Origin of the sequence: Pseudomonas lundensis (assembly GCF_015377145.2) — a bacterium.
Classification (GTDB): Bacteria; Pseudomonadota; Gammaproteobacteria; order Pseudomonadales; family Pseudomonadaceae; genus Aquipseudomonas; species Aquipseudomonas lundensis.
In genome coordinates this window covers 2,349,533-2,810,905 of the sequence record NZ_CP062158.2, presented here as the reverse complement: position 1 = coordinate 2,810,905, position 461,373 = coordinate 2,349,533, and the positions used below count along the sequence as shown (strand labels likewise).

The window sequence follows — 461,373 nt, the reverse complement described above, 5'->3', positions numbered from 1 at the left end:
AGTTATGAGAAGTTTACAGACTCCATGTTGGAGCAGTTTCCCGATCATGATAAGATAATTGCAATTAAAAACTATCACCATCAGACATTTGATATTGTGTACCTGAATTTGCAGTATAGCGTTTTGGAGTTGAGGGCGGACATTACTCGAAGTGACTCTCTGTTGCAGACTGTCAAGCAGCAAGATAAGTCTAGTACTGATTTGCGCAATATGACACAGGTGCTTTTGCTTGCGTGCTTAAAAGAAAAAGTTATGGGGTCGCCTAGGAATCTTTTTCCGTTAATTAAGAAGATATATTCCGATCCGTCGGGTGCAGTTAAAAAGCTCGGTTTTTCTACGGCATCAGGGTCCATAAAAACTGAAACAATGAAAGGTGGAGTGGATTTAAGGCAGGAACCTTTTCACTTGAATGGTGCCAAAGCTATAAACCATGAAATGACATTATATGAAGTGGCAATAATTTGGCATCGGATTGATATAGATAGCGTGAATTCGAAACCCGAGCTGTACGTTCCTGGAACTCATATGAACTCCGTTTCACTTGAGCCTCGCTGTGATTTTGCTATACTCAAAGGCATACGATCTAATTGCGACACAAACTTTGTACTGCAAAAAATGGCGTCTTTTGAAAAATGATAAGTATCGACCAGTTATATGAAAAAATTCGAGCCGAGACTTCACCTCTTGGGTTAGATGTTTTTTGTCATAAATTGGTTGATCTGGTTTTGAATTCCCCAATTGATCATCCTGCTTATACTTATGCTGCTCTAACTGAGGCTGTTGATGGTGGGGCGATTGAGGAGTTGCAGCAGGCATTAAACTACTTGAAATCTTCTCCTATCAATCTGTTTGTGCAGCAATATCAATATGTTGACGTTGATGGCGTACCTTACGACATAAGTAAAGAAGAATTGCAGGCTGCTTTTTTGGATGATGCTTTATGTCATCCGGAAAATGGCTTTCAGGATCGAGAGTTTAAAGATAGGGTTTATGTTCTATATGTTGCTGATAAGACGGTGATTCAGCTATGAAAGTTAGCGATATCATGCAGTTGTCAGATAATAGCCCTGTAAAAGTTTCCTTGCTTCAGGATATTGCCCCTAGTTACGATGCTTTTTGCGATCTTGTAGAACAGAAAGTTCTAGATGTGGCTTTGGAGCTGGAGCGTAATAAACCTCTCTATCACGCTATGGGAGAGGATCAGTTGACGGGTATTTTCGTTATTTCGCTGAAGACCTCGGGATTAGATGCTGATCACGACACTTATAGGAATGGTCATGTCGATTTGTTGGTTAAAAGCGGTCGTTATGAGTGGATGGGTGAGGCGAAGTTAGATAATGGTCCAGCTTACCTGATGGAAGGTTTTCGTCAATTAGCAGATCGTTACACGGATGGGAATCCTACGAGCAGTCGTGGTGGTCTATTAATTTACACTCAAAAGCAAAATAAAACCGTGCTGATGGATAATTGGCTTGAGCACGTGGCAGGTAATTATGAGGTTTTAGTTGAATGTGTAGAGCGTTGTTCCGAGACTTTATCGTCTCGTACAAAACATACGCATAATGCTACGGGTATAGACTATAAGATTCGGCATATAGCAGTTTCGCTCTATCACAAACCTACTGACAAAAGTGCTCGGGCGCGTAAGGGGAAGCAGTAGCTCTCTAGATTTTATAGGATGTTCAATCTCCCATACTCTCTCTCAGCGGCACGTTTTGCGGATTTTTTACTCGCATACAGCCACCGCAGGCGTTTGGGTGCTTTTTGGTCTCCAACGGAAATATTTTTATCCTGCCCGGAATTTTGGTCGCGGTAGTACGCAATAACTCCAGAGTAATCACCCTCATAGTTTTCAGCTAGATCTTCAATTCCGTCTTCCGGCAATTTGCTTTCCAGCTCCAGGCTCATGGTGTAGCCATTGTCAGCGCTGAGGCTGTGGAGCACGTTACCGCCATACCAAATGATTTCGTCGATTTCGTCTTTGACGCCGATCAGGGTGTACGTCAGTTCCGGGATTAAGTCAGGCCGCGCCCGAGCCAAGGTGTAGCTGAGGGTCGCGCTGCCACGTTGCAGGCGGTTGAATTCGGCACGGGCCGCGCGTAATGCGGACTGGCGGTCGCTGTAGGTATGGCGAAGGTCTTTGAGGTTTTCGCCGCCGCCGGCAATGGCCTGCTGCTTTTTGGCGCTGTTGATGTCGTAGAAGTAGGCCCGTACGCCGTCGTAGCTGTCGCGGTCTGCTTGTAGGTAGCGATGCTGGTCGCCGTCTTCGCGGGTAAGGGTGATGTGGGGCAGGGCGATGCCAGTGACTGACCTTCCGCCGCCCGCAGGCAGGCACAGCAGGCAACCGGCTTTGACGCTGGCCACCGCGTCGAATTCTTCACCGAGTCGGCTGATCAGGTTGGCGTCGGATTCGTTGGCCTGGTCGAGTTGCAACAGGTGCAGCCCCGCCAGTTTCTCTGCGATGGCAGATTTCAGTCCGTTGCCCAGCGCAATATCGCGGATCACGTCGCCCAGGGTTTTGTTGCTCCAGCTGCGCTCGCGTTTGATTTTGAAGCTTTTGCGCAAGTCTGCCGATCGGGCGCGCAGGCTGAGTATGTCGGGGGCGCCGCTGTGTTCAATTTCGTCGAAGGTGTAGCTGCCTTTATCCACCAGCCCGGTGTCGCTCCAGCCGATCCAAAGTCGCAACAACGCGCCTTTGGCAGGCATGGCCAGCAAGCCGTCGTGGTCGCTCAGAGTAATGCTCAGTTGATCGGCTTCCAGCCCACGGTTGTCGGTCAGTTCAAGGCTGATCAGGCGCGGGCTGATGATGTGGGCAATGTCTTTACCATCTACGGTGAGACGGAAAGCCGGGATCGGGTACACCGCGTCACGCAGGATGCGATCAGCACTGTTTTGCACGTAACCCACGACGTCTGATAGTGCCGAGTCGATCATAACAAGGCTCGCAAAACACTCACGCCAGCGCTGCTAGCAGCGCCGATCAGGTCGAGCTGATCGTCGTCTATACGTTTCAGGGTGAGGGTGAACTCAATGCGACGCGGTGTGCCGTCGCGGAAAAACACAGTTTTGGTTTCGCTCAGGCTTTCGATCACCCACAGGCCGTAAATGCGCCCGCTGCCCTCGATCATCGGCCATGCCTTGCCAGTGTTGGCCATCAGCCGTAACGCGTCGAGGCTCAGTGTTGTGCCAGCCAGTTCAGGGAAAATGATGCCGGGTAGGGTGATGCTGTCGTCACCTCGGCCAACAAATTGTCGTGCAGGCGCAGCGCCTACCCGGCTGTTGCTGGGGTGGCGCCATTCGGTTTGGCGTTGCAGCTCCTGATAAGCCAGCGTCGAGAGGCTGAACACGAACATGCCCAAGGCAAGCATCATAGCGATTACTCCAGGTCACCCAACTTGCTGCGCATGCGCACAGCTTTTTCGCTCTTGATGCGGCTCAGTTCGGCGCGCACGGCTCGGGCGATGGCTTGGGCATCCATGTTGGGCGTGGGGTGGATGTTGATTTCGTAGTGGTCGTTGCTGTCGTAGGTGGTCGGCGCGGGCGGAGTGATCGGTGGACGCATATCAACGGCCAGCGCAGGGGTGCTGAGTGTGCCGAGGGCGAGTACACCGGTTGCCGCTAGTTGTTTGCCGAGCTGGCTGATGGCGTTCAGTGGGCCTTTGCCACCCTCGACCAGACCTTGCGTCAGGCCCGCAATCGTGAAGCTGCCCAACTGCGCAAACACCCGCGAGGGGCTATGGATATCGAGCTTTTTCTTGAACCAGCCAATGGTCGAGTCGCCGATGTTGTTGATGGCGTCTTTGACCTTGCCCAAGCCTGCATAAAGCCCGTTGATCAGACCGTTGACGATCATGCTGCCTAACTCGGTAAAACGGTTGGGTAGATTGATTCCCAAATAGCTCAGTACACCGGCAAAGGCCTGGTAGATCAGCCCGATAGGGCTGAAGTTGGCCAGCACCGTCAGGATGCCGCCAATGCCGCCGTCAAATCCCGCTTTGATTTCTTTCCAGGAACTGTCGAAGTAACCTTTAACCGCATCCCAGTTTTTGTAGATCAGGTAGGCGCCTAGGGCCAAGGCGGCAACAACGGCGGCTATGATGAGGACAATTGGATTGGCTGCCAGTGCCCACAGCGCCATACCAACTGTGCGAAGTGCGGCGATCAGTGGGCCGATCATAGCGCGGCTCAGCATCAGAAGGCCGGAACCGAAGCTTCTCAGCAGACCTATCAAGCCAGGAATTCGAATGCCTACGGTTGCCAGCAGAAAGCGTAGAGCAACGAAGGGCCCAAGAATTCCTGCAATGCCGATGGTGAGCGTTCCGAGGGTGGCCATTAAAACCGAGAAGCTACCAATTGTGATGACAATGGCTTTGCTTACGGCAGGATTCTCTTTTAGAAACTCGCCGACACCGTGAAGTAACTGGCTTAGGTCAGATGCCATTTCACGTAACCAAGGGCTATTTTTGTCAAAAAGCTCCACTGATATATTTTCTAAGGCGGCATGGAGCATTGTCATATCGCCTTTGAGATTATCGAGCTGTGTTGCTGCAACACGAGCTGCCTCGCCGTCTGAACTGTTCAGGCTCTCGCGCATGGTTTGAAACTGTCCAGTTTCAACTGAACGCATCAGAGTACCGAAGCTGGTGACGGCGTACTGGCCTGCAATATCTTTAAAAATTGCACCGCGTTGGACGTTGCCCAAGCTTTTCGTTTTGAGGTTGATGTCTTTGAGGATATCGAGCATGTCCCGCATGTTGCCGGAATTATCCTGAGTTTTTATGCCCAGTTTAGCCACGGCCTTTGAGGTGCCTATCCGGGTGAGTACAGAGCGCATGGCAGTACCGGCCATACTTCCTTGAACCCCTGCGTTGCCAAGCAGGGCGGTGGCTGCGGTGACTGTTTCAAGGGTTTGCCCGTACTCACGGCCTACCCCGGCGCTATATTTCAGGGAGTCGCCAAGCATGCGGATATCGACGTTGTTTCGGGTAAATGCAGCGGTCAGAACATCAGCGACTTTACCCATTTTTTCGGCGGGAATACCCATCGCTGTTTGAATGTTCGAGGCAATATCGGCGGTATCGCCCAGCTCCATATCACCTGCGGCTGCCAGGTTAAGCATGCCAGGTATTGCCCCCAAAATTTGCTGCGGGTTGTAGCCTGTTCTACCCAAGAAATACTGACCTTGCGCAACTTCGCTGTCTGTGAACTTGCTGCTCAAGGGGAGTGTTCTGGCTTGATTGCGGAGCGCGAGCATAGCCTCACTGTTTTTGTCTGCAACACGTGTTACGGCTTGGGTGGAAGACATAATCGCGTCAAAGTTGTAGCCGACACGAAGCATGGATTGAAGCTTTTCCCCGGTATACATCCCGGTGGCACGTGCGGCCATACCCGTGCCGCCAATAGCTGCGGCTGTTTGCACGCCCTTGCTGTAATTATTTCTGGCGCGTTTCTGTCGTTCTTGCTGCGCGCCCAGTCGTCTGAGACGTTCCGTTTGCGCAGCCAGGGCGGCATTAGCAGCTACTGTCTGAGCACGTAAGTCGCGTTCGTGGCGGGACAGATTTTTAGTGCTGATCCCGGCCGTGTTAAGCCGAGTGCGCAATGTTTGCAGTTGCACACTCTGTTGTTGGTGCTGTCGTTTTAAGTTGCTGGCATTGCGTACTGCTCGTTTGAACTCATTGCTCAAGGCTTTGGTTGGCGTGCCTGTAGCTCGAATTTGCTGGCTTAGTGCTTTGACCTTTTCGCGTGCTGCATTGAGGACTTCCCCCGTTTGCTTAGCCGCAGCGCTTTGAGTGCGCCATGCCCCTACGTCTTTTTGCTGGTTGTTGAGTTCTTTTAAGCGATCACGAGTGACCTTTAACTTTTTTGCCGTCCCGGTGCTTCCGACCATAATGCGTTTGAGCGGGCCAGTGACTTTGTCGATGGCGGTGAGGAGTACCCTAAGTCTTAAATCATTCGCCATCAGTGGAACTCCGCAGCCTGGCGCGCTCGCGCCAGTCCATCAGTTCTTGCAGACCCAACTGATCCATATCAGTCGGTGCCCAGTGAAAAACCACAGCCAGATCAGCCATAGCGTCTTCTACGCAACGAGGTACACATCCGCCTTCGCCGACTTCTGCAACAAAAAACTGGCGATCTTGCTACCGATGGCCAGCAAGTCGGCCGGGTCCATGCCTGCCGCTTCGGGGGCGGTGATGCCGGGGCTGCTGATGCGCGGAATCACTTTGATCAGGCTCGACACGTCCATGTTCAGCAGGTCGATCAGCAACACGCCGCGCAGCTCACCTGACGAAGGTTTGCGCAGGGTGATATTGGCGATTTCGGTGTTGCCGCGCTTGATCGGCTGGTCGAGGGTGACGCAGTTGTCGTCGGCAGCGGGCAGGGTTTCAGCTGTGTCAGAGGTGTTCATGTGTGGCTCCAGGTGATGACGTTAACGAGGATGGGTGACGGAACTCGGATCAAATGCCCAAGGCGCTACGTTGTTTTTCCAGCATGTCCACGCCGTTGACCTTCTCGATAAAGTTGAGCAGGTCGATTTCGATGATTTCCTCGTTATCGACGGTCAGCTTGTAGTAGGTACAGGTAGTTTTCATGCTGTGCTCGGTGTCTTCGCCGGGTTTGGCATCGCCCATTTCGATGGACTCGTGTCGACCGCGCACAACGATTTCCACAGTGCTGGTTTCGCCTGTGTCGTCTTGCTGAAACGGGCCGGAGAAGCGCAGGGCAACGGCGGATGCGTTGACGGCGCCGAACTGTTTGAGGGAGATCAAATCAAGGCCGCCGGTTTTCCAGTCGAACTGGATGCCGTCGTCGGACATGCCCAGATCGGCCTTGACCGTGCCATTCATGCCGCCGCCACGATAGCCTTCCATCTTGCGGGCCAGAGGCGGCAAGGTGACGGACTTGGCCACGCCGAGGTAACTGTTGCCGTCGTTGAACAGGTTTATGTTTTTGAGTTTGCGAGGTAAGGCCATGGCGCGGTTCTCCGGTGAGCAGGCGCGGGGCTGACTCCCCTTACGGGGAGGGCCGGTTTAACGGTTGATCTTGCTGGCGAAGTCGATCAGGTAGCGGTCGGTGATACGTTGGCGCAGGGTCAGGTCTTCCAGCGGCGGTACCGGTGTGTAGTCGTAATCGAGGTAGAGCTTGCCGGCCTTGAGGGTGTCTTTTTCGTTGATGTCGTCCGGGAACCAGCAACTGCCGCCGATCAAGTAGCCCTGCGAGATCAGCTCGCGGAACTTGGCGTTGATCCCTTCAACAATGTCGCGCACCAGGGACGCGTGCATCGGTTTATCAACTGCCCACATGTGTGCTTCGGCGATGGTGTCGGCGAGGATTTGCGCGGTGCGGGTGTAGTTCTCAAAGGCAAATAGCGGGTCATCGGAACACGTTCGGCTGCCCCAAAAGCGGTATCCGCCTTCATTGATCAGCGTGGTGACTTCGTTGCTGTTGAGGTAATTGGCATCGGTGGCCGGGTTTTGCAGGTCCCAGAACACGTCGGCACTGATGCCGGTCACGCCGTTGACGGGGACGTTGGACAGGGTTTTATGCCAGCCAATTTCCTGATCGATCTTGGCGCGTAAACCCAAGGCTCGGGCCACAGCTGACGCGACGGTGGTTTTGCTGGTGGTGGTATCGAAGTTCATGAAGTCCGGCCAGATGACCATCATTTCGCGGGCGCCGAAGTTTTCGCGGTAGGCAACCACTTCCTCTTTGGTTTTGCAGTCCCACGCGCTGACGTAGGCGAATGCGCGTAGCTGCTGGGCAATGCTCGCCAGTGCGGTGGCCACCGGCAAGCTGTCCAGCCCCGGCACGCCGAGAATGCGCGGCACCATGCCCAAGCGAGCCTTGGCTGCGAGCAGGGCTTTCATGCCGGTGTATTTGCCGTCGGCGGTGGTGGTGCCGATAAGCGCGCTGGTGGTTTCGGCTTCGTCGGCGCCTTCCTTGACCCGCACCACGATGGTGTAGGGCTTGGTCTGGTCAGCGATGGCCTGCAAGCTGGCGGCGAGGGTGCCTTTGACCCCAGCTTTGCCAACAGCCGTTTGCACGTTGGTGATGAGTACCGGGGTGTCCAAAGGAAAGAACGCCGCGTCCGCGTCTTCGGCGGTACAGACCATACCGATAACGGCGGTGGGGATAGTGCGAATGGGGCGGGTGCCGTCGTTGAGTTCGATGACCCGCACGCCGTGAAGATAATCGGCCATGGGTGGTGCCTGCGCAGTGGGATGACACTGCACAGGCTGCCGCGCGCGCGGCGGTTGGGCGAGCAGGTGGGCTTGTACGAGGTGCGCCTACAGGGAGCCGCAGACGTAGCCGTTCCGAGGCTTAGTCGATGACTGTATCCAGCCATTCAGGCGTTACAGGTTGATACTTCTTGGCTGGAAAGTGCCGGGTTTGTGGCCAGTCTCTCAAGGCCATACGAAATACCTGGAGTTCTCTGTATTGCTCAGCTGTCAGGCTGGTGGCGCGGCCTGATTCAGTTTCGTCCCGATGACGAACCACCAAAGTGTCGGTGCTCAATAACAGACGGTCACGCCATTGGCGCTGCCTCTCGCTTTGCTGCTCGATAGTGGCTGTAGGCGGATCAATGAGGCAAGGCGTACCCTCTGCATTAAGGGCGATGACTTTGCCCATTTCTGTGGCCGCAGACAGTTCAAGGTACTGAGCCTCACTCAGGATGATCAGTTCGTCTTCTGGCGGTAACAGGCAGTTTGGGTTTTGCACCGTGATTTGTGGTGCAACGGCTTGCCAGTCAGGCGTCTCGATCAGTGGCGGTGAAGCGCTCAGATTGCCCGACTCTGGTTGCCAGTCCGGGTCTGGCATGAACAGCGTAGGTCTTACCCATTCTGGGTCTGCCACATCGATCTGACGCGGGCCAAAGGCCGAATCGCAGTAAAAATTCAATCGGCCTCGGTGCAAGTAGTAGATATCAGTCATGTCAGTTCCCCCATGCCTCCCAGTAACAAGGCCCTACGCCGTCATTACCGTTCACGATTGTGAAGCTTGATCGTGTGACGTCTTTAACGCTGTAGTTGCCAGTAGCGCTGGCTTTCATTTCTGCAATCTGTATGAAGTTGACGCCGAAAATGGCGTTCGGGAAGGTCATTGGCAACGCCACGGTAACCGCCACGTCTTGGCCTACCGTGCCCGTGACTCCCCACATACGCAGGCGGCCGGTATCTGCGCAGCGCCACCACCCTGTAGAGCCCATGCTGCCGGTATTTTTAGGCGCGTTGCCCGAGTGCCACAGCGTGTGGGCATTGGCCCCCATGGAGAGTCCGCCAACCTTGAACTGGTTGTCGGTGTCCAATCCAAGGTAGGCTCCAAAAGCGCCACGGCGATGAAATAAAATGACGGCCGATGCGGCGCTATTGGCTTCGTTATGCACCTCTAATGATCCGGTCTCGCGGGTCATCGAAGCGATGTAGGGCGAATTTCCTGACCCGCAGCGCAGATTGGTGCCGCTGGCCAGTGACTGGTTCAGTTTGATGAACTGGCCGGGAGGGTATTTGGCGACGTCCCACAGAGCCCCACGTCCGTTGAAAGCATCCCCGGTAACAAAGTCGACGGAGAACACCTCTTTGGATTCGCTGCCGTAGTAGCCGATGTAACGCAACCGCTGTTGGTAGACATTGAGCGAGCCCGTACCTTCGGCAGATTTGAAACTCAATGAAGGACTGCTTGTGGTACTACCGGTTAGCGTGAGTGCGCCCGTCATGGCATCACCATTTCGCTTTACGCGCTTGCTCAGTTCATCATTAACAGTGGCCGCAAAATTTGGATCGTTTCCCAACGCAGCAGCCAATTCGTTCAGCGTATCCAGTGCCTCCGGAGACGCATCGACCAACTCTGCAATAGCGTTTGCAATAGCCTCACCCGTTTGGGTTTTGGTATATGCATCACTGATGCGATAGCCAGCCAGTGTCGTAGCCCATTCAGCTTTAGTAGCCAAAGCGGCAACCATGGCCGTAGCGTCTGCTTTGGTCGCGGGATTGAAATTGGACGTGTTCCAATAATTTGAGGGCGGGTACGTCACTACATCCCAGAGCGTGCCCCGAGCGTTGGCAACGTGTCCCGAGTTGAAGTCTAGGGAGAATAATTGCTTGGACTCCGCACCGTAATAACCGATATAGCGCAGCACTTTGTTGTTTAGGCTGAAACCGCCAATCCCCGACGGTTCACGCCAACTTAGCGCGGGAGAAACGTTTGTGCCGTTTGAGAAGACCAGCCCGCCGGTCATCTCGTCCCCGGAGCGCGACACCTTTTTGGCGAGCGCATTGTTTGTTTCAGTGGTGCTGTGAGCGATGCTGTCATCCACATACTGCCGGGTCGCCAGCACCACACTCGGATCAATCTTCAGCGTCACATTGGCCGCACTGGTCACGATGAAGTTCATCCGCACCACTTGGGTCTTGCCGCTGCCTTGAGCCAGCAACGGCTTGAAGCTCGGCGCGCAGTTAGCGACAGCTACCAGATCACCGTCTGCGTCATACAGACCAATTTCACGAATCCACCAACCGCCGACATTTTCCGGGATCACCTGTTCGGCAATGATTACGTTGGTGTTTTTCGGATCGACCTTGACCTGATTCAGCGGGGCGCGGTTTCGCTCATTGACCAGCTTGGTCTGTAAGCGATTCGGAATCGGATCCGTGCCATTGGCATCGCCCACGCCCATTTTCGAGAACGTCCAGGGAATGCCGAGGGCATCGGCGTTGGCTTGTTTGGCTTCCCCTACGGCGGTGAGGATCGCCATAAACTGGCTGTTTTGATCAATCATAAGTAAACGTCCAGGGTTTCGATGTGGTGTTCGCGGCCAGATGAGCCGAAGTGACCGGTGACCTCAATGTCACGCTGAGCTGGTGGGTAAACGTCGATTTCGTCGCCCTCATACAGCGCGGCAAATACGTTGATATGTCCGGTGCTTTCCAAACTGATGGCGAGGCCGGTCAAGTGACGGCTGACGGGTTTGGCGTCATCGATGAGAAAGGTCAGCTCCTGATACATCTCTTCGGTGATGCCGGTGTCGAGCACACCGACCTTTAGTGCGAAAGTGCCCGGTACGCCTTCGGGGACGGTTTGCCACCACTCGACGACCTCGATCAGATAACCCAGAGGCTCGACCACACGGCGCAGCGCGCCGATGGTGCCTTTACGCGAATGGATGACGTACGATGCCCGGATCGCCGCGCGTTTAGTGCTTTCCAGCCATTTGCTGTCCCAGCGATCGACCGACAACGACCACGCCAGATACGGCAGCAACTCGGCGGGGCAAGTGTCGGGGTTCCACAACTGGCGCAATGGCACCGGCACCCGCTGGATCTGCGCGAACGCCTGCGCTGCCTGACGTTCCAGGTCGCTGGCATTGCGTGGCAGCAACGACGGGCTGGTCACGGCTCAACGCCTAACGTCAGCGCAACCGAGGTACAAAAGGGCGCTTGATAGGGCGTGGCACGAATGTCTTGCCAGTTATCCAGCGCGACCCTGCGCACACCTTCCACATGCAGTGCGGCGTGAACGGCTGACTCTGACACTTCCATGCCCAAACGACGGCGCTGATGCACGTAAGCCAGCAGGCGTTTTTCTGCGGCGACAAGGATCGGCTCAGATTCGGGACCACTGCTGGTCAGGTACAGCGTTGCCTTGACTTGGTAGCGGATGACTTGTGCGGTTTGTACTGTCAGGCGATCCGCCACCGGGCGTCGGTCATCATCGCTGAGATATGCCAGCACGGTTTTCAACAATGCGGCACTCGCCGTGCCGTCCCCGAGCAACGCTTGCACCGTCACCACCACGGCGGCGGGCGTGGGGCTTTCAGCGGTGGCATCACCCACCTGACCATCGGCGGCACGGGCGTGAATGATGTAGCTGTTACGCGGGCCTGCGGTGCTCAAACCTTCCCACGCCATCTGCGCTCGCTCGCGCAGGCTGTCGTCACTCTCCATCACGCGGGCGACAGGCGGGTTCGCGTTGGGCTTACCTTCCTGAATCACCAGCCGCTTGACGTTGAAATTGGCCGCGAGGTTGTCCAGGTCATAGTTGGTGGCCAGTGACAGCATGTTTGCCACCGCCGCTTCATTCACCCGTTGCCGCCAGAGGGTTTCGCGGTAGGCGTTCTCTTCCAGGAGCTTGGTCAGCGGCTCCGATTCCAGATTCAGCCGTGCTGCGATTTCGGCCTGCTGCTCAACCGGCCATAGACTGACGGCGTGAGCTTTGCGCTCGGCAAGGATTTGCTCGTAGTCGATTTGTTGCACGATTTGCGGCGTCGGCAACAGGCTGAGGTCGATGGCCGCGAAGGTATTCATACGCCGCCTCCCAGTTGCAAGGGCAGGCTCATGTTCAGCGCCTGATTGCGGTCGAGGATGCGACCTTCAATATCAATCACCACCTGGCCTTGCAACGTAGCACCGTGCAGTTGCACGCGGGTGACGCTGACCCGTGGTTCCCAGCGCATAATCGCCATCACACTGGCGGCATAAACCCGCAATCGCGTGACGTCGTTGAACGGTTGATCCACCAGCTCGGGCAGCAAACTGCCGTATTCACGGCGCATCACACGGGTGCCGAGGCGGGTGGTCAGAATGTCGCTGATGGATTGGCCGATATGCTCGACTGTGCTGATCGTGGCACCCGTTTCACGGTTCATTGCGGCGCCCCCGTTACAGAACCACCGGGCATCACGCCGCCGTGGGTGTGTTTGACCAAGCTGATGCCTGCGGCCAGCACATCGTCGGATACGGTAACTGTGCCGGTGACGATTTGATTGCCGGTTTGGGTGTAATCGCCCCGGTGCGTTATCGGGCCGACAATGGTGATGCCGCCTGTGCTGACCAGATTGGTCGTACCGCCTTCGGCCAATACCGCATTTAAATGGTGGGCCACGCTGTCGTACTCGATCATCGTGCCGTCGCGGTAGGTGCGGCGGTGCAAACCTTCGCGCTCCCCGTTGGCCTGGTTCTCGGTGCTGTAGATGCCGGTGAGGGCTATGCCATTGGCGAGCTGACCAGAGGGGCTGAACAGGATTACTTGTTCGTCGATGGTGGGCGGGTCCCACTCCTGATCAGATCCGGCGCGCATGGCGAGCCACGGCAGCCAACCGGTTAGCAGTTCGCCGGTTTTTACACGTACACGGGGTGGGTTCATCTGAGTTTCGGCAATGGTGCCGAAGCGGATGAGATTTTCGAGCATGCGGGCTAGGGCGGGGAGGTTGTTCATGACTCAGATGGTGGCTTGATGAGGTTCAGCGAGCAGCAGCGGCAGGTTGTACTGAGCTGACCTACATGTGTTTCGTATAAATTTAGCGCTGGTTTAGTCAATTGAATGATCGGTGAGTCTTTCATGCAAGAAGCTTTCTGAATAGAATGATGGCTAGGTGATGGCTAGGTGATGGCTTTTAGTAGTGCTACAAGAGTATGGCGTTTTCTACTATCATCAGTTGTTGGCGGTTGAGCTGATTTTATAAAAAATCAAATTAGAATTTTTAATGGTGTGACTCGGTGGTCGAAGATAATAAGCTAAATGAGCAAGCTAGTTTGAATGTAGCTGTTGATGAATTAAAGCGTGGTGCTGAAAATACTGAAGATGATTCCGAGCTGAGAGTAAAAAAACTTAGATTAAAGTTTTTTGCTGTGTTTATTTTTCTTATGGCTGTGTTGGTATTTTTGATTTTTACTCTTGCTTATAGTTTAATTAAAATGGAGGATGGTAAGTTTTTTCGAAAAGATTTAATCCAGGAGGATCTGAAGCTTATTGTGTCCAATGGTGGTGGGTTAGATATTATAAAACATGCATTTTTGGTTTTTCCTTTGGCAAATCAGTTTTCTGTTCTTATAACTAGTTCTGATGAGTATTACACTCCGAGAACACCTTTGTCTCTGATTTTGAATGACTTGCGTTTGGAAGCTTTCAGAACTGGCGATAAAGAAATTTTGCCAGTCTTAGAGTCTCTAATCTCGGAATATGAAGAGGTTAACCCTTTTGATAGTTTGCCAGCTGGTCAAAAAGACAGGTTTGAAAATGTAAGGGTTAAGTCAGGCGAGGAGTATCTGAAAATTAGCAATGATGTTAATGGCATTGCAGAAGAGTTAAGGCAAAAAAATCTCCTTGTGGGAGATTATCTTTCGGATTCTAAGATGTCTTATTGGATATCAATATTTGCCGTTTTATTATCTTTTGGTATCGGCGCTTATCAGATTTTCTCGGCGAGACCTGAAAGTACGAAGCGTTTGTTGCTAGATGTATTGTCTGAAAGGGATAGAGATAGGGATCGGAATAAGAAAACGACGTAGTGCGACTATTACTCTATTAGTGAATCAATTAAACCGGTTCTGATTAACTCCAAATCAGCCACAGTTATCCCAAGCACCCTTCGCTGTTTGTACCTGACCTCCGGGGCATCAGCCTCGGCACGGTCTTTCAGTCCGTACTGATGCACCCGTGCAATTCGCGCTACTCGCCCGGTGAAACCCACGGTGATCGACTGGCCGTCGCCCCTGGCCTTTAGATTGCTTGCTCTGGGCAGTTTCTGAAACATCTTCGCCTGACGCTTGATCCGTCCTTTCTTACCTTTCAGATCGCGTGGTTTCCGCGCCGCATAGGAACTGCCGTCCGGATTACGCTGTTGCTTAACGCGTTGCTGTTGGCTACGGCGTAGTTTCTGCGCCAATGACCGCGCCAATTTACTACGGGCAGCGGGTTCCAGTTTGCTGAGCAGCACACCGGCCCAGTCTTCCAGTGCGTCCAGGTCATTGGCCATTTTGAATCATCCATTCGCCGTCGAGGCCCGAACTGCCGGGGCGCCATGCGGGGTCGAGATAGTTAGCGACTCGCTGTGGTTCGCCGGGGTGTTTGACGGTGGTGTTACCGTCCGCATCCTGGCCCACGACCACGCGCTCAGTCAGCGGCAGGCGAATGCTCAGATCGACCTTGCTGTTATCCAGCACGTCCGCCTCAAACTTGATGCCTTGCGCCGACTTGTCGAGGTTTTCCAGCAGTTCGGATTGGTTGACGCTGAGCCAGCCCAGCAGCGGCAGTATCACGCTGTCGGGGTGGCCTGCGTAGTCGGTGAGGATGATTTGCAGGTCGAAGCTGTATTCAAACGACAGGCTCGCGGCAGCGGTGCAGCGTACTTTGCCATTGTCGATGAAGATCAACATCCGGTCGGGGTTGTGCTTGAGTTCGGCGATGGTGGCGAGCAGGTGAGCGCGCAGGCTGTCGGGCTTGTTCATGGCGTGGCCTGCTGTTGTTGAAAAATCATATCGACCTGCGCCGCGCACTCGGCCCACGCGGCTTCGGTGCGCTCCTGATCGGTGAGCAAGTCGCCGTTATGGTTTGGGCCGGTCGCTGGCAGTTGGCATGGCACCACCGCCGGACAGCCACTGACGATAAGCGTCGGCGCCGATGAGGGCGGGGCGCTTACGCAACCGGCGAGCAATGTCAGGCAAAGGCTGGGCAGCCCAATCGCGCAGTGCAGTGTTTTCACGTTTCAGTCCCTCTATCTGAAGCTCGCGCTGGGCCAAGCCTTGGCGCAGTTGGTCGTGCAGGCCACGCAGTTGGCTTTGTGCCTGACGCTCTAGGTTCAGCGTGCGGTTCAGGGTGGTGGCGGTGTTCAAATTGCGGGCGGCGTCTTCGCGTGCTGCTTTCGCATCGTGTTGCGCCAGTTCCGTCGCTTGCCGTGCAACGTTGATGCGTTGCTGCTGACCCCAGATAAACAGCGCCAAGGCGCCAAGCAGGGCAAGTCCGTACAGTACTTGGCGCAGGGCGCTCATGCTCGGTACCAACCCAGTTGGTTCATAGCGTCGATGTCCAGGTGTTCGACCGGACCACGAATGATGATGACCCGTGCATCGGGCTGCACATGACGCAGCGCCTCGATCAGGTCATGCATGCCTTCGGTTTCGGTGTTGTGTGGCACCACCAGCAGGTCGCCGTCCTGCACCCGCAGGGCGCGGACTTCGTCGAGATCGATCATGCCACCACCTCCTGACCACAACCGCAGTCCGCATGCCGCTCAAAGGCCCGTTGCAGTTTGATGTCGTACAAATTGCGCTGGTAATCCGGGCCGTTGTAGAGCTTGGCGAACTCGGCCCATTTACGCGCTTTGAGGGCTTTGTGCAGCGCTGGGTCGGTCTCGATAAAACGCACGAATGCGTCGAACTGCTGCGACTCGCTGGCACTCATGGCGGCGACAAACGCCTGGACGCTGGCATAGCCCAAGCGCTGCCAGTGGAAGCCCATGATCTGGAACGCACCCCAGGAGGCGGACTCAAGGGCCGCGTTGTCGTCGATCAGCCGCGCATGGCTCAACCGCTGATGCTCGGCGCTGCCTCCTGCATAACCACCCGGCTTTGGGTTGACGATGGCCGGATTCAAAGCGGTCAGTTCGTCTGCGTGCTGTTTGAGTTGGGCCGGGTTATCCCCCGCGTGACGAGGGGTGGCTAACTGGCGATACATGATGTGCCGCTCGAATAGAATCACCGGCTTGCCGTTGTCGAGAAAACTGTTGCCGTTGGATTCCACTTCATTGACCGCGTAAACACTGGCCAGTGGCACGTCGAGGCGTTGGGCGGCGTTGACCAGGTCATGGTTTTTCAGCAACTGCTGACAATCGCCCCCAGACAGGCTCGCGAGGGTTTTAGTGCCAGCAATACCATCGGCCACTAGTCCGGCTTTCAACTGATAAGCGCGCACGGCGGTTTCGGTCAGGTCGCCGTAATGGCCGTCGGCCTTGAGTTTGGCCCCGTGGCTGTTGAGGTTGGTTTGCAGGATGCGCACCGCTTGCGAGCGGTCGCCGTGGCGCAGGGTGGTCATGATTGTTCTACCTTACGGATAAAAAACTTTTTGGCCGCCGCGCGGGTGCCTTCCACGCCCAGCAAACCGATCACGCCCCCAAAGAACGGTGCGGTGGTGATGGGCACGCCGATCAGTGCCAGGCCGTGACTCGCAGTGAGGGCCAAGGCGCCGCATAACGGTGCCTCAATCAATACGCGGCGCAGCGTGCCACCGCCGTACATCACCCGCAGGCCGGCAATGACCAGGGCTAAAACCCCGGCATACAGGGTTGGCCAATTCTGTTCGAGCCAGGTGGCCAACCAAGCCCAAGTGTCGGGACGTTCAGGCATGTGATGTTTTCCAGTGTCCAAGGGGCGTAGGTTCCAGGTTTTGCTGCGGTTCAGTCCCATAGGTTCACCACGTGCCGCTGAGGCGCGGCGGGTTGGGCGTCGGGCAGGCTCACCGGGGTGCCATGGGGCAGAAACGGGCCGTGTTCGGCCAGACCGGGGTTGGCCTCTAATACGGCCTCGGTCACGCCCGCCGTACGGCCGTAATGGCGCCAACACAAGGCGTCAACCGTGTCGTTTTGTTGGGCGCGCACCGAGGTGGTCATCAGATCAACTCCACGGTGGTGCGATTGGTACCGAGAAAATCACGCACTGCCCAGCGCAGATCGCGACGGTAGTCGTCGATACTCGGGGTGAGTTCTTCGGCGTTTTTATTGCCGCTGTTGGTGCTGTCGTAGGAGCGATAGCGTTCACAGACTTCGGCGCCGGTACCGGCCTCAATGGCGCGACGATAGAGGTGGACCAGTGCAGAAACGTCCTGCACCTGCTCGGCAGGGACTTGGGCCAGTTCGCTGTAGCCCGCTGCTTGCTGGATAGCGCGCCAGTCCTTCAGCTCGCGGTTGAGGTTGATGGCAGCCGAGATGCACGCAGTTTCTAGGCGCGCCGGGGTGACACTGGCATCGACGCGCAAGGTACTGCGCAACGCATCCAGATCGATGGAGGGCCAGAAAGGGTCGGTGTTGATATGGCCGCTGGGCGTGCTGCCGCTGGCTATGAATCCGCTCATGCGTAAGCTCTAAATAGGTCGCCGGTGGTCGGGGTGTTACAGGTCAGTGCTAAAGACACTGCCTGTTCAGTCCCGAGCCGGCGGGGTGCGTGGGGACGCTCGGTTAACCGCTGCAGCTTATTCGGCTGTAGCGGTGTGTTTTTTCAGCAGGCGCTCGGCGCTATCCAGGTCTTTTTTGCCGCCACAACCGTCGTGCAGCTCAATGGCCCGTTTGAGCAGGTCAATGCCTGCTTCCAACTGACCGGCTTGCCCACGTGTCTCAGCATTAAGGCTGACCAGCGTGGCGCGTCCGGCAGCCAGATAGAGCTTGGCGCGAGCCTGATCGGGCATGTCTTGGTCTTCGGTCATTTCGAGGGTGCGATACAGCACGCTAATGTCGAAGCTGTCGTCCCCAGCCTTTTGCGCTTTAAGCGCGGCTGAGGCGATTTCTTCGGCCACTAGACAGCCGGTGGTGCGCTCAAAACGGTCCGGCATTACCAATTTGTGTTTGAGCACGTAGGCCGCCACATCCAGTGCGCCTTTGTAATCGCCGGCATCGATCCGCCAGACCATGACGGTGGTCATGACTTCGTCTTGCGCGCCGTTCCCGGCTTCAAGCACGCCTTCGACGTAAGGGATGTATTCAGGCAGCAGTTGGAGCTTGAGCGCGGCCTTGCCTTCGTTGGACTGGATCGACTTCAGGCGCAGCCGATCCTGAAGCAGTTGGTTGAGCTGATGCTCGTACGCCGTCGCGCCCGCCATTGACTGCATGGGTGCGGTTTTAGCGGACTCCATCGCCGCACGGGCGCGGCGTTGGTGGGCTTGAGCAAGGCTGAGCGCCATGAGTTAACCCTCGCTGACCGGATCAGGTTCAACCGCATCGACCGGGGTGATGTTCTCCAGCAGGCACCCAAGGCCGTAGTCCTCGACCACGTAGGCGTCGTTCGACGACTCGTAGTTACTGATGCGGTTCCACTCCGGTTCTTCTTTCAGGTAGCGACGGCGGGCCATGAGTTGCCAGTAAACCGACAGGTTGGCGAAGGTGGTGATCAGCACCGCGCCTTCGGGCATGTAAGGCACCTCGTACAGCGGCAGCCCGCCGACGCGACGTTGCGAGATGATCAGGTCGCTGGCCAGAGTGTTGGTGGCGTCCTGGTCTTTGTTGACCAGGGCCAGGAATTTGTCGTGAACCAGTTCACGGCCGGTCAGCACCACAAGACCCGGATTGCGGCGATACCACGGGTCGAGCAACTGGATAGCGTCATACACCAGGGCGTCGATGTTTTTGAAGTCACCGTTTTTACCGATGCGAATTTTGCCTTTCTCGGCGCCTTCTTTGAGTACGCGGTCGGGGGCGTGCAGGCGGTACTGCTCAAGCCAGCCGATGTTGACGTCTTCAAGCAGCGGGTTTTCGACGCGGTCAGTTTGCTCGGCAGCCTTGATGCCGTAGAAACCGATTTGAATCCGGTCCAGGGCTTGGCGTTGGGCAATGGCGCTCGACAGACGTGTCTGGAAGTCCGGGAACTTGGCCCAGGCATCGAGCTGGCGATAAGTGACAAAGGTGTCGAAGTCGGTTTTTTCGGCTTTGTACTTGTCGCTCGACAAGGTGCCGATGCTGCGTGGCTCGCGGGCTTTGACGTTGGTGTTAGTGCGGCCGGCAATGGTGCTGCCAACACCCAGACCTACCTTTTCGCCTTCCTGCTCATCGACCCCGATGATATTGATCTTGCCGAGGAACTCGCTGGATTCCTGAATCTTGGTTTCCAGTTTTTGCTGGATGCTCGGGTCTACATTAAACGTGGCGTTGGCAGACTCGACGCCATTGAGTTTGGCCACTTGGCTGAGGTAGCCGGTAAAGAGTTTTCGTGTGTCGTTACGCATGGGTGTCTCCGGTCGTGGGCGTGCAGGTGTGGGCCGTCAGGTCAGAATTCAGCCAGTGCCTGGCTGCCGCCACCGGTCACCGGGGGGCGAGAGAGTTGGGAATGATCCTGAGTGTTGCCAAGGGTGGTTTTCAACGTGTTCAAGTCCGTGCTCAGTTGCTGCACTTGGGTCCGCAGTTCGCTGTTGCTGGTCTGGGCGGCTGAGAACTGCTCTTCCAGACTTTTGCCGTGCTCGGCAATGGCCTCGACGGCTTGGCCAATCGCACCGAACTCACTGTCGTCCCGGGATTCTTTGCGTTTGAGCAGGTCTTGAACCTTGCTGAACAGTTGGGCGCCGATGCCGGGTTTCTCTTCGTATTCCTCAAACACCAACTCGGTTTCTTCGGCCACGGTGAATAGGTTATCTGGCGATTGTTTACGCGATTTGAGCGGGCTGGCATCTGGATGCTGTGCCGAGAAGGCCAGCATTTCCGTGCCAAGGCTGGCCGGGGTGTCGGTCACGCCAAGGCCCATTAGATAAGCCTTGCCGGTGTCGGCGAACTTCTCGCGGACTTCGATGCTGGTGAAAATCTTCTGCTTCAGCTTATTGACCATGCTGACCAAATCGTCTGTCGGCTCGATCTGGGCAAACAGCGCTCGCACCTTTTTGCCGTTGATTTCGACCTCTTCAGCCTTGACCGCAAGAATGTCGCCGTACGCGCGGAAAGGGGAGTCGGGCAGGGTGCCGCGAATGTGTTCCATCCACACGCGGGCGCCGTATTTGCTGCGGTCGTAACTGGTGGCCATCTGGTCGATCCAGTCGCCTTCGATGCGACGCCCGTCGGTGGTCGCGCCTTCAACGGCGACCCGGAACCATTTGCTGCGAAATTTTTTCATGCCGTAGATCCTCGATGCGTGGGGCGCGTTCCTCTCGGAAAAGACGCGTTGCAATGAAGGGCATGGTCGGGACGCGCGCGTGTTGCGGCAACGAGGCGCCCTTGTAGGGCCGGGGTGTACAAGGGGGGCTGCTATTGAGGAACGGGCGCGGGCGGCAGCATCGCGGCCATGACTACGACCGCTTTGTTACCGATGGATGCGCGCCGCCAATCCAAATTTCTGTATTGGATGGGGTGGCGCATCTGTGAGATCGCCGAGGCTACGGGCGAAAAAGAGAAAACGCTACACAGCTGGAAGACCCGCGACGAGTGGGATCGGGCGGACAACGTCGAGCGCATCGGCGGCGCACTGGAAGCGCGCCTGGTGCAGTTGATCCTCAAAGAGGGCAAGACCAGCGGCGACTTTAAGGAAATTGATCTGCTGCATCGCCAGCTTGAGCGCCAAGCACGGATCGTGCGCTATCAGGGCGGAGGCACTGAAACTGACCTCAATCCGAACCTTGCCAAGCGCAACAGCGAGCCGAAGAAAAAAGCAGTCAAAAACGAGATCAGCGAAGACCAGATCGAGCTGCTGCGCGAGGCGTTTATTGATGGCTGTTTCGATTACCAGAAAGACTGGTACCGGGCGGGTAATCAACGCACCAGGGTCATTCTAAAAAGTCGACAGATCGGCGCCACGTACTACTTTGCCCGCGAGGCGTTTATCGATGCGCTGGAGACCGGGCGTAATCAGATTTTCCTGTCAGCATCCAAGAACCAAGCCTACTTGTTCAGGGGCTACATCCTGGCGTTCGTACGCGAGGTGTGCGGGGTCGAGCTGACGGGTGATCCGATTGTGCTGCCTAACGGCGCCGAGCTGTTTTTTCTCGGAACCAACGCCCGAACGGCACAGGGTTATCACGGCAATTTCTACTTCGACGAGTTCTTCTGGACGTTCAAGTTTGAAGAGCTGAACAAGGTCGCTTCGGGCATGGCGATGCACAAGAAGTGGCGTAAAACCTACTTTTCCACGCCATCGAGCATGGCCCACGAGGCGTATACCTTCTGGACGGGGGAGCGTTTTAACAAGGGCAAGCCCGCCGCGCAACACACCAAAGTCGACACCTCCCACGGCAGTCTGCAGCAAGGGCGGTTCTGTGAGGATCGGGTATGGCGGCAGATTGTCACCATTTTGGACGCGGAGCGGGGCGGCTGTGACCTGTTCGACATCGAGGAGCTGCGCCGCGAGTACAGCCCGGAAGCGTTCGCCAACTTGTTGATGTGTGATTTTGTTGACGACGGAGCCAGCATCTTTCCGCTGGCCCTGTTGCAGTCCTGCATGGTCGATAGCTGGGTCGAGTGGGCCGAGGACTACAAGCCCTTTGCTGCGCGCCCGTTCGGCGACCGACAGGTGTGGATCGGTTACGACCCGGCTGAAACCGGCGACTGTTCCGGTTTGGTGGTGTGCGCGCCACCGCTGGTGCCCGGTGGCAAGTTCCGTGTACTGGAACGCCACCAGTTCCGAGGTATGGACTTCGCAGCACAGGCGGCGTTTATCAAAAGCGTCTGCGACCGCTACTGGGTGACTTACATCGGCATCGATGTCACCGGTTTGGGCAGCGGCGTGGCGCAACTGGTGCGCCAGTTCTTCCCTAATGTCACCACCTTTAGCTACTCGCCCGAAGTCAAAACCCGCTTGGTGCTCAAAGCCTATGACGTGATCCACAACGGCCGGCTGGAGTTCGATGCCGGCTGGACGGACATGGCCCAGTCGCTGATGGCCATCCGCAAAACCGTCACCGCAGGCGGTCGTCAATACACCTACACCGCAGGGCGCAACGACACCACCGGCCACGCCGATCTGGCCTGGGCGCTCTTTCACGCATTGCACAACGAACCGCTGGAGGGGCAAACCGCCTCGAATACCGGGCGGATGGAGATTTTTTAATGAATGATCAATCGGTCGCCACACCTCACGTGGCAGACGGCAAAGTGAATCAGTCGATTCAGGCCTTTAGTTTTGGCGATCCGACCCCGGTGCTGGGCGGTCGTGCGGTGTTTGATTATCTGGAATGCTGGTTTAACGGACGCTGGTACGAACCGCCGTTGTCGCTCGACGGGCTGTCGCGCGCGGTGGGTTCCAGCGTGCATTTGCATTCGGGCCTGACCTTCAAACGCAACCTGCTGAGCAAAACCTTTATCCCGCACCGGCTGCTGTCGCGGGCCGCGTTTGAACAGTTCGCGTTGGATTTTCTCAGTCTCGGCAATGGCTACATCGAAGCGCGCCGCTCGATGCTGGGTTCGACCTTTCAACTGAAACCGGCGTTGGCCAAGTACATGCGGGCAGGGCAGGACGGGCGTTATTTTCTGGTGCAGGGTTGGAAGGAAGAACACGAATTCGACGCGGGTAGCATCTTCCACCTGCGCGAAGCCGATCTGCACCAGGAGGTGTACGGACTGCCGGAATGGATCAGCGCTTTACAGTCCGCGTTGCTCAACGAATCCGCGACGTTGTTTCGCCGCAAGTACTACGAAAACGGCAGCCATGCCGGGTTCATCCTCTACATGACCGACCCGGCGCAGAACGAATCAGACGTCGATTCACTGCGCAAAGCCCTCAAGGACTCTAAAGGGCCGGGTAACTTTCGCAACCTGTTTGTCTACTCGCCCAACGGCAAGAAGGACGGCATTCAGCTGATCCCGGTCAGTGAAGTCGCGGCCAAAGACGAATTCAGCTCAATCAAAAACCAGACTCGTGATGACGTACTGGCAAGCCTGCGTATACCGCCGCAGCTGATGGGCATTGTTCCGCAAAACGCTGGCGGATTTGGTTCGATCAGAGAGGCGGCGCAGATCTACGTGGCGAACGAGCTGGAGCCGATTCAATCGCGCATGACGCAGTTGAATGACTGGCTGGGGGAGGAGGTCGTGAGGTTTAAACCGTATGAAATCGCCGGGGGCGAATAAAGCCCCCGCGCAGTAAACGAGGCGACGATCCGGTGTTGAAGCACCGGGCTCGACGCTGAAACACTCGATCTAGCCGAGTGCTCCAACCAAGGCCTCGCCCCACTGCGCAGGGGGTGCGAAGCCTAAGCGAATCCACTTATTGAAACAAGGATCACTTATGAGCACCCCAATAATTCCGTGGATGGGCGGCAAGCGCCGCTTGGCAGACCGCCTGATTCCACTGTTTCCGCCGCACGAATGTTATGTCGAAGTCTTTGCCGGCGGCGCCGCACTGTACTTTATGCGGCCCCAGGCTGCGCCGGTTGAAGTCCTCAACGATATCAACGGCGATCTGGTGACGTTGTACCGCGTGGTGCAGAACCACCTGGAAGAGTTTGTGCGCCAATTCAAATGGGCGCTCAGCTCGCGGCAGATATTTGAATGGCAGAAAATGACCCGGCCTGAAACCCTGACGGATATTCAGCGGGCAGCCCGGTTTTTCTATCTGCAGCACCATGCCTTTGCCGGCAAGGTTACTGGGCAGTCATTTGGCACGGCGACCACGGGGCCAGCTATCAACCTGCTGCGGATTGAGGAAAACCTTTCCGCAGCCTGGCAGCGGCTGTCTGGTACATATGTGGAGAACTTGCCCTGGCTTGAGTGTGCAGAGCGGTATGACCGGGTGCACACGTTTCACTACATGGACCCGCCTTACTGGCAGACGGCGGGGTATGGGATGGACTTTGCGTTTGATAATTACGAGCGGATGGCCGATTTCATGCGCCGCTGCAAAGGGAAGGTGATGGTCAGTATTAATGATCACCCGGATATCAGGCGGGTGTTTGAAGGGTTTCACTTTGAGACGGTGGATATTCGCTATAGCACCGCGAATCAACGGCAGGGGAAGGCTGAGGTCAGTGGGGAGTTGGTGATTATGAACTGGACGCCAGATGGGCTGGGGATGTTGTTTTAATGTGATTACACGACGGGTATAGCTCTATATCCGTTTCATAAAGCCGCCGCTAAGGCGGCTTTTTTCTGGCTGTAAGCATTCAACTAAAAACGCACCGCACAAGACGTTGAAAGCGCCCATGTGACCTGTTCAGGGTAATGGTTGATTGGTGGCAGCAATCGTTTGCTGTCTCTTGTGCGGGCTGTGAGACGTGCAGGAAGACGACTCCAAGACTATTGGTTGTGAAGTGCTCCAGGGGCTTTGATGTGCTTCACGCCCTGGCGCGCGCCGTCGTCCCCCCACCTCGCCTGCGGGCTTAATAGGCCTTTTTTTCCGCAGTTCTGCATCTAGCTGACAGCTGGCTGGGCTGTGGGTTGGACAGAGAATTTTGGGAAACGAAAACCCTGCGGATCCCTGCAAAGGTAGGGTTTTTGAGGCAATAGAGTGAATTCACATCAGCGTGGCACTTGTTTGTGCTCGAATTGACCGACGATGACGAATGCCCTTTCTAACTGTTCGGTATAGACCTACCGATTTCTCTAGGTAGCCACAGCAGCTATCGGCCATAAGTCGCCTCTCGAAGCTGTTTATGAAAGCTGGGGCGATTCACAGCTTGACATGGTGGGGGAGCAAATCGCCTCGGATCACAGCATGGATAGCGCGATTCGTGATGCTTTGGGAGTCGATCAGCCTCACACGAACGCGTTTTATGGGGTTCGCGAGAGTCACGGGTGATGCGATACTGCTACATAGCCATTTTCTATGAGTCGAGAGACCGTTTATGAGAAACTCTTTTCCTGGTCAATTTGCTAACGATCCTGAAAGGTTACAAGAGCTTTGGGGCGTAGCATTGATTGCTCTCGATGCAAATGTTTTATTAAATCTATACCGTTATTCAGATTCCACGCGAGCGGCGTTAATTAATGTGTTGGAACTGCTAAAGGACAGGGTGTGGATTACTAATCAAGTAGCCAAAGAGTATTTTTCAAACAGGCTAAAAGTTATTGGTGATCAGGCAAAACTTTATGATGGCTCCATTGCGGAGTTAGAGAAGCTCAGGTCGGGATTTGAAAATCAAAAACAGCATCCATTTATAGGTTCTGAAACTCTAGCGGGGTTTGTCGAGTCATTTGATAGGGTTGTTGATGAGCTGAAGGTTAACAAGGAAATCCATGATCGTCGAATCTATGAGGATGATATAAAGGATAAGTTGGGTGATTTGTTTGAAGGGCGAGTTGGTGCTGGCTATGAGGTTGCAAGGCTAGAAGAAATTATAATCGAAGGTGCGTCTCGCTATAAGCAGAAAACTCCACCTGGTTTCAAAGATTCCTCTAAAGGAGGGGATGGTGTCTCGCTGAGCGATCGGTGTGCTCCCTACGGCGATTACATTGGCTGGCTGCAGTTAATGGATAAATCTAAAGACCAGGGAATTGGAGTAATCTACGTAACGGGAGATGTTAAAGAGGACTGGTGGTTGAAGCAAAGCGGGAAAACCATAAGCCCTTTGCCTGAGCTAATTGAAGAATTCATGAGCGTGACTTCGAATTCGTTTTATATGTACCAGCCTGACCGATTTCTTGAGTACGCGAATAGCTTCCTCCACCAAGAGGCTTCGCCCGATGCGGTTCAGGAAATACGGGAAGTTCGGTTAGAAGAAGATGTATCTAATTCAGTAACTGAAAATCTTGTTGAGACTGTTATCAAAAAGAAATTTGCTAGAGCGATGGGCGGTATTTATAGGGGGGATGATATTGGGGTAGCCATCGATCCTTCGTCTGATGTTGAGGCTCTCGGACAGGATGAGTATAAGGCGTATGTTAGTAATCTGACTTTTAGGCGGGATCTTGCAAAGTCTAATTTAGATAGGCGCATGCGCGAGTTGGATATGATTAATTTAGGTATCAGCCCTGGTAGAAACGTGTCTCAGGAGGATATTTTTGAAGAGATGCTGGGAATTGAGCAGGATATTAAAAGTTTGAATCACAGGCTTAGTATAGCGCGCAATGCCTTGGCGAGCTTTGATGACGAGTAAACGACGGAGTGATCCCCGCGCAGTAGCCTGTGTCGGGGATTATTTATTTTGTAGAAAAATTACTCTATATGCGACTTGGCTCATTTGGCGATTGAATTGGGAGCCAAATGATCTGGGAAGGCTTTTTTAATAAAGCCTCATCCTGATCGAGTTCTCAGCTACGTTAGAACGATGATCGATTTTGCAAGGATGATCGGCTCTGAATCTTCAGAGACACCCTATATACAAATGGCCGATTTAGCATGTCGGTAAGGGCTTCAATCGGCCAATAGCGGTGACCTAACGTCTACGAAACCCTGGGCGATTCAATGTGTTGCATCGACCGTTGAATCCACAATCGATTTCCGTCAGTCATTACAGGCTGAAATCAACCCAAAGCTGACGGTCGGCTTGGCTCAGATTCAGATTCAGATTCAGATTCACATTGAGCAAGCCGGTCGCTCACCCAACCTCTCTACCAACCTTACGAGATAACCGTCGGGATCCTGGACGATGAATTCGCGCTGGCCGACTTCTACATTTTCAGCCCGATACCAGGTGTCTTTGCATTCTCGATAGAGTGGACATCCAGCCTGATCAAGTTTTTGGATGATGGGTGCGACAGTCTCAACATCAATCTGTAGGTTGATGCCTCTTCCAAACGGCTTGGTCAACGGCGCAGTCAGCCATTGACCCGCGTCCGAATCAACCTGCTCAAGCATTACTTGAGCACCATTCAAATCAAGGTATGCAAATCCATCTTCCGGGCGTTGATAAGCTACTTTGAACCCCAGACGAGAAACCCAAAAAGCCAAGCTGCTATCCAGGTTGGTGACCATTAACTCCGGAACCAGTTTGTTACGTTCGAACATGAGATGACTTCCATTTCAAAAGGCTCGTTTTTGCGGGCGGGCAGGTTCTGCACTGATGGCTTCGATGCCACGACGGGATCGTGGCGAGCGCGATGATGCACGCTCGGGTGGAAATTATCGAGTCGCGTTGAGTGGCAGCTTCTGGCCGATAGTAGCCGTTCACGAACAATTCCATCAGCTCGGATTTTCAGGAGCGCTGACGGAAAAAGGTAATTCAATAGCACAACAGGTCTAGAGGTTGCTAGAAGCCCTGTATTTGTTGGCTTTGGCGTATTACACGGATAAGTTATTTTGAGTGATGTGCAAGGTAATTTAATCGTAAGTGATTGATTTATAAGTGACTGATGCTTATAGATGATTACTTAATGAAAGAGTAATTATATTACTTACAGGTTACTCAGATATTACCTGCTCCGTTTAGGCTGTAGGCCTTTGAGTCCGGGCGTTCCAGACGTTTTACCCAAGAACTTACCGCTCTTACCTTTTTCCGATGGCTTTCCCCAAAATACGCACATGCCCTATCAGGCGGCAGATTCACAGGTTGGCGCACAAACTCATGGGAACGCTTTGGCGCACACCGCTCCTCTACAGTCTCTATAAACCGGTCGCCTTGTAGAAAAGTGGAGGCTGTCGGTTTCGAGTCTCCCGTTCAACCTCCCGATAGCATCAGGGTGCATGGTATGGGATAGATGTATTGGGTAGATGTATTGGATCGATATTGTTTGCTGCACTGAATGTGCTGTGAGCGACGAGAAGGCTCAAGACTGGGGATTAAAGGGGGAGGGCAGTGAAAGTTGGCTGGTACGAAAATGGTACAGAGAGAATTATGATCGGGTTGAAGCCCTTGTTTTACAGGGGCTGGCGATTCAGTCCGTATCATCCATCATAGGTGCAACAGAAAACCTCCTAGATACCGAATCTAGTGGGCGGGCTAGGTTTTCTGCGGGTTTGGTGTGCATTCGGGTAACTCTCGTTCACTACTGTTTACCGCTGTTTTTGCTTGTTTTTGAATGCTCGTTGCTACAATGTAGCAAATCCGAATATTCGTGTAGCAAAATCATGGGCACTATCACCGTTCGCAAGCGCAGAGATGGATCGACGGGTTACACCGCGCAGATCCGCATCATGCAAAAGGGTGTGACAGTTTATCAGGAAAGCCAGACGTTCGACCGCAAGGCGACCGCGCAGGCCTGGATCAAACGTGTCGAAACTGAAATGTCAGTTCCTGGAGCAATCGAGAAGGCCAATCGATCAGGTGTGACGGTCAAGGAGATGATCGACCGCTACCTTTTGGAGTACGAAAAGCTGAGGCCGCTAGGGAAGACCAAGCGCGCCACACTCAAGGCTATCGGTGAAACCTGGTTAGGCAAGCTTGAGGATAGAGAGATCACCAGCCAGAAGCTGGTGGAGTACGCTGATAGACGAATGACGGACGATGGCATACAGGCGCAGACCGTGGGCAATGACTTGGCTCACTTGGGTGCCGTGCTTTCTGTGGCGCGGCCAGCGTGGGGCTATGACATCGATCCAATGGCCATGCCCGATGCGCGCAAGGTATTGCGCAAGATGGGCGCGGTGACACGCAGCAAGGAAAGGAACCGTCGCCCAACACTTGAAGAACTGGAAAAGCTGTTTCAATACTTCGGTGAGATGCGAGACCGGCGCAAGCAGGAAATAGACATGGTGCGGGTGACGGCCTTTGCGCTGTTCTCTACGCGTCGACAGGAAGAAATCACGCGCATCAAATGGAATGCCTTAGATGAACAGCGCCAGATGGTTCTGATCACTGATATGAAGAATCCGGGTCAGAAGTACGGCAATGACGTTTGGTGCCATGTCCCTGATGAAGCGTGGCGGATCATGATGTCTATGCCAAAGGTTGCAGAGGATGTTTTCCCGTACAACTCTCGCTCTATCTCGGCATCCTTTACCCGTGCCTGCCACTTTCTTGAGATCGATGACCTGCACTTTCATGACCTTCGCCACGATGGTGTCAGCCGCCTATTTGAAATGGGCTGGGATATCCCGAAAGTTGCCTCTGTATCCGGCCACCGGGACTGGAATTCAATGCGCAGATATACGCACTTGAAAGGGAATGGCAATCCTTACGAAAACTGGTCTTGGCTGGAGACGATAGTAACGGGCCCCATCATTGAGGCCCGGAAGCGAATCAAGAAGCGCGGCGTAGACTAGAGTTGCGCATCAGCTTGTCATGCTCCGTACGAGCACGTGCATGCTGGGTATCCAGATAGGCAGCCAGGTCGGCAAGGTGAACCCCGCGTGCTGACTTTTGGCTGCGTTCGATGGCTACAAGTGGCAGGTCAATCTGGCCTGCTGCGACTTTCATCTTCATCTTTTCGGGGGTCAGATGGCTAAAGTAGTCAGCGCACACTCGCTCAAGAGGAATGATTGCCTGGCCGCCATACTGCGCAAGTAGCAGAAATTGAGTATTCATATTCTATCTCTGTTGCGCCGCTCGGGGTGGCGAAAGGATTATTTGGTTGCTTTGGCGATGGCGGGGCACGCGTCGAGCATTGCCTCATACATGGGATGAAAGATCGCGCAGTTTGGATCTTCGTTTCGTACTTGCATATGATGTGTACCTCATTAAAACCCGCCGCCAGGATCATTGGTGAGATGACGGAGGCGGGCTGACGCGGATGATTAATTACAAAGTGGCTTCATACAACGGCACTTCATTGATGGCGGCTTGGATTTTGTCGCGCACCGCGTTGTAGGCTTCTTCAAGTACCTTGTCCGGGCGCACCAGTTCGAACCACATCATCAAGCGGCCGTCCTGGATACGATAACGGAACCGCGCAGGCACGCAGAACGCATCACCGCCAAGGAAGGGTTTCACTGCAATGAAGAACTGCTCAGGAATACGCAACTGACCAGCTTCGCCAGCACGGCCGTCGATTTCTTCGTTGTACGTGAGTTGTACTTGGCCATTGTCGAGGCGTGTGCCTTGGCGGAAGGTGATGTTTTTCTTGGCCTCAAGGGTGCGGCTGATTTCCAGCATATCCGCTGCACCTGGTGCATTTTGTTCGTTGGCAGGCTGGGTAATGTCCCACACGTTTTCTTCGATGAATTCAGCGAAGCTCGCTTGGTCCATGCGCTTGCGGTCGTTTTCTTTCCAGCGGCCCCATTCAACAGTGGTGGGGCAGCGATAGGTTGCTACATGCTCTAGCCACGCCGGGCAGTCTGGCTGGTGGTAGTCGATCACTGCCGAGAAGGTGCGTCCTTCCGGGCCGTTGCAGAATACGGCTGTTGCCGAAGTGGCGAAGCGATTCACGTAGTCGATGAACGACTCAGCATCCAGCACGGTGAGCTTCTGTTTGGCACGGGTTGGTGCAGGCAGCAGGTGCTCAAGGCTTTTGAGCGAGACTTCTTGCGGGAGTAGGGCGATTGGCGCGGCCAACCCAGGGTGATCGACGGGCTTGCCGAGGGATTGAGCGTAGCTGAACAGCTGTTGCAGGGCTTGTTGCATTGGATGTGCTCCAGTGGGTAGTGCAAATGGTGAGAGGCGAGAGTTTTTTATTGACTGACTTGTCGCAGAACTTCGGGTTTTTCTTCACCCACAGTTCTAAGTGCCAGGTCTTGTTGGCGAGGGTCGCGGCGAGTGAGGTTGCCCTCAGGCGTCAGGAAGAACAGAGATGTACCGCGTGACAAGGCCGGCTCTTTAGCTTTGACGTCTGCCTTGATGGTCATCTGGCCGTTGCCATCGGGTTTGTAGGCGAGCTTGATAGTCAGCTCGCCACCTTTGCCGGTCAGGCGGATGGCGTCGATCAGGCTGTGCTGCGTTTCGCTGAGTTCATCCAATAGCCCGCCTGCTTCGATATCGCGCAGGGTGTCGATGAATGGACGTGATTTGCTCATGTGCTGTGCCTTTTTACGTTGGTTGCAGTGGCCCTGAATTTCAGGGGAATACTCAGGCGGCTTGGTTGGGCGCTTGCGCGTCGAGGTAAGCCGCCAACATGTGCAGGTACACCACCGGCTTGGCTCGACTTGAGCGGTGTAGGCGGGTGACCTTGAGTGCAATGCGCCCGGCTTTTATTTCGCTGAGCAGGTAACGATCAGTTCTGATGTGCGTGAAGTAACGTTCGCGGACTGCTGTGAGGCTTGGGCAGGGTGTGGCGAACTCCTTTCGTAACTGGTCGAGGGTGTCGCTCACGCCGCATCCTCCCCGCACCCCTTCTGTTGGGGCACCAGCTTGAGGCGGATCAACTCGGCTAGGCCTTCTTTGGTTTTACCCATTGCCGTCGCGCAAATCTGGCCCTTGCTGTCTGCGATCACTGCGCCATAGGGGTATTCAGGGCAGCGGGTCGGTGTGACGTAGGCGATTTGTCCATCACTAATGACGGCGTCTACGCACCGGAATACCTCAGCCAATTCCGCCGTAACCGCGGGAAGGGCTTCAAGCAAGGCGACGGCTTCAGCAGACGCGCCAATAAGCGTGGCGCGGCTGATAATCGCCGGGTTATTGACGAAGATAGGGACCAGCTTCAGGGCGCCGATCGCTTGGGTGATTGCGTTCTGTTTCATGCGGCGGCGTCCTTATAGGTAGGGGATGGGGTGATGCCCAGTTTCTTGCTCAGCCACGCCACACCGGGTTCTTTCACCATCACAACCGCGTAATGGCTGAAGGTGTTGATGTTCGTGTTCCAGCGACTACGGGTGTCTACGTACAGGTAACCCTGGTCGCGGTGCTTGCTGGCCAGCTCACCGCTCTGGGTCAAAATGCCGAGCTCACGCAATCGTGTGCGAAAGGCGCGTGGTTTCAAGCCGAGCAGGGCGGCCGTGGCGTCCAGGGTTCGGTTCATGTGGGCGCTCCTTAAGCCGCTGCGCGAGCGCACAGGGCTGTGAAGATTTCGTCCAGTTGACCGGTCATGTCCTCAATCGACGCGTCGTTATGCAGAACGAGGTCGTTGTCATGGATGGAGATGCCGGATTCGCTGATATGCGGGTTCACATGGGGTGCGTCTGCACGCAGCAGGTGAATGACCAGGCCGCCTTTTTCCCGAACGAAAGCGGCCTCATTTTCGAAGCGCAGATCGCTGATCACAAAGCCGCTGGTGGTGTCGTTGATCTGGCCGAGAAGCTCAAGGTTTTGCTCGGCCAGCCACACCCACACATCAGGGTGGATCTGATTGCGGCCCCATTCAGTGCCCAGCGATTGCATCAACTCGCGCGCCGAGTGGCCGACCCAGTCGACAGGCTGCTCTTTGTGTTCGTCGTCAAAATCACGCGCGGTCAGATTGAAGAGGGTCATCAGGCCTTCGCGCAGTGGGTCTGCAAAGGCGTAGGTTTGAAAGTTATGGGTGCTGGCCAAGTGCATCGCTGCGGTCGTTTTGCCCGAGCGGGCAAGCCCTGCCAGTCCAATCAGTACCTGTTTCATGCTGCGTCACCTCCGAGTGGAGCGAGGGTTTCAGCATGTTTAGTGGTTAAAGCGATTCGTTGCGGATTATTGATGATGACCAGTAGGCCTGTGCTGCGCTGGATATCTTCAACTGAAGCGCGACTGGTGCAGGCTGCCGGATGGACATAGATCCGGCAGCGGGTGCTGCTGTGCTGTGTAGTCTGCATGGCTCGTACTCTTGGTGAGAGGTTTCGAGACAAAGACTACAATCCAATTTGTAATTTGGTCAACACGTTAATTTGTATTATTTTTTATTTACAATAAAAAACCCGAATAAACGGGCTTTTTTTGATTGTCTGATTTGTTACCTCAGGACCGAATACCAGAATACTCGTCCTAGAACGCATATGTCTTCGTTGCGGATTTTTTCTGGGGAGTACTCTTCGTCGGGGTATTCATCGCGATTAAAGCTTCGCATCCTGATGCCACCTGATGGCAGGCGATAAAGAATTTTTACACGCAGATGATCGTTATGCCTCAAGGCATAGATATCGCCATCTTTGATGTCTTGCTTCCCTTGATCCACCCCTACTGTACTGCCGCTGGGTAGGACCGGCTCCATGCTGTGTCCTGATACAGTCACGCAAATGGCATTTGCGGGATCTATGCCTTGTCGTCTTAGGGTCATCTTTCCAAAGCGCAGCTTTGACTTTGAATAGTGCTCAACTGCAGAGCAGCCCGAGCCCGCAGACAGTTCTATTTCCTTTAACAAAGGAATCTCTACCTCATCGTCGTCTAGCGGGGTTTCGTCATCCCACACTTCGATAGGTCCAAGCATTACCGCATCGGCAGTGACAGATTTGGGCGCTGTCTTTGCAGTAGGACTGATGCCAGATACTTCATCCATGGATAGCCCAAGCACCTGAGCTATCTGTAATGCAAATCGGGTGTTCTGGGTGTTGCCTGCTTCAAAAGCAGCATAAGTCTGCTGGCTGAATGTTTCATCAGGGCCTAGTAGTTCGCGGACTCGATCAGCGAGGGCTACCTGGCTTAGTTTCAGGGCCTTCCTGCGGGCCTTGAACAGTGCTGCTACAGGTGAGGGTGAGCGCGTTGTTTTGGTCATGCGGGAAGGATACAAACCCTTTTGTATTGTTTCCAACACGCTAATTTGTTGCCTGAATACAAATTAGCGTGTATTTTCCGGTTGTACTTTTCGCTTTGAGGTCTTCATGAGCCCAAAAACAGAGATGCGCGAGGCACTAGTGGCCGCCGTGGATTCCGCTAAAGGCCAGGTCGCATTCGCATCAGCCATGTCGACTTCTGGGCGGCCTGTATCTCAGCAAATTGTTTCGTATTGGTTGAAGCGAGGCTTTTTGCCTGCAGAGCTGGTTGTGCGGGCCGAGTTTATTACAGGAGTTTCGCGGTTTCGCCTTCGACCTGACGTGTTCTGTATCCCTAAGGATCTTGAGCCAGACCAAGCAGCATAAGAAAGCATCGACCCAAAGCCTCTCACCAAAGAAACACCGGGTCGACAGAGCGATGCAGCAGTAAAACAACATCGCTAAAAGGGTGCTGAACCGGAGCCTCTCACCAAAGATCCTCCGGTCCAGCGACGACGATACACAGCACATGCACATCGGTCGTGGTCGTAGGATAGGGCGTGCCCTGCTTTATGGCTACACCGTAAAAGGGGTTTTTACGGTTATGAGTCGCATCGATCTATTACCGGACGCTGGTCCGGTGCTTTCATTGCGTCACGCGCTGTATCGCGCAGGGCGTTCCTATAAGGGTGGTGTCACCGCTTTAGCGTTTGCGATGGTGATCGACAATGACGCCCTGCAAAAGAAACTCAAACTTGATGAAGAGCGCCGCTGGCTGACGCCGGATGAGCTGGAGGAGGTGATTCGCCTCACGGCTGATCCGCGTTTGCTTGATGCCTTAGTGCGTCCAGCCGGGGCCGTTTGGTACAAGCCAACGCCAGTGCCTGCTACAAAAGAAGCGTTGAAAGCGGTAGGCAAATTGCTTCATGAATCGGGCGAGTTTGTATCTTGCATGCACGACGGTGTGGCCGATGCCGTTTGGGAAGCTCACGAAGTCGCCCTGCTCGAAAAACGCGGCATGGACGTTATCCGTGAGGTGCTGGGCATCATGACCGGCGCACGTCAGGCAATGGAGGATCGCGACAATGGCTGATGACGTCGATCTGGCTAACGACTATGCGGATGAGTTTTTGCAGCGTGCTCTAGCGCGACGCGCGCTTGAGAAACGTCTACGCGAAGCCAATGCCACGGCCAGCGCCGAATTTTGCGTGGATTGCGATGACGCCATTCCGCTGCTTAGGCAGCAGGCAGTCCAAGGATGTGAAACCTGCATCTCCTGCGAAGAGTTGCGGGAGCGCCGCAGATGACTGACCGCTCTCAAGCTGTGCCGATGGCGACATGGGCACAACGCTACATTGATACTTTCAACTTGGCACTGGTGGCCATCGAACCCGGTGAAAAAGCTCCAAAGGGGTTGGGCTGGAATAAACCCGGCGGCTACATCACTGATGCGAGCGCGGCTGAGGCGTTTTGGGCAGCAAACCCAACGCACAACCTTGGCGTGGTGCTTGGCCCTAGCCGCGTGTGCTCATTGGATGTGGACGATGTGCAGTGGACGCGTCACGTCTTGTACGAGCTTCTCGGCCTGGACCTGGACGCAATGGCATTGGTTTACCCGACCGTAGTGGGTAATCCGGCGCGCTTTCGTATCCTGTTTCAGTTGCCCGATGGTATAGACTTAACCCGTCACTCGCTGGCTTGGCCCAATGAAAACGACCCTGATGGGTCGATTTTTAAAGGTCTGATCGCAAAAGCCAAAGCAGCAAAAGACGCGGGCGATCTGGTGGGCGAAGCCGCCGCGCGCGACGAGGCTGAGCACTTCAAGCGCTTTACTGTTTTCGAGTTGCGTGCAGGTTTGGTGCAAGACGTGTTGCCGCCATCTATTCATCCCGGTACCGGCAAACCATATACCTGGCGCACGCCTCCTTCCGCCGAGGGGTTGCCAGTACTGACCAGTGACCTGCTGAACATTTGGCAGAACTGGGACATTTTCAAACGTGACGCCGAGTCAGCTTGCCCTTGGGTACCAAAGACTGAAAAGCCCAAAGCCAAGCCGACCAGGGCACCTGTGCAGGCGCCCGGCAACCGACCCTCGGTGATTGATGAATTCAACCGCTGTCATGATGTTGAAGAACTGTTGCGCACGCACGGCTACATCAAGCGCGGCAGCAAATGGCTCTACCCGCAGAGCAGCACCGGCTTGCCGGGCATCACCATTACCGATGACAAGCTGTACTCGCACCACGGCGCTGATCCGCTGGCCAATGGTCATCAGAACGATGCATTTGAGGTGTTTTGCCTGCTTGAGCACGGCGGAGACCAATCCAAGGCGGTCAAAGATGCCGCGCGGATGTTGGGCATGCAGCAATCGTCTCGACCATCGCCTGCGGATCTTCCCCCGACCCCTTCTGAGGATGCCAGCGGGCCGTGCGATTCTATGCCTGCAAGCGCAGCGGCTCCTGCACCTGAGGGGGGCGGGGGGAGTGAGTGGACGGCAGACCGTATCTTCCAGCGCTTCGCCCTGATCGAAGGTAAGACCGCCGTTTTCGACATGTTCAAGCGCGTGATTATCAAAAAGCCCGCGTTTGAGTTGCTGGTCACGAAAGCGCTGGCCAAGGACTGGTTTGAGTCCGCTCAAAAAAAAGTTATTGCTGACGACATGGCGGAGCGCCAAGCCAGCAAAGCCAAGGCTGAGGCCAAGTTTAAGCAGGTGTCGGGGGAGGGCATGAGCCCCACCGAACGTTACGTCTATATAGATGGCACCAAAGATTCATGGGACATCAAGTGTCGCCGTCGAGTCCCCGAGGGCGCCATGCGCATGGCCTTGGGTGATGCGTACGCCATGTGGCTGAACAGCCCGGATCGTCGCACCGTGGACATGGAACACATCGTGTTTGACCCCCGCATGACGAAAGACCCCGAGGTGTACATCAATACCTTTGAAGGGCTGCCATTGGTTCCGATCAATGAGCCGAACAAATGCCGCACCCTGCGCTCGCTGTTCGGCTTCCTGTGCAACCACGACGAAGCTGCCACGGACTGGCTGATCAAGTGGTTGGCTTACCCGCTGCAAAACATCGGCGCCAAGATGGACACCGCTGTGTTGCTGCACTCTACGATGGAAGGCAGCGGTAAAAGTTTGTTGCTCAGCGACATCATGGGCGCAGTTTATGGCGAATACGCAGCCACGGTTGGGCAGTCGCAGTTGGAGTCAAGCTGGACGGTGTGGCAGTCAAACAAGCTATACGGCGTGTTTGAGGAAGTGGTCAGCCGTGATCAGCGTTACAACCAGGTGGGCAAGATCAAGCACATGGTTACCGGCAAAACAGTGCGCATGGAGTCCAAGTTTGTGAACGGTTGGGAAGAAGCCAACCATATGAACGCGGTGTTTCTTTCCAATGAGATCATGCCGTGGCCGATTGGTGAGAATGACCGGCGCATGTTGGTGGTCTGGCCCAAAGAAACGCTAGGGCCGGATGAGCAGGAGCGGGTGAAGTATGAGTTAGCCAACGAGGGCATCCCGGCGCTTTATGACTACCTGCTCAGCTATGACCTGGGCGACTTCGATCAACGCACCCGGCCACCCAACACGGAAGCCCGTCAGCGTTTGGTGGATTTGAGCATGGCGAGCTGGCAAACCTTTCTGCGTGAATGGCGCAATGGACTGCTGGGTGCACCGTTCAGCGTGTGCGTCAGCAGTGATCTGTACGCGTTGTTTTTGGAGTGGTGCCACCGCAACAAGGAACACACCTTGAGTCATACCAAGTTCAGCGGGTTCATCTCCACGGAAGTGGACAAGATTCAGGGCAAGCCCTGGATGGATGGTTCACGGCGCTCCTTCGGCACGTTTTTCTTTCCTTGGTCGGGTATCGACGCTGCACCTTCCCCGCCCCCATCCCTGACAGCAGCCGGGCTGGGCGCTGCGGTGGTGACGTGGCGCGAAGCAGCCAAGGCAGGCGGCTGGAGTGTGGGCAGTTGGGAACACGTGAAGTTTGGTCAACGACAGGACAGCGCAGCATGACGGCCCATTGTGTGTGGGGTGTGTTGACGGTGTGGCGGGTTAGAAACCCCAACCTGACACAGCTACAGACCACGCTTTTAAAGGCTTTCGGGATCAGTGTGTCAGGTGTGGCGGGTTTCTCGCACATGCGGGCGTGTGTACATGCGCAATCAGTCAAAGGTTGATGTTCATTAATTATTTCTTGTACGTGAGAAGAACCCCAACACACCTGACACACCCAACACATAGAGCATTAAGGCAATGTTTTTAAAGGTTTTTTTGTGTGTTGGGTATGTGTCAGGTTGGTTCTTTTCTGTGCCAGGTTGGTTTTTCAGGAGTAGATGGGGATGATTCAGCAAATCGAAGAACTGATGCAGCATTGGGGCGAGCAGCACTGCCACGTTGGCGAGGCCGGTGGCTTGGGCAGTCCAATGGCGACGATCATGCAATACGGCGGCTGCGCCCCTCGGGGCACGGCAGGTTCACGGGATCTGTTGGTAGGAGCGGGCGCGGGTATGGATCACATCGCATGCGAAGTGGCAGCAGCCGTTGCCGAACTGGACCGTCAGTCAACCAAAGGCAAGCAATTGGCCAAGCTGGCCAGACTGCGTTATTTGCATCAACCCGCCATGCCGCGACGTGAACAGATGCGACTGCTCGACATTACCGAGGGGGCAGACCAAACGTATCGCAACTGGGTGAAGCGGTTGCATCAACAAGTGATGTTGATCCTCACCGTTCGAAGTGGCACCACACGGGGCTATACCCGGCGCAGCGGCAGCCAAGCAACCAACCTGACCCGCGCAACGGTGCTGGGCCAAGGCGGTTAAGCGTTGACCGCTCGTCGGGGTGACTTGCCTCAAACCTGCGTCAAAGTGGCGTCAAAGTGAGTAGAGCAAAATGACCGAAAAACACCTCTTTTCGGTTTTACCGAACAGGGGTAAAACGTCCCCACGATATGAATTCTGCGCCTGAGCGCTACCCGAGCACGTGCTGTGCACCTCGCCCTGGCACCCACCAGCGCACTGAAAACCCTGCCCATTCCGGCGGGGTTTTCTTTTTCCTCGTGCCACATGAGTGTGATCTGGCAGTTACGAATTTAACGCCGCATACGGCCAGATCCGGTCCCTATCTTTAAAGTGCATCAACCTCTTTGCTCAACTGCTTGACCACGACACCAAGCAGTTCAGGAAAGGTCTCATCGTAGAACCTTGCCTCTGTTTTGAACGGATGCATCGCGGGCTTGTTGATTCCAAACTTCTCACCAGCACTGGTGAGCTTCTTGAATGACTTCATAGCGCCACTGCCCGTGGTACTGGCGTATTCGAAGTTTTCCGCATGTCCTGCTTTAAGCAGCGCACTCATGATGGTACTTGCGTCAAATGAAACGCCGCGCTCGGCGATTAGTGCTTTCAGAGATTTTGCTTGCATAGCGTATTCCTTACGTAGCGATAAATTTTTGCCCGGCACCCTAGCCGTCTTCTTGGCTGCCCGCGCCTCAGAGACTGAGATACGGTTTCGAATCCCTTCGAATTTTCAAGATTAACCCTTTTCCTCCGGACAACTAAATGACGAATGAACAACAAGCGTTAGCTGAGATGCCGCTGTGGTTACTGATTGTGCTGTCCATGATCGGTGGCGTGTCCGGTGAGATGTGGCGGGCGGACAAGGACGGGGCGCGAGGCTGGTCACTGGTGCGGCGCTTGGTGTTGCGCTCCGGTGCCTGCGTGGTGTGCGGCTTGTCCACCATGATGCTGCTTCACGTCAACGGCGTTTCGCTCTGGGCGTCTTCGGCACTGGGCTGCCTCACAGCAATGGCCGGGGCGGATGTGGCCATCGGGCTTTATGAGCGTTGGGTTGCAAAGCGGTTGGGTGTTTGTGACCTAACTGCAAAGGATAGTGAGCGTGGACAGTAACGACAAAATGATGTGCTGACTGCTCCGTAGGTAGGTGTAGGCGCCGGCCTACGGAGCATGGTGGGTTGCTTGGTTCCGATACGCTTTTAGCTTGGAATATCTATTTCGCGAAGAGTTACCGTGGAAGTGCCGGCGTAATAGCCCTGTTCATTTATCCGTTTTACTACGTCGTCCTTATCAATGCCGGTTGGCAGCTTGTCGTGTTCACTATCGACTGAGCGCTGATGGCTTAAGCCTTTTAGGAAATTAACATCGGTGATCGAGATATCTTTGATGCTCTTGTTTTTTTCAACGATCAGAATTTTCTCAAGTCCCTGATCACGATAGATGTCTAACAACATTCTGAATGTCCTTTCCAGTTAAGAGTGTTGGGTAATTCCTTGGCCGACCTGGTTATCGAGGCCGATCATTTCTCTGTAGTGCCATTCCAGCGACTTGCCATCCTGGCAGGTCCTTATACCTGCAAAGGTGAGCTAATGAGCAAGTCCACGCTGACTGTATATCTTCCTGACCGCCCTTTACCCCTTTGCGTTGAGGCTGACACCTTCAAGTATTTTGGGTGTGAGCTGGCATTGGAAAAAGACGGAGAAATCGTAGCTCGTTCGTCTGATCGTGGTTTTGTTGTCCAGTCCGACCTGTTGCGTGAGCCGACATTGGGCTATGGCGTACAGCCAATTGATCGGGTTGAATCATGTGTTGCGCTGCCAGCCCCCGCCCGGCTCGCTGAGTTCAAGACTAATCCTGCACCTGCTTGGCCGTTCTCGGTTGGCATGGCTGTTGGTGTTCTATCAAGCGGCTGTGTAGCAGTCGCGTTGCTGATAGGTGCTTAAAACGACGGCGTTTGTGACGTTACCACCCCATCGGATCGCTCGTAATAATCCCCCCGTGTTCAAATCCTGCCGGGGACCCTGGGCATTTTCCACGGGTACGGGGCAGGAAACCCGCGGGAAAGCATAACTGGCTGGCCTTCAAACTTAGTTAACTGCGGTTAACAGTTAACTGCCTGTATTCATTGGGTTAACTGGTAGTTCAATTATGGAATTTCTAACCAAGTCGGCCTATGCCGCGAGTCGTAATTGGTCCAAGGCATGGGTGTCCAAGCTCGCTAAACAAGGGCGTTTGGTGTTGTCCCCTGAAGGGCTTGTGGATGTGGCAGCAACAAATGCCTTGATCGATAAAACGAGTGATCCCAGCAAAGTCAACGTTTCTGTCCGGCATGAGCAAGAGCGAGCCAGCAAAGGTCACCCCTCGGCTGATCCAGTAGGCCCGGCGGCGTTTTTACAGGCTGCGCCGGGTGACTTATCTGAAACGGGTGGTCTGCGCCCTGACTTCCACAAGGCTCGCGCTCGTCGCGAGCACTTCAACGCCATGACCGTCGAGGCGGACTTCTACAAAAATCAGGGCACGTTGGTGGAGATGGCTGCCGTCGATGAGGCGGCTTACACCACGGGACGGCTTCTGCGGGACTTGTTGTTGGCTGTACCCACGCAGATCGCGCCTGAGCTGGCGGCAATGACCGATGCCTGGGGTATTGAAAAACACCTTATGGCCTCGATCCGTCGAGCACTTGAGGACGCCGAGCGCATGTCAACGGCCGACCTTCGGCACTCACTGTCAATCAAGAAGGACAACCATGCTCAGTAATCAACGGGGAGGCGAAGAGGTCTACCGCGCGGGCTACTTTCGTGGCCTGCGCCCAGAGCCCGAGCTGTGGGTCGATGAGTGGGCTGATCGCTATATGCGAATCCCTCAAAGCTCTGGCGCTGCTGAGCCTGGCCCATATCGTACTGAACGCACCCCTTATGCGCGTGAGCCGATGCGTTGCCTTTCGCCGGCACACCCTTGCAAGCGAGTCGTCACAATGGTGGCCTCGCAGTTGATGAAAACTCAGATCGCGCTGAACTGGATCGGCGGCTGTATCCACATGGCACCGGCCAATATCCTGCTGTTGGAGCCCACGCAGAAGCTGGCCCAAAGCGTTGCAGGCCGCGTTGACCAAGCCGTCGAAGCCGTTCCTGAATTGCGTGAGCGAGTTGTCGTACCGCGTTCGCGCAAAGGCACCAACACGTGGGAGAACAAACAGTTTGAAGGTGGCCGCCTGTTCATTGCGACGGCGGGTTCATCCTCCAACCTTGCGGAAAAATCCGTGCGCTATGTGTATGGCGATGAGGTGGATCGCTGGGAGATGGACATTGATAACGAGGGCGATCCGGTAAAGCTGGCCGAGGCGCGAGCGTCCACGTTTGGCCGCAATGCCAAGTTTTACTTCTCCAGTTCCCCCACGATCAAGGGGGCGTCGCGCATTGCCGATCTGTTCAAGATGAGTGACCAGCGTCACTACTACGTGCCATGCCCGCATTGCGGCCACATGCAAGTGCTGGAGTGGACCAACCTCAAGTGGGATGAAAATTACCGCCTAGTGCAATACCTGTGCAGTGGCCCTGAATGCGGCGCAATGATTGATGAACACGCTAAGGCCACGATGCTCTCCAAAGGCGAGTGGCGTGCTCACGCGCAGGGTGATGGGGAAACTATCGGTTTTCATCTCAACGCCTTGTACGCGCCACTGGGCTGGACGAGTTGGGCGTCTCTGGCCAAGGACTTTGATGATGCCTTGGTCATGCAAAAGCAGGGTGACCAAGCAACGATGCAGGTGTTCTACAACACAAAACTTGCACTGCCTTGGGACAACGCAATGGAGCAGACCAAAGCGGAGGTCTTACAGGCAAGGGCGCGAGCCGAAAATTATGTGTTGGGCACAGTCCCTATAGGTGCGCTGATGCTCACCGCAGCGGTGGACGTTCAAGGTAACCGCCTTGAGTTCATCGTCATTGGCTGGGGGATGGGGATGGAGCGTTGGGTGATCGACCACCAGGTGATCATGGGCGACCCGTGCGATTCCCGAACCTGGGAAGTGCTCGATGACAAACTCAAAGTGCGCTACCGGCATGCAAGTGGTGTGGGTTTAGGCATTCTCGCAACAGCCGTCGACTCTGGCGGACACCACACCCACGAGGTATATCAGTTTTGCCGGATTCGCCGTTGGCGCAACGTATTTGCGGTGAAGGGCGACAGCCACTCCAGCAAAAACATCATCGCCCAGCGACCTTCGCGGGTGGATGTGAACTGGCGCGGCAACATCGAGAAGAACGGTGCTGAGCTGTGGATGATCGGTACCGACACCGCCAAGGACTGGATTTATAACCGATACCCGTTGGAGTCCGGCCCCGGTGCTTTGCACTTCGCAAAAGACCTGCCGGACGACTTCTTTGCTCAATGCGTCGCCGAGCGCAAAGTCGCCCGGTACGTCAAAGGCAAGCGTCGGGTCGAGTGGACCAAGAGCAAGGCCGAGCGCAACGAAGCGCTCGACTTGATGGTGTATGCACTGGCAATGGCCGAATACCTCGGTCTGCATCGTTATCACGAGAACGACTGGGAGAAGGTGCGGCAATCGTTGATGCAGCACCATTTGTTTGAAGACAAAACACTGCCTGCTGACGACACCGAACCTGAAACATCAGTCCAGCCTGTGGCCAGCTCACTTGTAACGCTTCAAACAGCACCTCCACAAGCGGTCGTCACCCATCCCGTATTCACACCAAAACCGGTTGTTGCTGCACCATCTCGCCGTGTCAGTAGAAGCGGCTACCTCAAGAGACGCTGATTATGTCCTTTACCCAAAAGCACCTCGACGCCGTTGAGTCGGCCATCGCGCGTGGCGAGAAAACCGTGCGCTACGCCGACCGCACCGTGGAATACCGCACGGTCGATGAGCTGCTCAAGGCCCGCGACGAGATCCGCAGCTCGCTGATTGCGGCCGCCGGGCCACGCTCACGGGTGATCCGGCTGTATCACGCAGGCAAGGGGCTTTAAATGGCGCGCCAGTATCCAACCCTGACCCGCAACGGGTTTCTGTTGCCCGAGCGGATCAAAGCCAGTTACGAAGGGGCCGGTGAAGGCAGGCGCTCGGCCAGTTGGGAGGCGCCGGACATCGGCATCAACAGCCTCAATACCCCGGCCTTGCGCAATCTGCGCGCCCGTTCGCGCTCGGCGGTGCGCAACGATCCGTATGCGTTCAACGTCATCGACAAGCGCGTCAGCAACCTGATCGGTACCGGTATCACCCCGCGTCCCAAAACCGAAGACGATGCCCTGCGCAAGTTGCAGCAAGACCTGTGGGATGACTGGGTCGACGAGTCGGACGCCGATGGCCTGACCGACTTCTACGGCCAGCAGGCGTTAATCGCCCGCACCGTGGAAACGGCCGGTGAATGCTTTGTGCGCCTGCGGCCTCGCGGTCTGGACGAGGATCTGGCCGTGCCGTTGCAGCTCCAGGTACTGGCCCCGGAATTTGTGCCACACGACAAATTCGAACCGTGCAAAAACGGCAATAGCATCCGCGCCGGGATCGAGTTCAACCCGGCCCACCAGCGCGTGGCCTATCACATGTACCGCGTCCACCCGCGTGATGCGTCGTCGCTCAACGCCGGTTACAACCAACTGGTGCGGGTTCCGGCGGAACAAGTGCTGCACATCTTTGAACCTGTAGAACCCGGCCAGTTGCGCGGTGTGCCGCGTTTGGCCCCGGTGCTTAAACGCCTGCGCAGCCTGGACAACTACGACGACGCGGTGTTGTTTCGCCAAGAGGTGGCCAACCTGTTTGCCGGGTTTATCTCCAAGCCGCCGCCGGAGAGCATGCAACTCGCGCTAGACCCGACGACCGGCAAGCCGTTTAACGAAGACCGCGACGGCTTCACCCCGATGGTCGCGCTGGAACCGGGCACCATGCAGGAACTGGGGCCGGGCGAAGAGGTGGAGTTCTCCAAACCGCCGGATGCGGGTAACAACTACCCGGACTTTATGCGCCAACAACTGATGGCCGCTGCGGCCGGGACCGGCACGCCGTACGAAATCCTCACCGGCGACATGCGCGAGGTTAACGACCGGGCGTTACGGGTGGTGCTCAACGAGTTCCGGCGCCGTCTGGAGCAACTGCAATTTGGCGTGTACGTGCACCAACTGTGCCGCCCGGTGCGCGCCGCGTGGCTGGACATGGCCGTGCTCGCCGGTCGCCTGACACTGGTCGACTATGCGCAACGGCGCCGTGAATACCTGCGCACCCGTTGGGTGCCGCAAGGCTGGGCCTACATCCAGCCGGTGCAAGACATTCAGGCGCGAATGATGGAAGTCAACGCGGGCTTCAACTCCCGCAGCGAAATGGTCCTGCGTCAGGGCTACGACGCCGAAACCGTCGACGAAGAAAACGCCGCTGACCAAAAACGCGCCCGCGAGCTGGGCCTCAATTACAAAACGCTCGTCGAGCTGCCCACCGAACCGGCCGACAAGGAGACGCCATGAACAGGCTACGCATTTTCAACAAGGCGGGTGACCTGCCGTTGCCGCAGGACAAACACTGGTACAGCCTCAAGGCCAGCGGCGAGGCCGAAGCCCGCAGCATTGAGGTCTACGTCTATGGCGAGATCGGCACCTGGGGCATCACCGCCAACCAGTTTGTGCGCGATCTGGCAGCGATGGACGACGGCGTGTCACCGATTGTGGTGGCGTTCAACAGCATCGGCGGCGACCTGTTCGACGGGTTGGCCATTCACAACGCCCTGTCGCGGTTAGGCGAGCGCTGCACCGGGCGGGTTGATGCGCTGGCAGCCAGCGCGGCCAGTGTCGCGGTGTGCGGGGCGCACAAGGTGGTGATCGCAAGCAACGCGATGCTGATGATCCACAACCCGTGGACCTACGCGGCAGGCGATGCCGAGGATCTGCGCAAGGTCGCCACGGCGCTGGATCAGGCGCTGGAAGTCATCATCGCCGCCTACAAGGCCAAGTCGCCCAACATCGATGAAGTGGAGCTGCGGCGTTTGGTCAATGCCGAAACCTGGCTCACCGCAAGTGAAGCGGTGGCCTTGGGGCTGGCCGACGAAGTGGGCGAGGGCGTCACCGTCAAAGCTTGTCTGGGCCAGGGCGGCGCATTGCAGCGTTATCAGCATGCGCCGCAAGCCTTGCTGGCTCAGTTGGAGGAACCGCCAGAACAGCCGCTAGAACCGGGGCCTGAACCAGAATCCGAAAAACCGCCCATCGTTGACTCGGCCGCATTGGCCTTGTTGATCACCCAGAGCTGCAACGCCGCCGGGATCAGCAACCTGATCGAACCCATCATCAACACCACCAAGTTGGTCGACGAAGCCACGGTCAACGCCGCCATCACCAACGCCAAAGCCGTGCGCGACCTGTGCGTGGCGGCGCGGCTGCCGGAGTTCACCCAGCAGTTCGTGGCGTCCGGGCTGACCGCCGAAGCGGTGCGCGGTCGCCTGTTCGACAAATTGGTGAGTGGCGGCGGGTTTGAGATCGACAACAGCCTGCCGATCAACGATGACCCGGCACCCAAAACCCAGGCCAAACAACCTGACACCAACGCGATCTACGCGGCCCGTCGCGCCGCTCAGACAGGGGTAAAAGCATGACCATCAAACATGAGCCGATGCACGCGGGCGAGTTCCTGCTCTCCGAAGGCGCGGGCAACATCTCCCGCGAAGCCATCAACGTGGCCGCTGGCCCGGCCCTGAACCCCGGCCAAGTGCTGGGTCTGGTCACTGCCTCGGGTGAGTTCGCGCCGTACGTGCCGACCGCTGAAGACGGCAGCCAGACCGCCGTTGCCATCCTCTACGGCCCGCTGGGCGAGTCGGACATCGTGCGCCGTGGCCGTGCGGTGGTGCGCTTGGCCGAAGTCAGCGAAGCGCACCTGACCGGCCTCGACCCTGAGGGCGAAAAGTCGCTGGCTGAACACTTTGTGATCGTGCGCTAAGCCGACCATCTCTTTACTGCACCCCGCCATCGAGCGGGGTTTTTACATTCTGGAGAGTCCCCCATGGCCGACATCGCTATCTTTGAAGACGATGCGTTTTCTGTTTCGTCGCTGACCGCTGCCATCAACGAACAACCGTACCAGCCCGGCCGCCTGAGCAGCCTTGGTCTGTTTCAGGAAGAGGGCATCACCACCCTGACCGTACAGATCGAAAAGGACGGCGACACGCTGGCCCTGGTGCCCGCCGGTGAGCGCGGCACCTCGGGCCTGATCGTCGGGGCCAGCAAACGCACGCTGATCCCGTTCAACACCGTGCACCTGCCGGAACGCTTCACCATCAAGGCCGATGAGATTCAGGGCATCCGCGCCTTCGGTACCCGCAGCGAATTGCAGGCCGTGCAGGACGTGGTCAATGCGCGACTGTTGAAAGCGCGTCGTCAGTTGGACGTGACTCACGAATTCCAGCGAGCCGGTGCCTTGAATGGCCAGATCCTCGACGCGGACGGCAAGACGGTGCTGCTCGACCTGTACAAAAGCTTCGGCGTTGAACGGCAAAAAATGTCAATGGGGCTGAACGTTGCCGACACTGACTTCCGCGTTAAATGCGGTGAAGCCCTGGACCTGCAAGAAGATGCGCTGGGCAGTGTCACCAGCACCGGTTCCCGCGCGTTCTGCGGCAAGCACTTCTGGAACAAAATGATGGGCCTCAAGGCAATCAAAGAGACCTACGTCAGCTCGGCACAGGCCGCAGCGTTGCGCGGTGATGCCCGTGAGAGCTTCGAGTTCGGCGGCATTGTCTGGGAGCGCTATCGCGGCAAGATCGCGAGCGTGGCGTTCGTCCACGACGACAAAGCCCTGCTCGTTCCCGAAGGCGTGCCCGATCTGTACATCTCGGCCTTCGCCCCGGCCGATTACATGGAAACGGTCAACACCCAGGGCATCCCGTACTACAGCAAGATCGAGCCGATGCCCTTCAACAAAGGCATGGCCGGCGAAGCGCAGTCCAACCCGCTGCACATCTGCACCCGACCGCGCGCGCAGATCCTGCTGGAGCTGTAAGCGTGGGCATCCGCGATCTTGTGGCCGACATCGACAGCGTGATCTTCGACGTGTTGGCCGACACCGGTCACATCGAAGGCCGCGCCGAGCCGGTGTTGGGCATGTTCTCGGCACCGTGGAAACAGCCGCAGATCGGGCGTCTGAACACGGCCATTCGTGAGCCGCACTTTGTGGTGCGGGTGGCGGACTCCGACGGGCTGAGCAAAGGGTTGAAAGTCACCATCGACCTGCCTGCGCTGGACGGTGGCGGCGATTACGACCTGTTGCAACTGGAGCCCAGCGGCGACGGGCTGGTGTCGCTGATCTTGAGGAAACGTGCATGAGCATCGGCAGTTTCAGCGAAGTCAAAAAGAACAGCGGCATGCTCCATATCCAGGCCTCGGCTGAGGATCTGAAAGCGTTTGCAGACTTGGCCATCCTGGTGCCCAAGGCGGCTGCCAAAGCTCAGCGACGTGCGATCAACAAAACGCTCGGTTGGTTGCGTGGAAAAATCGCCAGTAATGTAGGTAAGCAAGAAAAAATTGCAGTGAGAGCTGTGCGGCAGCGTTTGCTCACTTACCCGGTGAAAGGCGGTGCAATGCGCGGCAAATTGTGGTTCGGCATCAACCCGCTGGAAGCCAGCCGGGCAGGGCGTGCCCGTCAGACCAAGGCGGGCGTGTCGGTGGCGGGGCGGCGGTATCAGGGCGCCTTCTATAAGAAGGTGTATGGCAATCAGGCTGACGTGTGGATTCGTACCGCGAGCAAGCACTTCAACCCGGCCGATTATCCTGATAGCGAGGTCTCATCCCGTACCGGGGGCAGTTCAGGTTTTGTAGGTGAAAACAGTGACCGCTTCCCGTTGGCCAAAGCCAAAATCTCACTGGACGCCGTGCGCCCTCACTTCGACGCCTGGAGCCGCAAGGCCGACGAACGCTTGATGCACGTCCTCAAACAAGAAATGAACTTCGAACTGCAAAAATACTTAAAGGGGACGCGCCGTGCCTGAGCCGCCGTTTAGCCTCGACCTGCTGTATCAGACCATCGAGCAGCACCTCCAGCAACACTTGCCGGGTGTGCAACTGGTCAGCTTCTGGCCGGACATCCAGCAACACATCCCGCTCCCGGCGGTGTTTCTCGACATCGCCGAAATCGAGCCGGGCACCGATATCGGCACCGGTGAAACCACCCTGACCCTCACTTTTGAAGCACGGGTGATTGTCGACGTGATCCGCGCCGATCATTACCCGCAAGCCGTGCACCTGGCCACCCAACTGGCGGTGCTGTTACGCGCCCAGTCGTGGGGTTTGCCGGTTGAACCGGCCGAGTTTCAGCGGTCGAGCCAGGATTGGACGCGCCCGGAACTGGACGGCTACACCGTATGGCTGGTCGAGTGGACGCAGACCGTTTATCTCGGGGAACAAGAATGGCCATGGCCCGATGAACCGCCGGGAACGCTGCTGATCAGCGTCAACGACGAAGACCACGTCGCCCCCGAGGATCTGCCATGAGCTACGCCAGTGCTGAACACGACCGCATGATCGCGGCCCTGTTGATCCCCTGCTACGTGGTCGCGGTGGACTTGGCAGCGTCACCACCCGCCTGCCGCGTATCCACCGGCGACTGGACCAGCGCCTGGGTGCGCTGGCACAGCGTGGCCGCGGGCAAGGCACGGCACTGGCGCGCGCCGAGTTTAGGTGAGCAGGGCGTGCTGTTTAACCCCAGCGGACAGGCAGGCATGGGCACCTTTGTGCCGGGGCTTTATGGCGATGCAGGCGCGCCACCGGACAACCGCGACCACGTTGAAGTGTGGCGGTTTGATGATGGCGGTTCGCTGGTCTACGACTGGCAAGCCAAAAGCTACACCATCACCTTGCCCAGCGGCACCGTGACCATTGCGGTGGGTGGCAGTTCGGCGGTGGTCACTGAAAGCGCCGTTACGGTCACAGCCGGTGCCATCGACTTGATCGGGTCCGTCAAGATCGACGGCACGCTGGAGGTGACAGGCGACATCAACGGCCTTGGCAAAATTATCGATGCCGGAGGCAATACGCCGAACCATAAGCACTGACTGAAGTTGGAGGGGAATTCATATTTTGAATAGCTGCTTGCGTACAATTCCTTTACCTATCGAATCTGCTAGCTATTCGCAATCAATAAGTCAGAAGAAAATGGTAGATGTAAAGTAACTGTCGTGAGCACTAAAATGTCCAAACCAATCAAGACTATCAGCAACGGCTATCGTTATGATCCATTAGATCGTTTGATTAGTGATAACTCAACCCAGCTTTTTTATAATGCTGATCGCATTGCAACAGAACTGAATAGCAGCAAGGCAATAGTTTTTTTTTGCCATGAGCGCACGCCGCTAGCTGAAATTCCGATAGGTTCTGAAGCTACATTGCATGCACTGGATCTAAAGTCGTCAATATTGAAAAGTATTAGCGCTTTTGAAAGTCAGGCCTGGAGTTATACTCCCTATGGTTATCGGGTCGCTGGGAGTTGCGGAGGGATAACAGGTTTACTCGGGTTCAACGGTGAGCGAGCGGACCTTGTGACCGGTCATTATTTATTAGGTCAGGGATACAGAGCGTATAATCCTGTTTTGATGCGATTCAATAGCCCGGATAATTTAAGTCCCTTCGGTAAGGGTGGCATTAATTCGTATTCATTTTGCGAGGATGATCCTGTCAATAATGCGGATCCCGATGCACATTTCAGTCAGTTTTGGAGGGTGATTAGAGATGCCATAGCCAGCAAAAGAATTTTTAATACCGTTGCTAGAACACGAGCTGTCGCGTCTCCAGAGGTGGCCACGCTTCTCGGGCTCTTCAGTAAGGTAGAAGGTGCACCTCATGTCACTGAAACTATACTGTCTCACCTTGATGGCCGAGACTTGGCTAGTTTTTCAGCAACGTCGAAAGTGTTAAAAAAGACAGTGGATGAATTTGTAACTCCGGCACAGACGCTCTTTGCTGACAAGGGGCATGAAAGGCTGTTGACCGTTTTTGAGAATGCAGCGAAAGGGAATGTAACAGGTATTTTGCCGAGAGATGCTATTGTTGGAGTTAAACATTTAAAGGTAATGCAGGGAATTAGGGCGAGGCGAAAGATGAAAATATTCAAGAGTGTTCAGCATGTTATCCCTGGTCAGGATCATGCAGGGCAGTCGAGTCTTGCCAGGCGTAAGGCTTTCCGTATAAGAATGGACAATTAGCTTTGGCTTTAGGCCAAGAGTAACGATATTTTGAGTTGTTTTGTATTGTGGTTGTTTAACTGTATTTAAAGAGTGTTTTAAGTTATATCGATTGCAAATAACATACACATTAGAGGTCTCAAACAGCCCGCCCGTGCGGGCTTTTTAATACCTGGAGAAACGCATGGCCAAGACATCTGACGAAAAAACCGCTATCGATGCAGCACTGGATCTGCAAAAAACCACCCCTGACACAGACCCCGTCCGCACCTTCCGCGACAAGGTCTACACTTCCCGCACCCTGATCTTGCCCGGCGGCGCCACGCTTCCGGTCGCCAAAGGCCGTGCCACGGCGGTCGACGATCAGCAGTTTCAGTACCTCAACAGCCACCCGGATTTTGAACGCCTGACGGAGTAACCCGCGATGATCGGAATGGATCGCCACACCGGCGCGGCCCTTTCCGGCGTCGAGCATTTGCGCCAATCCATTGCCGACATCCTCACCACCCCGGTGGGCAGTCGGCGCATGCGCCCAGCCTATGGCTGCCAGTTGCGCCGGTTCGTCGACATGCCGATCAACGCGGGCTGGAAAAGCGCGGTACAGGCCGAGGTCGCCCACGCGTTGAACCTGTGGGAGCCGCGTTTCAAGTTGCAGTCGGTGCGGGTGTCGGCGGTGCTCGATGGCGTGATCACTTTTGAACTCAAGGGCCTGTACCGGGGCGAGGGCGTAGCAATGGAGGTGAGCGCATGAGTACCGTGGACCTGTCGGCATTGCCGACCCCGGAGGTGCTGGAGTCGCTGGACTTTGAGGACGCCTATCAGGAAGAGCTGGCGGTGTTTCGCAGCTATATGGGCGACAACTGGAACGCGGCGTTGGAGAGCGATCCGGTGGTCAAGCTGCTGGAGCTGGGCGCATATCGGCGGCTGCAGATCCGGGCGCGGATCAACGACGCGTCCAAGTCACTGCTGTTGGCCTACGCCCAGCGCACCGACCTCGATCACCTCGCCGCCAACGTGCGGCTTAAACGGTTGGTGATTCAGGAAGCAGATCTGCAAAGCGTGCCACCGGTGCCGCAGGTGATGGAACTGGACGACGCATTACGCGAGCGTATCCAACTGGTGTACGAGGGCCTGACCACGGCCGGGCCGCGCAACAGCTACATCCTGCACGCGCGCAACGCCTCGGCGCTGGTGGCTGACGCGCAGGCCGAAAGCCCGAGCCCGGCCCACGTGGTGGTCACCGTGTTGCATCTGGAGGGCAACGGCGTGGCCGACCAGCCGTTGCTGGACAAGGTGCTGGCTCACCTCAGTGATGAAGACATACGCCCGGTCGGGGATCGGGTCACGGTGCAAAGCGCCGAGGTGCAGGAATACCGTATTGACGCGGTGCTGCACATGGCCGGGACCGGCTCGGAAAACGAAGCGATTCTGGACGAAGCCACCCGGCGCCTCGCGGCCTGGATCAACCCGCGTCGGCGCCTTGGCGTGGAAATCGCCCGCTCGGCCATTGATGCGCAACTGCACATCACCGGCGTCAGCCGCGTGGACTTACCCGGCTGGGTCGACATCCCCCGGGCCACGCACCAAGCCGCCTTTTGCACCGGCTACAGCGTGACCCAAGGCGGTGCCGGATGAGTCTGCTTCCGCTCAACAGCACTCAGTTAGAGCGGGCCATCGAAGCGGCGATTGATCACGACCCGGCGATTCCGATTCGCACCCTGTACAACGCGAAAACCTGCCCGGCGCACTTGCTGCACCAGTTGGCGTGGGCGTGGTCGGTGGACCGCTGGGACAACCGCTGGAGCGAGCAAGTCAAGCGCGCCGCCATTGAGTCGGCGTTCTTCATCCATGCCCACAAGGGCACCATCGGTGCGCTGCGCCGGGTGGTGGAGCCGCTGGGCTATCTGCTGGAAGTGATCGAGTGGTGGCAGACCGTACCGCTTGGCGTGCCGGGCACGTTCGGGCTCAAGGTCGGGGTGCTGGACACCGGCATCACCGAGGAAATGTACCGCGAGCTGACAGCCCTGATCGATGACGCCAAACCGCTCAGCCGCACGCTGACCGAACTGGTGATCAGCCTTGAAAGCACCGGCCAGCTCAACGTCTTTTCCTGCCTGTACGAGGGCGAGGTGATCGACGTGTACCCACCGGCGCCGCACGACATCGAGGTCACGGGGCATTACGGCCCGGCTGGCCGGGAACATCAAACCGAATACCTGGACGTGTACTCATGATTGATCAAAGCAGCCAGTTCATGGCGATCCTCACGGCCGTGGGCGAGGCCAAGCAGGCCAACGCCGACGCGATGAACATCCCGTGGACGTTCTCTCAGATGGGCGTGGGCGATGCCAACGGTGCCGACCCGCAGCCCAACCGGGCGCAAACCAAGCTGATCAACGAGCGCCGCCGCGCGCCGCTGAATCAGGTCAAGATCGACCCGAAAAACACCAACGTGATCATTGCCGAGCAGGTGATCCCGGAAAACGTCGGCGGCTGGTGGATTCGTGAAATCGGCCTGTACGACGCGGACGGCGATCTGGTGGCGGTGGCCAACTGTGCGCCCAGCTTTAAACCGGAGCTGGCACAAGGCTCCGGCAAGACCCAAGTGGTGCGCATTAACTTCATCGTCAGCAGCGCCGCCAACGTCACGCTCAAGATCGACCCGAGCGTGGTACTGGCGACCCGGCAGTACGTGGACGACCGCATCATTGAAGTGTTGCCGCCGACGCGCAAGCCCGGCAGTTACACCAAGGTGCTGATCGACAAACGCGGCGTGGTGGTCGAGGGCAGCAATCCCGAGACACTGGCCGATAACGGAATCAAGGACGCTTACACCAAAACGCAAGTCAATGACTTGCTGCAGGTGAAAGCGCCGCTCGACAGCCCGGTGCTGACCGGCACCCCGAAAGCACCCACGGCGCCGCTGACCAGCAACAGTCAGCAGTTGGCCAACACGGCTTTCGTTCAGGCGCTGGTTGCCTCGCTGATCAGCGGCGCGCCGGGTGCGCTGGACACCTTGAAAGAACTGGCCGACGCCTTGGGCGGTGATCCAAACTTTGCCAACACCATCATCAATGCCTTGTCGCGCAAAGTGTCCCGCGAAGGCGATGAGATGTCCGGGGGCCTGACCCTCGGCAATGGCACCGATGTATCGCCCTCGCTCAGCTTTCGCGATGCCTCCGGTATTGGCGGGTTCAGCCTCAACAAAGGTGTGTTGCGCTACATCGGCTATTACGGGTCGCAATCCAAACAACTGTTCTCGCTGGACTTCAACAGCGGGAACGTGGCCAACGCGCGCGGCGCCTTGTGGGACGTGGTCACCTATCCGCCGTCGACGTTCTGGAACACCGGCAATTTCAACCCGGCGTCCAAAGCGGACGCGGCAGCGGTCACGGCCGCACTGGCGACCAAGGCCGACAACGCGACCACGCTGGCGGGCTACCGCATCGGGGACGCCTACACCAAAACCCAGACGGCCCAGCTGGTCGAGAACGCGATTACCGCGCTGGTGGGTTCCTCCCCGGAAGCGCTGAACACGCTCAACGAACTGGCGGCCGCGCTGGGCAATAACCCGAACTTCGCCACGGCCATCAACGAAGAACTGGCCAAGCGCGTGCGCAACACCGGCGACACCATGACCGGCCCGCTGACCCTTGCGGGCCTGACCACCAGCAGCCCTTCGATGAGCTTCAAATCTGAAGAGGGCGTCGGCTCGCTGAACGTCTACCGACAGCGTCTGCGCTACATCGGCTATTACGGCAGTGAGTCGAAAGAGATCTTTTCGGCCGACTTTGCCACCGGCGACGTGTTCAACGGGCGCGGCGCGTTGTGGGACGTGTCCAAGTACCCGCCTGCGCAGTACCTCAAGGTCAACCAGTCGTTGGCCAGCGGATCGAACCTGCATTGCGGTTCTGGGAATTCGCCGTATATCGCGTCCATGACCAGCGAAACCGGCTCGCTGGAAGTGCATAACGAGGCCAACAGCGCGGCCTCGGCGGTGATGCTGTTTCACCGCAAAGGGATTTTCGGGGCCTACTTTGGCTTGGACACGGACAACCAGTTCAAGGTCGGCGGGCTCTCGATGGGCGCCAATGCCTACACCGTGTGGCACTCGGGCAATGCCCCTAAGAGTACCGGCAGCATGGGCGCCACGGGCTGGTGGCGCTGCCCTGATACCGGGCTGATGCGTATGTGGGGGGTGACCAACAGTGTCGGGCAGGATTCGGCCGTGGCGGTGCCGCTGCCGATGACCTTCCCGAACGCGGTGTTCGGTGTCCACTTCATACAACAGGCCGAGATGAAGCCCAGCGCGGTGGGTAACTACGGCGTCAAAGACGTGACCCGCCAAGGGTTCACACTGGTTAACGGCAACGACGGCGTAGGGCCGTGTTATTGGGAGGCGTGGGGAAATTGAAGACTGACACCTATTACCTGCACCGCACGCAGTTGAATTTCTACTGTGATTCGGTGTTTGGTCCACGTCGCATCGACGTGGTTGATCCCGAGTGGACGCCGCCTGTGGTGTATGTGCCGGACCCGGACTGGTCACCAGATGCCGACAACCTCAGTGCGTCGGCGCCGAACATTGAAATGCTCGATCCGGACGCCATACCGCCCTTGATCAGCGTGCCCAACCCGGGCTGTAAACTGCCGCCTGAGCACGAGCTGCTGGAACTGAGCGAGGCGTTGTACCTGGAACTGTCCCACGCGTCGGCGGCAGGCAAGGTCGTGGCCCTGGACGAGAACGGTGTGCCGTGTCTGGTTGACCGGCCGCCACCCAGCCTTGCCCAGCAAGCCGCCGGACAGCGCCAATGGCGTGACCGGCTGCTGCTGAGCACCGACACGCTGATCGTTCGCCATCGGGATGAAACCGAAGCCGGTCGGCCGACCACCCTTGGCGCTGATCAATACCGGGCGTTGCAAGGCTTTCGCATGGACCTGCGCGACTGGCCCGAATCCGAGGCGTTTCCGGACGCCACCCGGCGCCCGGTCGAGCCGGACTGGTTGGCTGACTACCTTGCCTGACGCCCCGCACCCCGGGGCGTTTTTGTATCCACCGTTTGACCCACACAAGCCCCGCCCTGCGGGGCTTTGTTGTTTCTGGAGAGTACCTGTATGAGCACAGCCAGCCGTTTTCACGGCGTTACCGTAACGCTGGTCGACACCGGCGCGCGCACCATTGCGCTGCCGTCGACCTCGATCATCGGACTATGCGACACCTACACCGTCAGCCCGGCCGCATCGGCCAAACCCAATGACCTGGTACTGCTGACCAGCGAGCGCGAAGCCATCGCCGCGTTTGGTGAAGACTCGGCCATCACCCGTGCGGCCAAGGCGGTGTTCTTGAAAGCCAAGGCCGTGATCGTCGCGTGCGGCGTGGCCAAGCTGGAAGACGAAGCGCTGCAAACCTCAGCCATCATCGGCGGCGTGTTGGCCTCGGGCCAGCGTACCGGCCTGCAAGCCTTGCTCGACGGCAAAAGCCGCTTCAACGCCCAGCCGCGGCTGTTGATCGCGCCCAAGCATTCCGCCACGCAAGCGGTGGCTACGGCCATGGATGCACTGGCGGGCAAGTTGCGCGCCATCGCCATCGTCGACGGCCCCAACACCACCGACGAGGCGGTGCTGGCCTACGCGCAGGAGTTCGGCAGCAAGCGCATTTACATGGTCGACCCGGGCGTTCAGCAGTGGGACACGATCACCAGCAAAACCATCGACGCCCCGGCCTCGGCGTTTACCGCTGGCCTGTTCGCCTGGACTGACACCGAGTACGGCTTCTGGGCCTCGCCGTCGAACAAGGAATTTGTCGGCATCACCGGCACCACACGCCCGATTGAGTTTCTGGATGGCGACGAAACCTGCCGCGCCAACCTGCTCAACAACGCCAACATCACCACCATCATCCGCGACGGCGGCTACCGCCTGTGGGGCAACCGCACGCTGTCGGCCGATTCGAAATGGTCGTTTGTCACCCGCGTGCGCACCCTCGACATCGTGATGGACGCGATTCTGGCCGGGCACAAATGGGCGGTGGACCGCTCGATCACCAAGACCTACGTCAAGGACGTCACGGACGGCCTCGAAGCCTTTATGCGCGACCTGAAAAATCAGGGTGCAGTGATCAACTTTGAAGTGTTTGCAGACACCGAACTGAACACGGCCAGCCAGCTGGAGGAGGGCAAGGTGTACTGGAACATCCGTTTCACCGACGTGCCGCCTGCCGAGAACCCTATTTTCCGCGTGGAGGTCACCAACCAATGGTTGACCGAAGTGCTGGACACCGCCGCCTAAGGAGGCCGTTCAATGATTCCGCAAATGCTCAGCAACACCAACCTGTTCGTGGACGGGGTCAGCTTCGCCGGTGACGTGCCGTCGCTGACCCTGCCCAAGCTCACGGTTAAAACCGAAGCGCATCGCGGCGGCGGGATGGCCGGTGAGATCGAGATGGACATGGGGCTGGAAAAGCTGGAAGCCAGCTGGACCAGCACCGGGGTGCGCCGCGAGATGATGAAGTACTTCGGCCTGTCGGACCAGACCGGCTGCAACGCGGTGTTTCGCGGGGCCTTCAAGGGGCTCAAGGGCCAGATCACCCCGGTGATTGCCACCCTGCGCGGCATGCTCAAGGAAGTCGACCCGGGCGACTGGAAGGCGGGCGACAAAGCTGAAATGAAATACGCCATGGCGGTCACCTACTACAAGTTGGAGATCGACGGTCGCGCGATGTACGAAATCGACATGGTCAACGCGGTGCGCGTGATTGACGGCGTCGATCAACTGGCTGCCGAACGCAGCGCCCTGGGCCTTTAAGGAATTCCCGCATGACTATCAATACTGAAAAGAAACTCCCGTCCTGGCTCACCCTGACTGACGAGGGCGTCACCATCACCCTGCGTTACCCGACTGAACTCAACCATGTCAAAACCGACAAGGTGGTCATGCGCGCGCCGACCGTTCGCGATGTACGGGCAGCGGGCGCGGTCTCCGGCGGCGATGCTGAAAAGCGCGAATTGCAGCTGTTCTCCAGCCTGACCGAAATCCCGCCCGGCGATCTGGAAGGGCTCAAGGTGGTCGACTATAGCCGCGTGCAGGATGGCTATTTTCGTCTGGTCGAAGAAAGCGAACTGTAACCCCCACACCCTGAAACAACTGGCCAAGCGCTTGGCGGCAGAAACGAGTTTTTCTGCCGCCGAGATCATGGCCATGCCGTTTTCGGAAATGGTCTGGTGGCTCACGGATTGAGCCGCCTGACGTACAACCACAGGGCAGGGCGAACAGATGGCAAACAAACTCGCGCTCGGGCTGGTGATTGGCGGTGCGGTCAGCTCCTCCGTGGGCTCTGCGTTCAAGGACGTTGAGGGCCGGATCAAGAAGCTGGAAGCGACCGGGGCCAAGGCCCGGGTCATGCAACGCCAGATCGGTGACACCATCCGCCTGCGCAACGAATGGAAAAAGGCCCACGACAGCGGTGCGGCGGGTGCGTCCACGCTGCTGACCAAACTCAATGCCAATCTCGACAGTTTGCGCAAGCAGGGGATCGAGGTCGGGCGACTCGAGCGGGCCTATCAAATGCTCGGCCGAACGGCGCGGCAGGCGGATCTGAAAGCCAAGGGCCATGCACAAATCAACGAAGGTCGGGCCAGTGTCAAAAGCACGGTTGGCCGGGCAGCCGTGGGGGCGGCGGCACTGGCGGTGCCGACCAAAGTCAGCGCCGATTACAACGCCATCATCCGCGACATCGCGATCAAGGCAGGCATCGCCAATGCCCCCGAAGAAAAGCAGATGTCGCGCACCATCATCGACACCTCGCGTGACACCGGCATGGCCCGTAACGAGGTGGCCACCGTGGTCAACGAGCTGGTAGGTGCCGGTATGGACTTGGCCAAGGCGCTGGAATACGCGCCGGTGGCGGCCAAGTTCGTGATAGGGCAGGGCTCGGACGGCGGCGAAACCGCCAAGATGATCAACGCCCTCGGCCAGAACGCCAAGATCACCAGCGCCCAGGAAATGCAGCAGGCGCTGGAAGCCATCGCGTTTCAAGGGCAGGCGGGCAGTTTTGAGGCCAGCGACATGGCCAAGTGGTTTCCCGAACTGCTGGCCAACATGGGCAAGCTGGGCATCACCGGCATGGACGCCGTGACTCAGCTGGGGGCCATGCTGCAAGTGCAGATGAAAACGGCGGGCAGCTCCGACGAGGCGGCCAACAACCTGAAAAACTGGATGGACAAGATCAGTTCATCGCAGACCGTGGATGCCTACGGCAAGGCCGGGATCGATTACGAAGCCTCCATGCAAACCGGCATTCAACAGGGCATGTCGACGCTTGAGTCGAGCATGGCACTGGCCAAGAAGTACATCGAGCAAACCGACCCCAAACGCGCCGCCAAGATGGCCGAAGCCACGGCGCAGATCAGCAAGGAATCGAATCCGGAAAAAGCCAAGGCCATGCTCGCGTCACTGGAGCAGGCCCTGCGCACTGGCGACATCTTTTCCGACATGCAGGTCAAGGCCGCGCTCACGGCCTACATGCAAAACAAGGAGCTGTACGGCCAGCTCAAGCGCGAATCGCGCGAAGCCAGCGGCATCCTCGACAAGAACCTGGCGGAGCGCCGCGAAACCTCGTCGCAAAAATGGGCGGAAATGGCGCAGTCGATGGACGACGCCATGCGCTCGGTGGGCGATGCGATCCGGCCGATCACCGACGGCGTGGCCGAAGGGCTGACCAGTGTGGCCAAGGGTATTACCTCGCTCAGCGACCGCACGCCCGGGTTGGCCATGGGGCTGACGGTGTTGGCCGGTGGAGCGCTGACCCTGCAAGGGCTGCTGGGCTCGTTCAAGATCGGCAAGGGCCTGTTCAACCTCGCACGCGGCGCCATGGGCGGCCGCGATGCCAAGGGCGTGCAAAAGGTCTTTGTCACCAACGCTGGTGATGACGACAAGGAAGACGGCAAGGGCTCCAAAGTGCTGGCCCTCGCGGAGATCGGCCTGAAGGCCTTCGGTGGCAAAAAGGACGATGACGGGGACAGCGAGGAAGGCGGCGAGAGTAAAGGCTTTGACCCGATTGATACCGGCCTGAAACTGCTCGACGTGTTCCGCGAAGCGAAAAACGACGAAGACGGCGGCGAAGACACGGGGCCGCAAAAGGTGTTTGTGGTCAACGCCGCCGCCATGGGTGGCGGTGGTGGAGGCGGTGCCGGTGGTCGTGGCGGTCGACGTCGCGGCGGTGGCAATCGCAACGGCCGCCGCCGTGCGGGTGGTGGTGGTGGTGGTGGTGGTGGTGGGCCTCGGCCGCCGCGTCCGCCCGTGCCACCTGTTCCACCACCAGCACCGCCGGGGCGTCTTGGCCGGGTCATGGGGCTGGCCGGCAAGGTGGGTAAAGTCGGCAAATTGCTCCCCGGGGCGTCGTTGCTGGAAGGCGGCATGCGTGCCATCGACACCTACCAGAACGCCGAAACCAAGGACGAAAAGGCCGAAGGCTACGGCGCCGCTGCGGGCAACATGGCCGGTGCGCTGGCAGGGGCTGCGGCCGGTGCGGCCATCGGTTCCGTGGTGCCAATTTTGGGCACGGCGGTCGGTGGCTTGATCGGCGGCATCCTCGGCAGCATGGGCGGCGAATCCATCGGGGGCAGCCTCGGTAAATCATGGTTCGGGTCGGACGATGAAAAGCCCGCTGAACCGCCTAAGCCCGAAGCCAAAGCGGCAGGCGAGCCACTGGCTCCAGTGGTCAAGCCGGTGTCATATGACCCGACTGATCCGGACTCGAAAGACCCGTTTCTGTTGCCGCACTTTGCCAACAAGCCGCGCTTTCCCGGTGCGGACCTGGTGCGCCCGGATTCGTTGCCGCCGCCGACAGCATCACCGGCGCCGGTGGTCAAACCGGTGTCGTATGACCCCGACGATCCGGACTCGAAAAACCCGTTCCTGTTACCGCACTTTGCTAACAAACCGCGCTTCCCGGGCGCGGACCTGGTACGGCCCAAGTCGCTGCCGCCTGAGGGCTCACTCGGTGCCAGCGCATCACGCGAGCTGCCCGGGGCGGTGAACATGGGCGACGTGGTGCGCTCGTTCGCCGCCACGGCACCTGCCGGGCCGCTGGCCATGCCGCCCAAAGCAGAACCGGTGCTCAAGGTCGAACCGCCGAAGATCGATCAGAAGATCGACGTCAATGCGGCTCTGTCCATCACCGTGCAAGGCGACGTAAAAGACCCGGCCGCACTGGCTCGGGAGTTACAGCCACACCTGCAACGGCAGATCGAGCAAATCAACCAGCAGATGTCGAGCCGGAATCTGTACGACCAACCGCATCTTTAAACAGAAGGGGCAAGCCATGGCCTACATGGAACAACTGCAGTCGGGGTTGAAGTACCTGACTGCGGCTGGGGAAACCGGACGTCGTAGCCTGGACGGCATGCTTGGGCCGGTGAACGGCGCCATTGGAGAAATCAGCGGCGCCGCCTCCGAACTGAGCGACTTGCCGTTCATTGGTCCTGCGGTCGGGGCCAAGGTGCAACGGCTGATGCGTGGGGTCAACGCCGCGCAGGCCAAGGTCGGCGCGGTGGTGGCCACCTACAACAAAGCCACCCGTGCGGCTTCGCAAATTGAGGAACGCCTCGGCGTGTTGAAAGAGCAGGCGGGCAAAGCGGCAACGGCCATCAACAAGATCGCGGGCAAAGTCAGCCCGTCACTGGCCAACATCGTGCCCACCGGCGCGCTGGGCGCAGACGCGACCCCAGCTGCGGAAGCGGTGAAGCCATTCCCGCACCTGCTGATCATGCAACCGCTCAAGCCCGGATCGACACCGTTCTACTTCAACCTGGACACCGCCGCCTTCGACGAACTCAAGCGCTCCAGCGAATACCGCTGGGCTTCACAAGAGCGCCTGAGCCGCCGCCCGGCGCAGCAAGCCGTGGGCATGGGCGAAGAACGCATCACCCTGACGGGCGCGATTTTTGGCGGGTTCAAAGGCGGCATCAAACAACTCGACACCCTGCGCAGCATTGCCGCCCAGCTTCAACCACTGGGCCTGACCACCGGCTATGGCGACGTGCTGGGCAACTGGTGTTTGAAAAACATCGAAGAAGAACAAAGCGCCCTGCTGCAAGGCGGCATACCGCGTAAACAGGGCTTTACCTTGGAGTTTGTGCGCTATGGCGACGACCTGCAGAACGGCTAGCGGCGACGTGCTCGACACCATTTGCCAGAACTACTACGGCCACCTCAATGGCTCGGTTGAAGCTGTGCTCGATGCCAACCAAGGGCTGGCCGAACAGGTCCAGCCGTTCAGGGCCGGGCTGGTGATTCACCTGCCTGATTTGCCCGTGCCGAGTGATGAAGTGGTGATGTTGTGGGGTTAGCCTAAACGCACTTCATTCAGCAGCTCGGGATGGTGATCGAGTAGTTTCAGTAATTTCACCAGTGCCAGTGGTGGTTTGGTTTTGCCGTTCTCATAACGGGAAAACGCATTCACGCCACCGCCGAAAATCTCGGCCGCTTCACGCTGGTCCAGGTCTAGTTTTTTACGCACAGTAGTGATGAAGCCTGGATCAACAATCGAAGCATTCACTTGTTTGTTGAAGGCCAGCATTGCAGCACTGACGCGGGTGGATTCGCTGGCATCCAGCACGGTTTCACCACAGGCCGGGCAGAATTCGCCGGTGACCGAAGGGATCACAGTGGACTCGTTCTTGTAGGTGTAAGGCACGTCGCGGGTGTCATGCACCAGCTCTGCTGAGACGCAAGATGGACATTTCATGTTCATAGCTCCTTGAAGGACACGATGAGCACATCATCAATGACCGTGAGTTTGAGGTAGACCTCGCCGGCTTGGGTTTTACGCCGGTACACGTCCTGCCAGACCTTGTGGTCGGCGTGCGTGGTCATGCTTTTGTAAAAGTCAGCGGGCGCCAGTGCCATTACCACGCTGACGATGCCGTCAAAGTCGAAGCCTAAAGCCGCGCCACCGGTCAGTGCTGACAGGGTAGAGCGCACCTTGCCCGCTTCAATCAGGGCTTTAACGGTGTGTAGTTTGCAGTGCGGGGTCTTTTTCTCCATGCGGCGAAAATTAACCTACTTGGTTTAATTTGGCAAGTAGGTTAATGCGCTGAGCATAGTCCGTTTTATAACCGAGTGATGTTTCTTTACAGCCCCGTCCAGAGCGGGGCTTTTGCCGTTTGGAGAATGTATGACACCCACCTTCCGCATCGTCGCAGACGGTGCCGACATAACCGCGCTGATCAACGACCGCCTGCTTTTACTGCGCACCACTGACAAACCCGGCATGGAGTCAGACGACTTTGAGCTGCGCATCGACGACCGTGATAGCGCAGTGTCTTTACCCAGCCGAGGAGCCAGCATCGAAGTGTTCCTCGGCTACAGCGGCACCGCCTTAACCCGCCTCGGGCGCTACACCGTGGACGAGGTAGAGTTGTCCGGCCCACCCGATACGCTGGTGATCCGGGGTAAAGCCAGCGACATGCGCGGCAGTGGCAAGACCACGCGCAGCGGCAGTTGGGAAGGGGTGAGTTTGGCCAGCATCGTCAAGGAAGTGGCGGCCCGTAACGGCTGGTCGCCGGTGTGCCCGGTCGACACGGTAGTGCCGCGTGCTGACCAGCTCAGCGAATCCGACTTCAACTTCATCACGCGGCTCTCCAAGCAGTTCGACTGCACCGCTAAAGTGGCGGACGGCAAGCTGCTGGTGATGCAGCGCCAAGGTGGGCAAAGCGCGAGCGGCAAAGCCTTGGGCGCTATCACCCTGACTCGCAGTGACGTCAGCCGCTGGCAGTTCCGCCTTGGTGATCGTAGCGCCCATAAGGCGGTCAGCACCAAGCATCAGGACAAGAAAACCGGCAAGTTGGCCATCGTCACCTTGAACAACGACGAAGCTCCTGACGGCCTCCCGCCGGTGCACACCGACCGTCACATCTACCCCAACAAATCCGCCGCCGAGCAGGCCGCCAAAGCGCGGCTGGCCGCGTTCAACCGCTCGACCGCCGCAGTGCGTCTAGAAATGCCCGGGCGAACTGATTTGTTTGCTGAGCGGACCATCAATGCCCAAGGCTTCAAGGTCGGGCTCGATGGTGAGTACCTGGTGGACTCGGTGGAGCAGGTTTTCACCCAAAGCGGCTGGAGCACCACCGTCGAATGCAATGGCGGCAAGAAAGGCAAAGCCAAGGCCAAAGGCAAGAAGCCCAAGGCGCCGCTGAAAGTCGTGCAGCTACAAGCTGATTAATCCCACATTAAGCCGCCATGTGCGGGTTTTTCATTAGGGCAAGCCTATGTCGATTACCCAGCAACAACTTCAGCAGATCCTCCCCAACGCCGGCCAAACAGCCGGCGTTTTTGTTCCTGTCCTTAACACCGCAATGGTTCGCTTCCAGATCATCGGGACAAAGCGTGTCGCCGCTTTCATCGCCCAGATCGGTCACGAGTCCGGCCAGTTTCGCTACGTGCGCGAATTGGGCAGCGATCAGTACCTGAGCAAATACGACACCGGCTCACTCGCCAAGCGCTTGGGCAACACGCTTGAGGCGGACGGCGACGGCCAGAAATATCGCGGCCGGGGGCTGATCCAGATCACCGGCCGCGCCAACTACATCACATGTGGCGAAGCACTGGCCCTTGATCTGGTCAACCATCCCGAGCTACTGGAAAAGCCGCAACACGCCTGCATGTCAGCGGCATGGTTCTGGGCGAGCAGGGGACTCAACACCTTGGCCGATGAGGGTCAGTTCGACAAGATCACGCAACGCATCAACGGTGGCCAAAACGGCGCAGCAGATCGTCAGGCGCTGTACGCCCGTGCGCTGAGGGTGTTGGCGTGAAGCTCGATGCGGTGAAGTGGGGAGGGGTATTGATGGTGATGCTCGGCCTCATGGTTGGCAGTGCATGGGCGGCATGGGCGTGGCAGGCCAACGCTTACGGCCAGCAGTTAGCAGCCAAAGAAACCGCCTATCAAACTGAACGCACCAATCTGGCCAATGCCAACTCAGCGCTGATCCTCGCCGAACAGGGCAAACGCCTCGCCCTGGAGCAATGGCTGGCTGCCAGCGACCAAGCCCATTACCGAGCCCTTACCGATGAGAAAACTAAACAGGAACGCCTGCGTGATCGCCTTGCTGCTGCTGACCTGCGGCTGTCAGTCCTACTCGACACCACCGCCGCAACTGATAGTGACGGAATGCAAGCCACCACCGGCCCCGGCTGCGTGGTTCATGGAACCGCGAGAGCCCAACTTGACCGAACGCATGCTCAACGAATTATCGGAATCACCGGCGACGGCGACCAAGGACTGATCGCGTTGCAGGCCTGTCAGGCCTACGCCAAAGAAGTTTCACGCACGAAATAAAAGGAGCGGCCGAAGCTGGATGCGTCAACATCCAGCCCGGCCACCGAACGCGCATTCTTATCCAACTACGCGTTGTACGGCGACATGAGCGAACGGGTCATGAGCTTGAAGGTAAGGTTAGGGGGGTACAAGTGGCAACTGTCGCTGGATTTGGGGGGGGGCAAAGTCGAGGTTTGAAGATGTCGTAATGGTCGTCCATAACGAACGGCTATGCTCTTTAAGGCAGTATGCAGAGGGCAGGGATGGCAAAATAATGGCTTTAGTGATTGCCTCATCCAGTTAGCATGCACTACCCTGATGTAATAGGCAGATAGGTACTGTTGACGCAGGTAAATACTGCCTATGTCTTTGTATTGGAATCTGAGTTTGTGCAATGTACCAGTTGGTCGTATGCAAAAAAAAAGATTACGAAGGTTGACTTGAGCAGAATGTATAAGAGGGAGTTGTCGTTGCGATGGAATTTTTGAAGGGGTTGTTAGCTGATCCAGTTGTAAGTGCTGTAGGTTATATATTGACAGTTGTGTCGGGAGTCATTGCCATAGTTCAGGTTTCTGGAAAGGCGAAGGCGGAAAGAGAAATAGTTGAACTTCGCAGCGTGATATCTAATGTGACAAATGAAAAAAACAAATTAAAGCTTGATATTGAAAGTATGAATGTGACCCAGGGAGAAAAATCGCAATTTTTCCAGAGCAACTCTGGGGCCGTAAATATAGATAATCGAGGGTAAGATGGCAGGGGGTGTAGTATTTAAGGATAATAATGGTCCTGTTAGTATCGCGTCTGATAGACGTATTGCGCGCGCGAGTATCCTTGGCAAGCTTATTGAGATTATAGCTACTTCAGAACCTGCCCCTGTCGACTTAACAAGGGAACCTTCCGAGACAGAAAGGAAGATGGTGTTTAACAACCTTAATACCCATCTATGGATCATTAAGAAGTATATTGAAAATGCTTTGTTGGTCGATGGATCTATTACTCAACTCAATAGAATGATAAATGGGGGAAGTACAAAGCTAAAGCGTCAGATGAATATGTTTTACTGTAAAGCTTTAGCGGAATATAAGATTTTTAAATTCCCTGAAGACCTTGAAAGACTTAGGCTGCACTCTGATAATATAGTCGCAAAAGTTCTTATTTTTGTCGAAGATCTTGTTAGGTCTTCATCCGATCTTCAGGATGGCTTCTATGATGAGGATATCGAGTTTGGAGTAATGCTTGTTACAAGTTACTCAATTATTGAATGCATTGTGCTAGAAAATCCTAATGATCACAATTGACTCAGATCCAATTTTGAATCCGGTTTATATCGGAGCGTCAATTCTCAGTGTGCTAGCGTCTAGCGACTACACTGAGGCTGAAATAGAATGCCTGTATGAGGTGATTAAGTTTGAGTTTGATGTTTCATATGAAGTATTCACTTTTGCCTTGGATTGGCTTTATGTGGTTGGAGCTATTGATCTCAATTCGAATGGATGCATAGCATATGCAGCTGTATAGTTTAAGAGTTATAAAGAACGGGGATCCCCTAAGAGTCATCTTTTTTAAGGAGGGTCTGAATTTAATTATAAATGCTGACTCTAGAGTTGCTAAAAGTGGTAATAGTGTAGGGAAGACGACTCCTTCACGATTGCTTGATTATATTTTCATGTCTTCTGGTGAGGATATTTATACTGACTCAGAATTCAAAAAAGTCATCCCGGATGTCGCAGACTTTATTGATTCGAATCAAATAGTTGTGGAGCTTGAGTTTTACGGTTTCGATGGAAAACAATATTCTGTGGGGCGGTTGCTAAAAAGAAACTCAAAGGAATTTGTCTTTTTCATTGAAGGTAATCCTGTTGCAAAACAGAAGTATTTGGACCTTGTCTCCCAACAAATATTTGGCCAGCGCGAAGAAAAGCCTTCAATAAGAAGCCTGTCTCATAAGTTTATCAGAAACACAAATGAGAAAATGCAGAATACTGCGAAATTTTTACATGTGAGTACTAAGCCAGATGTATATGATCAAGTCTACCTCTACCTGTTTGGTTTTTCTGGATTAAATCTCTTAAAGGATAAGGCTGAATTCAATAATAAAATTTCTCTGAAAAAAAAATATTTAGCAGCGTATAGAAATCCGCATAAAGAAAGCGCTTTGCTCAAAATGATAAAGCCATTGAAGGCGGAAGAGCAGGCTTTAAAAGCCAAAATTTCTGAATTCGACTTCAAAGATACCCAAGAAGCAAGTATCAGAGAGCTTGTTAAAATACAGGGTGAGATTTCCGATCTGACAATTGCTTATTCAGAAGTTGAGGCAAAGATATATCATTTGTCGAAATCGATTGATAAGCTACGTAACGATGCATCAAATGTTAATGGTAGAGAATTATCTGAGATTTATGCCGAGGCTGGTGTAGCTGTCAGTAGTGGTTTGAAACGTAGTTATGAGGACCTGGTTGTATTTCACAACAAGGTGCTGTCGAATAAAATATCACTAATACAACGAGAGTTTGTCGAGGCGCAAGAGCATTCAGCAGGCATACGATCAGCGATGAATGAGCTCCAAAGTTTGGAGTCGAGTGTTTTCAAAAATATCAACGAGCCTGACACATTAAAGTCGATAGGGCAGATGTATAATGCTTTATCCTTGATAAGAGAAGAAATTGCAGGCACAAAAGCACTCCTTCTTAAAATTGAAGATACAAAGGAAATTATAGCAACTCTAGAAGCTGGTAAGAGTTTGGTTGTGCAGCAAATCCAAGCGAATATAGAGTCGCTTGAGAGTAATGTGGAGTTGTTTAATGCATATTTTGGTGAGCTCAGCAAGGTATTCTATGATGAGCGATATATTTTTGACCTCTCTTTTGATTCTGATAAAGAGAAGTGCGAGTTTGATATAATATGCGTGACCCCAAACTCCACGGGCGGAAAAAAGAAAGGTGAGTTAAGTGCGTTTGATCTGGCTTACATTATGTTTGTAAATGAGGTTAGAATAAAACGTCCTACTTTTGTTGTTCACGACAGTATTGAAGATGTTGATGTGAATCAAGTTTTCGATATTTTCCAGGCAGCCAACAAACTCAATGGGCAGTACATCGTCGCAGTTCTTAGTGATAAAATCTCGGATGAGAGATTTAGTGTGTTCAAAAGAGATTCGGTAATATTAGAGCTTTCCGAAAGCGACAAGTTTTTCAAAATATAATCAGCAGGATTGAATGACTGATAGTTCATTCAATCCGCACTGTTTCTTTAATGTTTGAAAGGAGCGTTATGGCCTAATAATCATAGGCTGATGTTTCCTTTGAGTAGTTGTATCTGATTTGTTAGTCACGCAGCAGGAAACCAATGAGGTATGTCACTACTTAAAGACCATATTCTGTATGTATATCCAGGAGGGACTTGAAGGTTGGAGGTTTTGCTTTGTCTACCTCGATCCAAAGCCCGCTATCTAACGATTCTGTGGAAAAAGCCATCCAGGATTTTCACGCTAGAAAAGTACGTGATTGAGGTTGAAATTTTTACTTTGAATCGAGGGTTTCGAGCTCATATTTCGCGTAGCAGCACGCAAAAATTACGTTTCCAGTAGTCAGTACTTGGGCAGTCTGGAACGACCGGTTTTTTTCAATAGAATCGACTCAAGGACGCCGTTCTAAAAATCTGATCTCGCCAAACTAAGTATCATCTCTTATTGTTTGATGAGGTACCTTGAAAAATGCTCAATACCTTATTTTGCAAGAGCGATGTCAGTAGCTTGGATGCGCATTAATGGTCGGCCAAGTAATTTTGCGAGAAATAGCTCAAGGCGCACCCAGCTCGAAGTTTTGGCTGCTGGTGACTCAACTAGCAAAACGGCATGTGACAATAATAGTGCGCGTATAACATGCAACTGCTCCCAGCGTGAGCCAGTGTCTTGAAGGCAGTGGATAAATGGAATGCAAACGTCTCGCAAGTGCTCATCCAGCATTCGAAGGGTGTCTGTTGTTACCACACCGTCGCGACGTGAGTAGCTGACGAAGAGCTTCATTTTATAATGCTCAAGTGGTACAAACCCCATATTGAAAAATCAATAATTATGAGCATTCCGTAGAGCCACATGGAATGATTTAATCCAGCTGAGAGAATACGCTTATATAGTGGGGCCTTTACCCTCGATGACTCAATAACTCTCGCTGAAAGCGAGATAATTAGTTTTGGTGAGTGTTCCGATGCAAGTCGTTCGCGAATTGCATCCATCATTCCACGCAATTTAACCTGGTAGAAATATCCAGTGGCGTCTAAAAACCAAAAACACAAAGGAATTATCAGGCCAGTAACAAATATCGATTGATCAAGCTTGTCTGATGTGAATTTGATAATAAATGCCAAAACAACAAACAGTGTTGTGACGCAGAATTTCTTTATCTCAAAACAAAAGCTGCTGATTTGCGATACTGCTCCATGTAATTGATCGAGAAGCTTCCAGTCTAGTTCGTCATTCAAACTCTTAATATAGGGGCTATTCGGTATTTTCATGTTTTCTCTGCTTGCCTGCTTTTTAGTTTCGTTGCGGCTAGATGACTGAAATTGGCCTAAGGTTTGGTTGTAGCTAATGCCATCAATAACCGCCTTTGGCCTAAAGCTTCCACCTATTAGACAATAGCCGGTTTCGCTAATTTAGATCAATCATTGATTTAGTACGGATTTCATGAAATATGGACTGAAGTTCTTGAGCTTTTTTTCCATAATGTGCTTCGCGGTGGTGTGCGGGGCATAAGCAGACGACGTTATCAATTACATCAGCGCCACCCTGGGACAACTGAACGATATGGTGGACTTCACAATACGGGCTGCCACTTAAATTTATAAAACTATCATTTGTACACGTCGTTATCTCGCATGTATTGGAAGCCCTTACCTTGGCAATAGCGACAACCAGAGGGTTTCTGTCATATAACGTAGTGCGGCCTACACGGATTTTTGGTTTGTTGTCGTTTACAGCCATAGGGTGTTTGAGCTGCTGGTTATATGCCGTCATCAATTTTTCGAGGCTATAACTGGTCAGCTTTTCTACTTCAGCACCAAATACCTGTGACTCTGCGACTTCATCCACAAGAGAATTAGTAAGTTTTTCCGGAATTGCTTCCCAAATCCTAGAGAACTCACTTTTTATTTTTTTTCCGTTAAGAGCTTGTGTTTTTATATCAAAAAAGCCCTGCCATACCGCACGATCGGTTTGTCCAGCTCCAGACATTCCCTGGCGCTCATCACGAGGGTCTAGGTTTCGAAAGTTCATAACTTTGTTGTATACGGATCCTGCAGAGCGGCCTGTTATATCTGATACTCGCCCCACAGGAGAATCAGGTAGTTGAGACACTTTTTCGCCGTAGGTTTCATTATAAGCCCAAAGGCCTGCAATGGATTCATCTCGACTCCAGTTTTGTCCTGCTCTCAACCACATTTTATTAAGTCGATCTTCCTCTGCGGAAGTTAGTTTGAAATTCGTTCCGGCCGGTTGCTTTAGAATATGCATGTTCTTTAGATGGGGGTCTTCAAGTAACCAGTCCCGCTTCAATACTTCTTTAGATTTTGCTACGCGAGCAATTTTCAACCACACACGGAGTTGCTCTGTGTTTCTTGTCTTATCTAGCCAATACTGCTCGGATTCTGGTTCCCCATGTATTAATGAGACATTGGATATCACTTCGGCTGACGCAATGACCCCTGCTTGACCAGCACTTTCACCTTTGCCTTGTGAACGCCAAAGAAAAACGGTATCACCAGAACGAATAATCTTCGTGTGCTGCTTAACTAGCCAGGTGATTGCACCAGGGCTGGAATCAAGGTAGCCCTCCATATCGAAGGTTGCGGGATTGCCCTGAAAAATCCAAGCCGTCATGAAAGAAACCCACGTTAAAGATCGGGACGACATGATGCCAAAGTGCATTAGTGTTGACGAATAAAATCCAGCGAATCAAAAAAACCAATAGCTTATATCTCTCAGGGTTTTGCAGTCCCCCCTTTTGACCGTCCACTATTCCAAACCTGCGCAAAACCCACCCTGCAGGCCACGGTTTACCGTTTGCCTACGCACGAATCGCAGTACATTTTGCCATCATGCAGAATTGTATTTTCCCTTTATTTACAATGGTCTATGAGATTTTACGAGGCAGCATTGGGTACTAGGGAGCTAACTTGCGACATTCATCAGAGCAGCCAAAAATGTACTGTCACTGATTGGACGGACTGGGAAGGTGCTTTTGCATTGGGCGAAATCGTTATGAACTGCTTGCTTGAAATTTGCTACAGCAAAGCCTTTTTAAAATATATCTACTTGATTTATAAGGATTTATTAATTTTATAGATCCCATCCATCATAGGGGCCACGCTAAAGCGTCTGGACACCGCAGAGCCTGTGTTTACGTGGGGTGTAGCTGAATTCTGTACCATTTTGCTCTACGTGTTTTAAGCGTGTTTTAGGGGGTTTTCAGGCGTTTTTCAAGGCTCGGTGGTACGATGTACCACTTTGAAACTGACGCGTACCACTTTCTCATGGCAACTATCAGGGCAAGATAACTGGCAAGTGGGGTTGTGACCTACACTGCCCAGATCCGCATCAAACGCGACGGTGTGCAAGTCTACCAAGAGAGCCAAACCTTTGCCCGTAAACAGGCCGCCCAAGCGCGTGAAGCAGAATTAAATCAACCAGGCGCCATCGAGCGCGCAAACCGCGTGGGCGCTACAGTCAAAGAAATGATTGAGCGCTACGTGCTCGAAATGGAAAAAGCCCGCGCACTGGGAAAAACCAAGCTGGCCACGCTCAAAGCGATCAGCGAATCCTACTTGGGCCAGATACTGGTCGAGTATGCGGTCTGGCGAATGGGACCTGAAGGCGGCGGTGTTCTGCCGCAGACAGCCGGTAATGATTTAGCACACTTGGGCGCCGTTCTATCCATCGCTCGCCCTGCATGGGGCTATCAGGTGGATGCTCACGCGATGGGTGATGCCCGCAAGCTGCTGACACACTTCCAAGGCATCCTTGCCTACCGCCCCAGCTCAATCAACATGCTCAAGATGACCGCCTTCGCGTTGTTCTCGACGCGCCGCCAAGAAGAGATCACCCGAATCAAGTGGGCTGATCTGGACGAAGAGGGCAACCGTGTCCTGGTCCGGGATATGAAAAATCCCGGGCAAAAACTTGGCAACGACGTGTGGTGCCATTTGCCGCCCGAAGCAATGGCCATCATTCAGACAATGCCCAAGGCAGTAGAGGAAATATTCCCGTACAACGCCGAGTCCATATCCGTATCCTGGACACGCGCCTGCAAGTTCTTGGGGATCGAGGATCTGCACTTTCATGACCTGAGGCACGAAGGCGTCAGCCGACTGTTTGAAATGGACTGGGACATTCCGAGGGTGGCCAGCGTATCGGGGCACCGGGACTGGAACTCCATGCGCCGTCGGCTGGGTATGGAGTGGACTTCCCGTTTGATAACTATGAACGGATGGCCGACTTCATGCGCCGCTGTAAAGGCAAGGTGATGGTCAGCATTAACGATCACCCGGATATACGGCGAGTATTTGAGGGCTTTCACTTTGAGACCGTGGATATTCGGTACAGCACCGCGAATCAACGGCAGGGGAAGGCTGAGGTTAGCAGTGAGTTGGTGATTATGAATTGGGAGCTAGAGGCGCTGGGGATGTTGTTTTAATGTGCGGGTGGCGTGGTTATGAGTCAGTACCCGCTACGTGAATCATCAGAGGCCGTATTTCAGCTCACGTTACAGGTGAGTTGAAATAGGTGTTTATCGTCGCTGAAACACTTACCTGCCAATGCCTCGATGCTAGACAGTTGGGTGCTGCTAAGGTTGTAGCCCTCATCACCTCGCTGTGGTGATGACCAGTTCATGATTTTGGCTAGTTGGGCTTCGCAGTCATTTGGCAGAACAACTTCAAAATCTAGAAATTCGTTCTCTTTATCGAATGCTTCGACGATAAATTTCATGGATCTACCTCTTTGTTTTTATCAGCATCTTTAGTTTGTCCTTACTGGCACTCACGTATCAGTACCCGCTTAAGTGCCGAAGCCACCCACATGTGGTTCATTCTGGAAAGCTTACCCGCCTTGCCGCAAAAGGCGTTCAGCAAAGAAGGGGATCAGTGGGTCAGAGGCTTACAATCGAGGATGCCGGGGCCGTGATCGCATCCAAACGCCAGGAGGGCATCTCCGCGGATAGACCGGGCGGTCCCGCGATCGATGGGCGTGCAGACTTCAGGGGCAGCCTTGGTATTTCGGCTTGAGCGTGGGATTGATCCGCAGGGGATCGTCCGCCGCCCATTCCCATTGGCTGTCCAACTCCTGAGCCACACAGTCAACACTCAGGCCGGGAAGCAGGGTGCAATACGTTTGTCTGGGCACGTAATGCAGGGTGGGATTGTCGAGGGGGCGATCAGCGCGGGTGACGAATGCCAAGGCGTCTTCAATGCCGGTAACGTTAACGACGTTGGCTTCACCGGCCTGTTCGAATTTCAAGAGAAATGTCACTACAGCGTTCCTTGTCTAGCGGAACCTCGCTACGAGGCGCCATGTTAATGACACCTCGTAGCGTAGTCTCTTAGCGGAAGGTCTGTAGTGTTCGGGTCGGCATTTCTGTGAGAACGGTTGACCCGGTGCTTTAGCTGCCTTTTGCCGTAACGATGCTGGCCACCAGCCGGGGCTGGCAATTGAGGTAAGCCGAGGACTGCAGCCAGCGTTTATCGGGGTACCAGGCGAACATGAACTGTCCGTCCTTGAGTTTGTCTACCACTTTACGCGCCACCTGTGGGCGAACCGCCGGGCAGCCCTGGCTCCGGCCGATGCGCCCTTGGCGCTCGCTCCAAAGTGGATTCACGTAGCTGGCGGCATGAATCACAATCGCCCGGTCGCGTGCCCGGTCGTTGATGCCGGGCTCAAGGCCATCCATGCGCAACGAGTAGCCATGGGTGCCTTTGTAGCTTTCCTGGGTGCGGAACAAGCCCAGGCTGGACTGGTAGCTGCCTTCGTCATTGGAAAATTGGGTGGCGAAGTTTTCCCCGGAGTTTTGCCCGTGGGCCACCAGGTCACGCAATACCAAGCGTCTGCTTTGCAGGTCGAAGATCCACAGCCGGCGCGCTGTAGAAGGCTGCGAGTAGTCAATCACGGCCAGATGGCGTGCCTGACTGGCGCCATTGTTCACGGCGCATTGCATGGCGCTGATGGCACTTTTTAGTGCTTGGGGATTGAGTTCTGGTGCTGCCTGGGCGAGGCTGTTGAACAGTACCGGTGTAGAGGGGCTGGCGGCGAACGCAGGGCTGCAAAGCGTGCCCACGGTCGCGGCGGCCAGACAAAGCCGTCGCAGGAAAGTCAGCATAGGTTGAGAATTCTCACTGATGTATTGGCTCCAGATGCCCCGTCCAGACAGCTATTTGCCTGTGTAAAGCCGACGGGTGTTACGGTTATCCATCAACCATGATGGCCATGGATTGGAGTAAAGCAGTTGATCAAAAAACACGCATGTTACTTGAGCATTGCTTTGCTCGCAGCGCCATTGGTCGTTCTGGCCGATGAGGTGCCTGTGGACCCCGCGACGATGATTCAGGTTGCGCTCACAGATTTGCCCCGCGAATGCCCCACGCTGGCCCCGCGGATCAAGCCCGCCGACCAGCAATGGCTGCAGGCGTTTTATCAAACTCAGCAGTATCAGCCGCTGTGGTCAGTGGACGGCCGTCTGGCCGCGTTGCAGACCGAACTGCCCACGCTGGCCGACGATGGGCTGGCCCCGGCGCATTACCCGTTGCCTAAAGAGCAGGGGGTGTGCGCTGACATCGACACCAGTTTTCAATACCTGCAAGCCTTGCAGGACCTGCATTTCGGTCGTCTGAACCCATCACGTTTCGAGCCTGTATGGCACTCCGGCGATGAAGCGCCGGACCGACAGGCCGAGATTCTGGCGATTGCCGGGCCGGGGTTGCAGGACATACGCAGCGCGTTCGACAAGGCGCGCCCTGCGCTGGAGCGTTACCAGAACCTGCGCAAAGTCTATGCCCGCGAACGCGTGCGGCCGCTGCCTCACTGGCCTGTAGTGGGGCAGGGGCAATTGCTCAAACCTGGCATGCAGGACCCGCGGGTGCCCGTGCTGGCTGAGCGCATGCTGAGCGAGGGTTATCTTGATCACCTGCCCAAGCCCACAAACACGACCTACGGCCCGGAACTGGCCGCCGCCGTGAAGAGCTTTCAGCTGGATCATTCACTGCAAGCCGATGGTGTCATCGGGCCGGGTACGCTGAAAGAGATGAACGTCAGTGCGCAGGCGCGCCGGGATCAATTGCGCATCAACCTGGAGCGATTTCGCTGGATGGCGCAGGACTTCGAACCCACCAGCCTGCTGGTCAACGTGCCGGCCGCGTTGCTGATGGTCTATCAAAATGGTGTGCCGGTCTGGCAAACCCGCACGCAAGTGGGCAGGCCGGACCGGCAAACACCACTGCTCAAATCCCGCGTCACCCGTTTGACCCTCAACCCCACCTGGACCATCCCGCCGACCATTTTCAAGCAAGACAAACTGCCGCAAATTCGCCGCGATCAGTCGTACCTCGCGCGTCATGACCTGCAAGTGCTCGACAGCAGCGGTCGGCAGCTTTCACCACAAGAGGTGAACTGGGAGCGTCCGGGCAACATCCTCTTGCGCCAGGGCGCAGGTCCGCGCAATCCGTTGGGCAAGATCGTGGTGCGTTTCCCCAACCCGTTTGCCGTGTATTTGCACGACACCCCAAGCCAGGCGCTGTTCAGCAAAGCACCGCGGGCCTTCAGTTCTGGGTGTGTAAGGGTGGAGTCGGCCTTCGAACTGCGAGACTGGCTGGTCAATCCTGCCGAAAAAGCTCGCACTGAAGAATTGCTCAGCACGGGGCGCACCCATGAGTTCCGGCTGGAACAGCCGATGCCGATCTTGATGACGTACTGGACGGCCCAGGCCGACAAAGACGGCAAGATCACGTATGCGCCGGATGTTTACGATCACGATCCTGGGTTGATCGCGGCACTGGCGAGCAAGTCAAAAGCCGACTGAAATCGCCTGCAGGGTTCAATAAGGGGTGGCATGCACCCCTTTATCGAGGACGGCTCACCCTTGTGACGCCCTGAACGCCCGCTTTACTATGGCCCCCCCCATTTTCCCCAAGAGAGAACCGCATGAACGGCTGGCCGGACACACGCTTCATCGACTTGGCAGGCATTGCCGCCCCCCTGATTCAAGCCCCGATGTTGGGGGCGGGTGCCGACGTGATGATCGGTGTGGCGAAGGCGGGCGGTTTGGGTTCACTGGCCTGTGCCACCCTGGATCTGGCGACGATTCGCAGCGAAGTCGCAGCCTTTCGTGACGCATGCGACAAGCCCTTGAACCTGAACTTTTTCTGCCATGTGACGCCTGTTGCCGATGCCCAACGGGCTCAGCAGTGGAAGACGCTGTTCAAGGGGTACTACGACGAACTCGGCGCCGACTTCGATGCGCCCACACCCGTGTCCAGCCGTGCGCCGTTTGACGACGCCACCTGCGCCCTCGTCGAGCAGTTGCGACCGGAAATCGTCAGCTTCCACTTCGGCTTGCCCGCACCGGCGCTGGTGGCACGGGTCAAGGCATGCGGCGCCAAAATACTGAGCTCCGCCACCACGGTCGAGGAAGCACAGTGGCTCGAACGCCATGGCTGCGACGCGATCATTGCCATGGGGTACGAAGCCGGTGGCCACCGGGCAATGTTTTTGAGCGATGAACTGACCACCCAGATCGGCACGTTCGCCCTGGTGCCGCAGATCGTCGATGCGGTTTCGGTCCCGGTAATCGCCGCCGGGGGCATTGCTGATGCGCGCGGGATAGCAGCAGCGTTTGCCTTGGGGGCGAGCGCGGTGCAGATCGGTACGGCCTACCTGTTTTGCCCGCAAGCCACAGTGACTCACCCCCATCGGCGGGCGTTGCGTGAAGCCACGTCGAGCCAGACCGCGTTGACCAATCTGTTCACTGGGCGGCCTGCGCGCGGCATCGTCAATCGGGTGATGCGCGAGATGGGCCCGATGCATCCTCAGGCCCCGGCCTTTCCACTGGCAGGCGGGGTTCTGTTGCCGCTCAAGGCCAAAACCGAACCCCAGGGCTCGGGGGATTTCATCAACCTGTGGGCCGGTCAGGCATTTACTTTGAGTCCGGGGCGCGCTGCCGACCTGTCGTCCTATGAACTCACGAAAAGACTGATCGACGATTACGCGGCCCGCCGTCCAGTTTGATCAGGCGCTGTGCGGCAGGGCACCGTAGCGGGTTTGCGCCACATGACCTGCGGCGCGAATCAGCAAACCGATCGAACCGAGCACTGGCACACTCACTAGCAACAAACTGTAACGCAGTGACTCAAGGCCAAACGCCGGCTGCAACGCATCACTGAGCAACCCGGCCAGCAGCGGGCCGGCGCCAATACCCAGCAAGGTCGACACAATGGTCTGCAAGGCCATGGCCGTGCCGCGTCGGCTGGCGGGCACCAGTTGCGTCACCAGGTTGTATGACGGCGCCACCCACCACACGGCAAAAAAACTGTAAAGCGCGCACCACAGCATGGCCCCGGGGACCGGCAGGCTCCCCAGTTGCACCAACACGGTGTCGGGCCACAACAAATACGCCACCAACGCCGCCAGCGCCGCGACGTGCCCGATGATCGGGATGCTCACTTGCCAGTGCGGGTTGCGTGGCGTCAGGCGGTCACTCAGCCAACCGCTGAACAGCGCGCCGATGCCCGCGACACCGCCACCAATCACACCGGCCAACAACCCCGCATGTTGCAGCGACAAACCATGGGAGCGCACCAGAAAACTGGTGTTCCACATGCCAATGGCGTACGCACTCAGGGTGCACAAACCGCCCGCCAGGATCAGGCAGCGGTAGGCGGGAATGGCCCATAATGCGCGTGCTTCCCCGCCTAAACTTTGCAACGGATGAGCGGCGTGCACACCGGCCAGGTCCCAGCGCCCGCGAGCCGGGTCTTTGACCACAAACGCCAGCACGGTTGAGAACAGCAGCGCTGGCAGGCCAATGGCGATAAACGCGGTGCGCCACCCATAGTGTTCAACCACCCACGCGCCCAAACTGAGCCCGATCACCGCCGAAAAGGTTGGCGCCGCGGTAAAACAGCTGATCGCAAAGGAGCGGCGGTGGGGCGGGTAGAGGTCGGCAATGATCGACATGGATGCGGACGTGGTGGGTGACTCGCTCACCGCTACCGCCATGCGCGCCAGTGCCAGCATCCAGAAGCTCACCGCCAGCCCGCAGGCCATGGTTGCGATCGCCCACAACAGACACGCCACGGCCAGCAGGCGGGTGCGCGACATGCGATCGGCCAGACGCCCGGCGGGCAGGCCGAGCAGGGCATACACACCGGCAAACGCCAGGCCCGATATCAGGCCCAGCGCGGTGTCACCCACGCCGAACTCGCGTTTGACCGGTTCAATCATGACCGCCAGAATCTGCCGCCCGACAAAGTTGTCAGCGAAGATGGCGGCCAGTAATAACAGCAGGCCATGGCTGCGCCAGCCGACATGGGCGTTGGGCATTGTCGATTCTCTGTCCGCTGAACACACCGTAAGCGCCGGCAACCCCTGAAGGGCTCAGGCGCGTTGACGGGCCAGGGTCATGGCCGTGTCTTCGATCATGTCCTCCTGACCGCCGACCATGCCGCGACGCCCCATTTCCACCAGAATCTTCCGGGCAGGCACGCCATATTTTTTCTCGGCGCGTTTGGCGAACAGCAAAAACGACCCATACACCCCGGCATAACCCATGGTCAGCGCGTCGCGGTCGCTGCGAATCGGGAAGTCCATGATCGGCACCACCAAGTCTTCGGCCACGTCCTGTATGCCAAACACGCTGACGCCGGTCTCGATGCCCATGCGGTCACACACCGCCACCAGAATTTCCATGGGCGTATTGCCTGCGCCTGCGCCAAGCCCGGCCGCCGCTGCGTCAATCCGCGTGGCGCCGGCGGCGATGGCAGCGATGGAATTGGACACCCCCATCGACAAATTGTGGTGGCCATGAAAGCCGATCTCGGTGTCCGGGTGCAGGGCGGCGCGCAAGGCACTCACGCGGGCACTGATGTCGTGGGGCAGCATGTAACCGGCAGAGTCAGTGAGGTACACGCAATTGGCGCCAAAGCTTTCCATCAGCTTGCCTTGCTTGACCAACCCTTCAGGGCTGTTCATGTGCGCCATCATCAGGAACCCGACGGTGTCCATGCCCAGTTTGCGGGCATAGGCAATGTGCTGTTCCGACACGTCGGCTTCGGTGCAATGAGTCGCGACCCGAATCGTGTTAACCCCCAGCTCATGGGCCATTTGCAAGTGGTCCACGGTGCCGATGCCGGGCAGCAACAGCGCCGAGACCCTGGCGTTTTTCATCATCGGGATCACGGCCGACAGGTACTGCTCATCGGTGTGGGCCGGGAAGCCATAGTTGACCGAACTGCCGCCCAGGCCGTCGCCGTGGGTCACTTCAATCAGCGGCACCCCCGCAGCGTCGAGGCCGCAGGCAATGTCTTTCATCTGTTGCAGGCTGATCTGATGACGCTTGGGGTGCATGCCGTCGCGCAGGCACATGTCATGCACGGTGATTTTTTTGCCGCGAAGGTCCATGGTCGGCTCCTTAAACGAGGGCGGGTTGCGGGGCGTGGGCGTGCAGTTGCAGGTCGCCCTTGAGGAGTTGCTCGGCAAACATCTCTGCGGTTCGCGCCGCCGCTGCCGTCATGATGTCGAGGTTGCCAGCGTACGTGGGCAAGAAGTCGCCCAAGCCTTCGACCTCCATAAAGATCGACACCCGGTTGCCGTCAAACACCGGCCCGTTGACCAGTTTGTAACCCGGTACGTACTGCTGCACCTGGGTAATCATCTGGGCAATGGCCTGGCTGATCGCGGCCTGGTCCGGTTCGGTCTCGGTCAGGCAATGCACCGTGTCGCGCATGATCAGCGGGGGCTCGGCCGGGTTGACGATGATGATGGCCTTGCCTTTTTTGGCGCCGCCCACCTGCTCGATGGCGCGGGCGGTGGTGCGGGTAAATTCGTCAATGTTTTTGCGCGTGCCGGGGCCTACGGACTTGGAGGCCGCCGTGGCGACAATTTCGGCATAGGCCACGGGCTGGACGCTGGACACCGCTGCCACCAGCGGGATCGTCGCTTGCCCGCCGCAGGTCACCATGTTGACGTTCATCGCGCCGCGTTCGAGGTTGGCCGCCAGGTTGACCGGCGGCACGCAGTAGGGGCCGATGGCGGCCGGGGTGAGGTCGATCATCAGCACGCCCAGCTCATTGAGCTTGCGGCTGTTTTCGGCATGCACGTAGGCCGAGGTCGCATCGAAAGCAATCTGGATGTTGTCGCTCAGCACATGGGGCAACAGGCCATCCACGCCGTCACTGGTGGTGTTGAGCCCCATGTCCCGGGCCCGCACCAACCCCTCGGACGTGGCGTCGATGCCCACCATCCACACCGGTTCCAACACCTCGCTGCGCAACAGTTTGTAAAGCAGGTCGGTGCCGATGTTGCCGGGCCCGATCAGGGCGCATTTGATCTTTTTGGTCATCATTGAGCTCTCGATCACAGGTTCAGGACACAAAACGCAGGCGGGCGCTGCCCAGCCCGCTGAGGGTCAGGCTGACGTCATCCCCCGGCAGCACGGGCACCAGCGGTGCCAGGGCGCCGGAAAGAATGATTTCGCCTTTGCGAAACGGGATGTCGAACTGACCCAGCGTATTGGCCAGCCACGCCACGGCTTCACAGGGATGGCCCTGAACCGCAGACCCCAGGCCCTGGCCTGCGGGCTGACCGTTTTTGCGCAAGTTCAATTGCACCTTGGCCAAGTCCAGCTCCCGGGGGTTAATGCGTTCATCCCCCAGCGCGAAGACCCCGCACGACGCGTTGTCGGCCACGGTGTCCTGAATGCGGATGTTCCAGTCGACAATGCGTGAATCGACGATTTCAAAGCACGGCGCGACCCAGTGCGTGGCGGCCATTACGTCATCAGCGGTGATGCCCGGCCCGTGCAGGTCTTGCCCGAGCATGAAGGCAATTTCGCCTTCGGCCCGGGGTTGCACTAACCGGTGGGTTTCAAAACTCACGTCACTGTCATTACCGACCTGCATGCGATCGGTCAAAAAGCCGAAATCGGGTTGATGCACGTCGAGCATCTCTTGCACCGCGCGGCTGGTTACCCCGATTTTCTTGCCGACAACCTGTTCGCCCAAGGCTTGGCGGCGCTGCAAGAAGCGCAGGGAGATGTGGTAAGCCGTTTCCAGCGTCAGGTCCGGGTAGCGTTGCGTCAACGGCGCCACGCTGCGGCGTTCGCGCAGGGCGTGAAACAACTCATCGCCCAGCGCTTCAATCAGTTTGCTGTCCATAAATGTTCTCTCTGGGCCCGTTGTCGCGGCCTGTACACCCGATGACCTGGGCAGGGGGGGCGGGCTCAGCCCGGCCACACGCTCGATTCGGCGCCGCCGTCCACTTCAAGGATTTTCCCGGTGACCCAGCGCGAGGCCGGGGAGGCGAGGTACAGCGCAGCGGCGGCAATGTCGTCAGGTTCGCCGAGGCTGTGCAGCGGGGTGGCCTTGATCATGCTTTCGCGCATGGGCACTGGCAGCACGCGGTTCAGGGCATCGGTGAGGATTGGCCCCGGTGCAATCGCGTTGACCCGCACCTGCGGCGCGAAATCCTGTGCCAGCAAGCGCGTCATATGGCTCAGGGCGGCTTTGGCGGTGCCATAGGCGCTGAACTGGGTTTGCGCGTAACGGGCAGCACCGGAGGTGATGTTGATGATGTTGCCGCCGCCCGCGTCGCGCATGTGCGGCACGCACAGCTGAGTCAAGTGGTACGCCGAGGACACGTTGAAACGCATGATCTCTTCGAAGCGCTCAACGGTCAGGGTCAACGGGTCATTGGGGCCGGCGCCTCCGGCGTTGTTGACCAGATGGGTGATGCGGCCCATGTGCTCGCGCGCCTGGGTGATCAGGGCGGCGCGTTGTTCGGCGTCATTCACGTCGCACTGCACGGCCAGGGCGCGTCGCCCCAGGTCGCGCACGGCGTCGGCCACGGCTTCGACATCGCTCAGGGTGCGAGCCGCCAGTACCACGTCGGCACCTGCCTGGGCATAGGCCAGCGCAATGGCGCGGCCGATACCACGCCCGCCGCCGGTGATGACGGCCACGCTGCCAGTGAGGGTAAAGCGTTGAATGATGTCCATGAATATCCCTTGTTTTTGTTATCCGAAGGCCTGTGCATTCTGCACACGACTCAGCGTGGCGCCCACAGGTCGGGCAGGCCGGGATCGCTGGCGGCAATCAGGCGCTTGAGCAGCACCTTCAGGGCTTGCGCGTCGCCGGGGCCGAGTTTGGCCGACAGGTTTTCTTCGACCGCCTTGGCCAGCGCCAATTGTTGCAACGAGGTCTCGCGGCCCGTGGCGGTCAGCACATAACGCGGCGCCTGGTGACTGCCCTCGACGGCCACCAGGTTTTGTTTCTCCAGAAAACGCATGCTGGCGGCCGTCACGACGTGGCCGGTGTAGCTGACGAAGGTGTTGATCTCCGACAGGCTCAGGTTGTCGCGGATGCACAGCACCGAGAGGATGAAAAACGCGTGCTCGTCCAGTTGCTGATTGCTCAGCAAGCGGTGCAGCGCATCCAGCAATTGGTAGTGCGCACGGCCGAGCAAGTACCCGAGCAAATCTTCGGTGTAGCTGCACTCGGGGGGCGGCGGGGTGGTGGCCAGGCGCAGTTCACTGCGCGGTTTGCGCGTCGCCAGCGCGTACTGCCCGCTCTGGAACGCCAGCGGTGCGCGGTCGCTGTGATCGAAGGCGAGCACTTCACCGACAAAAATCACGTGGTCGCCGCCTTCGTACTGGAACGCGGTGCGGCACTGAAAACGTGCGGTGCAGTCCTGTAACAGCGGTGCCTCGCTGATGCCGTTGTCGAGCTGGATTTCCGCGAACTTGTTCTCGCCCTGCATGGCAAAACGACCTGACAGCGGCTCCTGCTCGGTGGAGAGCACGTGCACATTCCAGTGTTTGCCGCTGGTAAAGACCGGCAGGCTGCGCGCGGTCTTGGCCAGGCTCCACAACACCAATGGCGGGTTGAGCGAGACTGAGTTGAAGCTGTTGGCGGTAATACCGATGGGCGAGCCGTCTTGGGCCTGGGTGGTGATGATCGTCACCCCGGTGGTGAACGTGCCCAGCGCCGTGCGGAATGCCTGCGGGTCGAAGCTGCTTTGCATTGCCATGACGAACCTCATGGATTGAATTTTCGTACGTGCAGTATTCGCCGCCAGGCCACGGGCTACATCGTCTCAACGGACTAACGAAGGCGGCCGATTATCGTCCGATCGGACGAGGCGTCGGGCGCCCCGATTGGCTAGTTTCCGAGGCATTGACCCACCCGCAGCCTCTTTCACAGGACTCGCCCATGACGTGCACTCAGATCACTCCCGAGCAACTGCCGCAGGTGCTACAGGCACAAAAATCCGCGTTTGTCGCCCATGGCCCGGTCAGCGCCCAACAGCGTCGCGAACGCCTGCAACGGGTGATCGAGTTGCTGGTGCGTTATCAGCAGCCGCTGGTGGACGCCATGGACGCGGACTTTGGCGGGCGCCCGCAAGGGTTCTCGCTGATGAACGACGTGATCGGTTCGCTGGCCTCCCTCAAATACGCCCGCGACCACCTTGAGCACTGGATGCAAGACGAGCCGCGCGAGGTGTTTTCACCCTATGACCAGTTGGGCGCCAAGGCGTGGGTCATGCACCAGCCCAAGGGCAGCGTCGGCATCATCGGCACTTGGAATGCGCCACTCTTTACCTTGCTCAGCCCGTTGGCGTGTGTGCTGGCGGCGGGTAATCGGGCCATTCTCAAACCGTCCGAGGTGGTGCCGCGCACCGCCGCCGTGGTGGCGCAAGCGTTTGCCGAGCTGTTCGATCCCCTTGAAGTGGCGGTGGTCAACGGGGATGCCGAGCTGGCGCAGGTCTTCACCTCGCAGCCGTTCGATCATCTGGTGTTCACCGGCAGTACGGCTGTGGCGCGCTCGGTGATGCGCAACGCAGCCTTGAATCTGGTGCCGCTGACGCTGGAGTTGGGCGGTAAATCGCCGGTGATCATCTCGCGTACCGCCGATCTGGCCAAAGCGGCGTTCAGCATTGCCGCCGCCAAGGCCAATAACGGCGGGCAGATTTGCATCAACCCCGATGTGGTGTACGTGCCGCAGGGGCTGCTGGACGATTTTCTGGGAGCGCTGCGCACCGCTTACGGTGAGCTGTTCTCGCGCATCGAAGACAATCCGGACGTGGTGGCGGTGATTAACGCCCGGCACTTGCAGCGGGTCGAAGGCTACGTGCAGGACGCCCGAGATCGCGGCGCCCGCATCGAAAGCTATCCGCAGCCGTTGGCAGTGGATGAGCAGCAGCGCCGACGGCCGTTGCAGGTGGTGGTCAATCCACCCCGCGACAGCCAGATCCTGCACGAAGAAATCTTTGGCCCGGCGCTGGTGGTGCTGCCGTACGCGCAGCTCGACGAGGCGCTGGCCGACATTCACAGCCGTGAGCGGCCATTGGCCTTGTATTACTTCGGCCAAAACGAAGAGGAACAGCGCTACGTGCTGCAACACACCCATTCCGGCGGGGTGACGATCAATGACGTGATGATGCACGCCGCCCTGCACGATGCGCCTTTCGGTGGCATTGGCGCGTCCGGCATGGGGCATTATCACGGCCGCGAGGGTTTTCTCGAATTCAGCCACATGCGCACGGTGTTCAAGGCGCCTGCCCATGATCCGCGTCGCGAGTGGGGCTTGTTGCCGCCCTATGGCGAGCACTTTTTGCCGACGATGCAATCGATGGTCACGGCCGATTGATGGTCGCGCGCTCGGCCCTGAAAACAACAATAAATTCGGAGAATGACTGTGCAAGAGACGCCTGTGCTCACTGACGAACTGCCAACCGCTGTCGGCTGGCCGCGCCGCCACGTACTCAAGGCCGGGGCCGTGGCAGTGGGGGCCGGGTTGCTGGGGCGCTTTGCCCAGGCGGCTGACAGCCCGGCGTTGTCCCAGGCCGATTATGTGCAGATGGACGCCTGGCGCATGGCGCAGGCCGTGCGTCAGGGCGAGGTCAGCCCGCAGGCATTGCTGGCAGCGGCCATGGCCCGTTGCGATGCCGTCAACCCCAGGGTCAAGGCGGTCAACCTGCGCCATGACGACTACGCGCAGGCGTTGCTCAAAGCGCGTGAGGCCAGCGCCACGTCAACCTCCGGCAGCCTGGCCGGGGTGCCGATTCTGATCAAGGACCTCAATACCTACCTGCAAGGCACGCCCACCACCCATGGCTGCCGTCTGTTCAAAGATGCCGCTGCCGCGCCGCATACCAGTACCCTGATTGCCCGTTATCAAGCCGCGGGGGCGGTGCCGTTCGGCAAGACCACCTGCCCGGAGTTCGGCTTGACCACGACCACCGAATCCCTGCTGTGGGGGCAAACCTGCAACCCGTGGAATCTGGCCATGAGTGCCGGGGGGTCCTCCGGCGGTGCGGCCGCAGCCGTGGCGGCCGGGATTGTGCCCGTCGCCCATGCCACGGACGGTGGCGGTTCAATTCGCATCCCGGCCTCTTATTGCGGGCTGGTGGGCCTCAAGCCGGGCCGTTACCGTACGCCCAGCGGCCCCGGCAAGTTCGAAGGCTGGTTCGGGGCCAGCGTCGGCAATGTGGTATCGCGAAATGTGCGGGACATGGCGCTGTTTCTGGATGCCGGGCAGGGCCATGAAGCCGGGAGCCCGTATTGGACCAAACCGCTGGCACGGCCCTACGTGGACGAGTTGCAGGCCGCGCCGGGACGTTTGCGCGTGGGGCTGGTGCGCGAATCGCTGACCGGTGCGCCGCTGGACCCTGAAGTGGCGCGGGTACTCGACGCGACCGCTCAGCGGTTGTCGGCGCTGGGGCACGACGTGGAGCCTGTGCGTTTGCAGGTCGATCCGCGGCAATTGTTTGGAGCCCATGGCGCGGTGATCGGTGACGCGCTGTTGACCTTGGTGCGTGACCGTGAGCAAGCGCTGGGCCGCAGTGCCACGCCTGAGGACCTGGAACGCATTACGCAAGTGGTGTTGGGCAACGCGCAAAAAGTCACGGGCGAAGCGTTGTATCGCGCTCGCCAGTCGTTTGAGTCGATTGGCGGCTACATGGAAGACCAGTTCCGCCAGCTCGACGTGATCCTGTCCCCGGTCACGGCCAACGTCACCCCGAAACTGGGGCTGCTGAGCCTCGACCAGCCTTGGGACAGTTACGCCCACAACGCCATGGGCAGCGCCGGGTTTACCGTGCTGGCCAATGTCAGCGGGCAGCCCGCCATCTCGCTGCCCGTGGGCATGAGTGACACCGGCATGCCGATTGGCATGATGCTCACCGCCCCGATGGGCGGGGAAGATGTGCTGCTGCGCCTGAGTGCGCAGCTGGAACAGGCGCACCCGTGGGCCAAATTGCCGACCCTTTGATCCACCCGCCCGCGTCTTGACATTGACCTGTTACAACGCACTGCGTAGCCTTGCGCGTTCGAGGTTCTTCGCCACGCGAAGCTAAGAAGGGAACGCGGTATGCCGCGGCTGCCCCCGCAACTGTAAACGGTCAATTGCCTTGCAAGGCCACTGCTCCAGGGAGCGGGAAGGCGCAAGGAAAGACGCAGCCCTCCGGCTGCTGTCAGCCGTAAGCCAGGAGACCTGCCTCGTGAGCGTTTTTTACTTCAACCGGGCGGGGTGATCCGGTGGCGAATACGGCCGTGCAGCGTGTGCGGCCTCGTCCCGTATGCCCGCCGCTTTGCCAAAGGGCATCCGATGAAAACACTGGCCAAAACCCCCGTCACCATCGTCACCGGCTTCCTCGGTTCGGGCAAAACCACCTTGCTGCGTCACATGCTGGACAACGCGCAGGGCCGTCGCATTGCCGTTATCGTTAATGAGTTCGGCGAGCTGGGCATTGATGGCGAAATCCTCAAGCAGTGCTCTATCGGGTGTACCGAAGAAGAAGCCAATGGCCGCGTGTATGAACTGGCCAACGGCTGCCTGTGCTGCACCGTTCAGGAAGAGTTCTTCCCGGTGATGCGCGAGTTGGTGGCGCGCCGTGGCGACATCGACCACATCCTGATCGAAACCTCCGGCCTGGCGCTGCCAAAGCCGCTGGTCCAAGCCTTTCAGTGGCCTGAAATCCGCAGCGCCTGCACCGTAGACGCCGTGATTACTGTGGTCGATAGCCCGGCCGTGGCCGCGGGCACCTTTGCCGCGTTCCCGGACCAGGTGGATGCCCAGCGCAAACTCGACCCGAACCTGGACCACGAATCGCCGCTGCATGAGCTGTTCGCCGACCAACTGGCCAGCGCCGACCTGGTCATTCTCAATAAAGCCGACCTGATCAGCCCTGAAGACCTCGCCAAGGTGCGTCTGGAAGTGGCAGAAGAACTGCCGCCTGCGGTCAAAGTCATCGAAGCCAGCAGCGGCCGTTTGCCGCTCGACGTGTTGCTGGGGCTGGGTAACGGCTCGGAAGCGCACATCGACAGCCGCCACAGCCATCACGATCATCACCATGAAGGCGATGACCATGACGACCACGATCACGACGCGTTCGACTCCATCTCCATTGAGCTGCCCCAGGCCGAAGAGCGCGTGCTGCTCGAAGCCCTGACGCAGTTGGTGATCCGCCACGGCATTCTGCGGGTCAAGGGTTTCGCCGCGATTCCGGGCAAACCGATGCGCCTGTTGATTCAGGGTGTGGGCACCCGTTTTGACAAACATTTCGACCGTGCCTGGGCGGCGGATGAAAACCGCGTCACCCGGTTGGTACTGATTGGTCAGGACCTGGACGCCGCGCTGCTGGAATCCACCCTGCGCACTGCGCTGAGCGCTTAAGCCATGCATTTGCTCAGGACCCAGCCCGGTGGCTTTGTATCGGACGACAACATTGCCGACCTGGGGCAAACCCCCGCCGAGCTGGTGATCCTGTGCAGCGGCGACTCCAGCCTGGCTTTGCTGGCCGAAGCGGCGCAGCAATTGCCCGACGATTACCCGAGCCTGCGTCTGGCTAATCCGATGCAGGTTCAGAATCATGCCTCGGTCGACCTGTATGTCGACCAGGTGCTGCAACACGCCAAGGTCATTCTGCTGTCGTTGCATGGCGGGATTGGCTATTGGCGCTATGGCATCGAACAACTGATGCAATTGGCCGAGCGCGGCGTGACCCTGATCCTGGTGCCCGGCGACGATCGTCCCGACCCTGAACTCAGCGCGCTGAGCACCGTGCCGGCCGAACAGGCCGAACGGTTGTGGCACTTTTTGCGTCAGGGCGGGCGGCACAACGCGCTGCAACTGTTCAACTGCCTCGCAGGCCAATGGCTGGGGCGCGCTTACCCCTGGGGCGAGCCGCAGGCCCTGCCGCGTACCGCGATTTATCACCCGGTACACGCCAGCCCGCAGCTCAGCGACTGGCAGGCCCAATGGCAGCCCGATTTTCCCGTGGCCGCGTTGCTGTTTTATCGCTCGCATTTGCAAGCGGCCAACACCGGCTTTGTGGATGTGTTTTGCCAGCGCCTGCAAGCGGCCGGGATCAATCCGTTACCGATTGCCGTGGCCAGCCTCAAGGAACCGGGGTGTCTGGCGGTGGTGCAAGACCTGCTCGATGAGGTGGACGCCGGGGTCATTCTCAACACCACCGGCTTCGCCCAGTCCAGCCCGGAGGCACCGCACGTGCGGCCGTTCCGGCGCAACATCCCGGTGATTCAGGCGATTTGCGCCCAGGACAACGAACCCGGCTGGCGTGACAGTGAACAAGGGCTGGGCCCCCGAGATCTGGCAATGCACATTGCGCTGCCGGAGCTGGACGGGCGCATCATCAGCCGCCCCATCAGCTTCAAGGATCTGGCCTGGCGCAGTGAGCGCAGCCAGTCGGATGTGGTGTGTTATCGCGCTCAGCCCGAGCGCATGGACTTTGTCGCACAACTGGCGCGCCGCTGGGTTGAGCTGGCCCGCGTGCCGAACCCGCACAAGCGCATCGCGTTGATCCTTGCCAATTACCCGACCCGTGACGGGCGCATCGGCAACGGGGTCGGGCTGGACACCCCGGCCGCGGCGTTGAATATCCTGCGGGCTTTGAAGCAACAGGGTTATCCGCTGGACGCCGAACTGCCAGCGTCCGGCACGGCGTTGATTCAAGCGCTGCTGGGCGGCGTGAGCAATGACCTGGAAAGCCTTGACCTGCGCCCTTGCCACCAAAGCCTGGGGCTGGACGAGTACGCCGAGCAGTTCCGTGCGTTGCCGCACGCCAACCAGCAGGCAGTGCTGGCGCGGTGGGGGCGGCCGGAAAATGACCCGATGTTTCGCGACGGCCGGCTGATGATCGCTGGCCTGCGCTTTGGCCTGACTTTTGTCGGCATTCAACCCGCCCGTGGTTATCAGGTGGACGCCAGCGCGGTGTACCACGACCCGGATCTGGTGCCGCCCCATGGCTATCTGGCGTTTTACTTCTGGTTGCGCCACACCTACGGTGCGCATGCCGTGGTGCACGTGGGCAAGCACGGCAATCTGGAGTGGTTGCCGGGCAAAGGCGTGGGGCTGTCTGATGAGTGCTGGCCCGATGCGTTGCTGGGCCCGCTGCCCAATGTCTACCCGTTCATCGTCAACGATCCGGGTGAAGGCGCGCAGGCCAAGCGCCGGACCCAGGCGGTGATTATCGACCACCTCATGCCGCCGTTGACTCGCGCCGAAACCTATGGCCCGCTGCGCGACCTTGAACTGCTGGCGGACGAGTATTACGAAGCGCAGTTGCTGGACCCGCGCCGGGCGCGCGAATTGCAGCGCGACATTCTCAAACTGGTGCGTGAAACCCATATCGACCGCGAACTGGAGCTGGACGAACAGCTCGACAGCGACGCGGATGCGGCCATCTGGCTGCCGCGACTGGACACCTACCTGTGCGACTTGAAAGAGTCGCAAATACGCGACGGGCTGCATATTTTTGGCGAATCGCCCACAGGCCGTTTACGCATTGACACGCTGCTGGCGCTGTTGCGCATCCCCCGGGGCGACGGGCGCGGTGCGCAGTCCAGTGTGCTACGGGCACTGTCCAAGGCTTTCGGTCTGGGTTTTGACCCGCTTGACTGTGCGTTGGCCGAACCCTGGACCGCGCGGCGCCCGGCGCCTCTGTCGGCGGTCAGCGATGCCCTGTGGCGCACGGCCGGCGACACCCGCGAGCGCCTTGAACTGTATGCCGCCGGGCTGATCGAGCAGGCGCTGGACGGCACCTTGTCCTTGCCGCCAGACGATCAATGGGCCGAGGTGCGGAGCATGTTTGACGCCTTGCTGCAGGAGGTTGCACCACGGCTCGACGCCTGCGGCCCCGCCGAGATGCAGGGCTTGCTCGACGCGCTCAACGGCCGCTTCGTGCCTGCCGGGCCCAGCGGGGCGCCGAGTCGCGGACGGCTGGATGTGTTGCCCACCGGGCGCAACTTTTTCTCGGTGGATGTGCGCAATCTGCCGACAACCACGGCGTGGCGCATCGGCTTTCAATCGGCCAACCTGATCCTCGAACGCCACTTGCAGGACCACGGCGATCACCTGCGTCAGCTGGGTTTATCGGTGTGGGGCACGGCCACCATGCGTACTGGCGGTGACGACATCGCTCAAGCCATGGCGCTGATGGGCGTGCGCCCGGTGTGGGCCACCGGCAGTCAGCGCGTCGACGACTTTGAAATCCTCCCGGTGAGCCTGCTGGATCGGCCGCGCGTGGATGTCACGCTGCGGGTGTCGGGGTTCTTCCGCGATGCATTCGCCAACCTCATCCGCCTGTTCGATGCGGCCGTGCAAGCGGTGGCAGCACTGGACGAACCGGATGACCTGAACCCGCTGGCGGCCAGGGTGCGCAACGAGCGTCAACAGCTCGAGCGTGAGGGGCTGAGCCCGGAACTGGCGGCCCGCCAGGCAGGCTGGCGGGTGTTCGGTACCAAGCCCGGCGCTTATGGCGCCGGGGTACAGAACGCCATTGACGGGCGTTTGTGGCAGAGCCGCGATGATCTGGCCGAGGTCTATTTAAATTGGGGCGGGTATGCCTACGGCGAGGCCGATGAAGGCACGGCGGCCCGCGGCCCGTTCGCCCAGCGCCTGAGCCAGTTGCAAGCGGTGGTGCAGAACCAGGACAACCGCGAGCACGACGTACTCGACTCCAACGACTATTACCAATTCCAGGGGGGCATGCTCGCGGCCGTCGAAAGCCTGAGCGGCGGGCAGGTCGCCAGTTACCACGGCGATCATAGCCAGCCGGATCTGCCGAAGATTCGTACCCTGAAGGAAGAACTGAACCGGGTGGTCCGTTCCCGTGCGGCGAATCCGAAGTGGATTGAGGGCGTCAAGCGACATGGCTATAAAGGCGCGTTTGAAATGGCCGCGACCCTGGACAACCTGTTCGCGTTCGACGCCACCACGCACCTGATCGACGACCATCAATATGCCTTGCTGGCCGACGCCTATTTGCTGGACCCGGACACCCGGCAATTTGTGCAGCAACACAACCCCCATGCCTTGCGCGACATGACTGAGCGGCTGCTGGAAGCCCAGCAACGCGGCTTGTGGAGCGAGCCCGGCGAGTACCGGGATGCACTGGAAAACCTGCTGCTGGACATTGAAGAAGACTGATGTGGACACTGACATGACTGATACCCCTCACTTCCCGCTGTCTGCGGTCGTGGGCGCCGAGGACTTGAAACTGGCGCTGTGCCTGACGGCAATCGACCCGAAAATCGGCGGGGTGTTGATTGAAGGCCCGCGCGGCATGGCCAAGTCCACCCTGGCACGCGGGCTGGCGGATGTGCTTGCCAGCGGTCAATTTGTCACCTTGCCACTGGGCGCCACCGAAGAACGGCTGGTGGGCACGCTCGATCTGGACGCGGCTCTGGGGCAGGGCAAGGCGCAGTTTTCGCCGGGCGTACTGGCCAAGGCGGATGGCGGCGTGCTGTACGTCGACGAAGTCAACCTGCTGGCCGACCATCTGGTCGACGTGCTGCTGGACGTGGCCGCCAGTGGCGTCAACGTCGTGGAGCGCGACGGTATTTCCCACCGGCACCCGGCCCGGTTTGTTTTGATAGGCACCATGAACCCTGAAGAGGGTGAGCTGCGTCCGCAATTGCTCGACCGCTTCGGTCTCAACGTCGCCATGAGCGGCCAGCCAGCGCCTGCCGAGCGCGGCGAAATCATTCGTCGGCGTCTGGACTTTGATGCCGATCCACACGGGTTCTGCGCGCACTGGCGCGCCAGTCAGGAGGCCTTGCGCGCGCGTTGTCAGCACGCCCGTGAGTTGCTGGGTGCTATTGCGCTGGATGATGCCTCGCTGACGATCATCACTGAACGCTGCTTTGCAGCGGGCGTGGACGGCCTGCGCGCGGATCTGGTCTGGCTGCGTGCCGCCCGGGCCCATGCCGCGTGGCGTGGCGCCGTCAGTATCGAGGTGCAGGACATCGACGCCGTGGCCGAATTTGCCCTGCGCCACCGTCGTCGCCAGCAGACGCCGCACGCCCCCACGCCGGATCAACCGCCACCGCCCACGCCTTCGCCCACCACGGCGAGCGAAGCCGGGCAGGGGTTGTGGGGGCAATTGCCGGTTCAGCCGCAGACAACCGGCGCGCGTCGTGAAGTGCCGAGCTGGCCAAAAAAGCCTTAGGCATCCGCCCTCGTGCAACCGGGGGGGCGGATGCCAGACCCCGACCGGGAACCCTGGACAGCGGCAAGCAGGGCGCCAGCCGTCCGGCGCCTTGCGGGGCGGTGGATTGGGTCCAGACCTTGCAGCAGGGACGGCCCCGGCAACGCAAGGACCTGGCGTTCAAAACCCGTCGTGGCACCGCGCCCCAGCTGTGGCTGGTGATCGTCGATGCCTCGGCTTCGACCCGGCGTCATCACGCGCTGACGGATGCCAAAGGCTTGCTGGCCGAAGTGTTCGAGGATGCTTATCGGCAACGGGCACGGGTGGCCGTGATGACCGCCAGCGGTTTGAATCCGCAATGGCACGTCAGCGGCATCAAAGCGGCCAAAGGGCTGGAACAGTGGCTGGAAGGCTTGGGCGCGGGGGGCGGTACGCCGTTGCTGGAAGCGGTGGGCGAAGCCAGTGAATGGCTCAACGCCCGGCGGCGGCGCTTCCCGCTGGAGGAGCAACGCGTGTTGTTGCTCACTGACGGTCGGCTCAAGGCATGGCGCACGTCACACGCACTTGAATGCCCTGGTCTGCTGGTCGACATGGAACGTGGACCGATTCGTCTGGGTCGGGCCCGACAAATCGCCAGCGATCTGCACATCGAATACCGGCATCTGGATGAACTTCAAACCCTGTAGCTAAAAACGCGAGGCTGCGATCGGGTGGCCGGGGGTGGCACCCTGTCACAGCCTCGTTGCGCGATACACCGGCATCAGGCGGATTAAGCCGGCATGACCCACGGCTGCAACGCGTAGCCTTCTTCGCTCAACTCGGCGCGGGCTTGTGCCAGCAGGCTGGCGAGCTGTTTGGCGTCGGCGCAGGCACTGCGCGGGATCTGCTTACGGCCAATACGGGTGCTGGTGCGGTCAATCACGGTCAGGCTCAGTTCGCCATGGCCGTCCTGTGCAGCCCAAGCCACGCACTGGAAAGGTTGAAACGCGTGGCCGGCAATCAAAAGTGCTTCGTTGAAACGGAGCGGGGCGTTCATAGGGTCGTCTCTCAAATAGGCCCATCAAGTGATTAACCGTCGGCTGGGCATACCGTGCGGTTGGTTACTTGTACTGATGACCGATGCCCCCACGCAGGTCACACCCATTTGCGTTTTTTTTTAACGGGTTTTCATGGGGCTGATCTGGATCAAGGTTTTGTTGCTGTTCAAAAACAGCGATTCAGGTTGCAGGTCTGTGCCTATGAGTGGGCAAAGTTCCGTTTGATATTAGGGTTATAAGAAAACAGTACAAGCGCCGTTCAAAGGTTGACTACCGTTAGGAGCAATATCCTCAACTTACTGTTTTTACTAATCTTTTAATATTTTGGCGCCAAGGAACAGTCATGCTCGAATTGCCCGTGTCCCGCCGTTTGTTAGTGGTTGATCCTTGTGATGATTGTCATCAGATAGTGCCCGGGCTGCGTCACATTGGCTGGGAAGTGGACAGTTGTGAGCTGGACGCTGTGAATGATCGTTCATGTGATGTTGGTCTTATCCGGTTACAACCTTTTCACCTGGAACGACCCGAAGCGGTCAAAGACATGATCAGTCGCAGCGGCACCGAGTGGATTGCCGTGCTCAGCCCTGACACCTTGCAATTGAAAACCGTCGGCGATTTTGTCTGCGAGTGGTTTTTCGATTTCCATACCCTGCCTTTCGATGTGTCGCGGGTTCAGGTGACCCTGGGCCGGGCGTTTGGCATGGCGCGCCTGCGAGGCCGCAGCACCGACCCGATTGAAAGCGCAGGGCACGAGTTGCTAGGGGAAAGTCGTGCCATCCGAGACTTGCGCAAATTGTTGGGCAAACTGGCTCCCACCGAATCGCCGGTATTGATTCGGGGCGAGAGCGGTACGGGCAAGGAACTGGTGGCCCGGACCCTGCACCGCCAGTCCCAGCGCCACGCCCGGCCTTTTGTCGCGATCAACTGCGGCGCCATTCCGGAACACCTGATCCAGTCGGAGCTGTTTGGTCATGAAAAAGGCGCGTTCACCGGGGCTCATCAACGCAAGATCGGCCGCATAGAGGCCGCCCATGGCGGGACGTTGTTTCTGGATGAAATTGGCGATCTGCCCCTTGAACTCCAGGCAAACTTGCTGCGCTTCTTACAAGAGAAACACATCGAACGCGTGGGCGGCAGCCAGCCGATCCCCGTGGATGTGCGGGTGTTGGCGGCGACCCATGTGGACCTGGAAGCCGCCATCATCAACGGGCGGTTTCGGGAAGATTTGTATTACCGGCTCAACGTGTTGCAGGTGTTCACCGCCCCCTTGCGTGAGCGGCACGGTGACATGGCCATGCTGGCCAACCACTTTGCACGGTTTTACAGCCAGGAAACCGGGCGTCGACCGCGGACTTTCAGCGAGCAAGCACTGGTTGCCATGGGCAATCACGACTGGCCGGGCAATGTGCGTGAACTGGCCAACCGGGTGCGTCGCGGCCTGGTATTGGCCGAAGGCCGTCAGATTGAGCCCTGTGATCTGGGGCTTGAGACCCGACAGGCGCCCAGCCTGGCCATGGGCACACTGGAAGACTACAAGGACCGCGCTGAGCGGCAGGCGTTGTGTGACGTGTTACAGCGCCACAGCAACAACCTCAGCCTGGCAGCCAAAGTGCTGGGTGTGTCGCGACCGACGTTTTACCGTTTGTTACACAAGCATCAAATCCGCTAGGGGCAGGCCCGCCGTGTTCACCCACAGCGGGCCTTTTGCGCACCTGGCGTTAGAAGTAGTACGGGAATTTGAGGCTGAACGTGAAATCCGGCGCATCTTCGGTCAGACCAATCGAGAGGTTGGGCACGATGGTCAGGTTGTCGGTGGCCGCAATGGTCATGCCCACGTTGAAGTAGCCGGCGTTGGCGTCGCTGGTGGTCAGGGTTTGCCAGTCCTGGCCCTTGTATTTGATTTTGCTCTTGCTCTGGATCAGGTCAGACACCGAGAACGACATGCTCATTTTCTCGTTCAGCGCAAAGGCCACGCCCGCACCAATCTGGTAGCTGTCGCCCAGCTTGACGCTGCCGGGTTGTGACTGACCGGCCGTGGAGCCGATGTCACTGAATGAGTCTTCCAGGTTGTAGGTGTAGGAAAGCGAGCCGAACAGCACCGCCGGATCGAAGGTCTTGACCAGCGAAATGCCCGGCGTGATGGACCACACCCCATTCCCGGTGGGCAAACTTTCGGGGTAAATGATGTTGTTGTTCTGCCCGTCGGTGACCAGCTTGATGCCGAAAGGGTCCTTGCCGGTCGGTGCCTTGACCCTGACCGAGAAGACGGCGTCCGGGGTGTTGGGCGATTCGTCGAGGAACTTGTAGGCAACGCCGACGTTAACGTCGCCAATGGTCGGATCGCGGGTGACGGTTTTGTCGGACGCTGCCGACGCATCGCCGCCGTTGGCGCCACCGGACTGGTAGGTTGATTCGCGGTACACCACGGGCACGTTGACATCGAATTGCCAGCGATTGTCGAGGTTGTAGCGTGCCGTCAGGTCCAAGGTCCAGTTATCGGCTTTAATCCGGTCCAGGTTCAGGTTGCCCAGCAGGATGGAGTCCAGGGCCAGAAAGCCGTTGAGGGTTAACTGGCGGGTGTCATAGCGCGAATAGGTGATCCCGGTTTCGACACTGAACTTGCCGCCGCCGAAGAAGCCGCTGGCTTCGTCGTACAGGTTGGTCACACTTTGCGCGGGTTCAGAATCGTCTTTGAGCGACTGACCGTACGAACTGCCGGTGCCGCCTGCAGCGCCGCCGGATTGGGCCACCGTTTGCCCGCGCTTGAGATCGGCCGGGGACTTGACCAAGCGTTTGGGGGCCGGAACCGCCGGTTGTTCTTCTACTTGGCGGACGCGTTGTTCAAGCACCGCCAAGGCTTTTTGTTGTTGATCGTACCGCTGGCGCAGCTCCATTAATTCCTGTTTCAACGTTTCTACATCAACCTCCGAAGCCGCCTGTAGCAGGGTGGAGGGAAGGAGTGCGCTCATACATACAACTGCGCGAAAGGTAAACGATCGATGCATGAAATAAGCCGTCCGGGTAGTCCATTAAGTAGTGGAACAGCCTAGTTCAATATCCTGCCGCACGAAGGGCTTTTAGTTGGTTGAGGTTTGAATTAAGTCCCTCGGTACTGGGCAGTTTATTACCCAGCACCATATTCAATTGAGTCATGTTATTCACGGCATTGCCGCCGCCCAATAACGTGGTGTTCTGTAACACGCCACCTTGAGCGATTTGCTGTAACGAGTTGCCTTGATTGTTGTTGGCAGCTATAGCCATTTGAATGGCTCCATTGTTTATCGCCACACTGACGCTACCTGCCGCGTTGCTTAATGAAACCGGATTAGTGGCCGTCAATACACTGCCTTGTTGAGTGAGCGCCGGTGCTTGACCGGATTGGCTGATGCTGATGTCCACATTGTTGAGCGCGCTGTTGTTATCCCCCGCGGCCCGCACGCTCTGGACGACGCCCTGACCACTGCCCAGGCCGGCACCGCCCAGCACAATGCCGGTGCCGGTGTCGGGCTTGCCTTGTTGCGGGGTGCCTTGTTGGGAATAGGTGGACACATAAAACTGCGGCTTGACCGAGTTTTGCAGGTGCAGGCTGGTACTGGCCCCAATGGTCGCGCCCTGAGCATTGGTCCAGGTGCTGCTCATGACCAGACCGAAACTGATAATGCGACCGGGCATGACAAAACGGCCGCGCAACTCTGACAGTTCCTGATCTTTCAACTCTATGGGTTTAAACGACGTTTCGGCCTGCACGTGCAGGCATGTCGCAAGGCAAGTTAGCGCCAGCCAATAGTGGATGTTCATGTGCTGCTCCCGGGAGCGTCCTGCCCGCCATGGTGAATGAGGTGCCGTTAAAAAAAGTCACTCTGGATAAAGCCGAAGTCCAGCAACTCGGCATCTTTGACCGGGCTGAACGCATCCAGCGTGTTCTTGGCCGAGAGCGGAACCGGAGGGGTGCGCAGCGCATTGGTCTTGTCATAACCGGGACCAATGACGGCAAACACAATACCGTTCCAGCCTTTAACAAAATCTTCCTGGCTGTACCGCTTGTGGCCCAACACGGGGTCGCCGATGTACACCCAGTTGTCTTGAGCCCGTTGCAGTACCACAAAATGCTTGTAGCCCCGTATGTCCAACAGCACGACCACCGGGACATTGATGTCTCGCAGGTTTTGGGCCGGGATGCGATACCCCCGGGCGCGCATGCCGATGCTCTCGATGTAGTGCTTCATGTCCAGCATCGAAAAGCCCTGGGTACGCACCAGGTCTTCGTTGGCATTGACCAGCATGCCTTTGATGACGTGGTCTTCATCCACGTCCAGCCAATAAGCCTGACGCAAAATGGTGGCCAACGCGGCGGCACCGCAGCTGAAATCGGTTTTTTGCTCCACCAGATCGCTGAAGCGACGTTCGCGAATGCTCTGTACCGGCTTGAACACCAGGCTCCCGCCCGGCAACGCCGCAACCGGCATACGGGCCGCCTGCACCTCGCAGGTCAGGCCTAACAACAGGGCGAGCGCGATCCGCAACATGATGAAGTCACCTCACATGAAGAAAGGGCCTCTGCTGTAGAGGCCCTTTAAACCGCCGTGTTACATCGAGGTTTTGCTGATAACCATCGAGTTGTTCTGCTGATTGCCGACCCCGGCCGAGACGTTGGCACCCACGTTACCGGAGGTGTACTTGATCGAGTCGTTGACGGTCGAGTTGTTGCTCACAGGCACACGGGTGGTGGTGGGGTGATGCCAAGGGGTGTGGGTGCTGACCGAGCTCAGGTCATTGACCACCGTCAGGTTATTGGAGGTTTGTACAGTGCCAGCGGCCGCACTGGCCAGGTTGCCACCGGACACGGCGATTGCCAGGTTGTTTTTCTGTTGGTTGAGGTCGCCTGCGGACACGTTCACCCCAATGTTGCCGGAGGTGTTTCGGATGGAGTCGTTGAGCGTGGCGCCGTTTTGCGTGCCGTGGTTATTCACTTTGTTGTAGCTGTTGGTCTGGCTGGCGCTCACGACGGCCGCCGCAGTGCCGAGCACAAAGTTCTGGTCACTGCTGGCAATGGCGGCGGCGTTGTCCTGCTGGTTACCCGAGCCGGACGCTACGTTGACCCCGACGTTGCCGTTGGTGCTTTTCACAGAGTCAGTGACTTTTGCGCTGTTGAGCGTGCCGTTATTGGTGATGTTGTTGTCATGACTGACCTGCACATCAGCGATCACGGCGCTGGCGCCACTCGTGGCTGCCGGTGTCGGGGTGGGGTGGCGATTACTGTCTGCTTGTGCTGCCACAGCCATCAGTGCAGCCAGAGCGAAGACCAGTGGTTTGAGAGCCATTGTTGGTTTCATGATGTTTCTCCATGCTTCATCAGTTATGTGTGTGTTGGCATACGTCATTGCACTTCGCGTAACCCGAGTCACTGCGTGACCCGTACATTCAGGGTGTTAGCCATGCGGTTCCCCACCCCGGCACTCTGGTTGACCTGAACCACTCCGCGGCTGCCGGTGAAGGCCTGATCGCTGGTAACGACCTGGCGGCTGCCCGTGTTGAGTGATCCCGCTCCCGAGTTTGGTTGCAACGCCACGTTTTGCTGGGACAAGGCGTTGTCATCGATACTTTGCGGTCCGGCGCCTACGGCAACCCGCACAGCGTTGACCATCTGGTTGTTGGCACCGGCGGACTGGTTGACCCCCAGCAGGCCGCTGCCCTGGCTGAAGGAGTCGCCGCCAATGCTGGCCCGAGCGTTCATCGCGGGGTCTGCCTGACCTGTGAGTTGTTGCGTGACCCCGGCCGTGGACTGGGCCTGATTGCCAATGGCAATGGCGCGGCTGTTGACTTGCTGCTGCCGAGTGCCTGAAGCCTGATTGATCATCAGGTTGCCGGTGTAATGGGCACCCGAGGCATTGATCTCGGCCTGATTGTTGTCAGCCAGCACCGGTGCAGCGACCAGCACGGTCAAGAGCAGCGCGAGGTTGTTCATGTCATTGCCCGCCCAGCGAGGTGAGCGGGCGCATGCCTTGCTCAACACTGCGGTTGATCTGGCCGCCGAGTGAGCCCAGCGAGCCACCGCCGCTGCCGCCCCCTGCACGTGCAGTGCTGGTCAAACCGGGCATGCCGCTGTTTTGATTCAGCAGGCCCGGCACGCTGCCAGTGCCGGTGTTGATGACGCGGGTGATGCTGGAACCGGTGCTGACGCGAGCAAAGTCCCCATCCCCCAGTTCGCCGTGGGTGGTGACGGCATTGATCTGGGCGGCCGGGTTGGCATTGACCGTGGTGGGGTTGGGATCAGGGGGCGGCACAATGCTGCCGACGGCGCGTGGGTAGACATGGCGGGTAATCACAATTTCACCCGTGCCATCGGCCTGTGCGTTCACGCACACCAGCCATGCACCGAAGCTGCACGCCAGTAGCAGGTGACGCGTGAGTAATGTGCGTGAAGTCCCCATGACCGTATTCCTTCTTCAATACGCTGGCCCTGATCAGCGTTGTGAAGGAGAGAGCAGAAGCTGTGCCGCTTTTTAAACGTACTTATAAATCAATGGGTTGAATCTTGAGGATGGGCGCCAGGCGAACCGCTGTTTCAGCGTTGGTACAGGGGAGTGGGCGGGGCGGGCTAAGAAAGACTGGGGCTGCAGGACGTTTACGGGGCAGGACGCCCTCTGTAACGAGGGTGTTACACAGCACCCGCTGCCACCCTAGAGACCCTGCGGCATAAGGGTTTCGTGGCAGGGGGGTGTTTCAGCAGCGGACACTTTTGGGTGAAACAGGGTCAATTTGCCAGTAATTGCCGAACGGCGTCCATGGCGCTGGCCTGTCGATCCTGCCAACTGCCGCGAATGATGCGCAGGGGCTGGGCATGCCGTTGCAGCCAGTCCCGGCTTTGCTCAAAGAAGTGTTGGCGCTCGGCCAGGCTCGGCTGGCAGCGCAGGCCGTCGGGCGTCCACTCCACATCCTCGGGCGACAGCAGCAGGTGCATATCGTAGTGGCGGCTCAGCAGCTCCGGCTCCAGCCAGTCCGGGCAGGCGCCGAACAGGGTGGTGCTCCACAGCATATTGCTCAGCAAGTGGGTGTCGAGGATCAGCAAGGGGGGCTGTTGCGCGCGGGCGGCGTCTTCCCAGGCCAATTGCCCGCGGGCGATGGCCGGGATGTCAGCCAGGCAGGTATCGCGGGGGTGAACGGCCATGAAGTGACGCACGTATTCGCCCACCAGCAGGCCACCGAAGTGCTGGTGCAACTGCGCGGACAACCAGCTCTTGCCGCTGGATTCCGGACCTGCCAATACCACGACCTTCATGTACGCAACGCCGGGTCGAGACGCCAGTCGCGCCAGCCCTGAATCGCGATCACCGTGAACAGCGCATACAGCCCGGCGGTCAGGTACAAGCCCTTATAGACAAACAGGCCGACGAAGATGACGTCCACCACAAACCACAGGGCCCAGCACTGCAACCGTTTTTGCGCCATCCACAGTTGGGCCACCAGACTGAACCCGGTCAGTGCAGCATCCAGCCAGGGCTGGGCCGCGTCGGTCCAGTGGGCCATGGCTGCGCCAAGTGCGAGGCTGCCCACCGCGCCGATGGCCAGACCGGTCACCACCTGACGGGCAGTGAGCGCCGTGACCTGGCGCCCCTGGTGTTGCGCACCGGCGCGTGTCCATTGCCACCAGCCATACAGTTGCAGCGCGGCGTAAACCACCTGCAAGAGCATGTCCGAATACAGCTTCACTTCGAAGAAGATCCAGCTGTAGAGCAGCACCATGACCAGCCCGATCGGCCAGCACCAAGGGTTCTGTTTGACTGTCAACCAGACGGCGATGACACCGAGCGCAGCGGCAAACAGTTCAAGCCCTGACATGGAGGTTCCTTGGCGTGGGGAAAAGCCGGGGATTGTAACCGCAGCCGAGCCCTTTGGGGCACTGGGCGCGTCAGGGTTTTTTCAGCAGCACCATGTCGTTCTTGTCAAAGCGCCCGCTCAGTGTCGGCGCCGTGTTGCCCAAGACGGTGCCGTGCAAGGCCTGGTAGTCCTGGCGGTCCATGATGACCCAGGCCCGCCCGCTAATCGTGCCCAGTTCGGCAGGCGTCTGGGTGAACACCGGTTGCAGATCGCGCTCGACATTGACCATGAACTTGATGGCCTTGGCATCCTTGCCCATGCCATGCAACACCACGGGCTGTGGGGTTTGATCAATCAGGCGCATGGCCTCACGGGTGAATGTGCGTGTGTCGTACACGCGGCGTGCGTAAGGCTCGTACACCATGATGTAGGCCGACCACACGGCCAGCACCGCGCAGGCGGCCAATCCCGTCGTGCGCCAGCGGGTGTTGAACAGCGCACCCACGGCCAGCAGTTGCAGGACGGCCAATCCCGTCAGTGCCGTGTTCAACGCCGGCAGCGGTTCATCGAGACGTTTACCCGCTATCACCAACCCTGCAATCAGCAGGCCCGGCAAGAGCAGCAACACGCCCAGCGTCAAGCCGCGCAACAGCGCAAAAGCACGTCCTTGCCGCCCCTGAAACGGGTACGCCGCAATGACCGCCGCCATGGGCAACATCGGCAGCAGGTAGCGGGCTTTCTTGGCCTGGGGGATGGACAGCCCGACCATCACGATCAGCCCCGCCCCCACGCAGTATTTGACCAGCGTTAATGCGGCATCGGGTTCTTTGCGACCGCAAAAGACGAGAGCGGCCAACACCAGAGCCGCCAGCGGGTACGCCAGCGCGTAGTTGCCCATAGCGCTGGTGAAGTAATACAGCACGCTGCTGGCGCCTTCGGTGCCATCCATACGCCCGGTCACTTGCATGCGGATCACTTCATGCACGAAGGTTTCACCGCCGGCGATCCAGGCCAACGCCAGCAACACCCCGATGCACACAACGAGCAGGGCAGCGGCCTGCATGCCCGTGGTCAGCATCCGTCGCCATTGACCGCCGAGTACGAAATACACACAGAGCATGCCGGTGGGAATCACCAGCCCGATGGGGCCGCGCAAGGCAAACCCCAGCACCAGTAAGGCCAGCACACCGGCGTGTCGGCGCGGCGCACCCAAATGGTCGTGGGCGTAGGCCAGGTAAAAAACACCGAGGCTGACCGCCGCCAGCATCTGGTCTAGTGACACGGCGCGGGTTTCGGTGATGAACGTCATGCTCAGTAACAATAACGCTACGCTCATCACCGCCCACTGCCGCGAATGCGGGGCGACCAGGCGCCAGGTCAGGGTCACGATTGTCGCGCTGGCAATCGCAGTCGGCAGCCAGGCCGTCAGCCGGGTGACTTCACCGAACGGCACCGAGAGTAGCCAGATCAAAAACGTCGACGTGGCGCTGTAGTCGGGGTACGGCTGGCCATAGGTGGTGGGAAAGATGCTGGGGCCGTGACGCAGCATTTCTTGGGCAAATAGCACAAAGCGCGAGTCAAAGCCGATGGTCGCCTGAGTGTGCTCACCCAGCACAAACAGCAGCAACGCCAGCGCTCCGGCTATCAGGGACTGCCTGCGCTGAATGTGTAACGCCGGACGGGAGCTATGGGCAGGCATATTGAGTTTCCTTGACCCTGAAAAAGTGCACAAAAAAACGCCGCCACTGTTGCCAATGGCGGCGTTGCAGGCGCCTTAAAGGCGTACAGCCGACGGCATGGCGCCGGGCGAAACCGGCAAGTTGCAGGATTCGCCACGCCCCATCGGGAAATACTGCAGCCCGGCTTTGGCCAACCGCTCTCCGTCGTACAGGTTGCGCCCGTCGAAAATCACCGGGGTTTTGAGACGCTGTTTGATCAGCTCAACGTCCGGTGCTTTGAACTGCTGCCACTCGGTGCACACGATCAGTGCGTCGGCCCCGGTCAGGGTGGATTCCGGCGTGCCCATCAGGCTCAGGCGCGGCTCGTCCCCATACAGCCGCTGGGTTTCTTGCATGGCTTCCGGGTCGAAGGCGCGAACATGCGCGCCCGCAGCCCACAACGCCTCCATCAGCACGCGGCTTGGCGCGTCACGCATGTCGTCGGTGTTGGGCTTGAACGCAAGGCCCCACAAGGCAAACGTCTTCCCGGCCAGATCGCCGTTGAAAAAGGCGCGGATGCGCTCGAACAGCTTGTGCTTTTGCCGCTCGTTGATGGCTTCGACGGCTTGCAACAAATCGCTGGAGCAGTTGGCTTGCTTGGCGCTCTGGATCAGCGCCCGCATGTCTTTGGGAAAGCATGAGCCGCCGTAGCCGCAGCCGGGGTAGATAAAGTGATATCCGATGCGTGTATCGGCCCCGATGCCCAGGCGCACAGCCTCGATGTCGGCCCCCAAGTGTTCGGCCAGCTCGGCGATCTGGTTAATGAAACTGATCTTGGTGGCCAGCATGCAGTTGGCGGCGTATTTGGTCAGCTCGGCACTGCGCAGGTCCATAAACATGATGCGGTCATGGTTGCGGTTGAACGGGGCATACAGGTCACGCATGACCTCGCGCACCTCTTCGCGTTCGCAGCCAATGATGATGCGGTCCGGGCGGCGGCAATCGGAAACGGCTGAGCCTTCCTTGAGAAACTCGGGGTTGGACACCACGTCAAATGGCAGCGTGCGGCCACTCTGTTTCAAGGCGTTATTGATGTGCAGGGTCAGCGCGTCGCCGGTGCCCACGGGGACGGTGGATTTCTCCACCAGAATCACCGGCTCTTCGCGGTGACGGGCCACGGCATCGCCCACGCAAAACACCGCGCTCAGGTCAGCCGAACCGTCTTCGCTGGGCGGGGTGCCGACGGCAATGAACAGCACCTGACCGTGCTCCACGGCCAGCTTTTCATCACTGGTGAACCGCAGGCGCTTGCTGTCGAGGTTCTCGCGTACCAGGGCGCTGAGCCCCGGTTCAAAGATGCTGACGTGGCCTTGCTGCAACAACTCGACCTTGTGTTGATCGATGTCCATGCAGATCACATCGTGACCGACTTCCGCCAACACCGTCGCCTGCACCAGGCCTACATAACCACTACCGAATACACTGATTTTCATGCGCAGTTCCTGGAACTTGGGGGACGTCGAGAGTTGATGGTGAGCACGCCGAGAATGACCAGCGTCACGCCCAGGGTTTTTGAAAGCGTGAAACTTTCATGGAACATCGGCAGGCTGGCGGCCAGCAGGTACACCAGGGCATAGCTGATGCTCAGTAACGAATACGCGCGACCCAGCGGCAGGTCGCGCAACGCCAGCAACCAGCACAGCATCGACAGCGCGTACGCCACGATGGCGCCACTGACCACGGCCACTGCGGCCAGCGAGACCTCGCCATGACGCAGCGCGTCCAGCCAGTGAGTCGGCTCCGGCAAGCGCGTCATGCTCCAGCGCATGCCCAATTGGGCGCCGCTGACCAGTACTACACTGGCGCTGGCAAAGGTGAATCCACGGCGCAGGCTCATGCGTGTTGCCCCAGCAGTGCCACACCGGCGATCACCAGCCCCACGCCACACCAGTGGCGCAGGTCGATGTGTTCCTTGAACAGGTAACGCGCCACCAGGGTAATCAGCACAAAGTTCAGGCTGAGCATCGGGTAGGCCACCCCGACCTCCAAGCGTTGCAGGACCAACAACCACACCAGCAGGCCCAGCCCGAGGCACAGCAACGCCAGCCACAACCAGGGCGAACGCAGCTTGGCGGCAATGCCTGCGTCCACCCGGCGCCAGCCTTCGACTGCATATTTCTGGGCGATCTGGCCCGCGCAGGTCAGCACACAGGCCATGAGCAACAACACAAGGGTCATGGCGCGCTCTGCGGGAAGATCAGAATCACCATGTTGCCTTCGTCATAGCGCTTGGCATCGTTGGGCAGCATGTCCATTTCATGGCTTTCATCGCTGTTTTTTACCCGCATTACCACACCTACGGGGCCTTTGAGGCGGGCGGCACTGAGCCATGGACCGACCTCGGCCAGGCCGATGCTTTTGCCTTGGGCGTCGTCGTAGGTCAGGCCGTATTTCACTTCGCCCTGGGTGTTGTACAACGTCACATCCGGACGGCGCAGGCGCCAGGCCAGCGCCGAGGCCGCGCCCAGGTCGTTGCTGAGCAATGAAGTGGCCGGCGTCAGTTCCTCGATGTGTTCCAGCACGAACTGGTCGGGCATTTTGTTGTGCACCACGCTGCTGGGCATGGCCGCCGGCAGCAACAGAACCAGCGCGCCCATGCTCAGGGCCGGCGCCGCCCACAGCGAGAGCGGGCGCCACAGTTGCACGGCACCGGCGACGATCCAGGTCAGCAGCACGATCACCAGCAGGGTCATGTGCAGCGGTTCGTTGTCGTAGAAAGGCCTTTTGATTTGGAAGTAGATCAACGCCACCAGACCCACCCCTGCCAGCAACAGGTTGACCAGTGCATTGGTGCGCAAGGCGCCGGTTTGCGCATGCTCCACGCGTTGCATCAGTGCGTGACCCAGCAGCAATGCCAGCGGCAGCATGCACGGCAGGATGTAGGTCGGCAGTTTGCCTTTGCTCAGGCTGAACAGGGCCAGCGGCAGCAGCATCCACAGCAGTACAAACACCACCTTGGCGTTGCGCCTGTTATGCCAGGCATCCTTGAAGGTCACGGGCAGCAAAGCGGCCCACGGCAAGCTGGAAACCACCAGCAGCGGTAGGTAGAACCACCATGGACGGCCGTGTTGCGCATCCTCACCGGCAAAACGGCGAATGTGTTCATGCCAAAAGAAAAAACGCCAGTAGTCCGGTTCCTGGGCATGCACCGCCAGCACCCAGGGCAGCGACACCAGCGCCGCCACCAGCATGGCCAGCAGGCCGAACTTGACCATTTCGACAAAGCGTTTCTGCCAGATCATGTAGGGCAGGGCGATCAGCACCGGCAGCAAAAACGCCAGAAAACCCTTGGTCATGAAGCCCATGCCGCACGCAAAGCCCAACACGGCCCAGCTGATGACGCGCTCGCGCCCGCTGCGGCTGTCCACGGCAAACCACAGCGCCACCAGGCTCAGGTTGACCCAGAAGGTGAATTGAGGATCGAGGTTGGCGTAGCCCGCTTGCCCCGCGATCAAGCCGAATGTCATGTAGATCAACGCGCAGGCCACGCTCTTGCGTGGGTCGTTCCACAGGCGCCGTGCCACGCAGTAGGCCAGCAACACGCTGAGGCCGGTGGCCAGCGCCGACGCAATGCGCACGCCAAACAGGTTTTCGCCAAAAATGGCCTGCCCGAGGGCGATCATCCAGTAACCGGCGATGGGCTTTTCGAAGTAGCGCAAGTCCATGAAATGCGGCGTGACCCAATTGCCATCAATCAGGATCTGCTGACCGATTTGCGCATAGCGGGATTCGTCCGGGATCCAAAGGCCGTGAGTGCCCAACGGCACTAGATAGAACGCGACAAACGCCAGTATCAGCAACGGGATTGCCCAGCGATTGAGGGTCATGGTTGCTGCACTCCCAGCCAGCCTTCACGGCCTTCCAGCACGCCACGGCTCAATTGCCCGGCGGGGATGCTGTCGGGATCGGTCGGTAACAGCGCGCGCAAGGGCTGGAAATGAATGTCGCGGGCGCGTGCCTGCGCCAGCAGTTGCCGGAAGTCGTTTGCCATAAGAATCCCTTCTACTTCTGCATGGATGGTGTAGGCATTCAGCGTGTGCGGGCTGAAGCGATCAAGAATGTAGGCGTTGAAGTCGGCCGCGCTCAGGTGCGGCCCCACGACTTCATCGAAGGTCGGTAAGTCCACAGGGATTTGCGGCGTGCCCAACTGGCCATCGGCCAGACGAGGCCGGAACAGGCTGTGCCCGCGGCAATCACTGTTGTAACGAAAGCCAAAGGCCTGCTTGGCCTCGACCACGCGTTCATCGGCGCGCCAGCCCGCGGCGGCCGAACACTCGACCGCCTGGCCGGTGATGTCGCTCAGGGTGTCGACACCCCGGCGGATCTGCTCGATCAATTGTGCCTGCGACCAACGCCCGGCGTTGGCTTGCCAGCCGTGGTGATCCCACGCGTGCAAGCCCACTTCATGGCCCGCGGCCAAGGTCTGGCGCATCAGGTGCCCCAGCTCCTTGCCAATCGGTTTGCCCGGCCAGGCGGTGCCCGCCAGCAAAATGTCCCAGCCATACAGGCTGGCGGCTTTGGAACGCAGCATTTTCCAGAAGAACTGGGGCTTGATCAGCCGCCACAGATGGCGGCCCATGTTATCCGGCCCCACGCTGAAGAAAAACGTGGCTTTGATCTGAGCTTCATCCAGCAATTCGAGCAGTTGCGGAACCCCTTCTCGGGTTCCGCGGTACGTGTCGACGTCGATACGCAGGCCTGCTTGCATTAGCGTTTTTCCGCGATTTCTACCATGGCTTCACGCAGGAAGAAGTCCAGAGTCTTGCCAATGGTTTCGCTCAGTTCGGTGGTCGGTGTCCAGTCGATCAGGCGACGGGCGTTTTCAACGCTCGGTTTGCGGTGACTGACGTCCTGATAACCGGTGCCGTAGAACGACTGGCTCTCAACGTCGCGGAAACCGGCGAACGGCGGGAAGTTGTCGCGCAGCGGGTGGGCTTCGAACTGACGCAGTAACTCTTCACCCAGTTGACGGATGCTGGCTTCGTTTTCCGGGTTGCCGATGTTGATGATCTGGCCGTCGCACTTGCCGTCGCGGTTCTCGATGATGCGCGCCAGTGCTTCGATGCCGTCGGCCACGTCGGTGAAGCAACGCTTTTGCTCACCGCCATCCACCAGACGGATCGGCGTGCCTTCCACCAGATGCAGAATCAGTTGGGTAATGGCGCGCGAGCTGCCCACCCGTGCCGAATCCAGACGGTCCAGACGCGGGCCCATCCAGTTGAACGGACGGAACAGGGTGAATTTCAGGCCTTTCTGGCCGTAAGCCCAAATCACTCGGTCGAGCAACTGCTTGGACACCGAGTAGATCCAGCGCTGCTTGTTGATCGGGCCGACGATCAGGTTGGAGGTGTCTTCGTCGAAATTCTTGTCCTGGCACATGCCATACACTTCGGACGTCGACGGGAAAATCACCCGCTTGTTGTATTTGACGCAGTAGCGCACGAGCTTGAGGTTTTCCTCGAAGTCGAGCTCGAACACCCGCAGCGGGTTACGGGTGTACTCGATCGGCGTGGCGATGGCCACCAGCGGCAAGACCACGTCGCATTTTTTGATGTGGTACTCGATCCACTCGGTGTGGATGCTGATGTCGCCTTCCACAAAGTGGAAGTTCGGGTGGCTGCGCAGGCGGTCAATGGCGTCGGAGCCGATGTCCAGGCCATACACTTCGTAGCGGTCGTCTTGCAGCAGGCGCTCGGACAGGTGGTTACCGATAAACCCGTTGACCCCGAGGATCAGCACGCGGGTGCGGCGGGCAGGGCGCCCGGACTCACTGCCGCGCAGGCGCGAGCCGTCCACCAGACCCAGTTCGCGGGCCAGTTGCGGGCCGCTCAGGTACAGGCCGTCGGCGTTGCGTTGACCGGCGGTGATGACCAGCGAGTCTTTGCCGCAGGCGATGCGCAGCGGCTCACAGCTGATGACGTGGCCCGGCGCCAGCCCGGCATTGCCCGGCATCACCTCGGCGGCCCAGACAATCAGTTTGTGCTCGCCCACGGCGCAGAACGCGCCCGGATACGGTTGCGTCACCGCCCGCACCAGATTGAACAGTTCTTCAGCCGGACGCGCCCATTGCAGCAGGCCATCAGCGGCGGTGCGACGCCCGAAGTACGTGGCTTTGGATTCGTCTTGCGGGGTTTCGGTCAGCTTGCCTTCCGGCAGCAGGGGCAAGGTTTCGGCCAACAAGGCTGCCGCGCTTTCGCGCAGTTTGGCGTGCAGGCTCAGCGCGGTGTCGCTGCGTTCGATGCTGACCCGTTGCTGAGCCAGAATGGCACCGGCATCCGCGCGTTTGACCATGCGGTGCAGGGTGACGCCGGTCTCGGTTTCACCGTTGACCAGCACCCAGTTGGCCGGGGCGCGGCCACGGTAGCGCGGCAGCAACGAGCCATGCAGGTTGAAGGCGCCCTGGCTGACGCTGGCGAGCAGTTCTTCGCCCAGCAAATGGCGGTAGTAGAACGAGAAGAGGTAATCGGCGTTCAGTTTGCGAATGCGCTCGACCCACAACGGGTGGTTGGCGTCTTCCGGGGCATGCACCGGGATGCCTTTGCGCGCGCACAGCTGCGCAACCGAACCGTAAAAGTTGTTTTCCTTCGGGTCGTCAGCATGGGTGAACACCGCTGCGATTTCATACCCGGCGTTGAGCAAAGCATCGATGCCGGTGCAGCCAATATCGTGATAGGCGAAAACTACGGCTTTCAAACTCATGATTGGACCTGTGTCGAGGTGGAAATAGAAGAAGGGGTCGTCGAAACGTCAGCCTTGGCCGGCTCGGCGCGCACGATTTTTTCGATAAAGAAGCGTGGCCGGGCCCGCACATCGCTGTACATGCGGCCCAGGTATTCACCCAGCAGGCCCATGCCAATGAACTGTCCGCCGGTGAACACAAACAGCACCGCAAACAGGACGAACGTGCCGTCACCGGCCCAGGTCGCCCCAAAGATCAGGCGCAACACGATCAGCAGGATGGCGAACAGCCCGCCCAACAAAGCCATGCTGAAGCCGATGATGCTCAGCAGGCGCAACGGCGTGGTGGTCATGCAGGTGACCAGATCGAACATCAGGTTGATCAGGCGCATGGGGCTGTACTTGGAATCGCCGTGCTCGCGCTCGGCATGTTCGACCAGCACTTCAGTGGTGTGCCGCGCGAAGCTGTTGGCCAGAATCGGAATGAACGTGCTGCGTTCGCGGCACGCCAGCATGGCGTCGACGATGGTACGGCGATAGGCGCGCAACATGCAGCCGTAGTCACTCATGGCAACCCCGGTGGAGCGCTGCACGGCCAGGTTGATCAGGCGTGACGGCCAGCGGCGCCAGGCTGAGTCCTGACGGTTGTTGCGCACGGTGCCGACCACGTCGTAGCCCAGCGCGGCCTGAGCCACCAGGCGCGGGATTTCTTCGGGCGGGTTTTGCAGGTCGGCGTCCAGCGTGATAACGACATCACCTCTGGAATGTTCGAAACCGGCCATGATTGCGGCGTGCTGGCCATAGTTGCGGTTCAAAATCACCGCCACCACGGGGCTGCCTTCGCGCTCGGCCGCTTCCTGGAGAATGCTGGCCGATTCATCGCGGCTGCCGTCATCCACCAGCACAATTTCATAGGGTTGCGACAGTTGCGCACACGCCGCTTCAGTACGACGCAACAACTCAGGCAAACTTTGTTCTTCGTTGTAGACCGGAATGACGATAGACACACACTGGATGGGGTAGGGTTTCAAAGTATTCGTTCCAGTCAGTTTCAATGGCACAAGACGGCAAGTCTTAACTCAACACGCACACACGGGCACTGCACATAACACCCACAGGGATTAAAGCCTATTGCGGACAAAGGTAAAGCCCTCAACGGCGTTATCTACATGATTTGCCTACGAACTCTTGGCGCGGTTGGGTTCGGGTAGCGCATACGGTAAACGCACTTTTGTGAAAAACCTATGAAAGACAGATCAACAGAACCTGTTTCCATCAGGCAGACAGGTGCTATTCAGGAAAGTAATTACCGCGTGCGAAGTTAGCGTGGGGTGTTTGATTTTTAGGCGTTTAAAAGTCGGGCGTGTTCATGAGGGATTTAAATGCCCGGCACGCTAAGTCAGTTAACAACGTTTAAGACGGCATTAACGGTTTTTAAAAAACAGCGTCCACCTGCGGGTATGTGAATCGGATCACATGGATGGACGCTGTGGGCAGGGGTTAGTTCAAACCCCTCCAGCAGTGGGCCTTGGAAAGCGCCACTGAGCGCTGTCGGGGGCGTGGTGGCGAGCATCCGTGCTCAGGGGCCGCTGCTTGATGGGCAGGTCAGCCCATGGCGCAGCCAAAAACACGCCCGTGTCAGTTTCAGGCATCCCGCCCGGCTTGATGCCCGGCACGGATGGCCCCTTCGATATAACCAATCTTCTGGCAGTCGCCGATGCTGCGCGCCGGCAACCCGGCATGGGTCAATGCGTCGAGCAGGCGGGTGTCGGGTTGCGCGCCAATGGCCAGGACCACCGAGTCGGCGGGGCTTGTGCCAGGTTGGCCATCCGCCAATTGATAGTGGACCGCGCCCCCGTCGATCGACGTCACGCTGGCCCCGGTGATCAGCTCACCGCCATGGGCGCGGATTTCATGCAGCACACGCCAGCGCCGCACGATGGCCAGTTCCCGGCCCAAGTGGCTGCCGCTTTCGAGTACGCAGACCTGACGGCCGCGGGCGATCAGGAACTCCGCCAGCTCCAGCCCCACCAGCCCGCCGCCGATGATGGTCACGCGCTTGCCCAGCGGCATCCAGACCCTGGACAGTTTCTGCATCGCCTCGCTGCTGTCGGTCACGCCCGCCAGGCTGCCGGCTTTCATCAGGGTGCGTTGGGCGAACGACAGTTTGCGCCGGGCTATCTCCTCAGCCCGGTCGCCGGTCATCAGCCGACGCAATTCATCGCCGCTCCATACGTGGTCCTGATCGGCGCCGGGAATCGACGGTGCGGCGCGCTCGGCCCCCACGGCCACCAGCACCTGATCGGCTGCCAGATCCCGCAGCAGCGCCGGGGACGCTTGGGTATTGAGGCGAATATCCACCGCCGAACGCTCGAGCTGCGCACGCAGGTTGTCCAACAAACGGGCGTTTTCGGCATACGCCAGCCCCGCGAAAAACAGCGTGCCCCCGAGGCGGTCGCTGCGTTCCAGCAAGGTCACGCGGTGCCCCCGGGCACTGGCCACCCGCGCCGCCTCCATACCGGCCGGGCCAGCGCCGACCACCACGATATGTTTGGGCTGCTCGCACGGCGTGATGACGTACTCGAATTCGTGCCCGGTCATGGGGTTGACCGCGCATTTGACCCGCTCGTTGACGAAAATCTGGCTCACGCACACGTAGCAATAAATGCACGGGCGGATGGTGTTTTGTTGGTTGTTGAGCAGCTTGTTGGGCAAGTCGGGGTCGGCCAGCAGTTTGCGGGCCATGGCGATGAAATCGCAGTCGCCACGCTTCAAGGCGGCCTCTGCGGCCTCGGGTTCGATGCGCCCGACGGCAATCACCGGCACGTCCACGCTGCGCTTGAGGGCCGCGGTCCACTCCATAAAGCCGCTTGGCTGATGCACCAGCGGCGCTTCGGTGAACACTTCGCCGCTGGTGATGCGGGCGCTGGCTGACACACTCACCGCGTCCACGCCTGCCGCTTGGGCCATGCGCGCCACCGCTTTGGCGTCCTCCAGATCAATGCCGCCGGGAGTGTGCAGCTCCTGGGCATCGAGCCGCAGCCACAGCGCGAACTCGGCGCCGACCCTGGCGCGCACCGCTGCGATGATCTCCAGCAGCAAGCGGGCGCGGTTTTCCAGCGGGCCGCCGTACTCGTCGTCGCGCTGGTTGTAATACCCCGACAGGAACCCGGCAATGATGTAGCCATGGGCGGCATGCAGTTCCACGCCGTCAAAACCCGCGCGTTTGGCGCGCTCGGCGGCGCTGGCGAACCAGTCGGTCATTTGTGCTATGTCGGCACGGTCCATGACCCGGATCGGTGAGCCTTCAGCGCGACGCTTCATCGAACTGACAAAGTTGGCCAGTTCTTCGGGGGTCAGGGCGGCCATCATGTCGCTCTGCAACACCGGCGGCACCGAGGGCACCCACAGCTGGCGACCTTCGGCCATGTCCCGCACCGAGGTCTTGCCCGCGTGTTGCAACTGCATGGCGATCTTGGCGCCGTGTTGGTGGACCCGTTCGGCCAGCCGGCTCAGCCCCGGCAAGAACGCATCGCTGGACACGCCCACCTGATAAGGCTCGGCGGTGCCAGCAGGGAAGGCCACCGAACACACGCCCATGATTAGCAGCCCGGCGCCGCCACGGGCACGCGCTTCGTAATAGGCCTGAATGCGTTCGCCGCAATGGCCATCGGCTTCTGCGAAATTGGAGCCCATGGGCGCCATGATGATGCGGTTGCGCAACGTCAGTGAACCGATGCGACCGGGTGCCAGCAACTGAGGGAATGTTGTCATTGTCAGGTCAGTCCAAGCAGGTGGGTTTATTCGTTCAAAAACGCCAGGCACGTTTTATTGAACAGTTCCCGGTGTTCAACCTGCACCCAATGGCCACAGCGATTGAGCAGGGTGAAGCGCGCATTCGGCGCATGTTGCAGCACCTTCAAGGCCCCGCTCGCCGGGTTGAAGTTATCGTCGGTGCCCCAGAACCCCAGAATCGGGGCCTGTATGGCCTCAAGTTGCTGGGTCATGTTGGGCACCATCATCGTGCTGAACAGGTTGCGCGGCTGGTGCGCGGCCACGGCCACGCGCTCGGCCAGCAGCTTGTCGTCCAGCTGCGTGCTGTCAAACAGTTGCAGGCTCATGATCCGGCGCATGTGTTCGATGTCCAGCGGGCCTGCGTTGTACAGCTCGACCATGCGCTGAATGCCGATCATCTCGAAGTAGGTTTCCCGCTCTTCAACGCCGCCGGGTGCCATCAGGATCAGCTTTTCAACGCGCTGCGGTTCAGCCAGCGCCAGGCCCAGGGCAATCGCGCCGCCTAACGAGTTGCCGAGCACGGTGGCGCGGGTGACCCCGACCGCCTTGAGAAACCCCGTCAGGGCGGTGACGAAAAAATCCAGGTTGTACTGCACGTCTTCCGGCTTGTCGGAGCGGCCGAAGCCCGGCAAGTCCACCACCAGATTGCGAAAGCCAGCGGCTGCGAACGCCGGGTAATTGCCTTTGAAGTTGCTGAAACCGCTGGCTCCCGGGCCGCTACCATGCAACCACAGCACCACCGGGCCGCTGCCTTCATCCAGAAAGTGCAGGCGCAGGCCACTGTCCAGCGTGACGAAATGCCCAATCGGCAGGGGCAGGTCTTGTTCGGTCATGACTCAATCTCCAAAAATCAGGCTGTGACCGCTTTGGCCAAAGGCGCGGCGGCAGGGGTCGGATGGATCAATTGATTGCGGTAGCGGGGCAAGGCCAGGGCCAGGAACACCGACGCCAGGACCAGCAACGACACGCATGAGGCGAGGGCATAACGCAGCCCTTCGTTGCCCAGACGGTGTGCAAAACCGTCACTGAGCATGCCGATCAGCAACGGCCCGACACCGACCCCCAACAGGGTCATGGCCATCACAAAAATCGACGTCGCCTGTGCCAGTCGCGTGGCCGGGAACAAGTGCGAAATGGCGCCCAGGCACGGCGTTGCCCACCATGTGCCGAAGAAGCTGAACACCGAATAAAACAAAAACGCGGTGGGCACGGGGGTGTTGCCGACATAAAACGCCGTGCCGGTGGGCCACAGGAAATACGCCAGTGCGAAGGGAATGCTGATGAGCGTGCCCAGCAGCGGCACCCCGATTTGCCAGCCCTTGTCGCGGCGTGCCAGGCGGTCGCACAACACGCCGCAGGTCAGGGTGCCGAGCGTGGCGCCCGCACCGCCCGCCACCCCGGCCAGCAAACCGGCGTCTTGCAGGCTCAGGCCATGGGAGCGAATCAAAAAGCTTGGGCTCCAGGTGCCGATGGCGTAACCCGCGATGGCCGCCGAACCGCCCGTGAGCACAATCCACACAAACGAGGGCATTTCAAACAACTGGCGCAGGGTCACGGCCCAATGGTCCTGAACCACATCGGCCGGTTTGACCAACTGTGCGGGTTTAGGCGCCCGCACGGTGAGCAACAGCAGCAAGCCGAGAAACACCCCCGGTGCGCCGATGATCACAAAGGCATTGCGCCACCCGTAATGCTGAGCGATCCAGCCACCGAGCCCGAGGCCGAAAATCGCCCCGAGGCTGGAGCCGAGCATCAGCACCGAGAGGGCGGTTGAACGACGCTCCGGGGGGTACAAGTCCGACACCATGGCCATCGACGGCGCTGTGCCCCCGGCCTCACCGATGGCCACGCCGATACGCGCGACCACCAGCATGCTGAAGCTGGCCGCCAGGCCGCAGAACATCGTCATCACGCTCCAGGCGATGCAGCTGAAGGCAATCACCGATTTACGCCCGACCCGGTCGGACAGGCGCCCGAGGGGGAAGCCGAACAGGGTGTAGAACACCGCAAATGTGACGCCCGACAACAGGCCAATGCCGGTGTCGGAAATGCCGAATTCGGCTTTCACCGGTTCGATCAGAATCGCCATCAGCAAGCGGTCGATGTAGTTGAAGACGTAAATGGCGGCCAGTACGCCTAATGCGTAATGCGTTCGCCAGGTGGGGCGCAAGGGTGTGCTCACGGCGGGTTCTCCCGGTTTTTGTTCTAGTGGGAAGGGTTATTTCACAGGCGGGTCGAAAACAGCATCGTCCGTTCAGACCACCTTCGGCACGCAGGCTGTTTGCGCGTCTGTGCGGCCTGCCATGCCAGCTTGCCCGGAGTCGATGCCCAAGGCTGCGAACCCCGTCACGTCGTTGTGAGCCCGCCGAACTCGGGGTTAGTCCCATCGGACGATGTTGCGCGCTGGCCTGCAGTCAATGATTGCTCCCCAATCCCGCCGTCAGCCGTTCCGCGCTGCAGTCGGGCAGCACTCTGGCAAGCGGGAGAAACGTATGAAGCTGATCAATAAAGTGGCATTTGTAACCGGCGCAGGCCAAGGCATGGGGCGCGCCATCGTGCGCCACTTTGCCGAACAGGGCGCCCATGTGGTGGCCGCCGACATCAACCTTGAGGCAGCGCGCCAGACCATCGAAGGGCTGGGCGACAACGCCATGGCCGTGGACTGCAACGTGGCAGACAGCGACTCGGTCGCCACCGCCATGGCGGCGGTGCATGCCCGCTTCGGGCGTTTTGATGTGCTGGTGAACAACGCCGGTATCGGCTCCATCGATGCCTTCGCTGACACCCCTGACGAACATTGGCAGCGGGTCATCGGCGTCAACCTGACCGGCCCGTTTTTTTGCAGCCGCGAGGCGGTCAAGCTGATGCTCAAGGCCGCAACGCCGGGCGTGGTGATCAACATTTCCAGCACCGCCGCCATCACCGGCGAAGGGCCTAGCCATTACTGCGCGGCCAAGGCCGGGGTAATGGGCCTGACCCGCAGCATGGCCCGTGAACTGGCAGGCCAGGGTATTCGCGTGAACACCATCGTCCCCGGCCCGACCAACACGCCAATGATGGCGGACATCCCGGACGACTGGATGCACAGCATGCTCAAGGCCATCCCGCTGGGGCGCATGGGTGAAACCGAAGAAATTGCCCGGGTCGCCGCATTTTTGGCCAGCGATGACGCCAGTTTCATCACCGGGCAAAACCTCGCGGTCAACGGCGGCATGGCGTTCATCTAACAGCGGATTAAGGAGCAGGTCATGGGCAGTCGTTTACAAGGCAAAGTTGCATTGATCACTGGCGCCGGTTCAGGCATTGGCGCGGCCACCGCGTTGCGGTTTGCCGAGGAGGGCGCGCTGGTCGTGCTTTGCGGGCGCCGGATCGAACCGCTTGAAGCCGTCGCCGCGCAGGTGCGCGATGCCGGTGGTCGCGCCGAATGCGCCGTGGCGGATGTGAGTCAGGAAGCGGCCTTTGTGGCGGCCATTGAGGCCGCGGCCGCGCGCAATGGGCGGTTAGACATTCTGGTCAACAACGCGATGGCCTACAGCTGGGGCGCCATTGACAGCACCTCGACGGCTGACTGGCACTCCAACTTTTCCACCACCGTGGACGGTACGTTCTGGGGCACACGCACCGCCATGGGCCTGATGCGTACGCAGGGCAGCGGTTCGATCATCAATATTGCGTCGATCTGCGGGGTGTTCGGCACGCCGTGGATGGCCGGTTATTCAGCGGCCAAGGCGGCGGTGATCAACTTCAGCCGCGCGGCGGCCAGTGAAGGGGCCAGCCACAACATCCGCTGCAACGTGGTGATTCCGGGCGTGGTGGAAACACCAGCCACCGGCGGCATGCTCACCGACGACAAGACCCGCCACAACACCGAAAAACTCATTCCGCTCAAACGTGTCGGCCAACCCCGCGAGGTGGCCAACGCCATTTTGTTCCTGGCCAGCGACGAGGCGTCGTACATCACCGGCGCGAGTCTGCCGGTCGATGGCGGGCGCAGCAGCGAGCTGTACACGGTTCTGGAATAGCCCCACCGGGCAACCGTTTTTAAAGATCGTTTGAAGGACACCGCTTATGGAACAGAACGCCTTGCTCGCCCGTCTCGACCGGCTGGAGTCGATCGAAGAAATTCGCCAGTTGGCCGGCAAATATTCGTTGTCGCTGGACATGCGCGACCTTGATGCGCACGTCAATCTGTTTGCCGAAGACATTCGCGTCGGGCGCGAGAAAACCGGGCGGGCGCACCTCAAAGCGTGGGTCGATGACACGCTGCGCCATCAGTTTCAGGGCACCTCCCACCATCTGGGCCAGCACCTGATTGAATTCACCGACGCCGATCATGCCATTGGCGTGGTGTATTCCAAGAACGAGCATGAAACCGGCCCCGAGTGGGTGACCATGCAAATGCTGTATTGGGATGACTACGAACGCATGCAGGGGCGCTGGTATTTCCGCCGTCGCCTGCCGTGCTACTGGTACGCCAGCGATTTGAACAAGCCGCCGATCGGCTCGCAAAAAATGCGCTGGCCGGGGCGCGAACCCTACGCCGGCACCTTCCATGATTTGTTTCCGTCCTGGAACGACTTTTGGGCCAACCGCCCGGACAAGGATCAGTTGCCCGAAGTGGCCGCTGCCGCGCCCCTGGAACACTTTCTTGCCACCCTGCGCCGTGGGGCTGGCGCACCGTCGATTCGCGTGCGCTGAGGAGCTGCCATGAGCATTTTGTTTGAGCCTGTGCGTTTGGGTGAGTTGCAGTTGGCCAACCGCATCGTGATGGCGCCGATGACCCGCAGCCGCGCCGATGCCAACGCGGTGCCAACACCTGAGATGGTCGAGTATTACCGCCAGCGCGCGTCTGCCGGGCTGATCATTGCCGAAGGCACCGCGCCGTCGGCCAGTGGCCTGGGCTATTGCCGCACCCCGGCGATTTACACCGCGCAACAGATTGCCGCCTGGAAAGCCGTGACCGAGGCCGTGCACGCCGAGGGCGGCCTGATCGTGTTGCAACTGATGCACGTGGGCCGGGCTGCGAGCGCGCACAACAAACCCGCCGGGGCGGCCACCGTCGCGCCTTCGGCGTTGCGGGCCCGCACCCAGTTGTTTACCGACGTGGCGGGGCTGGTCGATACCGACGAACCGCAAGCGTTGTCGTTGCAGGACATCGCCCAGGTGATCGAGGAATACCGGCAGGCCGCCCTGAATGCCCGCGAAGCCGGGTTTGACGGCGTTGAGTTGCATTGCACCAGTGGTTACCTGCCGATGCAGTTCTTGGCATCGGGAAGCAACCGGCGTGAAGACCGCTACGGCGGCTGTGTGGAAAACCGCGTGCGGTTCCCGGCCGAGGTGCTGGCGGCCATGGCGTCGGCGATCGGTGCCGGGCGCGTCGGGCTGCGCTTGTGCCCGGGCAACCCGTTCAACGACATCAGCGATGACGACCCCTTGGCCACGGCCGAGGCCTTGTGCAGCGCCGCCGAGCCGCTGGACCTGGCCTATGTGCACATCATGCGTTCGCCCTTGCCGACCCTGGATGCCTTTGCCCTGGCGCAACGCTATTGCAGCAGCGGGCTGATCCTCAATGACGGCTTTGACGGCCCGAGTGCAGAAGCTGCCTTGCACGCCGGGCAGGGCGAAGCGGTGTCGTTTGCGCGGCACTTCATCGCCAACCCGGACTTGGTGCATCGCCTGCGCCACGGCTTGGCGCTGGCGCCTTTCGAGCGCAAGACCCTGTATTCCCCAGGCCCCGAAGGCTATAGCGATTACCCGTGTGCAGAGGCGGTGGCGCCATGAACGACATGACCCATATCCATACGCCCCTGGCCACCTTGCAACAGCCGGTGCCGCGCGAACACACCCAGGCTCTGCTGGACCGGCGTGCGGCCGCCAGCGCGCAGATCAAGCCATCGGACCTCTACACCCTGGCCGACCGCCTTGAAGCGCAGGCGCTGCGTTTTGCAGAGCGCCCGTTTTTGATTTACGGGGGCCAGACCTACACCTATGCCCAGGTCGACGCCCAGGCCAATCGCATGGCCCACGTGTTTTATGACAACGGTTTGCGCCCCGGCGATGTGTGTGCGATTGCCATGGAAAACCGTCCGGCGTTTTTCTTCAGCTGGTTCGGGCTGGTCAAGCTCGGCGCAGTGGCCGCGTTCATCAACACCCAGGTCAGCGGCAAACCGTTGGTGCACGCCCTGGAATCCACCGCCGCCAAGGCCGTGGTCGTGGGTGAAGAATGCCTGGGCAATGTCTTGAGCACCGACGGCTTGCCTGACGTGCCGTGGTGGTTGATCCGCGACCCGGAAAACCCCAGCGACGCGGCATTACCGGCCTGTGTTGACGAGAGCCTGGCCGTGCAACTGGAGCGCGCACCGGCCACGGCGTTCCCCCGTGACGGGCGCGCCAGCATCCCGGCCGAAAGCACCACCTTGCTGATTTTTACGTCGGGCACCACCGGGCTGCCGAAGGCGGCGCGTTACAGCCATATGCGCTGGCTGTCGTCGGGTGATGTGATGGAAGTGACCCTCGGCGCCACCTGTGAGGACGTGTTCTATTGCTGCCTGCCGCTGTACCACGGCGCCGCGGCCACCTCGGTCACCTCCACCGCTTTGCGGGCCGGGGCGAGCATTGTGGTGCGGCGCAGATTCAGCGTCCGTGAGTTCTGGCACGACGTGCGTCAGCACGGCATCACCACCTTTCAGTACATCGGAGAAATCTGCCGTTACTTACTTAACCGGCCGGTGGTCGCAGGCGAGCGTGAGCACAGCTTGCGCTACATGCTCGGCGCGGGGCTGACGCCTGATTCCTGGCAACGCTGGATCGAGCGCTTCGGGCCGATTCAGGTGTTCGAGGGCTGGGGCTCCACCGAAGCCAACGCCAACCTGATCAACGTCGACAACTACGTCGGCTCGTGCGGCCGGGTGCCGGACTGGAGCCGCACCAATCTGCGACTGGTGCGCTATGACATCGAAAACGACATCCACCCGCGTGACGCACAAGGGTTTTACCAACTGTGCCAGCCGGGCGAAGTGGGCGAGGCGATGGGATTTATCGTCAACCATCCGCAGATCGGCGGTGGACGCTTTGAGGGCTACACCTGCGCGCACGCCACCGAAAGCAAGATCCGTCGCGATGTGTTTGAGCCGGGGGATGCGTACTGGAGCTCGGGCGATCTGTTGCGTTATGACGACGACGGTTACTTCTATTTCGTTGACCGCATTGGCGACACGTTCCGCTGGAAGAGTGAAAACGTGTCCACGCTGGAGGTGGCCGACACCCTGAGCGATTTGCCGGGGCTTGAGTTGATCAACGTCTACGGCGTGCAAGTGCCCGAGCACGAAGGGCGGGCCGGGATGGCCGCCATTCTGATGCAAGACGGGCATTGTTTTGATCCGCAGGCGTTTTACGACCTGACCGAAGCACGTTTGCCGCGCTATGCGGCGCCCGTCTTTGTGCGGGTTTCGGCAGCGGCCGACCTGACCAGCACCTTCAAATTGCGCAAGGTGGATTTGCAGCGCCAGGGCTATGCGCCGTGCCTGTTTGCCGACCCTTTGTTTGTGCGTGACGACAGCAGCGGCACCTACCAGCCGTATTCATTGCAGGTGCTGGCGCGCGCGGGATTGCCGCCGTTCGTGAGCAGCGACCATGAATGACGTCGACGCCCGGGGGCATGAATGGCGCGACGGGCTGCGCTACCCGTGGCCGCACCCGCCTGCCAACGGTCAGGTGCAGACGGTGGCCGAAGGCGTGCTGTGGCTGCGCATGCCGCTGCCGTTCGGGCTGGACCATATCAACCTGTATTTGCTGCGCCATGGCGAGGGCTGGGTGGCGGTGGACACCGGTCTCAACACCCCGCAATGCCGTGAGGTGTGGGCGCAGGTGTTTGCCGGGGCGATGGCGGGCCTGCCGCTCAAGGCGGTGATCTGCACGCATTTTCACAGCGATCACACGGGCGTGGTGGGGTGGCTGGCCGAGCGCTTCCGCTGCCCGGTGTTGATGACCCTGGGGGAGTTCGACGCGTTGCACCACGGCCCGCCCAGGGCCACGACCCCGGACTGGGCGTTTCTCGATTTCTACCAAAAGGCCGGTTTCAGTGCCGAGCAAACGGCCGCGCTGCTGCCGTTGATTCAGAGCGAGCATTTTCGCCCGCAGCTCGCGGCCGGTTTCGTCCGGTTGCAGCACGGCAGCGAACTGCGCATTGGCGGGCGCAACTGGCAAGTGGTGATGGGCAACGGCCATTCACCGGAGCATGCCTGCCTGTACAGCGCCGAGGACGGGTTGCTGATTTCCGGCGATCAGGTGTTGCCGCGCATTACCTCGACCGTGGCGGTGCACGTCACGGAACCGGGTGCCAACCCGTTGCAGGACTGGCTCGACTCCATCGAGCGGCTACGGGTGATTCCCGACAGCGTGCTGGTGCTGCCTGCCCATGAGCGGCCGTTTTTCAACCTGCATGCGCGGCTCGATCAGTTGCGCGACCACCACCACAACCATTTGCAACAGCTGCTCGATGCCTGCGCTCAGCCGTGTTCGGGGCTGGAGATGATGGGCGTGCTGTTCAAAAAACTGTCGGGCCGTTTTGACGAGTTGATGGCCCTGGGCGAGACGCTGGCGCACGCCAACTACCTGATGGCCCAGGGCAAGCTTGTACGTGAAGAACAGGGAGGATTGCACCGTTACCGGCGTGCCCGGACAGGAGATTCGACGTTCAACCCGCTCGCGTTGCACTGAGCGGGGCCGTATGCGCCAACCCACGCAATGACGCTTGAACCCATCGATGCGGCCGCGTGTCGCGAATCAGGAGAGGCAGTGTGATTAATAAAAACAACAATAAATGTCCGGGGCTGCGCCCGCACACGGTTCAGGTCACAGGCCTGGCCGCCGCCGTCGCGTTGTTCGCCAGCCCGTTGTGGGCCGGTGAGACCATCGAGTTTGACAATGGCGCGACCCTGGATTGGACGGTGACCACCAGTTATGGCATCGGCATGCGCCTGGGCGCCCCCAGCGATCGCTTGATGGGCATTAACGCGGATGACCCGAACCGCAACTTCGACCAGCACAGCCTGACCACCAACCGGATTGGCGCGCTGGGCGAGATGATCCTGCGCAAAGACAACTACGGTGCCGTGGTGCGGGCCAGTACCTTCTATGACGATGTGTACCACCGCCACAACGACAACGACTCCCCGAGTACCGTCAACAAATACGGCAGCAATGACACGTTCACCAGCGACACCCGCACTTACAGCGGCGGGCGCACGCGGCTGCTGGACGCCTACGTGTTTGGCGGCTGGCGGTTTGAGAACGACACCATGCTCGACGTCAAGGCCGGGCGGCATATCGAATCCTGGGGCGAGAGCCTGTATTACCCCGGCGTGAATGGCGTGCAGAACCCGTCCGACGCGGTCAAGGCCGCGCAACCGGGGGTGGAGGTCAAGGAAGTGCTGCTGCCGGTCGGGCAGGTGTCGGCCTCGTACCGGATCAACCCCGTGCTGACCCTCGGCGGCTATGTGCAGTACGAGTGGAAAGGCACCGAACTGCCACCGGTGGGCAGCTACCTGTCGACTTCCGACGTGATCGGGCCGGGCCGTGAGTTTTTGTACGGCGCCGGGGGCGCCAAGGTGCCTTACAACGGCACCGATGACCCGCGCGACAGCGGCCAGTGGGGCGCGCAGATCCGTTTCCGGCCGCTGCCCGAGCTGGAAATGTCGCTGTTCCATGTGGTGTACCACGATAAAAACCCGGCCACGGCGCTGATCGGCTATGACCCGCTGCCGATCAACAACGGCCAGTACGCGTACACCAGCAACGGCTACCGGATCAAATACTTTGAAGACATCAAGCTGACCGGGATCAGCGCCACCACCAAAATCGGCGATACCCAGGTCGGCGCCGAGTGGTCGTACCGCGACGGCGCGCCGGTGATGGTCAACACCGGGCTGGGGCCGGTGCCGACCCGTGGCAAGGGCCAACAACTGCAAGTGTCGGCCATGCGCATTCTCGGGGACCGGCCGTGGGCCAGCCAGACCACCCTGACCGGGGAAGTCGTCACCGTGCGTGTGGATGACGTGGACGATGTGTCCGGTGCGCCGAACCTGCTGGGTTTACCGCTGGACCCGCGCTATGCCGGGGCCGTGCAGCCGTCCAATGACTACACCTACAAAACCGGTTCGGCCTGGCGCACACGCTCCTCCAGCGCATACACCGTGGGCGCCTCGTTCAGCTACCCGGGCGTGTTCAATGGTTGGGACCTGGAAGTGCCGTTCACCTACTCCGATGTGTTCAGCGGCGCGGCGCCGATGTCCGGCACCATCGCCGGGGTGGCAGGGGATCGACGCCTGAGCGCGGGCACCACGTTCAAATACTTGAGCAATCTGGAAGTGGCCTTCAAGTACATCGCGTACCTGGGTGAGCCGGACCCGATCAAGCGGCCGCTGGCCGACCGCGATTACGCGACGTTCTCGATGAAATACACGTTCTGAGCCCTTCGTCCCTGTCCTCGCTGCACCGCGCAGCGTGGGCAGGGCCCAGCATTCGACATAAAGAGAGAAACCCATGGGTCTTAAAGGTCATGCGGCCATTGTCGGCAGCGCGCAGTACAAACCGGAAAAATACGCCACGGCCCCGCGCATGTTCCACCTGGAGCAAGTGGCGGACCTGGCGGCCCAGGCCTTGCGGGACGCAGGGCTACAGGCCAGTGACCTCGACGGGCTGGTGATCAACGGCCCGCAGTTTCATGAGGCGTCGGTGTTCGTGCCCGCCATGGCGGCCGAATACCTGGGGCTTAAACTGAACTTCGCTGAAGTGGTGGACCTGGGCGGCTGCACCTCGGTGGGCATGGTGTGGCGCGCCGCCGCGGCCATTGAGTTGGGGCTGTGTCAGGCGGTGTTGTGCGTGCTGCCGGCGCGCATGGCGCCCATGGGCCCGGACGAAGACCCAAGCTGGATGGCCCGGGCCATGCGCTTTGGCGGCCACAGCACGGCATTTGGTGCGCCCGAAGCAGAGTTCGATTTGCCCTATGGCCACATGGGTCAAAACACCGGTTACGCCATGATCGCCCAGCGCTATGGCGCGCAATACGGGTACGACCCGCGGGCGTTGGCCAAGATCGCGGTGGACCAACGCACCAATGCGCAATACAACCCGCAGGCGATGTTTTATGGCCAGCCGCTGACCATCGAGCAGGTGCTGGCGAGCAAGAAGGTTGCCGATCCGTTGCACGTGCTGGAGATCGTCATGCCGGTGGCCGGTGGCGCCGCGATGATTATTGCCTCCAAAGAAGTCGCGGCCCGGGCTCGCAAGCGGCCCTCGTTTATCACCGGGTTCGGTGAACACTTGGCATTCAAATCGCCGTCCTACGCCCAGGACATGGTCCACACCCCGATCGGCCCGGCGTCGCAGCGGGCGTTCAACATGGCCGGACTCAAACCCGGGGACGTGGACGCCGCGCAAATCTACGACTGCTACACCATCACCGCGCTGTTGACCCTCGAAGATGCCGGTTTCTGCGGCAAGGGCGAGGGCATGAACTTTGTGCGCGAACATGATTTGACCTGGCGCGGCGACTTCCCCATGAACACCCATGGCGGCCAGTTGAGTTTCGGTCAGGCCGGGTCGGCGGGCGGCATGAGCCAGGTGATCGAGGCCGTCACGCAAATCGCCGGGGCGGCGGGCGAGCGACAACTCAAACGCTGTGACACCGTCTACGTCTCAGGCACCGGCGGTGTGATGAGCGAGCAGGGCGCGTTGATACTTCAGGGAGCATGAATCCAATGTCCAATAACAAACCAATGCCCAATAACAAACCAATGCCCGTGCCGACCGAAATCTCCGCGCCGTTCTGGGAAGGTCTCAAAGCCGAGCGCGTGCTGATACAACAGTGCAACCCGTGCGGCCAGTGGGTGTTTTACCCGCGTCGGCATTGCCCGGCGTGCCTGGCCCACGACCTGAGCTGGCGCGAAGTCAGCGGCGAGGCCACCCTCTACAGCTTTACCGTAACCCGCATCCCGACGCTGCCGGATTTCGCTGACGAAATGCCGCAGATGCTGGCCGTGGTCGAGCTGGATCAGGGCGTACGCATGAACACCAACCTGGTGGGGCTGGAGGCGTCTGAAGTCAGCATCGGCATGCGCCTGCAGCCGGTGTTTGCAGAAGTGGACGCCCAGGGCAATCGCCTGCTGCGCTTTACCGGCGTGGACAAGGACGCGGCCGGGCTCAGGCAACGGCCTGGCGTCGAGCAGCCTGCGCCTGTGGAACCGGCCCGTGCCTCGGTGCGCCAGATCGCGCTGAGCGATGACGCGGCCTTGCAAGGGTTGGTCAGCGAAACGTTCAGCCCGTGGAGCAATCAGGTGATTGTCGATCAGGCGCTGATTGACGCCTTTGCGCAGTTGTCCGGCGATGATTACTGGATTCACACCGACCCGGAACGGGCGCGCAAACAGAGCCCGTTCGGCGGCACCATTGCCCACGGCGCGCTGGTGCAGATCCTGCAATCGCGGATGCAGCTGAATCTGGGCTACGAGATCACCGGGTTCAGCAATATGGTCAATTACGGATCGGACCGCTTGCGCTTCCCGTCGCCGGTGCCCGCCGGGGCCACCATTCATGCGCGGGCGCGGGTCAAGAAGGTGGAGAAGGTTAAAAGTGGCACCCAACTCACCCTTGAACTCAATACCCATGTACTGGGCAACGAGCGGCCCTCGGTCATCAACGAGCTGGTGATCCTGTACATGTAAACCCTTTGCACCGTCGTCATTGCCCGGCGCGCAGCCTGTGTGCCGGGCAACGACGCCCCCCTCGGCGCCCGTTAGTCCCAACGGACGATGATCCCCGCTCCCTTCCTTCCCATACTCCCCTCAGCCACTACAGACAGGCGTTGAGGAGCAGGCATGATCGACATTCGCGGTTTGAGCTACTTCGTTGCACAGTCCCCCGATCCCGTTGCGTGGCAGCGTTATGCCGAGGATGTGCTGGGCATGATGGTGACGCCAGCCCCCTCGGGCGGGCTGTACGTGAAGATGGACGAGCGTCCGTTTCGCATGCTGATCGTGCCCGGTGACGAGGCGCGTTATGTGGCGTCCGGCTGGGAGCTGGGCAACGAAGCGGCGTTCAACGCCGCCATCGCCACCCTCAATCAGGCCGATGTCAGCTGGCGTCAGGGCAGTGCCGAGCAGTGCGAACAACGGGGCGTGCAAGCGCTGGTCCACGTCACCGACCCGTCAGGCAATCGCCACGAGTTGAGCTGGGGCCATCGTTCCGATTGCCAGCCTTTTGTGTCGCCTCAAGGCGTGCCGCGCTTTATCACCGGTGACATGGGCCTGGGCCACACCGTGCTGCCCGCGCCGAACTTCGACGCGACCCTGGCCTTTGCCAAGGACGTGCTCGGGTTTGAGCTGTCGGACATCTTCAACTTCCGGCCCGACCCTTCGGCGCCGCCGATCCGGATTCACTTTCTGCATTGCAAAAACAGCCGCCATCACAGTTTGGCGCTGGCGGAGTACCCGGTGCCCTCGGGCTGTGTGCACGTCATGGTCGAGGTCGACAACATGACCGAAGTCGGCCGCGCCCACGACCGGCGCCTGGCCCATGAGGTGCCGTTGTCGGCCACGCTGGGCCAGCACCTGAATGACCGGATGACCTCTTTTTACATGAAAACCCCGTCGGGTTTTGACCTTGAGTACGGCTATGGCGGCCTGCTGGTGGACTGGCAGGCGCACAGCGCCTTCGAATTCACCCGGGTCAGCCTCTGGGGGCACGACTTTTCAGTCGGCCAGCAGTAAGGAGCGAGAGATGAACAAGCAAATGACAGCGGCCGATGTGGTCGGCCAATTACGCGATGGCATGACCATCGGGTTCGGCGGTTGGGGCCCACGGCGCAAGCCGATGGCCATCGTGCGTGAAATCCTGCGCTCGGACGTCAAGGACCTGACCGTGGTCGCCTATGGTGGCCCCGAAGTCGGGATGCTCTGCGCCGCGGGCAAGGTCAAGAAACTGGTGTTTGGCTTTGCCACCCTGGACGCCATCCCGCTGGAAGCCCACTTTCGCAAGGCGCGCGAAGCGGGCGGGTTGCAACTGATGGAACTTGACGAGGGCATGTTGCAATGGGGGCTGCGGGCAGCGGGCATGCGCCTGCCGTTCTTGCCGACCCGCTGCGGCCTGGCCACCGATGTCACGCGGCTCAACCCCGAGATCAAACAGGTGCAATCGCCCTATGACGATGGCGAATTGATGCTGGCCATGCCCGCCCTGAACCTCGACATCGCGTTCTTGCACGTCAACGTGGCCGACCGCCTGGGCAACACCCTGGTGACCGGGCCTGACCCGTACTTCGACCACTTGTATGCGCGTGCCGCCAAACAGTGTTTTGTCTCGTGCGAACGGCTTGAAGAGCGCCTGAGCCTGGACGCGCAGCAGGCGCGGTTCAACACCTTTGAACGTTACCTGGTGACGGGTGTGGTGCACGCGCCCTTCGGTGCGCACCCGACCTCGTGCCCGTCCGATTACGGCTGGGACTTGAGTCACTTGAAGCGCTACAGCGCCAGCGCGGCCCAAGACGGTGGCTGGGCCGCCTATGTGGCCGAGTTCGTGACCCCCGGCGAAAGCGCTTATCAGGCCAGCAATGGCGGTGTCGATCGGCTGAGCGCATTGCCGCTGCCCGTGTTTTAAGGAGCATGAATATGTCTGCTGATTGCGAATTTTCCCTGGCTGAACTGCTGATTGTGGCCGCCTCTGAAGCCTGGCGCGGCAACGGCGAAGTGATTGCCTCGGGGCTCGGGGTGATCCCGCGTCTGGCGGCCAGCCTGGCCAAAATGACCCACAGCCCTGAACTGTTGATGACCGACAGTGAGGCGTTTCTGGTGGAAGAACCGATTCCGTTGGGCCCTCGCGGTGACGTTGAGCCGCGCTATTCGGGTTACCTGTCATTTGAGCGGGTGTTCGAATGCGTCTGGGGCGGTCGTCGCCATGCCATGATCGGCCCGACGCAAGTGGACCGCTGGGGCCAGACCAACCTGTCGTGCATCGGTGATTACCACACACCCAAAGTGGCGATGCTGGGCGTGCGCGGCTTGCCCGGCAACAGCATCAATCACCTCAACTCGTTCTTCATCCCGGCTCACAACACCCGGGCGTTTGTCGGGGGCGAGGTGGACATGGTGTCGGGCGTGGGGTTTAACGACGCGCGTTGGGAACCGGGCATGCGCCGCGACCTGATGGACATCCGCCTGATCGTGACCGACCTGTGCGTCATGGATTTCGGTGGGCCACAGCGGGCCGCGCAGGTGCGTTCGCTGCACCCGGGCGTGCGTTTCGAACAGGTGCAGGAAAACACCGGTTTCCCGCTGCTCAAGGCGGCCGACCTGCACCCCACCGTAGCCCCGACCGCCGAACAGTTGGCGTTGATCCGCCGACTCGACCCCCATGACTACCGCGCTGCTGCGCTCAAGGGCAATCCGCCCGGCATCCGTCAGGCCTGACGCCAAGGATCACTCTTATGAGCATCGACAGTGAATTTGTGCAGCGCGCTGACAGCGCTGTGTATGAAACCGATGAGCCGGTGTTGTACGCGGTGGTCGAGGGCGTGGCCAGTGTGACGCTGAACCGGCCGACGGTGAACAACGCGCAGAACTCGCAAATGACCTATGCACTGGACGATGCGTTCAGGCGTGCGGTCAACGATGACGCGGTCAAAGTCATCGTGCTGCGGGCCAATGGCAAGCACTTTTCGGCCGGGCACGACATCGGCACGCCGGGGCGCGACATCAACAAGCCGTTCGAGCGTGCCCACCTGTGGTGGGATCACACCAACAAGCCCGGCGGGGAGTATTTGTATGCCCGCGAGCAGGAGGTTTACCTGGGCATGTGTCGGCGCTGGCGCGAGGTGCCCAAACCGACCATCGCCATGGTGCAGGGCGCGTGTATTGCGGGTGGGCTGATGCTGGCCTGGGTGTGCGATTTGATCGTGGCCAGTGACGATGCTTTTTTCCAGGACCCAGTGGTGCGCATGGGGATTCCGGGGGTGGAGTATTTCGCTCATCCGTACGAACTCAACCCGCGCATTGCCAAGGAATTTCTGTTCACCGGAGACCGGATGAGCGCCGAGCGTGCTTATCAAATGGGCATGGTCAATCGTCTGTTCAGCCGAGAGGATCTGGAGGCCGGGACCTACGCGCTGGCCGCAGCCATCGCCCGGCAGCCGCGCATGGGGCTGGCCCTGACCAAGCAGGCGATCAACCACGTCGAAGACTTACAGGGCAAGCGCACGGCGATGGACGCGGTGTTCGCGTGGCATCACTTCGCCCATAGCCACAACGAACTGCTGTCCGGTGACAAACTGGGCGGTTTCGATGCCAAGGCCATGGCCGACGCCAACAAGGCTGCTGCGGGTGAACGCCGATGAGTGACTACCTGAGCACGGCATTGACCCAGGCGCTGGGCTGCCGTTATCCGATTGTGCAAACCGCCATGGGCTGGGTGGCGGACGCTCATCTGGTGATCGCCAGCACCCAGGCGGGAGCCTTTGGTTTTTTGGCCGGAGCGACGATCGCTGCCGATCAACTGGAGGGCGAAATCCAACGGGTGATCGAGGCCACGGGCGGTAGCAACTTCGGTCTTAACTTTCATATGTTTCAGGACAATGCGGCGCAGTGCGTGGACCTGGCCATTGAATACCGCCTGCGTGCGGTGAGTTATGGGCGCGGGCCCGACCGGCAGACCATTGACCGTTTCAAACGCGCCGGGGTGTTGTGCATTCCCACGGTGGGCGCACTCAAGCATGCGATCAAGGCCGTGGAACTGGGCGCTGACATGGTCACCGTGCAGGGCGGCGAGGGCGGCGGCCACACCGGCGGCGTACCCAGCACTATCTTGCTGCCACAGGTGCTGGATGCGGTGCAGGTGCCGGTGATTGCCGCGGGCGGCTATTCCACCGGGCGCGGCCTGGCCAGTGCGCTGGCGTGCGGTGCGGCGGGGGTTGCCATGGGCACGCGGTTTCTCATGACCCGTGAATCCCCCACGCCGGTGGCGACCCTGGAGCGTTACCTCAAGGTCAACGACCCGCAGCAGATTCGGGTCACCACTGCCGTGGACGGCATGCGTCACCGGATGATTGAAAATGCCTTTATCAACCGCCTGGAGCGTGCCACTGCGTTTGGCCGTTTGCGCATTGCGCTGGGCAGTGCCTGGCAATGGAAGCAACAGACCGGCATGAGCGTGCGGCACATGCTCGGGGTGTTTGCCCAGTCGGTCAAAGAAGACCCCGGCGCGCTGTCGCAAACCGTGATGGCCGCCAACCAGCCGGTGCTCTTACAGCGCTCGATGGTCGACGGCGTGCCGGATGAAGGCATATTGCCCAGCGGTCAGGTGGCGGCCGCGATTGGCGAGCTGAAAAGCTGCCAGCAGGTGATTGAGGAGATGGCGCAGGAGGCTGAGCGGTGTTTGCGGGCCGTCAGCACGCCGTATCCCCGTTAATCGAGGCTGACCCAGCGCTGCTCCTGTGCTGCGCGGCGGATGGCGGCGGCCAGGCGCTCCACTTGCCAGGCTTCTTCGAAATCCGGGCCGGGGACCGGCAGGCCGGCGCAGGCTTGAATCACGGCGTGGACTTCGAGGGTTTTCAGCTCGTTGTAACCCAGTTGATGCCCCGCCGCCGGGCTGAAGGCGGCATAGCCCGGCCAGTCGGGGCCGGACAGCCGGCGCTCGAAACCTGATTGCCCTTGCAAGCACACGTGCAGTTCGTTCAGGCGTTCCTGATCGAACCTGAGCGTGCCCAGGGTGCCGCTGATTTCGACGCTCAGGTGGTTTTTGTAACCGTGCTTGAGCCAACTGCTGCTGACGCTGCCGCGGGCGCCATTGCGAAAGCGCAACAACGCGTGGGTCTGGTCGTCCACGTGGATCGGTGTGTCCCGCGGGTCGGTATGACTGGCGGGTCGCAGCGGGTGGACAGTCTGGCTGTCGGCGCACACCGCCTCGACGTCGCCCATCAGGTAGCGGGCGAGGGCCAGCACGTGACTGCCCAGATCTGCCAACGCTCCCCCGGCATGTTCGGCTTCGCAGCGCCATGACCAGGGCAAGGCCGGGTCGGCCATGAAGTCTTCGCTGAACTCCCCTGCAAAGCTGATGAGCCGCCCTAGCTCGCCTCGCGCGATCATTTCGCGTGCCTGCACCAGCACCGGATTGTGCTGGTAGTTGTAGCCGACCCGCGTGACCACGCCTGCAGCCCGGGCGGCCTGACGCATGTCATCGGCCTGTTGCAGGCTGACGGCCAAGGGCTTCTCGCAGTACACGGCCTTGCCCGCCGCGATGGCGGCCATCGCCATGGGGAAATGCAAGTGGTTGGGGGTGGTGATGGCCACCAGGTCGACCTTGGGATCGCTGATTAACTGCTGCCAGTCGCTGTGGGCGCGTTCAAACCCCCAGGCCGAAGCGCACTGTTGCGCCCGTTCGGCGTCTGCATCGGCCACGGCAGCCAGGCGCAGGTGCACCGGCAGTTCGAATGCTGCGCTGACATTGCGGAACGCCAGCGCATGGGCGCGCCCCATAAAGCCGGTGCCGATCAGACCTATTCCCAGTGAACGCATGGCAACTTCCTTTGGGTGTTTTATTGTAAGGAAGTACCTTTATGGAATTAAATTTCCGAAAATGCAATCAGTGGAATTAAATTATCGGATTGTTCAGCACAAGAACCCACCGTCCACATTCAACGAAACGCCCGTGGTGTAGGTGGAGGCATCGCTGGCCAGGTACAGCACGGCGCCTGCCATTTCTTCAGGATTGGCCACGCGGTTGAGCGGGATCTGTTGCAAGACGCCCTTGAGAATCGCGTCGTTCTTGACCAGCGCCGAGGCGAATTTGGTGTCCGTCAGGCCGGGCAGCAAGGCGTTGCAACGAATGCCTAAAGGCGCGCATTCCTTGGCAAACACTTTGGTCATGTTGATGACCGCGGCTTTGGTCATCGAGTACACGCCCTGAAAGGCGCCCGGCGACACGCCATTGATGGAGGCGACATTGATGATGCTGCCGCCGCCGTGTTCGCGCATCAGTTTGCCGGCTTCGACCGACATGAAGAAATAGCCGCGAATGTTCACGTCGACGGTTTTCTGGAAGGCGCTCGGGTCGGTGTCCAGCACATGGCAAAACTGCGGATTGGTGGCCGCGTTGTTGACCAGAATGTCGAGGCGGCCGAAATCGTCACGGATGCGCGCGAAGGCCTGTTGTATCTGCTCCAGCTCACCGATGTGGCAGGCCATGGCGGTGGCGTTGCCCCCGGCGGCGATGATCGCGTCGGCCACGGGTTGACAGTTCTCCCGCGTGCGGCTGGAGACGATGACATGCGCCCCCTGGCGGGCCAGCAAGTGGGCAATGGCCTCACCGATACCGCGGCTGGCGCCGGACACGAAAGCGATTTTGCCATCGAGGTCAAACAAGTGAGTGCGGGTCATGCTGAATCCTTCGTGTTCGGGGGCTTAGAGGCTGGAGCGCTCGATGACCTTGAGGCTCATGTGCTCCAGCAAGGCGTTCATGTGGACGAACTGGGCGAAGCGTTTGTCCTGCGTTTGGCCGTGGTAGAAGCGGTAGTAGATCTGCTGGACGATGCCTGCCAGACGGAATAGCCCATAGGTGTAGTAGAAATCGTAGTTATCGATCTGAATCCCGGCGCGTTCTGCGTAGTAATCGACGAATTCGCGGCGGGTCAACATCCCCGGCGCATGGCTCGGTTGGCGCCGCATCCGCTGCACCTCCGGCGGGTCATTGGCCTCAATCCAGTAGGCGAGGGTGTTGCCCAGGTCCATCAGCGGGTCGCCGAGGGTGGTGAGCTCCCAGTCCAGTACGCCAATGATCTGCCTGGGGTTGTGCGGGTCGAGGATGACGTTGTCGAAGCGGTAATCGTTGTGAACGATGGCAGGCGTTGGGTGATCGGGCGGCAGGTGCGCATTGAGCCACGCCTTGACGGTTTCCCAGTGCGGCGCATCCGGGGTCAGCGCCTTTTCGTAACGGTCGCACCAGCCGCTGATCTGGCGTTGCACATAACCTTCAGGCTTGCCCAGGTCGGCCAGGCCGCACGCGGTGTAATCCACCTTGTGCAGCTCGACCAGGGTGTCGATAAAGCTGCGGCACAGGGCGCCGGTGTTGTCGGCCGTGAGGTTGAGTTCCGCGGGCAGTTCCGAGCGCAAGATGATCCCTTTGACCCGTTGCATGACATAGAACTCGCTGCCGATCAGCGACGTGTCGGTGCAATGGGCATAGGCCTTGGGGCAGTAGGGGAAGGCGTCCTTAAGGTGATTGAGAATGCGGTACTCACGGCCCATGTCATGGGCAGACTTGGCTTTATGGCCAAACGGTGGGCGGCGCAGCACCAGCTCGTGGCCGGGGTACTCGATCAGGTACGTGAGGTTGGATGCGCCACCGGGGAACTGGCTGATGCGGGGCTCACCGCCAAGCCCCGGGATGTGGGCCTTCAGGTACGGGTCAATCTGGCTGGCGTCGAGTTCTTCGCCAGAGCGGATACGGGTAGACGAGTCGGTGAGCGCCATGGCTATCTCTTCTGCTTATTTTTGAGGCCGGACAACATTCGCTAATCTAATGGGCCGCCCCGTCGACAACAAGCCGCGGGCGGCCTTAATAGACGCGGGTGTTAATGGCCGATCAGCGTGTCTGATAGCAAGGCGCCCAATGTGAAGCGCAAAAAAAAACCGAAGCTGCGTGGGCTTCGGTTTTTTTGTCGTGCGCGAAACTTAGCTTGGGAACAGTTCGCTCAGTTTCATCGCCAGCATCATGTCGCCTTCAGCGCGCAGTTTGCCGCCCATGAACGCTTGCATGCCGTCGGTTTCACCGCTGACGATGCCTTCCAGGGTTTCGCCGTCCATCACCAGAGTGACTTGTGCGTCCGGGTTTTCGCCTTCCTTCAGTTCGCAGGTGCTGTCTTTGACGATCAGCGAAAAGTTCTTGGTGTCATCAATGCGAAAGCCGAATACCAGGTCCAGGCCGGCAGCAGCGGCTGGGTTGAATTTGGCTTTCATTGCTTGAACGGCATCAGCTACAGACGTCATGGTTCGATCCTTTTGTGGTGGGGTACGGCGACCCGTGGGTCGCGGTTGCCGGCGCTCAACGATAGGTGATGAGTGACGGCGTCTTCAACAGTTGCAAATGCAGGTGACTGTTAAAGGAAGCCAGTGTGACCTCGCGGCCTTGAAACGAGAGGCGGCTGAGCGAGGTGTTCGCAATGTGCCAGGTGAGCTTGAAGGCTTCGCTGGCGGGAATTCGGGTCAACAGGTGGAGCAGGGCGGTGATGGTGCCGCCGGAGGTGAACACGGCGATGGTGTGCTGGCTGGCCTGGGCGTGATCCAGCAACCGGTTGAGCCCGCCTTGGACGCGTTCGACAAAGGCCAGCCAGCTTTCGAGTTCAGGGGTGTCCCAGGTGCCGCTGACCCAGCGCGCCACAATCAGGTCAAATATCCGCTGGAACTCGGCCGGGTCATGGGCTGCATGGGTCAAGGCGGCCACGGCATTGGGCTCATCTGGCAACAAACCGGGCAGCAGCGCGCTGAGCACGCCGAACGCATCGAATTCATTAAAGGCCGGATCAACTTCCAGTGCGGGGGTGGCGAGCCCGGCTACGCTAAATTGCTGCAGGGCGTGGCGGGCGGTGTCTTGCTGGCGGGAAAGATCGCCGGACAGGCAACGGTCAAAGCGCAGGCCGAGGTCCACCAGATGCTGACCGACGATTTGCGCCTGGCGCACACCCAGTGGCGACAGCACGTCGTAGTCCTCAGCGCCGAAAGAGGCTTGGCCATGTCTTATTAGATAGATGCTGCCCACGTCCGCTTTGCCCCGGTACGTTGAAAGTCTGGCGAGGTTAGGAGCAAGGCGGGGAGCTGTCAATGAAAAAACATACGCTTGTTTGAATTGCGCCCGGCACGTGTCGACGCAGCGTTTCACGGCTGGCAGCCGCCGATTGGCGCCGGTATGCTGAGCCCCATTACGCCACCCGGACGTCCGGGGTGGCCTCGTTTGAAGGAGTGTCTGTGGAATTTCTTGCCGATTACGCCAGTTTTTTGGCGAAAACAGTGACGATAGTGGTTGCGATCCTGGTGGTGCTGGTCACGCTGGCTGTCGTGCGCGGCAAAGGGCGTCGGCGTTCGACGGGGCAACTGCACGTCACCAAATTGAATGACTTTTACAAAGGTTTGCGCGAGCGTTTGCAACAGTCACTGTTGACCAAGGATCAGTTGAAGACCTTGCGCAAAGACAGCAGCAAGGCTGAAAAGAAGCTGAAGAAACAGCCTGATGAAAAGCCACGCGTGTTCGTCCTCGATTTCGATGGCGATATCAAGGCCTCTGCCACTGAAAGCCTGCGTCACGAGATCACCGCCTTGCTGACGCTGGCCACCCCGGCCGATGAAGTGGTACTGCGGCTGGAAAGCGGCGGCGGCATGGTACACAGCTATGGTCTGGCCTCGTCGCAGTTGGCGCGGATTCGTCAGGCGGGCATTCCGCTGACGGTGTGTATCGATAAAGTGGCCGCCAGTGGTGGCTATATGATGGCTTGCATTGGGGCCAAAATCATCAGCGCGCCTTTCGCCATCCTCGGTTCGATCGGTGTGGTCGCGCAGTTGCCTAACGTCAATCGACTGTTGAAAAAGCACGACATTGATTACGAAGTACTGACCGCTGGCGAGTACAAGCGCACGTTGACCGTGTTTGGCGAAAACACTGAAAAGGGGCGTGAGAAGTTTCAGCAGGATCTGGACATCACGCATCAACTGTTCAAGAACTTCGTCGCGCAATACCGCCCACAATTGGCCATCGATGAAGTTGCCACGGGCGAGGTATGGCTGGGGGTGGCGGCGGTTGAAAAACGGCTGGTGGATGAATTGAAAACCAGCGATGAGTATTTGTCGGAGCGTGCCAAGACTGCGCAGCTTTATCATCTGCACTTTGCTCAGCGTAAAAGCCTGCAAGAGCGTGTGGGGCTGGCCGCCAGTTCTTCCGTCGAGCGTGTGGTGGATTCGCTCTGGGCGCGTTTGACCCAGAACCGTTTCTGGTAACCCACCGTGGCCTGCCGTGCTTGTGGGTACAGCGGGCCATGTCAACCTCAGTGGTCGGCGCTGAGGCATCGGAGCGCGAGTGGGGGACCACTAACTATCTAACTCATTGCCGCAAAAGCCTGTGCTTAAGCTGAACGTCTTATTAAAAGACAGGCTTTGGTAATGGCAACGATCAATGGCTCTACCCCTTCCAATGCAGTCAGGCAGATGACGCAAACGTCAAAACGTCTGTTGCAGGCACCCGCCGAAAATAAATACGAAACCCTTGTCTCAACCTTGTTACCCGGCTGGTTCGTCAACGCGCCGGAGTCCGTTCGCCAGTCCTTGAAAAAGAGCTTGCAGCTCAGGCATGAGACGCAGCAGATAACATCCGGGATTCTGGCCGCCATCAAGCCCATCGAACAGTTCTGCGAACCCCTGCTGAAACTGGCGCTGTCGGTGTATGGGTGGCGTGATCTGGATGTAAAGACCCATGCGTTAAAACAAGTGCACCTGGTCAACAACTTACTGGTTTTTATCGCGCGCCATCAGGTCAAGTTGGTCGATACGGCTGCACGATCCTTAATGCCGGACGCACTGATTCCTGAGTCGCTGGAATTGAACCTGGTGTCCAGTATTTCGCACCACAGTCTGTTGCAGGCTGCGATGCAGAACTTTGATGTGTCGGAAACACGTGCCGGTGGCTTCGACCCGGGCTCTTATATCTACGGCATTGCCAGCAATAAGTCGGAGGTGATTAACCCCGATCTGACACCGGAGAAATTTGCACAAATCAGCCGTGATCTGAATTTGGGTTTTCAATACCAACTGCATCTGGATCAGCAGTTCAGGCCTGTAGAAAACCAATGGCCCATGACGGACCCTCGCTCCAAGGCTTTTAAAAACATGCAGGCCTTTAGTGACAATGCGCGCCATGAGTTTGCCTGTGCGTTGCATATGGAGTTCATGAAGGGCCTTGTGAGCCCCGGCATCTACACCCTCATTGAGCGTTTGCTGACGGCACAGCCCTCTGTTTTCACGACCGGGCCGGCCATGTGTGGAACCTTCCAGATACTCGATTTCGAGGTCACGGGGGTCATCATCGTGTTGCCGTTGCGCAAAGCCAGCAACGTCGTCCAGCCGTGCGTGGTGTATCTGCCCCAGGCGCCCGAACGTTGCTTCTACGAGTTTGAAACGTTTAATGCCTTCCAGATTCACTTGCGCGAATGGTTAAAAAACCCTGAATTTGCCGAGTACTTCATAAAACGCGTGCCGTTACGCCATCGTGCCGAGTTTGTGCGCCGTACGCATATCAGGCATGCCACGTGGGATTCGTTGTTGCTGCGACGCCCACCCATCATTTACGAACCGGCTTTATTTACCCACTCACACTACAACCTTAAAAGCGAAAACCCCTTTGAAGTGGCATGGCAGCAGCAACTGGCTCAAATCAAAGACGACGCCAGTGTATTGGTCGTGCCGACCGAAGACGAAGACCAGCGGGCGCGCGTCGAGCGTCAGGCCATGTATTTGAACATCGGGATCAGTTTGTTTGGGTTGGCACTGGGGTTTGTTCCGGTACTGGGTCAGGTGCTGTTGGCTGTCAGCGTCATTGAACTGGGGGAAGAAGTCTTTGCGGGCATTCAGGCGTGGGAAAGAGATGACACGTACACGGCGATCACTTACCTCTTCGATGTGGCCCAAAACGTGGCGTTACTGGCGGGAACAGCGGGGGTCGCCAAAGCCTTGCAGGCCCCTGCGCATGTAGATGCGATGGTGCCTGTCAGGATTGAACGGGGAGTCAGTAAGTTATGGAAACCTGACCTTGCCGGCTACGCAGTTAAAAAAATTTCCCTGGAGGGCATAAAAGCGGATGCGCGCGGTATTTACACGGTCAATGAACACACCTATATCAAGTTGGATGACCGGGTATATAGGGTTGCAACGGAGCCCGGCGCCGACAGTTTCTACTTGAAGCATCCTTCGGATGGGCGTGCGTATAAGGTCAAGTTACGTCATAACCATGAAGGCATCTGGACGCACGAACTGGACGATCCCTTGTATTGGGACCGCGCTCAATTATTCCGGCGCATGGGGGAGGACGCCCAAGCCTTATCGACCACCACGCTTGATAAGGTGATGACGATCTCGAATCTGTCTGATGCAACCTTAAGGCATGGGGTGCTTGAACAACTGCCAGCCCCCGCCTTGTGGGTGGACAGTCTGAAACGCGCCGCGCTGGTCGAGAAAATCGAGACCTTTGTCTCCAGAATGAAAAACGGCGCTGGCCGTCTGGCAGCGGACGCCGATCTTCAGTTGCGGCTGATTACCCAACTGCCGGGATGGCCAGCCGATCGGGTACTGCGCGTGGTCGAAAATGATGGCGTGCTATTTCGCGAGTATGGCAATGACCTGGTCTCCCGAATCCCGAGGGTGCAAGTGACCGAAGCGCAGATTGCACACAGGGACCTGCTGAAAGTGACCCTCGACTGTTTGTCCCAGACACAGGTCACCCAGTTACTGGGTCGTGAAATCGCTGGCCAACAGCAGCAGGTGCAGGCACTGGCACAACGCTTGGGGACGTTTGCGCAAGCGACCGAGAAAACATTGTTCTTGAGTCTGTATAACGAAACAGAGGCAACGTCCTCTATCGGTGCCCTGATACAACAACAGTTTTCCAGCTTGCCGGCTGCCGTGGTCGAGGAACTGGTAGAGCACCTGTCACCTGAGCAGGTGGCGTTGATCCAGAGCGAAGGACGGCTACCGCTCGTGGTGCTCGAAGAAGCGCGGCACTATGTTCAAACCGTGCGCATTAGCCGTGCCATTGAAGGGTTGCTGTTTGACGTGCTCAGTAGTGACGACAGCTTGAACGTGGCGCGCAAAATTCTGCCTTCTGTGCCGGGCTGGCCCAGGCATTTGCGCCTTGTTGTACGGGACAAAACCACCGGGCACGTGATTGAAACGTTTGGAAACCCGTTAGTCACCTCTGCGCGAGAGGTGTTCAAGAGCGGTGATCACTATGAGTATTTTGGGTTTGCCGAGGGGGAAACATACACGCATACGTCGCTGCTCAGGTGCATTTTTGAAACACTTTCAAAAGAAGAGCGCACGGGATTGATGCTGCCTGCCACTGATCCCTATGGCGCGTTCACCCTCAAGCTTGCGACGGTCGCGAACCGGTATCGTTCCCTCAGCGCACAAGCTTTGGGCTTACACACGATAAAGCCGTGGATCAAGTCGCCTTTACGACTGGCAGATGGCCGTCTGGGCTATCCGCTTGGCGGCCGCTCAGGGCGTTTACTGCCTCAAGAGCGGCCGCAATTGCTCAAAGATCAGTTGCTTGAGCTTTACCCCTCGATGAGCGAGGCGCAGGCCGGTCATTTTTTGTATCGCTTGAACCTCAATCCTGGCCAAATTACCCGCGCGCTGGTCAGTCTCAAGGGCGAGTTACAAAGCCTGCGCGTCGATCTCGACAGTTGGGTGGCGTCCGAGGTGTGGAGCGCGCCTCACAACGCGCCGCGATTCAAAGTGTCGACTCACGTCAAGAAGTCGATGCGCCGTGCCCTGATACAGGCTTGGCGGCGCCAGACGCCGCATAACCAGATAGGGGGCCACTTGGGCTACGAGCTGGATCTGGATGCCTGGCCCGTGGATTGCCTGCCTGAGCTATCTGCGGATTTTTCTCACATCAATGCCCTGAATGTGAGCCACTCACCCTCAGGCCACTTTCCGGCGTCATTTTTGGGCAAGTTCAAACAACTTCGCGCGTTGACCTTGAAGAACAGCGAATTGGTCGAGTTACCCGCTGCCATTGCAGACATGAGTGAGCTGACGGTGCTCAACCTTCAGGGCAACCACATCATGTTGAACGCGTCCGCCCATGAAACACTTGCCAGCCTGACCCGTTTAAAAGCCCTCAATCTGACCGGCAATGGCTTGGGCATGAGGTTGTCGGTCGGTCGGTTGTCCGACCTTGAACACTTGCAGCTGCGTTATACCGGCCTTGATCAATGGCCCGAAGGCATTGAAGGTCTTCAACACCTGCAAGTGGTTGATTTGCGCGATAACGCGATCAGCCATGTGCCTTCCGAGGTGCTGTCGCCAGCGCGCAATGCCGTCAACCGCGTGACGTTTTTACACGACAACCCTTTGAGCGCGGACTCTCTGCGCCGTCTCTATATTTATCGGCTGGAGCAACACATCAACTTCGGTATCTGGATCTCCCGCCAGCATGTGCCGTCCCCTCGGGGTATCCAGCGATGGGCGCAGCCGCCGAGCGATGAGCAGTTGGCGGTGTGGAATGCCTTATGGGCCGAAGACAATGGTCGTGATTTTTTTCGGATACTCGAGGATTTAAGCGCGTCCGCCCAGTTTTCCCGTAATTACGGGGATTTAAGTCAGCGCGTATGGTCATTGCTTAACGCTATGCACCAGAACATGGGGCTGCGTAGATGGTTGTTTGATATCAGCAGCCAACCCAGAACCTGCGTTGACGGCATTGCCATGGTGTTTGCTGATCTTGAACTGCAACTGCACATCTATTTGGCTGAGCACGGCCTTAACACCGAAGAACAATTGCTGGATTTAACCCGGGGTTTGTTCCGTATTGAGTCGCTTAATCAGCATGTGGACACGATCATTGCTCAGCGTATTGCTCAAATCAGTGCTCGACCGATTAGTGCCGTGCAACGTTTGCAGCAGTTGATTGATGAGGTCAGCCCTGACTTTGCCGACCAGCCCTTGAGTGAAATGTCGGCGCAAGAGTGTCAGGGCGTGGCGTATCGGCTGGGTACGCCAGAAGCGCTGCAATTGGCCGAGATACTGAGCCCGCGCTGGCTGCAAGATCGCATTGCGCAAATTGATCCGCTGGAAGTGCAAATGTATTACCAAGTACACCTGGCACAAGACCTGGACTTGCCCGCCCGGCCACGCAGCATGGTCTTCGAAAATGTGGCGAGTGTGACATCGGCCGAGCTGGAAGAGGCCAAGGCCTATGTCATGAATAAGGAGTCCCCTGAGACCTTGAAAGCCTCGCTCATCGCCCGCGATTACTGGCAAAACTTTCTCAGGCTTAAATATCAGGAAACGTTCTTTCGCTCGGACGATGCGCAAGATGAGCGGATGGCGGCGCTTTTCGCCGCGCGCGAGGGCATGTCCAGCAGCGACTACGTTACGCAGTCACAGGAAATCGTTGGGGAGAGGGAAAGCGCACGGCTGGCGTTGGTGAAGCGATTGACCGAACAGGAGATTGCTGAAAACCCGCGGTTAATGGCGGTGTTGCACCCCCCGGAGCGGTGAGGGTTTGACGCTGGCTTCCAGGCGTTCAATGCCCGGAGCCAGCGTTTTGCTCACGGCTTAACGACGCCGGAACAGCGGTTGAGGCTCATCCGTTGACGCTTGATAGGTCACGCTGAAGTCCTTCAGGCCTTCGAGCGCTTCGTAGGGGTCTTTGTCGGCACGAATGGCAAACGCATCAAAGCCACAACGATGCAGGTAGAAAAGCTGATCGCGCAGTACATCACCAATGGCGCGCAATTCGCCTTTATAGCGGTAGCGATCACGCAGCAAGCGCGCATTCGAGTAGCTGCGGCCATCGGTGAAGGCGGGGAAATTCAGGGCAATGACCTGAAAATTGTCCACGTCTTCGCCGATTTCTTCGGCTTCTTCATCGCTGTCCAGCCAGACGCCCAAACCGCCATCGCGGGCTTTAAGTGCATGAGCATGCTCGCGCCACAGGGCCAGCGGCACGATCAGATCATCGCAATTGGGGATGGCGTCGAAGCTCGCGTCCTTGGGCAGCAAGTGCCAGGTTTCATCGATCACTTCGTTGTTCTTAATGATTCGCTGCATAGACGCGCTCCTTGAAGGGATCGATGCCAATACGTTGGTAGGTGTCGATGAAGCGCTCGTCTTCGGTACGTTTTTCAACATAGACGTCGATCAGCTTTTCAATCACATCCGGCATGTCGTCCTGGGCGAACGAGGGGCCGAGGATTTTCCCCAGGCTGGCATCACGGCTGGCACTGCCGCCCAGCGAGACCTGATAGAACTCGGCGCCTTTTTTATCTACGCCCAAGATGCCGATATGACCGACGTGGTGGTGGCCACAGGCGTTCATGCAGCCGGAAATGTTCAGGTCCAGTTCACCGATGTCGAACAGATAGTCCAGGTCTTCAAAGCGGCGCTGGATGGATTCGGCAATCGGGATGGATTTGGCGTTGGCCAGCGAGCAGAAATCGCCGCCGGGGCAGCAAATCATGTCGGTCAGCAGGCCGATGTTCGGTGTGGCGAAACCGTGCTCGCGCAACTCGCCCCACATGGTGAACAACTGGCTTTCTTCGACATCGGCCAGGATGATGTTCTGTTCGTGAGAGGTGCGCAGTTGGCCGAAGCTGTAGCGGTCGGCCATGTCGGCAATCGCGTCCCACTGCTTGTCGGTCACATCACCCGGCGCGACGCCGGTGGGCTTGAGCGACAGCGTCACGGCCACATAGCCCGGCTTCTTGTGCGCCAGGGTATTGCGGGTGCGCCAGCGGGCGAAACCGGGGTGTTGTTTGTCGAGTTCAGCCAGCTCGGCGCTGAAATCGGGCAAGTCTTTGTACTCCGGATCCACGAAATGCTTGGCGATCCGTTGCACTTCGGCTTCGGTCAGGGTGGTTGACCCCCCGCGCAAGTGCACCATTTCGGCTTCAACGCGTTGCGCGAAGACTTCAGGGGTCAGCGCCTTGACCAGAATCTTGATACGCGCCTTGTACTTGTTGTCGCGGCGACCATAGCGGTTGTAAACCCGCAGGATGGACTCGAGATAGCTCAGCAAGTCTTGCCACGGCAAGAACTCATTGATGAACGCACCGACCACCGGTGTACGGCCCAAACCGCCGCCTACCAGTACACGGAAGCCCAATTCACCGGCCTCATTGAACACCGGTTCCAACCCGATATCGTGCACTTCAATGGCGGCGCGGTCAGAGGCCGAGCCATTGATGGCGATCTTGAATTTGCGCGGTAAATAGGCGAATTCCGGGTGGAACGTCGTCCACTGACGCACGATTTCACACCACGGGCGGGAGTCGATCAGTTCGTCGGCGGCAACGCCGGCAAACTGGTCGGTGGTGACGTTGCGCAGGCAGTTGCCGCTGGTCTGAATGGCGTGCATCTGCACAGTGGCCAGTTCTTCCAGAATGTCCGGCACGTCTTCCAGCGCAGGCCAGTTGAACTGCACGTTCTGGCGAGTACTGATATGGGCGTAGCCCTTGTCATAGTCGCGGGCAATCTTGGCCATCATCCGCGCCTGGCGCGAGGTCAGTTGCCCATAGGGCACGGCGACCCGCAACATGGGTGCAAAACGCTGAACATACAGGCCATTTTGCAGGCGCAGAGGGCGGAATTCTTCTTCGCTCAGCTCACCTGCCAGGTAGCGTCGGGTCTGATCACGGAACTGCTTGACGCGGTCCTCGATGATCCGCTGATCGTACTCGTCATATACGTACATATAGGTCCTGTTCTCAGGCTGCTAACAGCTTATCTGCGCGCACGGCCGCGCACTCCCCACGGAGCGAGGCACGATACCAGTTTGCAGTTATGCGCAAAAGTGATGTTTAAGCATATGGAAAGAACCAAAAAGACTATAAGAGGCTGATTCTCAATCACTTACTTGTCTTGTGGGGATTGCTGAACTTAACTGACAGGACGTCTTCTAGCATTCACCCATAACATTTCAAAAAGGCGATGCGATGAGCACTCCAGTCAAGGCACGTAAAAGTGACAGCAAGGTCGATGCGTGGGCCATTCTGTTCATGATTATTCTGGTGGTGGCAACGGCGGTGTTTTGGGTCAGCCACCAATAAGTTGTCCGCCCTGCGTATTCTCCGGTAGCCCTCGGCGCTGCTGACTGTCGCGTCATACGATGGTCACCCGCGTGTCTGATGGTATTGTGCCAGTTATTATGTGGCTCAATTTCCGGGGGCGGGTTTCAATGCGAAAGGTTTTCAACCATTGCCTGGTGTTGCTGTGCTTGCCGTTTTCGATGGCGGTGCAGGGCGCCACGGTGCTTTTCCTGAACCCCGGCTACACGGATGAGACCTTCTGGGTCAGTTATTCGACGTTCATGCAGGCGGCTGCTCGCGATTTAGGCATGCAGCTTGAGGTGCAATATTCCCAACGCTCCCCCGAGCGCGCGATCGAACAGGCGCGCACGGCCTTGCAGGGCCAGCACCGCCCTGACTATCTGATCTTCGTCAACGAACAATACATTGCCCCGCAAATTTTGCGCCTGTCTCAAGGCAGCGGCGTGAAGCTGTTCATGGTCAACAATGGCTTGACCCGTGAGCAGGCGCAGTTGATCGGTCCGGATGATGCCCAGTACGCCGGCTGGCTCGGGAGTATGGTGACCAATGATGAAGAGGGCGGTTACCTGATGCTCAAGGAGTTGATTCGTCAACGCGGGCCCATTGAGCCGGGGCACACCCTGGACCTCTTGGCCTTCTCAGGGGTAAAAAACACCCCGGCTTCACGCTGGCGCGAAAAAGGCATGAAGCGGGCCCTGAGCGAACACCCTCAGGTGCGTTTGCGGCAGATGGTCCATGGCGAATGGAACCAGCAGCGGGCGTACGAACAGGCCCGGCAGTTGTTCAAGCGTTACCCCGACACAGCGCTGGTGTGGTCGGCCAATGATGAAATGGCCTTCGGCGCCATGCGCGCGGCGCAGGAAGCCGGGTACACCCCGGGCAGCGATGTTCTGTTCAGCGCGGTCAACAGCTCCATTTCTGCCCTTGAATCGCGGATCAGCGGGCGACTCAGTGCGCTGGTGGCAGGGCATTTCACCCTCGGTGGCTGGGCGATGGTGTTGTTGAACGACGACAGCAAAGGCGTTGATTTCAAACGCTTCGGTGGGCGAGACCGGCAGGTTCCGGTGTTGCAGTTGCTCAATGCCGAACAGGCGGCCACTTTACTCAAAGTCATACGCAGCCAGGCGTTCAACCTGCGGTTCACGTCGTTCTCCGCGCAGGGCAAACCCGCGAATTATCGCTACCCGTTTACGCTCGATAGCCTGCTGCATATGCCTCAGACCCCGGCAAAGTGAAGCACCAGTTTGACGATTGCGAACAGTGTTAACGCAAATACCCCGGTAAACAGCAAGCCCAGCAGCAAGAACTGACTGGGTTTGCCGTGAGTGAAATCACGCGTTCTGTTTTTGCCACTTTGCACGCCGAACGCAGCGGCCATCACGCTGTGCAGCACTTGCCAAAAGGTGGGCGGTTTTTCGGGGCTTTCCATAAGGACCTCGCAGGCCGGAGTGGAGTGTCTCCCTAGATGATAGTCAACCCCGCAAAAGGGGTAGCCCGTTACCACCGTCAGCACTGAGGCTTTGTATCTACTGATGCTCTATTTGATGAGTTATCAGGAGAGACTCAGTGACAGACATTTCAACGGCTAATGGACTCGGTCTTCACGCAGCGTTTATTGAAGAAAAACTGCCTGCCTGGATAAAACACAGCCACCGCAAGGATTTAGTACGTCTGCGTACGGGCGCTGTTCTGGGGCACGAGCCTTTACCCGACACTCATTTGGCCGATGCGCCACGTTGGTTGCGTGAGGCTTTGCAAAGCAGTCAGGTGCGTAGCCGGCAGGCAACGCTGGGTTTGGCTCAGCAGTTGAAAACACTTAAGGGCATCACAGAGTTTGCCGAGCCACGTCTTCAATTGGCCCTGAAGAGTCACCACACAACGGGCCGGGCGCTGGATGTCAACAAAGACTGTTTGTTTTACCTGCAGCGTGACCAACCCGTGCAGGAGCAGAGCTTGTTACAGGCCGCGCTGCTCAATTTTGAAGGCAACGAAGACTTCACACGGTTGGTGCGTGGTCGAACCAGCGCGATAGCACCTTCAGGGTCGTTGCCGGCCATGCCCGAAAAAAATGGAAGCGGCATTCCTTATTCGATGCTCGCAGACGCTCTGGTTAAGGGGAGTGGTTTTGGGGTGGCCAGGATTGAAGACGAACTGAAAAATCTTCATGCCCCCGACGGTTTTAGCTATCGCGAAACGCTGCCTATGAAACCGCAAACCTTCTCGAATTTGTGTAGGGCGCTGGACCTCGGGCAGCAATACCAGGATCACTTGAGCGAAGTGTTTGACAGCCCGCAGGACGGATCAAAACTGCGCGCGCAAATGGTTCAGGCGCAAAAAGACCTGCTTGAAGTGCGGTTGCATGCGGCCTTGATCCAGAAACACATCAGTGAAGACGCGTATCGATGCGTGTCGGATGTCGTGCAGGGGCTGCCTGTCCCCCTGCTCGGTGGCAAGCCTGTGGTGTTTAGCCAACTGAGTCTGTTTGGCTTCACCATCGCCGATGTGCTGCTGATAGGGCCCTATCGGTCCTGGCTGCCCGAGACGCAAATAGTGAGCACGCCCATAGGGGTAGACTTACCTGTGTTTGCAACGTCGAAAATCGAACCGCTGGTGGTTTACATGCCGGGCGCTGCGACGGATCAACTCATGGAGTATGCGTCCCTTGAAGCCTTTGAACATGCCCTGGCGGTTAATCTGCGAACCCCGGCCTATCAGCAGTTGTTTGCGAATTTGGTGCCGCAAGGTGATGCCCAGGCTTTTCTGAAACGGCTTAACTACCAGCTGTATAGCAAAGCGCCAGATCCGCAAGGAAAAGAACCGCCGGTTTACAGTGATGACGTCAGTCTTCGCATGGGCCAAACCTATATAAGCAGCACCCCGGCCAATCTGTTCTTTGCGTTAAACGCGCTGCATGTGGCACGCATCAAAGCCAACGCGCGGGTGCTGGCGGTGCCCACCGCGGATGCTGACAGCAAATTACTGCGCGAACGCCTGGAGTATTACGCCGGCTTGGGGATGGACGTACTCAATGCGGCGGCGTTTTTTATTCCGGGCGTGGGTGAGGTCATGATGGCCGTGATGGCCTTGCAGATCGGCCTTGAGGTCTATCACGGCTTGGAGGCGTTCAGCGTCGGGGATATGGACGGCGCATGGGCGCATCTGGAATCCGTGGCCATCAACGTTGGGGTTGGCGTCGCCATTGCCGGAGCCGGGTATGGCATCAGCAAGATCCCGTCCGGCGCGTTGAGCAGGTGGACTGAAAGTGTCACCGCGATTGTCTCCCCGCAAGGTAAAACCCGTTTGTGGAAGCCGGAGCTGGCCCCTTATCAGGGCGAGTTGACGCTGGGTGTGGAGCAACCCAATGCATTGGGTCAATACACGATCAACGGCAAAACCTGGGTCCAGATTGATCAGCATTTTTATGAGCAAGTTTTCGATCAGGAACTCAACACATGGCGGGTCAAACATCCCGCGGACAGTGAGGCCTATCAACCTGTACTCAAGCACAACCATGACGGAGCCTGGCGTTTTGCGCATGAGCGCCCTTTAACGTGGGACCGCCAGAGCTTATTGCGGCGACTGGGCTACAAAGTCCGACTGTTTGATGACGAAACTCTGGCCCGTTTAGGTGAAATCAGCGGTGTGAGCGACGATGCCCTGCGCAAAATGTACCTTGACGACTTACCGGTTCCGGCCGCATTGGCTGATGTGCTTGACCTGTTCACGGTGGGTCCCGTCGTTGAACCCGGTGCGCCGTCGTCCCCCGAAGTGAAGTTACTGCTTCAACGATTCAAAAGCCTGAACCTGTCCGAGTCATCGGCCCGTGAAATCGTCATGTCCGCAGGCGCGCGCGACCTGTCCAGTCTTCGCAAGGGGCGCTCTACATGGCGTATCGATGACCAGTGTCGACGTTACGCCCAGACAGGCCGCCTGAATCGGGCGCTGGCAGGTATATATCAGGCCGGGCCGATCAGTTCAGACACTGCCCGAATAAAGAACTATGTCCTGACCAAGGTGCCGGAAAGTGCGGGTATGGAAGGTGTCGAACAGACCATCGTCATAGGCCGATATGCGACGTCGCATCGAGCTGAGATGGAGGATGTCCTGCAGACCGTTTCTCCCCGGAGACAACCCTCGAAAACAAGTGGGCGTAGCGGTTTTGGATACAGCTTATCCGGCAGAGGAGGGCATTTGAGTGTCGAGAACTCGTTGGTGGTCAGGCTGCGGGAGGTCTATCCGAATGTTGACGATGAGTTGGCCCTTGATTTCATTCAGGAACGATTGCGAGGAGGCCACACCGATCAGCAGGTATTTCACTTTCTGAACACTCGAGCGCGTGAATCGGATGCATTAGCGGCGACATTGGCACGTTGGGCGGAGGTGCCCGGCAGTTCCGGGCAAGCGTTGGCGCGAAGATCGGTCATGGAAAAGGTCATCCATTGCTGGCGCCAAGGTTTTTTCCGGGCTCAAGAACCCTACGCGACCCTTGATTTAGGTGATGTGGACGCGTTACCGGAACTGACGGCAGACTTTTCACATGTACGCACCCTCAAAGGCACAGGTTCACTGTTGCTCGCCAATTCGGGTGAAACAATTATCAGGATGTTTCCCGGTATCAAGGGCCTTGAACTGGGCCTGGAGCTCGAAGAGCGCGACATGATGACGGTCATCCATAAAATTGCAGCATTACCCCAACTCAAAGCGCTTTCCGTCTCAAGTTTGGAAAGTGCATTCTCGCCGGAGTTTATGCGTCAACTGACCTCCATGAATCAACTTCAACGCCTGACGGTGCGGGGTAGCCTGGAATCACTGGACGTCAGCAGTCTGCATGAACTGCGTGAATTGCAGGTTGCAAGTCAACAGTATTCAAGTTGGCCCCATGGTGTGTTGGACTTATCGCATCTTGAACAGCTGGACATGCATGCTTGCACACTGCGTGACGTACCGGTGGAGTTGTATTCGGGTCACGAACGGTTGTGGCGCGGCCTGCGTTTGAACTGGTCACGGATTGAAGAACAATCCGTTCTTAAAGCCTATGGGTACTTGCAAGGCAATGCTTTTCATGTGGCTGATATGCAACAGTGGGTCGATCTTTACACGCTGGATTGTTTCAAACGCATGATGCCGGAGTACAACGGTTCTTTTCTTAACAACCTGTTGTCCCAATTCCGGAGGCGGCAAGTTCCTCTGCACGAACAATTTATAACGGTGTTGGGCGTTAATAAGGAATTTGCGGTCTTAACGCAGGGCCTTGATACCTGGACGATTGGAAATCAGATTCCTGCGGATTCAGGCGTCGCCGCAAACCTGCGACGAGCCTGGAAAGATGGCGTTTACCATCGCTTTGCAGGCGAGGGGCAGGCCGGGATTGGTACGGTTAACCCGCACTTAAGTCTTAATGGCGGTCATGAAATAAGCAGTCTTGCACGTATACCTCGCAGCGGGTTTGAGCATATTCAGCACCTGACAATTACAGGTCACGTTGCCCCCGGCGAGTCACTGGATCACCTGCTTGAGTCGTTCACTCATGTCAAAACGTTAAACCTGAGCCGTAACCGGATACACCGTTTACCGTCTTGCCTTGCCGAGTTTACCCAGCTTGAACACCTCGATTTATCGAATAACGAGCTGACGGTCACGCCTTACGCGCAGTCACGTCTGGATCGATTGCGCCAACTACGCGTATTACGTTTGCGCGGCAATCGGGTGGATACGTTAAATGTCAGCATGATGGAGCAGCTCGAAGAGCTTGACTTGAGCCAGACGGCGATCAGGGCGTGGCCTCAGGGTGCGCTCGATTTGCCTCGCCTGCACAAGCTTGATTTGTCCCGCAGTGGGATTACCGATGTGCCGCAGGCTGCACTTAACGGGCATGACAGGTTAATGACCAACACCCGGCTTGAGGGATGTGCGCTGAGCCGCGACAGTTGTCTGGACTTGCTGGGGTATGCACACCGAACAAACAGCGTGAGTGCCGGGTGGATACCCCGAGGCTTGTTGATGGAAGGTAAAACAGGCGGTGAGCCTGAGTATTTCCCCCTGGAGGTCTCGCAAAATCCGGACATGCTATTGCCTTCTGTTCCTGATCTCGCTGAGAGCGATACCTCACTTACGCCTGCCGCCAGGCTGCAAAGAATTGATCCTGAGTTAAGTTTGCGCGATGCGGTTAACTGCATTGACCGCTGGATGAGCAGCGGTGAGGGTGCATTAGACATTCACGCCCGACTCGACAGTTGGCATCGTCAGTACAACGCGATGACCCGGCAGCTCAACCGCTGGATTGATAGGCAGAGCTACAGAGTCGAAGCCCAATGGGTAAGTGCTCTGGATCGCAGAAGAGCCTCGGATCGGCTCATGCGTGCCTGGCGTCAAATGCTCACCGCCGAGACACCTGAGGGCGCGAGTCATGCAAGAGTCATCGATTTTTCGGACTTGTGTGTGGGGGACCTGCCTCAATTGCCTGTTGTGTTAGAACACATCACCTCTATTGATTTGAGCGGTGTGAGGATAACGGCGCACGGTTCAAATGATTTCCTGCGTTCTTTGCCTCAATTGCGTACGTTGCGTATCAACAACAATGCCCTGGCAGAACTGCCTGATGCTGTAGAGGGGCTTGATAATCTCACCCGCCTGGAGGCCGCTCATAACCGCCTGGTGAACACCGAAATGCTGCAGAGCCAGTTGCGCTCTTTGGCCCATCTGGAATGGCTGGATTTAAGCACGAACGCCCTGGAAAGTTTTGATGCGGGGGATTTGCCTGCATTGCGTACGCTTAATCTCAGCGGTAATGCCCTGACACGCTGGCCTGGGGGGGTAATGAATCTCTCTGAGCTGTCCGAACTGGACCTCAGTAATAATCGAATCCATCGCATACCCGATCAACTCTATGACCGCACCTACCACAACCTGATGGCCGGTACGGATGTAACGGATAATCCATTGGAGTATGACGACCTTGAAGCGCTGTATGACTATCAGCAGTCAACCGGCAACGGACTGGGCTTCACGGCAGAAGAACTGGAAAGGGGATTGCGTCACTCTGATGACTCTGCAAGTGATTCCGAACCAGAAGCCGATGAGGATCTGGATGCAGGCATCCACGAGTCGCCGTCGGTTCAAAAAGCGCGCTGGTTTAACGAGGTGCCAGCTGATTCGCCGAAGCATCGTATATGGGACGTGGTGTCGGGCCGCCAGGGCAGTGACGGGTTGTTTCATCTGCTCACCGAGTTAAAAAATACCCGGGACTTCATTGAAGGCAAGGCACTCCTGACGGCGAGGGTGTGGGACGTGCTTGAGGCTGCTTATAACAATGAGGCCTTGGGCAGCGAGCTTTTCGTTCAGGCACGCTCACCCTATACCTGTGGTGACGGACGCATTCTGTTATTCAGTGATCTGGAAGTGAAGGTCCATGAGTTCAACGTCCTTAAGGGCGTCACTCCCAGTGAGGCCGGTTCAGTTCTGCTGGGCTTGTACAAAAGTTTGTATCGTTTGGAGCGGGTGGAAGAAATTGCCCGGGAATTCATGGTTCAGTACCCGACGATAGACCCTGCTGAGGTGCGACTGGATTTTCGCATCAGTCTGGCCGAGCGCCTGCAATTGCCCAAACAGCCCAAAGGCATGATTTACCGCAATCTGGTTGAACACCCTTCAGTGGAACTGGATGAACCGTTTAACGTGACACTTCAAAAAGCCTACGAGCGAGTCATTGCGACCGATAATTCTCCCGAGTTCAGCCACTATTTATTGTCCTCGGAGAAATGGATCAATTATTTAAAGGCGCAATACCCTGATGAGTGCCAGGCGCTGGAGTTGCAGCTAAAAACAGAAGCAGACCAGTTGGAAGATCGCTATCCGGTTATAAATGAGTCTTACAACGCGGCAATAACAGCGTTAGGCAGCAAGAAAAAAAGAGAGTTTGAAACGCTTTACGAACGCTTGTCCCATCTTGAGCGCGCCAAACTGAACGGTCAGTAACACAACGGTTTTCACCGTAATCGGGCAAAAAAAAGCCTGTGTGCTGCCGCTTGTTCAGCGACAGCACGCAGGCCGCACGGGTGCTGGAGCCTTAGTTGTCGTAACCCAAGTTCGGCGCCAGCCAGCGCTCGGTCACGGCCAGGTCCTGGCCTTTGCGGGCGGTGTAGCTGTCGATCTGGTCCTTGTCGACTTTACCGACGGCAAAGTACTGGGCCTGCGGGTGCGCAAAGTACCAGCCGCTGACGGCGGCAGCCGGGAACATGGCGTAGTGCTCGGTCAGGAAGACGCCGCTTTTGCCCGCCCGCATTTCTTCGGCTTCAGGGTCGAGCAGGGTGAACAACGTGGCCTTTTCAGTGTGATCCGGGCACGCCGGGTAGCCTGGGGCAGGGCGGATGCCGCTGTATTGCTCTTTGATCAGCGCGTCATTGCTCAGTTGCTCGTCCTTGGCGTAACCCCAGTAATGGGTCCGCACCTGTTGGTGCAGCCATTCGGCGCAGGCTTCGGCCAGGCGATCGGCCAGGGCCTTGACCATGATCGAGTTGTAATCGTCGCCCGCGTCCTGATAGGCCTTGGCCACTTCTTCTGCGCCAATCCCGGCTGTGGTGATGAATCCGCCCACGTAGTCGGTCACGCCACTGTCTTTAGGCGCAACGAAGTCGGCCAGCGAGAAGTTGGGCTTGCCATCGGTCTTGATGATTTGCTGGCGCAGGTGATGCAACCTGGCCAAGGGTTGGCCGTTCTCGTCATACAGCTCGAGGTCGTCATCGTTCACCTGATTGGCAGGCCAGAAGCCGAAGACGGCGCGGGCGCTGATGAGCTTCTCGTCGATCAGTTTCTTGAGCATTTCCTGAGCGTCGGCGTACAGCGCGGTGGCGGCTTCGCCCACCACTTCGTCCGTCAGAATGCGCGGGAATTTGCCTGCCAGGTCCCAGGAAATGAAAAACGGGGTCCAGTCGATGTACTCGGCCAGTACGTTGAGGTCAATGTTGTCCAGCACCTTGGCCCCGGTGAACGTCGGTTTTACCGGCTGATAATGGGCCCAGTCGAACTGCGGTTTTTTGGCGATGGACGCGGCGTAGCTCAGGCGCTCGGTGCGCGCACTGCGGTTGGCGGTGCGCTCGCGGACCTCGATGTACTCGTCGCGGGTCTTGTTGACGAAACCGGCTTTGAGCTCTTTGGACAGCAATTGTGTGGCCACGCCCACGGCACGGGAGGCGTCGGTCACGTAAATCACGGCGTCGTTCTGGTACTTGGGTTCGATCTTGACCGCCGTGTGCGCCTTGGATGTGGTCGCCCCACCGATCATCAGCGGCAGGTGAAAGTCCTGACGCTGCATTTCACGGGCCACGTGGACCATTTCGTCCAGCGACGGGGTGATCAGGCCGGACAAGCCGATGATGTCGCACTTCTGCTCCTTGGCCACTTGCAGGATCTTCTCCGCAGGCACCATGACGCCCAGGTCAACGATGTCGTAGCCGTTGCAGCCGAGCACCACGCCGACGATGTTCTTGCCGATGTCGTGTACGTCGCCCTTGACCGTGGCCATCAGGATCTTGCCCTTGGCTTCCGGCTTGTCGCCTTTTTCCAGTTCAATGAACGGAATCAGGTGCGCCACGGCCTGTTTCATGACGCGGGCCGATTTGACCACCTGCGGCAGGAACATTTTGCCCGCGCCGAACAGGTCACCCACGATGTTCATGCCCGACATCAACGGGCCTTCGATGACTTCAATCGGACGCTTGAACGACAGGCGCGACTCTTCGGTGTCCTCGACAATGTGAGTGGTGATGCCTTTGACCAGCGCGTGCTCCAGCCGCTTGTTGACGTCCCAGCCGCGCCATTCTTCGGTTTCGGCTTCTTTGACGCTGCCGTCGCCTTTGTACTTGTCGGCAATGGCCAACAGGTTATCGGTCGCGTCGGGCGTGCGATTGAGCACCACGTCTTCCACCGCGTCACGCAGTTCGGTCGGGATCTGGTCGTAGATCTCCAGTTGCCCGGCGTTGACGATGCCCATGGTCAGGCCCGCGCGGATCGCATACAGCAGGAACACCGAGTGGATCGCCTCGCGCACCGGGTTGTTGCCACGGAACGAGAAGGACACGTTGGACACGCCGCCCGACGTCAGGGCGTACGGCAGTTCGTCGCGGATATAGGCGCAGGCGTTGATGAAGTCCACCGCGTAGTTGTTGTGCTCTTCAATACCGGTGGCCACGGCGAAGATGTTCGGGTCAAAGATGATGTCTTCCGGCGGGAAGCCGACTTCATTGACCAGAATGTCGTAGGAGCGTTTGCAGATTTCTTTTTTGCGGGCTTCGGTGTCGGCCTGACCGGCTTCATCGAACGCCATCACCACCACGGCCGCGCCATAGCGCTTGCACAGTTTGGCGTGATGGATGAACTGCTCGACGCCTTCTTTCATGCTGATCGAGTTGACGATGCCCTTGCCCTGGATGCACTTGAGGCCCGCCTCGATCACTTCCCATTTGGAGGAGTCGATCATGATCGGCACCCGGGAAATGTCCGGCTCGCCCGCGATCAGATTGAGGAAGGTCACCATGGCCTTCTTGGAGTCCAACATGCCTTCGTCCATGTTGATGTCGATGATTTGCGCACCGGCTTCAACTTGTTGCAGGGCCACTTCCAGGGCTTCGGTGTAGTTGTCTTCACGAATCAGGCGGGCAAAGCGCGCCGAGCCGGTGATGTTGGTGCGTTCGCCCACGTTGACGAACAGCGAGCTGCGGTCGATGGTGAACGGCTCAAGCCCTGACAGGCGGCAGGCCTTGGGGATGTCCGGGATCTGGCGTGGCGCATAACCGGCAACCGCTTTGGCGATGGCCTCGATATGGCCCGGCGTGGTGCCGCAGCAGCCGCCGACGATGTTCAAAAAGCCGCTTTGGGCGAACTCTTCAATCACCTTGGCCGTTTGTGCAGGCAACTCGTCGTATTCCCCGAACTCATTCGGCAAACCGGCGTTCGGGTGTGCCGACACGTAGGTACTGGCTTTGTTCGACAGTTCTTCAAGGTAAGGGCGCAGCTCGCTGGCACCCAGCGCGCAGTTCAAGCCCACCGAAATCGGCTTGGCATGGCTCACCGAGTTCCAGAACGCTTCAGTGGTCTGGCCGGACAGGGTGCGGCCGGAGGCGTCGGTGATGGTGCCGGAGATCATGATCGGCAACTCGATGCCCAAGGTTTCAAATACCCCTTGTACGGCAAAGATCGCAGCCTTGGCGTTCAGGGTGTCGAAAATGGTCTCGATCAGGATCAGGTCTGCGCCACCTTCGATCAGGCCCCGGGTGGCCTCGGTGTAGTTGTCCACCAGTTCATCGAATGTGACGTTGCGGTAACCGGGGTTGTTGACGTCCGGTGACAGCGAGCAGGTGCGGCTGGTCGGGCCCAAAACCCCTGCCACAAAGCGCGGTTTGTCGGGGGTCTCAAGGGTCTTGGCATCGGCCACCTTGCGCGCCAGTCGGGCGCCTTCTACGTTTAGCTCGTAGGCCAGCGCCTGCATGCCGTAATCGGCCTGGGAAACTTGAGTGGCGTTGAAGGTGTTGGTTTCGAGAATGTCGGCACCGGCATCCAGGTACGCTTTTTCAATCGAACCAATGACATCCGGGCGGGTGATGACCAACAGGTCGTTGTTACCCTTGACGTCGCTCGGCCAGTCGGCAAAGCGAGTGCCACGATAGTCGTGTTCCTCAAGACGGTAGCTTTGGATCATAGTGCCCATGCCGCCATCGAGAATCAGAATGCGCTCTTTGAGGGCGTGCTGAAGTGCTTGGAGACGAGCGCTGCGGTCAGACATAGGACTACCTGTTAGAGCCATGCAAAAGAGGGCAAATCATAACAAACCTGCGTGGGATTTGATCGTTCGCCGTTTTTCATGAATTTCATTCATGTTGAGGCGGGCCTTCGATGGGTAGAATCGCGACATTTTTAATATCAGGACAATGGCACATGTTTTTTCGCCTCCTCACCGGCGCCGTGACGCTGGTGGTGTGCAGTACAGCGTTGGGCCAAACCCCGCTGGTTAGTCCGGCTATTTCGTACACCCGAGATATCCAGCCGATCCTTACCGAAAAGTGTGTTGCCTGCCACGCCTGCAACGATGCGGCCTGCCAGCTCAATCTCGGGAGCGCGGAGGGCGCGACCCGGGGTGCCAGCAAGGTGCCCGTGTATCAGGGCGATCGAACCACAGCGGTTGCGCCGACGCGGATTTTCTATGACGCCAAAGGTCAACAAGAGTGGCGCAACAAAGGTTTCTATTCGGTGCTGGATGCACAAGGGGCACAAGCGGCGCTCATGGCGCGCATGCTCGAACTGGGACACAGCGCCCCCTTGACCCCGAATGCCAAATTGCCTGAAGGCATTGTGCTGGGCCTCAACCGTGAAAACAGTTGCCCGGCCCCCGGCGAATTTAACGACTACGCACAGAAACACCCCAACGAAGGCATGCCGTTGGCCGTGACCGGCCTGACGGATCAGCAATACATCACGGTGCAAACCTGGCTAGCGCAGGGCGCCCCGGTCGATCAAAACGCCATTAAGCCGACCGCCATCGAGGCGAGTCAGATTGCCGAATGGGAAGAGTTACTCAATCGCCCGGGGTCGACTGAGGCGCTGGTGGCCCGTTGGCTGTATGAGCATTTGTTCCTGGCCCACGCCTTTTTCGACAATGGCGTGCCGGGTCACTATTTCCAGTGGGTGCGCTCGCGCACGCCCAGTGGGCAACCGATTGACCTGATCGCTACCCGGCGACCCAACGACGACCCGGGCACCACCTTTTATTACCGGATTATGCCGGTGCAGGGGGTGATCGTTCATAAAACCCACATCACATACCCGATGGGTCAGCGCAAGCTGGAACGGGTCAAGCAACTGTTTTATAGCGGCGACTGGCATGCCGCCAAGCTACCGGGGTATGGACCACGAGGGCGCGCCAATCCGTTTGAAACCTTTGAAGCGATCCCGGCGGTGGCCCGTTATCAGTTCATGCTGGATAACGCCGAATACTTCGTGCGCACCTTTATTCGCGGGCCTGTGTGCCGCGGGCAAATTGCTACTGACGTGATCCGCGACAACTTCTGGGCGGTGTTCCAGGAGCCCGCTCGCGACCGTTACGTGACCGATGCGGCGTACCGTGGCAAAGCCACGCCGTTGCTGGCGATGCCGGGGCAGATCGACGATGTGGGCAGCGTTATTTCGCTGTGGCACAACTACCGGAACAAGCGCAACGAGTATGAAGACCTGCGCCAGGCGGCGTACGCCGACATGCCGCCGCCGAGCTGGTCGACCCTGTGGGCAGGCAATGACAACGCGCTGCTGACCATCTTCCGGCATTTCGACAGTGCCAGTGTCAGCAAGGGGCTGGTGGGTGAAATCCCGCAGACCTTGTGGCTGTTCGATTACCCGCTGCTGGAGCGCACCTACTACCAATTGGCGGTTAACTTCGATGTGTTCGGCAACGTCTCGCATCAGGCCCAGACGCGTCTCTACTTCGATTTGATTCGCAACGGCGCCGAGGTCAACTTTCTGCGTTTGATGCCTGCCGACGCGCGGGCCGCCATTCTGGGCGACTGGTATCAAAATAGCGGCAAGCTGAAGATGTGGATGGACTATCAGAAGATCGACACGGACACCCCAACTGGTATGAAGCTGGACCCGGCCGACCCGAAACGCGATTTTGCCCTCAAGTTGATTGAGCGCACCGGCACCCTGAATGCGCGGCCGGACCCGATCAACCGCTGTACGGGCGCTTATTGTTCACGGCCGAACATCCCGCGTGCCTTCCAGTATGCCGAGCAATCGCTGAGCCGCCTGACCTCGCGTCCTGCCGCCGGCTTACCGGTCATCAACCAATTGCCCGAAGCCACCATGCTGCGTATCGAGAGTGCCGACGGCAAACGTGAGATGTACAGCCTGTTGCACAACCGCGCGCATACCAACGTGGCCTTTATGCTGGGCGAGGAATACCGCCTGCAGCCGGGGCTGGACACGCTGACCATTTACCCGGGCGTGCTCAGCAGTTACCCGAACTTTATGTTCAACATTCCGGCCGATGAGGTAGAGGCTTTTGTCGAGGCGATGGAGGCGAGCCAGGATCAAACCGCGTTTGAGGCCATCGTCCAGCGCTGGGGAATTCGCCGCAGCCACCCGCAGTTTTGGCAGTACTTCCATGACATTGGCGAATACATTAACCAAACCGACCCTGTAGAGGCGGGCGTGCTGGACATGAACCGCTACGAGAACCTGTAAAGGTCATTTGTTTCACCCACGTGGGGTGCGGCTTTCCTGACAAAAATACTAGGACTTTGTCAGGCGCGCCGATTGGCGTAAACTGCGCCCCATGTCTGCGAGGAGATTCCATGAGCGCCATAACGATTACCGACGCCGCACACGATTACCTGGCTGATCTGCTGTCCAAGCAGAACACCTCGGGTATCGGCATCCGCGTGTTTATCACCCAGCCCGGCACCCAGTACGCTGAAACCTGTATTGCGTATTGCAAGCCTGGTGAAGAAAAACCAGAAGATACCGCGCTGGGCCTGAAAAGCTTCACCGCCTGGATCGACGCGGTCAGCGAGCCGTTTCTTGAAGACGCCGTTGTGGATTACGCGACCGATCGCATGGGCGGGCAACTGACCATCAAGGCGCCTAACGCCAAAGTGCCCATGGTCAACGCCGACAGCCCGATCAACGAGCGCATCAATTACTACCTGCAAACCGAGATCAATCCCGGTCTGGCCAGTCACGGCGGTCAGGTCAGCTTGATCGAAGTGGTAGAAGACGGCATTGCGGTCCTCAAGTTCGGCGGTGGCTGCCAGGGTTGCGGTCAGGCCGACGTGACCTTGCGTGAAGGGATCGAGCGCACCTTGTTGGAGCGTATTCCCGAGCTCAAAGGCGTGCGTGACGTGACCGACCACTCGCAGAAAGAAAACGCCTACTACTGAGTCATCAGTCCCAAGGTGTTCGCTGCGCGTTCTATAAAAAAACGGTGCCCCGTGAGCACCGTTTTTTTATGCCTGCCGATTGGGCCAAAGACCGCTACGGGCGATACAGATGTGCGTGACCAGCGCGGTACAGCGACGATTCGCTGAAGCTGTCGTTGGCCAGCACGCGACCGACCAGGATCAACGCCGTGCGTCTGAACCCTTTGGCCTGAACCTTCTCGACAATGTCAGCCAGGGTGCCGGTGGCGGCGTCTTGATCCGGCCAACTGGCACGGTGGATGACGGCTATCGGGCAATCGCTGCCGTAGTGGGGTGTCAGTTCGTCCACGATCGAGGCAAGGTTCTTGACCCCCAAATGAATGGCCATGGTCGCTTGATGACGGGCCAGACTGGCCAGTTCTTCGCCTGCGGGCATCACGGTCTTTTCCGCGTAGCGGGTCAGGATCACCGTTTGCGAAATATCAGGCAGGGTCAGCTCCGCTTCGAGCAGGGCGGCGCACGCGGCGGTCGCCGTGACCCCGGGGATGATCTCAAACGCAATGCCCCGCGCCCGCAGGCAGCGGATTTGCTCACCGATGGCGCCATACAGGCTAGGGTCGCCGGAATGGACGCGGGCCACGTCCTGACCTTGAGCGTCGGCCGACTGGATCAGCTCGATGATTTGCTCCAGATGCAATGGGGCGCTGTTGATCACCTGCTCGGCCTGATGACCCTCCAGCACGGCGGCGGGCACCAGTGAGCCAGCGTAGATGATGACGGGGCAGCTGCGGATCAGACGCTGGCCTTTGACGGTGATCAGCTCTGGATCGCCGGGGCCGGCACCGATGAAATACACAGTCATGGCAGTCTCTTGAACGATGCGAAATAGAGCGCCGCTTGAACAGCGCTCATAGTGAGGCGGCGAAGTATCGCCTGATTATTGCCGGGTCGCTAACGCAAACGTCGCGTTATGCGAAGTCTGGCGCGTGACCCGCAGCGTCGCGCGGTCCCCGGTCAAGCACTCGCAGAGCGCCAGTGCCGCACTTTCAGCCACCCCGAAACAGCCGGTGTGGGCGAACGAGACGGGGGACCGGTGACTGAGCCGGGGGGCAAACGCGGCGAGCTGTTGTGCGCTGAAGACGTGCAAAGGCCGTTTCAACTGCTGCGCCAGCTGGATCAGGCCGGGTTCGTTGCGCTTGCCATCAATACTGGCCAAGGCCCGGACCTCGCTGAGCGTGATCCCGGCATGACTCAGAGACGCCTGGATCAGCGTCAACAGTTCTTCAGCGCTGCAACCGCGTCGACAGCCCAGCCCCACCACGAAGGTGGGGGCGGTGGGCGCGGCGGTCATGCAGCGTACTGGCCATCAGCTTTACGTCGGAACAACCACGCGCTGATCACCCCCAGTGCCAGCCAAAACACCACATTGGTCAATTGCGAAGCCACTTTGAATTGGGTTTCGAGGGCTTGCGGGGCTAGGCTTGAGTGAACCACAGGCTGGGGTGCGCCCAGGACATGGGGGATGACCAGAATCACCACCCCGAGCACTTTCAGTGCCCAATGTTTGCCAAACACCACCAAGGCAATGGCCACGGCAGTGGACGCTGCGGTGCTCACCCACCAGACCTGACGTTGCAGCAAATCCGCCGCAGCGGTGCCCGGCAGCTCGGGCGGCAGGCCCAGCGTCGGCGCCAGGCAAAACGTGGCATACCCCGCCAATCCCCAGAGCACACCCTGAGAGGTGCGGGTCGGGCTGCGCAGTGTGTACAGGCCTGCGAGCATCAAGGCAAACCCCACAGCGACCACCAAGTTGCCGCCGGTGGTGGACAACACGCGCTGCCAGCCATCCTCCGGCTCCCAGGCCTCAGCGTCATGGGTATGGGCAGCCATGTGGGTGTCAGTGTGTGTATGCGCGGGCGTCTCGGCCGGCTTTTCGAAGGTTTCAGCTTCGAGAATCAGCGGCGTCACCCACAGGCTTTGCAGCACGGTCAGCAACAGGGCGGCCAGCAAGCCCGTAAAACCGGCAGTTTGAGCAATGCGCTTAATCATGGCCGGGGTCTCAATGGCAGGGGAAGGCTGAACTGTGACGGGTGTCGTGCGCGGCATTGTGTACCGCGTCAATGTGAGAAAAGCCCGCGAAGTAAACCAGAAACGCTCCCAGCACGGCAACGCCGACAGCCGCAACGATGCGCTGGCTTTGGGTGGACGTGGACGTTGCAGACTGCGTACGGCTGGTGCTGATGGACATGGCGCTTCCCTCGGGTCAGACAGCGGGGGAGAAGCGCAAGAAAACCCCGCGAACGAAGCTCGCAGGGTTCAACAGCGCCCGCCCACCGCGGGTTTGTCAATGGATGTGAACAGGCCGGTCTCCGGGCTCACGAGGGGTTCAAATCATTGAACCGCTGAACATCGCCTTCCCATGCCTGGGCACAGTGGTTGTGATGTTCCGCTCGCTTACCGTTGCGGGGGCAGCACCGGACTGATCAAGGCGATGAGCGCCTGACGCACCGGTTTCCCGTTTCACCCTGTGAAGGGCACCTGATACAAGATGTGTAGGAGAGCATGGCAGCGGGGGAGGCGTCAATTCACGTGTCAGGAAAGGATGCTCTTGACCTTGTCGCGTAACTGATCAATTGAAAAGGGCTTGCCGATAACGAAGGCGTTGTCAGGCTTAGCCAGGCTTTCGGCATACCCGCTGGCAAACAGCACCGGTAACGTGGGCCGCAAGAGCAGTGCCTGCTCAGCCAGTTCACGGCCGTCCATGATCGGGAGACCGACATCGGTCATGAGCAGATCAATGACCAGTTCGGTGTTCTTGATGAACGTCAGTGCTTCTTCGCCGCCATCTGCCTCCAGCACATTGAATTCCAATTCTTCCAGCACATCCACGATCAGCATGCGAACAATGGCATCGTCTTCTACAACGAGGATGGTGGAGGGTGTTGCAGGCATAGTGGGTATCCCGAAAAGTGGTGAGCGCGGTGAAGCCAAAACGTATCGACTTGCCTTATGAGTAAGCCGTATCCCCGGACAAGTTCCCGCTGTTGTACGAAAAATACCTTCGCACAAGGTCTGCAAGGATAGCTGTATGTAGTCTCTGAGTCCGTACTTGAGTACGAATTTGTACTGTTTATCGTAAGAAAATAGATTAATTGCTCGATAATCCGGCAAACTTGCTGTTTTTTAACACTGTTCACGGGCCAGAAAAATGAATGCACCAGCATCGGTTGATGAGCGTAGCTTTCGCAAACTCCTGAGTCGCAACGTCGGTTTGCCCTTGGGTGTGGGCGTGCTCAGCGCCGTTTTGTTTGTGGTGATGATCAGCTATTTGCTGTCGGTCATTCAGTGGCTGCAACACACTGACCGCGTGATCAGTAACGCGAATGAGGCCATCAAGCTCACCGTTGACCTTGAAACCGGGATGCGCGGTTTCTTAATCACCGGCGACGAACATTTTCTCGACCCGTACGAAGTGGCCAAACCACAGATCACTGCGCAACTGCATGGCCTAGAAGAACTGGTCAGCGACAATCCGCAGCAGGTGGACCGCCTCAAACGTCTACAGGCCTTGCAAAACGACTGGAGCCGGTACGCTCAGGACATGATTGAGCTGCGTCGCAGCAATGGCGATTACCGTGGCGCCGTGCTATCGGGGCGCGGTAAGCGGCTGACCGATCAAGTGCGCAAGGCCTTCGACGAATTCATTGCCATGGAGCAACAGTTGCGTGTTGAGCGTAACGATGACGTGAGCCGCACCACGTTCCTGGTGATCGGCCTTTACCTGCTGTTTGTGCTGGGCCTCAGCGGTTTTCTGGCCTATGTCGGACGCCGCGATCTGGTCAATCTTTCAAAGAGTTACAGCGACACCCTCGACGCACAGGTTAAAAGTGCGCAACGTCTTGAACAGCAGGCCTGGCTGCGCAACGGTCAGACCGAACTGGCTGAACAGGTGCTGGGGCGTCTGACCCTGAACATGCTGGGCCGCAATATTCTGCAGTTTTGCGCGCAGTACTTGGGTTCGGTGGTCGCGGCCGTTTATGTGCGTGAAGACCACGGTGGCCTCAAGCGGGTGGCCAGTTACGGCTTCTCCCGCGAGCAGGAGCTACAGGACCAACTGATTCACAACGACGAAGGCATTGTCGGGCAGGCGGCGCAGCAAGATACCTTGATTCGCCTGGACAATGTGCCCGCCGGTTACTTCAAGGTCAGCTCAGGGCTGGGCGAAGGCAGCCCGCGCAGCGTGTTGGTCGTGCCCACCAGTGACGACGACCGGGTCAACGGCGTGATCGAACTGGGCTTCTTGCGCCCCTTGACCGAGCGTGACATTGAGTTGTTCGAGTTGATTGCCGACAACATCGGCACCTCGATTGAAGCGGCCCGCTACCGTCAGCGTTTGCAGGAAGTGCTGGCCGAAACCCAGCAGCTCAACGAAGAGTTGCAGGTGCAGCAGGAAGAGCTCAAGACCGCCAACGAAGAGCTGGAAGAGCAGTCGCGCATTCTTAAAGAGTCCCAGACCCATCTGGAAACTCAGCAGGCTGAACTCGAACAGACCAACGAGCAGTTGGCCGATCAGGCACTGGCATTGGCCGCCCAGCGCGATGCGATGGATCAGAAGAACACCGAGCTGAATCAGGCTCAAGTGCAACTGGAGGAGCGCGCTGAAGAGTTGCAGCGTTCCAGCAAATACAAGTCCGAGTTCCTGGCCAACATGTCTCACGAGCTGCGTACGCCGCTGAACAGCTCGTTGATCCTGGCCAAATTGCTGTCGGAAAACCCGCACGAGAACCTGACTGCCGAACAAGTGAAGTTTGCCGAGTCGATCTACTCGGCGGGCAATGACTTGCTCAATCTGATCAACGACATTCTGGACATCTCCAAAGTCGAAGCCGGCAAGCTTGAAGTGCGCCCGGAAAACACCAGCGTTCCGCGTCTGGTGGACGGTCTGCGAAGCATGTTCCAGCCGCTGGCCGGGGAAAAGGCACTGGATTTCCAGGTCGAGCTGCAACCGGGCACGCCGCCGATGATCTTCACGGATCGTCAGCGCCTGGAGCAGATTTTGAAAAACCTGTTATCCAACGCCATCAAGTTCACCGAAAAAGGTCAGGTCAGCCTCACCGTGTCGCGCCAACCGGGCGAGGGCATTGCCTTCACCGTGCGCGATTCGGGAATCGGCATCGCAGCCGAGCAGCAAGAGAGCATCTTCGAGGCGTTCCGTCAGGCAGACGGCACCACCAACCGCCGTTATGGCGGTACAGGTCTGGGGCTGTCGATTTCCCGTGATCTGGCCAACTTGCTGGGCGGTTCGATCAGCGTCACCAGTGAACCGGGTCAGGGCAGTATTTTCACGCTGGTCCTGCCTGAACAGTTCGTCGAACAGGATGAGCCGTACGCCCAGGCCCCAGTGGCGGAGCCGGCCAAAGCCGTGGTCGTTGCCGCGCCGCCCGCCCCGCAACCGGTGATGAATGTACCGAACGTCGAGATTCCGCGGTTCATGGATGATCGCGAGAAAGCACCGTTTACCACGCGCTGCATTCTGGTGATTGAGGACGAGCCAAACTTTGCCCGCATCCTCTTCGACCTGGCCCATGAGCTGGGCTATCACTGCCTGGTGGCTCACGGTGCCGATGAAGGCTTCAGCCTGGCGGCCGAGTTCATCCCGGATGCAATCTTGCTGGACATGCGCCTGCCCGACCATTCCGGCCTGACGGTGTTGCAGCGACTCAAGGAGCTGGCGCCGACCCGACACATTCCGGTGCACGTGATTTCTGTTGAAGACCGTGTTGAAGCGGCCATGCACATGGGCGCCGTAGGGTATGCGGTCAAACCCACCACCCGCGAAGAGCTCAAGGACGTGTTCGCACGCCTTGAAGCCAAGCTCACGCAGAAGGTCAAACGCGTATTGCTGGTCGAAGACGATGACCTGCAACGTGACAGCATTGCCCGCCTGATCGGCGACGATGACATCGAAATCACCGCCGTTGGTTACGCGCAAGAAGCTCTGGACCTGCTGCGCACCCACATCTACGACTGCATGGTCATCGACCTCAAACTGCCGGACATGCTGGGCGGCGACTTGCTCAAGCGCATGTCCACCGAAGACATCTGCTCGTTCCCGCCGGTGATTGTGTACACCGGTCGTAACCTGACCCGGGATGAAGAGGCCGAGCTGCGCAAGTACTCGCGTTCGATCATCATCAAAGGCGCCCGCTCCCCGGAACGCCTGCTCGATGAAGTGACTTTATTTCTGCACAAAGTCGAATCCCAGTTGTCCCATGAACGCCAGACCATGCTTAAGACCGCGCGTAGCCGAGACAAAGTGTTCGAAGGGCGCAAAATTTTGCTGGTCGATGACGATGTACGAAACATCTTCGCTCTAACCAGCGCGCTGGAGCATAAGGGCGCCATTGTGGTCATTGGCCGAAATGGCCATGAGGCGATTGAGCGCCTGAACGAAGAGGATGATATCGATCTGGTGCTCATGGACGTGATGATGCCCGAGATGGACGGTTACGAAGCCACTGTTGAAATTCGCAAAAACCCGCGCTGGCGCAAGCTGCCGATCATTGCTGTCACGGCCAAGGCCATGAAAGACGATCAGGAGCGCTGCCTGCAAGCCGGGTCCAATGACTACCTGGCCAAACCGATTGACCTGGATCGCCTGTTTTCGCTGATCCGGGTCTGGTTGCCCAAAATGGAACGTATTTAAGTGCCGCGAAACACCGATATTGAAATACGTCTGCTGATTGAAGCGATCTATCTCAAATACAGCTATGACTTTCGTGATTACTCCGGTGCTTCGGTCAAGCGCCGGGTGCATCACGCCATGCGCCAATTCGACTGCAATACCATCTCGGCGTTGCAGGAGCGGGTGCTGCACGACCCGACCGCGTTCATGCAGTTATTGCAGTACTTGACGATCCCGGTCAGTGAGATGTTTCGCGATCCCGAGCATTTTTTGGCGCTGCGTCAGGAAGTGGTGCCGATCCTCAGAACCTACCCGTCGCTGAAAATCTGGATCGCCGGGTGCAGCACGGGCGAAGAGGTGTACTCCATGGCCATCCTGCTGCGCGAAGAGGGGCTGCTGGACCGCACGATCATTTATGCCACCGACATCAACCCGCGTTCGCTGGAAAAGGCCAAGCAGGGGATCTTCTCCCTCGAAAACATCCGCGGCTACACCCAGAACTACCTGAAGGCCGGCGGCCAGCGCGAGTTCTCGGAGTACTACACAGCGGCCTATGATTACGCGATTTTCGACAAAAGCTTGCGCGAGAACGTGACGTTCGCCGACCACAGCCTGGCGACCGACAGCGTGTTCTCAGAAACGCATTTAATTTCATGCCGTAACGTACTGATTTATTTCAATAAAAGTTTGCAGAATCGGGCGTTCGGATTGTTTCACGACTCCTTGTGCCACCGTGGCTTCTTGATGCTGGGCAGTAAAGAGACGCTGGACTTCTCGGACTACAGCAAGCAATTCACGCCTGTGCTCAAGCAAGAGCGGATTTACCGCAAGCTATGATGAACGAGCCTGAAACGTTCATTGGCCTGCGGCAGGTCGACGCCGTCGTGGTCGGTGCGTCCGCCGGGGGTGTTGAAGCCTTGTTGACGATTTTTGCGGACCTGCGGCAAGGCTTTCGCTTGCCGCTGATTGTGGTGCTGCACCTGCCCGATGAGCGCCGCAGTCAGTTGGCGCAAGTGTTTGCACGGCGTTTGTCGATCAAGGTCAAAGAAGCCGCCGACAAGGACACGATTGAACCGGGAACGCTCTATTTTGCGTCGCCAGGCTATCACCTGTCGGTGGAGCGCGATGGCAGTTTTTCATTGAGTCAGGAGGCGCGCGTGCATTATTCGCGGCCCTCCATTGATTACTTATTTGAGTCCGCGGCAGACACGTACGAAGCGCGTCTGGCTGCGATTTTACTGACTGGCGCCAATCAGGACGGTGCTCAGGGGATTGCCACAGTCAAGCAGTCGGGCGGTGTGACCATCGTTCAAGACCCTGAAGAAGCCTTGGTTTCCACCATGCCGCAAGCGGCACTGGACCGTATGAAACCGGACTACATCCTCCCTTTGCGCGGCATCGGCCGTCTGCTTGTCGAGCTGGAACGAATCGAATGTTAGTAAGTGATATTCAAGCCAAGCTGCTGATCGTCGATGATCTGCCAGAAAACCTGCTGGCACTGGAAGCGTTGATCAAGCGCGAAGACCGCGCCGTCTACAAGGCTTTGTCAGCCGACGAGGCGCTGTCGTTGCTGCTGCAACATGAATTTGCGCTGGCCATTCTGGACGTGCAGATGCCGGGCATGAACGGTTTCGAGCTGGCCGAAATGATGCGCGGCACCGAAAAAACCAAAAATATTCCCATCGTGTTTGTCAGCGCCGCAGGGCGCGAAATGAATTACGCCTTCAAGGGCTACGAAAGCGGCGCGGTGGATTTTCTGCACAAGCCGCTGGATATTCACGCGGTCAAAAGCAAGGTTAATGTGTTCGTTGACCTGTACCGCCAGCGAAAAGCAGTCAAGCAGCAAGTCGAAGCCCTGGAGCAAAGTCGCCGCGAGCAAGAAGTGCTGTTGGCGCAGTTGCAGGTCACTCAAGGTGAGCTGGAGCACGCCGTGCGCATGCGCGACGATTTCATGTCCATCGTCTCCCATGAAGTGCGTACGCCGCTCAACGGGCTGATTCTGGAAACCCAGCTGCGCAAAATGCACCTGGCACGGGACAATGCCGCAGCGTTCACCCTGGACAAAATGCAGGCCATGGTAGAGCGCGATGAGCGCCAGATCCAAAGCCTGATTCGCCTGATCGAAGACATGCTCGACGTGTCGCGCATTCGCACTGGCAAACTGTCAATCAGGCCGGGTCAGTTCGATTTGTCGCGTTTGGTGAGCACGCTGGTGGAAACCTTTGCGCCACAGATCAGCGCGGCCCAGTCGAGTGTCAATCTGAGTGCTGACAGTCCGGTCGTCGGGCTGTGGGATGAGTTTCGCATCGAACAGGTGGTGTCGAACCTGCTGACCAATGCGTTGCGCTATGGGGCCAAAAGCCCGATTGATGTTTCAGTGTATGTCGAAGGCGAGAACGCTATCGTGGAAGTCCGCGATCAGGGCATTGGCATCAGCGAAGAAAACCAGCAACGCATTTTCCAGCAGTTTGAGCGGGTATCAGCCAAGCATGCCGTGGCCGGGCTGGGGCTTGGGTTGTTCATCTCCGAGCAGATTGTGGCGGCCCACGGCGGCAAAATCACCGTACAAAGTGCCCTGGGTGAGGGCGCTGTATTCCGGGTCAGCCTGCCATTGGCGCAAAACGCGTAAATTAGCCGCAACCTATGGCCGACCCCATGGTCGTATTGGCAGCATTTGCAGCAATTAAGGTTTCCCCCATGAGTGAAGATGCACAAGATGTGGTTCTGATTGTCGAAGACGACCCTTCGATCCTGATGGTCTTGTCGGCCTATTTGTCAGGCGAAGGCTATCGCGTGTTGCAGGCCGAAAACGGTGAGCAGGCCTTTGAGATCCTGGCCAGCAAGCCGCATCTGGACTTGATGGTCACGGACTTTCGGCTGCCGGGCGGTATTTCCGGGGTACAGATCGCTGAGCCTGCGGTCAAACTGCGGCCGGACCTGAAAGTGATTTTTATCAGCGGCTACCCGCAGGAAATACGCGAGACGGACAGCCCCATCACGCGCAAGGCGCCGATTTTGGGCAAGCCGTTCGATCTGGATAAGCTCAAAGAAATCATCCAGAACCAGCTGGTCTGACATCCGCTTGATAAAGAGGATTCAGGCCAGCAGCATCTCATTCACCTTGGCCGTCAGCAGGTCAAAGGTGAAGGGCTTGGTAATCAACTGCATGCCTTCATCCAGAAAACCGCCACGCGCAGTCGCATGCTGTGCGTATCCGGTGATAAACAGCACCTTGAGGTCAGGGCGCGCCTGACGACTGATCTCGGCCAGCTGGCGGCCGTTCATGCCCGGCAGTCCCACATCGCTGATCAATAAATCAATGGCTTGCGCCGACTCGATTATCGGCAGCGCAGCATTCGCATCTTCGGCGCTGAGCACCGTGTAGCCGTGTTCTCGCAGCACTTCGATCACCAGGCTGCGTACCGCGTTGTCATCTTCAACCACCAGCAGCGTTTTTTCGGCGTTGGCGGCCGTTTCTGCCTGTGACAGGCCTTGCGCGCTGAGCTCACCACTGCTGCCGTTACAGCGCGGTAAAAACAATTGCACCGTGGTGCCGCTGCGTTCCTGGCTGATGATGCGCACATGGCCGCGTGACTGTTTGCAGAACCCATAAATCATCGACAACCCGAGGCCTGTGCCCTGACCGATGGGTTTGGTGGTGAAAAACGGGTCGAAGGCGCGTTTAAGCGTGCTTTCTTGCATGCCGCAGCCATTGTCGCTGGCGCTGAGCACGATGTAGTCGCCGGGAGTGAAGTGTCCGTTGGCTTCGCTGAAGGCGGTGTCGACTTGCACGTTGTACGTCTTGACGGTGAGGTGACCGTCCTCGGGCATGGCATCGCGGGCGTTGGACACCAAATGCAGTAACGCGTTTTCCAATTGCTGCGGATCCACGTCGGCGATCCACAGGTTGTCATCGGCTTCCAGGGTGAGCTGGGTGGCCGGCGCGAGGTTTTGTTCCAGCAACGCCCGCTGCGCCAGCAGCCACTCGCTGATCATGGTGGGTTTGGAGTCCAGTGACTGGCGCCGCGAGAACGCCAGCAGTCGATGGGTGAGTCCCGCCGCACGGTTGGCGGAGGTCACGCCCATGTCGATAAGGCGATCCAGATCATCGAGCTTGCCCCGGGCCACCTTGCGCCGCAGCAGCTCCATGCTGCCGATAATCCCGGCCAGCATGTTATTCAAGTCGTGGGCAATGCCCCCGGTGAGTTGTCCGACGGCTTCCATTTTTTGCGCGTGGCGCACGTCGTCGTTATGTTGCAGGGCTTTCTCAACGCGACGATCCACTTCCAAATCAATGGCTTGCAGCGTGTTCCTAATAAAGTTGTCACGTTCACTGAGGCGGTGGGTGCAATCCCTGGCGGCGTATTGCTGTTTGCGTGTGCGCAACGCGTTTTTTGACAGGCACAGCAACTGGGCATGTGACCAGGGTGAGGCCACGAAAAAAGCGTTACCCAATTGTTCGCTCAGATGGCTCAACTGAAGGTCCGACCAGTGAGGTTCAGCGGTCAGCACGATGACGGCCAGATCCGACCAGTCGGGTTGTTGCAACAACACATCGCTCAGTTGCTCGAAGGCCTCAGATTGTCGCGAGTCGGCTTCGACTATCAGCAATCCGGCACCTTGTTGCAGGGCCGGGTGCAGGTGGTCCATGCAGGCCAGTTCAAAACCGTTCACGCCGCCTGAAGCCAGTTGGTGCAGATCAACCGACTTTTCTAGCCCGGGGCACGTGAGAATCAGGGCGCGCTCCTCGGTGGGTCCCAATGCAATCACAGAATTTCCCGCCTATTGATACTCGACTCAAAAATTACCCGCATGTATGCGGCTATATGGTCTTGACCCTGAGCCATCGTGGCGGTTCAACGTTTTGAAATATATATTCAAATGCATCTATTGGAAGGCCCTGGAATCACCCAAAAAAGAGCCTATAGCCCTTGCTGCAGCGCGGGGTCGTCGGGGTTTTGTTGTTCCAGTTGGGCCAGCAGCACCTGCACGTTTTGCAATTGCCCCGACTCTTTCCAGTACCGGATTAACAGCACCCGAGCCTTGCGATTGGCGGGTTGGCGTTGCAGCAATTCTTCAAGCTGGCGCTGCGCCGCCTCTAGCTGGTTTAAGTCGTGCAGGGCGATGGCCAGCGTGTAGCGATAGTCGCTGTTGTCAGGTTCCAGCTCGACGGCCTTGGCCAGCCCGAGCAGGGCATATTCGGTTTGCCCGTGATTGTGCAGCCAGATGCCCAATGCATGCTGCAAGTAGGCCGAATCGGGGTGCGCCTCCAACTGCTGCGCCAGTAACTCGCGGGCGCGGTCGCTTTGGCCGCGTTTGTCGAGCAGCTCCACGCGTGCGACTACGGCCTTGAGGTTGTCCGGCTCAAGGTGGGTGACTTTTTCCAGCGCCGCTTGCGCCTCGTCCAACTGACCTTCGTGCAGGTACAAGCGTGCGAGCTGGCCCTGGGCCTGGGCGCTGTCGGGCTGGGTCTTGAGCGCTCGCTCATATTCGTCAATCACGTGCTGCAGCAGGCCGAAGTACAACCCTTGTTCATCGGGTGACAAACCCAGCAAGGCGTTGGCTGCGGCAAACCGCACGCTTTGCTCCGGGTCGTCAAGGATCGGGCCGAGCAGCAACGTGCGTTGCGCCCCCGGCACCAGCCCGACAATGCTCTGGATGGCGGCTTCGCGTACCAGCGCAGACGGGTGATGCAAGTCGGCATCGGCCAGTTTCAGGGCGTGCGGGCTGGGGTAGTTGGGCAGTTCGGCGTGCAGGCTGGCGCGGCGGATGTCGGACAAGTCCGTGCGGGCCAATTGTTGGTACAGCACACGGGCAGCGCCGGGCTGACCATTGTGTGCTTGCTCCAGGGCCTGAGCGTAACTGTGATTGAGGTTGGTCGGGGGGACGGTGGCCGCAGGGCGCATCCAGAACCACAGGCAGGTGGCAACGACGGCGGACGCCAGGCTGAGCAACAGGTAGCGATGGGGCTTTAGCATGCAAATTCCAGAAGCAGGCGTGCGTAATGAGCGCCAGCTTCGGCCAGTGCGGCGTGCGAGTCAAACCCTTGTCCGGCTGCAGACGCCAGGCTTGTGAAAATGTACAACAAAGGTCGTAATCCCTTGTGCAGCGGCCTGGCGTGTTTGCGCGCCGATACTGGCAGCATGAATGGCATAAGAACTGGAGATTCGTCTGATGAAAATCGTCATTGCCCCTGACTCGTTCAAAGACAGCCTGAGTGCGGAAAAAGTCGCTGATGCCATTGCGGCCGGTCTGGCCGACGTGTTGCCCCATGCGCAGTTGATTAAATGCCCCATGGCCGATGGAGGCGAAGGCACGGTTGACGCCATCGTGGCGGCCGGTAATGGCCAACTGCGCCGTGAACAGGTGCAAGGGCCGTTGGGTGAGCCGGTTTACGCCAACTGGGGCTGGTTGCCGGAAACCCGCACCGCGATCATCGAAATGGCGGAGGCCAGCGGTTTGCAATTGGTGGCCCTTGAGCAGCGCGATGCGTGTGTCAGCAGCACCTATGGCACCGGTGAGCTGATCAAGGCCGCGCTGGAGGCGGGCGCCCAACGCATCATCCTGGCCATTGGCGGCAGTGCCACCAATGATGCCGGGGCAGGTGCCTTGCAGGCGCTGGGGCTGGGGCTGTTTGATGCGCAGGACCGCGCGCTGCCGCGTGGCGGTCTGGCGCTGGCACAGCTGGCGCGCATTGACCTGCAAGGGCTGGACCCGCGCCTGGTCGATGTGCGCTTTGAAATCGCCGCAGACGTCAACAATCCGCTGTGTGGCGAACAGGGGGCTTCGGCTATTTTCGGTCCGCAAAAAGGTGCCTCACCGGCACAGGTGCAGCAATTGGACCACGCGTTGGGGCATTTTGCCGATCACTGCGCCAAGGTGTTGCCCAAGGACGTGCGTGACGAGCCGGGTTCAGGGGCTGCGGGCGGTCTGGGGTTTGCTGCCAAAGCGTTTTTCGGCGCGCAGTTTCGGGCCGGGGTGGACGTGGTGGCCGAGCTGGTCAACCTCAACGAGGCCGTGCAAGGCGCTGCGCTGGTGATCACTGGCGAAGGCCGTTTTGACGCGCAGACCCTGCGCGGTAAAACGCCGTTCGGGGTGGCGCGCATCGCCCGCAGCAATGGCGTACCGGTGGTGGTGTTGGCCGGCACCTTGGGGGAGGGGTATCAAGCGTTGTACGAGCACGGCATCCATGCCGCGTTTGCCGTGGCCAGTGGCCCGATGACGCTGGACTACGCCTGCGCCCATGCGTCGCAGTTACTGACCGATCGGGCGCGGGACATTGCGCGACTGTGGAGCCTGGGTCGCCAATAAGGCGTGGGGTCGAAGCGAGGTTACTGCTTGAAACACAGAATCGTGTAAGCTTCGCGGTTATTTGCATTCGACCTTAGCGAGCCCTATGCCGTCGCTCTTCAAACGCTCTCTGCTGCCCAAGTTGCGCAGCTTTCCGTTGTCCGCCGACGCGTTCAGCATCTTGCCCGGTGCGGCCGATTTTCGGCGTTGCCTGCTGGAGCACATCGCCAATGCCCGGCAGCGCATCACGCTGGTGGCGTTGTACCTGCAACAGGATGAAGCCGGTCAGGAAATCCTCGATGCCCTGCACGCCGCGAAAGCGGCCCGACCTGAGCTTGAAATCGTGGTCATGGTGGATTGGCTGCGTGCCCAGCGCGGACTGATCGGTGCGGGCAAGCAGCCGGGCAATGCCGCCTGGTATCAGGCCCAGACGCAAGCCCATGACACCCACGTGCCGATTTACGGTGTGCCTGTGCAAACCCGCGAGTTGTTCGGCGTGCTGCACCTCAAGGGCTTCATCATTGATGACTGCGTGATCTACAGCGGCGCCAGTCTCAACAATGTGTACCTGCACAAGTTCGACAAGTACCGGTTCGACCGCTACCACGTGCTCAATAACAAGCCGCTGGCCGATTCGATGCAGCACTTCATCGAGCATGACCTGATCCAGACCAAGGCCGTGCACCGTCTGGACCTGCCGACGCTACCGAGCACGCGTAGCCTGAGGTCGGCCATCGGGGATTTACGCAGTCGCCTGAAAAAAGCCAGTTACGACACCCGCCAAGGCACGGTCGGCCACTTTGGTCTGTCGGTCAGCCCATTGTTGGGTGTGGGCAAAAACAACCCGTTGAGCCGGGTTATTTGCGAATTGATCGCCAGCAGCCAGCAGCAACTGACCATCTGCACACCGTATTTCAACTTGCCGTTGCCCGTGACCCGCGAAATCAATCGCGCGCTGGAGCGTGGGGTGCGGATCGACATCGTGGTGGGCGACAAAACGGCCAACGACTTTTACATCCCGCCCAGCGAGCCCTTCAAGGTGATTGCGGCGTTGCCGTACTTGTATGAACTGAGCTTGCGCCGCTTTGCCAAGAGCCACCAGGCGATGATCGACAGTGGCCTGCTGAACCTGCACCTGTGGCGCGATGGCGACAACACGTACCACCTCAAGGGCATGTGGGTGGACGATCGTTACACCTTGCTGACAGGCAACAACTTGAACCCGCGCGCGTTCAGGCTGGACCTGGAAAACGGCTTGCTGATCGATGACCCGCGCCGCGAGTTGCTGGAACCGCGCCGCAAAGAACTGGACGCGATCTTTGCCCACACTACGCGCATTGAGACGTTCAGGCAGCTCGAAACCCTGACCGATTACCCGCCTGCCGTCGCCAAGTTCCTGCGCCGCGTCAGCCGCGTACGGATCGAGCGCCTGCTGTACCGGATACTCTGACCCTCACTTGCGCACTGCAAGTGCAATTCTTGCAGTGCGCCTATCGGCTTAGAAGTCCACTGTGGCCGAGACTTTCAGCAAGCGTGGCTCGCCTTGACTCAGGTAACCACCGTTGGCGGAAGCCCAATAACGGGTATTGGCGACATTTTCCAGATTGGCCCGCAGGGTCACGGCACGCTGCTCCACGTCGAAGCTGTAACGGGCGCCGAGGTCAAAGCGGTTCCATGCAGGGATGCTGAGCGTGTTGGCCTCATTGGCGTATTGGCCGCCGGTGCGTAGCATACGGGCATTGAGTGCCACGCCTTGCAAACCCGGCACGTCCCAGTCTGCTCCCAGGTTGTATTGAAACTTCGGCACACCGATGGCCCGGTTGCCATCATTTGCGCCGTTTTTAGTGCCCTTGAGCGCCGTGTCCATCAGGGTGGCGCCGGCCAGCAGACGCAAGCCATCTATCGGTTCGCCATAGAGGTTCAGTTCTACGCCACGGTTGCGCTGGGTGCCTTGGCGTACGTAGGTGCCATCGGCGTTGGTGTAGCCATCGGAAGGTTTTTCGATACGGTACACGCCCAGGCTGGCGCCGAAGGTGCCTTTGTCGTATTTGATCCCCGCTTCGACCTGCTTTGAGCGCGCCGGGGCAAAGACTTCCCCGGCGTTTGTCACTGGCATGCCGCCCGCGGAAGCGGGGGCTGTCGGGCCTTGGGCCAAACCTTCGATGCGGTTGGCGTACACGGACACGTTTTCCCAGGGCTTGAGCACAATGCCATATACCGGCGTGGTGATGGATTCGTCGTACGCGGCAGAACGATTGCCCTGATAGTTCCAGCCATCGACTTTGAGCGTCTGCTTGCGCAGGCCATAGGTCAGCAACACACGGTCATCAACAAAGCCCAACGTGTCGGAAATCGCCACGCTGCGGTTAATGGTTTTGCCGACAATCCCCGGATCGTTGATATCGCCACCCACGTACTTGCCTGGCGCGGGCTTGGGTACGTCAACGGTGTCATATAGGTTATTGCTGAACGTGCCGCTCAAGTCATAGGCCGAGCGCTGTTGGGTCCAGATCCCGCTCACCCCCAGATTGACCTGATGACTCACCGGGCCGGTCTGGAACATGCCTCGCAGCCCGGCCATGGCACTGCGGTTGTCCTCGTCGTGGGCCACAAACATGTTCGATGCTGTGGTTGCGCCAGCGCTGTTGACCAGTGTGGGCGTGGAGTAATCCCCGACTTCGCGGGTGTGCTTGGCGCCAGCGGCGGCATAGGCGGTCCAGTGGTCGGAGAGATCGTACTCGGCGCGGGCCATGCCGAAGGTGTCTTCCAGGTCTGTGGACGTCCATTTCTGGCTGTAGTTGTGATCGGCATCGGGGGCATGGGGGATATCGGTTAGCGCAGACCCTAAATACACGGTGTTGCGATTGCCATTGATGCGTTGCTTCTGATAACCGAAGTCGGTAGACACCCGCAGCCGATCGCCACGGTAATCCAAGCCAAGGGCAAACAGCTTGGTGCGCTGGTTTTCGTTATCGATGGCGGTGTCGCCTTCGCGTTGTGCCAGGTTCATGCGCACCCCGAACTGGTTTTCAGCGCCAAAGCGCTGGCCCAGATCCAGATGCTCGCCGATGCGCCCGTTGTTGGATATATCGGTGGTGAAACGGCGTGTCGGCGTGTCCTCAGCGCGTTTGGGTTGCAGGTTGATGCCACCGCCAACCCCTGACCCTGTGGGGGTGACACCATTAATAAACGCGTTTGGCCCTTTAAAAACTTCAACCCGTTCAAGGCTGTCAGAAGAAATCATCTGACGAGGGAGGACGCCGAACAACCCGTTGTAGGAGACATCGTCTGTTGTGAGGGGCAAGCCGCGAATCACAAAAATCTGCGAGGCATTACCGTACCCGAACGACTGACGCACCGAAGCATCGTTGAGCAGTACATCCCCCAGACTTTCAGCCTGCTGGTCTTCGATCAGCTGGGAGGTGTAGCTCGACATCGTGAACGGCACATCCATGATGTCCTGATTGCCCAAGACACCCAATTCTGCGCCGCGTGCGACCTGGCCGCCGCTGTACACCGCGGGCAGTGCAGTGTGCTGCGGTGCTTCGGCGGACACCGCGGTGGGGTCGAGGGTCAGGGGCGTATTGACGGGCGATTCAGCCAGGGCGGCCGGGGCGCTCATGGCGCCGATCAGGGCAGCAGCGATCGGCGTGAGTCGCAAGGGGGCAAAGGGTGTGCGCAGCATCGGGATTTCCGCATGAAGTGATTAAGATCGATCAGCTTCCCTGCAGATACAAAAGTAAATGATATAGATTCTCGTTGTTGCCATGAAGTTAAATCTACCGTCACGTAGATATTTCATGCATGACAGCTGCCGACGGGATGTCGGCACACGTGAACAGAGAGGGCAGTAAAAGGCTACATAGCGAACCGGGACGTTCGCCAAAGCATCTCAGCAAACGGTTTGGCTCACGCCAGTTCTTGCCATGCTTGTGGCGGGACAAAGCTCTCAAGCTCGTCTTCCACGGACTGAATGATGCGCGCCACTTCGGTGGTGGTCATGACGGTGGCGCACGGGATACCGGCGATGGCGATCACGGTCTCGCCGCTGGCCCGGTCAAACAGCCGGGCAATCATGCTGCGCGGGGCGTCCATGGTGGCTTCGAAGCCCATCGGATGGAAATGCCAGCGCATTAATTGGCAGGCATTGGGAAATGTCACTTTCGTGGTATTGCTCACCGGTTTCATCGAGCGCTTCCTTTTGCTCAGTGGGTGTGCGGTCTCGGGTCGCCCCGGCCGCGTGTATGTGCGAGCGTTTCGTGTTCAAACCTAGCATTGTGCTCCCGGCACGATAAGGGTTTTGTGCCCAACGGGCCCATTGATTCGCCGGGCTTTGATGCAAATCATGCACTGAAGCGTTTTAGCGGTGCGGGGTGTACCCGTGCTTGACCATTGAAGCGCGCTCATAATCTCGGCACTCTGTGTTTTATTTCACTGAGCCTTGCCATGTTTGCCCCTGAAGACGGCCCCGAGCAGACCCGCGCCACTGGTGATACGGTCATGCGTTACCACTTGTGCTGGAAACACCGCGATCTTGACGGGGTGATGGCGCTTTACCACCCCGGTGTCGTGTACCACGACTTCTTCCAGAATCGGGTGATGGGTTTTACCCAATTGCGTGACTACGTTCAAGCGTCCATGCCCCGTGCAGCGGATGAGGCCCTGGAGCACAGTGACCGCATTCGCCTGGACGGCAACACGGCATTCATTCAGTACCGCATCACCCTGCGTGGTAGCCACGGGCTGGTGTCATTCAGGGCCAGCGAAGCCATCACGGTGCGTGACGGTCTGATCTGGCACGTCAATGAATACGCATCGCTGGTGCACGAAACCCCTGAAAACCCCGCCGGGCAACCCCCTATACGGCCTGCGGTTAGTCGCCTGGGCCTGTCAGCCCGGCAGCTGAGCTTCATGGCCCGGGACCTGCAAACCTATTTCGAGCGCCAGAAACCTTACCTCGACCCCGCGCTGGACCTGCAACACGTCGCCAACGCCTGTGGCTATACGCGTAACCAGATGTCGTATTTGCTCAATCAAGTGCTGGGACAAAGCTTCTATCGCTACGTGAATCAGGCACGTCTGCGCCATGTATTGGCCGCCATGGACGCCGCCGTGTCGCCTCTTAAAGTGGACGAGGTGGCCTTTGCCGCGGGCTTTAACTCGCTGTCGGCGTTCTACAGCTGTTTTCGTCGGCACACCGGGCAATCACCCAAGGCTTATGCGCGGCACATTTCTTTGCGGGCACGCGCGCAAGACGTACCTTGAGGACAGGCGCTAGGATCGCTCCATTCCTGAAAACAGTGTGGAGACCGCAATGCCAGCCTGGCGCTCAATCAGCTTGTGGATGGACCAACTCGCGGACGACCTCACAGCGCGCCCATCGCTTGAGCACGATCTGGACGTAGACGTGGTGATTGTAGGGGCGGGGTACACCGGGTTATGGACCGCCTATTACCTCAAGCGCCATGCGCCCGAACTGAGCATTGCCATCCTCGAAGCGCAAACGGCGGGTTTTGGCGCATCCGGGCGCAATGGTGGTTGGCTGATGGGCAACTTGCTGGGCGAGGACCGCATGCTCGCCGGTCTGTCGGTGGAGCAAAGGCGTCAGTCCTACCGCTTGCTGCATGGCATTCCCGATGAAGTCAAACAGGTCATTGATCGCGAAGGCATCGACTGCGATTACCGCAAAGGCGGTGCCTTGTTCTGTGCCGCGCGCTACCCCGAGCAGGCCTCCACCCTGCGTCAGTATTTGACGGCACTTCACGCTCAAGGTCTCAACGACGCGGATTACCGCTGGCTAGAGCCTGCTGAACTGGCGCAGCAGCTGCGCATTGCCACGCCGTACGGTGCGATTTTCACCCCGCACGTTGCCACGATTCAGCCCGCCAAACTGGTACGCGGGCTGGCCCGGGCGGTTGAGCGCATGGGCGTGAAGATCTTCGAGCAAAGCCCGGTCACGGCGTGGCAACCCGGCCATGTGCGCACCGCCCATGCACACGTCAGGGCGCGCTGGGTCGTGCCCGCGGTTGAAGGCTATGCCAACACCCTGGCGCCGTTGGGGCGTTATCAATTGCCGGTACAGAGCCTGATCGTCGCCACGGCGCCGCTGCCTGAAGCCGTGTGGGATGAAATCGGGCTGTCGGCCGGTCAGGCGTTCAGCGAAAACAGCCGCCAGGTGACGTACGGGCAGCGTACCCACGACAACCGCCTGGTGTTTGGCGCGCGTGGCGGCTATCAGTTTGGGGGCCGTTTGCGCCACGACTTCAACCTGACTCCGGCTGAAATCGAGGTGCGCCGCTACCTCTTCACCGAGCTTTTTCCGGCGCTCAAGGATGTGCACATCAGCCACGTGTGGGGCGGCAATCTGGGCATGGCGCGGCGTTTTCAGCCGCACATGCTCTGTGACCGGCCACACGGTATTGCCTTGTCCGGCGGTTATGGCGGGGAGGGCGTAGGCGCGAGCCATTTGGGCGGGCGCACCCTCGCGGACCTGATCTTGCAGCGCGACACCCTTGAGGTGCAGCAGCCCTGGGTGCTGACCGCCGGTGGTCTCAACGCGCTCAAAGCGTGGGAGCCGGAGCCGTGCCGCTGGTTGGGTTACAACGCCGTTATCCGCAGTTTTGTCTACGAAGACCAGACCCTGGCCAACCCGCATGTCGCCCCTTGGCGGCGGGGGTTCGCCCGTGGCCTGGCCAATGTGATGGAAGGTTTTATGCAGTAACCCCCCTTTGGCACCCACAAGGAACGCTCCATGAGCATCACTCACTTCAAAAACACCGCCCACGTGGCGCTGCAAACCTCCTCACCCGTGGCGGTGCCCCTCGGCACGCCGGTGGCCGAGACCTCAGTGACCTGTGTCGAGCGCACTGACGGCGTTGAAACCGGGATATGGGCGTGCACGCCGGGCCGCTGGCGGCGGCAGATCGTGGCGCAAGAATTCTGTCATTTCATTGAAGGGCGCTGCACATTTACCCCCGATGACGGGGAAACCCTTCACATAGAAGCGGGCGATGCACTGATGTTGCCGGCCAACAGCACCGGGGTCTGGGACATCCAGCAAGCCGTGCGCAAGACCTATGTTTTGATCCTTTGATCACCGAACCCTGCCCATAAAAACAGCGACACACAATACGCAAGGAATCGAATCATGATCCGCATCGCCCTGTTGCCCCTGATGCTGGCTGGCACGTTGTGCCAGGCGGCCGAGACCGTGAAAATTTACAACTGGTCCGACTACATCGCCCCCGACACGCTGAAAAACTTCACGCGTGACACGGGCATTGCGTTCAGCTACGACGTGTACGACAGCAATGAAACATTGGATGGCAAATTGATGACCGGCCAATCCGGTTATGACGTGGTGTTTCCGTCCAACCATTTCATGGCGCGGCAGATACAGGGCGGGGCGCTGAAAAAACTCGACAAGGACCAATTGCCGAACTGGAAGAACCTCAACCCGGCGTTGCTCAAGGCCTTGCAAGTCAATGACCCCGGCAATGAGCACGGTTTCCCTTACTTATGGGGCAGCACCGGGATTGGCTACAACGTCGCCAAGGTCAAGGCCGTGTTGGGCGAGAACGCGCCTGTGGACTCCTGGGACTTGATTTTCAAGCCCGAAAATATGGAGAAACTCAGCAAGTGCGGGGTGGCGATTCTCGACAATGGCCCTGAAGTCTTGCCGGCTGCGCTCAACTACCTGGGGCTGCCCCACCACAGCAAAAGCCCCGAAGACTATAAAAAGGCCGAAGCCATGCTGATGAAGGTGCGTCCTTATATCAGTTACTTTCACTCCTCGAAGTACACCAGCGATCTGGCTAACGGCAATATTTGCGTCGCCGTGGGGTTTTCCGGGGACATCCTGCAAGCCGAAACCCGTGCCAAAGAAGCCGGGAATGGCATTGATATCGGCTATTCGATCCCTAAAGAAGGCGCCGCCATCTGGTTTGACATGGTGGCCATGCCCGCCGATGCGCCAGATGAAAAAGCCGCCTACCGCTTCATGAATTACCTGCTGCGCGCGGACGTGATGGCAGGGATCAGCAACTACGTGCACTACGCCAACGGCAACGCGCAGGCCGATGCGCTGGTCAACCCCGAAATAAAGGCAGACACCAAGGTCTACCCGACACCGCAAATGCTGCAGACGCTGTTCGCCCTGCAAGCCATGCCGCTCAACATCGACCGTGTGCGCACGCGCCTGTGGACCCGAATCAAGGCCGGGGAATGATCAGCGGCCCTGGTTAAATGCGCTTGGGTTGACCAGATTGGGCGGGCGCTGCCCGTCCAGAGCGGCCAGCAGGTTGTCCACGGCGCAGCGGGCCATGGCTTCACGGGTTTCTATGGTGGCCGAGCCGATATGCGGGGTGGCCACCACGTTATCCAGCGTCAGTAAGGGCGAGGCCGGGTCCAGCGGTTCGCGTTCAAACACATCCAGCCCCGCGCCGCGAATCTGCCCCTGCTGCAAGGCGTGGATCAGCGCGGCCTCATCGACCACTTTGCCCCGTGAAATGTTGATGAAAATACTGTCGGTACGCATCAATGCGAATTGCTCTGCACCGATCAGGCCTTGGGTTTCGGCGGTCAATGGCAGTGTCAGGCAAATGAAGTCCGCCTCTTGCAGCAACGCCCTGAGGCTGCGGTAGCGGGCGCCAAATCGGGCTTCGACCGCCGGTTTTGGCGAATGACTGTGATAGATCACCGGCATGCCGAAGCCAAAGTGTCCCCGTTGCGCCAACGCCTCGCCAATGCGGCCCATGCCAATGATGCCCAAGGTTTTGCCATGCACGTCGGTGCCGAAATGTTCCGGCCCGATGTTTTTTTGCCATTGCCCGTTGCGCACGCGAATCGCCAGCTCCACCACGCGGCGGGCGCTGGCCAATATCAAGGCAAACCCGGTATCGGCCGTGGTTTCGGTCAGCACGTCCGGGGTGTTGGTCAAAAGAATGTGGCGCGCAGTGAGGTAGTCCAGGTCGTAGTTATCGATGCCCACGGACACGCTGGCAATGGCTTCGAGCTTGGGCGCCAGATCCAGCCACTGCGCGTCCAGTTTCAGGCTGGCCCCCAATAAGCCCTGCGCCTGGGGCAACGCCGCACGCAATTGGTCCAGCCCTTGGGCATCCAGCCGCTCGATCAGCGTGACGTCGGCGCGTTCTTGCAAGCGCTGCATCAAGGACGCGGAGAGTGTTTTGTAAAGCACGACATGTTTTTTCAACGCAATCACCAACCTTCAATTCAAGAGTGAGCCAGACGCGCCGTGGCGCTGACTGTCGACGCGGCCGGGTCTTTGGACGCGGGTTTGAGCATGACCGTGAGCAATACCGAGATCAGCAACGCACCGCTCATCAACAGGTAGGACGCCCCCGGCGAGCCGGTTTCGCTGTTCAGGTAGCCCACCAGATAGGAGCCGGAAAATGACCCAAGCGCGCCCATGCTGTTGATCAACGCCATGGCCCCGCCTGCCACGTTGGACGGCAGGATTTCCGGGATGATCGCGAAGAACGGGCCATACGGTGCGTACATGCAGGCCCCGGCAATCACCAGCAACGTGTAGGACAACCAGAAGTGCTCTGCACCCAATGCGTAGGAACCGTAGAACGCAACCGAGGCAATCAGCAGCGGCGGCCAGACGAAACGCTTACGCTTTTGCAGTTTGTCCGAGCCCCACGACACGCCGAGCATGGCGATGACGGCGGCCAGGTACGGCAGGGCCGACAGCCAGCCGGCCTCGATCATGTCCATGTGCGCGCCTTGTTTGAGAATCGACGGCAGCCACAGGACAAACCCGTAGACGCCGATGCTCCAGCAGAAGAACTGCAAGGCCAGCAGGATGACTTTGGGGGAGCGGAACGCCGCAGCGTAGTTCTTGACCGGGGCCATGCCGACTTGCTCGGCATCAAGCGCGCTTTGCAGGTCCTGTTTTTCCTGGGTGCTGAGCCACGTGGCTTCGGCAGGGCGGTCATCGGCCAGTCGCCACCAGATGAACGCCCAGATCACTGCGGGCAGCCCTTCGACGATGAACATCCAGCGCCAGCTGTAATGCTGCACCAGGTAGCCCGAGACCACGGACATCCAGAGCATGGTCACCGGGTTGCCGAGGATCAGGAAGGTATTGGCCCGCGAGCGTTCGGCGCGGGTGAACCAATGGCACAGGTAGACCAGCATGGCGGGCATGACGGCGGCTTCCACCACGCCGAGCATGAAGCGAATGGCGATCAGGCTGTAGGCGTTGGACACCACACCCGTGAGCGTGGCCAGACCGCCCCAGAGAATCAGGCTGACAAAAATCAACTTCTTGACGCTGTTCTTCTGCGCATAAATGGCCCCCGGCACCTGAAAAAAGAAGTAACCGAGGAAAAACAGCGCCCCCAGCAACGACGACAGGCCGGGAGTGATGTGCAGGTCTTCGGCCATCCCGGAGGCGGCGGCAAAGCCGTAATTGGCCCGGTCCAGATAGGCCAGGCTATAGGTGATGAATACGATCGGCATGATGTACCACCACCGGCGGGCAGCGAGTTTTAGCGATTGCATGGCGTAGCTCCTGAGCTTGTTGTTTTTGTCGCAGCAGGTCACGGGTGCAGCACGTTACGCAGGTAAAGCGGTTGCAGTGAGGTCGCGCCCCTCCAGCTCGGCGCGGGTCGGCAGTCCTTCCATGTCGCCACGGCTTTGCACGGCGCGGCTGCCAATCCAGTTGCCGCGCTGCACTGCCTGTTCGAAGCCAAGGTTTTCCAGCAGGGCACTGATCACGCCCACCGCAAAGCCGTCGCCGGCGCCAACGGTATCAATCACCACCTCCACAGGCACCGCTGGCACGAAGCCCTCAGTGTCGGTGGTGCGGTAATAAGCCCCTTTTGGGCCCAGTTTGATGATGACCGCTTCTGCGCCCTGATCCAGATAGAAGCGGGCAATGTCTGCCGGGTCATCGCGCCCGGTCAGCAAGCGGCCTTCGCTCAGGCCCGGCAATACCCAATCGGCGTGGGCGGCGAGGGCGTTGATGTCGCGGATCATCTGCTGTTCGCTGGCCCACAGAGACGGGCGCAGGTTGGGGTCGAACGACACCGTGCGCCCGGCTGCGCGCATGCCTTGCATGAGCTCGAAAGACAATTCGCGGCAACTGGCCGACAGCGCAGGGGGAATGCCCGTGGCATGCAAGTGGCCAGCGCCGAGCAATTGCGGGGTGATGGCGCTGCGGTTCAAGTGACTGGCCGCCGAACCGCGGCGAAAGTATTCCACTTGCGGGTCACTGCCATCGTCCACCCGGGACTTCAACTGGAAGCCCGTGGGGTGCTGCGGGTCGGTTTCAAGGTGCTGGCAATTGAGGCCTTCGGCTTGCAACGTGGCGCGCACAAACCGCCCAAGGGAGTCAGCGCCCACACGGCTGAGCCACGCGACATTGAAGCCCAGCCGCGCCAGCCCGATGGCGACGTTACTGTCGGCCCCGGCAATGCGCTTGTGAAAGCGCTCGACCTGCGCCAGATCGCCGGTCTGTTCGGCCACCCACATGGCCATGGTTTCGCCAAACGACAACACATCGACCTTAGACATGGCTCAACTCCCGTTGCGCTGCGCCGAGCGTCGCCAGGGTGTCGACATGCACTTTTGTCAGCCATTGCAGGTCATTGCCTTGCAGGGGGTATTCCACCGCGCGGGTCAGACCGGGCCGCATGTGCGGCAGAAACTGCTCCCACATCTGCAGGTCGGTGGCCGTTGGCGGCGTCGCAATCAATTTGCCATCCGGGCGCCGGGCGACACCTTTGCAGTGCAAGTAGGTGACATGACGGCCCAGCAAGCGGGCGGCGGTGCTGGCGGATTGGTCTTGCCACTGCCAGTTGCCGATGTCGAAGGTCATGCTGATGGGGGCTTGCCGTTGATCCACTGCATCGAAGAACCGTTGCAGGGGTTCGATGCGTCCGCCCTGGGAGGTCTGGTCATTTTCCACCAGCAGGTTGACCGGTTGTTGCTTGAGGCAGGCGGCCAGGGTGTGTAAATCGCACTGCTCGGTGTAGTAGCCAAGCGACACCTTGAGCCAGGCCGCACCAAAAGCATGGGCCTTGTGCAGGGTCGCCAGCAGCTGAGGATTGGGCCGTGTTTGTCCCGCTTGCCACAGTTCCAGAGGCGATGAATACACACACTCCAGCCCTTGAGCGGCCACTGCTTCAGCGAAGGACGACGGGTCTTCGTCCGTCAGCAGCTCTTCACGCAGTTCGATGCGCCGGGCACCGGCATTGGCCAGTAATTCAATAAAACTGCCTTGGCCGCGTTGGCGAACCAGATCGGCTCCGTAGCTCGACAAACTGATGGAAACGGGGAATGTAGTCATTGTTATTAATCTCTGAAACCGGTTTCATTTTTATGCGTCAAGGACTGCCAGGCGGGTTGCGTCATGGCAGCGCTGTCAGGAGTGGGGGCGTTGGGTCGAGCCGCGCACGATCAGTTGCGCAGGAAAATCCAGGGCTTGAGGTGCTGCGGTATCGCCGCGCAAGCGCTTGAGCAGACATTCGAAGGCGCTGGCGCCGATGGCTTGGGTCGGTTGCGCCAGGGCGGTAATCCCCGAGCCCACCAGCGGGAACCAGTCAAGGTCATCCAGCGCAATCAGGCCGATGTCTTCAAACAGGTGGCGGTTCAGGTCGCGCAGCACCTGAGTGGCGGCCAGCGCGGCCACGCCGTTGGCGCAGAACAGCGCCTTGGGGCCGGTGCCGGGGGTGTCCAGAAACTGTTGGATGCGAGACCGCAGTTCAGGGCCGGTTTCAATTACCGTGCCTTGCAGTGAAGGGCAGTCGTTGAGTTGCGCGTTAAAACTGGCGATGCGCTCCAGGCGCGAGCTGGTGCCATCAGCGGGTTCGCTGACCATCAGCAGGTCGCGAAAACCCTGTGCTTGCAGGTGTTGCAGCGCGGTGCGCACCGCCCCGGCGTTATCCAGCCCTACCAGATCCGCATACAACTGCTCAACGTTACGGTCGATCAATACGATGGGCATTTCTTGATGCAGCGCCTGCAGGACATCAGGTTGATGGCCCAGGGTGTTAAGAATCAGCCCTTCGATGTTGTAGGCCCGCAGCGCAGCCAGGTGCTGGCTTTCCTGCTCATCACTGCGGTCGGTGTTGCACACCACCAGGTTGTAGCCGTGCTCCCGGCAGGCGGTTTCGACGCCATGCATGACGGCGATGGAATAGGGATTACGAATGTCTGCGACCAACATGCCGATCAGGCGTGTACGCCCGCGCTTCAGACCGCGCGCCATTTGATTGGGGCGGTAGCCCAGCGCCTCGATTGAACGCTCGATGCGTTGCGCGGTGGCTTCGGAGAGCAACGCCCGGTCCTCGCCGATAAAGCGCGAAACACTGGCCTTGGACACCCCGGCGTGCAGGGCAACATCGTGCATGGTGACGCGGGAGCGTTGAGCGGCTGAAAAACTGTTCACGGCCTGAACCTTTTATGGGTTGTTATCGCAGGCGGTCTCGGCACAGGGTCTGAAACCGGTTTCAGGAAAACTCAAATCACCTCTGATCGTCAAGTGCCGTTTGTAGGACAACGCAAGTGCTGGCCCTAAACGCTCAATCGCACCGGGAACGTCGCCATGCTGCGAAACTGAAAATTGTTTAGCCGCCACTGCGGCAAATCACTTTCAATCAACTCGATCTTGGAGAACCGCTCCAGTAAACGGCTCAAGACACACTGCACTTCCATGCGAGCTAGCGCTGTACCGATACAGAAATGCACGCCGCCACCGAATGAAGTGTGCGGATTCTTGGCGCGGCGAATATCGAAGCAGTCCGGATCAGCAAAATACAATGGGTCGCGATTTGCTGCGGCGCGCACCAAATACACCAAATCCCCTTTGCGCAAGGCCTTTGAGTGCAGCGTCATGTTTTCCGTCAGCACTCTGTGCGACACCTGAGAGGGCGACTCGTAGCGCAACATTTCATTGATGGCAGATTTCATCAATGAAGGTTCCGCCCTCAAGGCCTGCATTTGCTGTGGGTGTTTAAGCAGATTGAACAGACCCGTGCCGAGCAAAAATGCAGTGGTGCTGTAGCCCGCGGTAATCACCAGCGTCAGTTGTCCGCAAATTTCTTCATCTTGCATGCCCTGCAAGTCTGCCTCGGCAACCACCCGCGTGATGAGATCGTCCTGTGGGTCTGAGCGCCTGCGGTCGATGGCATCGAGAAAATAACGATTCATTTGTTCGATGCTTTCGATGGAGTCCTCAATGCAGTGACTGTCATCCAGACAGCCGGTCAGAAATATGGCGATATTGTCGCTCCAGTGCTGCAACAGAGGCGCGTCGCTATGGGGCAGGCCATAAAGGGCGGCAAGGACGTGGTTGGGGATCAGTGAAAACAGCTCTTGTACAAGGTCCACCCGCTCACGGCCTGCAAAGGTAGTCAGCAATCGGTCGGTCATCAGCAGGATGAAAGGTTCCAGATCAGCAATGGATTTGGGTGTAAACGCTTTGCTGAGTAGTGCTTTTCGCGGTCGATGTTGTGGGGCATCGCTGGCAAACATCCAAAAGGATGTAAGTCGGATAAAAGGTTCGAGTCGTGGCCACAACGCTTGGGGTACATGGCTTTTAAGCAGTTTTTCGATGCGTACCGAAGAGAATCGTCGGGGGTCATTTTCGGCCGCCTGCACATCGTCATAACGCGTGAGCATCCAGCCGCCGATTGAAGGATTCCAGTGCACTGGATCGCATTCGCGCAGGTAACCGTAGTGGCGATTAGGGTTAGTCAAATTGGCAGGCAATGTGAAATCAGGTGTCACTCGACATTCCATGTCATTTATTCCTGTTGGTTTTTGTGTGTATTGCACTAAATGGGCAGTGACCCAAAGTGCAAGCGTAATGCTGGCCAACAGTCTGGCTGAAAGTTAAAGGGCAGTGCGCCTGAAACTTACACATAAGCGACGTTTTTTATACGTGGCCTGCGGGGTGTTGAGTTGTTCATTGTGTCGTTTATGAAGTTTTGGAGGCGGTGGTGATATGACAAGCGACTTTTGATCGGCAAACGCTTACATGGCGATGGGTTTGCGGCTGGCCAACTCTGTAATACGAGTGAGCAGGCTGGAAGTTTAAACAAAAATGAACTGACCAATCGGTCACACCATGAACCTTAAGCGCTGTATTTGTTTGTAGCGATATTCCTACGGCGAATATAGCCAGCATCCTTAAAACTTTAAGGAGATTGCTTTCAGTAAAAGTTCCAATGTTTACGGCTACTTACGGAAAAGTCGTTTATTGACGTCAAAAAAGTGCTGGACTGAATATTTCGAAGTGTGTCAACTTCGCCCGGCCAATAAACGGCGAGTGATAGGACGATCTCGCCATGGGATCGTCTATATCTGTCAAAAACTTTTCTACTGCTAAACAAGGAACTGTTTACATGTCGAAACTTAAAGAGAAAGCAGCGCTGTCCGTCAACCCGACGTTTGCGGCCAACGGCACCAGTTCTGCCTTCACCCAGGTGGATAACTTCAGTCATTTCTATGACCGCGGTAATCACCTGGTCAACGGCAAGCCATCGTTTACGGTCGATCAGGCCGCTGACCAACTGACCCGCAGTGGCGCCAGTTGGTACGACCTCAATGGCGACGGTGTGATCAATTTGTCCTACACCTTCCTCACGTCTCCACCGCCGGGCTATGCCTCCCGTGGTCTGGGCACTTTCAGCTCGTTCTCCGGGCTGCAAAAGGAACAGGCCAAGCTGTCGCTGGAGTCGTGGGCCGATGTGGCCAAAGTGACCTTCACTGAAGGCCCGGCGGCACGCGGTGACGATGGTCACATGACCTTCGCCAACTTCAGCGCCAGCAACGGCGGGGCTGCGTTTGCCTACCTGCCGAACAGCTCGCGCAAAGGCGAGTCGTGGTACCTGATCAACAAGGACTACGATGTCAACAAAACCCCGGGGGAAGGCAACTACGGTCGTCAGACCCTGACCCACGAGATCGGTCACACCCTGGGCCTGTCACACCCCGGCGACTACAACGCCGGTAATGGCAACCCGAGCTACCGTGATGCCGTGTATGGCGAAGACACCCGTGCTTACAGTGTCATGAGCTACTGGAGCGAGAAGAACACCGGCCAAGTGTTCACCAAGACCGGGGAAGGCGCCTATGCGTCGGCACCACTGCTCGATGACATTGCTGCGGTGCAGAAGCTGTACGGCGCGAACATGGAAACCCGCGCCGGTGACACCGTTTATGGGTTCAACTCTACGGCTGACCGCGACTACTACAGCGCCACTTCGGCCACCGACAAGTTGATTTTTTCGGTGTGGGATGGCGGCGGCAATGACACGCTGGACTTCTCGGGTTTCAGCCAGAACCAGAAAATCAACCTGGCAGCCGGTTCGTTCTCTGACGTGGGCGGGATGACCGGTAACGTGTCGATCGCTCAAGGCGTGACCATCGAAAACGCCATCGGGGGTTCGGGTAACGACCTGTTGCTGGGCAACGCGGCCTCCAACATCCTCAAGGGCGGTGCCGGCAACGACATCCTTTACGGCGGTGGCGGGGCAGACAAGCTGTGGGGCGGGAGCGGTTCGGACACGTTTGTTTACCGTGAAGTGTCTGATTCGACCCCCAAGGCGGCCGATACCCTCATGGATTTCCAGACCGGGCTCGACAAAATCGACCTCACCGGGATTACTCATCTCAGTGGGTTGAATTTCGTCAATGCGTTCACCGGTCAGGCGGGTGATGCGGTCGTCAGCTACAACCAGGCCAGCAATGCTGGCTCGCTGCAAGTGGACTTCAGCGGACACGGCGTAGCCGATTTCCTGATCACCACCGTCGGGCAAGTGGCAACTTACGACATCGTCGCGTAAGGCTGTCGGTAAACGGGCAGCGCGCAAGCGCTGCCCTCTGGCACTACGCCGAGGTCTCATGAACACTGCATACCGTTTTATACAAGCAATGGGCTGTGTGGCTGCATTGCTGTTGACTACCACAGAGAGCGCCATGGCCACTTCGCTGATGTTATTAAGCCCCGCACAAGTGGCGGGCAGTTGGACGTTTTATGTGCAAGGGGCCGAACAGGACGCGTGCACAGTCACGTTGAAAAAAGACCGTACCTTCAGTGCCCAGGTCAGTTGTTTACAGGCGTGGCTGGGCCGAACGCCGACCACGTGGTCGCCCACCCCGGATGGCCTCTTGCTGATTGGAAAAGACGGCTCGCAGTCACTCTTTTTGGAGTTGCGAGAAGCAGGTCGCTATGAAGGCTCAGTGGAGGGTTCTAAAACCCTGGTGATGCAACGTGCACACTTACAAAGTGTGCATTAACGCAAACAAGCCAGCGCCGTTATTCAGGCCGGATCAGTTGTGACCGTAAACGCCGGATCAGGCATGAGGCCACAACGACATTGAACGGCAACAAGGTGGCTGGCAGGCACTCGCCAGTGCCTGTGGACGTGGTTTATTGATCAAGGAAGATTCATGAAGCGGCTGAAAAGCAGTCCCGTCGCGCCCCTCATACATGTATTGGCCGACTATAAAAAGATTCTCATCAGTGTCGGGTGTTTTACGGCCTTGATTAACATCCTGATGCTCGTGCCTTCTATTTATATGCTTCAGGTGTATGACCGGGTGCTGTCATCACAGAACACCACCACGCTGGCGATGTTGTCCTTGATGGTGGTGGGGTTCTTTATCTTTATTGGCACGCTAGAAACCGTTCGCAGTTTTATCGTGATACGCATCGGCAGCCAGTTGGAGCGCCGTTTCAATCAGCAGGTGTACCGTGCCGCGTTCGAGCGCAACCTGTTCAGCGGCCAGGCCCATGCCGGTCAGGCGCTGGGCGACCTGACCCTGATTCGTCAATTTGTCACCGGCCCGGCGTTATTCGCTTTTTTCGATGCGCCGTGGTTTCCGGTGTACCTGTTTGTGATTTTTATGTTTAACACCTGGCTGGGGGTTTTTGCCACGGCCGGTGCCGCCGTGTTGATCGCACTGGCCTGCGTCAATGAAGTCATGACCCGCAAATCCCTGAGCCAGGCCAGTGTGTTTTCGCAACAATCCAGTCAGTTGGCCACCAGCCATTTGCACAATGCCGAGACCATTCAGGCCATGGGCATGCTGGGCGTGTTACGTAAGCGCTGGTTCAACGTCCATTCACGCTTCCTGACCGAGCAGAACAAGGCCAGCGACACCGGCGCGGTCATTGGCTCGGTGAGTAAAACCCTGCGCCTGTGCCTGCAATCGCTGGTGTTGGGGCTGGGGGCGTTGTTGGTGATTCAAGGCGACATGAGCGCGGGCATGATGATCGCCGGTTCGATTCTCATGGGCCGTGTGCTCAGCCCCATCGACCAGCTGATAGCCGTCTGGAAACAGTGGAGTTCCGCCAAGCTGGCCTACCAGCGGCTGGACAGTCTGTTGCGTGAGCACCCGGCGGTGGAAGAGAACATGGCGTTGCCTGCGCCCAAGGGCCACCTGAGTTTCGAAGACGTCAGTGCGGCGCCTCCGGGCATTCGTCTGCCGACCCTGCATCACGTCAGTTTCAGCCTGGTGGCGGGCGAGGTGTTGGGGGTGCTCGGGGCTTCGGGCTCCGGTAAGTCGACACTGGCCCGGGTACTGGTCGGCGTCTGGCCGACCCTGGCGGGCGCGGTGCGTCTGGACGGGGCCGATATCCACCAATGGGACCGCGACCAACTTGGGCCTTACATCGGCTATTTGCCGCAAGACATTGAACTGTTCAGTGGCTCCATCGCCGACAACATCGCGCGGTTCCGTGACGCTGACCCGCAACAGGTGGTGGCGGCGGCCCGGCAGGCCGGGGTCCACGAGATGATCCTGCGCCTGCCAAACGGGTACGACACGCTGCTGGGGGATGATGGCAGCGGCTTGTCCGGCGGCCAGAAACAGCGCGTGGCGCTTGCCCGCGCGCTGTACGGCAGCCCGAGCCTGGTGGTGCTCGATGAACCCAACTCCAATCTGGATGCCGTGGGCGACGCGGCACTCACCAGTGCCATTGCCCAGCTCAAGGCTCAAGGCTGCACTGTAGTGCTGGTGACGCACCGTTCTGCGTCGTTGGCGCAGGCCGACAAACTTCTGGTGCTCAACGAGGGCCGCACCCAGGTGTTCGGGCCGAGCGCCGAGGTGCTCAAGGCGCTGACCGGCGCCCAGCAACAACAGGCGGCCGCCACTGGCATCCCTCGCACCCATCAGGCACAGACGCGCAGCAGCGGCGCATGAGCAAGGACGCACGCATCATGAACGATCAACAACAGTCGCAAGCCATGGAACGTGGCGCCGGGTTTTACGTGCGCATGGGCTGGATCCTGACCCTGATCGGCGCAGGCAGTTTCTTTGCCTGGGCCAGCCTCGCGCCGCTGGACGAAGGCATTCCGGTGCAGGGCACCGTGGTGGTGTCGGGTAAACGCAAGGCCGTCCAGTCCCTGGGCGCGGGGGTGGTCAGCCAGATTCTGGTGCGCGAGGGCCAGGCGGTGCATCAGGGTGAACCGCTGTTTCGCCTGGACCAGACCCAGGTCCAGGCGGATGTGCAATCGTTACGCGCGCAGTACCGCATGGCGTGGGCCAGCACGGCGCGCTGGCAGAGTGAGCGCGACAACTTGCAGCTGGTGAGTTTCCCGCCCGAATTGAGCAATAACCCCGACCCGCGGCTGGCGCTGGTGCTTGAAGGTCAGCAGCAGCTGTTCAGCAGCCGTCGTGAAGCCTTTGCCCGCGAGCAATCCGCGCTCAAGGCCAGCATCGAAGGCGCGACCCGGCAATTGGCCGGCATGCGCCGCGCGCGGGGAGACCTCACTGCTCAGGCCGATTCCCTGCGTCAGCAGTTGAACAACCTGCGACCGCTGGCGGAAAACGGCTACATCCCGCGCAACCGCCTGATGGAGTACGAGCGCCAGTTGTCCCAAGTGCAACAGGACGTGGCGCAAAACACCGGGGAAAGCGGGCGTATCGAGCAGGGCATTCTTGAGTCGCGCCTCAAGCTGGCGCAGCACATCGACGAATATCAAAAGGAAGTCCGCACCCAACTGGCTGACGCGCAACTCAAAAGCCTGACCCTTGAGCAACAACTGGCGTCCGCCGGGTTTGACTTGCAGCACAGCGAAATTACCGCGCCGGCAGACGGAATTGCAGTGAATTTGGGGGTACACACCGAAGGCGCAGTGGTCCGCGCCGGTGAAACCCTGCTGGAAATCGTGCCCCAAGGGACGCGACTGGAAGTCGAAGGGCGCTTGCCGGTGAACCTGGTGGATCGGGTGGGCAGCGAGTTGCCGGTGGACATTCTGTTCACGGCATTCAATCAGAGCAGTACGCCCCGTGTGTCGGGCGAAGTCAGCCTGGTCTCGGCCGACCAACTGTTGGATGAGAAAACCGGCATGCCGTATTACGTGCTGCGCAGCTCAGTGAGCGACCAGGCGCTCGAAACGCTCAACGGCCTGGTGATCAAACCCGGTATGCCGGCGGAGATGTTCGTGCGCACGGGCGAGCGGTCACTGCTCAATTACCTGTTCAAACCACTGTTGGATCGCGCAGGTTCTGCGTTGACTGAGCGATAGGAAATTGCGACGTATGAAAGCAGCTTCAAGAGTGTGCCTGGGGTGGGCGTTATGGGCGGCAATGACTGCCAGCGCGCAGGCGATGGGACCGTTTCAAGTGTACGAACAGGCGTTGCGCAACGATCCCGAGTTTCTGGGGGCGATTGAAGAGAGAAACGCCGGTCAAGAGAATCGCCTCATCGGCCGGGCGGGTTTGCTGCCCAAGTTGTCTTACAGCTACAACAAGGGGCGTAACCATTCCAAAGCCACTTACCTGAATGACCAGGGCAACCGCCACGAAGACCGCAACTACAACAGTTATGGGTCGACGTTCTTGCTCCAGCAGCCACTGATTGACTACGAGGCGTACGCCAATTACCGCAAGGGCGTGGCGCAAACGTTGTTCGCGAACGAGACATTTCGCAGCAAGAGTCAGGAACTGTTGGTACGCGTCTTGACCCATTACACCCAGGCCTTGTTTGCGCAGGATCAAATCGATAACGCACGGGCGAAGAAAAAAGCCTACGAGCAACAATTCCGACAAAACGAGCACATGTTTCGTCAGGGTGAAGGCACCCGCACGGATATTCTTGAAGCCGAATCGCGCTACGAACTGGCCACCGCCGAAGAAATTCAGGCCCAGGATGAGCAGGACGCAGCCTTGCGCGAGCTGGGCGCCCTGATAGGCCAGCCGACGGTCGATATCGATCAGTTGATCCCCTTGGCGCCTGGCTTCAACCCCTTCGCGCTGGAGCCCGGTAACTTTTCGACATGGCACGAAATCGCGCTGGCCAATAACCCGGTGCTGGCCTCCCAGCGCGAAGCCCTGGACGTGGCGCGCTACGAGGTGGAGCGCAACCGGGCCGGGCATCTGCCCAAACTCAATGCTTACGCCAGCGTGCGCAAGATGGAGTCCGAAAGCGGTAATACCTACAACCAGCGTTATGACACCAACACCATTGGCATTGAAATCAGTCTGCCCCTGTATTCGGGCGGTGGCGTATCGGCGTCCGTGCGCCAAGCCCGCAGCAACCTGTCGCAGGTCGAATACGAACTGGAAGGTAAAACCCGGGAAACCCTGATTGAGTTGCGTCGCCAATTCAACGCGTGTCAGTCGGGGGTCAGCAAACTACGGGCGTATCAGAAAGCCCTGACCTCAGCCGAGGCGCTGGTGGTCTCGACCCGGCAAAGCATTCTGGGCGGAGAGCGGGTCAACCTCGATGCCCTGAACGCTGAGCAGCAGCTCTACAGCACGCGCCGCGATCTGGCGCAGACGCGCTACGACTACTTGTTGGCATGGACCAAATTGCATTTTTACGCAGGCACCCTGCGTGAGCAGGACCTGGCGAAGGTCGATGAGGCCTTTGTGCCGCGCGCTGGGGCGCAGCCGATTCATCCGTGAGGAGGGCAAGACCATGGCAGTGTTTGACTACAAACACGTGGGCAACAGCGCTTCAACAGCACTCGTTCAAGACGCACTGGCCCTCACGTTGTACAGCTATCACAACCTCGATCACGGGTTTGACGCGGGGTATCAGAAGCACGGGATGGGCGTCGGTTTACCGCTGACGCTGGTCACGGCCGTGTTGGGCGGGGTGGACTCGCAAGGCGTGGTGCCGGGCATCCCGTGGAACCCTGACTCGGAAAAACTGGCTCGCGAGGCCGTTGAGAAGGCCGGATGGACGCCCATCAGTGCCGGTCAGTTGGGGTATGCCGGCAAAGTGGATCATCGCGGCACCTTTTATGGCGAGCAAAAAGGCTATGACACGGCACAAGTCGAAATCATGGGCAAATATGCTGCCGATGGGCAGTTGACGTCCATCGGCATCGGGTTTCGCGGCACCAGTGGCCCGCGCGAGTCGTTGATTACCGATGCCCTTGGCGATGTCATCAGCGATCTGCTGGCTGCCTTCGGCCCCGACGATTACGCGCGCCAGTACACCGGCCAGGCGTTTGACGGGTTGCTGGGCAGCGTCGCCACGTTTGCCCGGGCACATGGGCTGAGCGGCAACGATGTACTGGTCACCGGCCATAGCCTTGGCGGGCTGGCGGTCAACAGCCTGGCCGACCTGAGCAACGAACGCTGGGCCGGGTTTTATCGCGAGGCGAACTACATTGCCTTCGCCTCGCCCACGCAAAGCGAAACCACGCAAAACGTGCTGAACATCGGTTACGAAAACGACCCGGTGTTCCGGGCACTGGACGGATCGGACTTCACCTTCTCGTCATTGGGCGTACACGACGCGCCTTTGCCGTCGGCGACCAACAATATCGTGAGCTTCAACGACCATTACGCGTCCACGGTGTGGAATGTGCTGCCGTTCTCCATCGTCAATGTCTCGACCTGGATCAGCCATCTGCCCAGCGGCTATGGCCACGGCCTGAACCGCCTCCTTGATTCGGCGTTTTATCACCTGACCCATAAAGACGCGACCCTCGTGGTGGCCAATCTGTCCGGCCCGGCGCGGGAAACGACCTGGGTGCAGGACCTCAACCGCCATGCGCAAGCGCACACCGGCAGCACGTTCATCATCGGCAGCGACAGCGATGACTTGATTCAGGGTGGGCGCGGCAATGATTTTCTGGAGGGCCGCGACGGCAACGACACCTTTCGTGACAGTGGCGGCTACAACATCATTCTGGGTGGCCAGGGCGTGAATACGCTGGAGTTGCAACGCGCACTGCACACGGTTGAGGTGGTGAACGACGGGCATGGCACGTTGTACGTGCGCGACACTGACGGCGGTCTCAGCCTGACCCGTGACCTCAGCCAGTTGGTAAGCGATGAAGCCGGGTGGCTGGGCATTCGTCAGCCGGTTACGCACCGGATCGCCGATGATGGGCTGTGGGCGGGCACTCAGCGCAGCGACTATGCCCACTCGGTGAACGGCGGCCTGCAGAGCAGTACGCTCAAGGCCACAACACAAGGTGACTGGCTGATCGGGCAGGGTGCCGATGACCGGTTGATTGGCACGCTGGGCCAGCATGTGTTTATCGCAGGCGGCGGCGATGATCGGCTGGAGTCAGCGGGCGGCAACAACACGTTTGTGTTTAGCGGCCAGTTCGGTCACGACACGCTGCTCGGTTATCAGCCCACCGACACGCTCGTGTTCCTGGGCGTGGAAGGTGGCTACGACGCGGATTACCGGGCCCATGCCCGTGCCGTGGGAGCTGACACGGTGCTCAGTTTTGCGGACAGTTCGGTGACGTTGGTGGGCGTCGGGCTGGCGACGCTGAATGGCGCAGAGATCGTGATTGCGTGAACGCGGGGGAGAGCAGCGGCGCAGGAAAACCCTGCGCCGCTGCAGTGTTTACACCTTGAACTGGCGCAGTAACTGGTTGAGTTGCACGCTTAGTTCTTTGAGGTGCAGGCTGGCCACACTGGATTGCTCGGCCGCCTGAGCGGTGCTTTGCGACAAGCCGGCGGCTTGCGTCACGTTCTGGTTGATGTCTTCTACGACATGCGACTGTTGCAGCGTTGCACTGGCAATCGACGCGTTGAGGCCGTTCAGGTTGGTGAGCGCCTGACCGATACTGCTCAAACTTTGCCCGGCCTGCGTGGCTTGCTCGATCGTCAGCTGGGAAGCACGGCTGCTGCTGGCAATGACGTTGACCGCCGCTTCAGAGTGTTTTTGCAGCCCCTCAATCATGGCCTGGATGTCCGCGGTCGACTTTTGCGTACGTTGGGCCAGCAAACGCACTTCGTCCGCCACCACCGCGAAGCCGCGACCCTGCTCACCCGCGCGCGCCGCTTCAATGGCCGCGTTCAGAGCCAGCAAGTTGGTTTGCTCGGCAATCGAGCGGATCACTTCCAGCACCGTGCTGATGTCTGTGGTTTGCGAGGCCAGCGTGCGAATCACCTCCACCGCCTGACTGATCGTGCCGGACAGGTCGTCTATCTGCTGCAAGCTGCTGTCGATGTTGTGCTGGCCCTGTTGCGCCTGGTCCTGCGCGCCGCGCATTTCGCTGGCCGCGTGTTCGGCGTTTTTGGCCACGTCCTGCACGGCGTAACTGACCTCGTTGATCGCCGTGGCCACTTGATCCATTTGCAGCGCCTGTTGCTGGCAACGCTGCTGGGCCTCGCTGGCATCGTGGCCCATTTGCGTGGACGACTGATCCAGCGCCGTGGCCGTGGACTGCAAATGACCCACCACATTGCGCAATTTGGCAACAAAGCCATTGAAGTGTTGCGCCATTGAGGTCAGTTCATCCTGGCCGTGGGTGTCCAGGCTGCGGGTCAGGTCGCTCTCGCCGCTGGCAATGTTGGCCATGGCCTGCACGGCTTCTTGCAGGGGCCGCACGATGCTGCGGGCTATCAGCGTCACCAGCGCGGCCATGATCAACGCAATGCCCAGCCCGACCCAGCAGGCTCTCCAGACCTGGCCCCAGAACTCGGCCTGCATGTCGTCGATGTACACGCCGGAGCCGATGACCCACCCCCATGGCTCAAATAGTTGCACGTAGGACGTTTTCTGCACCGGGGCGTCAGAGCCCGGTTTCGGCCAGCGGTAATCGACCATGCCCGCGCCCTTGGTCTTGGCCAGCGTCGCCATCTCGTTGAAGAGCGCAAAGCCGTCGGGGTCTTTGATCGCAGAGAGGTCTTTGCCATCGAGCTTGGGGTTGGTGGGGTGCATGACCATGTAGGGGCGCAGGTCATTGATCCAGAAGTAGTCGTCGTGGTCGTAACGTAACTGCCTGACCACAGCCAGCGCCTGCTGTTGCGCGGCTTCACGGCTCAAGGTGCCGGCCGTTTCAAGCCCGTGGTAGTGGTTCAGGATGCCGCTGGCCGTCTGCACCACGTGTTGGGTCTTCTGCACTTTGCCCTGATAGAGGTCTTCATGGATCTGTTTAAGCATCAACAAACCCAACGCCAGCAGCATGGCCATGGCCACGAGTAAAATCAGCCACAAACGACGACTGATAGACAACCTGCGTAAGGTATTCATAGAACGGTCACTCCTTGTTTTTCTTCTTGTCGTCGACACTCATGGGCATCCAAGCATGCTTTGCGGGCGGGGCCCATGCGACTTGCGTCTAATGTCATAGCAGCGAAAAGTGAATGTGTCTGATAGGATCTCGGCCGAAACGGGAAAACCTGTAAGTTTCTTGATTTCTGACACTTTTTTCACATCGCACTGGCGAAAATCCACGCGTGTGACCCACCTGCGGCAGCGGTTGCACACACTCACATTTCAATAATCAGTCCGGCACGATGCGGGGCTTCATGGGGGAACAATGGATCTTTGGACTGCCGCACAGGCGTTGATACTCGGCGTGGTAGAAGGCCTGACGGAATTTTTGCCCATCTCCAGTACAGGCCACCAGATCATCGTCGCAGACTTGCTCAATTTCGGTGGTGAGCGAGCCATGGCGTTCAACATCATCATTCAGCTCGGTGCCATCCTGGCCGTGGTCTGGGAGTTCCGGCGCAAAATTCTGGACGTTGTCACCGGGTTGCCCACACAGCCCAAGGCGCGTCGTTTCACGGTCAACCTGATGATCGCCGTGCTGCCCGCCGTGGTGCTGGGCATTATCTTTGCCGACACCATTCACCACTACCTGTTCAACCCGATCACCGTGGCTGCTGCGTTGGTGATTGGCGGGGTGATCATGCTCTGGGCGGAACGCCGTGAGCACGTGATTCACGCCGAAACCGTCGATGACATGACCTGGAAAGACGCGGTAAAAATCGGTTTTGCACAGTGCCTGGCCATGATCCCCGGCACCTCGCGGTCGGGCTCGACGATTATTGGCGGCTTGCTGTTCGGGTTATCGCGCAAGGCGGCCACTGAGTTCTCATTCTTTCTGGCCATGCCGACCATGGTCGGGGCGGCGGTGTACTCCGGTTACAAATACCGTCACTTGTTTCAGCCTGACGATTTGCCCGTCTTCGCGATTGGCTTTGTGACCTCGTTTGTCTTCGCCATGATTGCAGTGCGTGCGTTGCTCAAGTTCATTTCCAACCACAGTTACGCGGCGTTCGCCTGGTACCGCATCGCGTTCGGGTTGTTGATTCTCGCCACTTGGCAGTTTGGCTGGATTAACTGGACGGCGGCGGCTGCGTGAACAAATCAGTCCGAGAACGTCGCGATTACGTGGGCATGCCTGAGCGTGGCAACGGCCCGATCCGCCGGTTGAAGTTCAAGCTCGTTATTTTTGCAGCGCTGTGCGCGTTGCCCTTGGGCGGCGCGGCGACATTGTTGATTACCGGGGTCAGCCGCGTACCGTTACTGATCTATCTGGTCACCAGCGTGCTGGCATTTGGTCTGTACGGGTATGACAAGCAGCGAGCCAAAACCGGCCAGTGGCGCATCCCGGAGAAGGTCTTGCACGGCGTTGAGCTGTTGGGGGGCTGGCCCGGCGCGTGTGTGGCCCAGCAACTGTTGCGCCACAAGACGCGCAAGGTCTCGTTTCAAATCTGGTTCTGGCTGATTGTGGCCTTGCACCAGGCGATCTGGATCGATGTGCTGTTTTTGAAAATGACCCTGCTGGACTTGTAGCTCTGAGCCAAAGCGCGTCAGAGCAGTAACCCGATCTGACGCTTTTTCGGCAGTTTGGCTACCACCAACTGGTGGGCGCGGCGCAACAAGTCTTGCAGCTCCTCGGCGCCCATGGGGTAGGGCGGCTGCATATTGATCCAGTGCGCCCGTGCCAAATACGGGGAGGGGCGTATACCGGGCCGATCGACATACCCCAGAAACAGCTCTTTCTCCACCTTGAACGACAACCCGTCCTTATTCAGGTTGAACAGCGCAAACATCTTGCTCTGGTCGACGTAGAACACTTGCACGCCTCCCCATTTGATATCTTCTTTGACACCGGGCAACTGACGGCAAAAATCAGCAATCTGGTCCTTGTTCATCCTGTTGGTGCTCATAGCAGCTTGTCTCCACAGCGTTCGAATGATTCAACCAAATGCTCCATCCAGGCGCGCACCGCGGGCATCACCCCGCGCCGATGCGGGTAAACGGCATGTAGCCAACCCCCCGGCAATGACCAGTTGGGCAGCAACTGTACAAGCTGGCCTGTTTGCAATTCCTGTTCGCAGTACATCATGGGCAGTACGGTAAACCCCAGGCCCGACAGGGTGCAGGCTTTGCGCACGATGAAATCATCGATGCCCAAGCGCGCTTCCAATACCAGGTCACAGGGGCTGCCCAACTCATCGAGCATGCGCAAGTGAACCATGCGGTCTGCTTCAAGCGCGCCCAGCACGGGCACGTGCTTCAAGTCGTCCGGATGTTCGATGGACCATTGGCTGGCAAATGCCGGGCTGGCGACCATGACGGTTTGCGCCTGCCGCAATCGACGGGTAGCCAGCAGCGCGTCTTCGTCCCCCAGCTCACGCACGCGCAGGGCCACGTCGATGCCCTCGGTAATCAGGTCGACGCGGCGGTTGAGCAGCAGCATTTCAAGCTGCACATGAGGATAGGTGCGTAAAAAGGCGCTGATGACGTCAGGCATGAATTCATGGGCCAGCCCCACGGGGCATGACACCCGCAACGGGCCACGCGGCTCGCTGGACATACTGGCCACGGCTTCGTCTGCCATTTCCGCCTCCAGCAGCATCGCCTGACAGTGGCGCAGGTAACGTTCGCCTACGGCCGTCAGCTTGAGTTGGCGGGTGGTGCGTTGTAACAAGCGCGCGCCGAGGCGGTCTTCAAGTTCGGCCACGCGTCTGGACAACCGGGATTTCGGAATCCCCAACACGCGTCCAGCGGCGGCAAATCCACCGGCTTCCACCACTTTGGCGAAGTAATACAGATCGTTCAGGTCTTGCATGACGCGCTCACTGTCCTACAGGTGGGACGAACTATCGCATGAGTGGCGACTTATCGTCGATTGCTTTCATGGGTAGCATCCTCCCCACTTGATCGCCGGGCGGCGGTCCTCACCTCTGGAGATCACCATGAACGTTTTGCACATCGATTCGAGCATCCTCGGCGACAACTCGGCATCCCGTCAGTTGAGTCGTGCCGTGGTCAACGCCTGGCAAGCGGCTGATCCTGACCTTAACGTGAGCTATCGCGACCTGGCAGCCGAAGCCATCGACCACTTTTCGGCCGCTACGCTGGTGGCTGCCGGTACCGCCGCTGAACTGCGCGATGCGGCTCAACAACACGAAGCGCAATTGAGCGCCGACACCCTGGCACAGTTCCTGGCCGCCGATGCTGTCGTGATTGGGGCGCCGATGTACAACTTCACCATTGCGACTCAGCTCAAGGCATGGATTGATCGCATCGCTGTTGCCGGTCAGACATTTCGCTACACCGACGCCGGTCCTGAAGGCCTGTGCGGCAATAAAAAAGTAATTGTGGTGTCGACGTCGGGCGGGTTGCACGTCGGTCAGCCGACCGGGCTGGCCCATGAAGACTACTTGAAGGTCATGCTCGGTTTTATGGGCATCACCGATGTGACGTTCGTTCGTGCCCACGGTCTGGCTTATGGCGATGACGTTCGCAGCAAAGCCATGAACGATGCTCATGCGCACATTACTGGAGCGTTGTTCAGCGCAGCGTAAGCTTGCGGCACGGTGTCACCCGCTAAACTCTGTATTCTGGCTGTCAGCAAATGGCCCGGGTACGGAGTTTTTTGCATCTTGAGCCAAAGCCATGGCCTGAACCGTGCATGGCGCCCGTACTCAAGTTCAGGTGTGAAAAATACCGGCTAAACGCCTTCAGCGGTGAGCGATCATGGTGCGTGCGTGTGCGCTTCTCATGCTTTTTTTGGCTTGCAGCCCTTGGGCGGTGCAGGCCGAACCGTCCCTGCACTGGAGTGTCGGCTTTCATCGGCTCACGTTTCTCGATCCCCTCGATGACCGCCCCATGCATGCCATTGCCTTCTATCCATCCATCGGTCAAGAAGGGCGCAGCACGATTGGCGCTTATCAAATGGATGCCACGCAAAACGCCCGCATAGCGATGGGCCGCTATCCGCTGCTGATGCTCTCCCATGGCAACACCGGCACACCGCTGGCCTTGCATGACCTGGCCACCGCGTTGGCGCGCAAAGGGTTTGTCGTGGTTGCGGTGCTGCACCCGGGGGACAACGATAAGGACCACAGCCGGTTGGGCACGCTGAGCAATCTCTATGGCAGGCCGATGCAAATATCGGCTGCCATTGACGCGACGTTACAGGACAGTCGCCTGTCGCCCTACGTCTTGCCCGATGCACTCGGGGTGATTGGCTATTCGGCCGGCGGTGAGACGGCGCTGATCCTGGCCGGTGCGCAGCCTGATCTGGAGCGGCTGAGGCGCTATTGTCAGGAGCGGCCAGGGGATCGTGATGCGTGTACGACCCAGGGTGAATTGATTGCAGACCGGGACGACCTTGCCCCCGTGGCGGATGTTCGCGTTCAGGCGCTGTTATTGCTGGCGCCGCTGAGCCTTATGTTCGGTCGGCAAACCCTTGCCGACGTGCATGTACCTGTCCTGCTTTACAGTGGGGATGGCGATAAGTTGGTGTTTCCGGACAAAAACTCGGATGCGCTGGCTCGCAAACTGCCTACAGCGCCTGAGTTCAAAGTCATACCGGGCGCTGGGCACTTTGTGTTCATGGCGCCCTGCACCGATGAGCAGATGGCGACAATGCCCGGTTTGTGTACCGACGCCGAGGGTGTGGATCGGGAGGACATCCACCGTGATCTTATTGACGAAGCAGGGCGATTCTTCCGTCAGTCATTGATAAACAGTGCTCACAATGGGCTACGTACGGCTGACCACAGATGAGGCGCAGGATCGTCCGCGCACAACATGAAAAACCCGTCACGGGGACGGGTTTTCAAGATGACGCGCTGTAATCAGGGGGTGTGTGAAATCAGAACACCACACCCTGGCTGCGCAGGTAGTCATCGTAGGTGCCGCTGAAATCGATCACGCCACTTGGGCTCAACTCGATAATGCGCGTGGCCAGCGAGGAAACGAACTCGCGGTCATGGCTGACGAACACCAGCGTACCGGGGTAGTTTTCCAGCGCCAGGTTCAAGGCTTCGATGGATTCCATGTCCAAGTGGTTGGTCGGTTCGTCCATCACCAGTACGTTCGGTTTTTGCAGGATCAGCTTGCCGAACAGCATGCGGCCTTGCTCACCACCGGAAATCACTTTGACCGACTTCAGGATTTCATCGTTGGAGAACAGCATGCGGCCCAATGTGCCACGTACCATTTGCTCGCCCTGTGTCCACTGGCCCATCCAGTCGAAGAGGGTCATGTCCTCTTCAAAATCGTGGGCATGGTCCTGGGCGTAGTAACCCAGCTCAGCGGCTTCGGTCCACTTCACAGTGCCCGCATCCGGGGTCAGTTCGTTGACCAGCGTGCGCAGCAAGGTGGTTTTACCGATACCGTTCGGCCCAATGATCGCGACGCGCTCACCGGCTTCAATGGTGAAGCTGAAGTCTTTGAACAGCGTCTTGCCGTCAAAGCCTTTGGCCATGTGCTCAACGATGACCGCCTGGCGGTGCAGCTTTTTGGTCTGCTCGAAGCGGATGAACGGGCTGACGCGGCTCGACGGCTTGACCTCGGCCAGCTGGATCTTGTCGATCTGCTTGGCACGCGACGTCGCTTGCTTGGCTTTGGAGGCGTTGGCCGAGAAGCGGCTCACGAACGATTGCAGTTCGTTGATCTGGGCTTTCTTCTTGGCGTTGTCCGACAGCAGTTGCTCACGGGACTGAGTGGCAACCGTCATGTACTCATCGTAGTTGCCCGGGAACAGGCGCAGCTCGCCGTAGTCCAGGTCGGCCATGTGGGTGCAGACGCTGTTCAGGAAGTGTCTATCGTGGGAAATGATGATCATCAGGCTGTTACGCTGGGTCAGCACGTTTTCCAGCCAGCGGATGGTGTTGATGTCCAGGTGGTTGGTCGGTTCGTCGAGCAACAGCACTTCTGGATCGGAAAACAGTGCCTGAGCCAGCAGAACACGCAGTTTCCAGCCCGGTGACACTTCGCTCATCGGACCGTTGTGCTGTTCAATGCCAATACCCAGGCCCAACAGCAGCTCGCCGGCGCGCGACTCGGCGGTGTAGCCGTCCATCTCGGCAAATTCAGTTTCCAGCTCTGCCACGGCCATGCCGTCTTCTTCGGTCATCTCGGGCAGGGAGTAGATGCGGTCGCGCTCAGCCTTGACCTTCCACAGCTCTTCGTGACCCATGATCACGGTGTCGATCACGGTGAATTCTTCGTACGCGAACTGATCCTGGCGCAACTTGCCCAGGCGCACATTCGGCTCAAGCATCACCTGGCCACCCGACGGCTCAAGATCGCCACCCAGGATTTTCATGAAAGTGGACTTGCCGCAACCATTGGCACCGATCAAACCATAACGGTTGCCTGCGCCGAACTTGACTGAAACGTTCTCGAAAAGCGGCTTGGCGCCGAATTGCATCGTGATGTTAGCTGTAGAAATCAAAAGGTTATCCTGCGGGGGTTACAGAGTTGCGAGGGTGCGCCAGTACCTATTGAGTACCCATTTCCGACATTCCGAGCGTGGACATTTCATTCCAGTCTGAAGCAGAACTGATCCATCTGGCATAGGTGGACAGCAGCATTTGCACGCTATGCCCAAGTTGATTTGCGATGAAAGCAGGATTCATTCCCGTCATCAGGCAAAGGGTCGCGTATGTAAGGCGGCGATTGTACTGGGGTCGGTCACGTAACGATAGGGCGATAAACGCCTGTTTGACGGGCGTGTGCAGCAGACTTCTTCCGTGAACGAACTGATTTTCCTGGCCGGGAGGGGAAATGTATGGGGCGTGAGCCTGCTGCATTTCACGCATGGCGGGGTGTTCAGCGTCAGCTTTTGCTTGGACCAAGGCCTTTATGGCGCGTTGGCTTAGCAGTACCACCCGACGTTTTTTGTTTTTCACGCGCACGCGAATCTGACGATTGGCGCCGATCCGGCATGGCCATCTCATGGCTGTCCGGCCCGTGTTGCGCGCACTCAAGCAGCGTACTCAGCGTTCGACATCGACTCCAGGGTCGGGATTAGCGACGTTTTCAAGCGGCAGGCTAGTGTCATGACCACCAGGCAACCCGATGGGCAGGCACCGAACGGACCTACCGTGCCGGATTGTTCACCGTTGAGCTGCGCGCAAGCTCTACGGCTGCAGTGATAGCCGCTCTGGCTTGAGGGCTATTCTTCCAGCAGGTCGAACCCAATGCCGCGGATGCCTGGGCCAGGATGTCACCCACATCCGCCTTCCTAAGCTCGGCGAGCGATTCGATACCCATCTGTTCAAGCCGAGTAATCACGGTGGGGCCTACGCCTTTGAGGGCGAGCAAAGCGGTTCTTTCTTCCCGTGAAAATGGCATCCATAAAGTCCTTTTTTCGTTGAGTCGGTGGCAGTGTGCCCCACGCTGGACGGTGCCTCAATAGATCGGCGTCATCGTTTTGAGTGTGAGCGGTGAAACGTATTGATGGGACACCCTGGCGGCCGACATCGACCTTGGTACGCGCCGACTCCAGTTCCTGAGGTTTGAATGGCTCCAAGTCGAAGCCCTTGCCGCCAGTGGGGATGTGATGGGCATGGGTCACGCTCGCCCGGACGTTACCAGCACGTAGCACACGATCCTTGTGAGCAAGGTTGATGTCGGAACGCTACTGCGGCAGGATCAAGTTCAGCGATTGGCACTCCTTCCGCGCGGGAGGCATGCTCAGGTTCAGACCATCAAAACAGTTTTGTTCAACAAGGAAGTCAAGCATGGGCGCTAGAGGGTCTGATCGTCAGATCGACAATATTGAGTTCAACGTCAGCGATATTGCACACAGCAAAGCTTTTTATGGCTCTGCGTTTGGCTGGGCCTTCATAGACTATGGTCCCGGCTATACCGAGTTCAGTGATGGCAGGCTTACCGGAGGGTTCACAACCGGGGAGCCCGTGCGTCCGGGTGGCCCGCTAGTCATTCTTTACGCGGATGACCTTGAAGACTCCCAGCAGCGAATCAGAGCGGCAGGGGGCACGATAAGCCGGGACGTTTTCGCGTTTCCTGGGGGTAGCAGGTTTCACTTCATTGATTTGGATGGCTATGAGTTAGCTGTCTGGAGTGTGGATGCATAGCGCTTTCGGGATAGATGCCAATGCAGTATCAACGCTGTTTGTTTGCATCCCGAAGGCGTGAAAAATCCCGGCGGGCCGGGCAGTGGAGTCTTGCTTCAGGCAACCCATCGCTGGGCTGACCGTGCGATTTCTTGCCCATGTTCGTGCTCGGCCTTACCCACGTCGCAGGCTGTTTGCAGGTTGAGCTGAGCGCCATGTCAGCAGAAACACCGCCGCGCTCAAGCAAAAAACCTGCGCCTCAGTGAGCGTCCAAAATTCCAACGTTTCAGGGCCGTGTTTGGTCCATATGAAACACACTCGCCATCGCCTCTTGATGCTAATGCTGTGCTGGCCGTGGATAGACCGGATAGGTGCAGGATCAATGCAAAAAACCCGGCGCTGGGCCGGGCTCTCTGCTGTTGCGGGGACGCACCCACTGTTTACGCAGCGGCAAGGCTCTTTTTCATAGAGGCTTTCAATACCAGCATCTGTTCGCCCAGTTCTTCAAGCTTGGCCTTACCGAGCAGTTTTTTGGCCTTGGGGAACATGTCTGTTTCTTCTTCTTCGATGTGATGTTCGAGCAACTCTTTAATCACTTTCACCCGCCCTGCAAATTCGGGTGACGTGGGATCGGTGGCTTTCAGGTCGGGCAGCACCAGCGCGTCCACGGTGCGGTGCTCCTCTTTGGCTTCGTAATACATCTCGGCTTCGTCTTTCCCGCCAGCCGACTTGAACGCGGGATACAGGATTTCTTCTTCAAGTTGAGTGTGGACAGTGATCTCCAGCTCAAGTTTGGTCAGAAGATCCGTGCGTGTTTTCACTGCGCGATCCGTTGATTCACTCAGTTGGTTCAGAATGGCTTTCACTTTCTCATGGTCTGCTTTCAGAAGATCAATGGCGTTCATGGTTAGGCCTCTCTATCACGGGTAGGGTGCGGCTGATCAGTGCCAGCGCTGCTTTTTTTCCTCCATGTAGGTAAGGCATTTGTCGTGCCACTTGTTATTTAAGAAATAGATTCGCCATATCAAGGGGTTACTGATCATCTGCTCCGTACTGTTCATGCAACTTGCACGAGACGTCTTTTCAGATAATGCAGATCGCCAGCCAACACTCAGTGCAGGGTCTTCACCCGCCGGCTTTCGCCAATCCGGATCCTGTCCAGCGCTCGGTTTAATGCGTCCAGTGCATCGAGAAGTGCCTTGGCCTCCGCTTCGCGACCATCCCCCCAAAGGCGTTCCGCCATTTTGTTCAGCGCCTGAATGGATCGCTCAATGTCTGCTGCCGTCACCGTGGCGCTTTGCTCATGTTTCTCACTCATCATCCCTTCCTCTGTCGCACCACTTTGATGACGCTCATGAAGCATCACCGCGCTCTGTCACACACTTCAACACATGGGCTTGTTGATTCCCGCGTCATGATTTACCCGGTCCGCGTTGCTATCTGCTGCGGATGTGGAGCAAAGAACTCCTCAGCCTATAGGAATCACCTTGGGCGCTGTCGTCCTTTTGCGATGCTTGCTCTCTGGCGAACTGACAAAAAATTCACGTCGACAGCACGACTTTATGACACGGCGTGAACTACGATCATGACGAAATGATGGCATTTTGCCTTCGGTTTGATCCAGCCCGTGGGGATCAGGCTGCACCGCTGTGGAGAGATCGAAGCGCAAAGGGGGGTGATTTCACGTTGATGAGGCGGCCGTCTGCCTACGTAAAAGATCACGAGCCGTAATGAAGAGTCTGCGTTTATAAATCCGCCGAGTGGCTTGCAGCTTTTGGTCTCTCGGTCGATAGCTTGGCATGACACCTGCGACGTACCGACCTTTTAGAGTGATAAAAAATGAACGTCAGGACAATGAACCTTGCTCCACGATCTGCCACCTTTTTCTCACTCATTATCCTGGTGGTCTTTGCACTGGGCATGGTCGCTGTCATGCAAATGGGCAAGCTTCGAGACGCGGAGCAGGATGTAGAAACCAATTGGATGGCCAGCATCCGTGAGGTCGGCAAGATGCAGGCAGGCATCCTGCGGCTGCGCCTTGAAAGCATCCGCATCACCGTAACCACCGATGAACAGCAGCGCCAAACCCGCATCGCTTCATTGAGCGGCTACCGCAGTACCCTGCAGAACACCATCAGTCACTACGACGCCTTGGTCACCGGCTCACAAGAGCGTGAACTGTACCAAGCGGTGGCAACGGACATGCAGCAGTATTTCAATCTGCTGGATGAGTTGGAACCGTTGCTCAAACGTGGGGACAACGCGGCGGCCATTACCCTTATCAATTCCCGCATTAGCCCTATGACCAATGGCATGCAGGAAAAAATGGACAAGCTGGCTGCCTTTAATGAAGAGGGTGCAGAGCGTGCAGGCCTGAATGCTGCCTCGATCTACAGCAACGGCATCACCTTGGTGATTGGGTTGCTGGTGGCTACGGTGTTGCTCACCGTCGTACTGGCCACAGTGCTGACCCGCAGTATTACTGCGCCTATCGGGGTTGCCTTGGCCGTAGCCGAGCGCATCGCCGACAGCGACCTCTCGCGGGAGGTTACGATTACTGGTAGCGATGAAGCCAGCCGCCTGCTGGGCGCCTTGGCCAAGATGCAGCATAACCTGCGCGAAACCATCGCCCGTATCGCCGACTCTTCCACCCAGTTGGCCTCGGCCTCAGAAGAGATGACGGCGGTCACCGAAGAGGCCAGCCGCGGGCTGGTGCGCCAGAATGATGAAGTCGACCAGGCGGCCACCGCTGTGACCGAAATGACCGCCGCCGTGGACGAGGTGGCCCGCAATGCCGACGCTGCGGCCCAGTCCTCCCGCGAGACAATGGCCTTCACCCGTTCGGGTATCGAGAATGTGGCACAAACCCTTAAAGCCATTGAAAGTCTGGCCAGCAACGTGGCCAGTACGGGAGAGCAGGTCAAGGCGTTGTCCGGCAGGGCACAGAACATCAGCAAGGTGGTTGAAGTGATTCGCGCGATTGCTGAGCAGACCAACCTGCTGGCGCTGAACGCGGCCATTGAAGCGGCCCGCGCAGGCGAGCAAGGCCGTGGATTTGCGGTGGTGGCCGATGAAGTGCGGGCGCTGGCCCACCGTACGCAGCAGTCGACACAGGAAATCGAACAAATGATCAGCGCGATTCAGGCTGACTCCACCCAAGCGGTGGGGGCGATGAGCGTCAGCGCGCAGATGGCCAGCAGCTCCATCTCCGTGGCACAAGACGCCGACTTGTCGCTCAAGCAAATCGCCGAGGCCATTACCCAGATAAACGAACGCAACCTGTTGATTGCCACCGCTTCGCAAGAACAGGCGCAAGTAGCCCGCGAGGCAGACCAAAACTTGACCAGTATCCGCGAACTGTCCATCCAGAGCTCGGCAGGCGCCAGTCAGACCGCGAGCGCGTGCGGCGAACTGGCCAATCTGGCGATTGAACTGAATCACTTGGTCGCGCGCTTCAAAGTGTGATGGCCCGAGTTAGCGGTAGCGCAGAGCCCTAAAGCGTTGAGCCTGTCACGAATAATCAAATTCAACCGCCCGCTGGCGGTTGAATTTTTTGGCGAGCGTCACGGATGGAATGGAACGAAAACAACAGACTGACCTAGGTCGTTGAAGGCAACGGGACTTGGCACCGCTACAACATCCTTGATCAGACCTACTGCATCCGCCAGGCATGGGGGGGTGGAATGGGTTTTCGAGGATCTGGCCTTTTTCATCAATACAGAGCACCAACGCTCGATCAGGCGGGTTCAGGTATAGGCCTACAATATCGTGAACCTTATCGACAAACAGTGGATCGGTAGAAAGTTTGAAGGTTTTTTCCAAGTGAGGCTTGATCCTAAAAGCGTGCCAAATACGCATCACGCTGGCTGGGGACAACCCTGTTTCCCGGCTCATTCGACGCGTGCTCCAATGGCTGGCGTCTTCGGGTTTGCTTTGCAGCACTTCTTAATATCTTCCTTAAGGCATTCCAAAAAGGGATACCTACTACGACGTGTTTAGATTGACCTGCCTCTCAAGGATTACACCCAACAGCGGCGATTTGTTCATCGGTCATACCTTTAGTAGTGCGCCAAGGTTCTAAAAAAAACTCCCGTGGGCTTTTGAAGTATGGAGAAAGGCATTTGATCTGTGCGGCTAAAGACTCACCGTAAGGTTGTTGGTTAAACCTGACGCTGTCGCGATACTGTCTCAACAACTCAATGGCTGCGGATTTATACTCTTGATTGGTAAGGTTCGTAGCGCAGGAACTGGGAGTGACAGCCAGCGACCATCCATTATCTTTAAAGACCCAGCGAACATTGCTGAAGTACTGGGAACAGGTCGCTTGATCCTGCGGATCAAAGGTAAACCTTGCTTCTTTTTGTGGGCCGTCTGGAAGCGTTACTTTAACAATCGGTGTAAATGTATGACCTGCGTTGACCACCCAATTCCACTGATCTGTTTGGGCCGCTGCCAATCCACTATTTTGATTAGGCCCGTCAACATAATAGAAGGCTAAAATCGGTAAATTTTCAGCATCACTCCATGTTCCCAAGAGTACTTCATTATGCCGATTAAAGAAGCCATCTCTGATTAACGACTTTGCCTTCACACTGGCGTAGAAATGACTCGCCGATTGGTAAGTCTGCGCTCCAACCTGCCTAAATCCACACTGCCTAGTCTCATCTTTATTCACATCCCCGAAGTGACTTACCCACTGTTCAGCGGTAGTAATACCAAAAGATTCGCACGACTTTTCTTCTACAGGGGTGTCAACATTATCGCCACACCCTTTATCTGTCCTCATCGCTGTATTGGCATCTAAAGGAAAGGAGCACAGTACCTCCGGCAAGTCTGACATCCCAAATTTTTTATAATCTGTAGGCGCCAAAATAAGCCCTTTTATTCCCCAAGCCAATCCAAATTTAGTATCGCTGCGCAAATAAGAAAAAGGGACTCCCCCCCTTGCCAAAGTGCCAGGACTCGGCTGCCACGGCAAAAACTTACCTGACGTCGATGTCCCTCGGATCATTAGCCCTGAACACAAATAGGCGGGTCTATAAGGTGTGTTGCAGTATTCTACTTGCGAGTCGTAATAGCTCTCAATTTCACGGACGGTGTCTTCCCCAACGCCTGCCTGTGCATTCAAGTTATTAAGAAACAGCAGAGCCCCTGTAAGTAAGTAGCTACGACGGAGAATGTTCACTCGAAATGCCCCCTTCATGTATCATCAGCCGCTTACGGATTACAACCCGCGGCTAATACTTGTGCTTCTGTCAAACCTCGGGCTGAGCGCCACGGTTCCAGATACCACCGAGATTTACCACGGTAATTAGAAGCCAAACAGTTAATTTGCACAGGCAGGGAATCACCCGATGGCAGCGCCTTAAACTGGCTGTCTTGACCGTGCAGGTCCATAAGCTCTTTGCTGGCCGCTTGACTATCAAAGGTGCCTATTGTTCGTCCACACGCGCTAGGGGTGACGACCAATGACCATTTGCCATCTTTTTCTGACCATGTCGAAGTATCAAAGTACTTAGGGCACACGACTTGATCGGCTGGATTGAAGACAAATGCAGCATGATCGTTAATGGTAGGTGGGTAAATTATTTTTATGATGGGTACATAGCTGTGACCGGTCTTGACAACCCAATCCTGTTGGTCATGTTGAGCGAATTTTAGCCCACTTCCAAAGTGCGGATCTTCAACATAAAAAAACGCCATAATTGGCAGTGACGTAGAATCGTCTGGCCACGTAGCAAGACGCAACTCATTCTGAGTTTCAAATGTGTCTTTTTTTAGTTGGGCGGATTCATTCATCAACAATGATCTTGCTCGCACACTGGCATAAAACTGCGCCACGCCATCGGCTCCATTACGAGCACTGACATGCCGAAAACCACACTGTTCTTTGTGATTGGCGCCCACCTGTAGATAATCGGCCACCCACTGTTCAGCGGTATGAACGTTTTTTAGTTCGCAGGCGGTCTCTAGACTGACAGTTTCCGAATGGTCCCCGCACCCAAGATCATTTCTATTGTTGGTCCATGAGTCAATGGGGAAAGAACACAGAACTTGAGGGGTACGCTTCATTCCCGGCTTCAAATAACTATAAGGCTGGAACACAAAACCTTTAATTTTACTCACGCCGGGATCTTTAAACTTTGTATCGGCACGCAAATATTCGAATGAAACACCACCGCTGACTTTAGAGTCCGGGCTTGGATTCCACGTGTAATACTTAGGGTTGGTTGAGGTGCCTCTTATCATTAATCCAGAGCAATAATAAGCTGGCAGCTTTCCACCATCACACGAGTCTACAGTCGCCATATAATAGCGCTTCATCTCAGCAGCAACATCCTCCCCTACACCTGCCACAGCACTAGAACTCAACAAGGCTAACGCTATTATATTTAATGCGCCTATAGACAAATAATGCGCACTGCGCATGCTCAATTTTTCATCATCAGCGCATGAAATGCCTTTTATGTTTTTTCGCTTCATCGCAAACGCCCCCGCAGGCTTATTATTCTCTGGACTACCGTTATAAAGGGCGGCTAATAATTTGTATGCTGTCACAAATAACAGTTGCTTAGATAAATTTGGAATAGCATCAACTTTATTTATTTTGATTAGGCTCTGTACGAAATCAGCCGAAACCAATTTGAATTCCGCAGGCGCCGCCTGGGATTTGGTTGCAGACATCTTCTATGAACCCCGCCGCAGTGGGCGCCCACGAGCAGATGATCGTTTGATGCTCAACGGCGTCCTCTGGGTGCTCTGTTCTGGCGCTGCCTGGCGCGATATGCCTGAGCGCTTTGGCCCATGGTCGACGGTTTATCAGCGCTTCCGTGATTGGCGCAATCGCGGAGCGTTTGACCAGATGCTCAAGCGGCTTCACATCAAACTCAACGAGCAAGGGTTAATTGATCTGGAGACCTGGATGATTGACTCCACCGCAGTACGAGCAACCCGGGCCTCATCTGATGGCTGGCCTGCGCCATGCGATGTTTACGACATTACTTTTCGTACAGAGCCTAATGCGTTCTCAAGTCTGCCCTGCGAGGGCTGCATTCTTGCGCAAGCCATCCAAATAATTTGTCCATTGCTGCGCAGCCTCCCGGCGCTGTGGTAGCAGTTGGGCGCGCGCGTAAACAGCGCCCAGCACGCCCGGCATGCGGTGAAACAACTTCAATACAATCGGATCGACGCCCAAATGCGCGTGGGCGATGGTGCGGTAGGTGTCACGAAAACCGTGCGCATTGATGGGGTATTGCGGCCAGATCCGCTGATAGGCCTTTGCCTGAGACGTGGCGTCAATTGGGTAACCCGGGTAGACCGGGGAGACGAATACCCAGCCATCACCCGCTTCATCCACCACCCTCCGTTCATGTAGTTCGCGCAACAGCACAAGGGCCTGCTCCGTCCGTGGCGCGATGTGCTTGCTCTTGTCCAGATGGCGGGTCTTCCCGACTATATAACGCCAGTAGGCCCTTTCTGTGAAGCCTGGACATGTAACTCCAGACCGGCTACTTCGCCATCGTCCTACTTACCAAGTATCGCAATGGGACGCAGAAAGGCATCGCTGAGTTTTCGCCGTAATACAGGCGTAGAGGGGGATATCGTCATCTGCGGGTACTTTTTTTCGAAAAGAAAAATCACCCGAAAATATACCCGCAGCCGCCTCGGAAATGAGTGGAATACGACAGACGATTCTAGACTTAAGATCGAATTAAAAAACTGAATTTATTACTGTTATGGATCTCGATGGAAGTCAGTCATAAGCTATCAGGATCCCCAAAAAACATCTGGATCCGCGAGCGCAGCCAGCGTTCTCCCGGATCGTTGTCCTGTGCCCCGCGCCAGGCCATGTGCAATTCGAAGGTTTGCGTGTCCAGCGGCGGGTCTTCGGCGCGTATGCCGCCAGCGGCTGTGAGCGCTTCAGCGGTGTAGTCGGGCACGGTGGCGATGATATCGGTGCCGGCCAGCAGGGTACTCAGGCCGTTGAACTGTGGAACAGCCAGCACGACGTGGCGTTTGCGGCCAAGTTTTTCCAGCTCGGTATCGATAAAACCACTCAGGTCGCCAGCGAATGACACCAGGGCGTGGGGGCGGGCGCAGAAATCATCCAGTGACAACGACCCCGGCACGGTGTCGGCGCGCAAGAGTTTAGGCTTGCTGCGACGTAACACTTTGCGTTTGGCATTGGCGGGCAGGTCGCTGGTGTAGCTGACGCCGACCGAAATTTCCCCGGACGCCAACAACGGCGGCATCAAGATGTAGTTCACCCGCCGCACCACCAGCACGATGCCAGGCGCTTCGGCGCGCAGGCGTTTGAGCAGCATGGGGAGGAGGGCAAATTCTACGTCGTCGGATAACCCGATGCGGAACACCGAGGTGCTGGTGGCCGGGTCGAACTCGGATGCGCGGCTGACCGCCGTGGAAATTGAATCCAGCGCCGGGGACAGCAGCGCAAAAATCTCAATGGCCCGCGCCGTAGGTTCCATGCTGCGCCCGGTCCGCACGAACAGCGGATCATCGAACAGGTTGCGCAGGCGCGATAACGCCGCACTGATCGCCGGTTGGCCGAGGAACAATTTCTCTGCGGCACGGGTCACACTGCGTTCATGCATCAAGGTTTCAAAGACGATCAGCAGGTTAAGATCGACGCGACGCAAGTCGTTACGGTTCATCTCGCTGGCTTCACAGGCGGGTCTAGAGGGACTTAGGTGACGGATCTTACGGGCATACAGGCCAAATCGTCACTGCCTAGATTTGCTTTCTGATTGCCTGATCGGATTAACTTTGCGCTTTGCGCAGCTTTTTGACGGCCTCGGTGTCGCAAGCACCGCGGCCGCCGATCAATGTCAGACATGTCGACTATTAATGCTGTCTGTTAGTCTTGCGCCCAAAGCCCCGATAAAGTCCTGGGGTATTAGCGATTAATTTGGCGAGGTTTGCGATGTCGCGCACGATCCGTTTTCACAAGTTTGGCTCGGCCGAGGTGCTCAAGTGCGAAGAGCACGAGGTCGCTGTGCCCGCGCCCGGAGAAGTGCAGGTGCGCGTCGAAGCTATTGGTATCAGTTGGTACGACGTGCTGTGGCGGCAAAATCTGGCACCGTCACACGCTCGTCTGCCCGCCGGTATCGGTCAGGAGATGGCGGGGGTCGTGACCGCAGTCGGTGAGGGCGTGAGTGACTTGAAGCCGGGCGACAAGGTGGCCAGCTTCCCTGCGCACAGTGCCAATGACTACCCGAGCTATGGCGAGCAGGTCCTGATGCCGCGTTCTGCCCTGACCCTCTATCCTCAGGTGCTGAGCCCGGTGGAGGCCAGCGTGCATTACACGCCCTTGTTGATTGCCTATTTCGCCTACGTGGACTTGGCGCGGGTCAAGCCGGGGCAGATCGTGCTGATCACCGACGCCAGCCATTGCGCAGGGCCTTCGTTCGTGCAGATGGGCAAAGCGTTGGGCGCCAAGGTGATCGCGGCCACCAAAGAGGCCGCCGAACGCGATTACTTGTGCGAACTGGGCGCCGACAAAGTGATCGTTACCGAAGAACAGGACTTGCTGATGCAAATCAACAAGATCACGGACGGTCGAGGCGTAGACACTGTGTTCGACGGGTTAGGCGGTCCGCAAATGTCTGTGCTGGGCGATGTGCTTGCCCCGCGCGGCAACCTGGTGCTTTACGGTTTGCAAGGCGGTAATCAAACGCCATTTCCGGCCTGCGCGGCGTTCCAGAAAAACATTCAGTTCTTTGTGCATTGCATCGGTAATTTCACCGGCAAGCCGGAATTGGGTATCGCTCAGGACCAAGAGGCCATGGCCCGGGCGTTGCAAGCCATCAATGAATGGACGGCCGACAGGATCCTGCGCCCGCTGGTGGTCAAAGTGTTTCCTTTCGAGGAGTTTGTGCAAGCGCATCGTTATATGGATGAATGCCCGTGCAGAGGGCGAGTCGCCCTGCAAGTGTGAGTTCGCATCGTGTTCACGGGCTGATGAAAACGTCACCCACCCTGGATGAGGGTGGGTGACGTTTTTGTTTGGGTTAATCATTCAGGTTGAAACTTCTCGGTTTGATGTTTATAGGCTATTCGATGTGTTTAAAGTGTTCGCGGATAACTTTGTGGTCTTGTTAAACATTAAAGTGTGACCGGTCGGTCTAATTATTTATATGCTCAAATGGCTTTTCATTTGGGTGCGAATACTGATAGCTTACTGATGGCCACTCATATGGAAGTTGGTTGGCATTGGGCGCATCTGGATGAATGCTAGTTGCGTAGTCTAATTCTTACATTTAAGTAATACCTCTCCTTGTTTTTATAGGGGCGGGTATGTCTGGCCGCTTTGAGTGTGCCTGCGAATACTAATAAGACGTTGCGGAGGGTTAACCCATGAGTACCTTTCATGAGCAGGCCATGAGCTTTGTATATCAACAAGTTCTGCATCGCCTGACAGGGTTCTTCAGTCGGCATGAGCGCATTGCGTTGCAATTGTTGATACAGCGGTTACTGGTGGCCGCGGGCGGTGTCGAGCGTATCGGTCAGTTCCGGTTGATGGTGGTGCATGAGGGCGGCAAGGAAAGCGCCTATACCCTGGCATTCTTGCGCGCAGCGCAGTTGAGTATTGCCGCCCGATCACCCGTGACGTTCATGTTGCGTCTGGCCGTGCTGCGCCAGCCGCGGCTTACGGCGTCGGTCATGGCAAGGTTTCATCACCAGTGCAATGAGTTATTCCTGTATGACGACGATCGCGTCGAACTGCTACAGGTCGATGACACGGGCGCACATCCCATCACACGCCATACTCCGTTCAATGAGCTGAGCCCGGTGGCCAGTCGGCAGGATGTCTTGATGTGGGGGCATGTGTCAGAAGGGGACGCAAGGGCGACTTTTTTGTATGGCGACCTGTTGTCACGGGCCGCGCTTTTTCAAACCGCCTACAGGTGGGGGGGCGTGGTCAATGCACTGATTGACAGACGCCCGCCGCCGCATCTGGGCGAATATGCGCATTGGATGATGAAGGTGGCCCAGCGCCTGGGGCTTTGTACGGCCAGCCCGCCGGACGATGTACTGTCGGCCGCGCTTGATATGTGCCTGCAACTTGATCAGGCGTCGCGCTTGATGATGCACCCGCATTCCATACCCGACCAGCGTCCTGTCAGTGCCGCGCCCCGCGGGGAGTTGGCGGTGATTAACGTGTTTGATTGTCTGTCCTGCGAGATGGAAATCCTCAACTCTGAGGCCCTTCATTTTACCGAAGGCCAATTGAATGCCCCGGGTGTCAATATTGAAGAGCCACAAACGGCAGTGGTGCTGGTTGAAGCCCATATGCAGGGGTTGCGTCACCGTTACACCGAAGCAGGCGATTATTGCAGTGGCGTCAGTTTATATCTGCAAAGTCTGGCCAAGCAAAATGAATGTAATCCTCGATACAAGGGGCAACTTACGGGTGTCATCGCAAGTGCATTTAATACACCCAAGCGAATTCAGAAGTTGCGAATTCAGATAACGCAGTATTTGAATGATCTGTATAACTTGAGCGACGAGCATATCCGTTGTTTTATTCAATCGCCTTTTGTCGAACAGGGCGGCCAGTTGGAATCGTTCGTGCAGGGTAACTACCCCGACAAATTGCCGTTGTTAAACGAACTTCATCACGCCTTGCAAGCACAACCTGATGCCTGCGCGCGACACGCAGGCTGGCTTGAAACCATCAGCGGCCTGCCTATGAAATCCCTGCAGGCGCTTTATACCTTGCGCAAGATTGATCTGGCCGAAGGCACGACCCTGATCGACATTCTGGCGTCCCACGATCCCGGTAAGCGACGCGGCTGAACCATTCATCCATTAGCCATTGCCAACCCGCCGGACGACCTGATATCTGTACGCTTATCCAGTATTAAACGTCAGTGGTTTGTTCCGCCTGTGATTTCCAATCCCCTTGAAGACCCGTTGTACTACCTGAAGAACTTCCAGCACGTCCTGCACTGGATCAAATCCCGTTATGACGACCTGCTGAACCTCGAAGAGCAGTGCTTCATTGACACCTTCCTCCAGTTGCCGGGCGCCTCACAGGCGCTGTGGGTGAGGCTGGTCATGCGCAAGGGCACGCATTTTCGCGCCAGCAAGCTCAATTACGCAGAAATCGGGGACATCGCCGGTGCAGCGGCGCCCTTGCTGGAACAGGGGTGGGTGAATGACCAGGCAAGGATCAACCTGGCAGACGTGTTCGAGGTGTTGCAAAAGGCAGAGTTGTTGCGCTTTTTCGCGGCGCATATTGCTGACCCCAAAGGCCGAAAGTCCGACTGGGAAGCCCGGTTGAGCCTTGAGCTGACCCATGAGCAACCCTTGGGCAACTGGTGCCCGGGCCTTGAAGACCGGCTGTTGACCCTGACCAACCGGGCCCTGGGTGATCGTCTGCGCCTGATGTTCTTCGGCACCCTCAACCAGAGCTGGTCCGACCTGGTGCTGGCTGACTTGGGTCTGTTTACCTATGAGGCTGTGCCATTGAGCCCGGCGTCCCGTGCCCTGCGGTGTCGGGCTGATATTGACGGCTATTTGCACCTGCATGCGTGCCGCGAACAGTTCGAAGCCGCGCAAGACGTCGAACTCGTTTTGCAGCACGTGCTGGACTACACCGCCGATAACCGCTGGCTATCACGCCGCCGCGCGCGTTTGTTGTTTCAATTGGGGCACTACCACGAGCGTGCCGGCGATCATCTGCGAGCCTTGCACATTTACCCTCATAGCCAGCACCCGCAAGCCCGTGTGCGCACGGTGCGGGTCATGGAGCACCTGCAAGCGTACGAGCAGGCGTATGCGCTGGCACAAACGGCCGAGCAGGCACCGTTGACTGACGCGGAGCTCCAGCAGGTGCAGCGCATGATCCCGCGCCTGCGGCGCAAACTCGGCCTGCCCGCCGAGCCACGCGCCAAACCCCGCGCCCCGCAACGCCTTGACCTGTGCCTGGAGCGCCATGCGCAGCGTTCAGTGGAGTTCAGCGTGGTGGCCCATTTGCACACCGAAGATGCACCGGTGCATTACGTGGAAAACACCCTGATCAACGCATTGTTCGGGTTGTTGTGCTGGCCTGCCATTTTCGCGCCGTTGCCGGGTGCATTTTTTCATCCGTATCAAAGCGGCCCCGCCGATTTGCTGGAGGACGACTTCCACGCGCGTCGGGCCGAGTTGTTTGACGCCTGCTTCGCGCAATTGCACGACGGACGATACCGCCACACCATTCGCGACACGTACACCCGAAAATACGGCGTGCAGTCGCCATTCGTGGCCTGGGGCCACCTGAGTGAACACCTGCTGGAGGAGGCGCTGAACTGCCTGCCGCCCGCGCATTTGCAGCTGTGGTTCAGTCGGCTGTTACTGGACATAAAAGCCAACCGCACCGGCATGCCCGACCTGATCCAGTTTTGGCCCGCGCAAAAAACCTACCGCATGATCGAAGTCAAAGGGCCAGGGGATCGCCTGCAAGACAACCAGCTGCGTTGGCTGGCCTTTTGCGAGCAGCACCAGATGCCGGTCACGGTGTGTTACGTGCAATGGCAGGAATGCACCGCGTGAGTTATCGCATTGCAGTCAGGGCCTTGTGCGAGTTCACGGCCAAAATCGGTGACCTTGACCTGCGCTTCACGCCGTCGCCGAGTGCGCAACAAGGTATGGCCGGGCATCGCACCGTGGCATCCCGCCGCTCTGCCAGCTATCAAGCTGAACTGAGCCTTGAGGGTCATTACCGCACGCTCTGTGTACGGGGCAGGGCCGATGGCTACGACCCGCTGAACAACGTGCTGGAAGAGGTCAAAACCTTTCGGGGAGACTTCGCGGCCCTCCCGGCCAATCATCGTCACCTGCACTGGGCACAGGCCAAGGTGTATGGCTGGTTGTTGTGTCAACGATTGGAGCTGCCCGCGGTCAATCTGGCGCTGGTGTATTTCGACATCGTCAGTGAAAAGGAGACCCGGCTGCAGGAACAATGGAGCGCCGCTGACCTGCAACAGTTTTTCACCCGCCAATGTGAGCAGTTTCTGGCGTGGGCGGAACAGGAGGTGGCGCACCGCGCCCTTCGCGACCAGGCCGCCCGCGGGCTGGCATTTCCCCACCCGGTATTTCGCACCGGGCAACGCCCACTGGCCGAGGCCGTGTACAAAACCGTCAGCACCGGCCGCTGCCTGATGGCCCAGGCGCCAACAGGGATTGGTAAAACGGTAGGCACGCTGTTCCCGCTGCTCAAAGCCATGCCTGCGCAACAACTGGACAAACTGCTGTTCCTCACCGCCAAAACCCCTGGTCGACAGTTAGCGCTGGACGCGGCGCAACGGCTGTACCCCGCCGCAGGCCCGACAGCGCTGCGCGTACTTGAGCTGGTGGCACGGGACAAAGCCTGTGAATACCCGCAAAACGCCTGCAATGGCGAGGCCTGCCCATTGGCCAACGGTTTTTATGACCGTTTGCCGGCCGCGCGTCTGGCCGCCGTTGAGCACTCGCTTCTCGATCAGGCCACGTTGCGCGAAGTGGCCCTGGCGCATCAGGTATGCCCGTATTACTTGAGTCAGGAAATGGCCCGCTGGGCCGATTTGGTGATCGCCGATTACAACTATTACTTCGACTTCAGTGCCTTGTTGTATGGCCTGGCACAGGCCAACCAATGGAAAGTCGCCACCCTGATCGACGAAGCCCACAACCTCGTGGAGCGCGCCCGCCAGATGTACAGCGCAAGCCTCGACCAGTACAGCCTGAACGCCGTGCGCCTGAATGCGCCGGCGCCCCTCGACAAGGCGTTCAAACGCCTCAATCGCGAGTGGAACGCACTGCACAAAGCGCAAATCGGCCCGTATCAGGTTCATCCGCAACTGCCGGGCAAGTGGCTGAACGCGTTGACGGCCTGCATCACCGCGATAGGCGATTACCTCAACGATCACCCGCACGGCATGACCGGCGAGCTGCAGGGTTTTTACTTCGAGGCACTGCAATTTAACCGGGTGGCGGAGCTGTTCGGCACGCCTTTCATTTTCGACGTCACCCTGCGGGACACCGGCAAGCGCCGCCTGTCACAGCTCACGCTGCGCAATGTGGTGCCCGCGGCTTTTATCGGACCGCGTCTGGCCAGTGCGCACAGTAATGTGCTGTTTTCAGCCACCCTTAACCCCCGCGCGTATTACGCCAATCTGCTCGGGCTAGCGCCAGACACGGTATGGGTCGACGTCGAGTCGCCGTTCAAGGCCGAACAGCTGTCGGTGCGCGTCATGAGCCACATCTCCACCCGCTTCAGCCACCGGGCAACCTCACTGGCGCCGATTGTCGAGCTGATGGCCGAGCAGTTTGAACAGCGGGCGGGCAACTACCTGGCGTTCTTCAGCAGTTTTGACTACTTGCAGCAAGTGGCCGCGCTGCTGGCTGAACGCTACCCGCACATCCCCCAGTGGCAACAGGCCCGGCGCATGGATGAAACAGCGCGTCAGGGGTTTCTCGACCGTTTCACCCTGACCGGGCAGGGCATCGGTTTTGCGGTGCTGGGCGGGGCATTTGGAGAAGGCATCGACCTGCCTGGCGCACGCCTGATTGGCGCCTTTATCGCCACCTTGGGGCTGAGCCAGTTCAACCCGGTCAATGAACAGATCAAAAAGCGCATGGCCGCGTTGTTCGGAGCAGGGTATGACTACACCTATCTGTATCCGGGCTTGCAAAAGGTCGTGCAGGCGGCCGGTCGCGTGATTCGCACCCAGAGCGATCAGGGCGCAGTATTTTTGATTGATGACCGTTTTGCCGAGCCTAACGTGCAACAGCTGTTGCCCGCGTGGTGGGCGTTGCAGTGACGACTCCACTGATCGGAAACAGCCTGAAACATTATTCGCTGCAATATCACAGCGACATCACCGGCTGATAGACTGCGCGCCGCTGAAAATCTGCCAGTCGTCCGAGCAGATTGGCGCCCTTGCCGTTGAGTACTGAACGTGAAACGTGCGTTTTTGCTGTATGTGGTCTGCATGACCCTCGTCCTGGCCGGGTTCGCCTGGATCTTCATCACCCTCTACCGCTAACTCCACGCCTGCGCGTGTATGGCAAACTCCCAGACCTTGGGCGCTTTCGTCGCCCGTTCTTGTCGAGGAGAGTGTCATGAGCATCAAGCGTTTCGGAACAGGCGCCATAGGCGCCGGTGGTCAGCCGTTACCCTTTGCCCGCGCCGTGGAAGCCGATGGCTGGCTGCACGTCTCGGGGCAGGTGGCCATGGAGCAGGGCGAAATCATTGCTGGCGGTATCGTCGAGCAAACGCATAAAACCATGCAAAACCTGATCGCAATCCTCGAAGAAGCCGGTTACGGCCTCGAAGATGTGGTGCGTGCAGGCGTGTGGCTGGCCGATCCGCGGGACTTCTGGAGTTTCAACAAGGTGTTCGCCAGCTATTTCAAGGCTGAACACGCCCCGGCCCGCGCCTGCGTACAGGCAATGATGATGGTGGACTGCAAGGTCGAAATCGACTGCATTGCCTACAAAGCCAAGGGGTGAGCCATGAGCCGGAGCGAAGTGGAAAAGGGCGCGGCGCGTGTCGCAGACCACCTGCTGTGTGATGTCAGCCTCCCGGCCCTGGTGATTCATCGCCAGGCGCTGGAGCACAACATTCGCTGGATGCAGGCGTTCGTCACGGGCAGCGGCGGCGAGCTGGCCCCCCATGGCAAAACCAGCATGGCCCCGGCCTTGTTTCGTCGGCAAATGGCGCAGGGCGCCTGGGCGATGACCCTGGCCACCGCGGTGCAGACCCGCACGGCCTATGCGGCCGGGGTGCGTCGGGTGTTGATGGCCAACCAGTTGGTGGGTCGCCCGAACATGGCCCTTATCGCTGACCTGTTGGACGACCCCGGTTTTGAATTTCACTGCCTGGTCGATCACCCGGACAACGTTGCCGCCCTCGGCGCGTTCTTCGCTGAACGCGGCCAGCGTTTGAACGTGATGATCGAATATGGCGTCGCAGGCGGGCGATGCGGTTGCCGGACCGAAGCCCAGGTCATGGCCCTGGCCGCTGCCATCCGCGCGCAACCGGCGTTGGCACTGACCGGGATCGAAGGCTACGAAGGGGTGATTCACGGCGCACAGGCCGTCACCGACATCCGCGCCTTTGCCGCCTCCTTGGTGCGCCTGGCGCTCACCTTGCAGCGTGACGGCGCGTTTGCGCGAGACACGCCGATCATCACCGCGTCGGGCTCGGCCTGGTATGACCTGATTGCTGAAGCCTTCGCCGCCGAGGCGGCCAGTGGACGCTTCCTGAGTGTTTTGCGCCCCGGCAGTTACGTGGCCCACGATCACGGGATCTACAAAACAGCGCAATGCTGCGTGCTGGACCGGCGCAGCGACTTGCACGAGGGCCTGCGCCCGGCGCTGGAAGTGTGGGCGCAGGTGCAATCGCTGCCCGAACCCGGATTGGCCGTGGTGGCGCTGGGCAAGCGCGATGTGGCGTATGACGCAGGGCTGCCCGTCCCGTTGAAGCGTTACCGCGAAGGGGATGCCGCTGACGTGGGCGATGACGTGAGCGCGTGCACCGTAACGGCGCTGATGGACCAACACGGGTTCATGACGGTCGCTCCCGGCATTGAGCTGCGCGTGGGCGACATCATCAGCTTCGGGACGTCCCACCCGTGCCTGACGTTCGATAAATGGCGTACGGGCTGCCTGGTGGACGAACAGCTCACGGTGGTTGAGCCTTTCGAGATCTTTTTTTAAGCCTTTGGCGGTTGAGGCACGCGGTTGCGCTTAGGTGACCGCGCCCCTCAGTCGCGGAAAAACACCTGCACCAGGTGGTAGCCAAATTTGCTTTTGACCGGGCCATGCACCACGCGCAGCGGTTTTTTGAAGATGATCTGGTCGATCACGCCAACCATTTGCCCCGGCCGCACTTCGCCCAGATCGCCGCCGCGCTTGCCCGAAGGGCAGGTCGAGAACTTCTTGGCCAGCACGTCGAAGGCTTCGCCCTTGGCAATGCGTTGCTTGAGGGACTCGGCTTCTTCTGCGGTTTTCACCAGAATGTGGCGGGCTTGAGCTTTCATGGGGCGTATACCTTGCAGCTGTAGGGCAAATTCGAGGGCGCGGATTATGCCTGAGTTTTCGCCGGGATCATTGCCCGAATCAGGGTCGCCAGCTTATCCACCGAGAACGGCTTGCCGATCATGTCCATGCCTGTGTCCAAAAAGCCCTCGCGCTGGATCGCACTTTCCGCGTAGCCGGTCATGAACAGTACGCTCAGGCCGGGTCGCTGTTGACGGGCGATTTCCGCCAACTGGCGGCCGTTCATGCCGGGCAGCCCCACGTCGGTCACCAGCAAGTCGATGCGCAGCGACGACTCCAGCAATGCCAACGCGGTTTTGGCATCCGGCGCCTGATGGGCGGTGTAGCCCAACTCATCCAGCACATTGAGCACCAGCGTGCGCACGGCCGGGTCATCCTCCACCACCAGCACGCTTTCACCTTCGATGGCGCAGGGCGCATCGGGGCGGGTGACTGGCGGACGGGGTTGCACCTGCAGGTTGTAATGGCGGGGCAAGTACAGGCGCACACACGTGCCGTTGCCGCTTTCACTGGTGATGGTCACGTGCCCGCCCGATTGCTGGGCAAAGCCATAAATCATCGACAGGCCCAGCCCCGTGCCCTGGCCGATGGGCTTGGTGGTGAAAAACGGATCGAACGCTTTGGCCAGCACCTGTGGCGTCATGCCCGAGCCGTTGTCGCTGACTTCGAGCATCACATAGTCCCCGGCCTTGACCGGCTCCAGGGTGCTGATGTCCGTGCCGTCGAGGTAGCTGTTGCGGGTGCGCACGCGCAAGGTGCCGCCTTGGGGCATGGCATCGCGGGCGTTGATAATCAGGTTCAGCAAGGCACTTTCCAGCTGGCCCGCATCGGTGTTGACGGCCCAGATGTTCTCGCCCAGTTGCACATCAAGGGTGATATGGGCGCCTTTGGTGCGCCTGAACAGCTCTTCCAGTGAGGTCACCAGATGATTGGGGTCCAGCGGCTTGCGGTCCAGCGACTGGCGCCGTGAAAACGCCAGCAGCCGGTGGGTGAGGGCTGCCGCCCGCTGTGCCGAGGAAACCGCCGCATCGGTAAAACGGCCGATCTCGGCGCTACGACCCGCCGCAATGTAACGTTTCATCAGGTCGAGGCTGCCGATGATGCCGGTGAGCATGTTGTTGAAGTCATGGGCGATGCCGCCGGTCAATTGGCCCACGGCTTCCATCTTCTGAGCATGGCGTAGCGCGTCTTCGGCCCGTTCGCGCTCCTGCATTTCGCGTTGCAGCTGAACGTTGGCTTCAGCCAGCGCCTGCGTGCGTTCAGCCACCCGTTCTTCCAGGGTTTCATTGAGGTGGAGCAGGGCTTGTTCGGTTTTCTTGCGTTCGGTGATGTCCAGCGCTGCGCCCATGAACCGCTGGGCGCGGCCCGAGTCCGCACTGAAGCAACGGCCGCGGGCGAACACCCAGCGGATGGTGCCGTCGGCGTCCAGCAGGCGGTATTCCTCGGCGTACTCGCCATTGCTGGCCACACAGGCTTTGATCGAGCGCGTCAGCAGGCCCCGGTCTTCGGGGTGGACGCCTTGTAAATACGCGGTAATCGGTAATTGCCCCGACAACTGCGGCTCGATGCCATGCATCTGCGCGAATCGGCTGTCGGTCACGAACAGGTCCTGGTCGATGTTCCAGTCCCAGGTGCCCACGCCATTGGTGACGGTCTGCGCCAGTCGCAGACGTTCCTCGGTGTCATGCTGGGCTTGGCGCGTGGCTTTTGAGCGCTGGCGCAGCTTGATGGCCGTGCGACGGCGGCGCGAAGCCTTGACCGCCATCATCAGGACCCCGGCCACCGTGCCGGACTCGTCGCACACCGGGCTGAAGGTCAGGTCGAGCCACATTTCATTGGCGTGCTGGCGATCAGGGATCAAAAAATACTGGTCGACGTGGGTGCGGCTTTCGCCTGCCAGCACGGCGTCAATGATCGGCTGGGTGAACTCCCGGTACTCGGGCCAGCTCTGGTGCACCGGCTGGCCGAAGGCGTTCGGGTGTTTGTCACCGGCCAGCACGGCAAAGCTGTCGTTGTAGATCTGCGTCAACTGCTGGCCCCACAGCAACAGCATGGGCATGGGCGAGTTCATTAACAGCTGCACGCAGGTGCGCAGGCTTTGCGGCCAGTCAGCCACATCACCCAGCGGGTTTCGTTGCCAGTCCAGGCGTTGCGACAGGGGCGCGAGTTGGCTGAGGGAAAATACGGCGCTCATGAAAAATCCTGAGGGTGTCAATCGTGGGTGCGTCTATTTAAGGCCGGATATGGGTGAAACGCTATTAACGACGTGAACAGGGTTAAATTTGGGCAAAAGGCCATCATTTGCGACTAAGGTCGTATGAGGCAGCGGCTTAGCCTTTCGTACAATTGCGCCCCCTTTTGCATTGAGCGCTTTCGCCCCGGTTTTTGACCGAAGGTGCAGGCTCAATGGTTTTCGTCTTGCGAATGATTCGCTGCTGGAGCTTGTACATGGTTGTCCCTTTTTCGTTGTTGCCACCGTGCCGGGTTGCACGCCTGAGCGCGCTGGCCGTGTGCGCCGGTTTTGCCGCACATACCCAGGCCGGCGGTTTTATTGAAGACAGCACCGCCAAGCTCGAAGCCCGAACGGTGTACTTCAATCGCGATTTCCGGGACGGCAGCACTTCCAGCCCGCAAGGCGCCTCCAAGCGCGAAGAAACCGCCCAGGGGTTTATCCTCAACGTGCAATCTGGCTACACCGAAGGCACCGTGGGCTTTGGTCTGGACGCGCTGGGCATGCTGGGCCTGAAACTGGATTCCAGTCCCGCCGACAGCAACAGCGGGCTGTTGCCTTCGACCGGCAGCGACCCGCGTCGTTCCAAGGACCAATACGCGAAAATCGGCGTCACCGCCAAAATGCGTATATCTGACACGGTGCTCAAGTACGGTGCCTTGCTCCCGGACCTGCCGTTGCTCAAGTACAACGACGGCCGTTTGCTGCCGAACATGTTCAACGGCGCGATGCTGGTGTCCAAGGATGTCAACGACCTGACCATCATGGCATCGCGCCTCAATCGCTACACCGCGCGTGATTCCACCGACCCGCAGGATTTGCGCCTCAACTGCAAGAACAAGCGTTATGGCTGCAACATCACGGCCGATCACTTCAACATGTACGGCCTGGACTACAAGGTTAACGAGCGTCTGACCGCGCAGTACCACTACGCCGAACTGCAAGACATCTATCGCCAGCAATTCGTCGGTCTGCTGGCCAACCAGCCGATCGGGCCGGGGGTGCTGTCGGCCGACGTGCGCCTGCTCAAAAGTGACGATGCCGGTTCTGCCAAGGCATCGACCATCGACAACCGCGCACTGGGGGCCATGCTGGGTTACTCGCTGGGCGGGCATAAAGTCAGCGCGGGCTGGCAGCGCATGAACGGCGACACGTCGATGCCGTATCTGGATGGCAGCAACCCGTACCTGGTCAACTACCTGCAAGTCAACGATTTCGCCAACGCTCAGGAACGCTCCTGGCAAATGCGCTACGACTATGACTTCAAGGCCATGGGCTACAACGGCTGGTCGTTCATGACCCGCTACGTGAACGGCGACAACATCAAGGTGGTGGGCCGCGCCGAAGAAGGCAAAGAGTGGGAACGCGACACCGAGGTCAAATACATCGTGCAAAGCGGCACGTTCAAAGACCTGAGCCTGCGCTTTCGCAATGCCACCTACCGCACCAATTACTCCAAATTCGCCCGCGATGTGGACGAAACCCGCCTGATCGTCAGCTACAACCTCAACATCTGGTAAGGCACATTCCCCGCGCCTCAGCCCGGTATCGACCGGCTGATTCGCGGTGCGCAGGGCGGCTCGGGGCTCTATAGTCAGCGGCACGACGACTGCGGAGCCTTTTGTGTATGAAAACCCTTCTGCTGATTGGCATGGGCGCTGGCGATCCTGAACACATTACGGTGCAGGCGATCGAAGCGCTCAATCGTGCGTCCGTGTTTTTTGTACTGGATAAAGGCCCCATTACCCAGGATCTGGTCCGGCTTCGGCTGGAAGTCTGCCAGCGCTACATCCGTAACCCGGCGTATCGCGTGGTTCAGGTCAACGATCCCAAGCGTGACAGCGCAACCGCGTCTTACACCGCCGGGGTCGAGCACTGGCACGCGCAACGCGCCGAGGTCTACGCACGTTTGATCGACAGCGAACTGGCCGACGGAGCCTGCGGGGCTTTTCTGTTGTGGGGCGAGCCTGGGTTATACGACAGCACGCTGCGTATTCTTGAGCGGGTTCGTGAGCAGGGCAGCACTGCGTTTGACTATCAGGTAATCCCCGGCATCAGCAGTGTGCAAGCCCTCGCGGCCCGGCATCGCATTCCCCTCAACGGCATCGGCCAGCCGATCCGCATCACCACCGGGCGACAACTGTGCGCCGATGACCTGGACAACGTCGTGGTCATGCTCGACGCCCAGTGTGCGTTCGAAGCCTTTGTCGACGAAGACCTCGACATTTACTGGGGCGCTTACCTCGGCACCGCCGATGAAATCCTGATTGCCGGCAAGTTGCGCGACGTGTGCGCACAGATCAAACAGGCCAGGGAGCAGGCCAGGCAACGCAAAGGGTGGGTGATGGACACTTATGTGTTGCGTCGACGCTCACCATGACCCCAGTACGCAGTCCCTGTGCTAGATCCACGGACTACGCCAAATCAAGACATGGACTACTGCTCATAAGGTAACGCGACGTTACTGTTCGCCCGGTTAATCCATCGCGCGAGCAGGTAATGCCATGCCCCGACACTTTTGCGCCTACATTGCCGGCATTGATGGTCTGCGGGCCATTGCGGTGCTGGCCGTCATTGTGTTTCACCTCGGCTACCTGAATGTCCTGCCCGGCGGTTTTGTCGGGGTGGACATGTTTTTTGTGATTTCGGGGTATGTCATCAGCCAGTCCCTGAGTGAGCGCTCGTCAGACGGGTTAGGGGCCTGCCTGGCCGATTTTTATCGCCGCCGCTGCGTGCGCATCCTGCCTGCCTTGCTGTGTGTGCTGCTGGTCAGTTTTGTGCTGTCTGCCCTGTTCATGCCGCAATTTTGGCTCAGCGATCACTTCAATCGCACCGGCCTTGCGGCGTTTGCGGGGCTGAGCAATGTCGTGTTGGCGCAGCACACGCAGACCTATTTTTCCCCCGGCAGCGACCTCAACCCGTTTCTTCACACCTGGTCACTGGGGGTCGAAGAACAGTTCTATTTAGTGTTCCCGGGGCTGTTTTGGCTGTGGCTGCGTTACCGCTCACGGGTTTGGCTGGCACGGGCGTTGCTGCCCGGCCTGGCGTCGGCGTCCCTGCTGATTTGCGCGATCCAGTCCACCGCTGCGCCGCTGTCGGCGTTTTACCTGCTGCCCGGACGCTTTTGGGAGCTGGCAGCCGGGGCCATGCTGTTCCAGGCCATTGGCGCTCGGCGCGGCGTCATGACCTCGGGGGCACTGCCGCATGCTGCCTTGATAGCGGGGGCAGTCTTGCTGCTCGGCAGTTTCTGGCTCGCCCGGCCGGGCCCGTTTCCATTCCCGTGGGCACTGGTCACGGTGGCGGGCACGCTTTTGATGCTGGCCGGGATCATCCTGCCCGCACCTGAAACCACCTCGCCGTTGCAGCGTGCGCTGGGCAGCCCCGCGCTGACCTATCTCGGTCGATTGTCTTACTCGCTGTACCTGTGGCATTGGCCGGTCAGGGTGTTTTTTCAATGGACCACAGGCCTGCAACTGCTGTGGGTGCAGTGCCTGTACCCGCTGCTGGTCTTTGCGCTGGCGGCGGCGTCCTATCACTGGATCGAACGGCCGGTGCGCGCCAACCCGTCGGCATGGCTGCGTACGCCGCTGCGCACGGTGGCCCTGAGCGGTGCCGCAGTTGGCCTGTGCGCCCTCATGGCGGTGGCCATCACGCGCACGCCCGAATTTCTCTCCCTGAGCCAGACCCGCGACAGCTACACCTGGCATGCGTACCGCCACTGGCCCAGAGAGCCTGTGCCAAAAATTGAAGACCCACGCCTGCAAAACCGGCAGTTGTTTGTGCTGGGGGATTCGCATGCCGCGGCCTACCGCACCCTGTTCAAGTGGATCTCCTTGCAATTGGGCATTGAGGTCATTGAATACGAGCGGGGCGGCTGCGGGGTGCTGACCCTGATCGCGGGTGACACGGCCCGTTGCGCGGAACGCCGCGAAGCCGACTTCAAGGACATTGCAGCCCGTGCGCGCCCCGGCGACATCGTGTTTCTGCCTTCGCTGCGCATGCCCGAGCTTGATGGCCTCGACTGGGCCCAAGGTGAAGAGGCGGTGGTCAATGAGTTGCTGGCGGCCATCGAGCGTGAGCAACAGGCCGCACAAGCCTCGGCGCTGGCGACCCTGAGCAGGCTGTACGCGCTTGACGTGCAGGTGTTGGTCGAAGCGCCCAAGCCGTTGTTCAAGGCCGCGCCGAGCCGCTGTTCCGACTGGTTCAACCAGATGAACCCGGTGTGCGCCCCCGGCCTGACGGTGTTTCGCCGTACGTTGCAGCGTTTGCGCGCGCCTCAACTGGCCTTGCTGGCGCGCCTGCAACAACAGCACCCCGCGCTGGCGGTGTGGGACCCGTTCCCGGTGCTGTGCCCGACGGACGTGTGCTCGGCCTATGACCGCAACAACGGCAAACCGCTGTTCTTTGATTCCAACCACCTCAGCGGCCACGGCAATCGCGTGCTGGCGCCGTCCTTCAGTGCCGCGCTGCAAGCCTTGTGGGGGATCACGCCGTTAGAGTGAGCGGTTTTTGGCCTCGATCCACTGCGCCATGTATTGCGTACTTTTGTGATGGTGATGGCGCAACATGGCCCCGGTGAAATTCTGGCGACGATGACGCTCAAGGTCAGCACGACAGGCCTCGATACGCTGCACCAGCGCCGGGCCATGAACGCGCTGCTGATAGCGCTCATCCAGCAATGCCCGGCCATGCGTTTGAGCCTGCTGCCACGCGGCCTCGTTGCGGTACAACTCGACGGCCGCGGCGGCAAGTGCGGAGGCCGAGGTGGCAATGGCCCCGGCCCATGGCAAGTCACCGTGCATGCCCTCGGCACCCACCGGTGTGGTGACGTTGGGGGTGCCGCACAGCATGGCGTCGGCGATTTTGCCCTTGATGCCTGCACCAAAGCGCAACGGCGCCAGGCAGACCCGCGCCTGGCGCATCACCGCCAGGGCATCCTCGGCCCAGTTGAGGACATGAAAGCCCTGGGCCGGGTTATGCAAGGCGGTGGCCTTGGGCGGGGTATAAGCGCCATAAATGTGTAACTGGGCATCCGGCAGTTGCTGTCGGATCAGCGGCCAGACCGTGGTTTTCATCCACAGCACCGCGTCCCAGTTCGGCGCATGGCGAAAGTTGCCGATGCTCAAGAAGTGCTGGCGCTGCGCGTAGGGCACAAACGTTTCGGGCACGCCATCGACCATCAGCGGGCACAGGTGCAGCAAGGCGTTGGGGACGTGAAACTGCTCCACCAGCAAGTCGATCTCGTAGTCGGAAATCATCAGGTTCAGGTCGCTGCGGTAAATCGCGGCCAGCTCGCGCTGCGCGAGGTCGGTGTCGGCCATGTGCTCGAAGATCGCATGCGGGGCAGGGGCGAACAGCGCGCTGAAATCGTCCGGGTCGCTGTCGTGCTTGAGGCGTGCCTTGAGCTGCTGATGGCGGGCGTCGCGCAGGCTTTGCAGGTCTGAGGTTTCCAGCACCCGCAGGGCCTGGGGGCAGTGTTTCTCGACCCGCCAGCCGAATTGTTCCTCCATCATGAAACGGTCAAACAGCACGATGTCCGGCGCCAGTTCCCGGATGAAGGTATCGAAACTGCTGTTGTTCAGCGCGATGCTGACCTCGTCGATCCCCAGCGCCGCCAGATCCGCCTTGTGCTCGCCCACGCCTGCGGGGCTGCTGAACGTGATGTGCCAGCCCTGCTGCAAAAAACTCTCGATGATTTGCATCATGTGCCCACCGGCCGCGGACGAGCGCGGTTCCGGCCACACGTAACCGATGATCAGGACGCGGGTGGGGGCAGTCGACGGCATGGGGCAGATCCTTGAAACACGGAGGCTGAAAAAAGGCGGCAATTAAACCACAACGGGGTTGGGGCTAGTCCGCTTTGACGATGATGGCCGCCGTCACAGGCCGGATTATTCGTCACAGACCGCCCGCGCATTCGCGCAGCGAGAGACTGACGGAGAACCAAAGATGGACCCGACCCGAGTGAAAAGTCCGATAGAGCTTGAGCTGCTGGAACGCGCACGCACCCTGATCCCGGCCCTGCAAAGCCGTTCGGCCCAGGCCGACAAAGACTGCAAACTGCCGGATGCCACAGTGCGCGACTTGCAGGAAGCCGGTTTGCTGCGCGCCTTGCAGCCCAAGGCGTGGGGTGGTCACGAAGTGGACATTCGCACGTTCTTTGAAATCCAGATGATCCTGGCCGAAGGCTGCATGTCCACGGCCTGGGTGTTTGGCGTGATGGGCGTCCACCCGTGGCAACTGGCCCGCTACCCGGAACAGGCCCAGCGCGACGTGTGGGGCGAAGACAGCGCGGCGCTGGTGGCCTCCACCTACATGCCGGTGGCCAAGGTGACGCCGGTCAAAGGCGGGTATCAGGTCAGCGGCCGCTGGGGGTTTTCCAGTGGCAGCCAACACGCGCAGTGGTGTTTCCTCGGCGGCATTGTGCCGCAAGACGAAACCGGCCCCACCGAGCATGGGACCTTTTTGCTTCCGGCCAGCGATTACCGGATTGAACAGAACTGGGACGTGTTGGGCCTGCGCGGCAGCGGCAGTCACGACATTGTGGTCGAAGACGTTTTCGTGCCTGCCCACCGCGTACAGCGCACCAACAACTACAGCGTCGAAGCCACCCCCGGCCGCTTGATCAACACCAACCCGATGTACTCGATCCCGTTCGCCCAGGTGTTTGCCCGGGCGGTCTCGACCTCGGCCATTGGAGCCTTGCAAGGGGCGATCAACGCATTTCGCGACAACGCCGCCGGGCACATCGGCAAGCATGGCGCCAAAACCGCCGAAGACCCGGCCGCGCAAGCCGCCGTGGCAGAAGCGATCATCACCGTGGATGCTCTGAAACTGGTGTTGGCGCGCAACTACGGGCACTTGTTGGCGCTGGCCGAAGCGGGCCAGTACCCGGATGTCGAAACGCGCCTGTTGTACCGCTATCAGTCGTCCCACGTGACCAACGTGTGCGCCGACCGCGCCAGCGACCTGCTGCGGTGCATGGCGGCTTCGGGGCTGTACAGCGGCAACCCGGTGGCGCGGTATTTCCGCGACCTGCATCAAGCGCGTGGGCACATCGCCAACAACGAGGCGGCTTACCGGCGCAGTTACGGGCTGGTGCAGCTGGGCCTGCCCAACGCCGACCCGTTTGTCTAATCGGCTCCCACGCGTTGACCGCACCGCGCCCGTCGCTGCCCGTGAATGCTCACGGCAGTGGCGGGCGTGACGTCAGCATGAATTTCAGACCTCAGCGGATGGCACAACAACAATGACGGCTCAAGTTCAGTCTCAGTCCAGCTATGACGTGATCGTGGTCGGCTCCGGTGCCGGCGCCATGACCTCGGCCCTGTTCGCCGCCGATCAGGGCCTTTCGGTGCTGATTGTCGAAAAAAGTAACCAGTATGGCGGGACGTCGGCCATCTCTGGCGGCGGCATCTGGATCCCCAACAACCATTACTTCAAAGCCAAAGGCGGGCACGACAGCCCCGAGCTGTCGATGCAATACCTCAAGGCGGCGACCGGTGAACACGGCGATGAGGCGCGTCTGCAGGCCTATCTGGACAATGCCGCGCCGATGATCAAAGCACTGACGCACACGAGTCGCGTGCGGTATGCGGTGGCGGAAAAATACCCCGATTATTACCCGCACCTGCCCGGCGCCTTGCCGGGTGGGCGCACGCTGGACCCGGAGCTGTTCGACACCAGCCTGCTGGGTGACGAGCTGGCGAACCTGCGTAAGCCGTCGCCGTCCACCTTGCTGATGGGGCGCATCGCCTGGACCGCACGGGACGCGCACACCGCCATGGCCCGCAGTTTTGGCTGGCAGTGGCTGATTTTCAAATTGATGGCGCGCTACAAACTGGATTTCAAATGGCGCCGTAAAAGCAAATTCGATCGCCGCGCGGCGCTGGGCAGCTCGCTGGTGGCGTCACTGCGCCGCTCGCTGATGGACCGCAACGTGCCGCTGTGGCTGAACACCGATTTTGAAGAGCTGCTGGTCGACGATCAGCGCGTGACCGGAATTAAAGTCCGCAGCGCGGGCAACGTGCTGACGCTCAAGGCGCGGCGCGGGGTGATTTTTGGTTCGGGCGGCTTTGAACAGAATCAGGCCTTGCGCGAGCAGTTCTTGCCGCAACCGACCCGTGCCAGCTGGAGCGCCACGCCACCGGGCAACAACACCGGGGCTGCGTTGCAAGCGGGGCTCAAGGCCGGGGCTGCCACGGCCTTGATGGATTGGGCCTGGTGGGCGCCGACCATTGCCGTGCCCGGCGAAGAAAAACCCCGTGGGGTGTTTGCCGAGCGGGCGTTTCCGGGCGCCATCGTGGTTAATAGCCTCGGCCACCGGTTTGTCAACGAAGCGGCCCCGTACCTTGAATTTGTCGATGCCATGTACAAAGACAACCTCAAAACCGGCGGGCGTTCGGTGCCCGCGTGGGTCATTTTTGACGGGCACTTCCGTTTCCATTACGCGATGGGCCCGTTGATGCCCGCCCAAGTGGCGCCTGACAGCCGCTTGCGCAAAGAGTGGCTCAACACCGTGTACTGGAAAGCCGACAGCCTGGAGGCCTTGGCCGCGCAAATCGGCGTCGATGCCCAGGGCTTGGGCGATACCGTGCAAAAGATCAATCACTACGCCCAGACCGGTGAAGACCTGGACTTCGCCCGGGGTGGCAACGTCTTTGACCGCTATTACGGCGACAGCAACATCACCCCCAACCCGTGCCTGGCCCCGATTCGTAAAGGCCCGTTTTACGCCATGCGCCTGGACGCGGGCGACATCGGCACCAAAGGCGGCCTGCTGACCAATCAACACGCCCAAGTGGTGCGTGCCGATGGCCAGCCGATTGCCGGGCTGTACGCCATTGGCAACTGTTCGGCGTCGGTGATGGGCACTAGCTATCCGGGGGCCGGTGGCACCCTCGGTCCGGCCATGACCTTCGGCTACATCGCCGCCCATCACATCGCCCGCCACGCGCCGGTGGCGTCGGCGGCCAAAGCCGAGGCGGCGGTATGAGCCGCCCGGCCGCGCAACACACCAGCAACACCGACATCCTCGCGCCCCTGCGCGCGGGCGACGTGGCCGAGGATGCCTGGCACGACAGCTGTGACGTGCTGGTGATTGGCTGGGGCGCAGCGGGCGCGTGTGCCGCGCTCGAAGCCCGTGCCCACGGCGCCCAGGTGATCGTTGCCGACCGCTTCACCGGCGGCGGGGCCAGCGCCAAGAGCGGCGGCGTGGTCTACGCAGGCGGCGGCACCCGGCAACAGCGGGCGGCCGGTTTCGATGACAGCCCGCAAGCGATGTTCGATTACCTGAAACACGAAACCGGGGGCGTCATCCGCGACGACACCCTGCGCCAATTCTGCGCCGACAGCGTCAGCAACCTGAACTGGCTCGAAAGCCACGGCGCAACGTACGCCCACAGCGTGCCACCGGGCGGCAAGACCTCGTACCCGTCCGATGGCTACTTCCTGTATTACTCCGGCAACGAGCTGGTGCCCTCCCACAGCGGCCCGCAAGCGCCAGCGCCACGCGGCCATCGCACGGTGGGCAAGGGCCAATGCGGAGCAGTGTTGTATGGCCACCTGCAAGACGCTTGCCTGCGCGCCGGGATCCAGCCGTTGCTGCAAGCGGCCGCCCGGCGTCTGGTGATCGACGACGCGGGCAGCGTGATCGGTGCCCAACTGTGGCGCCTGCCGACCGGCTCGCGCGAGGCCCGGCAACATGCCCGCCTGGCGGCACGGGCTGAGCGCCTGCAGAACTTCGCCCCTGGGTATTGCGACCGTTTGCGCCAGACCGTCAGTCAACTGGAACGCGAGCATGCCCGGCCGGTGCTGATACGGGCGCGCAAGGGCGTGATTCTGAGCACGGGCGGGTTCATCTTCAATCGCGACCTGATCCGCGAACATGCCCCTAAATTTCGCCGCAACTTCAAGGTCGGCGCCACCGGCTGCGATGGCAGCGGCCTGCGTCTGGGGCAATCGGTAGGCGCGCAGAGTGACCGCCTGAGCCGGGTGTCGGCCTGGCGCTTTATCAACCCGCCGTTTTGCTGGCCCAAAGGCATTGTGGTCAACACCGAAGGCCGCCGGTTTTGCAACGAAGAAGTCTACGGCGCCACCCTCGGCCAGCCGCTGTGCGAAGAGCAGGGCGGCAAGGCCTGGTTGGTGCTGGACGCACGCTTGCGCAAGCAGGCGATTCGTCAGGCGCTGTTTGACGGTTACTGGTGGTTTCAGGCGTTGCCAGCGCTGGCGTTGATGCTGCTCAAGGTGCGCAAGGGTCGCGATGCGTCGCAACTGGCCGCCGCCTGCGGCATGCACGGCGCCACGCTGGAAGCTGCCTTGCAAGCCTACAACGCAGGGGCGCGCGGCACGGCGCCCGATGCGTTTGGCAAATCGCCGGGCAGCCGTCAGGTGCTGGACCAAGGCCCGTTCTATGCCTGTGACATCAGCGTCAGCAACCCGGTGTTTCCGTTGGGCGCGCTGACCTTGGGCGGCCTCAAAGTGGACGAGCACACCGGCGCGGTACTGGACGGCCACGGCCAGCCCATTGCCGGGCTGTACAGCGCCGGGCGAACCGCCATCGGCATCGCCTCGCACTTGTACATCAGCGGCCTGTCGCTGGCCGATTGTGTGTTTTCCGGTCGCCGCGCCGGCAAGGCCGTGGCGATCGGCACGCAGGCGCGGTCTTTCGCGCACGACGTTGCCAGCCTGGGATGAGTATTTGACATGAACACACCCGCTTACCATGCCCTGCGCGTTGCGCGCATCATCACCGAAACCCCGGACGCCCGCTCTGTGGTGTTTGACGTGCCGCCCGCGCTGCGCGAGCAGTTCACCTACAAACCCGGCCAGTTTCTGACCCTGCGCGTGCCGTTCGAAGGCCGTTGGTTGCCGCGCTGTTATTCGTTGTCCAGCACGCCGCTGCACGATGAACCGCTGCGCGTGACCATCAAGCAGGTGCGTGACGGCCGCGCCTCCAACTGGTTGTGCCAGCACCTGCGCGAGGGCGATCACCTGGACGTGCTCGCGCCAGCAGGGGCCTTTGTGCCACGCCACTTTGACGATGACTTTGTGCTGTTTGGCGGCGGCAGCGGGGTGACGCCCGTGCTGTCGATCCTGCGCACGGCGCTGATTACCGGCAGCGGGCGGATCTTGCTGATCTACGCCAATCGCGATGAAGCCTCGGTGATCTTCGCCGCCGAGTTGAAGGCCCTGGCCAGCGCCCACCCGCAACGGCTGCAGGTCATTCATTGGCTGGATTCGGTGCAAGGCATTCCGGCGGTGGCGCAACTGGCCGAAATCGCCCGTCCCTGGGCCCATGCCCAGGCGTTTATCTGTGGCCCCGGCCCCTTCATGGACGCCGCCGTCAGTGCCCTGCAAGGGCTGGGCATGCCACACGGGCGCATTCACGTGGAGCGCTTTGTCTCGCTGCCCGAAGAAGGCAGCGTGCCCGTGTTGCCCGCCGTGAACCCCGAGGGCGTCAGCAGCCACTTGTCGGTACGCCTCGACGGCGAAGAGTTCGAGCTGCCGTGTGCCGAGGGCGAAACCCTGCTCAGCGCCATGCAGCGCGCCGGGTTGAGCCCGCCCAGTTCGTGCCTGGTGGGGTCGTGTGCCACCTGCATGTGTGCGGTCGAGCGCGGCGCGGTCGAGATGCTGCGCAACGAGGCCCTCGATCAGCAGGAACTCAGTGAAGGCTGGGTGCTGGCCTGCCAGTCCATCCCGCGCAGTGAACAGTTACGCGTGTGTTTCCCCGAATAATTCGCCAGACGAGTGACCGATGAATTCCAGCCATGACCCCCTGCGGGACGCCACGCCGAACCTGCCGCGCTCCATCCCACACTTGTTGCAGCAAGCGGCGCAACAGCATGCCGGGCGCACGGCCATTGAAGAAGATGGGCAGTGCACGGACTATCGGGACTTGCCCCGACTGGCCCTGGCCGTAACCCGCAGCCTGATGGCGCTGGGCATCGAGAAGGGCGACCGGGTGGCGATCTGGGCACCCAATGGCCGGGACTGGATCCTCGCCGCACTCGGTATCCATTGCGCGGGAGCGGTCATGGTGCCGATCAACACCCGCATGAAAGGCAACGAGGCGGCCGACATCCTGCAGCGCAGCGGCAGTCGCGTGCTATTTGTGCAGCCGAGCTTTCTGGGCATTGATTACCCGGCCATGCTTGCCCCGCATCGTCCGGCCAGCCTTGAGCAGCTGATCCTGCTGGGTCAACCACCGGTCGCCAGTGAGCGCGACCTGGGCTGGCCCGCGTTCCTGAGCCAGGGCGCGACGGTCAGTGAAACCCTCGCGCAGGCGCGAGCGGCCAGTGTGCAGAGCACCGACCTGAGCGACTTGCTGTTCACCTCCGGGACCACGGGTAAACCCAAAGGCGTGATGAGCGCCCACGGGCAAAACCTGCGCGCCTTCAGCGAGTACGTGAAGGTGATTGGCTTGCAGGCGGGCGACCGTTATCTGGTGATCAATCCGTTTTTCCATGCCTTTGGCTACAAGGCGGGCTGGCTGACCTGCCTGCTGGCCGGAGCGACCATCTTGCCGCACGCGGTGTTTGACGCCGAAGCGGTGTTTCAGCGCATTGGCGCCGAGCGGATCAACGTGCTGCCGGGGCCGCCCACGCTGTACTTGTCGATGCTCGCCCACCCCAAACTGGCTGAGACCGATTTATCCAGCCTGCGAATTGCGGTGACGGGCGCGGCCACGATTCCGCCGATCCTGATTGAGCGCATGCGCCATGAACTGGGGTTTGCTGTCGTCACCACGGCCTATGGGCTGACCGAGTGCGGCGGCCTGGCGACCCTCTGTGACCCGCACGACGCGGCCGAAACCATCGCCGGGACCAGCGGGCGGGCGATTCCCGGCACCGAGGTGAGCATTCGCGACCCGCAAAACCACGCGTTGCCAGCGGGTAGCACGGGCGAGATCTGCCTGCGCGGTTTTCATGTGATGCAAGGCTACTTCGAAGACCCCGAGGCAACCGCGCAGACCATTGACCGCGAAGGCTGGCTGCACACCGGCGACATTGGCGTGCTGGATGACGCGGGAAACCTGCGCATCACCGACCGCCTCAAAGACATGTTCATCGTGGGCGGCTTCAACTGCTACCCGGCCGAAATCGAGGCCGGGCTGCTGGAGCACCCGGCAGTTGCACAGGTTGCGGTGATCGGTATTCCCGATGAGCGCATGGGGGAGGTGGGCTGCGCCTGTGTGGTGCTGCGCCACGGCCAGTCGCTGGATGAAACGCAGCTGATCCAATGGGCGCGCACGCACATGGCCAACTACAAAGTGCCACGGCAGGTGCGGTTCTTTGAGGCGCTGCCGGTCAATGCGTCGAACAAAGTGGCGAAGAATGAGCTGCGCAGTGCCGTGAGTGCTTGAGTGATTGCACCGCCAGCCTGTGCCCCCCCTGGAGGTGGGCGCAGGCTCGGCCTTACTTGCCTTCGAACTGTGCGGCGCGTTTTTCGATGAACGCCTGCATGCCTTCCTTCTGATCCCGCGACGCAAACAGTAACGCATTGGCTTTGCGCTCCAGTGCCAAGCCGGTCTCCAGCGGCCCGTCCATCCCGGCCAGAATCACTTCTTTGATTTGCTCGGCGGCCAGCGGGGGCATCGCGGCAATCTGCCGGGCAATCTCCAGTGCATAGGCCTGTACCTGATCATCGTCCACCAGATCGCTGACCAGCCCGGCCGTCCAGGCTTCTTCGGCGCTGATGGGCTGTCCGGTCAAGGCCATGCGCATGGCTTTGACCTTGCCCACGGCCCGCACTAGCCGCTGGGTGCCGCCGATGCCCGGCATGATGCCGATGCGGATTTCCGGCTGGCAAAATTTTGCCCCGCGCCCGGCGACGATGATGTCTGCCAGCATCGCCAGCTCACAGCCGCCGCCATAGGCGTAGCCGCACACCGCAGCGATCACCGGCTTGGGGCAGTGCTGGATCGGCGCCCATAGCCGTTCGGTGTGGCGCTGATAAATCTCGATCGGGCCGACCCCGGCCATGCTGTTGATGTCACCGCCGGCAGCAAACACCTTCTCGCCGCCCGTGAGCAGGATGCAGCGCACCTGGGGATTGTCGGCCAGCGCCACGAAATAGCGCGACAGCAAGGCCTGTAATTCAAGGCTCAGGGCATTGGTGGCCTGGGGCCGGTTGAGCCGTAACAGGGCGACGCCCGGGCTCGGGAATTGGAGCAAAACCGGGTCGGTGGAGGGGGCTGACATGGCGGTCCTCATAAACGGTGGCTGGCAGTGCAGCGTGCGCTGAAGTGTTGCGTCGGCGGGGCGCGGCTTCATCGTCCGTTCAGACGACGAGCCCCCGCGAATAAGCCCCTAGAGTGGCTCCATCAGAAGAAAAGGAGCACCTCATGGGCCACTGTTCAGGACTCGATTACACCGACAAGGTGGTGCTGATCACCGGCGGCACCAAAGGCATCGGCGCCGGTATTGCGTGCCGCTTTTTGCAGGCTGGCGCGCGGGTGATTGTGTGTGGCCGCAGCGTGCCTCAAGCACTGCCGCAAGCGGGCGGGGCGCAGGCGATCTTCATGGCCTGCGATGTGCGTGACCCGGACTCGCTCAAGGCCCTGTTCGAGGGCATCCGTGCTGACTTCGGGCATCTGGATGTGCTGGTCAACAACGCCGGTGGCAGCCCTGCGGCGGAGGCGGCCAGCGTTTCGCCGCGTTTTCATGAGGGCATCATTCGCCTGAACCTGATTGCGCCCCTGAATGTGGCGCAACAGGCCAACGTTTTGATGCAGCAGCAGGCTAACGGCGGCTGCATCGTGTTTATCGGCAGCATCAGCGCCTTGCGGGCGTCACCGGGTACGGCGGCCTATGGCGCGGCCAAGGCCGGGGTGCTGGCGCTGGTGCAATCGCTGGCGGTGGAGTGGGCGCCCAAGGTGCGCGTGGTGGCCGTCAGTCCGGGGCTGGTGCGCACCGAGCAATCGCATTTGCATTACGGCGATGAACAGGGCGTGGCCGCTGTCAGCGCCGGGATCCCGGCCGGGCGCATGGCGGTGCCCGAAGACATTGGTAACGCCTGCCTGTTTATCGCCTCGCCCATGGCCGGGTATGCCAGCGGCTGCAACCTGTTGTTGCACGGTGGTGGCGAACGCCCGGCCTTTCTGGGTGCTGCGCAGAACGCCGGGCATTGATCGACCCTTTGCGGCAACCCGCCGGTTGCCGCGCTCATCCCGCAGGAGACGAACTTGGCTGATTCTCAATTGCTAACCGACGTGCGCGCCCTGGTGGGGCGCGAATATGGTCGCGTGTACGCCTGGGACGACGTCAACGCCCCAATGATTCGCCAGTGGTGCGAAATCATGGGCATCGACAACCCGCTGTACACCGACCCTGCCTTTGCGGCCAACAGTGATCAGGACGGGCTGGTAGCGCCGCCCTCGATGTTGCAGGTGTGGTGCATGGAAGGCTTTCACGCCAACCATTACCCGCCGGGCTCAACCACCGAAAACCCTTACGAAGTGCTCAAGCTGATCGAGTCCTACGGGTACCCGTCCGTGGTGGCGGTGAACTCGGAACTGACCTTCAATCGCAACCTGCGTCCCGGCGAAAAGCTCTACTACACCACGCGCCTGGATTCAGTCGGCGACGAGAAAACCACAGGGTTGGGCACCGGGTTTTTCGTCACGCTGGTGATGCAGTATTTCGTCGAGCATAAAAGCGGTGATGAAGCCGTCGGGGAGCTGTTGTTCCGCGTCTTCAAGTTCCGCCCGGCGCACCCGCAAACCGCGCCCCAAGCCCCGGCTGACGCGAACGCTGCACCGGTGGCCAAACGCCCCAAGCCGGGCATGAGCGACGACACGCGGTTTTTCTGGGAAGGCTGCGACGCGGGCACGTTGCTGATTCAGCGGTGTACCCAGTGCCAGACCTTGCGCCATCCGCCAGCGCCGGTGTGCATCGAATGCCATTCCTTTGACTGGGACAGCGTGCAGGCCAGCGGCCGCGGGCAGCTGTACTCGTTCGTGATCATGCATTACCCCGAAGTCGCGCCGTTCGATCATCCCAATCCCATTGGCCTGATCGAGCTGCAAGAGGGCGTGCGCATGGTGGCCGGGCTGACCGGGGTCGCGCGCGAGGACTTGCGCATCGGCCAGCCCGTGCAGCTGGAGTTCCAGACCTTTGACGGCGAGCTGACCTTGCCGCTGTTCCGGCCTGTGGCCGAGTAAGGGGGCGCGTATGGATTTCGAATTCACAGACGATCAGCACGCGATCGCAGACATGGCCGGCAGTGTGTTTGCCGACTATTGCACCGACGACCGCTTGCGCCAGTTCGATACCGGTCACCAGGCTTACATGGAACCGTTGTGGGAACTGTGCATAGAGACCGGCCTGCAAGCCTTGGCCATCCCCGAAGCGCAGGGCGGCAGCGGGTTGGGCATTACCGACCTGATGCAGGTGCTGCAGGCGCAAGGCCAGGCGTTGGGGCAAGTCCCCTTGTGGCGCCACCAATTGGCGGCGGCCACGCTGGCGCGCTTCGGTGATGACTCATTACAGGCCTGGGCCACGGAGGCGGCGGCCGGACGGGCGTTGCTGACGCTGGACCTGGGCGGGTTGCACAGCGCCCTCGGGGTGCAGTTGCACGCGACCCCCCATGCCGGGGGCTGGCGGGTCAATGGCCGGGTGTCGGCACTGGCATTGGCCGAACAGTCGCAGGCGGCGCTGTTGCCGGTCATGGCGCAAGGGCAACCGCGACTGGCCTGGATCGAACTGGCGTCCAAGGGCATCAAGCACGTGCCGGGGCGCATGACCCACGGCGAGGCCATCGCTGACCTGCACCTTGAGGGGGTGAGCCTCAGTGCCGCGCAGTTGCTGCCGGTCGCGGCCCTGCAATGGCTCGAACCCCGAGCCACGGCAGCGCTGGCCGCCTTGCAACTGGGGGTCAGTGCCGAGCAGTTGCGGCGCACCGTGGCATACGTGTCCGAGCGGCGTCAGTTCGACCGCGCCATCGGCAGTTTTCAGGCGGTGCAAATGAGCATGGCCGATGCCCACATTGCCCTCGAAGCCCTGCGCAGTTGCCTCTGGCAGTTGTGTTACCGCCTCGATGCGGGCCTGCCGGCGCCGTCCGAAGCGCTGGCCACGGCCTGGCAGGCGTGCGAAGCCGGGCACCTGATCGGGCATAACGCGCAACACGTACATGGCGGCATTGGCGTCGACCTGACGTACCCGATGCACCGTTTTCTCTACTGGAGCCGGGCCCTGGGCAATGCGCTGGGCGGTTCGGCCGCCAGCCTTGAACGCCTCGGCCATTGGCTGAGCCACCACGACACGCTGGGATGGAAATATGACCTCGAAGAACACCAAGCGCTTTGACGACGTGCGCCCCGGCGAGACCCTGCCGGAAATGGCGATTCCTATCACCGTGGGCCTGATTACCGGAGGGGCGATTGCCACGCGCGATTACTTCCCCGGCCATCACGACCTGCAAGCGGCGCAGGCGCTGGGCTCGCCGCACATCTTCATGAATATCCTCACCACCAACGGTCTGGTGCAGCGTTATGTCGAAGCATGGGCAGGCCCGCAGGCGCGTTTCGCGTCACTGAAAATCAAGCTGGGGGCACCGAATTACCCCGGCGACTGCATGACTTTCAACGGCGCAGTCAGCCATCAAGACGCGGCCACGCGCACGGTTGAAATCACCCTCAGCGGCAAAAATTCCATGGGCAACCACGTGACCGGCACGGTCGCGCTGGTTTTGCCCTGACAGCGGGAGGCAGTTCACATGTCGCAATCGTCACTCTCCGGGCGCGCCGCCATTGTCGGTCTGGGCGCCACCGAATTCTCGAAAAACTCCGGGCGCACCGAACTGCGCCTGGCGCTGGAAGCCACGTTGGCGGCCCTCAAAGACGCAGGCATTAACCCCGCCGACGTGGAGGGGTTCAGTTCGTACTCGGTGGACAAAGTGCCCGAGTATGAAATCGCCCGCTTGCTGGGCTGCAAAGACGTCAAGTTTTTCTCCCAGGTGCCCCACGGCGGTGGCGCGGCCTGCGCACCGATCATGCACGCGGCAATGGCCGTGGCCACCGGGGTCGCCAAGGTGGTCGTGGTGTACCGCGCCATGAACGAGCGTTCGTGGTACCGCTTTGGCAGCGGCAGCTATGGCTTTGCGTCCACGCCGATTTTCGAGAACGTCAATTACGGCTGGTACATGCCCCACGGCCTGCACACGCCAGCGTCCTGGGTCGGGATGTTCGCCCAGCGCTACATGCACACCTATGGCGCCACCTCGGAAGATTTCGGTCGCGTGGCCGTGGCCGTGCGCGACTTTGCCGCCACCAACCCGGCGGCGTTCTTTTACGGCAAGCCGATCACCCTGGAGGAGCATCAGGCCTCGCGCTGGATCTGCGAGCCGTTGCATTTGCTCGATTGCTGTCAGGAGTCCGATGGCGCCGTGGCCATGGTCATCACCTCGGCCGAGTACGCCAAAGACCTGCGCCAGAAACCGGTGATGATCAAGGCCGGTTCCCAGGGCATCACGTCGGGCCAGCAGATCATGACGTCGTTTTACCGCGACGACATCACCGGGCTGCCGGAAATGGGCGTGGTTGCCAAAGAGCTGTATCGCCAGTCAGGGCTGGGCCCGGAGGCGCTGCAAACCGCCATTATTTACGACCACTTCACGCCGTTTGTACTGCCGCAACTCGAAGAGTTCGGGCTGTGCGAGCGGGGCCAGGCCAAGGAGTTCATCCGCGCTGGGCACCATGCCCGTGGCGGCAAGTTCCCGATCAACACCCATGGCGGGCAATTGGGCGAAGCCTATATCCACGGGATGAACGGCGTGGCCGAAGCGGTACGGCAAGTGCGGGGCAGCGCGGTCAACCAGGTGGATGACGTGCACAACGTGCTGGTCACCGCCGGTACGGGCGTGCCCACCAGCGGTTTGATTCTCGGCGCAGCCTAAGGAGTTATTTATGTTCGTCGACCTCACGCCCGAACAACATGCCCTGCGCCATACCGTGCGCGACTACTTTCAACAGCTGATGACCCCGGCCTTGCGCGAACAATTGCGCGGCAAGGAAGGGGGCCAGCTGTACCGCGACACCATCCGCCAGATGGGGCGCGATGGCTGGCTGGCGGTGGGCTGGCCCAAGGAACACGGCGGTCAGGGGTATGGCCCGACCGAGCAGTTCATCTTTTTCGAAGAAGCCAACATCGCCGGGGCGCCGCTGCCTTTCGTGACCATCAGCACCGTGGGCCCGGCGTTAATGGCGTACGGCACCGAGGCGCAGAAAGCCAAATTTTTGCCGGGCATCGCGGCCGGGGAAATCATCTTCGCCATCGGTTATTCCGAGCCTGAGGCCGGCAGCGACCTGGCGATGCTCAAAACCTCGGCGCGCCGGGAGGACGATCACTTCGTGGTCAATGGCAACAAGCTCTGGACCTCGGGCGCGGAGTCGGCGGATTACATCTGGCTGGCCGCGCGTACCGACCCTGAGCGGCCACGGCACAAGGGCGTGTCGATCCTGATCCTCGACACCCGCGCCGAGGGTTTTTCGACCACGGTCATCCCGACCACCAGCAACCCGACGGCCGCGACCTACTACGACAACGTGCGCGTGCCGCAGGACATGTTGGTGGGCGAGTTGCACGGCGGCTGGAAGCTCATCACGGCCCAACTCAACCACGAGCGGCTCGGCCTTGGCGCGTGGTCGGACAAGGTCGTGGGCCTGTTCCGACGTGTCTGGGCGTGGGCGCGCCAGCCGGATGAAAACGGCGTGCGGGCCGTCGATACCGCGTGGGTGCGGGCCGGGCTGGCCGAGTGCTATGCACGGCTGGAAGCCATGCGCCTGATTAACCTGCGCATCGCTGCCGATCTGGAGCGTGAGCGCATGGATGTGGCGCTGGCGTCCACCACCAAGGTGTACGGCTCGGAGTCGGGGATCGAGATTCTGCGCGTGCTGAGCACCATCGTCGGTGCCAGTGGGCTGGTGCGCAGCGGTTCGGCGGCTGCCGTGTTGCACGGCGACCTGGAGTACGAAGTGCGCGCCTCAGTGACCCTGACCTTTGGCGGCGGCACCAATGAAATCCAGCGCGAGCTGATTGCCCAGTTCGGCCTGGGCATGCCACGCACGCAGCGTTAACCCGTTTCACAGCCTGCCTTCGCGCCAGCCGCGACGCGCTGTCAGGGGGCCAGGCTGTGCAAGGGCTGTTCGTTTCCCAGGATCAACAGGTGAATCACATGAGCGCGATTGAGCAGTTCAGAGAACAAACCCGAAGGTGGCTTGAGGTCAATTGCCCGCCCTCCCAGCGCAAAGCGATCCCGGAAGGGGAACTGGTATGGGGCGGCCGGGAGGTGGCGTTTCCCGGTGATGACGCCCGGGTCTGGTTTGAGCGCATGCGCGACAAAGGCTGGTTTTGCCCCGACTGGCCGGTTGAATACGGCGGCGGTGGCTTGAGCCCGGAATACAACGCAGTGCTGGAGAGTGAACTGCGCCGCCTCAAATGCCGCCCGCCACAGATCAACCTCGGCATCTGGATGCTGGGCCCGGTGCTGTTGGAGTTCGGCACCGAAGAACAGAAAAAAGCGCTGTTGACCCCCATGACCCGGGGCGAAGTGCGTTGGTGTCAGGGGTTTTCCGAACCCAATGCGGGGTCGGACCTGGCCAGCCTGAAAACCTCGGCGCGGGACGCGGGCGACCATTTTGTGGTGGACGGCAGCAAGATCTGGACTTCCTACGGCGACAAGTCGGACTGGATGTACGCGTTGGTGCGCACCGATCCTGCGGCGAGCAAACACACGGGCATCAGCCTGATCGTGCTCGACATGCAAAGCCCTGGGGTGAGCGTCGCACCGATTGATTTGATCAGCGGCAAATCCGCCTTCTGCCAAGTGTTTTTCGACGGCGTAAAAGTGCCGAAAAGCCAACTGATCGGCCCGCTTAATGGCGGCTGGAATCTGGCCAAGCGCCTGTTGCAACACGAACGTAAAGCCATGTCCAAGTTCGGCGAGTTCAGTTTGCCGACGCATTTTCATCTGTTGCCGCTGGTGCACGAATACCTGCCCGACGCCCAAGGCCTGGGTGAACAGGCGCTGGTGGCGCGCGCGGTCGCGTGCGCCATGAATGAGCAGGCTTACACCCTGACCGTGCAGCGCATGGGCGAAGAAGCCCGGGCCGGGCAAGACGTCAGCGGTTTGATGTCGATCATGAAGCTGGTGCACACCGAACAGGAACGCGACAAGTTCGAGGTGCTGCTGGATGTGATGGGCTATCAGGCGCTGGGTTGGGACGCGACGGCGTTCAGTGCGCAGCAACAGGCCATCACTCGCGGCTGGTTGAACAGTTTCGCCCTGACCATCTCGGGCGGCGCCTCGGAAATCCAGCTCAATGTCATCGCCAAGCGGGTCCTCGGCCTGCCTGACGTGAAGTAAGGAACCCACCATGACTCTGCTTTATAGCGAAGAACAACGGCTACTGGCCGACAGCGCCCGCGAGTTTCTGGCGGCGCGCAGCCCGGTGTCACTGCAACGCGCCCTGCGTGATGAGCACCGTGCCTGCGGGTTCGATACTCAGTTGTGGCAAGACGCGGTGGCGCTGGGCTGGAGTGCGATTCCGTTTCCGGAAAACCTCGGCGGGCTGGATTTTGGCTGCATGGGGCTGGGGCCGATTTTCGAATCCATCGGCCATAACCTCAGCGCCTCGCCCTTGTTGTCCAGCGTGGTGCTCAGCGGCTCGTTGCTGCACCTGCTGGGCAGCCCGCAGCAGCAGGACGGCTGGCTGTCGTCGGTCATCAGTGGCGAGCTGCGTCTGGCCCTGGCCCTGGACGAGCGCCCGCGGCACAGCCCGCAGAGCGTGAATGTGAGCGCGCGGCCCGAGGGCGACGGTTACGTGCTCAACGGCCATAAGTACTTTGTCATCGACGGAGTGGGGGCTGATGCCTATCTGGTGGTGGCGCGTACCGCCGAAGAGGCCACCGCCGAACAGGGCATCAGCCTGTTTCTGGTGCCCGCCGATGCGCCGGGCGTGACGGTCAGCGCCTTGCCGCTGATTGACTCGCGCAACCATGCGCAAGTGCGTCTGGACCAAGTGCGCCTGGGCGCGCAAGCGTTGCTGGGGGAGGCTGGGGCTGCCGGGCCCGTGCTCACCCGCGTGCTTGACCGTGGCCGGGTGTGCCTGGCGGCGGAACTGCTGGGCATGGCGGAAAAGCTCTTCGAGATGACCCTCGACTACCTCAAGACCCGTGTCCAGTTCGATGTGGCGATCGGTTCGTTCCAGTCGCTGCAACATCGCGCGGCGCAGTTATATGTCGAACTGTCACTGGCGCGCAGCGCGGTCATGGCCGGGCTCGCCGCGCTGGACGATGCGTCCATGACGGGGGTGGAGCGTCAGCGGCTGGCAAGCCTGGCCAAATGGAAAGCCGGCTCCATGGCCGTTCGCGTGGCCAATGAAGCGGTGCAGATGCACGGTGGCATCGGGGTGACCGATGAGCTGGATGTGGGGCTGTTTCTGAAACGCATCCGCGTGGCCCAGGCCTGTCTGGGGGATGCCGACTTCCACTGCGAGCGCTACGCCGCGCTGGAATCCGCGCCCGCCTGAGTCAGCCATAGGCGGTTAACGTCTGGAGAATAACAAGATGAAACTTGAGCAATGGCAGGGCGCCTGGCAGCAATTAATCGGCCCGGGCTCGCCCTATGAAGTGCTGGAAACCCCGGGCAGCGGTCACAAGTATTTTCGCCACACCGCCGCCAACGTGTGGGCGGCCATCGACAGCGGGCGGGTACACGGGGACCGCGAATTTTTGGTGTGGGAACAGCAGCGGCTGACCTTCAGCCAGTTTTTCGATCAGGTGGACCGTCTGGCCGGGCAACTGGTGCAGCGTTTTGGTGTGCGCCCAGGCGATCGGGTGGCCATCGCCATGCGCAATCAACCGGCCTGGCTGGTGGCGTTTGCCGCTATCCAGCGTTGCGGTGCGGTGTGTGTGCCGCTCAATAGCTGGGGCCTGCGCGATGAGCTGTTTCATGGCCTGCAAGACAGCAACGCTCAGGTGTGGGTGTGTGATGCACCACGGTTGCAGTTGCTGGCCGACGACCTGAGCGCACAGAGGCTCGCAACGCTGGTGGTGGGCATGTCTGCGGGCTCGCCACTGCAAGCGCATTGCCACCGCTTCGACGACCTGCTCGCTGAACCGCTCGTGAGCGTCCCGCCAGCAAGGGTCGGGGCCGATGATCCGGCGCTGATTCTCTACACCTCGGGCACCACCAGTCTGGCCAAAGGCGTGCTCTCGACCCACCGCGCAGTGTGTCAGGCGCTGGTGGCGCTGGAGTTTCAGGGCGCGTTTTGCGCGGTGAGTTCCCCCGAGCGCATCAGCGTGGTCATCAACAGCGGCTATGCGCCCACCACGTTGATGGCGGTGCCGCTGTTTCATGTCAGCGGGTTGCATGCGCAATTCCTCTTGGCCTTGCGCAGCGGTCGGCGGCTGTTGCTGATGTACAAGTGGGACGTGGAAACCGCCCTCGATCTGATTCGCGATGAGCAATGCACCCAGTTCAACGGTGCCCCGGTGATGATGCAGCAACTGCTGACATCACCGCGCTTCGGCACTGCCGATACCCGCAGCCTGTTTGGCCTCGGTCTGGGCGGGGCGGCCCCGTCCAGCAGCCTGCTGGCGCATTTGACCCAGCGTAAACCCGAGGCCGTGGGCGGCAGCGGCTATGGCCTGACGGAAAGCAATGGCATCGGCGCGGCGATTGGGGGCGATCAGTTCGTCTATAAACCGGCCGCCGCCGGTTGGCCGCTGCCCATCGTGGATGTGCGCATCGGCGACAGCCCCGACCAACCCGTGCCGACGGGCGTCAGCGGGGTGATCTGGCTGCGCTCGCCGACGTTGATGAGTGGCTACTGGAACCAGCCCGAGGCCAGCGCGCAGACCCTGCAAAACGGCTGGCTGGACACCGGCGACATCGGCAGGCTGGATGAGGAAGGCTTCCTCTACATCACCGACCGCGCCAAAGACCTGATCAATCGCGGCGGCGAAAAAATTTCAGCGGCGGAAGTGGAGTCATGCGCCTGCGAAATGCCCGGCGTGATCGAAGCGGCGGCGTTGGCCATGCCCGATGACGACCTGGGTGAAGTGGTGCTGCTGGTTGTGCGCGCCGAGGCGGGCAGAGCCCCGGATAGCGAGGCACTCAAGGCCTTCATGGCAGCGCGGCTGGCCAGTTACAAAGTGCCGGCGCGGGTTCACGTGCAGCACACCCCGTTTGAACGCAACGCGTCGGGCAAAACCCTAAAGGGCGTGCTCAAGACGCAGCTGCTCAGCGCCTGATTAGTCTTAGTGGACGATGTGTCCGGCTGCAGATGGCGAAGAATGGCACCACACCCCCAGCAAGCTTTACTCGCGTAGGAGGCAATACATGAAAATAACAAGAACAGGCGTCATGCTCGCAGCCACCCTGATCGTCAACGGACTGGCGATCAGTGCCGCACTGGCCCAGGTGTCCCCCGAAGAAGCGGCCAAACTGGGCAAGGAGCTGACCTGTGTCGGCGCCGAAAAGGCCGGTAACGCCGCGGGGACCATCCCGCCCTACACCGGCAAGTACCTGGGGGAGGTGCCCGGTTGGAACCACGTCAAATTCTCCGGCGACCACCCGGTCGACCCTTACGCTGACGAAAAACCGATTCTGGTGATCACCGCGCAGAATATGGCGCAGTACGCCGACCAACTGTCCGAAGGCCAGAAAGCGCTGCTCAAGCGCTACCCGACCACCTACAAGATGAACATCTACCCCGGCCACCGCGATTTCCGTTACCCCGACTACGTGTGCCGCCGCGCCATGAGCAACGCCTTGAATGCCAAGCTGGTGGATGACGGCATGGGCATCGAAGGGCTGGGGCAAGTCCCGTTCCCGATTCCCAAGAGCGGCATGGAGCTGTTGTGGAATCACCAATTGCCGGCTCGCGCCTGGACAGAAGACAAAACCAGTGACCTGGCCTCGGTGTTGCCCAACGGCAGCATTGGCTGGGGCCGTGCCTACGGCAAGGGGCTGTCGCCCGCCAACTCACCGACCGTGGAACCGCGCACCGAAGACAAACTGCAGTCCTATACCAACAACACCACCCTCAAGCCTGCACGGGACAATGGAGTGATCAACATTGCCCACGAGCCCTACAACTTCAAGACCGACCCGCGTCAGGCCTGGACCTACAGCCCTTCGACCCGCCGCGTGCGCCAGTTGCCGGGGTATGGCTATGACCAGCCGATGATTGGCACCAACGGCACCATGACGGTGGACGAAGATCGCCTGTACAACGGCTCGCCGGAGCGTTTCACCTGGAAACTGGTCGGCAAGCGCGAGATGTACATCCCGGCCAATGCCTACAAGGCCAACGCGGGCACGGCCAAATACGCCGACTTGCTGACCGTCAATCACCCGAACCCGGATTACATGCGCTATGAGTTGCGGCGTGTGTGGGTGCTCGAAGCCGATTTGAAGGAAGGCTACCGTCACGTCTATGGCAAGCGCGTGCTGTTCATTGACGAGGACACCTGGCATTCGGTGATGGCCGATAACTACGATGCCCGCGGGCAGCTGTGGAAGCACGCCATGATCAATTACTACTACCACCCGGACATGAGCGCGTGGCAGGCAGGTTCGCAGTTCTTCATGGACTTGAACTCGGGCCAGTACACCGGTTACGGCATGACGAACGAGACCAAAAAAGGGGCGGTTCTGAACGAAGGCAAATTCACCGCCGATCAGTACACCGCTGATGCGGCGCGGGCCATGGGCCGTTAATAAACCGCTGTACAACGACGCGCCGCCTGCCCCGATGATGCCCCTGTTACAGGGCATCGCCGGGGCAGGCGGCGCGTTTTTTTATCTGAAGTCCGCGTAAGGAATCAGCGGTTCCACCGGAAGTGGTAGGTTGCCTTGCCACGGGTCGAAGGTATAACGCAGGTACATCAATGCGCGGCTCGGCGCGTAATCGTCGCTGTGCTGGTAAAGCACGCCTGCCCCCAACACCAGGTTGTCACTCAACCGGCGCTCCACCAGCCCCTGCACCTTGTAGCCGATCCCGTTGCTGGTACTGGACGCTGTTTTGCCCAGTGGCTCGGCCAGTTCATAGCCCGCCTGATCCAGCGCACTCAACAGTTTGGAGTTCAAACCGTTGAGCGGGTAAAGGTCATTACCGTCGGTCTTGGAGTGCGACCAACTGACCGAGGTTTCCAGCGACACCGACCAGTTCGCGGTGCGGAAGGCATAGTTGAGCGGCACGCCAATCGAGTAGTACTGCTGCGGGCTGTAATACCCGCCCTGACCCAGGGTGTATTCGCTCAAATCCTGATCGTAACTCCAGTACATCAGGGTCAGGCCGGTGCGCATGCGTTCATCGGCGCTGTCACGCAACCGGTAGTAATAACCGGCCATGGCGGTGCTTTTGTGGTTGTCGGCCACGTTTTTGCCGCGCAACCAGTGTTGCCCCAGGCTGGCCCAGACCCCGTCCACGCCGCCTTCATCGTGGCTGAGCCCCAGTGTTACGCCGTTGGAGGTCACGCCACCCCAGGTCACGCCGGTGTTGCGGTCGGTCGCGCCGCTGTAGGACAGAATCGAGTTGCTCAGGGGCCGACGCGAACCGGTCAGCGTATAGCCCACCTGTCCAATCTTGTTGCTGTACGACACGCCGCCCAGCCAGTTGGGCACTTTGAAGGTGTCCGGCGTGCGGCCCACGTCAATTTCCCAGGTTTCATTTTTCCAGCCGGTGGCCAGCGTCGTTCCGCGCGCCGATTGCGAGTGGTTTTCGCAACCCGAGAACACAGGTTCAGAAGTGCCTTTGGCGACCACGCCGACGGAGCAGGTGCCGTAGTCTTCACGCACCAGACCGTCATCATCGGTCGTGAACTTGCCTGCATCCATGTCCAGTTGCTCGGCCCGCAGCCAACCCGTGCCATCCACCACCGGCAAATCGAGTTGCAGGATGGTGGTTTGGGTGTCGGTATCGGACGTGCCTTTGGAGGCATTGTCGGAGCGCCAGCCGTAATCGGTGTACAGGTGCACGGTCGGGTTCTGGCGTTGGTAAAGCTCATCGACGTCACTGCGCAGGCTGCTGGGCAGCCATTCGTCATTGTCCTTGGCCCGACTGGCCAGGGTCATGGCGCGGTCGTCGCGGGGGCTGGCTTGCTCGGGGGTTATTAACCCGGCGCCCGCCATGCCTTTGGCGTAGTAGTCCAGGGCCTGTTGTGGCTCTTTCGTCGAGATCAGGCGCGCCGCGTCGCGGTAGACCACGGGCTCTGCCTGCGGATTTTTGAGCAGCTCGGTGAACAGGGCGCTGGCTTTTTCCGGCTCGCCCACTTGCGACCAGGCATTGGCCAGGCGCCGTTGCTCGGACGCACTCAGCTCGGTGCCCGCGACCGGTTTGAATTGGGTCAGTTGCTGGCGCGCCGCTGGCAGCTGACCGGCACTGATCAGTGATTCGATTTGGCCCAAGCGTGCGCTTGCATTGTCCGGGTCCTGTTGCAGCACCTGGTTGTAGAGAGTGCCGGCCTGGTTGTAGTCGCCACGCTCGCTGGCCCAACGCGCCACGGTCAGCAGGTCGTCGGTATCAGGCTGTTGCATCAGCAGCGCGATGGCTTCAGGTTCCTGACCTGCGTCGCGCAGGCTCTGCGCGCGGGCCACCAACAGGTTGCGTTGCAGCCGGGTGCCCAGTTCGCGCATCGGATCACTCCAGCGCTCGCGCGGCAGCTGTTCCAGCACCTTCAGTGCGCTGGCATCACGGTCTGTGCTCGACAGGTACAACCCATAGGCATACAACGCTTCGGGGTTTTGCCCCTGGCGGCGCATCAGTTGCTTGAAGCTGTCGTCCGCCGCACCGGGCTGGTTGATCTCCCGTTGCGCGTTGGCCAGCCGGTAGGTGAGCCACGGCTCGTCCGGGGTCAGGGTGCGGATTTTGCTCAAGAGGGCCACCACGCTCGGCCAGTCTTGGCGGGCAGTGGCCGCATCGGCTTGCTGGTTCAGCTCATCGAGCTCAAAGCCGCGACGCAACCCGGCGAATTCCTGCTGGCTGGAGGCGGGCAAGCTGTTGAGAAAGGCCTTGGCCTTGTCCGGGGATTGCGCGCTGTACAACCGCACCAGCGCCCGAATGGCGCTGCCGTTACCGGGCTCAAGTTTGCGCGCTTGGAGCAGCAGCGCTTCAGCCTGAATGTCATTGAGCTCACCACGGGCGACCGCGGCCAGCCCGATCAAGGCATCGGCATCCCGGGGTCTGGCTTTACGCGCTTGTTCAAATGCGCGGCGCGCGGAGGGGTAGTCTTTGCGATCCAGCGCCTTGTCGCCCTGACTGAGCAGCATCAAATAGTGGCTGGCGTCCATCAGGTCTTGCCACTGGCTCATGTATGACGTGTCTTGCTCTTTGCTGCGCGCTTTGACGAAGGTGGCATTGGCCTCTTCGTAACGGCTCTGGCGCAGCAGCGCCAAGCCCAGCGCGCCATACAGGCTAGGATCTTCGGGGTAACGGCTGATGGCCCTGCGCAACAAGCCTTCTGCCACCACCGGTGAACGCTGTTGTTCGATCATCTGCTTGCCTTGCGCACCCGCCACCCAGGCCGGGTCGGCCAACAGACGTTGTTGCGTGAGCAAGAGGTTGTTGGCTGCCACGGCATTCGGTGAAGCCGGGTAGCGCTTCACAAATGCTTGCCAGGCCTGCACGGTTTTGCTTTCGACCGGCAAGCTTTTCAGGTACTCGAACTCGCGGTCCGCTGCCGCATTGCTGGCTTGCGGGTCGCTGGCGAGTTGATTGAGCACCGCCAGGGCTTCGGCGGGACGGTTTTCCCTGAACAGCAGATCAACCAGGGTCTGGCGCAGACCGGCGTTACCGGGGTACTGGCTGTCCAGGGTGCGCAGTTGGTCAATCACCTTGGGCCGCTGGCCGGGGATATTGCTGCGAATGCGCAGGTATTCGAGCGCGGTGGCGAAATCCGGGGGCGCATCGCCAAACAGGCGTTCAAACACCGCGCTGGACTCTTCAGGACGTCCGGCAGCCGCCAGCAAGCGCGCTTCTTGCAGCGCCTTCTGGTTCTGCGGGTCTTGCAGCTTCATCAGGCTTTGCGCTTGTCGCAGGGCGGCGGAGTCGGGCGCGACCTGTTGCAGGTGCGCGAGCCGCTCACGCGCCACGTCCGGTTTTTTCTCCAGCAGCGCCTGACGAATCGACGCCACCAATGCCTGCGGGTTATCCGGGGCAATCAGCTCCAGACGCGCCAAAGAATCACGTACCAGGTCTTCGCGGTACATGGCTTCGCCGATGCGCACTTGTTCCAGCAACCATTGCTGCTGGTCCTGAACGCTGGTGGGTTGCGCCATGACGGCGGTGGACAGGCCACTGAGCAAAAATGCCCATGTTTTTATTGTTCGCATGCGTCAGTCCAGGCCGGTAATAACTGTCCGTGTTTGTCGAAGCGGTAGCGCTGTTCATCCCAACCCTGGCCAAACAAGGCCAGTGACTGGTTGTAATACGCATCGGCGGCAAGGGGCTCCTGCTGCAAACGCTGTTTTTGTACCGCGTAGGCAGGGGAATCAGCGCTGGCCAGCAACGGCAGCAGTGCAGCGGAAAACCCCGCAGGCCCTTTACCGGTGTATTTGCCGGTCACGGCATCCACTGATTCGGGAGGATAGCCCAGGGTTTGGGTGAGCGTGACCATGGGCGCGAAATGTTGCTGCAAGGTCTGGCGCCCGGGGGCATCGTCGGCCAGCATGCCGACCCACAGGTACACCCGTATCGCGTCGTAGTCACCGGCGCTGCCGTTTTGTGGGTCCGGTGCCCAGCCACTGGCGGCCTTCCAGACCAGCCAGTCAGGGGCGAACCCCTTGGGGGAGCCCTCAACCAGTAAACGCTGCTGATTGGTGGCCAACTCGGCCCACACCGGCGACAGCTGAGCAAACCGCGCCATCAACTGCGGCGGCGTGTAACTGGGGTTGAGCCGCCAGCCATCAGGGGTATCGAATCCCACGTCGCCGGGCAACATCATCAGCCCCAGCTTGGGCAGCTTGCGTACGGTTTGTGCGGCACTGCGCCAGAGCATGTTTTGCCCCAGCGCGCTGTAGGCCGGTTCATTCCACAGGCGACCGGCTTCAAGCAGGGTGTAGGCGATCCACAGGTCCGAGTCGGTGGCGTTGTTGCTGTCCAGCACTTGCCACTTGCCCGCCTTCGAGCGCCCCCATAACCAGGCGGGCAGGTTGGCTTGCAGGTCGCCCGCGGCCAGGTTGTTGCGGGTCCAGTCGAGGATGCGCTCAAAGGAGGGTTTGTCGTTGGCCAACAGGGCGAAAAACAACCCGTAACTTTGCCCCTCCGAGGTGGTGATCAGTTTCTTGGACGAGCGATCGATGATGCGCCCGTCCGCGCTCATCATCGCCGCCTTGTAACTGTCCCAGGCGGGCCAGGCACAGCTGGCCGCGCTCGCTGCAGCGGGCAATCCGAGGGACAAGGTCATGACCACAGCCGCCAGTGCTTTCATGCCTTATTCATCCTTGTGCAGGCGACGATCCGCTGCCCAGCGCAAGGCACGCCACAGCAGGAACGCGGTCAGCAGGATGCTGATGACGGCCAGCGCGGCCAGCAACACGGGGTGTTCGGACAGCTGATACCACAGCAACAGCCACCACGGCAGGCTGCCGACGTAATAGGTGTCACCCACCAACTGGCTGTAAACGCCGCTGTTGCGGATCAGCGCGACGGAACCGGCGACCGCGTTGAGCTTGCCTGAATCGCCCAGGGTTTCACGGATCAGGCTGTAATCGGCGTCGTCATTGCCCAGCAGCGCCACGATGCTGCGCTGGTTATGGTGCGGTGACTGCATGCCCATGATGGCGGCGATCGGCGCCTGGGCGCTGACTTCAACGCGATTGGCCGGCTGGTTGTTGTCGACATCGTTGGGGCCACGGCGGTTGCTTTCCTTGATGCCGCTGTTGTTGTAAGGCTGCACCAGCATGTCGTGCTGGCGTTGCAACAGCAGGTTCATATCAGGGTTGTCGCGCAGATCGGGTGCCAATTGGCCCAGCAGTAACAGGTCGGCGTCTTCTTTTGAAGCGCTGTTCCAGTCATCACTCAAGCGCAGGGCAAACGCCGGGTAGCCCGTGCGCGCCGAAATGCTTGCCACCGATTCGAGCAGGGTGCTGACCAGGGTCGGGGTGGTTTGCTTGGGGATCACGACGATCGACTCGGACATGTCGGCCATGCGGCTGAACGGGAAGCCGCTGCGCGCGAATGCCTTGAGGTCCGGCATGTTGATGTAGTGGTGGTAGCCGGACAGGTCGATGGTGGAGTCTTCGTCAATGATCGCCTGGGTGTCGGCGGGCAAGATCGTCTGGCAACGGTCACGCTGGGCGCTGCCGACGGTGCTGGCGAAGTTGAAATCGAAACGCAGGCGGTTGCGGTCACCGATTTTCAATGAAGGCACAATCAGCTTGTCAGTGGCGTTGGCCGAGTCGTTGGCCAGCACCGCCAGGCGCAGTTCTTCCAGGCTGCTGGTGCCTTTGGCCAGCAACGGCAGGCTGGTGATGAACTGATCATTGAGGCTGATGTTCAGGCGCGAATCATCGTTGGCCGACGGCGCGGTGTAGCGGTATTGCGTGCGCAGCGGGATGCCCTGGTTACGCCACACGAACAGGTCCGGTGGCAGGTTCACGTCCAGGGTGATGGGGCGCGGTTGCAGGCCACTGACTTGCAGCTGTTGAGGGTAGGTAATCAGTTCGGCGAAACGCACCGGGCGGTCGGTGCGCATCCAGGCCGGGGCATCGTACGGTTTGCGCGGTTGCAGCGTCTGGACCTTGTCGATGGTCGCCCGTTGCCCGCGCAGCAGTTGCCCGCCCAGTGCCAAGGCCTTGGCCGCGGTGGCGAGGTCTTCTTCGTTGCGGCCCATGACCAGCAGGATTTTGCTGTAAGGCGCGTCCGGGTGGTCGATCAGTTGCACCACGGGTGCTTGCACCGCCGGGTATTTCTCCAGATCGCTGAGGAACGCCGGGCGGTGATCGTTGGTGGCGAACACGATGGACGGTTGAGTGGCTTCCTTGCTCTGCACGCTGGGCAGGGTGTTGAACAACACCGGGAATTCGGCGCCGCGCCAGTTGGACTGGCTGCCGAAGTAGGAGGCCAAAATGGCGGCGGCCTTTTGCTCACCGAGGGTCGGGTTGTCGGCAAACACGAACGGCAACACCAGTTTGTTGGAGTTACGCGGGTCAAAAAACGGCAGCGGGAAGAACGCCAGGTCGTTTTTCAGGCTCAGTGCCTGCTCTTGCAGCGTGATCTCGCTGGCCCGGCTGATGTTGATCCACAGCGTGTTGTTGGCCGGGTCTTCACAGATGTCGGTGTAGTGCCCCACGAACTCCAGGCGCAGGCGGTTGAAGTCGGCAATCAGGCGCGGGTCCAGGGCGACTTGCTGGGTGGTTTGACGCCCAAGCTGGTCTTTTTCGATGGGCACAACGCCCGCCAGCACATCGTTGAGGTAGATCCGCAAATGGGAAACGGTCGGGATCAACGACGGTGAAGGCGTGTATTGCAGTTGCAGGCGCGCATCCGTGGCGATCCGGTCGCGGCGCAGGCTGAACTCCACCTGCTCGGAGCTGTTGATCCCCAGCAGCAACGTGTCACTGGCGCGGCCCAGTTGCTCGAACGAGCGCGTGACCGTCCAGCTCGGCAGGGTCTGCGTTGCCGGGTCGCTGGTTTGCACCACGGCCGAAGGGGCGGCAGGGGGCGTGGGCAAGGCCAATTGGGCGGCGACCAGCTGTGAAGTGAATGTCATCAGCGCGAGGCTGGCCAACAGATTCTTTTTGGATAGACGACTCATGATGTACTCACTGGCCGGGAGTTAAGAGGGGTGGTTGCTTTGGGCATGCGCGGCAAAAAGCTGCCCAGCCACTGAAGAATTCGCATGAACGGTCGTGCAATGTGACGTACCCACGCCGGCAGGTATTCGTAAAGGCGGTAATAGCCTTTCACGCCGAGGGTCAGAATCTCTCGCAGGCTCTGCACTGGCCGGTCAGCTTCGAATTCGCTGTTGTGATCAAGCCAGGCGTCTGCCCGGCCGAAGGTGCATTGCACAAATTCCACCCGTTGCTGGGGCGTCAGGGTGGCAAGGCTCAAGCCCATGAACAGTCCGCTGGAGCGGGTCAGGCTGGCGGGGAACATGAATTCCCGGTTGCCGCGCTGCACGATCAGCGACACCGGCGTGCCCACCGGCAATTGCAGCGGGTCGTTGAGTTGCAACCCGGCGCCGCCATCGGAGTAATCCACCAATTGGCAGGGGTAGCTGTGACCGTCGTTCAACTGGATAGCGCCCGGCAAACGGGTCTGTACCCGGTGGGTCTGGCGCACCTGGCGCACTTCAGCGGCCACGGCCACGGCGGCCCCGATGATCAACAGGTTATAAATCACCCACAGCACACTGACGATGATGGTGAGGATTTCGTCCTTGGGCCCGGTGAACAGCCGCCACACCGCAAACCCCAGGCCCAGGATGTTCAGGGCCGAGAGCACCAGATAAGGCCGCGCGGTGTGCCAGTCGAACTGGTTTTCTTCCATGATCCCGCCCTTGGCCGTGACGTTGAACTTGCCCCGTGACGGGCTGAACAGGGCGACGGTGGTCGGGCGCGCGATGTACCAGGCCAATACCGTTTCGTAGACCTCGCCCCAGAAGGTTTGGCGATAGGCGCCTTGCATCCGTGAGTTGGTCAGGCTGGCGTGAATCATGTGCGGCAACACGTACAGCAAGATCATCAACGCCGGGGCATAGATGATGTAGGCGTGCAGCAACAGAAACGCCAGCGGCGCGGTCAGGAACACCAGCCGTGGCAGCCCCAACAAAAAGTGCATCATGGCGTTGGCATAGCAGATGCGCTGGAACAGGCTCAAGCCCTTACCCAACAGCGGGTTGTCGGTGCGGAAGATCTGCACCATGCCACGCGCCCAGCGAATGCGCTGGCCGATATGCGCCGACAGGCTTTCTGTGGCCAGACCGGCCGCTTGCGGGATGCGCAAGTAGGCCGAGTTCCAGCCCCTGCGGTGCAGGCGCAGCGCCGTGTGGGCGTCTTCGGTCACGGTTTCGACGGCAAAACCGCCGATTTCTTCGAGCGCCGAACGCCGCAAAATCGCACAGGAGCCGCAGAAGAACGCTGCGTTCCACATGTCGTTGCCGTCCTGAATCAACCCGTAAAACAACTCCCCTTCATTGGGACGGTTGCGGAAGGTGCCGAGGTTGCGCTCGAACGGGTCTGGCGACAGGAAGTGGTGCGGGGTCTGGACCAGCGCCAGTTTGGGGTCGGCCAGAAACCAACCGACCGTCAATTGCATGAAGGAGCGCGCAGGCATGTGGTCACAGTCAAAAATCGCTACCAGTTCGCCATCGGTCAGCGTCAGCGCATGGTTCAAGTTACCGGCTTTGGCGTGGCGATTGTCGGCGCGGGCGATGTAGTGGATGCCCACTTCTTCGGCAAACGCTTTGAATTCGGGCCGATTGCCGTCGTCGAGCAGATGAATGCGCAGTTTGTCCCGGGGCCAGTCGATGCCCATGGCCGCGTACACCGTGCCTCGGGTGATCGACAGTTCTTCGTTGTAGGTCGGGATCATCAGATCCACTACCGGCCACTCGCGGGTGTCCGCTGGCAGCGGCGCGGGCTTGCGGTTGAGCGGCCAGGACGTTTGCACATAGCCCAGGATCAAAATCAGCCACGTGTAGGTTTCAGCCGCCAGCAAGATCAGGCCGCAGGTCAAGTCCAGCCCATCGTTCCAGTTCAGGGTGGAGGTGTAGCGCCACCACAGGTAACGGCAGGAAACGATGATCGACAGCACGATCAGCAGTAGGGTCGGAAAGCGTCCCGGCATCCGCCGCACCAGCATGGCGATGCCCCACAGCAGGATGACGAACACCAGTTGGGCCAGGTAATCGAACGGCTCGGTCACGCAGATCAGAATCAGCACCGAGGCCACGATACCGATAGCGATGTACAGCACCTTGCGGGTATTCCAGCGCATGGCGCCCCATTTGCGCGACCCTTCATCCAGCTGGGGGCTGAAGGTCGTGGGCAGGCGCGCAAACGCATCGGACAGAGCGTTCCACGGCCGTTGCACAACCCTGAGCAGGTTGAAAAGGCGCGTCCTGAAGCGACGTCGCGCGCGCTGACGGCGCACATGGTTTTCGTCAATCGGGCGTACGAACAGCAGCCACACGGTTTGAATCGCATACCGCAACGGATCGCCGATGGACGGGCGCTTGTTGGCCAGGTGCGGGTACAAGCGTTTGTGCTGAGCCTGCAAGGTTTGCCAGTTGGGTGATTCCAGGCGCAGGAATATCCAGCCCAGCGCTTGCAGCACGGCCAGGAGCAACGCGGTCACACGCGTGCAGTTTTCATCACGGCGCAGGCGTGTATAAGGAAACCATTGACCGATCATTCCAGCCTCCGCCCGCGCACCAGACACCAACTGGCGAAGCTGATGATGTCTTGCGCGATCAAGCTGCCGGGCGCGTAGCGGCCCACCGGTTCACGGCAGGCCAACGCTTCGCCCATGGCTTCATCGCTGTGCAGGTTGATGGGCACCAATGAGGCATGGTGATGGTTTTGCCAGATCAGGGTCAGGTCGCGCTGTAATTGACTGCCAGGGTCAAAGTGGTTGACCAGCAACCACGTGCTGTCCTTGGGGTGGGTGTGCAGCAGCACATGACAGGCGGCATCCGGGTTGAGCACGCTGAATGCAAAATCGCATTGCGGATTGCTGGCGTGCCCCGGCAATCGTTGCGGCAGGTCGAAGAGTACCCAGTCGAAGGCGTCACCCAACGCGGCTTGACGCTGGCGCCACGCCTGTGGGTGTTGCAGCAGCCAGGCCTCCAGCTGAACCTGTTCGGTGGCTGTCACGTGCCCGTAGGGCAACACGCACAGCCCTTCGCTGACTTGCCAGGCAGACGCGTTCCAGGGTTGCTGGTCGAGTGTGGCGCGCGCCCAGCCTTCAGGGGGCGCCAGGTCCAGATTGAAATGCAGCCCGAGGGTGTTTTCCGGGCACATGTCCACCACCAGCACTTTTTGCTCCATGGCATGCAGCGCATAGGCCAGGGCTGCGAGGGTGGCGCTGGTGCCAACGCCGCCGCGTATCCCGCGCAAGCTGGCGGCGATCATGGCGTTTGCTCCACGCGCTTGTGCAGATCGAGCGGCGCAACGCCAGGTTGTGCCTTGCGCTGCGTTTCCAGATGGGCCAGCAATGGCCAGCGCTCCAGCGACTGCATTAACTCCATTTGTGCAGAGACGTCCACATAGCGCAGATCAGGCAAGTCCATCATCGATTTGAGCCGGGCAATGTCATCGGCACGCTCGTTGCGCGCGAGGACGTCGGCACTTATTTGAAACGCTGTGGGTAGGGCAGCCATCCGCCGTTCTCCTTGATACGCACATAGGGCTTGCCGTTGTAATCGAGTACAACTGTCCCCGAGTTTTCAGACACTTTTGCGGTTTGCGGCAAATCGGCCAGTACCTTGGACCAATCGATGCGCTGGCCTTCGCTCAGGGCAGGGTCGGCGTACAGGCGGGCAATGATCTCGGCAATCGCCAGATAACTGCTCGGCTGGGTGACGTGCACCGGCGAGGTCTGGTTATCGTCGCCCATGTTGATCAGCTTGATGCCCACCGGCACGTGGGTGATCGAATCACTGGGGATTTCACGCATGCCGGAGATCTGCATGCGGTCGCCATGCAGGGCGGCACCGTGTTCGGGCACGACCATGACCACCACGCGGCGTCCGCTTTTCTTCAGCTCGTTAATGAAGGCGTCCAGGTCATCGAGCAGTACTTGTGCGCGGCTGCTGTAATCCGCGCGCTGGGTGCCACCATCCGCGGTGACCAGGCGGTTGCCGTCGTGCAAGGTGGTGGTGTTGTAAAACAGCGCGGCGTGGGGCGTGTTTTGCTCCAGTCGGTGTTTCCACCATTTGCTCAGCACATCGCGGTCGCGCCAGATCGGCGAGCCATCGAAGCTCACGTAAGCGCGGGGCACGCCCGGCGAGGCACCCAAGGCAGGCGGGGGTAAATGACCCTGATCGCGGACTTCTTGCAAGAAGCCGTCGAACTCCCCGGTGTGGTTGAGCATCAGCTCATTGGTGAAACCCAGCTTGCGCAGGTCCTCGAAGAGCAGGCACTGGTCGGGTGTGGCTTTATACAGCTGGGTATGGGACACCTGGCCGCAGCTGGCGCGCAGCAAACGAATCGCCGCAGGGCCGCTGTAGGCGGTGGCCGAGTTGAAGTTGTCGAAAATCACGTCCATCTGGTTGAGCAGCGGGTTGTTGCGCATGCCCACTTCATCCAGGTCGTCCCACGCCAGCGAGCAAATGTTCAGCACCAGCAGGTCAAACGGTGGCGGCTCGACAGCAGGCTTGGTGAAGTCGACTTTGCGCTGGGCTTCGGTCTGGTAGAACTTTTCCAGGTAAGCGTTAAGCGTGGCGTCGTCCGGCTCGCTGCTGACCACCGCAGGCGTGGCCACGCCCGGCGAAGCGCTGGCCACTGGTGTGTCAGTGGTTTGCAGGGTTTGCGGCAACAACGCTTGTAGGTTGCCAACACTCAACCAGCACAACCCGAGCAGGGTGAAGGTGGTCAGGCGCAGCCACTGGTTGAGGAAGGCGTAGCCGATGATCAACAGCAACAGCAGGGCGCAGACTTGCCAGTCGATGAAACGCCCGAGCAGTTCGACGATGTAGTCCACCGAGAAATCGAGCACGCCGGGTTGCGCCAGCAAGCGGCTAAAGGGCGGGAACCAGGTGTCCTGATACAGCAACGCCACAGCCACCGGGATGGCGATCAGCGTACGCACCCGACGCAGCAGCGGGTGCGCGAGGGGTATCAGTAACACCAGCGCGAAGATCAGGTTAGGCATCACCTGCAGGTTGAGGTGGCCCGTCCAGGCCAACAGAAACTTGGCCAGGAAATAGAGGTTCCAGAGCCCAAGTCCTTTCCACTTTCCGGAAATACTGGCGGGGGCAGGGGATGACTTAAACAGACTCATCAGGCGCTCTCGATGACGAACGGGCAGGTTCACGGCGTCGTACGCCGCGCGATTTCAGGTAGCGGGGACGCAGGTACTGCTCAAAGTAGATTTTCAGACGCAGCCGAAAGCGCCGCGACAACAGGGTCAGTACCACCGTGACCACACTGGTCAGAAGAATGACTTCCAGTAACTCAAGAAAGGTCATGGCGCAGGCTCGCTCAGGGGCAACGTGATGCGTTGGGCAACCAACGGGGGATGGCTGAGTGCCACCGGCGCCGCCAGCACGGCATGCTCAGTGGGGATCGATAAGCCCTCGGGTAACTCGGCGCTGCGCAGGAAGGGTTCTTCAGGCAAGTCGGTCATGCCGGACAGCACATGCCGCTGATTGAACAAATCCCGCCAGGGCAACCGGCAAATATTGCCCAGCGCCGGGTCCAGCCCATCAGCGCGGCAGGCGAACAGGAACAGGAACAGTTCACCGTTGAGCAGGCAGGCAATGTCACCGAATCGGCGCAGGCACATTTGATTCAAAAAGAGCTCGGGGGCCAGGCCTGGCACCGGCACAAACTTGATCAGTTGATGGGTGACTTCCCCCGAGCTGTCGGTGTAGATCTGCTCCACGGTTTCATAGAACACGCGGGGGCTGACCAAGCCGCGGACCTGTGGCGGACGCTGACGCTCCAGCAACGTTTCGAAGTCACTGTTTTGGCTGTATTGCCAGCGCTGACCCTGAACACTTTCGATCATGCTCAAAAAGCGCGACAGCACGGTGCCTTCCGGCACAATCAAGTTGGCGCCGCAGGCCAACAGCAGGCGCTCGTCGCGATAACGCACAGCCGGTTCCATTTCGCGCACCACGATCTTGAGCTCAGGGCCGCACTTTTCCCGCAGGTCGTGCAGTTGTTGCGCCAGCTCCAGCAGTTGGTGGCTGTTGTCGATCGCCACGATAACGGTGGCGGCACGCGCGGATTGCGCTTCTTCCAGTAAAGCCTGGCGGCTTTCAAACAAATACCAGTGCCTGGACAGCGAGGGTGAACCTTCAAGCACAGCGCGCTCTGCCAGGTAGACATGCTGATCGTCCGCCACGCGAGGCTGGGTATCGACCGTGGTCTGCGGAATCAGCGTGAAGCACTGACTGTCCACGGACAGCTTGAATTCTTGCCCGGCGCTGACCCCTAACTGGTTATGCCAAAAATGCAGTTGATAACGGATTTCTCCGTTGTGCCGATACAGGCGGCTAAGGCCGGACAGGGTTTCGTTGAACTGCAGCAGTTCAGTGTGCAGCGCCAGCGCGTCGCCATGGGTGATGACCAATAACGTGGCCTGACGCTCCATAAGCCAGGCACGCAGGCGCTTGAGCCATTGACCCAGGCGATGAGCAGAGATTTTTTTGCCCCAACTGCTGGCGGGCGCGACCAACACAATCTGGCACGCCGGGCTGATTGCGGCGCGGTTCAAGTCGCGGGTCAAGGTGGCCAGGGCCTGCTCGACCTCGTTTTGCGCAATCTCGAATAACTTGAGTTTGGTCGGGCCGCGGTCAGGCGCGAGATCGCTGATGATGCTTTGCGGGGTATTGGCGCAGGAAATTAACGTCGCAGGGCTTTGAAGCGGGAGTGCCTCGATGAATTGGCGTGTCAGAATTTTAGCGTCAGGTGCCTGATCGACAGTGGCCCAATAGAGCCCGCCTGTACGCAACACTATTTGTTGATCCAGTAAGCCCCGGATGGCCAACGTAATTAGAGCCAAGCGAAACGTCCCCCATGTATACGTACGAATTCAAAGTGCGCACTTTCGTTAAAACAACGGCCTACCCCTCTTACGGAGGATTGACATGCGTGAACACACTTTGGCGTCAAACAAATGGCGTAGCTGTTGTATTTAGCGTAGACGATTATTCGTACACATCCCTGTAATTAATTCGTGCATTAAGGTTCTTAAGACCTTTCAAGCACGCCGGAAAAGTTTGCATCCTATCACCGGGAATTCTGCTTTGCTCATGATTTAAAACAACTTTCGTCAATAAAATGCTGCGCAATGCATTTCAGTCATTAAATTGACATTTGTGCGCTGTATTGAGGCGTCTAGCGCGCCGGGTTGTGTCGCGCAAGGGTTCAAAGCAGGGGGGGAAGCGCCAGCCGATAGGTGGAGGCTGGCGCTGTGTTTCTCCAGCGTGTCAGGTGATTCAATCGTGCGCGTCATGAACCGCCTGCACATTCACAGGATGCGGGTTTGCGCTGCTTCAGGATGAGAAAGCAGGCGTCAGGCGCGCTTGGGCTGCCTGTTCGTAGCTGTAAGCAAGGCCAAGCAAGAGCGCTTCGCTCCAGCGCGGGCCGTAAAAGTACAGCCCTTTGAGCGTGCCCTGAGCGTCAGCGCCTGAAGGCACCGTGATACCGGGGTAGCCCGCAACCGGCACGATGGAGGGCACAAAACCGTCAGCACTGTCCACCAACGCATCCAGTGAATGCTCAGTCAGCAATTGATCTATCTGCGCCTGGCTGCGGCTGTGCAGGTCAGACCACAGGGTGTTGTAGTCATCCTCGTTATACGGTGTGTTGAGGAATGCGGTGATGGTGTCTTGTCCGTAGGCGGGGTTACCGGGTGTCGATTGATTGAACGTGACCAGTTCTTCAAGTGAATGCACGGGCATGCCTTGACGGGAACTGAACCAGTTGGGGGCTTCACGGTTCAAGTCCATGAACAGTAACGCCTGATAGTGCTCCATATAGGCCGACGTCTCGTAGCTGGGCTCTGCCACCGGTACCAGTTCGGCTCCCGCGTCCCTGAGCACTTGCAGGGCGCGTGCAAAGTTGGGGTCTTGGGATGCGTCTGCGCTCACTGGATCGTAACTGGCGGGAAAGCCGATCCGCTTGCCGCGTAACGCGTCGGCACTGAGCCGCGCGGTGTAATCGACGGACTCAGGTACACGCGCGTGTTGCAGGCTATCGGTGGGGTCGTTCCCGGTCATCGCATTGAGTAACAGCGCGGCGTCACGCACCGTGCGGGTGATGGGGCCGGGGGTGTCCTGGTTTTTTGAGACGGTGATGATTCCGCTTCGGCTTAAGAGGCCCAGGCTCGGTTTCAGGCCGACCACGCCATTCATGAACGAGGGGCAATGAATCGAGCCGTTGGTCTCGGTCCCTACGGTCAGCGGAGCGAAGCCCGCCGCGGCTGCGGCCGCTGAGCCGGTGCTTGAGCCGCACGGGTCAGCCGTCAGTTGATGCGGATTTTTGGTTTGTCCGCCCCGTGCGCTCCAGCCGCTGGGTATCGCCGGGTCGCGAAAGCCGGCCCACTCGCTCAGGTTGGTCTTGCCCAAAACAATGGCGCCGGCGTCACGCAAGCGCTGGACGATGAAGGCATCGTCAGCGGCGGGTTGCCCGACCAGTGCCAGCGAACCTGCGCTGGTCTGCATGGAATCGGCCGTCTGAATATTGTCTTTGAGTAGAACCGGGACGCCGTGCAGCGGGCCCCGCACCTGGCCAAGGCTGCGTTCCTGATCCCTTTGAGCGGCAATTGTCAGTGCATCGGGGTTCAGTTCAATAATTGAATTAATGGCGGGGCCGTTTTTATCCAAGCGTTCAATACGATTCAGCAAGTAGTTCACCACAGATACCGATGTAAGCCCTTGCAGTGTGTATTTGTCATTCAATTGGCTAACACTTGCGTACTCTACACCCTCAAGTAGATGCAGTTGCGCCGGATCAATCGGTTCACTATTGATAGTGTTGGGTGTCGAGGAAGCAGAAGTGGCAAATGCGTAGGGATGACTCAGCACACTTAACGCTAAAACCAGTGAAACTTTCAGAGCGGACAATCCTTGTCCTTTTATTGCTTGCATGTCTGACTCTCTTGCAGGTTGTTTGTGATGTAACACGACAAGAATAGTCAGGCTTAACGTGGCAGATAGACGTGATTGCTCAGGATGTATGACTCATTATTGCGCAGTTGCCGCGCATGGCCGACGGATGAGGCTCGCCAGTTTTCTACGTCACCAACGGCGGTGATCTCGCGTGATACCGAGCCTTGGCGGCTGTTTGCCACGGGTCAATAGCATTGATCCCGCGCACGAATGTGTACGCGCGGCTTTCTGAGTGGGCCAGAGCGTGCTATTGCTTAGGGGGCATGACAGCTGAGGTGCAGGGTTACGCCGTGACTCTGCGTTCGCCACCGCAACGTTAATGAGGTGCAGATATGCCGGTAAAACATGATTTGGCTTTGGACTTGGGCATCACCAAGCATGAATTGAACAAGTTGAGTGCCGAGGATCCTCACCTTGCAGCGCTGATCCATAAGTACATTGAAGCGGATCAACACGTGGTTGAAGCCGAAAAAAACGAGGCCATCGGCACTTCCGATGACACGTTAATCCTGCTCAAGGACAAGCGGTTGAAGGTCAAAGATAAAATCGTCATCGAACTGAAGAGGTTGAGCACCGCTCAGCACGCGCAATGAGTGCCCACGGAGCCGATATGTCCAACGCCATCAAAGTGGTTGCCATCCTGTGTGCCAAGCCAGGCAAGGGTGACGCCCTGAAAAAAGCGCTGCTGGCTTGCGTACCGGCGTCACGCAAGGAGCCAGGCTGTCTGTTCTATCACTTGCACGTCGACCGCGCAGATCCGCAACGGTTTGTGTTCATGGAGGGCTGGAAGGATCAGGCTGCAATTGATTTTCACCAAACAACCGATCACTACCAGAAAATGGTCGCTGCTGCGGCCGATTTGGTTGAGCACCGTGAGGTGCTGTATCTGGATGAATTGAGTCAGTGATGCGCTGACGGCGGCCCTGAACAGGCCGCCGTTTTTTTGCTTAAAAACTGGCCGCGTCCAGCTCAAACAACGGTTCGCTGCCCGCGCGAATCGATTGCTCCAGGCTCAGGATGCGTGGCAGCAAGCGGGTGAAGTAAAACCGCGCCGTTGCCAGCTTGGCGGTGTAGAACGGCGGGTCGGCGTCCATGGACGACTGGGCCACGTCGGCCATACGCGCCCACAGCCAGGCGTAGGCCACGTAACCGAACAGGTGCAGATACTCCACCGACGCTGCGCCGATTTCATTAGGGTTACTCGCGGCCCGGGTCAACAGCCAATCAGTTACGTCTTCAAGGCGCTGCACGGCGTCGAGCAGTTCGCGGGCATAGGGCTTACCGGGCAGGCTGGCGAATTGCCGAATCTGACGCGTAAACAACCGCAAGGCTGCGCCGCCGTTGGCAACCACTTTGCGCCCGAGCAAGTCCAGCGCCTGAATGCCGTTGGTGCCCTCATATATTTGTGCAATCCGCACGTCGCGCACTAATTGTTCCTGCCCCCATTCACGGATATACCCGTGCCCACCGAACACTTGCTGCCCGAGTACGCAACTGTCGAGCCCAGTGTCCGTGAAAAAGGCTTTGGCAACTGGGGTGAGCAACGCCACCATTGCGTTGGCTTGCTCCTGTTCCTGCGGGTCGTCCGAAAACTTCGACAGGTCCAGTTGTTGACCGACATAGCTGGCGAATGCCCGGCCGCCTTCGGTCATGGCTTTCATGCTTAGCAGCATGCGGCGCACGTCCGGGTGGACGATGATCGGGTCGGCCACTTTGTCAGGCGCCACTTTGCCCGTGGGGGCGCGACTTTGCAGGCGCTCGCGGGCGTAGGTACGGGCATTCTGATAAGACGTTTCGGCACAGCCGATGCCTTGAATGCCTATCGACAGGCGCTCGTAGTTCATCATGGTGAACATCGCGGCCAGACCTTTGTTGGCTTCCCCGATCAACCAGCCGCAGGCGCCGTCGAAATTCATCACGCAGGTGGCCGAGGCCTTGATGCCCATTTTGTGTTCGATAGAACCGCAGGTCACGGCGTTGGCAGCGCCCAGACTGCCGTCCGCATTGACCCGGCGCTTGGGCACCAGAAACAGCGATATCCCCTTGGGCCCCGGCGGTGCATCCGGCAACTTGGCCAGCACCAGATGAATGATGTTCTCGGTCAGGTCCTGCTCGCCGCCGGTGATGAAGATCTTGCTGCCAGTGATGAGGAAGCTGCCATCGGCCTGCGGCTCGGCGCGGGTGCGGATAATGCCCAGGTCGGTTCCCGCATGGGCTTCGGTCAGGCACATGGAGCCCGCCCAGCGGCCTTCATACATCGGCGGCAGGTAGGTGCTTTTCAGCGCGTGAGTCGCGTGGGCATCAATCGCCAGGCAGGCGCCGGAGCTGAGCGCCGAATACAGCGCAAAGCTGGAGTTGGCCGCATAGAGCATTTCTTCAAATTGCACGGCGAGCATTTTGGGCATGCCCATGCCGCCGAATTCAGGGTTGCCGGACAATCCCACCCAGCCGCCTTCAATGTACGTGGTGTAGGCCGCCTTGAACCCGCTTGGGGTGGTGACGGTGGTAGCTTGCCATTGAGCGCCTTCTTCGTCGCCGCTGCGGTTGAGCGGCGCAATCAGTTGGCCAGTCACTTTGGCGGCTTCTTCAAGAATGGCGTCAGCGGTGTCGGCATCGACATGGTCGGCCAGCGCGGGCAGGCGCGCCCACAGCGCGGGGGCTTCGAACACTTCGTGCAGTACAAAGCGCATGTCGCGCAGTGGAGCATTGAATTCAGGCATCACAAAACCTCATTGCAGCTCATGGATGGGAAGCGATCTGCGCCGGATTAAAGGGCTTTGGCCATGTCACGCAGCACGTACTTCTGGACTTTACCCGTGGACGTCTTCGGCAACAGGGTGAAGATGACGGTGCGCGGCACCTTGAACCCCGCCAGATGTTCACGGCAAAAGCCCATGATGTCCGCTTCGCGCACATGGCCATGATCGGCCTTGAGGGTGATAAATGCACACGGGGTTTCGCCCCATTTTTCATCCGGGCGGGCCACGACGGCGGCTTCCATGACACCGGGATGGCGATACAACACGCCTTCGACTTCGATGGTGGAGATGTTTTCACCCCCGGAAATGATGATGTCCTTCAGGCGGTCGCGGATCTCAACATAGCCGTCCGGGTGGCACACCGCCAGGTCGCCGGTATGAAACCAGCCGCCTTCAAAGGCTTCGGCCGTGGCACTGGGGTTTTTCAGGTAGCCCTTCATGACGGTGTTGCCGCGCATGAAGATCTCACCCATGGTTTCGCCATCGCGCGGCGTCGGTTTAAGGGTTTTCGGGTCCGCCACCATCAGCCCTTCAAGGGTCGGGTAGCGCACGCCCTGACGCGATTTGATCTGGGCCCGCTCGGCCAGTGGCTGCTCATCCCAGGTGTCATGCCAGGCGCAGATGGTCACCGGCCCATAGACTTCCGTCAGTCCGTAGACGTGGGTGACTTTGATGCCCATTTCTTCCACGGCGCCAATCACTTTAGCGGGCGGCGCCGCACCGGCCACCAGCGCGTGCACGGGATGATCAATGGCGGCCTTGGCCGATTCCGGCATGTTCACCAGTGCGTTGAGCACGATGGGTGCGCCGCTCAGGTGGGTGACTTGGTGTTCGCGTATCAGAGTGAGGATTTTTTGCGGGTCCACTCGGCGCAGGAACACATGCACGCCCGCCAGTGCCGTAATCACCCACGGGTAACACCAGCCGTTGCAGTGGAACATTGGCAACGTCCACAGGTACACCGGGTGATTGCCCATGGCCCAGATCATTTGGTTGCCCAGCGAGCTCAAATACGCGCCGCGATGGTGATACACCACGCCCTTGGGGTTGCCTGTGGTGCCGGAGGTGTAGTTGAGGGCGATGGCGTCCCACTCGTTATCGGGCCATTGCCAGGCGTAATCCGGATCGCCCTCGGCCAGCAGCGCTTCGTAATCCAGCGCACTGACTGGCTGGCCTTCGCCGTATTCCGGGTCATCCACGTCAATGACCAATGGCGGGTGGTCGAGCATGGCCAGCGCAGCATGCACCACGTCATGAAACTCCCGGTCGGCGATCAGTACCTTGGCTTCGCCATGGGCCAGCATGAAGGCGATGGCCTCCGCGTCGAGGCGGACATTCAGTGCATTGAGCACGGCACCGATCATGGGCACGGCGAAGTGGGCTTCGAGCATCGCGGGAATATTGGGCAGCATCACGGCCACGGTATCGTTCTTGCCGATACCGCGCCCGGCCAAGGCACACGCCAAGCGTCGGCAACGGTTGTACGTTTGTGACCAGGTGCGCCGAATCGAACCGTGGATCACGGCCGGGTAGTGGGGATAGACGCTGGCGGTGCGTTCGATGAAGCCGAGCGGGGAGAGGGCAGTATGATTGACAGCGGCAGGCCCGAGGCCTTGCTCAAAAATCGACATGATGGTCATTCCGGTGGCTGATTGTTAGCTCTATGGCTGCCCGCTCTGCCGGTGGCGAGAAGGTCAGTTGATGTCCGGCACGATTTATAGCCCACTCCGGGTTTGATATGGAAGTAATACCTAAGCAATATAGTAGTTGTTCTATATAGACGTTTTCAGGGAATCCCATGCCAGCGACGCTGATGCACCACGATCCGCACCCTTCTGTGATCCTTGATGCCGAGGGCGCGCCGCTGAGGGTCAATCCGGCGTTGGAGGTTGTGCTGGCCGGTGCGACCCGTGAGCAGGTGCGTGCCTGGCTGCCCGGCAATCTGCCGGAGCTGGTGCGCGCGTGTCTGCAACAACAACGGGCCATTGAACACGTGGAAGCGCAATACCAGGATCAGGTGTGGCTGTGGACGTTGATTCCGGACGTGGACGGCCAGTGGGTGCTGGCCCGAGGCCGTGAAGCCAGCCAGGAATGGATGGCCGAACGTGAGGCCGCCAAAGCGAGGCGTCTGTACCGGTTGATTACCGAAAACACCACCGACCTGATTTCACGTCATACCCCCGACGGGCGCTTTCTGGATGCCTCGCCAGCTTCGTGGACGCTGCTGGGTTACTGGCCGCAAAGCCTGCGCGGGACACGGGCGCAGCGTCTGTTTCATCCTGATGATTGGTCAGAGGTGATTCATCGGGCGCGGGATGCCCTGCACGTTGACGGTTACTACACCATGACTTACCGCATTCGCCATCAGTGCGGGCATTACCTGTGGTTTGAAACCGCGAGCCGGGCCATTCGTGAAACCTATACCGGCGCGGTGGTGGAAGTTGTCAGTGTGTCCCGTGACATTACCGCCAGGGTGCAGGCCGAAGAGAACAAGCGTCGGCTGGCGGAGGTGGTGGAGGCCAACCCGGACCCGGTGCTGTTCATCGACCCGCAGGGCGGAGTGTCCTACCTCAACCCGGCGGCTCGGCGTATTTTGGGGCTGGCGCCTTCGGCCGGGATGCCTGCACTGAGCGCCTTCCTGAGCCGTGAGGACGTGGCGCAACTCGATGCAATCGGTTGGGGCCGCGCTGAGCAACAGGGTCTGTGGAGCACGGAAACGCGTTTGCTGCCCTTGAATGACCAGCCTTCCGTGCCGGTATCGCTGCTGTTGCTGGCGCACCGTTCAACGGCCGGGGAGCGCTTCTTTTCATTGGTGGCCCGTGACATGCGCGAGCGTGAGTTGCGCGAAGCTCAGCAGCGTCAGCATCAAGACGAGATGGCGCATACGGCACGCTTGGTGACATTGGGCGAGCTGGCGTCCGGGATCGCTCACGAAATCAACCAGCCCTTGGCCGCCGTGGTCAATTACGCGAATGCCAGTCAGCGGTATTTGCACAGCCTGAGCAGCAACCCCCAAGCGGTGGATCGGGTCGCGCAGGGGTTGGAGCGCATCACCCTGCATGCCAACCATGCAGCGGAAGTCATCACGCGGTTGCGCAGCTTTCTGCGCAAAGGGCGCCGCAACGTGCAGGCACTGGACGTCAGTGAGGTGATGCGTCGGGCCGTCAGCCTGTGTGCTTGGGAGGCCAATGCCCGGCGAGTGACGATTGAACAAGAGATCCCGGCTCATTTGCCGCGTGTATTCGCCGACCAGGTGCTGTTGGAACAGGTGTTGCTCAACCTGTTGCGTAACGCGATCGAAGCCAATGGCGAAAAGCGCCCGGCTGAGCCCTCGCGTATCCGCTTGCAGGCTCAGGCCCTGGGCAACTCGCGTTTGCAGATCAGCGTGCTTGATGAGGGGCCGGGGGTCAGTCAGGCGCAGTTACATCAACTCTTTACCCCGTTTTACACCAGTAAGGCCGACGGCCTCGGACTGGGTTTGTCCATGAGTCGCAGCATCATCGAAGGCTTGGGCGGGGAGCTTGAAGCCCACCCGCAACCGCACGGCTTGCTGATGTGTTGCACCTTGCCGTTGATGGGGGCAGCCCATCCACCCGAACAACAACAAGAGAGTGACTGAGTCATGACAACTTCAATGCAGCCCATGGTGTATGTGGTCGATGACGATCAGGGCATGCTCGATTCCACCGTTTGGCTGCTGGAATCGGTCGGCCTGCACGCGCTGCCGTTCACCAGCGGGCACGCGTTTTTGCAGGCCTGCGACCCGCATCTGAACGCATGCGTGTTGCTGGATGTGCGCATGCCGTCCATGGGCGGACTGCATGTGCAACAAGCCCTTCAGAAGCGTGGCATCACGATGCCCGTGATTTTTGTCAGCGGCCATGCTGACGTACCGATTGTGGTGCGGGCCTTCAAGGCGGGCGCCCATGATTTCATCGAGAAACCGTACAACCAGCAGTTGCTGCTCGACAGCGTGCAGCAAGCGTTGAGTGGCCGCGTCCCGCAACAGGTCGCCGGTCAAGCACTGAGCGATGTGCACGCGCGCCTGAACAGCCTGACCCCCAGGGAACGGGATGTGTTGATGCCTTTGGTCAAGGGCTACACGACCCGTGAAATCGCCGAGTTGCTGGCGGTGAGCGTCAAGACCATCGATCTGTATCGGTCACGGGTGATGAAGCGCATGCGGGCTGACCATTTGCCTGACCTGGTGGGCATGGTGATCGCCGCAGGGTTGGTGGACCCGCTTAACCTGCGTTGAGCAACAGCGCGTTCAGGATGGCCATGACCCGCGAGTCGTCGGTATGGGCCACGTTGAAGCGCAGGCAGCGTGCCAGTTGCGGCCCATAGCCGAACAACGTTCCGGGGGCGAGCACCAAGTCTTGCTTGAGCCCGGCCTGAGCCAGCATTTCGGCATCCTGACCGGGCGGCAACGTGGCCCAGATAAACAGCCCGCCCGCATACGGCACGCTTATGCTCATCCCCGCCTGCTGCAACCCTGCCGTCACCCGTGCACCGGCGCTCATTAGCCCTTGCAGCATACGTTTGCGGTGTTTGTGGTAACTGCCATCGGTGAGCATCGAACACAGCGTCTGCTCCAGCATTTCGCAGGTAATGCCGCCGCACATCAACTTCATGTGGGAGAGGTTGGCGGCCATTTGCGGTGAGGTCACCACGAAGCTGACCCGCAAATTGGCGCTGAGGATTTTGGAGAAGCCGCCGAGGTACGTCACATGTTCCAGCCCCGCCAATGTCGACAAGCGCGGCGGCGGTTCGGGATGCAGATCGCCATACAGGTCATCTTCGATGATGTGGCAGTTGTAGCGTTTGGTCAGTTCCAGCAGCCCGTGGGCCTGAGCGGGTGTAAACGAATGCCCCGTGGGGTTTTGCAGTACGCTGGTCGTCAGGTAAACGCTGGGGCGTTGCTCTTTTAGCAGTGTCTCCAGCGCCTGCAAGTCCAGCCCTTGGGCGGTGCGCTCCAGCGTTACGACACGCGCCCCGTGCAGCGCCAGGTTAGCGTGGAAGTTGAAATAGCAGGGCGTGTCCAGCAACACCGTGGCCCCCGGCCGCAAGCGCAGGCGCAACACCATGTCCAGCGCCTGTACCGTATTGCTGGTGGTAATGATCTGTTCCAGCGCCACGTCCAGCCCCTGTGCCGCGAGCTTTCGCTGCAAAGCCTGACGCAGCGGCAGGTAACCCGCCGGGTCGCCGTAGCCGGTTAACCGCAGCAGCGGGGAGCGGCTGACCGCGCGCACACTGGCACGCAGCGTGCTGGAGTCGAGCCAGTGTTCGGGCAAGTGCCCGCCGCCGGGTCGCAAGGCCGCGCTGGCGCCGATCAGGGACCGCCGCAGCACGCTGGTCAGGTCTTTGGGTAACAGGTCAACCGGCTCGGCAGTCGCAGTGATTGGCGCAGGCGCTACAAAGTACCCGAGGCCCTGACTGGACGTGATGCGAGCTTGGCCGCGCAGGCGGTCCAGCGCCTCGATCAGGGTGAATTTGCTGACGCCCAACACCAGTGTCATTTCGCGCACCGAGGGTAACTTGCTGCCGGGGGCTAGCAATCCCTCATCGATGGCTTGGGTCAGTGCGTTAACGATTTGCTGCACCTTGGGGGTGCCGGGTTGAAACGCGATAGGGGAAATAGGCATGACCACCTCAAACTTTGCCGGTCATGCTACCAGTAAAGACCGGTGAAGTTTGACCTGCCTTTACCTGTCCTCCGGAGGGGTGATTGCACACACTGCCTGGCCGCCCGCGCACGTTCGGGCGATGTGATCAGGGGGGCAAGACGTTTTATGGCTACTCAGTTGACCTACGCTTCATTCGCGTATTTTTTGGTATTTTGCGCGACCATGACCTTCAGTCCCGGCCCCATGACCCTGTTGTTGATGGGCTTTGGCATGCAGGAGGGGCTCAAGCGCTCGATGCCGGTGCAGTTGGGCGCCAGTGCCGCGTATCTGGTATCGATACTGATTTTTGCTGTGGGCTTTGCAGAACTGGTTAAAGGCAATGTGCTAATCAGTCGCGCGATTCAATACATCGGCGTCGCCTATTTGCTGTATCTGGCCTATCGGCAGTGGACCAGTACCGGCATTTCTTTACAGGACGCGCGTACACCCTTGGCCAGCGGGTTTGCGGACCGTTTCGGCAAGGGCCTGCTGACAGGCTTCTCGAACCCGAAAACCATCGTCATGTTCAGTGCGGTGTTTCCGCAATTTGCGGGGCAGGGGGGCGAGACCCGAATGCTGGACGTGGCCGCCCTCGGGTTAGCCTTTTTGTTGCTGCAGTTTGCCAGCGGGTGCCTGTATTGCTACTTCGGACAGCGCATTCGCCGGATCCTGCAAAGCCCGGCGCGGCAACGTCTGTTGCAAAGAGCGACCGCCTTTATGTTGCTGGGTGTGGCAGTCCTGTTGGCGCGAGGATTTTAAGCGACGAGACCCGGTGTCAGAAAAACCCTGTCAATGCGGTATATTGCGGGCTTGTTTCAAACCGTATCGAGATTGGTTTTGTCGACTTCCGAACCCGTAACACCGTTGGTTAACGTCAGCCCCCTGAATGATGTTCAAGCGCCCGTGGTGCTCTACCTTGAACGTCTTGCCCCGTCCAGCCGGCAAACCATGCGCTATGTGCTGCAAGATGCGGCGGACCGTTTGGGCGTTGAAGACGTCACCATCGACGAGTTTCCCTGGCACCAATTGCAGCCTGGGCACATTACCGCACTGGTCGCTGCGTTGCGCGCCGATGGCTACGCGCCGAACACCTCTTCGCTGTACGTGAATGCCATCCGCGGGGTGATGAATCAGGCGTGGCAACAGAGCCTGATCACGCAGGATCATCTGCTGAAAATCCGGGCAGTGAAGGCGGGCGGGGGCACACGCCTGAGCAAGGGGCGTAACTTGCGCCGCACGTTGATTCGGGAACTGATGGACGTTTGCGCCGCCGATCCGCGACCGCAAGGGTTACGTGACGCAGCGATCATCGCCATTTTGTACGGCTCAGGGATGCGCAAATCGGAGTCCGTGAACCTTGAACTGAGCCAGATCAATGTGGCCGAGCGCAGCTTGCAAGTGATGGGCAAGGGGAACAAGGAGTTGATCAAATTCGCGCCGGCGTGGGCGTTTGAAAAACTCGAAGCATGGCTGGCGTTTCGTCGCGCACACCTGCCGGAAGGTGTGGATGACGACGACTTTTTGTTCAATCGCATTCGCCGGGGCAACCACATCACCCGCGAGCGGATTACCAAGCACGCGATCTACTACATTGCCAAACAGCGCGGTAAGCAAGTAGGGGTCAACATCATGCCCCACGACTTCCGTCGCTCCTTTATTACGCGGGTGATTGAAGAATACGACGTCTCCATTGCCCAAAAGTTGGCGCACCACGCCAACATTGCAACCACGGTCAGTTACGACATGCGTGACGATAACGAGCGCCGCAACGCAACAGACCGATTCATCCTCTGAGCAAGCATCAGGGATGAAATTTAGTGAACCCTCATGCGCATCAGCCCCCTAAAGCAGGACTACTTGGGAGGTTGAGCATGCAAATCGAATACATTTGGGTCGCACTTGCAATTGTTGTACTGCTGCTGGAGTTGTGGGCTATCAAAAGCGTCCTCAAGAGCGGGGCTAACGTGAACAGCCGCTGCATGTGGGTTGCGGTATTGATCTTTGTGCCACTGCTGGGACTTGTGGCCTGGTTGATTGCCGGGCCCAAGCAATTGACGAGCGACGGCTCAACACGTTCATGAGCGGGGTACATCGACAGCGTTCTTGCGAAAGGTTATCGCGACCGTTCGTGAACGAATGCGACATCAGGTTCAGGTTGCATGTAAGGGCGGTAGCGATCATCTATTAGAGTCTATTATTATAACTAAACTAAACAACCATTTAGTTTAGTTATAATATTAAAGAATAACAGCGGGGAAGGGTACTGCAAACTTGAATCTCTAGCCTATCGTCAGCGTTAGAATTGTCAGAATTTCACTGCATTTGAGAGATGACCGTGTCTGAAACGCCTAAAGAGCAGATTGATTTCGTTGCCTTAGCGCACGCTTTCACCGAAACAGTTGCCCAAATAGCAAATTTTGCGGTGCCTATCATGAGTGCTTTGGCCGAAGTGATCCCTCAGATTGCGTCCGAGATTCGTGGTGATTGGAAGGAGTATTTAGAAAAGCTGGACGCGCTTCCAGCACAGTCGAAATTAGCCATGACTGTTGCCGCTGATAAGGGATGGTTTTTTGGCTGGTCAACATCTTTAGAGGACTTGATGCCGCTGATTGAGCGTATTACAAGTCTTCCTAATGATGAAATTGATCAGTGCATGGTTGATTACTACCGCGATAATTTTCAGGACTTTGTCGATCGTTTGTTGGCCAATAATCCTTCTAGGTCAACAGCGATTGGTGCTGCGGCAAGAGCTCATACAGAGTTTGGTGCTGATGGATTTTTCCTCTCAACCCCGGTTTTTATTGCGCAGGCTGATGGCTGGCTATCCGAAATTCTTGGCGTTGAATCACCATTGGGTATGAAGCGAGACGTCAAAGGTGAACCTAAAGTCCGCTCTACAACGGCAGGTCATCTGCTCAAGCAAAGGTTTGAATCTGACCAAGAGTCGCTAGATCTTCTGCATCCGGTTTTCACGCTTCATGAGTCTGACTTTCTTAAAGGCTCTACAGCCCGAAGCCAGTCATCCAGTTCCGGTGCAGCCTTTACGGCCCTGAATCGTCATCAGGTGATGCACGGAGAGTGTTCTGACTACGGAACTGAAGTGAACAGCTTGAAAGCATTTTCATTCCTGGTTTTTGTAGGCTTGCACCTGCAATCGATCTGGGCTGATCAGAATCTGCTTAAGTGAGCTTCAAATCTGACCAGCAGAGCCCCCCAAGCCCGCATAGGAAGGTACGCATAATGTATATTATGTTAAATAGCGTATAGCAATCTGTGGCTCGCTTTACCGTTTCCTGCTGCTGTGCGTGCTTTGCGTGTCATTGTCCTTCTGCGCGGCCTTACACGACTCTGTTTATCCTGCCTGTTCCCTTACTCATTCAACGATCAGTCTTAACCGATCAAACGGTACGGTCTGACCGAGGCCAGCATTTGCCGATGTTAGCTTCGGAACGCCCTGCGGATTCCCTGCATGGCGTTCTGGAATTTATTGATATGTCGCAAATAATTGCTCCTGCGCTAAACAACTCGCCAACTGATTTAGTGCTCTCACTGGCGGCTATTGCAGATTCTTCGATGAGTGGCATGGAGAACTTCAATAAAAAGATGGTCGATGCCCAACTGTTCTCTGTCTTCGACATTGCGCGTGTTTCCAAAAAAGAGTTTTGCAATATTCTGACGGAGTTCACGGCTGAGGAAATGGCTGGAAAAATCTACGATCAAGCGCTGAGCTATGCAGTGCAACTTGAAATTCTCCACCGCCAGCAAAACGATTCGCTGACTGAAGATCAGCGTGTCAAACGCCAAATGTCAGCTCAATCTGCCAAAGGTGCTACTTACTGCTCACTGTTTCCTCAGGAATCGAATCAGGTATGTGCCCCGCAGTCCTTGGCGGCCATGGATTCGCCTGTGGCGTATCTGCGAGCCTTGTACCTGTTTGCCCTGCAATTGGAAAAGACCGGTACGGGAAACCAAACCAAAAAAACACTTTCTACACGCCGTGCCTCTTTAGAGAATCTGAAGATTGATGCGAACGCTGTGTACGCGCAAACCCCGCTGTTGAATATCATCAATGAGTTACTCCATGAGGGCATAACCAAAGCGTTGCGTGACAATAAGGACATATACAGCAATGCCACTGTTGAATACGTGTTAAAAACACATTGTTATCCTTTGCAACTGCCCTTCTATCTTCCTTATGAACAGTGTGTTTCAGCGCTCGGGGCTCACCACTTAAAACTGGGTGAGTTAAATTACAAAATCAGCCTGGCACTGCCGGTTACTCAACAGCCCAGTACCGCCTACGGCAAGGTTCAACAGGAAAGTTATGAAGCGCAACGCTTGCTGGCTCACCTCGGGCCTCATCAACAGGTATTGATAACCGATAATAAAGATCTCGGTGCAACCGCGAAGGAAAAAGATGCGTTCGCAAAAAAAGTCCTTGGGAGCACGTATGAATCTTTAAAGACACCCTCATGGTTTATGGAAAGTACAGATCTTAATGACGAGCACATGCAAGTGCTATTCTCGCTGGGTAAGTACCTTCCAGTTCAATCGACACAGTTACCCGGTAAACAGTCGGATGTTCATGCAGAGCTGAAACTGCCCACGATTAAAAAAGTGGGGAATGTCGCCACTTTGGATTTTGATAAACCTGAGCAGCTCGACCTGGCGCAACGCATCATTCGATTGCAGCGCTGGATGAAATGCTCATTCAACGACGTCAAGCATTTTGTCTACAGCGTCAAACAGGCAGACCTGGAAAACGATAAGGTCATGCTCAATGACAATACGCTACGAGCCTTGGGCGTGTACCGCTACCTTGAACAACACTACACGCTGTCGATTGAAGAGTTTTCGGCACTCCTGCATCACCTGCCCGTCCATCAATCTGGCACCACGCGTTCGTTGTATGACCGGGTTTATAACCGTAAAGAGGCATTCAACGTTTCATTTAAACTCGATGGCAGCGCTTTCACACCTGACTCGCAAGATGATGCGTCACTGGAAGTGGTCTATCTGATATGTGCAAGCTTGGGTGTCCCTAATACGCGTGATGCTTTCGGGGTCATGGCCGCTCAGCTACACAAATATGGCCCAGAAACAAAAAAGGACGTGGCCACCTTTAGTGCTTTTTATCGGCAAGTTCGGATTGCTCGTCTGTTCAATCTATCATTGGCAGAAATGTATCAGCTTGCAGAGTTGTTGGGGGGTAAGGATTACAGCAAACAGCTAGTGACCCCTTCTTTAAGAATGAGCGGCAGCAATACACCGCCTGACTTTCTGGATGTGTTGATGCAAATGGAGTGGGCCGTCCAATGGTTTAACAGTGCCGCCATTCGTCTTTCAACCATTCGACGTCAGCTCTTGCTGGATGACATGGATCCGGATGGCGAGTTGCAAGAAAAGTTGAGCACATTTGAAAAGCTGCTTGCTGAGACTGAACGTTATGTCTTGGTCGACGCTGATTTTTCTCAACTGACAACGCAAGGTGCACTTCAGCTGGAACTGTTGAAATTCACCAAAGGTCACGTATTGATTAAAACGATTTTAAAGGTCCATCCGCTACTTCCTGAAACACCTGATTTACCCAAGCTGAACAGCGCGCTCAAGAAGTTGGTCAAGGCCTACATCAGCCCTTCTGCTCTTGAAAAAATTCAAGATGAAACGGTTTCAGAGATGGCGTCGTTACTGGCACCCTATCTGGATACCGCTTATAAACGATTGTTGCCCTGGAAAGCGGCCTTGCTGGACGTATTTCCACAGGGCGGTACGGCTGCTGAACCTGCCTCGGTCCAAGAAAAGAGAATCAAACATATCGTTCACGGCATAACGGTTGCGCTGGGGAATCAAGACAGCAGGCGATTGTTGAAGAATAATATGCTGGCTGTGCCCAATGCAGCTGCATCGTTGAAACTGCCCATTAGCCAAGCTGCTCTGCAGACATTTATCAACCATCCGCATTGGCTCGATTCACGCAGCCTGCCTGAAGGCTTTTTAAAGTTGTCGCTGAATACGCTTTACTTAATGACGCAGTTTCAGTTGATGCTGGTCGCCTACCGTGTGAGTGAAGCCAGTCTTTTTAATTACTTGGCGCAGGTCAATCGTGTCGAGTCCCTCAATGATGACCAGATGGCCATGTTGCTAGGCCGGCTACTGGGCTGGGACGCGGGTGAAATAAAGGTGCTGTTGGAAAATGTACCTTTCACGCGCGTCAAGTCGATCGCTCAACTTGACTGGGTTGTACGCTGCCATCAAACATCTCATAAAACAGGCCTTCCGGCATCGCTGATATTGGCGGCAACAAATCTGAATTCTGATATATCGGGACCTCAATGGAAACAGGTCGGTGAGGCGCTGATTGCGGCGTCTGTCTAAATAGTCTCGTTCAACAATATTGAGCACAAGGAATTATCATGTCGTCATTACTCAGTCAGCAAGTGAACGAAACATTCCGCGATGCGCTTCTGGCATTTTATTTGTACACCTTCGATCCTCTTAAAACAGATAAAGCCCCCATCGAGTCGGCCCCCCGCTCCACCCCTGAAGATTTATACAACTATTGGCTGCTGGATGTTCAAGTCAGTCAGGCGGTCATGACCAGTCGCGTTTCAAGTGCGATCAACAGCCTTCAGCAATACATCAATAACATCGCGTTGGGTTTCGAACCGGGGTACGAACAGGTCGGGATGAACGATGCACAGAAGTCCACTTGGGATAACAGCCTTCATTCCTACTCCCTTTGGCACGCGCATCAACAATTGCGTCATTTTCCTGCCAATTACATTAGCCCTCACCTGCGTATTGACAAGACCGACAGCTTTCAACAGTTAGAAAGCGATATTAGCCAAACCAACTTGCAACCCGGCCATATTAATGCCGCGGTCAACCGCTATCTGGGGCGGTTTGAGGAGTTGGCACAGATTCGCACGGTCAATGGTTACGTGGACGGTGACGCCAACAGTATGGCTCAGAGCCGCTATTATCTGGTTGGCAAGTCCAACGGGGAAAATGCTTTTTATTGGCGTTCCTTGGACCTGGCTAAACAAAATGGTGCCGGCTCTACCGGTGCCAACCCATCCGCCATGGACGCCTCAGCGCCCACTGCATGGTCAGATTGGCGAAAGCTCCCCATCCCCGCCTCCTATGACATTCCGGACCAAAGCATTCGTCCGGTGTATTTCAACGATCGCTTGTTCGTGGTCTGGGCGCAATGCAGTCAACCCCTGTCTGCTCTTGATGAGGCTGGCACTCCCGCCGAAGGATTGGATATTTTTAATCCCGAGCATATGCAGCACTTCATCAAACGCTACCCCCGCCTTCGCCTCTATTACTCGTTCTTGAAACTGGACGGCAGCTGGAGTTGCCCGCAGATCTGTATCGATGAGTACGCAACCAGCCGATGGTTGCAGAAGCTCTCGATGCAAGACATAAAATCCACGATTACCACGGTTGCAATGGTGGACCCGCACACCGCTCCGCCCTCCTTGTTTTTTGGCTTGGTCGCCGATACCGAACCTTATGCAGATACCTTTCCATTGGTGAAAGGGAAAAATTTCGATTTCTCTCATGCTGTGCGTCTGGACAGTAAACTCAATGTAACGTTGCTGCTGTCAAAGGATTCATTAAACAGTTTTTTCTCGATTGTTCAGGGCGATGCACCCACTCAAGCCAGTCGTCACTTGGATATTTTTGCAGGTCATAACCGGTTCAAATTTAATTTTGTGGCACCCAGCATAAATGCCGTTGATGTGGCGATACATAAAAAGGAGATGCCGCATAAGGGCTCTGACAGGTGGGACTATCAAGGCACCCAACGCTATATTCAAGACCCTAAGCCAGGCAGTGCAAAGTTCAATAAAACCACCTCCAGCCTTGAGCTCTCAACACACACCGCACTGAGTTTTCCGTCATTCAAAAGTGTAGAGCTTGTTGTTCAACAGGACGGTTTTTGGTTGTTCATGCGGTTAACGGTTGAATCACCTGAGAATGCCCGCAGTGACAGTATCGTGCTCAAGAGTGACTCCTACTTGAATTTGAAGCACCCCCGTTCGACACGTCTGCTCAAGGATTACACAAGCATTGAGCTGACCTGCAATAAAACGAACACAGTGTTCAAGGATTTTTTAACATCCGCCACGGCATCGCAAAACCCAACGAAGCCGGCGCCGTTCCAATATTTTGGACAGCCTCAATATTCGGAAAACCACATCCTCGACGGTGTCATGGTCTCCACTGAGTTGTTTAATTATTTATTTCATACTCAGAACACAACGTATTCGGCCAAACTCAAGGTTGAAGAGTCCAGCCAAGCCGCTGGCCTGCTACCCCAAGAAAATGAACTGCTGCTGGAGCGTATCAAGATCACCCGCTTTCAGCGTATCTACAAACAGGTGGTGATGACCTTGCCACCGCATGATAAAGAAGTAGAGGTTATTTACCCCTCGCATGTTCATATTACCAATACCCACCTGATAGGCGAAAGCCATGTCATGCGGCGAAACCTGGTAGGCGGGAAATTTGAACTGCCCGCAGGCCGAACGTTCATCACATCACTTAATATCACTGCCGAACAACTGCCAGACTACATAAGCCAGAAAAAGAAACTTCCCATTGTGCATGGCGTTCTGATACGAGAACAAAATATAGATGACATGAGGTTCAATATACTCGGGTATGCCCTCAAGGCTTTTGAGATTGTATTGAACGAAAATAACACGGCGGATATAACCAAGGGGCCTTGCATTACGCGCCTCTCTTCAGCACCGAGTGGTACGGCGGAATTCATAGATTTCAGCGACTCATCCATTGCTCAATTAAATGCCTCTCCCGGGGCATTCCGGGCGCCGATACGACTTAATACGACACTCGGGGGCGCACTCACCCAGGTCGCATCCGCCGACATGTCCGCGCTCTTTGCGTTATCTCACACCCACCGTGAGCCGCCACTGACCTCAAGTGCCGGGCTTGCTCCCCTCGACTTTCAGGGGGCGTACGGGAAATACCTGTGGGAGTTGTTTTTGTACATGCCGTGGCTGATTGCCCATCGGTTCAATCTGGAGCAACGCTACGCGGAAGCCGAAACCTGGCTCAAGTACTTGTTCGACCCAGCCCGCAAACACTCACAGGTATCCCCCGATCAACCCTATTGGGGGCTCTCAGCACTTAATTCAGACAGCGCGCATATGGGCTACCTGCACGATAACCCTGATGACCCCAATCAGATTGCACTCAGTGCCCCGGTGCATTTCAAACGTGCACTCTATGCCCTGTATGTCGATATTTTGCTTAATCGAGGGGATGCGGCGTACCGTCAAACCACCTCAGAGAGCCTTAACGAGGCCAAGCTATGGTACGTGCGTGCTCAGTCATTATTGGGCCCTGAGCCTTCTGTTCAGGTCGTTGATCCGTGGGCCTCTACCACGCTTGGCGATCTGACCCGTCATATCGACGACACATTGCGCGCGACTGAACGCAAAATGGAGCGTGCTGAATTTGACAAGCTGTCATCGGCTGATCACTCAAAACTGGCGCGGGCCATCCATCGGGTCAGCGACTCGCAGTTGCTATGTGTCCCCCCGGACAAGGCCATGTTGGCCCGTTGGGAAAAAGTGCAATCACGGTTATTTAATCTGCGAAATCATTTGGATCTCACCGGTAAACCCCTGCGTGTCCCGTTATATGCCCCACCCGCCTCCCCTCGCCAATTGCTTAACCTCTATGCCAGCCCACGCATGGCCGGGGACGCTTCCTCGGTGCGTCGTCAACCTGCCCACGTGGGGCACTACCGATTCCAGACGGTTCACGCACTGGCGATGGTGGCGGTCGAAAACGTCGTGCAGTTTGGTAATGCCCTGTTGTCGATCATTGAGCGTCAGGATCAGAGTGAACACCTGCAATTGCAGCAGCAACAGGTGTGGCAACTTGCGGGGTTGTCACTTGAGCAACAAGCCCAGAGCCGGATTATCGATGAGAAAAATCAGGATGCCTTGATGGCAGGTCAGCGTATCGTTGAGGGCCGCATCGCGCACCTGGAGCATTTGATCAAAGAAGGCGTAAACGCCAACGAACAAGAGGCCACCCAGGAGCTTCAACGCAGTACCGCCCTGGACACCGTGGCCTATGGGCTACAAGCGGCGGCTGGACTGGCCATGTTGGTTCCCAATATTTTCGGTACGTCCACCGGCGGCTGGAGACTAGAGGGAGGGTTCTATGCCACCCAGGCGGGCATTCAGCTGCTTGCCAATGAAAAGCGCTCCAATGCCAACCATCTGGACCGCAACGAGGCGTTCAATCGACGCAATCAGGAATGGGAGCATGCACTGGGGCAATCGCGCCTTGAACTGGAGCACGTCAAGAAGCAAGTTCAAGTCTTGCGCGAACAGGCCAACAACACGCGCTTGCAACATCAATCCGCCGAAACCGCGCTTACTCAAGCCAAGTTGATGTTTGATTTGTTGGAGAAGCGCTTCACCACGCCTCAGCTGTACCAATGGCTGAGTACGCAGCTTTCTGCGTTTTATCTGCACGCGTATGACATGGCCCTTTCGCTGTGCCTCGACGCACAGGCCTGTTGGCACTATGAGCGCGCAGCATCCGACCGCACCTTTGTCCACGCCAGCCAGTGGAGCAGTTATCGCCAGGGCCTGACAGCCGGTGAAGGGCTCAAGCTCAGCCTGATGAACATGCAAGTGGCTTACCTGCAACACAATGCGCGGCCCATGGAAATCACCAAAACAGTGTCGCTCAGAAACCTGAAGGCCAAAGACCCGAATGCCACTCGAAACACCTCTTGGGACGACATGAGCGCAACACTCCAGCGCACAGGTTCCGTTGAGTTTGAACTCACCAAGGCGCTGTTTGACGCTGACTACCCGGACCATTATTTGCGCCGCATCAAAAGCATCAGTGTCACCTTGCCAGCGACGCTCGGCCCTTATGAAGACATTCGCGCCACCCTGACGCAAACCAATCACACCATCCATACCGCAGAGAAAGGTGAATTCGACTATTCGAGCCACCGTGTCAACGAACATATCGCGCTCTCAACCGGACTGAATGACAGCGGGTTATTCACGCTTAATTTCGAAGGGGATGATCGCTACTTGCCCTTTGAGTACACGGGTGCAGTGTCTGGCTGGAAGTTGTCATTCCCCAACCCCGCTGCGCAGTCGGCCATGCTGAGCAGCCTGTCTGACATCATTATTCATGTGCGCTATACCGCTAAACAGTTGGGGGGGCATGCAGGATGACGCAGCCCCAACAAAACGCTGCTGAGGTCTTTACGCCTTCCCTGCCCAAAGGCGGCGGTGCCATCCACAGCATTGGCACCGGATGGGGGGCCATCGGGATGACGGGTGAGGCTTCTTTTAGTATTCCACTGCCGATTTCAACTGGACGCGGTTTCACACCGTCGTTGAGTTTGAACTACAGCAGCACATTGGGTAACGGGCCTTTTGGCATTGGCTGGACCGCTGCCCCCGGCAGTATCCGCCGCGACACCCAAAATGGCGTGCCCCTCTATACCGACGCCGACGGGTTTATCGGCCCGTCAGGGGTGGAGCTGCGGCCCCGGAGAAACGCACAAGGGGTGATCGAGACCACGACCACGGCTCAGTTCAATGAGGTTCAACTCGACGCGACGTACACGGTGACCCGTTACTTTCCGCGCGTTGAGTCATCCTTTGACCGTTATGAGCACTGGGCGTCGAGTCATGATCCGGGTGGTTTTTGGTTGGTCCAGGGCGCAGACGGCACCTTGCATCTCTTCGGTAAAACACAGGCGGCACGTTGCACCGACCCTGAGGTTCAACAGCATGTTGCGCAGTGGCTGCTGGAAGAAAGCCTCACCCCGCTGGGCGAACAGATCTATTACCACTACACGCGAGAGCGGGCTGAGCCACCCGTTGCGCCGGCTCGCGACTGCCGTGCGCAACGTTATTTGCAACGCATTTGTTACGGCAATCGCCAGCATCAGCCCCAGTTGGCCTTATGGACAACGACGTCGCCGCCGGTCAAACAATGGCATTTCGAGTTGGTATTCGATTACGGCGAACGCCCTCTCGATTTCAGTCAGGCACCGTCTTATGCGCCCCAACAGGAATGGGACGCGCGGCCCGATCCGTTTTTCACCTATGCCTATGGTTTCGAATGGGGCAGTCAGCGCCTGTGCCAGCAGATCCTGATGTTTCATTACTTCCCTGATGAGGCGGCCTTGGGCCCGGAGCCGGTGGCGGTTCGTCGATTGCTCCTTGAGTATGTAACCACTGAACACCGTGGGCGTTTGCTCAACGCTGTGCACAGTCAGGCGTTCGAGCGGTCAGGCAGCGCCCGTTACTGGCCACCGGTCGAGTTCACGTACAGCGCGTTCACCCTGGACCCCCAATCGGGGCAGTTCGCGCCTTTTGCCGCGCTGCAAGGCCCCGGCGATGGCAAGGATTATCAGTTGGTGGACCTGTACAGCGACGGCATGCCGGGGGTGTTGTACAGCCAGAATCGCTCATGGCATTACCGTGAGCCTGTCAGAGACCCCGTTAGCCCTCAGCCGAACGCGGTTCAGTACGGGCCCTTACGCACGTTGCCGCAGATGCCGATTGCCACGGACCGCGAGTCATTGCGCCAGACATTGGCAGATCTCAATGGCGACGGTCAGCTGGAATGGATCATCGCCCAGCCCGCCATGAGCGGCTTTTTCACCCTGAACGCACGACGACGCTGGTCCAGCTTCGCCTCATTTGCCGCGCTGCCGGTCGAGTTTTTCCACCCCCAGGGGCAACTGGCCGACTTGATCGGCAATGGCGCTCCCGACCTGGCGTTGATCGGCCCGCGCAGTGTCCGGCTCTACCTGAATCAGGCCGAGGATGGCTTTGAATCGGGGCGGGATGTCGCGCATGTGCCGGATGACGACGCCTTGCCCTCACTGAGCCGTTCCAGCCGCACCGAAGTGGTGGCCTTCAGCGATATGCTGGGCAGTGGTCAGCAGCATCTGATCCGCATTCGCCACAATGAAATCAAATGCTGGCCGAATCTGGGCCATGGACGTTTCGGCAAGGGGTTTGTCTTTGCGACCCTGCCCTTCAGTTATGCCGAGTTCGATGCTGCACGGGTCCTGCTCGCAGACATTGACGGTTCAGGTGCCACCGACCTGGTGTACCTGGAGCCTGCCCATGCGCTGATTTTCATGAACCTGTTCGGTACGGGGCTGGTGGTTACACCTGTTCGATTGCCCTGGCCCCAGAACCTGATGTACGACAACGCCTGCACGGTCAGTGTCGCGGACCTTCAGGGGCTGGGCTGTACCAGCCTGATCGTGTCAATGCCCCATGCGACGCCCCAACATTGGCGCTATGACTTCGTCAGCGCCAAGCCGTATTTGCTCGTTGGCACGGACAACAACATGGGCGCCAGGGGGCTGCTGACATACCGCAGCAGCGCTCAAGAATGGCTGGATGAGAAACAACAGCGTGCTCGTGAGGGCCGACCTCCCATCTGCGGTGTGCCGATCCCCCTGCACGTTGTGACGGAGCAACAGCACATCGACGCCATCACAGGCAATCGTCTGACCCGCCGCTTTAAGTACCGCGAAGGGTTCTATAACGGTAATGAGCGTAAATTTCAGGGGTTCGGGTTATTGCTTGAAACAGATTCGGATATCTCGGGCAGTGACACGGCCACTGCGGCCCACACTCAAGCCGTGCTGCGCAAAACGTGGTTCCACACCGGCAAGGGCACCGACATGGTGCGCCGCGACTACTTCGACCTCGATCCGCTTGCTCAGCCTCTGGGCTATACGCTTGTCAGCCGCCTGCTGCCCGGCCAGACAGATGACACGCTGCTGGTCGCAACCGACATCGCGCCGTTGCTCAAGGACATCAACCATGCGCTGACGGGCACGCAGGTGCGTCAGGAGGTGTACGCGGCGCGGGATCCGGCGGCCAGCGCGGTGCCTTATTCGGTCAGCCAGCAACGTTATCTGGTGCGCCAGGTAAACGGGCGCGCCTCCATGCTGCCCCTGCCCGTGGAGTCCATCAGTTATCGCTATGAACGCGAACGGGACGACCCGGCCTGCCAACACAGCATCCATTTGCGCTGGGATGCGTATGGCAGCCTGACCCATGGTGTGACGGTCTATTACGCGCGCCGCAAAACCCCGGACGATCCGTCCCCGTTCACCGATCCTTATCAGACTCAGTGGTGGCAAGACACCCATGATGCGTCGCAGCAGTCGTTTTACCTGACGGAGTCACTGGCGCAGTTCATACACCTTGACCAACCCCAACGGTGGCGCCTGCGTGTGCCGTATCGCCAGCGCACCAACGCCCTGGTGTTGGCCAAAGGCAGTGCTGCGAACAGGCTGTCTTCGGAGCGAATCCGTTACGAGACGTTTATCGATCAAGGCAGCGAGGGGCCTTTGAACCCGCAGGCACCACGCACACTGAGCGGTTTGTCGGTGCAGCATTATCACAACGTGCAAACGGCCTTGCCGTACCCCGCGGGCACGGCTGACTTTCTGGCCCTGGTGGATCACGTTGAAACCGCCGAGCTGGACGACGAGGCACTCAAGGCCTATGAGCACCTTCCGACGTTGCCGGGTGCCGGTGCTTTTGATCTGACTCACGCGCTCACCGAGGCGCATTACCATCGCGCCGAACTGTTTTTGCCGGACAACAACAGTGCGGTAACGCTGTGGTCGATCAGGAAAAACTTCACGCTGTATCACCCGGCCCACGGTTTTTACCGTGCCTACGGGGTACGTCCGACCGAGAGTCACGGGGTCACCACACTTGAGCATGATCGGTACGCGTGCCAGATTGTTTCGGTCAAGACGCCCGATGGCTGCCGCACCACAGCCCAGTACGATTACCGACTGCAATTGCCCGTCCTGATTACCGACCCGCAAGGCACTCAACAGCAAGCCCGGTACGATGCCTTCGGACAGTTGCAGGTCAACAGTTATTTTGGCCGGGAGTTGGGTCAACCCGTGGGGTTTAACCCGTTGTCGGACTACCGCCGACCGGCTGACGACAGCCCGGAGTACGCCATCGGGCATCCTCAACAGGCTCTGCAACAGGCCGCCAGCGCCAGCTTCTACACGCCCTTCAGCTGGATGGGGCAGATTGCACAGGCCGCACTTCGCCCTGAGTGGATCACTCAAGGTTACGTGCTGCCCAACGGGTATATTCGCGCCAGCGCACAGGCGGCCACGCTTGACCTTGAAGAGCCGCACCAATTGCAATTGAGCCAGTTGATGCAGGCAGCGCACCGTGAGCCTGTACACGCCGTGGTCTTACAAGCCGACCGCTACCCTTCCCCTACCGATGAATACCAACCCCTGATCCGCATCAGCCTGACGTGCAGTGACGGGTTTGGACGCACGTTGCAGAGCAAACAACTGGCCCCAGGCGGGATGGCCTACACGATTGGGAGCGACGGCACGCTGAACCTGGACCCGGACGGCAAGCCGATCAGCCACTACAGCGAAACCCGTTGGCGTGTCAGTAGCCGGGTCGAGTACAACAACCAGGGCCTGGCCATTCGCAACTACCGCCCTTACTTCGCCAATCATCATCATTACATCAATGATGCGTCCCTGCGTTTAAGTGCCTACAGCGATCAGGTGTTCTATGACGCACTGGGGCGACCCACCCACACCCTCAATGCGCGGGGCGACCTGAGCCGCCACACGTATTGCACCTGGTACACCATCAGCGAGGATGAAAACGATACACACGGGCTGGACCACAACTTGCCTGCGGCTTGACCGGCGTTAAGGCACAGCTCGCAGGTGACTGCGAGCTGTGCCTGAGTGACGGCGCCAGCGTTGATCAGTGAGGGTCTCGGATACCGGCTACCCGATAACGACGATCGCCCAAGTGCTCAAACATCAGGCGGTATGCCCCGCGGCGGCGGCTGCCCTGGTAGCCATGCACGTCGGCAGACCACAACGCGTCAGCGTGCTGGTGCCAATGCACGGCCCTGAAACGGCCTTGCTGCACATGGCTGATGGTCAAGGCAATGCTGTGCCCTTCAGGCCCCAGCAGGAGTTCTGCGACTGCGCTCTCGTCGATGCTGATGGCCTGAGAGGGCTGGGCCGTTGGCGCGCTGATCACCGCCGGTTGTGGCTGAGGGGCCGATGAAGAGGCTCGGGCTGTGCGTTGTCGCGCCACTGCGCGGGGGGTTACGACTTCATGCGGCGTGGGTTCGGCTGCCTGGCTGGACGTGGTGGCTGCAGGTTGGGCACGGGCGCGAATCAAGACGCTCAGGACGCCTTGTTTCCTTGCCTCGCGCGTGGGGGGTCTGGGATTGTTCGAGAGTTCTCCAATCACGGGGTGCAAGTGGGCAGGTCCCGCCAGGCCGTAGATCTCGCCACTTTTGGTGGTCAGAATCCCCAGAGAAACGCCGACTTCCTCATGGATAGCGGCAAGGTTATCAAAGACAAAGTTGAACATCTTGACGCTTTCTGCGGGGCTCAGCTGTTGTAGCGCTGAAAACTCCAGCACTTTGTCTGTTATCGCTTGCATGAACGCATAGTTGTCTGACTCCGTGGGCGGTAGTGTTGAGCGGCGTTGGGCTTCAAACGCCAGGCCTGTCATCAACGCGGCCCCGACTCCTGCCCCTATGAGCGGCGCTTCCAGCAGCGCGCCCAACGCGGCGCCCAGCAAGGTCGCCACAAAAATCCAGAAGCTGAACGCGACCAGCCGATTGGCCGGGTAGTCGCCCGCTTGCAGCCCGTGCTGATCAACACGGCTCATGGGGTTGTTGCCCACCATGGCATATACGTTCAGGCCATCGATCACCCCGGCCGGGTCAGGGCTGATCCAGCGTTGCATCCAGGGTGCGTAATAGCGCAGGCCGTAATAGTACAAACCCGTGGCATCGCGTTCCTTGCCGCTGTAGCGCACGGTTTTGAAGCTTGCTTGCACCGCACTTTTGGCCGCCCACCAGGCTGTCGCGCCAAAGGGGTAGAACCCTTCCTGACTCAGCAATGCGCCCTGCTCGTCCAGCTCAATGACCCCGCTCTCCAGATGATCTGACAACGTGAACCGGATTTGCGCGTTCTGCACACCATCGGGCAAACCTTGCTCCCAGGTGAGCGTCCTGACATTCATGTGCCCGGCTTGCAGGGTCATCAGCGACACATTCACCCCTGAGGCCTCATTCAGGCGAAGTTCCAGCCCTGGCAGATAGCGCACCTCATAGCGGCGGGTCAGCCCTTTGGTGCGATACGTTCGGCGCTTGAGTACGCGCACACCCTGACCGTCGTAGACGTAAGATTCGCCATCGTCCTCCCCGGCGCCCCGCCTGACATGCGTGACCTTGTGCAATTGATTGCGTCCATTCCACGCCATCACTTGCCCGCGCGCCAGCATCCTGAGGTTGCCGCAGGGGTCAAACCCGTCCTCCGGGTTGGGGGGGCCGGACAATTGGCTGCGGTTGCTGGTTTCAGACACCGCCATGCGTTGGGTATAACCTCGCCCGGATGCGGGGACGTGTTGCATCTGCACCAGGTTGGCGCCCGCATCGTATTGATAGTGCCGGGTGTAATTGCGCCAGCGATGGGTATCCGTGCCCATGAGCATGGGCGCAGATAACAGCCGCCCACCACGGTGGCGTGCGTTTTCCCGGCCGGTGGCTTTGATGAGTTGGTACAGGGTGTCGTAGGTATACGTAGTAAAGGCCTCAATGCTTGAATTGTGGCTCCAGGTGGTCGGTTGGGCGCTGTCCAGAATACTCACGACGTTACCCACACGGTCATGGGTATACGCCAAGTCCTGTATCGGGGTCCGATGCGAACCCACACGGTGCGCAGTCAAACGCTGCAAATAGCCATCCGCTTGCGCGTAAGACGCGACCGTCAGTACGCCATTGCCGGAGCGTTCGGAGGTGACTTGCCCCGCCGCGTTGTAGGTGCGTTGATCCATCAAGACCGCGCGTTTACCACTGGCCATCACAACGTCGACCTGCGCCTGTTGGCCGGTGATGCCGTACTGAAAACGCTGGCGGTTGCCCTTGGCGTCGTGCAGCTCGAGCAAATCGCCCACGGCGTTGTAGTGCCATTGCGTGGTGTAAGACTGACTTTCCAGCAGCGCGTCCCGTTGTTCCTGCGCAGACGGCCAATTGAGCGATTCGGGTTGGCGTGCAAAGCGGCGCGCCTGACGCTGCATGGCTCCCGACAGCGCGTAAGCCTCAAACAGCACAGCGCCTGCCGGGTCGTCATGGCGAACCAGACGGCCGCACTGGTTTGTGCTGTTTATCCGGGGTTGGGGCTTGCCATACGTAAAGCGCTCTATACAGCGCGCTTGCGGGTCGTTGCTGAGTTGTTCGTGAATGGCCATCAGCCGGGCGTGGGTGTCGTATTCAAAGCGCTGATGGTTGCCACGGGCATCCCAGGTGGCGAGTGTTTGCAGCCCTGTGCCGCAGAGGGTGACGTGCCACCCGCTGTCGACACTGTCGGTCTTGACGATCTGTCCTGACAAGCTGCTGAGGTAGCGCAGATTGGGTTGCGCCTCAGGCGTGATGGCCTCTCGGGCCAGCAAGCGCGGGTCCCATTGCTGGGCCAGAGACCCGCGAGTGTCATAGCGCGATTGATGAATGCGTGACTGTGGGGGCTCGTGCACACTCAGGCGATGATAGTTGACCCTGCGCACGCTCAAGCCCCGGGGGTCAATCGCCGTCAGTGACGGTGTGTAGTGATGCAGTGAAGTCATGGTTACCGACCTGTAAAACGCCATAAAGCCAAGAGCCTATGAGTCAGGTCGGGGGTAAAGGTGGTCACATAGTAGTGACGCGGTGCAACAGGCTCGCGCCGTTCAACCGGTTGAGGCGCGCCATAGCGTTGAGATGTGCCTGAAACCGACCCGTGCGGTTTGCAGCAACAAGCCCCGCACTTCCGTAAGGGCCGACACCACACCGCGCGCGACCCCCACCCAGGTGCGGGCGCTGGCACTTTGCGCTGCGGCCGGCGCCCCGGTGATTGCAGCGGCTACTGCTTCAATCCCGACCCCGGCCCAATACGTCCAGGCCTGGTTAAACATGCGGCTCATGCCGCCATGCAGCGTGTCCGTCAACGGCGGCAGTTGGAGCGTGTGTTGATGCACTTCATGGCGCGCCGTGCGATGACCGCTGCGCAACACCGTCCCCATGGCGGCATCGTAGGCTTCAATCAGCGGCGTCACGTTGGGCATAAGCGGGCCTGGCACTGACTGGCCATACACCGCATTGGGAATGGTGGCCACACTATAGGCCGCCGAGGCCAGCAATGTTCTGGGCACCCTGGCCATCAGCGGGGTTGCTCCCCAGGAGGCCGTGTCCCCCAGCCCTCGCAGCGCCTGCTGCACGATCTCCCGGGAAAAAGCGCGGATATGTCCGCCCAGGCGTTGACGGGCGACCGGGTCCCACTCCAATTCCGTGTCGCCGCCTTCGGTGAGGGCGCGCATCATGAACCCCCTGTCGGCGGCTGCGGCAACGGCAAAGCCGATGAGTGGACTCCAGCGCATGACCGTGCCCAACAGGCCGCTGCTCATGTGCATCATGGCCAACGCGTCCAGCGCCGCCACCGTATTTCTCAAGGCATTGTTGAGGGCTGCGGTCGGTTGACGCCCTTCAAAAAGCGCGACGTCCAGCCCTGCGCTCAAGGCATTGCTGATGTAGGTCGCCAATGCATCCCGAATCGCCGCTGAGGCCGCCAATTGCAGGCGCGACCTCACTCTGTTGGCCACATGGGTGGTCAAGCCGCGCAACGTCGCGAAGCGGCTTTTGGGCAGGTCAAGGGCTTGGCTTTGCAGCCCCTGGGCATCCACGCGATTGATCGGGTTGCCCCGCGCCAGCGCATACAGGTTTAAGCCCTCCACGTTGCCGGCCGGGTCGGCACTGAGCCAGCGCATCAGCCAGGGCGCGTAGTAACGGTAACCAAAATAGTAAAGGCCGCTGGCATCGCGCTCCTTGCCCGAAAAACGCAGGGTTTTGTAGTCCGCCTCAATGGTGCTGGAGGTCGCCCACCAAGCCGTCCCGCCGTAGGGGTAGTAATGCTCCTGGCTGAGCAAGCACTCATCCTGATCCAGTTCCAGCGAATGGTTGCCCTGAAGGTCCGACAGAGCGTAACGCACTTGCCCGTCCGGTATGCCCGTTGGACGGCCTTGTGCCCATTGCAGGATGCGCACATTGGCAAACGCATGGTTAATGACCAGCACATTCAGTTGTTCGCCGGTGGCCGTATTGCGGCGGATTTCCAGCCCCGGCAAATACCGCGCATCACTGAGGTGAGTGCGTGTGTGGGCGCTTGAGCGACGGGCCTTGTACACCCGCTGGCCATCACCGTCGTAGCGGTAGAGTTCTTCATCGCTGGCGGCGTCATCGCGCTCGATGTGCGTGATGCCCTGCAATTGGTCGCGGGCATTCCAGCGCAATGTCTGCCCCGGCCCCAAGGCCCGTTGATTGCCGTTGGGATCAAAACCGCTGACCCGACCGGGCATCGAGGTCATGTTGGAAGTCGCCGCCCACCCATGATTGCTGGTCCCCGAGAGCGTCAGCTGGCGTGTGTAGCCACTGCCTTGGGTGGGCACATGGCGTAATTTGATTAGGTTGCCGGACGCGTCGTACTCATAGTGCTGCCGCCAGCCCCGGCAGCGCGGTGCGCCACGGGTTGCAAAATCGACCCTGGGAGGCAAGGCCGCCCCGCCCGCTTGATGGGCGTGTTCACGGCCGGTGGCCTCAATCAGTTGGTTAAGTGTGTCGTAGGTGTAGGTGCTTAAGGCCGCAATGCGTGTGTTGTCCGACCATTGCACCGGTTGCGCGGTGTCCTGCACGCTGAGCACCTGGCCTGTAGGGTCGTAGGCATAGGTCAGGTCTTGCAGGACCGTGCGCGGCTGACGGGTGCGGTGGGTAAAGAGCCGTTGCAAACGCTCGTCGGCCGGGTCGTAGGTCCAGGTGCTGCGCACCCCATTACCGGCCTGTTCAGCCTCGACCTTGCCACCAGCGCTGTAGCGACGTTCTTGCACCAGGATGCGCTGCAGACCGTTGTTGAAGAGGATGGCCAGTGATCCAAGCAGCCCATCGACACCATAACGAGGCTGTTGCTGGTTGCCTGCTGCATCCGTCTGCGCCATCAATTGCCCCAACGGCCCGTATTGCCAGTGGGTGGTGTGGCTGTGCGCCTCGACAGCGACATGGGGCAGCGCTGTGAGCATCGGTGCCTCTGCCAGATCCTGCACAAACCAGCGTGTCTGAACGGTGCTGTTCGCGCACAGGTCGTAGCGCTCGAAGAGCACCGTCCCGGCCGCATCGTCGTGGCGTCGCAAACGTCCGCAGCGGTTGAGCAGGGCCTGACGGCTGTGGGCGCCGGCATAACTGAGGCGCTCCGTACACCGGCGGTCCGGCTCACCCGTCTGCTGTTCGTAGACGGCAGTCAGGCGCAGCAAGGGGTCATATTCATGGGTGTGGCGTGTTTGTGCGGCGTCCCACGTGTCCAGTACCTGATCGGCCGGCCCTCGCCAAGTGATGCAGCGCCCGCTATCGACGTTGTCACTCTGCACCACCCGTCCGCTCAGGGAGTAGCGGGTGCGTTGATTGGGGGCTGTGGCGGGTTCGGTTTTTCGCAATGCGCCCAGGCGCGGGTCCCATTGCTCTCGTAAATGACCGCAGGGGCCGTAGACGTGTCGGGTGATACGCGGCTCGAGGGCTTGTTCGGCGGTGCGCCGATGGTAAGCCACTTCGCGTACCGTCAACCCCCGTGGATCTTGAGCGCCAAGTGTTGGTGTGTGGTGATGCAAGCGTTGAGGCATGGTTCACGTCCTGACTGCACATTGAAAAAGCAGTCTATGAAGCAGGCCTCAACCGCATGCCATAGCCGGGTCTCGCGCGGGGTGCAAAATACGGATTTACAACGTTTTCAGCCAGTTCCTTGGCGTATCAACGACTTCCCCTACCAGAGTGCAGGCAAAGCCATCTATCCCGCGCGTTGGCTGGGCCGCTGTTGCAGCGGCCCGCGTTCGAGAGAGGGATTACTGACTGACAACAGCGCCTTTGAGGGTGCGGATCTGCTCGATCACGGCGTTGGTGCGGTTAACCAGCACATAATGGCCGCTGAATTGCACCCATTGCGAATCGTCGCTTGGCTGCGGCAAGCCTTTGGCTTTCCAGTTCTTGATGGCGCTTTCTTCACGGGTGTACTGATCCGGTGCTTTGTCGCCGCTGGTGTAGCAGGTGTGGTGATCCATGGACTTGGCCAGTATCGCGTTGTGCTTGCAATCACTGGCGTTGTCGTCTGCGGCCTGCGCTGCATAGGGCATTGCACACAGAACGCCGGCAATGAGTGATGCAGAAATGATGTTTCGCATGATTGACCTCTTTAAGACGCAATGGACCGATTTTAAAGCCTGAGCGCTCGATTGAGCACCCGGGCTGTGTGGATAGACCCTGCGTTCGTCCAAGAGTGCCATTAACGTGCTGCGATTCAGCATTCGCTCACGGCGTGCCGGGCCTGGACCATGCTGTCGAGAAACATCGCCAACCCCACTTCTTCCGCTTTCAGGCCTTTGCGTACTCGGGGTTTGGGCAGCTGGGCCAAGGCGCCGAGCATGAAGCCGTCGAGCACTGCCGGGTGGATGTAGCACTTGCGGCAAACAGCCGGGGTATTGCCCAACTGCTTGGCCACGTTTTTAACCATGTCCACCACGTGGCGTTTGGCGTCTGATTCCGGCTCCCAATGCAACTCACGCAATACCGCCAGTGCTAATGCGCTACCCGCCCAGGTGCGGTAGTCCTTGGCGGTGAAATCTGCGCCCGTAAGGGTTTTGAGGTAGGCATTGACGTCGGACGACGTGATGCTGTGGCGCACGCCGTCTTCATCCAGGTACTGGAACAAATTCTGCCCCGGGATCTCCAGGCAACGTTTGATGATGCGCGCCAGCCGTCGATCCTTGACCGATATTTGATGTTCGACCCCGCTTTTGCCCCGGAACTGAAAGGTGATGGTGGTGCCGCTGACGTCGACATGACGGCTGCGCAGCGTGGTCAGCCCATAGGAGCGGTTGTCCTTGGCGTACTGAGTGTTGCCGACGCGGATCAGGGTGGCATCCAGCAGCGTGATGACCGTGGCCATGACTTTGTCGCGGCTGAAACCCGGTGCTGCGAGGCGGGTTTCTAGCTGTTTGCGCAATTTGGGCAGCGCCAGCCCGAACGCCCGCAGGCGCGAGTATTTACTGGCATCGCGCACTTCGCGCCAGCGTGCGTGATAACGGTATTGCTTGCGGCCCCGCGCATCGCGGCCAGTGGCTTGCAAATGCCCGCGCGGGTCAGCGCAGATCCACACATCCACATACGCCGGCGGCACCGCGAGGGCATTGATGCGCTGGATTTCGTCCTGATCGACGATGCGTTTGCCGTCCGGGGCGAAGTAACGAAACGTGCCGCGCAACTGCTTGCGGGTAATACCCGGTTGCGTGTCATCGACGTAATGCAGGTCAGGGGGTAACACATCGGGTAACGAGGTTTCTGGCATGGCAGCGATCCTGGAGAAATGGGCCGTTATAGCCATTGACCGCAGACGCTGGCAGACGTGCCGATCGATTGCAGGCGACGCGAGGGTGGTGGAATTAAATAGAGACGTTATAAGATAACCATTCTTGGGCGTACCCTCTCGCCTGTGTTTGCGATTAACCCTTGTGTGTGACCCTGCCAATGCCCTATTCCTTGACTGCTGCACCGCCGCTTCATCAACGTTTATTGTCCATCGACGCGCTGCGGGGGCTGGTGATTCTGTTCATGTTGCTGGACCACGTGCGGGAAACGTTTTTCCTGCACCGGCAGGTGACAGATCCGATGTCGATTGACAGCACAGAGCCTGCCCTCTTTGTCAGTCGCACCCTCGCCCACCTCTGCGCCCCGGTGTTTGTATTGCTGACCGGGCTGTCCGCGTACCTGTACGGCGAGAAAAATCAGGGCAAGGCCGCTGTGTCGTCGTTCCTGTTCACGCGCGGCCTGTTTCTGGTGGTGCTGGAATTGACGCTGGTCAACCTCGCCTGGACCTTCCAGTTCCCGCCGAGCGTGATTTACCTGCAAGTGATCTGGGCCATTGGGCTGAGCATGCTTGCGCTCGCGGCGCTGGTCTGGCTGCCTCGCGCTGCGCTGTTGATCCTCGGGGCGGCTATTGTGGCCGGGCACAACCTGCTGGACGGCCTTCACTTCGCCCCGGATGCGTTCCTGCACGTGCCGTGGGCGATCCTGCATGATCGCGGCTGGATTGAGTTTTCTGACAGCCTGCGCCTGCGCACCTCGTATCCCGTGTTGCCGTGGATCGGTGTGATTGCGCTGGGTTACGGCATAGGGCCGTGGTTTGGGCGTGGCGTCTCGCCCCGCGTGCGTCAACGAAATTTGTGCTACGCGGGCGTCGGGGCATTGCTGGGGTTTGTGGCCTTGCGCGTGTTCAATGGCTACGGCGAAGCCCCCTGGACACCGCACGAACAGGTGCAGCAGACGCTGATGAGCTTTTTCAATATCACCAAATACCCGCCTTCGTTGTTGTTCCTGATGCTGACGCTGGGGGTCGGACTGTTGCTGTTACTGGCCTTCGAACGTGCGCAACAACGGCGCTGGATCCGCGCGCTGGCAGTATTTGGCGCTGCGCCGATGTTCGTGTATCTGCTGCACCTTTATGTGCTGAAACTGCTGTACCTGATGGGCGTTGCCCTGTTCGGGCTTAACCACGGCGCCTATTTTGGGTTCGATCACATCAGCGCCGTCTGGGTGACCGCTATCGTGCTGGCTGTCGCGCTGTACAAACCCGTGCGCTGGTTTGCCGCGCTCAAAGGCCGTCGCCGGGATATCCGCTGGCTCAAATATTTCTGAGCCCGCGTTAATGGCCGCGCGCCCCGTTTGATGGCGGGCAGAGTTTGCGCGTGCATACCCCCTTGAACCGTTGATGGATAAATGACATGCGATGGTGTACGAATGAGCGCCGCACTTCACCAGCAGTCCACCCCCTGAGCACACTGCGTAGCTGCTCGGCCTGGCTGATGGCACTGGTCAGCCCGATGGCGGTGGCCGACTCCGCTCAGTCGCAGGCTCATGGATGGATCGAAGACAGTACCTGGAGCGTGCTTAACCGTACGGTCTATGACAGTCGTGAGTATCGGCATGGCGCGCGTAACAGCGGTGCGCGCAATGCCTACAAGCCAAAGAACGAGCGAAACGGGGCTGCCGAGGAATGGGCCTATGGGCTGATGGGCACGCTGCAATCGGGCTTCACCCAAGGGCTGATCGGTGTCGGTATCGATGCCCATGCTTACCTCGGAGTGAAGCTGGACAGTGGCGGCGGACGTGCAGGTAAAGCCCGCTTACTGGGCTTGGACAATGACGGTTATCCGAAAAACGATTTCAGTCGCGCAGGGGCCGCTTTGAAGCTGCGCCTGTCCAACACGGTGCTGTCATACGGCGAACAGCGGGTCAAAACCCCGGTGTTCAGCTCATCCGACAGTCGCTTGCTGCCGGAAACGGCCACCGGTGCGTTTGTCACCAGCCATGAGTTTGAAGGCCTGCGCATGGTCGGCGGGCACTTCACCGAAAGCACCGACCGCAATGCCAGCAGCCACGATCAGGGCTTCGTGGTCAATTACGCCAACGCGATCAAGGGCACGACCTTCGACCTGGCGGGCGTGGTCTATAGCCCAAGCAAGCAATTGAGCGCCAGCCTGTATACCTCGCGGTATGAGAACACCTGGAACCAGCAGTATCTGGGGGCGATGTTTAGCCAGCCGATCGATGAAACTCGTTCGCTGGCGTTCAACTTCAACCTCTATCGCACCACCGATGAAGGCAAGGCCCTGTCCGGCAGCATCAACAACACCACCTGGAGCGTGTTGTCCACCTACGCGCAGGGGCCACACAGCTTCAGCCTCGGGTATCAAAAGGTGCATGGCGACACGCCGTTTGACTACGTGACACGCGGGGCGATCTTCATCACCAATGCCGTTCAACTGTCAGACTTTAATGCGCCAAACGAACAGTCCTGGCAACTGCGCTACGACCTGGACATGTCGCCCTGGCACTTGCCGGGCCTGATGTTCAGCGCCGCATATGTACGGGGCAGTGACATTGATGGCACCCACGTCGATCCGCGAGGCGGTTATGCCTATCTGGGGTATGGCAAAGGCGGGAAACACTGGGAGCGGGATTTTGAGGCGCGCTATGTGGTGCAGAGCGGCGTCGCCAAAGGCGCAGTGCTGTCACTGCGCCACAACGTACACCGGGGTAATACCGCTCAAGCCGAACTGGATACCGATCAACTGCGCCTGGCGGTCGAATACCCGCTCAGCGGGCGGTTTTAACGCCCTCCAGCGCTGGCTGTCCCCTCAGGCCCTGACCGTACGATAAAACGTCCGGTCAGGGTGTCGTTCAGTGCATGGCGCCATGGTCGTGCATGGCGTCATTGCCGTGCTTGTCCTTGTGGTGCATCGGCATGCCGTTCAAAGACCGGGCTGTGGCCTGCACATCAAGGGTTTCTTTTGTGCCCGTGGCGTCTTCAACCGTCAAGGTGAGTGGCACGGTATCGCCTTCTTTTATCTGACCGTTCAGGTCAATCAGCATGACGTGATAGCCCTCGGGCTGGAGCGCCACGGTCTTGCCCGCTGGCAAGGTAACGGCTTGCACTGGGCCCATGCTCATCACGTCGTTTTCCATCTTCATCTGGTGGATCTGCACGTTTTTGGCCACCGGTGACGTGACGCTCAGCAGCTTGCTGTCGGTGGTCGAGGTGATGCGCATGAAGGCACCGCTGGAGGGCTGTCCCGGTACGGTGGCGCGAACCCACGCGTCATCCACGGTGGTTTGGGCCGAGACATGCAGGCTCATGCCCAGCAACGACAACATCAGGTATTTGACGGGTTTCATAGTGTGGCTCTCAAAGAGGCGTTAAATCAGCAGACGGACATCACGGTGAGCAAATCTTCGGTGCATTGCTTGGCCGACAACGAAGGTGAAAGCCCCAGGCGCAGCACGCCCCGTGAGTCAAAGACAAAACTGGTGGCGGTGTGCGACAGCGTATACGTGGAGCCGCTCGGGATCTTCTCGTAGAACACCTTGAACTCTTTGGCCGTGGCCGCTGTTTCTTCCAGCGTGCCGGACAACGCCATGAACGTCGGGTCGAAGGCCTTGACGTAGGCGTCGAGCATTGCCGGCGTATCGCGCTCGGGGTCCAGGGTGATGAACACCACCTGCAGCCGGTCCCCGTCCGGGCCCATCATCTTCTTGATTTGCGCCGCCCGCGCCAGCGCCGTGGGGCATACCGCCGGGCACTGGGTGAAGCCGAAGAAAATCATCGGCATCATGCCGCGAAAGCTGCCCAGCATGACGTCATTGCCTTGAGCGTCGTGGAGCTTGAACTTACGGCCCAGAATCTCGTTGCTCAAATCTTTACCGTACTTGTACGACAGGCCACTGCCGGGGTCGCATCCGGCAAGCACGCCCAGACTGAGCAAGCCCAGGCCCTGAACGACACGGCGGCGAGTCAGTAAATCATTCATGTGAAGGTTCCTTTGGCGCACGACAGATCACCGATTCAAACCACGAACCGGTGACATTCGGCGTTTTGGCGTTACAACAGAGGATCGTTAACGGTGTGACGCATTTCATGGGGGCAGAATTTACCACTCTCAGCGCGTTGGAGCACGTTACGTTGGTCATTTAAACGGCGGCGACCTGCATCGAATCGATCTGAAACCCGCCTGCCTCTCTAAGGTGTGTGCCAGGCAATCGGCGCAACGTGCAGAAACTGCTTGAGTTCGTCCAGCACCCTTTGCGCGCTGAAATCACTGTTGCCGCCAGGCTTCACTTTTAAGGCCGGCATGATCCACTGCACGCCGTCATAACGCCATTGCGCCGTCCCCTGCTCTTGCGCCTGTAAAGCGCGCTGGAAAATTGCCAGATCACACCTGCCGCGCATTTTGCAACTGACACGTTCAACCCAGCTTTCATACCGCTGACGGATTTCGATGAATGGCCCGTCGATGATCGCCAGCACACCGCACCGGGTACGGTTGTGGAAGGAAATAGCAGACAGGCCGTGATAAGGCGTTTCGCGATCAGCCCTGGATGCCGGACGAGGCGGTAGCGTGAACACGGCCAAATCAATGTCTGGATACTCCTCCAGTACCCTTTGAGGGTCGTTCATTAACGCTTCGGTGCGCTCCAGTAATTGCCACTGCCCTTGATATGCCTGTGCGTAACGCTCAGTGTTTTCTATGACATCCTCGACCAAAGGCAGCAAGGTGCCAAACGTGCTGAGCAGTTGCCGGCTTTCGTTGACCCCGGCATAGGTATGGGTGCGTTCAGCCAGATGATTAAGGCTAAACGCGACCTGCAGTGCGTGCCGGGATGTCCCGCGTGCGTAATCGCCCAGCCGTGCGACTTCAATCAGCAGCGGCGCGTGTCGCTGAGCATGCTCCGGCGCAAGGAATGCGTAAATAGAGGCCAGACCGTCCAAGTCAAAGTGATCACTGGTCACAATCCCGGCATCTGGGAAGTCTCGGGCCTGCGCCATATAGCGCAAAGCACTTTGCGTCGACAAATTGGCCTTGTACGCCTGCGGCGTGCGGTTAGCGGGCCAGTGCGACAAGGTCAGCAGCGTCTGGGGCGTGTGGGTCGAGTCCAGCGAAATATTGGCAATGTCGTGCGCCATATTCAGCGGTAAATAGGCAAATCGGCTTGCCCCATCGATCCGTATGGCCTGCCCCAGCAGATCGTCAGTGCAGTGAGCCGCAGGCTGCAGATCAGGCAATTTAAGTTTGACCCGGCCATAGTCCACCGGGATTTGAGCGATCTCGCCATGGCCACCGAGGGTGTAGACCAGTCGGCACAGGTTCTCGCGCCGCAGATCATGCCCCTCACCATTGCGGGGCGCACTGGCGGGGCCTGCAATGGCCGTTGCCAAATCAATGAAATGATTTTCGAATAACCCTATGGCCCGCCCGCCCAGCATCCGAATGTCCAGCGCACGGCTTGCAAGCAAGACATCTTCATCCGCCACCACGCCATGAACGGCGTTTGCATCTGCAGGTGTGTTCATCAGGGCTACTCCGGTTTTTCTGCGGTCAGGGGTTCGTCAGCCATCAGGGGGGCGGATGTTCCATTGGGCACCGCCTCGCGGCGCAGGACCTGACGCACGGTGATAAATAGCAAGGCCGACAGCGCAGCAAAGACCCCAAACAACCACGTTGCCGCACTTGAAGCCCCGGCAACTCCACCCGGCGAGGTAAAGCCCGCCAGGTTAGCGATCATCCCCGCCAGCGCCGCACCCAAGGCCGTTGCGATTAACTGCACGGTCGTGATGGAAGCGCCGGCAATGTCTTTTTCCGCATCGGGTACGTTGGCAAGAATCCGGGTGAGCAGATGTGGCCACGCCAGGCCGATGCCGGTGCCCACCAGCACCATGGCCACTGAGACGCCGCCAAGACTCACCCGCGACGCCGATGTCTGGGGGACAAATAAGCCAGCCAGGGCCAGCCCTGTGACCACCAACAGCGGAGCCGCGAGCATGGCGCGATTGGCAGCCTCACGCGACAGTCCGCAGCTGTAAAGCGAACCCAAGGTCCAGCCTGCGGCCATCAATGCGGCCACATACCCGGCCACCAGAGGTGTTTGAAGGTGCAGTACCTGCAAGAAATACGGCACAAACACTTCACTGGTCATGCCCATGACCATCAGGCTCATCGACAGGTAAATCGGGAGCAGCAAGCCTCCCGTTCGCACGCTGTTTCGGGGCAACATCCGATGCCTGTCGCTGCCTTCGACCCGCCATACCGCATACAGAAGTAGCATGCCTGCCAGCAGGCCCACTGCGTTAAAGAGCGGCGAAGGCTTGATGCTGCCCACCGAGATGGCCAACACCACCCCGGTTAAAAGCACCAGTTGCACCACCGGCACAGGCGCCTTGGCCGTGGGCTCAGTGGTTTTGCGCGGGAGTATCATGCTGGCCAATAACACAAACGATAGCGTCACCGGGATCAGCACCCAGAAGGCCGCGCGCCAGGCATCGTATTCAGCGAATACCCCGCCAACGGCCGGTCCGATCAAGGTGGCGGCCCCCCACATTCCTGAAATAAGCGCCATTGCCCGAGGCCACAGGGCTTGGTCGAACACCAGGCGGATCATCGAATAAGGCAATGCAAACAATAAGCCTCCGCCCAGCCCTTGTACGGTACGCCCGAGAATCAATACGCCCATGTCAGGCGCCAGGCTGCACAGGCCGCAACCCAAGGCAAACACCAGCCCCGCGACGGCATACGCCACTCTCGGCCCCAACCCGGTCAGGCAGCGGGCTGACAACACCGAGCCAATGATCGATGCCACCACAAACAACGTGGTATTCCAGGCGTAGTAATCCAGTCCACCGATGTCCTTCACCACAGACGGCAAAATCGTAGTCACCAGGTAGACGTTAATGGCGTGGAGTGCCACGCCCCCAGCCAACGCCAATGACCTCAATCCGTTCTTGCCCAGTAATAAAGCTGCCCATCCTGTTGCAGTCGTCATTGCCTTGCCCTGAGTGGTGACATGACATCGATCCTATTACAAAAGGAAATACTTTGATAATTATTTTTCCAAGTTATGGGTATGATCCCCTCCTGTCTGGCCACCCCCTTACGAGATGTCTGTTCTGTATGTGCGCAACCCCGACTGATCCTGCCAACACCGCACGCAATAACGGCGCTACGGCTGAGCGGCTCCTGTATTTGCTTAAAACTCACGGCCCCTTAAAAACCGCGGACTTGGGGCCGATGTTGGACATTACCCTTGAAGCCACGCGTCAACAGATCCAGAAACTGATCGACTCAGGGTTGATAGAAGGTCATGTGATGCCTTCGGCGGGTGCAGGCCGTCCTTCGCGCAAATGGGCGCTCACCGCTACCGCTCAGGCACGGTTTCCCGATACGCACTCGCAACTGACGCTGCAACTGATCGATTCCATCAAGCTGATCTACGGCAGTGAGGGCATCGATAAAATCGTGAACTCGATCGAGCACGCCAATACCTGCGAGTACGTCAACGCGTGTGCGAAAGTCACCACCCTTGAAGACAAGGTCAAGGTGCTGGTGGGCATTCGCGATGCGGCGGGCTATATGGCCAGCCTGCAAGCCGAGGGGAAAACTGGTTGCTTATCGAAAGTCACTGCCCCATTTGCGTCGCCGCGCAGGCATGCCAGGGTTTCTGCCGGTCAGAACTGCAGGTGTTTCAAACGGCCTTAGGCGATTCGGCCACTGTTGAACGCATTGAGCATTTGATTAGTGGGGATCGCCGTTGTGTGTATCGGGTGAGTCCGCGCAGGCCTCACCCGTAAACCGATCGCTGTTCAGCGCTTATCCGAACGGTCGACTGCTCCCCCGCGCACATCCTCAAAAAACGGCTTGCCTTTGGGCACCCGGTCCGAGGCTTTGGGGATATTCGGGCCTTGGGCATCCTGACGTTCCACGTACCAATAGCAATGCGTGATCGCCCGGGTGATGCCGACGTAGGCCAGCCGTAGTACTTCATCTTTTTGTGCGCTGTCGTAGGGCTCCGGGTCGCCTTCATTGCCCAGGCCAGCCATGCGGTAGACCTGGTTCTTGTAGGGCGATGAGGTCAGGTGCTGACAGTCCCCGAGCAGAAATACAGCGTCTGCCTGTAAGCCTTTGGCACTGTGAAACGTGAGTTGTTTGAGCCGACGCAAGGCAGGTGGCAAGCTAGAATCCACATTAACAACGGCCTGTATTTCTTTTTCAATCAACGCCTTATCGCTACCTTTTCGAAACAGCATTAATACGCGATCGCCTGCGTTGTAATGCTCGGTCAGTTTTGCGACCAGCCCGGTATCGTCCCGATCCAGTACCTGAACCGGCACCAGCGGTTTGGGCTCGCCGCAGGCCTTGGCCCGTTTGCCCGGGATGGAAGGCGCGGCGCGTACGATGTGTTCCGCCGCGTCAATGACATGCTGCTGGCTGCGGAAATTGTCGCTGAGCATCACCCGCGTGGTGGACGGCGAGACAAATTCTTTGTTGAACGCCATGAAGTATTTGGGTGAACTGCCCCGCCAGCCGTATATCGATTGCCAGTCATCACCGACACACAGCAAGGAAGAGCGTTGCGCGCCTCGTCCCACGTGCATGGCCGGGCCTCGGCTGCGAATCTCGCGCAGGCTGGCGCGTAGCCACGAAACAATCTGGGGCGAGACGTCTTGAAACTCGTCGATCATCAGGTGCGAGAGCGGGCGCAATTGCGCGTCGCTGAGCAGTTTGAAGTTCTGTGCGGTGTGCTCCCCGAACAGGGAAAACATGCGGTTGTAAGTCATGACGGGAGGCGTTTGCGCCAACAGATGGCTTTCGAGCGCGCGCCAGAACAGGCTCAGTGCCTCGAAGAAGAATCGGTCCGGGTCGTCGCTGGCGAAACGTAGGTCCCCTACCGCAGACCCGACATCCAGTCCCAGGTTCTCGATAAAGCTGGCCGCGGCCACGAAACAGTCCAGCAGCGGCGCGGAGCTGAGCTCACCCTTGAGTTTGTAATCGAAGCCCGGCCCGGCACTCGCATCACCGGCCAGGGTGGTCATAACACGCTTGGATTGCTCGTAAGACTCTAGCCATATCAATGGCTTATCACAAAAAGCTCGAAACAGCGTGCGCTTGACCGCCCACTCCGCCCGCACACTTAATTTGGCGTTGGGCCTGCAGATCTGCGGGTTTTCGCGGGGGTCGAAGCCGAGCACCACCCACGCATCCAGTTGTTCAATGTAGCCGTGGCAATGAAAGGTCGAGCCGTTGATGTTCACTGTTTCCCGGCTCGGCTCAATGCCTTGAATCGGCCAGGCACCGGCGGCAAACCACAAGTCTTCGAGGGTGTCGCACAACTCTTCGTCACGCTTGGCGGCCAATTCGGTCACGGCCATGCGTTTTTGCACGTCCGGGTGATCGTGCTCCAGCGCCTTGAGTTGCAAGGCATGTCGGCACAACACGCCGATCGCCTCGCGAAAACGCGGGGTGTCGCTGTATAGGCGGTGATAACACGCATTCAGTTGCTGGCGTTGCGCATCGTTGATGCGCAAGTCAAACGGGTTGCTGTCAGCGTCATCGTCGCTAGCGCCCCGATGGCTGAGGGTTTCGAAGGCTTGCAGTTGCGCGTAACCCGGCAGGCTGCGCACCATCGGCAAAATCCGCGAGTGGAAGGTGCGCACCACTTCCCGGGCTTCCTTGAGGCTCAGCGTGTGCCCCCATAAAGCGAAGATTTCCTGCAGCTTGGCGATGAAATCCTTCCGCGACTCGCGGGTGAAGGTCACGACCGTCATCGAACTCAACTCAAAACCGAGGTAGTGACTGAGCAGTAAGATCCGTAGCACCAGCGACGTCGACTTGCCCGCGCCAGCGCCCGCCACCACGGAGGTGGACGGCGTGTCGCTGAAGATCATCTTCCACTGTGCCGGGCTGGGCTGTGCCGTTGCCGGCAACAAAGCGGCGACATCCGCCTTGATCTGCTTTTTCAGTTCGGCGGTCAACGGCAGGCGCCAGTCATCGAACAGGTTGTCGTCAATGCCCGGCGCACGCAGCTCCTGTGAGCGGGTGTCATTGATAAACAGCACTTGACGGCCCTCTTCCAGCCCGTCCGCATGCCCCTCTTCATAGCCGTAATCCACCCCCGCGCTGTGCCCGCTGCGAAAACCGTCCGCCTGCCCCTGTAACCAGGACGCAGCGTGTTGTGCGCGCAAGCGACTTAAACCGCTGCCAAACAGACGGGCTGCCAGACGCTTGAGCAACGGCAGTTGAGTGACCGGGGATAGGGTTTCGGGCAAATCGTTTTTGTGTTGCGGCACGCTGACTCCAGGGTGTGAGGCTGTCCGGGCGGATGGGCTATGGTCGCTCCATTGCGTCGGGAGTTCTAGTTATTGCTTTAACGTCAGAGGTTTAGCAATGGATGTAGAACCTGATGGTTAACAACATATCGTCTGAAAGATCGATTTAATCGATCTTTTATAAGCGTTTTTTAACCTTTTTATAGATGATTGCCACGGGCACACTGGCGCCATTCTCATTCGGGTCACTGTTCATTGCACCCGACTGACCAGAACAGGAGATGCATCATGCTTGAACTCAGACCCTTCAACACCTTGGGTGGCGCCCATCACGGTTGGTTGGATGCCCATCACCACTTTTCGTTCGCCGAGTACTACGACCCGCAGCGCATGGGCTGGGGCAATCTGCGGGTGTGGAATGACGACATCATCGCGCCCGGCACCGGCTTCCCGAAGCACCCCCATCGCGACATGGAAATCATCACTTACGTGCGTGAAGGGGCTATTAGCCACGAAGACAACTTGGGCAATAAAGGCCGTACCGAAGCGGGCGACGTGCAGGTGATGAGTGCTGGCACCGGCATTGCCCACAGCGAATACAACCTGGAATCCACGGCAACGAAGATTTTCCAGATCTGGATTTTGCCAAATCAGGCCGGGGATCCGCCTTCTTGGGGCGCCAAGCCGTTTCCGAAGGGCCAACGTGAAGGCTTTGTGACGCTGGCCAGCGGTAAGGAGGAAGATCACGGCAGTTTGCGCATCCGTGCCGACGCCCGGGTGATGGCGGCCACGCTGAAAACCGGTGAAACCGCCGATTATCGGCTGAGTGAGGGACGCCGCGCTTATCTGGTGCCCGCCAGCGGAGCGATCGAGGTCAACGGGGTGCGCGCCAACGCGCGGGATGGCGTGGCGATTGTCGATGAACAGGTGCTGCGGGTAACGGCGCTGCAAGACAGCGAAATCGTGCTGGTAGAGGTCGCCTGAAGGCCGTCAGCAAAAGGCCGGATTTACGTGAGTAAATTCGGCCTTTTGGTCTGCGCGGTGCATCACGACAAGGGGTTGTCGATCTGGATATACAGCGAGAATGCCCCCAGTACCATCCAGAAAATGGCAAACAACCATGGGGAACGCACTGAAAACATCAGCGATTTTTTGTACCCCTTGTGGGTGGACTCCATCTCGCAGAATAACGGCGACTCGTCGTACGCCATGCCCATTTGAGGTTCGCTGCTCAGCAACTCACTTTGCTTGAAGTGCCAGTGGTCAATGATGTCGTACGCCGCACGAATGCCTGGCCAGGCATTCAATGAAATCATCAGCCCCAGCACGGCCAACATCGGCGGCACGGTCAGGGTGAAAAACTTGCCCCACTCCGGGTTCAGGTTGGCCATGCACGAGGCGAAGGCAATCACCAAAAACGACTGGGCCGCCAGGTAGGCGTCAGTGCGGTGGGACAGAATGCTGGTCTCGTACTGAATTTCGCGCCGGTAGAAGTCCAGGCGGTCCTTGGGTGATCCGAACATTTTTGCATCATGTTCGGAATGCACCTGTTCAGGGCTTTCGGGGGTAATGATCTGGGTCATCCAAAGGCTCACAGTGTGACTCGATGAAGCTTGGATGCCCCCGTTCGCGACAAAGTTCAGCGCGTTGCAAGACGTTCGGTGGTGGCCCTGCGACGTTGGATCAAATAACCAAGTACAGCCACGGGTGCCGAAGCCAGCATGACGTCCACCGTGATCTCCAGCGGATGCGAGATGTAAGCCGACACCACCAGGCTACCGAGAAAGCACAGGCCCAACTGCAGCGTGTTTTGCAAGGCCGCGGCTTTGCCGGAATTCTCTGAAAACGGCAGCAGCGCGTGGGCGACCACGATCGGATAACTCGCGCCGTTCACCAGTGCCATCAGGCAAAACGGAATCAGCAACGTGGTCAGCGTCGGCTCGGTTTGTGTCGCCACTGCATACAGACCCACCATGCTGATGCAGTACGCCAGCAGCAACCAGGGCAGTAATGTGTGACCTTTGATGTGCTGCAACGCACTGCGACAGCTGTAACCGCCGATCAAAAACGCCAGCGTCGGAAAGGCGTAGCTCAAGCCGATGTCATTCGGGCTGTACCCCATGTCGCCCAATATGAAGGGTGATGCCGTCAGCCAGGCAAAGAAACTCGCCGAGCACGCGGCAAAGATCATGACGTTGCCACTGAACGTCGCCGAACGCAGCAGTTGCCAATAACTCACGCGTGCCACGTGCTCTTGAATGCGCGGCCGCGCTTTTTCTTTAAGCAACAGCGTGGGCAGCAACAGCAACACGGCAATGCCAAACAGCACCGTGAAGATGGCTTGCCACCCCAAGTGATTGAGCACCACCGCGCCCAGCAACGGCGCCAAGGCGGGAGACAGGCCCATCAACGGCATGATGCCGGCGAATACGCGATTGGCTTTGTCTGCCGGGTAACGGTCGATCACCAGGGCTTGCCAGGTCACGGCCGCGGCGCAAATGCCGATGGCTTGAATGAAGCGCAGGCTTAATAGCCACAGTGCGCTGTCGACCCACAGCATGCCCAGGCACCCCAGGGCAAACATCGACAGCCCGGCCAGCAGCACCGGCTTTCGGCCCAGGCGGTCCGACAAAGGCCCCCACAGCAATTGACCCACCGCAAAACCGGCGAGAAAGATACTCAAGCTGGCGCCCACAGCGCCTGCCGACAACTGCAAGTCTGTGCGCAATGTGCCGAATGCCGGCAGGTACATGTCCATGGCCAGATAACCCAGCATGCTGAGCCCGGCCAGATACAGCGTGAATCCAAACGAGTTTTTCATGTGCACCTAAAGCTTCCCATCAAACAATTTGTTGACTGGCGCGCATTATCCGGCTGAGCATTGGCTTGTGAAGCGATAATATTTTCTGTGTGACATCAATTAATTTGAAGGCAGCATTGTGTGGTCTGAATACTCTCTGGATGTCATCGATGCCGTGGCCCGCCATGGCAGCTTCAGCGGCGCGGCTCAAGAACTGCATCGCGTACCTTCGGCCGTGAGCTATACCGTGCGCCAACTGGAAATGTGGCTGGCCGTACCCTTGTTCGTGCGTCGCCATCGCGATGTGGAGCTGACTGCCGCCGGGCAGCTGTTTGTCAAAGAGGCCCGCGATGTGATGAAAAAAATGCTCGGCACCCGGCGTCTGTGCCAGCAGGTGGCCAATGGTTGGAGCGGCCAGTTGCGGGTGGCGGTGGACTGCATCACCAAACAGCCGCGTTGCCAGCAAATGGTCATTGACTTTTACCGGCACTTTCCCGACGTCGAATTGATCGTCCACTACGAGGTGTACAACGGTGTGTGGGACGCACTGGTGGACGGCCGTACCGACATGGTCATCGGTGCCACGCGCGCCATACCGGTGGCGGGCAGTTTTGCGTTCCGGGACATGGGGTTTCTGCACTGGCTATGCGTGGCAAGCCCGGATCACCCGTTGACGGCGTACGAAGGGTTACTCAGTGATGAGCAGCTACGGCCTTATCCGTCCCTGTGCATGGACGATACCTCGCGCAGCTTGCCGAAACGGGACACTTGGACGCTCGACAACCAGCGGCGAATGATGGTGCCCGACTGGTCATCGGCCCTGGCCTGCTTGAGTGAGGGCCTGTGTGTCGGCATGGTGCCCGCCCATCTGGCGCGCCCGCTCATCGAGCAAGGCCGGCTGGTGGCCTTGCACTTGCAGCGGCCCTTCCCGGCCAGCCCGTCCTGTATTGCCTGGGTCCAGAACAATCACTCGCCCGCCATGAGCTGGCTACTGGAGTATCTGGGGGATACCGACACGCTGAGTCAGGAATGGCTCAATGACCCGGATGAACAGGATCACTGATCGAACAGAATCGGGTACAGCGACACCACGAGTAAAAGCGCCATTGTCACGTTAAACACCAGCAACCACTTTGGTTGAGTCAATACGTTGCGTAATGCGCTGCCACAACCGGCCCAGAGGCAGACGCTCGGCAAGTTGATGAGCGCGAACACCAGCGCAATCACGCACACATTGGTGAGGTAGCCCTGAGACGGGGTGTACGTGGTGATTGCGCCTACGGCCATCACCCAGGCTTTGGGGTTGACCCACTGAAAGGCGGCGGCTCCCCAAAAGCCTAATGGCTGACGGTGATCGTTGTCTGCGGTGGACAATGGCCCCGACGTGGCGACTTTCCAGGCCAAGTACAGCAAGTAGGCAGCGCCGAGGTAACGCAAGACCGTGTAGGCCATGGGCACCGCCTTGAAGACGCCCCCCAGCCCGAGCCCCACGGCCAGAACCAAAACCATGAAACCGGCACTGATCCCCAGTGCATGGGGAATGGTGCGACGAAAGCCGAAGTTGACCCCTGAGGCCAACAGCATGGTGTTATTGGGGCCGGGGGTGATGGACGACACAAAAGCAAACAACATGAAAGCAGAGATCAATTCGGGGGAAAGCGGCATAACGACATCCGGCTGGCAAGGGTTGATGATCTACACCCTAACGGATTGCCTGCTGCGCCTTGCGCTACAGCTGAGCTGTATTTCAACCGAACACTTTGCGGGCCTTTACTGTTTTGAATACATGAATTTCACATGGCATTCACATTCAGGGGGCTAGATTGAACTCACTCCTTTAGTGAATCCCTCTTGGCCCGCTTCCCCCAGCGGGCCTTTTTTTGTCGCGGATTTAATCCTCCAGGGCTTTGACCGGTTTTGCAGGTTTTGCGGGCTTGCCGGATTTGTTCGGGGTGCCCGGTGTGCCTGCTGGCTCGGGCTGAGCTTGCGCTTGTAGGGTCTGTTCAGCAGGCGGCAAGGCATCGACCGTTTTGAACAGCGTGTCGAGGTCCGCTTCCCCCTCTGACTTGTATTTGATCTCGCCGTCCTTCCCGATCAGAAACACCTTGGCTTTATCAATGATCATGCCCGGTTTGAGCCCCCGGATCAGCGACATGGTGGACTGCGGCTCAAGGTCTTTGCCGTCACGCTGACCGGTGATGCCGACAATGGTGTAGAGCACCATGTTGCGTTCATCGAAGGCCTTTTTTTTAGCCGGGTCTTCAAGGGATTTTTTCAGGGTGAATAAGGTGGGGTCACGCTCTGTGCGCGCCACAATTACCAGTGGCCTTGCCTTTGCGCGCTCCTGATCAAGGGGGTTGGGAACTTCAACGGCGTGTGCTATTCCCGTGACCAGCACACTGGCGAGGATCATTGAGCGTATCAACATGCGGACCTCCTTTCTTGTCATCGGACCGGCGCGCAACCCTCGCCAACACGACATGAAACCTGCCCTTCGACCTGCTGAACAAGAGTCTAGGTCAAGGGGGGCGTCACGCAACCGGGTAGCCGGACTTTGCCTTTCAGGATTATTTTTTGCAACCGCGTACCCGCCATGGGCGCTGCACACTGTGCATCGCATTTGACTAAGCAGCTTTGCGCTTTGCTCTGAAATGACGGATCAACCCCACGGCCACCACCAAGGCGACCACGCCCAGCGCAATCGGCAGACGATAAGGTTTCAAATCACCCAGTGCTCGTTGCAGGAACTCCCCTGCCCAATACCCTGCGCTGGCAAACAGCGTGGCCCACACCACCGCGCCCACCAGGTTGATGCACGCAAACTTGAGAGGGGACACCTTGCTCGCGCCGATCACCATGGGGCCTACCAGGCGCATGCCGTACAGAAAGCGCACCGAAAAAATCGATACCGTGGGATGGTGTTGAATCAACGACGTGACCTTGTCGATGGCCGCCTGTTGTTTATGCAAGCGCGGCAGCAGGCGCTCGCCAAAGTAGCGACCCGCCCAGAACAACAGCTGATCACCCAACATCCCCGCCAGACTGGCGTAGCCGATGACGGGCAGCAGCTTCAGGACATGCTGATGGGCCGCCATGCCGCCCAAAATCAGGATGGTCTCGCCTTCGAGCAGGCAGCCGATAAAGATGGCCCAGTAACCGTAGGTGGCCAGCAGGTAGTTAACGTCGACGTGTTCAAACATGCGCGCTCATGTGCTCCGTTTAAGGCCGGGTACTTCAGGGTCAGTGCCGGTGCCTGTGATGAATGTCCGGGAAGTGAGGATGACTGTGGCGTACAGGCAAATGGACATGTGCATGGGTATGGGGTTCCAGAGCCGGCTCATCGGCGTCATGAACGTGTTGGTGGTGCTCATCATGGCGATGGCGATGAGTGTGCTCCAGACGCGCATGCTGGTGGTCATGTGCATGCACCTCAGTCAAGTGCAGCCATACACCCAGGCCCATGAACGCCGCCGCGAGCCAAAACAGCCACGAGACCGATTCACCCAGTATCACGATTGAAATCACAGCCCCCAAAAACGGCGCGGTCGAAAAATACGCCCCTGTTCGCGCCGCCCCCAGCCCGCGCAAGGCCAACACGAATAACACCAGGCTCACGCCATAGCCCAAAAAGCCAATCAATAATGTCGGGGACAGCACCTCCACCGAGGGCCATCGGGCGCCCAGTGATGTGGCCAGTGCGCAGTTCACCAGCCCGGCAACCCCACCTTTTGCCCCGGCAATGTAGAGCGCATCAGACGCCGACACTTTGCGCGTAAGGTTGTTGTCCACCGCCCAGCACAAACAGGCAAACGCCACCGCCAGCGGGCCCAGCCACGAGCCCATGCCGCTGGCCCCCTGCCCTGACGGCAAGGACAACACCACGCCCCCCGCAATAATGGCCAGCATTCCCGCCACGATACGGCGATCGGCGTTCTCCCTGAACACCACCCACGCCAGCAGTGCGGTCAGTACGGGCTCCAGATTCAGCATGAGCGATGCCGTGGCGCCTGAGGTCAGCGTCAAGCCGTACATAAGCGCCACAGGGCCTAATACGCCACCGAAGGCAATCGCTCCCGCCAGCCATGGCCATTCACCTGCACTCAGGCCTGAAGCCTTCCACCCGCGATCCCGCAGGCAGCGCACACACAGCACGCCCGCCCCGCTGCCCAAATACAACAAGCCTGCCAGCAGCACGGGCGACATGTCGGCCCCCAGCAACTTGGCCAGCGGCGTGCTGGCGCCGAACAAGGCTGCCGCCGAGAGCGCATAGAGCACACTTGAATTCATTTCACCCACTTCTGTCTCAGACCTACAGACACCCTAGCCTAGCCCTCCCAAAAAACTTACGCATTAACCTGAAACTTTCATGCATCGATCAGGATAATCCCCTTCGAACAAACTCCCCGAAACCCTAGGCACCTGATTTTTCGAAGGTTTTGTTGAGTCTGAGGATAAAAAATGTGCCCTCTCCAACTTGCTTCATCCCGTAAGCCTCTATATATTCATCCACCTGTCACGCAGGCCTGGGTACTTCGATTCAGCAAGACCCGCCGGTTTGACGCGCTACACCGCGCTACCGCCCGAATGGCGAAATTGGTAGACGCATGGGACTTAAAATCCCCCGTTCGAAAGGACGTGCCGGTTCGATTCCGGCTTCGGGCACCAAACAAATCAGGGGCTTGCATGAGATTCTTCGTGCAGGCCCTTTGTTTTTGCTCCGCAATTCTGAAAGCTGTTCCGCAATTCCCCGTTTAGCCCCTCTCCTGGCGTTCTGCCAAAGCACGAAAATTCAAGACATCCCAGCCACAGCCAAACCTCTAGCCCCCCATGCCCGAAGGCACATGGCAACTCCTTTAAACATTGCTGCTTTCTCTGGCGCTCGCTGCAATCGAATAGCCATAGATGCCCATAGTGTTGTTGGCGCGGCCCGTGATCTGGATCAGGCCACGGCCGCGAAACTTGGGCCGTCGCCCGGGTAGGTGTTGCCGAGCTCAGCGCGGCCTTCCTAACGAGCTGCGCTTTAGTCGGCCCCCAAATCTCTTTCACGTATTTGAGCTGGCCGGACTCATGACCGATCTGTGCGATAAACGCCGCAACGCGCTTGGCGCCGACGATCTGATAGCGGTTCATGGCGGTGTTCAGTACAGGTGCAAGAACGCCGGCAACGTGGCCGGCGTTCGGGAGGATCTGCAGCAGTTGCTGCGTGGTGATGGGCATTCTCAATCTCCAGATATGAAAAAACCCGCACAGGGCGGGTTCTCTTTAGGTGAAGCCTTTATCACAACGTGTCAACGCCGTTGATTTTCTTAAGGTGCACCGGGTGAAGCGGGAAATACTGGCTCGATCTCATCAGCCATTGCTGACCCACTTGTAAAGGCGTTTAACGACTGACGCATAATCCCAAGCCAACGCCGCGCCCACGATCGCACCCACCAGACCAAGCTTGAAAGCTGTCTGCTGCCACTGATCGGAGCCATCGAAAATCAAATGCGCAAGCCAATAAAAACCAATGTCGTAATAGGTTTTATAGGTAATCAGGAAGGCGACTAGGCAAAGGGCCGAAGACAAACAAAAAATGACGAATCCAAGTCGTTTCATCGGACTTTCAAATTTTTTCACTTTCATGCTCGCCACATCCATACCTAAAAGTCGGGCATTCAACCAATCACAGCTCGTAAAAAGCAAGCAGTTCTGAACTAGACGTCTTTCCTTGAGCTTTCCCGCGAGCACAAAACACACAAAATACTCCCCCCCGCATGATAAGGGCCTTCTCAGAAATGTTGGTTATCAGCCTGGCCGTGCAGGTCTTTTATCTGAATCGGGAAAGCCTTCCGCGCCCTGTTTCCAGGCCCGTACCTGAATGCGGTAGTCACGCCATTCCGGTTCAGGAGTACCGCTGAACCGGACACCGTTTTGATGGGGGATTGCGTGATCTATCAAGCGTTGAGGTCGGTGGTTTTTTGGGGGGAGGAACAACGAGACATCCACACCAGCAACACCATCATGGCCGCCGGGCAAAACGTGACGGCCAATAGCCCGATGTGCAAATCAGAGTACGCAGCAATAATCCCGACGATCCACGGCACCAGGCTGCACCCAGCATTGCCGGAAGCGGTCAGTACAGAAAACATCGTAGCCCCGCCTTGTGGGTAAGCCTCTGACGTGATGGCGAGCATTGTCGGCCACAGGCAACTTCCCGAGAATCCTGCAGCAATGGCAGCGGCCAAAGCAAGGGCCGGACTGGACGAAAAGCTGATCACGAAGAACAGCACCACGGTGACGGCACAGCACCCCAACATCAGTGAAATGGCCGGTACGCGCTCTTGCAACAATGCGGCGCCTATGCGACCCAGCGCCATGCCGACAGAAAAAGCGGCGAGCGTATAACCGCCCACTTCTTTTGAGTACCCCAAACTTTGTTCGGCAAAAGCCGGCAGCCATTGGGACAACCCCACTTCTGTGGCCCCTCCAAGAAAAATCGCAAGCAGGCACGCGATGAAATAAGGCTGTTTGATCAGCGTGGGCATCGACTCACGTTGGCCGCCTTCTTTAATCAAAGGGGGTAAGGTTAAGCCCAAGAACAAGAGCAGTGTGGCCAGGGGAGCAACCATCAGAATCAGCGCAACCGTTCGCCACGAAATGTCCCATTGCAGCGCAACGCTGGCAATCAGCACGGCCGCTACAGCCCCAATACAGAAATACGCGTGCAGCCAGTTCATCGCCGCGCTGCGCCGTTCGGGTTGCAACGCGGCAACGATGGGGCTGAGTATCATGTCCAGCATCCCGGCACCAAACCCCATGACGGCAACGGCACACAACAGCAACGTATAGGACGGAGCCATCGCCACCCACCCTAGCCCCACCAAGGTGGTGCCCAGGGCAAACCTGATGATCAGCGCAATACGTACTCTGTCCGCCAACGGCCCCGTGATCAGGATGGCAACGATGAAACTGAGAAACATCACCGCCGGGATGCGCCCAAGCTGCTCGGTTGTCAGCCCGGACGCGGCTCCGAACGTATGACTGAACGTAGTCAGGAAGACCGGTAAGAAGTTGAGCGCCATCGCCAAACACATCATGGCGGCATAACACGCATACAGCGCGCGACGCTCAGGTCTGCATAAAGACATCATGAAGAAAGGAACTCTAGAGTTTAAAAACGTGAGGAGCCGTGCGCGTTCCAACAGCACTCCGACCACTCGATCTGAGAGAAATGTGCAGCAAACGATGAGTCCCCCGGGCTGCTGGCAAAAAAGCCGAATTGAACACTCTCCTGCGCATGAAACAGATGAAACATACGCATCATCATGAAGTCGACACCGTCAACTGAATTTTCGAGAAGAAAGTCACTGCCACGTCGGCTTAAACGATAGTGCATGGTTTGCGTCACACGATCAAAGTTGGCCATGGACCAATCCGAGAAGCCGTTATTCGTCACCACAGAGAACAGCTGCTGGTAGCCATTACTCTGGTACTCAATGCCACTTTTCATCCAGTTGTTTTCGTCCTGATAGATAAACAGGCCGCACTGATCAAAGTAGGTTGTCGAGGTAAAGGCCACCTTGGCTTTTAACGTCCAGAACGGCTCATCACTGGCCAGTACAATGCCGGGTGCATTGTTGTATTCCAAACCGTAATACGTACCCCGCCAAAAATCGGTGTCCGGTGAGGTGTGAATGACTATTTCACTGTCGGAAAGTGAAAATTGAGCCGGTTTGTTTATCCATTTCAATGCTGAAATATCAAAATGCTTCATTAATTATTGCCCACACATCCATTGTTTAATTTGATCATGGTGTTCAACACGAATGTCTGCCGCGCTTAGGTTTTGCTGCCCTGAGTTAGGATTCTGATAACCCACACACCGCATTGCCGCTGCCTTGGCAGCGGTCACACCGTGATGCGAGTCTTCAATCACCAGGCATTGCTCAGGCGCTATGCCAAGCCGCTTTGCGGCCAGCAGGAATATGTCGGGATCAGGTTTGCTGTGCGTGACATCATCGCCACACACCACCGTCTTGAAGAACGTGAGCAATTGCGTTTTACGCAAAATAATGTCAACCAGTTCTCGGGGTGAAGAAGACGCCACAGCGCAAGGTATGCCGGCATTGTTTAACAGGGTTAGAAGTGCTGACACCCCCGGCATAGCCAACAACGGCTCCTTGGCCAGACGGCTCAACAATTGCGCATGATGTTGAGCCATCAACACCTCAAGGGATTCTGTCAGTGCGTAATCCTGCTTGATGACACTCCACATATAACGTTGCGTGGTACCGACAAACTTTGACAGTTCGGTTGGGTCCAGCGTAACGCCATAACGCGCATAAGAGCGCTGTTCCTGTTCCATGTACAACGGCTCACTGTCGATCAGTACCCCGTCCATATCAAAAATAACGGCTTGAACGTTCCGCATCAGTGCGCACTGCACAGTTCATTTTCGCGCTTGAAGTGCAGGAAGTTATAGTGCGTACGCGCTTCAAATGCGTGAAGTTTGAACGCGTTGGTCATGTCAATATCTTGATAGCCCTCGCCGTCAGTGAGGGTGGTTGTCTCTGAACCACCAATAATGATCGGCAGTTGCATAAGCATGATTTCATCGACCAAATCTAGATTGAACACTTGCCAATTCAGATAGCCACCGCCTTCAACCATGATGTGTTTGATGCCGCGCGCTTCCAACAGAGGGAAGAGCTGTTTGAAATCAACGCGGTCAATACCGGAAAATAAGACTTCTTTGCCTTGCGCGCGGATCTGATCAACCATCGCGTGATCACGCGCCTGTTCAGTCGTCACAATAATCGTGTGCTCAGGAGAGCTTAAGACTTTAGACGATAAGGAGAAATCCAGTGAGGCGGTGGGAATGATTCGGATGGGATGACGACCACTCCCAAAGCGATTATTTAACTGAGGGTCATCCGTCACAATGGTGTTGCGCCCCACCATGATGGCATCCACCTCGCCTCGAAACTTATGAATGAAGCGCATGTCTTCATCGTCGAAGTGCTTAAACAAGGGTTTGCTTGATGCTTGACTGCCCAGCGTGAGTTTTCCATCAATTGAAATTTGGCTAAATACGGTAACTTTCATCATAAGTCCTTTAAGTGAATGACGGCTGAGTATTACAAGTAGTCTGGATTCGGGGTGAATACGCACTTCACCATGGGTGCAGAAGGGTCATTTAACAGCGCGTCAAACGCTATTGAATACGCCTCCAGTGAATAGCGATGGGTGACCAGCTTCCCCAGCTCTGGAAGTTTATGAGCTAACCGAATCGCTCGGGGAAAATGCTGGTTGTATTCGCCAGCAGCTATAACGCTGATGGCATTCACAAGAAAGTGCTTAACCGGCAGCGAGAATTGATAATTACCGTTAAACCCAAACAACAGGATTCTGCCTGCGCGGCGGACAACCTGAGCGGCTGCGTCAAGCTGATTGCCGACCGTGTCTATCACGGCATCAAATTTTTCGTGCTCTGGTCTATTTAACTCAAGGGATTGAGGGTGAATGACCGTTAGTCCCAATGCGCTGCCAAACGCGACACGGAAAGTGTTCAGGTCTGTCGCAACTGTCTCAACCCCCATGGCACGAAGCAGCAACTGCGCCACCAGGCTCATAGGGCCAGAACCCAGTAATAAAACGCGCTCCCCCGGCTTGATCGCGGCCTGATCGATGTTGTTCAAAATACAGGCGACCGGTTCAATCAATACACCTGTCTCCCACGTCATGTCGTCGGGCAGGCAATGGACAAACCGTTCGCGGGTGATAAAGCGATTGGCAAACGTACCGTGCTTATTCACCCCGGCAATATCGAGCCCCTGCTGAGCGCCACCGGTACACAAATGGGTTTGAGCGCTGATACAAGGGGAGCAACTGCCGCAATATTCATTGGGATCTATCACTACGCGCATGCCTGGACGCAGTGTTTTAACACCCTCACCTACCCTGACAATGATTCCGACCGCTTCATGACCGCGAACAATACCTGTTTGCCCTTCTTCTCTGCCTGCTAAAACGGCCAGATCAGTTCCGCAAATACCGGACATGACGATGTCGATTTCAACACCATCGGCGGGTAGGGTATGCGTCAACGAATATTCAATCAGCCCTATTGTGTTCGCGCCCACCAAACTCAGTGCTTTCATAAATCATTAAACCTTACGGCATTGCCAGTGAAATACGCAGTCAGTCACGACGTGCGCGAGTTATTCATAGTGAATTCGAGTGATGCCGGTGCAACCCAAAGCGGCGACAGTGTGCAGTCGAGGGATATGAAATTTCATTCGCCCAAGATTTACGGGGTAATTCAAAATAGTGCTGTATGTTTCAAATTGCTGTCAGATTAGTGGCTATTGTGGATTGATCCCGACTGTTTCAATGTCAGGTGAACATTACCTGCGCACGTTAAATCGAATGAATACACTCAAATAGTTACAGTTTCCGTACTCACACCCTTGTTAATTGAAGTGTATTGAGTCCTGGACTTTTATTGGCGGTTTCAAGAAAGAGTGCCAGGGTGTCGTCTTCTTCTGATAAGTCTTTGCGTCAAACACGTCGGTTGGGGCGCGCGGATTTCGATAAAACTCGCAGAGTCGGGCATGGCTCTGCCGTTCCCTGGCTCAAGAAGGTGCTGACAGGGGTGTTCGGTTGCAATGCTCCGCTAACCCCAGCCATGACAGAAAATTTAATTGATAGCCCCCTAACAAAAAGCGCAGGCTAGAGGGCTTGGCTCGGGTTTATATCATTCCGGATGATAATGACCTTCGCTGGGTTCGATTCGTGCGCCAGCACATGCGCCAGCATTATCCGCCCCATCTCAACAGATTGGCGGACTCCCCCTCATGGAACGGTCACTTAAACATTTGCGCTTCCCACTGGCCGCTTTGGCCATCGTGGTGATGAGTGCATGCGGCAAAACCCCTCAAGCGACTGCCCCCGCGCCCGCTGCGAAAGTCAGTGTGGCCAAGGTGCTTGAGCAACCCGTTAATGAATGGGACGAGTTCACCGGTCGTCTTGAGGCGCCGGAAACGGTCGAGATTCGCCCTCGCGTGTCAGGCCAGATCGATCAGGTCGCCTTCACCGAAGGTGCGTTGGTGAAGAAAGGCGACGTCCTGTTCCAGATCGACCCGCGTCCGTTTCAGGCACATGTTCGCCGCCTCGAAGCCCAGCTCCAACAAGCCCGCGCCAACGCCACCCGCAGCGAAAATGAAGCCCAGCGCGGCGAACGCCTGCGCCAAAGCAATGCCATTTCCGCAGAGCTGGCAGATTCGCGCAGCACCGCGTCACAGCAAGCGCGCGCCGCCGTCGCGGCTGTGCAGGCCGAGCTGGACCTGGCCAAGCTGAACCTGAGCTTTACCCGCGTCACCTCCCCGATAAGCGGGCGTGTGAGCCGCGCGCAAATCACGGCGGGCAATATCGTGACAGCGGATGTCACGCCGCTGACCAGCGTGGTTTCTACCGACAAGGTGTACGCCTACTTTGATGCCGATGAGCGCGTATTCCTCAAGTACACCCAACTGGCCCGCGAAGGCCAGCGCGGCCAGACCACGCCGGTGTACCTGGGCCTGTCCAATGAAGACGGCAACCCGCACTTGGGCCACATGAACTTTGTCGACAACCAGGTCAACCCCAAAACCGGCACCATCCGTGGCCGCGCGGTGTTCGACAATGCCGACGGCAGCTTCACGCCGGGGCTGTATGCGCGCCTGAAGCTGGTGGGCAGCGGTATCTACTCCGCCGTGCTGATCAACGACGAAGCGGTCGGCACTGACCTGGGCAAGAAGTTCGTGCTGGTCGTGGATGGCGACAACAAGTCGATCTACCGCGCTGTGGAGCTGGGCCCGAAAATCGAAGGGTTGCGCATCGTGCGTAACGGCCTGCACAAGGACGACACCATCGTCGTCAAAGGGTTGCAGCGGGTGCGTCCCGGCTCGCCGGTCACCCCTGAAATGATCCCGATGGCCACCGAACAAACCCTCGCCGCACTGGCACTTCAACGACAAGCCCTGGAAGCCAGCAACCTGCCCCCAGTCAAGCCCGCCAACGGCGCGCCAAAGCTGGCCGGTGTCGCGACTCCTCGTGGTTAAGGGACGATAACTCCGATGAATTTTTCCCAGTTTTTCATTCAGCGGCCGATTTTCGCCGCTGTGCTTTCCCTGCTGATCCTGATTGCGGGCGGCATTTCGCTGTTCCAGTTGCCGATCAGTGAATACCCCGAAGTCGTGCCGCCTACGGTTGTCGTGCATGCCAACTTCCCGGGTGCCAACCCGAAAGTGATCGGTGAAACCGTGGCTGCGCCGCTGGAACAGGCCATCACCGGCGTGGAAAACATGTTGTACATGTCTTCCCAGTCCACGGCCGACGGCAAAATCACGCTGACCATTACCTTCGCGCTGGGCACTGACCTGGACAACGCGCAGGTGCAGGTGCAAAACCGTGTGACCCGCACCCAGCCCAAGTTGCCCGAAGAAGTCACGCGCATTGGTATTACTGTCGACAAGGCCTCGCCTGACTTGACGATGGTGGTGCATTTGACCTCGCCGGATCAGCGCTACGACATGCTGTACTTGTCCAACTACGCCATCCTTAACATCAAGGACGAACTGGCGCGCCTCAATGGTATTGGCGACGTGCAAATGTTCGGCATGGGCGATTACTCGCTGCGTGTCTGGCTGGACCCGAACAAAACCGCGTCACGCAATCTGACCGCGACCGATGTGGTCACCGCCATTCGCGAACAGAACCGTCAGGTCGCGGCCGGTGCCTTGGGCGCGCCCCCTGCCCCGAATGCCACCAGCTTTCAGTTGTCGGTCAACACCCAGGGACGGCTGGTCACTGAAGAAGAATTCCAGAACATCATCATTCGCTCCGGTGACGATGGTCAGATCACCCGCCTCAAAGACATCGCCCGGGTGGAGCTGGGCTCCAGTCAATACGCCTTGCGTTCGTTGCTCAACAACCAGCCCGCAGTGGCGCTGCCGATCTTCCAGCGGCCGGGCTCCAACGCCATTGATATTTCGAACGACGTGCGGGCGAAGATGGCCGAGCTCAAGCAGAGCTTCCCCGAAGGCATGGACTTCGACATCGTCTACGACCCGACCATCTTTGTGCGCGGCTCCATCGAGGCCGTGGTTCACACCCTGTTTGAAGCCCTGATCCTCGTGGTGCTGGTGGTCATTCTGTTCCTGCAGACCTGGCGCGCCTCGATCATCCCGCTGGTGGCCGTGCCTGTTTCGTTGATCGGCACCTTTGCCGTGATGCACCTGTTCGGCTTCTCGCTCAACGCGTTGTCGCTGTTCGGGTTGGTGTTGGCCATCGGTATCGTGGTCGACGACGCGATCGTGGTGGTGGAAAACGTCGAACGTAACATCGAACTGGGGCTTAATCCGGTCGACGCCACCAAGCGTGCCATGCGCGAAGTGACCGGCCCGATCATCGCCACGGCGTTGGTGCTGTGCGCCGTGTTTGTGCCCGCCGCCTTTATTTCTGGCCTGACCGGCCAGTTTTATAAACAGTTCGCGCTGACCATCGCCATTTCCACGGTGATCTCGGCGTTCAACTCGCTGACCCTGTCTCCAGCGCTGGCCGCCGTGCTTCTCAAAGGCCATCATGCGCCGAAAGACCGTTTTACCCGCCTGCTCGATCGCCTGTTCGGCGGCTGGCTGTTTGGTCCATTCAACCGCTTCTTCGTCAAGGCCAGTCATGGTTATGTCGGGGCGGTACGCCGGATCATCCGTGGCAGCGGTATCGCGATGTTGCTGTATGCAGGCTTGATGGTGCTGACGTGGGTCGGTTTTGCTCACACGCCGACCGGTTTCGTTCCCCCGCAAGACAAACAGTACCTGGTGGCTTTTGCGCAACTGCCGGATGCCGCAAGCCTGGATCGCACGGAAGCGGTGATCAAGCGCATGTCCGAAATCGCCCTCAAGCAACCCGGCGTGGCGAACTCCGTGGCATTCCCGGGCCTGTCGATCAACGGCTTCACCAACAGCCCCAACAGCGGCATCGTGTTCACCCCGCTCAAGCCCTTTGATGAGCGCAAGGACCCGAGCCAGTCGGCAGCGGCGATTGCCGCAGCCTTGAATGCGCAATTCGCTGACATTCAGGATGCCTACATCGCAATCTTCCCGCCGCCGCCAGTACAAGGGCTTGGCACCATTGGCGGTTTCCGCCTGCAAGTCGAAGACCGCGGCAACCTGGGCTATGACGAGCTGTACAAAGAAGTGCAGAACATCATCACCAAGAGCCAGAACGTGCCTGAGCTGGCGGGTTTGTTCACCAGTTATCAAGTGAACGTGCCGCAAGTGGACGCCGCCATCGACCGCGAAAAAGCCAAGACTCACGGTGTGGCCATCAGTGACATCTTCGACACGCTACAGATCTATCTGGGTTCGCTGTATGCCAACGACTTCAACCGCTTTGGCCGTACTTATCAAGTCAACGTGCAGGCTGAGCAGCAGTTCCGCCTGGCACCTGAGCAGATCGGTCAGTTGAAAGTGCGTAATAACAAGGGCGACATGATCCCGCTGGCGACCTTTATCAAGGTCAGCGACACCGCCGGTCCCGACCGTGTCATGCACTACAACGGTTTTGTCACCGCCGAGATCAACGGCGCAGCAGCACCGGGCTACAGCTCGGGTCAGGCTGAAGCCGCGATTGAAAAATTGCTCAAGGAAGAACTGCCTAATGGCATGACCTACGAGTGGACCGAGCTGACTTATCAGCAAATTCTGTCAGGCAATACTGCGTTGTTTGTATTCCCGCTCTGCGTACTGCTGGCGTTTTTGGTACTCGCCGCGCAGTACGAAAGCTGGAGCCTGCCGCTGGCGGTGATCCTGATCGTGCCCATGACCCTGCTGTCGGCGATTACCGGGGTGATTATGTCCGGCGGTGACAACAACATCTTTACCCAGATCGGCTTGATCGTACTGGTCGGACTGGCGTGCAAAAACGCGATTCTGATTGTCGAGTTCGCCAAGGACAAACAGGAAGAAGGCCTCGACCCGCTGGCGGCGGTACTGGAAGCCTGCCGCCTGCGTCTGCGGCCGATTCTGATGACCTCGTTCGCGTTCATCATGGGCGTGGTGCCCTTGGTGCTGTCGAGCGGCGCGGGTGCGGAAATGCGCCATGCCATGGGCGTCGCGGTGTTCTCCGGGATGCTGGGCGTGACCTTCTTCGGCTTGCTCCTGACTCCGGTGTTCTACGTGTTGATCCGCCGCTACGTGGAGCGCAGTCAAGCGCGCAAAGCCGCCCGGCACATGAAGCTGGAGTCCCAACAATGAGCCGCAACCTATTTCTTCCGAGCCTGTTGGTGCTGGCGTTAAGCGCGTGCGCCGTGGGGCCGGACTATCACACGCCCAAGACCGAGCCTGCGCAGATCAGTGCCGAGTACCTCAAGGGCTTCGACCGTGCGCACTTTGAAGGGATCTGGTGGCAACAGTTCGACGACCCGACCCTCAACCAGTTGGTGACGCAGTCGCTGGCAGGCAACCGGGAGCTGCGGGTGGCGTTTGCCCGTCTGCGGGCTGCACGGGCCATCCGCGATGACGTCAGCAATGACGCGATGCCGACCATTACCAGCCGCGCCAGCAGCGATCTGGGCAAGGGGCAGATTCCGGGGCAGACCGATCAACGCGTCAACAGCGAGCGCTACGACCTGGGGCTGGACATGGCGTGGGAACTCGACCTGTTTGGCCGTATCCAGCGTCAACTGGAAGCCAGCGACGCAGACGAACAAGTCGCCGCTGCGGATTTGTATCAGTTGCAAGTGACCCTGATCGCAGAGCTGGTGGACGCCTATGGTGAGCTGCGCGGTTCGCAACTGCGTGAGCGCATTGCCCTGGACAACCTGAAAAACCAGCAGGAATCCAAAACCATCACTGAAAGCCTGCGTGATGCGGGGGTGGGCGATGAACTGGACGTGATGCGCGCTGACGCACGTCTGGCCGCCGTTGAAGCCAGCGTGCCGCAGTTGCAGGCGCAACAAGTGCGTGAACGCAATCGGATTGCCACCTTGCTGGGCGAACGCCCGGAGCAGCTGAGCGTGGATTTAAGCCCGGCCAAACTGCCGGCCATTGCCAAGGCCCTGAACATCGGCAACCCCGGCGATTTGTTGCAGCGTCGGCCGGACATCCTCAGTGCGGAACGCAAGCTGGCGGCGGCGACGGCGCGCATTGGCGTGGCCAAGGCCGATCTGTTCCCACGGGTCAGTCTCAGCGGCTTCCTGGGGTTTACCGCAGGCCGTGGTTCGCAGATCGGCTCAGCGGCCGCCAATGCCTGGGCACTGGGCCCGAGCATCACCTGGCCAGCCTTTGATTTGGGCAGTGTGCGCGCCCGTTTGCGTGGCGCGGATGCTCAAGCCGAGGGCGCACTGGCCAGCTACGAGCAGCAGGTGTTGTTGGCACTGGAAGAATCGCAAAACGCGTTCAGTGATTACGGCAAGCGTCAGCAACGGTTGGTGTCGCTGATTCGTCAGAGCGAGTCAAGCCGCACCGCTGCCGACCTGGCGGCGATCCGTTACCGCGAAGGCACGGTGGACTTTCTGGTGTTGCTCGATGCCCAGCGCGAACGACTGGCGGCTGAAGACAGCCAGGCGCAAGCCGAAGTCGAGTTGTACCGCGGCGTGGTGGCGATCTACAAAGCGCTGGGCGGTGGCTGGCAAGCTGAAACGGTGGCCAGCGCGCACTGATGTTGACCTGATTTAACGGCTCCTTTGGTTGGTCGCATCCAACCGTTTAGCCCCGCGTTCATTCGGTCGCGGGGCTTTTTTTTGGCGTGTGTTTCAGGCCACTGGCCGTGCCTGCACGCCGGGCGTGTGGGGCAACAGTTGCACCCCGAGGTACAACGCCAGCATGCCGTTCAGGCTCAGGGGGTCCACCCCGCTCAGTTCGGCAATCCGTTCCATCCGGTAGCGCAAGCTATTGCGGTGGATACCCAGCGCATCGGCGCACGCCTGGCTCTGACCGTCATGCTCGCACCAACTGCGCAGGGTCGCGATCAATTGCCCGTTGCTGTCCTTGGTCACCACCTTGTGCAGCGGATTGAGCAGCTCTTCCAGTGCATCGTCATTGCGATGTCGCCACAGCATCACCGGCAACCGGTAGCGGTCGAGACTCAGTAGACGGGTGTCGGGCAACACATCACGGCCATAGGCCAGTAAATCCCCCACGCGGCGATAACACCGGCGCAGCCCTTTGAGCGCATCCGCTTGCCCGCCGGCGGCGATGCGTAACACATTCCAGCCGTGGCCATCGAGCCGCTCCAGCAGACGCATGTCGTCCAGCGTGGTGGTGGCCGGACGGCACCACAGCAGCGAGGCGTCGGCCGGGCACACACACCAACTGTCCGGGTAGCGCGATTGCAACCATACGCTCAGGGCCTCGGCACTCTGGCCCTTGCCCAGTTCAAACAAATAAGGAATGCGCGACAGCTGCGGCTTGAGCCCCAGTTGCTGAGCCTCGTCGATCAGGCGCGGTGAGTCGCCGCTTTCACTCAACAACAGCGCCACCAGGTCGTCGCAGCGTTGACGCCGCCATTGCTGTTCGGCCTGCTGATGGCGTTGGCCTACCAGCATTTCGGCCGTCATGCGCACCAGTTCGGCGTAGGTGCGCAACTGCTCGGGTTCCCCGGTAAGCCCCAGCACCCCGATCAGGCGCTGATCGAGCAACAGGGGCAGATTGATGCCCGGCTGCACGCCTTTCAGGCATTTGGCGGTTTGCGCATCGATTTCCACCACCCGTCCGTTGGCCAGCACCAGTTGCGCGCCCTCATGGCGGGTGTTGATACGCTCGGGTTCGCCGCTGCCAAGGATCAGCCCCTGGCTGTCCATCACGTTAACGTTGTACGGCAAGATGGCCATCGCGCGATCCACGATGTCCTGCGCCAAATCATGATCCAGTTCGAACATAGGGTGACAATCCTTGGAAACATTTGTTCGTGCGCACAGCCCCAGCGAGAAAACGCTGTGCGGCAGCACAAAGACAGCAACGTTTGGGTGACCGAGACTCACGCAGCGACCAACGTTAACCTCGGATCGCAAAAAAACATAATAAAGAGAGACAAGAGATGTCACAGAGCGCCCCCGCTTCGCTGACCGGCGATGACGATAAAAACGCCATCTACAAACGCATCACCCTGCGTTTGATCCCCTTCATTTTTATCTGCTATCTGTTCAATTACCTCGACCGGGTAAACGTTGGCTTCGCCAAATTACAAATGCTCGACGCGCTGAAGTTCAGCGAAACCGTGTACGGCCTGGGTGCCGGGATTTTCTTCATTGGTTACGTGTTGTGTGGCGTACCCAGCAATCTGGCATTGACCCGGTTCGGCCCGCGGCGCTGGATCGCGGTGATGATGATGACTTGGGGCATCTTGTCGACCTGCCTGATGTTTGTCACCACACCGACCCAGTTCTATACCCTGCGCCTGTTCACCGGTGCCGCCGAAGCCGGGTTCTTCCCCGGCGTTGTGCTGTACCTCTCGCAATGGTTCCCGACGTTCCGTCGTGGCCGGATCATGGCGCTGTTCATGTCTGCCATTCCGGTTTCCGGCTTGATCGGCGGGCCATTCTCGGGCTGGATCCTCAGCCACTTTGCTGCGGGTCAGGGCGGACTGGCCGGTTGGCAGTGGATGTTCCTGTTGCAAGGTATCCCCACTGTCGTGCTGGGTGGGCTGGCGATCTTCCTGCTCAGCGACAGTTTTGCCAATGCCAAGTGGCTCACGCCTCACGAGCGCGCCGTGCTCGACGCTGACCACCAGCTGGACGCCGCCAACAAGCCGTCCACGGCCTCAGACTCGCTGCTGGCGGTGTTCAAGAATCCGACGATCTGGGCCTTTGGCCTGATCTACTTCTGCATCCAGAGCGGCGTGTATGCGATCAACTTCTGGCTGCCGTCGATCATCAAAAACCTGGGCTTCAGCGACACCCTGGTGATTGGCTGGCTGAGTGCGATTCCTTACTTGCTGGCCGCCGTGTTCATGTTGCTGGTGGGCCGTTCGGCCGACTTGCGCAAAGAACGGCGCTGGCATTTGGTGGTGCCCATGCTGATGGGCGCACTGGGGTTGGTGATTGCAGTCAACTTCGCCACTCAACCGGCCATTGCCATTTTGGGGCTGACCATCGCCACCATGGGTGCCCTCACCGGCCTGCCGATGTTTTGGCCTGTGCCCACTGCCATGCTCAGTGCAGGCGCGGCTGCTGGCGGCTTGGCCTTGATCAACTCCATGGGTCAAATGGCGGGGTTCCTGAGCCCGTATCTGGTGGGTTTTGTCAAAGACGCCACGGGCTCGACCGACGCTGCGCTGTACCTGTTGGCGGCGGTGATTGTCGGGGGCAGTGTGCTGGCCTTGCGCATGACCCGCGGCATGCGTCACGCCTGACGCCATCGATTTTGCTGCGCAGGGGGCGTTTTGCTGCCCCCTGCGCAGGCTATCGGCTCAGCAAGATTTGCCCTACAGCCCTTGGAGCCTCAAGCTACGCGCTTCTAATAATCAAAATGCGCGTTTCAACGAGGCTGTTGTGTCTAAAGGTATTGTTTTATCGGTTCTGGCATCGAGCTTGTTCGGTGTCATGTATTACTACACATCCCTGCTCTACCCATTGAGCGGCGCCGAAATCTTCGGCTGGCGGATGCTCCTGACCCTGCCCTGCATGACCCTGTTCATGTGCTTTTCGGGGGATTGGCGGCTGGTGCCGACGATCGTCACCCGCCTGCGGCAACACCCCCGGCTGTGGATTGCACTGTTGGCCTCCAGTGCGCTGGTGGGCCTGCAACTGTGGCTGTTTTTGTGGGCGCCCCTCAACGGGCACAGCCTGGACGTGTCTCTGGGGTACTTTTTGCTGCCGCTGACCATGATCCTCACCGGCCGTGTGGTGTACGGCGAACACCTTTCTCATCTGCAAAAAATTGCCGCCGCGCTCGCGACGTTCGGGGTCGCCAACGAGGTGTACCGGGTGGGCGGGTTTTCCTGGACCACCTTGGTGGTTGCCATCGGCTACCCGTTGTATTTCGTGCTGCGCAAGCGGATCGGCACCGACAACCTGGGCGGCCTGTGGATGGACATGCTGTTGTTGATGCCAGCGGCGTTTTTGTTCGTGCAAACAGGCGAGCACGGCTTCGATGTGGCCAGCCAGCGCGAGGCCCTGTACACGCTGATCCCGCTACTGGGGTTGATCAGCGCCCTGGCCTTGATCAGCTACATCATGGCCAGCCGGATGCTGGCCTTCAGCCTGTTCGGCCTGCTTAGCTACGTTGAGCCGGTGTTGTTGGTGTGCGTGGCGTTGCTGCTGGGCGAGAGCATCAGCGCCGGGCAATGGCTGACTTATTTGCCGATCTGGCTGGCGGTGATGGTGCTGGTTTTTGAAGGGTTCAAGCATATGGTGCGTCAGCGTAAATCCGTATAAGGCGCAGCTCATGAGCTGAATTGTCAGCTCATGACAGCTTTCAGGCCCCATCGGAGGGTCACCAGCGCCTACCGTTAATCTTTTTTATCGACAACACGAACGCGTGTTTTAAACGGGTTTGGCCCAGTATTTGCTTGCTTGTTACACGAATCAACCAGTTGGCTAACTTTTCTAGCCAACTTATTGGTTTAAAAGGCATTTGCCACGGGTGTTCCACGGCCTCAAGCTACGTGCCCACTCATACGAGTAACGCAGTAGATTCATCGAGGTTGTTGTGTCTAAAGGTATTGTTTTATCGATTCTGGCTTCATGTTTGTTTGGCGTTCTGTACTACTTCACATCCCTTCTGCGACCGCTGGACGGTCAAGAAATCTTCGGCTGGCGGATCCTGATTTCGCTGCCCTTCATGACCCTGTTTATTTGCCTGAGCGGCGACTGGAAATGGGTCCCGCTCATCTTTGAGCGTTTGCGCGCCCGACCCGCTTTGATTCCCTGCGTTGCGCTCACCAGTTTTCTGGTGGGGGTCCAGCTCTGGATGTTCATGTGGGGGCCGTTGAATGGCCATGGGCTGGATGTATCGCTGGGGTACTTCTTGTTGCCGCTGACCATGATCCTGACAGGGCGCATCGTCTACGGTGAACACCTCTCCCACCTCCAAAAAATCGCCACCGGACTGGCAGTGCTGGGGGTGGCTAATGAGCTGTACCGCACCGGCGGGTTTTCCTGGACCACGCTGGTAGTGGCCATCGGCTATCCGATGTACTTCGTGTTGCGTAAGAAAATTGGCATCGATAACTTGGGCGGCTTATGGCTGGACATGCTGTTGATGGTGCCCGTGGCGCTGTGGTTTGTGCTGGCCGGCGAGCATGTCGATCTGGACGCACAACGGCCAGCGCTCTACGCGCTTGTGCCGTTGATGGGCATCATCAGTGCAGCGGCGGGCTTCGCTTACATATTGGCCAGCCGGTTGCTGCCCTTCAGCCTGTTCGGGTTGCTCAGCTATGTCGAGCCGGTGTTGCTGGTGGCTGTCGCCCTGCTGCTCGGTGACAGCCTTGAGGCGGGTCAATGGCTGACTTACGGCCCGATCTGGCTGGCGGTGGCCGTGCTGGTGCTTGAGGGTGTCAAGCACGTGAGCCGACAGCGACGCTTGATCTGACTTACACCGGCAACCACAGCCGAAAACGCGCACCGCCCAAGGGGGACGCTTCGCTGCTCAGTGTTCCGCCTTGGGCTTCAAGGGCACGCCGACTGATCGCCAGCCCCAGACCGAAGCCTCCTGTGGCGCGGTCACGGCTGCGGTCCAGTCGATAAAACGGCTCAAACACGCGCTCGCGGTCCGCTTCAGGAATGCCGATGCCATCATCGTCCACCCACAATTCACAGCCTTGCGCAGTGACATTCACCCCCACCTGAATGCGCCGGTCACAGTAGCGCATGGCGTTGCGTAGCAAGTTCTGCAACGCGCGTGCGGTCAGCCGCGGGTCCAGCGCAAAGCGCTCCTGCGAGCCGTGCAGCAGCACGTCCAGTACGATGTCGGGGGTTTCCAGTTCTTCGTCGAAGCTGCCGAGAATGCTGTCCACAAACTCATCGAGCGACACCTCGACGCGTTCCGGCACCAGCGCCGGGTTTTGCAGGCGGCTGAACGACAGCAGCTCCAGCACCAGTTCATCCAGCTCGCGAATATGCCCGACCAACAGCTGCAAGCGCTCGCGGCTGGCGGGCGGCAGATCGTCGCACAACACCAGCGCCAGACCGAAATCCAGCCGCGTCAAGGGTGTGCGCAGTTCGTGGGACACCGCGTTGAGCAGGTCGCGTTGCTGGTTGAGCAGGCTTTCGATGTCCTGGGCCATGGTGTCAAACGCGCTGGCCAGCCCGTGAATGTTTGACCGCGGGGAGATCTGGGTGCGCTCGCTTAATTGCCCCTGACCAATCAGGGCCGCCGTGCGTTTGAGGCGTTCCAGGTCGCGCCAGTGAGGACGCAGCCACAGCAGCAAACAGCCGAGCAACGCCGCGCCGATCAGCACGTTGATGCTCCAATACAACACGTTCATGTCGAAGGGATCGGGGGGCATCACCAATTCAATCGCCTGCTGCCGGCCCAGAGGCGACACCACCCGCGTACGCCAGCCCCATTCGCCAATGCGCAACACGCCCTGCCCTTGCTGCAATTGGCGCTGTTCATCGGCATCGAAGGCGGGGTCGTTGACCGACAACAGATTGACCCGCAGTGGCGCGAACTGGCTGTCCAGCTCTTTGGCCAGCGCGGGCCATTGTTCGGCGGGTAATTGATGAAATTGTTTGACCAGCAGGGTTTGCATACCGCGCGACATGTCGACGTTGTAATTCATGAACCGATCATGAAACAGCGTGACGATCAACTCGGGCACCAGGTAAATGGCGGCGCCGAACGTGACCATGGTGACCAGATACAGCCTGAGCAGGACCTTGAACATGGTTTCAACATTCCCACTCGGAACGGCTGAACAGGTAGCCCTTGCCCCACACGGTTTTGATCTTGCGCGCTTCCCCCGCGCAGTCGTCGAATTTGCGCCGCAACTTGGAAATGGCCACGTCCACCGAGCGGTCGGTGCCATTGAACTCGATGCCGCGCAAACGCTGGAGGATCTGGTCGCGGCTGAGCACTTCTCCGGCATGCCGGGCCAGTACCACCAACAGGTTGTATTCACCGCTGGACAGCTCAATGTCTTGCTCGCGCCAAGTGACGCTGCGTTCTGACAGGTCAATGCACAAGTTGCCAATGACGATCCGGTCATTGGCCACGTGCGGCTCGATCAGGCTGCTGCGCCGCAGTAACGTGCGCACGCGAGCCAGTAATACCCGCGGCTCGCAAGGTTTTGTCACATAATCGTCGGCGCCCATCTCTAGCCCCAGCACCTGATCATGACTATCGTCGCGGGCCGTCAACATCAGGATCGGCAGGCTGGCCGAATCAGCGCGCAACAAGCGGCAGACTTGCAGGCCATCAAGGCCTGGCAACATCAGGTCAAGAATCACCAGGTCCGGGGGATTGCTTTTGGCTCGATCACGCACCAGGTCGCCACGGGCAATCACGCTGACCTCGTAGCCATTGCGTTCCAGGTAACTGGCAATCAGCTCCGAGAGCGCGGCGTCGTCTTCGACCAGCAAAATAGTGGGCATAATAAATGCTTACAACTCGGGGAAAGCCAAAGGATATACAACCTCACACGGATAGGAGCATAACCTTCACACTTTTTCACACACCTCCTACACAGCTTCACAACGCCTCTTGCGTGCTGCACTTAGCATGCGCAAGCACTTACAGAACTATCCTGCATTTATAAGAAGGCACGCTCATTGAAAAAGCTCTTTGCCCCGCTATGCCTTTCAGCGCTGGCACTGGCCCTCGCGGGGTGTGGCAAGACCCCCGACGCTGAAGAGAAAACGCCCCTGGTCAAGGTGCGAACCGAAGTCATCGCCACCGCCCCGCTGTCGATCAATAACGAATTGAGCGGACGCATCGTGGCCCCGCGCGTGGCCGAGGTGCGCGCCCGGGTGGCCGGCGTTGTTCTCAAGCGTGTGTATGAAGAAGGCAGCGAGGTCAAACAGGGCGATGTCTTGTTCCTGATTGACCCCGCGCCTTTCAAAGCCGATCTGGACAGCGCACTGGCCGCCCTGCGCAAATCCGAAGCGCTGGCCTTGCAAGCCAGGCTGCAAAGTGAGCGATATGCCGCGCTGATCGACAGCAACGCCATCAGCGCTCAGGAATACGACAACGCCCGCGCGCAGGCGCAGCAGGCGCAAGCCGATGTCGCGGCCAATAAGGCAGCGGTGCAGCGTGCCCGCTTGAACCTGGGCTATGCGACCGTGACCGCGCCGATTTCCGGCCGCATCGGCCGCGCACTGGTCACGGAAGGGGCGTTGGTCGGTCAGGGTGAAGTCACGCCTTTGGCCCGCATTCAGCAACTCAACCCGGTGCACGTTGACCTGACCCAATCCACCCGTGACCTGGACAACCTGCGTGCGTCTTTCCGCGCTGGCGAATTGCAGCAGGTCGGCAGCAATCAGGCCCGCGCAACCCTGATCCGCGATAACGGCAGCCTGTACCCGTTGCCGGGCAAATTGCTGTTCACCGACGTCAATGTAGATCCCAGCACGGGGCAGGTGATTTTGCGCAGCGAGTTTCCGAACCCGGATAACGACCTGTTGCCCGGCAGCTTTGTGCGCGTGCGCCTGGAGCAGGCCTTTAACCAACAAGGCATCAGCGTGCCGCAGCGCGCCATCTTGCGTGACAGCGCCGGAGTGGCGCAGGTGCTGCTGGTGGAAGCGGACAATCGCATCAAGCAACAACCCGTGCAGTTGGGTAACGCACAGAACGATCGCTGGATCGTCAACGGTGGCCTGAAAGCCGGCGACCGCATTGTCATCGAAGGCCTGCAACATGCCCGAGCGGGTGAACAGGTGCAAATCGATGACCCCGCACTTCCCCTCGTACAGTCCACGGATCGGTGAGCATGCCGCAGTTCTTTATCGATCGGCCCATTTTTGCGTGGGTCGTCGCGTTGTTCATTCTGCTGGCGGGGGCGTTGGCCATCCCGCAATTGCCTGTCGCGAAATACCCCAACGTTGCACCGCCCAAGGTTGAGGTCTATGCGGTGTACCCCGGCGCGTCTGCCCAGACGCTGGACGAAAGCGTGGTCAGCCTGATTGAGCAAGAGCTCAACGGCACGGATGGCCTGATGTATTTCGAATCCCAGAGCAGCCTGGGCAGTGCCTCCATCACCGCCACGTTCAAGCCTGGCATTGACCCGGAGATGGCGCAGGTCGACGTGCAAAACCGCCTTAAGGCCGTTGAGTCCCGTTTGCCTCAAGCGGTGATGCAGCAAGGGCTACAGGTCGAGAAAGTGTCGTCCGGCTTTTTGATGCTAGTGACGCTCACGGCCCATAACAGCCCGCTGGACGAGGTCGCGCTCAGTGATTACCTCGCCCGCAACGTGATGAACGAAATCAAGCGGATCGAAGGCGTGGGCAAGGCCCAGCTCTATGGCGCCGAACGGGCCATGCGCATCTGGATCGATCCGCAGAAGCTGATCGGCTTTCACCTGACCCCGGCAGACGTCAATCAAGCGATTGCCAATCAGAACGCACAGGTCTCGGCGGGCAGCATCGGTGATTTGCCGGGCCGCCCGACTCAGGAGATCACTGCCACAGTGCTGGTCAAAGGCCAACTCTCGACCCCTGAAGAGTTTGGCGACATCGTGCTGCGGGCTAACCCGGACGGGTCTACCGTGCGTGTGCGCGACGTGGCGCGGGTTGAAATCGGCAGTCAGGAATACCAGTACGGCACTCGCCTCAATGGCAAGACCGCCACCGCCTTCAGCGTGCAACTGGCGCCCGAAGCCAACGCCCTGAGCACTGCCACCCTGATTCGCGCCAAGATGGACGAATTGAGTCGCTACTTCCCGGCAGGCGTTGAATACACCATCCCGTACGACACGTCGCCCTTCGTCAAAGTCTCGATTACCAAGGTGATGTACACCCTGGTCGAGGCGATGGTGCTGGTGTTTGCCGTGATGTTTCTGTTTTTGCAGAACATCCGATACACGCTGATCCCGACACTGGTGGTGCCGGTCGCCCTGATGGGCACGTTTGCCGCCATGCTGGTGCTCGGTTTCTCGATCAACGTGCTGACGATGTTCGGCATGGTGCTGGCCATCGGGATTCTGGTGGACGACGCCATTGTGGTGGTGGAAAACGTCGAGCGGATCATGGTGACCGAGGGGCTGTCCCCGCGCGAAGCCACACGCAAGGCCATGACCCAGATCAGCGGTGCAATCATCGGTATCACCCTGGTGTTGGTGGCGGTGTTTATCCCGATGGCGTTCATGCCGGGCTCTGTGGGGGTGATTTACCAGCAGTTCTCGCTGTCGATGGCCACCTCGATCCTGTTCTCGGCGTTCCTGGCGCTGTCGCTGACCCCAGCGTTGTGCGCAACCCTGCTCAAACCCATCGCCAAGGGCGAGCACCATGCCAAGGGCGGCTTCTTTGGCTGGTTCAACGCGCGTTTTGAGCGGATGTCCCAAGGTTATGAGCACTGGGTGGTGCACGTGATCAAGCGCAGCGGGCGCTACCTGCTGGTGTACGGCGCCCTGCTGGTGATCCTGGTGGTGTGCTTTACGCGTCTGCCCTCTTCATTTTTGCCGGTCGAGGATCAGGGCTACACCATCACCGACATCCAGTTGCCGCCGGGTGCCAGCCAGGTGCGCACGATCAAGGTGGCCGAACAAATCGAGGCGCATAACGCCCGTGAACCAGGCGTGGGCAACACCACGATGATTCTGGGCTTCAGCTTCTCCGGTAACGGCCAGAACGCCGCGCTGGCATTCACGACCATGAAAGATTGGTCCGAGCGCGGCGCCAAAGATTCGGCATCAGCAATCGCAGACCGTGCCAATGCCGCGTTCAGCGACCTCAAGGATGCCGTGGCATTTGCCATCCTGCCGCCGCCCGTCAGCGGGCTGGGCACCTCGAGCGGTTTTGAGTTCCGTCTGCAAGACCGTGGTGGCGTCGGATACGACGTGCTGATGCAAGCGCGCACTGAACTGCTGGCCTTGGCCGAGAAAAGCCCTGTGCTGACCAATGTGCGTGAAAGCGCGCTGGCCGAGAGCCCCCAGGTGCAATTGGAGGTGGACCGCAAGCGCGCCAATGCATTGGGCATTTCCTTTGCCGATATCGGGAACGTGTTGTCCACGGCAGTGGGGTCGGCTTACGTCAATGACTTCCCGAATCAGGGGCGCATGCAGCGCGTGGTGGTGCAGGCCGAGGGCGATCAGCGCAGTCAGGTTGAAGACCTGCTCAAGATCAATGTGCGTAACAACCTCGACAAGATGGTGCCGTTGTCGGCCTTTGTCCAAGCCCGCTGGATTCAGGGTGCCTCGCAGTTGACGCGCTACAACGGTTATCCGGCCATCAGCATTTCCGGCGAAGCGGCCCCTGGCCACAGCACCGGCGAAGCGATGATCGAGATCCAGCGCCTGGTCGCACAGCTGCCTGCTGGCATGGGCATGGAATGGACCGGTCTGTCGCTGGAAGAAAAAATCTCCGGCGCACAGGCGCCGATCCTGCTGGGGCTGTCCTTGTTGGTGGTGTTCTTGTGCCTGGCAGCCCTGTATGAAAGCTGGTCGATTCCCACGGCGGTCCTGCTGGTTGTGCCTCTGGGCGTATTGGGCGCGGTGCTGGCAGTGACGTTGCGGGGGATGCCCAATGACGTGTTCTTCAAGGTGGGGTTGATCACGATCATTGGCCTGTCAGCCAAGAACGCGATCCTGATCATCGAGTTCGCCAAGACCTTGTATGACGAAGGCCATGATTTGGTGGATGCAACCGTACAGGCGGCGCGCTTGCGTCTGCGCCCGATTGTGATGACCTCGCTGGCCTTCATTCTCGGCGTCGTACCGCTGGCCATCGCCACCGGTGCGAGCTCCGCCAGTCAACAGGCCATTGGTACGGGCGTCATTGGCGGCATGATTGTGGCCACGCTGGCTGTGGTTTTCGTGCCGGTCTTCTTTGTGGTGGTCATGAAACGGGTGAGAAGGACACCGCGAGCCGATTAAGCGTCGACGGCGCGTGCTAAGGTTCAGCAATACCTCGTTACAGGGATTGTTTATGCCGCACCTTGCACGCACTCACCCTCGCCTGACCGCTGCCACTGTTCTGGGGGTGGCGGTCGGGATTTTCGCCCCCGCCGCGACCCTGACCACACAATTTTTACTGGGCTGGAATGCCGGTGTCTGGCTGTACCTGGCGTTGACGCTGTGGCTGGTCATTCGCGCTAAAGCCTGCGATGTCAAACGTACGGCAGAGGTCGAAGACGAAAATGCCAGCATGGTGCTGTTCACGGTCTGTGTGGCGGCATTGGCCAGCCTGGCGGCGATCACCCTTGAGCTTTCCGGCAACAGCAAACTCAGCAACGCCGATCAGGCCATGCACTACGCGTTTACCGGCATGACCATCGTCGGGTCGTGGTTGATGATCGGGGTTATTTTCAGCCTGCACTACGCCCGGCTGTTCTATAACCACGAGGGGCCGGAGCCTGCCCTGCGCTTTCCTGAGGGGGAGCTGGACCCCGATTACTGGGATTTTCTCTACTTCTCGTTCACGCTGAGCGTGGCGGTACAAACCGCCGACGTAGCGATTGCCACCCGCGAGATGCGTAAAGCCGTGCTGGGGCATTCGCTGCTGGGTTTTTTGTTCAATACCGCTGTGCTGGGGTTCTCGATCAACATCGCTGCCGGATTGTTTTAGCCTCAAAAAAAACGCCCGGCCGAATGATCGGGCGGGCGTTTCTTTAGGTGTCAGGATCAGTCTGCGGTCAAAACACCGCGACGCACCTGATCGCGTTCGATGGATTCGAACAGGGCTTTGAAGTTGCCTTCGCCAAAACCGTCGTCGCCCTTGCGCTGGATGAACTCGAAGAACACCGGGCCCATCAGGGTTTCGGAGAAGATTTGCAGCAGCAAGCGCTTGTCGCCCTTGTCGGACGAGCCGTCGAGCAAGATCCCGCGAGATTGCAGGGCCTCTACCGACTCGCCATGGTTGGGCAAGCGGCCTTCAAGCATTTCGTAGTAGGTGTCTGGTGGCGCGGTCATGAAACGCATGCCGATTTTCTTCAGTGCGTCCCAGGTCTTGACCAGGTCATCACTGAGGAATGCCACGTGCTGGATGCCTTCGCCGTTGAACTGCATCAGGAACTCTTCGATCTGCCCTGCGCCCTTGGACGACTCTTCGTTCAACGGGATGCGGATCATGCCGTCCGGGGCGGTCATGGCCTTGGAAGTCAGGCCGGTGTACTCACCCTTGATGTCGAAGTAACGAATCTCACGGAAGTTGAACAGTTTTTCGTAGAAGTTGGCCCAGTACGCCATGCGGCCGCGGTACACGTTGTGGGTCAGGTGATCGATGATTTTCAGGCCCGCCCCCACTGGATGACGGTCCACGCCTTCAATGAACACGAAGTCGATGTCATAGATCGAACTGCCTTCGCCATAGCGGTCGATCAGGTACAGCGGCGCACCCCCGATGCCCTTGATCGCAGGCAGGTTCAGCTCCATTGGGCCGGTCGGGATTTCAATCGGTTGTGCGCCCAGCTCGAGGGCACGGGCATACGCCTGCTGCGCATTGCGCACGCGAAAGGCCATGCCGCACACGGACGGGCCGTGTTCGGCAGCAAAATAGGAGGCTACGCTGTGAGGCTCATTATTGAGGATCAGGTTGATGTCGCCCTGACGGTACAGGTGGACAGCTTTGGAGCGATGGGTAGCGACTTTGGTGAAACCCATGATTTCAAAAATGGGTTCGAGGGTATTCGGCACAGGGGATGCGAACTCGATGAATTCAAAGCCCATCAGACCCATTGGGTTTTCGTATAGATCAGCCATTTTGGCGCCTCATCTTGGTCATTTTTAGAATTAACGTAGGGTTATTTGCTAAGAATGCAGAGGCTGTCAGGCGGCGCACAGGAGATGCCACGTACACTGCGCGCAAGGAAATCACCGTGAATCAGTTGGAACCCGAATATCTTCATGTCGACCCATCTCGTGCGGGCGGGGCTTCTGCTTGCAGAAGTCATTATTCTTGTATGCGTAAGCGGATTCTACATGGCGTAATCAGGTTTGTCCCCGCCACGCGTGAATTTGTGGCGTACCAATGCTAGCCTTTTCCTATTACGGCCCACCTTCTTTCTATTTATAGCCCTTTGTCTGTGCAGGAACCTGAATGCCTTTGACGCTGAAGTTGACCCGCAGATGGACAGAGCGTTACGCGTTGGTTGTGCTCAGTGGTTTACTGCCCGTGGTGCTGGGCTTGTTCATCATCGCCTGGCAGGCTGACCGCTCACTCAAGCTGGTGGCTAAACAGACCGTGACCGAAGCGGTCAGGCAATTCGACCAGATGCTCGATAACGCGGCACTGGCCACCGACGTGGTGTTGCCCTTATCCGGCCAGGAATGCACGCAGGTCGAACTGGCCCTGCGCGATCAAGTCACTCGTCGTCCCTTTGTGCGCTCAGTCAATCTGGTGTGGGACAACCAGCTGTATTGCTCTTCCTTGTTTGGCAATTTCAAAGAAACCGTCAACCCGGAAAATTACGTGGCAGGTCGATTGTGGTTGATGTCGGGCAACCCGGTCACCCCGAATGAACCGCTGTTGATCTTGCGCAAACAGAAAGACCATCAAGGCGTGTTGGTCAGCCTTTATGGTTTTCACCTGGTCAATGTGTTGGGGCTGATCAATCATAAAACCCTGTTATTGCTGCAAGTGGGCGACGCCTGGATAGATCGCTATGGGGTCGCTCGCACAACGCCTGTGCCTGACTATCCGGTGGCGCAGGTCAGCTTGCCCTCTGCGCAATACCCTTACCGCGTCGTGGCCGGTTTCAGCGACGGCGAGGTGTGGCGTTTTGCGTTTATGGAATACCCCGGATTGATCGCCTTAATGATCTTTTTGGGCGTGGTCTCGGCGGGCACCGTTCGCTGGTTGCAAAAGCGCGCGTCGTCTCCCAGCCATGAACTTCAGCGTGGGCTGGAGGCCGGAGAATTCATTCCTTTCTTTCAGCCCATCGTGCGGTCTGATGACCGACAGTGGGCGGGCGCGGAAGTATTGATGCGCTGGCAACACCCCCGTGAAGGTCTGGTGCGCCCTGATTTGTTTATACCGTTTGCCGAACACTCCGGGCTTATCGTGCCCATGACGCGATCTTTGATGCAGCAAACAGCAAAGTTACTGGCGCCACAGGCTACTAGCATGGAGCCGGGGTTTCATATCGGGTTCAATATCACGGCGCGTCACTGCCAGGATCTGGAACTGGTTGAAGATTGCAGGACGTTCCTTAAAGCGTTTGCGCCAGGGCATATCAAACTGGTACTGGAGTTAACGGAGCGCGAATTAATCGTGCCCAGCGAATTGACGCACCGCTTATTCGCCCAACTTCATGAATTAGGGGTGATGATTGCCATTGATGATTTTGGTACTGGACATTCCAGTCTGGGCTACCTGCACGAATTCAATGTCGATTACCTGAAGATAGATCAAAGTTTCGTCGCCATGATTGGTGCCGATGCGCTGTCCATTCATATTCTCGACGCCATTATTGAGCTCAGCGCAAAACTGGGCCTGGGCGTTGTCGCTGAAGGGATTGAAACCGAAGAACAAAGCCAGTATCTGGCGGCCCGGGGCGTGGCGTTTTTACAGGGTTATCTGTTTGCGCGCCCGTTACCGGCGGACCAGTTCATCGTGTCTTTGCGCGAGCGACCGGCCCGAAAAACTTAGAGGGGCGATCGTTTATCAGCCTCAATTGAACCCCTGGTACTAACTGCGTGTAGTGTGTGGCAGTTTGCAGATTAACAACTACAATTTTTTTGACCGAATCCAGGTTGTCCGAATAGTTGTGTTACTGGGCAGTCATTGTCAAAGAACGGATGAAGTACTGCCCTGTCTACCTTATGTTGCCCATCTTTCTTTCTACACATCGGTTAGGTACATACCGAACCCACGATCGGAGTAATGACTTTGAGCAGACTTGCCGAGTTTCGCGCCGCTGAAAAGGCGCTGCAAGAACAAATGGCGCAGTTGGAGGCCTTGAAAAATGATGCCGGTTTAAAAAAGGAGATTGAATTCGAGCAAAAACTTCAAGGATTGATGAAGTCCTACAATAAGAATTTGCGCGACATCATTGCGATTCTTGATCCTCACCCGGTGACATCAAAGGTTTCGACGGCCCCTAAACAGCGCAAAGCCCGTGTCGTAAAGGTCTACCACAACCCGCATACCGGTGAACTGATTGAAACCAAAGGCGGTAACCACCGCGGGCTCAAAGCCTGGAAAGAACAGTACGGCGCATCAACGGTAGAAAGCTGGGTGAGAACCTGACCCTTCATCCAAAAGCCCTGTTCGTCAGGGCTTTTTTTGGCGATTTATTCAGCGTCTGCCTCTACACAGCGTATTCGCCCGAGGGCCGATCGTGCGCAGACCGTTCAGCCGGCAGACCGGTCCGATAGTCGCAGGCGCATCAATATTCACAATTTTTTCACACCGCAGGTTTCAGGATGAAGGCTGCTAAAGGACTAGCGCCCCATGCCCGCTTCGGCGGGCTTCTTTTTGCCTCGAATTTATCGAGTGCGCGCTGTCAATCATCACGGCTATCTGCCCCCCGGCCCTGAATCCGGTTTGGCGCATGGCGTCACATTCCGTATCATTCCCCTCATCACGCTCACCGTAGCGACCAATCATCCAAGCAACACCTTCGGAGGGTTCATGAGCCTGCAAGAACTGAACAACATTCCCGGCGTTACGGCTACGCCAGACAGCGCTACCCAAAATTTCGTGTTCAACCACACCATGTTGCGCGTCAAGGACATCGAGAAATCCCTGGATTTTTACACCCGCGTTCTGGGTTTCTCCTTGGTGGAAAAACGTGATTTTCCTGAAGCAGCGTTCAGCCTGTACTTCCTGGCGCTGGTCGACAAAGCACAGATCCCGGCCGATGACGCCGCGCGTACGGTGTGGATGAAGTCGATCCCCGGCATTCTGGAGCTGACCCACAACCACGGTTCGGAAACAGACGACAGCGTTGTGTACCACAACGGCAATACCGACCCGCGCGGGTTTGGTCACATCTGCGTTTCAGTGCCGGACATCGTTGCCGCCTGCGAGCGTTTCGAGACACTGAATGTCGATTTCCAGAAGCGTTTGAGCGACGGCCGCATGAAGTCCCTGGCCTTCATCAAAGACCCTGATGGCTACTGGGTCGAGATCATTCAGCCCACACCGCTGTAACAAGCAACGCAAAAAAAAACCCATGATCGCTCATGGGTTTTTTTCTGTCCGGCCCTTAATCAGGGGCAGACGTGCGGATCAAATGATCGAAGGCACTCAGCGACGCCTTGGCGCCCTCTCCTACCGCGATCACGATCTGCTTGTACGGCACAGTGGTCACGTCACCGGCTGCAAAAATACCTGGAATTGACGTCTCGCCGCGAGCATCCACCACGATTTCGCCCCGCGGTGTCAATTCGACAGTGCCTTTGAGCCAATCCGTGTTGGGCAGCAAACCAATCTGTACAAAAATGCCTTCGAGCTCGACGTTGTGGATCTCGCCGGATTGACGATCTTTGTAACGCAGGCCATTCACTTTCTGCCCGTCGCCGGTCACTTCTGTGGTTTGCGCGTTAGTTATCACTGTGACGTTCGGCAAGCTGTTTAGCTTGCGTTGCAAGACGGCATCAGCACGCAGCTTGGTGTCGAACTCAAGCAACGTGACGTGGGCAACGATACCGGCCAGGTCGATGGCGGCTTCAACCCCTGAGTTACCGCCACCAATGACGGCCACGCGCTTGCCCTTGAACAGCGGCCCGTCGCAGTGCGGGCAGTAGGCGACGCCACGGCTGCGGTATTCCTGCTCGCCGGGCACGTTCATTTCACGCCAGCGCGCACCGGTCGCCAGTATCAGTGTCTTGGCCTTCAAAGACGCCCCGCTGGCGAATTTCACTTCGTGCAGCTCGCCAGCTTTGCCGGGAATCAATTGATCGGCGCGTTGCAGGTTCATGATGTCCACGTCGTATTGCTTGACGTGCTCTTCAAGCGCCGTGGCCAGTTTCGGCCCTTCGGTTTCTTGCACCGAGATAAAGTTTTCGATGGCCATGGTGTCGAGCACCTGCCCGCCGAAACGCTCTGCTGCCACGCCGGTACGAATGCCCTTACGGGCGGCATAAATGGCCGCTGCCGCGCCGGCCGGGCCGCCACCGATCACCAGCACATCAAAGGCGTCTTTGGCGCTGATTTTCTCGGCCTGACGTTCAATGGCGCCGGTGTCCAGCTTGCCGAGAATCTCTTCCAGGCCCATGCGGCCCTGACCAAAGTTGACACCGTTGAGGTAGACGCTGGGAACCGCCATGACCTGACGATCATTGACCTCGTCCTGAAACAGCGCGCCGTCAATCGCCACGTGGCGAATATTAGGGTTGAGCACGGCCATCAGGTTCAGCGCCTGAACCACGTCCGGGCAGTTCTGGCAGGACAGCGAGAAGTACGTCTCGAAGTTGAACTCACCTTTCAATGAACGGATTTGTTCGATCACTTCGGGACTGGCTTTCGATGGGTGGCCGCCTACTTGCAGCAATGCCAGCACCAGCGATGTAAATTCGTGGCCCATGGGGATGCCTGCAAAACGCAGGCTGATATCACCGCCCGGGCGATTCAACGAGAACGATGGCTTACGCGCATCGGTGCCGTTGTCCAGCAAGGTGATCTGGCTGGAAAGGCTGGCGATTTCTTTCAACAAGTCATGCATTTCACGGGATTTCGCACCGTCGTCGAGGGAAGCAACGATCTCGATCGGCTGGGTGACCCGCTCCAGGTATGACTTCAACTGAGCTTTTAAATTGGCGTCCAACATACGGGCGATCTCCTTAACGGTTTAAGACTGTGTAAAAAAAACGCCCGAGCGAATCTCGCCCGGGCGTTTTGAGGGCGATGCTGCTGACAACTCAGGTGCGGATCACCGCCCTTGGCTGGCTCACAGGCTTAGATCTTGCCGACCAGGTCGAGCGATGGCGCGAGGGTGGACTCACCTTCTTTCCATTTGGCCGGGCACACTTCACCCGGGTGGGCAGCCACGTACTGAGCCGCTTTGATTTTGCGCAGCAGTTCCGAAGCATCACGGCCAACGCCGCCGTCGTTGAGTTCAACGATCTTGATCTGACCTTCAGGGTTGATCACGAACGTGCCGCGATCCGCCAGGCCTGCTTCTTCGATCAGTACGTCGAAGTTGCGAGAGATGGTCAGCGTCGGGTCGCCGATCATGGTGTACTGGATTTTGCCAATGGCTGGCGAGGTGTTGTGCCATGCCGCGTGAGCGAAATGGGTGTCAGTGGACACGCTGTAGATTTCCACGCCGAGTTTCTTGAACTCTTCGTAGTTGTCAGCCAGGTCTTCCAGCTCGGTTGGGCAAACGAAGGTGAAGTCAGCCGGGTAGAAGAACACAACGGACCATTTGCCTTTCAGGTCGGCGTCCGACACTTCTACGAAGCTGCCGTTTTTGTAAGCGGTGGCTTTGAACGGTTTTACTTGGCTATTGATGATAGGCATCGTTGACTCTCCGTCAGGGTTGAAAAGTTGATGGGGTGAATCCTAACAACACATTTTGTATCTGGCTCATTGGGAAAGCTGATGCTGGTGATTGGTTTTGGCTATCAGGTTGCTCTATTAATAGAAGAAACCCAAATACCACTCTCTGCCAGCCCGCTCACCCGCATCTTGATCCCGATCAAGGCGCGATACGTTTTTCTGCCGCAATGCTCATCCCGGTAAACGGGGTCGCTTCAACATAGCGCATCGCTGACTTGACGTCCTTCCAGCCGACGTAATTCATCAGGGACTTAAGGTCCCAGCCATTGTGATGCGCCCAGGTTGCAAAACCGCGACGCAATGAATGGCTGGTGTACTGCTCGGCGGGAATCCCCGCGCGCTCCAAGGCTTGACGCAACAAGGGAATCACACTGTTGGCGTGCAAGCCCGCTTCGCCCAGATTGCCCCAGCGATCAATTCCCCTGAAGACCGGGCCGCGCACCAGCGCCGAAGCGTTGAGCCACTCGATGTAGGCCCGCACCGGGCACAGTCGCAGCAATGCCGGAGTCTGGAAGGTTTTGCCCAGGTTGTCTCGGTCTCCTTTACTGCGCGGCAGATACAGGGTGATCCCCGAACCCGCTACCGCTTGCACGTGCTCAACTTGTAAGCGGCACAGCTCGTCACTGCGAAAGCCCCGCCAAAACCCCAGCAGTATCAGCGCAGTGTCGCGACGCGCCCGCAGCCAGCCGGGCTGGTCAGCATTGGCCTGTGCGGTTTGCGCTTCGCTTTCGAGCCAATCAATCACTGTCTCCAGGTGCCGCAATTGCAGGGGTACTGCCTGTTTTTCCTGCGCCGGGTGTAGTGCGCGTATGCCTTTGAAGACTTTACGCACCACTGGCGCTTTGGTCGGGTCGGCAAAGCCCTGGCTGTTGTGCCACTGAGCGATGGCCGACAGGCGTAATTTCAAGGTGTTGATCGAGAGCTGGCCGGCATGCGCGACCAGGTAGCGCGCCACGCTGTCGCTGGTGGCTGGCAGGAAACCGCCCCAGGTCACTTCGAAGTGTTCGATGGCGGCGCGGTAACTGCGTCGCGTGTTGTCGCGGGTGGCCGCGTTCAGATAGCGATCCAGATCGCTCATGGGGGGTATCTCTCGCGTTGGCGTACTGGAAACAGGCCCAAACATCACAAAACGGCCTCTAGCACGGGATAATACCAGTATATCCCGTTTGATAAATCATAAAATATGACAGAAAAATAGAACTGATATAGTATGTAATTACATGATACATACCACAGTACATAATCGTAGGAGAGACCCATGGCTCGCGGCGGCGTAAACAAAGCAGTGGTGCAAATTGCACGCGCGGCAATCCTGGCCCGTGGTGAACACCCGAGCATTGATGCCGTACGAATCGAGATGGGTAATACCGGCTCCAAAACCACCATTCACCGGTATTTGAAGGAGCTGGATGACAGTGATAGCCGTCGCGGCGTATCCCATGAAGCGCTGGGGGATGAGCTGGCAGAACTGGTCACCCGCCTCGCCCATCGGCTGCAAGAGCAAGCACAAGAACCGATTGATCGCGCCCAGGCGCAGTACGAACAGCTGAAAACACAGCTGCAGGCCCAATTGTCTGAAGCGCAGCAGACGCTGTCCGGGCTACAACAGGATCTCGAAATTCAGGCGACGGCCTTACATCAGGAAAGCGCCAACCTTGAGTCCACGCGCTCCATGCTGCAGACCGAACAGACGCGCAATGCGGCCCTCAATCAAGCGTGCAGCGATTTTGAATTGCGCCTCAAAGACCGTGATGAGCAGATCCGTTCGCTGGAAGAAAAACACCTCCATGCGCGCGATGCGCTTGAGCATTACCGCAGCGCTACCAAAGAGCAGCGCGAGCAAGACCAGCGACGCCATGAAGGCCAGTTGCAACAGGTGCAAATGGAACTGCGTCAGGCACAGCAAAGTGCCCTTGTACGACAGGATGAAATCACACAATTGCACCGCGATAACGAACGCGTGCTCAGTGAGAACCGTGCACTGGCCAAGGAAATCCATCAGGTCAACGAACAGCAGAAAAAGCTGGGACAACACAACCAGCAATTGAGTCATCAGGTGAGCCAGCTGGAGGGCGAGCGCACCCTGCTTCAAGAGCGGCTGCGTGTGGCGACCCATGAAGGCGAAGCGCTCAAAAAAGCCCAGGCCGACACTCAACACGCCGTGACAGCATTGACGATGCGCGCCATGAAAGCAGAAGCGGCACTGGAGTCGCTAAAGGCACTCAAAGACGCCGAAACGCCTGTGACACCAGCCCCGACCGACGAGTAATCACCCGGCGAAGCGCTGCCGAAGACGCTCAGCGCTCTTTTTATGAGGGCTGAGTTGATTGAGCCCGGTTATTCAGGCATCGCGGGCACAGAACTCCCGGGCCCGGCAGGGTCAGTCGTTGGCGCGGCAACCTTCCAGGCCGCACTGCCCTCCAGCATTTGCAGCGCACCCGCACGCGCCACCTGACTGATGTATTCGCTGGGCTTCAGGGCATTGGCACGCAATTTCATGTGTAGGGCATTTTTTCGAGGGTGCTGCAGCTGATCCGCCCGGGGCGTGATCCTCTCCATCAACCTGCCTTCACGCTCTGACCCACTCGGCGTGTACTTGATCAGCGCACCATCGTGCGCTGAAAAATAGTGCGTTTGCGCACACTGACGTTCCTCAATGGCGGCGCACCGCTCATGAGGTTCGAGCATGTTGCGATATAACTGCTCTTCTTCGGCAGAAGGCCATACTGTTACGGCTGCCCCCGATGAATGTGGTACACCGCAACCACACGGTACCCGGCGGGTATGGATGCACTGGCCCCTGATGGATAGACCCGCGACGGATCGAATGTTTCGCTGTATGAAGCGAGAGGTTCTGTGGCCGTGACAGGCCGTCCGCCCGCTGACAGATAAGGCCGCCAAACACGCGGTTCCCCTCATGCCTGATCTGCTGATGAACATGCCGCGCGGCATCATCGGCACTCAGAAAGTCCGGGCTTAGATCCGGGTAGACAGCATTGGCCTGTAGCCAATTGGCGCCGCACTCGATTGGGTAAGGGTTTCATGGGGGTTGTCCGTCAGTGATTGAGTTATGCCTCAGTTGCTGACGGATCGTTCATGAGTGCATGCACACAGCGGTGGTTGATATGTACGGCGCGCGGGATGCGCATCGTGTTGAGTGACTGCGGCGAGCATGGCGCGACGCCCGCAGCAGTCTCTCCACTCATTCGATTAGCGCTTGGTGGGCGTGCGCATGGTGACAAACTCTTCGGCCGCCGTGGGATGGACGCCAATGGTTTCGTCAAAGTGCTGTTTGGTTGCGCCAGCCTTCATGGCAATGGCCAAGCCCTGCACAATTTCCCCCGCTTCGGGACCGACCATATGGCAACCCAGCACTTTGTCCGTTTCGGCATCAACCACCAGCTTCATGAACGTGCGTTCCTGACAATCGGTCATCGTCAGTTTCATCGGGCGGAAACTGCTTTCGAAGATCTGCACCTGATGCCCATCCTCGAGGGCTTGCTCCTCACTCAAACCGACGGTTCCGATAGCGGGCTGGCTGAATACGGCCGTCGGGATCATGTTGTAATCCACCGGGCGGTATTGCTCAGGCTTGAACAAACGGCGCGCCACGGCCATGCCTTCTGCGAGTGCAACAGGCGTCAATTGCACACGGCCAATGACGTCGCCAATGGCCAGAATCGAAGGTTCATCGGTCTGGTACAGGTCATTGACGTTAATGAAGCCGCGCTTGTCGAGTTTGACGCCCGTGGTTTCCAGACCAAGGTTGTCAAGCATCGGCCGGCGCCCCGTCGCATAGAACACGCAATCGGCTTCAAGCACACGACGGTCTTTTAGCGTGGCTTTCAGGCTGCCATCGGGCTGCTTGTCGATTCGCGCGATATCGGCGTTGAACTGCACGTCCATGCCGCGCTTGAGGAGCTCTTCGTGCAAATGTTTGCGCACGGAGCCGTCAAAACCGCGCAGGAACATCTCGCCGCGATACAGCAGAGACGTCTCGGCGCCCAACCCTTGGAAAATCCCCGCAAACTCGACGGCAATGTAGCCTCCGCCCACAACCAGCACGCGCTTTGGCAGCGCCTTGAGAAAGAACGCTTCGTTCGAACTGATGGCGTGTTCATGCCCCGGGATCTCGGGGATCTGCGGCCAGCCACCGGTGGCGATGAGGATGTGTTTAGCCGTGTGCCGCTGACCATTGACCAGCACCTCGTTCGGCCCGGTCAAGGTGGCGTGGCCCTCCAGCAACGTAACACCACTGTTAACCAGCAAGTTGCGGTAGATACCATTGAGACGATTGATTTCACGGTCTTTGTTGGCAATCAGCGTGGACCAGTCGAAGCTGGAAGGACCCAGCGTCCAGCCAAAGCCTGACGCCTGCTCGAACTCTTCGGCAAAGTGAGCGCCGTAGACCAGCAGCTTTTTAGGCACACACCCCACATTGACGCACGTGCCGCCCAAATAGCGGCTTTCCGCCACGGCCACCTTGGCACCAAACCCGGCTGCAAAACGGGCAGCGCGTACACCGCCGGACCCGGCCCCAATCACAAACAAATCAAATTCGTAGGACATCACTATCTCCTGAGCAGTCCATCAGCATAATCCCTGCGGCGCGATTGACCAGCGCCGAGGGTGACTGAAATCGGAAAACAAGAAAGCCACCCGTAGGTGGCTCTCCCTTGAAGCAGTCAGCACGCTCGTGTTTCTTAGTAAGCCTTGCCGGTTTTGTAGAAGTTTTCGAAGCAGAAATTGGTCGCTTCAATGTAGCCTTCCGCACCGCCGCAATCGAAACGCTTGCCTTTGAATTTGTACGCAATCACGCAGCCGTTTTGCGCCTGCTTCATCAGCGCATCGGTAATCTGGATTTCGCCACCTTTGCCTGGCTCGGTTTGCTTGATCAGATCAAAGATGTCCGGGGTCAGGATGTAACGACCGATAATCGCCAAGTTCGAAGGTGCATCTTCAGGGGCTGGTTTCTCAACCATGTTGCGTACGCGGTACAGGTCATCACCAATCAGGTCACCGGCGATGACGCCGTACTTGTTGGTTTCCTGCGGGTCAACTTCCTGGATGGCAATGATGGTGCAGCGGTACTGGTTATACAGTTTGACCATCTGGGTCAAGACGCCGTCACCTTCCAGGTTGACGCACAGGTCGTCCGCCAGGACCACGGCAAAAGGTTCGTCGCCGATCAGTGGGCGGCCGGTCAGGATAGCGTGACCCAGCCCTTTCATTTCGGTCTGACGGGTGTAAGAGAACGAGCATTCGCTCAGCAGGCGACGGATACCTACCAGGTATTTCTCTTTATCAGTGCCCTTGATCTGGTTTTCCAGCTCATAGCTGATGTCGAAATGGTCTTCAAGGGCGCGCTTGCCACGACCCGTCACGATGGAGATTTCGTTCAGTCCTGCGTCGAGTGCTTCTTCAACGCCGTACTGGATCAGTGGCTTGTTCACCACCGGCAGCATTTCTTTAGGCATGGCTTTGGTCGCTGGCAAAAAGCGAGTGCCGTAGCCGGCTGCTGGGAACAAGCATTTCTTGATCATATGAGTCCTTAAAAGGGCTGTGCGTACGGATTTGGCGCAGTCTAATCAGGCGGCAGCAAGCTTACAATGCCCCCGATAGCATACTGATACCAACATAGAGAAAATATGTGCCACTTAGTTCCTTTTTAACTTTTTTTTCATGTGCGGATGCCTTTCATGGAACCTCTGAAACCGCACCAGGGTCTCTTTGTGGCGAGTGGCACTTACGCATCCTTGACAGCGCAAATGCCCGGAATGGCGGTAACATGGCCCTCTTTTCCAGTCAGTGAGTTCAGCGTGTCATGTCGGATGTAAAAAAAGTTAACGGGTATCTGATCAAACAACTCCAGAGCGATGCCTGGTGGGTTCTGGATAGCACCGATGAGCCGATTGCAGGCCCTTTTGGAAGTGAGGCCGCTGCGACTGAAGTGGCCAACGTGCTCCAGGATCAGCCATCGGCACCCGTGCGCAAGCGCAAGAACAATTCCTGATCCTCTCCTTCGCGATAATTGGCACTCAATGAAAAAGATCCTGATATGTGTACTGCTGTCCCTTGGAGGCTGCGCCACGGCGTCCAACACCTATTTGCCCGACGGACAACAGGGGCTGAGCATCGACTGCTCGGGCGAGGCCATGTCCTGGGGCAAATGCTATGAAAAGGCAGACGCCTCTTGCGCGGGCACCGGCTACACCATTGTCGGCACCGATGGCTCCTCAGCCGTGAAGGAAAGTGAAAAAACCATGGGTGTTGATGTAGGAAATTTCACCAGCCGTACCATCGTGGTGATGTGCAAATAGCACACTGCTCACAGGTGGACTTCGACGAATTTGATACCCAGGGAACGCAAGGTTTCTACCAGCGCATCCAGACGCTCAAAGGATTCAACTTCGTCGTTGTCATCCACTAAAAAGAAGCTGCGCCCTGCACTCTTCTTGAAAAATACAATCCACTCCTCGGTCGCTGCCGGGTTAGGGATGGCATGGGTGGCGGTAATGCTGCCGTCGGCATGACGCTGCTGCACGAGCGCTCGTTTCATCGCGTTCTCCTGAAAAACTGCCGTGGCTGTACACGCCTTTAACGGCAGCGAGGTTCAAGGCGCGAAGTTTACTGGATCCCCTGCCCGATCAAAATGCCATTAATGGTTTGCCCGTACGCATTGACCCCGTCATTGGCGTGATATTTCACGCGGGTTTTCTCAATCGAACCCTCCACCAGACGTGGGTCTTGTGGTCGCTCGTGCGTATTGATGAAAGCCGCCACATCCCATGCTTGCTCGTCGCTCAAGCTGCCGGGTTTACCCAGCGGCATATTGTGTTTGATGAACGACGCCGCTGTGTTGATGCGGTGCATGCCTGCCCCCCAGTTGTAGGAGTCTTTACCCCACAAAGGTGGCATCACGTAATCGGTCCCGACTTTCTGACCTTGCCCCTGATTGCCATGGCATAACGCACACTGCGCCTCATACACAGCCGCTCCGCGCTCAAGATCGTAGCCACCTGCGGGCTGCGGCACTTGCGGATAGCCGCGCCCTGGCAACTCGACCCCAACCGGCGCGGTTGTCGACAACCAATAGGCATACACCGACAGCGCGGTGATTTCTCGACTGTCGGCGGCCGGTGGCGTGCCGCCATTCATGCTGAACTGAAAACAGCCCTGCAGGCGTTCGGCAAAGGTATTGACCTTGTCATTCTTCTGGCGATAGGCGGGATACATCGTGTAGGCGCCCCACAGGGGAGCGGAGTTGGCCAGCCTGCCCTGATCCAGGTGGCAATTGGTGCAATTGAGGCCATTGCCGACAAACTGTGGCGCTTGACGTTTGGTGTCCACAAACAGTGCGTACCCGTCCATCACCATCTTTCCATAGGCATTGTCGGGAAGTTCGCTTTGCTGCGGAGGACGAAAATAGGCTTTCGCGTGCTGAGCCGCAGGCGGGATTTTCAGTTGCGACTGATCTTCCATGGCAATGGGGGCTGCACGCACCATCGGTGCAACCAGCACACAAAGCGCATAACCGGTTAACAGACGTGTCATTGCGCAGCCTCCTGAGGCGCCACAGTGGCGAAATATTCGGCGACCGCCGTCACTTCTTCTTCCGTCATGGCCTTGGCGATGTGCCCCATGAGGTCACTCGGGTCATTGCGGCGCAGGCCCGAACGCCATGCATTTAGCTGCCCGGCAAGGTATAGGGCGGGTTGATTGGCCAGTGGCGGAAACGCGCTGCCCACCCCTGCGCCGCCAGGGCCATGGCAGCTCACACACTCAGGAATGTTGCGCTCCCAGGCGCCGCGCAGGGCCAGCGTCTGCCCCACACCTTTGGCCGCGTGGCTGCGATTGATGGACGGGGCGGGTGGCGCAGGCATCGCGGCCAATGCTGTGGTCACTGACGTGATCTCGTCCGGCGTCAAGGCGCTGGCCAAGGGCTGCATGACCGGACTCACCCGCTTGCCCTCTTTGAAGTCGCTGAGTTGTTTGCTCAGGTACTGGGCCGAAAGCCCGGCCAGTCGTGGGAAACCTGCCGGGGCTACGCCCAGGCCATCCCTGCCATGGCACGCCATGCAGGCTGTGGCGCCGGGCTGACTGCCACCTTGCAGGAAGACATTGCGAGGTTCCCCGGCCTGAACGCTGCTCATGGCAAGCAGCACCAAACCACTGCCCAGTGTTCGCTTAAGAGGCATCGTAGGCCGCTCCATTTTTGTTATATGCATAGGCGAAAAACCTATAAGCACAAAAATAGTAAGCTAATGGCCATTTGCCTGCAACGCGTAGTCCTCACTGAAAAGCGCCTGTAAGAAAAAAACCTGACTGCTGCAAGAAGCAACTGTCAGGTTTTTTGTGTAGGCCGCAGGAAGAACGAACGGTCGGTTATTGTCCGGAAATGCAGTGCGTCGCTGCCGCGCGAATGTCTCCTGGACGAATCGGCACGTTAGACATGCTTTCGTACACCTTGATGCTGCTACCCGCCGAACGCTCTTCGATATCAATCACCGCCGTGGGCCCCGAGGTCAGCTTTTGCGGAACGATTACCCGCAAACCATCCTTGTGCGGCTCAATTTGCGGGGCTTTGCGTGTGCGTGATAACTGTTGCACCAGGCACTGAGCGTAAGCCTCCGGCTTCTTGCCAGAAATCACACTCATCGTGGGCAATGTCTGCTCAATGTCCGTGACCGATGCACAGCCTCCCAAAGCCAGCATTGCCACCAATACGCCCCACTTCATACAAATCCTCCGTTAAAGATCCTACGACCATCGATCTTTAAAATTTCTCCCTGCGGGCAGGGAATTAATACTCAAAAAGTAGCAATTTAAATTTGCCAAGCGTCAGATTCGTCTGCGCGGCAGCATAATAAGCTGGTTTAGCCTCCAACTTGGACTAAAGCACATGCTATCGTCCTGTTTTTTTAGCAAAAGCGCCCTTCGGAGCCCCCATGAAATTCATTCACCAGCGTGAGCACCTCAACGAAGATGACATCGTCGTCATCGAGTGCTCCCATCCCTGCAACATTCGCCTGATGAGCGATGCGCACTTTCGCAGCTTCAAAAATGGTGGCCGACACTCGTACCACGGCGGGGCATTCGACAAATTTCCGGCCAGAATCACCGCACCAAGCACCGGCTTCTGGAACATCACCATCGATACGGTCAGCAGCCGGGCCATCAGCGTGACGCGCAAGCCGACCTTGAAGCATTCGATCAAGATCGTTCGCCGCTCCAGCTCCAAGCTCCGTTAAACCTGACACCGTCTCTTAGCGACAGGAATTCCCGTGCCAACCACTAAATACGTCATCAAGTACAAACTCGACGGCGAGCGCCGTTTTGAATTCGCACAGCTCACGTCCGGGTCAGAGGAAGAAGCCCGCGCAGCGCTTGAAAAAATTCACGGCAAAGAAGAAACCATTACCGACATCAAAGTGAGCAAGGCGCTCTGATCCGCCATGTCTCTGGACCTGTTCGACGAAGACGACCTGCAACAGCCCACCCGCATTGAGCAATTCAGTACGCAGGCGTATGTCTTGCGCGGTTTTGCCCTGCCCTGGGTCGAAGCGTTGTTAACAGCACTTGAGCGCGTATTGCATGAATCGCCGTTTCGTCATATGCAAACCCCTGGCGGTTTCACCATGTCAGCGCGCTTGAGCAGTTGCGGCGCGCTGGGATGGACCTCTAGTGCTCAAGGCTACCGTTACAGCCCCGTCGACCCATTAAGCGGCATGCCTTGGCCAGCGATTCCCCAGGCGTTGCTTGAACTCGCACACTCCGCTGCGGCGACAGCAGGCTTCGAGCATTTTGTGCCCGATGCTTGCTTGATCAATGCGTATGCGCCTGGCGCCAAGATGTCACTGCATCAGGACAAAAACGAACGCGCCTACACCGCGCCGATTGTGTCGATCTCCCTCGGCTTGCCGGCTATGTTCCAGTTTGGCGGGTTTGAACGCAGCGACCCTGTGCAACGCCTGTCGCTGTTTCATGGTGATGTCGTGGTCTGGGGCGGCGTCGATCGGTTGCGTTATCACGGCATTTTGCCTATCAAACCCGGAACCCATTCATTGCTGGGCGAACAGCGCATCAATATCACCCTGCGCAAAGCAGGCTGAAACGGTCCCTGCGGGGAGCCATGATGGCCATTTGAAAATAAAGCGCTATAAACTTTTTGTTATAGCGATTATCTTCACGTTGCCCGATCCTCCTCGACAGGTTCGGATGACCCTCGCCAATAAATGGAGTTTCCCGATGACTGCGCATGCAGTGCGTTTTGCCCCTTTGGCAATCGTTGCCTTTCTGGGAGGCGGCCTGACGATGGGCGTGCAGGCTGACGAAGTTCAAGTCGCCGTTGCCGCCAACTTCACCGCCCCTATTCAGGCCATTGCCGAAGATTTTGAAAAGGACACGGGCCATACCGTGATCGCAGCCTACGGGGCGACAGGCCAGTTCTATACCCAAATCAAAAATGGCGCGCCGTTTGAAGTGTTTCTGGCGGCCGACGACACGACGCCCGAGAAGCTCGAAACCGAAGGCGACATCGTGCCGGGCTCCCGGTTTACCTATGCCGTTGGCACGCTGGCGCTGTGGTCAGCCGATAAAGCGTTCCTTGACGGCACCGACAAGGCTTTGCTTGCCAACCAGTACCGGCATCTGGCCATCGCTAACCCCAAGGCTGCACCTTACGGGCTGGCCGCTACGCAAGTGCTGGCCGGGCTGGGCCTGACGGACAAGGTCAAAGACAAAATTGTCGAAGGGCAGAACATTACCCAGGCCTACCAATTTGTTTCGACGGGCAATGCCGAACTGGGTTTTGTCGCCCTGTCGCAGATCTACAAAGACGGCAACGTCACCAGCGGTTCAGCCTGGATCGTGCCGGACGCGATGCACGCCCCCATCAAACAAGATGCCGTGATCCTTAAAACCGGTGAACACAATCGCGCTGCACACGCCTTGGTCGACTACCTGAAAGGTCCCAAAGCCGCGGCCATCATCAAATCCTATGGCTACCAACGCTAAATGCCGCTTTCGAGTGCCGATTTCGCCGCCATTTGGCTGACCCTGAAACTGGCGTCACTGACCACCGCCATTTTGTTGGTGGTGGGGACTCCAATCGCCCTGTGGCTGGCGCATACACCGTCGAAGTGGCGTGGCCCCGTGGGCGCAGTGGTGGCTTTGCCACTGGTATTGCCGCCCACGGTGATCGGTTTTTACTTGCTACTGGCCATGGGGCCCCATGGTTTTTTGGGGCAGTTCACCCAGTCCCTGGGGCTTGGCACCTTGACCTTCAGCTTTACCGGTCTGGTGATCGGCTCCGTGATCTACTCCATGCCCTTTGTTGTGCAGCCTTTGCAGAATGCCTTCACTGCGATCGGGAAACGACCGCTTGAAGTGGCTGCCACACTGCGCGCCAACCCCCTGGACACCTTTTTCTGCGTGATGCTGCCGCTGGCCCGGCCGGGGTTTGTGACCGCGGCGATCCTCGGGTTTGCTCACACAGTAGGCGAGTTTGGCGTGGTGCTGATGATCGGTGGCAACATCCCCGAAAAAACCCGGGTGGTGTCTGTGCAAATCTACGATCACGTCGAAGCCCTGGAATATGCCCAGGCGCATTGGCTGGCCGGAGCCATGTTGGTGTTTTCCTTCCTCGTGCTGCTGGCGTTGTACTCCAGTCGCAGAAGCCCGACCCAATGGAGCTGAACATGCGCGCGCAGCTTAATGTGCGACTCAAGCTGAGTTACAGCGACTTCTCCCTGGACGTTGACCTGCAACTGCCGGGTCAAGGCGTCACTTCGCTGTTTGGTCATTCGGGCTCGGGTAAAACCACCTGCTTGCGCTGTATCGCGGGCCTTGAGCGCGCTCACGAGGCGTATGTCGAGGTCAACGGTCAAGTCTGGCAAGACAGCGTGCGCAAGGTGTTTGTGCCGGTTCATCAGCGTTCGCTGGGCTATATCTTCCAGGAGGCCAGCCTGTTCCCTCACCTTTCGGTGCGCGCTAACCTTGAGTTCGGGTTGCGGCGCATTCCGCGCAGCGAGCGGCGTGTGGAGTTGGTACAGGCCACGCACCTGCTGGGCATCAGCCACCTGCTAGAACGCATGCCCGCTCATTTGTCGGGGGGAGAACGTCAGCGCGTGGGGATTGCGCGTGCCTTGCTCACCAGCCCCAAACTCTTGTTGATGGATGAACCGCTGGCCGCGCTGGACAGCCAGCGCAAGCGCGAAATCCTGCCCTACCTCGAGCGCCTGCATGCGCAGCTGAACATTCCGGTGCTGTATGTCAGCCACTCACAAGAGGAAGTCGCCCGGCTGGCTGATCATCTCGTGTTGCTCAATGAGGGCAAGGTTCTGGCCAGCGGACCGATTGCCGACACACTGGCAAGGCTCGATCTGCCGTTGGCTCAAGGGGATGATGCGGGGGTGCTGATTGAAGGGGTCGTCACGCATTACGATGCGCAGTACCAATTGCTGACCCTGCAACTGCCGGGCAGCAACCAGAGTCTGAAGGTCGCTCACGGGCCTCTGGCAGTCGGGCAGTCACTGCGAATCAAGGTGCAGGCCCGTGATATCAGCCTGAACCGTGATCCGGGCGCACACAGCAGCATTCTTAACTGCTTGCAGGCCACGGTTGTCAGTGAAATGCCGGCCGATAACCAGGCGCATATGCTCATACGCCTGGATGCGGGAGGGACCGCACTGCTGGCACGGATCACGCGGTACTCGCGAGATCAACTACAACTCGTGCCAGGCCACGTCATCTGGGCGCAAATCAAGTCCGTCGCGGTTCTGGTCTGACGTCCTTACAAGGCTTCCCGGCGCCGCGCGATCAAGAAACGCCCCGTGGCAATGCCGATCCCGAGTAAACACCCGAAAATCAGTCCAAGGCCGACAATCAGCGATTTTTTAGGCTTGATCGGGCTGATCGGCGTCTGCGCCTTGCGGTCAATACTGACGATTCCCAGCTTGCTCATGTCGGTATTCAAATTGCCCAGACGCACGACTTCAGCCCGCAGCGGTTCGATGTTTTTCAGGAACAAATCTTCATTCGAACGCTTGCCGAGTTGCTCGACCTGACGGTTGACTTCCAGTAACTGCAACTTTTTGCCAATGGTTGAGATGCGCTTGTCGGTGAAGTCGTCCGAGGTGCGTTTGAGCAAGGCGGCACGCTCGGCTTCAAGGGCCTGCGTCCCCATGAAATACAGCGGAATACTTTGCGAGGTGATTTCAGTACGCATCACTTGCGACGACCCCTTGGCCGCATCAGACATGGCCGAAGGCGTGGTGGGACGGGTAATGCCCAAGGAGCGCGCAATAGAGATCGCCTCCGAGAGCTGAGCGATCCGCGATTCGCGTTCAGTCTTTAGTTGCAGGCGCAAGGCCTGAAGTTCGTCTTTGAGTTTTGCCCGCTCAAGCGTATCGGATTCGACCAGTGTCGCAATCTTGCCTTCTTTGTCCGACTTGTAACCGGAGCGCGCGGCATCAATCTTTTCTTCCAGCTCTCTGAGTCGGTTATTAATGATGACTTTGAGATCAGCGCCAATTTGGGCGCGCTGATTATTGATCGCGTAGTCAACAAAACCGTTGAGAATTTTTACCCCATCAACATCCTCTGGATAGGTCATCTCCAGTTTGATGAAAGGACTGAGGGAATCCTGTTTTTTTGGATCCGGTTGTATGAGGTTAATGGCATCGCGGTTAAAGATTTCAAAACTCTGTTCCAGCGACACGCCTTTTTTTTGCAATGGCTTGAACAAGTCCTGATTCGATTGAAAAAATGTGAAGCGGGTTTCGTAGGAATCTAGCGCAGCGCCTACCTTGAGCAAGGCCTCGGTAGGGGGCAATTTGTAGACCTCCGAGCGGTTCAGGGCATCCAATTCATTGATCGCCGCCGGCCTGAGCACTGTACTGGCCTGGTACACCCGCGGGGCAAGCATGGCATAGGTCAAGGCCATGGCACCCACCACCAGCGTGGTGCCTGCAATCAGTTTCTTTTGTTGCCAAAGCGATTGAATCAGCGCAAACAGATCGATTTCGTCAGTCGAAGTTTCTGCTAGCGGATGCTGAATAGTTTTCAAAAAAATGCACCTTGTGAGTAGAACTTCTTGGCAAGTTCACCGCTTGACTGTTTAAGCACCTATTGGCTAGGTCTTTCTTAGGCTATGTCTGACAGACCATCTTAGAAAAAGATCCCTGCATTTAGAATCAAGCACATACCGCGACAAAAGCAAGTGATGCCATAGTGATATCTCGCCTTTTTCTTACAAGCAAAGATCAGTTCTCATTCAGAAAGAAGATTTATTACTTGAAACACGGAAACTTCCTACGACAGCCTTTTGATCAACGGTAAAAGACGCGCCTTCTGGCTTGTATAAACAATGGATCCAAAACGCTGTCTGTTTGGATCAATCCTTTAGTCACTGACTCGCCTGTATATCCAGGCACCTATCAGGCAACGGCAGGTGCGGAGCGTCAGTAAAAACGCCCGCGTGATGTCAAAGCGGCATATTTTCCCCGCCTGTGTAATCATCTGCGCCACAAAAAAACACGCTGACGTGTGGGGTAATCATCAGGATGGACATTTTTCAGGCGATGCGTGTTTTCGTGCGGGTGGTCGAAACCGGCAGCTTCACGGCTGCCGCTCAGGCATTGGGCTACTCCACCGCGCAGACCTCTCGCCTGCTGTCTGAACTTGAAGCCTCACTGCAAGCCCGACTGCTGCAACGCAGTACGCGGCGTCTGGCGCTGACTGAAGTCGGCGCCCGCTACCTGGAACGGTGCCGCCTGATTTTGAGCGAAGTTGAAGACGCCAATGCTGAAGCCGGAGGCGCTCATTTAACGCCCCGTGGTCATTTGCGTGTGCAATCAACCACCGGCATAGGCATTCAATTGCTGGCTCCGCTGGTGGCGCGCTATGCGCAGCTATACCCGCAGGTCAATGTGGATTTAACCCTTTCGCAACGTCAGCCCGACTTGCTCGAAGAAGGGCATGACGTGGTCATCACCCTGTCTTCACACCTGCCGGATTCAGAGCTGGTGGGCCAGGCTTTGGGCACCATCTCCAGCGTGATCAGCGCAGCGCCCTCCTACCTCGCTCAATATGGCATTCCGCAAAAACCGGCCGACCTTGCAGAGCACCGTTGCCTGCACTTGGTCGATCCGATGTTTACCGATAGCTGGGTATTTCGCGACGAACAGGGCGAGCAGTCGGTGCGGCCCGGGGAGGTGTTTCAGGTGAATGTCGCAGAAGCCATGGCTCAGGCGGCTGAAGCGGGACTCGGCGTCTGCCTGTTGCCCGATTACGTCGCCGTGGACTCCTACAAACGCAAAGGCCTGGTGCGTCTGTTGCCGCATTACCGGCTGCACGAGAAAAGCATCTACGCGCTTTACCCTTCTCGCCGTTTTCTGGATGCCAAAGTCAAAACCTGGGTCGAATTTCTCAAGCAGGAAATCCCCGGCATGCTGCAAGCACACCAGGCCACGGTGAATGACCCGGCGAATTGGGCTTAAGCGTCCACGGCACGCTGTAACTGATCACGCAATGCCAGCGCTGTACGGTCAAACGCCAACGGTGTCACCGATATACCGCCTTGGGTGACCACTTGAGTTTCGGTGTCAGCCGCTTCAGCTTGGGCATGCCGCGTGATGTTGAGCCAATAGTAAGTGGCCTCACGAAAATCCGTGCGCTCGTGGACGGCGATGCCTTCCATCCGCCCTGCCCCCTGCCGGGTGATGCACACCGGGCCCGCCTCATCTGCCGGGACATCCGGGAAGTTGATGTTCAAGCACGCGGACTGTTCCCAGCCTTTGCCCAGCAACTGACGTATGACAGCGGGCGCCAGGGTGCGGGCAGTGTCCCAGCGCACGCCATCGCGACGGGTGAAATACTGGCTCAAGGCAATGGAGGGCACGCCCATCAGCAGGCCGGTCATGGCCGCACCCACCGTGCCGGAATAGAGCGTTTCAACCCCCAGGTTGGCGCCTTTGTTGATACCTGAAAGCAAGAGCTGTGGCGCAGTCGCCATCAACTGGCGCAAAGCCACAGCGACACAATCTGCGGGTGTGCCGGAGACCGAAAACCGTCGCTCCCCGCGTGGCGTGATCCGCAATGGATGGTGAATGCTGATGGCTGTCGATATACCGCTCTGGTCGTGATCGGGGGCGACCACCCAGACCTCGTCAGCCAATTGATGGGCCACGGCTTCCAGTGCCGCAAGGCCGGGAGCGTCAATCCCGTCGTCGTTGGTGATCAGGATGCGTTGCAAGCGTACACACGGCATCAATGCCTCCAGTGTCATCGGTTAACCGGGGAACAAAAATGGGTTCAACCCGCTGCGGGCAAACCCTTGCTCTTCAATTTTGGCATCGAGCATCAGTGAGGCCAGGTCGTCAGCGAAGGTTTCGAGGGTAGAGTCCCGGTCCAGATACAGCACCTTGAGGTAGCTGTGACAGTCCAGGCAGCTTTCAGCCTTGATGCTGGCTTCTTTACTGTCCAGCGACCAATAGTCGAGCTGGCCGGTCTGTTCGCAATTGCTGCACTTAGCCCTGACCATGTGCCAGCGGCTTTCGCACAATCGGCAATGCAAATACCGCAACCCATTGTGCGCGCCGCCTAACACCACGCTGGTCGAGGGCTCGCTGTTACAGACCGGGCAAAACTGACGATGTTCACCATAGTCTGCATGGCCGCTGGCGGGCAATTGCGCGGCCAACTGCGTCCAATACAAGGACAGTGCCGCCCAGATAAACAGGGCCCGGCCACTGCCAACTTCGCTGTGATGGCCACTTAGCAGTGCGCTGGCCTGTCGTTCCAGTTGCTCGACCGAGGTATCGCGTAAGCCCGCAATCACCTCTTGCACAGCATCAGTGGCCTGGGGCAACTGATCGAGCAATGCCCGCAATGCCTGTTGCCAGTAGTGGTCGCGCGGCAGGCTGACGTAATCCAGCGGTGCCAACAGTTGCCCCATGCGCGCCGTGGCTGCCTCGACCAGCGACTTGGGCAACGGGTGCTGTTCTAACACCTGTTGCTGAGCCTGAACCAGGCGCGCCACAAATGTCAGGTAATCGGCCATTGGATGGTCAATGGCCAGCGCCTGCAAACGCGCGGCGCGTCGCTGATAGTGCTGTTTGAGCGTGGGCAGCAACAAGGGCGTAATCCGGCCGATTCCACCGGTGGGGGTTTCTATCGGCGTCAGCTTGATGCTGCTCATGGGTGGTCCTTCTTGGAATCAATCTGTTTAAACCAGCGGTCGTGGTGGGTTTTAGCCCACTTGCGCGAGACGTAACCGGTGACCATGCCGCCAATCGAGCCTTTGACCCAGAACCCCATGTAGGCGTGGCCAATAATCAGCAGAATCAGGCAAATGCCGGTCAACGAATGCAGGAGCGCCCCGACGCGGATCACCGGAATCGGGAAGAACGGCGCAAAGTAAGGACGCCAGATCAACACGCCGCTGATCAGCAGCAGCGTGATCAGGCTCATGATTCCCCAGAACAACAGCTTTTGCCCCGCGTTGTATTTGCCCACCTGCAACGACTTGATGTGACGTCCCTTGAGCACATCCTTGACGTTGGCGAACCACAGGCGGTCTTGCGGTTCTGGCAGGTTGTACTTCACCAGCCTTACGAACAGGAACATGAGCGCCAAAAACACCACCACCCCCAGGAACGGGTGCAGGATGCGCGCCAGTTGCGGGGTGCCCAACACATGACTCAGCCAGCTCATCGACGGGAAAAACCACGACAACCCCGACAGCGCCACCAGCATGAAACAAATGACCATTAGCCAATGGCACAGGCGCTCGGCAAACGGGGTACGCAGGATCATGTTTTTCGGGGTCATGGGTGCTTCTCCTGTTCCGTGGACGCGGGCGCTCTTTTGTCAGCGTCCAGCTCGTCGTCCGACTCATCGGTGGTCAACGGTCCTACGCCAACGTAGTGGAACAGCGTGCCCGCCAGGGTGGCAAAAAACGCCACGGCGGCGACAGGTTTGAGCCAGCCTTTCCAGCCTTCGACCACATTGCTGATCCGTGGATCGGCCGGCAGGTTGTGGTACAGCTGCGGCTTGTCGGCATGTTGCAAGACGTACATCACGTGGGTGCCGCCCACGCCTTGCGGGTCATAGACCCCGGCATGCGCGAAGCCGCGGGTGTTGAGTTCGGCCACCCGTTCATTGCCCAGGTGTTTCATGTCGGCTTTGCTGCCGAAGTTGATGGCCCCGGTCGGGCACGTCTTAACGCAGGCTGGCTCCTGCCCGACGCTCACGCGGTCAATGCATAACGTGCACTTGTAGGCCTTGTTGTCTTTCTTGCTGATACGCGGCACATCGAACGGGCAGCCTGCGATGCAATAGCCACAACCGATACAGTGATCGGAGCGAAAATCGACGATGCCGTTGGCGTATTGCACGATCGCCCCCGGCGCAGGACACGCCTTGAGGCAGCCGGGGTCCGCACAGTGCATGCAGCCGTCCTTGCGGATCAGCCATTCGAGTTTGCCGCTTTCGTCTTCCACTTCGTCGAAACGCATCAGGGTCCAGGTTTCGGCCGACAAGTCCGCCGGGTTGTCATAAACCCCCACGTTATGGCCCACCTCGTCGCGCAGGTCGTTCCACTCACCGCACGCCACCTGGCAGGCCTTGCAGCCGATGCAGATGGTGACGTCGATCAGCTTGGCCACTTGCACTTCACTGTCACGCACCTGCGGGGCTGGCGTCAGGCTGTTGGTGGCAGAGCGCTTGATAATGTCTTGGGATTGCATGGACATGAGCTTTCTCCCTTACGCCTTTTCCACGTTGACAAGGAAAGCCTTGTACTCAGGCGTCTGCGCATTCGCATCGCCCACGGCCGGGGTCAGGGTGTTGGCCAGGTAGCCCTTGCGGGTCTCCCCTTCGTACCCCCAATGGCACGGGATGCCGATGGTGTCGACCTCCTGCCCGCCCACCTGCAGGGTGCGGATACGTTTGGTCACCACGGCTTTGGCTTTGATGTAGCCGCGCTTGGTGCTGACCTTGACCCAGTCACCCTGGACAATGCCTTTTTTCTTCGCCAGGTTTTCACCGATCTCGATGAACTGTTCCGGCTGCAACACGGCGTTGATACGCGAGTGCTTGGTCCAGTGGCGGAACAGTTCTGTGATCGAGTACGTGGTGGCAACGTAAGGGAATTGCTCGGCCGTCCCCAGTCGTGTCTGGTCGTAAGGAAAAATACGGACGGTGGGGTTGTACACCGTGCTCGGGTGCAACGGGTTGCGTCCGGTCGGGGATTCTGTCGGCTCGTAATGTTCCGGGAATGGCCCGTCTACCAGTGTGTCAATAGCGTACAAACGGCCTACCCCCTCGGGCAGCATGATGAAGGGGCTGGCCTTGCTGCTGGGTGGCAAAGTGGCCGGGAAGTCCGGGACATCGATACCGGTCCAGCGCTGGCCGTTCCATTCGATGATTTTGCGCTCAGGGTCCCAGGCCTTGCCTTGCGGGTCGGCCGACGCGCGGTTGTACAGAATGCGGCGGTTTTGTGGCCACGCCCAGGCCCAGCCCAGCGTGCTGCCCAGGCCAGAGGGGTCGGCGTTGTCGCGGCGTGCCATCTGGTTGCCTTGCGGGGTCCAGGACCCGGCAAAAATCCAGTTGAAACTGGCGGTGGTGCCGTCGTCGCGCAGTTGCGAGAAGTCGCTGAGCAATTCGCCTTTGCGCACGGTGACATTGCCTTGCGCGTCTTTGAGATCTTCCAGCGCAAAACCGTTGGCCTCTTGCGCCACTTCTTCGGGCGTAGGGTCCAGCGGGTCACGGTAATTCCATGCCATGTTCAACAGCGGCGCAGGGTTGGCGCCGCCTTCCTGCTCATACATCTGACGCAGCTTGACGAACAGATGCCCCAGAATCTTGCCGTCATGCCACGCTTCATTGGGCGGTGCCGCGCCTGCCCAGTGCCATTGCAGCCATCGGCCCGAGTTGACGATGGAGCCGTTTTCTTCCGCAAAACAGGAGGACGGCAAGCGGAAGACTTCGGTCTGGATGCTGGCGGTGTCGACGTCGTTCTCGTCGCCGTAGTTCTTCCAGAAACTGGACGTTTCAGTGACCAGCGGGTCAATGATCACCAAGTATTTGAGTCTGGACAGCGCAGCGCTGGCCTTGTTTTTGTCCGGGAAGGCCGCGATCGGGTTAAAGCCTTGGGCGATGTACCCGTTGACCTGTCCGTCGTACATCATCTCCAGATAGCGCAATACGTCGTAACTTTTGTCCCACTTGGGCAGCCAGTCAAACCCCCAGTCGTTGGCCGCCGTGGCCTTATCGCCCCAGAAGGTTTTCATCATGCTGGTGAAAAACTTGGGTGTGTTCTGGTAGTAGTTGACCTGCTCGGGCAACAGGGCTTTGGGCGTGGTTTGCTTGAGGTAGGTGGCCAGATCGGTTTGTTGGTCACTGGGCAGGTTCATGTAGCCCGGCAACCGCAATGACAGCAGGCCGATGTCGGTGTAGCCCTGAATGTTGGAGTGGCCGCGCAAGGCGTTGACCCCGCCGCCCGCCATGCCGATGTTACCCAGCAGCAATTGGATCATCCCGGCGCCGCGAATCATCTGCACGCCACTGGAGTGGTGAGTCCAGCCCAACGCATAGAGGAAGGTGGTGGTGCGGTTCGGGACACTGGTTTCACCGATGATGCGGCAAATTTCCAGAAAGTCTTCTTTAGGGGTGCCGCAAATATCGGTTACGACCTCTGGCGTGTAACGGCTGACGTGCGCTTTAAGCAGATTCCACACACAACGCGGGTGGCTGTACGTTTCGTCACGGCGAGCGAAGCCGTTTTCATCGACTTCATACATCCATTGGCTGCGGTCGTATTGCTTTTTGGCCGGATCAAAACCGCTGAACAGACCTTCCTCGAAGGTGTAACTGTCCCGCACGATCAGCGGCGCGTTGGTGTAGGCCCGCACGTACTCGTGGTGGATTCGGTCATGGGTGATCAGGTAGTTGATCATGCCCATCAGGAAGGCAATGTCAGACCCGGCGCGGATCGGTGAATAGAGATCAGCCACCGCAGCGCTGCGGTTAAAGCGCGGATCGACCACGATGACTTTGGCGCCATTACGGATCTTGGCTTCGACCACCCACTTGAACCCCACCGGGTGCGCTTCGGCGGGGTTGCCGCCCATGATCAGCACCACGTTGGCGTTTTTGATATCGACCCAGTTGTTGGTCATCGCGCCACGGCCCAACGTCGGCGCCAGGGCCGATACAGTCGGTGCGTGACACAGCCGCGCCTGGCAATCGATACCGAGCATGCCCAGCGCACGGGTGAAACGCTGATCGAGAAACCCGGTTTCATTACTGGCCGCCGACGAGCACAACATGCCTGTGGTCAACCAGCGGTTAACCGTCACACCGTCAGCGTTCTTTTCAATGAAGTTGGCGTCCCGGTCGTCTTTCATCAACCGGGTGATGCGGGTAATGGCGTCGTCCCAACTGATGCGCTGCCACTCGTTGGAGCCGGGGGCGCGATATTCCGGGTATTTAAGCCGCTGTTCGCTGTAGATGAAGTCAATCAGGCCTGCGCCTTTGGGGCACAGCGAGCCACGGCTGACCGGGTGATCCGGGTCGCCTTCAATATGGAAAATACGTGCTTTGGCGTTCTTGGCACCGTCGCCCAGGCTGTACATCAATATCCCGCAACCCACCGAGCAATAGGTGCAGTTGTTACGGGTTTCTTTGGCGCGTAGCAGTTTGTATTGGCGGGAGGGATCTGCTTGAGCAAGTCCGGGGGAAAACCCGAGTGATGCAACGGTGGCCGTGGCTACACCGGCCGTACAAAGTTTGACGAACTGTCTTCTGCCGACGTCCATAAATCTCCTCAACATCCGTGCGCTATGCCGGATACAGAGTCGTTCCCGCCTCACGGTGACAGGATACGCTCAGGCTTTTTTATCTAATGACCATAGCCAACTTCCGCTCGCACGCGAGGAAAAATCAACCCTAAGGAATATGACAAAAAGCGCCGCAGCGTTATTGATGGACGTCAAGAAAGGTGTAAATGGCGGCAAACTGCGCGGGTGCGCGGTTCGCCGCTGGCGATTTAAATGCCTTGCAGGGCAAGGTCCATCGCAAAGTAAGTGAGGATCATGTCGGCGCCGGCACGCTTGATCGAACCCAGGCTTTCACGCACCACGCGGGCTTCATCGATGGCTCCCGCCTGGGCGCCGAACTTGATCATCGCGTACTCGCCGCTGACCTGATACGCCGCCAGTGGCAAACGCGAGGCTTCACGGATGTCGCGAATGATGTCCAGGTACGCCCCGGCCGGTTTGACCATCAACACGTCAGCGCCCTCCTGCTCGTCCAGCAAGGACTCGCGAATCGCCTCACGGCGGTTCATCGGGTTCATCTGGTATGACTTGCGGTCGCCCTTCAACGCGCTGCCACCGGCTTCGCGGAACGGGCCGTACAGGGCCGAGGCGAACTTGGTGGAATACGCCATGATCGAGGTGTCCAGAAAACCGGCGCCGTCCAGCGCACTGCGGATCGCTTGCACCTGGCCATCCATCGCGGCCGAAGGCGAGATGAAGTCAGCGCCCGCCGCCGCCGCGGCCACGGCTTGCTTGCCGAGATTGATCAGGGTGGCGTCGTTGTCCACGCCATGGTCGTGCATCACACCGCAATGGCCATGGGAGGTGTATTCGCAGAAGCAAGTGTCGCTCATGACCACCATGTCCGGTGCCGCGTCTTTGCTGATGCGCACCATGCGCGACACCAGCCCGTCTTCACGCATGGCATCGCTGCCGGTGGCGTCCAGATGGTGTGAAACACCAAACAGCATCACCGACTTGATACCGGCCCGCGCGTACCGCTCGATCTCGCCCGCCAGTTTCGACTCAGGGATGCGCATGACGCCCGGCATGCTGGTGATCGGCACAAAGTCGTCGATCTCTTCTTCGACGAAAATCGGCAACACCAGGTCATTAAGGCTGAATTCGGTTTCCTGGAACATGTCGCGAAGGGTTTGGGAGCGCCGCAAACGACGCGGGCGAACAGCGGGGAACTGGTTAGGCATCATGGTTCCTGAGGGGCAGGTTCATAAGACAGGCGAGCCTTGGCCAAGGCTCAATGGCGCAACAAATACAGGATTGACCTTTGAATTGCAAAACATCCGGCCCGCCTGCGCGCCATTGCCGCGCCCCGCCGATCAAGACGACGGGTTGAACATTTCGTTAAAAGGCGTAATATCGCCGCCCATGATTCTCGAACAGCTCAAAGCGCTGGGCAATGACACTCGCATGCAAATGATGGAGTGGCTCAAAGACCCACTGACCCATTTTCCGCCACAGGATCACGGCGATCCTGCGATCGGTGTGTGCGTGACGCACTTGCAGCACAAGGCAGGGCTTTCACCTTCTACCGCCTCGGCGCATCTGGCCATCTTGCAGCGTGCCGGCTTTGTGTTGACCACGCGCATCGGCAAGTGGACCTATTACCGGCGCAACGAGCAGGCGATTGATGACTTTGCGGCTAGGCTGAAAATCGAGTTGTAATTTTTACCTATACATTTCGTCGTTTTGCGTAATGTAAAAATATGAGGACTGTCCATGAGCACTAAAACCATTTTCGTCCAACCCGGTGGTGGCTACGACAACGTGGTGGTCGGCAGCAGCGAAGTGCGCGCGCCCGCAGGCGGCGAAATCACTGTGCGCCTGCATGCCAACTCCCTGAACTACCACGATTTCGCCGTCGTCAGCGGCATGTGGGGGCCGACTGAACAGCGTATTCCGATGGCCGATGGCGCCGGTGAAGTGATCGCGGTTGGCCCGGACGTGACCGAGTTTAAGGTCGGCGATTCGGTGGTCAGCACCTTCTTCCCTGAGTGGATTGACGGCACGCCGCAGGTGGAGGGGTTTGTCACCGTGCCGGGGGATGGCATTGACGGCTACGCCCGTGAGCAAGTGACAGCCAAAGCTACCGCGTTCACGCTGGCACCGACCGGTTATAGCCACGCTGAAGCCTCGACCCTGACCACCGCTGGCCTCACGGCCTGGCGCGCGCTGATGGCCGACGATTCGCTCAAGCCTGGCGATACTGTGCTGGTACAGGGCACGGGCGGGGTTTCAATCTTTGCCTTGCAATTCGCGAAAATGGCCGGTGCCACAGTGATTGCCACCTCCTCCAGCGACGAGAAGCTGGAGCGCCTCAAAGCGCTGGGCGCCGACCACGTCATCAACTACCGCAAAGACACCCGTTGGGGTGAGACAGCCCGGGCACTGACCGGTGGCCGTGGCGTCGATCACATCATTGAAGTGGGCGGCCCCGCGACCCTCGAACAGTCGATGATTGCTGTGCGCGTTGCCGGTCACATCTCGATCATTGGTATTTTGAGCGGTGTCAGCGGCGCCATGGACTTCGTGCCTGCGCTGGTCAAACAAGTGCGCCTGCAAGGCGTGCTGGTCGGTAGCCGCAGCCAGCAGCAAGACATGATCCGCGCCATCAATGCCAACGGCATGCGCCCGGTCATTGACCGTCACTTCCCGCTGACAGATATCGTCGAAGCCTTTAAATACCAGGAAACCAACCAACATTTCGGCAAAATCTGCCTGGACATTTAAACGCGACACCGCCGCAAGGCGCATTGACCGTGCGCCTGCGGCCTCACAAGGGTCTGTTCCCGTTTCATCGCTTGCAATGAAACGGGAACAGACCCTAGATTCAGGCTTTTATCTTTAGGAGCGAAGCCCGATGAGCCTTGAATCCGTCCGTGCATTCTTCAGCACCAACGCCCCCGACCTGCACATCATCGAATTGGCCACCAGCACGGCGACGGTCGCATTGGCCGCCGAAGCCCACGGGGTCGAGCCCGGTCAGATCGCCAAGACCCTGGCCTTTCGCGTCGGTGAGCGCAATGTGCTGTTGGTCGCCCGGGGTGACGCGCGGATCGATAACAAAAAAATCAAAGAGGCCCTGGGCAGCAAAGCCAAAATGCTGGATGCCGAAACCGTGGTGGCACTCACCAGTCATCCCGTCGGTGGTGTGTGCCCTTTTGGGCTGGCGACAGCGCTGCCGGTGTACTGCGACATTTCCCTGAAAAGCTACACCGAAGTCATGCCCGCCGCCGGGGCCACGCACACGGCCGTGAAGATATGTCCCAGCCGGCTCGCGGCGCTGGTTAATGCGCAGTGGGTCGACGTGTGCCAGCCCCTACCGGCCGCCTAAAAATAGAGCGAAGGCTCTATCTCGGGCCTTTCAGCGATTTTAATTGTCCGACATTATAGAAATTACAGTTGAGATCGATTATCATCCGCCGCTCGCGCAGCACCCTCCACCGCCATTCAACGACCAATAAAACGTAGCAGGGTGCTGTTTTAAGGGAATAACCTGAGGCGCTCATGCACCGCTTTACTTTCAGCAAATCATTGATTTGCGCAACATTGGGGATGGTCAGCCTGCCGTCGTTTGCGGCATTGCAACCCGAGTCAGACGCTGCGCTGGCCGGTGAAACACAACGAACGTGCCATTTCAACAGAGACACCAGCAGCGACTGCAGCACCACCTACCGCTACACGATCCTGACCAACAATGGGCGAGAGATGCTGTCGCGCATTGATTTCAGCTTCCCTGAAACGGACCGGCTGGAGATTATCGACGCCCACTCAGTCCAGCCCGGTGGCCAACCGCAGCCACTGGCCGAATCGCAAATCGACACGCGCATGGCTCCCAACCCGGATCAGGGCTTTTTGCGGGCCAAACAAACCTCCATTGCGTTTCCCAACCTGCGCGTCGGTACGACCATCACCTATACCGTGCGCGAACACACCACGGCCAAACCGTTGATGGAGCACTTCCATTACGCGTTGACCTTCGGCCCGAGCCCGGTTCGCACCGATGTGTTCAAAGGCACGTTCACCGCCGAGCAGCCCATTGTCTGGCGCAGCGAGCTGATGGAGGACTTCACCTTCACCCCGTCGGCCGATCACAAAACCCTGGTGGTCGAGCAAAAGAAACCGCGCTTTGTGAACTACATCAACGAAGCCAACAATGGTTACATCCGCCAGGTGCCGCGGCTTGAAATCGGCAGCTCCAGCCAGTTACAGGATCACTTCGGCCCGCTCGCCAAGCGCTACAACGACATCCTTGCTGCGCGCCTGCCTGACGGCGCCGCAAAAGCCGTCGCGGGGCTCAAAGGGTTACCGCCTGAACAGCAAGTCTCGGGCTTGATGCGCTATATCCATGATCAATACCGCTACATGGGCGACTGGCGCGCCACCGACCGAGGGTATGTGCCCTTCAGCCTGAGTGAGATCGAAGCGCGCGGGTACGGCGACTGCAAGGATTTGTCGGTGCTGCTGACGGCCCTGTTGAAAGCCAGCGGCATCCACGCGCAGACCACCTGGGTCAGCCGGGGTACAAACCCGCTGGGCCTGTTGTTGCCCGGCACCAGCTCGGCCAACCACGCCATCGTGCGTGCCGAGGTCAATGGCCACGTCTGGTGGCTGGACCCGACCAATCCGGTGTTCATGCCGGGCCGCAGCATGCCGGACATCCAGGACCGCTGGGCGCTGGTCATCGATGAACAGGGCGCGGTGCGTCAGGAACACATCCCCGAAGCCCCCGCCACGGTGAGCATGGACGTCAAGAAGTTTGAACACTTCAATCGAGAAGGTCAGGCGCGCACCACGGCGCAGGTGCAGATGGGGCAAATGATGCTGATGCAACTGAGCTATGCCGACACCGATTCCGGGGTCTCGGCCACAGACCTGAACCTGTGTAACAACTTTGGCAAAGAGATCAGCGACTGCAACATCACCCGTGAAAAAACCGGTTTCGTGGTCCCGGAGCGTTACACGGTTCACGCCAGTCTGACCAACCTGCGCCCGTTGGAGAATCTGGGCGGGCAACTCATGTATAAACCCGCCTTCATGACCGAGCGCTGGGACAGCCTGATGAACTATCGGCGCACCGGGCAATTGGCGGATTTGTACCTGGGCGATCCGGAAAAGATGACTTACGACATCACCCTCTCGGGCGCCAAGGTGGCCAAGGTCATCGCCACCTGCACGGTCAACTCGCCCTGGTTCGACCTGGAACTGAGCAGCCAGCGCAATAAAGGTGAGTACCGCTACCTGTATTCAGTGACGCAAAAACACAGTTGGCTGAGCCATGACGCGATCATGAGCGCGCCCTTCGAGGCGATGCTGCAAGAAGCACGAGCGTGCAACGAACAGATGCAACAAGGGGTGCAACTCAACACCCAGGGCTGAGCCCCGCCCTTGCGCAAAAGCCTGGTCCCCGCAAAGGGATCAGGCTTTTTTTGCAGTGGGGTCAGGCGATAGCGGCATCGACCAGCACTTGAGCTTCTTCAACCAGTCGGCTGAGATGCGCGTCGCCGATAAAGCTTTCAGCGTAAATCTTGTAGATGTCTTCAGTGCCCGAAGGACGCGCCGCGAACCAGCCGTTTTCGGTCATGACCTTCAGGCCACCAATAGCCTGCTGATTGCCGGGGGCATGGCTGAGGATTTGGGTAATGGCTTCTCCGGCCAAGGTCGTCGACTTGACCTGTTCCGGGGACAACTTGCCCAACAGCGCCTTTTGCGCGGGCGTCGCCTTGGCGTCTACGCGGGTTGAGAACGGCTGACCCAGATCGTCGGTCATCTGCTGGTACAACTGCGACGGATCACGCCCCGTGCGTGCCGTCATTTCTGCAGCCAGCAAAGACGGAATCAAGCCGTCCTTGTCGGTCGACCAGACGCTGCCATCGCGCCGCAAGAACGATGCCCCGGCACTTTCTTCGCCACCAAAGCCGAGCGAGCCTTCAAACAGCCCATCGGCAAACCACTTGAAGCCCACGGGGACTTCGTACAGACGACGCCCAAGGCGCGCGGCCACCCGATCAATCAAGCCACTGCTGACCACGGTTTTGCCCACGGCCGCATCGGCGCGCCATTGCGGGCGATTGCGGAACAGGTAGTCGATGGAGACGGCAAGGTAATTGTTCGGCGCCAACAGCCCACCCGACGGGGTCACGATGCCATGGCGGTCATGATCCGGGTCGCAGGCAAAGGCCACATCAAAGCGTTCTTTCAGGCCGATCAGGCCTTGCATGGCATAGCTGGAGGACGGGTCCATGCGGATTCGCCCGTCCCAGTCGACGCACATAAATCGGAACGTCGGGTCGACGGCGGTGTTCACGACCTCCAGGTTCAAGCCGTAATGCTCGCCGATTGCTGACCAGTAGCGCACGCCTGCGCCGCCCAGCGGGTCAACCCCCAGGCGCAGGTTGGCGTTGCGCAGGGTATCCATGTCGATGACGTTTTTCAGGTCCGCCACATAGGTGTTCAGGTAATCGTGACGGTGCGTGGTACTGGCTTTGAGCGCTTGCTCATAGCTGATCCGTTTGACCCCCGACAGGCGGGCAGCCAGCAATTCATTGGCTTTAGCTTCGATCCACTTAGTGACGTCAGTGTCCGCCGGGCCACCGTTGGGCGGGTTGTATTTGAAGCCGCCACTTTCAGGCGGGTTATGCGAAGGCGTAATCACCACGCCATCCGCAAGGCCAGACGTCCGCCCGCGGTTATAGCAAAGGATGGCGTGGGAAATGGCGGGGGTCGGGGTGTATTCGTCAGCGGCGGCAATCATGGTCTCGACACCATTGGCGGCAAAAACCTCCAGCGCGCTCGCCCCGGCCGGGGTCGACAGCGCGTGGGTGTCGATGCCAACGAACAGCGGGCCATTGATACCCTTCGCTTGACGGTACAGGCAAATGGCCTGGCTGATGGCCAATACATGCCACTCATTGAAACTCAACTCAAACGAGCTGCCGCGATGACCGGACGTTCCGAACGCGACGCGCTGGGTCGCAATGCTGGCATCGGGCTGACCGGTGTAATAAGCGGTCACCAGTCGTGCAATATCGACCAGCAAGTGGGCTGGAGCCGGTTTGCCCGCAAGAGGACTGAGTGTCATGAAAACCTCGGGAAATATATGATTCGGAGGAAAAAACGCAGTTTACTGGCACTTCGACACTGGCGAGAAGCGATCTATCCCGGGCCTGCGCAATTGCCTGCGTTTTTGATGATCGCAGGCGCTATGGCGGCACGTGACGATGACCCGGTTTGCAACAAAACCGGGCTCATGGCAAAACTATGGCACTTTCCGGTGTTTTCGTGATCCAACCGGACGCTTTCTTTCTGCACTGAATTTAAGGACACATCATGAAACCACTGGTCATCAGCGCGGCACTGTTGTTTTCGTTGAGTACGCTGAGCGGCGTTGCCAACGCCGCCAAACTGGAAGACGTGGCGCCCTACCCTAAAGCCGATAAGGGCTTTAGCCGACAAGTCATTCATTTGCCGACGCAGAAAAATGAAGACGATTACAAAGTCCAGATCATTGCCGGCAAGACCCTGCAAGTGGATTGCAACAAGCAACGCCTGGGCGGCAAGCTGGAAGAGAAAACGCTCAAAGGCTGGGGTTACCCTATGTATCGCCTGAACAAGGTCAGCGGCCCGGCGACAACGCTGATGGCCTGCCCTGAAGGCAAAACCCACGCTGAATTCGTGCCGGTCGTGGGGGATGGTTTCATGCTGCGTTACAACAGCAAGTTACCGATCGTGCTGTACGTGCCCAAGGACATTGAAGTGCGCTATCGCATCTGGTCGGCCTCCAAGCAAATCAAGCAGGCCGTTGCCGAGTAACGGCTTATGGGGCGCCACGGCCATACGGGGTGGCGCCCGCAGCTGTATTCACGCTACTGCAGACCCACGCGATAAAGCGCACCGTCTTTTTCATCGGTCAGCACATACAGATAACCGTCCGGACCTTGCCGGACGTCGCGAATCCGCGAGTTCAATTCGCCCAGCAGGCGCTCTTGATGCACGACTTTGTCCCCCTCCAGTTGCAGGCGGATCAGGTTGCGGTCAGCCAATGCGCCAATGAACACATTGTGCTGCCAGGGCTTGAAACGCGTGGCGTCATAAAACGCCATGCCACTGATGCCGGGGGACTTTTCCCAAACATGAATCGGGCCTTTCATGCCTTCGACCGCTGAACCCTGGGCTTCCTGAATAGGTGTGGAGGAGTAATCCATGCCATGGGTTGCCATGGGCCAGCCATAGTTGCTGCCGCGTTCGATCAGGTTGATTTCGTCCCCACCTTTTGGCCCATGCTCATGGGCCCACAAAGCCCCGGTCCAGGGGTTGAGAGCTGCCCCCTGTGGGTTGCGATGGCCGTAGGACCAGATCTCCGGGCGCACCTTGGCTTGATCGACAAAGGGATTGTCGTCCGGCACGCGCCGGTCAGGGAAAATCCGCACGACTTTGCCTTGAAGTTTGTCGAGATCCTGCGCGGTCGGGCGTTGGTTGTTTTCACCCAGCGCAATAAACAAATATCCGTCACGGTCAAACACCAGGCGTGAGCCGAAGTGGTTGCCGGTAGAGAGCTTGGGCGCCTGCGTAAAAATGACTTCAAAATTGCTCAACTTGGTGAGGTCGTCTGACAGCCGCCCACGCCCTACAACGGTGCCGGCCTTGCCCTCTTCTTCGCCACCTTCGGCGTAGGACAAATACACCAGCCGATCGCTAGCGAAGTTGGGCGATAGCACGACGTCCAACAACCCGCCCTGGCCCTTGGCCCAGACCTGCGGCACGCCACCGAGGGGGGCCGAAAGTTTGCCGTCGGGGCTGACAACCCGCAGATTGCCCGGCCGCTCGGTCACCAGAATGCCTTGCCTTTGCGGCAAAAAAGCCAGTGCCCAAGGGTGGTTGAGGCCACCGATGACCGTATCCACTGTCAGTGCGCCCTGTTCAGACGAAAAGTTCTGCGCATGGACCGTGAGTGTTGCCGTGCACAATGACGTGGCGCACAGCGTTACCAGCAGGGTTTTCTTCAGCATCTGCCAATCCTTGTGTGATTAACGCGTGTTTTGCCGTTGCAGTGACGGCGCCGTGGGCTTGAGTGTCGCGGGCGGTGTTGTGGGGCGCGGATAACCGTTGCGGATCTGGCCATTTTCGAGGCTTGGCACAGGGGGCGTTGGCAAGGTAGTGGCTCCGCGCACGGGTGGAGCGCTGGAGGTGCTGCCCTGGCGGCTATTGGGGTTGATACGCCGCAAGGTGTTGTCAGGGGGCGCCGGAGTGGTCTGGACCGTGTTCTGCGCCAATACCGGGGCGCGATTGCCAGATTCTGCCTGTGCGGTGACGCCACAGCTGGTCAACAACAGCAAAAGACCGTAGACGAGGGGTTTCATGAGGCGCTCCTTTAGCCGTGAACCGATGACACTTGGATCATCCCCGAGCAAGAGGGTTCGTTTTAAACGCTTTAGCGCAGCCCGCTAGCCCCGTCAATCTGGCCTGCTATCGCTGATGGTTGAGCAGGTTGATCGAGCCTGCCAGTAAACAGCGCAAACATGAGCACCACAAGCTGTCACTTTTGACAGCTTATCCGGGGCATTCAATGGGTTTATAACCCCATTAAGTTCGACCATCCGCAGAGATGGTGCGTTTCGATGGAACCTTGAATCGCTTCAGGATGGTGCCCATGACCCGCAGCCTAAAATGCCAGCTTTTCACCCTCTCGCTGCTCAGCCTTGCTGTGCATGACGCCCATGCCGCCTGCACGTTCAGCCCCACGGCCGGTGACGACAGCTTCGTCTGTGACAGTGGCACGGCGCCTTCGCTGATCGATTTGTCGGGTAACAACGCGCTGGTACTGCCCGTCAACAGCACGGGCAGCATCAATGGCCCGGTGACCTTCGGGGCGGGGGCTGACAGCATCACGGTGCATGGCGGGCTGATCACCGGCGTCGTCAATCAAGGCGATGGCATTGATGACTTTGTGATGAGCGGCGGGCAGATCCAGTCGCTTGCCCAGGGCGACGGCCGGGATACCTTCCTGATGACCGGCGGCACCATCGTGGGGGCGTTTGAAGATGGGGATGTGGCCAACATGACCGGCGGCAGTATCGGCCGGGTCGACATGAAGCTCGACAACAACATTTTCGACATGTCTGGCGGTCAAATCATCGGCAATCTGGTCACCGGGTTTGGCCGGGATTCGATCATCCTGTCGGGGGGCAGCATCGGGGGCAATATCAGCGTCAGCGGTGGCGACGATGACGTCACCGTGACGGGCGGCACAGTCGGCGGGGAAATTCGCCTGAGTTTCGGCAATGACCGCTTCGTCTGGCGTGACGCAGGCCTGATCAAGGGCGCCGTCTTGATGGGCGAGGATAACGACACGGCGTTACTGGCCAACCTCAGCGAAACGCTCCTGTCTTCCACCCCCGCCCTTGATGGCGGGCTCGGCACCGACAGCCTGAGTATCGAGAACAGCGCCCCTGAGACCGGCGCCCGTTATATCAACTGGGAAACCATCAACCTCACCCGAGATTCGCGCCTGACACTCAACGACACCCTGACGCTGGGCGACAGCACAAGTGGCACGGGCGTGTTCAACCTTGATGCCTCCAGCCGGGTCGAGTCCAGTCAGGGCGTGATAAAAGCGTTTGCCAGCGGGCAAAACGTCACGGTGAACAACGCAGGACTGATTGACCTGACAACCGATGGCACATCGACATCGGACCGTTTGACGATTGTAGGCAACTACACTGGCAACGGCGCGCGACTCAATCTGCACAGCGTGTTGGCTGGCGACAACGCCGCCTCGGACGCACTGGTCGTCTCCTCAGGCACCCTTAGCGGCACCACGTCGATCAACGTGACCAATGTGGGCGGTACGGGCGCGTTGACGGCAGCCAATGGCATTCAGGTTGTAGAAGCTAATCAAGGCGCTGTGAGCAGTGCGGGGGCGTTCACCCTGGGTCAACCCCTGTCGGCAGGCGCCTATCAGTACTACCTGTTCAAGGGTGGGGTTACGGCGGGCAGTGAAAACAGCTGGTTCTTGCGTTCTTCAGTGGTCACTCCGCCTGCTGTAGCCGCCGTGCCGGAGCAACCGGCGCCTGGACAACCGACCCCACAACCCCCTTTACCGCCTGTGGCGCCGACACCGGCGGCAGGCACACCGCCGCTGCCGGTGGCGGCGCCGGGTGAAAGCATTGTGCTGTACCGCCAGGAGGTGCCGCTGTATGCCGTGGTGCCACCTGCCGCAGCGCTTCTGGCACAGACCACCTTGGGAACGTTTCATGAGCGTCAGGGCAATCAGCATCTGCTGACAGAAAAAGACGCGGTGCCCGCAGGCTGGGTCCGTGCCTTCGGCAATGCGGTGCGCCAGAGCTGGTCGGGCACGGTTGCACCGAGTTTCGATGGCTCGATCAACGGCTATCAAGTCGGTCACGACCTGTATGGGCATGAGCAGGCCAACGGTTATCGGCAACGCGTCGGGGTGTTCGTCAGCCACGCGCGCCTGGACGGTGACGTGCGCGGCTTCAATCTGGGGTTCAAGGACAACAAGGCCGGTGATATTCGGCTCGATGGCGACAGCCTGGGGGCTTACTGGACCTTGATCAGCCCGCAATCGGCCTACCTTGACGTTGTGGCTATGGGCACCCGGTTTGATGGACGCAGCCGTTCAGAACGCGGGGCCAGGCTGGATCTTGACGGGCATGGTGTCAGCCTGTCCGTTGAAGCGGGCTACCCGCTTGCCTTGTCAGACCGCTGGCAAATCGAGCCGCAAGCGCAACTCATTGGCCAGCGGGTGTCGATGGACAGCGCCAATGATGGCATTTCGCGAGTGGGTTTCGACAGCCAGGACTACCTGAAAGGTCGTGTGGGTGCACGCCTGACTGGCGCTTATGAAGTCGCCAACATCCCGGTTGAGCCTTATCTGCGCAGTAACCTGTGGCACAGCTTCGGCGGCCGTGACGCCACCCTTTATGACGGCCAGCCCGTAACCCGCACGGACCACACCGCCAGCACCGTGGACATCGGCGCGGGCATTGTCGCCCGCCTTCACCCTGCGGTCAGTGTCTATGCGAGTACGGATTACAGCAGCAACATTGACAGCCGTAACCAGGAAGGACTCAGCGGCACCCTGGGTCTACGGGTGAGTTGGTGAGTCAACGTGGCGGTAATCTTCGGGCCCGATCTCGATGACCGTGGACTGCTTGGCTTCATCCAGCAACGCCTGACGGCAGACTTGGTAGCAGTCCTCGATGTGATCGTTGCCGACCATTTTCATGACGCCAAAGCTGATGGTGGCCGCCACGGCTTGCCCGACCAGCGGAATGAAACGGGTGATGGACTTGGTGGCCACTTTAACGCCCATCTTGCGCAGCAATGACATGACCAGCGTGCGGCTGACAAACTTGCCGATGATCTCGCTGCCGATGCCAGACGCTGCCACCACGATCAGGCGTTTGGAGCGTGTGTCCAGTTGTTCGATCTGCTGCGGGGTGAGACCGAACTTACTGTTGATGGCAGGTAGCATCTCCACCAGCAAGGCCACATCGGTGCCGATGTCGAGTCCGGGGATCGGTACGGCCGCCGCACCCGCAGAGACCGCTGACCGTTTGGTCACCATGGATTTGCACTCGTCTCGAATGCGATCAAGCTCGGCCAATGACCTGATTAACATAAGATTCCCCTGACAAATAAAGACACAACGCGGGCAGTCTACTACGGCCTGAAGCGCTGAAGCGCGGCTGCAAGGATGTAGAACGTACGCAGACAGAGAAATTCAAAGAAGATTTAGTGCGAGGGAGAGCTTGCACGTGGACATGGGATCAGGGAAGGCCTGTACTCGCAGCAAGTACAGGCCAGAGGGTCAGACGTCTTTTTTAACTTTCGCCCATTCTTCCTTCAGTTTTTGCACGAAGCTGGCCTTTTTATCCTTCTCGCAGGCGGTGACGATCAGCGGTGTAATTTTCTCGACACCTGCGACGTCCAGTACAGCATCTTCAACTTTGCCCGACTTGTTGACCGCTTCGCCCAACCCTACGGCTGTAGGTCGGAAGCTATCATCCACGGCCAGGAAACTTTCACACGTCCACTGAGATACTGGTTGCTTGGTATCCGCAGCCTGCGCGAGCGTGGAAAGTGCAACCAGACTTGCTGTACCCAGAATCAGAAGGTGCTTTTTCATATGAATATTTCCCTATTATCAAAAATGGCAATGACGTGAGTTCCGCCGCAAGGAACATAGTTGCGGTTGGCGAACCTGTCAAAAAAACCAAGGCATGATGAATAAAAAATAACATTAGATAGAAAAATATAATTTAATTAAATCAATGACTTGTGAATTCAAAATCCACAGCTTTTGTCAGGCACCCATCCCCGGGACACTTGTTTTTTATATACGCGCACAACGGCGGGTGTGAGCCTGCTTTATACACACTCACAACCTTGTCGCCTGCAAATCAACCGTACGGCTCTATAACGGTTGCTGATGTTTAAAAGATCTTTTATTGCGAAAGAATTACTTTCATGGCTTTTTCCTTGGCGGCGTTGCCGAACACTTCATAGGCCTGAAGAATGTCGTTAAGTGCAAAACGGTGCGTAATCAACTTCCCCGCGTCTACTTTTCCCGATTGCACGGTCTTCATTAGCATCGGCGTGGTGTTGGTATTAACCAGCCCCGTTGAAATATTGATGTTCTGAATCCACAACTTCTCAAGGTGCAACTCGACACTCTTGCCATGCACACCGACGTTGGCAATATTGCCGCCCGGTGCGATCACTGACTGGCATGTGTCGAACGAGGCCGGGATGCCCACCGCCTCAATGGCGACATCCACCCCCACCCCGCCGGTCAATTCAAAAATCCGCTCAACGGCATTTTCGGTCTTGATGTCGATAACATGCGTCGCACCGAACCGCTTGGCCACTTCCAGGCGGTTGCTGTCGCCGTCGACCATAATCAGTTGCCCTGGGGAGTAGAACTGAGCCGTCAATAACGCAGCCATGCCCACTGGGCCCGCCCCGACAATCACCACGCTGTCGCCCGGTTTGACCTTGCCAGCGAGCACGCCGATTTCAAAGCCGGTCGGCAGGATGTCACTCAACATCACCAGCGCTTGTTCATCCGCGCCCGCAGGTACGGGATACAGGCTGTTATCGGCATGGGGGATTCGCACGTATTCGGCCTGCGTGCCGTCGATCAGGTGCCCGAGGATCCAGCCACCGTCCGCGCAGTGGGAATACATCTGGCGCCGGCAGTTGGGGCAACTGCCGCAGGACGTCACACAGGAAATCAACACATGATCGCCGGGTTTAAAATTACGGATCGCCGGGCCAACGGCTTCCACCACCCCGACCCCTTCATGCCCGAGCACGCGACCGGGCGTGACGGCCGGCACGTCGCCTTTGAGGATGTGCAGGTCGGTGCCGCAAATGGTGGTGTGCAGGATTCGCACGATGGCGTCGGTGGGTTTATCGATGACGGGCTTAGGGATGTCGGCCCATGCTTTTTCGCCGGGCCCTTGGTAGGTGAGCGCTTTCATGGTGGCTTTCCTTTATCCGGATTGAAATCTGCCGGGCCGGTCATGGCTGACACCCTGACCGGCCACTCACATGTCATGCGGACCAGTAAAGCAGTGTTTGGCGTAAATGCCCTTGCCACAGGTCAAATAACCGCGTGGCGAGCCCAGGATCAGGGTTTGGCCGAAACCGAGAAGTCTGTTTCGCCCTTGGCATCGGCGCGCAGGTCGACGGTGAAGGCCTTGGAGACGCCGCAACCGGTCACGTTCCAGATTTCATTGGCGCGCTCCACTGCCCCGGAGGGCAGCTGACTGATTCCGGCAATCGACGTACTCACGGAATCAATGCGGCGGCATTGGGTCATCGCGGCGAACAACATCTCGACGTTTTTCATCACGTCCTGTCGCAGCAGCGGATCGGTGACCGATTGCCCGGCAAATTGAGGGTGATGGGCGCAGCCGGTTAAGGCGGCCGCCACTACAGCACAGCTAAAAAGGGCGATGCGATGTTTGACCTGCATATTCACTCCTTGAAACGGCCCGGGGCCTTATCTCTGGTCATCATTGGACAGGGTTAACTGAGTGGCCTGTATACATCCCTGGATAAAAAACAGCCACCCCTCGGTTTTTAGCGCATCGGCTTCGCACGCAAAGCCATCGCATTTTCTCAACGCGGGCGGTAATTTGTGAGCTGTGTCAGGACAACGTAGGACAGGGTGAAAAAATGGATGAGAATGCGTCCCCGCAGGCGTATGAAACCAAGCGGCTCGAACGGGTCGCTGAATTCTGTCCCCCTGACCAGGAGGGCGATGAAGCGTTCGAAAAAATAGTCGCCATGACGGCCGCGTATTTCGACGCGCCCATCGCCTTAATCTCAATTGTCGAAGCGCAACGGCAATGGTTCCGAGCACAGGTCGGGCTCGACACCCGTGAAACCTCGCGCGACCTGTCGTTCTGCGCCCACACGCTGACAGAGAATGGCCTGTTCGAAGTACTCGACGCCGCTCAGGATCCGCGCTTCAAAGACAGCGAGCTTGTGTGTGGCAGCCCTTACATCCGTTATTACGCCAGTGCGCCATTAAGAACCGCTGACGGGTTCAACCTGGGCAGCCTTTGCATTATTGATACCCGCCCCCGCCCCCCCATGAGCGCGCGTGACGGTGCGATGCTGGTGAATTTTGCTGAACTCGCCATGATGCGCATTTCGGGCGTTCGCTCACGCAACTTCGTGGACCAACCCACAGGGCTCTTCAACAGGCTGCGTTTTGAAGAAGACATTCGAATCACCCTGCTCAATGGCAAAAAGAGCCTGGTTTACTGCGTCGATGTCATTGCGCCTCAAGCCCTGAATGATGTGGTCAAAGCGCTGGGTTGTAGCTTTGCCCAAGACCTGATTCTCGCCATCAAGGCCCGGCTGCAGACCCTGATTCCCAGCGGCCGCTTGCTGTACAAAGTCAGTCCGACGCGATTCGGTTTTATCCTTGACGAACACGATGCGATTGACAGCGTGTGTCAAAAAATAATCGACGACTTCAAAACCCCTGTGGAATGCCAGCACATCCCCATCCCGATGCAAATCGGCGTGGGCGTACTGCCCGTGCTAGAGGCTTCGCAGAAAGATCAGGACTGGCTGCGCCTGGTGGTCAGTGCCGCTGACGCTGCCCGGGACCAGAATGTGGGCTGGGCCTGCTATGAGCCTCAACTCGACGCAGCCCAACAGCGGGCCTTCATGCTCCTGAGCGCGCTCCATGACGCCCTCACCCGCGGGCATCAACTGAGCCTGGTGTATCAACCGAAAATCCAACTGCCGGAATTGACCTGTGAAAGCGTCGAAGCACTGATTCGCTGGAATCACCCGACCCTGGGCGTCGTCAGCCCTGCGGAGTTCATTCCTCTGGCCGAAAAAACCGCATTGATGCAGTCCATAACGTTTTGGGTTCTGGATGCCCTGATCGAACAGGCCCGGGCATGGGCGGCGCAAGGCCTGCACCTGCGCATCGCCATGAACGTGACGGTCAACGACTTACAGGATTCGCGGTTGGTCGATGCGATTGAGGCCCACATCCAGGCCCGGCGCCTTGATCCTCAAATGCTCGAACTGGAACTGACTGAAAGCATCTTGATGTCCAAGCCCGTGTCCGTTCTGCACGAACTGGAACGCGCCCGGCGTTTAGGCCTGCACATCGCCATTGATGACTTTGGGACGGGCTACAGTAATTGGGCTTACCTGCGAAAACTGCCCGCCCAGACCGTCAAACTGGATCAATCGCTGGTGCGCACCCTGGAAACCAGCGCGCAAGACCGACGGCTGGTGAAAACCCTGATCGAGTTAGCCAAAGGCTTGAACTATCACGTGGTCGCCGAAGGGGTGGAGAACAACGAAATCCTGCGTTTGATCACCGAATGGGGCTGTTCGCAGGCGCAGGGTTTTCTGATTACCCGGCCGCTGGAGGACAAAGCGCTGACAACGTGGTTAGCGAACGGCGGGTTCAAGGGATAAACCCGCCGTGCTGTTTGAATGAGTGATTGCCTATGGTCCGCTCAGGCCCCTCTCCTTTCGGGAGAGGGGTATCAGGGCTTAATACCGCGCATCCGCCGGCTTGCCACCGTTAGGCCAATCCTTGACCTTGTCCGGAAAATCCGGCCGCGGCTGGTGCGAGAAGTACTCAGCCACATCCACCGCATCCTGGTCCGACAACCCGCCCTGCCCCAGCGGGAAACGTTCATGGAACCCGATCGGCATGTTGCGTTTGACGAACGCCGCGGCGGTGTACGTGCGCGCCATGCCTGCGCCGATGTTGAACGATTCTTCGCCCCACAACGGCGGGAAGATGAAGTGCCCGTCAGCGTGTTTCAAACCTTGCCCCTGATCGCCGTGGCACACCGCGCATTGCTGGGCGTAGACCGCCTGGCCGTTGGCGGAATCAGGCTTGATGGCCGGATCCACCTTTCCCACCCCTCGCCCTGCCACTTTATCGCCGGGCACCGTGTTCATTTTCATCCAGTCAAAGTACGCCACCATCGCCTGCATGTCGGGCGATGCCACGGGCAGCGGCTTGCCGTCCATGGAGCGACGGAAACAGCCATTGATGCGGTCTTCAAGGGTGATCTGTTTCCCCGCCCTGGGCGCATAACTGGGGAAGAACGCTGAAACGCCAATAAACGGTGAGCCGTCTGCCACCGTGCCCGCGTTCAAATGGCAGCTGGTGCAGTTCAGCGCATTGCCCACGTTGTCCGGCAGCAAGGCTTTGGTTTGCAGGTGCAGGCGCATGCCGCGCACCACCTGATCGGCATTCGAGGCCGTCAGCAGATTGGCCAGACGCGGCGTGACGAAGGCCGAGGAGTCCGTGGTGTCAGGGTTCAGCTGCTTGCGCAGGCTGGCCACTTGCGCCGGATTGATCGGCGGTGCGTCGTTGCCCCAACTGCTGCGAACAAAACTCAAGATCTCAGCGATTTCATCATCGGCCAGCCGGGCAAAACCGGGCATGGTCCAGACCCTTGGATGCGTTGCGGTCTCTGCGGTTTGCCAGCCGGTCAGGGTGATGTGCAACAAGGAGGTCGGGTTGGCGGCGGTGATGCCGGGGTTGCCGTTGAGGGGCGGGAACATGCCTTTGACCCCGCCGCCGTCCGGGCGATGGCAGTCCGCGCAAAACTGCGTGTAACCGAGACCGCCACGGGTGGTGAACAACGTATCGGGTGCTTTGGCGGGCTCGATGGCCACTGCCGGCATGGGCAGGTCATCCTTGCCGGCGGGCAACGACTTGAGGTAACTGGCGATCGCTGTCAGGTCCGCATCGGTGAAATGCTGGGTGCTGTGGTGGATCACGTCGGCCATGTTGCCCGACACCGTGGCAAAACGGTTTTGCCCGGTCTTGAGCAGTTGAACGGTGTCTTCCACGGTCCACAGATTACGCAAGCTCAAGGCTCGCCACGCTTCAACCGTCTCTCCCGCCAGATAATGCTTGCCACTGCTGCCCGCATCGCTGAGGGCTTTTTCCTGAAAGGCCAGCCCCCGCGGCGTGTGACACGAACCGCAATGCCCCAACCCTTGCACCAGGTAGGCTCCGCGATTGAGCACCTCGCTTCTGGACGGGTCAGGCGTGAAGGGTTGGTTGTCGACGAACATCCAGTTCCACAGCGTCAGGCCCCAGCGCTGGTTGAACGGGAAGCTCATTTCAGCCTCCAGATTCACCTGCTTGACCGGTGTCACGCCCTGCATCAGGTACGCGTACAGCGCGCGCATGTCGTCATCAGTCATCTTGGCGTAGGACGGGTACGGCATGGCCGGGTAGAGATTCTCGCCTGCCGGGGTCACGCCTTCACGCATCACTTTGTCGAACTGTTCAAAACTGTACTGACCGATTCCGGTCTCGGGGTCCGGCGTGATGTTGCTGGAATAGATCGTGCCCATGGGCGTGTTTAATTCCAGCCCGCCAGCCATGACGGCCCCGCCCTTGGCGGTGTGGCAGGCAATACAGTCACCGAGCTGCGCCACGTACAGGCCGCGCTGCACCACATCGGCGTCGGGTTGCTGACCAGGATCAGTTGCCGGTTCCGGCTCGCTGGCCCAGGTGTGACAGGCGTAAAGAAACGTCAGGCCGACAGTGGCCAGACGCGCAAACTTGAAAATCATGGCGATATTCCTTTAAGGCACCGGCCTGGGGTGGACCCCTCGGCGCGGGCCGTGCTCGTTTTTTGTTATGAACTCCTCACCCTGCTCTTGTAACCGCTTTTGCCCGTGGCGCCCTTGACCCGGATCATGCAGGCGCCCTGGCATGAGCATTGCTTCGTTGCTGGTCACTGCGCCCTGCTTGCAGCGTCATCCGGCCCCCCCGACCCAGGCCAATGCGCTGCCAGGCGCGCGTTAACCCCGACGCTAGACGCGTCCTGGATCGTGAAGAGGAAACGCCAGATGGCAAGGTCTGCAGCAGCTCCGGCGGTCAGTCATGCGCCCATCAAAACCGTGGGTTTACTGGTGATACCAAACTTCACCACCATTGGTTTTGCGTCCACGATCGAAACCCTGCGCATGGCCAACATGGCCGCGCGCCGGGAGATGTTTCGAACCCTCATCATTGGTCCCAGTCTGGAGCCGGTGACCGCCAGCAATGGCATGCGCATTCTGCCGGACTGCGCCATGCAAGACGCCCCTAAGCTGGACATCCTGCTGGTGGTGGGCGCCAACCCGATCGTCTCGCACCTCAGCAGCCGCCCACTGCTCAACTGGCTGCGCAAACTGGCGCATGAGCGGGTGGCGTTGGGCGGCATTTGCACGGGCAGTTACTGGCTGGCCCGCGCGGGGTTGCTCAAGGGGTATCGCTGCACCATTCATTGGGAAGACATTGAAACCCTCAAGGACCACTTCCCGGGGATCATCATCTCCCATCAATTGTTCGAACTGGATCGCGACCGCTACACCTGCTCGGGGGGTGTCGCGTCGATGGACATGACCCTGCAATTGATCGCCCGCGAACCCGGCGGCCGAGAGATTGCCGCCCACGCCGCAGAGTTGCTGCTGTGTGATCGGGCCCGCAGTGCCCAGGAGCAACAGCGTGTGCCGTTGCGCCAGAAGCTGGGGACCTCGCAACCCAAGCTCAGTCAGGTGGTGGCGATCATGGAAGCCAATCTGGAAGAACCGGTGAGCCTGGAAGAACTGGCGCGGTTCAACGACGTGTCGGTACGCCAGCTGGAACGCCTGTTTCACAAGCATTTGCAACGCACACCCAGCCAGTACTACCTGGAGTTGCGCCTGGCACGGGCGCGCGGCCTGTTGTTGCGTAGCGAATCGCCAGTGCGCGACATCGCCCTGGCCTGCGGTTTTGTGTCGGCTGCGCACTTCTCCAAGTGCTACAGCCGGCTGTTTGGCGTGTCACCGATGGGTGATCGCAAGCACATAGCCTTGCATTGAGGGTCACACCACCCCGAGCGCGCGCACGCGCTCGGGGTGTTCAGTCTTGCAGGGTTTTATGGGCGGTTTCGCGGCTGGCCAGCATCGCCACTAACGCGACGGCAGCCGCCGCCAGCAGATACCAGGCCGGGGCCATTTTGTTGCCCGTCATGTGAATCAGCCAGGTCGCAATGAACGGGGCCGTGCCGCCAAACAGCGCATTGGCAATGTTGAAGCTGAAGGCAAAGCCACTGAAGCGCACGCGGGTGGGGAAAATTTCCGCCAAGAAGCATGGCAAGGTGCCGTCGTTCATGGCGAGGATGGCGCCAAAGGCTATCTGGATCATCAGAATCACGACCAGCGAGCGGTTGCCCAACAGACCGAAGAGCGGCAACGTCAGCCCCAGGAACAACACGGACGCCAAAAGCAGCATGGTCTTGCGACCGTAACGGTCCGACAGTTTGCCCATCAGGAAGATCAGCCCGATGTAGGTCGCCAGTGACACCGTGGAGGCGATAAACGAATCACCCTCGCTCATGCCCATTTCCGTGGACAGGTATGTCGGCATGTAACTGAGCAGCAAGTAGAACGCCACGGCATTGAGGCAGGTTGCACCAATACCGATCAGCACGCTGCGCCGGTGCACCGTCAGCAACTCGCGAATCGGCGCTGGCGTGGCGCATTCCTTGGCTTCCAGACGCTGTTCCATGTCCAGAAACTTGGGTGAATCCTGCAAACTCATGCGGATATAGCGCCCCACCAGCCCAAACGGCGCGGCCAGCAAAAACGGCAAGCGCCAGCCCCATTCGTGCAGGGTCTCGACCGTCATCCATGCATGCAACGCCGCCACGAACACAGCGCCGAACAGCAACCCGGCGGCCGTGCTGGCAGGCACGAGACTGGTGTAGAAACCCCGCTTACCTTCAGGGGCATACTCCGCCAGAAACGCCGATGCCCCCGCGTACTCACCCGACGCCGAAAATCCCTGCACCAGGCGGATCAACAGCAGCAGCGCCGGAGCCCACACGCCGATCTGGCCATAACCGGGCAGGATGCCAATGCAAAACGTGGACACGGTCATGATCAAAATCGACCAGGACAACGCACTGCGGCGCCCGTATTTATCGCCAAAATGCCCCCAGACCAGACCGCCAACCGGTCGTACGACAAACGACAGCGAAAACACCGCGAACGTGGCCAACAGGCCGGTCGCGGCATCGGTTTGCGGGAAGAACGTCAGGGCAATGATGGTGGCCAGATAACCGTAGGCCGCGTAGTCGAACCACTCGACAAAGTTGCCCATGAAACTGGCCGTGGCGGCACGGCGCAGGGCTTTACGCTCGCTGCTCAGTTCGAGCTGCTGTTGGGCCGTGAGCGGCACGGCAAGACTTGCGCTCGGGATACTCATCGAGCACCTCCAGTGAGTGAGGTGCGTGGGTCAAAGGCTTGGCGAAACATCGGGACACAGGACATGACAACTACCCTCATTCTGGTTGTTCTTGGCAGGGGTAATGGGTCAAAACGCACTGCGCATCTGGGCGCGCATGTGCAGGTGCAACATCACGGCCTAGCGCCGCTGCCAAAGCCTCATGGCAGCGGCGCCAGGTGTTTAACGCTGGATAATGTTGTGCTGCGGGCCGTACGGGAAGTGCGTAATGTTCTCGGCGCCCTCCTCGGTGACAATCAGGATGTCGTGCTCACGATACCCTCCGGCGCCCGGCCGGCCTTGCGGGATCATGATCATCGGCTCGATGGACACCACCATCCCCGGCTCCAGTACGGTGTCGATATCCTCTCGCAGTTCCAGCCCGGCCTCGCGCCCGTAGTAGTGGCTCAAGGTGCCGAACGAGTGGCCATAGCCAAACGTGCGGTATTGAAGCAAATCGTGTTCCAGAAAAATCGCGTTGAGCTGCTGCGCGATGTCGCAGCAACGCATGCCCGGCTTGATCAGTTTGAGGCCGGCCTCGTGAACCTTGACGTTGACCTCCCACAAACGCAGGTGCTCGTCGGAGCAATGGTCCAGAAACAGCGTGCGCTCCAGCGCCGTGTAATACCCGGCAATCATCGGAAAGCAATTGAGGCTCAGGATGTCGCCCTTATTGACCTTGCGGGCAGTCACCGGGTTGTGTGCGCCGTCGGTGTTGAGGCCGGACTGGAACCAGGTCCAGGTGTCCATCAGCTCGGCGTCCGGGAACGTGCGGGCGATTTCGCGCACCATGGCCTGGGTCGCGTGCAACGCCACTTCGTACTCCGGCACCTGATCGCGTAGCGCTTCGACCACCGCGGCGCCACCGATGTCGGCAATGCGTGCGCCCTGACGGATGATCGCGTGTTCTTCGGCCGACTTGATCATGCGCATCTGCATGCAGGGCGCGGCAATGTCCACCCATTCGGCGTCCGGGTAGCGGCTCGCCAGCTTGTCGCGACTAAGCAGATTGAGGTGATCGAACTCGATGCCGACGCGCCCCGCCCGAGGCAGCGCCTGCTGGATCGCGACGAAGAAATTGTCGCGCTGCCAATCGGTGTACACGATGTTTTCGGTGCCCACGGTACGCCGCCATGGCTGGCCACCGTCAATGTTGGCGCTGATGGTCACCACCTTGTCCTGGGTCACCACCAGCCCATAATGACGGCCGAAGGCGCAATACAGAAAGTCGCTGTAGTAATTGATGTTGTGGTACGAGGTAAACACCGCCGCGTCGATGCCGTGGCTAGCCATGTAGGCCCGCAGCTTGGCCTGACGGTTGGCATACTCCTGAGCGGAGAAAGTCGGTGTGACTTTTTCGCCGTTCTTGATCTGAAGGGTCTTGGGCATGTGCATGGCATTTACCTGTGTCTGCGTCGATGATCAGAAGCCGCCAGCGGGCGGGTCGTTGAGGATCATTCGAACAGAAGCCGCCGCGTTGTTTTTGCGCGAATCCGACCTGTACTTGGCCAGATCCGCTGTAACGCGGTGCCGTGTCGCAGACGCTTGAACCAGATAGCAATTGCACAGCATCCCCGTTGGTGGGATAGTCGCGAATGTTAAACGTTCTCAATCAGTGCCTTATGCGAACCTCCCCTCACCTGTTGCTTGTCGAAGACGATTTCCGCTTACGCCACGACCTTGAACGGCACTTGGTGCAACGAGGGTTTACCGTCACCACCTGTGTCGATGGCACCCAAGGGCTTGAGGCGCTGTGCGCTCAATCATTTGATCTGGTGCTGCTGGACATCTTGTTGCCCGGCATGGATGGCCTGAGCCTGCTCGAAGCCCTGCGCCTGCAACAAACGGTGCCGGTGATGCTGATGTCGGCGCTGGGCAACGAACAAGACCGCATCAGCGGGTTTACCCGGGGGGCCGATGATTACCTGCCCAAACCTTTCAGCCTGGCGGAGCTCGATGCACGCACCGACGCGCTGCTGCGGCGCATGTCCATGCTCACGCAAGCGCCCGTGCCGACTCGCCACAGTGCCCTGAGCTACGATGACGCCGCACAAGATGTACTGCACGACGGTCTCCGGGCCGGGCTCACGGGGTCGGAGTTCCGCCTGCTGGTGACCTTGCGCGAACAGGCCGGGCAGGCTTTGAGCAAAGCCTTTTTGTACCAGCACGTATTGCACCGCATCTACACGCGACTGGATCGCGGTCTGGATGTGCATGTGTGCAACCTGCGGCGCAAACTGGCGGCCATTGGCGTGCACCATGTGCAGATACAATCGGTGCGCAGCCAGGGCTACATTCTGGTCGAGTCGGACCCCGCCTGATGCGTCGTCACCCGCTGCTGTGGAAGTTGGCGCTGTTACAAGTCAGCTTTTGCCTGTTGTTGACCTGGTTTATCTGGATCTGGGGCCTGTCGGCCGAACGCAGTACGTATTTCCTGTCGCCTCAAGAGCGCGCGTATTTGCAGGCGTATGCCCGGCAGGCGCAGGACACTTGGCGCGAGCACGGCAGCGAGGGACTCGAACGCTTCACCGAACGCTTGTCCGCCCGTGAACAGACGTGGGTCGCGGTGCTCGGTCCGCAGCTCGAAAGTCTCAGCCGCACGCCCATCACGCCCGCGCATTACCAGCAACTGACGTTCATGCGCAAACTCGACTGGCCCATGAGTCGACGCCTGATGGACGAGTTGCCTTACGTGAGCATCCCGTTCCCGGACCATCCGGAACAGGGGCAACTGGTGCTTCAACTGCCCGAGCGTCTGCTGCCCAACGGCTTGACCGCCTGGACCCACGTCTTCAGCCACGGCGTCATGCCGACCCTGCTCGCGGCCCTGCTTGGCCTGGTGCTGTATCGACATTTAGTGGTGCCACTCAATCGACTGCGTGATCGCGCCGACGCATTACGCGCCGACGACCTGGACAGCGAAGCGCCGCTGCCCCTGATCCACCGCCGCGACGAACTGGGCGAATTGGCGCACGCCTTTGAACACATGGCCAGCCGCTTGCGCAACAGCCTCAACCAGCAACGCTTGTTACTGCGCACCTTATCGCACGAACTGCGTACCCCGCTGGCACGCTTGCGCATCGCCCATGACAGCCAACTGCCGCCCCAGCAATTGCGCCAACGGCTGGACCGCGAAATCGATGACATGCAGCGGTTGCTCGAAGACACTCTCAACCTCGCCTGGCTCGACACCGAACGCCCGCAGCTGGCCCGAGAACCCGTGTTGGTGCTGTCGGTGTGGGAAGCCCTGCGCGAAGACGCCTGTTTTGAAAGCCAGTGGCCCGCTGAACGCCTGCCCTGCCTGCTGGGCACTGACTGTTGCGTCAACGTTAACCTCGACAGCTTGGCCCAAGCGCTGGAAAACCTGCTGCGCAACGCCATTCGCTATTCACCGTTGCAAGGCACGGTGACGCTGAGCGGCTGGCGTGAAGGCGATGCGTGGCATTTGTGCCTGAAAGACGAAGGCCCCGGCGTGGCCCCTGAAGACCTTGACACCCTGTTTGTACCCTATCAGCGCCTGCCCGACTGCATAGGCGAAGGGTTCGGGCTGGGGCTGGCCATTGCCCAGCGGGCCATCGAACTGCAACAAGGCCGGTTGTGGGCCACCAATGGCCATCCCGGTTTGTGCATGCACCTGTTGCTGCCGGCTGCGCTGAATGAGTGAACCGTTGCCAGAGTGGACTCATCAGTCAAATGCCTCGGACATCGGATGGTACGCAGGGTGCAAGAGCAGCAGCCAGGGCCCATGGCGCGCAAGTGTTTAGAAAGTTAATGCGCTTTACTCTCAATTAGCAGTCATTATCATTCGTGATCTTCTTGTATCAGGCCGTCTCGGAGATCGCTGATGTCGTTACGTGTGTTGCGCCCTATCGCCCCTTTTGTGTTGTCCGGTTGCTGGTTGTTGAGCGCCGCGGTGCAGGCTGCCAATGAGGATGAAGTCACCTCCGCGCCCGCGCTGGAGCTGGGCAATACCCATGTGGTGGCCACCGCGCAGGAAGAAACCCGGCAGGCCCCCGGCGTGTCAGTGATCACGGCTGAAGACATCAAGAAGCGACCCCCGGCCAACGACCTGTCGCAGATCATCCGCACGATGCCCGGCGTCAACCTCACGGGGAATTCAACCAGCGGCCAGCGCGGCAATAACCGGCAGATCGACATTCGCGGCATGGGCCCGGAGAACACGCTGATTCTGGTGGACGGCAAGCCAGTCAACAGCCGCAATTCCGTTCGCTATGGCTGGCGTGGTGAGCGGGACAGCCGTGGCGATACCAACTGGGTGCCTGCCGATCAAGTGGAACGCATCGAGGTGTTGCGCGGCCCGGCGGCGGCCCGGTATGGCAACGGCGCTGCCGGTGGCGTGGTGAATATCATCACCAAACAGGCCGGGGCCCAAACCCATGGTGATGTGACGGTGTACAGCAGCTTCCCCCAACACAAGGATGAAGGCGCTACAAAGCGCATGAACTTCGGCCTCAATGGCCCGCTGACCGAGAACCTCAGTTACCGCGTGTACGGCAACATCGCCAAGACCGATCCGGATGACTGGGACATCAACGCCGGCCACGAATCCGTGCGTACTGGCAATCAGGTCGGCACGTTGCCCGCAGGCCGCGAAGGCGTACGCAACAAAGACGTCAACGGTCTGTTGAGTTGGCGCATGACCCCCGAGCAGACCCTCGATGTCGAAGCGGGCTTCAGCCGCCAGGGCAACCTCTACACCGGCGATACGCAGAACACCAACAGCAACGCCACGGTGAAGAAGATGCTCGGTCATGAGACCAATCGCACCTACCGCGAAACCTATGCCCTGACCCATCGCGGCGAGTGGGATTTTGGCAGCAGCATGGCGTTCATCCAGTACGAAAAAACCCGAAACTCGCGCCTCAATGAAGGGCTGGCCGGGGGGACTGAAGGGATTTTCAGCGACACCCATTTCTATACCGCGGTGCTGCGTGATCTGACGGCTCACGCCGAGGTCAACCTGCCGTTGCAGGCCGGGCTCGACCAGACCCTGACCCTGGGCACCGAGTGGACCGAACAAAAGCTCGATGACCCGAGTGCCACGACTCAAACCACCAGTGAAGGCGGTTCGGTGGGCGGCCTGAGCAGTAGTAACCGCAGTACCGCGTCGTCGGCGCGTATTTTCTCGCTGTTTGCCGAAGACAATATCGAGCTGTTCCCCGGCACCATGCTCACCCCTGGGCTGCGGCTGGATCACCATAACGTCGTGGGGGACAACTGGAGCCCGTCGCTGAACCTGTCCCACGCACTGACCGACACCCTGACGCTCAAGGCCGGTATCGCCCGCGCCTACAAAGCACCGAACCTGTACCAGCTCAACCCCGATTACTTGCTGTACAGCCGTGGCCAGGGTTGCTACGGCCAAAGCACCAGTTGCTACCTGCAGGGCAACGCCGACCTCAAGGCCGAAACCAGCGTCAACAAGGAACTGGGCATCGAGTACACCGACAACGGCGTGGTCGCCGGGCTGACCTATTTTCGCAATGACTACAAAAACAAGATCGAGTCAGGCCTGAGCCCGATTGGCCAGGCCACAGGCGGCAGCGGTTCGTACGCCAATGCCGCCATCTACCAGTGGGAAAACGTGCCCAAGGCACTGGTCGAAGGCCTCGAAGGCACGCTGACATTGCCGCTGGCTGAACAACTGACGTGGACCAATAACTTCACCTACATGCTGCAATCGAAGAACAAACAGACCGGTGACTACCTGTCCGTCACGCCCCGCTACACCTTGAATTCGATGCTGGACTGGCAAACCACTGAGGACCTGTCGCTGCAACTGAGCGTGGCCTGGTACGGCAAACAAACGCCGAAAAAATATGATTATCACGGCGACCGCGTCACCGGCACCGCCAACAACCAGCTCTCGCCCTACGCCATCGCCGGTTTAAGTGGCACCTACGCGATTACCCGCAACCTGAGTGTGACCGCGGACGTGGAGAACCTGTTTGACAAGCGCCTGTACCGCGAAGGCAACGCCCAGGGCGTCAACAACATCGAAGGCGCAGGCGCAGCCACCTACAACGAGCCGGGGCGCACGCTCTACACCAGCCTGACCGCTTCGTTCTGACCCTGACGAGACAGCCCGATGAAACACCTCACACGCCCTCTGGTGCTGCTGCTTGCCCTCGTCTTGCCGGGGTACGCGGCGCACGCACGGCCAGCGCCTGACCAGCCCATGGACACCCGACTGCTGCAACGTACGGACCTGGCATATCGCTTCAGTCGCTTGCTGATCGACTCGGCGGACGGTCAGCGGCATTACCAGTTGTGGATCGGTCGCCCTGTGGCCCCTGCCCCCAAGGGCGGTTTCCCGGTGCTGTGGATGCTCGACGGTAACGCTGCGGTCGGTGCGCTGGATGCCGAACTGCTGAGCCAATTGGCCCACGGCAAGGCGCCACTGCTGGTGGCCGTGGGTTACGACACGCCGTTGCGCATCGAGCGCACCGCCCGTACCTATGACTACACACCGCCGCGCCCCGGGCTCACAGACCAGACCGACCCGCTGACCGGACAGCCCAGTGGCGGTGCCGACGTGTTCCTTGACCTGTTGCGTGATCGTCTGCTGCCTGCGGTGGCTGCCAAGGCGCCGATCAACCGTGAACAACAAGCCTTGTGGGGCCACTCCTACGGCGGCTTGCTGGTGTTGCACGCCCTGCGCACCCGCCCTGGCGAGTTTGCTGACTATGCGGCGGCCAGCCCTTCACTCTGGTGGGGGGACGGCATCGTGGCCAAACAGCTGAACGACTTGAAAACCCGCAAAGCGGACCCTAAAACCCGGTTGCTGTTGATGCGCGGCACGGATGAACCCGGCAATCCGCGAGGGCCGGTCGTTGGCCCGCCGGACCGGCTGATGCAGCAGTTGACCACGGATATGCAGGGCGTTGCAGGGCTGAGTGTGGACTATCACCCGTTCACCGGCATGAGCCACGGCCAGACCCTGCCAGCCTCGCTGCGCTATGTGATGCACCGGTTGTATATCGAGTAATCGCTGGCGACCTGACCGGGATCACAGGTTGTTTTCGCGATTCCCGATAAACTCCGGCCCCCCTGAAACCCCAAGGAGGGCCGGTCTTCAGTCTCACCCCCAACGGATTGATGAATGGAGTAAACCCGTGAAGAACTGGCACTGCCTCGTCGGTATCTTGCTGATTACAACACTGACACTGCTGCTGGAAATCCCCGCCGACACTTGGCTCACTTCCGCCACCCTGAGCTTGATTCTCGGGACCACGGCGCTGGCCTACATGGCCGTTTCCTGCCTGTTGGCCAGCCGCTGGCGAGTCGTTGAACACCTGTTCGGCGGCCTCGACCGCGTCTATGACACCCACAAATGGCTGGGGATCTGGGCGCTGGTGTTCGCCTCCTACCACTTGGTGTTCAAGGCCAACCTCGATGTGTGGAACAGCGTGCCCATCATGGAGTTGTCCAAATACTGGACACGCATGGTGCGCCAGTTGAGCTATGTGGCACTGGGCATGATTGTGCTGCTCGCCCTGAACCGCAACATCCCCTACAGCGTTTGGCGCTGGTGGCACAAGTTGTCCGGCCCGCTGTTTCTGATTGTCATCCTGCACTGGCTGAGCTTCAAATCCCCCATCACCCTGTTCAGCCCGGCAGGCATCTGGCTCAGCGTACTCTGCGCCCTTGGCGTGGTGGCGGCGCTCTACAAACTACTGCTCTACCCCTTTGTCGCCCGTGCCGGTGAATACCGGGTAATCGAGGTGAGCAGCGAGAAAGCGGCGTTGCACCTGACCTTCGCTCCGATAGGCAAAGGCTTTGACTTCAAGGCCGGTCAGTTTGCGTTTTTGTCCTTCAAGGAAAAGGGCCTGCGTGAGCCCCACCCGTTCACCATTGCCTGTGCCCACCGCGAAAACGGACAGCTTGAATTTGTGATCCGGGCCTTGGGGGACTACACCAAAACACTGCGTGAGCGCGTCAAGGTCGGCATGGTAGCCGACATCTACGCGCCTTACGGCCACTTCAAACGCCCGAGCGGCGCGGCAAAAGAGATCTGGATTGGTGCTGGGGTCGGCATTTCGCCTTTTATCGCCTGGCTGCAAGACCCCTTGGGTGAGCGGTTCGACAAAGCGACCCTGATCTACTGCTTCAACCCCGCCCGCGCCTTCCCGCCGGCCGAACAATTGCAGGGCGTGGCCGAACAACGGGGGGTGCAGTTCATGGCCAATAGCGGCGGGACTGCGCAATTGGCAGATCACTTGCGTCAGCTGTTGACCCACACCGCACCTGAGACCGTGCACATCAGCTTCTGCGGACCTAAGGGGCTGCTGCAACGGGTGCGTGAACTGATGCGCGAACACGGTGTGCCTGCGCAGAACCTGCACGTGGAACTGTTCGAGTTTCGCTGAGTGTGGCGAGACCGTGGGCGCTGCGCAGGCAGCGCCTTTTTTGTAGGCACCGCGTGGCGATTGATGCTAAAAAGCCGCCCTCCGCTATCCCGTGCATAGCGTCCAGAGCCACGCTCACGTGTTTGAAATCACCAGTTACATCGGGCTGTTCCTCGCCGCATTGGGCGCGGCATCGTTATTGCCCCTGCAATCTGAAGCGGTGCTGGTGGGGATGCTGCTGTCTGCCCAGTACAGTGTGACGTTGCTGTTGCTCGTGGCCACCGCTGGCAATGTCTTGGGCTCGGTCTTGAATTGGCTGTTGGGGCGCTCGGTCGAGCGCTTTCGTGACAAACGCTGGTTTCCTGTGAGCGCGGCCAAACTGGAGCGAGCGCAGCGGTTTTACTTGCGTTATGGGCACTGGTCGCTGCTGTTGAGCTGGGTGCCGGTCATTGGCGACCCCTTGACGCTGATCGCCGGAGTGATGCGCGAACCGCTGTGGCGCTTTGTGCTGATTGTGACGCTGGCCAAAGGGGCGCGCTATGCACTGTTAACCGCCCTCACGCTGGGGTGGATCAACGCTTGACGTGAGGCGAACGCAAGGTAATCAGCGTGATTTCTGCCGGGCGCCCCAGGCGAATCGGGAAGCCGTTCCACAACCCGGTGCCATTACTGACATAAAGCTGCATGCCCTCTACGTCATAAAGCCCCGAGACAAACCCCTGATTGGCCCATTGCGCCAGCAGGTGCGGTCCCCAGATTTGACCGCCATGGGTATGACCCGACAGTTGCAGGTCAACGCCCTGCCGGGCGTTGGCCACGGCACCAATCGGGCGATGGCTCAGCAGTATCACCGGCGCCTGCTCGGGAGCATCGCGCAACGCCCCTGCCACGTCGGGCAACGGCAGGCGCAGCGGTGAAGCCGCCTTGTCGGTGATACCGGCAAGCACCAGTTGGCGACCGTTATGGCTCACCAGCACGTGACGGTTGAGCAACATCTGCACCCCCAACTGCTCGAACACCGGCAACCAGTGCACATAGTCGACGTAATACTCGTGGTTGCCCGGGATGGCGAACACCCCATAGCGGGCATGCAACTGTTGCAGTGGTTTCACATCATCGGCGCGGGCATACGGGGTGCCGTCCACCAGGTCGCCGGTGATCAGGGTCACATCCGGTTGCAAGGCATTGGTTTTATCGACCACTGCCTGCATCCAGGGCGCTTGCAACAGTCGGCTGGCGTGCAGGTCGGTCAATTGCACCAGGCGCAAGCCATCCATTTCCGGGGGCAGATGCGCCAGGGTGATGTCCATCGTTTTCACATCCGGCACGCGGATCGCTTGCCACACGCCCAGCAGTGCCAAGCCGACGCTAACGATGCCCAACGCGGCATTCAGGCGTCGATTGCGCCACAGCGCGCGCCCCTGCGCACGTGACACCAGCCACATCAACAGGCCAATTCCGTCGCGCACCAACAACAGCAGCGCCAGCACGATCAGGCTGCCAAACGCCCAACCCAATGCCATCAGCACCTCGCCGGGTATCTCAGGCGAAGCCATGCTGCCAAACCTGATTCGGGTGATCAGATGATGCTCGGCCACCAGTAACAGCAGCACGCCCAACACGCATTTGCTTGGCGTGCTGACCCGCATTGGCCCGATGAAACGTGCGATGACATACAACGCGATCAGTGCCGTAACCCCATGAAACATGCGTTATTCCTTGTCAAATTTCAGTGTGCGATCGCGATACTTTAGACCACCCCCTGTGATGGTATGTGTCTATACCTTTACGCTTCCAACGGAATGGGAGCGCAAGCGCAGTCGGACACGAAACCCTCCTGCTGACTAATGGTCTGCCTCGGTTGTTTATTTTTAAGTGCACCGCCTTACTTGCCTGTGAAACGTAGGTTTTTGGACGAGTTCAGGTATCTCCGACCTTGGAGAGGTGTACCTACCTCCAATCAACCCGCAGTTTTAATGCGAATGCCCGCCTTCGTCCGAGGGCAACGGGATGATCTGTGCAGCGCCATGCCGCACCCCGCGCTCGGCCATCACCTGGCGCGTCAGTGCGGTGACGTGTTTGATCGAGCCCTTGAGTACCGACACTTCCATGCATTTGCCCTGATCGAGGTGCACGTGCAGGGTCGACAAGGTCAGGTCGTGATGTTCGTGAAAGGCACTGTTCAATCGTTTGGACAGCTCGCGGGTGCCATGGTCGTACACGTAACTCAGGGTCGCCACGCAGGTGTCGTCGGGGTTTGCCGCCTCCGGCTCCAGCAGTCCGGCGCGTAATAAATCCCGAATCGCCTCCGATCGCCCTTGATAACCATGGGTGGTGACGCGCTCATCAATAACCGCCAACAAGGCGTCGTCCAAGGAGATGGTGACTCTTTGCATGGATCTTGCCTCGCGTTTATGAACTTTTCACATAGACTTCATACCCATTGCATGAAATCCAAAATGCCATCATTAGAGGGAGCGCCAGTTTGAAGCAGCCGTCGATGAAAAAGAAGCTTGGCCTGTGGCTACTCGGATGCTGCCTCTCAAGCGGCATCGCACCCAGCCACGCTGCGGACGATGCGCCGACGCTGACTTACTCCTGGCCCACCAATGCAGGGCCGCTTGACCCACGAGGGTACTCGCCCAATCAGATGTACGCCCAAGCCATGGTCTATGAGCCGCTGGTGCGTTACACCCGGTCGGGGCAGCTGGAACCGTGGCTTGCCACGCACTGGACGGTGTCTGCCGACGGCAAGACGTACACCTTTACCCTGCGCGAAGGCGTGACTTTCAGTGATGGCAGCCCGTTCACTGCCGCGGCCGCCAAAGCCAACGTCGACGCAGTGCTGGCCAATGCCAAACGCCATCAGTGGATGGAACTGGTGAGCACCCTTGATCGCGTCGAGGCCCCGGACGCGCGCACGTTGGTGCTGGTCCTCAAGCACCCTTATTACCCGACCTTGATGGAACTGGCCCAGGTGCGTCCGCTGCGTTTTGGTGCGCCCAACGCCCAAAAAGGGGCACCTGTGGGCACAGGCCCGTGGAAACTGGTCGAGACCCGACGCGGCGAATACGACCGGTTTGCCCGTAATGACCAGTATTGGGGTGATAAACCTGCTTACGGCTCGGTGTTGGTAAACGTCATTTCTGACCCCGACAGCCGCGCCATCGCCCTGCAAACCGGTGTCATCGACCTGATCCAAGGCGCCGATGGCGAGATTTCGTCCGGCACCTTCGTGCGTTTGCGGGACGCCGGGTTCAAAACCGCGCTCTCGGCGCCTTTGGCCACCCGGCTGGTCGCGATGAATACTGCGCGCGTGCCGACCAACGAGTTGGCCGTGCGCCAGGCGATCAACCAGGCCGTGGACAAGGACACCCTGATCGCCAAGGTGCTGTACGGGCTTGAACCGCGTGCCGATGCGCTGTTTTCCAACAACCTGCCGTACACCGACCTGGGCCTTAAAGCGCTGGGTTTCGACCGGCAACAAGCCCGCGAGCGTTTGCAAACCGCAGGCTGGACGCTACCGCCAGGCAAAACCATACGGGAAAAAGACGGCCAGCCGCTGAGCGTGGAGTTGGTATTTCTGGGCACCAGCGCGTTGCAAAAAAGCCTGGCCGAGATCATTCAGGGTGAACTGGCCAAGGTCGGGATGCAGGTGCAATTACGCGCCGAAGAAGACGGCGCATTGGTGCAGCGGCAACGTGAAGGCCGCTTCGGCATGATTTTCGCCGACACCTGGGGCGCGCCGTATGACCCGCATTCGTTTGTCAGTTCGATGCGCTATGCCGGCCATGCCGATTACATGGCCCAGCGCGGCTTGCCGATGAAAGACGCCATCGACCGAAAAATTGCTCAGGTACTGGGTGAGACCCGCGAAAAACAACGTGCCGAAGGTTATCGCGACATCCTCACCACGCTCCACGAGCAGGCGGTGTATTTGCCGATTTCCTACCTCACGGCCATCAGTGTGAGCCGCCCCACGGTCGACAATGTGCAGTTTGGCAGCACGCTGTTTGATGTGCCGTTCGATGTCATGCGTCCAGCCAGCGGGAAGCCTTGAGCCATGTTGCGATATATCGCGTTACGTCTGATCTTGCTGGTTCCGGTGCTGCTGGGGGTGTCGCTGATTGTGTTCCTCCTCTTGCACATGGGCAACGGCGACCCGGCGCTGGACTACCTGCGCCTGTCACAAATCCCGCCCACGGATAGCGCACTGGCCGAAGCGCGGCAGGCGCTCGGGCTGGATCGCCCGTTGCCTGAGCAATACCTGAGCTGGGTATGGAACGCGCTGCATCTGGACTTCGGCGTGTCGTATATCACCGGCCGCCCGGTGCTGGATGACGTGCTCTACTACCTGCCCGCCACCCTGCAATTGGGCGCTCTGGCGCTGCTGGTCACGCTGGCACTGAGCATCCCTTTGGGTCTGGCCGCCGCCCGCTGGCAGGGCAAATGGCCCGATCACGTGGTGCGCTTCGTGACCTTTATCGGCGTGTCGATGCCCAATTTCTGGCTGGCATTCTTGCTGATTGCCCTGCTCTCGCTGTGGCTCGGCTGGCTACCGCCCATGGGCCGCGGCGGCCCGGCGCACCTTGTCATGCCGGTACTGGCGATTGCGCTGATGTCGATGTCGATCAACGCCCGTCTGTTGCGCGCCAGCCTGCTGGACGTGCGGCAACACCGCCATGTGTTTTATGCCCGTGCCCGCGGCCTGAATGAGCGCCGGGTGTGGCGTGATCACATACTGCGCAACGCGTGGATGCCGCTGGTCACCGCCACCGGCATGCACATCGGCGAACTGCTCGGTGGCGCACTGGTGATTGAAACGATCTTTGCCTGGCCCGGCGTCGGCCGCTTCGCCGTGAGCGCCGTGCTTAACCGCGACTTCCCGGTGATGCAGTGCTTCACCTTGCTGCTGACCACATTGTTGGTGCTGTGCAATCTGGTGGTGGATATCTGTTATGCGTGGCTCGACCCGCGCACACGCTTAGCGGGGGTGATGGCATGACGGCGATAGCGGCAACAACCCTGCCCCGCCCCCGGCGCGGGCTGCACGTGGGGCTGGCACTGGTCGCGCTGCTGTTGCTCATGGCGCTGCTCGGTCCCTGGCTGTCGCCTTACGACCCGACGCTGGTCAACCTCGACGACCGCCTGCTGCCTGCCAGCTCGGCTCACTGGCTGGGCACCGATCATCTGGGTCGCGATGTGTTGTCGCGCTTGATCGTCGGCACCCGGCTGTCGTTGGGCAGCGTGGTGCTGACCCTCGGGCTGGTGTTGATTCTCGGGGTGGTGATCGGCGGCATTGCGGGGGTGATCGGCGGCAAGCTGGACATGTTCCTCATGCGCCTGTGCGACATGTTCCTGACCTTTCCGACGCTGGTGCTGGCGTTCTTTCTGATCGCTGTGCTTGGCACCGGGCTGACCAACGTCATCATTGCCATCGCCCTGTCGCACTGGGCCTGGTATGCGCGGATGGTGCGCGGCATGGTGATCGCCCAGCGCAATCGCGACTACGTCCTGGCCTCGCGGCTGGCCGGTGCCTCACGCCTGACCCGCTTGCGCCAGCACATCATGCCCAACGTGGTCGGGCAGTTACTGGTACTGGCCTCGATGGACATCGGGCACATGATGCTGCACGTGTCCGGGTTGTCCTTCCTTGGCCTGGGGGTGAGCCCGCCGACCCCTGAATGGGGCGTCATGATCAATGATTCCAAGGAGTTCATCTGGACTCACCCGCAACTGCTGCTGTGGCCGGGGCTGATGATTTTCCTCGCGGTGATGGCGTTCAACCTGTTGGGCGATGCCTTGCGCGATCGCCTCGACCCCAGCGTGCTGGCGGAGATCAAGGAATGAAGGACACATTGACACTGCAAGGGCTGACCCTCCGTCATCAGCAGCGCACGCTGGTGGACGGGATCGACCTGACCCTCAGCGCAGGCAGTATTCATGGGCTGGTAGGGGGCAGCGGCTCGGGCAAGTCGCTGACCTGTGCCGGGATCCTCGACCTGCTGCCACCCGGCGTGCAGCGCAGCGCGGGCATATTGCACCTGGACGGCCACCGCGTAGAACCGGCCCGACTGCGCGGGCGGGACGTGGCGCTGGTGGTGCAGAACCCGCGCAGTGCGTTCAACCCGGTGCGTTCATTACGCCACCATGCGCTGGAAACCCTCGACACCCGCCATGTACGCGGCAGCGAAGCGCACCGCCTGATCTCCGACACCGTGCGCGAAGTGGGGCTCGAAGACGCCGATCGTGTGCTGGATTCGTTTGCCTTTCAGCTCAGCGGCGGCATGTTGCAACGCATGATGATTGCCCTGGCGCTGCTGGCCGACAGCCGTTTCTTGCTGGCCGACGAGCCCACCAGCGATCTGGACGTGGTGGCGCAGGCACGTTTTCTCGACCTGCTGGAGCGGCTGGTAGTCGATCGCAACCTCGGCGTGTTGCTGGTCACCCACGACATGGGCGTGGTGGCGCGCAGTTGCGATCAGGTCAGCGTCATGGCCCACGGCCGAATCGTCGAACAGGTCGATGTGCACCGCTTGTTCGAATCCCCCCACAGCCCTGAAGCGCAGACGTTGCTGGCCGCGCACCGCACCTTGACTCGGGAGGCCTACGCGCCATGAGTTTTCTCCAGATACGCGACGTCAGCCACGGCTATACCGCGGGCGGCCTGTTCAGCAAACGGCATCGGGTCGACGTGTTACGCGGGCTGAACCTTGACTTGATCGAAGGGCAGAACCTCGGTTTGTTGGGCAGCAGTGGCAGCGGCAAAAGCACCCTCGCCCGCCTGCTCATGGGGCTGGAAAGCCCTGACCAGGGCACTGTTACATTCCGTTCAGCGCCGCTCACCGGCCCCGGCAAAGCGTTTTTGCAACAGGTGCAAATGGTGTTTCAGGACGCCCTCAGTGCCTTCAACCCGCAACGCAGCATCGGCTGGAGCATTGCCGAGCCCTTGCGGCATTTGGCGGGCATGGGTGAAGTGGCGTGCAAGGCACGGGTAGAGCAGTTGCTGCGTCAGGTCAAACTGCTGCCTTGTGACGGCGACAAAATCCCCACGCAACTCAGTGGTGGCCAGTTGCAGCGCGCCGGGATTGCCAGGGCGCTGTCAGTGGCGCCCAAACTGATCATCCTTGACGAAGCCCTGTCCAACCTCGACCGCGTCTTACAGGTGCAAATCCTGGAACTGCTGGCGGACATCCGCCGCGAATCGGGCACCGGTTTTGTGCTGATTACCCATGACTTGAGCCTGATCAAGCATTTCTGCCAGCGCGTGGTGGTGCTGGCAGAAGGCACGTTAGTGGAAGACCGTGAAGTCACGCCGCACCTGTATTTTGAACACCCGGCGGCGGCCCAGCTGCAAGCTGCGGTTTTACCCGCCCGGCCCCGGCGTGCGCAGCCCGGCCCGGCCGCACCGCACCGCTCCCCCACGACCACGGTTGGCGAGCGTCAGGCGTGAAGCCCCGCTACAGGGGCGTCTGCGGCTCGCACGATTACTCGGCTGGCGGGGTGTGCTCGGGCGAACGGCTGATGCGGTACATGCTCACGCAGTAAATGGCCAAGGCCACGCCTGCCAATCCGCCGCCCGTGACGCCGATGTAAGAAAAGCCCGCGTGCACGCCCACCCAACTACCCAACAGTGCGCCACCGCCGATGCCGATGTTGTAGATGCCGGAGAACATGGCCATGGCCACGTCCGTGGCGTCCGGCGCCAGCGACAGCACCCGCGACTGCAAGGCCAGGCCGAAACACATGATGGCCATGCCCCAAAACAGGCTGAGGGTTGCCAAATACGCCTCGTTGCCGCTCAGCGGCAACAGCAGTGCCAGGCACACGGCCAGCACCGACACCGCCACCATCAGGAAGCGCTGCGGGCTGTGGCGATGCAGCACGCTGAACAGCAGCGAACCGATGATCCCGGCGCCACCGAACAACAGCAGGATGAGGGTCACCACATTGCCACTCAACCCGGCCACGGTCTGAATAAACGGCTCGATGTAGCTGTACGCAGTGAATTGCGCCGTGACCACCAGCGCGGTCAGGATGTACACCGCCACCAACGCCGGACGCTTGAACAACACCGGCAAACTGCGCAGCGAACCGGAGTTCTGGCTGGGCAGCAACGGCAGACTGCGGGCCAGCCAAAACACCAGCGCCACCGCCAGACCGGCAATCACCAAAAAGGTCGTGCGCCAGCCCATCGCCTCGCCCAGCAAGCGGCCCAGGGGAATACCCAAGACCATGGCCAGCGACGTGCCCGTGGCCAACAACCCCAGCGCCTGCACTTGCTTGCCTTCTGGCGCCAGGCGTACCGCCAGCGAAGCCGTAATCGACCAGAACAACGCATGGGACAACGCTACCCCGATCCGGCTGAGCAACAGAACGCCAAAGTTGGACGCCACACTGGACAGCACGTGACTGGCGATGAACATGGCAAACAGGATCAACAGCAACTTGCGGCGCTCGACGTTGCGTGTCAGCAGCATGATCGGCAGTGACGTCAGCGAGACAATCCAGGCGTAGATCGTCAGCATCAGCCCGACACTGGCCGTGGTCATGTCAAAACTGGCGCCAATGGCGCTCAACAGCCCCACAGGCACGAATTCCGTGGTGTTGAACACAAATGCGGCCAGCGCCAGTGCGATGACCGGTTGCCAATTGGCAGAGGGTGTAACGTTGGGAGTGTTCATTTAAAGGATGTATGACTCGCTATCGAAGGTCTGACAAGGCCCTGACTCGGGCGCCCCGGCACGCACGTTTTGCATACACAACACGTGCCATGCACGCGATTGCGGCCCGAAGCAAAACAGGGCGGCATTCTATAGGCTTCTCACAGCGCCGTTCGTGCACTTGGATCCGGGCGGCGAGGCATTTTGTCACACTACACCTCTTGCAGTTGCATCGTTTCAGCGGATTACGGCGCCACCCAGCTTGCGCAGGAAGTGCCGGATTCAACGCCCCGGAGATGCTACCCTGCGCGCCTCAAAGATCTGGCCATCAGCCAGACACCTATCGACCTGTGCACACACACGCAGGCTGGCGTCTTCGCGAGCCTGTGCGTGCGCGCCAGGGCGGGACGTTCAGGAGTTTTCATGGGTAAGCCTTTGCCGCGTTTTGCGTTCACGACCTTGAGTGTCAGCCTGCTGCTTGCCAGCGCTTTTCAGACGGCGCAGGCCAGCCAAACCGAGCTGCCCGCCATTTCAGTCACCGGCGAAGACAGCCTCGGGTATCAGGCAGACACCGCGTCGGTGGGCGAGTTTGACGCGGCGCCCTTGCTGGACACCCCAGAGGCTGTTTCGGTCTTCACCCAAGCGCTGATTCAGGATCAACAGGCACGCCTGCTCAGCGATGTGTTGAAAAATGATGCCTCCGTGGGCGAAAGCTACGCCCCCATCGGTTACTACCAGAACTTCGTGGTGCGCGGTTTCTCCCTGAACGCGGCCAGCAGCTACACGATCAATGGGCGCACCATCACCGGCGAGCAAAACGTCGGCCTTGAAAACAAGCAGCAAGTGGAATTGCTCAAGGGCCTGTCTGGCCTGCAAAGCGGAGTGTCGGAGCCTGGCGGGCGGGTCAACTACGTGACCAAGCGCGCCGCCGATGTGCGCTCGGTGACGGTGTCCACCGACGACCGCGGCAGCGGCTACATTGCCACCGACGTCGGCGGGTGGTTCGGCAGCGAACAACAATTTGGCTTGCGGGCCAATGTGGCCCATGAAGACATTCATTCTTACGTTGAACACGCCAACGGCCAGCGTGATTTCATGTCCCTGGCGTTCGACTGGAACATCAGCCCCGATGCGCTGTTACAACTGGATGTCGAGTACCAGACCCAGGAACAGCGCTCGGTGCCCGGCTACCAACTGCTGGGCGGCACCGAACTGCCCCACGGCGCGTCCCCCAAAAAACTGCTTGGCCATCAAAGCGGTTCCAAGCCCGTCACACTCGACTCATTGAACCTCAATGGCAGCTTTGAGTACCGCTTCAGTGACAACTGGAAAGGCAACCTCAGTGCGTCGCGCAGCAAAGTGGTGATCGATGACTACAGCGCCTTTGCCTGGGGCGGATGTTCGCAAGGGACGGCGTGTTCGCAAGGCAACTATTTCACCCCGGCAGGCGGCTACGACATTTACGACTTCCGCAGCCCCGACGACACCCGGCGCAATGACGAAGCCCAGGCCACCCTGAGCGGCGCCTTCAACACCGGGGCATTAGGCCATGAGCTGACAGTGGGCAGCAGCGCATTGCGGCGCGTCGTTAATAATCGCGAGCAAATCATGGAATGGGTCGGCAGCGGCAACATCGATGCCGAACCTGAGCAGTTCCCCCGCTACACCGGCGCCCTGAACGACAGCCACCGTCGTCTCGACAGCCGCCAGTACGGGGTGTTTTTCAACGACCGTATCCGTTTCAATGAACAGTGGCACACCGTACTGGGCGCGCGCGAAGTGCGTCTGGACGAAAAGGCCTTCGACAGCACCGGCGTCACCACCCGCCACACCCAACGCTATGCGTTCTTGCCACAGGCAGCGTTGATCTATAAACCGCTGAATAACCTGTCGCTGTACACCCGTTACAGCAAAGGCTTGTCGCTGGGCGGCACGGCGCCCTGGTTTGCCACCAATGCTTTCGACATCCTGCCCCCCAGCGTGTCGCGGCAAATCGAAGCTGGGATCAAGTACGACTGGCAACGCCTGAGCCTCAGCGCGACGCTGTTTCAGTTGCGCCAGGGGTACCAGTACGCGCAACCGGACGGCGCCGGGCAGTTCACCTACGTGCAACAGGGCGAGCAAAAAAATACTGGGCTGGAGCTGGCAGCCAATGGCCACGTGACTCCGCGTTTACAGGTGGCTGCCAGTGTCGCGGCGATCCGCGCGCGGGTGTCGGGCAGCGGCACCCCGGCCTACGAAGGGCACCAAACCCTTAACGTCCCCACCCTGCGTGCCAGCCTGTATGGCGACTACGCCCTGCCCTGGGTCGATGGCCTGGCATTGCTCGGCGGTGTGCAATACAGCGGTAAAAAATACGCCAACCCACAAGGCAACGTGGAGGCCGCCAGCTATGCGGTGTTCAACATCGGGAGCCGCTACAGCACCCGTATCGACGGTTACGACACCGTGTTCCGACTGACCGTCGACAACCTGTTCGACACGCGTTACTGGCGCGACGTGGGTGATTACATGGGCGACAACTATGTGTTCCAGGGCGCACCGCTGACCGCCCGTTTGAGTGCTTCGGTCAACTTTTAACGCAAATTAGCCCCGTTATTGGCCACTCAACCGGCATCGCCCGCGAACATCTATCTACCGCGTGCCTTGAGTCAAAACCTCTTACGGTCATGTTTCGAACATTGACGGTAAGAGGCTGACTGTGAACCCCACCACTGAACAAACCCTAGAGCGCATCACGCTGTATGAGCTCGCCGATAACATCGGTCTGATGTATGTGAACCGCAGTGAGACCGTGGCGGCCTCATTGGCTATCGAGCTGATCAGCCATGTACTGGCGCAGCTGGGCACACACACGCTCACCGATGAGCAGTGCGCAAGCCCGTCTTTCCTGCTGATGCTGGCGACCCAAGGGGCAGTTAAAGCCTCCGTGGCCACCTTGTTGGCCGTGCCACAGGGCACGGTTACCCATAACGATGTCAGCGCATTGCTGTTAAAACTGGCCAATCAGGTCTGGGCCTTCCACGCCGGGCATATCAATTACCCTGGAACACAGCCCGGACCCGCGCAACGCGCTCAGTTCAAGTCCGCGCTGGTTACAACCCTCTCCACTCTGCCCCACAGCCCTACGACCACCCTCACGTTTATCGCCAACCTGCTGGACCGGCACTGCACGCGCACCACTCAAAAGCTGTTGATCGATTCGCTGACCGTCTATGACGCAACGTCTTCTTTACTGTCCGCTCAGCCCTCGCTCACGGAGTGTTTGCTGGCTGAACTGCGCGCTGTCTTTACCGACCTGCCTGCGACACTTGCAGTGCCTGATCTGAACAGTCTGTGGTTCATCACCCCGTCAGCTACGAGCCAGCCAGATACAACGTTGGCAGCCCTGATACAGCGCCTCTTGTCCGGGGAGCCTGACACGCAGCCAGCCGATAACAACCGGGTTCTGCGCTACCGCACACCACACGCGTCGACCGCGTTCTCGCAACTGCCCATCACTGAGGTGCAATACCGGCGCTTTACCGCACGGATGCAGACACTCGGCGCGGTGTATGTCGAGGCCTTGAAGGCGTACTGGGCCAGCCCCGCGTACAACAACGGCGTGACCAGCGCCTCCAAACAAGACGTGTACGCCGAGCATCTGGCCTCACAGCTGCAAACCGAGCTGCGGCTGTTGTGCGCTGACGACACCCTGCCTGCCGCCAGCGCTGCCATGCTTCGTCAGGTCTTGGAGTACCCAGCGGCGGCAGAGCGTCAAGCCGCCCACCCTGCCAACCCGGTCAAGGTGTTGCGCGTCGGCATTCAGAACCTGCGCACACACGTCGGCCGAAAACTGGCCTCTGTCGTGGCTTTTATAACGGATGAGGCCGACTCGGCGTCGACCGGGGCCGTCCTGTATGCGCCCGGACACGGCATTGAGGTGTTCAGCAGTCATCAGTCGTTGAAAGACGAAATGAATCGGCGTTTTAACGACCGGGATGACCTGCTGACATGGTTGCCTCATGTGCACGCCAATGACTATGCCGAGACAGCCTTCTTCAATAAGGCGCACAAAAAGAAGTTCAAAACCGCCGAGTTGACCAGCCCTGTGTTCACGCGAATCAGTGCTGACCTGTTGGAGAAGCAATACAAGGATGTTCATTACCTGTTCAAACACGCCAATGCCCTTGGCCTGCAGGGATCACCGGGCCTGCTGAGCCAGCGACTCGATAACGCGACCCGCCGACAGGTCCAGGCTGCGAAGCAACAATTACTGGCTGCACGCACCACCCGACTGCTGATGCGCGTCCCCCCGCAGGAAGTCGCACAGGCCTTGTTTGTCCAGCAAAACCCGGACCAGCCGTTACCGCCGGACAACGCTCTGCCGATCATGGACCTCGCGGCGATTTTCAATCCCCCGGCACGCTTGAAAACGCTCACCAAAGACGCTGAGTTTTACCTGCTTGCCCAGGAGATGTTCGCCACAGACGCCGCGCAGACGGTGCTTCGGGAGGTTGCACAAACGCTGCACGACTATCTGCCACCCGCCTTGCCTGTCAGCACGCAAGCTGCACTGGTGTTGAGCCATAAATGCATCAGCCATCACCGCAAGGCGCCGGACATCGACAGTCGGCAATACCAGTGTTTTTTTGCCATTGAGCAGTCGATGCGCAAAGCCCGATTTTTTTCCACTGATTACCACTACCTCACCAACAGCTTGCAGGTGCTGGGTGCCAGCCCAACGTTCAGGGCCGGTGCAGAGGTGATGGTTCAACAGGCAGACTGGGACAGGGTTCAAGCATTCTCAGCAGGCTGGTCGGCCACGCTGCACCAGCTGATTGGTGGGGCTATCAACACCCCGGACCTTGCGGCGCTGGCCAGTGCATTGAATTTCAACGCGTTATTCCCGGACCCCAGCCTTCCAGACTCCGGGCTGCACGCACTGTCTATCAACGCCGTGCTGACCTTGCTGATGGACAGCCCCGAGTTTCATCGGCTTGAAACCCGGCTCTTGAGCGCCAGCACCTGGACCAAGGAACAGCAAAAGAACGCCAGCCCCGGTCTCATCAGGGCGTTGGCGGTATCGATCATCACCGACTACCTCTACCCGCCAGCCAGCCATCGTCCAGGGTATGTGTGCGGCTTCAATCTGAACGCCAAGCGACTGGGTGACTTGACGTTTGAAGCCGTTCGCCAGTTAGTGAAGGAGCATTTAAGGAGCACGCTCAAGTGCACGTCTCATCAAGAACTGAATGTTGCATTCGGTGTGTTGGCCAGCCGCTACTGCCCTGAGCTACTGATTTTCGACGTCCCGCCAGACCTTCGTTTCGGCAACACCCGCGACGCCATCGACTTCAAGCACGCGGTCGCACTGGCCGAGTTGACGCTGCCCGGATCGGCGGTACGCCTGGGTTATCACGCCCTGATAAAGCTGGTGCACGCGACCCATGCCGACACGCTGTCCACGGACCAGGCGTTGGCAGTCAGTGCCTTGCGCAAAACGCCCGTTCTGCACTTGGCGATGTGCAGAGGGGTCATCCCTGAAAGTGACATTGCCGATGTCACACCTGAAGACCTATTGAGCGCGTTTCAGTACGTGATGGACCTTGACCAGCAGCATGCCCAGACCTTGACCGCCCTGGTGCAACAGCCCCCGGATCGTAAACGCATGGCTCTGAGGCGACTGGCAGAACACCACCCCGGCGTGGATATAAACCACCCGCGGGCCTTCACTGAAAGCGAGATCAACAAATACTTCGTTAACCGGTACAAGTCCCGCGGTCGAAACATGCGCCTCTCCTTGCTGGAGATGTACATGACCTGCGGACAGGACCGTGCGTTCGATGACCAGGTGCTCGGGTTCGATACCCAGGGGCGCGGGGGCTGTACGCTCAACAATGCGTTCAACACCGCTTACGATACGTTTCAAACGACCCATGATCAGGCGCTCGCCGCGCAACTCAAATACGCCATCAAGGACTTACCGGAGTCTCAGCGGCTGGAGCTATTGAGCGCCAATCACTTTTTGAAACTTCAGTTTGACGTAGATAACACCTATGTTCCCGGCCATTTCGGCCTGCTGGCGGTCAATACGGACCCCGCCAACGCCTACGTGTATGAAGTGTTCTGCCCGTCAGGCACCATCAGAAAACTGACCCAGGAAGGCGGCGTCATTTCTCATTACGCCACGTATGACACATCCGGTTTGATCCGAACGGATCACTATGTAACGGGGCTTCCTGCGCTCGACGTTAACGCTTACACCACGGGCTCAACCGGCACAGACCGCAGCAGGCCGGCCCTGGAACTGGCCTTTATGTGGAGTAATCCGATCGACACTCCGCTGGTGTCGCGCATACGCATGCTCAGTGAGCGGATGGTGGAACATATCTTCAGTCACGCCACCCGTTCAGCCCGTGCGCAGTTCATCCATGCCACGCCTTACGAGCGCTACCGAAATGAACTGGTGGCTAAAACAGAATTGATCTTTAACGTCTTCATTCCTTTTTATTCTTTATACAAAGACATACAGGATGAAAACGTTAACGCGGTGACCATCGCCACGGCGTTACTTGAGATCTTGTCGTTTGTATTGCCGTTCGGCAAAGCGGCTTATAGCGGCTACAGAGCGTCGTTATTACTGGGCAAGATTGTCGTCAGAAGTACTTCATTTGGCGTTTCCAGGGCGGCCCTCTTAACCATGCGCACCGCTTATGCCTCACGGGCATTTGTCATTGCCTTGTCCAAAGGTCTGGTACAAGCCGCCCATCCGTTTGCGCTGGTCGGCCTGTTGTTTCAAGGTGGTCTTAAAGGCGCTGCGCTTGTGCAACGGGCGCTGTTGCTGCGACGCAAGTTGAAGTTTGTGCCCCCGCTCGCCCAGCTTGAGACCACCCTGAACCCGCAATCAGCAGTGCGAATCGAGTACCCCGGCCCTTCCATTCGCCCCAAAAACATCGGCCCGCTGAAACACCCGATCAACCCCTTTCGCCCGGACTTCACGTGGGGCAACAGAAAACTGGATGTTCTTAACCAACAACGGTTTCATCACTCAAACGTTGACCTTTCCACGGCCACGTTCGCTGATAACGCTTACCAGGTGGCCGGAAAACAGTACATAAAAATGCAAGGCAACGTGTTTGCCATCAGGCAACTGCCCAGTGGCCGGGCCACCCACCTTTACAAAGGGGATACGCAAGGCCCGGCCGTGCGGTTCAATGCCGGCGACAACCAGTGGGAACTCGAAACGGGCGGGTTACTGGCAGGCGCTCCGCCGCGCCCGCTCACGCTGAGCCGTCAAATCAGCTTGCCCATGGACGGTGTGCTGGAGGCTGGCAATGACTACATGGTCTTGTACGAACGCTACATGTTGCCTGTGGCCTATGACGCCAACCTTGGCGCCTGGCGCCAATTGCATGAAATCAGCCCGAACGAAAAAAGCCTCGGTGATCCGCTCTGGCGAGATCAGGCGGGCACGTGGCGAAAAGGGTCGGTCGAAGCGTTCGTGGTTCAGAAATCGCGCACCCCTACGCCCACGCGGCTAAAAGATTTTTCGTTCCCGACCTTGCCCGTGGTCCCGGACAACGCGGTGGCCATTCCCAACAGAATTCATTACATCTGGCTCGGCACCCAAATGCCGCCCGCCCACCTGATCGACAATATCGCGATCAACCTGACACGCGCTTCAACGTTTATTTCAACCTTGCACCTGGATGTCAGTGACACCCTGTTTGCAAGCATCACAGCCCTGTGCCGTGAAAAAGTCCCGACACTGGTGATCTCAAAACTGCAAGACGAACCTTTTTTCGAGGTATTCAAGAACAGCCCGAACGCCGAGCACTATCAACTCATCAAAGTGGCCGAAAGTCAGTTGTACGCTTCGGCGTGCGATGTTCTGCGGTTTCCATTAACCAATTACTACGGGGGTATCTACATCGACATGGATGATGTCCTGAAACAAACACTGATCGCCGAGGATTTAAAAGCAGCCCCCGATGACGTGTTGCTGGGGAATCTGGTGACCTTGGCCGAAATCGATTTTCACGGCTATAACAGCAGCCACTTTGGCACGCAGCCCAATAATCCCGTGCTGACGGCTATTTCTGCTGAAATGCACGCCCGCTATATCGCGAACAAGGCGTTTTACCTCAAACCCAAACCCACGCTTGATGAACAACTGCCGCCCGCTGAACGGGCCAAGGCGCGCGCGCACTACAACGCTTACTTCAAGGAATATTTCCACCTGACGGGGCCGACGTTACTCAACGATGTACTGGCCAGGGAGCGGCGTGTTTGCTACGAGACCGCGTTTCAAGTGGTGCAAGGCAAGACCGTGTTCGAGACGGCCAGCATTGCCGACCCCCTGTATCTGGAGCAGTTGAACACCGCTTTTGATCATTACTTTCCGTTTGCCCGTAAATACGAAATTGACACCGGAAGTGAACACTCCTGGAAGCAGGGACGATAAATCGCTGAGGCGTTGAAGCGTCGTGACCCAGCAGCCCTAACGTGTGTGGGCGCTGGCTGGCCGCCTGTCTTAAGCCAGGCCGCCAGCGGCAGCCCTCTACCTTGCGTTTGTGCGCCGCTTTTACGTTTCTGTGCGACAGATCGCATTTGAGGGCTCCCGGAGCGGACGATGCGGTGTTAGTTTGGAAAAGTTTTGTTGCAACTCAACTCTTTACTGACTTATCACCTGCAAAGGAATGCCTCCTGCAATGGATTTCCCTCTAAAAAAACTGGCTGCGGCCACCCTGCTTCTGGCCGGTTTGTCCTCTTTCACCCCGTTCGCCCAGGCCAACATCACGCCAGAGCAAAGCGCGGCGATTCTGAAAAGCTTCAGTGACGCGTCCGTCACTGATTTCAGGCAGTTCCTTACCCGCCTAGGTCAAAGCGAGCTGGCTAAAACCGATAACCTGAGCGCGACGATCAGCACCTTTCTCGACAACAAGCCACTCAATGCTGAACAGCAGAACGAGATCCATCGCCTGCTCGGTCTGTACACCCGGGTGAAATACGGCAAAGCCGCGACTGAAACCCTGCGTGAGCTGGTGGCGATCCCGACCGTGACCGTCGAAGGGGTTGCACAGCACCAGAACCCGGAATTCCTGAAGATTGCCGACAAGATCAAAAACCTGGCGCAAGCGTTCGACCTGACGTTTCGCAACGTAGACAACCGCGTGTATGAAATTTCCCTCGACGGCCAGGGCGACGAGGTCGTCGGTATTCATGCACACGCCGACGTGGTGCCCGTCACCCCCGAAAACTGGGTACTCAAGGACGGTACGCGGCTGGACCCTTTCAAGCTCACGTTGATCGGCGACCGCATGTATGGGCGCGGTACGGAAGATGACAAGAACGGCATCGTGGTCACGCTGTATGCGATGAAAGTCATCAAAGAAGAAAAACTGCCACTGGCGCGCAACTTCAAACTGCTGGTCGATACCACCGAAGAAACCTCTGGCGACGCCATTCCGTATTACTTCGAGCACAACCCGACGCCTCAGTACAACCTGGCACTGGACGGTGGATACCCGGTGGTCATTGCAGAGAAAGGCTACGGCACTGTGATGGCCAACTTTGCGCGACGTGGTGCCCAGGGCAATGGCGCAGAGATTGTGTCGCTCACGGGCGGCATGGCCACCAACCAGATCCCGTCCACCTCGGTGGCGACCCTGGTGACCGATCAGCCTGAGAAGCTGGCGGCGGCATTGAACAAGGCCGGCGCCGAATACGCCAAGCGCAACGGTGGCGATTTTGAAATCAACGCCAAGGTGGTGGGCAAGGAGGTGCAACTGACGGTGACAGGCGTGTCGGCCCACTCCTCCGAGCCAGAATCCGGGGTTAACCCGGTGGCCCGCATGCTCGAGTTCATCAATGGCCTGCACGGCACCGTTGCGCTGAAGTCCAACTTCATCACTGATGCGGCGCGTTATGGCGCGGATAACTGGGGCCTCGATTACACGGGCAAGAAGCTCGGCGTGGGTTTCTCGGATGCGTTCATGGGTCCGTTGACCACGTCCCCGACGTTCGTCGGTCTGGACGACAAGGGATTGAAACTGGCCGTGAACCTGCGGGTGCCGAAAGGCAAATCCCCTGAAGTGCTGAAGGACGAAATCGCGGACAAACTCAGTGCCTGGAGCACAACCACGCACACCCCGGTGGTCTTCGATTACTCCATCGCCGAACCGATGTACCGCAACCCTGAAGGCGAGTGGGTGCAAGCGCTGCTGGCGGTGGCCACAGAGAACCTGGGCATGGCGCATACATTTGAATCCTCCGCGGGCGCCACGTCGGTGCATGAGCTGCCAAACGGCGTGCAGTTCGGCCTGGCCATGCCTAATGTGAAATACACCGGTCACACCGACAACGAGTTCAAGACGGTCGAGCAGTTCATGCTGGACCTGCAAATCGTGACCGAGATGATGGGCCGTATCGGGCAATTGCAAAAACTGTAAGGGGCAAACCGGGGCGGCATTGCTTGCCGCCCCGCGTACCGTGTCCCTGCTCGCCCCTTTCGTTTACAACCTCAGGTCGGTTGTTGGAGGGTTGGCTGCGCAGCAAACACCGTTTGGCTGATGTTGGCCGGCCTGAAAAGCCGTGTCAGCAGCATCATCGAACATACCGCCATCACCAGCACCCACCAGGCACTGGCAAATCCCCCCGTAAGCTCCCGAAGCCAGCCCGTCATCCAGGGCGAAAGCGCATTGATCAGAAACCCAACGCCTTGAACAAAGCCCCCGAGTTGCCCGGCTTCGTGCGGCTTGCGGCAATGATCGAGGGTCAAGATCAGGCTCAATGCAAAACAGGCCCCCAATCCGAACCCGATCAAGGCCACCCAAAGATGCGGCGCCCCCAGCGGCCACAACACCAGCCCGGCATAACCCGCCAATTGAGCCGCGAGGCTGATCATCAACAGCGGCCGCCGGTCATGGCTGCGGTGCGCCAGAGCGGGCATCACCAACGCCGCAATGACCTGGAATATAGTCATGAACGCCAGCAACGAGCCGCTGCGTGTCGCGCTCCAGTCCATTTCCAGGTAATACGCGGGTAACCAGGCGACCATGCTCATGTAACCGCAGTTCACCAGACCGAAATACAACGCCAGCCACCACGCCCGGCGCTTACGCCAAACGCGTGTTGGCGCCGAGGCTGCGGGCTGGTCGGTCTGCGCAAAGGGCAGCCGCCACCACAAGGTCAACGCCACCGCTGCCGGAATCAGCCAGATGCCCAGACCGCTCTGCCAATGCGCGAAGTGGCCCGCCACCAGCGGACTGACCAGCGCAGCCAATCCGCCACCGGCCATCAGCGATGCGCTGTACACGCCCAACGCCAGCGAAACGCGCTGCTGGAATTGACGCTTGATCAGTGCTGGCACCAATACTTGAATCAGCGCCACACCCAACCCGCCCAATAAGGCGGTGGCGATCAAGACCTCAGCGTGCTGGCCATAGAAACGCCAGCCGCAAGCCCCGAGGATCATCGCCAGCCCCAGGGCCACGCCATGGCGCTCGCCCAAACCGGCGTGCAGACGCGTTCCGAGCAGGGCCACCAAGCCCATGCAAACCACAGGCAGGCTGGTCAACCAGGCACTGCTTTGAAAACTCATGCCCGTGGCTGCGCGAATCTCCATCAACAGCGGGCTGACTGAACTGAGGATCGGGCGCAAATTGAGGCCCAGCACAATCAGCAAAGCCCACTGGGCAAGCACCCGCAACGCGGTTTTATCCCGCTGCATGACGCGCCTGCCAGTCACGGTAAAGGCCGATCATGGCCGGCTGCTCCAGGTGCTCAACCGGTAATGCCTGCGCCGACAAAGGCAACGCCATCTGCCCATAGACACCGGCAGTGGACAAACCAAAAGGCTGCGCCTGTTCATTGCTCGCGGCATACACCACCCGCGAGACACCGCACAAATACATCGCGCTCAAACACATCGGGCAAGGCTGGCCGCTGGCGTAGACCACACACCCCTCAAGGTGTGGCCCCAGTTGTTGGCTGGCGGCGCGTATTGCCAGCAACTCGGCGTGCGCGGTGGGGTCCTGACTGAGGTGGATGGCATTGGCCGCTTCGGCAATCACGTAACCGTCTTTAACCAACACGGCGCCAAACGGTCTGCCCCCGGCAGCAACGTTATGAGCGGCCAATTGCACGGCGCGTTGCAGGTACACCTCATCGTCACGCATGAAAACACCTCGACCTGAGTCAGCGCGCGCCCGCGGCACGCAGTAATTGGGCAATAACGCGCTGGCCGCGTTGTTGGGCATGGTGTAACGGGGTGACGCCTTGTTTGTCCGGGAGGTTCAAGTCGGCGCCGGCATCGATCAGTTGACTGACAATGTGCTGATGCGCCGGCCCGCCGTCAGACAGCACAATGGCTTCGAGCAAACAGGTCCAGCCCAAACGGTTGACATGGTTGAGGTCGACACCCGCCGCAATCAGCAGGCCCACCGTTTCGACATGGCCGCGCTCACACGCCGGGATCAACGCGGTGCCACCGTAGCGGTTGGTGCTTTTCAAATCCGCTCCGTGCTCCAACGCCAATTGCAGGATTTCGTTATGCCCGCTTGCACCCGCCAACAGGTAGGGGCTGTCCTGGCTCAGGTTCTTCTGATTAACGCTGGCCCCGGCATCGATTAACGCCCTGGCGATCTCGATCCGGTTTGAGTGAGTGGCCAACAGGAGCGCGCTGCTGCCATCCTCTGTAGCCGCCTGAAGGTCAACACCCGCTGTGATCAGTTGCTGCACCCTGCCCAGCTCACCGTCCCGCACGGCATCCAACAGCTCATTCTCATTTGCCATCACCACCCCCATCATCAGCAATCCCACAGCCCACAAACCGGATTTACATGCCTGCACATGCATGCTCACGCCCTCTTATCAATCGCAGGGAAAACCAGTATGGTCAGCGCACTTGGCATTCTGAAATTAAATATAAGCATGCCTTCCAGTGGCAATGTGAATGGCGGTAGCGATGTTCGATCCGATTCTGTTACGCAGCTTTGTGGCGGTCGTGGACTGCGCCAATTTCACCCGGGCCGCCCAACGTCTGCACCTGACCCAGTCCACGGTCAGCCAGCAAATCCGTCGCCTTGAAAACACCCTCGGCTGCCCGTTGCTGGACCGCGAACAGCGCCACGTGAGGGCCACCCCTGAAGGTGAACGCTTGTTGGCCTATGCCCGCCGCATCCTCGCGCTACAGGAAGAAGCACGCGACGTGCTGTGCAACCTGAAAAGCGAAGGCGTTTTGCGCCTGGGGGTGCCGGAAGATTTTGCGGCTGAACGCCTGATGCCGATCCTTTCGCGGTTCGGCCGTGAGCATGCGGGCGTACGCCTGGAAGTCACCAGCGGACTGGGCCCCGAACTGATGCGGCTTTACCGTGAGGGGGAGTTCGACCTGCTTTTGGTCAAGCAGATGGGGCAAGGGGTCGATTGCCTGGCGTGCTGGCCTGAACCCATGTGCTGGGTCGACAGCCGCGCCATGCCCGCCCTCGGGCGCGATCCCTTGCCGCTGGTGGCATTTCCGGTCGGCGGTTTATACCGCAACGAGATGCTGCATCACCTGGAAGTCGCCGGGTGGCGCTGGCGCATCCACTACTCCAGCGCAAGCCTGGCCAGTGTGTGCGCGGCCGTGGCTGCGGGGGTGGGCATCAGCCTGCTGCCTGTGCGGGTCATCAGTGCCGAGCATAAGGTGCTGGACGCCCACAGTGGCTTGCCGGATATACAAGGCGTATTTCTGGCACTCTACGGCCAGAATGGCCTCAGCCACGCGGGCAATCTGTTAAAGCAAGCACTGATGGAACTGTGCGAAACCCTTGCACCGAACCCAGGTTGAACACGTGCGACAGGCCAGACCAGCAAGGTCATCACTGACCACTACCGCGGCGACAGCCGGCAAGGGCCACCCCCCAAGCATGTCACGTCGGGTTTTACCTCATGGGCCGGTAACGATGTGGAGGCCGTCACTCGCTGGGTCAGCGGGCACTATCCGGGCTTGCCCACAGGCCACAGTTTTGGAGGTCATGCCATCGGACTGTGCGCCAGCCGGAGCACATTGACGATCGCATGGCCAAACCGGGGCTCATTCTTCGCCGGGTGGATGAACCAAATAAACGCAGCTACCGGCTCTGGTTAACCGAAGCCGGACGAGAAGCGGCCCAACAAGCGATGGCCGAATGGGCCCCGTTGAATATCAAACTGACCCAAATCTTCACTGACAGCGAGTTAGAAGTCGTGTCCCAGTGGCTACGCACGGTTAACAAGCGGTAAAAATCATCGTGACACGTACAGCCAAGACCCCAAATCACACTTAACAGATCCGTTCTTTAAACAAACACAGGAAGGTATTAAAGCAGACCCCATTGCTTGAATGGCCATTACTACATAAGGCAATTCTTACAGGAAAAGCAGACAATTACTTATTATCAACTTGGCCACTCACACACCATCTAAAAAGTGGCCAAAATTTTTATTCAAGCACATCAATAGCCTATACATTACTTCGTTGTACGCATGACAAGAAACTGCTCTTGACGATAACTTCCTCGCCTTATAAATGCTAAGATCGCCCCCATTTCCAGGCGCCTATGGGACATGCCCGTGATAAACAAAACGTTATTACCTCTGTTTACCTCGCTCATGCTAATGGGGTGCCAGGCACAGACTTCCGTTCTGCCACAAAGCCAGAAACTGTCAGCGGACAAAGTCGCTGAAATAGCAGCAACTATCGAGCGGACTTACCCAAAGCTGTCCACTGAGATTCGCGGTCAACTGTTGAATACCGTGGTGAAGTCTCTGGACAATATGGTGTTTGTCGAAGGCGGTGAATTTCAGATGGGGGATTTCGGTTGGCCAAATAATTTCGATATCACCAATATGTGTGACTGGCCGTGCGGTATGGACCCCGAGCGGATGGGGCCCCTGAGCATGGGGACCGATAATAAATTCGTTCACCCGGTCAAACTGAGCAGTTACTCCTTATCCAAATACCAGACAACCTTAAGCGATTTCGATCTGTTCTTTATCGCTCAGGGCAAACCGTTGTTTGATGCAGAAGATCGTAAGAGGAAAGAATTACAGGAGAAATACTTCTCCCCCACCCTCCCGACGCCTATAAAAAGTTGGCAGGAAGCCAAAGACTATTGTGGCTGGCTCGGCAAGTTGAGTGGCTACCCTGTGGACCTGCCTACTGAAGCTCAGTGGGAATATGCCGCCCGTAATCGAGGTCAATACGTGATGTTTGCCACTGACAATGGCAGTTTGGACTATGGGCGCAATTACCCCGAACCGGGCATAGGCCGTACTTTTACCGTTGATCGTTTTGTCCCTAATCCCTTGGGCATCTATAATCTCACCGGCAATGCCACCGACTGGGTTAATGACTGGTACGACAAAGACTATTACCGTATTTCTCCGTTGATAAATCCTGCCGGCCCCGATACGGGAACCCTTCGTATTCACAGGGGCTCAGGGTTCCTTGAAGATCCTGTGCTTAGTTCTAGTACCGTCAGGCGGTGGAGTGATCAGCCGGAGAAAGATGGATATTACCCTGGCTTCAGCTTTAGATGCGCAATTCAGTCCGATCAGCCTCTCTAACCTGAACTTAATGAGGCAGTATTTTTAGCCCCCACACTTCGCCTAAACAGGGACATTCCCGTGATAAACAAAACACTATTACCTTTGTTTACATCGCTCATGCTGATGGGTTGCCAGGCACAAACTTCCGTTCTACCCAAAAGCCAGAAACTGTCAGCCGATAAAGTCGCTGAAATAGCAGCAACCATCGAGCGAACTTACCCAAAGCTGTCCACTGAGATTCGCGGTCAACTGTTGAATACCGTGGTGAAGTCTCTGGACAATATGGTGTTTGTCGAAGGTGGTGAATTTCAGATGGGGGATTTCGGTTGGCCATATGACGATGATCCTAAAAACCTTTGTGACTGGCCTTGCGGCGTTGACCCCGAACGCATGGGTAATATAAGCATGCATGGCGATGATGATTTTGTTCATCCCGTCAAGCTGAGCAGTTACTCCTTCTCCAAATACCAGACAACCTTGGGCGATTTTGATCTGTTCTTGATTGCGCAAGGTCTACCCTTGTTTGATCTTGAAAATCGCAAAAGAGAAGATCTGAAGGAACTCATTTATGCACCAAACCTACCTGCAGCGCTCCAAAGCTGGCAAGAAGCCAAGGACTATTGCGGCTGGCTGGGCATGTTAAGTGGTTACCCCGTGGATCTGCCTACCGAGGCCCAGTGGGAATATGCCGCCCGTAACCGGGGTCAATACGTTATGTTCGCCACAGACAACGGCAGTTTGGGCTATGGACGGAATTTTCCGGTCTCAGGTAAAGGTAAACGCCTTACCTTTCCGGTCGATAGTTTGGTTCCCAACCCGTTGGGAATTTACAACCTCGCAGGTAATGCCACTGACTGGGTCAATGACTGGTACGACAAAGATTATTACCGCGTTTCCCCGTTGCTAAACCCTACCGGGCCTGAGAAAGGCACACTAAAGGTCCTTAGGGGCTCTGGGTACGGTGAAGACCCGCTGCTCAGTGCCAGCACCGTAAGACGCTGGGGTGAAGAGCCTGTGAAAAAAAGACATATTCCTGGTTTTAGTTTCCGCTGTGCCATTCAATCCGTTCGGCCGCTATAGTGTGACGGCCAATGAGGGCGCCTACAGCGCACCCTCATTGGCCTTACAGCTTAAGCCAAACCTTCAAATCGTCCGCTCCGCTGGGCGGCAACCAATATTTTCTCCTTACGCCAGGCATTGCTGGGAGTCCAGGCCATCCGAGCAGCGTTATCATAGGTCTGGTCCATGGACAGGTTATCAATAAAGCGGTTGAACTCGTTTTGTTCATACCCATCAAGTAGAGCGTTGATACGCTCCAGACTGCTCATGGCATTGACCTTTGTCGCATCGCGCGAACAATGTTCCAGCACTTTGATGAATTGTCGCCAGCGAAGCACCTCCGATAGAAGAATGACCAAGGCCTGCTCCTGCTTTTCATTGAAACTACCAATTCCTTTGGCGATAACGCCTTCGGTAAGAAGGTAGACCATTGGGCCAATGGTTTCCGGTGGCAATATACTCAAAGGAACCTTCTGGCCGCGAACCAGCATGGTTTTATCTGTCTTATGCGCAATTAAGTAATCTGCGAGTGCGTCAGCTTCAAATCTCGTGGCTTTTCTCTCCCTCCACCATAACGTCATCTCAGAATGTTTATCCTCAAACGCTTTACGTGTCATTTTGATGGGAGAAGTTGCTACCCTGTAAAGCCCTGAAGCCATATAACTGAAAGCCTCCTCTGTCACCCCAATAAGATACCTGTAATCCATATCTGCCAACGCATTACAAAACAGCAATGCTAACTTGCCGACTTGATCCAGTTCCACCACGGTGCCAAACCCGCCTCCGGCACCGGGTCCAAAAACCAGTGAACCCTTGCAATTAAACGCCAACCGATCATTCGAGATACTGATACCAAATTCACCAGCGATGCCCGCCCCCACCGCAATATTCCCTTCCCCCTTCACCTCGGCCAATTTGACCCAATTGCCTCTCGCCGGATCTCTAATCGATTTGCCCCCTTCGTCAGGTTCAATCCATTCAAAAAACCCACTCAAGGCACCTCCGGTCTGAGCACCGGCAAAGGCATCGCATTTGACACCGACGTAACCACTGCGCCCGACCTCCATGGTCGGAGGCCCTAACAGCGCGGTAGCGCCTGCCGGTGTTTCGCTCGGTTTGTACTGGATGTTGACCCCCGTTTCGACCTGTGACTTGGCGCCGACAAAACACGACAGTTCCAACTTGCCGCCCAGGCGAAACACGCCCATCGGGTGAAGGACTTCTTCGCCCAACGCATTGCGGTAGGCCATGGTGGCAACGTAGCCACCTTTATCAGGGAAATACCTGTCGAACGACACAGACCCTTCTCCCAGCGAGAACGCGGCGCTGCCTTTGACGCCGACATCAATATTGCCTTCCTCGGGCTCCCAGCTATTGACGCCAGCGCTCGCACTGGCAGCAAATCTCAGGGCGTGGGCCTCCGCAGAGACGGCATAGGGCATGGCACCGCTCTGATCGGTCGTCCATGCCACCTCTTTGTGCAAGGCGTTGAGCAAGTTGTCGGTCTGGCTGTTCCACAGTCCGATCTTGAGTTCAAGGTTGCCCAGCGGCCCTGCCTTGCGGCCATCGCTGATGGCTTCTTTGATGTCTTTTATCAAGTCTTTGGCCAACTGCTTGTTGAACGGTTTTCCTGCCATGACACGGGTCGACACTCGAACATGCCATGCGGTGATCAGCCGATAAGGGATGTAGTAACGCCGGGCAGGATCGCCAAACACACTGATTTCCAGGACGAGTATCCCCGTTCTGCTCTGTATGCCACCTTCACGCCTGCTGCTGCGCCCCCTGCCATGCTTCAAGTCAGGGGCAGCGTCGTTCGCATTCGTCTCGCTGTCTGAGCTGGCGGCGGTGAAGGAATTGAACGCGCCTGAAGCCGGTACGGCCGTTGGCTGCGTTGCCCGTTGGGCAAGCAGTTTGCTGATCTGCTGGTCGAGCGCCTGGATTTTTTTCGCCCGCAATGTCTCCCAGTTGCTTTCAACCCGCGTATGCAAGGCCCTGGTTGGCCAATAGTTCTGATACCAGTCACGGGCCTTCTGTAACGTCGCCAGTTCGCCTTCCAGATCGTTCTCGGAGGTCAGCGGTGCGGCGTTGTTTGCCTGAGGGACGGGCTCACGCATCAGCAAACCGGCCAATTGTGCCTTGGCGCTCCACACGTCTTTCACGCAGCGCGTGCAGGTGCATTCGGCACTCGGTGCCTGCGGCTTTTTACACTGCGTCACGGGCAGGCTGTTCGCCAGGTTCTGATGCAGTTCATCCATCAGGGCCTGAACCTTGGTGGTTTCTTGTTTCAACGCTTTGCACTGTGTTTCAGTCAGTACATAAAAGTAAGGATCCCCTGTGATGTGCACCACTTCCACCAGCTCTTCATCGCACTCGGTTTGCCCCATGAGTGCGATGCAGGTGGCGCTCTCGTCATGCACGGGTGGCGGCAGTGACGGTTGAGAAGGCGTATCCGGGAGCCTCAACGCCCACCCTTCCCTGAGAAAGTCCGGGTCCGCAATAAACGGGTTAAGGGCTTGCAGGTCTGCCATCTTGACCCCGAGCTGCTGGGCAATCTCGCTCAATGTATCGCCGTATTTAACGATGTACGTCGTGCTCATCTGTGGTTGTCCTTGTATATCAGAGGCGCTCTAGCGCATTGAGTTTGTCGCCAAGGCTCAGGTCTTCACGCGCCAGTAATTCGCTAAAAGGGACGCGACTCCAGAAGCCATCACCCTGACGCAGAGCCAGCCTCAACCAACGCTCCAGGTCGGCCAGTTGCAGGTAGCCGGCATGTCGGGCGCCGTGCAGTTGCCGATACACGAACGTCTCTGGCTCAGGCATCGTGAGTACGGTCTGATAATCGCGGGCCAATCGAACGGCGAACAGGTGCAGCCGGCGCTGTTGCATCAGGCGCTGACGCTCAGCGCTCAGGTGCAGCCAGCCAGGTGGGAGCCTGTGAACTTCGGCCTCAGGCTGGGGAAGGGACAGGTGACGCCAGCCCAGCTCGTTGCGCCAGGCGATATCGGTGAGCGGCCCCATAAACTGCGCACGCTCAACGTCGTTGAGGCTTCGCAGCAACGGTTCCAACCAGCGCGGATCATAAAAACGCATCAGCCGGGCCGGGGTGTCTTCGCTGCTGACGGTCAACAGACTGCGCCAGTGCTCTACCGCCAGATCGACCTGTTGTTCATGCTTCAGATAGAACACACACCCGGCATCGACCCGCGCCAGTAACGCACTGGCATAGGCCAACAATGCCCCGTTCAGCGCGCACAGCACGGCGAACGGCCCGGCGGATTGCAGGCCGACATAGGGCGTTGTGTCAAACAACGGCACACAGCGCTCCAGGCCATGGCCCATGCGCTGTTCGAGCTGTTCTGGCAGGGCCGGGTCGAAACTGGCATCCAGAATCACGCACACCATTCCCGGCGCCACAGTCGCCTGAAAAGGCGAGGCAATCGAAGTGATCATGCTGTCTGCCCCTGTTGGTGGATGGGGCAGTTGCCCGATGCGTCGAGCGCACAGCCCGGTAAAGGCAACAGCGCGCCCGCGAAGGCTTGCAGTTGGTAAAAGGCCAGGTCCGGCAGCGCCAGTGCCGAAGGTACCGACACGCCTTCAAGCATCCCTGGCAGCACCGGTGCCGCAGCAGTCCCGCTCACAGGTGTGCCGCCGAGCTGAATGTCGGTGCTGCTGAAAATCCCTCCCGGACCAATCACGAGGTGTTGCCCCCCACCTTTCAACGTGATGCTGGCCCCTGCATCCAGAATCAGGTGGGCCCCGGCCTTGAGGTGGACTTGTTGACCGGCCTCAATCACGACCGTTTGCCCGACACGGGTATGGCTGCTGCTCGCGACCTGTAAATAATCGTTGGCCTTGAGCTGGACCTTGCGGTCGGCCGTGACCGTGCGCTGCTCTTGCGCTTCGAGCACGGCAACGCTATTGCCCTTGATGGTTTCGCGGCGCTCGTTGCCAACCTCCAGTCGGCTGTCGTTCTCGACCCGCTGCTCCATGTCGCGCTGTGCGCGAACATAAATCAGCTCCTGGCCGCTTCGATCTTCAATCGACAGCTCGTTGAAGCCGCCACTGGCCGGCGAGCTGGCACTGCGCAACACGGTTTTAGTGTTATGCGCAGGCAACGGGTAAGGCACACGGGTGACCTTGTTGGGTACGCAGCCGGTAATCAGGGGGTTGTCGGGGTTGCCTTCCAGGTAGGTCACGACCACTTCCATGCCGACCCGCGGGACGGTCACCGCGCCGTATCCTTGCCCTGCCCAGCTCGACGACACCCGGAGCCAGCAACTGCTCTTGTCGTTTCCCCGTTCGGCACGGTCCCAATGGAACTCCACCTTGACGCGCCCATACTCGTCGCAAAATATTTCTTCGCCAGCAGGCCCGGTGACACGGGCGGTCTGGCTCGCCACGACCGTTGGACGCTTCACCAGTGCAGGTCGGTAAAACACATCCCACGGAATCGCGCTAAAGGTATTGCAGTAGCCTTGGGTGAACGCATCGTCCGACGTCACGTCGCTGTTCATCGCCTCTTCCAGCACTTGTGGCTGTTTGCCAACGTGATGAACCTTCAGCAATAACCACAAATCGTTGTAACGCTTGCGGGGATGGTCGCTCAGGTTGAAAAAGTGACCGCTACGCAAGGTGGGCTGGTCACTCTGCCCCTGCGCCAGTGTGTAATCGGCACGATGGCGTTCCAACGCGTGCCGGGCGATCTGTCGCCCCTGCTGCTCATTGTCCAGAGGTGCGGGCGAGCTGTAGTCCTCCAGCGCAGGGGTGAACTCGGCCGTGAAGTGGCTCTGCAGCAATGCACTGGGCCGTTTGAAGTCGTAACTTCGGCGTGTGACGGTGGTAGTGCGGGAGCTCAAACGCAGGGAAAAGTGGCTGACAACCGGAGAGTCGGCCACCTGCCCGCTGTTTTGCTGGTAGGGAGTCGTCCCGAGTGTTGGAAAAAAAGTCTGGTCTTCGGTGAACACCAACAGGTGGTCCTGCGCACTGTGTTGGTGATGCCAGGAAATCCCGTCTTCACTGCACAATCGCTGGATGAAATCGAAATCGCTTTCACCGTATTGCGTGCAATAGTCGCGTTCAGGGCTTTTGCTCACATGAAATGTATAAGCATGGGCTTGAATGCCATTCCCTTTGAGCACCTGTTCGATAATCTGCGGCACCGTAAGGTGCTGGAAGATGCGTTGGTTAAAGCTGTACTGCAAGTAATACAGTGCAGGCACCAGCGTCAGGGAGTAACGCGTCAATCGCTTACCGGATTCACCCACTCGCACCTCTTCAATACGGCCATGAATACCCTCACCTTTGAGGCCGAACTGAAGAAATGCAGGCTGGCTGAGCAAACGCTCCACATCAAAATCAGAGCGCTCACTGACCAACTCCACCTGGATCGCATACAACACACTGATCGCTTCAAGTCCATCAAAGGCAAGCACCTTGAAGTCATTGGGAACATAGGGGATCAACAACGTGAAATGCGCAGTGTTGGCGGGCGCGAACATATGTTTTTCCTTACGTTTGGACGTGGATGTCATGCAACACCCCGGCCACTCAGTGACCGGGGTATTTCATTCATCGGCCAGCGTTAACCAGCGACTGGCGTACGCCAGTCATCGGAACCGGAAGTACCCGATACTTCATGGGTCCAGGTGATTTTTCGGTAAGTGAATTCCACGTCTTCCAAGTGCGTGAAGTGCGAGTTCGACGGGTCCTGGCAGTTGTGCATGTAGTCCTTGATGTCGACGATGATGGCGTCTTCAAGTTTGGTGGTGAAGTAATGCTCTTGCGTGCCCGCAGCGGAAGTGCGGTACCACTGGATCGTGATCTCGGTCAGACGCTCACCCGAGGTCAGCGCGGCCAGCAGCAGCGGCGACGACTTGTCGAACACCTTGGTGATCTTCACCGGCTTGTGAACGCGCTGGCCGGTCGGTTGGCCCGATTGCGGGTCGCGAGGGATGATCACTTCGTGGTTGAAGCCCTGAACCATGACCTGGTCTTCATGACCTTCCTGGTAGGTGTTGCCGACTGAATCCGCGGTGAATGCACCGGCAGTGATAAGACCTTGTTTAGTGCCCGTCACGGACATATACGCTGGAGTAGCCATTGATACTTTCCTTGTTTAAAAAAATGAATGCCGACAGGCAAAATCGCTTGCCGGGCAACAAGTAGGCAATCAATCTTCATGCCAACTTTTTCCTAACTTATAAATATCAATCAGTTAGCTAAATCACTTAATAAATACAAGGGCAATAAGAATAAAAAACAGCCACAAAGTGCGCAACTTCTTGCGCAGTGCTGTGCAAGAAGTTGCGCACTTGTCAGCACGCTCTTTAAATCGAGAGATACAGCGATGTATCCACAGGTTTATTCACATTTCATTGCGCAAGAAGTTGCGCAGTCGACCAAAAACCACGATCTGAAACAGGGGCGTTTATCAGCGCCCCATTACTTTTATAAAGTTGTTTAAATCCGTCTCGGGGCCACACAATTAATGCGCCTGTTAGTTGATGCAAAGCGTAGGAAAAATCACATAGACATATAAGATCATTGTGACGACCTAAAACAATCAACCGCACTTTTTGTTAGCCGTCACGGCACGTGCAGGGAACCCATGTTCCAAGAGCTGCCTGTGCAGGGGCGTAGGGATATTGGAACAAGGCACCAAAGTGCGATGACCGGGCAGATTCGCACGTTGCTGATGTCAGCGGTGGCCCAATAAACCCCGGTTCAAGGGCGGGCCGTTCCCGCGTCGGTGGCACGCAAGCCTGCCACCGACGCGGTACGGGTCAGTCCGAACCGTACTTGGGCGAGCGTGGCCCGTAGAGGATGCCGGTGCGCTGGCCGGCCGAGAGCAAGCGGGCACTGGCTACTCCGGCAATCGGATGCGCTGCATCGGTGGAGCTGTTGATGACCTGCTTGACCGCCGCGGTGATCAACATGCCCACAATCCCGCCCGCGTTGCTGTTGCCCTCCTCGCTGGAAGCGCGTGCCACACCGGTCCACAGGGTGGTGCCCGTTTTCAGATCCACCAGCTTGGCTGTGGCTGTCACAGCTGTATCACTGGAGATCAGCATGTACTGCGTGCCGTATTCGGTGATGGTGATGTACAAACCGGCGTCCGCGCCAAAGATTTGCTGCAACTTGGCCGGAGCCACAGCCTGAATATCATTGGCAGTGGTCAGGCCGTTCTGGCGGAAGGTTTCATCCACCAGCGCAATGGGCAACACGTAGTAACCGGCTTCGGCCAGCGGGTAAGTCACTTGGGACACCAGGCTGTACGAGGCCTGGACTTCCGGCGACTCATTGATGGGCGGCAGCACCAGAATGCTTTTCGGACGGCTTTGCTTGAACGCGGCGTAGTCGATGGTCTTGGGCGCGGCGCACCCACCGAGCAAGGCCAAGCTCAGAAACGCCGCCGACAGCGCCATAAAACGCGGCATCATTTGGCATCTCCGGCTTTAGCGTTCTTCAATAAAAAGTCCATGTAAGGCCCCGACTCCGGGAACAGGGCTTTCTCGGTGCGAAACTGCTGAACCATCTGATCATCCTTGCCCATCGACAGGTAAAGCATGCCCAAATGGGCGTGGTACCCCGGTGGCGCGGAACGGCCGCTGGCATTGATCTTTTGCAGATCGCGCTCCAGTGCCTCGATTTGCGCCTCCTTGGGCTCACCTTTGAAATACTCGTACACCTGCGGCTGATAGCTCTCCCACTGATAGAGAGGCTTGGGGGCCGGTTGACACCCGGCCAGTAGCCCGAGTCCTGCCAGCACCAGCGACAACTTGACTGCCTTGCTCATCCTTGTACTGCTCCTTGAGTGCCGTGATCAGTGGTTGCGCGGATTCCAGGCACCGGCATTGATGCCGTCTACCAGGTGATTGATCGCTTCGCGCATCGCCAGATCCAGCACCTTGCCATTGAGCGTCGAGTCGTAGCTGGCAGTGCCACCAAACCCGATGATTTCGCGGTTGGACAGTGCGTATTCACCCGCACCTTGCGTGGAATACACGACTTCCGAGGTGTTGATGTTGACGATGTTCAGGTTGACCTTGGCGTAGGCCACCTGTGTTTTGCCGCGGCCCAACAGACCGAACAGTTGACGGTCACCCGTCTCTTTACGGCCGAATTCGGTGACGTCACCGGTGACCACGTAATCAGCGCCTTTGAGTTTTTGCGCCTGGCCCTTGATCGCCGCTTCCTGGGAGATTTCGCCCATGTTGTCGCGGTCCAGCACGCTGAAGCGGTTGGTCTGTTGCAAATGGGTGATCAGGATGGTCTTGGCCTGGCCGCCCAAACGATCAACCCCATCGGAAAAGATGCCGCGCATGTAGCTGGAACGGTTATCGAACTTGCCAACAGCAATGGGGACACGTACGCCTTGATAGGCCACGTTAGCGCTGGCCACTTTTTCAATCGGTAGTGCGCGCGAGCTTTCCGTGGCGCAACCGGCCAATGCGAAGAAACCCACCACGACGGTGCTGGCCAACAAGGTTTTAACGACTGTTTTCACTGAATACTCCTTTAAGGAAAACGGGGTGTTACATGCAATCGAACGCTTCATGGGCATGCCGCGCGCGCCTGTGCTACACAGCAGGCACAGGCCCGTGCAACGCTCAAAGCGTGTTGTCGGGAATGTGAGCGTGTGAAGAAAGACGGCGCTCTGCACACCTGCCCTGTGTCAGGGCTTACGCGCAGAAAGGTCGCGGAAGATACCAAAACCACCTGACCGGTACAACGAATGCCGCCGCCCTGCCCGGCGCAGCAATCTGTCAAACCTCATTTAACCCGCCGGACTTCCCTGGAAGGTCTGTAGCCAAAAAAGGCGCTGTAGCATTTGCTGAAATGGCTGGGTGACACAAAGCCGCATGCCACCAGGACTTCCACTTGTGACAGCTCGGTGTGCTGCAGCAGACGCCGTGCCTCTGTGAGGCGCAACTCCAGGTAATAACGCTGCGGGGTGGTGCCCAATTGCTCCTTGAACAGGCGCTCCAACTGGCGGCGCGACCTGGCGGCGTAGGTCGCCAACTGCTCAAGGGCCAGCGGCTCTTCCAGGTTGGCATCCATCAACGTGATCACTTCACGCAAAGGTGCGCTGACGCAGATGTTTTCGGCCGGTTTGATACGCCGGTAGCGCGACGCTTCAAACGCCAGAATGTCCTCGATGCCTTCGACCAGCGCCTTGTCGTGCAGTGCTTTAATCCACTCCAGCGCCATCTGAAACGCCCCCGCAGGGCTTGAGGCAGTCAACCGGTCGCGATCAATGACAAAAGGCTCGCTGGTGACCTGTGCCGAGCGGGCCATCTCCGCCAACGCGGGTCGATGCTCGGGGTGGATGGCGCAGCGATAGCCTTGCAGCAAGCCGGCGCTGCCCAGAAACCAGGCCCCGTTCCACAGTCCCGCCAGGGTCATGCCGGTCTGGCCGGCGGCACGCAGCAATTCAACCAGTTGTTCACTGGCCTTCAGTTCGGTTCTGTAGCCCCCGCACACAAACAGTATGTCCAGGCCATCAAGGCAGCCCTTTTCAAACACCGCATCCGGACGAATTACCAGCCCCAGATCGCTCAGCACTTGTGCGTCGTCCAAACCGAAGGTGCGCGAGGAAAACAACCCGGCGCGCAGCAAGTTGGCGGTCACCAGCGCATCCAGGGCCTGGGTAAAGGCGGGCAGCGAAAAGTGCTCCAGCAACAAGAAACCGGCGCGAACCGGGGTATCTGTGGAGCCCGCAGAGGCGTGCAGATTGTTTTTTTTCATGCCACCGCTGAACTGACGTCTTTGCATCAAGCAGGCTCGATCGTGGGGGGGAGCTGGCTTATATACCCCACTGCGCGTGTCGATGCCATGGGCTACCCCCCCCTTCCCCTTCAACGCGCTGTGGGTTTAGGTGAAGACCGTGAAAAACCCTTGACCACCACGTACAGCAGCGGCCCGGCGGACACGAATAGCGCCGTGAGCAAAAAGTACGGCCACAGGGACGCCATCGATTGACCCCGGGTACGTGCATCCCGGTACATCCACACACAGGCAAGGCCAGCCATCACGTACAAGTCGATGACGACCTGGGCGGTGTCAGGGCTGGACATCAGTTGCAGGCCAAACTCCAGCAGGGACTGGTCTGCATGCCACAGGGTAAATGCCGTGTACAGCGTGAACAGCACCAGCACGATCAAGGCGAAACAAGGTTTTTTCATGATGTCGGTCCGTGAGGCGTCAGAGGGTGTCTACCGGTCTGACGTTAGTGATAACGTCTGCCCTTGAGCAATGACCTCTGAGGTCATGGACGCCCCCCGTTTGCCCTGCCAGAGTGCCTGCATGAGCCAGCATCCGTTTCCTCGATCAACCTGCGAACAGGCAGGCACCCAACTGCGCCAGCTGCGCAAACAGGCGCGCCTGAGTCAAATGGAACTGGCCCTGATCACCGGGATGTCTCAACGTCATCTGAGTTGCATTGAAACGGGACGCGCCCGACCCGGCCCCGCCACGTTGCACCATCTACTGATGGCCTTGCAGGTGCCTCTGGAACGCTGCAACGCTTTATTTTTAGCGGCCGGTTATGCGCCGCGCTATGAAGCGACGCCCCTGGCATCCCCTTCGATGACGGCCATTCGGGAAGCAATCAGCCATGTGCTGCAGGCCAACAACCCTGCGCCGGCAATCGTATTGGGCAGCCAATGGGACGTACTGGCCGCCAATACCAGTACCTTCGTGTTGTTTGGCCTGGCGGGACTGGACCCTGGCGCGGCGCAGGGGTTGAACCTGCTCAGCACGCTCTTGCAACCCGGCGGCCTGGGTGATTGCCTGGCTAACGCCGAAGAGATCCGGCACGTGGCCTGGCAAAGGGCCGCGCGCGAAGCGTTGGAGAATCCGGCGCTGGCGCGCTTACTGGCGCAATGGCCTGCACCGCCCGCTGCTCAGCCGTTGAACAGTGAACCGCCGCCCTTGATCATGACGCGGGTTAACTCACACCGGGGGCTGCTGAACTTCATGTCCACGTTTACAACCTTTGGCATGCCCCTGGATATCACGGTGACTTCACTGCGGATCGAACACCTGATACCGGCCGATGCCCATACCTGGAGCGTCATGTCCGAAGCCTATGCCGAGGCTGGCAGCACCTTCAGCCCCACCCCGGTTTTTTGGGACCAACCCCTGGATGCCCACCCTGTTTGAGTGGGAACCGTTGGCCAGCCAGCCGCACATTCGGGGCAAACCATGTTCTGGACCGATAAGGAGACTCAGCATGCACAAACAGTGGTTGCAGATTGAGCAGGCCTACATTCAAAGCAATCGGATTTTCAACTATGCCCAACTGCGGTTGCAGGGTCGCTGGCGTGCGGTGTGGCCGACCCTGGTCGCCGCCGGTTTGCTCATTGCCTTGTCCGGCACGCTGTTTGTGTGGGCAAACCCGCTGTGGCCCATTGCCTGCGTCACAGGGGTCGCACTCTGCATGATGGTGTTTTTCAGGACGCTGGACCGGCTGTTGGGGCGGCTCTACCCGCAGGAGTACGAACAGTACGGCATTGCCCGGCAACGGATGTCTGAGCGCTGCGATTACCTGGCGTATGCGCTGTTTTTTCAACGGGTCATCGCGATGGGCCATAGCCCGCGTACCCTGCAAGCGATCAGCGACTATTCGCAAACCCTTGGCCCGCCGCCCAAACCGTTTTTGATCAATCAGCACTTTACGACGGTGATCATGGTGTCGATTCTGGTCAGCCTGCTCAGCGCCTACCTGCAAAAAACACCGGGCTGGTCGACTCAAGCGCTGGAATACATCGCCACCGCGCTGGGTTTGACCTTCGTGCTCTCGTTGGGGCTCGACGGTTTTCGCGTCACACAAACCCGTGACAGCCGCATTCGCCGCTACCTGCAGCGTGCATGCATTGAGCTGGAACACGCTGCACACATGCCTTCAGCAACCGACCCGGCAACCGCCCCGGACGACGTGGCTGACGACACTCAACCCCGGCGCACCTGAACATGCCCCAGCCAGTGCCGCGCCCCGGCCCACCGGGAATGCCACGCCTGGCGCAACTGGTGCGCCGTGATGCTGCGCGCCTGCGGGTCGAAGCTGAGCGCAGCCCGCAAGGCAGGCCAGCAATACCAAGGCAGATGACGAGGCGCGCGCAGACTTAAGTGCAAGCCTTGCGCCTGCGCCAGATTTGACGGCACACGCTGAAACGGGTGCTTGCCTTCGGCCAGCTCATACAGCACGCAAGCCACGGCGAACAGATCGGCGCGCGAGGTCAACGGCTGCCCGTCCAGCAACTCAGGCGCCGCATAACCCGGCGTCCAGGCATTGAAACGGCTGCGGCTCAACTGCGGCAAACCGTCGAGCACGCCCTCCTCGCTCTGTCCGAGGCCAAAATCGAACAGGCGGACTCCCTCGTCACAGAGCATCACATTGCTGGGCTTGATGTCGCCGTGCAGGACCCCGCGACCATGGGCGCAGACCAACGCGTCCAGCAGTGGCAAGGCGATCTCCCGCAATTGGTTCCACGGCAACCCACCGGGGCGCTCGCACAGCAATTTGTCCAGCGTCAGCCCGCGCATCAGCTCCATGCTGATAAAAGCCAACTGACTGTCCTGATCGACCTCGAAGGTGTACAGCCGAAGCACGTTGTCATGGCGCACATGTCGCGTCAGTGCAAATTCGCTGTACAGCAACGCGCTGGCATCCGGGGCCGCGGCTACGTCTTCACCTAGCACCTTGATGGCCACATACGGCGACGGTTCGCCGTACTGTTCATGCAGCAGATCCCGCGCCCGGTACACCGTCCCCATGCCGCCAGCGCCCAGCAAGCCTTCGAGTTGATAGCGACCGGCAAGCACCTGCGGCAGTTGGCCGACACTGGCCTGCGTGGGGGCCGGTGCGGGTTGGCGCACCGCATTCTTGGCAAAGGCGAAGTACGTCAGGTTAGGGGCCTGCTCGGCCATTTCCAGCAGATCATCGGTTGAGGCATCGGGCTCGATCATTGGCGAATCACCACGGCGGTCAGGTTGTCCCGCGCCTCGCCGCGCAGCGCCCCGGCAAACAAACGCTCCAGCGCCAACTGCGGCGCGGGCAAATTCAGCGCGTGGCCAAGGGCATCGGTGCTCAAACTTTGATACAAACCGTCGCTGCACAACAAAAAGGCATCATCCGGACAGGTTTCCAGCTCCAGGACATCCAGCGTCAACTGCTCACTGGCGCCCACTGCACGGGTCAGTGCATGGGCTGAGGGATGCGCCTTGGCCTGCTCGGCACTCATTTGCTGCTCATCGATCAATTGCTGCTGCAGGGAATGGTCCCTCGACAGCTGGTACAAGCGTTGGCCTCGCCATAAGTAGCACCGACTGTCCCCCGCCCAGACACACGCGGCGCGGTTGCCTTCCATCAACACCGCCACCACCGTGCTGCCCATGATGCTGTCGGAACGCCCGGCGGTCACGGTCAGTTCCTGGCCCAGTCGACGGTTGAGCCAGTGCAGGCACTGACGAACGTTTTTCAGACGTGCGTCGAAATCCACCTCCACCGGCAAATCCGCCAGGCTGGCAACGATCAACTGGCTGGCAATATCGCCGCCCTGATGCCCGCCCATGCCATCGGCCACTACCCATAAGCCGTGTTGCGGACACTCCAGAAACGCATCCTCGTTGCGCGCCCGTACCTTGCCGGGGTCAGTGCGCGCAGCGCTGTGCCAGAGCCCGGTCGGGCGCATCAGAGCTGCACCGGCATACGGAAGGTGCGGATAACCCCCATGTCGAACGGGTTCGGCGCACGCGCAGTGGTCAACAGGTAGTTGGCCCGCAACCCGCCGAGATCAGCTTTGAGCACCAACACGTCACGCCCGCTCAGTGACTCGGTTTGCATCAAGTCAAACAGGCGGAACAGCGACCACGCTCCGGTATTTTTTTCGATGCCCACCGGGCGCCCGACCATTTTGTCCAGCACCAGGCTGGTCCTGCCGTCGGCTGTATCGGTGGGCCATGTGAAGGCCACCGGCACAATCGGGCCGTGGCGGTATTCAATCACCTTGTCGCCAAAGGTAAACGCCGAGCGGCTGACGGCGGCGTCCAGCGTGTAAGGCTCCAGCTTGAACTGCACACGCGGCTCGGCCGGGTTCTCAGCGAAGAAACTCTGGCGAATCACCTGTGCCGAGCCCATTTGGTCCAGATAGGCCTTCGAAATCGGCACGCTGTGACCATCCACACTGCGCAGCCGGTAATTGCCCGGATCGCCACTGACGAAGGCGCGCAGGTAGTTGTCGAAAAACTTGTCGGCAATCCCCTGGGCCTTGAAGAAATCACGGAAATCGCTCAGGGCCACATCGCTGGTGCTGTGGGCATAGAACGGGTAGCGCTTGCTGATGGCTTTGCCGTAATAGCTGTACAACTCGCTTTGATAACGCTGGTTCAGGTAGTCATAGGTATCGTCGAGCAACAACCGCCACGTGTCTTCAGCCAGCACGTTCAACCATGCACCCACCGGGCGCGGCAAGCGTGTCGAGGCCGTGCGCAAGCTGCTCAACGCATCGCGCTGGCCACCCATGCGCACTTTGGTCATCTCGTAGGCGGCTTGTTGCGGCGCACTGGCCCGGGCCAGGCTGGTCAGTTGCAACTGCACGTCATTGAGCGCCTGAAGGGCTGGGGTCAAATCAGCCGCAGGGCCGTTATTGTCATCAAGCAAGCGGTGCAACGGTTCAAAGCGGCGCTGCAGTGACTTTTTGGCGGTGTCGGGCAGTTTGGCCGCCACCGCCTGCGACGCTTTACCGGCCACCGCCTGGAGCGCCTTGCCTGCCTTGCCGGTTCTATGCGCCAGCGCTTCTGTGGCTTCGCCCGCCGCCTCCAGACCGTCGGCGATGGCCTGGAAGCGGGTGTTATCGCGCACTTCGACCAACAGTTGCAGCATGGGCGAATTGGCTGAGGTCAAACCGGCCAGTAGTTCAGCCCCTTGCGCAGCATCATTGATGGGCTGCAAGGCCACCCGACCGACCGCTTCTCCCCAATAGTTGGCGTAGTCGCGGAAATACAGCTGCTCCAGCTCCACCATCAGACGACGCAAGTCCATCCCGCTCATACCGGGGCCTTCGCCCAGCACCCAATTGTCTTCTAGGATATCGGTCACCAGCGTGGTGCTTTGTACCGAGAAATACTGCTGATAGCCGCTTTGGGTGTAGAAACCCGGGATCACATACTCCGTGCCGAGAAACAGATTGCCTTGCGGCCCCAGGTGTTGGCTCAGGCGGTACTCGGGCAAGCTGCGCGCCTGCTCGCGCAACATCCGATACACCACGTTGGCCAGCGATTCGCTGCGCAGCACCTGACGCGCCTGCGCCACCAACTGATCGTCGAGCGTGTACGCGAACGGCTGCTTGAGCAAACGTTCAAAGTGCGTGTTCAGGCCGTTCTGCACCTCGGCATTGCCTGCATAACGCACCGACCAGTCGGCGGCCACCCACTCTTTCAGCCAAGCGGTGTCCCGACGCTCTTTCATGTTCAGCATCAGGTAAGCGCGCAGGCTATTGAGCAGGCGTTCACGGTTTTTCAGATTGCTCCGGATCTGCCCTTCAAGCAGTGTGGCCACGTGCGGCAACAGCTGCTTTTCAAGCTGCTGATCATACGCCGTGGTGACCACCGGGTTAGTGGCTTCGCCCTGATACAGGCCGCCGCGCTCCAGGTACGACGCCTGGCCGGGTGTCGGGAATACCTGGGTGGCCGCGTATAACGTGTCCAGCGGCTTGAGCACCGCCCGCGCATCCAGGTTGGCCGTCAGGGCCGTGCGTTGCTGCACCCACTCCTGAGCCAGGGCACGCACCCGTTCAAGACGCTCAGAGTTGGCCGAAAAACCGCCTGCCCAGAGCACGCCAAACAACGCCAGTGCCGCCAGCGCACCCACATACAATGCCCGCTGGCCCCAATGAATGCGTCGCCGCTCGCGCTTGTCGAGCCCCGCCAGATCCGCTTCCGGGAAAATCACCCGGCTGAACAGGTGGTGGATAAAGGAGGCGCGCCCGCGGTGCATACCGGGCAACCCATCAACGCCCAGGTTGTCCAGATGTTCGTCATGATCGGCAGTGGCGGCCGAGGTCTGAACCGGGGACGCGTGCGGGGCACTGGTCAGGTAGAACCCGCGCAGTTGGCTGACGCGGTGATAACGGTTGCCGTTGAAGGCGATGTCCACAAACGCGCACAGGTTAGTGCCGATTTGCCCCAGTTGGTGCGGGAAGTCGAGGATTCGCGCCCGACGTTGAGGGTCACGCTCCTGATGCATGCGCATGATGACCTGGCTGTTCAGGCGACGCAGGAGTTCTTCGAACTCGGCGCGCAGGACCGTTGCGTCGGTCCCGCTCTGGTCTTTACGCAGCGTGGTGCCAAGCACCTGATCGCTTTCTTCACGGCTCAACTGGTCGAAAAAGGCGTCGAAACCGAGCAATTGATCGGCCTTGCTCAGCACCAGATACACCGGCACATTCGCGTGCAACTGTTGATGGATGTCCTGCAACCGGGCACGCACCAGGCGTGCCAGTGCTTCCACCGTCTCAGCGGTGCCCTCCATCAGGTCCTGCACCTCAATAGTGACCAACACACCGTTCAGGGGGCGGTTGCGACGACGTTGCCGCAGCAGGCCGAGCAAGGTCTTCCAGCCGCCGCCATCCACTTCGGCATCCGGCTGGGCCGTGTAGCGCCCGGCGGTGTCGATCAGGACGCCGTGATCGGCAAAGTACCAGTCGCACAGTGGGGTGCCCTGGGTGTCACGGGTCAGTTTGCGCTCCAGCGTGTTGATCGGAAATTCCAACCCCGAGTACGCCAGCAAACTGGTTTTACCGCTGCCCTGGGGGCCGATCAGCAAGTACCACGGCAAATCATTGCGCCAACGTTCGCTGCGCCCACGATAGACGCTGGAGGTTTTAAGCGTGTTGAGGGCGTCCTTGAAGCGCTCTCTGAGCGCCTTGCGCTCTTGCTCGGCCTTCTCGGTCTGACGCAGCCGTTCCTGACCGTCGGTACTGTCCTCTAAGGCCTGCTTGCGCACCCCGGCCCGCCAGTTGGCATAGACCATGAACAGGCCCCACATCAGGATCAGCCCGCTGATGGTCAGCAAACGCGAAATCGGGCTTTCCCAGAACTTGTAATCGTTGACGGCCAACAGCGGCCCGACAAACCACACCAACAGCGCGGCGAACAGCAGCAGGAGCAGGGTCCAGACCCAGGTCTTGCACAAGAATGCGCCGATATTTTTGACAAAATTTTTCATCACACGTCCTTGTTTACGGCTGCGGCTTGGGCTGAACCGGGGCCGGATCAAGCTGCTGGTAAGGTTGCAGAACTGTCTGGCGTTGCTCGCCCAACACCCAGGCAAACCCGGAATACATCACCCCCAGGCACACCAGGGTAAACAGCACCACCATCCAGGCGGGCACGATGCGCACCAGGTGACGGCGCTGTTGGCTCAAGCCCTGCCACTGCGGCGACAGTTCGCGAGGCACGTCGCCGCGCAATTGGCGGATCTGGCGATACAGCGCATCACGGATGCCTTCGAGTTCCAGCATGCCGCGCGGTTGCACCCGGTATTTACCTTCAAAACCCAGCGCCAGGCAGAGGTACAACAACTCCAGCATCGGCAAGTGCCTGACCGGGTTTTTGGACAGCTGCTCAAGCAAGCTGAAGACTTTTTCGCCGCCAAAGGTTTCGCTGTGAAAACTGCTCAACAGGCTGATCTTCGACCATTCGCTTTCGCTGCCCCACACGGTGGTGACCACCGCTTCGTCAACCACCGTGCACAGCACGTAACGGGCCGTCATGACCTCGCTGCTTTCTGCGCCGTTTTGCGCGGCGCGCACTTCAAACTCCCGCACGGCATTGGTCAGGCGCCTGTTCAATGGCGTCAGGTCCTCACGGGTTTTGGCGTGTTTGAGCCGCACCACTTCACTCAATACTTCAGAGGCCGCTGCCACCAGCGAATTGAGGCTGATGCTGAAGGTCTGCGCCGGGCGCATGCGCGCGGCGTAAATCATGCGCTGTTCCAGTTGCTCAAAACGCGGCGGCGAAGAAAAGTCAGTCAGCGGCCCCGCAACCGGGCCTTTGCCCTTGCGGTCAAGCAGGACGGTTTTCTCGTCCTGGCTGTGTTCCATGTCCTTGATCATGTCGGTCAATTCCTGATGGCCCAGAATTTCAGTTCAAGCTCGGAGAACTCTCCGGAAACGTGGAATGCAAAGCCTCCGGAACGCTCCAGCTGTGCCACGTCATCAGGACTGAGTTCGAGGATGAAATAGGTTTTGTTGGCGTGAAAGGCAATCTGGCGAGGCGCCACCGGTAACGGTTTGACCTTGATGCCGGGCAAGTGCAGGTTCACCAATTGGCGGATCTGCTCCACGGGGCCTACTTTCAAGTGCGCCGGCAAGCGATGGCGCAACTCTTCGTTGTCGCAATGGGCGCTGGCCGCCAGTACAAACGAGGCCGAGGTCAGCAATTTGTGGTCGTGCAGCGGCGACACCAGGATGCCGTACTGGCGCGCTTGCAGGATCAGCTCGATGGCGTGTTGTTCAAGCACCATCGACAACACCTGGCGGATCGCGTCCATCAGCCTGCGAAAGCTCCCGCCCTGGTCACTGTGCTGATAACCGGTTTCCATCCGCGGACGTTTGGTGTCACTGGAGAAGGTCGCCAACTCGCCCAGCATGGTCAGCAGCGTGCGGTACAACTCTTCCGGGTGAACCTGTTTAAGCCCCAGGTAGTGGCGCAACAGCAGCTCGGTGCGGTTAATCAATTGCAACATCATGAAATCACCCACCTCCGCCCCGCCCACCTTGCCATTGGAGCGTATGCGCTCAGCGATGGTGTCGCCGCGGTGACCGAGCATGCTGATGATTTCTTTGAGGCACGACAGCAGGTAACTGGAGGAATGAGCCTGAATAAACGTGGGCACAAAGTCCTGATTGAGGCTGATAACGCCGTCCGGGGTGGTGTCGAGCACATCGCAGAGCTTCAGTTTGACGTACGCCTGATCGCTCTGCTGTTCGCCCAGCAGCAGGCGGAAGTCCGGGCGTGCACAACTGACCTGACTGGCCGAGTCATCCCCCGCGTTGGAGTCAGTGACTTCGGCTTCGTACGCGGTGTAGCGCGCCAGGACGTCGGACTGCTCCGGGCGTCGCGCTTCGATGTGGTTCCCCGTGACCAGCGGCAACGCCAGATAAACCGGGGTATTGCCGGTGTTGGGCGGCACGTCGAGGGCCAGTGGATCGGTGTTGCCCCCCAGCTCGAACAGGCTGCCGTCGGGAAGGATTCCTGACGCCTGGCTGACGACCACTTTGCCCATGCTGAGGAACTGCAAATCGATTTCCAGGCTCAGAAAGCCCCAGATGTAACTGCCCAGCAACTGGGTGCGGGTTTTCATCTGGTGATCGTAATAGCGGTCGTTGTGTTGAAAGTGCTGCGGGCGCAGCAGCATGCCTTCCTGCCAAATGACTTTGTGTGCATTCATGATCAGTCATCCGCCTTGGCGAGCATTTTTTGGGCATTGAGGATGCCGGTCTTGTCCAGAATCAGCGAAACGTCCGTCATCTCCTGCGGCGTGACCTGCACCGTGTAGCGCCACTGCGTATCGGGCAAGTCGCGATAAGCGGCCAGCACGCCGATGAAGCGGCTGCCCTCCTCCACACTGAGCTTGAGCTCCAGGGTTTCACCGGGACGCAGCTCCAATTGCTCGCTGGTCACCATGTCCGGGCTCAGCGCCTCTTTGGGGTGTTCATACAGGCTGAAAAAGTCTGCGTTCTCGAACGCCACCGGGTGCTTGAGCTCGAACAGGCTCACCACCACCGGCGACGGGCGGCCATTGAGGTCCGGGTTCAACTGGTCGCTGGCTTGCAGCGTGAGGTTGACCTTGGTCAGGGTCGAATACGGCGACAGGGTCGAGCACCCTGCCATCAGTCCCCACGCGGCAACGACACACAGCGTTTTCAATACACGGGTCGGGCTGCAAGACATACGCTTCATCCTTGGTAGTCGTGGTGTAGGGAGCCGATCAGGCGCACCTGTTCTTCGTAGGCTTGGGCGAAATCGCGGGCCAGCAGGCGTTCGCTCCAGTCATCGTCTTGCTGCAAGGCCTGGTGATAACGGGTGAAGGCTCTCCAGCGGCTGCCCGAAGTGGCCAGCAACGGTTTGTTGTCCCGCTCGAAACGCAGGGTCATGCGCTCTGGCGAAAAGTGTTCCAGGGTGCCCCGCAGTGCCGCCCGGCTGGCGGTCAGCAACGCCACCTGATGGGCTTGCACATCACGAAAGGCACGGGCAACCGCCTGTTCGGCCGTGAGCTGCCCCGGGCGCCCCGGCTGAAGCAGGATCGAAAGGGCTTCACCCGGGTCGATGGCCACTTTCAACGGGTTTTTTTGCGTGGTTTGCACCGTGGTTTGCGCCAGACGCAATTCGTTTTTCAACTCGCTGCGGGTGCGCAGACTCTGCTGCAACCCGCTGACGCTTTGTTTGAGCAACCGCGCGGCATTCAGTGCGAGGGCTTCGCGGGCCTCGTGGTCCATGCCCGCAAGATCAACCCCCAGGGCTGCTCCGAAATGCGCCCAAAAGCCATCACTTTGTTCCTCAACAGCAGGCGCGGGGGCAACCGGTTCAACGGGTTCAGGGGCTTTGACCAAGTGCGGCACGATCAGCCGTTCCTGATCGATTTGGGCGTAATCAGCCCGTTGACGGGGTGGCGCCTCGGCCGTTTTCGGGTTGAGCAGTTCGTTGATCCTGGCCTCATCCGGGTCGAGCTGAGTCAGGGCATTGAGCGGATCAAGATCAAAGAAGGCATCGTCCGGAATCACACTGCCCGCGGGCTGTGGCAGCCCGAATTCAATGTCCGGACCTGCCGGGTCACGGATCAACCGCGCACGAATCTCAAAGTCGCCCAGCACATAGCCCGAGCCGCTTTCAATGCGCAGGGGTTCGCCCCTGGGCAGGCGTGCGCCGGTCTCACGGTCCTGCATGCCGTTAGTGCTGGTGTCGGTGAGGTAAAACACACCGTCGCGGTACGTGATCAATGCATGGTGATTGGACAGATGCCGCTTTTCATCCGGGATCACCCAGTCACAGTCCGCTGCCCGGCCGATCACGCCACCCGCGCGGGTGAATGTTTTCTGGCACAACTGCGCAGGCACGAACTGCTTGGTGTTCAGCATTTCGAAAACCAGTTCCATGATCTTGCTCCTTGCGGTCACTTGCCGCGATTGACCGCCTGCGGATCACCCAAGGGGCGATAGACGTTGTCGTTGAATTTGTAATTGCTGTTGCAACCGCTCACGCCGCATACAACGACGAGGGCCAACAGCACGGCTTGCCAGTGACGAACAGGCATCAGGGGTGTCTCCAGACGTAAACAACATTCAATGGCCTGCGCAGGCACAGTGGCCATTCATAAACACGCATCACGGGTGGTAACGGAACACGCTAACCATCACGCTCACCCACCTGAACATTCAGGCGCTCCATGCGATACAGCAACGTGCGGCGTGGCAATCCCAGTTCCCGTGCGGCCAGCGTCTGGTTGCCATCATTTTTGCGCAGGCAGTCGAGCACCCAACTGCGCTCCACTTGCTCCAGACGCTCACGCAGGCTCAAGCTGCTGCCTTCCAGGGCCAGGTCGGCACGTCGGGCAAAATGTTCGGGCATCAGCTCACGGCCTTCGCACAGCAGCACCGCGCGTTCGACCAGCCCTTTGAGTTCGCGCACGTTGCCCGGGAAGGGATAAGCCGCCAGATTGTCCAGCGCTGCCTGCGACCAGTGCAGGACGTCGCGGCGCAGGAAGGCGCAGGCCTTTTTGGCGAAATGCCGGGCCAGCACCAGGATGTCGCCCTCACGCAGCCGCAGGGGCGGCAACTCAATCGGGAATTGCGCCAGCCGGTAGTACAAGTCCTCGCGGAACTTGCCTTCACTGACCAGCACCGCGAGGTCACGGTGGGTGGCTGCAATGATCCTCACGTCAATGGTGTGGGTGTCGTTGCTGCCCAGCGGGCGGATCTCGCCTTCCTGCAACACCCGCAGCAACTTGGCTTGCAACGAAAGCGGCATGTCACCGATTTCATCGAGCAACAACGTGCCACCATTGGCGGCATCGAACAGGCCGCGACGGTCGCAGTCTGCCCCGGTGAAGGCGCCTTTGCGAAAGCCAAACAATTCACTTTCGAGCAGGTTTTCCGGGAAGGCTGCACAGTTCTGCACAATAAACGGCTTCGAGCGGCGTGGGCCGTAATCGTGTATGGCCCGCGCCACCACTTCTTTTCCGCTGCCGGTTTCACCCAACAGCAAGACCGTGTATGGGCTGTGCAGCACTTTGCTGATCAATGAGTAGGTCTCACGCATGACCGGGCTTTCACCGATCAGCCCGTAACCGCTGACCCTTGGCTCACTCACCAAGGGCGCGGGCACGTCACCCGACGAGAGCCGCAAGGCGTGCTGCACATGCAATTGCCCGAGTACGAACGAACCGAGCTGGGCCAACGATTCGGCAAAACCGTTCAGGTCTTGCTGGCGTTGACTGGCGCACAGCAATACTCCTTCCACAGCCTGTTTCTGATTGAGCAGCGGCACGCACAGCAGCGCGTTCCACACCACCCCGGTAGGCAGAAAACTCAGCTCATGCAACCGGGTATTCAGATCGCTTAGGCACACCACGCGGTTTTGGCATAACGCAAACTGCAACAACTGTTCGCCGTTGTAGTCGGCCGGAACACTCTGCTCCTCCCGGGTGTGCGCATGCCCGTTCAGGTATTGCGCGCTCAGGCCCAAACGGGTGTGGGTGGCGTCCAGTACGTAGAGTTGCACCAGCTCGCAGCCACTGAGCCCGGCCACACCCTGCACAAAACCGCCGACCAATGCCTCGTGGTCCGGGGCCTGGGCCAGGTGCATGAAGTGGGTGAGCAAGGTCTGCGCATACACCAATGGCTGATCGACATGGGTAAACATCACGCCCACCTCAAGCGAACTCACAGATGACACCGGCATGGGCGTCAAGCGTGGCGTGCACCCGCTGCAGACTCTCTCCCTGCGCCATGGCGTCCAGCAAACGGTCGGCCACCAGCGGCAACACATGTTGCTCCAGCAAGTGGTCGATCAGGCGCGCGCCACTGTCACTCTGGGTGCAGCGCTCGGCCAACTCGTCTACCAGGGCCTGGCAGAAGCTGAACGCCAACTGACGACGCGCCAGGCGCTCGCCCAATCGGCCCAGCTTGATTTCAATCAGCTCGCGCAGAACCGGGCCGCCGACCGGGTAGTAAGGCACGACGCGCATACGGGCCAGCAGTGCCGGTTTGAAGTGTTGGCTGAGTACCGGGCGGATGGTCGCTTCCAGCACCTCGGCCGTTGGACGTGCGCCGTGTTCGCAGAGTTGCGAAATGCGCTCGCTGCCCAAGTTGGACGTCATCAGGATCAGGGTGTTGCGAAAATCGATTTCGCGCCCTTCCCCGTCATTGGCCACGCCTTTGTCGAAGATTTGATAGAACAGGTTCAGCACGTCCGGGTCAGCTTTTTCGACTTCATCGAGCAGCACCACCGAGTACGGCTTTTGCCGCACGGCTTCGGTGAGCATGCCGCCCTCGCCATACCCGACATAGCCGGGCGGTGCGCCGATCAGTCGCGAAACGGTGTGCTTCTCCTGGAATTCAGACATGTTGATGGTGGTCATAAAGCGCTCGCCGCCATACAGCAGATCGGCCAGTGCCAGAGCGGTTTCGGTCTTGCCGACACCACTCGGCCCCACCAGCAAAAACACGCCCACCGGTGCGTCCGGTTTGTTCAGGCCCGCAGCAGTGGCACGCATGGAGCGGTCGAGGGCATGCACGGCCTGCTCCTGACCACGAATACGGGTGCGTAAGTCGGTGGCAAAGCGTGCGACCTTGGCATTGTGCTCCCGCGCCAATTGCGCCAGAGGAACGCCCGTCCAGGCACTGATGACCTCTGCCACCAGCCGCGGGCACACCTCAAAACTGACCAGACGCTCAGTCGCTTGGGCCTGGGCCAATGCGCGGTGAGTTTCACCCAGGGCCGCTTCGAGCGTTTCGATGCCCGCTTGCGGGTCTTCGTCCATGGCACTGTCCGGCGCAGCGGCCGCCATCGTTCGCGCCGTGGCCAACTGCTTGCGTTGTTCGAGCACCGTTTCGGCCAGGGCCTTTTGTTCAGTCCATGATGTTTCAAGCGCTTCGCGTTCGCGCTCGGCGGCGGTCAAACGGGTTTCCAGCAACGTCAAGGCGTCAAGATCGATCATCAGGCCGGCTTCGGCATCGCGACGCAAGGCCCGGCGTTGCCGCTCGCCTTGCGCCAGCTCGCCGCGCAGTTGTTCCAGACGCTGCGGGGCCGCCGCCAGGCTGATGCGCACCCGCGCACACGCGGTGTCCAACACATCCACGGCTTTGTCTGGAAGCTGACGCCCGGCCAGGTAACGGGCCGACAGTTCGGCGGCTGCCACGACCGCGTCATCACGCAGGTAGATGCCGTGGCTTTTTTCATAGACGTGCGCCAGGCCACGCAGAATGGTCACGGCTTCGCTGACCGTGGGCTCGTGTAACTGAACAGGCTGGAAACGCCGGGCCAGCGCCGGGTCTTTTTCAAAGTACTTCTTGTATTCGGACCAAGTGGTGGCCGCGATGGTACGCAGCTCTCCGCGAGCCAATGCAGGCTTGAGCAAGTTGGCGGCATCCGAACTGCCCGCCGTGCCCCCGGCGCCGATCAGGGTGTGGGCCTCGTCAATGAACAGGATGATCGGCCGGGGCGATGCTTTGACCTCATCAATCACCCCTTTGAGGCGGCGCTCGAACTCACCCTTGACGCTGGCCCCGGCTTGCAACAACCCCATGTCCAGAACCATCAACTCGACGCCTTTGAGCGCCTGCGGCACTTCTCCGGCGGCGATGCGCGACGCCAGCCCCTCCACAATCGCGGTTTTGCCCACGCCTGCTTCGCCCACCACGATCGGGTTGTTTTTACGGCGACGGGCCAGAATGTCGATCATCTGGCGAATCGCGTCATCGCGGCACAACACGGGATCCAGCTGGCCGTCGCGGGCCTGCTGGGTCAAGTTGTGAGTGAAGCGCGCCAGCAGCGACTCGCCCTGCACCGTGGGCTTGGCGGCGTCAGCCGGCGGGGTATGCGACAGCGCAAACCCTTTGAGGCGTTCGATGTTCAACTGGCTGAGCAAAGGTAAATAATGGCTGCCGGCGTAACGCATCGGATTGCGTAGTAGCGCAAGAATCAATGCCGCCTGCTCAACCTGGCTTTGACCCAACTCAAGGTTGGCCACCAACAGCGCGTCTTGTAGCCATTGCACCAGTTCCGGGGCAAACACCGGATTGCGCGAAGCGTTGTGCTCAGCCCGCGGTTGCAGTGCCGCGCTCAGCTCGCCGGGCTCCACGTCGGCGTCTTGCAGCGCGCGGGTCAGTAAGCCTTGCGGGCGTTCGAGCAGGCCCAGCAGCAAGTCTTCAACCAGCACTTTATGACCGCCACGGGCCACGCAGCGCTCAGCCGAGCCTTCGAGGTCGCGCCGGGTCTCGGCGTCCAACGCCTGAATCAGTTGTTGCAGGTCTACATTGATCATAAGTCATCAGTCCTTAATGAATTTTGCTGCCCAGCGTCACCACACCATCAGCCCGCTCGCGGCCCAGCCAACTGGTCCAGCCCAATCGGCAGGCGTTCTGTTCGCCAATGCGCAGTTCGCGGATTTCTTCCTGACGCAACACCAGCCGGATGTCGTAGTCCAGCGGGTCGCGCAAGGTAAAACGCACCAGTGCACACAGCGGCTGATAGCCAAAACCAATCGGCAAAAACTCGTGAAAGCGTTCCCAGTTCAGTTGACGGATATAAATGCGGAACTTGCCGCTGCGGTCCCGCACCCGCTCCCCCAGCACCAGGTCTTCCCCCAGCAGGCTGTTAGCCCGGCCGAGGCGATTTCGCTGTTCCTCAAGAATCTCGACCCGCCGTTCAATGCACTGCTCGATGGTCAGCTCGGCGTGCTTGAAGTAGTAACGCAACACCGCTTCAATCAGGGCCGCCGAGTGCGCCCGTAAGCTGAGCAACCCCAGATACGGCAACAAGCGCTTCCAGTTCAGCTCTTTGGCCTGACGAATGTCTTCGCCCCCCAGACCGATCAACGCAAACAGTTGCGCTGAAAACGGGTCCAGCGCACCGCTCTGGAAACTCGCGCGATAACGGTATTTTTTCCAGATGGGCAACATCAACCGTTGCAGGCGGTGGTGGAACACATCCAGAAAGTGACGCGTCGGATTGCCGTCTTCACCGTCACCCAGCGCCTGCTCGCCATAGAACGCCGGCAAGGGCGAACTGGCCCCGACCAACCCGATCAGGTTGAAGCGCAAACGTGCCCGCAGTTGCCCGTGCTCATTAAAAAACTCCACGCGGTCCACATCGCTGCCCGGGAAGCCCAGGCTCGGGTTGGCCTGAAACTCCACGTGGTCGTACAGGTCGTCTTCACTCAGCAGCGGGTGCGCGTCACGCAACCGCTCTATCACCAGCAATACCGCCTGAAACAGCGAGTACTCGCGTATCACCTGGCTCAGCCCATTCAAAGAAGTGGCTGTAGGCCCATACGTGGTGTCCATTGGTACACCTCTCCCTGTGTGCTCTTTACGCGCAACTCGTGGTACGAGTTAAGGCTGGCGTAAAGGGCGAAAAACTCATTGAGCACCGACGCAAACACGAACAGGTCGCCTTCACCGATATACCCCTGGGTGTCGACGGTCAGTTCGGTGCGTAGCCCGCGCACGGGCAGGCCGCGGTGCAAGCGGTCAACGTGTTCGTGGCGGATCGACTTGAGCCCGCCCAGCAGCCGCTGGCTGACTTTCTCTGCGTGTTGGTCGTAGTAGCGCGGCAGGTCGTAGGTTTCGAGGATGACCTTCAAGGCATTCACATCGGCCAGCGACAGGTAGTTCAGCGACATGTTGCTGATCAGCTTCCACAGAAAGTCACGGTTGATCGGCGGCGCATAACTGGAGGTCGCCGGGGTAATGTTGCGAAAGGTCAGGAACTCCGGGGTTTTTTCACAGGAGCGACAGATGTCCCCGAGTTTGAGCCTGCGCGGCAGGTTCTGATTGGTGCAGGTCAGCTCGATCGACAGGGTTTCGTGGGCCTCGATGTCACGCAGGCTGAAGCTCAGGTAGGTGTCGAGGCCCTCGTGCAACAGCGAGGAGCGCTGACGAAGACTGTAATGAGAACGGGCCGTGGGCACGTCAAAGCTGGGGTCGTGCTCGAACGACTCGAACGGCACGTAGTCCTGATAACCCAGGCCTCCGGGCTTCCAGCCGATGACGCTTTCGACTGAAAACACGCCGCAGTGCGCCTGCTCGTACCTGGCGGGCAGCAGCAGGTACTCGTCCTGCTTGCCATCAAGACGGATCGGCGACGCGTCGTGCTTGAACAGGTTCACAATCGGTGTGCAATGGAGCTTCACGTTTTCCAGCGTCGGGCGTAACCGCTGAATGCCACTCTTGCGGATCTCAAAGCGCAGCTCCAGACCGCGCATTTGCTTGAGGGTGTCTTGCGGCAGGGATTTGAGGATGTCCAGGCCGTTGACATCGACAAACAGAAATTTGTCCTGAAACGCGAAATATTCCTGCAAATAGCGATAACCGCGAAACGTATTAAGCGGGTACGGAATCAGGGCTTCCTCTTCGGCAAAACCTACCGGTTTCACCCGGTCGCCGGGCATCTTGAATGCCATCGTGCGCCCGCCCGCCCCTTCCAGCGGATTGCCCGAGGCGTCCAGCGGGACCAGCTCGATGCTTTCCAGATTGCGCAGCACGCTCAGGTACAACATCTGGCTGATGTAACGCTCGCCGGCAAAGTGCAAACGCAAACGGCTCAGTTCCAGCTCCCCCAGATGCCCGTCGGCGCTCATTTCCAGACGCAGGCTAAGCAGCGATCCGTCGCCCTTGACCGAATAATTCAAAGCCTTCAGATCGAGTGCCATTACGTCGGTCGGGTAGCAGGTGCGAAAACGGCACTGCACCTCATCAATCGGCTCGCTTTCAACCGGCGTATCGCGCTTCACCTTGAGGCCGGGGCCCGGCACGGTGAGCGGGTCAAACTGCAAAATACTGAAGGCTGGCAACGGGCGCATGTAATTGGGCCACAGCAGCTGCATCAACGAGTGGCTCAGTTCGGGCAACTCGTCATCCAGCTTTTGGCGCAAACGGCCGGTCAGAAAGGCAAACCCCTCCAGCAACCGCTCCACATCTGGATCACGCCCGGCTTGCCCCAGAAAAGGTGCCAATGCCGGGCTGCGCTCGGCGAATCGTCGACCTAACTGGCGAAGTGCGGTGAGCTCGCTTTGGTAGTAGTGGTTAAAGGACACGAAATACCTTCCTGGCATTAAAACTCATGAAAAATCTGCCTTGCCCGCCGCGTCAGAGTGCCCTGTACGGCGAGAAAGGAACTGCTTGCTTGCGGTCGCTAGACCCGCGTGATGTAGCGTCAGGTCACCTTGACTTGGCCGCTGCCGTCCAGGCAGGCGGAAAAAGCCACGTGCCGCTTGATGCCTTCAACTTCCAGTAGCCCTTCGATACTGAAGGTCAGGCGCAGTTGATCGTGATCACGGGGCAAGGAAACGACACACACACGGCTCAAGCGCGGCTCGTAGGCTTCAATGAAACCTTCGATCGCCTCGCGGGCCTGACTCAACGCGTCATGCAGGCTCAAGCGCATGTCATTGAGATCGGGCAACCCGTAATCGGACAACGTTTGCACGCTGCCCGCCCGGGTGCTGAGCATCTTGCCGAGATGGGCAGCCACTGACGCCATGGCCGAAACTTCCCGGCTCCAGCCGATGCGTTTATCCGCATCGCCGTTCAGGCGTTCGAAAAGGCTGCCGTATCCCGTCATGCGTCGCTCCGCTTACTCTTTGTCCAGCTTGCCCACCAGGGACAACGTGAAGTCGGCACCCATGTACTTGAAGTGCGGGCGCACATTGAGGCTGACGCGGTACCAGCCCGGCTCCCCTTCAACGTCACTGACGATGATTTGCGCCGCACGCAGCGGACGACGACCCCGGACTTCCGCGCTCGGGTTCTCCTGATCGGCCACGTACTGGCGGATCCACTTGTTCAGTTCCAGCTCAAGGTCGGTACGCTCTTTCCACGATCCGAGTTGCTCGCGCTGCAGCACTTTCAAGTAGTGGGCCAGACGGTTGACGATCATCATGTACGGCAGCTGGGTGCCCAGCTTGTAGTTCAATTCGGCGGCTTTGCCTTCGGCACTGATGCCAAAGAATTTGGGCTTCTGCACCGAACTGGCCGAGAAGAAGGCAGCGTTATCACTGCCTTTACGCATGGTCAGGGAAATGAAACCTTCCTCGGCCAATTCGTACTCACGACGGTCGGACACCAGCACTTCGGTCGGAATCTTGGTCTCGATCTCGCCCATGCTTTCGAAATGGTGCAACGGCAAGTCTTCGACTGCGCCACCGCTTTGCGGGCCGATGATGTTCGGGCACCAGCGGAATTTGGCGAAGCTGTCGGTCAGTTTGGTACCGAAGGCGTAGGCCGTGTTGCCCCACAGGTAGTGCTCGTGGCTGTTGGCAACGGTTTCTTTGTAGACGAACGATTTGACCGGGTTTTCTTCCGGGTCATACGGGTTGCGCAGCAAGAAGCGCGGCACTGTCAGGCCGACGTAACGCGAGTCTTCCGATTGGCGGAAGCTCTGCCACTTGGCGAACTGCGGGCCTTCAAAGTGATCTTTCAGGTCTTTGAGGTCCGGCAAGCCAGTGAAGCTTTCCAGGCCAAAGAATTTAGGACCGGCCGCCGCAATGAACGGCGCATGGGACATGCACGCCACACTGGACACGTACTGCATCAGCTTCACGTCGGGCGAGCTGGGCGACAGGTAATAGTTGGCGATGATCGCGCCCACCGGCTGCCCACCGAACTGGCCGTATTCAGCGGTGTAGATGTGCTTATAGAGGCCGGCCTGCATGACTTCCGGCGAATCCTCGAAATCGTCCAGCAAGTCTTCCTTGGACACATTGAGGATTTCGATCTTGATGTTTTCACGGAAGTCCGTGCGATCGACCAGCAATTGCAGGCCACGCCACGACGACTCCAGCGACTGGAAATCAGGGTGGTGCAGGATTTCGTCCATCTGGCGGCTGAGCTTGGCATCGATCTGCGCGATCATGCGGTCAACCATGGCCTTCTTGACCGGCTCGCCATTGTTCTGCGGCTTGAGCAACTCCTCAATAAAGGCCGACACGCCTCGCTTGGCAATGTCATAGGCCTCATCGTCCGGCGTCAGACGGGTCTGCGCGATGATGGTGTCGAGAATGCTGTATTCGCCGTTTTCCGTACTGCTTTGCTGCGCTGCATGGGTGCTCATTGCGTTGTCTTCCTTGGCTGATGGGGGCTCAAGCGTCCTGGGCGGCGGCGTTCAAGCCCAGCTCACCCAATACGCGACCACGGGATTCATCGTCGGCCAATACGCCTTCAATGGCTTTGCGAAAGGCTGGCGCATTCCCCAGCGGTCCTTTAAGGGCCATCAGTGCGTCGCGCAGCTCCATCAGTTTTTTCAACTCGGGCACTTGCTCAACAAGGCTGGCCGGGTTGAAGTCTTTCATCGAGTTAACGCGCAGTTCGACGGCCAACTCTTCAGTGTCGCTTTGTTCCTGAAGACGGTTGGGAACGCTCAAGGTCAGGCTCAGCTCTTGTTTGGCCAGCACTTCATCGAACGTCATTTTGTCGATGCTGATCGGCTTGCGATCTTCGACTTTGCGTTCGTCCTTGCGGTGGGTGTAATCACCGATCGAAAGCAGCTTCAACGGCAGTTCGATTTCCTCCTGCGCGCCACCGGTGGCGGGTTTGAAGGTGACGTTGATGCGTTCCTTGGGGGCTACCGAGCCTTCTTTGGCCATGGTTTTTTTCCTTGCTTGTGTGACCCTGGGGCCTATTCGAGTACCACTTCAAGATCGAGGTGGCACAACCTGCGATATATCTCATCCCTGCGTTCGCGTACGGCATGGTTCTGCGGCAATAACTCGCAGCAGCTATGCAATAAATGCAGCACTTGCAGCGCAAGATCGGGTTCCCAGGCATTCAGGCCTGAGTCCTGTAAGGTTTGGTCCAGGGTTTCAAGCTGGGTCTTGGCCAGCTCGTACTTCTTGGCCATGAAACACAGTCGCGCGAGGGCGAACTGCCAAAAAAATCGCACGCGCCCGCCCTGAGCATTTTGCAAACCTTGCTTGAGGATCTGCACGGCGGGTTTGAGGCCGTCCTTGCGCAGGATCGGCAGCACCTCTTCAAGGGCAAGCTCCCAGGCAGGCTGAGTAGCGGCCACTTCAACCTTGCGCGGCGCACTGGCGCTTTGCAGGTGCGGCATGACGCTGGCACTGATCCATGCGCGCGTCGCGGGGTCAGCAAACGGTGCGCCGTCATGGAAGCGCAATTCAATGATGCCCGGCAGTCGCTGAACCAGCAGGCTGAAGTGAATCTCCACTTCGCGCATGGCGAGGTCGGCGTTCAGGGCCTGCAAGCATTCCCACACAATCCGGTGACCATCGAACCAGAACGGGGCCTTGCCCAGGCTTGCTTCTACCTCGACCAGCAAATCGGCGTACTGCCCCTGGGCGAAACGATCTTCATAGGCCTTGAGCTTGTCGGCAGGCAGCCCGCGCAGCGCGGTAATGTGCTCCGCGTTGCGCTCAGGCACGGCATCGATAGCCATCCACATCAACGTGCGATTGAGGCGCAACGCCCGCACATCCGTGGCTTTGTGTTTGAGCCACCAGCCGCACAGCGCACGCGCACTGTCCTGCTGGCCACGCAGGGCTTTTTGCGCATCCTTTTCGTTATCGATGGGAGTGCCAGGCGTGAACAGCTGGTTGGCGGCCTGCTTGACCTGAGCGACCACAGCCCCGACGACGCCAGGTTCGGGCTCATTATTGGCAGCGCGCTGGACCATGTTGGCCAGTCGCCGGTGAATGGGCAGCAGCAACGGTGCGGCATCATCCAGGTGCCGGGTCAGCACCGCGTCCAGCGCTTGCAACTGTTTGACCAGACTGCGAAAGAGCGGCAGTTGCTCCTTGATCGGCACGTCGTCTTTTAACGCACCTTCAAGGCGTGGCACCAACCATCCAATGGCAGCCGCGCGAGTGCGCGCCTTGGCAGGGTGGAATTGTTCCCAGTGGTGCTCACACAGGTACACGAGCAGGCCCAATCCTGCGTGCAAGCCGGCAAACGACTCACGCAGGTGCAACGCCCACGTCAGCCACGCAGCAACACGCAAATCCTTGGAAGAATGTCGAAGAATGTGCTCGCTGTTTTCCTGAACTTTCAGCCAGTCGATCGGGCCGCTGGCGTGCAGTGATTGAGCCTTTTCCAGCTCCGCTTCCAGCGCTTCAAACTCACTGGAGTAGCGAACTTCATCACCGGCAAAACTGTCACTGGAAATGGGCTGCCGGACCAAGTCGGCATAGCGGACCATTAGCGTGCTTGAATACGTCATCTATACCTCCTTGATGATTGAACGCCACAGCGTTCGTGCCTCCTGGCACATCCCTTAAGCAACTTTCGACCCATACTCTGAACACGGGCCCAAACTGGCTTTATATCAAGCGTCATCAACACCTTTATGGCACTTTGACATTTGATGCGGGCCGAGAGGATACACAAAAAATTAACGAGTCGTTACCAAAAAATCGCCACCGACTCATCACAAAGGATTATGCCTTTCATATTTTCAAAACAACTGACCGACACTTTTGCATATCAGAACCGGTTACGCCGACTTGCTTGACAAGACTTAAAATCAAGCCTACGGACGCTGAAGAAATCATGCCTGTTTTTTGCTTTATCACTTATAAATCAATAGGTTGAGCTCTTAGTATGAAAACCGAAATTCATTAATCAATGTGGCAAAATTTGTCCGGCAATCTTCGTTGCACTCAAACGGGATAGCTATCGGAAAATTCTGATAATTCGAAAATAATTCAAGCCCTCCTCAAACTCACACCCTGCCGTCATTAACACACTGTGTATTAACGAGAGAAAAATGGCAGGCGACATACAACCAAATCCCCTCCGCAGTCGTCTTTTTTTTGTTCTACGATTACCCCCGGACAAGGACTCATCTCACTTCAACTTACACCCTGAAATCCTCCTCAACACTCCCCTGGCAAAAAACACCAACTGCGCAAGAAGTTGCGCACTCAAATGTGGATAACTATGTGGATACATGCCCAGAGCGTATATAAACCGTGAGCTGTAGACGAGTGCGCAAGAAGTTGCACAGTACTGCGCAACTTCTTGCGCACTTTTGAGAGGCTTTTGTTTAAAAAATAACCAGCAAAATTCCTTACTTCACGTAACTCCTTGTTTTTAAATGACTTGATAAAAGCTGGCACGAACTTTGATTACCCAGTTCAGCACTTGAGCGGCATTTGGGCCTTTCAAGTCTCATTTTTCAGCAAGGAGAGCCTCAATGGCGACGCCAGCTTACATGTCCATCACCGGCACCAAACAGGGTCTGATTACAGCCGGTGCATTCACCGCGGATTCGGTGGGCAACACGTATCAGGAAGGTCATGAAGACCAGGTCATGGTTCAGGGTTTTAGCCACGAAGTGATCATCCCTCGCGACCCGCAATCGGGCCAACCGACCGGCCAGCGTGTTCACAAGCCAGTGAAGATCACCAAAGTGTTCGACAAGTCCTCGCCGCTGCTGCTGGCCGCACTGACCTCGGGCGAGCGCCTGACCGAAATCGAAATCCAGTGGTTCCGCACCTCGGCTGCCGGCACGCAAGAGCATTACTTCACCACCAAACTTGAAGACGCCATCATCGTCGACATCAAAGACTACATGCACAACTGCCAAGACCCGTCGAATTCGCACTTCACGCACCTGGAAGACGTGGAGTTCACCTACCGAAAAATCACCTGGACCCACGAAGTGTCGGGCACTTCCGGTTCCGATGACTGGCGCTCGCCGGTGGCTGGCTAAGGCTGGCTGAGTGTTTCTGCGCACGGGCGCCTTGTGGGTCGGTGCGCAGGTTTAACCCCGGAATGATGTGTTTTCGTCGCCTCTTTTTTCGCGACGCAAGCCTGCAGCACTGCATGAGGAGTCAAGGATGTTTTCACCGGCGGATCAACCCCATTTCACGCTAACCCTTGCGGGAGCGGACTTTCAGGTATTGGCCTTCAAGGGCCGCGAGGCCTTGAACATGCCGTTTGTTTTTGATCTGGAGCTGGTCAGTGAACGGGCCTTCCTTGACCTTGAAAAACTGCTACACACGCAAGCGTTCCTGCGCATTTCTGCGTCGGGGACCGGTATTCACGGGCAGGTGTACAGCATCTCCCGAGGCGAAGCCGGCAGACGCCTGACCCGCTACCACCTGTCGTTGCGCCCGCATTTGTCGTACTTGGCGCACCGGGTTA

At 58.8% G+C, this 461,373-nt stretch carries 394 protein-coding genes, 1 tRNA gene, 7 pseudogenes and 2 riboswitches (2 of these 404 only partly in view); of the genes and pseudogenes, 195 read left to right on the top strand and 207 right to left on the bottom strand.

What is annotated here, in order from left to right; all coding sequences use genetic code 11:
- The 3 genes in view from IF654_RS13135 to IF654_RS13125 are tightly spaced (each overlapping or abutting the next) and all read left to right on the top strand, a layout consistent with a single transcriptional unit that may run on beyond the window.
- Window positions 1–636 carry the 3' portion of a hypothetical protein gene (locus IF654_RS13135; protein ID WP_194862340.1) on the top strand. Its footprint begins 438 nt before the window's first position, so 636 of the gene's 1,074 nt are visible here — the last part of the coding sequence; the start codon falls outside the window, past its left edge; the stop codon is at window positions 634–636.
- Window positions 633–1,031, top strand: a complete 399-nt coding sequence (locus IF654_RS13130; protein WP_194862341.1) for a hypothetical protein — start codon at window positions 633–635, stop codon at window positions 1,029–1,031. Before IF654_RS13135 ends, IF654_RS13130 begins: the two co-directional genes overlap by 4 nt.
- Window positions 1,028–1,660 (top strand): hypothetical protein, encoded by a 633-nt coding sequence (locus tag IF654_RS13125; protein ID WP_194862342.1) that lies wholly within the window; start codon window positions 1,028–1,030, stop codon window positions 1,658–1,660. Before IF654_RS13130 ends, IF654_RS13125 begins: the two co-directional genes overlap by 4 nt.
- Before the next feature lie 11 nt (window positions 1,661–1,671).
- On the opposite strand, the gene IF654_RS13120 is transcribed toward IF654_RS13125, so the two are convergent.
- The 13 genes from IF654_RS13120 to IF654_RS13060 form a co-directional block, all read right to left on the bottom strand.
- Window positions 1,672–2,934, bottom strand: coding sequence for a phage late control D family protein (locus tag IF654_RS13120; RefSeq protein ID WP_194862343.1), 1,263 nt, complete (start codon window positions 2,932–2,934; stop codon window positions 1,672–1,674).
- Window positions 2,931–3,371 (bottom strand): phage tail protein, encoded by a 441-nt coding sequence (locus IF654_RS13115; RefSeq protein ID WP_194862344.1) that lies wholly within the window; start codon window positions 3,369–3,371, stop codon window positions 2,931–2,933. The genes IF654_RS13120 and IF654_RS13115 overlap by 4 nt, the downstream gene beginning before the upstream one ends.
- A 5-nt stretch (window positions 3,372–3,376) precedes the next feature.
- Entirely contained in the window at window positions 3,377–5,959 is a 2,583-nt protein-coding gene (locus IF654_RS13110) for a phage tail tape measure protein (protein ID WP_194862345.1), read from the bottom strand.
- Window positions 5,949–6,068, bottom strand: a complete 120-nt coding sequence (locus IF654_RS13105; RefSeq protein WP_194862346.1) for a GpE family phage tail protein — start codon at window positions 6,066–6,068, stop codon at window positions 5,949–5,951. Before IF654_RS13105 ends, IF654_RS13110 begins: the two co-directional genes overlap by 11 nt.
- 8 nt (window positions 6,069–6,076) lie before the next feature.
- Window positions 6,077–6,406: a phage tail assembly protein gene (locus IF654_RS13100; protein ID WP_094993989.1), complete on the bottom strand. Its 330-nt coding sequence runs from the start codon at window positions 6,404–6,406 to the stop codon at window positions 6,077–6,079.
- Window positions 6,407–6,455: 49 nt separating this feature from the next.
- A complete protein-coding gene (locus tag IF654_RS13095) occupies window positions 6,456–6,971 on the bottom strand; it encodes a phage major tail tube protein (RefSeq protein WP_094993990.1) in 516 nt (171 codons plus the stop codon).
- Between the two features lie 57 nt (window positions 6,972–7,028).
- On the bottom strand, window positions 7,029–8,198 hold the full coding sequence (locus tag IF654_RS13090; protein WP_194862347.1) for a phage tail sheath protein: 1,170 nt from the start codon (window positions 8,196–8,198) through the stop codon (window positions 7,029–7,031).
- Between the two features lie 121 nt (window positions 8,199–8,319).
- Window positions 8,320–8,931, bottom strand: coding sequence for a tail fiber assembly protein (locus IF654_RS13085; RefSeq protein WP_194862348.1), 612 nt, complete (start codon window positions 8,929–8,931; stop codon window positions 8,320–8,322).
- A 1-nt stretch (window position 8,932) separates the two neighbouring features.
- The gene (locus tag IF654_RS22975) at window positions 8,933–10,774 is read right to left on the bottom strand and encodes a phage tail protein (RefSeq protein ID WP_230683703.1); all 1,842 of its coding nucleotides are present in this window, start codon (window positions 10,772–10,774) and stop codon (window positions 8,933–8,935) included.
- Window positions 10,771–11,388 (bottom strand): phage tail protein I, encoded by a 618-nt coding sequence (locus IF654_RS13075; protein WP_194862349.1) that lies wholly within the window; start codon window positions 11,386–11,388, stop codon window positions 10,771–10,773. The genes IF654_RS22975 and IF654_RS13075 overlap by 4 nt, the downstream gene beginning before the upstream one ends.
- Window positions 11,385–12,299 carry a baseplate J/gp47 family protein gene (locus IF654_RS13070; RefSeq protein WP_194862350.1) on the bottom strand — a complete coding sequence of 305 codons (915 nt, stop codon included), beginning with the start codon at window positions 12,297–12,299 and terminating at the stop codon, window positions 11,385–11,387. The genes IF654_RS13075 and IF654_RS13070 overlap by 4 nt, the downstream gene beginning before the upstream one ends.
- Entirely contained in the window at window positions 12,296–12,640 is a 345-nt protein-coding gene (locus tag IF654_RS13065; RefSeq protein WP_097192430.1) for a GPW/gp25 family protein, read from the bottom strand. Before IF654_RS13065 ends, IF654_RS13070 begins: the two co-directional genes overlap by 4 nt.
- The gene (locus IF654_RS13060; protein ID WP_194862351.1) at window positions 12,637–13,209 is read right to left on the bottom strand and encodes a phage baseplate assembly protein V; all 573 of its coding nucleotides are present in this window, start codon (window positions 13,207–13,209) and stop codon (window positions 12,637–12,639) included. The genes IF654_RS13065 and IF654_RS13060 overlap by 4 nt, the downstream gene beginning before the upstream one ends.
- Window positions 13,210–13,490: 281 nt before the next feature.
- On the opposite strand from IF654_RS13060, the gene IF654_RS13055 reads away from it, so the two are divergent.
- Window positions 13,491–14,282, top strand: a complete 792-nt coding sequence (locus IF654_RS13055; RefSeq protein WP_194862352.1) for a hypothetical protein — start codon at window positions 13,491–13,493, stop codon at window positions 14,280–14,282.
- An 8-nt stretch (window positions 14,283–14,290) separates the two neighbouring features.
- Here IF654_RS13055 and IF654_RS13050 read toward each other — a convergent pair whose 3' ends face one another.
- From IF654_RS13050 to IF654_RS13000, 12 genes and pseudogenes are all read right to left on the bottom strand, one after another.
- Window positions 14,291–14,749: a phage virion morphogenesis protein gene (locus IF654_RS13050; protein WP_194862353.1), complete on the bottom strand. Its 459-nt coding sequence runs from the start codon at window positions 14,747–14,749 to the stop codon at window positions 14,291–14,293.
- A complete protein-coding gene (locus IF654_RS13045; RefSeq protein WP_194862354.1) occupies window positions 14,739–15,221 on the bottom strand; it encodes a phage tail protein in 483 nt (160 codons plus the stop codon). The genes IF654_RS13050 and IF654_RS13045 overlap by 11 nt, the downstream gene beginning before the upstream one ends.
- Window positions 15,218–15,400, bottom strand: a pseudogene (gene lysC / locus IF654_RS22970) (Rz1-like lysis system protein LysC); the annotation flags it as partial. The pseudogene lysC and the gene IF654_RS13045, both read right to left, overlap by 4 nt.
- Window positions 15,318–15,761, bottom strand: coding sequence for an Rz-like lysis system protein LysB (gene lysB / locus IF654_RS13040; protein ID WP_194862355.1), 444 nt, complete (start codon window positions 15,759–15,761; stop codon window positions 15,318–15,320). The gene lysB and the pseudogene lysC, both read right to left, overlap by 83 nt.
- Window positions 15,758–15,964 carry a hypothetical protein gene (locus tag IF654_RS13035; protein ID WP_094992999.1) on the bottom strand — a complete coding sequence of 69 codons (207 nt, stop codon included), beginning with the start codon at window positions 15,962–15,964 and terminating at the stop codon, window positions 15,758–15,760. The genes lysB and IF654_RS13035 overlap by 4 nt, the downstream gene beginning before the upstream one ends.
- Entirely contained in the window at window positions 15,961–16,803 is an 843-nt protein-coding gene (locus tag IF654_RS13030; protein WP_194862356.1) for an N-acetylmuramidase domain-containing protein, read from the bottom strand. The genes IF654_RS13035 and IF654_RS13030 overlap by 4 nt, the downstream gene beginning before the upstream one ends.
- A complete protein-coding gene (locus IF654_RS13025) occupies window positions 16,800–17,114 on the bottom strand; it encodes a phage holin, lambda family (protein ID WP_094992997.1) in 315 nt (104 codons plus the stop codon). The genes IF654_RS13030 and IF654_RS13025 overlap by 4 nt, the downstream gene beginning before the upstream one ends.
- 50 nt (window positions 17,115–17,164) lie before the next feature.
- Window positions 17,165–17,377, bottom strand: coding sequence for a tail protein X (locus IF654_RS13020; RefSeq protein ID WP_194862357.1), 213 nt, complete (start codon window positions 17,375–17,377; stop codon window positions 17,165–17,167).
- Window positions 17,377–17,838 (bottom strand): head completion/stabilization protein, encoded by a 462-nt coding sequence (locus IF654_RS13015; RefSeq protein WP_194862358.1) that lies wholly within the window; start codon window positions 17,836–17,838, stop codon window positions 17,377–17,379. Before IF654_RS13015 ends, IF654_RS13020 begins: the two co-directional genes overlap by 1 nt.
- A gap of 117 nt (window positions 17,839–17,955) precedes the next feature.
- Window positions 17,956–18,660 carry a phage terminase small subunit gene (locus tag IF654_RS13010; protein ID WP_194862359.1) on the bottom strand — a complete coding sequence of 235 codons (705 nt, stop codon included), beginning with the start codon at window positions 18,658–18,660 and terminating at the stop codon, window positions 17,956–17,958.
- 3 nt (window positions 18,661–18,663) lie between these two features.
- Window positions 18,664–19,698: a phage major capsid protein, P2 family gene (locus IF654_RS13005; protein WP_094992993.1), complete on the bottom strand. Its 1,035-nt coding sequence runs from the start codon at window positions 19,696–19,698 to the stop codon at window positions 18,664–18,666.
- A 41-nt stretch (window positions 19,699–19,739) separates the two neighbouring features.
- The gene (locus tag IF654_RS13000; RefSeq protein ID WP_169863045.1) at window positions 19,740–20,573 is read right to left on the bottom strand and encodes a GPO family capsid scaffolding protein; all 834 of its coding nucleotides are present in this window, start codon (window positions 20,571–20,573) and stop codon (window positions 19,740–19,742) included.
- Window positions 20,574–20,741: 168 nt separating this feature from the next.
- Here IF654_RS13000 and IF654_RS12995 point away from each other — a divergent pair, with 168 nt between their 5' ends.
- From IF654_RS12995 to IF654_RS12980, 4 genes are all read left to right on the top strand, one after another.
- A complete protein-coding gene (locus tag IF654_RS12995) occupies window positions 20,742–22,499 on the top strand; it encodes a terminase ATPase subunit family protein (RefSeq protein WP_095010345.1) in 1,758 nt (585 codons plus the stop codon).
- Window positions 22,499–23,518: a phage portal protein gene (locus IF654_RS12990; protein WP_194862360.1), complete on the top strand. Its 1,020-nt coding sequence runs from the start codon at window positions 22,499–22,501 to the stop codon at window positions 23,516–23,518. The genes IF654_RS12995 and IF654_RS12990 overlap by 1 nt, the downstream gene beginning before the upstream one ends.
- A 157-nt stretch (window positions 23,519–23,675) precedes the next feature.
- Complete coding sequence (locus IF654_RS12985; protein WP_194862361.1) at window positions 23,676–24,470, top strand: DNA adenine methylase; 795 nt, start codon at window positions 23,676–23,678, stop codon at window positions 24,468–24,470.
- A gap of 760 nt (window positions 24,471–25,230) precedes the next feature.
- The gene (locus IF654_RS12980) at window positions 25,231–26,481 is read left to right on the top strand and encodes a PIN-like domain-containing protein (protein WP_194862362.1); all 1,251 of its coding nucleotides are present in this window, start codon (window positions 25,231–25,233) and stop codon (window positions 26,479–26,481) included.
- A gap of 419 nt (window positions 26,482–26,900) precedes the next feature.
- On the opposite strand, the gene IF654_RS12975 is transcribed toward IF654_RS12980, so the two are convergent.
- Window positions 26,901–27,332 carry a bleomycin resistance protein gene (locus IF654_RS12975; RefSeq protein WP_194862363.1) on the bottom strand — a complete coding sequence of 144 codons (432 nt, stop codon included), beginning with the start codon at window positions 27,330–27,332 and terminating at the stop codon, window positions 26,901–26,903.
- Between the two features lie 1,059 nt (window positions 27,333–28,391).
- Between IF654_RS12975 and IF654_RS12970 the strand changes: the two genes are divergently transcribed.
- On the top strand, window positions 28,392–29,525 hold the full coding sequence (locus IF654_RS12970; RefSeq protein ID WP_194862904.1) for a site-specific integrase: 1,134 nt from the start codon (window positions 28,392–28,394) through the stop codon (window positions 29,523–29,525).
- On the opposite strand, the gene IF654_RS12965 is transcribed toward IF654_RS12970, so the two are convergent.
- The 8 genes from IF654_RS12965 to IF654_RS12930 form a co-directional block, all read right to left on the bottom strand.
- Window positions 29,503–29,787, bottom strand: a complete 285-nt coding sequence (locus IF654_RS12965; RefSeq protein WP_047275453.1) for a pyocin activator PrtN family protein — start codon at window positions 29,785–29,787, stop codon at window positions 29,503–29,505. The genes IF654_RS12970 and IF654_RS12965 overlap by 23 nt on opposite strands.
- A 213-nt stretch (window positions 29,788–30,000) precedes the next feature.
- A complete protein-coding gene (locus IF654_RS12960) occupies window positions 30,001–30,822 on the bottom strand; it encodes a YfdQ family protein (protein ID WP_194862364.1) in 822 nt (273 codons plus the stop codon).
- Between the two features lie 47 nt (window positions 30,823–30,869).
- Window positions 30,870–31,211: a hypothetical protein gene (locus tag IF654_RS12955; protein ID WP_047275449.1), complete on the bottom strand. Its 342-nt coding sequence runs from the start codon at window positions 31,209–31,211 to the stop codon at window positions 30,870–30,872.
- Between the two features lie 52 nt (window positions 31,212–31,263).
- Window positions 31,264–31,506, bottom strand: coding sequence for a pyocin activator PrtN family protein (locus IF654_RS12950; protein WP_194862365.1), 243 nt, complete (start codon window positions 31,504–31,506; stop codon window positions 31,264–31,266).
- Window positions 31,503–31,877 (bottom strand): hypothetical protein, encoded by a 375-nt coding sequence (locus IF654_RS12945; RefSeq protein ID WP_194862366.1) that lies wholly within the window; start codon window positions 31,875–31,877, stop codon window positions 31,503–31,505. Before IF654_RS12945 ends, IF654_RS12950 begins: the two co-directional genes overlap by 4 nt.
- Window positions 31,874–32,155 (bottom strand): phage antirepressor KilAC domain-containing protein, encoded by a 282-nt coding sequence (locus IF654_RS12940; RefSeq protein ID WP_194862367.1) that lies wholly within the window; start codon window positions 32,153–32,155, stop codon window positions 31,874–31,876. Before IF654_RS12940 ends, IF654_RS12945 begins: the two co-directional genes overlap by 4 nt.
- Window positions 32,156–32,166: 11 nt before the next feature.
- A complete protein-coding gene (locus tag IF654_RS12935; protein ID WP_047275443.1) occupies window positions 32,167–32,730 on the bottom strand; it encodes a deoxynucleotide monophosphate kinase family protein in 564 nt (187 codons plus the stop codon).
- Between the two features lie 325 nt (window positions 32,731–33,055).
- Window positions 33,056–33,814: a LexA family transcriptional regulator gene (locus IF654_RS12930; protein WP_194862905.1), complete on the bottom strand. Its 759-nt coding sequence runs from the start codon at window positions 33,812–33,814 to the stop codon at window positions 33,056–33,058.
- Between the two features lie 581 nt (window positions 33,815–34,395).
- Between IF654_RS12930 and IF654_RS12920 the strand changes: the two genes are divergently transcribed.
- The 4 genes from IF654_RS12920 to IF654_RS12905 all read left to right on the top strand — a co-directional run bounded on the left by IF654_RS12920 (window position 34,396) and on the right by IF654_RS12905 (window position 38,621).
- Complete coding sequence (locus IF654_RS12920; RefSeq protein WP_047275438.1) at window positions 34,396–34,884, top strand: phage regulatory CII family protein; 489 nt, start codon at window positions 34,396–34,398, stop codon at window positions 34,882–34,884.
- Window positions 34,877–35,098, top strand: coding sequence for a TraR/DksA C4-type zinc finger protein (locus IF654_RS12915; protein WP_047275436.1), 222 nt, complete (start codon window positions 34,877–34,879; stop codon window positions 35,096–35,098). Before IF654_RS12920 ends, IF654_RS12915 begins: the two co-directional genes overlap by 8 nt.
- Window positions 35,095–37,812 (top strand): DUF5906 domain-containing protein, encoded by a 2,718-nt coding sequence (locus IF654_RS12910; protein WP_194862368.1) that lies wholly within the window; start codon window positions 35,095–35,097, stop codon window positions 37,810–37,812. Before IF654_RS12915 ends, IF654_RS12910 begins: the two co-directional genes overlap by 4 nt.
- Before the next feature lie 326 nt (window positions 37,813–38,138).
- Complete coding sequence (locus IF654_RS12905) at window positions 38,139–38,621, top strand: hypothetical protein (protein WP_194862369.1); 483 nt, start codon at window positions 38,139–38,141, stop codon at window positions 38,619–38,621.
- A 304-nt stretch (window positions 38,622–38,925) separates the two neighbouring features.
- Here IF654_RS12905 and IF654_RS12900 read toward each other — a convergent pair whose 3' ends face one another.
- Window positions 38,926–39,222, bottom strand: coding sequence for a hypothetical protein (locus tag IF654_RS12900; RefSeq protein WP_047275431.1), 297 nt, complete (start codon window positions 39,220–39,222; stop codon window positions 38,926–38,928).
- A gap of 137 nt (window positions 39,223–39,359) precedes the next feature.
- Here IF654_RS12900 and IF654_RS12895 point away from each other — a divergent pair, with 137 nt between their 5' ends.
- Window positions 39,360–39,707 carry a phage holin family protein gene (locus IF654_RS12895; protein WP_194862370.1) on the top strand — a complete coding sequence of 116 codons (348 nt, stop codon included), beginning with the start codon at window positions 39,360–39,362 and terminating at the stop codon, window positions 39,705–39,707.
- Window positions 39,708–39,793: 86 nt separating this feature from the next.
- Here IF654_RS12895 and IF654_RS12890 read toward each other — a convergent pair whose 3' ends face one another.
- Window positions 39,794–40,048, bottom strand: coding sequence for a hypothetical protein (locus tag IF654_RS12890; protein WP_169872820.1), 255 nt, complete (start codon window positions 40,046–40,048; stop codon window positions 39,794–39,796).
- 39 nt (window positions 40,049–40,087) lie between these two features.
- On the opposite strand from IF654_RS12890, the gene IF654_RS12885 reads away from it, so the two are divergent.
- The 25 genes from IF654_RS12885 (at window position 40,088) to IF654_RS12765 (ending at window position 62,103) form a co-directional block, all read left to right on the top strand.
- Complete coding sequence (locus IF654_RS12885; RefSeq protein WP_194862371.1) at window positions 40,088–40,537, top strand: hypothetical protein; 450 nt, start codon at window positions 40,088–40,090, stop codon at window positions 40,535–40,537.
- 205 nt (window positions 40,538–40,742) lie between these two features.
- Window positions 40,743–41,351, top strand: a complete 609-nt coding sequence (locus IF654_RS12880; RefSeq protein ID WP_047275427.1) for a hypothetical protein — start codon at window positions 40,743–40,745, stop codon at window positions 41,349–41,351.
- Window positions 41,341–43,371: a phage terminase large subunit family protein gene (locus IF654_RS12875; protein WP_194862372.1), complete on the top strand. Its 2,031-nt coding sequence runs from the start codon at window positions 41,341–41,343 to the stop codon at window positions 43,369–43,371. Before IF654_RS12880 ends, IF654_RS12875 begins: the two co-directional genes overlap by 11 nt.
- Before the next feature lie 2 nt (window positions 43,372–43,373).
- Entirely contained in the window at window positions 43,374–43,580 is a 207-nt protein-coding gene (locus tag IF654_RS12870) for a phage head-tail joining protein (protein WP_194862373.1), read from the top strand.
- Window positions 43,581–45,065, top strand: coding sequence for a phage portal protein (locus tag IF654_RS12865; protein WP_194862374.1), 1,485 nt, complete (start codon window positions 43,581–43,583; stop codon window positions 45,063–45,065). It abuts the gene before it with no gap.
- A complete protein-coding gene (locus IF654_RS12860) occupies window positions 45,062–46,183 on the top strand; it encodes a head maturation protease, ClpP-related (protein WP_047275727.1) in 1,122 nt (373 codons plus the stop codon). Before IF654_RS12865 ends, IF654_RS12860 begins: the two co-directional genes overlap by 4 nt.
- Complete coding sequence (locus IF654_RS12855; RefSeq protein WP_047275417.1) at window positions 46,180–46,524, top strand: head decoration protein; 345 nt, start codon at window positions 46,180–46,182, stop codon at window positions 46,522–46,524. Before IF654_RS12860 ends, IF654_RS12855 begins: the two co-directional genes overlap by 4 nt.
- Window positions 46,525–46,587: 63 nt before the next feature.
- Window positions 46,588–47,583 carry a major capsid protein gene (locus IF654_RS12850; protein WP_047275729.1) on the top strand — a complete coding sequence of 332 codons (996 nt, stop codon included), beginning with the start codon at window positions 46,588–46,590 and terminating at the stop codon, window positions 47,581–47,583.
- 2 nt (window positions 47,584–47,585) lie between these two features.
- On the top strand, window positions 47,586–47,906 hold the full coding sequence (locus IF654_RS12845) for a head-tail joining protein (RefSeq protein ID WP_047275731.1): 321 nt from the start codon (window positions 47,586–47,588) through the stop codon (window positions 47,904–47,906).
- Complete coding sequence (locus IF654_RS12840; RefSeq protein ID WP_194862375.1) at window positions 47,903–48,568, top strand: hypothetical protein; 666 nt, start codon at window positions 47,903–47,905, stop codon at window positions 48,566–48,568. Before IF654_RS12845 ends, IF654_RS12840 begins: the two co-directional genes overlap by 4 nt.
- Complete coding sequence (locus IF654_RS12835) at window positions 48,561–49,070, top strand: hypothetical protein (protein WP_194862376.1); 510 nt, start codon at window positions 48,561–48,563, stop codon at window positions 49,068–49,070. Before IF654_RS12840 ends, IF654_RS12835 begins: the two co-directional genes overlap by 8 nt.
- Complete coding sequence (locus IF654_RS12830) at window positions 49,067–49,630, top strand: phage baseplate assembly protein V (RefSeq protein ID WP_194862377.1); 564 nt, start codon at window positions 49,067–49,069, stop codon at window positions 49,628–49,630. The genes IF654_RS12835 and IF654_RS12830 overlap by 4 nt, the downstream gene beginning before the upstream one ends.
- A gap of 135 nt (window positions 49,631–49,765) precedes the next feature.
- On the top strand, window positions 49,766–50,776 hold the full coding sequence (locus IF654_RS12825) for an RHS repeat-associated core domain-containing protein (protein ID WP_194862378.1): 1,011 nt from the start codon (window positions 49,766–49,768) through the stop codon (window positions 50,774–50,776).
- A 163-nt stretch (window positions 50,777–50,939) separates the two neighbouring features.
- A complete protein-coding gene (locus IF654_RS12820) occupies window positions 50,940–51,173 on the top strand; it encodes a hypothetical protein (RefSeq protein WP_230683702.1) in 234 nt (77 codons plus the stop codon).
- A gap of 6 nt (window positions 51,174–51,179) precedes the next feature.
- Window positions 51,180–51,506, top strand: a complete 327-nt coding sequence (locus IF654_RS12815; protein ID WP_047275405.1) for a GPW/gp25 family protein — start codon at window positions 51,180–51,182, stop codon at window positions 51,504–51,506.
- On the top strand, window positions 51,503–52,390 hold the full coding sequence (locus IF654_RS12810; protein WP_194862379.1) for a baseplate assembly protein: 888 nt from the start codon (window positions 51,503–51,505) through the stop codon (window positions 52,388–52,390). The genes IF654_RS12815 and IF654_RS12810 overlap by 4 nt, the downstream gene beginning before the upstream one ends.
- The gene (locus IF654_RS12805) at window positions 52,387–52,989 is read left to right on the top strand and encodes a phage tail protein I (protein ID WP_194862380.1); all 603 of its coding nucleotides are present in this window, start codon (window positions 52,387–52,389) and stop codon (window positions 52,987–52,989) included. The genes IF654_RS12810 and IF654_RS12805 overlap by 4 nt, the downstream gene beginning before the upstream one ends.
- Window positions 52,986–55,169 (top strand): phage tail protein, encoded by a 2,184-nt coding sequence (locus IF654_RS22965; protein ID WP_230683701.1) that lies wholly within the window; start codon window positions 52,986–52,988, stop codon window positions 55,167–55,169. Before IF654_RS12805 ends, IF654_RS22965 begins: the two co-directional genes overlap by 4 nt.
- Window positions 55,166–55,780, top strand: coding sequence for a phage tail assembly chaperone (locus tag IF654_RS12795; RefSeq protein ID WP_194862381.1), 615 nt, complete (start codon window positions 55,166–55,168; stop codon window positions 55,778–55,780). Before IF654_RS22965 ends, IF654_RS12795 begins: the two co-directional genes overlap by 4 nt.
- 90 nt (window positions 55,781–55,870) lie before the next feature.
- Window positions 55,871–57,043, top strand: a complete 1,173-nt coding sequence (locus IF654_RS12790; RefSeq protein ID WP_194862382.1) for a phage tail sheath subtilisin-like domain-containing protein — start codon at window positions 55,871–55,873, stop codon at window positions 57,041–57,043.
- Between the two features lie 12 nt (window positions 57,044–57,055).
- Window positions 57,056–57,559, top strand: coding sequence for a phage major tail tube protein (locus IF654_RS12785; protein WP_194862383.1), 504 nt, complete (start codon window positions 57,056–57,058; stop codon window positions 57,557–57,559).
- 11 nt (window positions 57,560–57,570) lie between these two features.
- Window positions 57,571–57,879 carry a phage tail assembly protein gene (locus tag IF654_RS12780; RefSeq protein ID WP_047275756.1) on the top strand — a complete coding sequence of 103 codons (309 nt, stop codon included), beginning with the start codon at window positions 57,571–57,573 and terminating at the stop codon, window positions 57,877–57,879.
- A 148-nt stretch (window positions 57,880–58,027) separates the two neighbouring features.
- Entirely contained in the window at window positions 58,028–61,060 is a 3,033-nt protein-coding gene (locus IF654_RS12775) for a phage tail tape measure protein (protein WP_194862384.1), read from the top strand.
- 16 nt (window positions 61,061–61,076) lie between these two features.
- Window positions 61,077–61,922, top strand: coding sequence for a phage tail protein (locus IF654_RS12770; protein ID WP_047275760.1), 846 nt, complete (start codon window positions 61,077–61,079; stop codon window positions 61,920–61,922).
- On the top strand, window positions 61,897–62,103 hold the full coding sequence (locus tag IF654_RS12765; protein WP_047275762.1) for a tail protein X: 207 nt from the start codon (window positions 61,897–61,899) through the stop codon (window positions 62,101–62,103). The genes IF654_RS12770 and IF654_RS12765 overlap by 26 nt, the downstream gene beginning before the upstream one ends.
- On the opposite strand, the gene IF654_RS12760 is transcribed toward IF654_RS12765, so the two are convergent.
- Both IF654_RS12760 and IF654_RS12755 read right to left on the bottom strand, forming a co-directional pair.
- A complete protein-coding gene (locus IF654_RS12760) occupies window positions 62,100–62,501 on the bottom strand; it encodes a type II toxin-antitoxin system MqsA family antitoxin (protein ID WP_047275764.1) in 402 nt (133 codons plus the stop codon). The two genes, IF654_RS12765 and IF654_RS12760, sit on opposite strands and share 4 nt — an antisense overlap.
- A gap of 2 nt (window positions 62,502–62,503) precedes the next feature.
- Window positions 62,504–62,800, bottom strand: coding sequence for a type II toxin-antitoxin system MqsR family toxin (locus tag IF654_RS12755; RefSeq protein WP_047275766.1), 297 nt, complete (start codon window positions 62,798–62,800; stop codon window positions 62,504–62,506).
- Window positions 62,801–62,930: 130 nt separating this feature from the next.
- Between IF654_RS12755 and IF654_RS12750 the strand changes: the two genes are divergently transcribed.
- The 7 genes from IF654_RS12750 (at window position 62,931) to IF654_RS12725 (ending at window position 68,274) form a co-directional block, all read left to right on the top strand.
- Entirely contained in the window at window positions 62,931–63,977 is a 1,047-nt protein-coding gene (locus tag IF654_RS12750; protein ID WP_194862385.1) for a phage late control D family protein, read from the top strand.
- 46 nt (window positions 63,978–64,023) lie between these two features.
- The gene (locus IF654_RS12745) at window positions 64,024–64,569 is read left to right on the top strand and encodes a glycoside hydrolase family 19 protein (RefSeq protein WP_194862386.1); all 546 of its coding nucleotides are present in this window, start codon (window positions 64,024–64,026) and stop codon (window positions 64,567–64,569) included.
- Window positions 64,566–65,093 (top strand): lysis system spanin subunit, encoded by a 528-nt coding sequence (locus IF654_RS12740; RefSeq protein WP_194862387.1) that lies wholly within the window; start codon window positions 64,566–64,568, stop codon window positions 65,091–65,093. Before IF654_RS12745 ends, IF654_RS12740 begins: the two co-directional genes overlap by 4 nt.
- A 454-nt stretch (window positions 65,094–65,547) precedes the next feature.
- On the top strand, window positions 65,548–65,820 hold the full coding sequence (locus IF654_RS12735) for a hypothetical protein (RefSeq protein ID WP_194862388.1): 273 nt from the start codon (window positions 65,548–65,550) through the stop codon (window positions 65,818–65,820).
- A gap of 1 nt (window position 65,821) precedes the next feature.
- Window positions 65,822–66,370, top strand: a complete 549-nt coding sequence (locus IF654_RS12730) for a hypothetical protein (RefSeq protein WP_194862389.1) — start codon at window positions 65,822–65,824, stop codon at window positions 66,368–66,370.
- Window positions 66,357–66,590, top strand: a complete 234-nt coding sequence (locus IF654_RS23295; protein ID WP_418889545.1) for an ABC-three component system middle component 6 — start codon at window positions 66,357–66,359, stop codon at window positions 66,588–66,590. The genes IF654_RS12730 and IF654_RS23295 overlap by 14 nt, the downstream gene beginning before the upstream one ends.
- The gene (locus IF654_RS12725) at window positions 66,577–68,274 is read left to right on the top strand and encodes a DUF2326 domain-containing protein (protein WP_194862390.1); all 1,698 of its coding nucleotides are present in this window, start codon (window positions 66,577–66,579) and stop codon (window positions 68,272–68,274) included. Before IF654_RS23295 ends, IF654_RS12725 begins: the two co-directional genes overlap by 14 nt.
- Before the next feature lie 818 nt (window positions 68,275–69,092).
- Here IF654_RS12725 and IF654_RS12720 read toward each other — a convergent pair.
- Together IF654_RS12720 and IF654_RS23155 are read right to left on the bottom strand one after the other, a co-directional pair.
- On the bottom strand, window positions 69,093–69,584 hold the full coding sequence (locus IF654_RS12720) for a hypothetical protein (protein ID WP_194862391.1): 492 nt from the start codon (window positions 69,582–69,584) through the stop codon (window positions 69,093–69,095).
- A 136-nt stretch (window positions 69,585–69,720) separates the two neighbouring features.
- The gene (locus IF654_RS23155; RefSeq protein WP_194862392.1) at window positions 69,721–70,947 is read right to left on the bottom strand and encodes an EVE domain-containing protein; all 1,227 of its coding nucleotides are present in this window, start codon (window positions 70,945–70,947) and stop codon (window positions 69,721–69,723) included.
- A 677-nt stretch (window positions 70,948–71,624) separates the two neighbouring features.
- Between IF654_RS23155 and IF654_RS12710 the strand changes: the two genes are divergently transcribed.
- Both IF654_RS12710 and IF654_RS12705 read left to right on the top strand, forming a co-directional pair.
- Complete coding sequence (locus tag IF654_RS12710; RefSeq protein ID WP_418889557.1) at window positions 71,625–72,590, top strand: tyrosine-type recombinase/integrase; 966 nt, start codon at window positions 71,625–71,627, stop codon at window positions 72,588–72,590.
- A pseudogene (locus IF654_RS12705) lies at window positions 72,509–72,760 on the top strand (DNA adenine methylase); the annotation flags it as partial. The gene IF654_RS12710 and the pseudogene IF654_RS12705, both read left to right, overlap by 82 nt.
- 59 nt (window positions 72,761–72,819) lie before the next feature.
- Here the strand turns inward: IF654_RS12705 and IF654_RS12700 are convergent.
- From IF654_RS12700 to IF654_RS12690, 3 genes are all read right to left on the bottom strand, one after another.
- Window positions 72,820–73,053, bottom strand: a complete 234-nt coding sequence (locus tag IF654_RS12700; protein WP_194862393.1) for a DUF7683 domain-containing protein — start codon at window positions 73,051–73,053, stop codon at window positions 72,820–72,822.
- A 267-nt stretch (window positions 73,054–73,320) separates the two neighbouring features.
- Window positions 73,321–73,593 (bottom strand): hypothetical protein, encoded by a 273-nt coding sequence (locus IF654_RS12695; protein WP_047276555.1) that lies wholly within the window; start codon window positions 73,591–73,593, stop codon window positions 73,321–73,323.
- Between the two features lie 130 nt (window positions 73,594–73,723).
- Window positions 73,724–74,437, bottom strand: coding sequence for a murein L,D-transpeptidase catalytic domain family protein (locus IF654_RS12690; RefSeq protein WP_047280759.1), 714 nt, complete (start codon window positions 74,435–74,437; stop codon window positions 73,724–73,726).
- Window positions 74,438–74,563: 126 nt separating this feature from the next.
- On the opposite strand from IF654_RS12690, the gene IF654_RS12685 reads away from it, so the two are divergent.
- Both IF654_RS12685 and IF654_RS12680 read left to right on the top strand, forming a co-directional pair.
- A complete protein-coding gene (locus tag IF654_RS12685) occupies window positions 74,564–76,132 on the top strand; it encodes a L,D-transpeptidase family protein (RefSeq protein WP_047280758.1) in 1,569 nt (522 codons plus the stop codon).
- 122 nt (window positions 76,133–76,254) lie between these two features.
- Window positions 76,255–77,337 (top strand): NAD(P)H-dependent flavin oxidoreductase, encoded by a 1,083-nt coding sequence (locus tag IF654_RS12680; protein ID WP_083333565.1) that lies wholly within the window; start codon window positions 76,255–76,257, stop codon window positions 77,335–77,337.
- On the opposite strand, the gene IF654_RS12675 is transcribed toward IF654_RS12680, so the two are convergent.
- From IF654_RS12675 to IF654_RS12650, 6 genes are all read right to left on the bottom strand, one after another.
- Window positions 77,338–78,651 (bottom strand): spinster family MFS transporter, encoded by a 1,314-nt coding sequence (locus tag IF654_RS12675; protein WP_083333566.1) that lies wholly within the window; start codon window positions 78,649–78,651, stop codon window positions 77,338–77,340. It abuts the gene before it with no gap.
- Window positions 78,652–78,705: 54 nt separating this feature from the next.
- The gene (dmpG, locus tag IF654_RS12670) at window positions 78,706–79,728 is read right to left on the bottom strand and encodes a 4-hydroxy-2-oxovalerate aldolase (protein WP_194862394.1); all 1,023 of its coding nucleotides are present in this window, start codon (window positions 79,726–79,728) and stop codon (window positions 78,706–78,708) included.
- 10 nt (window positions 79,729–79,738) lie between these two features.
- Window positions 79,739–80,668: an acetaldehyde dehydrogenase (acetylating) gene (locus IF654_RS12665; RefSeq protein WP_047274643.1), complete on the bottom strand. Its 930-nt coding sequence runs from the start codon at window positions 80,666–80,668 to the stop codon at window positions 79,739–79,741.
- A 22-nt stretch (window positions 80,669–80,690) separates the two neighbouring features.
- Window positions 80,691–81,482, bottom strand: coding sequence for a fumarylacetoacetate hydrolase family protein (locus IF654_RS12660; protein WP_047280755.1), 792 nt, complete (start codon window positions 81,480–81,482; stop codon window positions 80,691–80,693).
- A 65-nt stretch (window positions 81,483–81,547) separates the two neighbouring features.
- On the bottom strand, window positions 81,548–82,321 hold the full coding sequence (locus tag IF654_RS12655; protein ID WP_194862395.1) for a glucose 1-dehydrogenase: 774 nt from the start codon (window positions 82,319–82,321) through the stop codon (window positions 81,548–81,550).
- A gap of 50 nt (window positions 82,322–82,371) precedes the next feature.
- Window positions 82,372–83,352, bottom strand: a complete 981-nt coding sequence (locus tag IF654_RS12650; RefSeq protein ID WP_047274627.1) for a flavin reductase family protein — start codon at window positions 83,350–83,352, stop codon at window positions 82,372–82,374.
- 146 nt (window positions 83,353–83,498) lie between these two features.
- Between IF654_RS12650 and IF654_RS12645 the strand changes: the two genes are divergently transcribed.
- From IF654_RS12645 to IF654_RS12620, 6 genes are all read left to right on the top strand, one after another.
- Window positions 83,499–84,971: a coniferyl aldehyde dehydrogenase gene (locus tag IF654_RS12645; RefSeq protein WP_269059450.1), complete on the top strand. Its 1,473-nt coding sequence runs from the start codon at window positions 83,499–83,501 to the stop codon at window positions 84,969–84,971.
- Between the two features lie 42 nt (window positions 84,972–85,013).
- On the top strand, window positions 85,014–86,594 hold the full coding sequence (locus IF654_RS12640) for an amidase (protein ID WP_047274625.1): 1,581 nt from the start codon (window positions 85,014–85,016) through the stop codon (window positions 86,592–86,594).
- Window positions 86,595–86,638: 44 nt separating this feature from the next.
- Window positions 86,639–86,838, top strand: a riboswitch (cobalamin riboswitch).
- Between the two features lie 92 nt (window positions 86,839–86,930).
- Window positions 86,931–87,998 (top strand): cobalamin biosynthesis protein CobW, encoded by a 1,068-nt coding sequence (gene cobW / locus IF654_RS12635; protein WP_047274624.1) that lies wholly within the window; start codon window positions 86,931–86,933, stop codon window positions 87,996–87,998.
- Window positions 87,999–88,001: 3 nt separating this feature from the next.
- Window positions 88,002–91,772, top strand: a complete 3,771-nt coding sequence (gene cobN, locus IF654_RS12630; protein WP_194862397.1) for a cobaltochelatase subunit CobN — start codon at window positions 88,002–88,004, stop codon at window positions 91,770–91,772.
- A gap of 13 nt (window positions 91,773–91,785) precedes the next feature.
- Window positions 91,786–92,793, top strand: coding sequence for a magnesium chelatase ATPase subunit I (locus IF654_RS12625; protein ID WP_047282821.1), 1,008 nt, complete (start codon window positions 91,786–91,788; stop codon window positions 92,791–92,793).
- A gap of 101 nt (window positions 92,794–92,894) precedes the next feature.
- Entirely contained in the window at window positions 92,895–93,458 is a 564-nt protein-coding gene (locus IF654_RS12620; RefSeq protein ID WP_252190500.1) for a vWA domain-containing protein, read from the top strand.
- 83 nt (window positions 93,459–93,541) lie between these two features.
- Here IF654_RS12620 and IF654_RS12615 read toward each other — a convergent pair whose 3' ends face one another.
- The gene (locus IF654_RS12615; protein ID WP_047274621.1) at window positions 93,542–93,808 is read right to left on the bottom strand and encodes a hypothetical protein; all 267 of its coding nucleotides are present in this window, start codon (window positions 93,806–93,808) and stop codon (window positions 93,542–93,544) included.
- Window positions 93,809–94,152: 344 nt separating this feature from the next.
- Between IF654_RS12615 and IF654_RS12610 the strand changes: the two genes are divergently transcribed.
- Complete coding sequence (locus IF654_RS12610; protein WP_047276572.1) at window positions 94,153–95,478, top strand: sigma-54 dependent transcriptional regulator; 1,326 nt, start codon at window positions 94,153–94,155, stop codon at window positions 95,476–95,478.
- Between the two features lie 49 nt (window positions 95,479–95,527).
- Here IF654_RS12610 and IF654_RS12605 read toward each other — a convergent pair whose 3' ends face one another.
- The 19 genes from IF654_RS12605 to IF654_RS12515 form a co-directional block, all read right to left on the bottom strand.
- A complete protein-coding gene (locus IF654_RS12605; RefSeq protein WP_047274349.1) occupies window positions 95,528–96,814 on the bottom strand; it encodes a transporter in 1,287 nt (428 codons plus the stop codon).
- Between the two features lie 46 nt (window positions 96,815–96,860).
- Entirely contained in the window at window positions 96,861–97,607 is a 747-nt protein-coding gene (locus IF654_RS12600) for a hypothetical protein (RefSeq protein WP_047274351.1), read from the bottom strand.
- A gap of 47 nt (window positions 97,608–97,654) precedes the next feature.
- Entirely contained in the window at window positions 97,655–98,335 is a 681-nt protein-coding gene (locus IF654_RS12595; RefSeq protein ID WP_094987680.1) for a C39 family peptidase, read from the bottom strand.
- 60 nt (window positions 98,336–98,395) lie between these two features.
- Window positions 98,396–99,142, bottom strand: coding sequence for a hypothetical protein (locus tag IF654_RS12590; protein ID WP_047280748.1), 747 nt, complete (start codon window positions 99,140–99,142; stop codon window positions 98,396–98,398).
- 68 nt (window positions 99,143–99,210) lie between these two features.
- Window positions 99,211–99,774, bottom strand: coding sequence for an adhesin (locus IF654_RS12585; protein WP_094987679.1), 564 nt, complete (start codon window positions 99,772–99,774; stop codon window positions 99,211–99,213).
- Window position 99,775: 1 nt separating this feature from the next.
- A complete protein-coding gene (locus IF654_RS12580) occupies window positions 99,776–100,240 on the bottom strand; it encodes a hypothetical protein (protein WP_047293515.1) in 465 nt (154 codons plus the stop codon).
- A 323-nt stretch (window positions 100,241–100,563) separates the two neighbouring features.
- Window positions 100,564–101,088 carry an AAA family ATPase gene (locus tag IF654_RS12575; protein ID WP_047274359.1) on the bottom strand — a complete coding sequence of 175 codons (525 nt, stop codon included), beginning with the start codon at window positions 101,086–101,088 and terminating at the stop codon, window positions 100,564–100,566.
- A complete protein-coding gene (gene pnuC / locus IF654_RS12570; RefSeq protein WP_047274361.1) occupies window positions 101,085–101,648 on the bottom strand; it encodes a nicotinamide riboside transporter PnuC in 564 nt (187 codons plus the stop codon). The genes IF654_RS12575 and pnuC overlap by 4 nt, the downstream gene beginning before the upstream one ends.
- A gap of 70 nt (window positions 101,649–101,718) precedes the next feature.
- Window positions 101,719–103,326 carry an ArnT family glycosyltransferase gene (locus IF654_RS12565; RefSeq protein WP_194862398.1) on the bottom strand — a complete coding sequence of 536 codons (1,608 nt, stop codon included), beginning with the start codon at window positions 103,324–103,326 and terminating at the stop codon, window positions 101,719–101,721.
- A gap of 75 nt (window positions 103,327–103,401) precedes the next feature.
- Window positions 103,402–104,778, bottom strand: coding sequence for a UDP-glucose dehydrogenase family protein (locus IF654_RS12560; RefSeq protein ID WP_047274366.1), 1,377 nt, complete (start codon window positions 104,776–104,778; stop codon window positions 103,402–103,404).
- Window positions 104,775–105,182, bottom strand: a complete 408-nt coding sequence (gene arnF, locus IF654_RS12555; protein ID WP_094987675.1) for a 4-amino-4-deoxy-L-arabinose-phosphoundecaprenol flippase subunit ArnF — start codon at window positions 105,180–105,182, stop codon at window positions 104,775–104,777. Before arnF ends, IF654_RS12560 begins: the two co-directional genes overlap by 4 nt.
- Window positions 105,179–105,523, bottom strand: a complete 345-nt coding sequence (gene arnE, locus IF654_RS12550) for a 4-amino-4-deoxy-L-arabinose-phosphoundecaprenol flippase subunit ArnE (protein WP_094987674.1) — start codon at window positions 105,521–105,523, stop codon at window positions 105,179–105,181. The genes arnF and arnE overlap by 4 nt, the downstream gene beginning before the upstream one ends.
- Complete coding sequence (gene arnT, locus IF654_RS12545; protein ID WP_094987673.1) at window positions 105,520–107,172, bottom strand: lipid IV(A) 4-amino-4-deoxy-L-arabinosyltransferase; 1,653 nt, start codon at window positions 107,170–107,172, stop codon at window positions 105,520–105,522. Before arnT ends, arnE begins: the two co-directional genes overlap by 4 nt.
- On the bottom strand, window positions 107,169–108,053 hold the full coding sequence (gene arnD, locus IF654_RS12540; RefSeq protein ID WP_047282667.1) for a 4-deoxy-4-formamido-L-arabinose-phosphoundecaprenol deformylase: 885 nt from the start codon (window positions 108,051–108,053) through the stop codon (window positions 107,169–107,171). The genes arnT and arnD overlap by 4 nt, the downstream gene beginning before the upstream one ends.
- Window positions 108,053–110,044, bottom strand: a complete 1,992-nt coding sequence (gene arnA / locus IF654_RS12535; protein WP_047274374.1) for a bifunctional UDP-4-amino-4-deoxy-L-arabinose formyltransferase/UDP-glucuronic acid oxidase ArnA — start codon at window positions 110,042–110,044, stop codon at window positions 108,053–108,055. Before arnA ends, arnD begins: the two co-directional genes overlap by 1 nt.
- Complete coding sequence (arnC, locus tag IF654_RS12530; RefSeq protein ID WP_047274376.1) at window positions 110,041–111,054, bottom strand: undecaprenyl-phosphate 4-deoxy-4-formamido-L-arabinose transferase; 1,014 nt, start codon at window positions 111,052–111,054, stop codon at window positions 110,041–110,043. Before arnC ends, arnA begins: the two co-directional genes overlap by 4 nt.
- Window positions 111,055–111,667: 613 nt before the next feature.
- The gene (locus IF654_RS12525; RefSeq protein ID WP_194862399.1) at window positions 111,668–113,797 is read right to left on the bottom strand and encodes an oxidoreductase; all 2,130 of its coding nucleotides are present in this window, start codon (window positions 113,795–113,797) and stop codon (window positions 111,668–111,670) included.
- 26 nt (window positions 113,798–113,823) lie between these two features.
- A complete protein-coding gene (locus tag IF654_RS12520) occupies window positions 113,824–114,651 on the bottom strand; it encodes an alpha/beta fold hydrolase (protein ID WP_094987671.1) in 828 nt (275 codons plus the stop codon).
- A gap of 17 nt (window positions 114,652–114,668) precedes the next feature.
- Window positions 114,669–116,000: a spinster family MFS transporter gene (locus IF654_RS12515; RefSeq protein ID WP_047276596.1), complete on the bottom strand. Its 1,332-nt coding sequence runs from the start codon at window positions 115,998–116,000 to the stop codon at window positions 114,669–114,671.
- A 310-nt stretch (window positions 116,001–116,310) separates the two neighbouring features.
- Here IF654_RS12515 and IF654_RS12510 point away from each other — a divergent pair, with 310 nt between their 5' ends.
- The 14 genes from IF654_RS12510 to IF654_RS12445 all read left to right on the top strand — a co-directional run bounded on the left by IF654_RS12510 (window position 116,311) and on the right by IF654_RS12445 (window position 131,272).
- The gene (locus tag IF654_RS12510; RefSeq protein WP_047282663.1) at window positions 116,311–117,045 is read left to right on the top strand and encodes an SDR family NAD(P)-dependent oxidoreductase; all 735 of its coding nucleotides are present in this window, start codon (window positions 116,311–116,313) and stop codon (window positions 117,043–117,045) included.
- Between the two features lie 21 nt (window positions 117,046–117,066).
- Complete coding sequence (locus IF654_RS12505; protein WP_094989186.1) at window positions 117,067–117,840, top strand: SDR family NAD(P)-dependent oxidoreductase; 774 nt, start codon at window positions 117,067–117,069, stop codon at window positions 117,838–117,840.
- A 46-nt stretch (window positions 117,841–117,886) separates the two neighbouring features.
- On the top strand, window positions 117,887–118,516 hold the full coding sequence (locus tag IF654_RS12500; protein WP_047274388.1) for a nuclear transport factor 2 family protein: 630 nt from the start codon (window positions 117,887–117,889) through the stop codon (window positions 118,514–118,516).
- Between the two features lie 9 nt (window positions 118,517–118,525).
- Window positions 118,526–119,599, top strand: a complete 1,074-nt coding sequence (locus IF654_RS12495) for an alkene reductase (RefSeq protein WP_094987670.1) — start codon at window positions 118,526–118,528, stop codon at window positions 119,597–119,599.
- Window positions 119,596–121,458: a long-chain-acyl-CoA synthetase gene (locus IF654_RS12490; protein ID WP_047282662.1), complete on the top strand. Its 1,863-nt coding sequence runs from the start codon at window positions 119,596–119,598 to the stop codon at window positions 121,456–121,458. The genes IF654_RS12495 and IF654_RS12490 overlap by 4 nt, the downstream gene beginning before the upstream one ends.
- Window positions 121,451–122,536 (top strand): MBL fold metallo-hydrolase, encoded by a 1,086-nt coding sequence (locus IF654_RS12485; protein ID WP_047276602.1) that lies wholly within the window; start codon window positions 121,451–121,453, stop codon window positions 122,534–122,536. The genes IF654_RS12490 and IF654_RS12485 overlap by 8 nt, the downstream gene beginning before the upstream one ends.
- Window positions 122,537–122,616: 80 nt before the next feature.
- Complete coding sequence (locus IF654_RS12480; protein ID WP_194862400.1) at window positions 122,617–124,287, top strand: DUF1302 domain-containing protein; 1,671 nt, start codon at window positions 122,617–122,619, stop codon at window positions 124,285–124,287.
- Window positions 124,288–124,360: 73 nt separating this feature from the next.
- Window positions 124,361–125,572, top strand: a complete 1,212-nt coding sequence (locus IF654_RS12475) for a thiolase family protein (RefSeq protein ID WP_047274400.1) — start codon at window positions 124,361–124,363, stop codon at window positions 125,570–125,572.
- 23 nt (window positions 125,573–125,595) lie between these two features.
- The gene (locus tag IF654_RS12470) at window positions 125,596–126,540 is read left to right on the top strand and encodes a bifunctional OB-fold nucleic acid binding domain-containing protein/MaoC family dehydratase (protein ID WP_194862906.1); all 945 of its coding nucleotides are present in this window, start codon (window positions 125,596–125,598) and stop codon (window positions 126,538–126,540) included.
- Window positions 126,541–126,693: 153 nt separating this feature from the next.
- Window positions 126,694–127,584: a VOC family protein gene (locus IF654_RS12465; RefSeq protein ID WP_047276607.1), complete on the top strand. Its 891-nt coding sequence runs from the start codon at window positions 126,694–126,696 to the stop codon at window positions 127,582–127,584.
- Window positions 127,585–127,594: 10 nt separating this feature from the next.
- Entirely contained in the window at window positions 127,595–128,470 is an 876-nt protein-coding gene (locus tag IF654_RS12460) for a CoA transferase subunit A (protein ID WP_047282660.1), read from the top strand.
- 11 nt (window positions 128,471–128,481) lie between these two features.
- Window positions 128,482–129,279, top strand: a complete 798-nt coding sequence (locus IF654_RS12455; protein ID WP_047280735.1) for a CoA-transferase subunit beta — start codon at window positions 128,482–128,484, stop codon at window positions 129,277–129,279.
- Between the two features lie 17 nt (window positions 129,280–129,296).
- Window positions 129,297–130,202 (top strand): enoyl-CoA hydratase, encoded by a 906-nt coding sequence (locus IF654_RS12450; protein WP_047274410.1) that lies wholly within the window; start codon window positions 129,297–129,299, stop codon window positions 130,200–130,202.
- Window positions 130,199–131,272, top strand: a complete 1,074-nt coding sequence (locus IF654_RS12445; RefSeq protein ID WP_047282659.1) for an NAD(P)H-dependent flavin oxidoreductase — start codon at window positions 130,199–130,201, stop codon at window positions 131,270–131,272. The genes IF654_RS12450 and IF654_RS12445 overlap by 4 nt, the downstream gene beginning before the upstream one ends.
- On the opposite strand, the gene IF654_RS12440 is transcribed toward IF654_RS12445, so the two are convergent.
- From IF654_RS12440 to IF654_RS12420, 5 genes are all read right to left on the bottom strand, one after another.
- Window positions 131,269–132,378, bottom strand: a complete 1,110-nt coding sequence (locus IF654_RS12440; RefSeq protein WP_094987665.1) for a Gfo/Idh/MocA family protein — start codon at window positions 132,376–132,378, stop codon at window positions 131,269–131,271. The genes IF654_RS12445 and IF654_RS12440 overlap by 4 nt on opposite strands.
- A 93-nt stretch (window positions 132,379–132,471) precedes the next feature.
- Window positions 132,472–133,239 carry an SDR family oxidoreductase gene (locus tag IF654_RS12435; RefSeq protein ID WP_194862401.1) on the bottom strand — a complete coding sequence of 256 codons (768 nt, stop codon included), beginning with the start codon at window positions 133,237–133,239 and terminating at the stop codon, window positions 132,472–132,474.
- Window positions 133,240–133,263: 24 nt separating this feature from the next.
- Window positions 133,264–134,331 carry a phosphotransferase family protein gene (locus IF654_RS12430; protein WP_169838025.1) on the bottom strand — a complete coding sequence of 356 codons (1,068 nt, stop codon included), beginning with the start codon at window positions 134,329–134,331 and terminating at the stop codon, window positions 133,264–133,266.
- Window positions 134,332–134,532: 201 nt separating this feature from the next.
- Window positions 134,533–134,847 carry an SCP2 sterol-binding domain-containing protein gene (locus IF654_RS12425; protein ID WP_047274420.1) on the bottom strand — a complete coding sequence of 105 codons (315 nt, stop codon included), beginning with the start codon at window positions 134,845–134,847 and terminating at the stop codon, window positions 134,533–134,535.
- Window positions 134,848–134,902: 55 nt separating this feature from the next.
- A complete protein-coding gene (locus tag IF654_RS12420) occupies window positions 134,903–135,616 on the bottom strand; it encodes a histidine phosphatase family protein (protein WP_047276621.1) in 714 nt (237 codons plus the stop codon).
- Between the two features lie 206 nt (window positions 135,617–135,822).
- Between IF654_RS12420 and sohB the strand changes: the two genes are divergently transcribed.
- Complete coding sequence (gene sohB / locus IF654_RS12415; RefSeq protein ID WP_047274424.1) at window positions 135,823–136,845, top strand: protease SohB; 1,023 nt, start codon at window positions 135,823–135,825, stop codon at window positions 136,843–136,845.
- Between the two features lie 207 nt (window positions 136,846–137,052).
- Window positions 137,053–142,122 carry an NEL-type E3 ubiquitin ligase domain-containing protein gene (locus IF654_RS12410; RefSeq protein WP_230683699.1) on the top strand — a complete coding sequence of 1,690 codons (5,070 nt, stop codon included), beginning with the start codon at window positions 137,053–137,055 and terminating at the stop codon, window positions 142,120–142,122.
- A 57-nt stretch (window positions 142,123–142,179) separates the two neighbouring features.
- On the opposite strand, the gene IF654_RS12405 is transcribed toward IF654_RS12410, so the two are convergent.
- Together IF654_RS12405 and IF654_RS12400 are read right to left on the bottom strand one after the other, a co-directional pair.
- Window positions 142,180–142,674, bottom strand: coding sequence for a DUF934 domain-containing protein (locus IF654_RS12405; protein WP_047274429.1), 495 nt, complete (start codon window positions 142,672–142,674; stop codon window positions 142,180–142,182).
- A complete protein-coding gene (locus IF654_RS12400) occupies window positions 142,658–144,316 on the bottom strand; it encodes a nitrite/sulfite reductase (RefSeq protein ID WP_047274431.1) in 1,659 nt (552 codons plus the stop codon). The genes IF654_RS12405 and IF654_RS12400 overlap by 17 nt, the downstream gene beginning before the upstream one ends.
- A gap of 483 nt (window positions 144,317–144,799) precedes the next feature.
- Here IF654_RS12400 and IF654_RS12395 point away from each other — a divergent pair, with 483 nt between their 5' ends.
- Window positions 144,800–145,906: an ABC transporter substrate-binding protein gene (locus IF654_RS12395; RefSeq protein WP_047280728.1), complete on the top strand. Its 1,107-nt coding sequence runs from the start codon at window positions 144,800–144,802 to the stop codon at window positions 145,904–145,906.
- Here IF654_RS12395 and IF654_RS12390 read toward each other — a convergent pair.
- Window positions 145,888–146,100: a DUF2970 domain-containing protein gene (locus tag IF654_RS12390; protein WP_047280727.1), complete on the bottom strand. Its 213-nt coding sequence runs from the start codon at window positions 146,098–146,100 to the stop codon at window positions 145,888–145,890. The two genes, IF654_RS12395 and IF654_RS12390, sit on opposite strands and share 19 nt — an antisense overlap.
- Before the next feature lie 137 nt (window positions 146,101–146,237).
- On the opposite strand from IF654_RS12390, the gene IF654_RS12385 reads away from it, so the two are divergent.
- Entirely contained in the window at window positions 146,238–152,645 is a 6,408-nt protein-coding gene (locus tag IF654_RS12385) for a dermonecrotic toxin domain-containing protein (RefSeq protein WP_094987661.1), read from the top strand.
- Between the two features lie 91 nt (window positions 152,646–152,736).
- Here IF654_RS12385 and metH read toward each other — a convergent pair whose 3' ends face one another.
- On the bottom strand, window positions 152,737–156,447 hold the full coding sequence (gene metH / locus IF654_RS12380; RefSeq protein ID WP_047274439.1) for a methionine synthase: 3,711 nt from the start codon (window positions 156,445–156,447) through the stop codon (window positions 152,737–152,739).
- A gap of 152 nt (window positions 156,448–156,599) precedes the next feature.
- On the opposite strand from metH, the gene IF654_RS12375 reads away from it, so the two are divergent.
- Window positions 156,600–158,897, top strand: a complete 2,298-nt coding sequence (locus tag IF654_RS12375) for a fatty acid cis/trans isomerase (RefSeq protein WP_094987660.1) — start codon at window positions 156,600–156,602, stop codon at window positions 158,895–158,897.
- Window positions 158,898–159,007: 110 nt separating this feature from the next.
- A complete protein-coding gene (nfuA, locus tag IF654_RS12370) occupies window positions 159,008–159,592 on the top strand; it encodes a Fe-S biogenesis protein NfuA (protein ID WP_047274443.1) in 585 nt (194 codons plus the stop codon).
- A 94-nt stretch (window positions 159,593–159,686) separates the two neighbouring features.
- Here the strand turns inward: nfuA and cobM are convergent, their stop codons facing one another.
- The 5 genes from cobM to IF654_RS12345 all read right to left on the bottom strand — a co-directional run bounded on the left by cobM (window position 159,687) and on the right by IF654_RS12345 (window position 162,523).
- The gene (gene cobM / locus IF654_RS12365; protein ID WP_094987659.1) at window positions 159,687–160,433 is read right to left on the bottom strand and encodes a precorrin-4 C(11)-methyltransferase; all 747 of its coding nucleotides are present in this window, start codon (window positions 160,431–160,433) and stop codon (window positions 159,687–159,689) included.
- A 75-nt stretch (window positions 160,434–160,508) separates the two neighbouring features.
- A complete protein-coding gene (locus IF654_RS12360; RefSeq protein WP_047282650.1) occupies window positions 160,509–160,922 on the bottom strand; it encodes a cobalamin biosynthesis protein in 414 nt (137 codons plus the stop codon).
- Window positions 160,919–161,620 carry a CbtA family protein gene (locus IF654_RS12355; protein ID WP_047274448.1) on the bottom strand — a complete coding sequence of 234 codons (702 nt, stop codon included), beginning with the start codon at window positions 161,618–161,620 and terminating at the stop codon, window positions 160,919–160,921. The genes IF654_RS12360 and IF654_RS12355 overlap by 4 nt, the downstream gene beginning before the upstream one ends.
- Before the next feature lie 10 nt (window positions 161,621–161,630).
- Window positions 161,631–161,819: a CbtB domain-containing protein gene (locus IF654_RS12350; protein WP_194862403.1), complete on the bottom strand. Its 189-nt coding sequence runs from the start codon at window positions 161,817–161,819 to the stop codon at window positions 161,631–161,633.
- A gap of 95 nt (window positions 161,820–161,914) precedes the next feature.
- Window positions 161,915–162,128, bottom strand: a riboswitch (cobalamin riboswitch).
- A 35-nt stretch (window positions 162,129–162,163) separates the two neighbouring features.
- Window positions 162,164–162,523 carry a response regulator gene (locus tag IF654_RS12345; protein ID WP_047282649.1) on the bottom strand — a complete coding sequence of 120 codons (360 nt, stop codon included), beginning with the start codon at window positions 162,521–162,523 and terminating at the stop codon, window positions 162,164–162,166.
- 256 nt (window positions 162,524–162,779) lie between these two features.
- On the opposite strand from IF654_RS12345, the gene IF654_RS12340 reads away from it, so the two are divergent.
- The 5 genes from IF654_RS12340 (at window position 162,780) to IF654_RS12320 (ending at window position 169,331) form a co-directional block, all read left to right on the top strand.
- The gene (locus IF654_RS12340; protein WP_194862404.1) at window positions 162,780–166,277 is read left to right on the top strand and encodes a response regulator; all 3,498 of its coding nucleotides are present in this window, start codon (window positions 162,780–162,782) and stop codon (window positions 166,275–166,277) included.
- Window positions 166,278–167,093, top strand: a complete 816-nt coding sequence (locus tag IF654_RS12335) for a CheR family methyltransferase (RefSeq protein WP_047274456.1) — start codon at window positions 166,278–166,280, stop codon at window positions 167,091–167,093.
- Window positions 167,093–167,695 carry a chemotaxis protein CheB gene (locus IF654_RS12330; RefSeq protein WP_047274457.1) on the top strand — a complete coding sequence of 201 codons (603 nt, stop codon included), beginning with the start codon at window positions 167,093–167,095 and terminating at the stop codon, window positions 167,693–167,695. The genes IF654_RS12335 and IF654_RS12330 overlap by 1 nt, the downstream gene beginning before the upstream one ends.
- Entirely contained in the window at window positions 167,689–168,885 is a 1,197-nt protein-coding gene (locus IF654_RS12325) for a hybrid sensor histidine kinase/response regulator (protein ID WP_094987654.1), read from the top strand. The genes IF654_RS12330 and IF654_RS12325 overlap by 7 nt, the downstream gene beginning before the upstream one ends.
- Window positions 168,886–168,953: 68 nt before the next feature.
- On the top strand, window positions 168,954–169,331 hold the full coding sequence (locus IF654_RS12320) for a response regulator (RefSeq protein WP_047274461.1): 378 nt from the start codon (window positions 168,954–168,956) through the stop codon (window positions 169,329–169,331).
- Window positions 169,332–169,352: 21 nt separating this feature from the next.
- Here the strand turns inward: IF654_RS12320 and IF654_RS12315 are convergent, their stop codons facing one another.
- Window positions 169,353–171,026 carry a response regulator gene (locus tag IF654_RS12315; RefSeq protein ID WP_194862405.1) on the bottom strand — a complete coding sequence of 558 codons (1,674 nt, stop codon included), beginning with the start codon at window positions 171,024–171,026 and terminating at the stop codon, window positions 169,353–169,355.
- A gap of 152 nt (window positions 171,027–171,178) precedes the next feature.
- The gene (locus tag IF654_RS12310) at window positions 171,179–172,234 is read right to left on the bottom strand and encodes a tetratricopeptide repeat protein (protein ID WP_194862406.1); all 1,056 of its coding nucleotides are present in this window, start codon (window positions 172,232–172,234) and stop codon (window positions 171,179–171,181) included.
- 196 nt (window positions 172,235–172,430) lie between these two features.
- On the opposite strand from IF654_RS12310, the gene IF654_RS12305 reads away from it, so the two are divergent.
- Together IF654_RS12305 and pssA are read left to right on the top strand one after the other, a co-directional pair.
- On the top strand, window positions 172,431–173,567 hold the full coding sequence (locus IF654_RS12305) for a glycerate kinase (RefSeq protein ID WP_047282644.1): 1,137 nt from the start codon (window positions 172,431–172,433) through the stop codon (window positions 173,565–173,567).
- A gap of 85 nt (window positions 173,568–173,652) precedes the next feature.
- Entirely contained in the window at window positions 173,653–174,996 is a 1,344-nt protein-coding gene (gene pssA / locus IF654_RS12300; RefSeq protein ID WP_047274472.1) for a CDP-diacylglycerol--serine O-phosphatidyltransferase, read from the top strand.
- A 48-nt stretch (window positions 174,997–175,044) separates the two neighbouring features.
- Here pssA and IF654_RS12295 read toward each other — a convergent pair whose 3' ends face one another.
- A complete protein-coding gene (locus IF654_RS12295; protein ID WP_371316645.1) occupies window positions 175,045–177,228 on the bottom strand; it encodes a TonB-dependent receptor in 2,184 nt (727 codons plus the stop codon).
- Between the two features lie 227 nt (window positions 177,229–177,455).
- Window positions 177,456–177,734, bottom strand: coding sequence for a DUF1652 domain-containing protein (locus IF654_RS12290; RefSeq protein WP_047274476.1), 279 nt, complete (start codon window positions 177,732–177,734; stop codon window positions 177,456–177,458).
- A gap of 258 nt (window positions 177,735–177,992) precedes the next feature.
- On the opposite strand from IF654_RS12290, the gene IF654_RS12285 reads away from it, so the two are divergent.
- The 4 genes from IF654_RS12285 to IF654_RS12270 are packed head-to-tail and all read left to right on the top strand — an operon-like array spanning window position 177,993 to window position 181,773.
- Window positions 177,993–178,811 carry a helix-turn-helix domain-containing protein gene (locus tag IF654_RS12285; protein WP_194862407.1) on the top strand — a complete coding sequence of 273 codons (819 nt, stop codon included), beginning with the start codon at window positions 177,993–177,995 and terminating at the stop codon, window positions 178,809–178,811.
- A 49-nt stretch (window positions 178,812–178,860) separates the two neighbouring features.
- Window positions 178,861–180,267 (top strand): NAD(P)/FAD-dependent oxidoreductase, encoded by a 1,407-nt coding sequence (locus tag IF654_RS12280; RefSeq protein ID WP_083333605.1) that lies wholly within the window; start codon window positions 178,861–178,863, stop codon window positions 180,265–180,267.
- 30 nt (window positions 180,268–180,297) lie between these two features.
- Window positions 180,298–180,639 carry a cupin domain-containing protein gene (locus tag IF654_RS12275; protein WP_047280715.1) on the top strand — a complete coding sequence of 114 codons (342 nt, stop codon included), beginning with the start codon at window positions 180,298–180,300 and terminating at the stop codon, window positions 180,637–180,639.
- Between the two features lie 54 nt (window positions 180,640–180,693).
- Window positions 180,694–181,773, top strand: a complete 1,080-nt coding sequence (locus IF654_RS12270; protein WP_047293430.1) for a polyamine ABC transporter substrate-binding protein — start codon at window positions 180,694–180,696, stop codon at window positions 181,771–181,773.
- Here the strand turns inward: IF654_RS12270 and IF654_RS12265 are convergent, their stop codons facing one another.
- The 6 genes from IF654_RS12265 to IF654_RS12240 form a co-directional block, all read right to left on the bottom strand.
- Window positions 181,774–182,757, bottom strand: a complete 984-nt coding sequence (locus tag IF654_RS12265; protein ID WP_194862408.1) for an NAD(P)-dependent oxidoreductase — start codon at window positions 182,755–182,757, stop codon at window positions 181,774–181,776.
- Window positions 182,758–182,777: 20 nt separating this feature from the next.
- Window positions 182,778–184,073: an MFS transporter gene (locus IF654_RS12260; RefSeq protein ID WP_047276679.1), complete on the bottom strand. Its 1,296-nt coding sequence runs from the start codon at window positions 184,071–184,073 to the stop codon at window positions 182,778–182,780.
- Between the two features lie 54 nt (window positions 184,074–184,127).
- Entirely contained in the window at window positions 184,128–185,087 is a 960-nt protein-coding gene (locus IF654_RS12255; RefSeq protein ID WP_083333607.1) for a sugar kinase, read from the bottom strand.
- The gene (locus IF654_RS12250) at window positions 185,080–185,862 is read right to left on the bottom strand and encodes a sugar phosphate isomerase/epimerase family protein (RefSeq protein ID WP_047280713.1); all 783 of its coding nucleotides are present in this window, start codon (window positions 185,860–185,862) and stop codon (window positions 185,080–185,082) included. Before IF654_RS12250 ends, IF654_RS12255 begins: the two co-directional genes overlap by 8 nt.
- 75 nt (window positions 185,863–185,937) lie before the next feature.
- Entirely contained in the window at window positions 185,938–186,963 is a 1,026-nt protein-coding gene (locus IF654_RS12245; protein ID WP_047274492.1) for a LacI family DNA-binding transcriptional regulator, read from the bottom strand.
- 125 nt (window positions 186,964–187,088) lie between these two features.
- On the bottom strand, window positions 187,089–188,303 hold the full coding sequence (locus IF654_RS12240; protein ID WP_157774117.1) for a cytochrome P450: 1,215 nt from the start codon (window positions 188,301–188,303) through the stop codon (window positions 187,089–187,091).
- 617 nt (window positions 188,304–188,920) lie between these two features.
- Here IF654_RS12240 and IF654_RS12235 point away from each other — a divergent pair.
- The 6 genes from IF654_RS12235 (at window position 188,921) to IF654_RS12210 (ending at window position 197,295) form a co-directional block, all read left to right on the top strand.
- A complete protein-coding gene (locus tag IF654_RS12235; RefSeq protein WP_047276684.1) occupies window positions 188,921–190,363 on the top strand; it encodes a serralysin family metalloprotease in 1,443 nt (480 codons plus the stop codon).
- Window positions 190,364–190,496: 133 nt separating this feature from the next.
- A complete protein-coding gene (locus IF654_RS12230) occupies window positions 190,497–190,817 on the top strand; it encodes an AprI/Inh family metalloprotease inhibitor (protein WP_194862409.1) in 321 nt (106 codons plus the stop codon).
- 153 nt (window positions 190,818–190,970) lie between these two features.
- Window positions 190,971–192,725, top strand: a complete 1,755-nt coding sequence (locus tag IF654_RS12225; protein ID WP_194862410.1) for a type I secretion system permease/ATPase — start codon at window positions 190,971–190,973, stop codon at window positions 192,723–192,725.
- On the top strand, window positions 192,722–194,053 hold the full coding sequence (locus IF654_RS12220; protein ID WP_194862411.1) for an HlyD family type I secretion periplasmic adaptor subunit: 1,332 nt from the start codon (window positions 192,722–192,724) through the stop codon (window positions 194,051–194,053). The genes IF654_RS12225 and IF654_RS12220 overlap by 4 nt, the downstream gene beginning before the upstream one ends.
- 61 nt (window positions 194,054–194,114) lie before the next feature.
- Complete coding sequence (locus IF654_RS12215) at window positions 194,115–195,434, top strand: TolC family outer membrane protein (RefSeq protein ID WP_230683806.1); 1,320 nt, start codon at window positions 194,115–194,117, stop codon at window positions 195,432–195,434.
- A 13-nt stretch (window positions 195,435–195,447) separates the two neighbouring features.
- A complete protein-coding gene (locus IF654_RS12210) occupies window positions 195,448–197,295 on the top strand; it encodes a polyurethane esterase (protein WP_194862412.1) in 1,848 nt (615 codons plus the stop codon).
- 48 nt (window positions 197,296–197,343) lie between these two features.
- Here the strand turns inward: IF654_RS12210 and IF654_RS12205 are convergent, their stop codons facing one another.
- A complete protein-coding gene (locus IF654_RS12205) occupies window positions 197,344–198,978 on the bottom strand; it encodes a methyl-accepting chemotaxis protein (protein WP_047274510.1) in 1,635 nt (544 codons plus the stop codon).
- 289 nt (window positions 198,979–199,267) lie between these two features.
- On the opposite strand from IF654_RS12205, the gene IF654_RS12200 reads away from it, so the two are divergent.
- Window positions 199,268–200,098: an undecaprenyl-diphosphate phosphatase gene (locus tag IF654_RS12200; RefSeq protein ID WP_047274513.1), complete on the top strand. Its 831-nt coding sequence runs from the start codon at window positions 199,268–199,270 to the stop codon at window positions 200,096–200,098.
- Between the two features lie 35 nt (window positions 200,099–200,133).
- Window positions 200,134–200,532, top strand: a complete 399-nt coding sequence (locus tag IF654_RS12195; protein ID WP_194862907.1) for a DUF1294 domain-containing protein — start codon at window positions 200,134–200,136, stop codon at window positions 200,530–200,532.
- A 17-nt stretch (window positions 200,533–200,549) separates the two neighbouring features.
- On the opposite strand, the gene IF654_RS12190 is transcribed toward IF654_RS12195, so the two are convergent.
- Together IF654_RS12190 and IF654_RS12185 are read right to left on the bottom strand one after the other, a co-directional pair.
- The gene (locus IF654_RS12190) at window positions 200,550–200,894 is read right to left on the bottom strand and encodes an MmcQ/YjbR family DNA-binding protein (RefSeq protein ID WP_094989855.1); all 345 of its coding nucleotides are present in this window, start codon (window positions 200,892–200,894) and stop codon (window positions 200,550–200,552) included.
- 11 nt (window positions 200,895–200,905) lie between these two features.
- A complete protein-coding gene (locus tag IF654_RS12185) occupies window positions 200,906–201,814 on the bottom strand; it encodes a LysR substrate-binding domain-containing protein (RefSeq protein WP_047282636.1) in 909 nt (302 codons plus the stop codon).
- Between the two features lie 127 nt (window positions 201,815–201,941).
- Between IF654_RS12185 and IF654_RS12180 the strand changes: the two genes are divergently transcribed.
- Together IF654_RS12180 and IF654_RS12175 are read left to right on the top strand one after the other, a co-directional pair.
- A complete protein-coding gene (locus IF654_RS12180) occupies window positions 201,942–202,553 on the top strand; it encodes an FMN-dependent NADH-azoreductase (RefSeq protein ID WP_047274516.1) in 612 nt (203 codons plus the stop codon).
- 172 nt (window positions 202,554–202,725) lie between these two features.
- Entirely contained in the window at window positions 202,726–203,760 is a 1,035-nt protein-coding gene (locus tag IF654_RS12175; RefSeq protein WP_047274518.1) for an alpha/beta hydrolase family protein, read from the top strand.
- A gap of 88 nt (window positions 203,761–203,848) precedes the next feature.
- Here IF654_RS12175 and IF654_RS12170 read toward each other — a convergent pair whose 3' ends face one another.
- The 3 genes from IF654_RS12170 to IF654_RS22950 form a co-directional block, all read right to left on the bottom strand.
- On the bottom strand, window positions 203,849–205,435 hold the full coding sequence (locus IF654_RS12170) for an ABC-F family ATPase (RefSeq protein ID WP_080960212.1): 1,587 nt from the start codon (window positions 205,433–205,435) through the stop codon (window positions 203,849–203,851).
- 46 nt (window positions 205,436–205,481) lie between these two features.
- The gene (locus IF654_RS12165; RefSeq protein WP_052892160.1) at window positions 205,482–205,940 is read right to left on the bottom strand and encodes a site-specific integrase; all 459 of its coding nucleotides are present in this window, start codon (window positions 205,938–205,940) and stop codon (window positions 205,482–205,484) included.
- Between the two features lie 142 nt (window positions 205,941–206,082).
- Window positions 206,083–206,337, bottom strand: coding sequence for a Pathogenicity locus (locus IF654_RS22950; RefSeq protein ID WP_047274522.1), 255 nt, complete (start codon window positions 206,335–206,337; stop codon window positions 206,083–206,085).
- A gap of 389 nt (window positions 206,338–206,726) precedes the next feature.
- Here IF654_RS22950 and IF654_RS12160 point away from each other — a divergent pair, with 389 nt between their 5' ends.
- Window positions 206,727–207,083 (top strand): VOC family protein, encoded by a 357-nt coding sequence (locus IF654_RS12160; protein ID WP_194862908.1) that lies wholly within the window; start codon window positions 206,727–206,729, stop codon window positions 207,081–207,083.
- Between the two features lie 419 nt (window positions 207,084–207,502).
- Here IF654_RS12160 and IF654_RS12155 read toward each other — a convergent pair whose 3' ends face one another.
- Together IF654_RS12155 and IF654_RS12150 are read right to left on the bottom strand one after the other, a co-directional pair.
- Window positions 207,503–207,967 carry a hemerythrin domain-containing protein gene (locus tag IF654_RS12155; RefSeq protein WP_047274526.1) on the bottom strand — a complete coding sequence of 155 codons (465 nt, stop codon included), beginning with the start codon at window positions 207,965–207,967 and terminating at the stop codon, window positions 207,503–207,505.
- Between the two features lie 206 nt (window positions 207,968–208,173).
- On the bottom strand, window positions 208,174–208,380 hold the full coding sequence (locus tag IF654_RS12150) for a hypothetical protein (protein ID WP_047274528.1): 207 nt from the start codon (window positions 208,378–208,380) through the stop codon (window positions 208,174–208,176).
- 521 nt (window positions 208,381–208,901) lie between these two features.
- Between IF654_RS12150 and IF654_RS23290 the strand changes: the two are divergent.
- Window positions 208,902–209,672 (top strand): annotated as a pseudogene (locus tag IF654_RS23290) (MCP four helix bundle domain-containing protein); the annotation flags it as partial.
- Window positions 209,664–210,527, top strand: coding sequence for a methyl-accepting chemotaxis protein (locus IF654_RS23285; RefSeq protein ID WP_371914014.1), 864 nt, complete (start codon window positions 209,664–209,666; stop codon window positions 210,525–210,527). The pseudogene IF654_RS23290 and the gene IF654_RS23285, both read left to right, overlap by 9 nt.
- A 231-nt stretch (window positions 210,528–210,758) precedes the next feature.
- Here the strand turns inward: IF654_RS23285 and IF654_RS12140 are convergent.
- The 3 genes and pseudogenes from IF654_RS12140 to IF654_RS12130 all read right to left on the bottom strand — a co-directional run.
- A pseudogene (locus tag IF654_RS12140) lies at window positions 210,759–210,992 on the bottom strand (IS630 family transposase); the annotation flags it as partial.
- 82 nt (window positions 210,993–211,074) lie between these two features.
- The gene (locus IF654_RS12135; RefSeq protein ID WP_157774118.1) at window positions 211,075–212,247 is read right to left on the bottom strand and encodes a DUF2599 domain-containing protein; all 1,173 of its coding nucleotides are present in this window, start codon (window positions 212,245–212,247) and stop codon (window positions 211,075–211,077) included.
- Between the two features lie 32 nt (window positions 212,248–212,279).
- Window positions 212,280–213,746 carry a DUF2599 domain-containing protein gene (locus IF654_RS12130; RefSeq protein WP_194862413.1) on the bottom strand — a complete coding sequence of 489 codons (1,467 nt, stop codon included), beginning with the start codon at window positions 213,744–213,746 and terminating at the stop codon, window positions 212,280–212,282.
- Here IF654_RS12130 and IF654_RS12125 point away from each other — a divergent pair.
- Window positions 213,706–214,026: pseudogene (locus IF654_RS12125) on the top strand (transposase); the annotation flags it as partial. The gene IF654_RS12130 and the pseudogene IF654_RS12125 sit on opposite strands and share 41 nt — an antisense overlap.
- A gap of 63 nt (window positions 214,027–214,089) precedes the next feature.
- Here the strand turns inward: IF654_RS12125 and IF654_RS12120 are convergent.
- Window positions 214,090–214,533 (bottom strand): annotated as a pseudogene (locus tag IF654_RS12120) (tyrosine-type recombinase/integrase); the annotation flags it as partial.
- Between the two features lie 286 nt (window positions 214,534–214,819).
- Window positions 214,820–215,734 (bottom strand): LysR family transcriptional regulator, encoded by a 915-nt coding sequence (locus IF654_RS12115; protein WP_047276715.1) that lies wholly within the window; start codon window positions 215,732–215,734, stop codon window positions 214,820–214,822.
- A 269-nt stretch (window positions 215,735–216,003) separates the two neighbouring features.
- Between IF654_RS12115 and IF654_RS12110 the strand changes: the two genes are divergently transcribed.
- From IF654_RS12110 to IF654_RS12085, 6 genes are all read left to right on the top strand, one after another.
- Entirely contained in the window at window positions 216,004–217,017 is a 1,014-nt protein-coding gene (locus IF654_RS12110; protein WP_194862414.1) for a zinc-dependent alcohol dehydrogenase family protein, read from the top strand.
- Window positions 217,018–217,436: 419 nt separating this feature from the next.
- Window positions 217,437–218,879: a hypothetical protein gene (locus IF654_RS12105; RefSeq protein WP_194862415.1), complete on the top strand. Its 1,443-nt coding sequence runs from the start codon at window positions 217,437–217,439 to the stop codon at window positions 218,877–218,879.
- Window positions 218,880–218,969: 90 nt separating this feature from the next.
- On the top strand, window positions 218,970–220,619 hold the full coding sequence (locus IF654_RS12100; protein WP_194862416.1) for a VRR-NUC domain-containing protein: 1,650 nt from the start codon (window positions 218,970–218,972) through the stop codon (window positions 220,617–220,619).
- Window positions 220,616–222,868: an ATP-dependent DNA helicase gene (locus IF654_RS12095; RefSeq protein ID WP_194862417.1), complete on the top strand. Its 2,253-nt coding sequence runs from the start codon at window positions 220,616–220,618 to the stop codon at window positions 222,866–222,868. Before IF654_RS12100 ends, IF654_RS12095 begins: the two co-directional genes overlap by 4 nt.
- Before the next feature lie 301 nt (window positions 222,869–223,169).
- Window positions 223,170–223,559 carry a RidA family protein gene (locus IF654_RS12090; protein WP_047274614.1) on the top strand — a complete coding sequence of 130 codons (390 nt, stop codon included), beginning with the start codon at window positions 223,170–223,172 and terminating at the stop codon, window positions 223,557–223,559.
- A 3-nt stretch (window positions 223,560–223,562) separates the two neighbouring features.
- On the top strand, window positions 223,563–224,768 hold the full coding sequence (locus tag IF654_RS12085) for an amino acid deaminase (RefSeq protein ID WP_047274613.1): 1,206 nt from the start codon (window positions 223,563–223,565) through the stop codon (window positions 224,766–224,768).
- A gap of 47 nt (window positions 224,769–224,815) precedes the next feature.
- Here the strand turns inward: IF654_RS12085 and IF654_RS12080 are convergent, their stop codons facing one another.
- Both IF654_RS12080 and IF654_RS12075 read right to left on the bottom strand, forming a co-directional pair.
- Window positions 224,816–225,091, bottom strand: coding sequence for a peptidylprolyl isomerase (locus tag IF654_RS12080; RefSeq protein WP_047274612.1), 276 nt, complete (start codon window positions 225,089–225,091; stop codon window positions 224,816–224,818).
- 44 nt (window positions 225,092–225,135) lie between these two features.
- Window positions 225,136–227,304 (bottom strand): PAS domain-containing hybrid sensor histidine kinase/response regulator, encoded by a 2,169-nt coding sequence (locus tag IF654_RS12075; protein ID WP_194862418.1) that lies wholly within the window; start codon window positions 227,302–227,304, stop codon window positions 225,136–225,138.
- A gap of 254 nt (window positions 227,305–227,558) precedes the next feature.
- On the opposite strand from IF654_RS12075, the gene IF654_RS12070 reads away from it, so the two are divergent.
- The 3 genes from IF654_RS12070 (at window position 227,559) to IF654_RS12060 (ending at window position 231,842) form a co-directional block, all read left to right on the top strand.
- Window positions 227,559–228,860: an OprD family porin gene (locus IF654_RS12070; RefSeq protein WP_047274610.1), complete on the top strand. Its 1,302-nt coding sequence runs from the start codon at window positions 227,559–227,561 to the stop codon at window positions 228,858–228,860.
- 107 nt (window positions 228,861–228,967) lie between these two features.
- A complete protein-coding gene (gene cobF / locus IF654_RS12065; RefSeq protein ID WP_194862419.1) occupies window positions 228,968–229,720 on the top strand; it encodes a precorrin-6A synthase (deacetylating) in 753 nt (250 codons plus the stop codon).
- 124 nt (window positions 229,721–229,844) lie between these two features.
- Window positions 229,845–231,842, top strand: coding sequence for an acyltransferase family protein (locus IF654_RS12060; protein WP_194862420.1), 1,998 nt, complete (start codon window positions 229,845–229,847; stop codon window positions 231,840–231,842).
- Here IF654_RS12060 and IF654_RS12055 read toward each other — a convergent pair.
- Entirely contained in the window at window positions 231,834–233,126 is a 1,293-nt protein-coding gene (locus tag IF654_RS12055; RefSeq protein ID WP_194862421.1) for a glycosyltransferase, read from the bottom strand. The two genes, IF654_RS12060 and IF654_RS12055, sit on opposite strands and share 9 nt — an antisense overlap.
- A 163-nt stretch (window positions 233,127–233,289) precedes the next feature.
- Here IF654_RS12055 and IF654_RS12050 point away from each other — a divergent pair, with 163 nt between their 5' ends.
- The 5 genes from IF654_RS12050 (at window position 233,290) to IF654_RS12030 (ending at window position 240,703) form a co-directional block, all read left to right on the top strand.
- Window positions 233,290–234,477 carry an acyl-CoA dehydrogenase family protein gene (locus IF654_RS12050; RefSeq protein WP_047274606.1) on the top strand — a complete coding sequence of 396 codons (1,188 nt, stop codon included), beginning with the start codon at window positions 233,290–233,292 and terminating at the stop codon, window positions 234,475–234,477.
- A gap of 112 nt (window positions 234,478–234,589) precedes the next feature.
- Complete coding sequence (locus IF654_RS12045; RefSeq protein ID WP_169859509.1) at window positions 234,590–236,335, top strand: FAD-binding protein; 1,746 nt, start codon at window positions 234,590–234,592, stop codon at window positions 236,333–236,335.
- On the top strand, window positions 236,332–238,035 hold the full coding sequence (locus IF654_RS12040) for an FAD-binding protein (RefSeq protein WP_194862422.1): 1,704 nt from the start codon (window positions 236,332–236,334) through the stop codon (window positions 238,033–238,035). Before IF654_RS12045 ends, IF654_RS12040 begins: the two co-directional genes overlap by 4 nt.
- Window positions 238,036–238,044: 9 nt before the next feature.
- Complete coding sequence (locus tag IF654_RS12035) at window positions 238,045–239,076, top strand: ferredoxin--NADP reductase (protein ID WP_194862423.1); 1,032 nt, start codon at window positions 238,045–238,047, stop codon at window positions 239,074–239,076.
- Between the two features lie 19 nt (window positions 239,077–239,095).
- Entirely contained in the window at window positions 239,096–240,703 is a 1,608-nt protein-coding gene (locus IF654_RS12030; protein ID WP_083333623.1) for a FadD3 family acyl-CoA ligase, read from the top strand.
- Window positions 240,704–240,755: 52 nt separating this feature from the next.
- Here IF654_RS12030 and IF654_RS12025 read toward each other — a convergent pair whose 3' ends face one another.
- A complete protein-coding gene (locus IF654_RS12025) occupies window positions 240,756–241,541 on the bottom strand; it encodes an enoyl-CoA hydratase (protein WP_194862424.1) in 786 nt (261 codons plus the stop codon).
- A gap of 143 nt (window positions 241,542–241,684) precedes the next feature.
- On the opposite strand from IF654_RS12025, the gene IF654_RS12020 reads away from it, so the two are divergent.
- The 10 genes from IF654_RS12020 to IF654_RS11975 all read left to right on the top strand — a co-directional run bounded on the left by IF654_RS12020 (window position 241,685) and on the right by IF654_RS11975 (window position 253,065).
- A complete protein-coding gene (locus tag IF654_RS12020; protein ID WP_194862425.1) occupies window positions 241,685–242,470 on the top strand; it encodes an SDR family oxidoreductase in 786 nt (261 codons plus the stop codon).
- Window positions 242,471–242,524: 54 nt separating this feature from the next.
- Window positions 242,525–243,502: a bifunctional MaoC family dehydratase N-terminal/OB-fold nucleic acid binding domain-containing protein gene (locus IF654_RS12015; protein WP_048377238.1), complete on the top strand. Its 978-nt coding sequence runs from the start codon at window positions 242,525–242,527 to the stop codon at window positions 243,500–243,502.
- A 10-nt stretch (window positions 243,503–243,512) separates the two neighbouring features.
- Window positions 243,513–244,646, top strand: a complete 1,134-nt coding sequence (locus IF654_RS12010) for an acyl-CoA dehydrogenase family protein (RefSeq protein ID WP_194862426.1) — start codon at window positions 243,513–243,515, stop codon at window positions 244,644–244,646.
- Window positions 244,618–245,037 carry a MaoC family dehydratase gene (locus IF654_RS12005; protein ID WP_094987634.1) on the top strand — a complete coding sequence of 140 codons (420 nt, stop codon included), beginning with the start codon at window positions 244,618–244,620 and terminating at the stop codon, window positions 245,035–245,037. Before IF654_RS12010 ends, IF654_RS12005 begins: the two co-directional genes overlap by 29 nt.
- 18 nt (window positions 245,038–245,055) lie before the next feature.
- Window positions 245,056–246,234, top strand: coding sequence for a lipid-transfer protein (locus tag IF654_RS12000; protein WP_047276750.1), 1,179 nt, complete (start codon window positions 245,056–245,058; stop codon window positions 246,232–246,234).
- A gap of 10 nt (window positions 246,235–246,244) precedes the next feature.
- Window positions 246,245–247,414: an acyl-CoA dehydrogenase family protein gene (locus tag IF654_RS11995; protein ID WP_047276752.1), complete on the top strand. Its 1,170-nt coding sequence runs from the start codon at window positions 246,245–246,247 to the stop codon at window positions 247,412–247,414.
- Window positions 247,415–247,512: 98 nt separating this feature from the next.
- On the top strand, window positions 247,513–248,703 hold the full coding sequence (locus tag IF654_RS11990) for an acyl-CoA dehydrogenase family protein (protein WP_194862427.1): 1,191 nt from the start codon (window positions 247,513–247,515) through the stop codon (window positions 248,701–248,703).
- Window positions 248,704–248,713: 10 nt separating this feature from the next.
- The gene (locus IF654_RS11985; protein WP_194862428.1) at window positions 248,714–249,868 is read left to right on the top strand and encodes an acyl-CoA dehydrogenase family protein; all 1,155 of its coding nucleotides are present in this window, start codon (window positions 248,714–248,716) and stop codon (window positions 249,866–249,868) included.
- A gap of 37 nt (window positions 249,869–249,905) precedes the next feature.
- Complete coding sequence (locus tag IF654_RS11980) at window positions 249,906–251,594, top strand: class I adenylate-forming enzyme family protein (RefSeq protein WP_194862429.1); 1,689 nt, start codon at window positions 249,906–249,908, stop codon at window positions 251,592–251,594.
- Between the two features lie 88 nt (window positions 251,595–251,682).
- Complete coding sequence (locus tag IF654_RS11975) at window positions 251,683–253,065, top strand: DUF1329 domain-containing protein (protein ID WP_418889544.1); 1,383 nt, start codon at window positions 251,683–251,685, stop codon at window positions 253,063–253,065.
- An 81-nt stretch (window positions 253,066–253,146) separates the two neighbouring features.
- Here IF654_RS11975 and bcsC read toward each other — a convergent pair whose 3' ends face one another.
- From bcsC to IF654_RS11925, 10 genes are all read right to left on the bottom strand, one after another.
- Complete coding sequence (gene bcsC, locus IF654_RS11970; protein ID WP_194862430.1) at window positions 253,147–256,677, bottom strand: cellulose synthase complex outer membrane protein BcsC; 3,531 nt, start codon at window positions 256,675–256,677, stop codon at window positions 253,147–253,149.
- Entirely contained in the window at window positions 256,665–257,774 is a 1,110-nt protein-coding gene (bcsZ, locus tag IF654_RS11965; protein ID WP_095022747.1) for a cellulose synthase complex periplasmic endoglucanase BcsZ, read from the bottom strand. Before bcsZ ends, bcsC begins: the two co-directional genes overlap by 13 nt.
- Before the next feature lie 3 nt (window positions 257,775–257,777).
- Window positions 257,778–260,102 carry a cellulose biosynthesis cyclic di-GMP-binding regulatory protein BcsB gene (gene bcsB / locus IF654_RS11960; protein ID WP_094987628.1) on the bottom strand — a complete coding sequence of 775 codons (2,325 nt, stop codon included), beginning with the start codon at window positions 260,100–260,102 and terminating at the stop codon, window positions 257,778–257,780.
- A complete protein-coding gene (bcsA, locus tag IF654_RS11955; RefSeq protein WP_194862431.1) occupies window positions 260,099–262,702 on the bottom strand; it encodes a UDP-forming cellulose synthase catalytic subunit in 2,604 nt (867 codons plus the stop codon). The genes bcsB and bcsA overlap by 4 nt, the downstream gene beginning before the upstream one ends.
- On the bottom strand, window positions 262,699–263,421 hold the full coding sequence (bcsQ, locus tag IF654_RS11950; RefSeq protein WP_194862432.1) for a cellulose biosynthesis protein BcsQ: 723 nt from the start codon (window positions 263,419–263,421) through the stop codon (window positions 262,699–262,701). Before bcsQ ends, bcsA begins: the two co-directional genes overlap by 4 nt.
- Window positions 263,418–263,669, bottom strand: coding sequence for a cellulose biosynthesis protein BcsR (gene bcsR, locus IF654_RS11945; protein WP_047276769.1), 252 nt, complete (start codon window positions 263,667–263,669; stop codon window positions 263,418–263,420). The genes bcsQ and bcsR overlap by 4 nt, the downstream gene beginning before the upstream one ends.
- Window positions 263,639–265,291, bottom strand: a complete 1,653-nt coding sequence (gene bcsG, locus IF654_RS11940; RefSeq protein WP_194862433.1) for a cellulose biosynthesis protein BcsG — start codon at window positions 265,289–265,291, stop codon at window positions 263,639–263,641. The genes bcsR and bcsG overlap by 31 nt, the downstream gene beginning before the upstream one ends.
- Window positions 265,278–265,478 carry a cellulose biosynthesis protein BcsF gene (bcsF, locus tag IF654_RS11935; RefSeq protein WP_047276774.1) on the bottom strand — a complete coding sequence of 67 codons (201 nt, stop codon included), beginning with the start codon at window positions 265,476–265,478 and terminating at the stop codon, window positions 265,278–265,280. The genes bcsG and bcsF overlap by 14 nt, the downstream gene beginning before the upstream one ends.
- On the bottom strand, window positions 265,475–267,019 hold the full coding sequence (gene bcsE, locus IF654_RS11930) for a cellulose biosynthesis protein BcsE (RefSeq protein WP_194862434.1): 1,545 nt from the start codon (window positions 267,017–267,019) through the stop codon (window positions 265,475–265,477). Before bcsE ends, bcsF begins: the two co-directional genes overlap by 4 nt.
- A gap of 493 nt (window positions 267,020–267,512) precedes the next feature.
- Window positions 267,513–268,874 (bottom strand): amidase family protein, encoded by a 1,362-nt coding sequence (locus IF654_RS11925; protein WP_230683804.1) that lies wholly within the window; start codon window positions 268,872–268,874, stop codon window positions 267,513–267,515.
- Window positions 268,875–269,461: 587 nt separating this feature from the next.
- On the opposite strand from IF654_RS11925, the gene IF654_RS11920 reads away from it, so the two are divergent.
- Both IF654_RS11920 and IF654_RS11915 read left to right on the top strand, forming a co-directional pair.
- A complete protein-coding gene (locus IF654_RS11920; RefSeq protein ID WP_047274605.1) occupies window positions 269,462–269,722 on the top strand; it encodes a hypothetical protein in 261 nt (86 codons plus the stop codon).
- 17 nt (window positions 269,723–269,739) lie between these two features.
- Window positions 269,740–270,036: a putative quinol monooxygenase gene (locus tag IF654_RS11915; protein WP_047274604.1), complete on the top strand. Its 297-nt coding sequence runs from the start codon at window positions 269,740–269,742 to the stop codon at window positions 270,034–270,036.
- A 40-nt stretch (window positions 270,037–270,076) separates the two neighbouring features.
- Here IF654_RS11915 and IF654_RS11910 read toward each other — a convergent pair whose 3' ends face one another.
- Window positions 270,077–271,849, bottom strand: a complete 1,773-nt coding sequence (locus tag IF654_RS11910; RefSeq protein ID WP_194862435.1) for an acyl-CoA dehydrogenase C-terminal domain-containing protein — start codon at window positions 271,847–271,849, stop codon at window positions 270,077–270,079.
- Window positions 271,850–271,896: 47 nt separating this feature from the next.
- Window positions 271,897–273,519: an acyl-CoA synthetase gene (locus IF654_RS11905; RefSeq protein ID WP_047274639.1), complete on the bottom strand. Its 1,623-nt coding sequence runs from the start codon at window positions 273,517–273,519 to the stop codon at window positions 271,897–271,899.
- Between the two features lie 167 nt (window positions 273,520–273,686).
- Here IF654_RS11905 and IF654_RS11900 point away from each other — a divergent pair, with 167 nt between their 5' ends.
- Both IF654_RS11900 and IF654_RS11895 read left to right on the top strand, forming a co-directional pair.
- The gene (locus IF654_RS11900; RefSeq protein ID WP_094987623.1) at window positions 273,687–275,507 is read left to right on the top strand and encodes a PAS domain S-box protein; all 1,821 of its coding nucleotides are present in this window, start codon (window positions 273,687–273,689) and stop codon (window positions 275,505–275,507) included.
- A gap of 3 nt (window positions 275,508–275,510) precedes the next feature.
- Window positions 275,511–276,146 carry a response regulator transcription factor gene (locus tag IF654_RS11895; RefSeq protein WP_094987622.1) on the top strand — a complete coding sequence of 212 codons (636 nt, stop codon included), beginning with the start codon at window positions 275,511–275,513 and terminating at the stop codon, window positions 276,144–276,146.
- On the opposite strand, the gene IF654_RS11890 is transcribed toward IF654_RS11895, so the two are convergent.
- Entirely contained in the window at window positions 276,133–277,533 is a 1,401-nt protein-coding gene (locus IF654_RS11890) for an aminotransferase-like domain-containing protein (protein WP_094987621.1), read from the bottom strand. The two genes, IF654_RS11895 and IF654_RS11890, sit on opposite strands and share 14 nt — an antisense overlap.
- Window positions 277,534–277,680: 147 nt before the next feature.
- Between IF654_RS11890 and IF654_RS11885 the strand changes: the two genes are divergently transcribed.
- The 7 genes from IF654_RS11885 (at window position 277,681) to IF654_RS11855 (ending at window position 293,311) form a co-directional block, all read left to right on the top strand.
- On the top strand, window positions 277,681–278,313 hold the full coding sequence (locus IF654_RS11885; protein ID WP_094987620.1) for a LysE family translocator: 633 nt from the start codon (window positions 277,681–277,683) through the stop codon (window positions 278,311–278,313).
- Window positions 278,314–278,502: 189 nt separating this feature from the next.
- A complete protein-coding gene (locus IF654_RS11880) occupies window positions 278,503–279,348 on the top strand; it encodes a site-specific integrase (protein WP_047276792.1) in 846 nt (281 codons plus the stop codon).
- Window positions 279,349–279,425: 77 nt separating this feature from the next.
- Window positions 279,426–279,635, top strand: coding sequence for a PLDc N-terminal domain-containing protein (locus IF654_RS11875; RefSeq protein WP_047274598.1), 210 nt, complete (start codon window positions 279,426–279,428; stop codon window positions 279,633–279,635).
- 254 nt (window positions 279,636–279,889) lie between these two features.
- Window positions 279,890–280,741, top strand: a complete 852-nt coding sequence (locus IF654_RS11870; RefSeq protein ID WP_141229989.1) for a hypothetical protein — start codon at window positions 279,890–279,892, stop codon at window positions 280,739–280,741.
- Window positions 280,742–280,989: 248 nt separating this feature from the next.
- Window positions 280,990–283,929 (top strand): Tc toxin subunit A, encoded by a 2,940-nt coding sequence (locus IF654_RS11865; protein ID WP_194862436.1) that lies wholly within the window; start codon window positions 280,990–280,992, stop codon window positions 283,927–283,929.
- A gap of 38 nt (window positions 283,930–283,967) precedes the next feature.
- The gene (locus IF654_RS11860; protein WP_194862437.1) at window positions 283,968–288,803 is read left to right on the top strand and encodes a Tc toxin subunit A-related protein; all 4,836 of its coding nucleotides are present in this window, start codon (window positions 283,968–283,970) and stop codon (window positions 288,801–288,803) included.
- Entirely contained in the window at window positions 288,800–293,311 is a 4,512-nt protein-coding gene (locus IF654_RS11855) for a SpvB/TcaC N-terminal domain-containing protein (RefSeq protein WP_194862438.1), read from the top strand. Before IF654_RS11860 ends, IF654_RS11855 begins: the two co-directional genes overlap by 4 nt.
- 64 nt (window positions 293,312–293,375) lie before the next feature.
- On the opposite strand, the gene IF654_RS11850 is transcribed toward IF654_RS11855, so the two are convergent.
- The 4 genes from IF654_RS11850 to IF654_RS11835 all read right to left on the bottom strand — a co-directional run bounded on the left by IF654_RS11850 (window position 293,376) and on the right by IF654_RS11835 (window position 301,048).
- Entirely contained in the window at window positions 293,376–296,258 is a 2,883-nt protein-coding gene (locus IF654_RS11850; RefSeq protein WP_194862439.1) for an RHS repeat protein, read from the bottom strand.
- Window positions 296,259–296,360: 102 nt separating this feature from the next.
- On the bottom strand, window positions 296,361–299,330 hold the full coding sequence (locus IF654_RS11845; RefSeq protein ID WP_194862440.1) for an RHS repeat-associated core domain-containing protein: 2,970 nt from the start codon (window positions 299,328–299,330) through the stop codon (window positions 296,361–296,363).
- 219 nt (window positions 299,331–299,549) lie between these two features.
- Window positions 299,550–299,885: an RcnB family protein gene (locus tag IF654_RS11840; protein WP_047274581.1), complete on the bottom strand. Its 336-nt coding sequence runs from the start codon at window positions 299,883–299,885 to the stop codon at window positions 299,550–299,552.
- 116 nt (window positions 299,886–300,001) lie between these two features.
- Window positions 300,002–301,048 carry a DNA topoisomerase IB gene (locus IF654_RS11835; protein WP_194862441.1) on the bottom strand — a complete coding sequence of 349 codons (1,047 nt, stop codon included), beginning with the start codon at window positions 301,046–301,048 and terminating at the stop codon, window positions 300,002–300,004.
- Window positions 301,049–301,227: 179 nt separating this feature from the next.
- Between IF654_RS11835 and IF654_RS11830 the strand changes: the two genes are divergently transcribed.
- On the top strand, window positions 301,228–302,394 hold the full coding sequence (locus IF654_RS11830; RefSeq protein ID WP_194862442.1) for an acetyltransferase domain-containing protein: 1,167 nt from the start codon (window positions 301,228–301,230) through the stop codon (window positions 302,392–302,394).
- Window positions 302,395–302,561: 167 nt separating this feature from the next.
- Window positions 302,562–303,872 (top strand): OprD family porin, encoded by a 1,311-nt coding sequence (locus tag IF654_RS11825; RefSeq protein ID WP_230683697.1) that lies wholly within the window; start codon window positions 302,562–302,564, stop codon window positions 303,870–303,872.
- 67 nt (window positions 303,873–303,939) lie between these two features.
- On the opposite strand, the gene IF654_RS11820 is transcribed toward IF654_RS11825, so the two are convergent.
- The 4 genes from IF654_RS11820 to IF654_RS11805 form a co-directional block, all read right to left on the bottom strand.
- On the bottom strand, window positions 303,940–304,434 hold the full coding sequence (locus IF654_RS11820; protein ID WP_048377604.1) for a copper chaperone PCu(A)C: 495 nt from the start codon (window positions 304,432–304,434) through the stop codon (window positions 303,940–303,942).
- 26 nt (window positions 304,435–304,460) lie between these two features.
- Entirely contained in the window at window positions 304,461–305,066 is a 606-nt protein-coding gene (locus IF654_RS11815; protein WP_047274576.1) for an SCO family protein, read from the bottom strand.
- A 209-nt stretch (window positions 305,067–305,275) separates the two neighbouring features.
- Window positions 305,276–306,607 (bottom strand): DUF6687 family protein, encoded by a 1,332-nt coding sequence (locus IF654_RS11810; protein ID WP_194862444.1) that lies wholly within the window; start codon window positions 306,605–306,607, stop codon window positions 305,276–305,278.
- Between the two features lie 5 nt (window positions 306,608–306,612).
- Window positions 306,613–308,073 (bottom strand): MFS transporter, encoded by a 1,461-nt coding sequence (locus IF654_RS11805; protein WP_194862445.1) that lies wholly within the window; start codon window positions 308,071–308,073, stop codon window positions 306,613–306,615.
- 245 nt (window positions 308,074–308,318) lie between these two features.
- Between IF654_RS11805 and IF654_RS11800 the strand changes: the two genes are divergently transcribed.
- Window positions 308,319–308,786, top strand: coding sequence for a helix-turn-helix transcriptional regulator (locus IF654_RS11800; protein WP_336244793.1), 468 nt, complete (start codon window positions 308,319–308,321; stop codon window positions 308,784–308,786).
- A 104-nt stretch (window positions 308,787–308,890) separates the two neighbouring features.
- Here IF654_RS11800 and IF654_RS11795 read toward each other — a convergent pair whose 3' ends face one another.
- A complete protein-coding gene (locus tag IF654_RS11795) occupies window positions 308,891–311,374 on the bottom strand; it encodes a UvrD-helicase domain-containing protein (protein ID WP_194862446.1) in 2,484 nt (827 codons plus the stop codon).
- Between the two features lie 267 nt (window positions 311,375–311,641).
- On the opposite strand from IF654_RS11795, the gene IF654_RS11790 reads away from it, so the two are divergent.
- The gene (locus IF654_RS11790) at window positions 311,642–312,337 is read left to right on the top strand and encodes a pirin family protein (protein ID WP_047274572.1); all 696 of its coding nucleotides are present in this window, start codon (window positions 311,642–311,644) and stop codon (window positions 312,335–312,337) included.
- Window positions 312,338–312,399: 62 nt separating this feature from the next.
- Here the strand turns inward: IF654_RS11790 and IF654_RS11785 are convergent, their stop codons facing one another.
- Together IF654_RS11785 and punC are read right to left on the bottom strand one after the other, a co-directional pair.
- Window positions 312,400–312,936, bottom strand: coding sequence for a hypothetical protein (locus IF654_RS11785; protein WP_047274571.1), 537 nt, complete (start codon window positions 312,934–312,936; stop codon window positions 312,400–312,402).
- A gap of 56 nt (window positions 312,937–312,992) precedes the next feature.
- Window positions 312,993–314,174, bottom strand: a complete 1,182-nt coding sequence (gene punC / locus IF654_RS11780) for a purine nucleoside transporter PunC (protein ID WP_083333655.1) — start codon at window positions 314,172–314,174, stop codon at window positions 312,993–312,995.
- A gap of 118 nt (window positions 314,175–314,292) precedes the next feature.
- Here punC and punR point away from each other — a divergent pair, with 118 nt between their 5' ends.
- Window positions 314,293–315,216, top strand: a complete 924-nt coding sequence (gene punR, locus IF654_RS11775) for a DNA-binding transcriptional activator PunR (RefSeq protein WP_094987932.1) — start codon at window positions 314,293–314,295, stop codon at window positions 315,214–315,216.
- Here the strand turns inward: punR and IF654_RS11770 are convergent.
- The 4 genes from IF654_RS11770 to IF654_RS11755 form a co-directional block, all read right to left on the bottom strand.
- Window positions 315,210–315,818, bottom strand: coding sequence for a LysE family translocator (locus IF654_RS11770; protein ID WP_047274568.1), 609 nt, complete (start codon window positions 315,816–315,818; stop codon window positions 315,210–315,212). The genes punR and IF654_RS11770 overlap by 7 nt on opposite strands.
- A 226-nt stretch (window positions 315,819–316,044) precedes the next feature.
- Complete coding sequence (locus IF654_RS11765) at window positions 316,045–316,581, bottom strand: DUF4174 domain-containing protein (RefSeq protein WP_048377710.1); 537 nt, start codon at window positions 316,579–316,581, stop codon at window positions 316,045–316,047.
- A 196-nt stretch (window positions 316,582–316,777) separates the two neighbouring features.
- Window positions 316,778–317,353, bottom strand: a complete 576-nt coding sequence (locus IF654_RS11760; protein WP_047276832.1) for a DedA family protein — start codon at window positions 317,351–317,353, stop codon at window positions 316,778–316,780.
- 40 nt (window positions 317,354–317,393) lie between these two features.
- Entirely contained in the window at window positions 317,394–318,440 is a 1,047-nt protein-coding gene (locus IF654_RS11755) for a DMT family transporter (protein ID WP_047280632.1), read from the bottom strand.
- Window positions 318,441–318,731: 291 nt separating this feature from the next.
- Between IF654_RS11755 and IF654_RS11750 the strand changes: the two genes are divergently transcribed.
- Window positions 318,732–318,818 (top strand) — tRNA-Leu (locus IF654_RS11750).
- Between the two features lie 251 nt (window positions 318,819–319,069).
- On the opposite strand, the pseudogene IF654_RS11745 reads toward IF654_RS11750, so the two are convergent.
- The 7 genes and pseudogenes from IF654_RS11745 to IF654_RS11715 all read right to left on the bottom strand — a co-directional run.
- Window positions 319,070–319,370: pseudogene (locus IF654_RS11745) on the bottom strand (glycoside hydrolase family 19 protein); the annotation flags it as partial.
- A 132-nt stretch (window positions 319,371–319,502) separates the two neighbouring features.
- The gene (locus IF654_RS11740; RefSeq protein WP_047280633.1) at window positions 319,503–319,778 is read right to left on the bottom strand and encodes a hypothetical protein; all 276 of its coding nucleotides are present in this window, start codon (window positions 319,776–319,778) and stop codon (window positions 319,503–319,505) included.
- Between the two features lie 311 nt (window positions 319,779–320,089).
- A complete protein-coding gene (locus IF654_RS11735; RefSeq protein ID WP_230683696.1) occupies window positions 320,090–321,343 on the bottom strand; it encodes an MFS transporter in 1,254 nt (417 codons plus the stop codon).
- Entirely contained in the window at window positions 321,307–321,909 is a 603-nt protein-coding gene (locus IF654_RS11730; RefSeq protein WP_047274646.1) for a DUF1349 domain-containing protein, read from the bottom strand. Before IF654_RS11730 ends, IF654_RS11735 begins: the two co-directional genes overlap by 37 nt.
- Window positions 321,910–321,912: 3 nt before the next feature.
- Entirely contained in the window at window positions 321,913–322,566 is a 654-nt protein-coding gene (locus IF654_RS11725; protein WP_047274647.1) for an HAD family hydrolase, read from the bottom strand.
- Window positions 322,566–323,240 carry a dihydrofolate reductase family protein gene (locus IF654_RS11720; protein WP_194862447.1) on the bottom strand — a complete coding sequence of 225 codons (675 nt, stop codon included), beginning with the start codon at window positions 323,238–323,240 and terminating at the stop codon, window positions 322,566–322,568. Before IF654_RS11720 ends, IF654_RS11725 begins: the two co-directional genes overlap by 1 nt.
- 32 nt (window positions 323,241–323,272) lie before the next feature.
- Window positions 323,273–324,295, bottom strand: coding sequence for a zinc-dependent alcohol dehydrogenase (locus IF654_RS11715; protein WP_052959653.1), 1,023 nt, complete (start codon window positions 324,293–324,295; stop codon window positions 323,273–323,275).
- Window positions 324,296–324,991: 696 nt separating this feature from the next.
- On the opposite strand from IF654_RS11715, the gene mexE reads away from it, so the two are divergent.
- Genes mexE through IF654_RS11700 form a run of 3 tightly spaced genes read left to right on the top strand, consistent with a single transcriptional unit; the run spans window position 324,992 to window position 330,837 of the window.
- Window positions 324,992–326,236 (top strand): multidrug efflux RND transporter periplasmic adaptor subunit MexE, encoded by a 1,245-nt coding sequence (mexE, locus tag IF654_RS11710; RefSeq protein WP_094987934.1) that lies wholly within the window; start codon window positions 324,992–324,994, stop codon window positions 326,234–326,236.
- A gap of 15 nt (window positions 326,237–326,251) precedes the next feature.
- A complete protein-coding gene (locus tag IF654_RS11705) occupies window positions 326,252–329,431 on the top strand; it encodes an efflux RND transporter permease subunit (protein WP_047274650.1) in 3,180 nt (1,059 codons plus the stop codon).
- Entirely contained in the window at window positions 329,428–330,837 is a 1,410-nt protein-coding gene (locus IF654_RS11700) for an efflux transporter outer membrane subunit (protein WP_094987935.1), read from the top strand. Before IF654_RS11705 ends, IF654_RS11700 begins: the two co-directional genes overlap by 4 nt.
- Before the next feature lie 93 nt (window positions 330,838–330,930).
- Here IF654_RS11700 and IF654_RS11695 read toward each other — a convergent pair whose 3' ends face one another.
- A complete protein-coding gene (locus IF654_RS11695) occupies window positions 330,931–332,055 on the bottom strand; it encodes a sugar diacid recognition domain-containing protein (RefSeq protein ID WP_194862448.1) in 1,125 nt (374 codons plus the stop codon).
- A gap of 158 nt (window positions 332,056–332,213) precedes the next feature.
- On the opposite strand from IF654_RS11695, the gene IF654_RS11690 reads away from it, so the two are divergent.
- From IF654_RS11690 to rarD (IF654_RS11680), 3 genes are all read left to right on the top strand, one after another.
- Window positions 332,214–333,527, top strand: a complete 1,314-nt coding sequence (locus tag IF654_RS11690; RefSeq protein WP_047282410.1) for an MFS transporter — start codon at window positions 332,214–332,216, stop codon at window positions 333,525–333,527.
- Between the two features lie 139 nt (window positions 333,528–333,666).
- Entirely contained in the window at window positions 333,667–334,551 is an 885-nt protein-coding gene (rarD, locus tag IF654_RS11685; protein WP_047274654.1) for an EamA family transporter RarD, read from the top strand.
- 274 nt (window positions 334,552–334,825) lie between these two features.
- The gene (rarD, locus tag IF654_RS11680) at window positions 334,826–335,707 is read left to right on the top strand and encodes an EamA family transporter RarD (RefSeq protein ID WP_047276852.1); all 882 of its coding nucleotides are present in this window, start codon (window positions 334,826–334,828) and stop codon (window positions 335,705–335,707) included.
- A 1-nt stretch (window position 335,708) separates the two neighbouring features.
- On the opposite strand, the gene IF654_RS11675 is transcribed toward rarD (IF654_RS11680), so the two are convergent.
- Both IF654_RS11675 and IF654_RS11670 read right to left on the bottom strand, forming a co-directional pair.
- The gene (locus IF654_RS11675; RefSeq protein ID WP_047276853.1) at window positions 335,709–337,004 is read right to left on the bottom strand and encodes an ATP-binding protein; all 1,296 of its coding nucleotides are present in this window, start codon (window positions 337,002–337,004) and stop codon (window positions 335,709–335,711) included.
- Window positions 337,005–337,008: 4 nt separating this feature from the next.
- Window positions 337,009–337,710 carry a response regulator gene (locus tag IF654_RS11670; RefSeq protein ID WP_047276855.1) on the bottom strand — a complete coding sequence of 234 codons (702 nt, stop codon included), beginning with the start codon at window positions 337,708–337,710 and terminating at the stop codon, window positions 337,009–337,011.
- A gap of 177 nt (window positions 337,711–337,887) precedes the next feature.
- On the opposite strand from IF654_RS11670, the gene IF654_RS11665 reads away from it, so the two are divergent.
- The 3 genes from IF654_RS11665 to IF654_RS11655 are packed head-to-tail and all read left to right on the top strand — an operon-like array spanning window position 337,888 to window position 342,834.
- The gene (locus IF654_RS11665; protein WP_047274658.1) at window positions 337,888–339,042 is read left to right on the top strand and encodes an efflux RND transporter periplasmic adaptor subunit; all 1,155 of its coding nucleotides are present in this window, start codon (window positions 337,888–337,890) and stop codon (window positions 339,040–339,042) included.
- A gap of 2 nt (window positions 339,043–339,044) precedes the next feature.
- The gene (locus tag IF654_RS11660) at window positions 339,045–342,143 is read left to right on the top strand and encodes an efflux RND transporter permease subunit (RefSeq protein ID WP_047274659.1); all 3,099 of its coding nucleotides are present in this window, start codon (window positions 339,045–339,047) and stop codon (window positions 342,141–342,143) included.
- 52 nt (window positions 342,144–342,195) lie between these two features.
- A complete protein-coding gene (locus tag IF654_RS11655) occupies window positions 342,196–342,834 on the top strand; it encodes a DUF1345 domain-containing protein (RefSeq protein ID WP_047274660.1) in 639 nt (212 codons plus the stop codon).
- A 56-nt stretch (window positions 342,835–342,890) separates the two neighbouring features.
- Here IF654_RS11655 and hppD read toward each other — a convergent pair whose 3' ends face one another.
- Entirely contained in the window at window positions 342,891–343,967 is a 1,077-nt protein-coding gene (hppD, locus tag IF654_RS11650) for a 4-hydroxyphenylpyruvate dioxygenase (RefSeq protein ID WP_047274661.1), read from the bottom strand.
- A gap of 337 nt (window positions 343,968–344,304) precedes the next feature.
- Here hppD and IF654_RS11645 point away from each other — a divergent pair, with 337 nt between their 5' ends.
- The 3 genes from IF654_RS11645 to gloA all read left to right on the top strand — a co-directional run bounded on the left by IF654_RS11645 (window position 344,305) and on the right by gloA (window position 347,361).
- Window positions 344,305–345,855, top strand: a complete 1,551-nt coding sequence (locus tag IF654_RS11645; RefSeq protein ID WP_194862449.1) for an EAL domain-containing protein — start codon at window positions 344,305–344,307, stop codon at window positions 345,853–345,855.
- Between the two features lie 240 nt (window positions 345,856–346,095).
- Window positions 346,096–346,455, top strand: a complete 360-nt coding sequence (locus IF654_RS11640; protein ID WP_047274751.1) for a histone-like nucleoid-structuring protein, MvaT/MvaU family — start codon at window positions 346,096–346,098, stop codon at window positions 346,453–346,455.
- Between the two features lie 384 nt (window positions 346,456–346,839).
- Window positions 346,840–347,361 carry a lactoylglutathione lyase gene (gene gloA / locus IF654_RS11635; protein ID WP_047280687.1) on the top strand — a complete coding sequence of 174 codons (522 nt, stop codon included), beginning with the start codon at window positions 346,840–346,842 and terminating at the stop codon, window positions 347,359–347,361.
- Between the two features lie 55 nt (window positions 347,362–347,416).
- Here the strand turns inward: gloA and ahpF are convergent, their stop codons facing one another.
- The 3 genes from ahpF to IF654_RS11620 form a co-directional block, all read right to left on the bottom strand.
- Complete coding sequence (gene ahpF / locus IF654_RS11630; protein ID WP_047282413.1) at window positions 347,417–348,979, bottom strand: alkyl hydroperoxide reductase subunit F; 1,563 nt, start codon at window positions 348,977–348,979, stop codon at window positions 347,417–347,419.
- 128 nt (window positions 348,980–349,107) lie between these two features.
- Window positions 349,108–349,671 carry an alkyl hydroperoxide reductase subunit C gene (ahpC, locus tag IF654_RS11625; protein WP_016780891.1) on the bottom strand — a complete coding sequence of 188 codons (564 nt, stop codon included), beginning with the start codon at window positions 349,669–349,671 and terminating at the stop codon, window positions 349,108–349,110.
- A gap of 178 nt (window positions 349,672–349,849) precedes the next feature.
- On the bottom strand, window positions 349,850–350,788 hold the full coding sequence (locus IF654_RS11620) for a site-specific integrase (protein WP_194862450.1): 939 nt from the start codon (window positions 350,786–350,788) through the stop codon (window positions 349,850–349,852).
- A gap of 180 nt (window positions 350,789–350,968) precedes the next feature.
- Here IF654_RS11620 and IF654_RS11615 point away from each other — a divergent pair, with 180 nt between their 5' ends.
- Window positions 350,969–351,979, top strand: coding sequence for a DNA-binding protein (locus IF654_RS11615; protein WP_094987939.1), 1,011 nt, complete (start codon window positions 350,969–350,971; stop codon window positions 351,977–351,979).
- 68 nt (window positions 351,980–352,047) lie between these two features.
- On the opposite strand, the gene IF654_RS11610 is transcribed toward IF654_RS11615, so the two are convergent.
- The 3 genes from IF654_RS11610 to galU form a co-directional block, all read right to left on the bottom strand.
- The gene (locus tag IF654_RS11610) at window positions 352,048–352,209 is read right to left on the bottom strand and encodes a hypothetical protein (RefSeq protein ID WP_159434377.1); all 162 of its coding nucleotides are present in this window, start codon (window positions 352,207–352,209) and stop codon (window positions 352,048–352,050) included.
- Window positions 352,210–352,920: 711 nt separating this feature from the next.
- A complete protein-coding gene (gene gorA / locus IF654_RS11605) occupies window positions 352,921–354,279 on the bottom strand; it encodes a glutathione-disulfide reductase (protein WP_194862451.1) in 1,359 nt (452 codons plus the stop codon).
- A gap of 134 nt (window positions 354,280–354,413) precedes the next feature.
- Entirely contained in the window at window positions 354,414–355,253 is an 840-nt protein-coding gene (galU, locus tag IF654_RS11600; protein ID WP_047274668.1) for a UTP--glucose-1-phosphate uridylyltransferase GalU, read from the bottom strand.
- 281 nt (window positions 355,254–355,534) lie between these two features.
- Between galU and IF654_RS11595 the strand changes: the two genes are divergently transcribed.
- Together IF654_RS11595 and IF654_RS11590 are read left to right on the top strand one after the other, a co-directional pair.
- Window positions 355,535–355,723 carry a hypothetical protein gene (locus IF654_RS11595; RefSeq protein WP_194862452.1) on the top strand — a complete coding sequence of 63 codons (189 nt, stop codon included), beginning with the start codon at window positions 355,535–355,537 and terminating at the stop codon, window positions 355,721–355,723.
- Between the two features lie 28 nt (window positions 355,724–355,751).
- Window positions 355,752–356,030: a hypothetical protein gene (locus IF654_RS11590; protein WP_047274670.1), complete on the top strand. Its 279-nt coding sequence runs from the start codon at window positions 355,752–355,754 to the stop codon at window positions 356,028–356,030.
- A gap of 8 nt (window positions 356,031–356,038) precedes the next feature.
- On the opposite strand, the gene IF654_RS11585 is transcribed toward IF654_RS11590, so the two are convergent.
- The 4 genes from IF654_RS11585 to IF654_RS11570 form a co-directional block, all read right to left on the bottom strand.
- Window positions 356,039–356,269 carry a hypothetical protein gene (locus tag IF654_RS11585; RefSeq protein ID WP_047274671.1) on the bottom strand — a complete coding sequence of 77 codons (231 nt, stop codon included), beginning with the start codon at window positions 356,267–356,269 and terminating at the stop codon, window positions 356,039–356,041.
- Between the two features lie 68 nt (window positions 356,270–356,337).
- On the bottom strand, window positions 356,338–357,264 hold the full coding sequence (locus IF654_RS11580; protein WP_047282418.1) for a c-type cytochrome: 927 nt from the start codon (window positions 357,262–357,264) through the stop codon (window positions 356,338–356,340).
- Entirely contained in the window at window positions 357,261–357,908 is a 648-nt protein-coding gene (locus tag IF654_RS11575; protein ID WP_230683695.1) for a c-type cytochrome, read from the bottom strand. Before IF654_RS11575 ends, IF654_RS11580 begins: the two co-directional genes overlap by 4 nt.
- Before the next feature lie 187 nt (window positions 357,909–358,095).
- Window positions 358,096–358,449, bottom strand: coding sequence for a hypothetical protein (locus tag IF654_RS11570; RefSeq protein WP_047274674.1), 354 nt, complete (start codon window positions 358,447–358,449; stop codon window positions 358,096–358,098).
- Between the two features lie 209 nt (window positions 358,450–358,658).
- On the opposite strand from IF654_RS11570, the gene IF654_RS11565 reads away from it, so the two are divergent.
- From IF654_RS11565 to modC, 6 genes are all read left to right on the top strand, one after another.
- Window positions 358,659–358,961, top strand: coding sequence for a DUF1883 domain-containing protein (locus tag IF654_RS11565; RefSeq protein ID WP_047274675.1), 303 nt, complete (start codon window positions 358,659–358,661; stop codon window positions 358,959–358,961).
- A gap of 33 nt (window positions 358,962–358,994) precedes the next feature.
- On the top strand, window positions 358,995–359,159 hold the full coding sequence (locus tag IF654_RS11560; RefSeq protein ID WP_095009316.1) for a hypothetical protein: 165 nt from the start codon (window positions 358,995–358,997) through the stop codon (window positions 359,157–359,159).
- Window positions 359,160–359,165: 6 nt separating this feature from the next.
- Entirely contained in the window at window positions 359,166–359,822 is a 657-nt protein-coding gene (alkB, locus tag IF654_RS11555) for a DNA oxidative demethylase AlkB (RefSeq protein WP_194862453.1), read from the top strand.
- 136 nt (window positions 359,823–359,958) lie between these two features.
- Window positions 359,959–360,726: a molybdate ABC transporter substrate-binding protein gene (gene modA / locus IF654_RS11550; protein ID WP_194862454.1), complete on the top strand. Its 768-nt coding sequence runs from the start codon at window positions 359,959–359,961 to the stop codon at window positions 360,724–360,726.
- Window positions 360,727–361,407: a molybdate ABC transporter permease subunit gene (modB, locus tag IF654_RS11545; protein WP_047274678.1), complete on the top strand. Its 681-nt coding sequence runs from the start codon at window positions 360,727–360,729 to the stop codon at window positions 361,405–361,407.
- A gap of 2 nt (window positions 361,408–361,409) precedes the next feature.
- Window positions 361,410–362,498 (top strand): molybdenum ABC transporter ATP-binding protein, encoded by a 1,089-nt coding sequence (gene modC / locus IF654_RS11540; protein WP_094987944.1) that lies wholly within the window; start codon window positions 361,410–361,412, stop codon window positions 362,496–362,498.
- A 5-nt stretch (window positions 362,499–362,503) separates the two neighbouring features.
- Here the strand turns inward: modC and IF654_RS11535 are convergent, their stop codons facing one another.
- Window positions 362,504–363,778, bottom strand: a complete 1,275-nt coding sequence (locus tag IF654_RS11535; RefSeq protein WP_047280649.1) for a Wzz/FepE/Etk N-terminal domain-containing protein — start codon at window positions 363,776–363,778, stop codon at window positions 362,504–362,506.
- Window positions 363,779–364,274: 496 nt separating this feature from the next.
- On the opposite strand from IF654_RS11535, the gene IF654_RS11530 reads away from it, so the two are divergent.
- Window positions 364,275–365,210, top strand: coding sequence for a LysR family transcriptional regulator (locus tag IF654_RS11530; RefSeq protein ID WP_094987945.1), 936 nt, complete (start codon window positions 364,275–364,277; stop codon window positions 365,208–365,210).
- Here the strand turns inward: IF654_RS11530 and surE are convergent.
- The 6 genes from surE to hemB all read right to left on the bottom strand — a co-directional run bounded on the left by surE (window position 365,207) and on the right by hemB (window position 372,736).
- Window positions 365,207–365,980, bottom strand: a complete 774-nt coding sequence (surE, locus tag IF654_RS11525) for a 5'/3'-nucleotidase SurE (protein ID WP_047274682.1) — start codon at window positions 365,978–365,980, stop codon at window positions 365,207–365,209. The two genes, IF654_RS11530 and surE, sit on opposite strands and share 4 nt — an antisense overlap.
- A 21-nt stretch (window positions 365,981–366,001) precedes the next feature.
- Entirely contained in the window at window positions 366,002–366,910 is a 909-nt protein-coding gene (gene fdhE / locus IF654_RS11520) for a formate dehydrogenase accessory protein FdhE (RefSeq protein ID WP_048377651.1), read from the bottom strand.
- Window positions 366,907–367,542 (bottom strand): formate dehydrogenase subunit gamma, encoded by a 636-nt coding sequence (locus IF654_RS11515; RefSeq protein WP_094987946.1) that lies wholly within the window; start codon window positions 367,540–367,542, stop codon window positions 366,907–366,909. Before IF654_RS11515 ends, fdhE begins: the two co-directional genes overlap by 4 nt.
- Window positions 367,539–368,459 (bottom strand): formate dehydrogenase subunit beta, encoded by a 921-nt coding sequence (fdxH, locus tag IF654_RS11510; protein WP_269468889.1) that lies wholly within the window; start codon window positions 368,457–368,459, stop codon window positions 367,539–367,541. The genes IF654_RS11515 and fdxH overlap by 4 nt, the downstream gene beginning before the upstream one ends.
- A gap of 18 nt (window positions 368,460–368,477) precedes the next feature.
- Window positions 368,478–371,531, bottom strand: coding sequence for a formate dehydrogenase-N subunit alpha (gene fdnG / locus IF654_RS11505; protein WP_083331185.1), 3,054 nt, complete (start codon window positions 371,529–371,531; stop codon window positions 368,478–368,480).
- A gap of 230 nt (window positions 371,532–371,761) precedes the next feature.
- Window positions 371,762–372,736: a porphobilinogen synthase gene (hemB, locus tag IF654_RS11500; protein ID WP_047274686.1), complete on the bottom strand. Its 975-nt coding sequence runs from the start codon at window positions 372,734–372,736 to the stop codon at window positions 371,762–371,764.
- Window positions 372,737–372,917: 181 nt separating this feature from the next.
- On the opposite strand from hemB, the gene IF654_RS11495 reads away from it, so the two are divergent.
- The 4 genes from IF654_RS11495 (at window position 372,918) to IF654_RS11480 (ending at window position 376,928) form a co-directional block, all read left to right on the top strand.
- Entirely contained in the window at window positions 372,918–373,214 is a 297-nt protein-coding gene (locus IF654_RS11495) for an ArsR/SmtB family transcription factor (protein ID WP_047274754.1), read from the top strand.
- A 54-nt stretch (window positions 373,215–373,268) separates the two neighbouring features.
- The gene (locus IF654_RS11490; RefSeq protein WP_047274687.1) at window positions 373,269–374,279 is read left to right on the top strand and encodes a zinc-dependent alcohol dehydrogenase family protein; all 1,011 of its coding nucleotides are present in this window, start codon (window positions 373,269–373,271) and stop codon (window positions 374,277–374,279) included.
- A gap of 130 nt (window positions 374,280–374,409) precedes the next feature.
- A complete protein-coding gene (locus IF654_RS11485; RefSeq protein ID WP_047274688.1) occupies window positions 374,410–374,883 on the top strand; it encodes a YbaK/EbsC family protein in 474 nt (157 codons plus the stop codon).
- A gap of 173 nt (window positions 374,884–375,056) precedes the next feature.
- Window positions 375,057–376,928 carry a DUF3857 domain-containing transglutaminase family protein gene (locus tag IF654_RS11480; RefSeq protein WP_047282424.1) on the top strand — a complete coding sequence of 624 codons (1,872 nt, stop codon included), beginning with the start codon at window positions 375,057–375,059 and terminating at the stop codon, window positions 376,926–376,928.
- 61 nt (window positions 376,929–376,989) lie between these two features.
- Here the strand turns inward: IF654_RS11480 and pgm are convergent, their stop codons facing one another.
- Entirely contained in the window at window positions 376,990–378,630 is a 1,641-nt protein-coding gene (gene pgm / locus IF654_RS11475) for a phosphoglucomutase (alpha-D-glucose-1,6-bisphosphate-dependent) (protein WP_047280656.1), read from the bottom strand.
- Window positions 378,631–378,878: 248 nt separating this feature from the next.
- Here pgm and eco point away from each other — a divergent pair, with 248 nt between their 5' ends.
- Window positions 378,879–379,361, top strand: a complete 483-nt coding sequence (gene eco / locus IF654_RS11470) for a serine protease inhibitor ecotin (RefSeq protein WP_047274691.1) — start codon at window positions 378,879–378,881, stop codon at window positions 379,359–379,361.
- Window positions 379,362–379,414: 53 nt separating this feature from the next.
- On the opposite strand, the gene IF654_RS11465 is transcribed toward eco, so the two are convergent.
- Entirely contained in the window at window positions 379,415–380,557 is a 1,143-nt protein-coding gene (locus IF654_RS11465) for a PQQ-dependent sugar dehydrogenase (protein ID WP_047282425.1), read from the bottom strand.
- Window positions 380,558–380,575: 18 nt separating this feature from the next.
- On the bottom strand, window positions 380,576–380,908 hold the full coding sequence (locus IF654_RS11460; protein ID WP_052892163.1) for a hypothetical protein: 333 nt from the start codon (window positions 380,906–380,908) through the stop codon (window positions 380,576–380,578).
- A gap of 290 nt (window positions 380,909–381,198) precedes the next feature.
- Between IF654_RS11460 and IF654_RS11455 the strand changes: the two genes are divergently transcribed.
- Entirely contained in the window at window positions 381,199–383,673 is a 2,475-nt protein-coding gene (locus tag IF654_RS11455; RefSeq protein ID WP_230683792.1) for an autotransporter family protein, read from the top strand.
- Here the strand turns inward: IF654_RS11455 and IF654_RS11450 are convergent.
- From IF654_RS11450 to IF654_RS11435, 4 genes are all read right to left on the bottom strand, one after another.
- Window positions 383,656–384,192 carry a hypothetical protein gene (locus IF654_RS11450; protein WP_047274694.1) on the bottom strand — a complete coding sequence of 179 codons (537 nt, stop codon included), beginning with the start codon at window positions 384,190–384,192 and terminating at the stop codon, window positions 383,656–383,658. The two genes, IF654_RS11455 and IF654_RS11450, sit on opposite strands and share 18 nt — an antisense overlap.
- Window positions 384,193–384,381: 189 nt before the next feature.
- Window positions 384,382–384,699 carry an acid-activated periplasmic chaperone HdeA gene (gene hdeA / locus IF654_RS11445; RefSeq protein WP_047274695.1) on the bottom strand — a complete coding sequence of 106 codons (318 nt, stop codon included), beginning with the start codon at window positions 384,697–384,699 and terminating at the stop codon, window positions 384,382–384,384.
- 319 nt (window positions 384,700–385,018) lie between these two features.
- A complete protein-coding gene (locus tag IF654_RS11440) occupies window positions 385,019–386,056 on the bottom strand; it encodes a zinc-dependent alcohol dehydrogenase family protein (RefSeq protein ID WP_047274696.1) in 1,038 nt (345 codons plus the stop codon).
- A 149-nt stretch (window positions 386,057–386,205) separates the two neighbouring features.
- Window positions 386,206–386,553 carry a hypothetical protein gene (locus IF654_RS11435; protein ID WP_047274697.1) on the bottom strand — a complete coding sequence of 116 codons (348 nt, stop codon included), beginning with the start codon at window positions 386,551–386,553 and terminating at the stop codon, window positions 386,206–386,208.
- 203 nt (window positions 386,554–386,756) lie between these two features.
- On the opposite strand from IF654_RS11435, the gene IF654_RS11430 reads away from it, so the two are divergent.
- Window positions 386,757–388,532 (top strand): sensor domain-containing phosphodiesterase, encoded by a 1,776-nt coding sequence (locus tag IF654_RS11430; RefSeq protein ID WP_194862455.1) that lies wholly within the window; start codon window positions 386,757–386,759, stop codon window positions 388,530–388,532.
- Window positions 388,533–388,610: 78 nt separating this feature from the next.
- Here IF654_RS11430 and IF654_RS11425 read toward each other — a convergent pair whose 3' ends face one another.
- The gene (locus IF654_RS11425) at window positions 388,611–390,665 is read right to left on the bottom strand and encodes a c-type cytochrome (protein WP_194862456.1); all 2,055 of its coding nucleotides are present in this window, start codon (window positions 390,663–390,665) and stop codon (window positions 388,611–388,613) included.
- A 279-nt stretch (window positions 390,666–390,944) separates the two neighbouring features.
- Here IF654_RS11425 and IF654_RS11420 point away from each other — a divergent pair, with 279 nt between their 5' ends.
- Window positions 390,945–391,940 (top strand): GlxA family transcriptional regulator, encoded by a 996-nt coding sequence (locus IF654_RS11420; protein WP_047274700.1) that lies wholly within the window; start codon window positions 390,945–390,947, stop codon window positions 391,938–391,940.
- 40 nt (window positions 391,941–391,980) lie between these two features.
- Here IF654_RS11420 and IF654_RS11415 read toward each other — a convergent pair whose 3' ends face one another.
- Window positions 391,981–393,327 (bottom strand): MFS transporter, encoded by a 1,347-nt coding sequence (locus IF654_RS11415; RefSeq protein ID WP_194862457.1) that lies wholly within the window; start codon window positions 393,325–393,327, stop codon window positions 391,981–391,983.
- A gap of 201 nt (window positions 393,328–393,528) precedes the next feature.
- Window positions 393,529–394,740, bottom strand: coding sequence for a M24 family metallopeptidase (locus IF654_RS11410; RefSeq protein ID WP_194862458.1), 1,212 nt, complete (start codon window positions 394,738–394,740; stop codon window positions 393,529–393,531).
- Window positions 394,741–394,967: 227 nt separating this feature from the next.
- On the opposite strand from IF654_RS11410, the gene IF654_RS11405 reads away from it, so the two are divergent.
- The 6 genes from IF654_RS11405 to IF654_RS11380 all read left to right on the top strand — a co-directional run bounded on the left by IF654_RS11405 (window position 394,968) and on the right by IF654_RS11380 (window position 402,297).
- Window positions 394,968–395,666, top strand: coding sequence for a response regulator transcription factor (locus tag IF654_RS11405; protein WP_047274703.1), 699 nt, complete (start codon window positions 394,968–394,970; stop codon window positions 395,664–395,666).
- Window positions 395,666–397,009, top strand: coding sequence for a HAMP domain-containing sensor histidine kinase (locus IF654_RS11400; RefSeq protein ID WP_047282431.1), 1,344 nt, complete (start codon window positions 395,666–395,668; stop codon window positions 397,007–397,009). The genes IF654_RS11405 and IF654_RS11400 overlap by 1 nt, the downstream gene beginning before the upstream one ends.
- A gap of 180 nt (window positions 397,010–397,189) precedes the next feature.
- The gene (locus IF654_RS11395) at window positions 397,190–399,436 is read left to right on the top strand and encodes a TonB-dependent siderophore receptor (RefSeq protein ID WP_194862459.1); all 2,247 of its coding nucleotides are present in this window, start codon (window positions 397,190–397,192) and stop codon (window positions 399,434–399,436) included.
- A gap of 18 nt (window positions 399,437–399,454) precedes the next feature.
- On the top strand, window positions 399,455–400,354 hold the full coding sequence (locus IF654_RS11390; RefSeq protein WP_047282433.1) for an alpha/beta hydrolase: 900 nt from the start codon (window positions 399,455–399,457) through the stop codon (window positions 400,352–400,354).
- A gap of 127 nt (window positions 400,355–400,481) precedes the next feature.
- Window positions 400,482–401,735 (top strand): ferredoxin reductase family protein, encoded by a 1,254-nt coding sequence (locus tag IF654_RS11385; RefSeq protein WP_094987952.1) that lies wholly within the window; start codon window positions 400,482–400,484, stop codon window positions 401,733–401,735.
- 118 nt (window positions 401,736–401,853) lie between these two features.
- On the top strand, window positions 401,854–402,297 hold the full coding sequence (locus tag IF654_RS11380) for a YqaA family protein (protein WP_047280669.1): 444 nt from the start codon (window positions 401,854–401,856) through the stop codon (window positions 402,295–402,297).
- Here the strand turns inward: IF654_RS11380 and IF654_RS11375 are convergent.
- Both IF654_RS11375 and nikR read right to left on the bottom strand, forming a co-directional pair.
- Window positions 402,287–403,423, bottom strand: coding sequence for a metallophosphoesterase (locus tag IF654_RS11375; protein WP_047282436.1), 1,137 nt, complete (start codon window positions 403,421–403,423; stop codon window positions 402,287–402,289). The genes IF654_RS11380 and IF654_RS11375 overlap by 11 nt on opposite strands.
- A 264-nt stretch (window positions 403,424–403,687) precedes the next feature.
- Window positions 403,688–404,110: a nickel-responsive transcriptional regulator NikR gene (nikR, locus tag IF654_RS11370; protein ID WP_094987953.1), complete on the bottom strand. Its 423-nt coding sequence runs from the start codon at window positions 404,108–404,110 to the stop codon at window positions 403,688–403,690.
- 89 nt (window positions 404,111–404,199) lie between these two features.
- On the opposite strand from nikR, the gene nikA reads away from it, so the two are divergent.
- From nikA to IF654_RS11345, 5 genes are read left to right on the top strand one after another with little or no spacing between them, the layout of a single operon-like run.
- Window positions 404,200–405,774, top strand: a complete 1,575-nt coding sequence (gene nikA / locus IF654_RS11365; RefSeq protein ID WP_418889555.1) for a nickel ABC transporter substrate-binding protein — start codon at window positions 404,200–404,202, stop codon at window positions 405,772–405,774.
- A 3-nt stretch (window positions 405,775–405,777) separates the two neighbouring features.
- Window positions 405,778–406,719 (top strand): nickel ABC transporter permease subunit NikB, encoded by a 942-nt coding sequence (nikB, locus tag IF654_RS11360; protein ID WP_047280671.1) that lies wholly within the window; start codon window positions 405,778–405,780, stop codon window positions 406,717–406,719.
- Window positions 406,716–407,564, top strand: a complete 849-nt coding sequence (gene nikC / locus IF654_RS11355) for a nickel ABC transporter permease subunit NikC (protein WP_047282439.1) — start codon at window positions 406,716–406,718, stop codon at window positions 407,562–407,564. Before nikB ends, nikC begins: the two co-directional genes overlap by 4 nt.
- Window positions 407,561–408,334: an ATP-binding cassette domain-containing protein gene (locus IF654_RS11350; RefSeq protein ID WP_194862460.1), complete on the top strand. Its 774-nt coding sequence runs from the start codon at window positions 407,561–407,563 to the stop codon at window positions 408,332–408,334. Before nikC ends, IF654_RS11350 begins: the two co-directional genes overlap by 4 nt.
- A complete protein-coding gene (locus IF654_RS11345; RefSeq protein ID WP_094987955.1) occupies window positions 408,331–409,167 on the top strand; it encodes an ATP-binding cassette domain-containing protein in 837 nt (278 codons plus the stop codon). Before IF654_RS11350 ends, IF654_RS11345 begins: the two co-directional genes overlap by 4 nt.
- 34 nt (window positions 409,168–409,201) lie before the next feature.
- Here the strand turns inward: IF654_RS11345 and IF654_RS11340 are convergent, their stop codons facing one another.
- Window positions 409,202–410,398 (bottom strand): sugar transporter, encoded by a 1,197-nt coding sequence (locus IF654_RS11340; protein WP_094987956.1) that lies wholly within the window; start codon window positions 410,396–410,398, stop codon window positions 409,202–409,204.
- Between the two features lie 402 nt (window positions 410,399–410,800).
- On the opposite strand from IF654_RS11340, the gene IF654_RS11335 reads away from it, so the two are divergent.
- The 3 genes from IF654_RS11335 (at window position 410,801) to IF654_RS11325 (ending at window position 420,810) form a co-directional block, all read left to right on the top strand.
- Window positions 410,801–412,957, top strand: a complete 2,157-nt coding sequence (locus tag IF654_RS11335) for a TonB-dependent siderophore receptor (RefSeq protein ID WP_194862461.1) — start codon at window positions 410,801–410,803, stop codon at window positions 412,955–412,957.
- Window positions 412,958–413,078: 121 nt separating this feature from the next.
- Entirely contained in the window at window positions 413,079–418,823 is a 5,745-nt protein-coding gene (locus IF654_RS11330) for a glycosyltransferase family 32 protein (RefSeq protein WP_194862462.1), read from the top strand.
- A gap of 247 nt (window positions 418,824–419,070) precedes the next feature.
- Window positions 419,071–420,810, top strand: coding sequence for a dipeptidase (locus IF654_RS11325; protein WP_083333695.1), 1,740 nt, complete (start codon window positions 419,071–419,073; stop codon window positions 420,808–420,810).
- A 71-nt stretch (window positions 420,811–420,881) separates the two neighbouring features.
- Here the strand turns inward: IF654_RS11325 and IF654_RS11320 are convergent, their stop codons facing one another.
- The 3 genes from IF654_RS11320 to IF654_RS11310 are packed head-to-tail and all read right to left on the bottom strand — an operon-like array spanning window position 420,882 to window position 423,217.
- Window positions 420,882–422,090, bottom strand: coding sequence for a CynX/NimT family MFS transporter (locus IF654_RS11320; protein ID WP_194862463.1), 1,209 nt, complete (start codon window positions 422,088–422,090; stop codon window positions 420,882–420,884).
- The gene (locus IF654_RS11315; protein ID WP_194862464.1) at window positions 422,077–422,538 is read right to left on the bottom strand and encodes a nucleoside deaminase; all 462 of its coding nucleotides are present in this window, start codon (window positions 422,536–422,538) and stop codon (window positions 422,077–422,079) included. The genes IF654_RS11320 and IF654_RS11315 overlap by 14 nt, the downstream gene beginning before the upstream one ends.
- 19 nt (window positions 422,539–422,557) lie before the next feature.
- Window positions 422,558–423,217, bottom strand: a complete 660-nt coding sequence (locus tag IF654_RS11310) for an ankyrin repeat domain-containing protein (RefSeq protein WP_194862465.1) — start codon at window positions 423,215–423,217, stop codon at window positions 422,558–422,560.
- 109 nt (window positions 423,218–423,326) lie between these two features.
- Here IF654_RS11310 and IF654_RS11305 point away from each other — a divergent pair, with 109 nt between their 5' ends.
- From IF654_RS11305 to IF654_RS11290, 4 genes are all read left to right on the top strand, one after another.
- Window positions 423,327–424,187: a LysR family transcriptional regulator gene (locus IF654_RS11305; protein WP_083333699.1), complete on the top strand. Its 861-nt coding sequence runs from the start codon at window positions 423,327–423,329 to the stop codon at window positions 424,185–424,187.
- A gap of 230 nt (window positions 424,188–424,417) precedes the next feature.
- Window positions 424,418–424,621 carry a helix-turn-helix domain-containing protein gene (locus tag IF654_RS11300; protein ID WP_194862466.1) on the top strand — a complete coding sequence of 68 codons (204 nt, stop codon included), beginning with the start codon at window positions 424,418–424,420 and terminating at the stop codon, window positions 424,619–424,621.
- 324 nt (window positions 424,622–424,945) lie between these two features.
- Window positions 424,946–425,947: a formylglycine-generating enzyme family protein gene (locus IF654_RS11295; RefSeq protein ID WP_194862467.1), complete on the top strand. Its 1,002-nt coding sequence runs from the start codon at window positions 424,946–424,948 to the stop codon at window positions 425,945–425,947.
- Window positions 425,948–426,007: 60 nt separating this feature from the next.
- Entirely contained in the window at window positions 426,008–427,009 is a 1,002-nt protein-coding gene (locus IF654_RS11290; RefSeq protein WP_230683790.1) for a formylglycine-generating enzyme family protein, read from the top strand.
- A 50-nt stretch (window positions 427,010–427,059) separates the two neighbouring features.
- Here the strand turns inward: IF654_RS11290 and IF654_RS11285 are convergent, their stop codons facing one another.
- The 9 genes from IF654_RS11285 to IF654_RS11245 form a co-directional block, all read right to left on the bottom strand.
- Window positions 427,060–429,588, bottom strand: coding sequence for a LysM peptidoglycan-binding domain-containing protein (locus IF654_RS11285; protein WP_194862468.1), 2,529 nt, complete (start codon window positions 429,586–429,588; stop codon window positions 427,060–427,062).
- Window positions 429,589–429,607: 19 nt separating this feature from the next.
- Window positions 429,608–430,441, bottom strand: a complete 834-nt coding sequence (locus tag IF654_RS11280; RefSeq protein ID WP_047274725.1) for a DUF4123 domain-containing protein — start codon at window positions 430,439–430,441, stop codon at window positions 429,608–429,610.
- The gene (locus IF654_RS11275) at window positions 430,438–432,489 is read right to left on the bottom strand and encodes a type VI secretion system Vgr family protein (protein WP_194862469.1); all 2,052 of its coding nucleotides are present in this window, start codon (window positions 432,487–432,489) and stop codon (window positions 430,438–430,440) included. The genes IF654_RS11280 and IF654_RS11275 overlap by 4 nt, the downstream gene beginning before the upstream one ends.
- 83 nt (window positions 432,490–432,572) lie before the next feature.
- Window positions 432,573–433,091 (bottom strand): Hcp family type VI secretion system effector, encoded by a 519-nt coding sequence (locus IF654_RS11270; protein WP_047274726.1) that lies wholly within the window; start codon window positions 433,089–433,091, stop codon window positions 432,573–432,575.
- A gap of 682 nt (window positions 433,092–433,773) precedes the next feature.
- Window positions 433,774–434,430 carry a DUF799 domain-containing protein gene (locus IF654_RS11265; RefSeq protein ID WP_047274727.1) on the bottom strand — a complete coding sequence of 219 codons (657 nt, stop codon included), beginning with the start codon at window positions 434,428–434,430 and terminating at the stop codon, window positions 433,774–433,776.
- Entirely contained in the window at window positions 434,427–434,786 is a 360-nt protein-coding gene (locus IF654_RS11260) for a DUF4810 domain-containing protein (protein ID WP_047274728.1), read from the bottom strand. Before IF654_RS11260 ends, IF654_RS11265 begins: the two co-directional genes overlap by 4 nt.
- A gap of 27 nt (window positions 434,787–434,813) precedes the next feature.
- Window positions 434,814–435,497, bottom strand: a complete 684-nt coding sequence (locus tag IF654_RS11255; RefSeq protein WP_047274729.1) for a CsgG/HfaB family protein — start codon at window positions 435,495–435,497, stop codon at window positions 434,814–434,816.
- 266 nt (window positions 435,498–435,763) lie between these two features.
- On the bottom strand, window positions 435,764–436,765 hold the full coding sequence (locus IF654_RS11250) for a GlxA family transcriptional regulator (protein ID WP_047276979.1): 1,002 nt from the start codon (window positions 436,763–436,765) through the stop codon (window positions 435,764–435,766).
- Window positions 436,766–436,848: 83 nt separating this feature from the next.
- Entirely contained in the window at window positions 436,849–437,175 is a 327-nt protein-coding gene (locus tag IF654_RS11245) for a DUF2834 domain-containing protein (protein ID WP_047274731.1), read from the bottom strand.
- A gap of 121 nt (window positions 437,176–437,296) precedes the next feature.
- Here IF654_RS11245 and IF654_RS11240 point away from each other — a divergent pair, with 121 nt between their 5' ends.
- Complete coding sequence (locus IF654_RS11240) at window positions 437,297–438,154, top strand: helix-turn-helix domain-containing protein (RefSeq protein ID WP_230683789.1); 858 nt, start codon at window positions 437,297–437,299, stop codon at window positions 438,152–438,154.
- Between the two features lie 70 nt (window positions 438,155–438,224).
- Entirely contained in the window at window positions 438,225–438,962 is a 738-nt protein-coding gene (locus IF654_RS11235; RefSeq protein ID WP_070413483.1) for a hypothetical protein, read from the top strand.
- Here the strand turns inward: IF654_RS11235 and IF654_RS11230 are convergent.
- The 16 genes from IF654_RS11230 to tssA all read right to left on the bottom strand — a co-directional run bounded on the left by IF654_RS11230 (window position 438,944) and on the right by tssA (window position 459,445).
- Window positions 438,944–439,960 (bottom strand): serine/threonine-protein kinase, encoded by a 1,017-nt coding sequence (locus tag IF654_RS11230; RefSeq protein ID WP_047283372.1) that lies wholly within the window; start codon window positions 439,958–439,960, stop codon window positions 438,944–438,946. The genes IF654_RS11235 and IF654_RS11230 overlap by 19 nt on opposite strands.
- Entirely contained in the window at window positions 439,957–440,685 is a 729-nt protein-coding gene (locus IF654_RS11225) for a PP2C family protein-serine/threonine phosphatase (RefSeq protein WP_047274735.1), read from the bottom strand. The genes IF654_RS11230 and IF654_RS11225 overlap by 4 nt, the downstream gene beginning before the upstream one ends.
- Window positions 440,685–444,218 carry a type VI secretion system membrane subunit TssM gene (tssM, locus tag IF654_RS11220; RefSeq protein WP_194862471.1) on the bottom strand — a complete coding sequence of 1,178 codons (3,534 nt, stop codon included), beginning with the start codon at window positions 444,216–444,218 and terminating at the stop codon, window positions 440,685–440,687. The genes IF654_RS11225 and tssM overlap by 1 nt, the downstream gene beginning before the upstream one ends.
- 13 nt (window positions 444,219–444,231) lie before the next feature.
- Complete coding sequence (gene icmH / locus IF654_RS11215) at window positions 444,232–445,107, bottom strand: type IVB secretion system protein IcmH/DotU (RefSeq protein ID WP_047280243.1); 876 nt, start codon at window positions 445,105–445,107, stop codon at window positions 444,232–444,234.
- Between the two features lie 5 nt (window positions 445,108–445,112).
- Window positions 445,113–446,444: a type VI secretion system baseplate subunit TssK gene (gene tssK / locus IF654_RS11210; protein WP_047274738.1), complete on the bottom strand. Its 1,332-nt coding sequence runs from the start codon at window positions 446,442–446,444 to the stop codon at window positions 445,113–445,115.
- 2 nt (window positions 446,445–446,446) lie between these two features.
- On the bottom strand, window positions 446,447–446,947 hold the full coding sequence (gene tssJ, locus IF654_RS11205; protein ID WP_047280242.1) for a type VI secretion system lipoprotein TssJ: 501 nt from the start codon (window positions 446,945–446,947) through the stop codon (window positions 446,447–446,449).
- Window positions 446,948–446,952: 5 nt separating this feature from the next.
- On the bottom strand, window positions 446,953–448,149 hold the full coding sequence (tagH, locus tag IF654_RS11200) for a type VI secretion system-associated FHA domain protein TagH (protein WP_047280241.1): 1,197 nt from the start codon (window positions 448,147–448,149) through the stop codon (window positions 446,953–446,955).
- 17 nt (window positions 448,150–448,166) lie between these two features.
- Window positions 448,167–448,307: a hypothetical protein gene (locus tag IF654_RS11195; RefSeq protein WP_047274741.1), complete on the bottom strand. Its 141-nt coding sequence runs from the start codon at window positions 448,305–448,307 to the stop codon at window positions 448,167–448,169.
- A gap of 92 nt (window positions 448,308–448,399) precedes the next feature.
- Window positions 448,400–449,914: a sigma-54 interaction domain-containing protein gene (locus IF654_RS11190; protein WP_194862914.1), complete on the bottom strand. Its 1,515-nt coding sequence runs from the start codon at window positions 449,912–449,914 to the stop codon at window positions 448,400–448,402.
- A 10-nt stretch (window positions 449,915–449,924) separates the two neighbouring features.
- The gene (gene tssH, locus IF654_RS11185; protein ID WP_194862472.1) at window positions 449,925–452,537 is read right to left on the bottom strand and encodes a type VI secretion system ATPase TssH; all 2,613 of its coding nucleotides are present in this window, start codon (window positions 452,535–452,537) and stop codon (window positions 449,925–449,927) included.
- A 13-nt stretch (window positions 452,538–452,550) separates the two neighbouring features.
- Window positions 452,551–453,558, bottom strand: a complete 1,008-nt coding sequence (gene tssG, locus IF654_RS11180; RefSeq protein ID WP_047274744.1) for a type VI secretion system baseplate subunit TssG — start codon at window positions 453,556–453,558, stop codon at window positions 452,551–452,553.
- Window positions 453,522–455,309 (bottom strand): type VI secretion system baseplate subunit TssF, encoded by a 1,788-nt coding sequence (gene tssF, locus IF654_RS11175; RefSeq protein ID WP_047274745.1) that lies wholly within the window; start codon window positions 455,307–455,309, stop codon window positions 453,522–453,524. The genes tssG and tssF overlap by 37 nt, the downstream gene beginning before the upstream one ends.
- A gap of 119 nt (window positions 455,310–455,428) precedes the next feature.
- Complete coding sequence (gene tssE, locus IF654_RS11170) at window positions 455,429–455,836, bottom strand: type VI secretion system baseplate subunit TssE (protein ID WP_047277003.1); 408 nt, start codon at window positions 455,834–455,836, stop codon at window positions 455,429–455,431.
- Window positions 455,837–455,848: 12 nt separating this feature from the next.
- Entirely contained in the window at window positions 455,849–457,324 is a 1,476-nt protein-coding gene (gene tssC / locus IF654_RS11165) for a type VI secretion system contractile sheath large subunit (protein ID WP_047274747.1), read from the bottom strand.
- Between the two features lie 28 nt (window positions 457,325–457,352).
- The gene (gene tssB, locus IF654_RS11160) at window positions 457,353–457,856 is read right to left on the bottom strand and encodes a type VI secretion system contractile sheath small subunit (protein WP_047274748.1); all 504 of its coding nucleotides are present in this window, start codon (window positions 457,854–457,856) and stop codon (window positions 457,353–457,355) included.
- A 32-nt stretch (window positions 457,857–457,888) separates the two neighbouring features.
- Entirely contained in the window at window positions 457,889–459,445 is a 1,557-nt protein-coding gene (gene tssA, locus IF654_RS11155) for a type VI secretion system protein TssA (protein ID WP_047283365.1), read from the bottom strand.
- Window positions 459,446–460,420: 975 nt separating this feature from the next.
- Here tssA and IF654_RS11150 point away from each other — a divergent pair.
- On the top strand, window positions 460,421–460,939 hold the full coding sequence (locus IF654_RS11150) for an Hcp family type VI secretion system effector (protein ID WP_047274249.1): 519 nt from the start codon (window positions 460,421–460,423) through the stop codon (window positions 460,937–460,939).
- A 127-nt stretch (window positions 460,940–461,066) separates the two neighbouring features.
- Window positions 461,067–461,373, top strand: the 5' portion of a protein-coding gene (locus tag IF654_RS11145; RefSeq protein ID WP_194862473.1) for a type VI secretion system Vgr family protein. The gene runs 2,660 nt beyond the window's last position; 307 of the gene's 2,967 nt are visible here — the first part of the coding sequence; it begins with the start codon at window positions 461,067–461,069; its stop codon lies beyond the right edge, outside the window.

What these genes read in the sequence shown, in the direction of transcription:
- IF654_RS13130 (WP_194862341.1), top strand. Translation starts at nt 633, where the DNA reads ATGATAAGTATCGACCAGTTATATGAAAAAATTCGAGCCGAGACTTCA.
- IF654_RS13125 (WP_194862342.1), top strand. Translation starts at nt 1,028, where the DNA reads ATGAAAGTTAGCGATATCATGCAGTTGTCAGATAATAGCCCTGTAAAA.
- IF654_RS13120 (WP_194862343.1), bottom strand. Translation starts at nt 2,934, where the DNA reads ATGATCGACTCGGCACTATCAGACGTCGTGGGTTACGTGCAAAACAGT.
- IF654_RS13115 (WP_194862344.1), bottom strand. Translation starts at nt 3,371, where the DNA reads ATGATGCTTGCCTTGGGCATGTTCGTGTTCAGCCTCTCGACGCTGGCT.
- IF654_RS13110 (WP_194862345.1), bottom strand. Translation starts at nt 5,959, where the DNA reads ATGGCGAATGATTTAAGACTTAGGGTACTCCTCACCGCCATCGACAAA.
- IF654_RS13105 (WP_194862346.1), bottom strand. Translation starts at nt 6,068, where the DNA reads ATGGCTGATCTGGCTGTGGTTTTTCACTGGGCACCGACTGATATGGAT.
- IF654_RS13100 (WP_094993989.1), bottom strand. Translation starts at nt 6,406, where the DNA reads ATGAACACCTCTGACACAGCTGAAACCCTGCCCGCTGCCGACGACAAC.
- IF654_RS13095 (WP_094993990.1), bottom strand. Translation starts at nt 6,971, where the DNA reads ATGGCCTTACCTCGCAAACTCAAAAACATAAACCTGTTCAACGACGGC.
- IF654_RS13090 (WP_194862347.1), bottom strand. Translation starts at nt 8,198, where the DNA reads ATGGCCGATTATCTTCACGGCGTGCGGGTCATCGAACTCAACGACGGC.
- IF654_RS13085 (WP_194862348.1), bottom strand. Translation starts at nt 8,931, where the DNA reads ATGACTGATATCTACTACTTGCACCGAGGCCGATTGAATTTTTACTGC.
- IF654_RS22975 (WP_230683703.1), bottom strand. Translation starts at nt 10,774, where the DNA reads ATGATTGATCAAAACAGCCAGTTTATGGCGATCCTCACCGCCGTAGGG.
- IF654_RS13070 (WP_194862350.1), bottom strand. Translation starts at nt 12,299, where the DNA reads ATGAATACCTTCGCGGCCATCGACCTCAGCCTGTTGCCGACGCCGCAA.
- IF654_RS13065 (WP_097192430.1), bottom strand. Translation starts at nt 12,640, where the DNA reads ATGAACCGTGAAACGGGTGCCACGATCAGCACAGTCGAGCATATCGGC.
- IF654_RS13060 (WP_194862351.1), bottom strand. Translation starts at nt 13,209, where the DNA reads ATGAACAACCTCCCCGCCCTAGCCCGCATGCTCGAAAATCTCATCCGC.
- IF654_RS13050 (WP_194862353.1), bottom strand. Translation starts at nt 14,749, where the DNA reads ATGGCCAATGACCTGGACGCACTGGAAGACTGGGCCGGTGTGCTGCTC.
- IF654_RS13045 (WP_194862354.1), bottom strand. Translation starts at nt 15,221, where the DNA reads ATGAACAAGCCCGACAGCCTGCGCGCTCACCTGCTCGCCACCATCGCC.
- lysB (WP_194862355.1), bottom strand. Translation starts at nt 15,761, where the DNA reads ATGAGCGCCCTGCGCCAAGTACTGTACGGACTTGCCCTGCTTGGCGCC.
- IF654_RS13035 (WP_094992999.1), bottom strand. Translation starts at nt 15,964, where the DNA reads ATGATCGATCTCGACGAAGTCCGCGCCCTGCGGGTGCAGGACGGCGAC.
- IF654_RS13030 (WP_194862356.1), bottom strand. Translation starts at nt 16,803, where the DNA reads ATGACCACCCTGCGCCACGGCGACCGCTCGCAAGCGGTGCGCATCCTG.
- IF654_RS13025 (WP_094992997.1), bottom strand. Translation starts at nt 17,114, where the DNA reads ATGCCTGAACGTCCCGACACTTGGGCTTGGTTGGCCACCTGGCTCGAA.
- IF654_RS13020 (WP_194862357.1), bottom strand. Translation starts at nt 17,377, where the DNA reads ATGACCACCTCGGTGCGCGCCCAACAAAACGACACGGTTGACGCCTTG.
- IF654_RS13015 (WP_194862358.1), bottom strand. Translation starts at nt 17,838, where the DNA reads ATGAGCGGATTCATAGCCAGCGGCAGCACGCCCAGCGGCCATATCAAC.
- IF654_RS13010 (WP_194862359.1), bottom strand. Translation starts at nt 18,660, where the DNA reads ATGGCGCTCAGCCTTGCTCAAGCCCACCAACGCCGCGCCCGTGCGGCG.
- IF654_RS13005 (WP_094992993.1), bottom strand. Translation starts at nt 19,698, where the DNA reads ATGCGTAACGACACACGAAAACTCTTTACCGGCTACCTCAGCCAAGTG.
- IF654_RS13000 (WP_169863045.1), bottom strand. Translation starts at nt 20,573, where the DNA reads ATGAAAAAATTTCGCAGCAAATGGTTCCGGGTCGCCGTTGAAGGCGCG.
- IF654_RS12995 (WP_095010345.1), top strand. Translation starts at nt 20,742, where the DNA reads ATGACTACGACCGCTTTGTTACCGATGGATGCGCGCCGCCAATCCAAA.
- IF654_RS12990 (WP_194862360.1), top strand. Translation starts at nt 22,499, where the DNA reads ATGAATGATCAATCGGTCGCCACACCTCACGTGGCAGACGGCAAAGTG.
- IF654_RS12985 (WP_194862361.1), top strand. Translation starts at nt 23,676, where the DNA reads ATGAGCACCCCAATAATTCCGTGGATGGGCGGCAAGCGCCGCTTGGCA.
- IF654_RS12980 (WP_194862362.1), top strand. Translation starts at nt 25,231, where the DNA reads ATGAGAAACTCTTTTCCTGGTCAATTTGCTAACGATCCTGAAAGGTTA.
- IF654_RS12975 (WP_194862363.1), bottom strand. Translation starts at nt 27,332, where the DNA reads ATGTTCGAACGTAACAAACTGGTTCCGGAGTTAATGGTCACCAACCTG.
- IF654_RS12970 (WP_194862904.1), top strand. Translation starts at nt 28,392, where the DNA reads ATGGGCACTATCACCGTTCGCAAGCGCAGAGATGGATCGACGGGTTAC.
- IF654_RS12965 (WP_047275453.1), bottom strand. Translation starts at nt 29,787, where the DNA reads ATGAATACTCAATTTCTGCTACTTGCGCAGTATGGCGGCCAGGCAATC.
- IF654_RS12960 (WP_194862364.1), bottom strand. Translation starts at nt 30,822, where the DNA reads ATGCAACAAGCCCTGCAACAGCTGTTCAGCTACGCTCAATCCCTCGGC.
- IF654_RS12955 (WP_047275449.1), bottom strand. Translation starts at nt 31,211, where the DNA reads ATGAGCAAATCACGTCCATTCATCGACACCCTGCGCGATATCGAAGCA.
- IF654_RS12945 (WP_194862366.1), bottom strand. Translation starts at nt 31,877, where the DNA reads ATGAAACAGAACGCAATCACCCAAGCGATCGGCGCCCTGAAGCTGGTC.
- IF654_RS12940 (WP_194862367.1), bottom strand. Translation starts at nt 32,155, where the DNA reads ATGAACCGAACCCTGGACGCCACGGCCGCCCTGCTCGGCTTGAAACCA.
- IF654_RS12935 (WP_047275443.1), bottom strand. Translation starts at nt 32,730, where the DNA reads ATGAAACAGGTACTGATTGGACTGGCAGGGCTTGCCCGCTCGGGCAAA.
- IF654_RS12930 (WP_194862905.1), bottom strand. Translation starts at nt 33,814, where the DNA reads ATGACCAAAACAACGCGCTCACCCTCACCTGTAGCAGCACTGTTCAAG.
- IF654_RS12920 (WP_047275438.1), top strand. Translation starts at nt 34,396, where the DNA reads ATGAGTCGCATCGATCTATTACCGGACGCTGGTCCGGTGCTTTCATTG.
- IF654_RS12915 (WP_047275436.1), top strand. Translation starts at nt 34,877, where the DNA reads ATGGCTGATGACGTCGATCTGGCTAACGACTATGCGGATGAGTTTTTG.
- IF654_RS12910 (WP_194862368.1), top strand. Translation starts at nt 35,095, where the DNA reads ATGACTGACCGCTCTCAAGCTGTGCCGATGGCGACATGGGCACAACGC.
- IF654_RS12905 (WP_194862369.1), top strand. Translation starts at nt 38,139, where the DNA reads ATGATTCAGCAAATCGAAGAACTGATGCAGCATTGGGGCGAGCAGCAC.
- IF654_RS12900 (WP_047275431.1), bottom strand. Translation starts at nt 39,222, where the DNA reads ATGCAAGCAAAATCTCTGAAAGCACTAATCGCCGAGCGCGGCGTTTCA.
- IF654_RS12895 (WP_194862370.1), top strand. Translation starts at nt 39,360, where the DNA reads ATGACGAATGAACAACAAGCGTTAGCTGAGATGCCGCTGTGGTTACTG.
- IF654_RS12890 (WP_169872820.1), bottom strand. Translation starts at nt 40,048, where the DNA reads ATGTTGTTAGACATCTATCGTGATCAGGGACTTGAGAAAATTCTGATC.
- IF654_RS12880 (WP_047275427.1), top strand. Translation starts at nt 40,743, where the DNA reads ATGGAATTTCTAACCAAGTCGGCCTATGCCGCGAGTCGTAATTGGTCC.
- IF654_RS12875 (WP_194862372.1), top strand. Translation starts at nt 41,341, where the DNA reads ATGCTCAGTAATCAACGGGGAGGCGAAGAGGTCTACCGCGCGGGCTAC.
- IF654_RS12870 (WP_194862373.1), top strand. Translation starts at nt 43,374, where the DNA reads ATGTCCTTTACCCAAAAGCACCTCGACGCCGTTGAGTCGGCCATCGCG.
- IF654_RS12865 (WP_194862374.1), top strand. Translation starts at nt 43,581, where the DNA reads ATGGCGCGCCAGTATCCAACCCTGACCCGCAACGGGTTTCTGTTGCCC.
- IF654_RS12860 (WP_047275727.1), top strand. Translation starts at nt 45,062, where the DNA reads ATGAACAGGCTACGCATTTTCAACAAGGCGGGTGACCTGCCGTTGCCG.
- IF654_RS12855 (WP_047275417.1), top strand. Translation starts at nt 46,180, where the DNA reads ATGACCATCAAACATGAGCCGATGCACGCGGGCGAGTTCCTGCTCTCC.
- IF654_RS12850 (WP_047275729.1), top strand. Translation starts at nt 46,588, where the DNA reads ATGGCCGACATCGCTATCTTTGAAGACGATGCGTTTTCTGTTTCGTCG.
- IF654_RS12840 (WP_194862375.1), top strand. Translation starts at nt 47,903, where the DNA reads ATGAGCATCGGCAGTTTCAGCGAAGTCAAAAAGAACAGCGGCATGCTC.
- IF654_RS12830 (WP_194862377.1), top strand. Translation starts at nt 49,067, where the DNA reads ATGAGCTACGCCAGTGCTGAACACGACCGCATGATCGCGGCCCTGTTG.
- IF654_RS12825 (WP_194862378.1), top strand. Translation starts at nt 49,766, where the DNA reads ATGTCCAAACCAATCAAGACTATCAGCAACGGCTATCGTTATGATCCA.
- IF654_RS12820 (WP_230683702.1), top strand. Translation starts at nt 50,940, where the DNA reads ATGGCCAAGACATCTGACGAAAAAACCGCTATCGATGCAGCACTGGAT.
- IF654_RS12815 (WP_047275405.1), top strand. Translation starts at nt 51,180, where the DNA reads ATGATCGGAATGGATCGCCACACCGGCGCGGCCCTTTCCGGCGTCGAG.
- IF654_RS12810 (WP_194862379.1), top strand. Translation starts at nt 51,503, where the DNA reads ATGAGTACCGTGGACCTGTCGGCATTGCCGACCCCGGAGGTGCTGGAG.
- IF654_RS12805 (WP_194862380.1), top strand. Translation starts at nt 52,387, where the DNA reads ATGAGTCTGCTTCCGCTCAACAGCACTCAGTTAGAGCGGGCCATCGAA.
- IF654_RS22965 (WP_230683701.1), top strand. Translation starts at nt 52,986, where the DNA reads ATGATTGATCAAAGCAGCCAGTTCATGGCGATCCTCACGGCCGTGGGC.
- IF654_RS12790 (WP_194862382.1), top strand. Translation starts at nt 55,871, where the DNA reads ATGAGCACAGCCAGCCGTTTTCACGGCGTTACCGTAACGCTGGTCGAC.
- IF654_RS12785 (WP_194862383.1), top strand. Translation starts at nt 57,056, where the DNA reads ATGATTCCGCAAATGCTCAGCAACACCAACCTGTTCGTGGACGGGGTC.
- IF654_RS12780 (WP_047275756.1), top strand. Translation starts at nt 57,571, where the DNA reads ATGACTATCAATACTGAAAAGAAACTCCCGTCCTGGCTCACCCTGACT.
- IF654_RS12775 (WP_194862384.1), top strand. Translation starts at nt 58,028, where the DNA reads ATGGCAAACAAACTCGCGCTCGGGCTGGTGATTGGCGGTGCGGTCAGC.
- IF654_RS12770 (WP_047275760.1), top strand. Translation starts at nt 61,077, where the DNA reads ATGGCCTACATGGAACAACTGCAGTCGGGGTTGAAGTACCTGACTGCG.
- IF654_RS12765 (WP_047275762.1), top strand. Translation starts at nt 61,897, where the DNA reads ATGGCGACGACCTGCAGAACGGCTAGCGGCGACGTGCTCGACACCATT.
- IF654_RS12760 (WP_047275764.1), bottom strand. Translation starts at nt 62,501, where the DNA reads ATGAAATGTCCATCTTGCGTCTCAGCAGAGCTGGTGCATGACACCCGC.
- IF654_RS12755 (WP_047275766.1), bottom strand. Translation starts at nt 62,800, where the DNA reads ATGGAGAAAAAGACCCCGCACTGCAAACTACACACCGTTAAAGCCCTG.
- IF654_RS12750 (WP_194862385.1), top strand. Translation starts at nt 62,931, where the DNA reads ATGACACCCACCTTCCGCATCGTCGCAGACGGTGCCGACATAACCGCG.
- IF654_RS12745 (WP_194862386.1), top strand. Translation starts at nt 64,024, where the DNA reads ATGTCGATTACCCAGCAACAACTTCAGCAGATCCTCCCCAACGCCGGC.
- IF654_RS12735 (WP_194862388.1), top strand. Translation starts at nt 65,548, where the DNA reads ATGGAATTTTTGAAGGGGTTGTTAGCTGATCCAGTTGTAAGTGCTGTA.
- IF654_RS12730 (WP_194862389.1), top strand. Translation starts at nt 65,822, where the DNA reads ATGGCAGGGGGTGTAGTATTTAAGGATAATAATGGTCCTGTTAGTATC.
- IF654_RS23295 (WP_418889545.1), top strand. Translation starts at nt 66,357, where the DNA reads ATGATCACAATTGACTCAGATCCAATTTTGAATCCGGTTTATATCGGA.
- IF654_RS12725 (WP_194862390.1), top strand. Translation starts at nt 66,577, where the DNA reads ATGCAGCTGTATAGTTTAAGAGTTATAAAGAACGGGGATCCCCTAAGA.
- IF654_RS12720 (WP_194862391.1), bottom strand. Translation starts at nt 69,584, where the DNA reads ATGAAAATACCGAATAGCCCCTATATTAAGAGTTTGAATGACGAACTA.
- IF654_RS23155 (WP_194862392.1), bottom strand. Translation starts at nt 70,947, where the DNA reads ATGACGGCTTGGATTTTTCAGGGCAATCCCGCAACCTTCGATATGGAG.
- IF654_RS12700 (WP_194862393.1), bottom strand. Translation starts at nt 73,053, where the DNA reads ATGAAATTTATCGTCGAAGCATTCGATAAAGAGAACGAATTTCTAGAT.
- IF654_RS12690 (WP_047280759.1), bottom strand. Translation starts at nt 74,437, where the DNA reads ATGCTGACTTTCCTGCGACGGCTTTGTCTGGCCGCCGCGACCGTGGGC.
- IF654_RS12680 (WP_083333565.1), top strand. Translation starts at nt 76,255, where the DNA reads ATGAACGGCTGGCCGGACACACGCTTCATCGACTTGGCAGGCATTGCC.
- IF654_RS12675 (WP_083333566.1), bottom strand. Translation starts at nt 78,651, where the DNA reads ATGCCCAACGCCCATGTCGGCTGGCGCAGCCATGGCCTGCTGTTATTA.
- dmpG (WP_194862394.1), bottom strand. Translation starts at nt 79,728, where the DNA reads ATGGACCTTCGCGGCAAAAAAATCACCGTGCATGACATGTGCCTGCGC.
- IF654_RS12665 (WP_047274643.1), bottom strand. Translation starts at nt 80,668, where the DNA reads ATGACCAAAAAGATCAAATGCGCCCTGATCGGGCCCGGCAACATCGGC.
- IF654_RS12660 (WP_047280755.1), bottom strand. Translation starts at nt 81,482, where the DNA reads ATGGACAGCAAACTGATTGAAGCGCTGGGCGATGAGTTGTTTCACGCC.
- IF654_RS12655 (WP_194862395.1), bottom strand. Translation starts at nt 82,321, where the DNA reads ATGGACATCATTCAACGCTTTACCCTCACTGGCAGCGTGGCCGTCATC.
- IF654_RS12650 (WP_047274627.1), bottom strand. Translation starts at nt 83,352, where the DNA reads ATGGCAATGCAAAGCAGCTTCGACCCGCAGGCATTCCGCACGGCGCTG.
- IF654_RS12640 (WP_047274625.1), top strand. Translation starts at nt 85,014, where the DNA reads ATGACTGTGCAAGAGACGCCTGTGCTCACTGACGAACTGCCAACCGCT.
- cobW (WP_047274624.1), top strand. Translation starts at nt 86,931, where the DNA reads ATGAAAACACTGGCCAAAACCCCCGTCACCATCGTCACCGGCTTCCTC.
- cobN (WP_194862397.1), top strand. Translation starts at nt 88,002, where the DNA reads ATGCATTTGCTCAGGACCCAGCCCGGTGGCTTTGTATCGGACGACAAC.
- IF654_RS12625 (WP_047282821.1), top strand. Translation starts at nt 91,786, where the DNA reads ATGACTGATACCCCTCACTTCCCGCTGTCTGCGGTCGTGGGCGCCGAG.
- IF654_RS12615 (WP_047274621.1), bottom strand. Translation starts at nt 93,808, where the DNA reads ATGAACGCCCCGCTCCGTTTCAACGAAGCACTTTTGATTGCCGGCCAC.
- IF654_RS12610 (WP_047276572.1), top strand. Translation starts at nt 94,153, where the DNA reads ATGCTCGAATTGCCCGTGTCCCGCCGTTTGTTAGTGGTTGATCCTTGT.
- IF654_RS12605 (WP_047274349.1), bottom strand. Translation starts at nt 96,814, where the DNA reads ATGCATCGATCGTTTACCTTTCGCGCAGTTGTATGTATGAGCGCACTC.
- IF654_RS12600 (WP_047274351.1), bottom strand. Translation starts at nt 97,607, where the DNA reads ATGAACATCCACTATTGGCTGGCGCTAACTTGCCTTGCGACATGCCTG.
- IF654_RS12595 (WP_094987680.1), bottom strand. Translation starts at nt 98,335, where the DNA reads ATGTTGCGGATCGCGCTCGCCCTGTTGTTAGGCCTGACCTGCGAGGTG.
- IF654_RS12590 (WP_047280748.1), bottom strand. Translation starts at nt 99,142, where the DNA reads ATGAAACCAACAATGGCTCTCAAACCACTGGTCTTCGCTCTGGCTGCA.
- IF654_RS12585 (WP_094987679.1), bottom strand. Translation starts at nt 99,774, where the DNA reads ATGAACAACCTCGCGCTGCTCTTGACCGTGCTGGTCGCTGCACCGGTG.
- IF654_RS12580 (WP_047293515.1), bottom strand. Translation starts at nt 100,240, where the DNA reads ATGGGGACTTCACGCACATTACTCACGCGTCACCTGCTACTGGCGTGC.
- IF654_RS12575 (WP_047274359.1), bottom strand. Translation starts at nt 101,088, where the DNA reads ATGAAGGTCGTGGTATTGGCAGGTCCGGAATCCAGCGGCAAGAGCTGG.
- pnuC (WP_047274361.1), bottom strand. Translation starts at nt 101,648, where the DNA reads ATGTCAGGGCTTGAACTGTTTGCCGCTGCGCTCGGTGTCATCGCCGTC.
- IF654_RS12565 (WP_194862398.1), bottom strand. Translation starts at nt 103,326, where the DNA reads ATGCCTGCCCATAGCTCCCGTCCGGCGTTACACATTCAGCGCAGGCAG.
- IF654_RS12560 (WP_047274366.1), bottom strand. Translation starts at nt 104,778, where the DNA reads ATGAAAATCAGTGTATTCGGTAGTGGTTATGTAGGCCTGGTGCAGGCG.
- arnF (WP_094987675.1), bottom strand. Translation starts at nt 105,182, where the DNA reads ATGAGCCTGCGCCGTGGATTCACCTTTGCCAGCGCCAGTGTAGTACTG.
- arnE (WP_094987674.1), bottom strand. Translation starts at nt 105,523, where the DNA reads ATGACCCTTGTGTTGTTGCTCATGGCCTGTGTGCTGACCTGCGCGGGC.
- arnT (WP_094987673.1), bottom strand. Translation starts at nt 107,172, where the DNA reads ATGACCCTCAATCGCTGGGCAATCCCGTTGCTGATACTGGCGTTTGTC.
- arnD (WP_047282667.1), bottom strand. Translation starts at nt 108,053, where the DNA reads ATGCAAGCAGGCCTGCGTATCGACGTCGACACGTACCGCGGAACCCGA.
- arnA (WP_047274374.1), bottom strand. Translation starts at nt 110,044, where the DNA reads ATGAGTTTGAAAGCCGTAGTTTTCGCCTATCACGATATTGGCTGCACC.
- IF654_RS12525 (WP_194862399.1), bottom strand. Translation starts at nt 113,797, where the DNA reads ATGACAACATTCCCTCAGTTGCTGGCACCCGGTCGCATCGGTTCACTG.
- IF654_RS12520 (WP_094987671.1), bottom strand. Translation starts at nt 114,651, where the DNA reads ATGACCGAACAAGACCTGCCCCTGCCGATTGGGCATTTCGTCACGCTG.
- IF654_RS12510 (WP_047282663.1), top strand. Translation starts at nt 116,311, where the DNA reads ATGAAGCTGATCAATAAAGTGGCATTTGTAACCGGCGCAGGCCAAGGC.
- IF654_RS12505 (WP_094989186.1), top strand. Translation starts at nt 117,067, where the DNA reads ATGGGCAGTCGTTTACAAGGCAAAGTTGCATTGATCACTGGCGCCGGT.
- IF654_RS12500 (WP_047274388.1), top strand. Translation starts at nt 117,887, where the DNA reads ATGGAACAGAACGCCTTGCTCGCCCGTCTCGACCGGCTGGAGTCGATC.
- IF654_RS12495 (WP_094987670.1), top strand. Translation starts at nt 118,526, where the DNA reads ATGAGCATTTTGTTTGAGCCTGTGCGTTTGGGTGAGTTGCAGTTGGCC.
- IF654_RS12490 (WP_047282662.1), top strand. Translation starts at nt 119,596, where the DNA reads ATGAACGACATGACCCATATCCATACGCCCCTGGCCACCTTGCAACAG.
- IF654_RS12485 (WP_047276602.1), top strand. Translation starts at nt 121,451, where the DNA reads ATGAATGACGTCGACGCCCGGGGGCATGAATGGCGCGACGGGCTGCGC.
- IF654_RS12475 (WP_047274400.1), top strand. Translation starts at nt 124,361, where the DNA reads ATGGGTCTTAAAGGTCATGCGGCCATTGTCGGCAGCGCGCAGTACAAA.
- IF654_RS12470 (WP_194862906.1), top strand. Translation starts at nt 125,596, where the DNA reads ATGCCCAATAACAAACCAATGCCCGTGCCGACCGAAATCTCCGCGCCG.
- IF654_RS12465 (WP_047276607.1), top strand. Translation starts at nt 126,694, where the DNA reads ATGATCGACATTCGCGGTTTGAGCTACTTCGTTGCACAGTCCCCCGAT.
- IF654_RS12460 (WP_047282660.1), top strand. Translation starts at nt 127,595, where the DNA reads ATGAACAAGCAAATGACAGCGGCCGATGTGGTCGGCCAATTACGCGAT.
- IF654_RS12455 (WP_047280735.1), top strand. Translation starts at nt 128,482, where the DNA reads ATGTCTGCTGATTGCGAATTTTCCCTGGCTGAACTGCTGATTGTGGCC.
- IF654_RS12450 (WP_047274410.1), top strand. Translation starts at nt 129,297, where the DNA reads ATGAGCATCGACAGTGAATTTGTGCAGCGCGCTGACAGCGCTGTGTAT.
- IF654_RS12445 (WP_047282659.1), top strand. Translation starts at nt 130,199, where the DNA reads ATGAGTGACTACCTGAGCACGGCATTGACCCAGGCGCTGGGCTGCCGT.
- IF654_RS12440 (WP_094987665.1), bottom strand. Translation starts at nt 132,378, where the DNA reads ATGCGTTCACTGGGAATAGGTCTGATCGGCACCGGCTTTATGGGGCGC.
- IF654_RS12435 (WP_194862401.1), bottom strand. Translation starts at nt 133,239, where the DNA reads ATGACCCGCACTCACTTGTTTGACCTCGATGGCAAAATCGCTTTCGTG.
- IF654_RS12430 (WP_169838025.1), bottom strand. Translation starts at nt 134,331, where the DNA reads ATGGCGCTCACCGACTCGTCTACCCGTATCCGCTCTGGCGAAGAACTC.
- IF654_RS12425 (WP_047274420.1), bottom strand. Translation starts at nt 134,847, where the DNA reads ATGACGTCTGTAGCTGATGCCGTTCAAGCAATGAAAGCCAAATTCAAC.
- IF654_RS12410 (WP_230683699.1), top strand. Translation starts at nt 137,053, where the DNA reads ATGACGCAAACGTCAAAACGTCTGTTGCAGGCACCCGCCGAAAATAAA.
- IF654_RS12405 (WP_047274429.1), bottom strand. Translation starts at nt 142,674, where the DNA reads ATGCAGCGAATCATTAAGAACAACGAAGTGATCGATGAAACCTGGCAC.
- IF654_RS12400 (WP_047274431.1), bottom strand. Translation starts at nt 144,316, where the DNA reads ATGTACGTATATGACGAGTACGATCAGCGGATCATCGAGGACCGCGTC.
- IF654_RS12395 (WP_047280728.1), top strand. Translation starts at nt 144,800, where the DNA reads ATGCGAAAGGTTTTCAACCATTGCCTGGTGTTGCTGTGCTTGCCGTTT.
- IF654_RS12390 (WP_047280727.1), bottom strand. Translation starts at nt 146,100, where the DNA reads ATGGAAAGCCCCGAAAAACCGCCCACCTTTTGGCAAGTGCTGCACAGC.
- metH (WP_047274439.1), bottom strand. Translation starts at nt 156,447, where the DNA reads ATGTCTGACCGCAGCGCTCGTCTCCAAGCACTTCAGCACGCCCTCAAA.
- IF654_RS12375 (WP_094987660.1), top strand. Translation starts at nt 156,600, where the DNA reads ATGTTTTTTCGCCTCCTCACCGGCGCCGTGACGCTGGTGGTGTGCAGT.
- nfuA (WP_047274443.1), top strand. Translation starts at nt 159,008, where the DNA reads ATGAGCGCCATAACGATTACCGACGCCGCACACGATTACCTGGCTGAT.
- cobM (WP_094987659.1), bottom strand. Translation starts at nt 160,433, where the DNA reads ATGACTGTGTATTTCATCGGTGCCGGCCCCGGCGATCCAGAGCTGATC.
- IF654_RS12360 (WP_047282650.1), bottom strand. Translation starts at nt 160,922, where the DNA reads ATGACCGCCGCGCCCACCGCCCCCACCTTCGTGGTGGGGCTGGGCTGT.
- IF654_RS12355 (WP_047274448.1), bottom strand. Translation starts at nt 161,620, where the DNA reads ATGATTAAGCGCATTGCTCAAACTGCCGGTTTTACGGGCTTGCTGGCC.
- IF654_RS12350 (WP_194862403.1), bottom strand. Translation starts at nt 161,819, where the DNA reads ATGTCCATCAGCACCAGCCGTACGCAGTCTGCAACGTCCACGTCCACC.
- IF654_RS12345 (WP_047282649.1), bottom strand. Translation starts at nt 162,523, where the DNA reads ATGCCTGCAACACCCTCCACCATCCTCGTTGTAGAAGACGATGCCATT.
- IF654_RS12340 (WP_194862404.1), top strand. Translation starts at nt 162,780, where the DNA reads ATGAATGCACCAGCATCGGTTGATGAGCGTAGCTTTCGCAAACTCCTG.
- IF654_RS12330 (WP_047274457.1), top strand. Translation starts at nt 167,093, where the DNA reads ATGAACGAGCCTGAAACGTTCATTGGCCTGCGGCAGGTCGACGCCGTC.
- IF654_RS12325 (WP_094987654.1), top strand. Translation starts at nt 167,689, where the DNA reads ATGTTAGTAAGTGATATTCAAGCCAAGCTGCTGATCGTCGATGATCTG.
- IF654_RS12320 (WP_047274461.1), top strand. Translation starts at nt 168,954, where the DNA reads ATGAGTGAAGATGCACAAGATGTGGTTCTGATTGTCGAAGACGACCCT.
- IF654_RS12310 (WP_194862406.1), bottom strand. Translation starts at nt 172,234, where the DNA reads ATGCTAAAGCCCCATCGCTACCTGTTGCTCAGCCTGGCGTCCGCCGTC.
- IF654_RS12305 (WP_047282644.1), top strand. Translation starts at nt 172,431, where the DNA reads ATGAAAATCGTCATTGCCCCTGACTCGTTCAAAGACAGCCTGAGTGCG.
- pssA (WP_047274472.1), top strand. Translation starts at nt 173,653, where the DNA reads ATGCCGTCGCTCTTCAAACGCTCTCTGCTGCCCAAGTTGCGCAGCTTT.
- IF654_RS12290 (WP_047274476.1), bottom strand. Translation starts at nt 177,734, where the DNA reads ATGAAACCGGTGAGCAATACCACGAAAGTGACATTTCCCAATGCCTGC.
- IF654_RS12285 (WP_194862407.1), top strand. Translation starts at nt 177,993, where the DNA reads ATGTTTGCCCCTGAAGACGGCCCCGAGCAGACCCGCGCCACTGGTGAT.
- IF654_RS12280 (WP_083333605.1), top strand. Translation starts at nt 178,861, where the DNA reads ATGCCAGCCTGGCGCTCAATCAGCTTGTGGATGGACCAACTCGCGGAC.
- IF654_RS12275 (WP_047280715.1), top strand. Translation starts at nt 180,298, where the DNA reads ATGAGCATCACTCACTTCAAAAACACCGCCCACGTGGCGCTGCAAACC.
- IF654_RS12270 (WP_047293430.1), top strand. Translation starts at nt 180,694, where the DNA reads ATGATCCGCATCGCCCTGTTGCCCCTGATGCTGGCTGGCACGTTGTGC.
- IF654_RS12260 (WP_047276679.1), bottom strand. Translation starts at nt 184,073, where the DNA reads ATGCAATCGCTAAAACTCGCTGCCCGCCGGTGGTGGTACATCATGCCG.
- IF654_RS12255 (WP_083333607.1), bottom strand. Translation starts at nt 185,087, where the DNA reads ATGTCTAAGGTCGATGTGTTGTCGTTTGGCGAAACCATGGCCATGTGG.
- IF654_RS12250 (WP_047280713.1), bottom strand. Translation starts at nt 185,862, where the DNA reads ATGACTACATTCCCCGTTTCCATCAGTTTGTCGAGCTACGGAGCCGAT.
- IF654_RS12235 (WP_047276684.1), top strand. Translation starts at nt 188,921, where the DNA reads ATGTCGAAACTTAAAGAGAAAGCAGCGCTGTCCGTCAACCCGACGTTT.
- IF654_RS12230 (WP_194862409.1), top strand. Translation starts at nt 190,497, where the DNA reads ATGGCCACTTCGCTGATGTTATTAAGCCCCGCACAAGTGGCGGGCAGT.
- IF654_RS12225 (WP_194862410.1), top strand. Translation starts at nt 190,971, where the DNA reads ATGAAGCGGCTGAAAAGCAGTCCCGTCGCGCCCCTCATACATGTATTG.
- IF654_RS12220 (WP_194862411.1), top strand. Translation starts at nt 192,722, where the DNA reads ATGAGCAAGGACGCACGCATCATGAACGATCAACAACAGTCGCAAGCC.
- IF654_RS12215 (WP_230683806.1), top strand. Translation starts at nt 194,115, where the DNA reads ATGACTGCCAGCGCGCAGGCGATGGGACCGTTTCAAGTGTACGAACAG.
- IF654_RS12210 (WP_194862412.1), top strand. Translation starts at nt 195,448, where the DNA reads ATGGCAGTGTTTGACTACAAACACGTGGGCAACAGCGCTTCAACAGCA.
- IF654_RS12205 (WP_047274510.1), bottom strand. Translation starts at nt 198,978, where the DNA reads ATGAATACCTTACGCAGGTTGTCTATCAGTCGTCGTTTGTGGCTGATT.
- IF654_RS12200 (WP_047274513.1), top strand. Translation starts at nt 199,268, where the DNA reads ATGGATCTTTGGACTGCCGCACAGGCGTTGATACTCGGCGTGGTAGAA.
- IF654_RS12195 (WP_194862907.1), top strand. Translation starts at nt 200,134, where the DNA reads ATGCCTGAGCGTGGCAACGGCCCGATCCGCCGGTTGAAGTTCAAGCTC.
- IF654_RS12190 (WP_094989855.1), bottom strand. Translation starts at nt 200,894, where the DNA reads ATGAACAAGGACCAGATTGCTGATTTTTGCCGTCAGTTGCCCGGTGTC.
- IF654_RS12185 (WP_047282636.1), bottom strand. Translation starts at nt 201,814, where the DNA reads ATGCAAGACCTGAACGATCTGTATTACTTCGCCAAAGTGGTGGAAGCC.
- IF654_RS12180 (WP_047274516.1), top strand. Translation starts at nt 201,942, where the DNA reads ATGAACGTTTTGCACATCGATTCGAGCATCCTCGGCGACAACTCGGCA.
- IF654_RS12175 (WP_047274518.1), top strand. Translation starts at nt 202,726, where the DNA reads ATGGTGCGTGCGTGTGCGCTTCTCATGCTTTTTTTGGCTTGCAGCCCT.
- IF654_RS12165 (WP_052892160.1), bottom strand. Translation starts at nt 205,940, where the DNA reads ATGAGATGGCCATGCCGGATCGGCGCCAATCGTCAGATTCGCGTGCGC.
- IF654_RS22950 (WP_047274522.1), bottom strand. Translation starts at nt 206,337, where the DNA reads ATGCCATTTTCACGGGAAGAAAGAACCGCTTTGCTCGCCCTCAAAGGC.
- IF654_RS12160 (WP_194862908.1), top strand. Translation starts at nt 206,727, where the DNA reads ATGGGCGCTAGAGGGTCTGATCGTCAGATCGACAATATTGAGTTCAAC.
- IF654_RS12155 (WP_047274526.1), bottom strand. Translation starts at nt 207,967, where the DNA reads ATGAACGCCATTGATCTTCTGAAAGCAGACCATGAGAAAGTGAAAGCC.
- IF654_RS12150 (WP_047274528.1), bottom strand. Translation starts at nt 208,380, where the DNA reads ATGAGTGAGAAACATGAGCAAAGCGCCACGGTGACGGCAGCAGACATT.
- IF654_RS23285 (WP_371914014.1), top strand. Translation starts at nt 209,664, where the DNA reads ATGCAGCATAACCTGCGCGAAACCATCGCCCGTATCGCCGACTCTTCC.
- IF654_RS12130 (WP_194862413.1), bottom strand. Translation starts at nt 213,746, where the DNA reads ATGTCTGCAACCAAATCCCAGGCGGCGCCTGCGGAATTCAAATTGGTT.
- IF654_RS12115 (WP_047276715.1), bottom strand. Translation starts at nt 215,734, where the DNA reads ATGAACCGTAACGACTTGCGTCGCGTCGATCTTAACCTGCTGATCGTC.
- IF654_RS12110 (WP_194862414.1), top strand. Translation starts at nt 216,004, where the DNA reads ATGTCGCGCACGATCCGTTTTCACAAGTTTGGCTCGGCCGAGGTGCTC.
- IF654_RS12105 (WP_194862415.1), top strand. Translation starts at nt 217,437, where the DNA reads ATGAGTACCTTTCATGAGCAGGCCATGAGCTTTGTATATCAACAAGTT.
- IF654_RS12090 (WP_047274614.1), top strand. Translation starts at nt 223,170, where the DNA reads ATGAGCATCAAGCGTTTCGGAACAGGCGCCATAGGCGCCGGTGGTCAG.
- IF654_RS12085 (WP_047274613.1), top strand. Translation starts at nt 223,563, where the DNA reads ATGAGCCGGAGCGAAGTGGAAAAGGGCGCGGCGCGTGTCGCAGACCAC.
- IF654_RS12080 (WP_047274612.1), bottom strand. Translation starts at nt 225,091, where the DNA reads ATGAAAGCTCAAGCCCGCCACATTCTGGTGAAAACCGCAGAAGAAGCC.
- IF654_RS12075 (WP_194862418.1), bottom strand. Translation starts at nt 227,304, where the DNA reads ATGAGCGCCGTATTTTCCCTCAGCCAACTCGCGCCCCTGTCGCAACGC.
- IF654_RS12070 (WP_047274610.1), top strand. Translation starts at nt 227,559, where the DNA reads ATGGTTGTCCCTTTTTCGTTGTTGCCACCGTGCCGGGTTGCACGCCTG.
- cobF (WP_194862419.1), top strand. Translation starts at nt 228,968, where the DNA reads ATGAAAACCCTTCTGCTGATTGGCATGGGCGCTGGCGATCCTGAACAC.
- IF654_RS12060 (WP_194862420.1), top strand. Translation starts at nt 229,845, where the DNA reads ATGCCCCGACACTTTTGCGCCTACATTGCCGGCATTGATGGTCTGCGG.
- IF654_RS12055 (WP_194862421.1), bottom strand. Translation starts at nt 233,126, where the DNA reads ATGCCGTCGACTGCCCCCACCCGCGTCCTGATCATCGGTTACGTGTGG.
- IF654_RS12050 (WP_047274606.1), top strand. Translation starts at nt 233,290, where the DNA reads ATGGACCCGACCCGAGTGAAAAGTCCGATAGAGCTTGAGCTGCTGGAA.
- IF654_RS12045 (WP_169859509.1), top strand. Translation starts at nt 234,590, where the DNA reads ATGACGGCTCAAGTTCAGTCTCAGTCCAGCTATGACGTGATCGTGGTC.
- IF654_RS12040 (WP_194862422.1), top strand. Translation starts at nt 236,332, where the DNA reads ATGAGCCGCCCGGCCGCGCAACACACCAGCAACACCGACATCCTCGCG.
- IF654_RS12035 (WP_194862423.1), top strand. Translation starts at nt 238,045, where the DNA reads ATGAACACACCCGCTTACCATGCCCTGCGCGTTGCGCGCATCATCACC.
- IF654_RS12030 (WP_083333623.1), top strand. Translation starts at nt 239,096, where the DNA reads ATGAATTCCAGCCATGACCCCCTGCGGGACGCCACGCCGAACCTGCCG.
- IF654_RS12025 (WP_194862424.1), bottom strand. Translation starts at nt 241,541, where the DNA reads ATGTCAGCCCCCTCCACCGACCCGGTTTTGCTCCAATTCCCGAGCCCG.
- IF654_RS12020 (WP_194862425.1), top strand. Translation starts at nt 241,685, where the DNA reads ATGGGCCACTGTTCAGGACTCGATTACACCGACAAGGTGGTGCTGATC.
- IF654_RS12010 (WP_194862426.1), top strand. Translation starts at nt 243,513, where the DNA reads ATGGATTTCGAATTCACAGACGATCAGCACGCGATCGCAGACATGGCC.
- IF654_RS12005 (WP_094987634.1), top strand. Translation starts at nt 244,618, where the DNA reads ATGACCTCGAAGAACACCAAGCGCTTTGACGACGTGCGCCCCGGCGAG.
- IF654_RS12000 (WP_047276750.1), top strand. Translation starts at nt 245,056, where the DNA reads ATGTCGCAATCGTCACTCTCCGGGCGCGCCGCCATTGTCGGTCTGGGC.
- IF654_RS11995 (WP_047276752.1), top strand. Translation starts at nt 246,245, where the DNA reads ATGTTCGTCGACCTCACGCCCGAACAACATGCCCTGCGCCATACCGTG.
- IF654_RS11990 (WP_194862427.1), top strand. Translation starts at nt 247,513, where the DNA reads ATGAGCGCGATTGAGCAGTTCAGAGAACAAACCCGAAGGTGGCTTGAG.
- IF654_RS11985 (WP_194862428.1), top strand. Translation starts at nt 248,714, where the DNA reads ATGACTCTGCTTTATAGCGAAGAACAACGGCTACTGGCCGACAGCGCC.
- IF654_RS11980 (WP_194862429.1), top strand. Translation starts at nt 249,906, where the DNA reads ATGAAACTTGAGCAATGGCAGGGCGCCTGGCAGCAATTAATCGGCCCG.
- IF654_RS11975 (WP_418889544.1), top strand. Translation starts at nt 251,683, where the DNA reads ATGAAAATAACAAGAACAGGCGTCATGCTCGCAGCCACCCTGATCGTC.
- bcsC (WP_194862430.1), bottom strand. Translation starts at nt 256,677, where the DNA reads ATGCGAACAATAAAAACATGGGCATTTTTGCTCAGTGGCCTGTCCACC.
- bcsZ (WP_095022747.1), bottom strand. Translation starts at nt 257,774, where the DNA reads ATGAAAGCACTGGCGGCTGTGGTCATGACCTTGTCCCTCGGATTGCCC.
- bcsB (WP_094987628.1), bottom strand. Translation starts at nt 260,102, where the DNA reads ATGAGTCGTCTATCCAAAAAGAATCTGTTGGCCAGCCTCGCGCTGATG.
- bcsA (WP_194862431.1), bottom strand. Translation starts at nt 262,702, where the DNA reads ATGATCGGTCAATGGTTTCCTTATACACGCCTGCGCCGTGATGAAAAC.
- bcsQ (WP_194862432.1), bottom strand. Translation starts at nt 263,421, where the DNA reads ATGATCGCCGCCAGCTTGCGCGGGATACGCGGCGGCGTTGGCACCAGC.
- bcsR (WP_047276769.1), bottom strand. Translation starts at nt 263,669, where the DNA reads ATGGCTGCCCTACCCACAGCGTTTCAAATAAGTGCCGACGTCCTCGCG.
- bcsG (WP_194862433.1), bottom strand. Translation starts at nt 265,291, where the DNA reads ATGAGTCTGTTTAAGTCATCCCCTGCCCCCGCCAGTATTTCCGGAAAG.
- bcsF (WP_047276774.1), bottom strand. Translation starts at nt 265,478, where the DNA reads ATGACCTTTCTTGAGTTACTGGAAGTCATTCTTCTGACCAGTGTGGTC.
- IF654_RS11920 (WP_047274605.1), top strand. Translation starts at nt 269,462, where the DNA reads ATGCCGGTAAAACATGATTTGGCTTTGGACTTGGGCATCACCAAGCAT.
- IF654_RS11915 (WP_047274604.1), top strand. Translation starts at nt 269,740, where the DNA reads ATGTCCAACGCCATCAAAGTGGTTGCCATCCTGTGTGCCAAGCCAGGC.
- IF654_RS11910 (WP_194862435.1), bottom strand. Translation starts at nt 271,849, where the DNA reads ATGCCTGAATTCAATGCTCCACTGCGCGACATGCGCTTTGTACTGCAC.
- IF654_RS11905 (WP_047274639.1), bottom strand. Translation starts at nt 273,519, where the DNA reads ATGTCGATTTTTGAGCAAGGCCTCGGGCCTGCCGCTGTCAATCATACT.
- IF654_RS11900 (WP_094987623.1), top strand. Translation starts at nt 273,687, where the DNA reads ATGCCAGCGACGCTGATGCACCACGATCCGCACCCTTCTGTGATCCTT.
- IF654_RS11895 (WP_094987622.1), top strand. Translation starts at nt 275,511, where the DNA reads ATGACAACTTCAATGCAGCCCATGGTGTATGTGGTCGATGACGATCAG.
- IF654_RS11890 (WP_094987621.1), bottom strand. Translation starts at nt 277,533, where the DNA reads ATGCCTATTTCCCCTATCGCGTTTCAACCCGGCACCCCCAAGGTGCAG.
- IF654_RS11885 (WP_094987620.1), top strand. Translation starts at nt 277,681, where the DNA reads ATGGCTACTCAGTTGACCTACGCTTCATTCGCGTATTTTTTGGTATTT.
- IF654_RS11880 (WP_047276792.1), top strand. Translation starts at nt 278,503, where the DNA reads ATGCGCTATGTGCTGCAAGATGCGGCGGACCGTTTGGGCGTTGAAGAC.
- IF654_RS11875 (WP_047274598.1), top strand. Translation starts at nt 279,426, where the DNA reads ATGCAAATCGAATACATTTGGGTCGCACTTGCAATTGTTGTACTGCTG.
- IF654_RS11865 (WP_194862436.1), top strand. Translation starts at nt 280,990, where the DNA reads ATGTTAGCTTCGGAACGCCCTGCGGATTCCCTGCATGGCGTTCTGGAA.
- IF654_RS11860 (WP_194862437.1), top strand. Translation starts at nt 283,968, where the DNA reads ATGTCGTCATTACTCAGTCAGCAAGTGAACGAAACATTCCGCGATGCG.
- IF654_RS11855 (WP_194862438.1), top strand. Translation starts at nt 288,800, where the DNA reads ATGACGCAGCCCCAACAAAACGCTGCTGAGGTCTTTACGCCTTCCCTG.
- IF654_RS11850 (WP_194862439.1), bottom strand. Translation starts at nt 296,258, where the DNA reads ATGACTTCACTGCATCACTACACACCGTCACTGACGGCGATTGACCCC.
- IF654_RS11845 (WP_194862440.1), bottom strand. Translation starts at nt 299,330, where the DNA reads ATGCCTCAACGCTTGCATCACCACACACCAACACTTGGCGCTCAAGAT.
- IF654_RS11840 (WP_047274581.1), bottom strand. Translation starts at nt 299,885, where the DNA reads ATGCGAAACATCATTTCTGCATCACTCATTGCCGGCGTTCTGTGTGCA.
- IF654_RS11835 (WP_194862441.1), bottom strand. Translation starts at nt 301,048, where the DNA reads ATGCCAGAAACCTCGTTACCCGATGTGTTACCCCCTGACCTGCATTAC.
- IF654_RS11830 (WP_194862442.1), top strand. Translation starts at nt 301,228, where the DNA reads ATGCCCTATTCCTTGACTGCTGCACCGCCGCTTCATCAACGTTTATTG.
- IF654_RS11825 (WP_230683697.1), top strand. Translation starts at nt 302,562, where the DNA reads ATGGCACTGGTCAGCCCGATGGCGGTGGCCGACTCCGCTCAGTCGCAG.
- IF654_RS11820 (WP_048377604.1), bottom strand. Translation starts at nt 304,434, where the DNA reads ATGAAACCCGTCAAATACCTGATGTTGTCGTTGCTGGGCATGAGCCTG.
- IF654_RS11815 (WP_047274576.1), bottom strand. Translation starts at nt 305,066, where the DNA reads ATGAATGATTTACTGACTCGCCGCCGTGTCGTTCAGGGCCTGGGCTTG.
- IF654_RS11810 (WP_194862444.1), bottom strand. Translation starts at nt 306,607, where the DNA reads ATGAACACACCTGCAGATGCAAACGCCGTTCATGGCGTGGTGGCGGAT.
- IF654_RS11805 (WP_194862445.1), bottom strand. Translation starts at nt 308,073, where the DNA reads ATGACGACTGCAACAGGATGGGCAGCTTTATTACTGGGCAAGAACGGA.
- IF654_RS11800 (WP_336244793.1), top strand. Translation starts at nt 308,319, where the DNA reads ATGTTGGACATTACCCTTGAAGCCACGCGTCAACAGATCCAGAAACTG.
- IF654_RS11790 (WP_047274572.1), top strand. Translation starts at nt 311,642, where the DNA reads ATGCTTGAACTCAGACCCTTCAACACCTTGGGTGGCGCCCATCACGGT.
- IF654_RS11785 (WP_047274571.1), bottom strand. Translation starts at nt 312,936, where the DNA reads ATGACCCAGATCATTACCCCCGAAAGCCCTGAACAGGTGCATTCCGAA.
- punC (WP_083333655.1), bottom strand. Translation starts at nt 314,174, where the DNA reads ATGAAAAACTCGTTTGGATTCACGCTGTATCTGGCCGGGCTCAGCATG.
- IF654_RS11770 (WP_047274568.1), bottom strand. Translation starts at nt 315,818, where the DNA reads ATGCCGCTTTCCCCCGAATTGATCTCTGCTTTCATGTTGTTTGCTTTT.
- IF654_RS11765 (WP_048377710.1), bottom strand. Translation starts at nt 316,581, where the DNA reads ATGTTGATACGCTCAATGATCCTCGCCAGTGTGCTGGTCACGGGAATA.
- IF654_RS11760 (WP_047276832.1), bottom strand. Translation starts at nt 317,353, where the DNA reads ATGTTTGAACACGTCGACGTTAACTACCTGCTGGCCACCTACGGTTAC.
- IF654_RS11755 (WP_047280632.1), bottom strand. Translation starts at nt 318,440, where the DNA reads ATGAATTCAAGTGTGCTCTATGCGCTCTCGGCGGCAGCCTTGTTCGGC.
- IF654_RS11740 (WP_047280633.1), bottom strand. Translation starts at nt 319,778, where the DNA reads ATGAAAGTGAAAAAATTTGAAAGTCCGATGAAACGACTTGGATTCGTC.
- IF654_RS11730 (WP_047274646.1), bottom strand. Translation starts at nt 321,909, where the DNA reads ATGAAGCATTTTGATATTTCAGCATTGAAATGGATAAACAAACCGGCT.
- IF654_RS11725 (WP_047274647.1), bottom strand. Translation starts at nt 322,566, where the DNA reads ATGCGGAACGTTCAAGCCGTTATTTTTGATATGGACGGGGTACTGATC.
- IF654_RS11720 (WP_194862447.1), bottom strand. Translation starts at nt 323,240, where the DNA reads ATGAAAGTTACCGTATTTAGCCAAATTTCAATTGATGGAAAACTCACG.
- IF654_RS11715 (WP_052959653.1), bottom strand. Translation starts at nt 324,295, where the DNA reads ATGAAAGCACTGAGTTTGGTGGGCGCGAACACAATAGGGCTGATTGAA.
- mexE (WP_094987934.1), top strand. Translation starts at nt 324,992, where the DNA reads ATGGAACGGTCACTTAAACATTTGCGCTTCCCACTGGCCGCTTTGGCC.
- IF654_RS11705 (WP_047274650.1), top strand. Translation starts at nt 326,252, where the DNA reads ATGAATTTTTCCCAGTTTTTCATTCAGCGGCCGATTTTCGCCGCTGTG.
- IF654_RS11700 (WP_094987935.1), top strand. Translation starts at nt 329,428, where the DNA reads ATGAGCCGCAACCTATTTCTTCCGAGCCTGTTGGTGCTGGCGTTAAGC.
- IF654_RS11695 (WP_194862448.1), bottom strand. Translation starts at nt 332,055, where the DNA reads ATGTTCGAACTGGATCATGATTTGGCGCAGGACATCGTGGATCGCGCG.
- IF654_RS11690 (WP_047282410.1), top strand. Translation starts at nt 332,214, where the DNA reads ATGTCACAGAGCGCCCCCGCTTCGCTGACCGGCGATGACGATAAAAAC.
- IF654_RS11675 (WP_047276853.1), bottom strand. Translation starts at nt 337,004, where the DNA reads ATGTTCAAGGTCCTGCTCAGGCTGTATCTGGTCACCATGGTCACGTTC.
- IF654_RS11670 (WP_047276855.1), bottom strand. Translation starts at nt 337,710, where the DNA reads ATGCCCACTATTTTGCTGGTCGAAGACGACGCCGCGCTCTCGGAGCTG.
- IF654_RS11660 (WP_047274659.1), top strand. Translation starts at nt 339,045, where the DNA reads ATGCCGCAGTTCTTTATCGATCGGCCCATTTTTGCGTGGGTCGTCGCG.
- IF654_RS11655 (WP_047274660.1), top strand. Translation starts at nt 342,196, where the DNA reads ATGCCGCACCTTGCACGCACTCACCCTCGCCTGACCGCTGCCACTGTT.
- hppD (WP_047274661.1), bottom strand. Translation starts at nt 343,967, where the DNA reads ATGGCTGATCTATACGAAAACCCAATGGGTCTGATGGGCTTTGAATTC.
- IF654_RS11645 (WP_194862449.1), top strand. Translation starts at nt 344,305, where the DNA reads ATGCCTTTGACGCTGAAGTTGACCCGCAGATGGACAGAGCGTTACGCG.
- gloA (WP_047280687.1), top strand. Translation starts at nt 346,840, where the DNA reads ATGAGCCTGCAAGAACTGAACAACATTCCCGGCGTTACGGCTACGCCA.
- ahpF (WP_047282413.1), bottom strand. Translation starts at nt 348,979, where the DNA reads ATGTTGGACGCCAATTTAAAAGCTCAGTTGAAGTCATACCTGGAGCGG.
- ahpC (WP_016780891.1), bottom strand. Translation starts at nt 349,671, where the DNA reads ATGCCTATCATCAATAGCCAAGTAAAACCGTTCAAAGCCACCGCTTAC.
- IF654_RS11620 (WP_194862450.1), bottom strand. Translation starts at nt 350,788, where the DNA reads ATGAGCGATCTGGATCGCTATCTGAACGCGGCCACCCGCGACAACACG.
- IF654_RS11615 (WP_094987939.1), top strand. Translation starts at nt 350,969, where the DNA reads ATGGCTCGCGGCGGCGTAAACAAAGCAGTGGTGCAAATTGCACGCGCG.
- IF654_RS11610 (WP_159434377.1), bottom strand. Translation starts at nt 352,209, where the DNA reads ATGAAATTGCGTGCCAATGCCCTGAAGCCCAGCGAATACATCAGTCAG.
- gorA (WP_194862451.1), bottom strand. Translation starts at nt 354,279, where the DNA reads ATGTCCTACGAATTTGATTTGTTTGTGATTGGGGCCGGGTCCGGCGGT.
- galU (WP_047274668.1), bottom strand. Translation starts at nt 355,253, where the DNA reads ATGATCAAGAAATGCTTGTTCCCAGCAGCCGGCTACGGCACTCGCTTT.
- IF654_RS11595 (WP_194862452.1), top strand. Translation starts at nt 355,535, where the DNA reads ATGTCGGATGTAAAAAAAGTTAACGGGTATCTGATCAAACAACTCCAG.
- IF654_RS11590 (WP_047274670.1), top strand. Translation starts at nt 355,752, where the DNA reads ATGAAAAAGATCCTGATATGTGTACTGCTGTCCCTTGGAGGCTGCGCC.
- IF654_RS11585 (WP_047274671.1), bottom strand. Translation starts at nt 356,269, where the DNA reads ATGAAACGAGCGCTCGTGCAGCAGCGTCATGCCGACGGCAGCATTACC.
- IF654_RS11580 (WP_047282418.1), bottom strand. Translation starts at nt 357,264, where the DNA reads ATGACACGTCTGTTAACCGGTTATGCGCTTTGTGTGCTGGTTGCACCG.
- IF654_RS11575 (WP_230683695.1), bottom strand. Translation starts at nt 357,908, where the DNA reads ATGCCTCTTAAGCGAACACTGGGCAGTGGTTTGGTGCTGCTTGCCATG.
- IF654_RS11570 (WP_047274674.1), bottom strand. Translation starts at nt 358,449, where the DNA reads ATGAAGTGGGGCGTATTGGTGGCAATGCTGGCTTTGGGAGGCTGTGCA.
- IF654_RS11565 (WP_047274675.1), top strand. Translation starts at nt 358,659, where the DNA reads ATGAAATTCATTCACCAGCGTGAGCACCTCAACGAAGATGACATCGTC.
- alkB (WP_194862453.1), top strand. Translation starts at nt 359,166, where the DNA reads ATGTCTCTGGACCTGTTCGACGAAGACGACCTGCAACAGCCCACCCGC.
- modA (WP_194862454.1), top strand. Translation starts at nt 359,959, where the DNA reads ATGACTGCGCATGCAGTGCGTTTTGCCCCTTTGGCAATCGTTGCCTTT.
- modB (WP_047274678.1), top strand. Translation starts at nt 360,727, where the DNA reads ATGCCGCTTTCGAGTGCCGATTTCGCCGCCATTTGGCTGACCCTGAAA.
- modC (WP_094987944.1), top strand. Translation starts at nt 361,410, where the DNA reads ATGCGCGCGCAGCTTAATGTGCGACTCAAGCTGAGTTACAGCGACTTC.
- IF654_RS11530 (WP_094987945.1), top strand. Translation starts at nt 364,275, where the DNA reads ATGGACATTTTTCAGGCGATGCGTGTTTTCGTGCGGGTGGTCGAAACC.
- surE (WP_047274682.1), bottom strand. Translation starts at nt 365,980, where the DNA reads ATGCCGTGTGTACGCTTGCAACGCATCCTGATCACCAACGACGACGGG.
- fdhE (WP_048377651.1), bottom strand. Translation starts at nt 366,910, where the DNA reads ATGAGCAGCATCAAGCTGACGCCGATAGAAACCCCCACCGGTGGAATC.
- IF654_RS11515 (WP_094987946.1), bottom strand. Translation starts at nt 367,542, where the DNA reads ATGACCCCGAAAAACATGATCCTGCGTACCCCGTTTGCCGAGCGCCTG.
- fdxH (WP_269468889.1), bottom strand. Translation starts at nt 368,459, where the DNA reads ATGCAATCCCAAGACATTATCAAGCGCTCTGCCACCAACAGCCTGACG.
- fdnG (WP_083331185.1), bottom strand. Translation starts at nt 371,531, where the DNA reads ATGGACGTCGGCAGAAGACAGTTCGTCAAACTTTGTACGGCCGGTGTA.
- hemB (WP_047274686.1), bottom strand. Translation starts at nt 372,736, where the DNA reads ATGCCTAACCAGTTCCCCGCTGTTCGCCCGCGTCGTTTGCGGCGCTCC.
- IF654_RS11495 (WP_047274754.1), top strand. Translation starts at nt 372,918, where the DNA reads ATGATTCTCGAACAGCTCAAAGCGCTGGGCAATGACACTCGCATGCAA.
- IF654_RS11490 (WP_047274687.1), top strand. Translation starts at nt 373,269, where the DNA reads ATGAGCACTAAAACCATTTTCGTCCAACCCGGTGGTGGCTACGACAAC.
- IF654_RS11485 (WP_047274688.1), top strand. Translation starts at nt 374,410, where the DNA reads ATGAGCCTTGAATCCGTCCGTGCATTCTTCAGCACCAACGCCCCCGAC.
- IF654_RS11480 (WP_047282424.1), top strand. Translation starts at nt 375,057, where the DNA reads ATGCACCGCTTTACTTTCAGCAAATCATTGATTTGCGCAACATTGGGG.
- pgm (WP_047280656.1), bottom strand. Translation starts at nt 378,630, where the DNA reads ATGACACTCAGTCCTCTTGCGGGCAAACCGGCTCCAGCCCACTTGCTG.
- eco (WP_047274691.1), top strand. Translation starts at nt 378,879, where the DNA reads ATGAAACCACTGGTCATCAGCGCGGCACTGTTGTTTTCGTTGAGTACG.
- IF654_RS11465 (WP_047282425.1), bottom strand. Translation starts at nt 380,557, where the DNA reads ATGCTGAAGAAAACCCTGCTGGTAACGCTGTGCGCCACGTCATTGTGC.
- IF654_RS11460 (WP_052892163.1), bottom strand. Translation starts at nt 380,908, where the DNA reads ATGAAACCCCTCGTCTACGGTCTTTTGCTGTTGTTGACCAGCTGTGGC.
- IF654_RS11455 (WP_230683792.1), top strand. Translation starts at nt 381,199, where the DNA reads ATGACCCGCAGCCTAAAATGCCAGCTTTTCACCCTCTCGCTGCTCAGC.
- IF654_RS11450 (WP_047274694.1), bottom strand. Translation starts at nt 384,192, where the DNA reads ATGTTAATCAGGTCATTGGCCGAGCTTGATCGCATTCGAGACGAGTGC.
- hdeA (WP_047274695.1), bottom strand. Translation starts at nt 384,699, where the DNA reads ATGAAAAAGCACCTTCTGATTCTGGGTACAGCAAGTCTGGTTGCACTT.
- IF654_RS11440 (WP_047274696.1), bottom strand. Translation starts at nt 386,056, where the DNA reads ATGAAAGCGCTCACCTACCAAGGGCCCGGCGAAAAAGCATGGGCCGAC.
- IF654_RS11435 (WP_047274697.1), bottom strand. Translation starts at nt 386,553, where the DNA reads ATGCAGGTCAAACATCGCATCGCCCTTTTTAGCTGTGCTGTAGTGGCG.
- IF654_RS11430 (WP_194862455.1), top strand. Translation starts at nt 386,757, where the DNA reads ATGGATGAGAATGCGTCCCCGCAGGCGTATGAAACCAAGCGGCTCGAA.
- IF654_RS11425 (WP_194862456.1), bottom strand. Translation starts at nt 390,665, where the DNA reads ATGATTTTCAAGTTTGCGCGTCTGGCCACTGTCGGCCTGACGTTTCTT.
- IF654_RS11420 (WP_047274700.1), top strand. Translation starts at nt 390,945, where the DNA reads ATGGCAAGGTCTGCAGCAGCTCCGGCGGTCAGTCATGCGCCCATCAAA.
- IF654_RS11415 (WP_194862457.1), bottom strand. Translation starts at nt 393,327, where the DNA reads ATGAGTATCCCGAGCGCAAGTCTTGCCGTGCCGCTCACGGCCCAACAG.
- IF654_RS11410 (WP_194862458.1), bottom strand. Translation starts at nt 394,740, where the DNA reads ATGCACATGCCCAAGACCCTTCAGATCAAGAACGGCGAAAAAGTCACA.
- IF654_RS11405 (WP_047274703.1), top strand. Translation starts at nt 394,968, where the DNA reads ATGCGAACCTCCCCTCACCTGTTGCTTGTCGAAGACGATTTCCGCTTA.
- IF654_RS11400 (WP_047282431.1), top strand. Translation starts at nt 395,666, where the DNA reads ATGCGTCGTCACCCGCTGCTGTGGAAGTTGGCGCTGTTACAAGTCAGC.
- IF654_RS11395 (WP_194862459.1), top strand. Translation starts at nt 397,190, where the DNA reads ATGTCGTTACGTGTGTTGCGCCCTATCGCCCCTTTTGTGTTGTCCGGT.
- IF654_RS11390 (WP_047282433.1), top strand. Translation starts at nt 399,455, where the DNA reads ATGAAACACCTCACACGCCCTCTGGTGCTGCTGCTTGCCCTCGTCTTG.
- IF654_RS11375 (WP_047282436.1), bottom strand. Translation starts at nt 403,423, where the DNA reads ATGTTTCATGGGGTTACGGCACTGATCGCGTTGTATGTCATCGCACGT.
- nikR (WP_094987953.1), bottom strand. Translation starts at nt 404,110, where the DNA reads ATGCAAAGAGTCACCATCTCCTTGGACGACGCCTTGTTGGCGGTTATT.
- nikB (WP_047280671.1), top strand. Translation starts at nt 405,778, where the DNA reads ATGTTGCGATATATCGCGTTACGTCTGATCTTGCTGGTTCCGGTGCTG.
- nikC (WP_047282439.1), top strand. Translation starts at nt 406,716, where the DNA reads ATGACGGCGATAGCGGCAACAACCCTGCCCCGCCCCCGGCGCGGGCTG.
- IF654_RS11350 (WP_194862460.1), top strand. Translation starts at nt 407,561, where the DNA reads ATGAAGGACACATTGACACTGCAAGGGCTGACCCTCCGTCATCAGCAG.
- IF654_RS11345 (WP_094987955.1), top strand. Translation starts at nt 408,331, where the DNA reads ATGAGTTTTCTCCAGATACGCGACGTCAGCCACGGCTATACCGCGGGC.
- IF654_RS11340 (WP_094987956.1), bottom strand. Translation starts at nt 410,398, where the DNA reads ATGAACACTCCCAACGTTACACCCTCTGCCAATTGGCAACCGGTCATC.
- IF654_RS11335 (WP_194862461.1), top strand. Translation starts at nt 410,801, where the DNA reads ATGGGTAAGCCTTTGCCGCGTTTTGCGTTCACGACCTTGAGTGTCAGC.
- IF654_RS11325 (WP_083333695.1), top strand. Translation starts at nt 419,071, where the DNA reads ATGGATTTCCCTCTAAAAAAACTGGCTGCGGCCACCCTGCTTCTGGCC.
- IF654_RS11320 (WP_194862463.1), bottom strand. Translation starts at nt 422,090, where the DNA reads ATGCAGCGGGATAAAACCGCGTTGCGGGTGCTTGCCCAGTGGGCTTTG.
- IF654_RS11315 (WP_194862464.1), bottom strand. Translation starts at nt 422,538, where the DNA reads ATGCGTGACGATGAGGTGTACCTGCAACGCGCCGTGCAATTGGCCGCT.
- IF654_RS11310 (WP_194862465.1), bottom strand. Translation starts at nt 423,217, where the DNA reads ATGCATGTGCAGGCATGTAAATCCGGTTTGTGGGCTGTGGGATTGCTG.
- IF654_RS11305 (WP_083333699.1), top strand. Translation starts at nt 423,327, where the DNA reads ATGTTCGATCCGATTCTGTTACGCAGCTTTGTGGCGGTCGTGGACTGC.
- IF654_RS11300 (WP_194862466.1), top strand. Translation starts at nt 424,418, where the DNA reads ATGGCCAAACCGGGGCTCATTCTTCGCCGGGTGGATGAACCAAATAAA.
- IF654_RS11295 (WP_194862467.1), top strand. Translation starts at nt 424,946, where the DNA reads ATGCCCGTGATAAACAAAACGTTATTACCTCTGTTTACCTCGCTCATG.
- IF654_RS11285 (WP_194862468.1), bottom strand. Translation starts at nt 429,588, where the DNA reads ATGAGCACGACGTACATCGTTAAATACGGCGATACATTGAGCGAGATT.
- IF654_RS11280 (WP_047274725.1), bottom strand. Translation starts at nt 430,441, where the DNA reads ATGATCACTTCGATTGCCTCGCCTTTTCAGGCGACTGTGGCGCCGGGA.
- IF654_RS11275 (WP_194862469.1), bottom strand. Translation starts at nt 432,489, where the DNA reads ATGTTCGCGCCCGCCAACACTGCGCATTTCACGTTGTTGATCCCCTAT.
- IF654_RS11270 (WP_047274726.1), bottom strand. Translation starts at nt 433,091, where the DNA reads ATGGCTACTCCAGCGTATATGTCCGTGACGGGCACTAAACAAGGTCTT.
- IF654_RS11265 (WP_047274727.1), bottom strand. Translation starts at nt 434,430, where the DNA reads ATGATGCCGCGTTTTATGGCGCTGTCGGCGGCGTTTCTGAGCTTGGCC.
- IF654_RS11260 (WP_047274728.1), bottom strand. Translation starts at nt 434,786, where the DNA reads ATGAGCAAGGCAGTCAAGTTGTCGCTGGTGCTGGCAGGACTCGGGCTA.
- IF654_RS11250 (WP_047276979.1), bottom strand. Translation starts at nt 436,765, where the DNA reads ATGCAAAGACGTCAGTTCAGCGGTGGCATGAAAAAAAACAATCTGCAC.
- IF654_RS11245 (WP_047274731.1), bottom strand. Translation starts at nt 437,175, where the DNA reads ATGAAAAAACCTTGTTTCGCCTTGATCGTGCTGGTGCTGTTCACGCTG.
- IF654_RS11240 (WP_230683789.1), top strand. Translation starts at nt 437,297, where the DNA reads ATGAGCCAGCATCCGTTTCCTCGATCAACCTGCGAACAGGCAGGCACC.
- IF654_RS11235 (WP_070413483.1), top strand. Translation starts at nt 438,225, where the DNA reads ATGCACAAACAGTGGTTGCAGATTGAGCAGGCCTACATTCAAAGCAAT.
- IF654_RS11230 (WP_047283372.1), bottom strand. Translation starts at nt 439,960, where the DNA reads ATGATCGAGCCCGATGCCTCAACCGATGATCTGCTGGAAATGGCCGAG.
- IF654_RS11225 (WP_047274735.1), bottom strand. Translation starts at nt 440,685, where the DNA reads ATGCGCCCGACCGGGCTCTGGCACAGCGCTGCGCGCACTGACCCCGGC.
- tssM (WP_194862471.1), bottom strand. Translation starts at nt 444,218, where the DNA reads ATGAAAAATTTTGTCAAAAATATCGGCGCATTCTTGTGCAAGACCTGG.
- icmH (WP_047280243.1), bottom strand. Translation starts at nt 445,107, where the DNA reads ATGATCAAGGACATGGAACACAGCCAGGACGAGAAAACCGTCCTGCTT.
- tssK (WP_047274738.1), bottom strand. Translation starts at nt 446,444, where the DNA reads ATGAATGCACACAAAGTCATTTGGCAGGAAGGCATGCTGCTGCGCCCG.
- tssJ (WP_047280242.1), bottom strand. Translation starts at nt 446,947, where the DNA reads ATGTCTTGCAGCCCGACCCGTGTATTGAAAACGCTGTGTGTCGTTGCC.
- tagH (WP_047280241.1), bottom strand. Translation starts at nt 448,149, where the DNA reads ATGGAACTGGTTTTCGAAATGCTGAACACCAAGCAGTTCGTGCCTGCG.
- IF654_RS11195 (WP_047274741.1), bottom strand. Translation starts at nt 448,307, where the DNA reads ATGCCTGTTCGTCACTGGCAAGCCGTGCTGTTGGCCCTCGTCGTTGTA.
- IF654_RS11190 (WP_194862914.1), bottom strand. Translation starts at nt 449,914, where the DNA reads ATGTTTACCCATGTCGATCAGCCATTGGTGTATGCGCAGACCTTGCTC.
- tssH (WP_194862472.1), bottom strand. Translation starts at nt 452,537, where the DNA reads ATGATCAATGTAGACCTGCAACAACTGATTCAGGCGTTGGACGCCGAG.
- tssG (WP_047274744.1), bottom strand. Translation starts at nt 453,558, where the DNA reads ATGGACACCACGTATGGGCCTACAGCCACTTCTTTGAATGGGCTGAGC.
- tssE (WP_047277003.1), bottom strand. Translation starts at nt 455,836, where the DNA reads ATGACGGGATACGGCAGCCTTTTCGAACGCCTGAACGGCGATGCGGAT.
- tssC (WP_047274747.1), bottom strand. Translation starts at nt 457,324, where the DNA reads ATGAGCACCCATGCAGCGCAGCAAAGCAGTACGGAAAACGGCGAATAC.
- tssB (WP_047274748.1), bottom strand. Translation starts at nt 457,856, where the DNA reads ATGGCCAAAGAAGGCTCGGTAGCCCCCAAGGAACGCATCAACGTCACC.
- tssA (WP_047283365.1), bottom strand. Translation starts at nt 459,445, where the DNA reads ATGACGTATTCAAGCACGCTAATGGTCCGCTATGCCGACTTGGTCCGG.
- IF654_RS11150 (WP_047274249.1), top strand. Translation starts at nt 460,421, where the DNA reads ATGGCGACGCCAGCTTACATGTCCATCACCGGCACCAAACAGGGTCTG.